The sequence below is a fragment of the Escherichia sp. UTM R2 genome (genome assembly GCF_048593455.1).
GTDB lineage: Bacteria > Pseudomonadota > Gammaproteobacteria > Enterobacterales > Enterobacteriaceae > Escherichia > Escherichia coli.
Genome location: NZ_JBFWDY010000002.1, coordinates 4,203,880 through 4,665,252, shown reverse-complemented (window position 1 = coordinate 4,665,252; position 461,373 = coordinate 4,203,880). Strand labels below are relative to the sequence as shown.

Here is a 461,373-nt window from a genome sequence, read left to right as displayed (position 1 = left end):
GATTGGCGACGATGAAACCAACTGGGGCACTAAGTCGCTGGCGATTCTCGATATGCCGTTTACCGCTGTGATGGACACGCTTTTACTGCCGTGGGATGTGTTCCGCAAAGACAGCTCGGTGCGCTCGCGCGTTGAAAAAAGCGAAGCCAACGCGCAAGCCACCAATGCGGTTATTCCACCGGCCAGAATGCCTGATAACTGATTTAGCGATCAGTTTCGGTGATCCACAGCTGGCCACCTTCCATCCACGCCAGCCATTGACCATCCGGTGAGAAGACCACGGCGTCCGCAGAAGGTGAATTGGCGTGGTGTTCGGTTAAATACTCAACCTCGCCACTTTGCGCATGGGCACAAGCAATTCGATTATCCAGCACAAAGCCCAACCATTCTCCTGACGGATGCCAGTTAAATGCAGACTGAATATCCGTTTTGTTATGGGTTAACTGGCGCGGCTCGCCGCCCTGTGGCGAGATAAGCCACAGTTGCACAATGCCGTTATCATCACGCATTAAAAACGCGATTTGCGTACCCTGCGGATTACAGCGCACCCAGTGGCGCGGGACGTTGACTAACCCCGGATAAGCCCGATGGTGGGTAAAGGTTAAACGTCGCTGCACGACGCCACGCGGTGGCGCGGGCAGGGTTGTTTCCGTTCCGCTTAACGGCGCATCACCTGCCGCTTTCCAGCCAGCTTCATCTTGCGGTAACTCAACGATAAACAGCTCCGGCACTTTCTCGCCCTTTGGCGAAAGTGTGTCGCCAATAAATGCCAGCCCGTGATTTCCTATCCATCCTTCTTCATAAGCACGATTGATTTCATCACTGCCAGGCTGTGGCGTGGGCGTGGTTTTGCTCACCAGCACGCACCAGTGGCTACCGCTGTATTCACGCGGATGCTGCTTTTGTACGTTGACCGGGCCAAACGGCGCAGCAACACCGACGTTTCGCAAATCCAGCGCCGGATCGAGTTCTTGCATTACATGGTCGTTATAGGTAAAGCTCACCCTTTCACCGTTCGGGCTAAAGACATGCACATGGCTGCCGCCGCGCAGCACTCCTGGCGTATACGGCGCGGTAATATCCATCGCATCAAGGTTACTCATCTTGCCGCCTTCAACAATCACTCCGCGCCGATGATGGAAGTCGTAATGCCATGTTTCATCAGGATTTTCCGGGCCGTGGATGAAAACATATTTCTCTGACTTCGGATGAACGGTCACCACGCCGACGTGTGCGCCCTGTGACACGCGATAGATAACCTCGACCTCGCCGGTATGGATATTCACACGCTCAATGGTCTCGCCGGTAAACGACGCACCAGAAGGACGCACGTCAAATACCAGCCACTGGCTGTCGGGCGTCCAGGTATTGGTATTGGTGAGCAGGTGATTACGGGGAGCAAAGGTTATCTGTTTCATGGCGCGGTCCTGATACAAAACGGGTCCCGCCATCATACTTCACAAGGATTTCACTTTCAGACAATAGTCTTTTGCCATCGTGATGAATGTGAGTGAAAAGATGGAACATTTCGACGTGGCGATTATTGGCCTCGGCCCGGCAGGATCGGCGTTGGCACGAAAGTTAGCAGGCAAAATGCAGGTGATCGCGCTGGATAAAAAGCACCAGCATGGTACTGAAGGTTTCAGCAAACCTTGTGGCGGTCTGCTGGCACCGGACGCGCAGCGATCTTTTATTCGCGATGGGCTGACGCTTCCTGTCGATGTGATCGCTAATCCGCAGATTTTCAGCGTCAAAACCGTCGACGTCGCCGCATCGCTCACGCGTAACTACCAGCGAAGCTATATCAATATCAATCGTCATGCCTTCGACTTGTGGATGAAGTCGCTGATCCCCACCAGCGTTGACGTTTACCACGACAGCCTGTGCCGGAAAATCTGGCGTGAGGATAATAAATGGCATGTCATTTTTCGTGCAGACAGCTGGGAGCAGCATATTACCGCCCGCTATCTGGTCGGTGCCGATGGTGCCAACTCGATGGTGCGGCGACATCTCTACCCGGATCATCAAATCCGTAAATATGTCGCAATCCAGCAGTGGTTCGCAGAGAAACATCCGGTGCCGTTCTACTCCTGCATCTTTGATAATGCGATAACTGACTGTTACTCATGGAGTATCAGCAAAGACGGTTATTTTATCTTTGGCGGTGCCTATCCAATGAAAGACGGTCAGACGCGTTTCGCGACGCTGAAAGAGAAAATGAGCGCCTTTCAGTTCCAGTTTGGCAAAGCGGTGAAAAGCGAAAAATGCACAGTGCTGTTTCCCTCACGCTGGCAGGATTTTGTCTGCGGTAAGGACAACGCCTTTCTGATTGGCGAAGCGGCAGGATTTATCAGCGCCAGTTCGCTGGAGGGGATTAGCTATGCGCTGGATAGCGCAGACATTCTGCGTTCGGTGTTACTGAAGCAGCCAGAGAAGCTCAATACCGCTTACTGGCGCGCCACCCGCAAACTGCGTTTAAAACTCTTCGGCAAGATAGTAAAAAGCCGATGCCTGACCGCACCGGCTTTAAGAAAGTGGATTATGCGCAGTGGTATGGCGCATATTCCACAGTTGAAAGATTAGCCAACGCGCTTCACATCGCCCACCAGCAGGATGTAAGAGAGCGCGCCAATCAACGCGACGGCGGAGATATAAACCAGTGCAGGTGCGAAACCGTAACCCTGCGCCAGGTACCCCACCACCAGCGGAACGGTGATGCCGCCCAGACCACCGGCGAAGTTAAACACGCCGCCGGTTAAACCAATCAGGCGCATCGGTGCCAGAGAAGAAACCAGCGACCAGGTAATCGAAGCAAAACCGTTACCGAAGAATGCCAGCGCCATCAGGCACATAATCATCATCGGATCGTTAGTGTAGTTAGCGCCCATAATGCAGGTGGAGATCAGCAAGCCGCAGATAATCGGCGTTTTACGCGCAAAGCCCAGTGAAAAGCCCTTAAGTACCAGCAGATCCGCTACCCAGCCAGAGAGCAGGACGCCGACAAACGCCGCGAGGAATGGCACCGTGGTCATAAAGCCTGCTTTCAGCGCCGTGATTCCTTTTTCCTGGGTTAAATAGTTCGGGAACCAGGTTAAGAAAAACCACAGTGTAGAAGCCACCGCAAATTGCCCAAGATAAACGCCGATCAGTTTACGATGGAACACCAGTTTCCAGTCTTTGGCTGTTAACGGCTGACGCGCCTCTTTCTTCACCGGCGCATCACCATCCACCAGACCGCCGCCATCACGAATGTAATCCAGTTCAGCTTTGCTGATACCTTTGGTCAGGCGCGGCGGCTGATAAACCTTAAACCAAATCAGCGACCAGATAATGCCGATACCACCAGTGACAATGAACACCCAGTGCCAGCTCAACATCTCCTGAATCCAGATCAGCAGCGGCGTCAGAAACGCCAGACCGACAAACTGACCAGACGTATAAAAACCAACGGCAGAAGCGCGTTCATGTTCCGGGAACCAGCTGGTCACCATCCGGTTATTGGTCGGGAAAGCAGGCGCTTCGAAAATACCGGTTATCGCGCGCAGACCAATTAATGACATTAAGCCCGTGGCAAAGCCCTGGAATAAAGTCGCCACTGACCAGCCAAATATCGCAATAAAATAAGTCACGCGAGAACCTACGCGATCTAAAAACCAACCGCCGGGGATCTGACATAGCGTATAAAGCCAGGCGAAGGCCGAAAATACATAGCCCATTTCCGCTTTGGTAATGCCGAACTCTTCCTGAATATGGGCGGAAGCCACGGCCAGGTTGGCGCGGTCGACATAACAAATGACTACCGTAATAAAGATCATCACCAGCGTCAGATAACGCCGACGCCCCGGCTTTGCTGCATTAACGGGAATATCCATAGCGAGCTTTCTCCAGATTTTGGGCATAGCGAAGCCGCTCACCATGCCCTGTAATTTACAGAGGGTTATATTTTTGTATTGCTGTTTTAGTGCCCGATGAGGGGCTTACGTGGCAGGAATTACCACTCTGCTACGCTGTTATCTTCATGACGCCAGAGCGGATTACGCCAGTCCGGGGCATTTTTACTGAACTCAATCACTTTAGCTTCGTCGATTTCCACGCCTAAGCCCGGTTTCGTTAACGGTTTAAAGAAGCCGCCGACCATGCTGAAGTCTTCTTTGTTTTTCACAAAGTCGAGTAACTCCGCGCCTTTGTTGTAATGAATTCCCATACTTTGTTCCTGAAGTACGGCGTTATAGGAAACAAAGTCGATATGCAGGCAAGCCGCCAGTGCAATCGGTCCGAGCGGACAGTGCGGCGCAAGGGTCACGTCATAGGCTTCTGCCATTCCGGCGATTTTGTAGCATTCGGTAATACCGCCCGCGTGGGAGAGATCCGGTTGCAGAATCGAAATACCACCTGCCTCCAGCACGCGTTTAAAATCGAAGCGTGAGAACATGCGTTCACCCGCCGCCAGTGGAATATGCGTTTGTGCCGCCAGTTTCGGGTAGTATTCGGCTTGTTCCGCCAGCACCGGCTCCTCAATAAACAGCGGGCGATACGGCTCCAGTTCTTTAATCAGCACTTTCGCCATCGGCGCGCTGACGCGACCGTGGAAATCAAGACCAAACTCAATCTGATTGCCAAAAGCTTCACGAATTTGTGCCACGGTGTTAACCGCCGCATCTACCGCGCGGGAGTTATCAATTAGCCCCAGTTCTTCACAACCGTTCAGTTTGAAGGTATCGAAGCCGATTTCGCGTAGCGTTTTAATGCCGTCGATAACATCCGCCGGACGATCGCCGCCAACCCAACTGTAGGCTTTAATTTTGTCGCGAACCAGGCCGCCCATCAGTTGCCAGACCGGCGCATTCAGCACTTTACCTTTGATATCCCATAACGCCTGGTCAATCCCGGCGATGGCGCTCATCAGGATCGGACCGCCGCGATAGAATCCGGCGCGATACATCACTTGCCATAAGTCATTGATGCGCGATGGATCCTGACCAATCAAATAGTCACCCAGCTCGTGAACTGCCGCTTCCACCGTACGGGCGCGGCCTTCGATCACGGGCTCGCCCCAACCGACCACGCCTTCATCGGTTTCAATTTTCAGGAACATCCAGCGGGGAGGTAAACGATACGTGGTAATTTTGGTGATTTTCATTGCACTGCCTCTCGATACGCCTTAACAAATGCTGCTGCCTGCTGCGCGGTGCGCTCTACGGATTGCCCGGCGCGATAGAGATCGCTGCCTAAGCCCGCCCCTGCACAACCTGCGTCTATCCACTGCGCCAGGTTTTCTGGCGTCACGCCGCCAACGGCAAAGACTGCGATGTCCGATGGCAATACCGCTTTTAACGCTTTGATGTATTGCGGACCAAAAGCCGATGACGGAAATATTTTCAGCGCCTGCGCGCCCGCTTCGAGCGCGGTAAAGGCTTCGGTCGCCGTCGCGCAGCCGGGGCAGACGGTCATGCCGTAGCCCACCGCACGGCGGATCACTTCACTATGGATATTGGGCGTAACGATGAGCTGACAGCCCATCCTGGCGAGCGCATCGACCTGTTCAGGTTTCAGTACCGTACCTGCGCCAATCAACGCCTTGTCGCCGTACGCATCAACGATGGCGGGAATGCTTTGCTCCCATTGTGGGGAATTCAGCGGGATTTCAACCGCGTCGAACCCGGCGTCAATCACCGCGCCAACATGCGCCAGCGCCTCGTCGGGCGTAATACCGCGCAAAATGGCGATCAGCGGGAGTTTAGGTTGCCACTGCATGAGCGATGCTCCTTATACCAGCCTGAAATGCCGTGTCGCCCGCCACCGCCGTCACGTCGCAACCCATCGCCTGAAAGGCTTGCTGGTAGCGCGCGGTCAGCGATGTTCCGGCGACAAGGGTGATGGCGTGTTGATGGGCCACATAGTCGCGCATACTGGCGACCTCTGCGCCAATCAACAAACCAGAGAGAAATTCGCTGACCTGTTCGCGGGGAAGTGTTCCCAGCACATGCGAGGCGCGAACTTCAAAAAGCTGCGGCAATATGGCGGGCGTATTAAGACCACGCTCAAGACCAGCCGCGAAGGCATCGGCAGAGTTTTCCTGCGGCGGCAAACCTGCGCCAATCAATGAGTGATTTAACAGTAAATGATGTAATTCACCGGTCATCACGGTGCGAAAATCGTTGATTTGCTGGCTATCGGCCTGCACCCATTTGCAATGGGTTCCGGGCATGACATAAAGAGAGGAAGGAGCCAGAGCTCGCGCGCCGATCAATTGTGTTTCTTCGCCGCGCATCACATTGTGGTTATCGTCATGAGAGACACATAATCCGGGAATAATCCAGATATTGTCGCCAACAGACGTTAATTGTTCGCCAATAGACGAAAAACGGGCAGGAACAGATAAATACGGAGCAACTTTCCAGCCGACATTGCTGCCGACCATTCCTGCCATTACCACTGGCGTATTCTCTTCACGCCAGTCGGTCGTGACTTCTGCTAACACCGCAGCCGGAGATTTTCCGTTCAGGCGCGTGACGCCTGCTTCTGATTGCCTGCTCTCCAGGCAGTGGTCGCCCTGATAAAGCCAGGCGCGCAGATTGGTCGATCCCCAGTCAATTGCGATGTAGCGAGCTGTCATGTGATTTCCTTTAACCTTCGTGTAGAGCTGGCGATCATGGTAAGCGCCGCCTGCTCTGCCGCATCGCCGTCCTGATGCCGTATCGCATCGAACAGCGCCTTATGTTCCTGGAGCGTTTGCGGCATGTTGGCCTCATCGCCCATCCAGGTTCGTTCAAAAACCGCCCGCTGCAGCGAACTGATCGCAATGCTAAATTGCTGTAACACCGGGTTATGCACCGACTGCAACACCGCCTCGTGGTAGCGAATATCCGCTTCGTTAAACGCTTCGCGGTCCTGATTGTTGGCAATCATCTCGTTCAGCGCCGATTCAATCTGCGCCAGATCGCTGGAAGTCGCGCGCTCTGCTGCCCAACGGGCAATCGCCGGTTCCACCAGATTTCGCACTTCGCTCATGGCACTGATAAGCCGTGGGTCATAGTCGTTTTCCAGCACCCATTGCAGTACGTCAGTGTCGAGGTAATTCCACTGGTTACGCGGAGCCACAAACGCCCCGCGATAACGTTTCATTTCAATCAGCCGCTTCGCCATCAGCGAACGGAACACCTCACGGATGATGTTGCGCGAGGTTGCAAACTCTTCACAGAGCTCCGCCTCAGCCGGAAGTGGCGAGCCAGGTACGTATTTGCCGTGAACGATCTGTTTACCCAGCGTAATGACAATGCGATCGGTTTTATTGAGAGTCATGGAGAGTCCTTGTGCTCTGTATGTTCTTCTCTACTTTACCCCGATCGATGCATAACACGGCAACTTTGTAGTACCAGCGTGATGACGTTCGCGTTTGCTGTGTGTGTAATGTAGTACAAACTTATATTGTTGTACTACAATTTAGATCACAAAAAGAACAATGCATAAAAAAATGACATGCGTCGGGCAGAAATCTGAAAAGGGATATCAGGCGCTAAACAGGAGGGAAAGAAGAGTATGCTTTCAACGGCTTAGCTACTCGTTTAAAGGATTAATCATGAAGTTGAATTTTAAGGGATTTTTTAAGGCTGCCGGTTTATTCCCACTGGCGCTGATGCTTTCAGGCTGTATCTCGTATGCTCTGGTTTCCCATACCGCAAAGGGTAGTTCAGGAAAGTATCAATCGCAGTCAGACACCATCACTGGGCTATCGCAGGCAAAAGATAGTAATGGAACAAAAGGCTATGTTTTTGTAGGGGAATCGCTGGATTACCTTATCACTGATGGTGCCGATGACATCGTTAAGATGCTCAATGATCCAGCACTTAACCGGCACAATATTCAGGTTGCCGATGACGCAAGATTTATTTTAAATGCGGGGAAAAAGAAATTTACCGGCACAATATCGCTTTACTACTACTGGAATAACGAAGAAGAAAAGGCACTGGCAACGCATTATGGTTTTGCCTGTGGTGTTCAACACTGTACCAGGTCACTGGAAAACCTAAAAGGCACAATCCATGAGAAAAATAAAAACATGGATTACTCAAAGGTGATGGCGTTCTACCATCCATTTAAAGTGCGATTTTATGAATACTATTCACCCAGAGGCATTCCGGATGGTGTTTCCGCAGCATTACTGCCAGTGACTGTTACGCTGGACATCATTACTGCACCGCTGCAATTTCTGGTTGTATATGCAGTAAACCAATAATCAGTAAGCGGGCAAACGCATTCATGCTGTTTGCCCGCCCACAGATTAATTCAGCACATACTTCTCAATAGCAAACGCCACGCCATCTTCAAGGTTAGATTTGGTGACAAAGTTCGCCACTTCTTTCACCGAAGGAATAGCGTTATCCATCGCCACACCGACGCCTGCATATTCAATCATTGCGATGTCGTTTTCCTGATCGCCAATCGCCATGATTTCTTCCGGCTTAATGCCCAGCACATCGGCCAGTGATTTCACCCCCGTACCTTTGTTAACGCGTTTATCGAGGATTTCGAGGAAGTACGGCGCACTTTTCAGCACGGTATATTTCTCTTTCACTTCCTGCGGAATACGCGCGATAGCCTGGTCGAGGATGGCGGGTTCATCAATCATCATCACTTTCAGGAACTGGGTATTGGGGTCCATTTTCTCCGCTTCGCAGAACACCAGCGGAATGGTGGCAACGAAGGATTCATGCACCGTGTAGTAGCTGATATCACGGTTGGCGGTGTACAGCGTGGTGCGGTCCAGGGCGTGGAAATGAGAACCGACTTCGCGAGAGAGTTTTTCCAGGAAACGGTAGTCGTCATAGCTGAGAGCGGTTTGCGCCACGGTGCTACCATCAGCGGCCTTCTGTACCAGCGCGCCGTTATAAGTAATGCAGTAGTCGCCCGGCAGTTCCATATGCAGCTCTTTCAGGTAATTGTGAACACCTGCATAAGGGCGACCCGTCGTTAGCACGACATTCACGCCACGGGCGCGAGCTGCGGCAATCGCATTTTTAACGGCGGGTGAAATGGTGTGATCGGGTAGCAGAAGGGTGCCATCCATATCGATAGCAATGAGTTTGATAGCCATGAGTTCCCCAGGTAGATTAGTTCCTGACCCATGCTAACGCGATTCCGCTCAAAAATCAGTACAACACCCGAGGGAAAGGGGGATGCAACGCGGGTTGCATGCTCCCCATTTGCTTAGCGGAAGAGTTTCCCTTTCAGCAGTTCCATGCCTGCGGAAAGCAGATCGTTATTGGCTTGTGGAGACACTTCACCTTGCGGTGAGAGCGCATCAATAATCTTCGGCAATTGTTCTGCCAGTAAACTGGAAGCTGTACTGGTATCCACGCCAAGTTTTTGTCCAAGATCGGACACCGCATTTGTGCCGAGCGCCGATTCCAGTTGCTCGCCACTAACCGATTGATTGCCCTGTTGATTACTCAGCCAGGTTGAGAGAATGGCCCCTAAGCCGCCACTTTGCAGTTTTTCCAGCAGCACCTGAATGCCGCCCTGCTCCTCAACCCAACTTAAAATAGCCTGATATTTCCCCGCATCGCCTTTCAGAAAGGCACCGACAACTTCATCAAAAAGCCCCATGATAATCACCTGTAAAGCGTTACGTGTTGACCCAAAAAGTATAGATTTGCGGGATGATAATTGCGGATTGCAGAAATAAAAAGGGCGGAGATGATCTCCGCCCTTTTCTTATAGCTTCTTGCCGGATGCGGCGTGAACGCCTTATCCGGCCTACAAAATCATGAAAATTCAATACATTGCAAGATTTTCGTAGGCCTGATAAGCGTAGCGCATCAGGCACGCTCGCATGGTTAGCGCCATTAAATATCGATATTCGCCGCTTTCAGGGCGTTCTCTTCAATAAACGCACGGCGCGGTTCAACGGCGTCGCCCATCAGCGTGGTGAACAACTGGTCAGCGGCAATCGCATCCTTAACGGTAACGCGCAGCATACGACGGCTTTCCGGGTCCATGGTGGTTTCCCACAGCTGTTCCGGGTTCATCTCGCCCAGACCTTTATAACGCTGGATGGAGAGGCCGCGACGGGACTCTTTCACCAGCCAGTCCAGCGCCTGCTCGAAGCTGGCTACCGGCTGACGACGCTCGCCACGTTCGATAAACGCATCTTCTTCCAGCAAGCCACGCAGTTTCTCACCCAGCGTGCAGATACGACGATATTCGCCACCGGTGATAAACTCGTGATCCAGCGGATAGTCAGTATCCACACCGTGGGTACGCACGCGAACAATCGGCTCGAACAGGTTTTGTTCGGCATTGGTGTGGACATCAAACTTCCACTGGCTGCCGTGCTGTTCTTTGTCGTTCAGTTCGCTGACCAGCGCGTTCACCCAGCGGGTAACGGTCTGCTCATCAGAAAGGTCAGCTTCCGTCAACGTCGGCTGATAGATAAGCTCTTTCAGCATTGCTTTCGGATAACGACGCTCCATACGATTGATCATTTTCTGCGTCGCGTTGTACTCAGATACCAGTTTCTCTAACGCTTCGCCAGCCAATGCCGGTGCACTGGCGTTGGTGTGCAGCGTTGCGCCGTCCAGCGCGATAGAGATCTGGTACTGATCCATCGCTTCGTCGTCTTTAATGTACTGTTCCTGCTTGCCTTTCTTCACTTTGTACAGCGGCGGCTGAGCGATGTAGACGTGACCGCGTTCAACGATTTCCGGCATCTGACGATAGAAGAAGGTCAACAGCAGCGTACGAATGTGCGAGCCGTCGACGTCCGCATCGGTCATGATGATGATGCTGTGATAACGCAGTTTGTCCGGGTTGTACTCGTCACGACCGATACCACAGCCAAGCGCGGTGATAAGCGTCGCCACTTCCTGAGAAGAGAGCATCTTATCGAAGCGCGCTTTCTCGACGTTGAGGATTTTACCCTTCAGCGGCAGAATCGCCTGGTTCTTGCGGTTACGCCCCTGCTTCGCAGAGCCGCCCGCGGAGTCCCCTTCCACCAGGTACAGTTCGGAAAGCGCCGGATCGCGTTCCTGGCAGTCTGCCAGTTTGCCCGGCAGGCCCGCTAAGTCGAGCGCACCTTTACGGCGGGTCATTTCACGAGCGCGACGCGCCGCTTCACGGGCACGGGCAGCATCGATAATTTTGCCAACCACGATTTTCGCGTCGGTTGGGTTTTCCAGCAGGTATTCTGCCAGCAGTTCGTTCATCTGCTGTTCTACCGCCGATTTCACCTCAGAAGAAACCAGTTTGTCTTTGGTCTGGGAGGAGAATTTCGGGTCCGGCACTTTTACGGAAACGACCGCAATCAGGCCTTCACGCGCATCGTCACCGGTGGCGCTGACTTTGGCTTTTTTGCTGTAGCCTTCTTTGTCCATGTAGGCGTTCAGGGTACGGGTCATCGCCGCACGGAAGCCTGCCAGGTGAGTACCGCCGTCACGCTGCGGAATGTTGTTGGTAAAGCAGTAGATGTTTTCCTGGAAGCCATCGTTCCACTGCAACGCCACTTCGACGCCAATACCGTCTTTTTCAGTGGAGAAGTAGAAGATATTCGGGTGGATCGGCGTTTTGTTCTTGTTCAGATATTCAACGAACGCCTTGATGCCGCCTTCATAGTGGAAGTGGTCTTCTTTGCCGTCGCGCTTGTCGCGCAGACGAATGGAAACGCCGGAGTTGAGGAACGACAACTCACGCAGACGTTTCGCCAGAATTTCATATTCGAACTCGGTCACATTGGTGAAGGTTTCGAGGCTGGGCCAGAAACGCACCATGGTGCCGGTTTTTTCAGTCTCGCCGGTAACCGCCAGCGGAGCCTGCGGTACACCGTGTTCGTAGATCTGACGGTGAATTTTACCCTCGCGCTGGATAACCAGCTCCAGTTTTTGCGACAGGGCGTTTACTACCGAAACACCAACGCCGTGCAGACCGCCGGACACTTTATAGGAGTTATCGTCAAATTTACCGCCTGCGTGCAGAACGGTCATGATCACTTCCGCCGCCGATACGCCCTCTTCCGGGTGAATACCGGTCGGAATGCCGCGCCCGTCATCCTGTACAGAGACAGAGTTATCGGCGTGAATGGTGACGATAATTTCTTTACAGTGACCCGCGAGCGCTTCGTCGATAGCGTTATCTACCACCTCGAATACCATGTGGTGCAGACCGGTGCCGTCATCCGTGTCGCCGATATACATACCCGGGCGCTTACGCACCGCATCCAGCCCTTTCAGGACTTTGATACTGGAGGAGTCATAAGAATTCGACATCAACGTTTCTCGCTCATTTATACTTGGGTTAATCCGTTATTTTACCCTTTTCCACGGTAAACATCTTCGAATTTTCGTCCGACATGTCTATAACGTGTTCAGCACTGATCGCGCTGACAAAGACCTGTGATTGCGTCGCTTTTAAGCGGCTGGCAAGCAGCCCGCGACGCTCATCATCAAGCTCAGAGGCAAAATCATCTATCAGGTAGAGACACCGCCGCCCGCTTTCACGGGTGAGGAACTCTCCTTGCGCCAGACGTAAGGCGCACATCAACAGCTTAAGCTGCCCACGCGATAAGGTATCTTCCACCGGCGCACCGTCGGCGCGAATGCGTAAGTCCGCTTTATGCGGGCCATGCGCGGTGTAGGTTAGCTGGCGATCGCGTTCAAAATTACGTTCCAGCACCTCAGCATATTCTGTCTCTTTCTCCCAGCCGCGCTGGAAAGAGAAAGTCAGAGAAAACTCAGGGAGAAATTGCTTACAAGTATCGGCCATATCAGCTGCGATACCGGCGCTATACTCCGCGCGCCAGGTGCTGATTTGCTCCGCCAGCGGGATCAGCTCTTTATCCCACGGGCGTAGCTGTTCGTAACGTGTCACCTGGCGCAGCGCCGCATTGCGCTGCTTGAGCAATCGCTTGAGATTGCTCCAGGCGGTGAAAAATCCGGGTTCGTTGTGAAAGCATCCCCAGTCGAGGAATGCTCTTCTGTATTTGGGGCCGCCGTTGAGTAAAGTAAACCCTTCTGGCGTTATCAACTGCATTGGCATCAGGTGCGCCAGTTCCGCGACCTTATGCCCGTCTGTACCGTCGATGCGGACTTTGCTGTCGCCCTGTTTGTCTTTGGTTAAGCCAATCGCTGTCTCGCGCTCTTCGCCCTGTAATCGCCCGTGGAGAACAAACGCCTCCTGCTCATGGCGAATGACGCGACCAATCTGCAAACTGCGAAACGCCCGACCATGGCCGAGCGTATAGATGGCTTCCAGCACGCTGGTTTTGCCACTGCCGTTGGCACCTACCAGAAAGTTAAAGCCGGGAGATAAGGCGAGATCCGCGGTTTCAATGTTGCGGAAATCGCGGATCAACAAGCGGGTGAGGGACATTACAGTCTCATTGGCATGACAACATAAGCCGCGCTCTGGCTGGCCGCATCTTCAATCTGCACGCTGGAAACCGAATCGGTCAGCATCATGCGGACGTTTTCGCATTTCAGCGCGTTCAGAACATCCAGCACATAACTGACGTTGAAGCCGATTTCCATCTCCGCACCGCTATAGGTAACGTCGAGGATCTCTTCCGCTTCTTCCTGTTCCGGGTTGTTGGCGGTGATTTTCAGCTGGTTTTCGCTGACATAAAGACGTACGCCGCGGAATTTCTCGTTAGAGAGAATCGCCGCGCGAGCAAACGCCTGCTTGAGCAGATCGCAGCCAGCTTCCAGATGTTTGTCCGGGTTCTTCGGCAGAACGCGGCGATAATCCGGGAAGCGACCATCCACCAGTTTGGAGGTGAAGATAAAGTCGCCAACGTGGGCGCGAATGTTGTTGCTGCCAATCTGTACGCGCAGCGGATTGTCGCCGCCGTCGAGCATACGCATCAGTTCAATCACGCCTTTACGCGGTACGATCACCGAATGGCTTGGCAAAGATTGACCAATTGGCATTGAACAGACCGCCAGACGGTGGCCGTCGGTTGCCACGGTGCGCAGTTCTTCACCTTCGGTTTCAAACAGCATACCATTTAAGTAATAGCGAACGTCCTGATGCGCCATAGAAAACTGGGTCGCTTCAATCAGACGCTTCATCGTTGCCTGCGGCAGGGTAAATTCGACTTCACTCTGCCAGTCATCGAGGTTCGGGAAATCCGCCGCTGGCAGGGTAGACAGCGAAAAACGGCTACGCCCGGAGCGTACCAGCATCCGTTCACCTTCCAGCTGCACGGCAATTTCCGCGCCTTCAGGCAGACCACGGCAGATATCAAAGAATTTGCGCGCCGGAACGGTCGTCGCTCCTGGCTCGTGTGGCTGAACCAGCGCAACACGTGCCACCATTTCCATCTCGAGATCAGTACCGGTCAGCGACAACGTACCGTCAGCAACCTGTAACAGCAGATTACCGAGAATCGGTAGCGTAGGACGACCACCTAACGGACCGCTCACCTGTTGTAGCGGTTTTAATAAATGCTCACGTTCTACGGTAAATTTCATAGGTTTACGATGACAATGTTCTGATTAAATTTGAAAAATCTTCTTTGATATCGTGGCTCTCTTCACGCAACTGCTCGATCTTACGGCAGGCATGAAGCACCGTCGTGTGGTCACGACCACCAAACGCATCGCCAATCTCCGGCAGACTGTGGTTAGTCAGCTCTTTCGCCAGCGCCATCGCCATCTGGCGCGGACGCGCCACCGAGCGGGATCGACGCTTGGAAAGGAGATCCGCGACTTTGATCTTGTAGTACTCCGCCACCGTCTTCTGAATATTGTCGATGGTGACCAGTTTTTCCTGCAATGCCAGCAAGTCGCGCAGCGCCTCACGCACGAAGTCGATGGTGATCGCCCGTCCGGTAAAGTTGGCATTGGCAATGACGCGGTTCAGCGCCCCTTCCAGCTCACGTACGTTAGATCGTAGACGCTTGGCGATAAAGAACGCCACTTCGCCCGGCAAACGAATGTCGTTTTCGTCGGCCTTTTTCATCAGGATCGCCACACGGGTTTCCAGCTCTGGCGGTTCGATCGCCACAGTCAGTCCCCAACCGAAGCGGGATTTCAAACGATCCTCAACGCCGTTGATCTCTTTCGGATAGCGATCCGAGGTGAGAATGATCTGTTGATTACCTTCCAGCAGGGCGTTGAAGGTGTGGAAAAACTCTTCCTGAGATCGTTCTTTATTAGCAAAAAACTGAATATCGTCGATCAGCAGTGCATCTACGGAACGGTAGTAGCGTTTAAACTCTTCGATCGCGTTGTTTTGCAGGGCTTTAACCATGTCCTGAACAAAGCGCTCGGAGTGCATATAAACCACTTTGGCATTCGGCTTGCGCGCCATAATGCCGTTACCCACCGCATGCAGCAGGTGAGTTTTACCCAGACCCGTGCCGCCATAAAGGAACAACGGGTTATAGGCACCGCCAGGGTTATCCGCCACCTGGCGAGCCGCCGCGCGCGCCAGTTGGTTAGATTTACCTTCAACGAAGTTATCAAACGTGTGTTTGACGTTTACGTTAGAACGATAGGTCGGTTCTGCCGGGGCCGGGACGTTATCCCAACCTGAGCGCGTAGAAGGCGCAGCACGTTGCGGCTGCGTTTGCGCCACCTGTGCAGGGGCCGCGACGTTGCTCGTCACTGCCGCTTGTGGCGTTTGCGTCACCGGTTTGGTGCCGACTTCAAAACGCAGCTGTGGGGCATCCGCTCCGCAGAAACTGGTTAGCAGTCCATTGATATTATTAAGGTACTTGTCCCGTACCCAATCGAGGACAAAACGGTTTGGCGCGTACAGGGCCAGCGTGTTATCGCTCAGTTCCGCCTGCAATGGGCGTATCCACATACTGAATTCTGTGGCTGGTAACTCATCCTGCAATCGGGCAAGACACTGCTGCCAAAGCGAAAGTGACACGGCGGACTCCACTCGAACAAAAGTCGATAATGACTAAGGCTGAAACATTCATGATTGTTGACGTACGTCGAAAAGACCCTGCTTGAGGGTGACGCACGAACCGCTGTCTGCGGTTATATGCCCGATCAAGATCCTGCAAAACGATCGGGACCGCGGATCATAGCCTAAACTGCGCAAGAGATCTTCTGTTTCTCACAGATTTTCCCGATTTATCCACAGGACTTTCCAGAACTCGCTAAGTGTAAACGATCCTGCCGCGAGGCGGGCACGATTTACGCCGCATATTGGAAAATTTAATGACCATAGACAAAAATTGGCTTAATCGATCTAATAAAGATCCAGGACGATCCTTGCGCTTTACCCATCAGCCCGTATAATCCTCCACCCGGCGCGCCATGCTGGTTTCCACTGGTGTGAGGTCGTACATTTTCCCTGCGAAAAGGTGCGGAAAAGCGCGGTAAATAAGGAAAGAGAATTGACTCCGGAGTGTACAATTATTACAATCCGGCCTCTTTAATCACCCATGGCTTCGGTGTCCATCGTTTCATTTTTCGGCGGATATCCAATAAAGCCATTGAATTTATTCAAGTTTAGGTAGAAATCGCCATGAAACGCACTTTTCAACCGTCTGTACTGAAGCGCAACCGTTCTCACGGCTTCCGTGCTCGTATGGCTACTAAAAATGGTCGTCAGGTTCTGGCACGTCGTCGTGCTAAAGGCCGCGCTCGTCTGACCGTTTCTAAGTAATAAAGCTAACCCCTGAGTGGTTAAGCTCGCATTTCCCAGGGAGTTACGCTTGTTAACTCCCAGTCAATTCACATTCGTCTTCCAGCAGCCACAACGGGCTGGCACGCCGCAAATTACCATTCTCGGCCGCCTGAATTCGCTGGGGCATCCCCGTATCGGTCTTACAGTCGCCAAGAAAAACGTTCGACGCGCCCATGAACGCAATCGGATTAAACGTCTGACGCGTGAAAGCTTCCGTCTGCGCCAACATGAACTCCCGGCTATGGATTTCGTGGTGGTGGCGAAAAAAGGGGTTGCCGACCTCGATAACCGTGCTCTCTCGGAAGCGTTGGAAAAATTATGGCGCCGCCACTGTCGCCTGGCTCGCGGGTCCTGATAGCCCTCATTCGGGTCTATCAACGCCTGATTAGTCCGCTACTCGGGCCGCATTGTCGTTTCACTCCAACCTGTTCAAGCTACGGAATTGAGGCATTGCGCAGGTTTGGAGTGATAAAAGGCAGTTGGTTGACGGTGAAACGCGTATTAAAATGCCACCCTTTACACCCTGGTGGTGACGATCCCGTCCCGCCCGGACCATTTGATACCAGAGAACACTAACGATGGATTCGCAACGCAATCTTTTAGTCATCGCTTTGCTGTTCGTGTCTTTCATGATCTGGCAAGCCTGGGAGCAGGATAAAAACCCGCAACCTCAGGCCCAACAGACCACGCAGACAACGACCACCGCAGCGGGTAGCGCCGCCGACCAGGGCGTACCGGCCAGTGGCCAGGGGAAACTGATCTCGGTTAAGACCGACGTGCTTGATCTGACCATCAACACCCGTGGTGGTGATGTTGAGCAAGCTCTGCTGCCTGCTTACCCGAAAGAGCTGAACTCTACCCAGCCGTTCCAGCTGTTGGAAACTTCACCGCAGTTTATTTATCAGGCACAGAGCGGTCTGACCGGTCGTGATGGCCCGGATAACCCGGCTAACGGCCCGCGTCCGCTGTATAACGTTGAAAAAGACGCTTATGTGCTGGCTGAAGGTCAAAACGAACTGCAGGTGCCGATGACGTATACCGACGCGGCAGGCAACACGTTTACCAAAACGTTTGTCCTGAAACGTGGTGATTACGCTGTCAACGTCAACTACAACGTGCAGAACGCTGGCGAGAAACCGCTGGAAATCTCCTCGTTTGGTCAGTTGAAGCAATCCATCACTCTGCCACCGCATCTCGATACCGGAAGCAGCAACTTCGCACTGCACACCTTCCGTGGCGCGGCGTACTCCACGCCTGACGAGAAGTATGAGAAATACAAGTTCGATACCATTGCCGATAACGAAAACCTGAACATCTCTTCGAAAGGTGGTTGGGTGGCGATGCTGCAACAGTATTTCGCGACGGCGTGGATCCCGCATAACGACGGTACCAACAACTTCTATACCGCTAATCTGGGTAACGGCATCGCCGCTATCGGCTATAAATCTCAGCCGGTACTGGTTCAGCCTGGTCAGACTGGCGCGATGAACAGCACCCTGTGGGTTGGCCCGGAAATCCAGGACAAAATGGCAGCTGTTGCTCCGCACCTGGATCTGACCGTTGATTACGGTTGGTTGTGGTTCATCTCTCAGCCGCTGTTCAAACTGCTGAAATGGATCCATAGCTTTGTGGGTAACTGGGGCTTCTCCATTATCATCATCACCTTTATCGTTCGTGGCATCATGTACCCGCTGACCAAAGCGCAGTACACCTCCATGGCGAAGATGCGTATGTTGCAGCCGAAGATTCAGGCAATGCGTGAGCGTCTGGGCGATGACAAACAGCGTATCAGCCAGGAAATGATGGCGCTGTACAAAGCTGAGAAGGTTAACCCGCTGGGCGGCTGCTTCCCGCTGCTGATCCAGATGCCAATCTTCCTGGCGTTGTACTACATGCTGATGGGTTCCGTTGAACTGCGTCAGGCACCGTTTGCACTGTGGATCCACGACCTGTCGGCACAGGACCCGTACTACATCCTGCCGATCCTGATGGGCGTAACGATGTTCTTCATTCAGAAGATGTCGCCGACCACAGTGACCGACCCGATGCAGCAGAAGATCATGACCTTTATGCCGGTCATCTTCACCGTGTTCTTCCTGTGGTTCCCGTCAGGTCTGGTGCTGTACTATATCGTCAGCAACCTGGTAACCATTATTCAGCAGCAGCTGATTTACCGTGGTCTGGAAAAACGTGGCCTGCATAGCCGCGAGAAGAAAAAATCCTGATTCGGTGAGTTTTCGCTAAAATAAGGGCGGTCAGTTGACCGCCTTTTTTCTTTTCGTAGGGCGGATAAGCACCGCGCATCCGCCACACAAAGCAACAGGAACATCATGAGCGATAATGACACTATCGTAGCCCAGGCCACGCCTCCGGGACGTGGCGGCGTTGGCATCCTGCGCATCTCCGGCTTCAAAGCCCGTGAAGTTGCCGAAACCGTGCTGGGTAAACTGCCTAAGCCGCGCTACGCCGATTATCTTCCGTTTAAAGACGCCGACGGCAGCGTGCTCGATCAGGGGATTGCGCTATGGTTCCCTGGCCCGAACTCGTTCACCGGCGAAGATGTGCTGGAACTGCAAGGTCATGGCGGTCCGGTGATCCTCGACCTGCTGTTAAAACGCATTCTGACCATTCCCGGCCTGCGGATTGCTCGCCCTGGTGAGTTTTCCGAACGCGCGTTTCTTAACGATAAACTTGACTTAGCCCAGGCCGAGGCGATTGCCGATCTTATCGACGCCAGTTCGGAACAGGCGGCCCGTTCGGCACTTAACTCGCTGCAAGGCGCATTCTCCGCACGGGTTAATCATCTGGTAGAAGCCCTCACCCACTTGCGCATTTACGTCGAAGCGGCAATTGATTTCCCCGATGAAGAGATCGATTTCCTCTCCGACGGAAAAATTGAAGCCCAGCTCAATGACGTTATTGCCGATCTTGATGCAGTGCGTGCTGAAGCACGTCAGGGTAGTTTGTTGCGCGAAGGGATGAAAGTGGTGATTGCCGGACGTCCTAACGCCGGTAAATCGAGCCTGTTAAACGCGCTGGCGGGGCGTGAAGCGGCAATCGTAACCGATATCGCCGGAACTACGCGTGACGTGCTGCGTGAGCATATCCACATTGACGGAATGCCGCTGCATATCATCGATACCGCCGGGCTACGTGAAGCCAGTGACGAAGTAGAACGTATTGGTATCGAGCGCGCGTGGCAGGAAATTGAACAGGCCGACCGCGTGCTGTTTATGGTCGATGGCACCACAACAGACGCCGTGGATCCGGCAGAGATCTGGCCGGAATTTATTGCCCGTCTGCCAGCGAAACTGCCGATCACCGTGGTGCGCAATAAAGCCGATATCACCGGCGAAACGCTGGGAATGAGTGAAGTGAACGGTCACGCGTTAATTCGTCTCTCGGCAAGGACTGGTGAAGGCGTGGACGTGCTGCGTAACCATCTCAAACAGAGCATGGGCTTTGACACCAACATGGAAGGCGGCTTCCTGGCGCGTCGTCGCCACCTACAGGCGCTGGAACAGGCAGCGGAACATCTACAACAGGGCAAAGCGCAACTGTTGGGAGCCTGGGCAGGTGAACTGCTGGCGGAAGAGTTGCGTCTGGCACAGCAGAACTTAAGCGAAATCACCGGGGAATTTACTTCAGACGACCTGCTGGGGCGGATTTTCTCCAGCTTCTGTATTGGTAAGTAACCGCGCTTACGAAGCCGCATTCTGACTGTCAGATGCGGCTTCGCTTCATTGTTACCACTCCTGTTATTCCTCAACCCTTTTTTTAAACATTAAAATTCTTACGTAATTTATAATCTTTAAAAAAAGCATTTAATATTGCTCCCCGAACGATTGTGATTCGATTCACATTTAAACAATTTCAGAATAGACAAAAACTCTGAGTGTAATAATGTAGCCTCGTGTCTTGCGAGGATAAGTGCATTATGAATATCTTACATATATGTGTGACCTCAAAATGGTTCAATATTGACAACAAAATTGTCGATCACCGCCCTTGATTTGCCCTTCTGTAGCCATCACCAGAGCCAAACCGATTAGATTCAATGTGATCTATTTGTTTGCTATATCTTAATTTTGCCTTTTGCAAAGGTCATCTCTCGTTTATTTACTTGTTTTAGTAAATGATGGTGCTTGCATATATATCTGGCGAATTAATCGGTATAGCAGATGTAATATTCACAGGGATCACTGTAATTAAAATAAATGAAGGATTATGTAATGGAAAACTTTAAACATCTCCCTGAACCGTTCCGCATTCGTGTTATTGAGCCAGTAAAACGTACCACTCGCGCTTATCGTGAAGAGGCAATTATTAAATCCGGTATGAACCCGTTCCTGCTGGATAGCGAAGATGTGTTTATCGATTTACTGACCGACAGCGGCACCGGGGCGGTGACGCAGAGCATGCAGGCTGCGATGATGCGCGGCGACGAAGCCTACAGCGGCAGTCGTAGCTACTATGCGTTAGCCGAGTCAGTGAAAAATATCTTTGGTTATCAATACACCATTCCGACTCACCAGGGCCGTGGCGCAGAGCAAATCTATATTCCGGTACTGATTAAAAAACGCGAGCAGGAAAAAGGCCTGGATCGCAGCAAAATGGTGGCGTTCTCTAACTATTTCTTTGATACCACGCAGGGCCATAGCCAGATCAACGGCTGTACCGTGCGTAACGTCTATATCAAAGAAGCCTTCGATACGGGCGTGCGTTACGACTTTAAAGGCAACTTTGACCTTGAGGGATTAGAACGCGGTATTGAAGAAGTTGGTCCGAATAACGTGCCGTATATCGTTGCAACCATCACCAGTAACTCTGCAGGTGGTCAGCCGGTTTCACTGGCAAACTTAAAAGCGATGTACAGCATCGCGAAGAAATACGATATTCCGGTGGTAATGGACTCCGCGCGCTTTGCTGAAAACGCCTATTTCATCAAGCAGCGTGAAGCAGAATACAAAGACTGGACCATCGAGCAGATCACCCGCGAAACCTACAAATATGCCGATATGCTGGCGATGTCCGCCAAGAAAGATGCGATGGTGCCGATGGGCGGCCTGCTGTGCATGAAAGACGACAGCTTCTTTGATGTGTACACCGAGTGCAGAACCCTTTGCGTGGTGCAGGAAGGCTTCCCGACATATGGCGGCCTGGAAGGCGGCGCGATGGAGCGTCTGGCGGTAGGTCTGTATGACGGCATGAATCTCGACTGGCTGGCTTATCGTATCGCGCAGGTACAGTATCTGGTCGATGGTCTGGAAGAGATTGGCGTTGTCTGCCAGCAGGCGGGCGGTCACGCGGCATTCGTTGATGCCGGTAAACTGTTGCCGCATATCCCGGCAGACCAGTTCCCGGCACAGGCGCTGGCCTGCGAGCTGTATAAAGTCGCCGGTATCCGTGCGGTAGAAATTGGCTCTTTCCTGTTAGGCCGCGATCCGAAAACCGGTAAACAACTGCCATGCCCGGCTGAACTGCTGCGTTTAACCATTCCGCGCGCAACATATACTCAAACACATATGGACTTCATTATTGAAGCCTTTAAACATGTGAAAGAGAACGCGGCGAATATTAAAGGATTAACCTTTACGTACGAACCGAAAGTATTGCGTCACTTCACCGCAAAACTTAAAGAAGTTTAATTAATACTACAGAGTGGCTATAAGGATGTTAGCCACTCTCTTACCCTACATCCTCAATAACAAAAATAGCCTTCCTCTAAAGGTGGCATCATGACTGATCAAGCTGAAAAAAAGCACTCTGCATTTTGGGGTGTTATGGTTATAGCAGGTACAGTAATTGGTGGAGGTATGTTTGCTTTACCTGTTGATCTTGCCGGTGCCTGGTTTTTCTGGGGTGCCTTTATCCTTATCATTGCCTGGTTTTCAATGCTTCATTCCGGGTTATTGTTATTAGAAGCAAATTTAAATTATCCCGTCGGCTCCAGTTTTAACACCATCACCAAAGATTTAATCGGTAACATCTGGAACATTATCAGCGGTATTACCGTTGCCTTCGTTCTCTATATCCTCACTTATGCCTATATCTCTGCTAATGGTGCGATCATTAGTGAAACGATATCAATGAATTTGGGTTATCACGCTAATCCACGTATTGTCGGGATCTGCACAGCCATTTTCGTTGCCAGCGTATTGTGGTTAAGTTCGTTAGCCGCCAGTCGTATTACCTCATTGTTCCTCGGGCTGAAGATTATCTCCTTTGTGATCGTGTTTGGTTCTTTTTTCTTCCAGGTCGATTACTCCATTCTGCGCGACGCCACCAGCTCCACTGCGGGAACGTCTTACTTCCCGTATATCTTTATGGCTTTGCCGGTGTGTCTGGCGTCATTTGGTTTCCACGGCAATATTCCCAGCCTGATTATTTGCTATGGAAAACGCAAAGATAAGTTAATCAAAAGCGTGGTATTTGGTTCGCTGCTGGCGCTGGTGATTTATCTCTTCTGGCTCTATTGCACCATGGGGAATATTCCGCGAGAAAGCTTTAAGGCGATTATCTCCTCAGGCGGCAACGTTGATTCGCTGGTGAAATCGTTCCTCGGCACCAAACAGCACGGCATTATCGAGTTTTGCCTGCTGGTGTTCTCTAACTTAGCTGTTGCCAGTTCGTTCTTTGGTGTCACGCTGGGGTTGTTCGATTATCTGGCGGACCTGTTTAAGATTGATAACTCCCACGGCGGGCGTTTCAAAACCGTGCTGTTAACCTTCCTGCCACCTGCGTTGTTGTATCTGATCTTCCCGAACGGCTTTATTTACGGGATCGGCGGTGCCGGGCTGTGCGCCACCATCTGGGCGGTCATTATTCCCGCAGTGCTTGCAATCAAAGCTCGCAAGAAGTTTCCCAATCAGATGTTCACGGTCTGGGGCGGCAATCTTATTCCGGCGATTGTCATTCTCTTTGGTATAACCGTGATTTTGTGCTGGTTCGGCAACGTCTTTAACGTGTTACCTAAATTTGGCTAAATCCTTCAAGAAGCCAGCCATTCGCTGGCTTCTTGCCTCTCAGGAAATCACTTATGTCCAAATGGCAACTCGCCTGATCCTCCTTCACCACGTATGCTTTGCGTCACCTTACTATCAGGACGCTTTAGCCCATGTCCCGCTTTTTGATTTGTAGTTTTGCCCTGGTTTTACTTTATCCCGCCGGGATTGATATGTACCTCGTTGGTTTACCGCGCATCGCCGCCGATCTCAATGCCAGCGAAGCGCAGTTGCATATTGCGTTCTCCGTATATCTGGCGGGGATGGCAGCTGCGATGTTATTTGCCGGTAAAGTGGCCGATCGTTCAGGGAGAAAGCCGGTCGCCATACCCGGCGCGGCGCTATTTATTATTGCCTCGGTGTTCTGTTCACTGGCTGAAACCAGCACGTTATTTCTTGCAGGCCGATTTCTACAGGGGTTGGGCGCAGGCTGTTGTTACGTAGTGGCGTTCGCTATTTTGCGCGACACGCTGGATGATCGACGTCGGGCTAAAGTGCTGTCATTACTCAACGGTATTACCTGCATCATTCCGGTGTTAGCGCCAGTGCTCGGACATCTGATTATGCTTAAATTCCCGTGGCAGAGTCTGTTCTGGGCGATGGCAATGATGGGCATCGCGGTACTGATGTTGTCTTTGTTTATTTTAAAAGAAACGCGCCCAGCGGCCCCCGCAGCTTCGGATAAACCACGAGAAAATAGCGAGTCGCTGCTTAACCGTTTTTTCCTCAGCCGTGTTGTTATCACCACCCTCAGCGTTTCGGTGATCCTCACTTTCGTCAACACGTCACCGGTATTGCTGATGGAAATCATGGGGTTTGAGCGCGGTGAATACGCCACCATTATGGCGCTGACCGCTGGCGTCAGCATGACCGTTTCATTCTCCACGCCATTTGCGCTGGGAATTTTTAAGCCACGTACGTTGATGATCACCTCGCAGGTGTTATTCCTGGCGGCGGGGATCACTCTTGCCGTTTCACCTTCCCATGCGGTTTCTCTGTTTGGTATCACGCTGATTTGCGCCGGTTTCTCGGTAGGTTTTGGTGTGGCGATGAGTCAGGCGTTAGGGCCGTTTTCATTACGCGCGGGCGTAGCCAGCTCGACCTTAGGTATTGCGCAGGTTTGCGGTTCGTCACTGTGGATTTGGCTGGCAGCGGTGGTTGGTATCGGCGCATGGAATATGCTGATCGGGATTCTGATTGCCTGTAGCATAGTGAGCCTGTTGCTGATTATGTTCGTCGCGCCTGGACGCCCCGTTGCCGCTCATGAAGAAATCCATCACCACGCTTGATCTCAATCTGCTGCTTTGTCTGCAACTGCTGATGCAGGAGCGCAGCGTAACCAAAGCGGCGAAGCGGATAAACGTGACACCTTCGGCGGTGAGTAAGTCGCTGGCAAAGTTAAGAGCGTGGTTTGACGACCCGCTCTTTGTGAACTCACCGCTGGGTCTGTGGCCCACACCGCTGATGGTCAGCATGGAGCAAAATCTGGCGGAGTGGATGCAAATGAGCAACCTGCTGCTGGATAAACCGCACCACCAGACACCGCGCGGCCTGAAGTTTGAGCTGGCGGCGGAATCACCGCTGATGATGATCATGCTTAATGCGCTGTCGAAACAGATCTACCAACGTTACCCGCAGGCGACCATCAAATTACGTAACTGGGATTACGATTCCTTAGATGCCATTACTCGTGGTGAAGTGGATATCGGTTTTTCCGGTCGCGAAAGCCATCCTCGCTCGCGGGAGCTGTTAAGCTCGCTACCGTTAGCCATTGATTATGAAGTGCTGTTTAGTGATGTGCCCTGCGTCTGGTTACGCAAAGATCATCCGGCACTGCATCAAACGTGGAATCTGGACACCTTCTTACGTTATCCGCATATCAGCATTTGCTGGGAACAGAGCGATACCTGGGCGCTGGACAATGTGTTACAGGAGCTGGGACGCGAACGCACGATTGCTATGAGCCTGCCGGAATTCGAGCAGTCACTGTTTATGGCAGCGCAACCCGACAATCTGCTACTGGCGACCGCGCCGCGCTACTGTCAGTACTACAATCAACTCCATCAACTGCCGTTGGTTGCTCTTCCTCTCCCGTTTGACGAAAGCCAGCAAAAAAAGCTGGAAGTTCCTTTTACCCTGCTGTGGCATAAACGGAACAGCCATAATCCGAAGATCGTATGGTTACGGGAAACCATTAAAAACCTTTACGCGTCGATGGCATAACCGAATCGTATGAAACGCGACCCAATTTCACAATAAAATGTAAAAAAGTTGTAATAAGCTTGTCTGAATCGAACTTTTAGCCGCTTTAGTCTGTCCATCATTCCAGTAAATGATTACTCTTGTATTCATAATGGACCATTAAGCATGGAGCGAAAAATGGCGACTCACTTTGCCCGAGGGATTTTAACGGAAGGACATCTGATTTCTGTTCGTCTCCCCTCCCAGTGTCATCAAGAAGCCCGAAACATTCCCCCTCATCGTCAAAGCCGTTTTCTGGCGTCCAGAGGTTTACTCGCAGAACTGATGTTCATGCTGTATGGCATTGGCGAATTGCCGGAAATCGTCACCCTGCCGAAAGGTAAACCGGTTTTCAGTGATAAAAATTTGCCTTCGTTTTCCATTTCCTATGCCGGGAATATGGTTGGCGTGGCGTTAACAACCGAAGGTGAATGTGGCCTCGATATGGAACTACAGCGTGCGACGCGCGGGTTTCATAGCCCACACGCGCCCGATAACCACACCTTTTCCAGCAATGAATCGCTATGGATCAGTAAACAAAACGATCCTAACGAAGCGCGGGCGCAGCTCATCACGCTGCGCCGAAGCGTGCTAAAACTAACCGGTGATGTTTTGAATGACGATCCGCGCGATCTGCAGCTGCTGCCCATTGCCGGACGCCTGAAATGTGCTCATGTAAATCATGTAGAAGCGTTATGCGACGCGGAAGACGTGCTGGTGTGGTCCGTGGCGGTCACGCCCACGATTGAAAAGCTCAGTGTCTGGGAGTTAGATGGCAAACACGACTGGAAAAGCCTGCCGGATATTCACAGCCGCGCCAACAATCCTACCAGCCGGATGATGCGTTTTGCCCAACTCTCTACCGTGAAGGCTTTTTCGCCAAATTGATAGACAACCACAGGAGTCATCATGTCTGAAAAATTGCAGGTGGTTACGTTACTGGGGAGCCTGCGCAAAGGCTCATTTAATGGCATGGTTGCACGTACCCTGCCGAAAATTGCTCCGGCGAGCATGGAAGTCAATGCGTTACCATCCATTGCCGACATTCCCTTGTATGACGCTGACGTACAGCAGGAAGAAGGTTTTCCAGCAACGGTTGAAGCTCTGGCGGAACAGATCCGTCAGGCTGACGGTGTGGTGATCGTCACGCCGGAATATAACTACTCGGTACCGGGTGGGCTGAAAAATGCCATCGACTGGCTTTCCCGCCTGCCGGATCAACCGCTGGCCGGTAAACCGGTATTGATTCAGACCAGCTCAATGGGCGTGATTGGCGGCGCGCGCTGTCAGTATCACCTGCGCCAGATTCTGGTTTTCCTCGATGCAATGGTGATGAACAAGCCGGAATTTATGGGCGGCGTGATTCAGAACAAAGTTGATCCGCAAACCGGAGAAGTGATTGATCAGGGTACGCTGGACCACCTGACCGGGCAATTGGCCGCATTTGGTGAGTTTATTCAGCGAGTTAAGATCTAAATAAAAAACCCGCCAGCAATCATGCATGGCGGGTTTTTAACGCGCTATCGATTTTAGTGAGCGTCGATAAAGACAATCTTCAGGATAAACAGCAGCGCAACGATGATTACGCACGGGCTTAGATCACGCAGACGTCCGGTACCGATTTTCATCACGCAGTAGGAGATAAAGCCCAGCGCGATACCTTCGGTAATCGAGAAGCTGAACGGCATCATCACGGCGGTAATAAACGCCGGAACAGATTCAGTAAGATCCTGCCAGTTCACGCGTGCCAGACTGGAAGTCATCAGCACGCCAACGTAAATCAGCGCACCAGCTGCAGCGTAGCCTGGCACCATCCCCGCCAGCGGCGACAGAAAGATAACCAGCAGGAACAGCAGACCAACAACCACTGCCGTCAGACCGGTACGACCGCCAACCGATACGCCGGAAGAGGACTCAATATAAGCCGTAACGGAAGAAGTACCGATAAACGAACCGGTCACGGAAGAGATACTGTCGACATACAGCGCCTGCTTCATGCGCGGGAATTTCCCCTTCTCATCCGCCAGACCTGCTTTATCGGTCACGCCAATCAGCGTACCGGAGGAGTCAAACAAGTTGACCAACATGAAAGAGAAAATCACCCCTGCCAGCCCGAGGTTAAACGACCCGGCTAAATCTACATGACCCACAACTGTCATTACGCTCGGCGGCGCAGAAACGATGCCATTGTAGTGCACATCACCCAGCATCCAGCCCAGCAGCGTCGTCACCACGATAGAAACCAGCACCGCTGCGTGAATGTTGCGCGAGGCCAGAATAGCAATGATGAAGAAGCCGAGGATACCCAGAAGTACGCTGTGAGAAGTCAGATTACCGATGCTCACCAGCGTTTCCGGGTTAGCGACAATCACACCTGCGTTTTTCAGCCCCATCATGCCAATGAACAGACCGATACCGCTGGTAATACCCACACGCAGACTCACCGGAATGTTGGCTATCATCCAGTAGCGAACGCGGAAAATCGTCAGTAACAGCAGACCTATCGCGCCCCAGAAGATTGCGCCCATCCCGACCTGCCACGGCAAGCCCATCGCCTGTACAACGACAAAAGCGAAGAACGCATTCAGGCCCATAGCGGGTGCCAGTGCAACTGGCAGGTTAGCAAACAGTCCCATCATAATACTGCCGAATGCAGCGATCAGACAGGTAGTGACGAAGACGGCGCTGGTATCCATGCCAGCAACGCCAAGAATTTGCGGGTTAACAAAAACGATGTAAACCATCGTCAGGAAGGTGGTAAAACCGGCGATCACTTCGGTCCGTGCCGTCGTGCCATGTTCGCGCAGTTTAAACACGCGTTCCAGCATCCCCTGGCCAGAAGCCTGGGTTGTGTGTTGTTGACTCATTATCTATTTCCGAACAAGGAGGGAAAATCCGTCGCTATCGTATACCAAAATGAGACAATATGGACGGCTGAAGATAACTTTTTTTCATTGTATTTGCTTATACGGCAACGATTGCGTCATGCGAATTGGCATGACGAAAACGTTAAACTAACGATAAAGGAAAGACATGTCCCAGATAGAAGCGGTATTTTTCGACTGCGACGGTACGCTGGTCGATAGCGAGGTCATTTGCTCTCGCGCCTATGTCACGATGTTCAGGGAATTTGGCATTAACGTTGACCTGGAGGAGATTTTTACCCGTTTTAAAGGCGTAAAACTCTACGAAATCATCGACATCATCAGTAAAGAACAGGGCGTGACGATGGTCCAGGCCGATGCCGAGCACGTTTACCGCGCAGAAGTAGCACGTCTGTTTGATACCGAACTTGCGGACATCGCAGGCGCGAACGAATTGCTGGCGAGCATTAACGTGCCGATGTGCGTCGTCTCTAACGGTCCGGTCAGCAAAATGCAGCATTCGCTGGGTAAGCTCAACATGCTGCACTACTTCCCGGAAAAACTGTTCAGCGGCTACGATATCCAGCGTTGGAAGCCCGATCCGGCATTAATGTTCCATGCGGCAAAAGCGATGAATGTGAACGTTGAAAACTGCATTCTGGTCGATGACTCCAGCGCCGGCGCTCAATCAGGGATAGATGCCGGAATGGAAGTGTTTTACTTCTGCGCTGACCCGCACAATAAGCCGATCGTTCACCCGAAAGTCACCACCTTTACCCATCTTTCGCAGTTACCGGAACTGTGGAAAGCGCGTGGTTGGGATATTACGGCATAGTTCTTCACACTCCCTTCACTTACCCCGCTTAAATTGGCGCTCAAAGGTAAGTAAAGGGTGTTTGATATGTCTGTTTCACGTCGGGTAATACATCACGGACTTTATTTTGCGGTTTTAGGACCGTTAATTGGTGTTCTGTTTCTTGTCCTCTACATATTCTTCGCAAAAGAACCGCTGGTTCTTTTGGTAATAATACAGGTACTTCCATTGTTTCTCTTATTGTCGATTACTACGGGAGCTATTCCTGCATTGTTAACCGGCGTGATGGTCGCCTGTCTGCCGGAAAAGATCGGGTCACAGAAAAATTATCGTTGTCTGGCTGGTGGCATAGGTGGCGTCGTTATCACCGAGATCTATTGTGCAGTTATTGTACATATTAAGGGCATGGCTTCCTCGGAGTTGTTTGAAAACATTCTTTCTGGTGACAGTCTCGTTGTCCGCATCATTCCTGCATTGCTGGCAGGTGTGGTGATGAGCAGAATCATTACCCGTCTGCCCGGATTGGATATTTCATGTCCTGAAACAGACTCTTTAAGTTAAGCGGGATACTTTATCTTTGGGCTACTCAAAAGCAGACAGGATGTTACTATGACTCAAAATATCAGGCCGTTACCCCAATTCAAATATCATCCCAAGCCACTGGAAACAGGCGCATTTGAACAGGATAAAACCGTAGAGTGCGATTGCTGTGAACAACAGACGTCAGTTTATTACTCGGGTCCCTTTTATTGCGTTGATGAAGTTGAACATCTCTGTCCGTGGTGTATTGCGGACGGTTCTGCTGCTGAAAAGTTTGCAGGTAGTTTTCAGGATGATGCCAGCATAGAAGGTGTTGAATTTGAGTATGATGAAGAGGACGAATTTGCCGGTATTAAGAACACATATCCTGATGAAATGCTGAAAGAGTTGGTTGAACGCACGCCAGGTTATCATGGATGGCAACAGGAATTCTGGCTTGCGCATTGTGGCGATTTCTGTGCTTTTATCGGCTATGTGGGCTGGAATGATATAAAAGATCGCCTCGATGAATTTGCCAACCTTGAAGAAGATTGTGAGAATTTCGGTATTAGAAATTCTGATCTAGCTAAATGCCTGCAAAAGGGTGGTGATTGTCAGGGTTATCTCTTCCGCTGTCTCCACTGCGGCAAGCTGAGACTGTGGGGTGATTTTTCGTAGTTATTTAAATAATGAGAACAGGCCGGAGCGTAATTCATACATCCGGCCTTATTTCTTCAGCTTAACCGAGCGCTAATTCTGCGGCAGCGGCTTTATCAGCGATTACCATCAGCGAAGGATGCAGCTGCAACACGGAAGCTGGAACATCTTCGGTAACCGGACCTTGCAGCACATTTTTCAGTGCCTGCGCTTTACCTGCGCCACTGACAATTATCAGCAAGTTTTTCGCCGCCATGATGCTTTTCGGCCCCATCGTCACGTAGCTGTCAGGCACTAACGAAAAGTCGCCGCCCAACTCACCATGCGCCACAATATCAACCATCTCTCCCTGGATCGGGAACTCCACGGTTTGCTCATGGAAATGGGTCGTATTCGGCAAATTGCCACAAAAATGACCATCTGCACCTAATCCCAGCACCACCAAATCCAGGCCGCCTTCACGCGCCAGTTTCTGATCATGCTCGCGGTAGTTATCAATAGTGAGCTTCTGGATATTCTCTTCTTTGATCCCCGCAGGGGTGAAAAACAGATTACGCAGATTGGTAATCGTTACACCTTCTCCCTCTTTGCCGCGAAAGGGAATTTCATCGAAATTATAGAAATAGTAGTTATCGTACCAGGGCTTACCTTTAACCAGGGTGGTGAGGTATTCATACATGCCTTTGGGCGTGCTACCGGCGGTAATTGCCAGGTTAACACGACGCGTCTTCGACATATAACCAAGCAGATGGTGTGCCGCGACACGGCTCATTTCCTGGTAATCTTCGGTAATGATTAATTTCATCTTAGTGCCTTATTTTATTTAAATAATTTCTGTACGAAGGCTGCATAGGCAGGCCGCCAGACATCCATTTCATGGTTCAGGCCGGGATATTCCTGGTAATCAAACTTAATTTTTTTCTGCTCAAGCTCAGTTTTCAGCCCGGCGATATCCTTGCCGGTTACGACATCTTTATCACCAACGACCACAGTAAAATTACGTAGTTGCTGGTTAATAGCTGCCGGATCGTTCAGCCGGGCCGCGACACCTTCATCCGGTACGGTTGTCGTGGTAACACCACTGAATGTGGCCAGCCAGCCAAAGCTTTCCAGATGATTCATTCCGGAAACCAGCGCCTGGTACCCGCCTTGTGAAAGCCCTGCCAGCGCGCGACCATCGGCATCTTTACGGACATTAAAACGCTTGCTAATCAGCGGGATAATATCGTTCATCAGTTCGCGATCTGCCGCTTTAGCATTCAGCGGATAAAAGACTTTACGTCTTTCCTGAGGCACGAAATCTTCGGGAATAATGCCCTTCGCATCGGTTTCGGTATCCGGGATCACCACCAGCATCGGTTTAATTTTCCCTTCAGCCAGCAGGTTATCCATGATTTGCGGGATACGCCCCTGATCGATAGCGGAACGTCCGGTATCACCAAAACCGTGATAGAAATAGAGCACTGGCAAAGGCTCGCCCATGCCGGTGTATCCTGGCGGGGTCCAGACATACATCTGACGTTCAGATTGCAATGCGTTGGAGTGGTAAGTTATGGCGATCAAATCACCATGCGCAACAGAACGCGTATCCAGATAACTGCCTGGCACCAGAATCATACTGGAGTTAACCTGGCGCTGAGGCTTAGTCATTGCGGTGCCTGTATCAATGCTGCGTACACCATCAACATTGAAAAAATACTCGTACAGGTTGCCTTTCAGGATAGGTGTGCGCCACGACCAGACTCCTGCTTCGTCTTTGGTCATCGGGTGAATATTGTCCGGAACCGGAACACCCACCACTACAGAGACATTTTTTGCCCCAGGGGCAAAGTAGCGAAAGGTCACGCTGTTATCGGCATTGACCTGAGTCACATACTGTTTCACCGGGATAGTGGGTGCCGGGCTGGCTGGCATATCCGCTGCTATGGCCCACTGAGCAGAAATACCGCTGGCAATAGCCAGCGTTAAAGCAGCAATTTTTATATTCATCGTAATATTCCTTTCATTAAGTTCCATTACCACCAGATTTCAGCCTGGGCACCGACAGCAAACTGGTCGTCTTTATTGTCTTCGAAGGTGAAGCCATCCAGTTCGTTTTCCAGGGCTTTGATATACGTGGCGTAGAAACGAATTTCCGGACGCGAGGTCAACATACTGGTATTGACTTTAAAGGTATGGAAGAGCGTGGTTTTATAACCAGACTCATTAAATTTATTACTATTCGCATCTTTGTTTTGCTGGGTGAAATAGCCCAGTTCAACACCTGTCTGGTTATATTGGTCCCAAATATAGGCCGGGCGAACAACCGCACGAATAGATTCGAAATCAGAGTGTGCGCCTGTTTCGTAGCTATAAATATCGTTACCGAAGGAGTAAACAATCGCGTTAGCCACAATAAAATGATCACCGATATAGGCTTCGCCCTGCGAGGTCAGACGAACTGCTGTTCCGCCGGTGTGATCACCATAATAACGACCATTAAAGGTGGTAAATGGACTTGCGCCAGCATAACGGCCAAAGTTACTGGCGATAGAGTTATTCGCAACCAGGAAGGAGAATTCGTTGAAGCCACCTTTATCAAATTTCTGCGTTAAAGATGTGCCGAACATCCAGGTATCTTTCCAGTCATAATACCCGTTATTATCCTGATTATCTTTTTCCGATGCGCTTTCGTTTGCCGTGACATAACGACCACTCACCATTAAGGTCGCTTTATCCCATAACGGGATATCTTTATAGCGTAAATCAATAGTATTGGTATTAATCTGCTGTTTGTTTTGCAGGCTGCGATCGTAATCATCGACATCTTCGCGAACCAGCGCGATATCAATTTTACCCGGACCGACTTTCCAGTTTTCCAGACCTACACCCGCTGCGGCATCAGTACGCTGCGTTTTCCAGTCCAGCATCTGGATTTCAATTTTCGGCGCACCGTGTTTACCCCCCCAGAAATCAGCCTCTGGCGCAAAGGGCAGGAAACCTTTGGTGGTAACGTACATATCGGAGAACTGCATAAAGTTCTCGCCACCGGCGTTATCGCCAAACCAGCCGGTAGAGTACTGCTGACCAACGTTACCATCCATCATCACAACGGCATCAACCCGTTTGCCGTTTTCGTTGTAGACACGTTGTTTTAACTGCAAATCAAACCAGCCGGAGTATTCGTTACCAAAGCGGCCCAGAGAACCAATCGCCCATGATTTAGGTGAACCATGAGAGGCGGTCCCCCAACCAGAACGGTAATAGCCGTTGTAACTAAAGCCAATTTCATCTTTCACAAACTTACTGAAATCTTTCAGAGTCATGGAAGAATAAATCGAGCCTGTCTCACTGGCATTTTTCTCTTCATTTTTGACCAGTACAGCATCAGGTTTTGCGGCACTACTGGTCGGGAACGGATTGGCGGCATACCCTTGATCATTCGTACTTACGCTACGATTCACCGTCGCTGGCGTATATTTTTTCTTCTCTTCATCTTTATACTTTTTGAGTTCGCTTTGCGTTTCTCTTAACGCTTTTTCTAATAACTCAAGGCGTTGTTCCACCGTTAATGATTCAGCCAATGATTGTGCAGAAAAGGCTAACGGTGCCATTAATAAGATGGCAGAGGTAATAAGATTTCGTCTAAACATAATATCCCTTTATGGTGCAAAGAAAGAATTAACGTATCGCATCCAGACTGTTCTGAATGCGACGATAATTAAGGTGCTTTATTGGTTATTTTTTTAATGACAGCCCCCGCGTTTTGATCACTTCTGCATACCATCCGAAGCTTTTCTTACGCGTTCTTGTGAGGCTTCCTTCGCCATTATCATCACGATCCACATAAATAAAGCCGTAGCGCTTAGACATTTGTGAATGAGATGCACTGACTAAATCAATTGGCCCCCAACTGGTGTACCCCATAATATCCACACCATCGGCAATCGCTTCATTTACCTGTACCAGGTGATCGTTTAAATAGGCAATTCGATAATCGTCCTGTATAGAACCATCCGCTTCAACGCTGTCTTTTGCGCCTAATCCGTTCTCGACAATAAATAACGGTTTTTGATAACGATCCCAAAGCGTATTTAACAGAACCCGTAATCCAACCGGATCAATTTGCCACCCCCACTCTGAACTTTTCAGATGCGGATTGGGGATCATATTCAGTATGTTGCCCTGCGCATTTTTATTAATGCTTTCGTCGTGGGAAACACAACCAGTCATGTAATAACTAAAAGAGATGAAATCGACGGTATGTTTTAAATCTTCTGCGTCACTTTCAGTCATCTCAATGGTGATATTGTGGTCGCGGAAGAAACGCTGCATATAGCCGGGATACTGGCCACGCGCCTGAACATCACCAAAGAACATCCAGCGCCGGTTCTCTTCCATGGCCTGCAACATATCCTGTGGCTGGCAGGTGAGGGGGTAAACCAGCCCACCGAGAAGCATATTGCCGATTTTCGCTTCGGGGAGCAGGCTATGACAGGCTTTAACTGCCCGCGCACTGGCAACCAGTTGATGATGGATCGCCTGATAAACTTCCGCCTCGCCACTCTCTTCTGCCAGCCCCACGCCCGTGAATGGCGCGTGTAACGACATATTGATTTCATTAAACGTCAGCCATAACGCTACTTTATGTTGGTAGCGGGTAAAGACCGTGCGGGCGTAATGCTCGAAGTGATCGATGACCGCCCGATTAGCCCAACCGCCGTAGTTTTTCACCAGCCCATATGGCATTTCGTAATGGGATAACGTTACCAGCGGCTTGATCCCCGCCTGCGCCATTTCATCAAACAGCCGATCGTAAAACGCTAACCCCGCTTCATTCGGTTCGGCTTCGTCGCCCTGAGGGAAAATTCGCGCCCAGGCAATGGAAATACGCAGACAGGTGAAGCCCATCTCGGCAAATAACGCGATATCTTCCGGGTAACGGTGATAAAAATCGATGGCGACATCTTTGATATTCTCTTTTCCCAGGATGCGCGGTTCCATTTTTCCCATAACGCCATGAGGCTGTAAATCTGAGGTCGTAATCCCTTTGCCATCTTCCAGCCAGGCACCTTCCACCTGATTGGCAGCTGTTGCGCCACCCCAAAGAAATGTTTCTGGAAATGCTTTCATAATTAACTCCTTTTATCGTTAGCGAATGATGGATAACAGCGGTTCACCTGCGCTTATCTGCGCCGTGCCGTGGGGTAATACGTCTGTAAAATCATCGCTATTACTGATTAATACCGGCGTCGTCACATCAAATCCGGCCTCGCGAATAGCAGGGATATCAAAAGAAATCAGCCGATCGCCTGTATTGACCTTGTCACCCACGTTGACGTGAGCGGAAAAGAATTTGCCGTCCAGTTTTACGGTGTCGATACCGACATGAATCAGGATCTCCACACCATCATCTGACTCAATGCCAATGGCGTGTAATGTGGCGAACAACGAAGCAATTCGACCCGCAACCGGAGAACGCACTTCACCAACCGAGGGCAGAATGGCGATACCTTTACCCAACAGGCCACTGGCAAACGTGGTATCAGCGACGTGAATGAGCGGCACAATCTCTCCCGTCATCGGTGAACAGATACCGCCCTGCTCAGGTGGTGTAATAACCTCTGGTGTTTTCTCTTGCGGGGCACCCTGCGCTGGCTGACGTTTAGCGGTGATGAAATGAAGCATCACCGTACCGACAAATGCGCAACCGATGGCAATGACACCGCCAATAACGCTGGCCCAGACGGTGAAATCAATCCCCGTTGACGGGATGGTCTGCATGAAGGTGAAAATACTCGGCAAACCAAAGGAGTAAACTTTTGTTTGCGCGTAGCCAATGATGGTGGCCCCCAAAGCCCCACTGATACAGGCGATAACAAAGGGGTACTTACGCGGCAGGTTGACGCCATATACCGCTGGTTCGGTGATACCAAACAGGCCCGTCAACGCCGCCGATCCGGCTACCACTTTTTTCTGCGCATCGCGTTCGCAGAGGAAGACGCCGAGCGCCGCCCCGACCTGCGCCATAATGGCGGGCATTAACAGCGGGATCATGGTGTCGTAGCCCAGCACGGTGAAGTTATTGATACACAGCGGCACCAGGCCCCAGTGCAGTCCGAACATGACGAAGATTTGCCAGAAGCCGCCCATTACCGCGCCCGCAAATGCAGGAACCGCCTGATAAAGCCAGAGATAACCGGCGGCAATCATTTCGCTTATCCAGGTTGATAGCGGCCCCACCAACAGAAAGGTGACGGGTGTGATAACCATCAGACATAGCAATGGTGTGAAGAAATTTTTGATTGCCGACGGTAACCACGCATTAAGTCGGCGTTCCAGAATGCTGCACAACCAGGCAGAAAAAATAATGGGAATAACCGATGACGAGTAATTCAACAATGTGACCGGAATACCCAGGAAATCCAGCCCCAGCGCATCCGCTTTTTGCCCGTTCTCGAAAGCAGTCAGAATTAATGGATGCACTAACGCTCCACCAATCACCATGGCAGTAAATGGATTACCGCCGAAGCGTTTCCCCGCGGTGTATCCCAGGATTATCGGGAAGAACCAAAACAAGGCATCACTGGCGCTGAATAAAATTAAATAAGTACCACTTTGTTCGGTCGTCCACTGAAAAGTGAGCGCCAGAGCCAGCATACCTTTCAGGATCCCGGTTGCCGCCATCAGACCGATCAGAGGCGTAAAAATACCTGAAATAACATAAACAAAGCGGTTTAGCAGATTACCTTTCTCATCATTTTCCGGTGCCTGTTGCGCTTTTTCGCCAAGGCCTGCCACGCTGTTAACCGCCAGGAAGACATCGGCCACATGGTTACCTATGACCACCTGAAACTGACCACCGCTTTCCACCACCATAATAATACCGGGGGTCTTTTTCAGTACCTCAGCTTGCGCTTTGCTTTCATCCTTTAACTTAAAACGTAATCGCGTTGCGCAATGCATCAGACTCACAATGTTATCTGCGCCCCCGACTCCTGCGACTATTTTTCTGGCTAACTCCGTCATAACTTGCCCTCTACCGCTTTGCGGCAAAACTCCAAAAAAAAACCTGAAAAAACGGCCTGACGTGAATCAAGCAATTTTTTTCAGGTTTTGCCCGCTTAGTGCGGTAACAATCCTTTACTCAGTAATAATATTTCAGTGTTCTTTGCGCACGCGCTCTATATTTATGGCTAAAAACATAATCTCTGCGGGTGAAATTTTACGTTGATACTGCAAACCAATAAAAATGGCGATCCGTTCCGCACATTGCCATGCTTGCGGGTAATTTTGTTTTACTGCTTGTTGTAATGATTCATCACTATCGTTAATTGAAGCATGTTCAAGAATACGCCATGATAAAAACTTCAGATGCGTAACCAGTCGCTGATAACTCAAGCTTTCTTCCTGGTAATTAAGGCTGAACTGAAATTTTATTAATTGCAGCATTTCGCGCATTAATTGCGTGACACCTGCAACATCCTCCATATTCCCGCTCATTTGGGCACTGACCAGATGCATGGCAATAAAGCCCACTTCATCTTTCGGTAACTGCACGCCCAACCGTTTATCAATAATGGCTAACGCTTCTTCCCCTAGCTGGAACTCTTTCGGGTAAAGCCGCTGGATGTCCCACAGCAGCGGGTTAGGCAGCAATACGTTTTGCTGAAAGCGTTTAATCGCAAACTGGCAATGGTCAGTTAGCGAGATATAAATACTGTCCTGCAACTTTCCCAGGCGCTCCTGCGCTAAAGAGATAATACGATCACAGGTTGCCATCACCTCAAGAGGAATATGACTTAAGAGTTCGCTTAATCGCCCGTTCAGTTCATGACTGCTCAAGGCATACTCTTTTTCTATTCCACTTGAATTAATTCTTTCGCCAGGGCGTTTTTGAAAGCCAATTCCGCGCCCCATGACGACTTTTTCCCGCTGTTGATCATCAATAACCACCACAACATTATTGTTGAGAATTTTGGTGATTTGCATGTTCATAGCAAGGACCTTTTTTATAAACAAAAAAACCCGACTTCACCAGTATTCTCTGGTTATGTCAGGTTTTGCCTGCGAATGCAGTAACAATCCAGTCATTTATTAATGGTTTTTATAACGAACATCCAGGTTCGGAAATTAATTTAATTGCGTGCAGAGAAAATAGCAATGCGCTATTGATAAAAATATGACCATGCTCGCAGTTATTAACTTTGTGTAATTTTAGGAATTTATAAAGTTATATATAACAAATCCCAATAATTAAGTTATTGGGATTTGTCTGGTGAATTATTTGTCGCTATCTTTTCCCGCCAGCAGTTTATCCAGCTCATCACCGCCTACATGACGGAAATCCTGACCCTTCACGTAGTAGAAGATAAACTCACAAATATTCTGGCAGCGGTCGCCGATACGTTCGATTGAACGCGCACAGAACAGCGCGGTAAGTACGCTCGGAATAGTGCGCGAATCTTCCATCATGTAGGTCATCAGTTGACGAACAATACCTTCGTATTCCTGATCGACTTTTTTATCTTCACGATAAATACGTACCGCTTCGTCAATGTCCATCCGCGCGAACGCGTCCAGCACGTCGTGCAGCATCTGGATGGTATGACGGCCCAGCGACTCCAGACTTACCAGCAACGGCTGATGCTGCTGGGAGAATTTCTCCAGCGCAGTACGGCAGATTTTGTCCGCCACGTCGCCAATACGCTCCAGCTCGGCAATGGTTTTACTGATCACCATAACCAGTCGCAGGTCGCTCGCCGTCGGCTGACGTTTGGCGATAATGCGCACGCAGGCTTCATCGATCGCCACTTCCATCATGTTGACGTTCTTGTCGCCTTCGATCACGCGCTTCGCCAGATCGCTGTCCTGGTTATGCATCGCGGTGATTGCATCAGAAAGCTGCTGCTCCACCATGCCGCCCATGGTCATCACCTGCGTGCGGATACTTTCCAGTTCGGCGTTGAACTGGCCGGAAATATGTTTATTAAGATTGAGACTGTCCATAACGCACTCCTGAATCAACCGTAACGACCGGTGATGTAGTCTTCTGTTTGTTTCTTCGCTGGCTTGGTGAACAGATCGTCCGTGTTGCTGAACTCAATCAATTCGCCCAGGTACATAAACGCCGTGTGGTCGGAACAACGCGCAGCCTGCTGCATGTTGTGGGTGACGATCACCACGGTGTAATCCTGCTTCAGTTCGGTGATCAGCTCTTCAATACGCCCGGTAGAGATGGGGTCGAGCGCCGAACACGGTTCGTCGAGCAGCAGCACTTCCGGGCGAATGGCGATACCACGCGCAATGCACAGACGCTGTTGCTGACCACCAGAGAGAGAGTAACCGCTCTGGTGCAATTTATCTTTGGTTTCGTTCCACAATGCGGCTTTGGTCAATGCCCACTGCACGCGCTCGTCCATGTCGGCACGGGAGAGCTTCTCAAACAGACGAACGCCAAAAGCGATGTTGTCGTAGATGGACATCGGAAACGGCGTCGGTTTCTGGAACACCATGCCCACTTTCGCACGCAGCAGGGCGATATCCTGAGAGTTGGTCAGGATGTTGTCGCCATCAAGCAGAATTTCACCTTCCGCACGCTGCTCCGGGTACAGTTCAAACATTTTGTTGAAGGTACGCAGCAGCGTCGATTTACCGCAGCCGGACGGCCCGATAAACGCCGTTACCTGGTTTTTAGCGATATCCAGGTTGATGTTTTTCAGGGCATGGAATTTGCCGTAGTAGAAGTTCAAATTACGAACCTGAATTTTACTCGGGGCAGTTTCAACCATACTCATTGCAATCTTTTCCTCATCGTGCCTGATGCACTTCGCGAATCAGGCTTACCGTAGGCCGGATCAGGCGTTCACGCCGCATCCGGCAAAGTGTTAACCGTGTACAGAGTCAAAAAGGCGCTCGGTCGGTCCCCTCGCCCCTCTGGGGAGAGGGTTAGGGTGAGGGGAAAACCGTGTCAGCAATATCAACCGTGTTTATTCTTCGCGAAAACAACGCGCGCCAGAATGTTCAGCAGCAGTACGCACAGGGTAATGATCAATACCCCGGCCCAGGCCAGCTGCTGCCATTCCGCAAACGGGCTCATCGCAAACTTAAAGATCGTCACCGGCAGGTTGGCGATCGGCTGCATCATGTCCGTGCTCCAGAACTGGTTGGAGAGCGCGGTAAACAGCAGCGGCGCGGTTTCACCAGCAATACGGGCAATCGCCAGCAGGATACCGGTCATGATCCCGGACACCGACGCTTTCAGCGTGATCGCGGAGATCATCTTCCACTTCGGTGTACCCAGCGCATAAGCCGCTTCACGCAGGCTGTCCGGCACCAGTTTCAGCATGTTCTCGGTGGTGCGGATAACAATCGGCACCTGCAACAGCGCCAGCGCAATCACGCCCGCCCAGCCGGAGAAGTGCTCCATCTGCGCCACCACAATGGTGTAAACAAACAGACCAACCACAATCGATGGCGCAGAGAGCAGAATGTCGTTAATGAAGCGAATCACTTCTGCCAGCCAGGATTTACGACCATATTCAGCCAGATAAATCCCCGCCATAATGCCCAGCGGCGTACCGAATACCGTGGCCCACAAAATTAACAGGCCGCTACCTGCCAGGGCGTTCGCCAGACCACCACCTTCCGTATTGGGCGGCGGCGTCATTTCAGTGAACAGCGCCAGCGACATACCGTCGATACCGCGGGTGATGGTGGACATTAAAATCCAGATCAGCCAGAACAGACCGAAGGCCATCGTCGCCATTGAGAGCGTCAGTGCAATACGGTTCTTGAGGCGGCGACGCGCCTGCATTTTGCGGCGGGATTCAGCCAGCGCCGCATTGGTTTGCATTTCAACCATAGCCATTAGCGTGCCCCCTCATTCTTAGCCAGGCGCATAATCATAAACTTCGATGCGGCGAGGACGATGAAGGTAATCACAAACAGGATCAGGCCCAGTTCCATCAGTGCGGCAACGTGCAGACCGGATTCCGCTTCCGCAAATTCGTTCGCCAGTGCAGAGGTGATACTGTTGCCCGGCATATACAGCGAGGCGCTGTCGAGCTGGTAGGTGTTACCGATGATAAAGGTCACCGCCATGGTTTCACCGAGCGCGCGGCCCAGCCCCAGCATGATGCCGCCGATAACACCATTTTTGGTGAACGGAAGAACGATACGCCAGATAACTTCCCAGGTGGTGCAGCCAATACCGTAGGCCGACTCTTTCATCATCACCGGGGTTTGTTCGAACACATCGCGCATTACCGCCGCAATGTACGGAATAATCATGATGGCGAGGATCACGCCTGCCGCGAGGATACCGATACCAAATGCAGGGCCAGAGAACAGCGCGCCAACAATCGGAATATTCGACATGATATTGCCGACCGGCTCCTGGAAGTAAACGGCGAACAGCGGCGCAAAGATAAACAGGCCCCACATGCCGTAAACGATACTTGGAATGGCTGCCAGCAGCTCAATGGCGATACCCAGCGGGCGTTTCAGCCAGCCGGGCGCAAGCTCAGTCAGGAACAGGGCGATACCGAAACTCACCGGGACGGCGATCAGCAGCGCGATAAACGAAGTCACCAGCGTACCGTAGATCGGCACCAACGCCCCGTAGATATCGTTCGGTGCATCCCACTCTTTGGTCCACAGGAAAGCCAGACCAAATTTCTGAATGCTCGGCCAGGAGGAGATGATCAGAGAGACAATAATGCCACCCAACATCAATAGCACAATCAGCGCCGCCAGTTTTACCAGCACGCTGAAAATTATGTCGCCCTTTTTACCCGGTGGGTTAAAAGCAGGCTTGGTTGCAGCCATAAGTTACTCTTCAGTTAAACGCGTTTACAAAGTCATTTTGTAATGCCGGATAAGCCGTTAATGCCTTATCCGGCCTGGAGTTTTATTAGTACAGCGGCTTACCGCTACTGTCTTTAATATTGGTCTTCCACGCAGCGCGAACCTGTTCAACGACGCTATCCGGCAGGCTGGCATAATCCAGGTCGTTCGCCTGTTTAGCCCCGGTTTTGTACGCCCAGTCGAAGAACTTCAGCACTTCTGTGCCTTGTTCTGGTTTCTTCTGATCTTTGTGGATCAGAATGAACGTGGTAGAGGTAATAGGCCATGCATCTTCGCCTTTCTGGTTGGTCAGATCCTGAGCGAAGGTTTTGCTCCAGTCTGCACCTTTTGCTGCATTAGCGAAGTTTTCTTCGGTCGGACTAACCGGTTTACCATCAGCGGAGATCAGTTTGGTGTACGCCAGGTTGTTCTGCTTAGCGTAAGCATATTCAACGTAACCAATTGCACCCGGCAGACGCTGAACGAACGCGGCGATACCGTCATTACCTTTACCGCCCAGACCGATCGGCCATTTTACGGTAGAGCCAGTACCAACGTTGTTTTTCCACTCTTCGTTCACTTTCGCCAGGTAGCTGGTGAAGACGAAGGAAGTCCCGGAGCCATCTGCGCGGCGTACTACAGCAATGTTCTGTGAAGGCAGTTTCAGACCCGGATTCAGTTTGGCGATGGCTTCATCATCCCACTTCTTGATTTTGCCCAGGTAGATGTCGCCGAGGGTTTTACCATCCAGCACCAGTTCGCCAGACTTCAGCCCTGGAATGTTAACAGCCAGCACCACGCCGCCAATCACGGTCGGGAACTGGAACAGGCCTTCCTGAGCCAATTTTTCATCAGACAGCGGCGCGTCAGAGGCACCAAAATCAACGGTATTAGCGATAATCTGTTTTACGCCACCGGAAGAACCTATACCCTGGTAGTTAACTTTATTACCGGTTTCTTTCTGGTAAGTGTCAGCCCATTTGGCATACACCGGCGCAGGGAAGGTTGCACCTGCACCTGTCAGGCTTGCTTCTGCAAACACAGAGAAAGCGCTCATCGATAAGGTCGCGGCGACAACAGTTGCGACGGTGGTACGCATAACTTTCATAATGTCTCCTGGGAGGATTCATAAAGCATTGTTTGTTGGCTACGAGAAGCAAAATAGGACAAACAGGTGACAGTTATATGTAAGGAATATGACAGTTTTATGACAGAGAGATAAAGTCTTCAGTCTGATTTAAATAAGCGTTGATATTCAGTTAATTACAAACATTAATAACGAAGAGATGACAGAAAAATTTTCATTCTGTGACAGAGAAAAAGTAGCCGAAGATGACGGTTTGTCACATGGAGTTGGCAGGATGTTTGATTAAAAACATAACAGGAAGAAAAATGCCCCGCTTACGCAGGGCATCCATTTATTACTCAACCGTAACCGATTTTGCCAGGTTACGCGGCTGGTCAACGTCGGTACCTTTGATCAGCGCGACGTGATAAGCCAGTAGCTGCAGCGGAACGGTGTAGAAGATTGGTGCAATCACCTCTTCCACATGCGGCATCTCGATGATGTGCATGTTATCGCTACTTACAAAACCCGCATCCTGATCGGCGAAGACATACAACTGACCGCCACGCGCGCGAACTTCTTCAATGTTGGATTTTAGTTTTTCCAGCAATTCGTTGTTCGGTGCAACGACGATAACCGGCATATCGGCATCAATCAGCGCCAGCGGACCGTGTTTCAGTTCACCTGCAGCGTAGGCTTCAGCGTGAATGTAAGAGATCTCTTTCAGCTTCAATGCGCCTTCCAGCGCGATTGGGTACTGATCGCCACGGCCCAGGAACAGCGCGTGATGTTTGTCAGAGAAATCTTCTGCCAGAGCTTCAATGCGTTTGTCCTGAGACAGCATCTGCTCAATACGGCTCGGCAACGCCTGCAGACCATGCACAATGTCATGTTCAATGGAGGCATCCAGACCTTTCAGGCGAGACAGCTTCGCCACCAGCATCAACAGCACAGTTAACTGAGTGGTGAATGCTTTAGTGGATGCCACGCCGATTTCTGTACCCGCGTTGGTCATTAGCGCCAGATCGGATTCGCGCACCAGAGAAGAACCCGGAACGTTACAGATTGCCAGTGAACCAAGGTAACCCAGCTCTTTCGACAGACGCAGGCCAGCCAGGGTATCCGCGGTTTCGCCAGACTGTGACAAGGTGATCATCAGGCTGTTACGACGCACGGCAGATTTGCGATAGCGGAATTCAGAGGCGATTTCGACGTCGCACGGAATACCTGCTAGCGATTCAAACCAGTAGCGGGAAACCATACCGGAGTTATAAGAAGTACCACAGGCGAGGATCTGAATATGCTCAACCTTCGACAGCAGTTCGTCGGCGTTCGGTCCCAGCTCGCTTAAATCAACCTGACCGTGGCTGATGCGTCCGGTAAGGGTGTTTTTGATCGCGTTCGGCTGTTCGTAGATCTCTTTCTGCATGTAGTGACGGTAAATGCCTTTATCGCCCGCGTCATATTGCAGATTGGATTCGATATCCTGACGTTTTACTTCCGCGCCAGTTTTATCGAAGATGTTTACCGAACGGCGAGTGATTTCCGCAATATCGCCCTCTTCAAGGAAGATAAAGCGACGGGTCACCGGCAACAGCGCCAGCTGGTCAGAAGCGATAAAGTTTTCGCCCATCCCCAGGCCAATCACCAGCGGACTACCAGAACGTGCCGCCAGCAGGGTATCCGGGTGACGGGAGTCCATGATCACTGTACCGTACGCACCACGCAGCTGCGGGATAGCACGCAGAACGGCCTCACGCAGAGTCCCGCCTTGTTTCAGCTCCCAGTTCACCAGATGAGCAATCACTTCGGTGTCGGTTTCAGAAACGAAGGTATAGCCACGCGCTTTTAGCTCTTCACGCAGCGGTTCATGGTTTTCGATGATGCCGTTATGCACCACCACAATGTGTTCAGAAACATGCGGATGCGCATTCACTTCTGAAGGTTCACCGTGGGTCGCCCAGCGAGTGTGAGCAATACCAGTGCCGCCATGCAGAGGATGTTCTTCCGCTGCCTGTGCCAGCATCTGGACTTTACCGAGGCGACGCAGGCGGGTCATATGACCTTCTGCATCAACAACGGCCAGACCGGCAGAGTCATATCCGCGGTATTCCAGACGACGTAAACCTTCAAGAAGGATTTCTGCTACATCACGTTGCGCGATCGCGCCAACAATTCCACACATAGTTTTTGATTCCGATTTATATCGTTGTCGGTCAACCTGTATGCCCGTTTTTTCGGGCGCCCCGAGCCTTGTAGAGAGTGGGGTTATTTTTATAGTTACTGCTTGTGGGAGGGAGATTATGTTATCTCCTCATCCCATGTGACCGGGTTAGCCGGCCAGAATCACTTTTTCTTTACCGGACGACGCCAGCCTTCTTTCTGAGTCTGCGGCACACGGCTGATAGCTAATGCATTTTCGCCGACATTACGCGTCACAGTTGTACCCGCAGCAATGGTCGCGCCTTTGCCTACTGTTACCGGGGCCACCAGCTGAGTGTCGGAACCAACAAACACATCGTCGCCGATAATGGTCTTAAATTTATTCGCACCATCGTAGTTGCAGGTAATGGTTCCCGCGCCGATGTTAACGTTATCGCCAATTTCCGCATCGCCCAGGTAAGTCAGATGACCAGCTTTCGAGCCTTTACCCAGACGCGCTTTTTTCATCTCAACGAAGTTACCGACGTGAGCACCTTCCAGCAACTCAGCACCAGGACGCAAACGGGCAAACGGGCCAATGGTACAGGCCGCTGCCAGATTCGCATCTTCCACAACGGTATACGGACTGATTTCGCAATCATCGCCAATCACGCTGTTTTTAATCACGCAACCGGTGCCAATTTTCACGCGATGACCGAGAGTCACGTTGCCCTCGATGATAACGTTAGTATCAATTTCAACATCGCGCCCGTGAGTTAGCGTACCACGCAGATCAAAACGCGCTGGATCGCGCAGCATAACGCCTGCTAACAGCAGTTTTTCAGCCTGTTCGGACTGATAAACACGCTCCAGACGGGAGAGCTGCAGGCGGTTATTCACGCCTTCTACTTCGCTTAAACGTTGCGGATGAACGGCGACGATTTCACGCCCTTCCTGATACGCCAGCGCAATAATGTCGGTGATGTAGTATTCGCCCTGAGCATTATTGTTGGTCAGCTTCGCCAGCCAGCGTTTCATATCTGCGCCGTTGGCAATCAGAATGCCGGTGTTGATCTCCTGAATCTGACGCTGCTCGTCGGTGGCATCTTTGTGCTCAACAATGCCGGTAACTTTGCCGTTTTCACGGGTGATACGTCCATAACCGGTCGGATCATCCAGTTTCACCGTCAGCAGACCAATGCCACCCTGCGGTTTAGCATCACGCAGACGCTGGAGTGTTTCGACAGAGATCAGCGGCACGTCGCCGTAGAGCATTAAAATGTCTTCATCATCGGCAAAGAAAGGTGCGGCCTGCTGCATTGCATGACCCGTACCCAGCTGCTCTGCCTGAAGCACCCAGTTAAGGTTGTCGTCTTTCAGCGCCTGTTTTAGCAGATCGCCGCCGTGACCGTACACCAGGTGAACGTGCGCTGCGCCTAATTCATTCGCAGCATCAATGACATGCTGAACCATCGCTTTCCCGGCAAGGGTATGCAGCACTTTCGGAAGATCGGAATACATGCGCGTGCCTTTGCCTGCGGCAAGGATCACTACGCTCATAGCATTATTCAACATACGCGTCCTGACTGTAATTTGAGAACGAATTTAAACCGCTTCACCTTGAAAAAACTACATTTTTTTCATCGTGAAATGGACAGAGGATAAATTGTTCAATAACGGATTATCCCCGCTGACGAAAGCGCCATTTTCGACCATCGTCACGCCTTTTGTCTGCAGAAAATTAAGGCAGTACCTTAATTTAAGCGTCAGGTGGATGTTTTTGCTCTTATTTCGATCAATGAATAAACAGGAAAACAGGGGGGTTTTATATCAGCAGGATCTATGTGAACGCTATTCAGGACGGGTCACACGCGCAAAAAAAAGCCAGCCTGTTTCCAGACTGGCTTTTGTGTTTTTCAAGCCGGTGTTACATCGCTTTTTTGGTCAACTCGATAACGCGCAGCTGCGCGATCGCTTTGGCCAGTTCCGCAGACGCCTGAGCGTAATCTACGTCGCCGTGAGAGCTGCTAATGTGCTCTTCAGCCTTACGTTTCGCTTCCATGGCTCGCGCTTCGTCGAGATCCTGGCCGCGAATTGCGGTGTCGGCCAGAACGGTCACGTTGCCAGGCTGCACTTCAAGAATGCCGCCAGACAGATAGATAAACTCTTCGTGACCGTGCTGTTTCACGATGCGAATCATACCAGGCTTAATGGCGGTGAGCAGCGGTGCGTGGCCAGGGTAGATCCCCAGTTCACCTTCGCTACCCGTTACCTGGATTTTCTCGACCAGACCAGAGAACATTTGTTGCTCTGCGCTGACGACGTCCAGGTGGTAAGTCATTGCCATATCACCCTCCGATTAAGGCGTTAAAGTTTTTTGGCTTTTTCCACAGCTTCTTCGATGGAACCGACCATGTAGAACGCCTGCTCCGGCAGGTGATCGTATTCGCCTTCCATGATGCCTTTAAAGCCACGGATGGTGTCTTTCAGGGAGACGTATTTACCCGGAGAACCGGTGAATACTTCTGCCACGAAGAACGGCTGGGACAGGAAGCGCTGGATCTTACGAGCACGCGCTACCACCAGTTTGTCTTCTTCAGACAGTTCATCCATACCCAGGATGGCGATGATGTCTTTCAGTTCCTGATAACGTTGCAGGATGGACTGAACGCCACGCGCGGTGTCGTAGTGTTCCTGACCAACCACCAGCGGGTCCAGCTGACGGCTGGTGGAGTCCAGCGGGTCAACGGCCGGGTAGATACCCAGAGACGCGATCTGACGGCTCAGTACCACGGTTGCGTCAAGGTGCGCAAAGGTGGTTGCCGGAGACGGGTCAGTCAAGTCATCCGCAGGTACGTATACTGCCTGTACGGAGGTGATAGAACCAGTTTTGGTGGAGGTGATACGTTCCTGCAGAACGCCCATCTCTTCCGCCAGGGTCGGCTGATAACCTACCGCTGAAGGCATACGGCCCAGTAGTGCGGATACTTCCGTACCGGCCAGGGTGTAACGATAGATGTTGTCAACGAACAGCAGAACGTCACGACCTTCGTCACGGAATTTCTCAGCCATGGTCAGACCGGTCAGAGCAACGCGCAGACGGTTTCCCGGCGGCTCGTTCATCTGGCCATACACCAGGGATACTTTGTCGATAACGTTGGAGTCGGTCATTTCGTGGTAGAAGTCGTTACCCTCACGAGTACGTTCACCTACGCCCGCAAACACAGAGTAACCGGAGTGCTCGATCGCGATGTTACGAATGAGCTCCATCATGTTTACGGTTTTACCTACACCCGCACCACCGAACAGACCAACTTTACCGCCCTTAGCGAACGGACACATCAGGTCGATAACTTTGATACCGGTTTCCAGCAGTTCCTGAGAGTTTGACAGCTCTTCGTAGGAAGGTGCTGCGCGGTGAATCGCCCAACGCTCTTCTTCACCGATCTCGCCTTTCATGTCGACCGGTTCACCCAGTACGTTCATGATACGGCCCAGAGTCGCTTTACCTACCGGGACTTCAATCGGGTGTTCGAGGTCTTTTACATCCAGACCGCGACGCAGACCGTCGGAGGAACCCATTGCGATGGTACGTACGATACCGCCGCCGAGCTGCTGCTGAACTTCCAGCACCAGACGCTCATTACCATTTTGCACCTCAAGAGCATCGTACACGCGCGGTACGGCATCCTGAGGGAATTCGACGTCAACTACGGCGCCGATTACCTGGACAATCTTTCCAGTAGCCATCTTAAATCCTCTACGAAATAACCTGTTTAAACCGCGGCGGCCCCCGAGACGATCTCGGTGAGTTCCTGAGTAATGCTGGCCTGACGAGCTTTGTTGTATACCAACTGCAGCTCTTTAATCAGGCTGCCGCCATTGTCGGTCGCGGCTTTCATCGCCACCATACGGGCGGCCTGCTCGCTGGCCAGGTTTTCAACCACGCCCTGATAAACCTGAGATTCGACATAACGACGCAGCAGGGTATCCAGCAACGCCTTCGGATCGGGTTCGTACAGGTAATCCCAGGATTTATGTTTCAGATCATCATCATCTGATGCCGGTAACGGCAGCAGCTGGCTGATGGTCGGAACCTGAGACATGGTGTTAATAAATTTGTTGCTGACAATGTAAAGCTTGTCCAGACGGCCTTCGTCGTAGGCCTGCAACATCACTTTTACCGGACCGATCAGTTCGGACAGGGAAGGGTTATCCCCCATGCCGGTGACCTGGGCAACAACATTGCCGCCCACGGAGTTGAAGAACGACACGCCTTTCGAGCCGATCATTGCGAGGTCGCATTGAACGCCTTTGTCGGTCCAGGTCTTCATTTCCGCCAGCAGTTTTTTGAACAGGTTAATGTTCAAACCACCGCACAAACCACGGTCGGTCGACACCACCAGGTAGCCCACGCGTTTAACGTCGCGGTCTTCCAGGTAAGGGTGCTTATATTCCAGATTACCGTGTGCAAGGTGACCAATCACTTTGCGCATGGTTTCTGCATAAGGACGGCTGGCCGCCATGCGATCCTGCGATTTACGCATTTTGGAAGCGGCGACCATCTCCATCGCTTTAGTGATCTTTTGCGTGTTCTGGACGCTTGCGATCTTACTACGTATCTCTTTTGCGCCGGCCATGAGCTTCTCCTCAATGCCTTGCGGCCTGCCCTAAGGCAAGCCGCCAGACGTTACCAGGATTGGGTTGCTTTGAAGGAATCGAGGATGCCTTTCAGCTTGCCTTCGATTTCGTCGTTGTAGCCACCGGTCTGGTTGATCTCTTGCATCAACGGAGCGTGATCACGGTCGACGTAAGCCAGCAGAGCGGCTTCGAAGCTGCCAATTTTCGACAGTTCAACATCCGCCAGGTAACCACGTTCTGCTGCGAACAGAACCAGAGACTGCTGCGCAACGGACATCGGCGCATACTGTTTCTGTTTCAGCAGTTCGGTCACTTTCTGACCGTGGTCAAGCTGCTTACGTGTTGCATCGTCAAGGTCGGATGCAAACTGAGAGAACGCTGCCAGTTCACGATACTGTGCCAGAGCGGTACGGATACCACCGGACAGTTTTTTCATGATCTTGGTCTGTGCTGCACCACCAACACGGGATACGGAAATACCCGGGTTAACCGCAGGACGAATACCGGCGTTGAACAGGTTGGTTTCCAGGAAGATCTGACCATCGGTAATGGAGATTACGTTGGTCGGAACGAACGCAGAAACGTCACCCGCCTGAGTTTCGATAATCGGCAGTGCGGTCAGAGAACCGGTTTTCCCTTTCACTTCACCTTTGGTGAAGGCTTCAACGTATTCGGCGTTAACACGTGCAGCACGCTCCAGCAGACGAGAGTGGAGGTAGAAAACGTCGCCCGGGAATGCTTCACGTCCTGGCGGACGACGGAGCAGCAGGGAGATCTGACGGTAAGCAACAGCCTGTTTAGACAGGTCATCGTAAATGATCAGCGCATCTTCACCGCGGTCACGGAAGTATTCGCCCATTGCGCAACCGGCATACGGTGCCAGGTATTGCAGTGCAGCGGATTCAGACGCGGTTGCTACCACAACGATGGTGTTAGCCAGTGCGCCGTGCTCTTCCAGTTTACGTACCACGTTAGAAATGGTGGACGCTTTCTGGCCGATAGCGACATAGATACATTTGATACCGGAATCGCGCTGGTTGATGATGGCATCGATAGCCAGTGCGGTTTTACCTGTCTGACGGTCACCGATGATCAATTCACGCTGACCACGACCGATTGGGATCATGGAGTCAACGGCTTTATAACCGGTCTGTACCGGCTGATCTACGGACTGACGTTCGATAACGCCCGGAGCGATTGCTTCTACAGCAGAGAAGCCGTCGTGATCCAGCGGACCTTTACCGTCGATTGGTGCACCCAGAGTGTTAACCACACGGCCCAGCAGGCCACGGCCAACCGGAACTTCCAGGATACGGCCAGTACACTTAACTTTCATGCCTTCGGCAAGGTCAGCGTACGGACCCATAACAACCGCACCTACAGAGTCGCGCTCGAGGTTCAGTGCGATAGCGTAACGGTTACCCGGCAGGGAGATCATTTCACCCTGCATACAATCGGCCAGGCCGTGAATGCGGATAACACCGTCACTTACAGAAACAATAGTACCTTCGTTGTGAGCTTCACTCACAACATTGAACTGAGCAATGCGCTGCTTGATCAGTTCGCTGATTTCGGTGGAATTCAGTTGCATGCTCCAGTCCCCTTAAGACTGCAAGACGTCTGCAAGGCGCTCAAGACGACCGCGTACGCTGCCATCAATGACCATATCACCCGCTCGGATGATAACGCCTGCCATTACAGACTTATCGATTTTGCAATTCAGCTTAACTTTGCGTGACAGACGTTTTTCCATCGCAGCAGAAATTTTCGCGAGCTGTTGTTCACTCAGTGCGGCAGCGGAAATGACGTCTACCTCAGCGGTAGCCTCACTCACGGCACGCAGGTGAATAAACTGCTCCAGAACATCCGGGAGCGCGTTAAGACGACCATTTTCAGCCATAACCCGAATCAGGTTCTGACCGTTTTCGTCCAGTTGCTCACCACAAACTGCGATAAACGACTCGGCGAGCGTTTCTGGCGCAAGCGCGCCAGAGAGAAGCTCTGCCATTTGTTCGTTTTTGGTTACCTCGGCGGCAAACGCCAGCATGTCCTGCCAGCGTTCTACACTTTGGTGTTCGACGGCAAAGTCAAAAGCTGCTTTGGCGTAGGGGCGAGCTACCGTAATAAATTCAGACATCAGCCCCTCCCTCCTTACAGTTCAGCGACAAGTTTATCCACGATGTCGCTGTTAGCAGCTTCATCCACGGAACGTTCGATGATCTTCTCGGCGCCAGCAACAGCCAGGATAGCAACTTGCTTACGCAGCTCTTCACGGGCACGTTTACGCTCGGCTTCAATTTCCGCCTGCGCCTGGGCCACGATTTTAGTACGTTCCTGTTCTGCCTCAGCTTTCGCTTCGTCCAGAATCTGCGAGCGGCGTTTGTTCGCCTGCTCGATGATTACCTGGGCTTCCGCTTTCGCTTTTTTCAGCTGGTCGGTCGCGCTGGCCTTTGCAAGGTCAAGGTCCTTATGTGCTCGTTCTGCGGAAGCAAGGCCGTCAGCAATTTCTTTTTGACGTTTTTCGATGGCTGCCATTAATGGCGGCCATACGTACTTCATGCAGAACAGAACGAACAGGACAAACGCGATGGCCTGGCCGAGGATTGTTGCGTTAAGATTCACAGCACAATGCCTCTATTTAGTTAACGTTCTGATATTGCTCTTTAAATAAAAGCAACGCTTACTACGCGACAGCGAACATCACGTACAGACCCAGACCTACAGCGATCATCGGGATAGCATCCACCAGACCCATAACGATAAAGAACTGAGTACGCAGCAGAGGAATCAGATCAGGTTGACGCGCTGCGCCTTCCAGGAATTTACCCCCGAGGATGCCGATACCGATCGCAGCACCGATTGCCGCCAGACCCATCATCACAGCGGCAGCCATGTACAGCAGATCCATATTCAGGTTTTCCATGACAGTCTCCAGTTTGTTTCAGTTAAAACGTAGTAGTGTTGGTAAATTAATGTTCTTCAGACGCCATCGACAGATAGACGATCGTCAGAACCATGAAGATGAAGGCTTGCAGCGTAATGATCAGGATGTGGAAAATGGCCCACGGCACATTCAGGATCCACTGTGACCACCACGGCAACAGACCAGCAATCAGAATGAAAATCAGCTCACCGGCATACATGTTACCGAACAGTCGCAAACCGAGTGAAACTGGTTTGGACAGCAGGCTTACCCCTTCAAGGATTAAGTTGACAGGAATGAACGCCCAGTGATTGAACGGCTGCAGCGTCAACTCTTTCGTGAAGCCGCCGATGCCTTTCATTTTGATGCTGTAGAACAGAATCAGGATAAATACGCCCAGTGCCATAGACAGCGTTACGTTCACGTCCGCAGACGGAACCACACGCAGTGCAGGCAGACCCAGTACATGTTCAGCAATGTACGGCAGCAGGTCGATAGGCAGTAAATCCATCAGGTTCATCAGGAATACCCAGACGAAGATCGTCAGGGCCAGCGGAGCAATCAGCTTGCTTTTGCCATGGTACATGTCTTTCACGCTACCATTAACAAAGCCGATCACCAGCTCAATCGCGGTCTGAAACTTACCTGGCACACCGCTGGTCGCCTTTTTGGCTACGCTACGGAATAAAACCAGGAACAACAGACCCAGCACCACCGAGAAGAACATGGAGTCAATATTGATTGTCCAGAAGGTGGCTGGGGGGTTTTGTGGATCCACCAGCGAGAATGTACGCAGGTCCAGCTGAAGGTTATTCAGGTGGTGTCCTATGTAATCCTGCGGCGTCATATTTTCTGAAGCCATGATGCCTTTTACCCTTTGTTGTTAATTACAGCCGGTGCCAGTATCTGAACCACCAGCACCAAAACCCACGTAACGATCAGCGGCAAGAATACCGCCTTTAAAACCGCCAACGCCACCACCAGTAACACCAACATCGCCAGAACTTTGAAAGCTTCGCCAAATGCGAATGTCCAGGCCACCCGGCCTTTCGCTGGTGTATGCGCCTGGTGACGCCAGGCAAATATCATAAACAAAACGTTAGGCAGAAAGACTGCCAGGCCCCCGCTTATTGCAGAGACGCCCCAGAAGGGGTCTTTGAGGCTGAACAGCAATCCACTTGCTATCACCACCAGTAACTGAACGAGCAGAAGCTTCCGAGCAACGTTTCGACTCACGAGCGACACAGACATCACGTTTTTCACTCCTGCTCCCTTCGAGGTATGCCGCGTGTCGTATAAAACTTTCTTTAAGGCTTAGAGTCAAGCATCAAAAAGCGGTCAAATTATACGGTGCGCCCCCGTGATTTCAAACAATAAGTAGCCAAAAGGTGAATAAATGTTTAAATATTTTTCCAGTGCATACAATTGCGACTTTTCTGCTAACCCTGTTCGATCATGAAAAACTGTAAATAACGCGTAAACACTGGTGATAAAGCGTGCTTCAGATCACATATTGCGCATGTTCGCGCACAGCATATTTATTTACTTGGCAAATGATGCCTTTGCAAGTTTATGATATTTCAGTCTAAAAACAGATACTGTTTTAATAAATGACATTTACACAACAAAAACCACCCATTGACATTTTTAATAATGTTTTAACAGCCAATGATGGTTCTTAGCGCCGATTTTTAGCAGACTGATATTTTCACTAATGACTTATTTTCTGCTTACCAAAAAAAGCCACGTTATCTTGTTGATGCAAAAGAGTGAACGTGGCGTTAAATGTAACCAGTTATATCAGTAGAAAACCTGGTTGTTGTTAACAGTCTAACTGGTCAATTTTTTATGATTTTTTTGATAAAAATTAAATTTTATTTGCTTTAATCACCACCAGATGACGTTCGCCATCCAGGGCTGGAACCTGAAGTTTAACCACTGATTCGACCTGATATTCTTCGGGCAACAAAGCGATTTCATCTTCCGGCATTTGCCCTTTCAGCGCGTAGAAACGGCCTTGCTCACCAGGAAGATGGTGGCACCAGCTCACCATATCGTTCAGAGAGGCAAAAGCGCGGCTAATTACGCCATCAAATGGCGGCTCTGAAGGAAACTCTTCTACCCTGCTCTGTACTGGTTCAATATTCTCCAGTTTAAGCTCATGTTGCACCTGACGAAGGAAACGCACGCGTTTACCAAGACTATCCAACAGAGTGAAATGGGCTTCAGGACGCACGATAGAGAGTGGAATGCCTGGCAGTCCTGGTCCGGTGCCGACATCGATAAACCGTTCACCTTGCAGATACGGTGCCACCACAATGCTATCGAGAATATGGCGTACCAGCATCTCATTAGGATCGCGGACCGAAGTCAGGTTGTACGCTTTGTTCCATTTATGCAGCATATTCACGTAGGCAATAAGCTGGTTTTTCTGGTGATCGGTAAGCGAAATACCTGCGTCTTTCAGCAGTAAGGAGAGTTTGTTGAGCACGGTGATTACCTGTTCTTGATGCGTTGCCTGGTAAGCGGGTGCTTACCAGGCATTTTTAATGTGTTATGCGCTACGACGCAGCATACCCTGTTTTTTCAGCCACACCAGCAGAATGGAGATGGCCGCAGGCGTGACGCCAGAAATACGTGAAGCCTGGCCGATAGAGGCCGGTTTGTGATCGTTAAGTTTGGCGATCACTTCGTTAGAAAGACCGGATACCTGGCGGTAATCCAGTGTCGCGGGTAGCAGGGTGTTCTCGTTACGCAGCTGCTTTTCGATCTCATCTTGCTGGCGCGCGATATAACCTTCGTATTTAACCTGAATCTCAACCTGTTCCGCCGCCTGTTCGTCTGTCAACGCAGGGGCAAACGGCGTCAGCGTGGTTAATTTTTCATAAGTCATTTCCGGACGACGCAGCAGATCTTCACCACTGGCTTCACGGGAAAGCGGCGCAGTCAGGTGAGCATTCACTTCGGCTGCAGCTTCCGCCGACGGGGTTACCCAGGTCGATTTCAGACGCTGACGCTCACGCTCGATATTCTCAAGTTTCTCGTTAAAGCGCGCCCAACGTTCGTCATCCACCAGGCCCAGTTCACGACCGATTTCAGTCAAACGCAGATCCGCATTATCTTCGCGCAGCATCAGACGATATTCTGCGCGCGAGGTAAACATACGATACGGTTCTTTGGTTCCTAAAGTGCACAGGTCATCAACCAGTACGCCGAGATACGCCTGAGAACGCGCCGGAGCCCAACCTTCTTTGTCAGCAGACAGACGGGCAGCGTTAAGACCGGCCAGTAAACCTTGCGCAGCGGCTTCTTCGTAACCGGTAGTGCCGTTAATCTGACCAGCAAAGAACAGCCCCTGGATAAACTTGCTCTCCAGCGTCGGTTTCAGGTCGCGAGGATCGAAGAAGTCATACTCAATGGCATAACCCGGACGCACGATCTTCGCGTTTTCCATCCCCTGCATAGAGCGGACGATTTGCATCTGCACATCGAACGGCAGGCTGGTGGAGATACCGTTCGGATAAATTTCGTTAGAGGTCAGTCCTTCCGGTTCAAGGAAGATCTGATGCTGATTTCTGTCGGCGAAGCGCATGACTTTGTCTTCGATCGACGGGCAGTAGCGTGGGCCGACACCTTCGATCACCCCTGCATACATTGGGCTACGATCGAGGTTACTGCGGATCACATCATGGGTTTTCTCGTTGGTATGAGTGATATAACACGGCACCTGCTGGGGATGCTGGGACGCATTGCCCATAAACGAGAATACCGGCATTGGGTTATCGCCATGCTGTTGCGCCAGCACACTAAAGTCGATAGTTCGAGCATCAATACGCGGTGGTGTCCCGGTTTTCAGACGACCAACGCGCAGCGGCAGTTCACGCAAACGGCGAGAAAGCGGAATGGACGGCGGATCACCAGCACGGCCACCGCTGTAATTATCCAGACCGATATGAATTTTACCGTCGAGGAATGTCCCAACGGTGAGCACGACGGCTTTGGCACGGAACTTCAGTCCCATTTGGGTAACAGCACCGACCACGCGATCGTTTTCGACAATAAGATCTTCAACCGCCTGCTGGAAGATCATCAGGTTCGGTTGGTTCTCCAGCGCCGTACGTACCGCCTGACGGTAGAGCACGCGATCCGCCTGAGCTCGGGTAGCGCGAACCGCCGGTCCTTTGCTTGCGTTTAGTATCCTAAACTGGATACCCGCTTGATCGATCGCTTTCGCCATCAGACCGCCGAGTGCATCCACTTCTTTTACCAGATGTCCCTTCCCAATACCGCCGATCGCCGGGTTGCAGCTCATCTGCCCCAGAGTGTCGATATTGTGTGTCAAAAGCAGAGTCTGTTGACCCATACGCGCCGCGGCCATCGCGGCCTCGGTGCCTGCATGACCCCCGCCAATGATGATGACGTCAAAAGGATCCGGATAAAACATGGTGATTGCCTCGCATAACGCGGTATGAAAATGGATTGAAGCCCGGGCCGTGGATTCTACTCAACTTTGTCGGCTTGAGAAAGACCTGGGATCCTGGGTATTAAAAAGAAGATCTATTTATTTAGAGATCTGTTCTATTGTGATCTCTTATTAGGATCGCACTGCCCTGTGGATAACAAGGATCCTGCTTTTAAGATCAACAACCTGGAAAGGATCATTAACTGTGAATGATCGGTGATCCTGGACCGTATAAGCTGGGATCAGAATGAGGGGTTATACACAACTCAAAAACTGAACAACGGTTGTTCTTTGGATAACTACCGGTTGATCCAAGCTTCCTGACAGAGTTATCCACAGTAGATCGCACGATCTGTATACTTATTTGAGTAAATTAATCCACGATCCCAGCCATTCTTCTGCCGGATCTTCCGGAATGTCGTGATCAAGAATGTTGATCTTCAGTGTTTCGCCTGTCTGTTTTGCACCGGAATTTTTGAGTTCTGCCTCGAGTTTATCGATAGCCCCACAAAAGGTGTCATATTCACGACTACCAATACCGATTGCGCCAAAGCGGACCGCAGAAAGATCGGGCTTCTGTTCCTGCAATGCTTCATAGAAAGGAGAAAGGTTGTCCGGAATATCTCCGGCACCGTGGGTGGAGCTGATAATCAGCCAGATCCCCGAGGCAGATAAATCTTCCAACAGCGGACCGTGCAGCGTTTCGGTGGTAAAACCCGCCTCTTCCAGCTTTTCAGCCAGGTGTTCTGCTACATATTCGGCACCGCCGAGGGTGCTGCCGCTGATAAGAGTGATATCTGCCATAAACCGCCACCTTTATTAAGAGTGGCGTATTGTACGCTGTGAACGCGTTGGGATCTACCTGTGGAAAAGTATGGGATTAAAAAAGCCGATTATGGCTTGATGGTACGCATGATCGGGTTTTGCAGGACGATCAATGTCTCGGTGGACTGAATTTCATCAATTGTTTGGATCTTGTTGATAAGTACATGCTGGAGAGCGTCGATCGAACGGCACATCACTTTTATAAAGATGCTGTAGTGGCCGGTTGTGTAATAGGCTTCAGTGACTTCATCAAGGCTTTCCAGCTTTGCCAGCGCGGAAGGGTAGTCTTTGGCGCTCTTTAATATAATGCCGATAAAGCAGCCTACGTCATAACCGAGCTGCTTCGGGCTGACATCAATACGCGCCCCGGTAATGATCCCCGCCTGCTTCATTTTCTCTACTCGAACGTGAATCGTCCCCGGACTGACGCCAAATTGTTTCGCCAGTTCGGCGTAAGCGGTGCGCGCATTGCCCATTAATGCTTCCAGGATGCCACGGTCCAGATTGTCGATCAGATAATTTTCCATAGGATTTTCTTATGCAGATTGATGATTCATTCTATTTTAGCCTTCTTTTTTAATGAATCAAAAGTGTGTTAGGCTTTTTATTGAATGATTATTGCATGTGTGTCGGTTTTTGTTGCTTAATCATAAGCAACAGGACGCAGGAGTATAAAAAATGAAAACCGCTTACATTGCCAAACAACGCCAAATTAGCTTCGTGAAATCTCACTTTTCTCGCCAACTGGAAGAACGTCTGGGGCTGATCGAAGTCCAGGCGCCGATTCTTAGCCGTGTGGGGGATGGCACGCAGGATAACTTGTCGGGCTGTGAAAAAGCGGTGCAGGTAAAAGTGAAAGCTCTGCCTGATGCCCAGTTCGAAGTGGTTCATTCACTGGCGAAGTGGAAACGTCAGACCTTAGGGCAACACGACTTCAGCGCGGGCGAAGGGCTGTACACGCACATGAAAGCCCTTCGCCCCGATGAAGACCGTCTTTCTCCGTTGCACTCGGTCTATGTTGACCAGTGGGACTGGGAACGCGTAATGGGCGACGGTGAGCGTCAATTCTCGACTCTGAAAAGCACGGTAGAGGCGATCTGGGCGGGAATTAAAGCAACCGAAGCTGCGGTTAGCGAAGAGTTTGGCCTGGCACCGTTCCTGCCGGATCAGATCCACTTCGTACACAGCCAGGAGTTACTGTCTCGTTATCCGGATCTCGATGCCAAAGGGCGTGAGCGGGCGATAGCGAAAGATCTTGGCGCGGTATTCCTTGTCGGGATTGGCGGCAAGCTGAGCGATGGTCATCGCCACGACGTGCGCGCACCGGATTATGATGACTGGAGCACCCCGTCAGAGCTGGGCCATGCGGGTCTGAACGGCGATATTCTGGTGTGGAACCCGGTACTGGAAGATGCGTTTGAGCTTTCCTCCATGGGGATCCGTGTAGATGCCGACACGCTGAAGCATCAACTGGCGCTGACCGGTGACGAAGATCGCCTGGAGCTGGAGTGGCATCAGGCGCTGCTGCGCGGTGAAATGCCGCAGACCATCGGCGGCGGTATCGGCCAGTCTCGTTTGACTATGCTGCTGCTGCAACTGCCGCATATCGGCCAGGTTCAGTGTGGAGTATGGCCAGCTGCTGTTCGCGAGAGCGTCCCTTCTCTGCTGTAATAATTTATCGCCGCCAGCGTCTGAGCAGGCGGCTTCGCATCCCGGTATCAAAGCGCCAGATATGATCGAAAATGCGCATGATGCCGGGTTTGCCGTGTGCCGACATCGCCACGGCATGAAAGCGATGCTGATGTACCCGCTGCAGCTCTTTCACTTTACTCGTCACGTCGTCAGGCAACCGCTGAGCGATAAAATCAGAAATCACCACCGCATCGGCATCAAACCATTCCCTGCTTTGCAAGCGTTCCATAATGGCGCGAAAACAACTGGCAAGATCGGTGCCGCCACGAAACTGCTGGCTTAAAAAACGGATTGCTTGTTCGATGCCTTGTGGGCCTGAAAGCTCATAACGGACGATCTCGGTGGAAAATAGCATAATATAGCAGCGCCGGTTTTCTGCGAGAGCAATGCGCATCAAGGCCAGGCAGAACGCTTTCGCACACTGTTCATTAAAGCCGCCCATTGAGCCGGAAGTATCCACACAGACAATAAACGGCCCGCGCGGCTGTTCATCGTAATCTTTATGTACCACCGGACGTTCGATCACTTTTTCACGCCACGACTCACCGTGCAGGCGATAGGTGAGCAACTGTTTTTCCACCAGCCGACGGTAAAACTCATACTCCAGTTCCGTTATCCCTAGTGTCGCCAGTTCTGGCGGCAGGAGACGTAAAATATCATCGCTTTGTTGCAGACCATCAACCTGCTCAGGAACCGTCGCCGGTTCGCGCACCATGGTGCGGAAGGTTTCCATCTGCGCATCGTTGCGCGGTATTGATTTGGCTTCCCGAGAACGCCCCAGCTGCTCTGCCAGGCGTTTCAGTTCCGGCTGTTCGTTAAGAAATTCACCGTATTTCACAATCAACTGATAGTCGCCACGTTTAAGCTGACCGGCGCTCATATCCCACAGACGACCAGCTGCAGTATTGTTATCTGCGAGAATCGGTTCAAGTTGTCCGCTCAGCGTCATGCGTTCCTGAACTTCACTCAACAGTTGTTCGCGTTCTTCTTCTAATAGCTGTTGATTTAACGTCGTTGCTTGCACGATCAGACTTAAACGCCAACGCTGGAGAAAAAGCGTGTGTAACGCTGAAGTGATCGTGCTGTTAGCATCAACCAACTGTCGGGCTTGTTCTGCCCATGGAGAATTCAGACGATGCAGTAAGTCCAGGATCTGTGGTAGCTGCACAATAAACTGTGGCGTGGAGAGGAGCTGGCTTTGCTGATAGCACATCACCTCTTCGGTGAGTTCCGGCGGGACTCGGGCATCTTTCAGCCGACTGCGCAGCGCTTCACGCCAGCGGGGAACATCATCAGTGATTGCCGCCTTCAGGCGTGGGAATTTTTCAAAGAAGACCGCCAGCTGCGGTGAGGCCAGCAGTGCGATGATCATCTCTTCGATCAATCCCTCTTCGCTGACGGCCAGCATCACATTAAGCGTATCCAGCGTTAGCATTGTTGTGCCTGGCGAATCTGTGCACCGACATCCTGTAGGCTGGCTTCAATGCGACCTAACCAGTCGCCAGGGATAAACAGACATTTTTGCTGTTCGCTGAATAAAGCGTGTTGCTTGCGCCAGTCGCTTTCAAGCTCTTCCAGTTGTTGTTTTATTTCACCAGGCAGACCTTCAGCCGATGAACCGGGAAGTGCCAGCGTACTGCCTTGTAAACTTACATCGCGAACGACAAGATGTTGGGCGCTATCAACTTCCAGATTCAGTTTCTGGGCAAAGCCGATACCGTTCAGTTTACCGCGAATTTCACCACCTTTGCTCAGCCACTGTTCCAGCGCGCTACGCTCAAAGGAGATATGAACCACTTCCATATCATGCAGTTTTAACGGTTTTTGCAGCAGTAGAGTCAGAGTGGAAGCAGTAACGTTAACAGGAAGTTGATACTGCTGACGACGGCTGAAAATGCCGCCCAGACGAATTACCGTTAAGGCTGTTTTATCGCTTTGTTGCTGCTGGAGTTGCAGGTGACGTTGCACAATCGCGCCAAGGCGAGTCAACATCCCTTGCTGTTGCCAGGCGTGACCGGTCATCAATACATCAATTTGTTGTTGTATCAAATTCAGGCTTTGCGCGTCATACCACAGGCAATCTTTCAGCAAAATGAGATCTACCGGGGCAACAGCACTGCGACCGCTAAAAAAGGCGCTGGCCTGCAATAATCGGATCGCTTTTTTCCAGCGACGATCCGAGACATAAGGCGCATCCGGTAATTTATCCAGTTGCTGGCGCAGCATAAAAATCAGCTCAAATACATGATCGGGCAGCGTAATTTCACCAATCTCTTTCTGCCAGCGTTCATATTCTTCATCTGTGACCTGCAAGGCATCAGGAACCGGATTGTCGTTTTCATCCTGTTGACTGGTCAGCATGGAGCGGAAATTCGCTTTATCCTGCACTTTATCTAACCACAGACGAATCAGCATGCGGTCATATAACGCTTCCAGACTGCTGTCTGCTTCCGGCAGCTCGTTGGAGGCCGCCACCAGCAGACGCATCGGGATTTTTTCTACGTGTGCACCGTTGCGGAACTGGCGCTCGTTAATGGCGGTGAGCAAGGTATTAAGAATTGCCGGGCCCGCTTTCCAGATCTCATCCAGAAAGACAATTTCTGCTTCCGGCAGGTAACCGCTGGTTAAACGTTCATAGCGCCCTTCATCTTTTAGCGCCTGAATAGAAAGGGGACCAAAAACTTCTTCCGGCGTGGAGAAGCGGGTCATCAGATATTCAAACGCGCGGGCATTCTGAAAGGCGAATTTTAAGCGCCGGGCGATCAAACTTTTGGCAATACCTGGCGGGCCAAGGAGGAACACACTTTCACCACTTAATGCCGCTAATAAACACAAGCGGATGGCGTGGCTACGTTCATAAAGCCCCTTTTCCAACGAACTGCTCAGGCGGGAAATTCTTTCCGCTAATAAATGAGGGTGAGCCATAATGAAGTGGCGTCCTTTCGTCAAAAGTTCTGCGTAAATTGCGAGTATAGACGTTTCTTGCTGGTGGCTAAAATAGTCTCAAAGGGGGGGTATTTTTCTTTGAGCCAGGTTAATGTGGCCGCATTTAGGAGTACGATTTTGCCGTTAATCGTGCATACTGTGCGCTTTTTTGTGGGCCAAGGGACTAAGCACACATTTCATATTTCAACGAAAGACTAGTCTATGAGCACTGATAATAAGCAATCATTGCCCGCGATTACCCTCGCGGCGATTGGAGTTGTCTACGGCGATATTGGTACCAGCCCGTTATATACACTTCGTGAATGTTTGTCCGGCCAGTTTGGTTTTGGCGTTGAACGCGATGCCGTGTTTGGCTTTTTATCGCTGATCTTCTGGCTGCTAATCTTTGTGGTTTCCATTAAATATCTCACCTTCGTGATGCGGGCAGATAACGCCGGTGAGGGGGGGATCCTGACGTTGATGTCGCTTGCCGGGCGTAATACGTCGGCGCGAACCACATCAATGCTGGTGATTATGGGGCTAATCGGCGGCAGCTTTTTCTATGGTGAAGTCGTCATAACACCCGCTATTTCGGTGATGTCAGCCATTGAAGGTCTGGAAATCGTCGCCCCGCAGCTGGATACCTGGATAGTTCCCCTCTCAATTATCGTTCTCACTTTATTATTTATGATTCAAAAACATGGCACGGCTATGGTCGGTAAGCTGTTTGCGCCGATCATGCTGACCTGGTTTTTGATTCTGGCAGGACTGGGGTTACGTAGCATTATTGCTAACCCGGAAGTGCTGCATGCGCTGAATCCGATGTGGGCGGTGCATTTCTTCCTTGAATACAAAACGGTTTCTTTTATTGCATTAGGGGCAGTGGTGCTGTCGATTACGGGGGTCGAGGCGCTGTATGCTGATATGGGACACTTTGGTAAGTTCCCTATTCGTCTGGCGTGGTTCACTGTCGTATTACCTTCCTTAACTCTTAATTACTTCGGCCAGGGAGCGCTGTTGTTAAAGAACCCGGAAGCGATTAAGAACCCGTTCTTCCTTTTGGCACCGGACTGGGCGCTGATCCCGCTGCTGATCATCGCCGCACTGGCGACGGTAATCGCCTCGCAGGCGGTTATCTCTGGCGTCTTTTCATTGACGCGTCAGGCGGTACGTCTGGGATATTTGTCGCCGATGCGCATTATTCACACCTCCGAAATGGAGTCAGGGCAAATCTATATTCCGTTTGTGAACTGGATGCTCTATGTCGCGGTCGTGATTGTGATTGTCAGCTTTGAGCACTCCAGCAACCTGGCGGCGGCGTACGGGATTGCGGTGACCGGAACCATGGTGCTGACGTCTATTCTCTCGACTACCGTGGCACGTCAGAACTGGCACTGGAATAAGTATTTTGTTGCGCTGATCCTGATTGCTTTCCTTTGTGTCGATATTCCATTGTTCACCGCTAACCTCGATAAACTGCTCTCCGGCGGCTGGTTGCCATTGAGCCTCGGTACTGTGATGTTTATCGTGATGACCACCTGGAAGAGCGAGCGTTTCCGCTTGCTACGGCGGATGCATGAACATGGTAACTCTCTGGAAGCGATGATTGCTTCGCTGGAGAAATCACCGCCTGTTCGCGTGCCCGGGACCGCGGTGTATATGTCGCGTGCAATCAACGTCATTCCCTTTGCGCTGATGCATAACCTTAAACATAACAAGGTATTGCATGAGCGGGTGATTCTGTTAACTCTGCGCACCGAAGACGCTCCATATGTCCATAACGTCCGTCGGGTACAGATTGAACAACTGTCGCCCACTTTCTGGCGCGTGGTGGCAAGTTATGGTTGGCGAGAAACGCCAAACGTAGAAGAAGTTTTCCACCGCTGCGGTCTGGAAGGATTAAGTTGCCGGATGATGGAAACCTCCTTCTTTATGTCGCATGAGTCGTTGATCCTCGGCAAACGCCCGTGGTATTTGCGTCTGCGCGGCAAGCTGTACTTGCTGCTGCAACGTAATGCGCTGCGTGCACCAGATCAATTTGAAATCCCGCCAAACAGGGTTATCGAACTGGGTACTCAGGTCGAAATCTAACGCCAGACGCCTCCTTTCTTCATAAGGGGGCGTTTTTGTTTTCATGGTTAATCACCATGTAAAACGTTTCGAGGTTGATCACATTTCCGTAACGTCACGATGGTTTTCCCAACTCAGTCAGGATTAAACTGTGGGTCAGCGAAACGTTTCGCTGATGGAGAAAAAAATGAAAAAAGGCACCGTTCTTAATTCTGATATTTCATCGGTGATCTCCCGTCTGGGACATACCGATACGCTGGTGGTGTGTGATGCTGGTTTACCCATCCCCAAAAGTACAACGCGTATCGATATGGCATTAACCCAGGGTGTACCTTCTTTTATGCAGGTGCTGGGCGTCGTCACAAATGAAATGCAGGTCGAGGCGGCCATTATCGCGGAAGAGATCAAACACCATAATCCGCAACTCCACGAAACGTTGCTCACTCACCTTGAGCAGCTGCAAAAACACCAGGGAAATACCATTGAAATTCGTTACACCACGCATGAACAATTCAAACAACAAACCGCAGAAAGTCAGGCGGTAATTCGCAGCGGAGAATGTTCTCCGTATGCGAATATCATTCTCTGTGCTGGCGTGACGTTCTGAGGCCGTCATGGAAGCATTACTTCAGCTTAAAGGCATCGATAAAGCCTTCCCGGGCGTAAAAGCCCTCTCGGGCGCAGCGTTAAATGTCTATCCGGGCCGCGTGATGGCGCTGGTGGGCGAAAACGGCGCGGGTAAATCCACCATGATGAAAGTGCTTACTGGCATCTATACTCGCGATGCCGGTACGCTTTTATGGCTGGGGAAAGAAACGACATTTACCGGGCCAAAATCTTCCCAGGAAGCCGGGGTTGGGATTATCCATCAGGAACTGAACCTGATCCCGCAGTTGACCATTGCCGAAAACATTTTCCTCGGTCGTGAGTTTGTTAATCGCTTTGGCAAAATTGACTGGAAAACCATGTATGCCGAAGCGGATAAATTGCTGGCTAAACTTAACCTGCGCTTTAAAAGCGACAAGCTGGTGGGCGATCTTTCCATCGGTGACCAGCAAATGGTTGAAATCGCCAAAGTGCTGAGCTTTGAGTCGAAAGTCATCATTATGGATGAACCGACCGATGCGCTGACCGATACCGAAACCGAATCCCTGTTCCGCGTCATCCGCGAGCTGAAATCGCAAGGCCGCGGTATTGTCTATATCTCCCACCGCATGAAAGAAATCTTCGAGATTTGCGATGACGTTACCGTTTTTCGTGATGGGCAATTTATTGCTGAGCGCGAAGTGGCATCACTGACCGAAGATTCGCTGATTGAGATGATGGTGGGTCGCAAGCTGGAAGATCAATATCCACACCTGGACAAAGCGCCAGGAGATATCCGCCTGAAAGTCGATAATCTCTGCGGACCTGGCGTTAACGATGTCTCTTTTACTTTACGCAAAGGCGAAATTCTTGGCGTCTCTGGTTTGATGGGCGCAGGTCGTACCGAACTGATGAAAGTGCTCTACGGCGCACTACCGCGCACCAGCGGTTACGTCACCCTGGATGGGCATGAAGTCGTTACCCGTTCACCGCAGGATGGCCTGGCAAACGGCATTGTGTATATCTCCGAAGACCGTAAACGTGACGGTTTAGTGTTGGGCATGTCAGTAAAAGAGAACATGTCGCTGACCGCGCTGCGCTACTTCAGCCGCGCTGGCGGCAGTTTGAAGCATGCCGATGAACAGCAGGCTGTGAGTGATTTTATTCGCCTGTTCAATGTGAAAACGCCGTCGATGGAACAGGCAATTGGTCTGCTTTCCGGTGGCAATCAGCAAAAAGTGGCGATTGCCCGCGGTCTGATGACACGCCCCAAAGTGTTGATCCTTGATGAACCTACCCGTGGCGTAGATGTCGGCGCGAAAAAAGAGATCTATCAACTGATTAACCAGTTCAAAGCCGATGGCTTGAGCATCATTCTGGTGTCATCGGAGATGCCAGAAGTATTAGGCATGAGCGATCGCATCATCGTCATGCATGAAGGGCATCTCAGCGGGGAATTTACTCGTGAGCAGGCCACCCAGGAAGTGTTAATGGCTGCCGCTGTGGGCAAGCTTAATCGCGTGAATCAGGAGTAAAAAAATGACAACCCAGACTGTCTCTGGTCGCCGTTATTTCACGAAAGCGTGGCTGATGGAGCAGAAATCGCTTATCGCTCTGCTGGTGCTGATCGCGATTGTCTCGACGTTAAGTCCGAACTTTTTCACCATCAATAACTTATTCAATATTCTCCAGCAAACTTCGGTGAACGCCATTATGGCGGTCGGGATGACGCTGGTGATCCTGACGTCGGGCATCGACTTGTCGGTAGGTTCTCTGTTGGCGCTAACCGGCGCAGTTGCTGCATCTATCGTCGGCATTGAAGTCAATGCGCTGGTGGCTGTCGCTGCTGCTCTCGCGTTAGGTGCCGCAATTGGTGCGGTAACTGGGGTGATTGTAGCGAAAGGTCGCGTTCAGGCGTTTATCGCTACGCTGGTTATGATGCTTTTACTGCGCGGCGTGACCATGGTTTATACCAACGGTAGCCCAGTGAATACCGGCTTTACTGAGAACGCCGATCTGTTTGGCTGGTTTGGTATTGGTCGTCCGCTGGGCGTACCGACGCCAGTCTGGATCATGGGGATTGTCTTCCTCGCGGCCTGGTACATGCTGCATCACACGCGTCTGGGGCGTTACATCTACGCGCTGGGCGGCAACGAAGCGGCAACGCGTCTTTCTGGTATCAACGTCAATAAAATCAAAATCATCGTCTATTCTCTTTGTGGTCTGCTGGCATCGCTGGCCGGGATCATTGAAGTGGCGCGTCTCTCCTCCGCACAACCCACGGCTGGGACTGGCTATGAGCTGGATGCTATTGCTGCGGTGGTTCTGGGCGGTACGAGTCTGGCGGGCGGAAAAGGTCGCATTGTTGGGACGTTGATCGGCGCATTAATTCTTGGCTTCCTTAATAATGGATTGAATTTGTTAGGTGTTTCCTCCTATTACCAGATGATCGTCAAAGCGGTGGTGATTTTGCTGGCGGTGCTGGTAGACAACAAAAAGCAGTAATAACGACTACAGGACATCTTGAATATGAACATGAAAAAACTGGCTACCCTGGTTTCCGCTGTTGCGCTAAGCGCCACCGTCAGTGCGAATGCGATGGCAAAAGACACCATCGCGCTGGTGGTCTCCACGCTTAACAACCCGTTCTTTGTATCGCTGAAAGATGGCGCGCAGAAAGAGGCGGATAAGCTTGGCTATAACCTGGTGGTGCTGGACTCCCAGAACAACCCGGCGAAAGAGCTGGCGAACGTGCAGGACTTAACCGTTCGCGGCACCAAAATTCTGCTGATTAACCCGACCGACTCCGACGCAGTAGGTAATGCTGTGAAGATGGCTAACCAGGCGAACATCCCGGTTATCACTCTTGACCGCCAGGCAACGAAAGGTGAAGTGGTGAGCCACATTGCTTCTGATAACGTACTGGGTGGCAAAATCGCCGGTGATTACATCGCGAAGAAAGCGGGTGAAGGTGCCAAAGTTATCGAGCTGCAAGGCATTGCTGGTACATCCGCAGCCCGTGAACGTGGCGAAGGCTTCCAGCAGGCCGTTGCTGCTCACAAGTTTAATGTTCTTGCCAGCCAGCCAGCAGATTTTGATCGCACCAAAGGTTTGAACGTAATGCAGAACCTGTTGACCGCTCATCCGGATGTTCAGGCTGTATTTGCGCAGAATGATGAAATGGCGCTGGGCGCGCTGCGCGCACTGCAAACTGCCGGTAAATCGGATGTGATGGTCGTCGGATTTGACGGTACACCGGATGGCGAAAAAGCGGTTAATGATGGCAAACTAGCAGCGACTATCGCTCAGCTACCCGATCAGATTGGCGCGAAAGGCGTTGAAACCGCAGATAAAGTGCTGAAAGGCGAGAAAGTTCAGGCTAAGTATCCGGTTGATCTAAAACTGGTTGTTAAGCAGTAGTTTTAATCAGGTTGTATGACCTGATGGTGACATAAATACGTCATCGACAGATGAACGTGTAATATAAAGAAAAGCAGGGCACGCGCCACCCTAACACGGTGGCGCATTTTATGGACATCCCGAATATGCAAAACGCAGGCAGCCTCGTTGTTCTTGGCAGCATTAATGCTGACCACATTCTTAATCTTCAATCTTTTCCTACTCCAGGCGAAACCGTAACCGGTAACCACTATCAGGTTGCATTTGGCGGCAAAGGCGCGAATCAGGCGGTGGCTGCTGGGCGTAGCGGTGCGAATATCGCGTTTATTGCCTGCACTGGCGATGACAGCATTGGCGAGAGCGTTCGCCAGCAGCTCGCCACTGATAACATCGATATTTCTCCGGTCAGCGTGATCAAAGGCGAATCAACAGGTGTGGCGCTGATTTTTGTTAATGGCGAAGGTGAGAATGTCATCGGTATTCATGCCGGCGCTAATGCTGCCCTTTCCCCGGCGCTGGTGGAAGCGCAACGTGAGCGTATTGCCAACGCGTCAGCATTATTAATGCAGCTGGAATCACCACTCGAAAGTGTGATGGCAGCGGCGAAAATCGGCCATCAAAATAAGACTATCGTTGCGCTTAACCCGGCTCCGGCTCGCGAACTTCCTGACGAACTGCTGGCGCTGGTGGACATTATTACGCCAAACGAAACGGAAGCAGAAAAGCTCACCGGTATTCGTGTTGAAAATGATGAAGATGCAGCGAAGGCGGCGCAGGTACTGCATGAAAAAGGTATCCGTACTGTACTGATTACTTTAGGAAGTCGTGGTGTATGGGCTAGCGTGAATGGTGAAGGTCAGCGCGTTCCTGGATTCCGGGTGCAGGCTGTCGATACCATTGCTGCCGGAGATACCTTTAACGGCGCGTTAATCACGGCGTTGCTGGAAGAAAAACCATTGCCAGAGGCGATTCGGTTTGCCCATGCTGCCGCTGCGATTGCCGTAACACGTAAAGGCGCACAACCTTCCGTACCGTGGCGTGAAGAGATCGACGCATTTTTAGACAGGCAGAGGTGACGCTTGGCTACAATGAAAGATGTTGCCCGCCTGGCGGGCGTTTCTACCTCAACAGTTTCTCACGTTATCAATAAAGATCGCTTCGTCAGTGAAGCGATTACCGCCAAAGTTGAAGCGGCGATTAAAGAACTCAATTACGCGCCATCAGCCCTGGCGCGTAGCCTCAAACTCAATCAAACACATACCATTGGCATGTTGATCACTGCCAGTACCAATCCTTTCTATTCAGAACTGGTGCGTGGCGTTGAACGCAGCTGCTTCGAACGCGGTTATAGTCTCGTCCTTTGCAATACCGAAGGCGATGAACAGCGGATGAATCGCAATCTGGAAACGCTGATGCAAAAACGCGTTGATGGCTTGCTGTTACTGTGCACCGAAACGCATCAACCTTCGCGTGAAATCATGCAACGTTATCCGACAGTGCCTACTGTGATGATGGACTGGGCTCCGTTCGATGGCGACAGCGATCTTATTCAGGATAACTCGTTGCTGGGCGGAGACTTAGCAACGCAATATCTGATCGATAAAGGTCATACCCGTATCGCCTGTATTACCGGTCCGCTGGATAAAACTCCGGCGCGCCTGCGGTTGGAAGGTTATCGGGCAGCGATGAAACGTGCGGGTCTCAACATTCCTGATGGCTATGAAGTCACTGGTGATTTTGAATTTAACGGCGGGTTTGACGCCATGCGCCAACTGTTATCACATCCGCTGCGTCCTCAGGCCGTCTTTACCGGAAATGACGCTATGGCTGTTGGCGTTTACCAGGCGTTATATCAGGCAGAGTTACAGGTTCCGCAGGATATCGCGGTGATTGGCTATGACGATATCGAACTGGCAAGCTTTATGACGCCACCATTAACCACTATCCACCAACCGAAAGATGAACTGGGGGAGCTGGCGGTTGATGTACTCATCCATCGGATAACCCAGCCGACCCTTCAGCAACAACGATTACAACTTACTCCGATTCTGATGGAACGCGGTTCGGCTTAGATTTACGCTGTCTTTTGATCAAATTATTACCATCGGTTGTTTTCAGAAGCATGAACATTGCTGCTGAAGCAACAGTAATAATGCCCATCGTGATAAACGTATAGTGGAATTGTTCGACAGTCGTTGTGCCTTCCATCCCTTCATAAACGCGAAGGACGGCCGCACTTACAGCAACGCCTAAACTAATCGACAGTTGCTGCGTGACCGCCAGAACACTGTTACCGCTGCTGGCGTTGTCATCGGTCAGATCGGCAAGTGTGATGGTATTCATCGCGGTAAATTGCGTCGACATAGCCATCCCTAATATAAACAACGGCAAGATCAGCATCCATATCGCCATTGCCGGTGATTGCAAAGAGAACTGAGCGATCATTAGCCCAATAATCACCGTGATCCCCACTAACGTATGGCGATAGCCCAGACGACGTAAGACTTGGGTAACCATCGATTTTGCAATAATGGAACCTAACGCTGTCGGTGCCATCATACAGCCGGCAATAAACGCCTGATAACCAAATCCTACCTGTAACATCAATGGCATAAGGAACGGTACACAACCGGTCCCCAGACGGGTTGCAATATTGCCTACGATACCGATCGAGAAAGTGCGGGTTTTAAATAAATCTAATGAAATTAATGGGTTTGGCGTGCGTCGCGCATGGAGAATATAGAGAAGCAGTAACCCGATGCTGGTGACAATTACCGTCAAGGCAATCCAGCTGGCGACAATCTTTTCCCCGAATAGCTCTATTCCGCTTGAGAAGAGAACAAGGCTGAGGCCAAACAACAAAAAGCCAGTGATATCGAATCTGCGTCGTGCGGTGGTGAAATTGGGCATATGTTTGCGCGCGTAAAGAAGGCCTGCAATACCTATGGGGATATTGATTAAAAATATCCAGTGCCAGGTTGCCCAGGTGACCAGCACGCCGCCAAGAACGGGGCCTAAAATTGGCCCCACCAGACCCGGCATGGCGACAAAATTCAATACTGGAAGAAGTTCATTACGAGGATAAGCGCGCAGTAAGGCCAGTCGAGCAACAGGCATCATCATTGCGCCGCCTATCCCCTGAATAACCCGGAAGACAACCAGCTGTGGTAGCGAATTAGAAAGTGCGCAGGCCAGAGAACCCAATGTGAACAGACTCACGGCAAGGGTAAAAATGCGACGCGTACCGAAGCGATCGGCTAGCCATCCGCTTACCGGAATAAGCATCGCCACCGTCAGCGTATAACTGATGATGGCTGATTGCATCGCGAGAGGAGAACGATTAAGGCTATGAGCGATTGCGGGTAAGGCGGTATTCAGAATAGTGGCATCAAGTGCCTGCATGAAGAAGGCCATCGCAGCGATCCACGGCAAACCCGCCATACTGCGCTTCTTTTTATCGCTCATTCAATGTCCTGTTATCGGGTTATCACTTATCAGGTGAGCGTAGCAGCGCCTGACAAGCTTTAAATGCCGCGTCGCCATCGCTTTGGATAATCGCATCGACAATCGCCTGATGCAGATCCAGCTTTATCACTGTGTCGCTGGTAATTGACGTGAAGTAAGTGTGATAAACCGAATGGAATAGCGAGGCGAATGAGGTCAAAAACGGATTGGCGCTCATTTCATAGATATGCTCATGCCAGGCCATATCGACTTCGATCCAGCGTTCACGGCGAAAGTTCTCTTTTAATGCCGCCATTTCGGCCATTAACGTATTGAGATGCGCTTTCTGTTCTGCGGTGCCAACCGTTGCTGCCAGTAGGCAGGCTTGCGGCTCCAGACAGATACGCATAACCAGAAAGTGATCGATGACCTGATGAAAGTTCTCTTCTGTCATCCACCAGGTAAGCAATTCCTGATCAAGAAAATTCCAGTTCGATTGTGGCATTACCCGGGTACCAATTCGCGGTCGCGGTAAAACCATCCCTTTTGCCGTTAACGTTTTGACCGCTTCGCGTACCGCTGTACGACTCACTCCAAATTGCTCGCCCAGCTCAATCTCACCGGGCAAAATGGTGCCGGGTTCATATTCACCTTTTAAGATCCGTTGCGCCAGCTTCTCAGCCAGAACATACGAAAGGTTTTTCTGTGCAGCTAACTGTTGTGCGCTTAAAGGCATTACTTATCTTCCTTTTTCTTTTTATTCCTCCTTAGTATGCCACCAGGGAGTGTGATTACGGTTGCAAAAACGGCAAATTGCTTGTTTTATGGCACATTAACGGGGCTTTTGCTGAAAAAATGCGCGGTCAGAAAATTATTTTAAATTTCCTCTTGTCAGACCGGAATAACTCCCTATAATGCGCCACCACTGACACGGAACAACGGCAAACACGCCGCCGGGTCAGCGGGGTTCTCCTGAGAACTCCGGCAGAGAAAGCAAAAATAAATGCTTGACTCTGTAGCGGGAAAGCGTATTATGCACACCCCGCGCCGCTGAGAAAAAGCGAAGCGGCACTGCTCTTTAACAATTTATCAGACAATCTGTGTGGGCACTCGAAGATACGGATTCTTAACGTCGCAAGACGAAAAATGAATACCAAGTCTCAAGAGTGAACACGTAATTCATTACGAAGTTTAATTCTTTGAGCATCAAACTTTTAAATTGAAGAGTTTGATCATGGCTCAGATTGAACGCTGGCGGCAGGCCTAACACATGCAAGTCGAACGGTAACAGGAAACAGCTTGCTGTTTCGCTGACGAGTGGCGGACGGGTGAGTAATGTCTGGGAAACTGCCTGATGGAGGGGGATAACTACTGGAAACGGTAGCTAATACCGCATAACGTCGCAAGACCAAAGAGGGGGACCTTCGGGCCTCTTGCCATCGGATGTGCCCAGATGGGATTAGCTAGTAGGTGGGGTAACGGCTCACCTAGGCGACGATCCCTAGCTGGTCTGAGAGGATGACCAGCCACACTGGAACTGAGACACGGTCCAGACTCCTACGGGAGGCAGCAGTGGGGAATATTGCACAATGGGCGCAAGCCTGATGCAGCCATGCCGCGTGTATGAAGAAGGCCTTCGGGTTGTAAAGTACTTTCAGCGGGGAGGAAGGGAGTAAAGTTAATACCTTTGCTCATTGACGTTACCCGCAGAAGAAGCACCGGCTAACTCCGTGCCAGCAGCCGCGGTAATACGGAGGGTGCAAGCGTTAATCGGAATTACTGGGCGTAAAGCGCACGCAGGCGGTTTGTTAAGTCAGATGTGAAATCCCCGGGCTCAACCTGGGAACTGCATCTGATACTGGCAAGCTTGAGTCTCGTAGAGGGGGGTAGAATTCCAGGTGTAGCGGTGAAATGCGTAGAGATCTGGAGGAATACCGGTGGCGAAGGCGGCCCCCTGGACGAAGACTGACGCTCAGGTGCGAAAGCGTGGGGAGCAAACAGGATTAGATACCCTGGTAGTCCACGCCGTAAACGATGTCGACTTGGAGGTTGTGCCCTTGAGGCGTGGCTTCCGGAGCTAACGCGTTAAGTCGACCGCCTGGGGAGTACGGCCGCAAGGTTAAAACTCAAATGAATTGACGGGGGCCCGCACAAGCGGTGGAGCATGTGGTTTAATTCGATGCAACGCGAAGAACCTTACCTGGTCTTGACATCCACGGAAGTTTTCAGAGATGAGAATGTGCCTTCGGGAACCGTGAGACAGGTGCTGCATGGCTGTCGTCAGCTCGTGTTGTGAAATGTTGGGTTAAGTCCCGCAACGAGCGCAACCCTTATCCTTTGTTGCCAGCGGTCCGGCCGGGAACTCAAAGGAGACTGCCAGTGATAAACTGGAGGAAGGTGGGGATGACGTCAAGTCATCATGGCCCTTACGACCAGGGCTACACACGTGCTACAATGGCGCATACAAAGAGAAGCGACCTCGCGAGAGCAAGCGGACCTCATAAAGTGCGTCGTAGTCCGGATTGGAGTCTGCAACTCGACTCCATGAAGTCGGAATCGCTAGTAATCGTGGATCAGAATGCCACGGTGAATACGTTCCCGGGCCTTGTACACACCGCCCGTCACACCATGGGAGTGGGTTGCAAAAGAAGTAGGTAGCTTAACCTTCGGGAGGGCGCTTACCACTTTGTGATTCATGACTGGGGTGAAGTCGTAACAAGGTAACCGTAGGGGAACCTGCGGTTGGATCACCTCCTTACCTTAAAGAAGCGTTCTTTGCAGTGCTCACACAGATTGTCTGATAGAAAGTGAAAAGCAAGGCGTCTTGCGAAGCAGACTGATACGTCCCCTTCGTCTAGAGGCCCAGGACACCGCCCTTTCACGGCGGTAACAGGGGTTCGAATCCCCTAGGGGACGCCACTTGCTGGTTTGTGAGTGAAAGTCACCTGCCTTAATATCTCAAAACTCATCTTCGGGTGATGTTTGATATATTTGCTCTTTAAAAATCTGGATCAAGCTGAAAATTGAAACACTGAACAACGAAAGTTGTTCGTGAGTCTCTCAAATTTTCGCAACGCGATGATGAATCGAAAGAAACATCTTCGGGTTGTGAGGTTAAGCGACTAAGCGTACACGGTGGATGCCCTGGCAGTCAGAGGCGATGAAGGACGTGCTAATCTGCGATAAGCGTCGGTAAGGTGATATGAACCGTTATAACCGGCGATTTCCGAATGGGGAAACCCAGTGTGTTTCGACACACTATCATTAACTGAATCCATAGGTTAATGAGGCGAACCGGGGGAACTGAAACATCTAAGTACCCCGAGGAAAAGAAATCAACCGAGATTCCCCCAGTAGCGGCGAGCGAACGGGGAGCAGCCCAGAGCCTGAATCAGTGTGTGTGTTAGTGGAAGCGTCTGGAAAGGCGCGCGATACAGGGTGACAGCCCCGTACACAAAAATGCACATGCTGTGAGCTCGATGAGTAGGGCGGGACACGTGGTATCCTGTCTGAATATGGGGGGACCATCCTCCAAGGCTAAATACTCCTGACTGACCGATAGTGAACCAGTACCGTGAGGGAAAGGCGAAAAGAACCCCGGCGAGGGGAGTGAAAAAGAACCTGAAACCGTGTACGTACAAGCAGTGGGAGCACGCTTCGGCGTGTGACTGCGTACCTTTTGTATAATGGGTCAGCGACTTATATTCTGTAGCAAGGTTAACCGAATAGGGGAGCCGAAGGGAAACCGAGTCTTAACTGGGCGTTAAGTTGCAGGGTATAGACCCGAAACCCGGTGATCTAGCCATGGGCAGGTTGAAGGTTGGGTAACACTAACTGGAGGACCGAACCGACTAATGTTGAAAAATTAGCGGATGACTTGTGGCTGGGGGTGAAAGGCCAATCAAACCGGGAGATAGCTGGTTCTCCCCGAAAGCTATTTAGGTAGCGCCTCGTGAATTCATCTCCGGGGGTAGAGCACTGTTTCGGCAAGGGGGTCATCCCGACTTACCAACCCGATGCAAACTGCGAATACCGGAGAATGTTATCACGGGAGACACACGGCGGGTGCTAACGTCCGTCGTGAAGAGGGAAACAACCCAGACCGCCAGCTAAGGTCCCAAAGTCATGGTTAAGTGGGAAACGATGTGGGAAGGCCCAGACAGCCAGGATGTTGGCTTAGAAGCAGCCATCATTTAAAGAAAGCGTAATAGCTCACTGGTCGAGTCGGCCTGCGCGGAAGATGTAACGGGGCTAAACCATGCACCGAAGCTGCGGCAGCGACGCTGATGCGTTGTTGGGTAGGGGAGCGTTCTGTAAGCCTGCGAAGGTGTGCTGTGAGGCATGCTGGAGGTATCAGAAGTGCGAATGCTGACATAAGTAACGATAAAGCGGGTGAAAAGCCCGCTCGCCGGAAGACCAAGGGTTCCTGTCCAACGTTAATCGGGGCAGGGTGAGTCGACCCCTAAGGCGAGGCCGAAAGGCGTAGTCGATGGGAAACAGGTTAATATTCCTGTACTTGGTGTTACTGCGAAGGGGGGACGGAGAAGGCTATGTTGGCCGGGCGACGGTTGTCCCGGTTTAAGCGTGTAGGCTGGTTTTCCAGGCAAATCCGGAAAATCAAGGCTGAGGCGTGATGACGAGGCACTACGGTGCTGAAGCAACAAATGCCCTGCTTCCAGGAAAAGCCTCTAAGCATCAGGTAACATCAAATCGTACCCCAAACCGACACAGGTGGTCAGGTAGAGAATACCAAGGCGCTTGAGAGAACTCGGGTGAAGGAACTAGGCAAAATGGTGCCGTAACTTCGGGAGAAGGCACGCTGATATGTAGGTGAAGCGACTTGCTCGTGGAGCTGAAATCAGTCGAAGATACCAGCTGGCTGCAACTGTTTATTAAAAACACAGCACTGTGCAAACACGAAAGTGGACGTATACGGTGTGACGCCTGCCCGGTGCCGGAAGGTTAATTGATGGGGTCAGCGCAAGCGAAGCTCTTGATCGAAGCCCCGGTAAACGGCGGCCGTAACTATAACGGTCCTAAGGTAGCGAAATTCCTTGTCGGGTAAGTTCCGACCTGCACGAATGGCGTAATGATGGCCAGGCTGTCTCCACCCGAGACTCAGTGAAATTGAACTCGCTGTGAAGATGCAGTGTACCCGCGGCAAGACGGAAAGACCCCGTGAACCTTTACTATAGCTTGACACTGAACATTGAGCCTTGATGTGTAGGATAGGTGGGAGGCTTTGAAGTGTGGACGCCAGTCTGCATGGAGCCGACCTTGAAATACCACCCTTTAATGTTTGATGTTCTAACGTTGACCCGTAATCCGGGTTGCGGACAGTGTCTGGTGGGTAGTTTGACTGGGGCGGTCTCCTCCTAAAGAGTAACGGAGGAGCACGAAGGTTGGCTAATCCTGGTCGGACATCAGGAGGTTAGTGCAATGGCATAAGCCAGCTTGACTGCGAGCGTGACGGCGCGAGCAGGTGCGAAAGCAGGTCATAGTGATCCGGTGGTTCTGAATGGAAGGGCCATCGCTCAACGGATAAAAGGTACTCCGGGGATAACAGGCTGATACCGCCCAAGAGTTCATATCGACGGCGGTGTTTGGCACCTCGATGTCGGCTCATCACATCCTGGGGCTGAAGTAGGTCCCAAGGGTATGGCTGTTCGCCATTTAAAGTGGTACGCGAGCTGGGTTTAGAACGTCGTGAGACAGTTCGGTCCCTATCTGCCGTGGGCGCTGGAGAACTGAGGGGGGCTGCTCCTAGTACGAGAGGACCGGAGTGGACGCATCACTGGTGTTCGGGTTGTCATGCCAATGGCACTGCCCGGTAGCTAAATGCGGAAGAGATAAGTGCTGAAAGCATCTAAGCACGAAACTTGCCCCGAGATGAGTTCTCCCTGACTCCTTGAGAGTCCTGAAGGAACGTTGAAGACGACGACGTTGATAGGCCGGGTGTGTAAGCGCAGCGATGCGTTGAGCTAACCGGTACTAATGAACCGTGAGGCTTAACCTTACAACGCCGAAGCTGTTTTGGCGGATGAGAGAAAGATTTTCAGCCTGATACAGATTAAATCAGAACGCAGAAGCGGTCTGATAAAACAGAATTTGCCTGGCGGCCTTAGCGCGGTGGTCCCACCTGACCCCATGCCGAACTCAGAAGTGAAACGCCGTAGCGCCGATGGTAGTGTGGGGTCTCCCCATGCGAGAGTAGGGAACTGCCAGGCATCAAATTAAGCAGTAAGCCGGTCATAAAACCGGTGGTTGTAAAAGAATTCGGTGGAGCGGTAGTTCAGTCGGTTAGAATACCTGCCTGTCACGCAGGGGGTCGCGGGTTCGAGTCCCGTCCGTTCCGCCACCCTAATTAGGGGCGTAGTTCAATTGGTAGAGCACCGGTCTCCAAAACCGGGTGTTGGGAGTTCGAGTCTCTCCGCCCCTGCCAGAAATCATCCTTAGCGAAAGCTAAGGATTTTTTTTATCTGAAATAACCCTCTCTGAAGTAAATCCTTCTACCGGCATCCTTGCCAGCCATTCATATTAATACACTTCATCCAGCACGTTAATTTTCAATAGATCGCGAATCAACGTATTTTTATCGCTATTTTGCAGCCATATGGCATAAAGCGGCCGTGAAAGTGTTGTGCTATCGACAACGGTATGCAGGCCGCCTTTTTTACGCGCCCAGCTGACGGGTAGCCAGGTGCAACCATTAAGCATCGCAATCTGTTGCTGTGCCAGTTCAGCAGAACTGGTTGTCAGAATGGGCACTTCGTCAGCACCGATCAAACCTGCCTCATGCTGTTGAAAATCTGGCCCCCACTCCAGTCGCAGATAGTTAAGATCTCCCTTTAGTTTAGAAGGGGCACTGGTATAAAGCGCTAAAGTGAAATACCCCAGCAACTGACTACTAAATTCGTCCATTTTGGGCGCTTCAGTGGTAATAAGAAGATCAAGCTGGCGTTCATGCAGCTGTTTTACCAGAGACTGCCGTTGGGCAATTCGCGCTTCGAACTGTAAGCCTGTATGGGCATCCTGATTTTGATACAAACGTCCCAGCCACTGATTAAGCATACATTCCCACAATGAGGCGCTGGCACCGATAGAAAACTCGTTATGTCGTGAGGTATGCGCCACCTCCTTACGGGCGGCCTGCCAGGTGCTCATGAGCGTTTCTGCATAAGGCAGTAGTTTTTCACCGGCAGCGGTTAAACGGATATTGTTTCTGTGGCGGGTGAAAAGGTTCACACCCAGTTGATTTTCCAGTTGTCTGATTCGAAAGCTCACTGCTGACTGGGTCAGATAGAGCGATTCAGCCGCTCGACCAAAGTGACGCGTTCGGCTAACTTCCAGGAAAGTTTTTAACAATTCCGTATCCACAGTGCTCTCCGCAAAATTATTTGTCGTTATGATTTAAATGTTTTGTTTTACACTCTGTCAAGCGTAACTAATACTCCGCGCCATAACTAGCTCGGTCAAAGAATTAGGAGCGTGCAGGATGGCGGAAAGCTTTACGACGACTAATCGATATTTCGACAATAAACATTATCCACGTGGATTCTCTCGTCATGGTGATTTCACCATCAAAGAGGCACAACTGCTTGAGCGTCATGGTTATGCCTTCAATGAGTTGGATCTTGGCAAACGCGAGCCGGTTACCGAGGAAGAGAAACTCTTCGTAGCAGTATGCCGTGGCGAACGTGAGCCAGTGACAGAAGCAGAACGCGTGTGGTCCAAGTATATGACGCGTATCAAGCGTCCAAAACGTTTTCACACCCTTTCCGGCGGTAAACCGCAGGTTGAAGGTGCTGAAGACTACACCGATTCTGACGATTAATAAAAAGGGCGAAATGCCCTTTTTTTATGTCAGTAGTTTTTGCAGATGGATGAGCAAACGGTCAATGGCACGATAGCTAACTGCCTCCTGCAAATGCTGACGTGTGATAATGTCGGACTGATCAATATCAGCAATGGTTCGTGCAACTTTCAATAACCGCTGCCAGGCACGAATCGATAACCCCAGATGGATCAGCGTTTCTTCCAGCCACTGCGCATCTTCGCTCTCAAGCTTGCAGAATTTGCGTATTTCCGGACTATCCAGCCAGGCGTTCAACTTATTCTGCCGCTTAAATTGGCGCTCTCTGGCAGCCATTACACGTTGTTTAACGGTGGTGCTGCTTTCTCCCGGCACTACCGTTTTACTCAAAATGCCGGGGGGTGGTAATGGGATCTCCAGTGAGAGATCGAAGCGGTCGAGAAAGGGCCCCGAGAGCCGGTTGAGATAACGTAATGTCTGTTCTGGCGTGCAGCGGTTATGGTTTCCCTGATAATGTCCGGTAGGGCTGGGATTCATCGCCGCGACAAGCTGGAAACGGGCTGGATAGGTTATTTTTGCTCGTGTGCGTGAAAGATGGATCTGCCCGGATTCAATCGGCTCTCGCAAGGCATCCAGTGTACGCCGTTCAAACTCAGGTAACTCATCAAGAAAAAGCACGCCGTTATGCGCCAGCGAAATTTCACCTGGCCCTGGAATTGCACCACCGCCCACCATCGCAGTTAACGACGCACTGTGATGAGGTGAGCGGAACGGGCGCTGCCGCCATTGTTTTTGTACTGATTCAGCATTTACCAGACTTAATATCGCAGCGCTCTCCAGTGCCTCTTCATTGCTTAAATCTGGCAACAGGCCATTAATACGGCTGGCGAGCATTGTTTTACCTGTTCCCGGCGGTCCAATCAGTAAAAGGTTGTGCCCACCAGCGGCGGTAATTTCCAGTCCTCGCTTTCCTTGCTCCTGACCGACAACATCACTGAGATCATGTTGTAGCGCCCGGGATACTGCATCAGTTGGTTTCGGGCGTTCGAGAGTGTGCTTACCTTCCAGAAACGCACAGACAGCCTGCAGATGATCGGCTATCAGGCATCCTTCACCGTTAATTAGCCCCACTTCATCTTCGTTATCTTTCGCGACGATAATTTTTCTGCCCGACTTAATAGCTTCAGTTGCACTGGAGATTGCACCGGGAACGCCACGCAGAGCGCCTGTAAGCGCCAGTTCTCCGACTAATTCATATTCATCTAACTTATTGGCTGTAAGCTGTTCTGAGGCCGCCAGCAACGCAATGGCGATAGGTAAATCATATCGTCCCCCTTCTTTTGGCAGATCGGCTGGAGCCAGGTTGATGGTGATTTTTTTGGCCGGATATTCATATCCGCTATTGATAATGGCGCTGCGCACGCGATCGCGGGCTTCTTTTACCGTTGTTTCTGGTAAGCCCACCATCGTTAAACCGGGTAGACCTTTACTGATATGTACCTCAACAGTGATTGGGGGCGCATTTACTCCCAGGGCTGCGCGGGTATGAACAATTGACAGTGACATAAGCCCTCCTTGAGTCACCATTATGTGCATAAGATATCGCTGCTGTAGCCCGCTAATTCGTGAATTTTAGTGGCTGATTCCTGTTTATTTGTGCAAGTGAAGTTGAGTTGTTCTGGCGGTGGAATGATGCTCGCAAAAATGCAGCGGACAAAGGATGAACTACGAGGGAGGGAACAACATTCGTACTGAAATTGAATTTTTTTCACTCACTATTTTCTTTTTAAAAAACAACAATTTCTATTGAAATTATTAAAGCCATCATAAAAAACGGCCAAAAAATATCTTGTGCTATTCGCAAAATCTATGGTAACTCTTTAGGCATTCCTTCGAACAAGATGCAAGAAAAGACAAAATGACAGCCCTTCTACGAGTGATTAGCCTGGTCGTGATTAGCGTGGTGGTGATTATTATCCCACCGTGCGGGGCTGCACTTGGACGAGGAAAGGCTTAGAGATCAAGCCTTAACGAACTAAGACCCCCGCACCGAAAGGTCCGGGGGTTTTTTTTGACCTTAAAAACATAACCGAGGAGCAGACAATGAATAACAGCACAAAATTCTGTTTCTCAAGATTCAGGACGGGGAACTAACTATGAATGGCGCACAGTGGGTGGTACATGCGTTGCGGGCACAGGGTGTGAACACCGTTTTCGGTTATCCGGGTGGCGCAATTATGCCGGTTTACGATGCATTGTATGACGGCGGCGTGGAGCACTTGCTGTGCCGACATGAACAGGGCGCGGCAATGGCGGCTATCGGTTATGCCCGTGCTACCGGCAAAACTGGCGTATGTATCGCCACGTCTGGTCCGGGCGCAACCAACCTGATAACCGGGCTTGCGGACGCACTGTTAGATTCTATCCCTGTTGTTGCCATCACCGGTCAAGTGTCCGCACCGTTTATCGGTACTGACGCATTTCAGGAAGTGGATGTCCTGGGATTGTCGTTAGCCTGTACCAAGCACAGCTTTCTGGTGCAGTCGCTGGAAGAGTTGCCGCGCATTATGGCTGAAGCATTCGACGTTGCCAGCTCAGGTCGTCCTGGTCCGGTTCTGGTCGATATCCCAAAAGATATCCAGTTAGCCAGCGGCGACCTGGAACCGTGGTTCACCACCGTTGAAAACGAAGTGACTTTCCCACATGCCGAAGTTGAGCAAGCGCGCCAGATGCTGGCAAAAGCGCAAAAACCGATGCTGTACGTTGGTGGTGGCGTGGGTATGGCGCAGGCAGTTCCTGCTTTACGAGAATTTCTCGCTACCACAAAAATGCCTGCCACCTGCACGCTGAAAGGGCTGGGCGCAGTTGAAGCAGATTATCCGTACTATCTGGGCATGCTGGGAATGCATGGCACCAAAGCGGCGAACTTCGCGGTGCAGGAGTGCGACTTGCTGATCGCCGTGGGTGCACGTTTTGATGACCGGGTGACCGGCAAACTGAACACCTTCGCACCACACGCCAGTGTTATCCATATGGATATCGACCCGGCAGAAATGAACAAGCTGCGTCAGGCACATGTGGCATTACAAGGTGATTTAAATGCTCTGTTACCAGCATTACAGCAGCCGTTAAATATCAATGACTGGCAGCTACACTGCGCGCAGCTGCGTGATGAACATGCCTGGCGTTACGACCATCCCGGTGACGCTATCTACGCGCCGTTGTTGTTAAAACAACTGTCAGATCGTAAACCTGCGGATTGCGTCGTGACCACAGATGTGGGGCAGCACCAGATGTGGGCTGCGCAGCACATCGCCCACACTCGCCCGGAAAATTTCATCACCTCCAGCGGCTTAGGCACCATGGGTTTTGGTTTACCGGCGGCGGTTGGCGCGCAAGTCGCGCGACCAAACGATACCGTCGTCTGTATCTCCGGTGACGGCTCTTTCATGATGAATGTGCAAGAGCTGGGCACCGTAAAACGCAAGCAGTTACCGTTGAAAATCGTCTTACTCGATAACCAACGGTTAGGGATGGTTCGACAATGGCAGCAACTGTTTTTCCAGGAACGATATAGCGAAACCACCCTTACCGATAACCCCGATTTCCTCATGTTAGCCAGCGCCTTCGGCATCCCTGGCCAACACATCACCCGTAAAGACCAGGTTGAAGCGGCACTCGACACCATGCTGAACAGTGATGGGCCATACCTGCTTCATGTCTCAATCGACGAACTTGAGAACGTCTGGCCGCTGGTGCCGCCTGGTGCCAGTAATTCAGAAATGTTGGAGAAATTATCATGATGCAACATCAGGTCAATGTATCAGCTCGCTTCAATCCGGAAACCTTAGAACGTGTTTTACGCGTGGTGCGTCATCGTGGTTTCCACGTCTGCTCAATGAATATGGCCGCCGCCAGCGATGCACAAAATATAAATATCGAATTGACCGTTGCCAGCCCACGGTCGGTCGACTTACTGTTTAGTCAGTTAAATAAACTGGTGGACGTCGCACACGTTGCCATCTGCCAGAGCACAACCACATCACAACAAATCCGCGCCTGAGCGCAAAAGGAATATAAAAATGACCACGAAGAAAGCTGATTACATTTGGTTCAATGGGGAGATGGTTCGCTGGGAAGACGCGAAGGTGCATGTGATGTCGCACGCGCTGCACTATGGCACCTCGGTTTTTGAAGGCATCCGTTGCTACGACTCGCACAAAGGACCGGTTGTATTCCGCCATCGTGAGCATATGCAGCGTCTGCATGACTCCGCCAAAATCTATCGCTTCCCGGTTTCGCAGAGCATTGATGAGCTGATGGAAGCTTGTCGTGACGTGATCCGCAAAAACAATCTCACCAGCGCCTATATCCGTCCGCTGATCTTCGTTGGTGATGTTGGCATGGGTGTAAACCCGCCAGCGGGATACTCAACCGATGTGATTATCGCCGCTTTCCCGTGGGGAGCGTATCTGGGCGCAGAAGCGCTGGAGCAGGGGATCGATGCGATGGTTTCCTCCTGGAACCGCGCAGCACCAAACACCATCCCAACCGCGGCAAAAGCCGGTGGTAACTATCTCTCTTCCCTGCTGGTGGGTAGCGAAGCGCGCCGCCACGGTTATCAGGAAGGTATCGCGCTGGATGTGAACGGTTATATCTCTGAAGGCGCAGGCGAAAACCTGTTTGAAGTGAAAGATGGTGTGCTGTTCACCCCACCGTTCACCTCCTCCGCGCTGCCGGGTATTACCCGTGATGCCATCATCAAACTGGCGAAAGAGCTGGGAATTGATGTGCGTGAGCAGGTTCTGTCGCGCGAATCCCTGTACCTGGCGGATGAAGTGTTTATGTCCGGTACTGCGGCAGAAATCACGCCAGTGCGCAGCGTAGATGGTATTCAGGTTGGTGAAGGCCGTTGCGGCCCGGTTACCAAACGCATCCAGCAAGCCTTCTTCGGCCTCTTCACTGGCGAAACCGAAGATAAATGGGGCTGGTTAGATCAAGTTAATCAATAAATACAAAAAATGGGACGGCACGCACCGTCCCATTTACGAGACAGACACTGGGAGTAAATAAAGTATGCCTAAGTACCGTTCCGCCACCACCACCCATGGCCGTAATATGGCGGGGGCCCGCGCACTGTGGCGCGCCACCGGGATGACCGACGCCGATTTCGGTAAGCCGATTATCGCGGTTGTGAACTCGTTCACCCAATTTGTACCGGGTCACGTCCATCTGCGCGATCTCGGTAAACTGGTCGCCGAACAAATTGAAGCGGCTGGCGGCGTTGCCAAAGAGTTCAACACCATTGCGGTGGATGATGGGATTGCCATGGGCCACGGGGGGATGCTTTATTCACTGCCATCTCGCGAACTGATCGCTGATTCCGTTGAGTATATGGTCAACGCCCACTGCGCCGATGCCATGGTCTGTATCTCCAACTGCGACAAAATCACCCCTGGGATGTTGATGGCTTCCCTGCGATTAAATATTCCGGTGATCTTTGTTTCCGGCGGCCCGATGGAAGCCGGGAAAACCAAGCTGTCCGATCGGATAATCAAGCTCGATCTGGTTGATGCGATGATCCAGGGCGCAGACCCGAAAGTCTCTGACTCCCAGAGCGATCAGGTTGAACGTTCCGCCTGCCCAACCTGCGGTTCCTGCTCCGGGATGTTTACCGCTAACTCAATGAACTGCCTGACCGAAGCGCTGGGTTTGTCGCAGCCAGGCAACGGCTCGCTGCTGGCAACCCACGCGGACCGTAAGCAGCTGTTCCTTAATGCTGGTAAACGCATTGTTGAATTGACCAAACGTTATTACGAGCAAAACGACGAAAGTGCACTGCCGCGTAATATCGCCAGTAAGGCGGCGTTTGAAAACGCCATGACGCTGGATATCGCGATGGGTGGATCGACTAACACCGTACTTCACCTGCTGGCGGCGGCGCAGGAAGCGGAAATCGACTTCACCATGAGTGATATCGATAAGCTCTCCCGCAAGGTTCCGCAGCTGTGTAAAGTTGCGCCGAGCACCCAGAAATACCATATGGAAGATGTTCATCGTGCTGGTGGTGTTATCGGTATTCTCGGCGAACTGGATCGTGCGGGGTTACTGAACCGTGATGTGAAAAACGTACTTGGCCTGACGTTGCCGCAAACGCTGGAACAATACGACGTTATGCTGACCCAGGATGACGCGGTAAAAAATATGTTCCGCGCAGGCCCGGCGGGCATTCGGACTACACAGGCATTCTCGCAGGATTGCCGTTGGGATTCTCTCGATGACGATCGCGCAAACGGCTGTATCCGCTCGCTGGAACACGCCTACAGCAAAGACGGCGGCCTGGCGGTGCTCTACGGTAATTTCGCAGAAAACGGCTGCATCGTTAAAACCGCGGGCGTCGATGACAGCATCCTCAAATTCACCGGCCCGGCGAAAGTGTACGAAAGCCAGGACGACGCGGTAGAAGCGATTCTCGGCGGTAAAGTTGTCGCGGGCGATGTGGTGGTGATCCGCTATGAAGGCCCGAAAGGCGGTCCGGGGATGCAGGAAATGCTCTACCCAACCAGCTTCCTGAAATCAATGGGGCTCGGTAAAGCCTGTGCGCTGATCACCGACGGTCGTTTCTCTGGCGGCACCTCTGGCCTTTCTATCGGGCACGTCTCACCGGAAGCGGCAAGCGGCGGCAGCATTGGCCTGATTGAAGACGGCGATCTTATCGCTATCGACATTCCGAACCGTGGTATTCAGTTACAGGTAAGCGATGCCGAACTGGCGGCGCGTCGTGAAGCGCAGGAAGCCCGGGGTGACAAAGCCTGGACGCCGAAAAACCGTGAACGTCAGGTTTCCTTTGCGCTGCGTGCCTACGCCAGCCTGGCGACCAGCGCCGACAAAGGTGCGGTGCGCGATAAATCGAAACTGGGGGGTTAATGATGGCTGACTCGCAACCCCTGTCCGGCACCCCGGAAGGTGCCGAATATTTAAGAGCGGTGCTACGCGCGCCGGTCTATGAAGCGGCGCAGGTTACGCCGCTACAGAAAATGGAAAAACTGTCGTCGCGTCTTGATAACGTGATTCTGGTGAAGCGCGAAGATCGCCAGCCGGTGCACAGCTTTAAGCTGCGCGGTGCATACGCCATGATGGCGGGCCTGACGGAAGAACAAAAAGCGCACGGCGTGATCACCGCTTCTGCGGGTAACCACGCGCAGGGCGTCGCGTTTTCTTCCGCACGGTTAGGCGTGAAGGCACTGATCGTCATGCCAACCGCCACCGCCGATATCAAAGTTGATGCGGTGCGCGGCTTCGGCGGCGAAGTGCTGCTCCACGGTGCGAACTTTGATGAAGCGAAAGCCAAAGCGATCGAACTGTCACAGCAGCAGGGGTTCACCTGGGTGCCGCCGTTCGACCATCCGATGGTGATTGCCGGGCAAGGCACGCTGGCGCTGGAACTGCTCCAGCAGGACGCCCATCTCGACCGCGTATTTGTGCCAGTCGGCGGCGGCGGTCTGGCTGCTGGCGTGGCGGTGCTGATCAAACAACTGATGCCGCAAATCAAAGTGATCGCCGTAGAAGCGGAAGACTCCGCCTGCCTGAAAGCAGCGCTGGATGCGGGTCATCCGGTTGATCTGCCGCGCGTAGGGCTATTTGCTGAAGGCGTAGCGGTAAAACGCATCGGTGACGAAACCTTCCGTTTATGCCAGGAGTATCTCGACGACATCATCACCGTCGATAGCGATGCGATCTGTGCGGCGATGAAGGATTTATTCGAAGATGTGCGCGCGGTGGCGGAACCCTCTGGCGCGCTGGCGCTGGCGGGAATGAAAAAATATATCGCCCTGCACAACATTCGCGGCGAACGGCTGGCGCATATTCTTTCCGGTGCCAACGTGAACTTCCACGGCCTGCGCTACGTCTCAGAACGCTGCGAACTGGGCGAACAGCGTGAAGCGTTGTTGGCGGTGACCATTCCGGAAGAAAAAGGCAGCTTCCTCAAATTCTGCCAACTGCTTGGCGGGCGTTCGGTCACCGAGTTCAACTACCGTTTTGCCGATGCCAAAAACGCCTGCATCTTTGTCGGTGTGCGCCTGAGCCGCGGCCTCGAAGAGCGCAAAGAAATTTTGCAGATGCTCAACGACGGCGGCTACAGCGTGGTTGATCTCTCCGACGACGAAATGGCGAAGCTACACGTGCGCTATATGGTCGGCGGACGTCCATCGCATCCGTTGCAGGAACGCCTCTACAGCTTCGAATTCCCGGAATCACCGGGCGCGCTGCTGCGCTTCCTCAACACGCTGGGTACGTACTGGAACATTTCTTTGTTCCACTATCGCAGCCATGGCACCGACTACGGGCGCGTACTGGCGGCGTTCGAACTTGGCGACCATGAACCGGATTTCGAAACCCGGCTGAATGAGCTGGGCTACGATTGCCACGACGAAACCAATAACCCGGCGTTCAGGTTCTTTTTGGCGGGTTAGGGAAAAATGCCTGATAGCGCTTCGCTTATCAGGCCTACCCGCGCGACAACGTCATTTGTGGTTCGGCAAAATCTTCCAGAATGCCTCAATTAGCGGCTCATGTAGCCGCTTTTTCTGCGCACACACGCCCAGCTCAAACGGCGTTTTCTCATCGCTGCGCTCTAAAATCATCACGCGGTTACGCACCGGTTCGGGGCTGTTTTCCAGCACCACTTCCGGCAACAATGCCACGCCACAGCCGAGTGCCACCATCGATACCATCGCTTCATGCCCGCCAACCGTGGCGTAAATCATCGGGTTACTGATTTTATTGCGTCGAAACCACAGTTCAATGCGGCGGCGTACCGGCCCCTGATCGGCCATAATAAACGGCACCGTTGACCAGTCCGGCTTCTCTACCGACACCTGATTACGCACCGGGCAGGGCAGCGCGGGGGCAATCAGCACTACTGCCAGATTCTCCAGCATCGAAAACGCCACTGCGCCGGGCAAGGTTTCCGGTTTACCCGCAATCGCCAGATCCGCTTCACCAGTGACCACCTTTTCCATCGCATCTGCCGCATCACCAGTAGTAAGTTTAATCTCCACCGACGGGTGTTCCGCGCGGAAGCGATCCAGAATCGGCGGCAGATGGCTGTAGGCAGCGGTCACCGAGCAGAAGATATGTAATTCGCCAGAGAGCGACGGCCCTTGCTGATCGATGGTGTGGCGCAACTGCTGATACTGCAACAGCGTTTGCTGGGCGAAAACGCGCAGCTCTTCGCCCGCTTCAGTCAGCGTCACCGTGCGGTTATCGCGCACAAACAGCGGCTGACCGAGATCTTCTTCCAGGCGCTGAATCTGCCGTGAGAGCGTGGATGGGCTAACGTGCATCGCCCGCGCGCTGCGGCCAAAATGGCGGCTTTCCGCCAGATGCAGGAAGGTTTTCAGATCGCGTAAATCCACAGGGACAGCCCTCGATGTTGACGTTGCAAAAATTGCAATGTGACGTTGTGAATATATCAATTTCCGCAATAAATTTCCTGTCATATAGTGAATTCAATCTCGCAAACGCGAACCGAACAATAAGAAGCACAACATCACGAGGAATCACCATGGCTAACTACTTCAATACACTGAATCTGCGCCAGCAGCTGGCACAGCTGGGCAAATGTCGCTTTATGGGCCGCGATGAATTCGCCGATGGCGCGAGCTACCTTCAGGGTAAAAAAGTAGTCATCGTCGGCTGTGGCGCACAGGGTCTGAACCAGGGCCTGAACATGCGTGATTCTGGTCTCGATATCTCCTACGCTCTGCGTAAAGAAGCGATTGCCGAGAAGCGCGCGTCCTGGCGTAAAGCGACCGAAAATGGTTTTAAAGTGGGTACTTACGAAGAACTGATCCCACAGGCGGATCTGGTGATTAACCTGACGCCGGACAAGCAGCACTCTGATGTAGTGCGCACCGTACAGCCACTGATGAAAGACGGCGCGGCGCTGGGCTACTCGCACGGTTTCAACATCGTCGAAGTGGGCGAGCAGATCCGTAAAGATATCACCGTAGTGATGGTTGCGCCGAAATGCCCAGGCACCGAAGTGCGTGAAGAGTACAAACGTGGGTTCGGCGTACCGACGCTGATTGCCGTTCACCCGGAAAACGATCCGAAAGGCGAAGGCATGGCGATTGCCAAAGCCTGGGCGGCTGCAACCGGTGGTCACCGTGCGGGTGTGCTGGAATCGTCCTTCGTTGCGGAAGTGAAATCTGACCTGATGGGCGAGCAAACCATCCTGTGCGGTATGTTGCAGGCTGGCTCTCTGCTGTGCTTCGACAAGCTGGTGGAAGAAGGTACCGATCCAGCATACGCAGAAAAACTGATTCAGTTCGGTTGGGAAACCATCACCGAAGCACTGAAACAGGGCGGCATCACCCTGATGATGGACCGTCTCTCTAACCCGGCGAAACTGCGTGCTTATGCGCTTTCTGAACAGCTGAAAGAGATCATGGCACCCCTGTTCCAGAAACATATGGACGACATCATCTCCGGCGAATTCTCTTCCGGTATGATGGCGGACTGGGCCAACGATGATAAGAAACTGCTGACCTGGCGTGAAGAGACCGGCAAAACCGCGTTTGAAACCGCGCCGCAGTATGAAGGCAAAATCGGCGAGCAGGAGTACTTCGATAAAGGCGTACTGATGATCGCGATGGTGAAAGCGGGCGTTGAACTGGCGTTCGAAACCATGGTCGATTCCGGCATCATTGAAGAGTCTGCATATTATGAATCACTGCACGAGCTGCCGCTGATTGCCAACACCATCGCCCGTAAGCGTCTGTACGAAATGAACGTGGTTATCTCTGATACCGCTGAGTACGGTAACTATCTGTTCTCTTACGCTTGTGTGCCGTTGCTGAAACCGTTTATGGCAGAGCTGCAACCGGGCGACCTGGGTAAAGCTATTCCGGAAGGCGCGGTAGATAACGGGCAACTGCGTGATGTGAACGAAGCGATTCGCAGCCATGCGATTGAGCAGGTAGGTAAGAAACTGCGCGGCTATATGACAGATATGAAACGTATTGCTGTTGCGGGTTAAGTGCGCGCTGATGCCCTCACCCCGACCCTCTCCCACAGGGAGAGGGAGAAAACACTCAAGGCCTTCTCCTGGAGAAGGCCTTGCTATTAGTTGCGGTACAGCACCTTAATGATGTGATATCCGAACTGGGTGTGCAGCGGGCCGGTCGGCTCCAGTACCGGACAAGAGAAAACCACTTTATCGAACGCCGGAACCATCTGACCCTGGCGGAATTCACCTAAATCACCGCCGCGTTTGCCTGATGGGCAAATGGAGTGTTTCTTCGCCAGCTTGCCGAAATCGGCACCGTTCTTAATCTGCTCGAGAAGATCCAGAGCCAGTTTCTCTTCTTTTACAAGGATATGCAGTGCTGCTGCTGTTTTTGCCATGATCGTGCCTTGAGTGAATAATTGTCAGGCGGCGATTTTAGCATGATCCGCAGATGCTAACGTAATTGTCAGTCAGGGAGGGGCTGGTACATATATGGCAAAAGCCCGGAAAATCCGGGCTTCGCAGGTCCCTCAAGGGGAGAAAACTTAGGGCCTCTATGGGCTACAAAGTCATTATCGGGGATGGTTATTTTATTGTCAATTTATGAGCGATATGGCATTGATTGACTTGATGACCGCCCTCTGTATGTCTGCAACCAACTCATGTGGCAAACATTGATTAAGATACCCTCTGTAAGTCCTTGCTCTATTTAATCGGTTTCGACTGACTTGTTGTACCAGGTCGGCTTTGGCCCAACGAATCTGCTGATCAAAGAATTGCAGGCCATTGATAACATTACTGGCTATTTCAACATGCATTCCACGATTTAACTTGTCATGATCGCGAGTGGTTGATAATGGAACGACGATACATGCGTTGCCATTAATTTTTCCGTTGAGCACGACAACTAACCTGTTTTTTATCATTTCAGGAGGAATGCGGCCATCGTAATACGTGGTGCTGAACTGTCCATTCTGGATAACAGGATAGTTACCAAAGTTGCATTCCAGTATTTCACCAACCTTAGGGCTGAAATTAATCGCCACGAGTAAACCTCTCCTTAGTAAACTCTGAAAAAGTAATAACACAACGTTACGACCCGATATTTTCTAAGTCTAATGGATTCACGATGAACTCCGGTTTCGGTCTTCTCTCTCTGATTTAAACATCCGCAGCCAACCGGTTAGCGGCTTACACGCGGTCACATTCAAATGCGATTCTGCTACAATCCTCCCCCCGTTCGAAGATTGAGCAATACACCTATGCGTCTAAACCCCGGCCAACAACAAGCTGTCGAATTCGTTACCGGCCCCTGCCTGGTGCTGGCGGGCGCGGGTTCCGGTAAAACTCGTGTGATCACCAATAAAATCGCCCATCTGATCCGCGGTTGCGGTTATCAGGCGCGACATATCGCGGCGGTGACCTTTACCAATAAGGCGGCGCGCGAGATGAAAGAGCGTGTCGGGCAGACGCTGGGTCGCAAAGAGGCGCGCGGGCTGATGATCTCCACTTTTCACACGCTGGGGTTGGATATCATCAAACGCGAGTATGCGGCGCTTGGGATGAAGGCGAACTTTTCGCTGTTTGACGATACCGATCAGCTTGCTTTGCTTAAAGAGTTGACCGAGGGGCTGATTGAAGATGACAAAGTTCTCCTGCAACAACTGATTTCGACCATCTCTAACTGGAAGAATGATCTCAAAACACCGTCCCAGGCGGCAGCAAGTGCGATTGGCGAGCGGGACCGTATTTTTGCCCATTGTTATGGGCTGTATGATGCACACCTGAAAGCCTGTAATGTGCTCGACTTCGATGATCTGATTTTATTGCCGACGCTACTTCTGCAACGCAATGAAGAAGTCCGCGAGCGCTGGCAGAACAAAATTCGCTACCTGCTGGTGGACGAATATCAGGACACCAACACCAGCCAGTATGAACTGGTGAAACTGCTGGTGGGCAGCCGCGCGCGCTTTACCGTGGTGGGTGACGATGACCAGTCGATCTACTCCTGGCGCGGCGCACGTCCGCAAAACCTGGTGCTGCTGAGCCAGGATTTTCCGGCGCTGAAGGTGATTAAGCTTGAGCAGAACTACCGCTCTTCCGGACGTATTTTGAAAGCGGCGAACATCCTGATCGCCAATAATCCGCACGTCTTTGAAAAGCATCTGTTCTCCGAACTGGGTTACGGCACAGAGCTAAAAGTTTTAAGCGCGAATAACGAGGAACATGAAGCCGAGCGCGTTACTGGCGAACTGATCGCCCATCACTTCGTCAATAAAACGCAGTACAAAGATTACGCCATTCTTTATCGCGGTAACCATCAGTCGCGGGTGTTTGAAAAATTCCTGATGCAAAACCGCATCCCATACAAAATATCTGGTGGTACGTCGTTTTTCTCTCGTCCTGAAATCAAGGACTTGCTGGCTTATCTGCGCGTGCTGACTAACCCGGACGATGACAGCGCATTTCTGCGTATCGTTAACACGCCGAAGAGAGAGATTGGCCCGGCGACGCTGAAAAAGCTGGGTGAGTGGGCGATGACGCGCAATAAAAGCATGTTTACCGCCAGCTTTGATATGGGCCTGAGTCAGACGCTTAGCGGACGTGGTTATGAAGCATTGACCCGCTTTACTCACTGGTTGGCAGAAATCCAGCGTCTGGCGGAGCGGGAGCCGATTGCCGCGGTGCGCGATCTGATCCACGGCATGGATTATGAATCCTGGCTGTACGAAACATCGCCCAGCCCGAAAGCCGCCGAAATGCGCATGAAGAACGTCAACCAACTGTTTAGCTGGATGACGGAGATGCTGGAAGGCAGCGAACTGGATGAGCCGATGACGCTCACCCAGGTGGTGACGCGCTTTACTTTGCGCGACATGATGGAGCGTGGTGAGAGTGAAGAAGAGCTGGATCAGGTGCAACTGATGACTCTGCACGCGTCAAAAGGGCTGGAGTTTCCTTATGTCTACATGGTCGGTATGGAAGAAGGATTTTTGCCGCACCAGAGCAGCATCGATGAAGATAATATCGATGAGGAGCGGCGGCTGGCCTATGTCGGCATTACCCGCGCCCAGAAGGAATTGACCTTTACGCTGTGTAAAGAACGCCGTCAGTACGGCGAGCTGGTGCGCCCGGAGCCGAGCCGCTTTTTGCTGGAGCTGCCGCAGGATGATCTGATTTGGGAACAGGAGCGCAAAGTGGTCAGCGCCGAAGAACGGATGCAGAAAGGGCAAAGCCATCTGGCGAATCTGAAAGCGATGATGGCGGCAAAACGAGGGAAATAATCAAGGCCGGAAAAGATGCGTCAGCATCGCATCCGGCACTTACTCATTAATGCACTTCCAGCGGCCAGTGGACATAGCTCTGCCACTGGCTTTCCTGAGCAATAATCTCTTTACCCAGCGGATGTTGGGTTAGCCAACCTTGCGGAAGCGTCAAGGTCAACAGTTCATGGTTAGCCTGTAATGTCATCTCTGGCACGAGATCGTCACGGCGACGGCTGGCAAAAATGATGGCCAGGCGGAGTAAACGGCAGAGTTGTTCTGCGACGCGCGGCGGTACGGCATTTTGCTGATGCAGCGATGAGAGATCGACCGGATTAGTCTGGTTGAGCAGTAGCGTCGCCAGCAATTTTTTCTGTGCGGGGGTAAAACCGGGAAGATCCAGATTACGCACCAGATAAGCAGCGTGTTGCGGCGCTTGTTTAAAGTCAACGCTCAGGCCGATTTCATGAAGCTGACAGGCGCTGATGAGCAAATCGCGGCTTATTGCTTCAAGATGCCATTCCTTTTCCACCTGATCGAAGAAGTTAGCCGCAACTTTGGCTACGCGCTGCGCCTGATCAATATCGATCATAAAGCGGCGCTGAATATTACGCAGCGTACGGCTGCGAATATCCTGCTCGACGGCCAGATGCAACATGCCGTAGACCAGGCCTTCACGCAGCGCACCGCCCGCCAGGGTCATACACTGAATATTCAGTTCGGTAAAAATGGCGATCAGGATCGCCAGACCACTCGGGAACACTAACGCACGTTCCAGCGTCAGCCCGTCAATCTCCAGTTCCTCCAGCCGACCGCAATGAATGGCTCGCTGTTTCAATTGCTGCAACTTTTCCAGGGTAATGCGTTCATCCATCCCCTGTGCCATCATGATTTCCTGTAACGCCTGCACGGTGCCGGAAGCACCAACGCACACTTTCCAGCCGTGATACCGTAATTCATCGGCAACCGGACGTAACACTTCGCGTGCCGCTTTTTCTGCAGCATCAAAATTTTCCTGCCCCAGATTACGATCGGCAAAATAGCGTTCCAGCCAGGTGACGCAGCCCATCGACAGGCTGAACAACGAGGTGGTTTGTGCACCCGTGCCGGTTACCAGTTCAGTACTGGCACCGCCTATATCCACCACCAGGCGCTGATCGGCACCGCCAGTTGTGTGAGCAACGCCCTGATAAATCAGACGTGCTTCCTCTTCACCGCTGATCACCTGTACCGGACAACCGAGGATTTCCTGCGCTTTGGCAATAAAATCACCCGCATTGACGGCAAGACGTAATGTCGCCGTAGCGACAACGCGAATTTGCGAGGGAGGGATATCTTGCAGACGTTCAGCAAACAGGCGCAGACATTGCCAACCGCGCTCCATTGCTTCATTAGACAGGGCATTTTCGCTATTCAGGCCAGCAGCCAGACGCACTTTGCGTTTTATTCGCGTCAGCGTCTGGATGCTTCCAGCCACCTCGCGCACAACCAGCATATGAAAACTATTCGAACCGAGATCAATGGCTGCATACAGCGACGAGGTGGAACCCATACTCTTCATCCTTCAATCTGTCTCTGTGTTGGCTGCATTCTTTCACCTGAATCACTTACTACAGTATGCTCATCGGGATTCATTCTCTTGCCATCTTGATACAGTTTGAATGATTTTGAGTATGGCATTTTATTTAACCTGAACGACGACGATTACGCGGAGCGCCAGTACGACGCGGACCATTGCCTGTACGTGGGCGCGTGAGGCGCAGCGGTTTTGGCAGATCGGTCATCAATGCGTCCGGATTGTATTTGCTTACCGGAATTGAGTGACCAATATAGGTCTCAATAGCAGGCAAATTCAATGCATACTCTTCACACGCCAGGCTGATAGAGTGACCGCTTGCGCCTGCGCGACCTGTACGACCAATACGGTGAACGTAATCTTCACAGTCATCGGGTAAATCGTAGTTAAAGACGTGCGTCACTGCCGGAATATGCAAACCACGCGCGGCAACGTCGGTGGCAACCAGAATATCCAGATCGCCACGGGTAAATTCATCAAGAATACGCAGACGTTTTTTCTGCGCGACATCGCCTGTCAACAAACCGACACGATGACCATCTGCCGCCAGGTGGCCCCAGATCTCTTCACAACGGTGTTTGGTATTGGCGAAAATAATCGCTCTGTCTGGCCACTCTTCTTCGATCAGCGTTTGCAGCAAACGCATTTTTTCTTCGTTAGAAGGGTAGAAAAGCTCTTCTTTAATACGGTGGCCCGTTTTCTGTTCCGGTTCCACTTCAATATATTCGGCATTGTTCATCTGCTCAAACGCCAGTTCACGTACCCGGTACGAAAGCGTGGCAGAGAACAGCATGTTGAGGCGCTGGTTTGCAGGCGGCATACGGCGGAACAGCCAGCGGATATCTTTAATAAAGCCCAGATCGTACATGCGATCGGCTTCGTCCAGTACCACCACCTGAATGGCACCGAGGTTAATGTGGTTCTGCTTGGCGTAGTCAATTAAACGCCCCGTGGTGCCAATCAGAATGTCAACGCCGCTTTCCAGCACTTTCAGCTGTTTGTCGTAGCCATCACCACCGTAAGCCAGACCCAGCTTCAGGCCAGTAGCTTCCGCCAGCGGTTCTGCGTCGGCATGGATCTGCACGGCAAGTTCACGCGTCGGTGCCATAATTAAGGCACGCGGCTGATTCACCTTGCGATCGGCAATCGCAGGATGAGAGAGAAGATAATGAAACGTTGACGTAAGAAACGCCATCGTTTTCCCGGTACCGGTTTGCGCCTGCCCGGCTACGTCACGACCCGCCAGCGTCAGCGGAAGGGCCAGTGCCTGAATGGGCGTACAGTTATGAAACCCTTTTTTTTCAAGGGCTTCTACAACCTTCGGATGCAGGGCGAAGTCGGAAAACTTCTGTTCTGTTAAATGTGTTTTGCTCATAGTGTGGTAGAATATCAGCTTACTATTGCTTTACGAAAGCGTATCCGGTGAAATAAAGTCAACCTTTAGTTGGTTAATGTTACACCAACAACGAAACCAACACGCCAGGCTTATTCCTGTGGAGTTATATATGAGCGATAAAATTATTCACCTGACTGACGACAGTTTTGACACGGATGTACTCAAAGCGGACGGGGCGATCCTCGTCGATTTCTGGGCAGAGTGGTGCGGTCCGTGCAAAATGATCGCCCCGATTCTGGATGAAATCGCTGACGAATATCAGGGCAAACTGACCGTTGCAAAACTGAACATCGATCAAAACCCTGGCACTGCGCCGAAATATGGCATCCGTGGTATCCCGACTCTGCTGCTGTTCAAAAACGGTGAAGTGGCGGCAACCAAAGTGGGTGCACTGTCTAAAGGTCAGTTGAAAGAGTTCCTCGACGCTAACCTGGCGTAAGGGAATTTCATGTTCGGGTGCCCCGTCGCTAAAAACTGGACGCCCGGCGTGAGTCATGCTAACTTAGTGTTGACTTCGTATTAAACATACCTTATTAAGTTTGAATCTTGTAATTTCCAACGCTTCCCGTTTTATCTTAAATGCGAAGTGAACAGATTTCTGGCTCGTCACTCAATCCGTCTTGTCGTTTCAGTTCTGCGTACTCTCCTGTGACCAGGCAGCGAAAAGACATGAGTCGATGACCGTAAACAGGCATGGATGATCCTGCCATACCATTCACAACATTAAGTTCGAGATTTACCCCAAGTTTAAGAACTCACACCACTATGAATCTTACCGAATTAAAGAATACGCCGGTTTCTGAGCTGATCACTCTCGGCGAAAATATGGGGCTGGAAAACCTGGCTCGTATGCGTAAGCAGGACATTATTTTTGCCATCCTGAAGCAGCACGCAAAGAGTGGCGAAGATATCTTTGGTGATGGCGTACTGGAGATATTGCAGGATGGATTTGGTTTCCTCCGTTCCGCAGACAGCTCCTACCTCGCCGGTCCTGATGACATCTACGTTTCCCCTAGCCAAATCCGCCGTTTCAACCTCCGCACTGGTGATACCATCTCTGGTAAGATTCGCCCGCCGAAAGAAGGTGAACGCTATTTTGCGCTGCTGAAAGTTAACGAAGTTAACTTCGACAAACCTGAAAACGCCCGCAACAAAATCCTCTTTGAGAACTTAACCCCGCTGCACGCAAACTCTCGTCTGCGTATGGAACGTGGTAACGGTTCTACTGAAGATTTAACTGCTCGCGTACTGGATCTGGCATCACCTATCGGTCGTGGTCAGCGTGGTCTGATTGTGGCACCGCCGAAAGCCGGTAAAACCATGCTGCTGCAGAACATTGCTCAGAGCATTGCTTACAACCACCCGGATTGTGTGCTGATGGTTCTGCTGATCGACGAACGTCCGGAAGAAGTAACCGAGATGCAGCGTCTGGTAAAAGGTGAAGTTGTTGCTTCTACCTTTGACGAACCCGCATCTCGCCACGTTCAGGTTGCGGAAATGGTGATCGAGAAGGCCAAACGCCTGGTTGAGCACAAGAAAGACGTTATCATTCTGCTCGACTCCATCACTCGTCTGGCGCGCGCTTACAACACCGTTGTTCCGGCGTCAGGTAAAGTGTTGACCGGTGGTGTGGATGCCAACGCCCTGCATCGTCCGAAACGCTTCTTTGGTGCGGCGCGTAACGTGGAAGAGGGCGGCAGCCTGACCATTATCGCGACGGCGCTTATCGATACCGGTTCTAAAATGGACGAAGTTATCTACGAAGAGTTTAAAGGTACAGGCAACATGGAACTGCACCTCTCTCGTAAGATCGCTGAAAAACGCGTCTTCCCGGCTATCGACTACAATCGTTCTGGTACCCGTAAAGAAGAGCTGCTCACGACTCAGGAAGAACTGCAGAAAATGTGGATCCTGCGCAAAATCATTCACCCGATGGGCGAAATCGATGCAATGGAATTCCTCATTAATAAACTGGCCATGACCAAGACCAATGACGATTTCTTCGAAATGATGAAACGCTCATAAATTTGTCTTATGCCAAAAACGCCACGTGTTTACGTGGCGTTTTGCTTTTATATCTGTAATCTTAATGCCGCGCTGGCGATGTTAGGAAAATTCCTGGAATTTGCTGGCGTGTTATGCAATTTGCATATCAAATGGTTAATTTTTGCACAGGACTGGTGGGTTCGGAACGGACTTTCCCTTCTGAATAAAGGTCTTCGTGGTTATACTTCTGCTAATAATTTTCTCTGAGAGCATGCATTGTGAATTTACTGACAGTGAGTACTGATCTCATCAGTATTTTTTTATTCACGACACTGTTTCTGTTTTTTGCCCGTAAGGTGGCAAAAAAAGTCGGTTTAGTGGATAAACCAAACTTCCGCAAACGTCACCAGGGATTGATACCTCTCGTTGGGGGGATTTCGGTTTACGCAGGGATTTGCTTCACGTTCGGAATTGTCGATTACTATATTCCGCATGCATCTCTCTATCTCGCTTGTGCCGGTGTGCTTGTTTTCATTGGCGCGCTGGATGACCGTTTTGATATCAGCGTAAAAATCCGTGCCACCATACAGGCCGCTGTTGGCATTGTTATGATGGTGTTCGGCAAGCTTTATCTCAGTAGCCTGGGTTATATCTTTGGCTCCTGGGAGATGGTGCTCGGACCGTTTGGTTACTTCCTGACGCTATTTGCCGTCTGGGCGGCCATTAATGCGTTCAACATGGTTGATGGCATTGATGGCTTGCTGGGCGGGTTGTCCTGCGTCTCGTTTGCAGCAATCGGTATGATTTTGTGGTTCGACGGGCAAACCAGCCTCGCAATCTGGTGCTTTGCGATGATCGCCGCCATCCTGCCATACATCATGCTTAACCTTGGTATCCTGGGTCGCCGCTACAAAGTCTTTATGGGGGATGCGGGCAGTACGCTGATTGGTTTTACCGTTATCTGGATCCTGCTCGAAACGACCCAGGGCAAAACCCATCCCATCAGCCCGGTTACCGCTTTGTGGATAATCGCCATTCCGCTAATGGATATGGTGGCGATTATGTACCGTCGCCTGCGTAAAGGCATGAGCCCATTCTCTCCTGACCGTCAGCATATTCACCATTTGATCATGCGTGCCGGGTTTACTTCCCGTCAGGCGTTTGTGCTGATTACCCTTGCCGCAGCACTGCTCGCTTCCATTGGCGTGCTGGCAGAATATTCTCATTTTGTCCCGGAGTGGGTCATGCTGGTGCTCTTTTTGCTAGCATTCTTCCTCTATGGATATTGCATTAAGCGTGCCTGGAAAGTTGCTCGCTTTATTAAGCGCGTAAAACGCAGACTGCGTAGAAATCGTGGTGGCAGCCCCAATTTAACCAAATAAATGAGGATGTGATGACACAACCAATGCCTGGGAAACCGGCCGAAGACGCTGAAAATGAACTGGATATTCGTGGGTTGTTTCGTACCTTGTGGGCTGGGAAGCTATGGATTATTGGCATGGGGCTGGCGTTTGCGTTAATCGCGCTGGCGTATACGTTTTTTGCTCGTCAGGAGTGGAGCTCGACGGCGATTACCGATCGTCCAACGGTGAATATGCTGGGGGGATATTACTCACAGCAGCAATTTTTGCGTAACCTGGATGTCCGTTCAAACATGGCTTCTGCCGACCAACCATCGGTCATGGACGAAGCCTATAAAGAGTTTGTTATGCAACTGGCCTCGTGGGATACCCGCAGAGAGTTCTGGCTGCAAACCGACTATTACAAACAGCGGATGGTGGGCAACAGCAAAGCCGATGCGGCGTTGCTGGATGAAATGATTAACAACATCCAGTTTATCCCCGGAGACTTTACCCGCGCGGTCAATGACAGCGTGAAGCTTATTGCTGAAACCGCGCCTGACGCTAATAACCTGTTACGTCAGTATGTTGCTTTTGCCAGCCAGCGTGCAGCCAGCCATCTGAATGATGAGCTGAAAGGCGCATGGGCGGCGCGTACCATCCAGATGAAAGCACAGGTGAAGCGTCAGGAAGAGGTGGCGAAAGCCATCTACGACCGCCGGATGAACAGTATTGAACAGGCGCTGAAAATTGCTGAGCAGCATAATATTTCGCGCAGTGCGACAGATGTGCCTGCCGAGGAATTACCTGATTCAGAAATGTTCCTGCTTGGGCGTCCAATGCTCCAGGCTCGACTGGAAAATTTACAGGCCGTCGGTCCGGCCTTTGATCTCGACTATGATCAGAATCGGGCCATGTTAAACACCCTGAATGTTGGTCCAACCCTGGATCCGCGTTTTCAGACCTATCGCTATTTGCGTACGCCGGAAGAACCGGTAAAACGCGATAGCCCACGTCGTGCCTTCCTGATGATTATGTGGGGCATTGTCGGGGGGCTGATCGGGGCTGGTGTCGCATTAACCCGCCGTTGCTCGAAATAGCAACACTGCTGCGGTGAGCGCAAAGGCGCTCACCGCTTATTCGAAGAGAATCGATGTGAAAGTACTGACTGTATTTGGTACGCGCCCGGAAGCCATCAAGATGGCTCCGTTGGTGCATGCGTTGGCAAAAGATCCTTTTTTTGAGGCTAAAGTTTGCGTCACTGCGCAGCATCGGGAGATGCTTGATCAGGTGCTGAAACTCTTTTCCATTGTACCTGACTACGATCTCAACATAATGCAGCCAGGACAGGGCCTGACAGAGATAACCTGTCGGATTCTGGAAGGGCTAAAACCTATTCTTGCCGAGTTCAAACCAGACGTCGTGCTGGTTCACGGCGACACAACGACGACGCTGGCAACCAGCCTGGCGGCGTTTTATCAGCGTATTCCTGTTGGTCACGTTGAGGCTGGTCTGCGCACGGGCGATCTCTATTCGCCGTGGCCGGAAGAGGCTAACCGTACATTGACCGGGCATCTGGCGATGTATCACTTCTCTCCAACCGAAACTTCCCGGCAAAACTTGCTGCGTGAAAACGTTGCGGATAGCCGAATCTTCATTACTGGTAATACAGTTATTGATGCACTGTTATGGGTGCGTGACCAGGTGATGAGCAGCGACACGCTGCGTTCAGAACTGGCGGCAAATTACCCGTTTATCGACCCCGATAAAAAGATGATTCTGGTGACCGGTCACAGGCGTGAAAGTTTCGGTCGTGGCTTTGAAGAAATCTGCCACGCGCTGGCAGACATCGCCACCACGCACCAGGACATCCAGATTGTCTATCCGGTGCATCTCAACCCGAACGTCAGAGAGCCGGTCAATCGCATTCTGGGGCATGTGAAAAATGTCATTCTGATCGATCCCCAGGAGTATTTACCGTTTGTCTGGCTGATGAACCACGCCTGGCTGATTTTGACCGACTCAGGCGGCATTCAGGAAGAAGCGCCTTCGCTGGGGAAACCTGTGCTGGTGATGCGCGATACCACTGAGCGTCCGGAAGCGGTGACGGCGGGTACGGTGCGTCTGGTAGGCACGGATAAGCAGCGAATTGTCGAGGAAGTGACGCGTCTTTTAAAAGACGAAAACGAATATCAAGCTATGAGCCGCGCCCATAACCCGTATGGTGATGGTCAGGCATGCTCTCGCATTCTGGAAGCGTTAAAAAATAATCGGATATCACTATGAGTTTTGCGACCATTTCTGTTATCGGACTGGGTTATATCGGGCTGCCAACGGCAGCAGCGTTTGCCTCACGGCAAAAACAGGTAATTGGTGTCGATATCAACCAACATGCGGTTGATACCATCAATCGTGGCGAAATCCATATCGTCGAACCTGATTTGGCGAGTGTAGTAAAAACTGCCGTAGAAGGCGGTTTTTTACGAGCGAGCACGACGCCAGTTGAAGCGGATGCCTGGCTGATTGCTGTACCCACGCCGTTTAAGGGCGATCATGAGCCAGATATGACCTACGTTGAATCGGCTGCTCGCTCCATTGCGCCAGTGCTGAAAAAAGGCGCGCTGGTGATCCTTGAATCCACCTCGCCGGTGGGGTCAACCGAGAAGATGGCAGAATGGTTAGCAGAGATGCGTCCAGATCTCACTTTCCCGCAGCAGGTGGGCGAGCAGGCGGACGTCAACATTGCTTACTGCCCGGAACGCGTGTTACCAGGACAGGTAATGGTCGAGCTGATTAAAAACGATCGCGTGATTGGTGGTATGACGCCGGTTTGTTCGGCCCGCGCCAGCGAACTGTACAAAATTTTCCTCGAAGGTGAGTGTGTCGTCACTAACTCGCGGACGGCGGAAATGTGTAAGCTCACCGAAAACAGCTTCCGCGATGTGAATATCGCTTTTGCTAATGAATTGTCGCTGATTTGTGCCGATCAGGGGATTAACGTCTGGGAACTGATTCGCCTGGCGAATCGTCACCCTCGCGTTAATATTCTTCAGCCTGGCCCTGGCGTGGGCGGTCACTGCATTGCTGTTGATCCGTGGTTTATCGTGGCACAGAACCCCCAGCAGGCGCGGCTTATCCGTACCGCGCGCGAAGTGAACGATCACAAACCGTTCTGGGTTATCGATCAGGTGAAAGCGGCGGTGGCTGATTGCCTGGCGGCTACCGATAAACGCGCCAGTGAACTGAAAATCGCCTGCTTTGGTCTGGCGTTTAAACCGAATATTGATGACCTGCGCGAAAGCCCGGCGATGGAAATCGCTGAACTGATCGCCCAGTGGCATAGCGGCGAAACTCTGGTTGTTGAGCCTAACATCCACCAGTTGCCGAAAAAACTGACCGGGCTTTGTACTCTGGCGCAGCTTGACGAGGCGCTGGCAACGGCAGACGTGCTGGTGATGCTGGTCGATCATAGTCAGTTCAAAGTTATCAATGGCGACAATGTCCATCAGCAGTATGTCGTCGATGCCAAAGGAGTCTGGCGCTGATGAGAAAAATTCTGATAACAGGTGGTGCCGGGTTTATTGGCTCGGCGCTGGTGCGTTATATCATCAACGAAACGAGCGACGCGGTGGTAGTGGTCGATAAGCTGACCTACGCCGGAAACCTGATGTCGCTGGCACCGGTCGCGCAAAGCGAGCGCTTTGCCTTTGAGAAAGTTGATATCTGCGATCGGGCAGAACTGGCACGCGTATTCACTGAGCATCAGCCAGACTGTGTCATGCATCTGGCAGCCGAAAGCCATGTTGACCGTTCTATTGACGGCCCGGCAGCGTTTATTGAAACCAACATTGTCGGGACTTATACATTGCTTGAAGCGGCGCGGGCTTACTGGAATGCGCTAACGGAAGATAAAAAATCAGCGTTCCGTTTTCATCATATCTCCACTGACGAAGTATATGGTGACCTGCACTCGACGGATGATTTCTTCACCGAAACCACGCCGTATGCGCCGAGCAGCCCTTATTCCGCGTCAAAAGCCAGCAGCGACCATCTGGTGCGCGCCTGGCTGCGGACCTACGGTCTGCCGACGCTTATCACCAACTGCTCGAATAACTACGGTCCTTACCACTTTCCGGAAAAACTGATCCCGCTGATGATCCTCAACGCGCTGGCGGGTAAATCGCTGCCGGTATATGGCAACGGGCAGCAAATCCGTGACTGGCTGTATGTGGAAGATCACGCTCGCGCGCTGTATTGCGTGGCGACCACCGGGAAAGTCGGTGAAACCTATAATATTGGTGGTCACAACGAGCGTAAGAATCTCGATGTTGTGGAAACCATTTGCGAGCTGCTGGAAGAACTGGCTCCGAACAAGCCGCACGGCGTGGTGCACTATCGTGACTTGATCACCTTTGTCGCTGACCGTCCGGGGCATGATCTGCGTTATGCCATTGATGCTTCGAAAATTGCCCGTGAACTTGGCTGGCTGCCGCAGGAAACCTTTGAAAGTGGAATGCGTAAAACGGTGCAGTGGTATCTGGCTAATGAAAGCTGGTGGAAGCAGGTGCAGGACGGCAGCTATCAGGGCGAGCGTTTAGGTCTGAAAGGCTAATTTTCAGCGGAGGCAAACATGAAAGGTATTATCCTGGCGGGCGGTTCCGGCACCCGATTGCATCCGATTACGCGCGGCGTATCGAAGCAACTGTTGCCGATTTACGATAAGCCAATGATTTACTATCCGCTGTCGGTGCTGATGCTGGCCGGTATCCGCGAAATTCTCATCATCACTACGCCGGAAGATAAAGGTTATTTCCAGCGCCTGCTGGGCGATGGTAGTGAGTTCGGTATCCAGCTGGAATATGCCGAACAGCCCAGCCCGGACGGTCTGGCGCAGGCCTTTATCATCGGTGAAACCTTCCTTAATGGTGAACCTTCTTGTCTGGTGCTGGGCGATAACATCTTCTTCGGTCAGGGCTTCAGTCCGAAGCTGCGTCATGTTGCGGCGCGCACCGAAGGGGCGACGGTTTTTGGCTATCAGGTGATGGACCCGGAACGCTTTGGCGTGGTGGAGTTTGACGACAATTTCCGCGCTATCTCGCTGGAAGAAAAGCCAAAACAGCCGAAGTCAAACTGGGCGGTGACCGGACTTTATTTCTACGACAGTAAAGTCGTGGAGTACGCAAAGCAGGTGAAGCCGTCGGAGCGTGGTGAACTGGAGATTACCTCCATCAACCAGATGTACCTCGAGGCGGGCAACCTGACCGTTGAACTGCTCGGGCGCGGATTTGCCTGGCTGGACACTGGCACTCACGACAGCCTGATTGAAGCCAGCACCTTTGTACAGACGGTGGAAAAACGCCAGGGCTTTAAGATTGCCTGCCTGGAAGAGATCGCCTGGCGTAACGGCTGGCTTGATGACGAAGGCGTGAAGCGCGCCGCCAGTTCATTAGCGAAAACCGGCTACGGCCAATATCTGCTGGAGTTACTTCGTGCCCGTCCGCGCCAGTATTGAGCCACTAACCTGGGAAAACGCCTTCTTTGGTGTTAACAGCGCCATTGTGCGTATTAGTCCTGACGCGGCACTCCTGACGCCAGACGCCTTAGCGCCGTGGTCACGGGTGCAGGCCAAAATTGCGGCATCAAATACGGGTGAACTGGATGCCCTGCAACAGCTGGGATTCTCCCTGGTAGAAGGTGAAGTTGATTTGGCGCTACCCGTGAACAATGTCAGTGATAGCGGTGCAGTAGTGGCACAAGAGACCGATATTCCCGCATTACGTCAGTTAGCCAGCGCCGCATTTGCGCAAAGCCGTTTTCGTGCGCCGTGGTATGCGCCTGACGCTAGCGGTCGCTTTTATGCACAGTGGATTGAAAATGCCGTGCGCGGCACCTTTGATCATCAATGTCTGATTTTACGTGCGGCGTCCGGCGATATTCGCGGTTATGTCTCTTTACGGGAACTCAATGCGACAGATGCGCGAATTGGCCTGCTGGCTGGACGCGGTGCAGGTGCTGAGCTAATGCAAACGGCGCTAAACTGGGCGTATGCTCGCGGTAAAACAACTTTGCGGGTGGCGACCCAGATGGGCAACACCGCCGCGCTTAAACGATACATACAAAGTGGTGCGAATGTAGAAAGCACCGCGTACTGGTTATACAGGTGATCACATGATTCCATTTAACGCACCGCCGGTGGTGGGAACCGAACTCGACTATATGCAGTCGGCAATGGGTAGCGGCAAACTGTGCGGCGATGGTGGTTTTACCCGTCGCTGCCAGCAGTGGCTGGAGCAACGTTTTGGCAGCGCCAAAGTGTTACTGACGCCGTCCTGCACCGCTTCGCTGGAGATGGCGGCGCTGCTGCTCGATATCCAGCCTGGCGATGAAGTGATCATGCCGAGCTACACCTTTGTCTCCACCGCCAATGCCTTTGTGCTGCGTGGCGCGAAAATCGTCTTTGTGGATGTTCGCCCGGACACCATGAATATCGACGAAACGTTGATTGAAGCGGCGATCACCGACAAAACGCGCGTTATCGTGCCGGTCCATTACGCGGGTGTGGCCTGCGAAATGGACACCATTATGGCGTTGGCGAAAAAGCATAATCTGTTTGTGGTGGAAGATGCCGCTCAGGGCGTGATGTCCACTTATAAAGGGCGTGCACTGGGAACCATTGGTCATATTGGCTGCTTTAGCTTCCATGAAACCAAAAACTACACGGCGGGTGGTGAAGGCGGCGCGACGCTGATTAACGATAAAGCGTTGATCGAACGAGCCGAGATCATCCGTGAAAAGGGCACTAACCGCAGCCAGTTCTTCCGTGGTCAGGTCGATAAATATACCTGGCGCGATATCGGCTCCAGCTATTTGATGTCCGATCTGCAAGCTGCGTACCTGTGGGCGCAACTGGAGGCAGCGGATCGTATCAACCAGCAACGTCTGGCGCTGTGGCAAAACTACTACGATGCGTTAGCGCCTCTGGCGAAAGCCGGGCGTATCGAGCTGCCGTCGATTCCCGATGGCTGCGTGCAGAACGCGCATATGTTCTACATTAAACTGCGGGATATTGATGACCGGAGCGCATTGATTAACTTTCTGAAAGAAGCGGAAATCATGGCGGTGTTCCATTACATTCCGCTGCACGGTTGCCCTGCGGGGGAACGCTTTGGTGAGTTCCACGGTGAAGATCGCTACACCACCAAAGAGAGCGAGCGCCTGCTGCGCCTGCCGCTGTTCTACAACCTGTCGCCCGTCAATCAGCGTACGGTAATTGCGACTTTGTTGAACTACTTCTCCTGATATGTCGTTGGCGAAAGCGTCCTTGTGGACGGCGGCCAGTACACTGGTCAAGATTGGTGCCGGGTTACTGGTCGGTAAGTTGCTGGCGGTGTCATTTGGTCCGGCGGGGCTTGGGCTGGCGGCAAATTTCCGCCAGTTGATTACCGTGCTCGGCGTGCTTGCCGGGGCTGGCATCTTTAACGGTGTAACCAAATACGTTGCCCAGTACCATGATAATCCGCAGCAGCTGCGCCGCGTGGTCGGCACTTCATCAGCGATGGTACTTGGTTTCTCTACGCTGATGGCGCTGGTTTTTGTGCTGGCAGCTGCGCCAATCAGCCAGGGATTGTTTGGTAATACCGACTATCAGGGGCTGGTGCGTTTAGTAGCGCTGGTGCAAATGGGGATCGCCTGGGGCAACCTGTTACTGGCGCTGATGAAAGGCTTTCGCGATGCCGCAGGTAATGCGTTATCGCTGATTGTCGGCAGCTTGATTGGCGTTCTCGCGTACTACGTCAGTTACCGTTTGGGCGGTTATGAAGGGGCGTTGCTGGGGCTGGCGCTGATTCCCGCGCTGGTGGTAATTCCTGCCGCCATCATGTTGATCAAACGTGGTGTCATCCCGTTAAGCTATCTGAAACCCAGCTGGGATAACGGTCTGGCAGGGCAGTTGAGCAAATTTACGCTCATGGCGTTGATTACGTCGGTGACCTTGCCTGTTGCTTACATCATGATGCGTAAACTGCTGGCGGCGCAGTATAGCTGGGATGAGGTGGGGATCTGGCAAGGGGTGAGCAGTATTTCCGATGCCTACCTGCAATTTATTACGGCATCGTTCAGCGTATATTTGCTGCCCACGTTGTCGCGGCTAACGGAAAAGCGCGATATCACCCGGGAAGTGGTTAAATCGCTGAAATTCGTCTTACCGGCAGTGGCGGCGGCGAGTTTTACCGTCTGGTTGCTGCGTGATTTTGCTATCTGGCTGCTGTTGTCGAATAAATTTACCGCTATGCGCGATCTCTTTGCCTGGCAGTTAGTGGGTGATGTGTTAAAAGTGGGCGCTTATGTCTTTGGTTATCTGGTGATCGCCAAAGCGTCACTGCGGTTTTATATTCTGGCGGAAATCAGCCAGTTCACTTTATTGATGGTATTTGCCCACTGGCTAATCCCTGCGCATGGCGCACTGGGCGCAGCACAGGCCTATATGGCAACCTATATCGTCTATTTTTCTCTTTGTTGTGGCGTGTTTTTACTCTGGCGTAGGCGGGCATGACTGTACTGATTCACGTTCTGGGATCGGATATCCCTCACCATAACCGAACCGTTCTGCGGTTTTTCAACGACGCGCTGGCCGCGACGAGCGAGCACGCGCGCGAGTTTATGGTTGTTGGCAAGGACGACGGCTTAAGTGATAGCTGTCCGGCGCTTTCTGTGCAATTTTTCCCTGGGAAAAAATCGCTGGCGGAAGCGGTCATCGCGAAAGCAAAAGCTAACCGTCAGCAGCGTTTTTTCTTCCACGGTCAGTTCAATCCCAAACTGTGGCTGGCTCTGCTGAGTGGTGGCATTAAGCCCAGCCAGTTTTTCTGGCATATCTGGGGAGCAGACCTGTATGAGCTTTCCAGTGGCTTGAGATATAAGCTTTTTTACCCGCTACGTCGCCTGGCGCAAAAGAGAGTCGGCTGTGTATTTGCCACCCGCGGTGATTTGAGCTTTTTTGCCAAAACGCATCCAAAGGTGCGGGGAGAACTGCTGTACTTCCCGACGCGGATGGACCCTTCTCTTAATACGATGGCGAACGATCGGCAATGTGAAGGGAAAATGACCATTCTGGTGGGCAACTCCGGCGACCGCAGCAATGAGCATATTGCTGCCTTGCGCGCCGTTCATCAGCAATTTGGCGATACGGTAAAAGTGGTGGTGCCGATGGGATATCCGCCTAATAACGAAGCGTACATCGAGGAAGTTCGTCAGGCGGGGCTGGAGTTATTCAGCGAAGAAAATCTGCAAGTTCTGAGCGAAAAACTGGAATTTGACGCCTATCTGACGCTACTTCGTCAGTGCGATCTTGGTTACTTTATTTTTGCCCGCCAGCAGGGCATTGGTACGCTGTGCTTACTGATTCAGGCGGGCATTCCTTGTGTGCTTAACCGGGAAAATCCGTTCTGGCAGGATATGACGGAACAGCATTTGCCGGTGCTGTTTACTACCGACGATCTCAACGAGGATATTGTGCGTGAAGCGCAGCGCCAGTTGGCGTCGGTGGATAAAAACACCATTGCCTTCTTTAGCCCTAACTATCTACAAGGCTGGCAGCGGGCGTTGGCGATTGCCGCCGGGGAGGTCGCATGAGTCTGCTGCAATTCAGTGGCCTGTTTGTTGTCTGGCTGCTCTGCACGCTGTTTATTGCCACGCTGACCTGGTTTGAGTTTCGCCGTGTGCGTTTTAACTTCAATGTCTTCTTTTCATTGCTGTTTTTGCTCACCTTTTTCTTCGGCTTCCCGCTGACCAGCGTGCTGGTATTTCGCTTTGATGTTGGTGTCGCGCCGCCAGAAATCTTGTTGCAGGCGTTGCTTTCTGCGGGCTGCTTCTACGCGGTTTACTATGTCACCTACAAAACCCGCCTACGCAAACGCGTTGCTGATGTACCGCGCCGTCCGCTGTTTACCATGAACCGCGTGGAGACCAATCTCACGTGGGTGATCCTGATGGGCATTGCGTTGGTAAGCGTCGGCATCTTCTTCATGCACAACGGTTTTTTGCTGTTCCGTCTTAACTCCTACAGTCAGATCTTCTCCAGTGAAGTCTCCGGCGTGGCGTTAAAACGTTTCTTTTACTTTTTCATCCCGGCGATGCTGGTGGTCTACTTTCTGCGCCAGGACAGCAAAGCGTGGCTGTTTTTCCTCGTCAGCACGGTCGCCTTTGGCTTGCTGACTTATATGATTGTCGGCGGCACTCGCGCCAATATCATCATCGCATTCGCTATCTTCCTGTTTATTGGCATTATTCGCGGCTGGATTTCGTTGTGGATGCTGGCGGCGGCGGGTGTGCTGGGGATTGTGGGCATGTTCTGGCTGGCGTTAAAACGCTATGGAATGAATGTGAGCGGCGATGAAGCGTTCTATACGTTTCTCTATCTCACTCGCGACACCTTTTCACCGTGGGAGAATCTGGCGTTGCTGTTGCAGAACTACGACAACATCGACTTCCAGGGCCTGGCTCCAATTGTCCGCGATTTCTATGTCTTTATCCCTTCCTGGCTGTGGCCGGGTCGCCCGAGTATGGTGCTGAACTCAGCCAACTACTTTACCTGGGAAGTGCTGAATAACCACTCCGGACTGGCGATCTCGCCTACGCTTATAGGCTCACTGGTGGTGATGGGCGGCGCGTTGTTCATCCCGCTCGGGGCGATTGTGGTTGGCCTGATCATCAAATGGTTCGACTGGCTGTATGAGCTGGGCAACCGCGAGACTAATCGCTATAAGGCTGCGATATTACACAGTTTCTGCTTCGGGGCGATCTTCAATATGATCGTGCTGGCGCGTGAAGGGCTGGATTCGTTTGTCTCACGCGTGGTCTTTTTTATCGTGGTCTTCGGCGCATGTCTGATGATCGCAAAACTGTTGTACTGGCTTTTTGAAAGCGCCGGACTCATTCATAAACGTACAAAATCATCGCTCCGGACGCAGATTGAAGGATAACAATGAATAACACCACCACGGCACCGACCTATACACTGCGTGGCTTACAGTTGATTGGTTGGCGTGATATGCAGCACGCCCTCGATTATCTGTTTGCTGACGGGCAGCTTAAGCAGGGAACGCTGGTTGCCATTAATGCCGAAAAAATGCTGACCATTGAAGATAACGCCGAGGTCCGGGAGTTAATTAACGCTGCCGAATTTAAATATGCGGATGGCATCAGCGTTGTACGTTCAGTACGTAAAAAGTACCCGCAGGCGCAGGTTTCCCGCGTTGCCGGGGCCGATCTCTGGGAAGAGCTGATGGCGCGCGCAGGCAAAGAAGGGACGCCGGTATTTCTTGTGGGCGGTAAACCTGAAGTGCTGGCGCAAACTGAAGCTAAACTGCGCAACCAGTGGAATGTGAATATCGTTGGCAGTCAGGATGGTTATTTTAAACCCGAGCAGCGTCAGGCGCTGTTTGAACGCATTCATGCCAGCGGTGCGCAAATCGTCACTGTTGCGATGGGATCGCCAAAGCAGGAGATCTTCATGCGCGACTGCCGTCTGGTGCATCCGGATGCGCTGTATATGGGCGTTGGCGGGACTTACGATGTTTTCACCGGTCACGTAAAACGTGCACCGAAAATCTGGCAAACGCTGGGACTGGAGTGGCTCTACCGCCTGCTTTCGCAGCCGAGCCGCATTAAGCGTCAGCTTCGTTTGCTGCGTTATTTACGCTGGCACTACACCGGCAACCTCTGATTTTCCTCTCTTTGTAAAGCGACGGAGTGGTCACTCCGTCGCCTGTCTGCTTTTTTATTACACAAAGCATTCAAATTTTTAATGCTTTATTTGCCATTTCTCCTGAATTACGAAAACATTCGCAACACTCGATGTACCCATAACGATAACCGGTAACACCGGAAAGCATGCAAACACAACACGAGGATTTATGGCAGATAACAAACCAGAGCTACAGCGTGGGCTGGAAGCTCGACATATCGAACTCATCGCCCTGGGGGGCACCATTGGCGTCGGCCTGTTTATGGGGGCCGCCAGTACCCTGAAGTGGGCCGGGCCATCCGTATTGTTGGCCTATATCATCGCCGGGCTATTCGTCTTTTTCATCATGCGTTCAATGGGCGAAATGTTGTTCCTCGAACCGGTTACCGGTTCGTTCGCCGTTTATGCGCATCGTTATATGAGCCCGTTTTTTGGCTATCTCACCGCCTGGTCTTACTGGTTTATGTGGATGGCTGTGGGGATCTCAGAAATCACCGCCATTGGCGTTTATGTCCAGTTCTGGTTCCCGGAGATGGCGCAGTGGATACCCGCATTGATCGCGGTGGCGCTGGTGGCGTTGGCGAATCTGGCGGCGGTGCGGTTGTACGGCGAAATCGAGTTCTGGTTCGCAATGATCAAAGTCACCACGATTATCGTGATGATTGTTATTGGCCTGGGCGTGATTTTCTTTGGCTTTGGCAATGGCGGGCAGTCGATTGGTTTTAGCAATCTCACAGAGCATGGCGGTTTCTTTGCGGGTGGCTGGAAAGGGTTCCTGACCGCGCTGTGTATTGTGGTAGCGTCCTACCAGGGCGTGGAACTAATTGGCATTACTGCCGGTGAAGCGAAGAATCCGCAGGTGACGCTGCGCAGTGCCGTAGGCAAGGTGCTGTGGCGAATCCTGATTTTCTACGTAGGCGCGATTTTCGTTATCGTCACCATCTTCCCGTGGAATGAAATAGGCAGCAACGGTAGCCCGTTCGTACTGACTTTCGCCAAAATCGGCATTACCGCAGCGGCGGGCATTATCAACTTTGTGGTGCTGACGGCTGCGCTCTCTGGCTGTAACAGCGGCATGTACAGTTGCGGACGTATGCTCTATGCACTGGCGAAAAACCGTCAGTTACCGGCGGCAATGGCGAAAGTTTCCCGTCACGGCGTACCGGTTGCGGGTGTGGCAGTATCTATTGCTATTCTGCTAATTGGCTCATGCCTGAACTACATCATTCCCAATCCGCAGCGTGTGTTTGTCTACGTCTACAGTGCCAGCGTGCTTCCGGGGATGGTGCCATGGTTTGTGATATTGATAAGCCAGCTGCGTTTTCGGCGTGCACATAAAGCGGCGATTGCCAGCCATCCGTTCCGCTCAATCCTGTTCCCGTGGGCCAACTACGTAACAATGGCATTCCTGATTTGCGTTTTGATCGGCATGTACTTTAATGAAGATACGCGTATGTCGCTGTTTGTTGGCATCATCTTTATGCTGGCGGTGACGGCGATTTATAAAGTTTTTGGCCTTAATCGCCACGGGAAAGCGCATAAACTGGAGGAATAAGCAGCAAAACGCACAAACCGTAACCAAACGCGCAATTTATTTAAAAAGGGACTAGACAGAGGGGTGGGAAGTCCGTATTATCCACCCCCGCAACGGCGCTAAGCGCCCGTAGCTCAGCTGGATAGAGCGCTGCCCTCCGGAGGCAGAGGTCTCAGGTTCGAATCCTGTCGGGCGCGCCATTTAGTCCCGGCGCTTGAGCTGCGGTGGTAGTAATATCGCGTAACAAGATTTGTAGTGGTGGCTATAGCTCAGTTGGTAGAGCCCTGGATTGTGATTCCAGTTGTCGTGGGTTCGAATCCCATTAGCCACCCCATTATTAGAAGTTGTGACAATGCGAAGGTGGCGGAATTGGTAGACGCGCTAGCTTCAGGTGTTAGTGTCCTTACGGACGTGGGGGTTCAAGTCCCCCCCCTCGCACCACGACTTTAAAGAATTGAACTAAAAATTCAAAAAGCAGTATTTCGGCGAGTAGCGCAGCTTGGTAGCGCAACTGGTTTGGGACCAGTGGGTCGGAGGTTCGAATCCTCTCTCGCCGACCAATTTTGAATCCCGCTTCGGCGGGGTTTTTTGTTTTCTGTGCATTTCGTCACCCTCCCTTCGCAATAAACGCCCGTAATAACTCATTGCCCCACGGTATGATTTCGCCCTTAACGTATTGAAGGATGACTTCAGGCAAGGAGTGACCATGCTGCAACAGGTTCCAACGCGTGCTTTTCATGTGATGGCGAAACCGAGCGGTTCCGATTGTAATCTGAACTGTGACTACTGTTTTTATCTCGAAAAACAATCCCTTTACCGCGAAAAGCCAGTCACGCATATGGACGATGACACGCTGGAAGCGTATGTCCGTCACTATATCGCTGCCAGCGAAACCCAAAACGAAGTGGCTTTTACCTGGCAGGGCGGCGAACCAACGTTACTCGGGCTGGATTTTTACCGCCGTGCCGTGGCGCTACAGGCGAAATATGGTGCTGACAGGAAGATAAGTAACAGCTTCCAGACTAATGGCGTGCTGCTTGATGACGAATGGTGTGCATTTCTGGCAGAAAATCATTTTCTTGTTGGGTTATCGCTGGATGGTCCGGCTGAGATCCACAATCAATATCGCGTGACCAAAGGCGGCAGACCAACGCATAAGCTGGTGATGCGTGCCCTGACGCTCCTGCAAAAACATCATGTCGACTATAACGTGCTGGTCTGCGTAAATCGCACCAGTGCGTTACAACCTTTGCAAGTCTATGATTTTCTGTGTGATGCAGGCGTTGAGTTTATCCAGTTTATTCCTGTGGTCGAACGCCTGGCTGATGAAACGGCTGTTCATGCTGGACTTAAGCTACATGCTCCCGGCGATATTCAGGGCGAACTGACGGAATGGTCGGTACGCCCCGAGGAGTTCGGTGAATTTTTGGTGGCGATATTCGACCACTGGATCAAACGCGACGTCGGCAAGATTTTCGTGATGAATATCGAATGGGCGTTTGCCAATTTTGTCGGTGCGCCAGGAGCGGTTTGCCATCATCAGCCAACCTGTGGGCGCTCGGTGATTGTTGAACACAACGGCGACGTTTACGCCTGCGATCACTATGTTTATCCGCAATATCGACTGGGGAATATGCTTCAGCAGACAATTGCAGAAATGGTAGATTCCCCGCAACAGCAGGTGTTTGGTGAAGATAAATTTAAGCAGTTACCGGCGCAGTGTCGCAGTTGCAACGTGTTAAAAGCGTGCTGGGGAGGCTGTCCGAAACACCGCTTTATGCTCGATGCCAGCGGTAAACCGGGGCTGAATTATTTGTGTGCCGGGTATCAGCGTTATTTCCGCCATCTACCGCCATATCTTAAAGCAATGGCTGATTTGCTGGCGCACGGTCGTCCGGCCAGCGACATTATGCAGGCGCATTTGATGGTGGTGAATAAGTAGAAATCGGCGGCCGCCTGCGGTTGATTGCCGGATGCGGCGTGAACGCCTTATCCGGCCTATAATCCTTGCAAATTCAATAAATTGCAGCGTTCTGTAGGCTGGATAAGATGCGTCAGCATCGCATCCGGCAAAGGCAGATCTCAGCGATAGCGCCGGCTTAGTCAGATTTAATCTGCGCGCGTGGTGGATATTTTTTCAGGATCTCCATATACGCGTGCATTTCGGTCTGTAGCGGTACACCCATCGGAATATGGCGCACGCCGATGGAGTCGCTTTCCTGCGGATCGGTGTACAGGTTAAACACCGACGATCCCGCCGTTTGCATTACTGTGCCGGTGAATCCACCCTGATACCCGCTCTGGGTATACGCGTACGGTTGCTGGATCAGGACGTGATACTTGAACTCATCCATACGCACAGCAGAAAGTTTACCGTTGAGGAAGTAGTGCTCGGCCTTACGGTTAGACTGACCATTTGTTCCCAGGAAGAAAGATGTCTGGTCCACACCATCGATAAAGGTGGTTTTCGGTACTAAATTCGCTACTTTCGCCCCAGGATGCCCCGCCAGATCCAGCGCCGTAGGGAAGAGATCCGCCAGATCGACAATGCCGTCAGATTTACGCGGTTGGATCATGCCTTTCCAGTAAACGAAGGTTGGCACACGAACGCCGCCTTCCCATGTAGAACCTTTCGCACCGCGGAACGGCGTGCGACCGTGCGGCGGAACTTCGGCTTCCGGACCGTTATCAGAGGTGAACACAATCAGCGTGTTATCAAGCTGACCGTTTTTCTCCAGTGCTTTATACAGATTGGCGAAGATATCGTTCATCTCCACCATGCAGTCGCCGTAAGAGGTGCGCGCCGGAGAGCTACCCGCATATTTCGCATTTGGGTAGTTATCGAAGTGACAGCCGCGAGTGCCGTAGTAGAGGAAGAAAGGCTTATCGCTCTTCGCCATCTTGTCGAGGAACTTAACGCCATATTCCATCCAGCGTTGATCCAGGTCTTCCATATATTTCGGCGTAATGTCGGCAATGGCTTCCTGTTCACCGCCGCGCACGGCATGAACGTCATCTTTGCTGAACGGCAGTTTTTGGATGTATTCAGAACGATCCGGGCTCAGGGCGACTTCCGGGTTGACGTGAACATCACGCCATTCGGTATACATATCGGATACCGAGTTAAAGCCGCGGAAATCATCAAAGCCAACGTTCTGCGGCTGCGACTCTTTGTTTTCCCCCATATGCCATTTCCCGATGGCCTGAGTGACGTAGCCCTGATCGTGCAGCAACTGCGGCAGAGTGGTTAACCCTTGCAGACCGCCCGGTTGCCCGTACATTGGCGGCATCAGAATGCCGTGGTGGATGGAGTATTGTCCGGTAAGAATCGTGGCGCGGGTTGGGGAAGAACTCGGTTGAGAATACGCCGAAGTTAAAATCAGCCCCTGGCTGGCAACGGCGTCGATATCTGGTGTAGGGTTACCCACCGCCACGCCGCCGCCGTTAAAGCCAACATCCATCCAGCCCACATCATCCAGCAAGAAAACAACCACGTTCGGTTTCTTACCGGTTTTTTTCTCAAGTTCTGCCAGCTTCTGCTGGGTTTCTTTGTCTTGTGCAGGATGCTGCATCACCGGCATCATGTTGTCGGCAATAGTGGTCGCCGGTTTAACCAGATACTGGTTTGGGTGATCGTATCCGGCAAAGCCTTTGCGTGCGGTGGCGGTTGACGGGGTATCTGCTGCGTTGGCCATGAGTGGAAGAGCGGCGGCGACAGCTACAACAAGAAGTTTGGGTGAAAACGAAAATTCCATGCAAAATGCTCCGGTTTCATGTCGTCAAAATGTTGACGTAATTAAGCATTGATAATTGATAATTGAGATCCCTCTCCCTGACAGGATGATTGCATAAATAATAGTGATGAAAATAAATTATTTATTTATCCAGAAAATGAATTGGAAAATCAGGAGAGCGTTTTCAATCCTACCTCTGGCGCAGGTGATATGTAAGGCGGTGATGTTATATCGCGTTGATTATTGATGCTGTTTTTAGTTTTAACGGCAATTAATATATATGTTATTAATTGAATGAATTTTATTATTCATTATATATATGTGTAGAATCGTGCGCAGGAGAAATATTCACTCAGGAAGTTATTACTCAGGAAGCAAAGAGGATTACAGAATTATCTCATAACAAGTGTTAAGGGATGTTATTTCCCAGTTCTCTGTGGCATAATAAACGAGTAGATGCTCATTCTATCTCTTATGTTCGCCTTAGTGCCTCATAAACTCCGGAATGACGCAGAGCCGTTTACGGTGCTTATCGTCCACTGACAGATGTCGCTTATGCCTCATCAGACACCATGGACACAACGTTGAGTGAAGCACCCACTTGTTGTCATACAGACCTGTTTTAACGCCTGCTCCGTAATAAGAGCAGGCGTTTTTTTATGTATCAGAAAGGTCCCGGAGGTGCTTGCCTCCGGGTGAGAAAGAACTACTGTGGCGGGTTGTTCTGCAACGTTAACATCAAACCGTCGCGGCGCATCGCTGCAGCTTCTTCTGGTTTGTGCAGTCTGTCCAGCGCGTCGGCAAGCCATGCGTAATCGTAGGCGTCCGGACGTTGTTTCAGCGCCGCGCGGAAGGCGAGCGATGCTTCCTGCCATTCGCCGTGCTTCATCAGCGACTGACCCAGTGTGCTCCACAACAACGGGCGATCGCCCACGTTTTTGATCTGTTGGCGCAGCACTTTTTCCAGCTGCTCCGGGTTATTGGTTTTCAGACGCGGGATCGGCAGCAGTAGGCGATCGTCATACTGGCGTTTCAGGCCGTCGATGATAATTTGCTGGGCAGTATCATGATCGTCACATTCAATAAGATGTTCCGCCATTGCCACCTGCAACGCTACCTGATGACGCGTTTTCCGGCTTTGGTTTTTCCACCAGTTACGCAAGCCTTCGCTACCGTTATCGGCACGCGCCTGATCCATCAGGCCAATCCATGCCTGTTGTTCCAGCATTGCACGATGTTCTTCATCGCCAACGTGGGCTTTCGCCATTGATGGGATGATATCCAGCAGCGAACTCCATGCACCAGTGCGGATATACGCCTGTTCCGCCAGACGTAATACTTCCGGATGGCGTGGCGTAACTTCCAGCAGCTTATCCACGCCGTGGCGTGCAGCATGGTTTTCATTACGGGCCAGTTGCAGACGTACACGGGTGATTTCTACCGGAATTGTGTCGTTGCCGGCCAGCTCCGCTGCGCGTTCCAGATGTTGGTTGGCGCGTGCTTCATCACCGCGTTGTTGCGCGGCTTCGGCAGCCAGCAGATAGTTCACCACCGGTTGTTCAGCGTGATCGGCATTTTTCGCCATCAGCTTTTCAACTTGCTGATAATCGCCTTCCGCTAGTTTCAGCAGCGCCTGTTCGGTCTGCTTACGGGCACGGCGACGCTTACGTCCGACAAACCACCCACGGGTGTGTGCGCCTGTGCGGAAGATCCGCCGCAGTAGCCACTCAATGGCAAACAGCACTACCATCGCCAGAATCAAAATAATCGCCAGGCCAGTGACGCTGGTTTCGATATTGTAGTTGTCGGTCTGAATCAATACGTACCCCTGATGACCGGCAATCATCGGGCCAACCACGATCCCCGCAATCAGCAAAACAAAGAGCAATAACACTTTTAGCATGGTTATTCTCCTTGCGGCGCGGCTGCCGGAGTATCAGCTTGCGGTGCAGGTGCAGGTGCAGGTGCAGGTTTAGCTTCCGTTGCCCCCGCTGCCGGTTGTGCCAGCAGGTTACGCACGCGAGTCTGCATCAGTTTTTCCAGCATCGCCTGGCTTTGCAGGGTTTCCGGGAGATCCATCGAGATATTTTGCTGGCTTAACTGGTCCACCTCGTCGAGGAACGCTTTGGTGGTGGCATCATCAGTATCGTAGTAAGCACGTACCCAGGTGGAGACGTTCTCCAGCGCCTGGCGATAAGTCTCTTCCTGATGACGCGGTACAGCTTGTGCAGCGACCAGCAGGCGAGAGCGAATATTTTCGCGCAGATAGATATCCTGATTTGGCGCTAACAGCGGTACGGCGGTGTCATCACGACGGCGAATCGTAATGAAGTTGTCCATAAAGTTCTGCCAGCTTTTTTGCAGATTGATACGCCATTCGCTGATGGAACTGGAAAGCTCTTCACCGTCGGAATCCATCGGCGAACCATCGCTGTCATTATCAGCCAGACGCAGGTTATCTACCTGATTTGAAAGCTGATTAAGCTTAAGGATAATGCCGTCATAATCCACCTGCGATACCGCAGAAAGGCTGGCGATATCATCGGTAATTGCCCGGCGAACGGTAATCAGACTCGGGTCATTCATATCCGCCAGGCTGGCGTCTGCACTTTTCAGCAACGCTGCAGCGGTCGTGACGTCCTGATCGCTCCACAGCTTCCGTCCGGCGAGTTTCACCAGGAAATCAGCCTGAGCCAGCAGCCAGGTTTTAGCATCGCTGCCGGAAATAGTCGCGACCTTTTGTTGGACTTCATCCAGCTGTTTTGCCAGCGTTTCTTGCTGACGATTCGCCTGCTCAAGCTGTACAGCTTGTTGCTTGATAATGCCTTCCAGCTCAGCTTTTTGGCTCTCCTGGGCTTTTTGCAGTGCCGTCAGTTGATTAGCCAGGGCATCGCTGGTGGCAGTCTGATTGACGGCCTGTTGTTTACCCCAGCCATACAAACCGACGCCCGCCGCCAGAGCAATAGCGATAGCCACCGCGCTGAGAATCAATGCGGTATTGTTCTTACTCTTTTTTTCTGTTGCGACAGGTTGTGACGTGGTGTCCACGGCCTCCCTGGTCTCTTCAACCACGGCGGAGGTTTTTTCTTGTTCCGTCATTATGGCTTCCTGTTATGAGAGTTATTGTAATGCCCGTAAAAGCGCATCGTTGTCAGCGTTATCGGCGACCTTAATGTCTTGCCAGCCCAGTTCCCGGGCGAGTTTCGCCAAACGCTCACTGACGACCAATAGTCGACAGTGTAGTAACCAGTGCTCACGATACCATTGTGGGATCAGCGACCAGAGTTGCTGCAACATTTCACCGCTGGTAACAACGACCGTCGTCACCTCGCGGGATTGCCAGCGCATCGCTTCTTCTGCACCATCGTAATGGATTGCGCATCGTTGATAACATTCACAAAAAGTGACCTCAGCACCGCGCGCCGTCAGGGTATCCCCAATTAGCTCACGACCGCCATTGCCACGTAATATCAGCGCACGTTTGCCCGCAATATTTTGTAATTCAGGTAATTGTAGCAAGACTTCGCTGATTTCCCGATCCTGCGGGTAGAGAATCTTCTGTCCGCTTACGGTATGTAGTGCCAGTGCGGTGGTGCGTCCAATGGCGAAATAATCAGGTAGTCGGGGCCATTTACGATCTTGCTGATGCAGCTGTGATTGGGCAAAAGCAACCGCGTGTTGCGAGAGGGCAAACAACAGATCGCTCTCCCCCAGCGCCGCCAGTTGATCAGCAAGTTGTGGTAATTGTCGACCCGGAGAAAACTCAATCAGTGGAAAATGCCAGGCCACCTGCCCCAGTGTGCGCAGACGGCTCACTAACTCTTCTCCAGCGGGAGACGGGCGGGTGACCAGGATACTCATGCCGGAGCGTCTCCGTTATAGACTTCAGCGAGGATCTCGCGCGCGCCGTTATTCAGTAGCTCTTCTGCCAGCGAAATCCCCATTTGTTCGGCATCTTGCGGCGCACCGCGGCGTTCACCGCGAATAATCTGCGAACCGTCCGGCGCGCCGACCAACGCACGCAGCCAGATTTCGCCATCAATAAGCTCGGCGTAGCTACCAATTGGCACCTGACATCCGCCTTCGAGACGGGTATTCATGGCGCGTTCTGCGGTAACGCGCAGTGCAGTTTCGTGGTGATTCAGCGCGGCAAGCAGCTCGCGAGTGCGAGAATCATCAAGGCGGCATTCAATACCCACCGCACCTTGTCCTACCGCCGGAAGAGAAATCTCGGGTGGCAATGCGGCGCGAATGCGGGACTCCAGACCTAAACGTTTTAGTCCGGCTACCGCAAGAATGATGGCATCGTATTCGCCGTTATCCAGTTTACTCAGGCGAGTGCCGACGTTGCCTCGCAGGGAGCGGATAATCAGATCCGGGCGGCGTTCAGCCAGTTGGCACTGGCGACGTAAACTGGACGTCCCGACGATACTGCCTGCCGGTAACGCATCCAGATTGTCATAGTTATTGGACACAAAGGCATCGCGAGGATCTTCACGCTCACAAATAGTGACCAGTCCCAGACCTTGCGGGAATTCAACCGGCACATCTTTCATTGAATGTACGGCGATATCGGCGCGATTTTCGAGGAGCGCGACTTCCAGCTCTTTAACAAATAAGCCTTTTCCGCCTACTTTCGCCAGCGGCGTATCAAGAATCACATCGCCGCGCGTCACCATCGGTACCAGTTCAACGACCAGGCCCGGATGGCTCGCCATCAACTTGTCTTTGACATAGTGTGCCTGCCAGAGTGCAAGTGGGCTTTGGCGTGTGGCAATTCTTAAAACATTGTCTAACATGCTTGTTACCGTCATTATCATCCGTGGTCCATCCTAACATCCTTGCCAGAGCGATGTCAGTGTTGTGGTGAAACGTAGACGCCTGCGCAAACCGTAAAATGAGGTCTGGCAGTGGATCCTGACAGGCGTTTCACGCCGTCGTAATAAGGAATTTACAGAGAATAAACGGTGCTACACTTGTATGTAGCGCATCTTTCTTTACGGTCAATCAGCAAGGTGTTAAATTGATCACGTTTTAGACCATTTTTTCGTCGTGAAACTAAAAAAACCAGGCGCGAAAAGTGGTAACGGTTACCTTTGACATACGAAATATCCCGAATGCCGCGTGTTACCGTTGATGTTGGCGGAATCACAGTCATGACGGGTAGCAAATCAGGCGATACGTCTTGTACCTCTATATTGAGACTCTGAAACAGAGACTGGATGCCATAAATCAATTGCGTGTGGATCGCGCGCTTGCTGCTATGGGGCCTGCATTCCAACAGGTCTACAGTCTACTGCCGACATTGTTGCACTATCACCATCCGCTAATGCCGGGTTACCTTGATGGTAACGTTCCCAAAGGCATTTGCCTTTACACGCCTGATGAAACTCAACGCCACTACCTGAACGAGCTTGAACTGTATCGTGGAATGTCAGTACAGGATCCGCCGAAAGGTGAGCTTCCAATTACTGGTGTATACACCATGGGCAGCACCTCGTCCGTAGGGCAAAGTTGTTCCTCTGACCTGGATATCTGGGTCTGTCATCAATCCTGGCTCGATAGCGAAGAGCGCCAATTGCTACAACGTAAATGTAGCCTGCTGGAAAACTGGGCCGCCTCGCTGGGTGTGGAAGTCAGCTTCTTCCTGATTGATGAAAACCGCTTCCGTCATAATGAAAGCGGCAGCCTGGGGGGCGAAGATTGTGGCTCCACCCAGCATATACTGCTGCTTGACGAATTTTATCGTACCGCCGTGCGTCTCGCCGGTAAGCGTATTCTGTGGAATATGGTGCCGTGCGACGAAGAAGAGCATTACGACGACTATGTGATGACGCTTTACGCGCAGGGCGTGCTGACGCCAAATGAATGGCTGGATCTCGGTGGCTTAAGCTCGCTTTCTGCTGAAGAGTACTTTGGTGCCAGCCTTTGGCAGCTCTACAAGAGTATCGATTCCCCATACAAAGCGGTACTGAAAACACTGCTGCTGGAAGCCTATTCCTGGGAATACCCGAACCCACGTCTGCTGGCGAAAGATATCAAACAGCGTTTGCACGACGGCGAGATTGTATCGTTTGGTCTCGATCCATACTGCATGATGCTGGAGCGTGTTACTGAATACCTGACGGCGATTGAAGATTTTACCCGTCTGGATTTAGTACGTCGCTGCTTCTATTTAAAAGTGTGCGAAAAGCTCAGCCGTGAACGCGCCTGCGTAGGCTGGCGTCGCGCAGTGTTGAGCCAGTTAGTGAGCGAGTGGGGTTGGGACGAAGCTCGTCTGGCAATGCTCGATAACCGCGCTAACTGGAAGATTGATCAGGTGCGTGAGGCGCACAACGAGTTGCTCGACGCGATGATGCAGAGCTACCGTAATCTGATCCGCTTTGCGCGTCGCAATAACCTTAGCGTCTCCGCCAGTCCGCAGGATATCGGCGTGCTGACGCGTAAGCTGTATGCCGCGTTTGAAGCATTACCAGGTAAAGTGACGCTGGTAAACCCGCAGATTTCACCCGATCTCTCGGAACCGAATCTGACCTTTATTTATGTGCCGCCGGGCCGGGCTAACCGTTCAGGTTGGTATCTGTATAACCGCGCGCCAAATATTGAGTCGATCATCAGCCATCAGCCGCTGGAATATAACCGTTACCTGAATAAACTGGTGGCGTGGGCATGGTTTAACGGCCTGCTGACCTCGCGCACCCGTTTGTATATTAAAGGTAACGGCATTGTCGATTTGCCTAAGTTGCAGGAGATGGTCGCCGACGTGTCGCACCATTTCCCGCTGCGCTTACCTGCACCGACACCGAAGGCGCTCTACAGCCCGTGTGAGATCCGCCATCTGGCGATTATCGTTAACCTGGAATATGACCCGACAGCGGCGTTCCGCAATCAGGTGGTGCATTTTGATTTCCGTAAGCTGGATGTCTTCAGCTTTGGCGAGAATCAAAATTGCCTGGTAGGTAGCGTTGACCTGCTGTACCGCAACTCGTGGAACGAAGTGCGTACGCTGCACTTCAACGGCGAGCAATCGATGATCGAAGCCCTGAAAACTATTCTCGGCAAAATGCATCAGGACGCCGCACCGCCAGATAGCGTGGAAGTCTTCTGTTATAGCCAGCATCTGCGCGGCTTAATCCGTACTCGCGTGCAGCAACTGGTTTCTGAGTGTATTGAACTGCGCCTTTCCAGCACCCGCCAGGAAACCGGGCGTTTCAAGGCGCTGCGCGTTTCTGGTCAAACCTGGGGGTTGTTCTTCGAACGCCTGAATGTATCGGTACAGAAACTGGAAAACGCCATCGAGTTTTATGGCGCGATTTCGCATAACAAACTGCACGGCCTGTCAGTGCAGGTTGAAACCAATCACGTCAAATTACCGGCGGTGGTGGACGGCTTTGCCAGCGAAGGGATCATCCAGTTCTTTTTCGAAGAAACGCAAGACGAGAATGGCTTTAATATCTACATTCTCGACGAAAGCAACCGGGTTGAGGTATATCACCACTGCGAAGGCAGCAAAGAGGAGCTGGTACGTGACGTCAGTCGCTTCTACTCGTCATCGCATGACCGTTTTACCTACGGCTCAAGCTTCATCAACTTCAACCTGCCGCAGTTCTATCAGATTGTGAAGGTTGATGGTCGTGAACAGGTGATTCCGTTCCGCACAAAATCTATCGGTAACATGCCGCCTGCCAATCAGGATCACGATACGCCGCTATTACAGCAATATTTTTCGTGATGAACGTGCCGGAAAGCGAGGCTTATCCGGCATGCAATCTTAGCGGAAACTGACTGTTTCACCCGCCTGCTGCGTCGCCGCCTGTTCCAGCAAATCCCAGAAGGTTTCGCCGCTGCGATCGCAAATCCACTCATCGCCTTTCAGATCAAAATGGTAGCCGCCTTGTTTGGTTGCCAGCCATACCTGGTGCAGCGGTTCCTGGCGGTTGATAATGATTTTGCTGCCATTTTCAAAGGTAATGGTCAGTACGCCGCCGTTGATTTCGCAGTCGATATCGCTGTCGCCATCCCAGTAGTCCAGGCGTTCTTCAATGGTCAGCCAGAGTTGATCAGCCAGGCGATGAAATTCACTGTCGTTCATTGTTGTATCCTGTTTTTAAGTGATGGCGGCAGTATAGCGGTATGGGGTCAGGGCTTCAAAGTTTGCACCTCTGCTGCTGCGTTCCGGCACGATTCATCCGTCACCGGAATAATGATGTCTCTGTGTAGCGAAAGATTTGTCTCTTCATTAGGGCGCAGTTACACCACGTCTTTCCCTGTTTCTGGTAAACATTATGATCAGGTTTACCGAGCGAGCATCCTCACGCTGACGGAACTAAAAAAGACAACAAACAAACCACATTGCGATAGTGCATAAAGCCATCCTGGCGCGAGGTGCCGATCACGAAACTACCAGCAAAACATAAATCCCCACGAGTAAGCGTTATACTCGCAGCATTTCCTCACTTTTCAGACTTCATAAAGAGTCGCTAAACGCTTGCTTTTACGTCTTCTCCTGCGATGATAGAAAGCAGAAAGCGATGAACTTTACAGGCAATCCATAATGAAAAACGTGTTTAAGGCACTCACTGTATTACTTACTCTCTTCAGCCTGACGGGCTGCGGTCTGAAAGGTCCGCTCTATTTCCCGCCTGCAGATAAAAACGCACCGCCGCCGACCAAACCGGTAGAGACGCAAACGCAATCCACGGTGCCGGATAAAAACGATCGCGCCACTGGCGATGGTCCATCCCAGGTGAATTACTAAAAGTCAGTTTCTGTACCCGCGTGATTGGAGTAAATGATGCAGTTCTCGAAAATGCATGGCCTTGGCAACGATTTTATGGTCGTCGACGCGGTAACGCAGAATGTCTTTTTTTCACCGGAGCTGATTCGTCGCCTGGCTGATCGGCACCTGGGAGTAGGGTTTGACCAACTGCTGGTGGTTGAGCCGCCGTATGATCCTGAACTGGATTTTCACTATCGCATTTTCAATGCTGATGGCAGTGAAGTGGCGCAGTGCGGCAATGGTGCGCGCTGCTTTGCCCGTTTTGTGCGTCTGAAAGGGCTGACCAATAAGCGCGATATCCGCGTCAGCACCGCCAACGGGCGGATGGTTCTGACCGTCACCGATGATGATCTGGTCCGCGTAAATATGGGCGAACCCAACTTCGAACCTTCCGCCGTGCCGTTTCGCGCTAACAAAGCGGAAAAGACCTATATTATGCGCGCCGCCGAGCAGACAATCTTATGCGGCGTGGTGTCGATGGGAAATCCGCATTGCGTGATTCAGGTCGATGATGTCGATACCGCGGCGGTAGAAACGCTTGGTCCTGTTCTGGAAAGCCACGAGCGTTTTCCGGAGCGAGCCAATATCGGTTTTATGCAAGTGGTTAAGCGCGAGCATATTCGTTTACGCGTTTATGAGCGTGGGGCAGGAGAAACCCAGGCCTGCGGCAGCGGCGCGTGTGCGGCGGTGGCGGTAGGGATCCAGCAAGGTTTGCTGGCCGAAGAAGTACGCGTGGAACTCCCCGGCGGTCGTCTTGATATCGCCTGGAAAGGTCCGGGTCACCCGTTATATATGACTGGCCCGGCGGTACATGTCTACGACGGATTTATTCATCTATGAAGCAACCAGGGGAAGAACTGCAGGAAACACTCACGGAGCTTGATGACCGGGCGGTTGTCGATTATCTGATTAAAAATCCTGAGTTTTTTATCCGTAATGCGCGCGCAGTAGAAGCGATACGTGTGCCGCATCCGGTACGCGGCACCGTTTCGTTGGTCGAATGGCACATGGCCCGCGCACGTAATCATATTCATGTTCTGGAAGAGAACATGGCGTTGTTGATGGAACAGGCTATCGCCAACGAAGGCCTGTTTTATCGCTTACTCTACCTGCAGCGCAGTCTCACCGCCGCCAGCAGTCTCGACGATATGCTGATGCGCTTTCACCGCTGGGCGCGCGATCTCGGTCTGGCAGGTGCGAGTCTGCGCCTGTTTCCGGATCGCTGGCGCTTAGGTGCGCCGTCGAACCACACTCATCTGGCATTAAGCCGTCAGTCTTTCGAACCGCTGCGTATTCAGCGTTTGGGGCAGGAACAGCACTATCTTGGGCCGCTTAACGGACCAGAGCTGCTGGTGGTGCTACCGGAAGCGAAAGCGGTGGGATCGGTGGCGATGTCGATGCTGGGAAGCGATGCTGATTTGGGTGTCGTGCTGTTTACCAGTCGCGATGCCAGTCACTATCAACAAGGGCAGGGAACGCAGTTACTTCATGAAATTGCGCTGATGTTGCCGGAGCTTCTGGAGCGTTGGATTGAACGCGTATGACCGATTTACACACCGATGTAGAACGCTACCTACGTTATCTGAGCGTGGAGCGCCAGCTTAGCCCGATAACCCTGCTTAACTACCAGCGTCAGCTTGAGGCGATCATCAATTTTGCCAGCGAAAACGGCCTGCAAAGCTGGCAACAATGCGATGCAGCGATGGTACGCAATTTTGCTGTACGCAGTCGCCGTAAAGGGCTGGGAGCAGCAAGTCTGGCGTTACGGCTTTCTGCGCTACGTAGCTTTTTTGACTGGCTGGTCAGCCAGAACGAACTCAAAGCTAACCCGGCGAAAGGTGTTTCGGCACCGAAAGCGCCGCGTCATCTGCCGAAAAATATCGACGTCGACGATATGAATCGGCTGCTGGATATTGATATCAACGATCCCCTCGCCGTGCGCGACCGGGCAATGCTGGAAGTGATGTACGGCGCGGGCCTGCGTCTTTCCGAACTGGTGGGGCTGGATATCAAACACCTCGACCTGGAGTCCGGCGAAGTGTGGGTGATGGGGAAAGGCAGCAAAGAGCGCCGCCTGCCGATTGGTCGCAACGCTGTGGCGTGGATTGAGCACTGGCTTGATTTGCGCGACCTGTTTGGTAGCGAAGACGACGCGCTTTTTCTGTCGAAACTGGGCAAGCGTATCTCCGCGCGTAATGTGCAGAAACGCTTTGCCGAATGGGGCATAAAACAAGGGCTGAATAATCACGTTCACCCGCATAAATTACGTCACTCGTTCGCTACGCATATGCTGGAGTCGAGCGGCGATCTTCGTGGTGTGCAGGAGCTGCTGGGTCATGCCAACCTCTCCACCACGCAAATCTATACTCATCTTGATTTTCAACACCTTGCCTCGGTGTACGATGCGGCGCATCCACGCGCCAAACGGGGGAAATAATGCGTTTTTACCGGCCTTTGGGGCGCATCTCGGCGCTCACCTTTGACCTGGATGATACCCTTTACGATAACCGTCCGGTGATTTTGCGCACCGAGCGAGAGGCGCTTACCTTTGTGCAAAATTATCATCCGGCGCTGCGCAGCTTCCAGAATGAAGATCTGCAACGCCTGCGCCAGGCGGTACGGGAAGCGGAACCCGAGATTTATCACGACGTGACGCGCTGGCGTTTTCGTTCGATTGAACAAGCGATGCTCGACGCCGGGCTGAGTGCCGAAGAAGCCAGTGCCGGCGCACACGCAGCAATGATCAACTTTGCCAAATGGCGCAGCCGGATCGACGTCCCGCAGCAAACCCACGACACCTTAAAACAGCTGGCGAAGAAATGGCCGCTGGTGGCGATCACCAACGGTAACGCCCAGCCGGAGCTGTTTGGTTTGGGGGATTATTTTGAGTTTGTGCTGCGCGCTGGTCCGCACGGGCGCTCAAAACCGTTCAGCGATATGTACTTTTTGGCGGCGGAAAAACTCAACGTGCCGATCGGCGAGATCTTACATGTTGGGGACGATCTCACCACTGACGTGGGTGGGGCAATTCGCAGCGGAATGCAGGCTTGTTGGATCAGACCGGAAAATGGCGATCTGATGCAAACCTGGGACAGCCGTTTACTGCCACATCTGGAAATTTCCCGGTTGGCATCTCTGACCTCGCTGATATAATCAGCAAATCTGTATATATACCCAGCTTTTTGGCGGAGGGCGTTGCGCTTCTCCGCCCAACCTATTTTTACGCGGCGGTGCCAATGGACGTTTCTTACCTGCTCGACAGCCTTAATGACAAACAGCGCGAAGCGGTGGCCGCGCCACGCAGCAACCTTCTGGTGCTGGCGGGCGCGGGCAGTGGTAAGACGCGCGTACTGGTGCATCGTATCGCCTGGCTGATGAGCGTGGAAAACTGCTCGCCATACTCGATTATGGCGGTGACGTTTACCAACAAAGCGGCGGCGGAGATGCGTCATCGTATCGGGCAACTGATGGGCACCAGCCAGGGCGGTATGTGGGTCGGCACCTTCCACGGGCTGGCGCACCGCCTGCTGCGTGCGCACCATATGGACGCCAATCTGCCGCAGGATTTCCAGATCCTCGACAGTGAAGACCAGCTACGCCTGCTTAAGCGTTTGATCAAGGCGATGAACCTCGACGAGAAGCAGTGGCCGCCGCGCCAGGCAATGTGGTACATCAACAGCCAGAAAGATGAAGGCCTGCGTCCGCATCATATTCAAAGCTACGGTAATCCGGTGGAGCAGACCTGGCAGAAGGTGTATCAGGCGTATCAGGAAGCGTGCGATCGTGCGGGTCTGGTGGACTTCGCCGAGCTGCTGCTGCGCGCTCACGAGTTGTGGCTTAACAAGCCGCATATCCTGCAACACTACCGCGAACGTTTTACCAATATCCTGGTGGACGAATTCCAGGATACCAACAACATTCAGTACGCGTGGATCCGCCTGCTGGCGGGCGACACCGGCAAAGTGATGATCGTCGGTGATGACGACCAGTCAATCTACGGCTGGCGCGGGGCGCAGGTGGAGAATATTCAGCGTTTCCTTAATGATTTCCCCGGTGCCGAAACTATTCGTCTGGAGCAAAACTACCGCTCTACCAGCAATATTCTGAGCGCCGCTAACGCCCTGATTGAAAACAATAACGGGCGTCTGGGTAAAAAACTGTGGACCGATGGCGCGGACGGTGAGCCTATTTCCCTCTATTGCGCTTTTAACGAACTCGATGAAGCGCGTTTTGTGGTTAACCGCATCAAAACCTGGCAGGACAACGGCGGAGCGCTTGCCGAGTGCGCCATTCTCTACCGCAGCAACGCCCAGTCGCGGGTGCTCGAAGAGGCGTTATTGCAGGCCAGTATGCCGTACCGTATTTACGGCGGGATGCGCTTCTTCGAACGCCAGGAAATCAAAGATGCGCTCTCGTATCTGCGCCTGATTGCCAACCGCAACGACGACGCGGCCTTTGAGCGTGTGGTGAATACGCCAACGCGGGGTATTGGTGACCGGACGCTGGACGTGGTACGTCAGACATCGCGCGATCGCCAGTTAACACTCTGGCAGGCATGTCGTGAGCTGTTGCAGGAAAAAGCCCTCGCCGGGCGAGCTGCCAGCGCCTTGCAGCGATTTATGGAATTAATCGACGCCTTAGCGCAGGAAACTGCCGATATGCCGCTGCATGTACAGACTGACCGGGTAATTAAAGACTCCGGCCTGCGTACCATGTATGAGCAGGAGAAGGGCGAAAAAGGTCAGACGCGTATCGAAAACTTAGAGGAACTGGTGACGGCAACGCGCCAGTTCAGCTACAACGAAGAAGACGAAGATTTAATGCCGCTGCAGGCGTTCCTCTCCCATGCGGCACTGGAAGCAGGTGAAGGGCAGGCGGATACCTGGCAGGATGCGGTGCAGTTGATGACGCTACACTCGGCGAAAGGCCTGGAGTTCCCGCAGGTGTTTATCGTTGGTATGGAAGAGGGCATGTTCCCAAGCCAGATGTCGCTGGATGAAGGCGGGCGTCTGGAAGAAGAACGCCGTCTGGCCTACGTTGGCGTAACCCGCGCGATGCAGAAACTGACGCTGACCTACGCGGAAACCCGCCGTCTGTATGGTAAAGAGGTTTACCATCGCCCGTCGCGCTTTATCGGCGAGCTGCCGGAAGAGTGTGTGGAAGAGGTGCGCCTGCGCGCCACGGTAAGCCGCCCGGTCAGCCATCAGCGGATGGGTACGCCGATGGTCGAGAACGACAGCGGCTACAAGCTCGGCCAGCGCGTACGCCACGCTAAGTTTGGTGAAGGCACCATTGTCAATATGGAAGGCAGCGGTGAGCATAGCCGTTTGCAGGTGGCATTTCAGGGCCAGGGTATTAAATGGCTGGTGGCGGCATACGCCCGGCTGGAGTCGGTGTAACGTTGCCGGATGCGGTGCTGCGCACCTTATTTGGCCTAAAAAATCATTCAGATTCAATAAATTGCAACGTCATGTAGGCCGGATAGGGCGTTTACGCCGCATCCGGCATCTGCGCCATCTTCAGTATCTGACACAAAACTATCGTTTTAACCTTTCCGCTCGACGGAAATCATGGTGACAAAAGGATAGCGTTGCCACGGGATTGCCCCGCCTTTCATATACATATGTGAAATCGTGCCATCAAGATAAAGCAGCTGCTCAACGTTCAGTTTCGCTTTGGCATAACAGGCAAAATCATAAAAATTTGTTGCCTGCTGGCTCAACAAAAACACGGCGTTCCCATGTTTATTAATCCCAACACCGTTACGAATTTTGCTTGAGGCGACGTTGGGATGAATACGCGGATTAATTACACCGTTTTCCATCAACATTGGCCCTGACTGCACCGCAAACTGAATCTCTTTACTGGTTTTGAAGGCATCCAGACGAACGATGCCGACTTTATCTCCCGCGACATAAAACACGCCGCCAGGACGGATAAAGAAATTCCCTTCACCTGAAGCGAGATTTAACGCCACCTTCTGCTGACCGTTTTCGATGTACAAACCGAGCGGCGCATAGCTTTCATCATAGATGCCGCCGTTCATCGCCATCTGCACCTGACCCTGACTATTCATATCCGCCAGCAGAGCATGTAACGTTCCCCACGCTTCGCCATTGGCTTTTTGCCAGTACATTTTCACCCGCTCTGTTTGAGGATTAACGGTATACGCCTGTACGGTCAGCGTCGGATCTGAGAGTGCGCAATCATCAGCGGCAACAGCAAACAAGGGAAGTAAGGTGAGGGCGAGAAAAATCCGTTTGAGATTCAAGGTGATCATTCCTTTACCAATGAGTAGCCGATGCGCCATTATAGGTCCTGGATGTGGGATTTTTTTATCCTGTTAGCGACCTTGACGAGTACCAAAAAGCGCGAAGTTCAACTATTGTTCTGTGGTGTTCTGTTGCGTGTTGACGGCAAAATTTTGCTGGCGTAACATGCGCGCACGATCACTCTAAGAGGACATTCGCCTTGGACACACCCAGTAGATACTGGCTCACTATCCTGTCATCCAGGATCAACTCCTAAGGCTATCCCTTTTTGCTGATAGCCTTAGCGGTTGTCAGCGACCTCAATTTTTCCCGTCGCGCTGAGTCAGGCTGTTTAATGGTCTGAAACCCAATTTGTTTCTGTGTGCCCACCGAACTGTCCGATATTTTAAGCATTGGGAGTCCCGGTCATGCTGAGCGCATTTCAACTGGAAAATAACCGACTGACCCGGCTGGAAGTCGAAGAGTCACAACCCCTTGTAAATGCAGTATGGATTGATCTTGTCGAACCGGACGACGACGAGCGACTGCGCGTACAATCTGAACTTGGTCAGAGCCTGGCAACCCGCCCGGAACTGGAAGACATCGAAGCATCGGCACGTTTCTTTGAAGACGACGACGGCCTGCATATTCACTCCTTCTTCTTCTTTGAAGATGCGGAAGATCACGCCGGTAACTCCACTGTGGCATTTACCATCCGTGATGGTCGTCTGTTTACTCTGCGTGAGCGTGAACTGCCCGCTTTTCGTCTGTATCGTATGCGTGCCCGTAGCCAGTCGATGGTGGACGGTAACGCCTACGAGCTGCTGCTGGATCTGTTCGAAACCAAAATCGAACAGTTGGCAGATGAAATTGAAAATATCTATAGCGACCTGGAGCAGTTGAGCCGGGTGATTATGGAAGGGCATCAGGGCGATGAGTACGACGAGGCGCTCTCCACTCTGGCGGAACTGGAAGATATCGGCTGGAAAGTGCGCCTGTGTCTGATGGATACCCAGCGTGCGCTCAACTTCCTGGTGCGTAAAGCGCGTTTACCGGGTGGGCAACTGGAGCAGGCGCGTGAAATCCTGCGAGATATCGAATCCCTGCTGCCGCATAACGAATCCCTGTTCCAGAAGGTGAACTTCCTGATGCAGGCGGCAATGGGTTTTATCAACATCGAGCAGAACCGCATCATCAAAATTTTCTCGGTGGTATCCGTCGTGTTCCTGCCGCCAACGCTGGTTGCCTCCAGCTACGGGATGAACTTTGAGTTTATGCCAGAACTGAAGTGGAGTTTCGGCTACCCTGGCGCGATTATCTTTATGATCCTCGCGGGCCTGGCACCGTATCTGTACTTTAAGCGCAAGAACTGGCTGTAAAAAGAAGGCGGTGGCTTAGCTTGGCTAAGCCACCTGTTATTCAAAGGCTCCAGGTATTTAACCCTTTTACCTCTTTCTCATAAAACCATTTGTTCGTGTTAACAGCAACATAGGCTGCTACGGCAATGCCCAGAATGTTAACGCCAATTAGTGCACCAACAAATAGAGATAGAATACCAAGTAATAGAACTATAATTGCTTTTTTCCATAACCCCAGGACAAATAAATATATCCAGGAACAGAAGAAAGCAATGAAATTCATTTGAATAGTTAAGCGTTGTCTTACTTTTAATGCTTTAAATGCTGCTTTATATTCTGGTGTTGCCCCCCAGAATCCAGGAAAACCATGTTGATCATAAAAATTAAATCGGTATTTCCATTTTTCACTTAATGAACCATCGTTCATATATTCCTTACTCATAAATACTCCATAACTATTGTTTTGATGAATCAGTAGGTGCAAGCATTAGCATACTGAAAGTGGAAAAATAACAAATCAAAAAAATCATCGAACCATTGCCTGAACAGGCAAAATCTTCGGCTATCATTGTGATGATAGAGATGATATATACTGCTAATGTACCAAAAACATAAGTTTTTATATAGATGAAACCACTATCACGGAGTCGCTGGCAATTCATGTTGATGACGAGATAATGGAGTACGATGGTAGAGACTATAACAAGAAAGCCTGCTTCTCCATCGTTAAAAAAGATAATAAGAAAGGCAAAAATGAAATTTATTAAAATAAATTAAAATATATAACGACGTCTGGAAATCTTACCGTTAGATGTTGGGATAAATATACGTAACATAAATTTTACATCCTTGTATGAGTCTCCGGTCAGCATGGCAATATGCCCACTCTAATGCAAGAGTCGGCATATTTTTTCAGAATATATTTATTTTTTATTTGGACGTTCTACGCTGCGTATAAATCGCATCCATCACAAAAATTGCCAGCGCCACCCAAATAAAGGCGAAAGTCACCATCTTATCGGCACCCGGTTTTTCACCATAAAACGTCACAGCCAGCAGGAACATCAGCGTCGGGCCAATGTACTGGAAAAAGCCTAACGTTGAGAGACGCAAGCGCGTGGCAGCGGCGGTAAAACACAACAGCGGTACGGTAGTGACAATACCGGCGGCGATCAGCAGTAAATTCAGCGACATCGGGTTTTGCCCCATATGGCTGGTTGAGCTGTCGGCAATAGCAAACAGGTAAATTGCCGCCACGGGCAGCAGCCACATGGTTTCGATTAACATGCCGGTTTGCGCTTCAACGGCAATCTTCTTGCGTACCAGACCGTAGAAGGCAAAACTAAATGCCAGTCCCAGCGCGATAATAGGTAGCGAACCAAAAGTCCACAGCTGGACTAACACGCCACATATCGCCAGAATCACCGCCAGCCATTGCATCCGGCGGAATCGCTCGCCGAGGAAAATCATCCCCAGCACAATGTTCACCAGCGGGTTAATAAAGTAACCAAGGCTCGCTTCCAGCATATGGTGATTGTTCACCGCCCAGATAAACAGTAGCCAGTTGCCACCAATCAGCACGGCAGAGACTGCCAGCATAAAAATTTTCTGTGGCGTCTGAATCAGCGTTTTTAAATAGGACCACTGGCGGCAAATGCTCATCAGCACCACCATAAAGAAAAACGACCAGATCACGCGATGCGTCAGGATTTCATCGGCGGGCACGTAGTAAATCAACTTGAAGTACGCTGGCGCTATACCCCAAATAAAATAAGCGGCAAGAGCGAGTAATACGCCCTGCCGCGTTTGTTTTGCATCCATCGGGAATACTCATTTTTAATTGGTAACAGCAGTTTACCTGCTTTTATGTCTTCAACCTACCATATAGGTGGCGGTGGCACTGGCAATATAAAGCTGTTCTTCATTGTGTAATTCAACGCGGGCGACGGCGACTTTATTGCCTGCACGCAACAGGCTACTAGTAGCAGTAAAACGCTCGCCCCTGCCTGGGCGCAGATAATCAACGCGAAGATCAATGGTCCCCATCCGCGATAGCCGCTGGCGTAGTTCATCTTCACTGATGGTTTCGTGGCGGGTTAAGGTACTTCCCACGCACACCAGACCGGCGGCGACATCCAGCGCCGACGCAATGACCCCGCCGTGCAAAATGCTTTGCGCCCAGTTGCCCACCATCATTGGCTGATTTTTAAAGGCCAGCTGTGCGAACTCTTTTTCGTAACGCTCCAGTTCCATCCCCAATGCGCGGTTAAATGGCATGTGATAAACAAACATCTCACCCACTAATTTCAGGGCTTGTTCAGCGGTCAGTACGGCAGACATATCATCCTTACACTTCATTGGTTAATGAAATGTTGATTTTATGCTTCTTTGTTGTTGGTTTCTACTTTAGGAAGGGATAACTAACGGCTATGGAGTTAAGTATGTAAAATAGCCCGCAGAAAAATATTCACCTTATCAATAATTCGTTACGGAGAACACGACCGATGCGGACTCTGCAGGGCTGGTTGTTGCCGGTGTTTATGTTGCCTATGGCAGTATATGCACAAGAGGCAACGGTGAAAGAGGTGCATGACGCGCCAGCGGTGCGTGGCAGTATTATCGCCAATATGCTGCAGGAGCATGACAATCCGTTCACGCTCTATCCTTATGACACCAACTACCTCATTTACACCCAAACCAGCGATCTGAATAAAGAAGCGATTGCCAGTTACGACTGGGCGGAAAATGCGCGTAAGGATGAAGTAAAGTTTCAGTTGAGCCTGGCATTTCCGCTGTGGCGTGGGATTTTAGGCCCGAACTCGGTGTTGGGTGCGTCTTATACGCAAAAATCCTGGTGGCAACTGTCCAATAGCGAAGAGTCTTCACCGTTTCGTGAAACCAACTACGAACCGCAATTGTTCCTCGGTTTTGCCACCGATTACCGTTTTGCAGGTTGGACGCTGCGCGATGTGGAGATGGGGTATAACCACGACTCTAACGGGCGTTCCGACCCGACCTCCCGCAGCTGGAACCGCCTTTATACTCGCCTGATGGCAGAAAACGGTAACTGGCTGGTAGAAGTGAAGCCGTGGTATGTGGTGGGTAATACTGACGATAACCCGGATATCACCAAATATATGGGTTACTACCAGCTTAAAATCGGCTATCACCTCGGTGATGCGGTGCTCAGTGCGAAAGGACAGTACAACTGGAACACCGGCTACGGCGGCGCGGAGTTAGGCTTAAGTTACCCGATCACCAAACATGTGCGCCTTTATACTCAGGTTTACAGCGGCTATGGCGAATCGCTCATCGACTATAACTTCAACCAGACCCGTGTCGGTGTGGGGGTTATGCTAAACGATTTGTTTTGATGAACGGTTGAGTGGTTGGCAAATCTGGAATCCAGCATCCAGGATTACCCTCTCAGAGACTAAAAGCATTGCAGTTTCTCGCGCAGGCGCTGAAAATAGCGCCTGTTTTTATTTCAGGCAATCGGGGTGAATGTGGCGCAGGCGGAAGTGTTGAATCTGGAGTCCGGAGCTAAACAGGTTTTACAAGAAACCTTTGGCTACCAACAGTTTCGCCCCGGCCAGGAAGAAATTATCGACACTGTGCTTTCCGGCCGCGATTGCCTCGTCGTCATGCCCACTGGTGGCGGAAAATCCCTTTGCTATCAAATCCCTGCCTTATTGCTAAACGGCCTTACCGTGGTTGTTTCACCGCTGATTTCGTTGATGAAAGATCAGGTGGATCAACTGCAAGCCAACGGCGTGGCGGCGGCGTGCCTTAACTCGACGCAAACCCGCGAACAGCAACTTGAAGTGATGACAGGCTGCCGCACCGGGCAAATTCGTCTGCTTTATATCGCCCCGGAACGCCTGATGCTGGATAACTTTCTTGAGCATCTGGCGCACTGGAATCCGGTGTTATTAGCCGTTGATGAAGCGCACTGTATCTCCCAATGGGGCCACGATTTCCGCCCGGAATATGCCGCGCTCGGTCAGTTGCGCCAGCGGTTCCCGACGCTGCCGTTTATGGCGCTGACCGCCACAGCCGACGACACCACGCGCCAGGATATCGTGCGCCTGCTGGGGCTGAACGATCCGCTGATTCAAATCAGCAGTTTTGACCGTCCGAATATTCGCTACATGCTGATGGAGAAGTTCAAACCGCTCGATCAGTTGATGCGCTACGTGCAGGAACAGCGCGGTAAGTCAGGCATTATCTACTGCAACAGCCGCGCGAAAGTAGAAGACACCGCTGCGCGCCTGCAAAGCAAGGGAATTAGCGCGGCGGCCTATCATGCCGGGCTGGAAAATAATGTTCGCGCCGATGTGCAGGAAAAATTCCAGCGCGATGACCTGCAAATTGTGGTGGCGACGGTGGCGTTCGGCATGGGCATCAATAAACCAAACGTTCGCTTCGTGGTCCACTTTGATATTCCGCGCAATATCGAATCCTATTATCAGGAAACCGGACGCGCCGGGCGTGATGGCCTGCCCGCGGAAGCGATGCTGTTTTACGATCCGGCTGATATGGCGTGGCTGCGCCGTTGTCTGGAAGAGAAGCCGCAGGGGCAGTTGCAGGATATCGAGCGCCACAAACTCAATGCGATGGGCGCGTTTGCCGAAGCGCAAACTTGCCGTCGTCTGGTATTGCTGAACTATTTTGGCGAAGGGCGTCAGGAGCCGTGCGGGAACTGCGATATCTGCCTCGATCCGCCGAAACAGTACGACGGTTCAACCGATGCTCAGATTGCCCTTTCCACCATTGGTCGTGTGAATCAGCGGTTTGGGATGGGTTATGTGGTGGAAGTGATTCGTGGTGCTAATAACCAGCGTATCCGCGACTATGGTCATGACAAACTGAAAGTCTATGGCATGGGCCGTGATAAAAGCCATGAACATTGGGTGAGCGTGATCCGCCAGCTGATTCACCTCGGCCTGGTGACGCAAAATATTGCCCAGCATTCTGCCCTACAACTGACAGAGGCCGCGCGCCCGGTGCTGCGCGGCGAATCCTCTTTGCAACTTGCCGTGCCGCGTATCGTGGCGCTCAAACCGAAAGCGATGCAGAAATCGTTCGGCGGCAACTATGATCGCAAACTGTTCGCCAAATTACGCAAACTGCGTAAATCGATAGCCGATGAAAGTAATGTCCCGCCGTACGTGGTGTTTAACGACGCAACCTTGATTGAGATGGCTGAACAGATGCCGATCACCGCCAGCGAAATGCTCAGCGTTAACGGCGTTGGGATGCGCAAGCTGGAACGCTTTGGCAAACCGTTTATGGCGCTGATTCGTGCGCATGTTGATGGCGATGACGAAGAGTAGTCAGCAGCATAAAAAAGTGCCAGTATGAAGACTCCGTAAACGTTTCCCCCGCGAGTCAAATGTATGTTGATGTTATTTCTCACCGTCGCCATGGTGCACATTGTGGCGCTTATGAGCCCCGGTCCCGATTTCTTTTTTGTCTCTCAGACCGCTGTCAGTCGTTCCCGTAAAGAAGCGATGATGGGCGTGCTGGGCATTACCTGCGGCGTAATGGTTTGGGCTGGGATTGCGCTGCTTGGCCTGCATTTGATTATCGAAAAAATGGCCTGGCTGCATACGCTGATTATGGTGGGCGGTGGCCTGTATCTCTGCTGGATGGGTTACCAGATGCTACGCGGTGCACTGAAAAAAGAGGCGGTTTCTGCACCTGCGCCACAGGTCGAGCTGGCGAAAAGTGGGCGCAGTTTCCTGAAAGGTTTACTGACCAATCTCGCTAATCCGAAAGCGATTATCTACTTTGGCTCGGTGTTCTCATTGTTTGTCGGTGATAACGTTGGCACTACCGCGCGCTGGGGCATTTTTGCGCTGATCATTGTCGAAACGCTGGCGTGGTTTACCGTCGTTGCCAGCCTGTTTGCCCTGCCGCAAATGCGCCGTGGTTATCAACGTCTGGCGAAGTGGATTGATGGTTTTGCCGGGGCGTTATTTGCCGGATTTGGCATTCATTTGATTATTTCGCGGTGATGCCAGACGCGTCTTCAGAGTAAGTCGGATAAGGCGTTTACGCCGCATCCGACATTATTTTTCACGCATGCCTCGCCGATGCTAACAGCGCTCCCACCAGCATAAACAACGAGCCGAAAATCTTATTCAGCGCCTTCATCTGCTTTGGTCCTTTAATCCATAGAGCAATCCGTTGAGCAAGGGTGGCGTAACCGATCATCACAATAATATCGACCACAATAGTGGTGACGCCGAGCACGATATACTGCATCAGTTGCGGCTGTTGCGGCATGATGAATTGCGGAAATAGCGCCGCCAGAAACCCAATACTTTTGGGATTGGTGAGATTCACAAAAACTGCGCGCTGGAACAAATGTCGACGCGATTGAGTAGAGGCCAGCGATTTAAGGTCAATTGCACCAGCGGCGCGCCACTGCTGGATTCCCAGCCAAATCAAGTAAGCCGCGCCTGCCCACTTCAACACTTCAAACGCAATCACTGAGCGGGAAAATAGCGTCCCCAACCCCACGCCAACCAGCACAATATGAATCGCCAGTCCGGTCTGAAGCCCAGCAATAGACGCCACCGCGCCGCGATAACCGTGGTTGAGCGAGGTGGTCATAGTGTTGATTGCACCAGAGCCTGGCGACAGGCTTAAAATGATCGATGTCAGCAGGTAGGCAAACCACCATTCTAAGGTCATGATGAACTCCCGGTGTGTCTATTTTTGTGCCACAATACGCTACTGTCGCAGCGTTGTGTCAGGCACGCTAAAAAAAACGATTTTACGTGGTTTAAGAGGCAGATTACCCGATGTTTCAGCAGCAAAAAGACTGGGAAACAAGAGAAAACGCGTTTGCTGCTTTTACCATGGGACCGCTGACTGATTTCTGGCGTCAGCGTGATGAAGCAGAGTTTACTGGTGTGGATGACATTCCGGTGCGCTTTGTCCGTTTTCGCGCACAGCACCATGACCGGGTGGTAGTCATCTGCCCGGGGCGTATTGAGAGCTACGTAAAATATGCGGAACTGGCCTATGACCTGTTCCATTTGGGGTTTGATGTCTTAATCATCGACCATCGCGGGCAGGGACGTTCCGGTCGCCTGTTAGCCGATCCGCATCTCGGGCATGTTAATCGCTTTAATGATTATGTTGATGATCTGGCGGCATTCTGGCAGCAGGAGGTTCAGCCCGGTCCGTGGCGTAAACGCTATATACTGGCACATTCGATGGGCGGTGCGATCTCCACATTATTTCTGCAACGCCATCCAGGTGTATGTGACGCCATTGCGCTAACTGCGCCAATGTTTGGGATCGTGATTCGTATGCCGTCATTTATGGCACGGCAGATCCTCAACTGGGCCGAAGCGCATCCACGTTTCCGTGATGGCTATGCAATAGGCACCGGGCGCTGGCGCGCGTTGCCGTTTGCTATCAACGTACTGACCCACAGCAGACAGCGATATCGACGTAACTTACGCTTCTATGCTGATGACCCAACGATTCGCGTCGGTGGGCCGACCTACCATTGGGTACGCGAAAGTATTCTGGCTGGCGAACAGGTGTTAGCCGGTGCGGGTGATGACGCCACGCCAACGCTTCTCTTGCAGGCTGAAGAGGAACGCGTGGTGGATAACCGCATGCATGACCGTTTTTGTGAACTCCGCACCGCCGCGGGCCATCCTGTCGAAGGAGGACGGCCGTTGGTAATTAAAGGTGCTTACCATGAGATCCTTTTTGAAAAGGACGCAATGCGCTCAGTCGCGCTCCACGCCATCGTTGATTTTTTCAACAGGCATAACTCACCCAGCGGAAACCGCTCTACAGAGGTTTAAATTTCTTATGTACCAGGTTGTTGCGTCTGATTTAGATGGCACGTTACTTTCTCCCGACCATACGTTATCCCCTTACGCCAAAGAAACTCTGAAGCTGCTCACCGCGCGCGGCATCAACTTTGTGTTTGCGACCGGTCGTCACCACGTTGATGTGGGGCAAATTCGCGATAATCTGGAGATTAAGTCTTACATGATTACCTCCAATGGTGCGCGCGTTCACGATCTGGATGGTAATCTGATTTTTGCTCATAACCTGGATCGCGACATTGCCAGCGATCTGTTTGGCGTAGTCAACGACAATCCGGACATCATTACTAACGTTTATCGCGACGACGAATGGTTTATGAATCGCCATCGCCCGGAAGAGATGCGCTTTTTTAAAGAAGCGGTGTTCCAATATGCGCTGTATGAGCCTGGATTACTGGAGCCGGAAGGCGTCAGCAAAGTGTTCTTCACCTGCGATTCCCATGAAAAACTTCTGCCACTGGAGCAAGCGATTAACGCTCGTTGGGGCGATCGCGTCAACGTCAGTTTCTCTACCTTAACCTGTCTGGAAGTGATGGCGGGCGGCGTTTCAAAAGGCCATGCGCTGGAAGCGGTGGCGAAGAAACTGGGCTACAGCCTGAAGGATTGTATTGCGTTTGGTGACGGGATGAACGACGCCGAAATGCTGTCGATGGCGGGGAAAGGCTGCATTATGGGCAGTGCGCACCAGCGTCTGAAAGACCTTCATCCCGAGCTGGAAGTGATTGGTACTAATGCCGACGACGCGGTGCCGCATTATCTGCGTAAACTCTATTTATCGTAATCGTTCTTTATTTCGGTCAGTTGTCAACCTGATACTTCGCTACAATGGATACCCGTTAATCAAAGAGTTTTCCATTGTGGCGCTACTTATCATCACCACGATTCTGTGGGCCTTCTCCTTTAGCTTTTATGGCGAGTACCTTGCGGGGCACGTCGATAGCTATTTTGCGGTGCTGGTGCGCGTTGGCCTGGCGGCACTCGTTTTTCTGCCGTTTCTGCGTACCCGTGGCAATAGCCTGAAAACGGTCGGCCTGTATATGCTGGTGGGCGCGATGCAGCTTGGCGTGATGTATATGCTGAGTTTCCGCGCTTATCTCTACCTGACGGTTTCCGAGCTGCTGCTGTTCACCGTGCTGACGCCGCTCTACATCACGCTGATTTATGACATCATGAGTAAGCGCCGTCTGCGCTGGGGCTATGCCTTTAGCGCCTTGCTGGCGGTGATTGGTGCCGGGATTATTCGCTATGATCAGGTCACCGACCATTTCTGGACTGGCTTGCTGCTGGTGCAACTCTCCAATATCACTTTTGCCATTGGCATGGTGGGTTACAAACGCCTGATGGAAACTCGCCCGATGCCACAGCATAACGCCTTTGCGTGGTTCTATCTTGGCGCGTTTCTGGTGGCAGTGATTGCATGGTTCTTGCTGGGAAATGCGCAGAAAATGCCGCAAACCACGCTGCAATGGGGCATTCTGGTGTTTCTTGGCGTGGTGGCTTCCGGGATTGGCTACTTTATGTGGAACTACGGCGCGACGCAGGTGGACGCCGGAACGCTGGGCATTATGAATAATATGCACGTTCCGGCAGGGCTGCTGGTAAACCTGGCTATCTGGCACCAACAGCCGCACTGGCCAACGTTTATTACAGGCGCGCTGGTGATCCTGGCCTCACTGTGGGTGCATCGTAAGTGGGTCGCTCCGCGCTCTTCACAAACGGCAGATGATCGCAGGCGTGATTGCGCGCTGAGCGAATAAACGCTTCCGTAACTGGCTGACGCTGCTCGCCATCGCGCACGGCGGCGTACAGTCGGCTCCACAAGCCTTCGCCCAGGGTTTTGGTCACCACCAGACCCTGGCGCTCAAAACTCTCTACTACCCAATGCGGTAGCGCGGCAATACCCATCCGCGCGGCAACCATCTGAATCAACAATAAGGTGTTATCGACGCTTTTCAGTGACGGGCTGACGCCTGCCGGCTGAAGAAAATGCCGCCAGACATCCAGTCGACTACGCTGCACCGGATAAATTAATAGCGTCTCGCTGGCGAGATCTTCCGGTGTAATTCGCGTTTTCGCCGCCAGTGGATGGTCAGGTGCTAACACCAGACGCACTTCATAGTCGAACATCGGCGAATAATGCAGGCCACTGCGCGGCAGAATATCGGACGTCATTACCAGATCCAGCTCTCCCTGTTGCAAGGCGGGCTGCGGGTCAAATGTCACGCCCGATTTAAAATCCATCTCTACCTGCGGCCAGTTCTTATGGAAATTTTCTAACGCGGGTGTCAGCCACTGAATACAGCTATGGCACTCAATGGCAATGCGCAGACGCGTCTGCTGCGGTTCATTGCAGGCTTGCAGGGCCTGGCTAATTTGCGGCAGTACCTGGTTTGCCAGTTGCAACAGGATTTCTCCCTGCGGTGTAAAGCGTAGCGGCTGGCTCTTACGCACAAATAGCCGGAAGCCAAGGCGTTGTTCCAGATCGCTAAACTGGTGAGACAGGGCGGATTGCGTCTGATGCAACGTCGCCGCAGCGGCTGCGAGCGAGCCGCAGTTCCGCAACGCTTGTAGCGTTTTCAGGTGTTTTACTTCGATCATGAAAGTCCTTCACTTCGGCATGAATAATTTGCGCTTGAGGAATATACAGTAACCGCCAATTATGGATGTGTAAACATCTGGACGGCTAAAATCCTTCGTCTTTTAAATTTATGGTGCGTTGGCTGCGTTTCTCCACCCCGGTCACTTACTTCAGTAAGCTCCCGGGGATGAATAAACTTGCCGCCTTCCCTAAATTCAAAATCCATAGGATTTACATATAATTAGAGGAAGAAAAAATGACAATATTGAATCACACCCTCGGTTTCCCTCGCGTTGGCCTGCGTCGCGAGCTGAAAAAAGCGCAAGAAAGTTATTGGGCGGGGAACTCCACGCGTGAAGAACTGCTGGCGGTAGGGCGTGAATTGCGTGCTCGTCACTGGGATCAACAAAAGCAAGCGGGTATCGACCTGCTGCCGGTGGGCGATTTTGCCTGGTACGATCATGTACTGACCACCAGTCTGCTGCTGGGTAACGTTCCGGCGCGTCATCAGAACAAAGATGGTTCGGTAGATATCGACACCCTGTTCCGTATTGGTCGTGGACGTGCGCCGACTGGCGAACCTGCGGCGGCAGCGGAAATGACCAAATGGTTTAACACCAACTATCACTACATGGTGCCGGAGTTCGTTAAAGGCCAACAGTTCAAACTGACCTGGACGCAGCTGCTGGACGAAGTGGACGAGGCGCTGGCGCTGGGCCACAAGGTGAAACCTGTGCTGCTGGGGCCGGTTACCTGGCTGTGGCTGGGGAAAGTGAAAGGTGAACAATTTGACCGCCTGAGCCTGCTGAACGACATTCTGCCGGTTTATCAGCAAGTGCTGGCAGAACTGGCGAAACGCGGCATCGAGTGGGTACAGATTGATGAACCCGCGCTGGTACTGGAACTACCACAGGCGTGGCTGGACGCATACAAACCCGCTTACGACGCGCTCCAGGGACAGGTGAAACTGCTGCTGACCACCTATTTTGAAGGCGTAACGCCAAATCTCGACACGATTACTGCGCTGCCTGTTCAGGGTCTGCATGTTGACCTCGTACATGGTAAAGATGACGTTGCTGAACTGCACAAGCGCCTGCCTTCTGACTGGTTGCTGTCTGCGGGTCTGATCAATGGTCGTAACGTCTGGCGCGCCGATCTTACCGAGAAATATGCGCAAATTAAGGACATTGTCGGCAAACGTGATTTGTGGGTGGCATCTTCCTGCTCGTTGCTGCACAGCCCCATCGACCTGAGCGTGGAAACGCGTCTTGATGCAGAAGTGAAAAGCTGGTTTGCCTTCGCCCTACAAAAATGCCATGAACTGGCACTGCTGCGCGATGCGCTGAACAGTGGTGACACGGCAGCTCTGGCAGAGTGGAGCGCCCCGATTCAGGCACGTCGTCACTCTACCCGCGTACATAATCCGGCGGTAGAAAAGCGTCTGGCGGCGATCACCGCCCAGGACAGCCAGCGTGCGAATGTCTATGAAGTGCGTGCTGAAGCCCAGCGTGCGCGTTTTAAACTGCCAGCGTGGCCGACCACCACGATTGGTTCCTTCCCGCAAACCACGGAAATTCGTACCCTGCGTCTGGATTTCAAAAAGGGCAATCTCGACGCCAACAACTACCGCACGGGCATTGCGGAACATATCAAGCAGGCCATTGTTGAGCAGGAACGTTTGGGACTGGATGTGCTGGTACATGGCGAGGCCGAGCGTAATGACATGGTGGAATACTTTGGCGAGCACCTCGACGGATTTGTCTTTACGCAAAACGGTTGGGTACAGAGCTACGGTTCCCGCTGCGTGAAGCCACCGATTGTCATTGGTGACATTAGCCGCCCGGCACCGATTACCGTGGAGTGGGCGAAGTATGCGCAATCGCTGACCGACAAACCGGTGAAAGGGATGCTGACGGGGCCGGTGACCATACTCTGCTGGTCGTTCCCGCGTGAAGATGTCAGCCGTGAAACCATCGCCAAACAGATTGCGCTGGCGCTGCGTGATGAAGTGGCCGATCTGGAAGCCGCTGGAATTGGCATCATCCAGATTGACGAACCGGCGCTGCGCGAAGGTTTACCGCTGCGTCGTAGCGACTGGGATGCGTATCTCCAGTGGGGCGTAGAGGCCTTCCGTATCAACGCCGCCGTGGCGAAAGATGACACACAAATCCACACTCACATGTGTTATTGCGAGTTCAACGACATCATGGATTCGATTGCGGCGCTGGACGCAGACGTCATCACCATCGAAACCTCGCGTTCCGACATGGAGTTGCTGGAGTCGTTTGAAGAGTTTGATTATCCAAATGAAATCGGTCCTGGCGTCTATGACATTCACTCGCCAAACGTACCGAGCGTGGAATGGATTGAAGCCTTGCTGAAGAAAGCGGCAAAACGCATTCCGGCAGAGCGTCTGTGGGTCAACCCGGACTGTGGCCTGAAAACGCGCGGCTGGCCAGAAACCCGCGCGGCACTGGCGAACATGGTGCAGGCGGCGCAGAATTTGCGTCGGGGATGATGAGTATTAACGAGTCATTGTAAATTGCAGCACAATAATGGCTTCCAACACCGGAAGCCATTTTGCTATGTATGCCAGGTATGATGTGGATCTTCAGGAACAGAAAATTAATTGCGGATTTCTTAAATATTCTATGCACCACTGACAGGCTTTGCCCATACCATCGGAACGAGCGGCAAGAAATAACTTGGTGGCGTGTTTATGTTCGCGCATTGGCTTTTTAAGCAATTTACCGCTGTTCAATAACGGCAATGCCAGATGATGTGGAATATAACCAATACCGACGTTTTGTTCTATTAAGGCGATTGCCGTAGCGAAGTCAGGAACAAAAATGGGTTTTTGTCCTTCCAACAACCAGGCTTGCATCGGGGGGAAGTTAACGGAGGTATCGCGGATACAAACCGCTGGATAATGACGCAATTCACTGTTTTCTAATGGATGCCGCTTCGCTGCCAGTGGGTGGAGTGGGCTGACGACAAAATCCCATTCCATTTGTCCGACCGGTTCGCTAATGATGCCTTCACTGCTTGGCACTGCATGAGGAGCACCGTAGACCAGATCGGCACGCTTACTGTACAGTGCATCCCAGCAGCCGTTGTATACCTCAAGATCTACCGTCAGTGTTGTTGATGTGAATTGCCGTTCAAAATCTCGAATAAATGCCACCAGCAAATCACCAGGAATAATATTGTTTACCGCAATTGTCAGTTCACGCTCAATACCATCGTGAATCAGCACTGTGTTGCGCTTTAATGCTTCCAGGTCGCCAAGAATAGTTTTGCTATGTTCGATGAAGTAACTTCCCGCTGGCGATAATTCAATATAGCGTCCCTTACGAATGAACAGTTCAACGCCCAGGCTCTCTTCCGCTTTCTTGATGGTGTAACTGATGGCGGAAGGGACTTTATTTAACTGCTCGGCTGCGGTGGTAATGCTCTGGTGTCTGGCGACCAGATGAATAACACGAAGCGTTTCGTCTGAGATGAACATAAGGCTCCCTGGTCAGTGGTAAAGTGGCTGAATCTCTCCAGATTCAGCCGTAATCATTGCCTGAGTATACCCAGGAATTAGCGGTGTTGACTTGCCCGACTGAGAATCGCATACGCGATACATGCCACCAGAATCGAGTCTACCGAAGGGATCGTCGTCAGGGTGAATAAGCCTTTTACGGTCATAAAGCCAACCGCTGCGCCTATGATCCATGCTGCGAATGTCAGCACTTTAATCTGTGACTCCTGGGCTAACACTGACTCTTGATAGCCATTACGGCGATAAAGGAAAAAGTCAGCGATATAAATTCCGGCAACGGGTGGCGTGGCGATACCCAGGAACAGCAGAAACGGAATAAACCACGCCATAATATCCATACTGCCTACGATGGCGGAAAGGATACCCAGCGCCACGGTAATCTGCCATTTGGGAAAGCGGGTAAGCAGTGTGGAAACCACCAGCGTGCCCTGGAACATATTGCCCGCGTTACCGGTGACGCAGGCGAAAATCAACAACAGCGCCGCAGGCAGAACCGCACCGAATACCGCCATCGCACCCAGTAAAGATCCCTGACCACTAATGGCGCTCGGCGTTGCACCCGCCCAGTAGAGCAGAGGGTAGGCAACCAGAAACGTCACGCCTGCGGCAATCAGCGCATGTTTGCGGTTATGCACAAAACTACCGAAATCAGGCAGTGTGGCAACCAGCACAATAATGGTGCCAACAACGGTGGAAACGGCGACACCTGTATTCATCTCCACAATCGCCGCTGGTACTGCCACTTCGGTATGGGTTGCCACATAGAGGATGTAACACAGCACCAGCGCGATAACCGGCACGGCAACCTGGGCAATTTTTCCCAGAACGGTAAAGCCAAATGCCGTAGAGGCGACAAAAATGACACAGCCAGCCGCCACTAACAGTGCCAGTGGAACTTCCAGTCCATGTTGAGCCAGTAAGTCATGTACCGAATGACCAAACATATTGGCGGTAACGGCAATCCAGCCGAACAGACTTATCGCCATCAAAATGTTAATGGCGATGGCCCCTTTTTCGCCAAACGAATATTTCACAATGCCATACGTTGGCAGGCGGGCTTTTTCTCCCACGCTAATGGTGATGGCTGAAAGTAAGGTCAGAATGACGCCGCCTAACAATACGACGCTAATTAAACTGCTGCTGGAAAGTTGATTGCCGAGGCTTGAAGATGACAACAGCACAGGTGTGACGGCAATACCCAGCAAAATCATGGCAATACGCAATCCTGATGCCGTATTCAGATTCTCTTCTTTTTTACGCATAGTATGTTCCCTTTATAAATGCGCGTTACACAGTATGAAAATGCCCGGTGTATTTGCGCCAGCTACCCAGTTCTGTAATTTCCCGTTGGCCTTCGGTCAGCCAGTTTTCTGCCAGTACGCCCAGCACTTCGCTACCATCGGCAAGTTTGATTTTGCCAATTGCCAGCCCAGCGGGTTCGCTCATTAACAGAGCGGCAAAACTGGCCAGCGGTAATTGCCAAATTTCTACGTCGACGTGTGTTCCTCCTTCATTCACGCGAATCATTCCCGGATGGCGATCATTAATACTCCACAACCGGTAATGGGCGTCAGTTCGGTCTTCACGGACAAAAATACCGCCCGCTTTTTGCATATTTGGGTTGAGTTCCAGGCCGCGCATCAGCGTTCCGTTAACGGCTAAAAGCGTTGTAGTCATTGTGTTCTCCAGAGAATTAAAGGGTTATCCATGTACCGCTCTGATGCGCCAGGGCTGCTTTTATGGTTTGCGGTGAAGTAATCAGGCCGCTGGCCTGTTTGCCTTGTTGCTGGCTGGCATTGATGAAATCAACAATGGCTTCCACTTTGGGTTGCATACTGCCGACACCAAACTGACCTTCCCGCAACAGCGTTTGCGCTTCGGCAACGCTGATAGCGTCGAGCCACTGTTGTTGTGGTGTACCAAAGTTAATCGCTACTTTTTCTACACCGGTGGGGATCACCAGCAGATCTGCGCCTAACTGACTGGCGAGCAGCGCGGAGGCCAGATCTTTATCGATCACGGCTTCCACACCTTTCAGTTGTTGCCCGTCTCGCACCACCGGAATACCGCCGCCGCCGCAGGCAATAACCAGATATCCCTGGCGCACCAGGTGAGCGATGGTGTCGTGCTCAATAATTTCCAGTGGTGCAGGAGAGGGAACTGTACGCCGCCAACCACGCCCGGCGTCCTCCATCAGCGTCCAGCCGAGTTGTTGTTGGCGTTGTTGGGCTGTTGCTTCATCGAGAAACGCGCCAATTGGTTTACTGGGGCTGGCGAAAGCATCGTCATGTGGGCTGACTCGCGTTTGTGTCACCAGGGCAATTACCGGTTTGTTTATGCCACGGCGAGCCAATTCGTTATGCAGCGCTTTCTGGAACATGTAGCCAATTGCACCTTGTGTATCACCCACGGCGTAATCAAGTGGAACCGGAGAAACTTCGTTACTGGCGAGTTCAGAGCGGCGCAGAATAAAGCCCACCTGCGGGCCATTACCGTGGGTTAGTACCAGGTCCCATCCGGCTTCAACCATATCAACGATATGTTGCACGCTTTCCATCACTGCAACATATTGATCGGGAATACTATTGCGTTGCTCGTCCTGAATGAGCGCATTGCCGCCAACCGCGACGACAGCCAGTGGCTTAACCATGATGGTTCTCCTTTGCGACGATCTCCGCCAGTGCACGTACAGCGGCGACAAAACAGGCCATCGGCGCAGTGGTGATCCCGGCACCAATTTGCCCGACCCCCGCTTGTTTGTGGGCGATACCCGTATTGATGACCGGTAAAATGCCGCGATCGGTCACTTTACGCGCATCAATCCCTGCTGCGGTGGGGGCAAAATTGAGGGCAGGAAGTGTAAATGCGGGGTTACCACCGAGGGTGATTGCTTGCATCCTACGGCTGTTATTGGTGGCATCGGCAGGGGTGCCTCCCACAAATTTGACGATCGCTGGAGATGACGCCATCGCGAAGCCACCCACACCTGCGGTTTCAGTAATTGCGCTATCACCCAGGTCAGCAGCGGCATCGTCGACGCCAAATCCGGGGAAGAACAGACCTTCAACGGCATTGGCAGGAGCCTGGAACCAGCGATCGCTAGTACCGGAAAGCCGAATACCAAAATTCACCCCGTTACGCGCCATCACCGTAACCATTGAACTGAACGGTACATTGGCGGCGGCATCCATCATTGCTTTACAGGCGGCCATCGAAAGATTGAGGAAGAAGTGATCGTTACCGGTGATAAATGCCACGACGCGCTGGATATGTTCCTGTGGAAGAGAGCAGGCCAGCAATGCCGGGAGCAGGCGCTTAATCAGCAAACCGGTAGCGGCAGCATTGCGGTTATGAACTTCATCCCCCATATGCAGCGCCTGCGCCATTAATGGCTTGAGTTCCAGCTCGCCGTGTTGTGCGATTGCTGCTTTCATTGCCGGCGCCAGTTCATCGCGCATCCAGGCCAGACGATTGAGAACTTCATCGTTATTGGCGCCAAAACGGAGAACCTTACCCAGACCTTCATTGAAATTGCTAAAAGTACGATGGCCGTTGGTTTTGTTTTCTACCACCCATAACGGCATCGACGGGCTGATGATGCCTGCCATTGGGCCAACCGCGTGATAATGATGACAAGGGGCAAGGTCGATTTCGCCTGCGTTTATTTGGTTTTCAGCGTCTTGCTGGCTGGTGGCCCAACCTTCGTACAGCATGGCACCAATAATCGCCCCTTTTACCGGACCACACATCTCTTCCCAGGCAATCGGCGGGCCAGAGTGCAAAATACGTTTTTGTTCAGCCATTGCTGGAATGGCCTCTTTAGCGAGCATGACATCCATCAGCACGGGCTGTGCTTCGAGATAACGTGTCATGGCGATTTGGTTGGCATTTTCTACCAGGGGATGACGTAGCAACGATGCCAGATCCAATCCAGCGTCAATATCGCCTTGTGCTGGTGGCTGCCAATTGAGTGCAATTGCGCTTCCCCCGGCGTGTTGAATATTGTCAGCAAAACTGTGTAGTCCCGCGTTCACGACCTTCAAAGGCTGATTAAATAAGGTATTCATGCGTTTAGCCCCTTTTTCTGCAACTGAGTCTGCGCAACGGCGCTGGCCCATAGCGCCGCCTGTGCATTGCTGCTGGCAATGATGATGCCCGCATTTTGTAGTGCGCTTATCTGCTGACTGCGTATTTGCGGATCAGCTTCCGTTCCGCAAACGTGCGCAATCAGCAACGGTGCGTTATTCATGTCGATGTGTGAAAGTTGGTCCAGTAATTCGCTGGCAGGCGTAGTGGAAGCGCCATAACCAAGTACCAGGTCGAATAACACGACGGCAGTGTGTGAGTCGTTGAGTTCGTTGAGCAGACGTTGATTGCGCAGAGTCGGGTCGATCATTGGATGCGGTTTGCCACGGGTGAAATCATCGTCGCCCATATCGATCAACGTGTGATCTTCGCTTTGCCAGATATTTGCCAGAGCACGATTACCCGCAACTGGCGTATTGGAGGCTGCGCTGAATCCCTTTTGTTGGCAGATAAGTTGCGCTTCGTAGCAGAAGGTTCCTCCGGCGAAAACACCGCGTATCGCCTGGCGATGGGCTGGCAGGCGCTGGCAGGCGTTTTGTAACATTGTGAGATCGTCGCAGGAAATTTCGGTCTCGATAGTCGGAAGTGGTTGATCATTCAGTAACGCCACGGCGATATTTGCGGCGCTGGCAAGTGTGGTGGCCGCGGTGATATTGGGACGTGCCAGATCATGCGGATTCGCACCGAGGAAATTCACCACCACGGGTTTTCCACAAGCCTCGGCACGCTCCAGAATAGTCCGGGCAACGATCGGTGAAGGCGGTTTTGAAATCAGCACAATTACGCGAGTTTCATCGTCTTGCGCCAGCGCATCTAAAGCGAAGAGCATCGATATTCCACCAATCTCTTCACTGAGATCATGTCCGCCTGTTCCCAACGCCTGAGAAATACCCGCTCCGAGCTGGTCGATTCGGCAAGTCACTTCCTGTAGCCCGGTGCCTGACGCGCCAATAACACCAATTGCTCCGCGTTTCACCACATTAGCGAAGCCTAACGGAATGCCGTTAACAATGGCGGTTCCACAGTCAGGTCCCATTACGATGCGCTGACGTTCTCGGGCAAGCGTTTTGATGGATTTTTCCTGCACGATACTGACGTTATCGCTGAACATCATCACGTTCATTCCGAGGTTTAACGCTTTAATTGCTTCGGCGGCGGCGTAGTCTCCCGGTACAGAAATGAGTGCCAGGTTGGCTTCGGGTTCGGCTTCCAGTGCCATTTCCAGGCTGACCTTTTCCGGTGATTTAATGCCACTATCCGTTTCATCATCGGGTTTGCTGGTCAGACGTTGCTGGGCCAGTACCAGTGCTTCATTGCAAATATCTTCTTCACCCATGACTGCAATCACTAAATCATTGGGACTGGCGTTGATTTCGTTACCCAGACCCGCATCGCGCAATTGTTCGAGATTATTGGGCGTTCCCATGACGACCGAGGCCTGTTGAATACCGGGCAACTTGCTGATTTGCGCGGAAATCTGCATCAGAGAAACTGAGTCCTGATAAAGATTACTGAAAACTTTATATTTAACTTTCATGCTGTTACGCCTGTTTCATTCCGCCCGATAGCAAAATTCGGGCAAAGCATCCCCGTGTAGCCCCATAAACGGGCTACGGGAGAAAAGGTTGAAATCAATTCATGGTGTTCAGGGTTCGAAAGCCATGCAGCATTCCTGCAAGGCAATCTACTCCTGACGTTGCGCCAAATTGCATGACCTGTTCTGCACAGGATGCGATTGTCATTGCCGATGCGCTCCCAACCAGTTGTGCGAGTAACTGGCAAATCGGTTCTGAAAAATGTCCCTGAAGCGCACGCTCCAGATAATGACGACTGATATCCGTGGTGTTGTGCGCATGTTGATCAATTGCCTGCTGCAACCGGTATTGATGATCGGCAAGTGGTGCAGGGAGTTGCCATAACCAGAGCGCTGCCAGATAGCCCAACAAATAGTCATCTCCATCGGGCGTTAAGCCTTTACCAAAGCCGATCAGTTGTGGCACCTGGCGTTCCAGCGCATCTGGATGCTCCATAACCGCTAATCCCTGGTGCGTGAGACTATCCGGCAGGTGCAATGTGCTTTGAACGTTATGTTCCAGACAAAATAAAAGCCGTTGCGATGCCATCGTTGGGTAGTGCTGGAAAACCAAAGGGAATGCCTCAAGTGTCAGCATTCCCCCCACAAATGGCGACTGCCAGAGCGTTGCGTTATCGAGCGCCACACAAAATCGAGGTGTCCGCAGTAAGCCTGGGGTTAACTGAATGGGATCTGAATGGGCAATCTCTCTTCGCCAGTCCCAACATTCAGGTAGCCAGACTCTGGCAGCATCAGGGAGATTCAGATACGTTTGCGCACACAACAGAGTGATGAATGTTCCCGCGTCTGAATACAGATTTACCGCATGTTTAAAAGCGCTATGCAGACGTAAATCTTGCGTTTCATTCTGCGGGAAAAGATATCCCAACGACGATGCGCAAAGCGTAACCTGTACCATCGGCGTTAGCCTTCCAGACCTGCAATAATGGCTTTGGAATCAGTAACCCAACCGAAAATGGCACCTTGTGCTTTGATCATCTCGAGGGCGTATTTCTGGAATTCCGGGAAATAGGAGCCGACACAATCTTCCGGGATAATGCATTCATAGCCACGATCATTTGCTTCGCGCACGGTGGTGGTTACGCAAACTTCGGTTGTAACACCACAAACTATCAGCGTCTTGATACCGTGGTTTTGCAAAATCAGATGTAAGTCGGTTTGATAAAACGCGCCTTTGCCAGGCTTATCAATCACCGGTTCGCCTGCCACCGGGTACAGTTCAGGAATGATGTCATGACCTGCTTCACCTCTGACCAGAATGCGTCCCATCGGTCCTGGTTCACCAATAAAGGTTTTTCCGCCGCGCGTCAGTTTGGCTGGCGGGCAGTCGCTTAAGTCTGCACGATGGCCTTCACGAGTATGAATAACCATAATTCCTTTTTGACGTGCGGCTGCCAGCACCTCTGTACATGGTGCGATAGCCGTGCGTACCAGTGAAACATCATTGCCCAGTGCCTCACCGAAGCCCCCTGCTTCGACAAAGTCACGCTGCATGTCGATCATGACCAGTGCAGTTGTGCGCGGATCAAAAGGTAATTCAAAGGGTTGAGCCTGAAAAATGGATTGCGTCATGGTAAATCTCCTGTCTGATGTTTAAACGATCCAGTTGTTCTGAGAACGAGTATTCAGGAGAAAAGCGGCACAAAACAGGAAAAAAGTTTGCCGCACAGCAACGAAATTTTTGCATTCAGCAGGTGGTGTGATGACGAATGTGAAGGGAGTCAAAGAGTGGCATACAGCAACAAATTTTTTGATGCTGTATGGTTTTGAGATTAAAAAAATCGTTGAAATTGTGTGAGCTTAATCATCAGATTTAGCGACTATGGCGTTACTTTTTAACACCATACTGTGTAAACCATTCCAACATTCGCTGCCAGCCGTCTTTCGCAGACTCGGCATGATAGCTCGGGCGATAATCGGCGTTGAATGCATGCCCGGCATCCGGGTAGACGATAATCTCTGCTTTCGCGTTTGCTGCCCGCAGCGCCTGGCGCATCGTTTCCACGCTCTCTTGCGGAATGCTGTTATCCTGGCCGCCATATAAGCCGAGAACCGGCGCGTTAAGATCGGTTGCGATATCAACAGGTTGTTTCGGTGAATTCAGCGACTTATCGCCTGTCAGCTTGCCGTACCACGCCACTGCGGCTTTTAGCTGTGGATTATGCGCGGCATACAGCCAGGTGATACGTCCACCCCAGCAGAATCCGGTGATCATTAAACGATGAACATCGCCGCCGTTGCGTGACGCCCAACTGGCGACATGATCGAGATCGGCCAGCACCTGCGAGTCAGGCACTTTTGCTACCAGACCGCTAAGCAGCGTAGGGATATCGGCAAAATCATTCGGATCGCCTTCGCGGAAGTAAAGTTCAGGTGCGATAGCCAGATACCCCTCCAGCGCCAGACGGCGACAAATATCGCGGATATGTTCATGCACGCCAAAAATTTCCTGCACTACAATGACCACTGGCAGTGGGCCATCGCTTTGCTTTGGTCTGGCATGGTAAGCAGGCATGTTATCCCCTTGTGAAGGGATAGAGGTGAAGCCCGCCACAATCGCGTCGTCCGGAGTCTGAACGATGGTCGAAGCGAGAGGCGATGCAGCAGGTGCAAATCCAGATTGTTGTGTTGTTGCCATGGTATTCTCCGTACCCTTATAAAAATGTTGCGCAATGTTAACTATAGTCAGCATGCAACAAATCACATTGCCTGAATCGGCTCATCTTTTATGCAGTCCTGCAGAATGAAGAGTGATTTATGTGATTTGCATCACTTTTGGCGGGTAAATTTATGCAACGCATTTTCGTCATGGTGATGAGTATCACGAAAAAATGTTAAACCCTTCGGTAAAGTGTCTTTTTGCTTCTTCTGACTAAACCGATTCACAGAGGAGTTGTATATGTCCAAGTCTGATGTTTTTCATCTCGGCCTCACTAAAAACGATTTACAAGGGGCTACGCTTGCCATCGTCCCTGGCGACCCGGATCGTGTGGAAAAGATCGCCGCGCTGATGGATAAGCCGGTTAAGCTGGCATCTCACCGCGAATTCACCACCTGGCGTGCAGAGCTGGATGGTAAACCTGTTATCGTCTGCTCTACCGGTATCGGCGGCCCGTCTACCTCTATTGCTGTTGAAGAGCTGGCACAGCTGGGCATTCGCACCTTCCTGCGTATCGGCACAACGGGCGCTATTCAGCCGCATATTAATGTGGGTGATGTCCTGGTTACCACGGCGTCTGTTCGTCTGGATGGTGCGAGCCTGCACTTCGCACCGCTGGAATTCCCGGCTGTCGCTGATTTCGAATGTACGACTGCGCTGGTTGAAGCTGCGAAATCCATTGGCGCGACGACTCACGTTGGCGTGACAGCTTCTTCTGATACCTTCTACCCTGGTCAGGAACGTTACGATACTTACTCTGGTCGCGTAGTCCGTCACTTTAAAGGTTCTATGGAAGAGTGGCAGGCGATGGGCGTAATGAACTATGAAATGGAATCTGCAACCCTGCTGACCATGTGTGCAAGTCAGGGCCTGCGTGCCGGTATGGTAGCGGGGGTTATCGTTAACCGCACCCAGCAAGAGATCCCGAATGCTGAGACGATGAAACAAACCGAAAGCCATGCGGTGAAAATCGTGGTGGAAGCGGCGCGTCGTCTGCTGAAATAAAAAACGCTCCCCAACTTCGGGGAGCGATATCAGTTATTGACGCCGTAAACGCATTATTTTGCGGATTATTGGCGTCAGTAGCGTAAAGGCTGCCAGAGTCAGCAATGCCAGAGTGATCGGTCGGGTATACAGAAAGTCGAGTGACCCACCAGAAAGCGACAGCGCACGGCGAAAATTACTTTCCGCCATTGGCCCCATAATCAATGCCAGCACTACGGGTGATGCCGGATATCCTCCTTTCTGCATGAAATAGCCCACCACGCCTGCAATCAGCATAATGCCAACATCAAAAAGGCTATTGTTCAACGCATAAGTCCCGACCACACAAAGTGCGAGGATCATCGGTGTGAGAATATTGCCGGGAATTTTCACCACATTACCGATGACTTTCAAAGAGAGCAGTCCAAGAACTAGTAGCATGAAGTAACAGAAGATCATGCCGACAAACAGTGTATAAACCATATCGCCGTGGTCGGTAAACATCAGCGGGCCTGGTTGCATTCCCTGTAACGTTAACGCGCCCAGCATGATGGCGGTTACCGCATCGCCAGGGATCCCCAGCGTCAGCATAGGTAACAATGCGCCACCGGTGCAGCCATTCGCGCCTGCCTCACAGGAGGCCACAGCTTTAATTTCACCCTTACCAAAGTTTTCTGGTGTCTTACTGAAACGACGAGTTTCGTTATAGGCAACAAAAGCTGCAATATCCGCCCCCGCACCGGGGATCATGCCGATAAAAACCCCTAATCCTGATGAGCGCAAAATGGTTAATGCAATGCGGTGTAGTGTTTGCCAGGGCAGTAACAGACTGCCGATAGCCACCTTCGCCCCCTGACGAATTTGCTGGTTTTGCTCCATAGAGCGGAATGCTTCTGAAGCAGCAAATAAACCAATCATCACCGGGATAAATGGCACATTCATCAGCTCCACAAATCCACCTGTAAACCGTGGAAAACCGCCCATTGGATCAAGGCCTATCGTTGCGATCAGCAATCCGCCAACCCCGGCAATCAGCCCTTTAATCAGCGACTCACCGGAAATACTGGCAATAATGCTCAGTCCGAAGGTTGCCAGGGCGAAGGACTCCGAGGCACTAAATTTCAGCGCCCAACTGGCAAGTACCGGAGAGAGAAACATCAGCACGATAATGCTGAGCGTTCCGCCACTAAAGGAAGAGAACGTGGCGGCACTCAATGCCAGCCCTGCTTTTCCCTGTTTCGTCAGCTCATAACCATCAATAGCGGTGGCTGCGGCGGCAGGCGTTCCGGGAATTTTGAGCAAAATTGCGGTGATAGAACCACCGTAGACGCCACCAAAAAAGACGCCGCAAATCATCAACAAGCCAGAAACAGGCTCCATGCCGTAGGTGAAAGGCAGCAAAATCGCCACACCCATGGTCGCTGTCAGACCAGGCAAAGCGCCAATCACAATACCCAGCATCACCCCAAAAGTGGCAAACAGCAGCGCCTGAGGATTATTGAGTAATGTCGAAAAACCCTGAGTTAAAAGTTCACTTTCAAACATTGCTGGCCCCTGTTATTCGAAAAATGTGCCGACAGGCAATGGCACCTGTAACGCTTCGACAAACAGCAACCAGAGGATTGCCGTTAACAGCAGCGCAATACCCGGTGTGAGTACCCATCGCCTGTAGCCCATCAACGTCATAATGACGATGAGGAAAACAGGAGTAGTAATGAGATAACCGCAGTAGCTCATCGCCACAATATAAAATGCGGTTGCCGCAATTCCTGTTGCCGTTTTCCTGAATGCCGGTTTTTCCTGTGCGTTGGCGCAAGAGGCTGGTTTTGCCTGCAAAAGATCGCGTATCACCAGCAAGACAGCGAGCACAATCAGGGCACAGGCATAGAAGGTAGGGAAGGCACTTGCACCGGGATCCGTTTCAATGGCAGTTGCTGGAAAATCAGCGGCATTAATCATCACCGCGCCAGCAACCACACAAAGTAACAGCGCCACCACCATCGTTGATGAAAGGCGCTTGCGGTGCGGTACGGCGAGTTGAGCAACAGACTGTTTTGTGTTCATCAACCGTACCTCAGGTTTATTTTTTCAGGCCCAGGCGAGTCAGCAACTCGTCAAAGTACTTTTCCTGTTCGCTGATTTGGGTCTGGAAGCTGGCAGCGTCAAGCCATGCATAGTTGAGATTCAACTTTTGCAGTGCATCCTGGAATGCAGGCTCTTCAGCCGTCTCTTTTGCTGCCTTTGCCAGAACATCCACCACATCCTGCGGCGTTTTTTGCGACACAATCAGGCCGCGCCAGGTGCCGATGGAGAGATCAACGCCTTTCTCTTTTAACGTCGGGACGTCAGGCATGGTTTCCATTCGCTCATCCGCCATCACTACCAGTGTCTTCAGCTTGCCGCCTTTCACATGATTGATAACTTCACCTGGGCTTACGGAAACCGCTTCAATATGCCCGCCTAACAGGCCTGTAATGGCAGGGGCTGCGCCGTCATACGGGACATGAGAAAACTTCGCACCCGTTTTGTCTTCCAGTGCAGCTGCCGCCAGATGCCAGATAGCTCCGGTGCCTGAGTTACCAATGCGTACTTTTCCGGGATTCGCTTTGGCGTAAGTCATAAATTCTTCATAGCTATTCCACGGCGCATCAGAACGGACGGTGATAGCAGCCGGATCCGCGTTTAGACGGGCAATGGGTTTAAAATCGCTGGTTTTAAAACGCACCATTCCGAGGCTGGGAAGGGTGGTCAGTTCAACCGTGCCTAAACCAATTTTGTAACCGCCAGGGCGGGCAGCGGCGATTTCACTCAGGCCGATAGCACCGCCTCCGCCAGGTTTATTGATAACCCCGATGCTGACGGGTAAATGGTTTTTGGCGGCATCAGCAAAGGCACGGGCAACCAGATCCGTACCGCCTCCGGCAGCGTAGGGAACGACTAACTCGATCTGTTTGGTTGGGTAGGAGGCTGCCTGTACAGGCGCAATGCTGAGGGCAGCGCCTGCAAGAAGTACCATTGCAGCCATTTTTTTCGGTAAGGTAAGATGTTTTATCATTGCTTTTATATCCTTATTTATCAGTTGGTTGCTATTTAAATTGTTCCATGCGTTCATAAACAGTACTGCATTTTCATAGACTTGCTCTGGCGTCATGCCGGGGTGATATAGCGCAGAACCGAGGCCAAAGCCGTTTGCGCCGTGGCTCAGATAACGCGCCATGGTTTCCGGTGTGATACCGCCAACCGGTAACATCGGAACGGATTGTGGAATAACCGCACGCCAGGCTTTGGTAACTTCTGGCGTAATTTGTTCAGCCGGGAACAGCTTGATGGCATTAGCACCATGTTCAATGGCAGCAAAGGCTTCGGTGGGCGTGGCGACGCCAGGCGCACAATACATACCCAGCGCACGGGCGCGACGGATCACCGCAGTATCGCAATGCGGCATCACGATAATCTGGCCCCCAGCCTCTTTAACCGCAACCACCTGCTCTACCGAAAGCACAGTTCCGGCTCCGACCAGGCAGTCCTTAGGCAGGGCGTCGCGCAGTAAACTGATACTTTGCAACGCCTCCGGCGAGTTCATAGGAATCTCAATCAGGCGGAATCCGGCGGCGTACAGTTTTTCACCGATGGCGACAATCTCATCCGGTTTCACACCGCGTAAAATGGCGACTAAACCGGTTTTTTGCAAAAGCGTATTAAATGGCATGGGTACATTCCCTGGCGTTGGTGGACAGTAACCCGGCAGCGTGGGCGATTCGCCATAATCCCTGTTCAGTGGCATTGGGAATGGCGTGTATCTGTCTGTCGGGAAAAACGTGGTTGAATGCTTGTGAATAGCGGCTGTTCAGATTTGCGCTACCGATTAAGGCGATCGGTGTTGTGGCGGGTAAATCACGTAGCAAACTGGATGCCAGACCACATAATTCATGGCCTATCAGTAATCCGGAAAGGTAATCCCCCTGCGAGGACGACGTAAGATTACTGGTCAGCAGGCGCGAACGGGTCGAAAACAGCGTCGATAATAATCCGGTCTGATGATGCTCTTGTGCTGCTGTCAGCCCGTGGGTGAAGGCATCCCAGTGCGGTTCATCTCCAGGATGCATGGTGGCACCGAGAATCGAATGGCGGGATAAAACATCAAATAACTCGCCCGTCATAAAGGTTCGGAAATCGGTAATGGTGTTGTTTTCAACTACTGCCCATTTCGCATGTGTGCCGGGTAAGCCTATCAGCACTGGCATACCCTGATGGATCGCGTTTTGCAGGGCCGGTTCCATCGAGATAGCACCGAAGATTTGTGTCTCTTCGCCACGCATCACTTCGGGCATTTCACCTTCTTTAATCACGCCAGGAATGATGTGCAGCATTGTCTGCTGCTGGTGGATAACAGGCGTCAACTGCTTCGCCAGACCCTCGAGAGTGACCGGGCAAGGTAAATAAGCTGCTGGTTGCCACCCTTGCGCACTGCCGAGCATGCCGCAAGCCAGTACCGGGCATGGGGTTTGTGCCAGCCAGTCGCCGCAGACACGTAAAAACGTATCGTGGAAAGCGTCCTCACGTGTTGCTGCCTGGGAGGGTAATTTCATGATCCCCCAGGGGAATTCACGTTTTTCTTGTGGATTTGGTGATTCGCCAAAACGCCATGCCCGAAGCGATGACGTTCCCCAGTCCAGGGCAATAAATGAGGGTGCTCCCGGCATTAGTCGTTTCCTTTAATCATGGTTTATTTATCTTTGCGGACGTGCTTACCCCAGCCCAGTTCAGCGGATATCTCTTCTGCACAGGATTTGACGTAAGGTGCCAGTTCTTCCAGACGCGCCAGCGACATATACGTGGTGGTACTGGCGACAGAAATAGCCGCCACAATTTCATCCCGGGCGTTGTAAACCGGCGCTGCAACGCAACGGATAGTCGGCTCGTTCTCTTCCAGATCAAAAGCAAAACCACTGGCGGCATAACGACGCATGTTCTGAATAAATGCGCCCAGTTTTGTTTCATCACCACAGGTCTTAAACAGCGTGCGCCACTCTTCTTCTGTTCGGTTGAGGATCAATGCCTTGCCGATGCCGGTGATTGCCAGTGGCATGCGATGGCCTGGGCGTGAGCGCATTTCCAGCCCGCGCTGACTGTTGATCTTCTCCAGATACAGCACTTCGTCGCCTTCAACGATCCCCAGATGCACGGTGTCCAGGGTGTAACGGGCAAGGCGTTGCAAAACGGGCTGGGCAATTTCGTACAGCGAGGTGCTTTCCAGTGCTCTGGCACCGAATTCGATCAGTTTGGCACCCAGTTGGTAGCCCTGCGTTGGGACATGGCGCAGGTAGCGTTGTTCCACCAGAACGGTGACTAAACGATGGGTTGTGCTCCGGGTCGTGCCGGTGAACTCGCCGATACTTTTTAGGTCATGGCAGCCGTTATAAACAGCATTAAGAACCGCCAGTCCACGTAATAACGTTTGTGCGCCTGCGGTGGTTGAAGAGGTTTCTGCCATACGTTTCTCCTGATGATATTGCTGAAGTGTTCCACATAATGACGTGGGGAAAAGGTGATATATCCCACAATATAAACTCCATCTCATATTGTGGGATAAAATAATGAAAATTAACGATCGTTTTGCGTAGCGCCTCGCAGGAAACTTCTTTCAAACTGGACGTTTGTACAGCACAATTCTATTTTGTGCGGGTAAGTTGTTGCGTCAGGAGGCGTTGTGGATTTCTCAATCATGGTTTACGCAGTTATTGCATTGGTGGGTGTGGCAATTGGCTGGCTGTTTGCCAGTTATCAACATGCACAGCAAAAAGCCGAGCAATTCGCTGAACGTGAAGAGATGGTCGCGGAGTTAAGCGCGGCAAAACAACAAATTACCCAAAGCGAGCACTGGCGCGCTGAGTGCGAGTTACTCAATAACGAAGTGCGCAGCCTGCAAAGTATTAACACCTCGCTGGAGGCCGATCTGCGTGAAGTAACCACGCGGATGGAAGCTGCACAGCAACATGCTGACGATAAAATTCGCCAGATGATTAACAGCGAGCAGCGCCTCAGTGAGCAGTTTGAAAACCTCGCCAACCGTATTTTTGAGCACAGCAATCGCCGGGTTGATGAGCAAAACCGTCAGAGTCTGAACAGCCTGTTGTCGCCGCTACGTGAACAACTGGACGGTTTCCGCCGTCAGGTTCAGGACAGCTTTGGTAAAGAAGCACAAGAACGCCATACCCTGACCCACGAAATTCGCAACCTCCAGCAGCTCAACGCGCAAATGTCCCAGGAAGCGATCAACCTGACGCGCGCGCTGAAAGGCGACAATAAAACCCAGGGCAACTGGGGCGAGGTAGTATTGACGCGGGTGCTGGAGGCTTCCGGTCTGCGTGAAGGGTATGAATATGAAACCCAGGTCAGCATCGAAAATGACGCCCGCTCGCGGATGCAGCCGGATGTCATCGTGCGGTTGCCGCAGGGAAAAGATGTGGTGATCGACGCCAAAATGACGCTGGTCGCCTATGAACGCTATTTCAACGCCGAAGATGACTACACCCGCGAAAGCGCGCTACAGGAACATATCGCGTCGGTGCGTAACCATATCCGTTTGCTGGGACGCAAAGATTATCAACAGCTGCCGGGGCTGCGAACCCTGGATTACGTGCTGATGTTTATTCCCGTTGAACCCGCTTTTTTACTGGCGCTTGACCGCCAGCCGGAGCTGATCACCGAAGCGTTGAAAAACAATATCATGCTGGTTAGCCCGACTACGCTGCTGGTGGCGTTGCGCACTATCGCCAACCTGTGGCGTTATGAGCATCAAAGCCGCAACGCCCAGCAAATCGCCGATCGTGCCAGCAAGCTGTACGACAAGATGCGTTTGTTCATCGATGACATGTCCGCGATTGGTCAAAGTCTCGACAAAGCGCAGGATAACTACCGCCAGGCAATGAAAAAACTCTCTTCAGGTCGCGGAAATGTGCTGGCGCAGGCAGAAGCGTTTCGCGGTTTAGGGGTAGAAATTAAACGCGAGATTAATCCGGATTTGGCTGAACAGGCGGTGAGCCAGGATGAAGAGTATCGACTGCGGTCGGTTCCGGAGCAGCCGAATGATGAAGCTTATCAACGCGATGATGAATATAATCAGCAGTCGCGCTAGCCCATTGGGGGTAGTTAAGCCGGGTAGAAATCTAGGGCATCGACGCCCAATCTGTTACACTTCTGGAACAATTTTTTGATGAGCAGGCATTGAGATGGTGGATAAGTCACAAGAAACGACGCACTTTGGTTTTCAGACCGTCGCGAAGGAACAAAAAGCGGATATGGTCGCCCACGTTTTCCATTCCGTGGCATCAAAATACGATGTCATGAATGATTTGATGTCATTCGGTATTCATCGTTTGTGGAAGCGATTCACGATTGATTGCAGCGGCGTACGCCGTGGGCAGACCGTGCTGGATCTGGCTGGTGGCACCGGCGACCTGACAGCGAAATTCTCTCGCCTGGTCGGAGAAACTGGCAAAGTGGTCCTTGCTGATATCAATGAATCCATGCTCAAAATGGGCCGCGAGAAGCTGCGTAATATCGGTGTGATTGGCAACGTTGAGTATGTTCAAGCGAACGCTGAGGCGCTGCCGTTCCCGGATAACACCTTTGATTGCATCACCATTTCGTTTGGTCTGCGTAACGTCACCGACAAAGATAAAGCACTGCGTTCAATGTATCGCGTGCTGAAACCCGGCGGCCGCCTGCTGGTGCTTGAGTTCTCGAAGCCAATTATCGAGCCGCTGAGCAAAGCCTATGATGCATACTCCTTCCATGTGCTGCCGCGTATTGGCTCACTGGTCGCGAACGACGCCGACAGCTACCGTTATCTGGCAGAATCCATCCGTATGCATCCCGATCAGGATACCCTGAAAGCCATGATGCAGGATGCCGGATTCGAAAGTGTCGACTACTACAATCTGACGGCAGGGGTTGTGGCGTTGCATCGTGGTTATAAGTTCTGACAGGAGACCGGAAATGCCTTTTAAACCTTTAGTGACGGCAGGAATTGAAAGTCTGCTCAACACCTTCCTGTATCGCTCACCCGCGCTGAAAACGGCCCGCTCGCGTCTGTTGGGCAAAGTGCTGCGCGTGGAGGTAAAAGGCTTTTCGACGTCATTGATTCTGGTGTTCAGCGAACGCCAGGTTGATGTACTGGGCGAATGGGCAGGCGATGCTGACTGCACCGTTATCGCCTATGCCAGTGTGTTGCCGAAACTTCGCGATCGCCAGCAGCTTGCCGCACTGATTCGCAGTGGTGAGCTGGAAGTGCAGGGCGATATTCAGGTGGTGCAAAACTTCGTTGCGCTGGCAGATCTGGCAGAGTTCGACCCTGCGGAACTGCTGGCCCCTTATACCGGTGATATCGCCGCTGAAGGAATCAGCAAAGCCATGCGCGGAGGCGCAAAGTTCCTGCATCACGGCATTAAGCGCCAGCAACGTTATGTGGCGGAAGCCATTACTGAAGAGTGGCGTATGGCACCCGGTCCGCTTGAAGTGGCCTGGTTTGCGGAAGAGACGGCTGCCGTCGAGCGTGCTGTTGATGCCCTGACCAAACGGCTGGAAAAACTGGAGGCTAAATGACGCCAGGTGAAGTACGGCGCCTATATTTCATCATTCGCACTTTTTTAAGCTACGGACTTGATGAACTGATCCCCAAAATGCGTATCACCCTGCCGCTACGGCTATGGCGATACTCATTATTCTGGATGCCAAATCGGCATAAAGACAAACCTTTAGGTGAGCGACTACGACTGGCCCTGCAAGAACTGGGGCCGGTATGGATCAAGTTCGGGCAGATGTTATCAACCCGCCGCGATCTTTTTCCGCCGCATATTGCCGATCAGCTGGCGTTATTGCAGGACAAAGTCGCTCCGTTTGATGGCAAGCTGGCGAAGCAGCAGATTGAAGCTGCAATGGGCGGCTTGCCGGTAGAAGCGTGGTTTGACGATTTTGAAATCAAGCCGCTGGCTTCTGCTTCTATCGCCCAGGTTCATACCGCGCGATTGAAATCGAATGGTAAAGAGGTGGTGATTAAAGTCATCCGCCCGGATATTTTGCCGGTTATTAAAGCGGATCTGAAACTTATCTACCGGCTGGCTCGCTGGGTGCCGCGTTTGCTGCCGGATGGTCGCCGTCTGCGCCCAACCGAAGTGGTGCGCGAGTACGAAAAGACCTTGATTGATGAACTGAATTTGCTGCGGGAATCTGCCAACGCCATTCAGCTTCGGCGCAATTTTGAAGACAGCCCGATGCTCTACATCCCGGAAGTTTACCCTGACTATTGTAGTGAAGGGATGATGGTGATGGAGCGCATTTACGGCATTCCGGTGTCTGATGTTGCGGCGCTGGAGAAAAACGGCACTAACATGAAATTGCTGGCGGAACGCGGCGTGCAGGTGTTCTTCACTCAGGTCTTTCGCGACAGCTTTTTCCATGCCGATATGCACCCTGGCAACATCTTCGTAAGCTATGAACACCCGGAAAACCCGAAATATATCGGCATTGATTGCGGGATTGTTGGCTCGCTAAACAAAGAAGATAAACGCTATCTGGCAGAAAACTTTATCGCCTTCTTTAATCGCGACTATCGCAAAGTGGCAGAGCTACACGTCGATTCTGGCTGGGTGCCACCAGATACCAACGTTGAAGAGTTCGAATTTGCCATTCGTACGGTCTGTGAACCTATCTTTGAGAAACCGCTGGCCGAAATTTCGTTTGGACATGTACTGTTAAATCTGTTTAATACGGCGCGTCGCTTCAATATGGAAGTGCAGCCGCAACTGGTGTTACTCCAGAAAACCCTGCTCTACGTCGAAGGGGTAGGACGCCAGCTTTATCCGCAACTCGATTTATGGAAAACGGCGAAGCCTTTCCTGGAGTCGTGGATTAAAGATCAGGTCGGTATTCCTGCGCTGGTGAGAGCATTTAAAGAAAAAGCGCCGTTCTGGGTCGAAAAAATGCCAGAACTGCCTGAACTGGTTTACGACAGTTTGCGCCAGGGCAAGTATTTACAGCACAGTGTTGATAAGATTGCCCGCGAGCTTCAGTCAAATCATGTACGTCAGGGACAATCGCGTTATTTTCTCGGAATTGGCGCTACGTTAGTATTAAGTGGCACATTCTTGTTGGTCAGCCGACCTGAATGGGGGCTGATGCCCGTCTGGTTAATGGCAGGTGGTCTGATCGCCTGGTTTGTCGGTTGGCGCAAAACACGCTGATTTTTTCATCGCTCAAGGCGGGCTGTGTAACGTATAATGCGGCCTTGTTTAATCATCATCTACCACAGAGGAACATGTATGGGTGGTATCAGTATTTGGCAGTTATTGATTATTGCCGTCATCGTTGTACTGCTTTTTGGCACCAAAAAGCTCGGCTCCATCGGTTCCGATCTTGGTGCGTCGATCAAAGGCTTTAAAAAAGCAATGAGCGATGATGAACCAAAGCAGGATAAAACCAGTCAGGATGCTGATTTTACTGCGAAAACTATCGCCGATAAGCAGGCGGATACGAATCAGGAACAGGCTAAAACAGAAGACGCGAAGCGCCACGATAAAGAGCAGGTGTAATCCGTGTTTGATATCGGTTTTAGCGAACTGCTATTGGTATTCATCATCGGCCTCGTCGTTCTGGGGCCGCAACGACTGCCTGTGGCGGTAAAAACGGTCGCGGGCTGGATTCGCGCGTTGCGTTCACTGGCGACAACGGTGCAGAACGAACTGACCCAGGAGTTAAAACTCCAGGAGTTTCAGGACAGTCTGAAAAAGGTTGAAAAGGCGAGCCTCACTAACCTGACACCCGAACTGAAAGCGTCGATGGATGAATTACGCCAGGCCGCGGAGTCGATGAAGCGTTCCTACGTTGCAAACGATCCTGAAAAGGCGAGCGATGAAGCGCACACCATCCATAACCCGGTGGTGAAAGACAATGAAGCTGCGCATGAAGGCGTAACGCCTGCCGCTGCACAAACGCAGGCCAGTTCGCCGGAACAGAAGCCAGAAACCACGCCAGAGCCGGTGGTAAAACCTGCTGCGGACGCTGAACCGAAAACCGCTGCACCTTCCCCTTCGTCGAGTGATAAACCGTAAACATGTCTGTAGAAGATACTCAACCGCTTATCACGCATCTGATTGAGCTGCGTAAGCGTCTGCTGAACTGCATTATCGCGGTGATCGTGATATTCCTGTGTCTGGTCTATTTCGCCAATGACATCTATCACCTGGTATCCGCGCCATTGATCAAGCAGTTGCCGCAAGGTTCAACGATGATCGCCACCGACGTGGCCTCGCCGTTCTTTACGCCGATCAAGCTGACCTTTATGGTGTCGCTGATTCTGTCAGCGCCGGTGATTCTCTATCAGGTGTGGGCGTTTATCGCCCCAGCGCTGTATAAGCATGAACGTCGCCTGGTGGTGCCGCTGCTGGTTTCCAGCTCTCTGTTGTTTTATATCGGCATGGCGTTCGCCTACTTTGTGGTCTTTCCGCTGGCATTTGGCTTCCTTGCCAATACCGCGCCGGAAGGGGTACAGGTATCCACCGACATCGCCAGCTATTTAAGCTTCGTTATGGCGCTGTTTATGGCGTTTGGTGTCTCCTTTGAAGTGCCTGTGGCAATTGTGCTGCTGTGCTGGATGGGGATTACCTCGCCAGAAGACTTACGCAAAAAACGCCCGTATGTGCTGGTTGGTGCATTCGTTGTCGGGATGTTGCTGACGCCGCCGGATGTCTTCTCGCAAACGCTGCTGGCGATCCCGATGTACTGCCTGTTTGAAATCGGTGTCTTCTTCTCTCGCTTTTACGTTGGTAAGGGTCGAAACCGGGAAGAGGAAAACGACGCTGAAGCAGAAAGCGAAAAAACTGAAGAATAAATTCAACCGCCCGTCAGGGCGGTTGTCATATGGAGTACAGGATGTTTGATATCGGCGTTAATTTGACCAGTTCGCAATTTGCGAAAGACCGTGATGATGTTGTAGCGCGCGCTTTTGACGCGGGAGTTAATGGGCTACTCATCACCGGCACTAAACTGCGTGAAAGCCAGCATGCGCAAAAGCTGGCGCGTCAGTATTCGTCCTGTTGGTCAACGGCGGGCGTACATCCTCACGACAGCAGCCAGTGGCAAGCTGCGACTGAAGAAGCGATTATTGAGCTGGCCGCGCAGCCAGAAGTGGTGGCGATTGGTGAATGTGGCCTCGACTTTAACCGCAACTTTTCGACGCCGGAAGAGCAGGAACGCGCTTTTGTTGCCCAGCTACGCATTGCCGCAGAATTAAACATGCCGGTATTTATGCACTGTCGCGATGCCCACGAGCGGTTTATGACATTGCTGGAGCCGTGGCTGGATAAACTGCCTGGTGCGGTTCTTCATTGCTTTACCGGCACACGCGAAGAGATGCAGGCGTGCGTGGCGCGTGGAATTTATATCGGCATCACCGGTTGGGTTTGCGATGAACGACGCGGACTGGAGCTGCGGGAACTGTTGCCGTTGATTCCGGCGGAGAAATTGCTGATCGAAACTGATGCGCCGTATTTGCTCCCGCGCGATCTCACGCCGAAGCCATCATCCCGGCGCAACGAGCCAGCCCATCTGCCCCATATTTTGCAATGTATCGCGCAATGGCGTGGGGAAGATACCGCATGGCTGGCTGCCACCACGGATGCCAATGTTAAAACACTGTTTGGGATTGCGTTTTAGAGTTTGCGGAACTCGGTGTTCTTCACACTGTGCTTAATCTCTTTATTGATAAGATTAAGTAACAGCATGGAGCGAGCCTCGCCGTCGGGTTCGGTGAAAATGGCCTGAAAACCTTCGAACGCGCCTTCGGTAATAATCACCTTATCACCCGGATAAGGGGTTGCCGGATCGACAATGTCTTTCGGTTTATATACCGATAGCTGATGAATCACCGCCGATGGGACTATCGCTGGCGACGCGCCAAAGCGCACGAAGTGGCTGACACCGCGGGTCGCGTTGATAGTCGTGGTATGAATCACTTCCGGATCAAATTCCACAAACAGGTAGTTGGGGAACAATGGTTCACTGACTGCAGTACGTTTGCCACGCACCATTTTTTCCAGGGTGATCATCGGTGCCAGGCAATTCACAGCCTGTCTTTCGAGGTGTTCCTGGGCACGTTGAAGTTGCCCGCGCTTGCAGTACAGTAAATACCAGGATTGCATAATGACTCTTATCCGTTTAATCGGGGCGCAAGGATAGCAAAAGCTTTACGCTAAGTTAATTATATTCCCCGGTTTGCGTTATACCGTCAGAGTTCACGCTAATTTAACAAATTTACAGCATCGCAAAGATGAACGCCGTATAATGGGCGCAGATTAAGAGGCTACAATGGACGCCATGAAATATAACGATTTACGCGACTTCCTGACGCTGCTTGAACAGCAGGGTGAGCTAAAACGTATCACGCTCCCGGTGGATCCGCATCTGGAAATCACTGAAATTGCTGACCGCACTTTGCGTGCCGGTGGGCCTGCGCTGTTGTTCGAAAACCCTAAAGGCTACTCAATGCCGGTGCTGTGCAACCTGTTCGGTACGCCAAAGCGCGTGGCGATGGGCATGGGGCAGGAAGATGTTTCGGCGCTGCGTGAAGTTGGTAAATTATTGGCGTTTCTGAAAGAGCCGGAGCCGCCAAAAGGTTTCCGCGACCTGTTTGATAAACTGCCGCAGTTCAAGCAAGTATTGAACATGCCGACAAAGCGACTGCGTGGTGCGCCGTGTCAGCAAAAAATTATCTCCGGCGATGACGTCGATCTTCACCGTATCCCCATTATGACCTGCTGGCCGGAAGATGCCGCGCCGCTGATTACCTGGGGGCTGACAGTGACGCGCGGCCCGCATAAAGAGCGGCAGAATCTGGGCATTTATCGCCAGCAGCTGATTGGTAAAAACAAATTGATTATGCGCTGGCTGTCGCATCGCGGCGGCGCGCTGGATTTCCAGGAGTGGTGTGCGGCGCATCCGGGCGAACGTTTCCCGGTTTCTGTGGCGCTGGGTGCCGATCCCGCCACAATTCTCGGTGCAGTCACGCCCGTTCCGGATACGCTTTCAGAGTATGCGTTTGCCGGATTGCTACGCGGCACCAAAACCGAAGTAGTAAAGTGTATTTCCAATGATCTCGAAGTGCCCGCCAGTGCGGAGATTGTGCTGGAAGGATATATCGAACAAGGCGAAACTGCGCCGGAAGGGCCGTATGGCGACCACACCGGTTACTATAACGAAGTCGATAGTTTCCCGGTATTCACCGTGACGCATATTACCCAGCGTGAAGATGCGATTTACCATTCCACCTATACCGGGCGTCCGCCTGATGAGCCTGCGGTACTGGGCGTGGCGTTGAACGAAGTGTTTGTGCCGATTCTGCAAAAACAGTTCCCGGAAATTGTCGATTTTTACCTGCCGCCGGAAGGCTGTTCTTATCGTCTGGCGGTAGTGACGATCAAAAAACAGTACGCCGGACACGCGAAGCGCGTCATGATGGGCGTCTGGTCGTTCTTACGCCAGTTTATGTACACTAAATTTGTGATCGTTTGCGATGATGACGTCAACGCACGCGACTGGAACGATGTGATTTGGGCGATTACCACCCGTATGGACCCGGCGCGGGACACGGTGTTGGTCGAAAATACGCCTATTGATTATCTGGATTTTGCCTCGCCTGTGTCCGGGCTGGGTTCAAAAATGGGGCTGGATGCCACGAATAAATGGCCAGGGGAAACCCAGCGTGAATGGGGACGTCCCATCAAAAAAGATCCGGATGTTGTCGCGCGTATTGACGCCATCTGGGATGAACTGGCTATTTTTAACAACGGTAAAAGCGCCTGATGCGCGTTTGTTTTGCCCTATTTATCGATCCGACAGAGAAAGCGCATGACAACCTTAAGCTGTAAAGTGACCTCGGTAGAAGCTATCACGGATACCGTATACCGTGTCCGAATCGTACCAGACGCGGCCTTTTCTTTTCGTGCTGGTCAGTATTTGATGGTAGTGATGGATGAGCGTGACAAACGTCCGTTCTCAATGGCTTCGACGCCAGATGAAAAAGGGTTCATCGAGCTGCATATTGGCGCTTCTGAAATCAACCTTTACGCGAAAGCAGTCATGGACCGCATTCTTAAAGATCATCAAATCGTGGTCGATATTCCGCACGGTGAGGCATGGCTGCGCGATGATGAAGAACGTCCGATGATTTTGATTGCGGGTGGCACCGGGTTCTCTTATGCGCGCTCGATTTTGCTGACGGCGCTGGCGCGTAACCCAAACCGTGATATCACCATTTACTGGGGCGGGCGTGAAGAGCAGCATCTGTATGATCTCTGCGAGCTTGAGGCGCTTTCGCTTAAGCATCCTGGTCTGCAAGTGGTGCCGGTGGTTGAACAACCGGAAGCGGGCTGGCGTGGGCGTACTGGCACTGTGTTAACGGCGGTATTGCAGGATCATGGTACGCTGGCAGAGCATGATATCTATATTGCCGGACGTTTTGAGATGGCGAAAATTGCCCGTGACCTGTTTTGCAGTGAGCGTAATGCGCGGGAAGATCGCCTGTTTGGCGATGCGTTTGCATTTATCTGAGATATAAAAAAACCCGCCCCTGACAGGCGGGAAGAACGGCAACTAAAACTTTATTCAGTGGCATTTAGATCTATGACGTATCTGGCAAACCATGCCCGATGCGACGCTGTCGCGTCTTATCGTGCCTACAAATAGTCCGAACCGTAGGCCGGATAAGGCGTTTACGCCGCATCCGGCAATTGGTGCACGATGCCTGATGCGACGCTGGCGCGTCTTATCAGGCCTACATTGGTGCCGGATCTGTAGACCGGATAAGGCGTTCACGCCGCATCCGGCAAGTGGTTAAACCCGCTCAAACACCGTTGCAATGCCCTGACCCAGACCGATACACATCGTCGCCAGACCAAACTGGACGTCTTTGTGTTCCATCAGATTCAGCAGCGTGGTGCTGATACGCGCACCGGAACAACCCAGCGGATGACCCAGCGCGATCGCGCCACCGTTGAGGTTGATCTTCTCGTCAATCTGCTCCATTAGCCCGAGATCTTTAATACACGGCAGGATCTGCGCGGCAAAGGCTTCGTTCATCTCGAATACGCCGATATCGCTGGCAGAAAGCCCCGCTTTTTTCAGCGCCAGCTTCGAGGCCGGAACCGGGCCGTAACCCATAATCGATGGGTCACAACCAACGACCGCCATCGAACGCACGCGGGCGCGCGGCTTAAGACCTAATTCTCGGGCGCGGCTTTCACTCATCACCAGCATGGCAGCTGCGCCATCGGAAAGCGCAGAAGATGTACCTGCCGTCACCGTACCGCTGACGGGATCAAACGCCGGGCGCAGCGTGGCGAGGGCTTCCACGGTGGTTTCCGGGCGAATCACTTCGTCGTAATTAAACTGCTTCAGGACGCCGTCGGCATCGTGACCACCGGTCGGGATAATTTCATTTTTAAATGCACCCGACTGCGTGGCGGCCCAGGCGCGGGCGTGTGACCGCGCGGCAAAGGCATCCTGCATTTCACGGCTGATACCGTGCATACGCGCCAGCATTTCTGCCGTTAAGCCCATCATGCCCGCCGCTTTGGCGACATTGCGGCTCAGGCCGGGGTGAAAATCGACGCCGTGACTCATCGGCACATGGCCCATATGCTCCACGCCGCCAACCAGACATGCCTGCGCATCGCCGGTCATGATCATTCGCGCTGCGTCATGTAATGCTTGCATGGATGAACCACACAGGCGATTGACGGTCACCGCCGGGACAGAGTGTGGTACTTCTGCCAACAGCGCCGCGTTACGGGCGATATTAAAACCTTGCTCCAGCGTCTGCTGTACACAGCCCCAGTAAATATCGTCGAGGGCAGCCGCTTCCAGCGCCGGGTTACGCGCCAGCAGGCTACGCATTAAATGAGCGGAGAGATCTTCTGCACGCACGTGACGAAAAGCACCGCCCTTCGAACGGCCCATCGGGGTGCGAATTGCATCGACAATGACAACCTGTTCCATTGTGACTCCTTAAGCCGTTTTCAGGTCGCCAACCGGACGGGCTGGCTCAACCGGGGGATAGTACGGTTCGTTATGACGCGCTTTATTACGCAGACCTTCCGGCACTTCATACATCGGGCCGAGGTGCTGATATTGTTGTGCCATATCGAGGTATTTTGCGCTACCGAGGGTGTCCAGCCAGCGGAACGCGCCGCCGTGGAACGGAGGGAACCCCAGTCCGTAGACCAGCGCCATATCCGCTTCTGCTGGAGTGGCGATAATGCCTTCTTCCAGACAGCGCACCACTTCGTTGACCATCGGGATCATCATGCGGGCGATAATCTCTTCTTCGCTGAAATCGCGCTTCGCGTGGCTGACCTCTGCCAGCAGGTCGTCAACGACGGCGTCTTCTTCTTTCTTCGGCTTGCCTTTACTGTCTTCTTTATAACGCCAGAAACCGAGGCCGTTCTTCTGACCAAAACGGTTGGCATCAAACAGCGCATCGATGGCATCGCGGTAATCTTTCTGCATCCGCTGCGGGAAGCCTGCTGCCATCACCGCCTGAGCGTGATGCGCGGTATCAATCCCCACAACGTCCAGCAGATATGCCGGCCCCATCGGCCAGCCAAACTGTTTTTCCATCACTTTGTCGATCTTGCGGAAATCCGCGCCGTCGCGCAGCAGCTGGCTGAAACCCGCGAAGTAGGGGAACAGCACGCGGTTAACGAAGAATCCGGGGCAGTCGTTAACCACAATCGGCGTCTTGCCCATCTTGCTCGCCCATGCGACGACTTTCGCGATGGTTTCGTCGGAGCTTTTCTCGCCGCGAATAATTTCCACCAACGGCATCCGGTGCACCGGGTTAAAGAAGTGCATCCCGCAGAAGTTTTCCGGACGTTCCAGCGCGTTGGCCAGTTCGCTGATAGGAATGGTTGAAGTGTTAGACGCCAGCACGGTATCCGGGCGTACTTTCTGCTCGGTTTCTGCCAGCACGGCTTTTTTCACTTTCGGGTTTTCAACAACCGCTTCTACCACAACATCCACGCGGTCAAACCCGGCGTAGTCGAGCGTTGGGTGAATTGTGGAGATCACGCCAGCCAGTTTCAGACCATCGATCTTGCCGCGCTCAAGCTGCTTGTTCAGCAGTTTCGCGGCTTCGGTCATGCCGAGGGTTAACGACTTGTCGTTGATATCTTTCATGACAACCGGCACGCCTTTCCACGCAGACTGGTAAGCGATGCCGCCGCCCATAATGCCTGCGCCCAGCACAGCGGCCTGTTTCGGGGTTTCAACATCTTTGGTGAGTTTCTTCGCTTTACCTTTTACATATTGATCGTTAAGGAAAATGCCGACCAGTGCGCGGGCTTCGTTGGTATGCGCCAGCGGGACAAAACTTTTGTTTTCCAGGTTTAAGGCTTCTTCACGACCAAAACGGGCCGCAGCTTCAATGGTTTTTACTGCGGTGATGGGGGCCGGATAATGTTTCCCCGCCGTTTGCGCGACCATCCCTTTAGCGATGGTGAAGCTCATGGTGGCTTCAATCTTGCTCAGTTTTAGCGGTTCCAGCTTCGGCTGACGTTTTGCTTTCCAGTCGAGGTCGCCGTTAATGGCCTGGCGTAAAATCGCCATCGCCCCTTCAACCAGTTTTTCTGCTTTGACTACGCCATCCACCAGACCGATTTTCAGCGCCTGATCCGCGCCGACATCTTTACCGGCGGCAATGATTTCCAGCGCACTGTCAGCGCCCAGCATACGTGGCATACGTACAGAACCGCCAAAGCCCGGCATGATGCCCAGTTTAGTTTCCGGCAGACCGATGCGCAGATCCGGCGTCGCCAGACGATAATCGGTCGCCAGCACGCATTCGCAGCCACCGCCCAGCGCATAGCCGTTGACAGCAGCAATGGTCGGCACCGGCAGATCCTCCAGGCGATTAAACACGCTATTGGCAAAGTGTAGCCACTGACTTAACTGTTCTTCAGGAACGAGGAACAGGGACAAAAATTCGGTGATATCAGCACCGACGATAAAGGCTGCTTTGTTCGAACGCAGCAGCAGCCCTTTTAGATCTGATTGCTGTTCCAGCACGCCGATGGCCTCGCCGAGGCTGGCGACGGTGGCAGTGTCGAGTTTATTAACTGAACCTGGGGCATCAAATACCAGTTCGGCAATGCCATCTTCCAGCCAGTCAAGGTACAGGGTGTCGCCTTTGTAAAGCATGTCAGTCTCCTGAATCCGCAAGGTGATCTGGTCGTACCAGATGAATCGAAGTGTGTATTTTGTGTTAAAAATATGCAAACAAAAGATTAAAGAAATGCCGATCTGATCACGCTCGGCAGAAATCACGCTCTGGATGAACGATGTGCTAAGATGCGGAGACTTAAGGTCAAAAAAACAGAAGGGTAAAAAATGGAATCACTGGCCTCACTCTATAAAAATCATATAGCTACCTTACAAGAACGGACTCGCGATGCGCTGGCGCGCTTCAAGCTGGATGCGTTACTTATTCACTCCGGCGAACTGTTCAACGTTTTTCTCGACGATCATCCTTATCCGTTTAAAGTGAACCCGCAATTCAAAGCGTGGGTGCCGGTAACTCAGGTGCCAAACTGCTGGTTGCTGGTGGATGGCGTGAACAAGCCGAAACTGTGGTTTTATCTGCCGGTTGATTACTGGCACAACGTCGAACCGCTGCCGAACTCCTTCTGGACTGAAGATGTGGAAGTGATCGCGCTGCCGAAAGCCGATGGCATTGGTAGCCTGCTGCCTGCTGCGCGCGGCAATATCGGTTATATCGGTCCGGTGCCGGAACGTGCGCTGCAACTGGGTATTGAGGCCAGCAACATCAACCCGAAAGGGGTGATCGACTACCTGCATTACTACCGCTCCTTCAAAACCGAGTACGAACTGGCCTGTATGCGCGAAGCGCAGAAAATGGCGGTCAACGGTCATCGCGCGGCAGAAGAAGCGTTCCGTTCTGGCATGAGCGAGTTCGATATCAACATTGCCTATCTGACCGCGACCGGTCATCGTGATACCGACGTACCTTACAGCAACATTGTGGCGCTTAACGAACACGCTGCGGTGTTGCATTACACCAAACTGGACCACCAGGCACCGGAAGAGATGCGCAGCTTCCTGCTGGATGCCGGGGCCGAATATAACGGCTATGCGGCTGACCTGACCCGTACCTGGTCGGCAAAAAGCGACAACGACTACGCACAGCTGGTGAAAGACGTAAATGATGAACAACTGGCGCTGATCGCCACCATGAAAGCAGGCGTCAGCTATGTGGATTATCACATCCAGTTCCATCAGCGCATCGCCAAACTGCTGCGTAAACATCAAATCATCACCGATATGAGTGAAGAAGCGATGGTCGAAAACGATCTCACCGGACCGTTTATGCCGCACGGTATCGGTCATCCGCTGGGCCTGCAGGTGCATGACGTAGCTGGCTTTATGCAAGATGATAGCGGTACGTACCTCGCGGCACCGGCAAAATATCCGTACCTGCGCTGCACCCGTATTCTCCAGCCGGGCATGGTGTTAACCATCGAACCGGGTATCTACTTCATCGAATCGCTGCTGGCACCGTGGCGTGACGGGCAGTTCAGCAAACACTTCAACTGGCAGAAAATTGAAGCACTGAAACCGTTCGGCGGCATTCGTATCGAAGACAACGTGGTGATCCACGAAAACAACGTGGAAAACATGACCCGGGATCTGAAACTGGCGTGATGGAAAGCTGGTTAATTCCTGCGGCACCAGTCACGGTCGTTGAAGAGATCAAAAAGAGCCGCTTCATAACGATGTTGGCGCATACCGATGGCGTTGAGGCGGCGAAAGCGTTTGTTGAATCGGTGCGGGCAGAACACCCCGATGCCCGCCACCATTGCGTGGCGTGGGTGGCGGGTGCGCCGGATGATTCTCAACAGCTCGGTTTCTCTGACGACGGGGAACCGGCGGGAACGGCCGGTAAACCGATGCTCGCCCAACTAATGGGCAGCGGCGTCGGGGAAATTACCGCTGTGGTGGTGCGCTACTACGGCGGCATATTGCTTGGTACCGGTGGGTTAGTGAAAGCGTATGGCGGCGGCGTGAATCAGGCGCTGCGCCAGCTAACGACCCAACGCAAGACGCCATTAACTGAATATACTTTGCAATGTGAATATAGTCAGTTAACCGGCATTGAAGCGTTGCTGGGGCAGTGTGACGGCAAAATTATCAACAGTGATTATCAGGCATTCGTTCTGCTGCGGGTGGCGCTTCCGGCGGCGAAAGTGGCTGAATTTTCCGCAAAGCTGGCGGATTTTAGCCGTGGTTCATTGCAATTGTTAGCGATTGAAGAATAATCCCCACTTCGTTTTGCAGAACTAAGGAAGCGGCAGAGATGCATTTTCGCGCCATTACCCGAATCGTTGGACTACTGGTCATCTTATTTTCAGGGACCATGATTATCCCTGGGCTGGTAGCACTCATCTACCGGGATGGAGCGGGCCGCGCTTTTACCCAGACCTTTTTTGTCGCCCTCGCCATTGGCTCTATGCTGTGGTGGCCGAACCGCAAAGAGAAGGGCGAACTGAAATCCCGTGAGGGGTTTCTGATAGTGGTGCTGTTCTGGACCGTGCTGGGTAGCGTCGGTGCGCTCCCTTTTATCTTCTCGGAAAGCCCGAACCTCACGATTACCGATGCGTTTTTTGAATCTTTCTCTGGCCTGACCACCACGGGAGCCACTACGCTGGTGGGGCTGGATTCGCTCCCTCATGCCATCCTCTTTTATCGCCAGATGCTGCAATGGTTTGGCGGGATGGGGATCATCGTGTTGGCGGTTGCGATACTGCCTATCCTCGGCGTGGGTGGGATGCAGCTCTATCGCGCAGAAATGCCCGGCCCGCTGAAAGATAACAAAATGCGCCCGCGAATTGCGGAAACGGCGAAAACCCTGTGGTTGATTTATGTCTTGCTGACCGTCGCCTGTGCGCTGGCGTTGTGGTTTGCTGGAATGGATGCCTTTGATGCCATCGGCCATAGCTTTGCGACTATCGCTATTGGCGGCTTCTCGACACATGATGCCAGTATCGGTTATTTCGACAGCCCGACTATTAACACTATCATTGCTATCTTCCTGCTGATCTCTGGCTGTAACTACGGTCTGCACTTTTCACTGTTAAGTGGGCGTAGTCTGAAGGTTTATTGGCGCGATCCGGAATTTCGCATGTTTATCGGCGTACAGTTTTCACTGGTGGTTATTTGTACACTCGTACTGTGGTTTCATAATGTCTACAGTTCGGCGCTGATGACAATTAACCAGGCGTTTTTCCAGGTGGTGTCGATGGCGACAACTGCCGGGTTTACAACTGACAGCATTGCCCGCTGGCCGCTCTTTTTGCCGGTACTGCTTTTATGTTCAGCTTTTATCGGCGGTTGCGCCGGGTCAACGGGCGGTGGCCTGAAAGTGATCCGCATCCTGTTGCTGTTTAAGCAGGGGAACCGTGAGCTGAAACGACTGGTGCATCCGAACGCCGTCTATAGCATTAAGCTGGGGAATCGCGCACTGCCGGAACGTATCCTCGAAGCCGTTTGGGGATTTTTCTCCGCCTATGCATTGGTGTTTATTGTCAGTATGCTGGCGATTATCGCCACGGGCGTGGATGACTTTTCTGCCTTTGCCTCGGTTGTTGCAACATTGAATAACCTGGGGCCAGGGCTTGGCGTGGTTGCTGATAACTTTACCAGTATGAACCCGGTGGCTAAATGGATCCTGATTGCCAACATGCTGTTTGGTCGTCTCGAGGTCTTTACATTGCTGGTGCTCTTTACCCCGACTTTCTGGCGTGAATGATGGAGTAATACGTGAAAACATTAATTCTTTTCTCAACAAGGGACGGACAAACGCGCGAGATTGCCTCCTACCTGGCTTCGGAACTGAAAGAACTGGGGATCCAGGCGGATGTCGCCAATGTGCACCGCATTGAAGAACCACAATGGGAAAACTATGACCGTGTGGTCATTGGTGCTTCTATTCGCTATGGTCACTACCACTCTGCGTTCCAGGAATTTGTCAAAAAACATGCGACGCGACTGAATTCGATGCCGAGCGCCTTTTATTCCGTAAACCTGGTGGCGCGCAAACCGGAGAAGCGTACTCCACAGACCAACAGCTACGCGCGGAAGTTTCTGATGAACTCGCAATGGCGTCCCGATCGCTGCGCGGTCATTGCCGGGGCGCTGCGTTACCCACGTTATCGCTGGTACGACCGTTTTATGATCAAGCTGATTATGAAGATGTCAGGCGGTGAAACGGATACGCGCAAAGAAGTTGTCTATACCGATTGGGAGCAGGTGGCGAATTTCGCCCAAGAAATCGCCCATTTAACCGACAAACCGACGCTGAAATAAGCATAAAGAATAAAAAATGCGCGGTCGGAAAATTATTTTAAATTTCCTCTTGTCAGGCCGGAATAACTCCCTATAATGCGCCACCACTGACACGGAACAACGGCAAACACGCCGCCGGGTCAGCGGGGTTCTCCTGAGAATTCCGGCAGAGAAAGCAAAAAAATGCTTGACTCTGTAGCGGGAAAGTGTATTATGCACACCCCGCGACGCTGAGAAAAAGCGAAGCGGCACTGCTCTTTAACAATTTATCAGACAATCTGTGTGGGCACTCGAAGATACGGATTCTTAACGTCGCAAGACGAAAAATGAATACCAAGTCTCAGGAGTGAACACGTAATTCATTACGAAGTTTAATTCTTTGAGCATCAAACTTTTAAATTGAAGAGTTTGATCATGGCTCAGATTGAACGCTGGCGGCAGGCCTAACACATGCAAGTCGAACGGTAACAGGAAGAAGCTTGCTTCTTTGCTGACGAGTGGCGGACGGGTGAGTAATGTCTGGGAAACTGCCTGATGGAGGGGGATAACTACTGGAAACGGTAGCTAATACCGCATAACGTCGCAAGACCAAAGAGGGGGACCTTCGGGCCTCTTGCCATCGGATGTGCCCAGATGGGATTAGCTAGTAGGTGGGGTAACGGCTCACCTAGGCGACGATCCCTAGCTGGTCTGAGAGGATGACCAGCCACACTGGAACTGAGACACGGTCCAGACTCCTACGGGAGGCAGCAGTGGGGAATATTGCACAATGGGCGCAAGCCTGATGCAGCCATGCCGCGTGTATGAAGAAGGCCTTCGGGTTGTAAAGTACTTTCAGCGGGGAGGAAGGGAGTAAAGTTAATACCTTTACTCATTGACGTTACCCGCAGAAGAAGCACCGGCTAACTCCGTGCCAGCAGCCGCGGTAATACGGAGGGTGCAAGCGTTAATCGGAATTACTGGGCGTAAAGCGCACGCAGGCGGTTTGTTAAGTCAGATGTGAAATCCCCGGGCTCAACCTGGGAACTGCATCTGATACTGGCAAGCTTGAGTCTCGTAGAGGGGGGTAGAATTCCAGGTGTAGCGGTGAAATGCGTAGAGATCTGGAGGAATACCGGTGGCGAAGGCGGCCCCCTGGACGAAGACTGACGCTCAGGTGCGAAAGCGTGGGGAGCAAACAGGATTAGATACCCTGGTAGTCCACGCCGTAAACGATGTCGACTTGGAGGTTGTGCCCTTGAGGCGTGGCTTCCGGAGCTAACGCGTTAAGTCGACCGCCTGGGGAGTACGGCCGCAAGGTTAAAACTCAAATGAATTGACGGGGGCCCGCACAAGCGGTGGAGCATGTGGTTTAATTCGATGCAACGCGAAGAACCTTACCTGGTCTTGACATCCACGGAAGTTTTCAGAGATGAGAATGTGCCTTCGGGAACCGTGAGACAGGTGCTGCATGGCTGTCGTCAGCTCGTGTTGTGAAATGTTGGGTTAAGTCCCGCAACGAGCGCAACCCTTATCCTTTGTTGCCAGCGGTCCGGCCGGGAACTCAAAGGAGACTGCCAGTGATAAACTGGAGGAAGGTGGGGATGACGTCAAGTCATCATGGCCCTTACGACCAGGGCTACACACGTGCTACAATGGCGCATACAAAGAGAAGCGACCTCGCGAGAGCAAGCGGACCTCATAAAGTGCGTCGTAGTCCGGATTGGAGTCTGCAACTCGACTCCATGAAGTCGGAATCGCTAGTAATCGTGGATCAGAATGCCACGGTGAATACGTTCCCGGGCCTTGTACACACCGCCCGTCACACCATGGGAGTGGGTTGCAAAAGAAGTAGGTAGCTTAACCTTCGGGAGGGCGCTTACCACTTTGTGATTCATGACTGGGGTGAAGTCGTAACAAGGTAACCGTAGGGGAACCTGCGGTTGGATCACCTCCTTACCTTAAAGAAGCGTTCTTTGAAGTGCTCACACAGATTGTCTGATGAAAATGAGCAGTAAAACCTCTACAGGCTTGTAGCTCAGGTGGTTAGAGCGCACCCCTGATAAGGGTGAGGTCGGTGGTTCAAGTCCACTCAGGCCTACCAAATTTGCACGGCAAATTTGAAGAGGTTTTAACTACATGTTATGGGGCTATAGCTCAGCTGGGAGAGCGCCTGCTTTGCACGCAGGAGGTCTGCGGTTCGATCCCGCATAGCTCCACCATCTCTGTAGTGATTAAATAAAAAATACTTCAGAGTGTACCTGCAAAGGTTCACTGCGAAGTTTTGCTCTTTAAAAATCTGGATCAAGCTGAAAATTGAAACACTGAACAACGAAAGTTGTTCGTGAGTCTCTCAAATTTTCGCAACGCGATGATGAATCGAAAGAAACATCTTCGGGTTGTGAGGTTAAGCGACTAAGCGTACACGGTGGATGCCCTGGCAGTCAGAGGCGATGAAGGACGTGCTAATCTGCGATAAGCGTCGGTAAGGTGATATGAACCGTTATAACCGGCGATTTCCGAATGGGGAAACCCAGTGTGTTTCGACACACTATCATTAACTGAATCCATAGGTTAATGAGGCGAACCGGGGGAACTGAAACATCTAAGTACCCCGAGGAAAAGAAATCAACCGAGATTCCCCCAGTAGCGGCGAGCGAACGGGGAGCAGCCCAGAGCCTGAATCAGTGTGTGTGTTAGTGGAAGCGTCTGGAAAGGCGCGCGATACAGGGTGACAGCCCCGTACACAAAAATGCACATGCTGTGAGCTCGATGAGTAGGGCGGGACACGTGGTATCCTGTCTGAATATGGGGGGACCATCCTCCAAGGCTAAATACTCCTGACTGACCGATAGTGAACCAGTACCGTGAGGGAAAGGCGAAAAGAACCCCGGCGAGGGGAGTGAAAAAGAACCTGAAACCGTGTACGTACAAGCAGTGGGAGCACGCTTCGGCGTGTGACTGCGTACCTTTTGTATAATGGGTCAGCGACTTATATTCTGTAGCAAGGTTAACCGAATAGGGGAGCCGAAGGGAAACCGAGTCTTAACTGGGCGTTAAGTTGCAGGGTATAGACCCGAAACCCGGTGATCTAGCCATGGGCAGGTTGAAGGTTGGGTAACACTAACTGGAGGACCGAACCGACTAATGTTGAAAAATTAGCGGATGACTTGTGGCTGGGGGTGAAAGGCCAATCAAACCGGGAGATAGCTGGTTCTCCCCGAAAGCTATTTAGGTAGCGCCTCGTGAATTCATCTCCGGGGGTAGAGCACTGTTTCGGCAAGGGGGTCATCCCGACTTACCAACCCGATGCAAACTGCGAATACCGGAGAATGTTATCACGGGAGACACACGGCGGGTGCTAACGTCCGTCGTGAAGAGGGAAACAACCCAGACCGCCAGCTAAGGTCCCAAAGTCATGGTTAAGTGGGAAACGATGTGGGAAGGCCCAGACAGCCAGGATGTTGGCTTAGAAGCAGCCATCATTTAAAGAAAGCGTAATAGCTCACTGGTCGAGTCGGCCTGCGCGGAAGATGTAACGGGGCTAAACCATGCACCGAAGCTGCGGCAGCGACGCTTATGCGTTGTTGGGTAGGGGAGCGTTCTGTAAGCCTGTGAAGGTGTGCTGTGAGGCATGCTGGAGGTATCAGAAGTGCGAATGCTGACATAAGTAACGATAAAGCGGGTGAAAAGCCCGCTCGCCGGAAGACCAAGGGTTCCTGTCCAACGTTAATCGGGGCAGGGTGAGTCGACCCCTAAGGCGAGGCCGAAAGGCGTAGTCGATGGGAAACAGGTTAATATTCCTGTACTTGGTGTTACTGCGAAGGGGGGACGGAGAAGGCTATGTTGGCCGGGCGACGGTTGTCCCGGTTTAAGCGTGTAGGCTGGTTTTCCAGGCAAATCCGGAAAATCAAGGCTGAGGCGTGATGACGAGGCACTACGGTGCTGAAGCAACAAATGCCCTGCTTCCAGGAAAAGCCTCTAAGCATCAGGTAACATCAAATCGTACCCCAAACCGACACAGGTGGTCAGGTAGAGAATACCAAGGCGCTTGAGAGAACTCGGGTGAAGGAACTAGGCAAAATGGTGCCGTAACTTCGGGAGAAGGCACGCTGATATGTAGGTGAAGCGACTTGCTCGTGGAGCTGAAATCAGTCGAAGATACCAGCTGGCTGCAACTGTTTATTAAAAACACAGCACTGTGCAAACACGAAAGTGGACGTATACGGTGTGACGCCTGCCCGGTGCCGGAAGGTTAATTGATGGGGTCAGCGCAAGCGAAGCTCTTGATCGAAGCCCCGGTAAACGGCGGCCGTAACTATAACGGTCCTAAGGTAGCGAAATTCCTTGTCGGGTAAGTTCCGACCTGCACGAATGGCGTAATGATGGCCAGGCTGTCTCCACCCGAGACTCAGTGAAATTGAACTCGCTGTGAAGATGCAGTGTACCCGCGGCAAGACGGAAAGACCCCGTGAACCTTTACTATAGCTTGACACTGAACATTGAGCCTTGATGTGTAGGATAGGTGGGAGGCTTTGAAGTGTGGACGCCAGTCTGCATGGAGCCGACCTTGAAATACCACCCTTTAATGTTTGATGTTCTAACGTTGACCCGTAATCCGGGTTGCGGACAGTGTCTGGTGGGTAGTTTGACTGGGGCGGTCTCCTCCTAAAGAGTAACGGAGGAGCACGAAGGTTGGCTAATCCTGGTCGGACATCAGGAGGTTAGTGCAATGGCATAAGCCAGCTTGACTGCGAGCGTGACGGCGCGAGCAGGTGCGAAAGCAGGTCATAGTGATCCGGTGGTTCTGAATGGAAGGGCCATCGCTCAACGGATAAAAGGTACTCCGGGGATAACAGGCTGATACCGCCCAAGAGTTCATATCGACGGCGGTGTTTGGCACCTCGATGTCGGCTCATCACATCCTGGGGCTGAAGTAGGTCCCAAGGGTATGGCTGTTCGCCATTTAAAGTGGTACGCGAGCTGGGTTTAGAACGTCGTGAGACAGTTCGGTCCCTATCTGCCGTGGGCGCTGGAGAACTGAGGGGGGCTGCTCCTAGTACGAGAGGACCGGAGTGGACGCATCACTGGTGTTCGGGTTGTCATGCCAATGGCACTGCCCGGTAGCTAAATGCGGAAGAGATAAGTGCTGAAAGCATCTAAGCACGAAACTTGCCCCGAGATGAGTTCTCCCTGACTCCTTGAGAGTCCTGAAGGAACGTTGAAGACGACGACGTTGATAGGCCGGGTGTGTAAGCGCAGCGATGCGTTGAGCTAACCGGTACTAATGAACCGTGAGGCTTAACCTTACAACGCCGAAGATGTTTTGGCGGATGAGAGAAGATTTTCAGCCTGATACAGATTAAATCAGAACGCAGAAGCGGTCTGATAAAACAGAATTTGCCTGGCGGCCGTAGCGCGGTGGTCCCACCTGACCCCATGCCGAACTCAGAAGTGAAACGCCGTAGCGCCGATGGTAGTGTGGGGTCTCCCCATGCGAGAGTAGGGAACTGCCAGGCATCAAATTAAGCAGAAGGCCATCCGTCAGGATGGCCTTTTTGCATTGGCGCAGAAAAAAATGCCGGATGCGACGCTGGCGCGTCTTATCCAGCCTACTCTTGCTTATCCGTTCTGCTTTTGCATCCACTCCACCACAAAATCAGCCAGCCCCTCAACATCATTAATATCCAGTAATGCGACATCAAGATTAAGCGGCACATCACTGGCTACAGCAATAACATGCCTGTCTATCACTAATTCTTCAGGTCGATGTCCGGCTCCATCGCGAAACAGCACAATCTTTGCGATCTCTTCATGCTTAAACCCTTCGACCAGAATCAAATCCAGCTTTGAGGTATCCATTCGACTTGCGAGAAACTGTAGATCCAGCTCTTCTTCGTCTGGTGTTTCCGTCATCAAGGCCCATCGTTGCTGGCTGGCAACGATGGTTTGTGCCGCGCCAGCCTTGCGCAGTTCATAGCTATCTTTGCCTGGCTTATCAACATCCATATCATGGTGCGTATGCTTAATCAGCCCTGGACGGATCCCTCTGGCGCATAATGCCGGGATCAGTTTTTTCAAAAGCGTAGTTTTTCCGGTACCACTCCACGCGGCAAAGGCGAGTAACGGTATCATCGTTTTTCCTGCCATCGGGCAAGCTCCTCTGGCGTATTCACGTTAACAAATGCATCTTTATGATCGCTGAAATCAACCGCATGACCGCCAGCCAGACGCATAAATGCCATTACCCGACGTTCTCCTGCTTGCAGATATTCTTGTAATAACGGTTCAATAGCGCGGTTTACCAGAGCAATAGTCGGGTGATCGCGTTCACCGTCATGGACCCACACGACAGGCGCATCTTTGCGCTGATGATTAAGCCTGGCTGCTAAATCAGGGGGAATGTAAGGCGTATCGCACGGGCAAAACAAAAACCACTCACCAGCTTCCTGCTGCATCACTGAAAGCATTCCTGCCAGAGGGCCTGGGTAATCCGCCAGTGAATCTTCAATCACTTTCAGACCGCCTGCCTGATAGATTTCCTGATGACGATTAGCATTAACCACGACGTGAGAGAGCTGCGTCATAAGCGCGTCAGCGACATGTTGCCACAGCGGTTTGCCATTTAAGTCCAGCAATCCTTTATCTACGCCGCCCATTCGTCTGGCTTTACCGCCTGCCAGCACAACGCCTGTTATCGTCGTCATCAGATTCACCGATATCGCCTCTTTTATTGTGGGATTGACCCTGCTAACGTGTCTGTCTCAAGAGTAAGGAGCATCACTATGAAATGTAAACGTCTGAATGAAGTTATTGAACTCCTCCAGCCAGCCTGGCAAAAAGAGCCAGACCTTAACCTGTTGCAATTTTTGCAGAAACTGGCGAAAGAGTCAGGTTTTGACGGCGAACTGGCGGATTTGACGGATGACATTCTGATCTATCACCTGAAAATGCGTGATTCCGCGAAAGATGCGGTGATCCCGGGTTTGCAGAAAGATTATGAAGAAGACTTCAAAACGGCGCTGTTACGTGCTCGCGGCGTAATTAAAGAGTAAAAGCTTGTAAGCGGTGCCACCAAAATCATCGTGAAATGATATCCTTCATCATTCGTAATGTTTTCCGGATGATGGGATGAACAACAGCGCTTTTACTTTCCAGACACTACACCCGGATACCATCATGGACGCTCTGTTTGAGCATGGGATCCGGGTGGATTCCGGTCTTACCCCGCTTAACAGCTATGAAAACCGTGTCTATCAATTTCAGGACGAAGATCGTCGACGTTTTGTCGTCAAATTTTATCGTCCTGAACGTTGGACAGCCGATCAAATCCTCGAAGAACATCAATTTGCGTTGCAGCTGGTAAATGATGAAGTTCCGGTCGCAGCACCTGTGGCCTTTAACGGTCAGACTTTATTGAATCATCAGGGATTTTATTTCGCTGTTTTTCCAAGCGTCGGTGGTCGCCAGTTCGAAGCTGATAATATCGATCAGATGGAAGCGGTTGGGCGTTATTTAGGGCGTATGCACCAGACGGGGCGCAAACAGCTTTTTATCCATCGCCCGACCATCGGTCTGAATGAATATCTCATTGAGCCACGCAAGCTGTTTGAGGACGCTACACTGATACCTTCCGGGTTGAAAGCGCCATTCCTGAAAGCGACAGATGAGCTGATCGCCGCCGTTACAGCACACTGGCGGGAAGATTTCACCGTTCTGCGGCTACATGGAGACTGCCACGCCGGGAATATTCTCTGGCGCGATGGTCCAATGTTTGTTGATCTGGATGATGCACGTAATGGTCCAGCTATTCAGGATTTGTGGATGTTGCTCAATGGCGATAAAGCCGAGCAGCGGATGCAACTGGAAACTATTATTGAAGCTTATGAAGAATTTAGCGAGTTCGACACCGCTGAAATCGGACTGATTGAACCTTTACGCGCCATGCGTTTGGTTTATTATCTTGCCTGGCTAATGCGGCGTTGGGCTGATCCCGCGTTCCCGAAAAATTTCCCGTGGTTAACCGGGGAAGATTACTGGCTACGACAGACGGCGACTTTTATAGAACAGGCAAAAGTTCTACAAGAACCCCCTTTGCAATTAACACCTATGTATTAATCGGAGAGAGTAGATCATGAAAAAGATTTGGCTGGCGCTGGCTGGTTTAGTTTTAGCGTTTAGCGCATCGGCGGCGCAGTATGAAGATGGTAAACAGTACACTACCCTGGAAAAACCGGTAGCTGGCGCGCCGCAAGTGCTGGAGTTTTTCTCTTTCTTCTGCCCGCACTGCTATCAGTTTGAAGAAGTTCTGCATATTTCTGATAATGTGAAGAAAAAACTGCCGGAAGGCGTGAAGATGACTAAATACCACGTCAACTTCATGGGTGGTGACCTGGGCAAAGATCTGACTCAGGCATGGGCTGTGGCGATGGCGCTGGGCGTGGAAGACAAAGTCACTGTTCCGCTGTTTGAAGGCGTACAGAAAACCCAGACCATTCGTTCAGCATCTGATATCCGCGATGTATTTATCAACGCAGGTATTAAAGGTGAAGAGTACGACGCGGCGTGGAACAGCTTCGTGGTCAAATCTCTGGTCGCTCAGCAGGAAAAAGCTGCAGCTGACGTGCAATTGCGTGGCGTTCCGGCGATGTTTGTTAACGGTAAATATCAGCTGAATCCGCAGGGTATGGATACCAGCAATATGGATGTTTTTGTTCAGCAGTATGCTGATACAGTGAAATATCTGTCCGAGAAAAAATAATTCAATGTAAATTACATAAGGCCCGTGAATATTCACGGGTTTTTTTTATTATTTAATAAATATAAATACATTCTGATAATGCGTCCTGCCGCTGGACATTATTTCAGCATAAGCGGATATTTAAAGTTTTGCTGTTTTATCAGGGAATATTTATATGATACGTAAGTCAGCTACAGGTGTTATTGTTGCGTTAGCCGTAATCTGGGGTGGTGGCACATGGTACACAGGTACGCAAATTCAGCCTGGTGTCGAAAAGTTTATTAAAGATTTTAACGATGCTAAAAAGAAAGGTGAACATGCCTACGATATGACGTTAAGTTATAAAAATTTTGACAAAGGTTTTTTTAATTCTCGTTTTCAAATGCAAATGACATTCGATAACGATGCACCCGATCTCAATATCAAGCCAGGCCAGAAAGTTGTATTTGATGTGGATGTTGAGCACGGTCCGTTGCCCATCACAATGTTAATGCATGGTAATGTCATCCCAGCACTGGCAGCGGCAAAAGTGAACTTAGTGAATAATGAACTGACACAACCGCTATTTATCGCCGCGAAAAATAAATCGCCCGTGGAAGCGACATTGCGATTCGCGTTTGGTGGCTCATTCTCTACGACATTAGATGTTGCCCCTGCAGAGTATGGAAAGTTTTCTTTTGGTGAGGGCCAGTTTACTTTTAATGGTGATGGTAGTTCATTGTCTAACCTGGATATTGAAGGCAAAGTCGAAGATATTGTTCTGCAATTATCACCAATGAACAAAGTAACAGCAAAAAGTTTTACCATTGATTCTCTGGCGCGATTAGAAGAAAAGAAATTTCCGGTTGGTGAAAGCGAGTCGAAATTTAATCAGATTAACATTATCAATCACGGGGAAGACGTTGCCCAAATCGATGCTTTCGTTGCAAAAACCAGGCTGGATCGCGTTAAAGACAAAGATTATATCAATGTCAATCTGACCTACGAACTTGATAAGTTAACAAAAGGGAATCAGCAACTCGGTAGTGGTGAGTGGTCATTGATTGCTGAATCTATTGATCCCTCAGCAGTGCGCCAATTTATCATCCAGTATAACATTGCGATGCAGAAGCAGCTTGCTGCACATCCTGAGTTAGCAAACGATGAAGTTGCTCTGCAAGAAGTGAATGCTGCATTGTTCAAAGAGTATTTACCGTTATTACAACAAAGTGAGCCGGCCATTAAACAACCGGTAAGATGGAAGAACGCACTCGGCGAACTAAATGCCAATCTGGATATCAGTATTGCCGACCCAGCCAAATCTTCATCATCCACAAACAAAGATATCAAATCGCTCAATTTTGATGTGAAGTTACCGCTTAATGTCGCCACAGAAACCGCAAAACAGCTTAATTTATCTGAAGGAATGGATGCGGAAAAAGCGCAAAAGCAGGCTGATAAACAAATCAGCGGGATGATGACATTAGGTCAGATGTTTCAGTTAATCACGATTGACAACAATACCGCCTCGCTGCAGCTGCGTTATACACCGGGTAAAGTTGTTTTTAACGGACAGGAGATGAGCGAAGAAGAATTTATGTCTCGTGCCGGACGTTTTGTTCATTAAAATACTCACTCGCCTCTGCTCATTCAGAGGCGAGTAAAACTTACTTATTCTGACGCTGTGATGACATGAGAGACGTCAGAAGCCGGTCTTTTTCCTGCCACAATGAGTTCAGCCATTGCTGAAAATGGCGCTTAAAGCTTTTGTCATTGATGTAGTCGCCATGTAACTCATCGGCAATAGGCTGTAAATCCACATGTACGACAATCCGCGTCAGTTTACCGCTTAACATATCGAAGAACGGCTGACGGTTATTGTCCGGATAACACAGCGTAACATTAAGCAGTTTATCGAATTGTTTACCCAGTACATTTAGCGCCATCGCAATGCCTGCCGCCTTTGGTGGCAACAAGTTTTGAAAAGTGGAGTGGGTTTGCTGATGTTTTTCTTGCGTGAAACGGGAGCCTTCAACGAAATTGACAATGGTGGTGGGATGCAGGCGAAACTTTTCACAAGAACGCCGAGTGGTTTCAACATCTTTACCACGTCGCTCCGGATGACGTAATAAATAAGCGCGGGAATAACGCTTCATAAACGGCATATCCAGCGCCCAGCACGCCAGGCCAAGAAATGGCACCCAGGCCAGCTGTTGCTTGAGGAAATATTTATTCATCGGAATGTGCTTACGAAACAGCACGCACAGTACGACAATATCTGCCCAACTACGGTGGTTACAAATAAGCAGATACCAGTTCTTCTTACTTAACCCTTCCAGCCCGTGAACTTCCCATTGCAGGTGTGGGTTCAGATGCAGTAATACCGCCAGACCTTCACACCAGCAATACATCATAAAATCACAAAAACGCGAAACCTTTCGCCAAATGACTGGCACAGGTAGCAATAGTTTTACAATCCCGGCAATGATGATCGGGACGGAACAAAAAATAGTGACCAAAATGGTCAATACGATACTCAGCAAAAGGGTTATCGCAGCGAGTATTCTCGTCATAATGAATTTATTCAAAAGGTTAGCCATAGACAGTGCGCTAAAGAAGCGCAAGGCGCAGATTTTAGCAGAAAACGACCCAAATAACGGATGATCCTTAAGGAGAAAAATAATTCATATCTATCCACATTAGAAAAAATCCCATTATCTCAATTATCAGGGATGGCTTTACTTTTAACTGCATGAAAAACAAAGACAAGCATCATGCTGTAAAAAGCATGATAATAAATTAAAAGCGATGTAAATAATTTATGCACAAAGTTATCCACATGACGATTTGCGAGCGATCCAGAAGATCTACAAAAGATTTTCACGAAAAGCGGTGAAAAACTCATGTTTTTATCCTGTCTGTGGCATCCTTTACCCATAATCTGATAAACAGGCACGGACATTATGGTTCAGATCCCCCAAAATCCACTTATCCTTGTAGATGGTTCATCTTATCTTTATCGCGCATATCACGCGTTTCCTCCGCTGACTAACAGCGCAGGCGAGCCGACCGGTGCGATGTATGGTGTCCTCAACATGCTGCGCAGTCTGATCATGCAATATAAACCGACGCATGCAGCGGTGGTCTTTGACGCCAAGGGAAAAACCTTTCGTGATGAACTGTTTGAACATTACAAATCACATCGCCCGCCAATGCCGGACGATCTGCGTGCACAAATCGAACCCTTGCACGCGATGGTTAAAGCGATGGGACTGCCGCTGCTGGCGGTTTCTGGCGTAGAAGCGGACGACGTTATCGGTACTCTGGCGCGCGAAGCCGAAAAAGCCGGGCGTCCGGTGCTGATCAGCACTGGCGATAAAGATATGGCGCAGCTGGTGACGCCAAATATTACGCTTATCAATACCATGACGAATACCATCCTCGGACCGGAAGAGGTGGTGAATAAGTACGGCGTGCCGCCAGAACTGATCATCGATTTCCTGGCGCTGATGGGTGACTCCTCTGATAACATTCCTGGCGTACCGGGCGTCGGTGAAAAAACCGCGCAGGCATTGCTGCAAGGTCTTGGCGGGCTGGATACGCTGTATGCCGAGCCAGAAAAAATTGCTGGGTTGAGCTTCCGTGGCGCGAAAACAATGGCAGCGAAGCTCGAGCAAAACAAAGAAGTTGCTTATCTCTCATACCAGCTGGCGACGATTAAAACCGACGTTGAACTGGAGCTGACCTGTGAACAACTGGAAGTGCAGCAACCGGCAGCGGAAGAGTTGTTGGGGCTGTTCAAAAAGTATGAGTTCAAACGCTGGACTGCTGATGTCGAAGCGGGCAAATGGTTACAGGCCAAAGGGGCAAAACCCGCCGCGAAGCCACAGGAAACCAGTGTTGCAGACGAAGCACCAGAAGTGACGGCAACGGTGATTTCTTATGACAACTACGTCACCATCCTTGATGAAGAAACACTGAAAGCGTGGATTGCGAAGCTGGAAAAAGCGCCGGTATTTGCATTTGATACCGAAACCGACAGCCTTGATAACATCTCTGCTAACCTGGTCGGGCTTTCTTTTGCTATCGAGCCAGGCGTAGCGGCATATATTCCGGTTGCTCATGATTATCTTGATGCGCCCGATCAAATCTCTCGCGAGCGTGCACTCGAGTTGCTAAAACCGCTGCTGGAAGATGAAAAGGCGCTGAAGGTCGGGCAAAACCTGAAATACGATCGCGGTATTCTGGCGAATTACGGCATTGAGCTGCGTGGGATTGCGTTTGATACCATGCTGGAGTCCTACATTCTCAATAGCGTTGCCGGGCGTCACGATATGGACAGCCTCGCGGAACGTTGGTTGAAGCACAAAACCATCACTTTTGAAGAGATTGCGGGTAAAGGCAAAAATCAACTGACCTTTAACCAGATTGCCCTCGAAGAGGCCGGACGTTACGCCGCCGAAGATGCGGATGTCACCTTGCAGTTGCATCTGAAAATGTGGCCAGATCTGCAAAAACACAAAGGGCCGTTGAACGTCTTCGAGAATATCGAAATGCCGCTGGTGCCGGTGCTTTCACGCATTGAACGTAACGGTGTGAAGATCGATCCGAAAGTGCTGCACAATCATTCTGAAGAGCTTACCTTGCGTCTGGCTGAGCTGGAAAAGAAAGCGCATGAAATTGCAGGTGAGGAATTTAACCTTTCTTCCACCAAGCAGTTACAAACCATTCTATTTGAAAAACAGGGCATTAAACCGCTGAAGAAAACGCCGGGTGGCGCGCCGTCAACGTCGGAAGAGGTACTGGAAGAACTGGCGCTGGACTATCCGTTGCCAAAAGTGATTCTGGAGTATCGTGGTCTGGCGAAGCTGAAATCGACCTACACCGACAAGCTGCCGCTGATGATCAACCCGAAAACCGGGCGTGTGCATACCTCTTATCACCAGGCAGTAACTGCAACGGGACGTTTATCGTCAACCGATCCTAACCTGCAAAACATTCCGGTACGTAACGAAGAAGGTCGCCGTATCCGCCAGGCGTTTATTGCGCCAGAGGATTATGTGATTGTCTCAGCGGACTACTCGCAGATTGAACTGCGCATTATGGCGCATCTCTCGCGTGACAAAGGCTTGCTGACCGCATTCGCGGAAGGAAAAGATATCCACCGGGCAACGGCGGCAGAAGTGTTTGGTTTGCCACTGGAAACCGTCACCAGCGAGCAACGCCGTAGCGCGAAAGCGATCAACTTTGGTCTGATTTATGGCATGAGTGCTTTCGGTCTGGCGCGGCAATTGAACATTCCACGTAAAGAAGCGCAGAAGTACATGGACCTTTACTTCGAACGCTACCCTGGCGTGCTGGAGTATATGGAACGCACCCGTGCTCAGGCGAAAGAGCAGGGCTACGTTGAAACGCTGGACGGACGCCGTCTGTATCTGCCGGATATCAAATCCAGCAATGGTGCTCGTCGTGCAGCGGCTGAACGTGCAGCCATTAACGCGCCAATGCAGGGAACCGCCGCCGACATTATCAAACGGGCGATGATTGCCGTTGATGCGTGGTTACAGGCTGAGCAACCGCGTGTACGTATGATCATGCAGGTACACGATGAACTGGTATTTGAAGTTCATAGAGATGATGTCGATGCCGTTGCGAAGCAGATTCATCAACTGATGGAAAACTGTACCCGTCTGGATGTGCCGTTGCTGGTGGAAGTGGGGAGTGGCGAAAACTGGGATCAGGCGCACTAAGATTCGCCTGAACATGCCCTTTTTTCGTAAGTAAGCAACATAAGCTGTCACGTTTTGTGATGGCTATTAGAAATTCCTATGCAACAACTGAAAAAAAATTACAAAAAGTGCTTTCTGAACTGAACAAAAAAGAGTAAAGTTAGTCGCGTAGGGTACAGAGGTAAGATGTTCTATCTTTCAGACCTTTTACTTCACGTAATCGGATTTGGCTGAATATTTTAGCCGCCCCAGTCAGTAATGACTGGGGCGTTTTTTATTGAGCGAAAGAAAAAATCCGCAATGCCTGATGCGCCATGTTTATCAGGCCAACGGTAGAATTGTAATCTATTGAATTTACGGGCCGGATACGCCACATCCGGCACAAGCATTAAGGCAAGAAAATTATTCGCCGTCCTGCGTTTCTTCTACAGGCTGCATCTCGCTAAACCAGGTATCCAGTTTCTGCCGCAGCTTGTCCACGCCTTGTTTCTTCAACGAAGAAAACGTTTCAACCTGCACATCACCGTTAAACGCCAGTACAGCTTCACGCACCATATTCAATTGCGCTTTACGTGCGCCGCTTGCCAGTTTGTCCGCTTTGGTCAGCAACACCAGCACGGCGATATTGCTGTCTACCGCCCACTCAATCATCTGCTGATCCAAATCTTTCAGCGGATGGCGAATATCCATTAGCACCACCAGACCTTGCAGGCTCTGACGTTTTTCGAGGTACTCGCCGAGCGCGCGCTGCCATTTGCGCTTCATCTCTTCCGGGACTTCCGCATAACCGTACCCAGGCAAGTCAACCAGACGCTTGCCGTCAGCCACTTCAAACAGGTTGATAAGCTGGGTGCGTCCAGGGGTTTTTGAGGTACGAGCCAGGCTTTTCTGGTTAGTCAGCGTGTTCAGCGCGCTGGATTTACCTGCGTTGGAACGGCCTGCAAAAGCCACTTCAATTCCGGTATCGGAAGGTAGGTGGCGAATATCAGGCGCACTCATCACAAAATGCGTCTGTTGATAATTCAAATTAGTCAAAGCGGTCGTCTCCGTCAGTCAAAGCTTTGTGGCGATTATACCTGAACCATAATAAAAGGCGGATTTTTCGGCGTGAGCGTTGTAAGTAAAAGCCATACGCTTTGTGAGACATTGCCGATAGTCTTTATGCGAAATAGCAGAGAAAATTCTGCGATGCATGTCAAATAAGCTATATAAATCAGTGAATTGCTTTTATATAAAACTCTGAAAATGTGCAAATACTGATGGCGGTTGATTGTTTGTTTAAAGCAAAGGCGTAAAGTAACACCCATAGAGCGAGGACGCTAACAGGAACAATGACTCAGGATGAGGGTCAGGAGCGCCAGGAGGCGAAGACAGAGGATTGTCAGGAAGACAAACGTCCGGAGACGTAATTAAACGGAAATGGAATCAACACGGATTGTTCCGGCTAATGGAAAAACAGGGTGTGTTGGCGGCCTGCAAGGATTGTAAGACCCGTTAAGGGTTATGAGTCAGGAAAAAAGGCGACAGAGTAATCTGTCGCCTTTTTTCTTTGCTTGCTTTCTGTTAGATTCCGCCGCAAATCTATACTGAATAAAACGGCTAAAAGACGAACCATTATGAAACCATCTTCACCATCACGCAGCAAAGGTCATGCAAAAGCGCGTCGCAAAACGCGCGAAGAGCTGAATCAGGAAGCTCGTGACCGCAAGCGTCAGAAAAAACGTCGTGGTCATGCGCCGGGCAGCCGCGCAGCGGGCGGTAACACCACGTCAGGCAGCAAAGGCCAGAACGTACCAAAAGATCCACGTATTGGCAGTAAAACCCCTATTCCATTGGGCGTGACTGAAAAAGTCACCAAACAGCACAAACCGAAGAGTGAGAAACCTATGCTTTCACCGCAGGCGGAGTTGGAGTTACTGGAAACGGATGAGCGTCTGGATGCGCTGCTGGAACGTCTGGAAGCAGGCGAAACCCTGAGTGCCGAAGAGCAATCCTGGGTGGATGCTAAACTGGATCGTATTGATGAGTTGATGCAGAAACTCGGCCTCTCTTATGACGATGACGAAGAAGAGGAAGAAGACGAGAAGCAAGAAGACATGATGCGTCTGCTGCGGGGCAACTAACGGATTGCCGCCGTGGGCCTTCCCGTTCTGCTGATAACCCTTCCGGTTATATGTTATCTGGTGTGGTTATTCGTTAAACTACAGCGGTTGTCGCGGCGACAAAAGTGGCTGCGCAACCGGCTGATGACCCGAAACGGGCATCCGCCGGTACGCCGTAGCCGCCAGAGACGCCATCGGAAGGAGTGAGCATGTCTGTACAGCAAATCGACTGGGATCTGGCCCTGATCCAGAAATATAACTATTCCGGGCCACGATACACCTCGTACCCGACCGCGCTGGAGTTTTCAGAAGACTTCGGCGAACAGGCGTTTTTACAAGCCGTGGCGCGCTATCCTGAGCGTCCATTATCTCTCTACGTACATATCCCGTTCTGCCATAAGCTTTGTTACTTCTGCGGTTGCAATAAGATTGTTACTCGCCAGCAGCACAAGGCCGATCAGTATCTGGACGCGCTGGAGCAAGAAATCGTCCATCGTGCACCGCTGTTCGCCGGGCGTCACGTCAGCCAATTGCACTGGGGCGGCGGAACGCCGACGTATCTGAATAAAGCGCAAATCAGCCGCCTGATGAAGCTGCTGCGCGAAAACTTCCAGTTCAATGCCGATGCGGAGATTTCGATCGAAGTCGATCCGCGGGAAATCGAACTGGATGTACTCGATCATTTACGCGCCGAAGGCTTTAATCGCCTGAGCATGGGCGTGCAGGACTTCAACAAAGAAGTGCAACGTCTGGTTAACCGCGAGCAGGATGAAGAGTTCATCTTTGCACTGCTTAACCATGCGCGTGAGATTGGTTTTACCTCCACCAACATCGACCTGATTTACGGCCTGCCGAAACAGACGCCGGAGAGTTTCGCCTTTACCCTGAAACGTGTGGCGGAGCTGAACCCCGATCGTCTGAGTGTCTTTAACTACGCGCATCTGCCGACCATTTTTGCTGCTCAGCGCAAAATCAAAGATGCTGACCTGCCGAGTCCGCAGCAAAAACTCGATATCCTGCAGGAAACCATCGCCTTCCTGACGCAATCGGGCTATCAGTTTATCGGTATGGATCACTTTGCCCGTCCGGATGACGAGCTGGCGGTGGCCCAGCGTGAAGGCGTGCTGCATCGTAACTTCCAGGGCTACACCACTCAGGGCGATACCGATCTGCTGGGGATGGGCGTTTCCGCCATCAGCATGATTGGCGACTGCTACGCGCAGAACCAGAAAGAGTTGAAGCAGTACTATCAGCAAGTGGATGAACAAGGCAATGCGCTGTGGCGTGGTATTGCGCTAACGCGTGATGACTGTATTCGCCGCGATGTGATTAAGTCGCTCATCTGCAACTTCCGTCTGGATTACGCCCCTATTGAGAAACAGTGGGATTTGCACTTCGCTGATTACTTTGCGGAAGATCTCAAGCTGCTCGCCCCGTTAGCAAAAGATGGGCTGGTGGATGTGGATGAGAAGGGGATTCAGGTGACGGCGAAAGGTCGCTTGCTGATCCGCAACATTTGCATGTGCTTTGATACCTATCTGCGCCAGAAAGCGCGGATGCAGCAGTTCTCACGGGTGATTTAAATAGTGAATGGCGCTTCGTTTACAAAGTAGAAAACGAAAGCGCCATCAATGTGCTGAGAACAAGATTGCCTGATGCGCTACGCTTATCAGGCCTACAAAACCTGTTGAAAATATTGCTTTTGTAGGCCGGATAAGGCGTTCACGCCGCATCCGGCATGAACAAAGAGCACTTCATCAGCAATCTGAAACTCAACTAAACAGCCCAATCATTGCGGCACACAGCACGGCAGCAACGGCAGTTTGCGGTGTGTGGCTGTCAACTGCGCCACTCGATACCAGATTAATTATTGATTCCAGCATAATGACTCTCCCCGTTTTCCGGGCAAGATCATACTGAACTTATCGGAACAGTAAAGCGCAAAATACCAGCAATTTGCGCTCAATAATCAATCTTTACACACAAGCCGTGAATCACTCCATCCCTAGCTCTTTTAACTTACGCGTCAGAGTGTTGCGGCCCCAGCCGAGTAGCCGCGCCGCTTCCTGTTTATGCCCCTGCGTATGTCGCAACGCGGTCGTCAGTAACGTCCGCTCCAGCTCTGGCTGCGCTTCGGAAAGCAGATTTTGATGACCGGAACGTAGCGCTCTGTCTGCCCACTGCGCAAGAAGCGTCGCCCAACTGTCCGGTTGCATTTGCGAAGTACTCTCCGCAACCGTTGATTCAAACAGTTCGCCAGGCAAATCCTGAATCAACACTTCCTGTCCGGCAGCCATTACCGTTAGCCAGCGGCAGGTGTTTTCCAGCTGGCGCACGTTGCCTGGCCACGCCAGACGCGTCAACGCGGCTTCGGTTTCCGGATGCAGCAACTTCGCTTCTACGCCCAGTTCTCGCGCGGCAACCTGTAAAAAATGGCGCGCCAGGCGGGGAATATCTTCCCGACGCTCACGCAGCGGCGGCAGATGAACGCGGATAACGTTCAGGCGGTGGAACAGATCCTCACGGAACTTACCTTCCTGCACCCGCTGTTCGAGATTCTGGTGAGTGGCAGCGATAATCCGCACATCCACTTTCACCGGCGCATAGCCGCCAACGCGGTAAAACTGGCCGTCTGCCAGCACGCGCAGCAAACGCGTCTGCACATCCAGCGGCATATCGCCAATTTCATCGAGAAATAATGTACCGCCATCAGCCTGTTCAAAACGCCCCTGACGAATGGTATTCGCGCCGGTAAACGCGCCTTTCTCGTGACCAAACAGTTCTGATTCGATCAAATCCTTCGGGATAGCCGCCATATTCAGAGCGATAAATGGCGCTTTGGCTCGCGGACTGTGGCGATGCAGGGCATGAGCGACCAGTTCTTTACCGGTGCCGGATTCGCCGTTAATCAGCACGCTAATAGAAGAACGCGAAAGCCGACCGATAATACGGAACACGTCCTGCATGGCTGGCGCTTCGCCGATGATATCGGTCGTTGGGCCGTTAAGCTGAACATTACGCGGCTGCTGCTGTTCCTGGTAATGACTGATGGCGCGCTCAACCAGCGCCACGGCTTCGTCGATATCAAACGGTTTGGGCAGATAATCAAACGCCCCTTGTTGATAGGCGCTGACGGCAGCATCCAGATCGGAATGTGCGGTCATAATGATGACCGGAAGCATCGGATGGCGCTGTTTAATCTGCTTGAGCAGCGCCAGCCCGTCCATTCCCGGCATACGGATATCTGAAAGCAGCACATCCGGCGTTTTGCTCGCCAGCGCCTCCAGTACCTCCGCGCCGTTCTCAAATGTCGTACAGGTTAAACCCGCTCCAGCGAGCGCACGTTCAAGCACCCAACGGATGGAACTATCGTCATCGACTACCCAGACTATCCCTCGTTGCATAAACGTCACCTTTATTTCCTGATAGGCAGGTAAACCGAGAACTCGGTATGCCCTGGCCAACTGGTAAATTCAATTTTGCCTGAATGCTGATCAATCAAATTACGAGCGATGGATAAGCCAAGCCCGGTGCCACCTTCGCGGCCGCTGACCATCGGGTAAAACAGCGTATCCTGCAAATGAGGCGGAATGCCTGGCCCGTTATCTTCCACATCAATCCGCGCCGCCAGCCGGTAGCGTTCGCCGTGTAAGGTCAGTTGAAACGCGGTGCGGGTACGCAGAATGATTTCACCGCCTTCCGGCCCCAGCGCCTGTAGCGCATTGCGCACAATATTCAGCAAGACCTGTTCAATTTGATCCGGGTCGTGCGCCAGTTCTGGCAGGCTGGGGTCGTAATCACGAATCAACCGCACGTTGTCCGGCAGTTCCATCGACACCAGCGTTACCACGCGTTCAGCCACTTTGTGAATACTTTCGGTAACGCGCGTACCGGGCAGCTGCGGCCCCAACAGACGGTCGACCAGATTTCGCAGCCGGTCCGCCTGTTCGATAATCACTTTGGTATATTCGAGTAGTGATGGGTCAGGTAACGCTTTGCTGAGCAGCTGCGCCGCGCCACGTAAACCGCCAAGCGGATTTTTAATCTCATGTGCCAGGCCGCGCACTAAATCACGGGCAGCAACCTGCTGGGCGTGCTGTAGCTGTTCCTGACTTAAGCGGCGCTGGTTATCCATCGGAGCCATCTCCAGCAGGATCATGCCGTCCGGCATACGCTGGGCCGTCACAGAAAGGATATGCGAGCGCCCGTCGATGACCAGCGTCACTTCGTTATCGGTAAAACCTTGCCCCGCCTCCAGACTTTCTTGCATCAGCTCGATATTTAATGAGAAGTAGCTCAACAGTTCCGGTAACGGTGTACCAAACAATTTGCGGGAGCTTTGGGCGAGCAGTTGTTGCGCGGCGGGGTTGGCGTAATGGATCGCCAGGTTGTCATCGATTAACAAAATACTGTTAATCAGCGAGTTGAGGATCTGCCCAGCATCGGGCTGCGTGCCTGTTGCCATAAAGCAGTCTCCTGAACAGGTTGCACCATTTTAGTGCATTATAGCTTTTTACGGATAAAAAGCGCGAAGCATCAGAGAATTGACGGAGAAAAAAGCCCATGCAGAGATGGGCTACAGATAGCTGACAAACTTCACGTTGGAGAGCGACTCACCTGCTCCGGCCTACCACATCATCACCGTGTAGGCCGGATAAGACGCATTTGCGTCGCATCCGGCGTGATGTGCTTGCCACCGATCCCAGGCCTGCCAGAGACAGGCGAAAAGTTTCCACGGCAACTAAAACACTTAGACGCTGTAGTACAGCTCAAACTCTACCGGATGCGGAGTCATACGCACGCGGTCATCTTCTTCGCGACGCAGTGCGATGTACGCATCAATTGCTTCGTCAGTGAACACGCCACCGGCTTTCAGGAACTCGCGGTCCAGATCCAGTTCGTTCAGTGCTTCTTCCAGAGAGCCTGCAACCTGTGGGATCTCTTTCGCTTCTTCTGGCGGCAGGTCATACAGGTTTTTGTCCATGGCTTCGCCCGGATGGATCTTGTTCTTGATACCATCAAGACCGGCCATCAGCAGGGCAGCAAAGCACAGGTACGGGTTAGCTGCCGGATCCGGGAAACGTACTTCGATACGACGTGCTTTCGGAGAAGAAACCACCGGAATACGGATAGACGCAGAACGGTTACGCGCAGAGTAAGCCAGCATTACCGGTGCTTCATAGCCCGGGACCAGACGCTTATAAGAGTTGGTGGTCGGGTTTGCCAGGGCGTTAATCGCTTTAGCGTGTTTGATTACGCCGCCAATGTAGTACAGCGCCTGCTCAGACAGACCTGCGTATTTGTCGCCTGCGAACAGGTTAACGCCGTTTTTAGACAGAGACATGTGGCAGTGCATACCGGAGCCGTTATCACCGAACATCGGTTTTGGCATAAAGGTCGCGGTTTTACCGAAGCGGTGCGCTACGTTGTGCACAACATATTTGTAGATCTGAATTTCGTCAGCTTTTTTGGTCATGGTATTGAAGCGGGTAGCCACTTCGTTCTGACCAGCAGTCGCTACTTCGTGGTGATGGGCTTCAACCACCAGGCCCATCTGTTCCATCACCAGACACATTTCAGAACGAATATCCTGAGCAGAGTCTACCGGCGGAACCGGGAAGTAACCGCCTTTCACTGCCGGACGGTGACCTTTGTTACCACCTTCATATTGGGTGGAGGAGTTCCATGCGCCTTCGATATCGTCGATAGCAACGTGAGAACCGGAGATAGATGATCCGAAACGGATGTCATCGAACAGGAAGAATTCAGGTTCTGGCCCGAACAGTACGGTGTCGGCAATGCCAGTGGAACGCAGGTAATCTTCGGCGCGCTTCGCAATGGAGCGCGGGTCACGGTCATAGCCTTGCAGGGTGCCAGGTTCAAGGATGTCGCAACGGATAATCAGGGTGGAGTCGGCGAAGAACGGGTCAATCACTGCGGTGGATGCGTCTGGCATCAGCACCATGTCGGACTCGTTAATGCCTTTCCAGCCGCCAATCGAGGAGCCGTCAAACATTTTGCCTTCTTCGAAGAATTCAGCATTCACCTGATGAGCAGGGATAGTGACGTGCTGTTCTTTACCTTTAGTATCGGTGAAGCGCAAATCAACAAACTTCACTTCGTGCTCGTTCAGCATCGTCAGTACGTGTTCAGCGGACATACTTTAACTCTCCTGGATTGGTCATGGTCGTCGTGGTAACGAAATCTGCAATTATTTTGGCCGTGTCGCCGTAAAAAAGATAAAGCGAAATCTGTGCCAACTTTTAAATTGCCCCTAAAAGGCGTTATCATGCGCACCATCGTGCAAAAGGGCTGCACCACGATGTGAATGTTGCACCAATATAGTGCTTCAATGGAAACATTAAGCACCATGTTGGTGCAATGACCTTTGGATAACCCTTTTTATGCTCCGTGAAAGCGATCACAAAGGGACTCTGCAATACTTGTTTGCGGAGGATGTTTGTGATCCTGTTTTGTAGTGCGATTAATCCGTGTACAATAACGCGCTATTTCTAATGCCTGAGGCAAAGTTGTGATCGAAAAATTGCGTAATATCGCCATCATCGCGCACGTAGACCATGGTAAAACCACCCTGGTAGACAAGCTGCTCCAACAATCCGGTACGTTCGACTCTCGTGCCGAAACCCAAGAGCGCGTGATGGACTCCAACGATTTGGAGAAAGAGCGTGGGATTACCATCCTCGCGAAAAACACCGCTATCAAATGGAATGATTACCGTATCAACATCGTTGATACCCCGGGGCACGCCGACTTCGGTGGTGAAGTTGAACGTGTAATGTCCATGGTAGACTCAGTGCTGCTGGTGGTTGACGCATTTGACGGCCCGATGCCGCAAACGCGCTTCGTAACCAAAAAAGCGTTTGCTTACGGCCTGAAGCCGATTGTTGTTATCAACAAAGTTGACCGCCCTGGCGCGCGTCCTGATTGGGTTGTGGATCAGGTATTCGATCTGTTCGTTAACCTCGACGCGACCGACGAGCAGCTGGACTTCCCGATCGTTTACGCTTCTGCGCTGAACGGTATCGCGGGTCTGGACCACGAAGATATGGCGGAAGACATGACCCCGCTGTATCAGGCGATTGTTGATCACGTTCCTGCGCCGGACGTTGACCTTGACGGTCCGTTCCAGATGCAGATTTCTCAGCTCGATTACAACAGCTATGTTGGCGTTATCGGCATTGGCCGCATCAAGCGCGGTAAAGTGAAGCCGAACCAACAGGTCACTATCATCGATAGCGAAGGCAAAACCCGCAACGCGAAAGTCGGTAAAGTGCTGGGCCACCTCGGTCTGGAACGTATCGAAACCGATCTGGCGGAAGCTGGCGATATCGTGGCGATCACGGGCCTTGGCGAACTGAACATTTCTGACACCGTTTGCGACACGCAAAACGTTGAAGCGCTGCCGGCACTCTCCGTTGATGAGCCGACCGTTTCTATGTTCTTCTGCGTTAACACCTCGCCGTTCTGCGGTAAAGAAGGTAAGTTCGTAACGTCTCGTCAGATCCTGGATCGTCTGAACAAAGAACTGGTACACAACGTTGCGCTGCGCGTAGAAGAAACCGAAGACGCCGATGCGTTCCGCGTTTCTGGTCGTGGCGAACTGCACCTGTCTGTTCTGATCGAAAACATGCGTCGTGAAGGTTTCGAACTGGCGGTATCCCGTCCGAAAGTTATCTTCCGTGAAATCGACGGTCGTAAACAAGAGCCGTATGAAAACGTGACGCTGGACGTTGAAGAACAGCATCAGGGTTCTGTAATGCAGGCGCTGGGCGAACGTAAAGGCGACCTGAAAAACATGAATCCAGACGGTAAAGGCCGCGTACGTCTCGACTACGTGATCCCAAGCCGTGGTCTGATTGGCTTCCGTTCTGAGTTCATGACCATGACTTCCGGTACTGGTCTGCTGTACTCCACCTTCAGCCACTACGACGACGTACGTCCGGGTGAAGTGGGTCAGCGTCAGAACGGCGTACTGATCTCTAACGGTCAGGGTAAAGCGGTCGCGTTCGCGCTGTTCGGTCTGCAGGATCGCGGTAAGCTGTTCCTCGGTCACGGTGCAGAAGTTTACGAAGGTCAGATTATCGGTATTCATAGCCGCTCTAACGACCTGACTGTAAACTGCCTGACCGGTAAGAAACTGACCAACATGCGTGCTTCCGGTACTGACGAAGCCGTTGTTCTGGTTCCGCCTATCCGCATGACTCTGGAACAAGCTCTGGAGTTCATCGATGATGACGAACTGGTAGAAGTGACCCCGACCTCTATCCGTATTCGTAAACGTCACCTGACGGAAAACGATCGTCGTCGCGCCAACCGCGCACCGAAAGACGATTAATTTCGTTTTTTAGTCATAAAAAACCTGCCAGCGATGGCAGGTTTTTTTTTGCCTGTCGTGAGCACTCAGCAATGCGAGTATCTCCCTTATAAGTCTGTGGTTACGTCAATAGAGAGCTTTGTCACAATTATCTGCAAAGTCATACGCCGTTAATTGCTTTCTTTTTTGGCGTAAGATGCCTCATCTGGTTTAAACCAAAAGGATTAAACAATGGCGGAGAATCAATCCACCGTAGAAAATGCAAAAGAGAAACTGGATCGGTGGTTGAAAGATGGCATCACCACGCCGGGTGGAAAACTCCCTTCAGAAAGAGAGCTGGGAGAACTGCTGGGCATTAAACGTATGACGCTGCGCCAGGCGTTGTTGAACCTCGAGGCAGAATCCAAAATCTTCCGTAAGGATCGTAAGGGGTGGTTCGTGACCCAGCCGCGATTTAATTACAGTCCGGAGCTGTCGGCGAGCTTTCAGCGGGCCGCAATTGAGCAAGGGCGGGAACCTTCCTGGGGGTTTACCGAGAAAAGCCGTACCAGCGATATTCCCGAGACGCTCGCGCCACTGATTGCAGTGACATCATCAACTGAACTCTATCGCATCACCGGCTGGGGGGCGCTGGAAGGACATAAAGTTTTCTATCACGAAACATATATTAATCCTGAAGTTGCTCCGGGTTTTATTGAACAACTTGAAAACCACTCATTTTCTGCAGTCTGGGAAAAGTGCTACCAAAAAGAGACGGTAGTAAAAAAATTGATTTTCAAACCCGTCAGAATGCCGGGCGATATCAGCAAGTATCTTGGCGGTTCTGCGGGTATGCCAGCGATCTTAATTGAAAAGCATCGCGCCGACCAGCAAGGCAATATTGTCCAGATAGATATTGAATATTGGCGATTTGAGGCCGTAGACCTCATCATTAATCTGTAGGTGTTTTATGATGACAATAAATAACGCAAGAAAGATTCTACAACGTGTCGACACTCTTCCTCTTTATTTACATGCTTATGCCTTTCATTTAAATATGCGGCTGGAAAGAGTGTTGCCTGCTGATTTACTTGATATCGCAAGTGAAAATAATCTACGTGGCGTCAAAATCCATGTTCTGGATGGCGAGCGTTTTTCTCTTGGTAATATGGACGATAAAGAACTCTCTGCCTTTGGAGATAAAGCCCGCCGTCTGAACCTTGATATTCATATTGAAACCAGCGCCTCAGATAAGGCATCTATTGACGAAGCCGTCGCCATCGCGTTGAAAACTGGGGCATCGTCCGTACGTTTTTATCCACGTTATGAAGGTAATTTGCGCGACGTATTATCGATTATCGCTAACGACATTGCCTATGTACGGGAAACGTATCAGGACTGCGGCCTGACTTTTACGATTGAGCAGCATGAAGATTTAAAAAGTCATGAGCTGGTGTCGCTGGTCAAAGAAAGTGAGATGGAGTCTCTTTCCTTACTGTTTGATTTTGCGAACATGATCAATGCAAATGAGCATCCCATCGACGCCTTAAAAACGATGGCACCGCATATTACCCAGGTCCATATTAAAGATGCCTTGATCGTTAAAGAACAGGGTGGCCTGGGTCATAAAGCCTGTATTTCAGGTCAGGGTGATATGCCGTTCAAAGCGTTATTAACGCACCTTATCTGCCTTGGTGATGATGAGCCGCAGGTGACGGCATATGGCCTGGAAGAAGAGGTTGATTACTATGCGCCGGCGTTCCGCTTTGAAGACGAAGATGATAATCCGTGGATCCCTTATCGCCAGATGAGTGAAACACCCCTACCAGAAAATCATTTACTGGATGCGCGGTTACGTAAAGAAAAAGAAGATGCAATTAATCAGATAAATCATGTGCGTAACGTACTACAACAAATCAAACAAGAGGCAAACCATCTTCTGAACCACTAATAAGTTTTAACTCATACGCAGTTAATAAAACCATTCTATATGAATGGTCGGTATCTTATTGCCTTTAAAACAGTGATTTTAAAAATCGCTTAGGGGATGTTATGCTCACGAAAAAGAAATGGGCGTTATTTAGTCTATTAACACTGTGTGGCGGTACAATTTATAAATTACCGTCGCTGAAAGATGCGTTTTATATCCCGATGCAGGAATATTTCCATTTGACCAATGGTCAAATTGGTAATGCCATGTCGGTAAACTCATTTGTTACCACAGTGGGCTTTTTTCTGTCTATTTATTTTGCCGATAAACTACCGCGCAGATACACCATGTCATTCTCACTCATTGCGACAGGATTACTGGGTGTTTATTTGACGACAATGCCGGGGTATTGGGGCATCCTCTTTGTCTGGGCGCTATTTGGCGTTACTTGCGACATGATGAACTGGCCGGTCTTGCTCAAGTCGGTAAGTCGATTGGGCAATAGCGAACAACAAGGTCGGTTGTTTGGCTTCTTCGAAACAGGGCGTGGCATTGTCGATACCGTGGTGGCATTTTCTGCGTTGGCAGTATTTACCTGGTTTGGCAGTGACTTATTAGGTTTTAAAGCAGGCATCTGGTTCTATTCCCTTATTGTGATTGCCGTAGGCATTATTATTTTCTTTGTCCTGAATGACAAAGAAGAGGCACCGTCCGTTGAGGTGAAAAAAGAAGATGGGGCATCGCAACACACCAGTATGACCTCGGTGCTGAAAGACAAAACTATCTGGCTTATCGCTTTCAACGTCTTCTTCGTTTACGCGGTTTACTGTGGCCTGACATTCTTCATTCCATTCCTGAAAAACATCTATCTATTCGATACTCTTATCATTAATTAAGCCACCGGGCTGGATGGTTAATTTATCGGTTGGTTTAAATAACGGATACCAACCTTCGATTTCGTTATATCCATGTTTTAGTTCATCTTCTCGCTGAAAGGTGTAGGTATTGGTTAACATAATACCCGCGCCCATATCGAAGTTATAACCCACACGTAGCATAACCTCGCCCTGATCGGAGGCGAGATTATATGCCTCCCTGTTTTCGACGTATGCGCCAGCGAATACTGAGGCAGAGGTCAGAGAAGATAATAAAATTATTGCATTAATATTTTTCATAATAAGTCCATTTTTAAACGTAGGGAGGCCGCCACCCACCAGAATGGAAATATCGGCTATTGACATTTATAACGTTACGGAAGCCGTTTTTTCTTCTGTCTCAATTTCTTTATTTTTGCGTTGGTTGATTTCCTCAATAATCAACGCAAACCGTTTTTCATTGAGTGTGTAAAAGAATCCCATCGTCAATGCAGCAATAATTGCCAGTGCACAAGGCCAGATAAAAATGAGCTGACGCAAACCCTGTAATGTCGCATCACTTTGCGCGATGTTGGGAACATAACCGATTTGCGTCAGCATAATGCCTGGCAAGAAGCCAGCAAGTGCGGCAGAAATTTTACGAAAGAAGGTATAACCGGTATAAACAGAACCTTCGGCACGAATACCGGTTTTCCATTCACCGTAATCTACGGTATCTGGTACCAGCGCCCAGTTCAGGCTGTTTACAAAGGCCGTGCCAAAAAAGGCGACACAAGAGAACATGACGAAAGTGAAAGAGTTACTTCCCCAGAAATAATTCAGGATATCACCAACCGCCCATAGCACCATGCCAGCTAAATAAACCTGTTTTTTACCAAAACATTTTACAGTTAATGGCACCAGTAATACGCCGACGAGGATGCATCCCATACTGAAGAATCCCATCCACGACAATAAATTAATATCATTCAGCACATACTGGGTGTAATAGACCTGAATCGCCAGTTTGATATTAAATGCCGCCAGGGTACACAAGTTAGCAATGCATAAAACCAGCAATGGCGGATTCCGAAATATCGCGCAAAAAGATTTGAGAATACTGGCTTTATGTCCGGTTGGTGCTGTGTCCACATAATGCTCTTTGACGCCTCTGTAGCACAGCATCATAAAAATAAAGCCGCCAATGGAGAACATAAGTGCCGCACAGGCATAACCGACGGTTGAGTCAGAAAAAAGCGACTGCAACGGAATAAACGCCACGGTACAAATCAATAGCCCTATGGTTGCACCACCCTGGCGGTAAGCCGCGAGCTGCGCGCGCTCATTCGGGTTTTTGGTAATTGCCGGGATCATCGCGCCATACGAGCAGTTCATCAGACTGTATGAAAGCCCAAACATCATAAACAGCGCCGTGGCAATCGTCGTTTTAACCGGCAAACTAAAAGTGGTGGCGATAAACTGGAGCGTTGCAATTAACGCCGCCGGAACTGCTGCATATAAAATAAAGGGACGAAATTTGCCTTTAGGCCCAATATTTTTCCGCGAGTCGAGTAAAAATCCGGTGAGCATATCGGTAAACGCGGTAAAAAACTTCGCCACCAGAAAGATAATCCCGCCATAGTAAGCTGGCATCCCTAATTCATCGGTATAAAATTTGAGGAGATACAGAGTACCGATGCTAAGCATTAAATTCGAACCAACGTCGCCCATACCATAGGCGATTTTTTCCCACAGATTCAGTTTTAATGTCAGTGGATTATGGTCAGACATAATCACTCCTTATAACGCCCCGCAGGGCGTCGTTTATTATTACGCCGTGCGTTTACGGGCTTCTATTTCTTCAACAATGCGGACATACATCTTCTCGTTCAGGCTGTAGAAGCAGCCCATCGCTACAATGGTGACTACCGCCAGTGCGCTTGGGTAGATGAAGATCAGCTGGCGCAACCCTTCAATGGTGTGGTCAGCCTGTGCGACGTTCGGCACATAGCCAATTTGCGTCAGCATCCAGCCGGGGAAGAAACCTGCCAGCGCCTGAGAAACTTTGCGAAAGAAGGTGAAGCCGGTGTAGACCGTCCCTTCAGAACGGACACCGGTGCGCCACTCGCCGTACTCGACGGTGTCAGAAACCAGCGCCCAGTTCAGGCTGTTAACAAACGCCGAACCAAAGAACGCCAGGCAGGAGAAAGCCACAAAGTTGACCGAGCCGCCGCCGAAGAAATAGTTGAGCAGATCGCCCAGCACCCAGATCAGCAGACCGCCAATATAGACCTTCTTCTTACCAAAACGCCTGACTGCACCAGGCATCAGGAACACGCCGATGAAAATACAGCCCATGCTGAAAAATCCCATATATGACAACAGGATGGGATCGTTAAGCACGTACTGGGTGTAATAGACCTGAATGGCGAGCTTAACGTTAAACGCCCCTAAGGTACAGAGGTTGGCAATGCACAAAATGAACAGTGGGCGGTTACCGGCAATTGCGCGGAAAGATTGCAACAGGCCTGGCTTTTGCGCCGGATTGGTAGGTTGGGTTTCGACATAACGCTCTTTCACGCCCGAATAGCAGATCCACATAAACATCAGGCCAAACAGTGAAAACAGCGTGGCGGCGAAGATATAGCCAAGTTGCTGATTACCCTCGATAAGATTCATAACCGGCACGAATCCCACCGTGCACAGCAGCAGGCCCAGCGTAGCGCCGCCCTGACGCCATGCTGCCAGCGAGGCGCGTTCGTTGGGGTTTTTGGTAATGGCGGGAACCATTGCGCCGTAGGAGCAGTTCATCATGCTGAAAAACAGTCCGTAAAGCATAAACAGAATAGTGGCCATCACCGTTTTACCGGTGACATCGAACGGTGTGCCGATAAAGTTAGCGATTGCCAATAAGGTAACCGGGAATGACGCATACAGAATAAAAGGACGGAATTTACCTTTTGGACCGATCTTGCGTCGGGAATCCAACATGATGCCGGTTCCCATATCGGTAAAGGCGGTAAAGAATTTCGAGATCAAAAAGATAATGCCGCCATAGGTGCCAGGCAGCCCCAGAACGTCGGTATAAAACTTCAAAAGATAAAGCGTACCAATATCCAGCAGGATGTTAGAGGCCAGATCGCCGATACCGTAAGAGAGTTTCTCTTTAAAGGGCAGGCGCAAAGTTGCCGGATCTTCCGTTGTGATGTGACTCATCGTTATTCTCCATTTGCCCGTGAGTTTCCCCACGGGCGGGCATGATTAGATGTTTTTTAACGAGGCGAACAGTGCAGCCCATTCGCTGTCGGCGCGATAAAAGACCGGCGGCTTGCCGATGGGCGCTTCAACAGTTATTTCTCCACCGTGGAAGGTTTCTCCGGTCCAGGCGTGGACCCAGTTATCCTCTGGCAGATAGAGCGTCCAGTCGCTGCGACCTTCTTCGTGTAAAGGAGCAACCAGAATGTCGCGACCTAACAGGTACTGATATTTCAGGGAATAGGTCTGCGCGTCGTCTTCGTAATGCAGGAACAGCGGGCGCATAACCGGCAGGCCGGACTTCGCATTCAGCGCGACGGCCTCTTTCAGGTAAGGTTTCAGGGTGGTGAAGACGGTGGTTATACGGGCGAAATGGGCGATGGTTTCCGCGTCGCCGTCAAACTGCCAGTTGTCGCCAGGACGGTTACCTTCGTGGGTGCGCATCATCGGCGTGAAGGCGCTGAAATCGCACCAGCGCAGCAGCAGCTCTTTGCTGCGCTTCATCTCAAACAGGGTGGTATAACCGCCAATGTCGCTGTGATGCAGGCCATGTCCGGTCATTGCCAGAGATAGCGCCGCCGGGACAACCGACGCCAGGCCATCGTCCAGACTCCAGTCCACGTTCTGGTCACCCGCCCACATCATGGTGGAGTATTTCTGGCTACCGGTAGAACCGGCGCGCATAAAGAAGAGGATCTCGCCGAGCTTGCCCGTTTCTTCAAGGGCTTCGTAGTTACATTTCGCCCACAGCGCGGGCCAGGCGTTATGCATAATTTCCGCGCTGATGCCGTTATGCAGGTACGTGTCGGTGGGCAGATACTCGCCGAAGTCAGCCATCCAGCCGCCGCAGCCGAGTTCAATCATGTTCTTTTTGATAACTTCCTTGAACCAGGCGTAGGCTTCCGGATTGGTGAGATCGACAACGCCGCCGTAGAACTCGCCAAACTCCACCAGATAGTCGCCACCGGCGACATCTTTTGCCAGATAACCGCGCTTTGCCGCCTCTTCGCAGAGATCTTTATCACTGGCAACATACGGGTTGATATAGGCAAGGAACTGCACGCCCTCTTTGTTCCACTGCTTGATACGCGAATCCAGTTGCGGGTAGTTTTCGCTGTTCCACTTCCAGTTCCACATCACGCGTTTGCCAAAAGAGGTCATACGAATACCGGACCAGTCCTGCGCCCAGATGCCGTTGACCTTCACGCCCGCGTTACGCATGGTGTCCAGTTTCTTCTGGCACACTTCCGTCCCGCCCTGAATGCCGAGCGTTACTCCGTCATAAATCCAGTCGGGCAGTTCTGGCTGGCGTCCCAGCAGGGCGGTTAATTTTTCCAGCAGGGAGATGTATGTGTCAGCACATTCAAAACGCAGCGTTGCTTTGTCTTCCCACAGCGCCAGTTCATGGTATTCCGGGGCACTAAAGTCGAAGTTCATATAGCAACTGTTATCAACATGGCAGTAATACTTCTGCGTGCTGACAAACGTAGGCTGTGGGAAGAAAGTCCAGTAATAGTCGCCGCCCGCATTTTCTTTGCAGTCGGCCTGCCAGGTGACATAGGTTTGTTTATTGCGACCAACGCCTTGTTCACTGGTCCATAGCGGGAACGGTTTGCCACGCAGATCGAAGTAGGAAAACTGTTCGCCGCAGCCGTAGATATGGTCCTCTGGTTGAGCGGCAAGGCGCAGCCAGATACGGTTGTGGTTAAGGTTGTCGTTTTGTAGTTCCAGCAATAAACGGCCCTGATCGTCGGCAGAGATATTCAGCGTGGCGCTAATGTCAGAACCACGGCTGAAATGGATTAACCAACCATCCGGCGACTGGCTGACGATGGCGTCGGTAAGCGCAATTTTCTCCTGTAGTTTATCTTTAATGCTGAAATTGCCGCGGAACATATCGATATCCGCAATACCTGAACCAATCCATAAACAAGGATTATCTTTGCTATGGGTTAAAATAAGACGCTGTTGAAAATGTAGGGTAAAACTGTCGTTATTCTGATGAAACTGAAAATCTGGTAATTGTGGGCGTGGCGTATCCATAAATAATCTCCATAGAGTATAAAGCTAATATTTCATGCCATCCTGTTGTTACAGGTTTCATTAATTAAAGAATGTGGTGCTGGTATAAATTAAAACCCGCATAAGTGATTATTTACTTTCTTCAGCCCGGCGGATTGCCGCCACTTTTTTACCAAATGCCAGTTGCAGTATAACTAACAAGGTAAAAGGAGGCAGAAGCGCGGCAGCAGCGGGAATTCCCAGCGCGCCTTTTATCAACATAGAACCGTAGGCAATCAGCAACAAAAAGACCATCACACGGAACACTTTGACTGAAATGCGTTTATGCACATATTGTCCAACCAGTGAACCGAGGATCATGGTGGGAATACAAAACAGCACCAGTTTAAAGATAGAAACAGTCAAAATTCCGCTGGTCGCCAGCCCGCCGATCACCGCGATGTTGTTTGCGGTGAAGAAAGCGTTCAGAGTGCCACGAAATGCCGCCGGGCCTAAGTTACGCAGCATACCGTAGATAACCATCGGCGGTCCGTTGGTTGAAAACGCTGCCCCTAACGCTCCTGCCACAGCGCCGATAGGTGCGGCGATCCAGTTGCGGTCATAAATCGGCAGGCGTGGAATAAACATACTGTAAAAGGAGTACGGGATAAGGAATCCGCCTAAGCCCACTTTCATAAAATGGTCGGGTAAATATGACAGCGCATATAAACCGACGGGTATTCCCAGAAACGAGAAAATAATCAGTACCATTGCCGATCGCCAATCCGTTTCTTTACGTGACAGCCAGGTGGCGTACAAGGCGGTCGCGGTGCCGACAATCACCGAGAGCGGAGTTGCCATTTTTACGGGGAGCATTAACGTGACGAGCGGCATGGTGGTTAAACCACCGCCAAATCCCGCGCATATCCCCACAAAGGTATAAAGAAACATTAACGCGATAACGATACATACCACGTTTGTTTCCAGCATGACCCCATCCGGTGAAAATAACGTAAAAAAGTCCATGATATTTCCTGTTGTGTAAATACAACCCTAAACAATGATCTCGTTCTTTTCTTAATAAAATTAATTGTGCTGCCCGTAAATATTAAAAAACAGGCGGTGCGTTTTCCCTGGTTCCAGTAATAATAAGTCGAGACCTGAATTAAAGGCGTTAGGTGGGCAACTCATAGGTTCAACTGCCAGTCCCTGACGCTGTAATTTTTCGCCGCTATAAATCTGCACCCAGGGTTGATCGGAACAAAGGCTTACCGAAAGCGCCTGTTGTGGATGGGTAATGGTTATTTCCCACAGATCATTAGCGGTTTTAAAGGTGTGGTCGATTTTTGTCGCGGCTATTTTTTTCGCCTGCGTGAAATTTAAATCCAGCTCATCAACGTGGTGAAGCGTTGTCGGATTAGCGTGCTCATCGACGGCATAAACCTGGTTTGCCGGAAGCTGGAACAGATATTCATCAACAGATGTTAAGTTGCAGGTTAAATAAGGATGAATACCCACACCATAGGGTGCGGTCACAGTACCAATATTCTGACTTGCGATCTCAACGGAAAGACCCGTGCGTGCATTGAGCGAATAAACAACCTGCGAAGCCAGCATAAACGGATAGCCGTAACTGGGTGGCAGAAAAGCTGTCAGGGTAACGCTGGTGGCGGTTAATTCGCTGATTTGCCAGTCACGCCAGGCGAGCAGCCCATGAATAGCGGCTTTTGAACCATGTTCATTAATGGGTAACTGATATTCCTGCCCCTGATAGCGATAACAGCCGTTGGCGATCCGGTTCGGCCACGGAATAAGGACTTTGCCCAGATGTGCCAGCGGCATCTCTTCGGGTTTATGTGGAATAACTAAATGACAGCCCTGAAAGGTTAATTCAGCCAGACCTGCACCGACGGTCACAATGGTCGCGTGATAATCCCCCGCGGCAAGTGAAACGGTCTGTCCACTGCAATGCATGTTGGTGATTTGCATACGAGGTACCTTTATTGAATAACGACATACCCGGCGTGCAGCCTGATATGTCGTTTTTTTTTAGTCAGCTATTTCGCGTTAATATCCAGCAGACCCGCCGCAACTGCCGGAGCCAGGCCTGGCGCTAACGGGATACGCGGGATCACCAGGCAATGCAGCAGGTGATAAATATCCTGTTTACCGTCCCAGACTTTCGTGGTGACTTTATTGTCCGCATCCAGCTCCTGCCACCAGGAACCATTTTCATAGTCCATCAGGTACTTAATGCAGTAGTCCCACCATGTCTGATACCAGGTTTCATACTGGCGATCGCCGGTGACGGTGTAGAGCGCGTAGGCCGTACCCATCGCTTCGACGATAGGCCAACGCACACGTTCGCGGACCACCGGTTTTCCTTCCCAGTCAACGGTATAAACAATCCCGTCCGCACCATCGGGTGCCCAGGCATCACGCACGGTGGCGTTAAACAGACCTTTGGCATCTTCTAGCAGCCATGCTGGCGGTTGTTCGCAACGGGCTTCCAGGGCCGCGTGGATGTGCAGCATTAAACGGCCCCATTCGATCCAGTGGCCTGGTGTACCTCCGAACGCGCGGAAGCGGTGCGCCGGGTTATCTTTGTTGTAATCCGGCAGCGGATTCCACTGGGTATCGAAGTGTTCGTTAACGCGATAATGATTATTTCTTGCGACGTCGTGGATAATCACGGAAGCCACGCGAATCGCGCGATCCAGCCATTTTTTGTCATGCGTTACGTCATAAACAATTAAGAAAGCTTCCACTGCGTGCATATTGGCATTGCCGCCGCGGTACTCTTCGGTTTTGCTGAAGGCTTCGTCCCAGGACTCCAGGCACATCTGCTCTTCTTCGCTCCAGAAGTATTTCTCGATAATTTCAATGGTGTAATCGAGCAGCTTGCGCGCTTCCGGATGACCGGTAGTGACGGCGCTGGCAGCACCCAGCAGAGCAAAGAAATGTTGATAGCCCTGTTTGGAGGCATCCACCACGCCCTCGTCATTCACACAGGCATACCAGCCGCCATATTTTTTATCGCGCAGTGCGCCGTTCATGGCTTTAATACCGTGATCAACCAACGAGTAAGCGCCAGGTCGACCCATCGCCGCAGCAACGGAATAAACGTGCAACATCCGAGCTGTGATCCACAGATGGGTGCCCATCTCTTCTTTGATTTGCCCTTTATTGCCTAACCAGCCAAATCCAGTCGATACTACGGAATTTTTACCAAAATCAAAGATGCGATCGGTTTCCTGTTCCAGCCAACGGTTGTGACTTAAAGTGTTAAACCATTTCATTTTTGTATCCCCATCTTAACGGCGTTTAGCCATCATTTCGTCGACGATATCGCCCAGTTGTTGTAATTTCGGTGCACAAACGTCACGCAGCATCAGCTCGTTGTCTGGTAAACCGACGACCGATGCCCAGACGGCACGACCAACCAGGAAGCCCGATGCACCCGCTGTCATTGCCACGCGTACGGCACGCGGGAACAGTTTTTCGTCGACACCGGAAGAGAGGATCACCCACGGCATATTGATATGGTCATTCAGACGTTGTGAAGCACTGAGAAGCTCTTGTTGCGGACCTTTACCGTAAAGCGGCATTTCAACTTTGTAGAGGTCAGCGCCACTGTCGCCCAGCTCTTTGGCAGCATCGATGATCGCTTGTTCGCGATCGAATTTATCGCCACGACGTGGTGGGCGGACGACTGGCTCAATAATGCTTACCAGGCCGTGTGAGTGGCACAGTTCGTTAAACTCTTTCACCATATCCAGGCGTTGCTGCGCATCTTCATCACTACGCCACAGCACCAGCAGTTTTAAGGCTTTGCCACCGTCTTGTTTGATCTGTAGCGGATTGATTTTGCGGTCAATGACCACGCTATCTACCGGAATACCGTTGCCAGGAATGAACTCATCGGCGGCGACAATCATGGCGCAACTTTTGGCAATCGCGTTTTGCTCAACCACCTGGCGGTAACAGAATTGTTGATCTACCAGAATCGCCGAGGCATAAGGCGAGAGGGTCTTCGCCGCGTTAACTTTGAAATCAGTTAAAACGCTATCGGCTACCGGAGCGGGTGCCCCAGCCGCGGCAAACATCATGCGCATGGCTTCGCGCTGATCGACCGCCAGCATGGCAAAACCGCCCGATGCGCGCGTAATGTCGTTGATGGTGTACTTATTCATTCATTTATTCCTTTATCCAGTCGTTACATTTTTACTTTGGCAGTCATCCCGGCACTGACACGGACCTGTTCCAGAATGGCGGACCAGTCCTGGCGACCGCGACCCGCTGCGCGCGCCTGGCTATAAACCTCCCGTGAGGCGGCCCCCAGCGGCATTGGCACATGCAGCTGGTTGGCGACATCAAGGGCGATGCCAAGATCCTTATGGGCAAGATCGATCATGAAGGCGGGAGAAAGATCTCCGCTGAGGACTTTGTTTGGCCAGGAAGTGGTGAAGTGGCCTTTACCGGCGGCGGTACCGCTCATCACTTTGACGGCAACATCGAAGGGAAGATTCAGGGCTTCGCACAAAACGGCAGCTTCTGCCGAAAGCGCATTGAGCGCGATGCTCATATAGTTGTTGATGAGCTTAACGCGGATCCCCATGCCCGGACCGCCAGCGTTAATCAACTCACTGCCCATCGCCATCAGGATCGGCGTGGCACGTTCAACTTGTTCAGCGGTGCCGCCAGCCAGCAGTAACAGAGTACCGGTAATGGCATTTGCAGAAGTACGGCCTACCGGAACATCCATCATGCTGAAGCCTTTGGCTTGCATATCGGCAATCAATTTATCGGTTTGCAGCGGATGGATGGTCGACATATCAATGACCAGCGCATCGGTAGATAAGCTTTCGCAAACGCCGTTTTCACCGAACAACACGCTGCGCACCAGATCGCCATTCGGCAACATGGTAATGATAAATTCGGCATCTTTAGCGGCCTGCGCCGGGTTGGCGGCGGGAGTCGCGCCTTTGTCTACCAGATGCCGCACAGCCTCGGCATTCACATCAAAGACGCGAAGTTGGTGCCCTTGCTGCAATAAATTGCTCGCCATTGGCGAACCCATTTGTCCTAAACCGATAAACGCGATTGCTGCCATAACCTTCTCCTGAATACAGTGATGTCACTTTTTGTCATTTATGACACGCTTTGATTGTCTGTTTTTGATCGTATTTGTAATTTATAGTCAAAAAATTGACAGCCGTCACTTTTTAAACAATTGGTGAAATTAAAATGAACGCATCCCAAAATGTTTAAGGAATGACCATGATTCGTGTTGCTTGTGTAGGTATAACCGTGATGGATCGCATCTATTACGTGGAAGGGTTACCGACGGAGAGCGGTAAATACGTGGCGAGAAATTATACGGAAGTTGGTGGCGGGCCAGCGGCGACGGCAGCGGTTGCGGCGGCAAGGCTGGGGGCGCAGGTTGATTTTATTGGTCGCGTAGGTGATGACGACACGGGCAACAGCCTGCTGGCAGAGCTGGAATCCTGGGGCGTTAACACCCGTTACACCAAACGGTATAACCAGGCGAAATCATCGCAATCCGCCATCATGGTGGATGCCACAGGCGAGCGGATAATCATTAACTACCCCAGCCCGGACCTGCTGCCTGACGCAGAGTGGTTGGAGGAAATTGATTTCTCTCAGTGGGATGTTGTGCTGGCAGATGTACGCTGGCACGACGGCGCTAAAAAAGCCTTCACTCTGGCCCGGCAGGCGGGCGTGATGACCGTTCTGGACGGTGATATTACGCCGCAGGATATCAGCGAGCTGGTGGCATTAAGCGATCATGCGGCCTTTTCAGAACCGGGTCTGGCGCGCTTAACGGGCGTGAAAGAGATGGCCAGTGCGCTAAAACAGGCACAAACGCTCACAAATGGTCATGTCTATGTGACCCAGGGCAGCGCAGGCTGTGACTGGCTGGAAAATGGCGGGCGTCAACATCAACCGGCCTTCAAAGTTGATGTGGTAGATACCACAGGTGCGGGTGATGTTTTTCACGGCGCATTGGCGGTGGCGCTGGCAACAGGTGGGGATTTAGCGGAGTCAGTCCGCTTCGCCAGCGGTGTAGCGGCGTTGAAATGCACGCGTCCCGGTGGACGAGCCGGGATCCCTGACTGTGATCAAACCCGATCTTTTTTGTCACTTTTTGTATAAAATGCCAGGGTGATGGTTTTTCGAGGAATTTTCATGAGCCTTACCGAACTAACCGGTAACCCGCGGCACGACCAACTCCTCATGCTGATCGCCGAGCGTGGGTATATGAATATTGATGAGCTGGCAAATCTGCTGGATGTCTCCACGCAGACGGTGCGCCGGGATATTCGTAAATTAAGCGAGCAAGGCCTGATTACGCGCCATCACGGTGGCGCGGGTCGGGCTTCCAGCGTCGTTAATACGGCGTTCGAGCAGCGTGAGGTTTCGCAAACCGAGGAAAAAAAAGCGATTGCCGAAGCAGTGGCAGACTATATTCCTGATGGTTCAACAATATTTATCACCATTGGTACGACCGTTGAGCATGTCGCCCGGGCGTTACTTAACCATAATCATTTGCGGATAATCACCAACAGCCTGCGTGTGGCGCATATTCTTTACCACAACCCGCGCTTTGAAGTGATGGTGCCCGGCGGTACGTTGCGCTCTCATAATAGCGGGATCATTGGCCCTTCAGCGGCGTCCTTTGTGGCCGATTTTCGTGCTGATTATCTGGTAACAAGCGTAGGCGCAATCGAGAGCGATGGCGCGTTGATGGAGTTTGATGTTAACGAAGCTAACGTGGTGAAAACGATGATGGCGCACGCGAGAAATATCCTGCTGGTCGCCGATCACACTAAGTATCATGCTTCGGCGGCGGTTGAAATTGGTAACGTGGCACAGGTCACCGCGCTCTTTACCGACGAGCTGCCGCCCGCTGCGCTAAAATCACGCTTACAAGACAGCCAAATTGAAATCATTCTTCCCCAGGAAGACGCGTAGATTTTTGTGACCGTTGACCTGGCTTCATACCTTGCCACATAGCCAAACCCATCCTTTCCCGCTACAGTTAATTTCTTGTGGCGCGAAAGGAGGCAAAAATGCTCTATATCTTTGATTTAGGTAATGTGATTGTCGATATCGACTTTAACCGTGTGCTGGGAGCCTGGAGCGATTTAACGCGTATTCCGCTGGCTACGCTTAAGAAGAGTTTTCATATGGGGGAGGCGTTTCATCAGCATGAGCGTGGGGAAATTAGCGACGAAGCGTTCGCAGAGGCGCTGTGTCATGAGATGGCTCTACCGCTAAGCTACGAGCAGTTCTCTCACGGCTGGCAGGCGGTGTTTGTTGCGCTGCGCCCGGAAGTGATCGCCATCATGCATAAACTGCGTGAGCAGGGGCATCGCGTGGTGGTGCTTTCCAATACCAACCGCCTGCATACCACCTTCTGGCCGGAAGAATACCCGGAAATTCGTGATGCTGCTGACCATATCTATCTGTCGCAAGATCTGGGGATGCGCAAACCTGAAGCACGAATTTACCAGCATGTTTTGCAGGCGGAAGGTTTTTCACCCAGCGATACGGTCTTTTTCGACGATAACGCCGATAATATAGAAGGAGCTAATCAGCTGGGCATTACCAGTATTCTGGTGAAAGATAAAACCACCATCCCGGACTATTTCGCGAAGGTGTTATGCTAAAAACCATTCAGGACAAAGCCAGGCACCGTACCCGTCCACTATGGGCCTGGCTAAAACTACTCTGGCAACGCATTGATGAGGACAACATGACAACCCTGGCAGGTAACCTTGCCTATGTGTCGTTGCTCTCATTAGTGCCGCTGGTTGCCGTTGTTTTTGCGCTTTTCGCCGCTTTTCCCATGTTTTCCGACGTCAGCATTCAGTTACGTCACTTTATTTTTGCCAACTTTCTGCCTGCTACTGGCGATGTTATTCAGCGGTATATCGAACAATTTGTTGCCAATTCCAACAAGATGACCGCCGTTGGGGCGTGCGGGCTGATCGTCACCGCGTTATTGCTGATGTACTCCATCGATAGCGCGTTGAATACCATCTGGCGCAGTAAACGAGCGCGACCAAAAATTTACTCGTTCGCCGTGTACTGGATGATTTTAACGCTGGGGCCGCTGCTGGCAGGGGCCAGTCTGGCGATCAGTTCCTATTTGCTCTCCCTGCGCTGGGCGAGCGATCTCAATACTGTCATCGATAACGTGCTGCGTATTTTTCCGCTGCTGTTGTCGTGGATCTCCTTCTGGTTGCTGTACAGCATTGTTCCTACCATCCGCGTACCTAACCGCGACGCGATTGTCGGCGCGTTTGTCGCCGCGCTCCTGTTCGAAGCAGGAAAGAAAGGTTTCGCGCTTTATATCACCATGTTTCCGTCATATCAGCTCATTTACGGCGTGTTGGCGGTGATCCCCATTCTCTTTGTTTGGGTCTACTGGACATGGTGTATCGTCTTGCTTGGCGCGGAAATTACTGTCACTCTCGGGGAATACCGCAAACTAAAACAAGCAGCTGAACAAGAAGAAGACGACGAACCATGATTGCATTAATTCAACGCGTAACCCGTGCCAGCGTCACCGTGGAGGGAGAAGTGACGGGCGAAATTGGCGCGGGACTTTTGGTGTTATTGGGTGTCGAAAAGGATGACGACGAACAGAAAGCAAACCGTCTGTGCGAGCGTGTGCTCGGCTACCGCATCTTTAGCGATGCCGAAGGCAAGATGAACCTCAACGTGCAACAGGCGGGCGGCAGTGTGCTGGTGGTTTCCCAGTTTACCCTCGCCGCAGATACCGAACGGGGGATGCGCCCAAGTTTCTCCAAAGGTGCATCACCGGATCGCGCAGAGGCGTTATATGACTATTTCGTCGAACGCTGCCGTCAGCAAGAGATGAACACGCAAACAGGACGCTTCGCTGCGGATATGCAGGTATCGCTGGTCAATGATGGCCCCGTGACATTCTGGTTGCAGGTATGAGCCAGCTTCCAGGGTTGTCACGGGAAACAAGAGAGAGTATCGCTATGTATCACCTTCGGGTTCCACAAACAGAAGAAGAATTAGAGCGTTACTATCAGTTTCGCTGGGAAATGTTGCGTAAGCCCCTGCATCAACCAAAAGGTTCGGAACGCGACGCGTGGGATGCGATGGCGCATCACCAGATGGTCGTCGACGAGCAGGGTAATCTGGTGGCGGTAGGCCGACTGTATATTAATGCCGACAATGAAGCGTCCATTCGCTTTATGGCCGTTCACCCGGACGTGCAGGACAAAGGGTTAGGAACGCTGATGGCGATGACCCTGGAGTCGGTGGCGCGTCAGGAAGGCGTTAAGCGCGTGACCTGTAGCGCCCGTGAAGACGCGGTGGAGTTTTTCGCCAAGCTGGGGTTTGTTAATCAGGGAGAAATCACCACGCCAACCACCACGCCGATTCGCCATTTTTTGATGATTAAGCCCGTCGCCACTCTGGATGATATTTTGCATCGCGGCGACTGGTGCGCGCAGCTGCAACAGGCGTGGTACGAACATATCCCGCTTAGTGAAAAAATGGGCGTGCGCATTCAGCAATATACCGGGCAAAAATTTATCACTACCATGCCAGAAACCGGCAATCAGAATCCGCACCATACGCTGTTTGCCGGGAGTTTATTCTCACTGGCGACGCTCACCGGTTGGGGACTTATCTGGCTGATGCTGCGTGAACGCCACCTCGGCGGAACGATTATTCTTGCGGATGCGCATATCCGCTACAGCAAGCCGATTAGCGGTAAACCTCATGCGGTAGCCGACCTCGGTGCCTTAAGCGGCGATCTCGACCGTCTGGCGCGCGGACGAAAAGCACGGGTGCAGATGCAGGTCGAAATCTTTGGCGACGAGACGCCGGGTGCAGTGTTTGAAGGCACGTATATCGTTCTGCCCGCGAAGCCATTTGGCCCGTATGAAGAGGGCGGGAACGAAGAAGAGTAGCTGATGGAGAGGGGCGGTGCTGCCTCTCTCATTCAGGTCATTTATATTAGTCCTTGGCTATTTCGGTTATATTAAATAAGAACTCTATAAATTTTTATTCTTCGTTGGCTCCATACGTGTCTTGCTACATCACTGTTCAGGAGCATTTAAATATTATTTGTAGAACTGAGTGGCAATTATCGCAGATAATGCTTAATTCATCATCTTAGTTCATGTTTGAGCGATTTTTGATAGTCAAAACCCCCTCTGGTGCCATACTTTTCTCATAAATATTTTTAAAATCTATAGCTAACAAATATTATGCAAAGATAATGGACTAGCATCATTGTCAGTATCATTCATTTACTGCTCTGTATGTTATGAATAATTATGTTGTATGTTTGCTCTTAAACCGTGGGAAGGAGGCTATAATGGTTGCCAATATTAATCTCATTAAACAAGAAAGTTATTCTGTTGTTAATTTAGAAAAACAACTTTCCCGAACTGTTACCAACAAAATTATAACGATGAGCAAGTAAAGACCGGTTGGTGGCAGTACTGACCGGTCTGTGATGAAAGATTAATTTCACCTTAAATCCTGGTGCTGTTAGGATGCTGACGTTTTTCGGCTACACCATTCAGATTATGCAAATAAATATCTCTGAATATAATATATTCATAGCACCCATAATTCATCCTGGGCGATAACTAAACCATTTTTGAGTAATAAATGAAACAACTGCAACACTCTTATTATTTCTGGAAAACGCCTCGCAAAAACAAAACAACATGCAAAAATCCGCTTTTTTTAAATGATTTTCCGGCGTAATTTTCGCACATACATTAATGAGTAATATAGGTAAGGTGGTGGTAATGGCGATGAATACGGTTTTTCTTCATTTATCAGAAGAGGCAATTAAACGGCTGAACAAGCTTCGGGGCTGGCGTAAGGTTTCACGATCTGCAATTTTACGCGAAGCGGTAGAGCAATATCTGGAACGTCAGCAATTCCCGGTGCGTAAAGCAAAGGGAGGCAGGCAAAAGGGGGAGGTAGTTGGTGTTGATGATCAGTGTAAGGAGCATAAGGAATGACAAAAATTTTTCATTCTTGAATATAAAAAACAGATGCCCTTATTCTGGTATTAATACAAGGCTGTTTTACTTGAACTTATAATAACTGCAACTGTTACATCATATCTGGAAAACGCCTCGCAAAAATAAAAAATGATGCGTAAATGAGCTTTCTTTAAAGATTCGGCAAGGGTACTTTTCTCTCCATAGATTCAAAAATGATATTGGCGAGATATTTATGAACTCTCTGGCAGGTATAGATATGGGCAGAATTTTACTCGATTTATCGAATGAGGTGATTAAGCAACTTGATGATCTCGAGGTGCAGCGTAATCTTCCTCGTGCGGACCTATTAAGGGAAGCGGTAGATCAATACCTGATAAATCAATCGCAAACAGCAAGAACCAGTGTTCCTGGCATCTGGCAAGGGTGTGAGGAAGATGGTGTCGAATATCAGCGTAAGCTGCGCGAGGAATGGTAATGGGAAAAAATGATGTCAATCAGATTGCTGACAACGTGCGCGTTGTTCATGCCGGATGCGGCGTGAACGCCTTATCCGGCCTACAAAGTCGTATAAATTCAATGTATTGCAGTTTATTGGTAGGCCTGATAAGCGCAGCGCATCAGGCAATCTTACGCTTGTCATCAGTCTCATGCCCATAACCTTATTGATGTGGTGGTGGGTAAATTGAGGCCAAACCGGCACTGGCGGCATAGCTTGAGGTGGTAACGCGGAATACGAGAGATGGTGTCGTCACACCCTATGAGCTGTAATCCGGGCGACCTGCGCCACCCGGAAAACGTCAGAGATTACTCTCCTTCACCCGGAAACAGGAACGGGTTGATGGAACTGCGGGCATAGCCTTCTTGCTCCATTCGTGCGTCCAGTACCAGAGAGGCGAGGTCATCTGCTACGGCTTCGATTTTTGGATCTTTTTCCTGATAGAGAATTTTCAGGTAAGTGCCGCAGTCATCGCAGCTTTCGGCTTTAATCGCGGCCTGTTCGTCATCCAGCGACCAGTAATGCAGTTTGCCGCTCTGCTCGCAGTTGCTGCATTTTACGCGCACTACGTGCCATTCAGTTTCACACAGGTTGCAGTGCAGGTAACGTAGCCCCTGAGTGGTGCCAATTTGCACCATGCTGGACACCGGCATAGAACCACAAACCGGGCAATATTGACGTTGCTCGCCGTATTCAGCGCGGGCTTTGCCGGGGATCAGATTGGCCATCTGCGCCCAGTAGAGCGACAGTGCAGCCCAGATAAACGGCGCTTTATCGCTGCTGACGGACGAGAAATCAGAGGCAAACAGCGCGCTGGCCATATCTTCCAGCTCCTGAGTCGATGCCTTCTCCAGATTCTCAATCACTGCCAGCGCCGGGCCGCTCATTTCAGGTTTCAGCTCAGCAATCAGCGCCATCAGCAGCTTTTGCCAGTGCTTATCACGCGGCAGAACGTGAATATCCAGCGGGGGCTTGCCTTGTGCGCTGGCTTCTTTAATGCGCGCAGTCAGATCCATCTCCAGCGGATGGTCGTACAGCACCACTTCCTGGGCGTGGGCGATAAGCGCAGCAAAGCGCAGGTAATCACCCAGAGGATTATTTTCTGCCAGCTCGCGCAGACGCTCGGCGCGGCGGTTGTATAAATTCTTGAGCCGAGGGAACAATAACGGCGGAATCATATCCGCCGTACGTTTCTCGCTTGAACCCAGCTCATCTTGCGGGATTATGCGAATACTCATTCAGCTTTCTTTTCCGTTGTCTTGCGGACCTCACGGTACCAGCGCGGGTGATGTTTCTTCGCCCAGGCGCTGGTAACCCATCCTTCCACCATGGCGGTAATCGTGCCTTTCACCCAAAGGGCGGCGTAGATATGCACCATGATAACCACAATTAACGCCACTGCGGCAAATGAATGCAGCATTAACGCGAATCGGATCACCGGGATTGAGAAAGCAGGCGCAAAATAAGGACGCCAGATAATCACGCCGCTCACCAGCAGCAGAACCAGGAAAATAATCGCCGCCCAGAAAACGCATTTCTGACCGAAGTTATAACGCCCGGTGTCACCTACTTCCTCGTTGACGACGATCTTACGAATATTCTTCGCCCAAAAGATATCATCCCGATTGATTAGGTTGTGATGCCAGTAACGGAAAAACATGATGATGAACGAGGCAAACATAACCACGCCGACAAACGGGTGCAGAATTCGCGCCAGCTGCGGTGTGCCCATGATTTGCATCAACCAGTTGAAGGACGGGAACAAAAAGCCCAGCCCGCTCACCGCCGCCAGGATGAAGCAGAAGGCGGTGATCCAGTGGTTGATACGTTCCGGCGCGGTGTAGCGCACGATGGTGTCACGTCGTTTCATTTGCGCTCCTCGTCTTTCTCTTCGTGCAGATTATTCTCTTCCTCATCCGCACGGTTCGGACCGACACCCACGTAGTGGAAGATACTGGCCGCAAAGGTAGCCGCAAAGCCAACAGCCGCGAGCGGTTTCCAGATGCCTTTCCAGAATTTCACGGTTTCGCTGATTTCCGGGTTCTCCGGCAAGCCATGATACAGATTTGGCTTGTCAGCATGGTGCAGCACGTACATGACGTGTGTACCACCGACGCCTGCCGGATCGTACAGACCCGCATTGTCGTAACCGCGGGTTTTCAGCTCAGCAACGCGCTCGCTCGCCAGCGTTTTCATCGACTCTTTCGTACCGAAGTGAATCGCGCCCGTTGGGCAGGTCTTCACGCAGGCTGGTTCTTGCCCAACCACCACGCGGTCAACGCACAGCGTACATTTGTAGACGCGATTGTCTTCCGGGTTGAGGCGCGGAATGTCGAACGGACAGCCCGCAATGCAATAACCGCAGCCAATGCACTGCTCGGACTGGAAGTCGACGATACCGTTGGCATACTGAATAATTGCACCTTCCGCCGGGCACGCTTTCAGGCAGCCTGGATCGGAACAGTGCATACAGCCGTCTTTGCGGATCAGCCATTCCAGTTTGTCGTTCTGCTCCACTTCCGAGAAGCGCATTACCGTCCACGATTTGGCGCTTAAATCATTGGGGTTGTCGTACACCCCAATGTTATTGCCGACGGTATCGCGAATGTCGTTCCACTCTGAACACGCCACCTGACAGGCTTTACAGCCGATACAGGTGGTAACGTCGATGAGTTTCGCCACTTCTTCCTGGAAGTCCCGCGCCTGAGGCGCGGGGGTCAGACCGTTAGTCGCGGAACGACGAATGATATCTTGAGATTGATAAGCCATATGTCGTCTCCGTTACACCTTTTCCACATTCACAAGGAAGGACTTAAACTCCGGCGTCTGCGTGTTCGCATCACCAACGAATGGCGTTAAAGTATTGGCAATAAAGCCTTTTTTAGCTACGCCTTCATAGCCCCAGTGAATCGGAATACCGATGGTATCGATATCTTTGCCGTTCGCTTTCAGCGTGCGAATACGTTTGGTCACCACCGCTTTGGCTTTGATATAGCCACGGTTGGAGGAGACTTTCACGGTATCGCCCTGGGCAATGCCAAGTTTATTCGCCAGCGACTCCCCGATTTCCACAAACTGCTCTGGCTGCAAAATCGCGTTCAACAGCGCGTGTTTGGTCCAGTAGTGGAAGTGCTCGGTCAGACGATAGGTGGTTCCGACATACGGGAACTTATCGGCTTTACCCAATGCTTCGGCGTCGTCTTTAAAGATACGTGCAGCCGGGTTCGAGATAACGTTTGGATGCAGCGGGTTAGTTCCCAGCGGCGTTTCAAACGGCTCGTAGTGTTCCGGGAACGGACCTTCCGCCATCTTATCGAGGGCAAACAGACGCCCCATGCCTTCCTGCTGCATGATAAACGGCCCGACGCCGCTACCCGGAGGCGCTGCGCTGTAGTCCGGAATATCCCAGCCGGTCCACTTAGTGCCGTCCCATTTCAGCAACTGACGCTTCGGATCCCACGGGTTACCCTGCGGATCTGCGGAGGCGCGGTTATACAGAATGCGGCGGTTAAGCGGCCATGCCCATGCCCAGCCCAGCGTGTTACCGAGGCCAGACGGATCGGCGTTATCACGACGCGCCATCTGGTTGCCTTCCGGCGTCCAGCTACCGGCGAAAATCCAGCAGCCACAGGAGGTTGTACCGTCATCGCGCAGTTGGGCAAACGAGCTAAGTTGTTGGCCTTTCTTGACGATAACCGCACCGGTTGCCGGATCGGTAATATCGGCCAGCGCCTTACCGTTGCTCTCCATCGCCACTTCTTCTGAAGATGGCTCATGCGGAATGGCGTAGTTCCATGTCATGTTCAGCACCTGGTCCGGGTTCGCGCCACCCTGTTCGGCATACATCTTGCGCAAGCGCAGGAAGATACCGGAGAGGATCTCGCCATCAGTCAGCGCAATCCCCGGGGCGTCCGCACCTTTCCAGTGCCACTGCAACCAGCGACCTGAGTTAACGATAGAACCGTTCTCTTCTGCGAAGCAGGTCGATGGCAGACGGAACACTTCGGTCTGGATCTTCGACGAGTCAACTTCGTTCAGCTCACCGTGGTTCTGCCAGAAATTGGAGGTTTCAGTGTTCAGCGGGTCGATGGTGACGAGGAACTTCAGTTTCGACAGACAACCGATCACTTTGTTTTTGTTCGGGAATGAGGCAACAGGGTTAAAGCCCTGGCAGATATAGCCATTGACCTTGCCCTCTTTCATCATCTCGAAGTATTGCAGGACGTCGTAGCCTTTATCCCACTTCGGCAACCAGTCAAAGCCCCAGCTATTTTCCGCCGTCGCTTTATCACCAAAGAAGGCCTTCATCATAGAGACGAAGAATTTCGGGTAGTTGCCCCAGTAGTTTACCTGGCCTTCCAGCAGCGGTTTTGGCGTGTTGGCGGTAAGGTAGGTTTGCAGATCGGTCTGCTTCTCGCTTGGCAGCGTCATGTAACCTGGCAGGCTCTGCGACAGCAGCCCCAGGTCCGTCAGCCCCTGAATATTGGAGTGACCGCGCAGGGCGTTAACGCCGCCGCCTGCCATCCCCATATTGCCGAGCAGCAGCTGGATCATCGCCATCGTACGAATGTTTTGCGCACCAACGGAGTGTTGCGTCCAGCCGAGGGCATACAGGAACGAGGCAGTTTTATCGTGAGCACTGGTTTCTGCGATGTATTCGCAGACTTTCAGGAACGCGTCTTTTGGCGTACCACAGATGTTTTCAACCACATCTGGCGTGTAGCGGGAAACGTGCTGTTTCAGCAAGTTCCACACGCAGCGCGGATGTTGCAGCGTGGTATCACGTTTGGCGAAGCCGTTTTCGTCCAGTTCATAAGTCCAGGAGGATTTATCGTACTTGCGTTTTTCCGCGTCGTAGCCGGTGAACAGGCCATCTTCAAAGCCGTAATCCTCACGCACGATCAGGCTGGCGTTGGTATAGGCTTCGGTGTATTCGCGGTTGAATTTTTCATTGTTCAGCAGGTACAGCAATACGCCTGACAGGAAAGCAATGTCAGTACCGGAACGAATAGGGGCATAGTAGTCAGCTACCGCCGCCGTACGCGTAAAGCGAGGATCGATCACAATCAGCTTCGCGCCGTTGTGAATTTTGGCTTCCATCGCCCAGCGGAACCCGACCGGGTGAGCTTCAGCGGCGTTACCGCCCATCACCACGACGAGGTTGGCGTTCTTGATGTCGACCCAGTGGTTGGTCATCGCACCGCGACCAAATGTTGGAGCAAGACTTGCTACCGTTGGTCCGTGTCAGACACGCGCCTGGTTGTCGACCGCGAGCATACCCAGCGCGCGGGAGAATTTTTGCGTTAAATAGCCGGTTTCGTTACTCGACGCGGAAGCACACAGCATCCCGGTGGAGAGCCAGCGGTTAACAGTCACGCCTTCGGCGTTTTGCGCAATGTAGTTAGCATCGCGGTCTTCTTTCATCAGTTTGGCGATGCGATCAAACGCCTCTTCCCAACTGATTTGCTGCCATTTATCAGAACCTGGCGCACGGTATTCCGGAAACTTCAGACGGCTTTCGGAGTGGATGAAATCCACCAGGCCAGCGCCTTTCGGACAAAGTGCACCGCGGTTGACCGGGTGATCCGGATCGCCTTCGATATGGAAGATAGATGCTTTGGCGTTTTTTGCTCCGTCACCGAGGCTGTACATCAACAGCCCACAGCCTACGGAACAATAGGTGCAGGTATTACGGGTTTCGCGGGTGCGCAGCAGTTTATACTGCCGGGTTTCCGCGAGTGCTACGCTGGGTGCAAAACCCAGTGCCGCTGCCGTGGTGCCTGCCATACCGCCAGCGCAGATCTTAAAGAACTGCCTTCTGCTGACCTGCATGGATTGCTCCTTGTTTCGACATTGTCACGTCCCATTTACATTCGCTTGCTGCGTGTGCAGGGAGTGGGAGTTATTTTTCTTTGCGGAAGGGGCCGCAAAGGTCCAGAATTGGCTCAATTTCCCTCCATCCAGGAAGGGTTTGTAACAGAATACCATAATGTTGGTGTGTGTGTTCTTATCTGGTTAAGAGAAAGTGAAAAAAACACAGCGAAAAGAAATCGAAAATGTGACAAATATCACAGGTGTTCGTCAAATTGAGTTATGGCGGCGTGATGATTTACAACACCCACGGTTAGATGAGGTCGCGGAAGAAGTTCCCGTTGCGCTGGTCTACAACGGCATTTCGCATGTGGTGATGATGGCGTCGCCCAAAGACCTTGAGTACTTTGCGCTCGGTTTTTCGCTTTCCGAGGGGATTATCGAAAGTCCGCGCGATATCTTCGGCATGGATGTCGTTCCTTCCTGTAATGGTCTTGAAGTACAAATTGAGCTTTCCAGCCGCCGCTTTATGGGGTTGAAGGAGCGCCGCCGGGCGCTGGCGGGACGTACGGGCTGTGGCGTATGCGGCGTGGAGCAACTTAATGACATCGGAAAACCGGTGCAGCCGCTGCCGTTCACCCAGACGTTTGATCTCAACAAACTGGATGATGCATTACGTCATCTCAATGATTTCCAGCCAGTGGGGCAACTGACTGGTTGTACTCACGCCGCCGCCTGGATGTTGCCATCTGGCGAACTGGTCGGCGGGCATGAAGACGTGGGTCGCCATGTGGCGCTGGACAAACTGTTAGGCCGCCGGTCACAAGCAGGGGAAAGCTGGCAGCAAGGTGCGGTGCTGGTTTCCAGTCGTGCCAGTTATGAAATGGTGCAAAAGTCGGCGATGTGCGGCGTAGAGATTTTGTTTGCGGTGTCTGCCGCGACCACGCTTGCTGTAGAAGTGGCTGAGCGCTGTAATTTGACGCTGGTGGGCTTTTGTAAACCGGGTCGGGCAACGGTTTATACGCATCCACAGCGTTTGAGCAATTAATTAAAATAAGTCCTGCGATATATATTAAATTGCAGGACTTATTCATTTCGTGAATTTTATTATTTTATTTATAAATAAAACGCGTGTAGTGGCGTTTTCTTTTTTCATTTATTATGTTCACTCTCTTATCTATATATTTATAAGGCAATTAAATGAAAAGGAATTTATTATCTTCCGCTATTATAGTCGCCATCATGGCCCTCGGTCTGACGGGTTGTGATGATAAAAAAGCCGAAACAGAAACGCCCCCGCCTGCCAATAGTCAACCTGCCGCACCAGCTCCTGAAGCGAAACCTACTGAAGCTCCCGTTGCAAAAGCAGAAGCTAAACCTGAAACACCTGCGCAACCGGTGGTCGATGAACAAGCGGTTTTCGACGAAAAAATGGATGTCTATATCAAGTGCTACAACAAGTTACAGATCCCGGTACAGCGCAGTCTGGCGCGTTATGCTGACTGGCTGAAAGATTTTAAACAGGGGCCTACCGGTGAAGAGCGTACTGTTTATGGCATCTACGGCATTAGTGAATCCAACCTCGCTGAGTGTGAAAAAGGCGTAAAAAGTGCTGTGGCGTTAACGCCTGCGCTGCAACCAATTGATGGCGTGGCGGTGAGTTATATCGATGCTGCCGTGGCGTTGGGTAATACCATTAACGAAATGGATAAATATTACACCCAGGAAAATTATAAAGACGATGCGTTTGCGAAAGGGAAAACGCTGCACCAGACATTCTTAAAAAATCTGGAAGCCTTTGAACCTGTAGCCGAATCTTATCATGCGGCGATTCAGGAAATTAATGATAAGCGTCAGCTTGCGGAACTGAAAAATATTGAAGAAAGAGAAGGGAAAACATTCCACTACTACTCTCTGGCAGTCATGATTTCAGCGAAACAAATTAATAACCTGATATCGCAAGATAAGTTTGATGCAGAAGCGGCAATGAAGAAAGTGTCTGAACTGGAAACGCTAGTGGCGCAGGCCAAAGAAGCGGATAAAGGCGGCATGAATTTCTCGTTTATTAATTCGGCAGGCCAGTATCAACTCGAGGCTAAAAAATACGTTCGCCGCATCAGAGATAAAGTCCCGTACTCTGACTGGGATAAAGAGCAACTTCAGGACGCAAACTCAAGCTGGATGGTCGAAGACTCTTTCCCGAGAGCATTACGCGAGTACAACGAAATGGTTGATGACTATAATAGCCTGCGTTAAATGTTTTTGATGATAAATGCAGTGTCGGATGCGGCGCATCCGACACAGTTCACCCCTTGTGAAGTAACTCCATAAATGCCTCATATCCTGTTAACCCGGCAATAATCTCCGCCGGATGCTGACACAATATGCTTGCCAGATAGCTAAATATTTTTAGCTCATGACGCGCATCGGCGGCGGCGCAGGCGATCAAGACATGGTTAATGACTTCGTTATTCACCTCAACTGGTTGGGCGAGGGTAATAAAAAATCCACGAAAACGTCGCTCCTGTTCGCTCCAGCAATGTGGGATGGCGAGGCGATTAACAATCAGGTTTTCACCTTCGCCTTCGCGGGCGATGATGCGTTGTGCTTCATCGGCGGTAATATGGTGTTGTGCGACTAATTGCGCACAAATTTGCCGGGTAATATGTTGCCAGCTTTCACCGCGTACATTCGAATAATGAAAACTTCCGGGGGCAGAGAAAAAACGCTCCGGCTGTTGGCGAATAAATGCCGTCGCCAGAAAATGTTTTATTTGTTCGATACCGGCAGCCGTAATGATATTTTTTACGGTGATGTAATTATTTACCGCGTCATCCAGTAAATAATGGCTGTTGTTAATGATCAATAACGGCTCAATCTCTTCGCGAATGGCAACAAGTTCGCTTAAGCTACGGGCAATAATTACCCGACAATTTAAAACATCGCGCTCAATGGCGAGCTGATTAATAGTGGCAATCGCGTTCTGGTCCGAGAGCAAAATGATCGGCTGGCGTTCGTTTTGATGCCGCTCCAGCGCACAGGCAAAATACAAACCGATCAGATCGCTGTCGAAAAGGGGAATATCGAGCTGTTCACGCAGTAGCGTAATAAAGTGCAGACTCATATCAAAGGCCGCAGGCCAGGCGGCTTTCAGGTTATTCATGCTGCTCTGGCGGTGCTCAGCAATCCACACTGGTGCGGCAAGGCAACGTAATAAATGCCCGGTAATATTCTCAACCAGCTGCGCATCAATAATATTCAATGACGCGATGCCCGGCACCCTTTGCAGCAACCCCTGCACATTATCGGCTGAAATTACCTGCGCTTGCTGATGCTGTTTCTCTATCAAACCCGTCAGGGTTCTTACAGCGTTATCACCAAGAAACAGACCGCTATGTTCAACGATTTGTTTTATCTCGTCACCGGGATATTGCGGCCACTCATCGGTCAGTTGATTACGCAGGGCGTAAATCGCCAGAATCAGGCTGGAGAGATAATCACCCTGCATGAGCGGCCAGCGGTGTTGGTTGTCGCAGGCCGTGGATAAATGCTGAAGGTTGTCTCGTGTTATGCCCGCCAGCGGAATTAAAAACGGATCTTTGCGCAGCAAGTTCGCCAGCAAGATAACGCGTTTCTCTTCTGTCTCATCAATGAAATGGCCCAAACCAGGGCGGCTGGCCAGGCAACAAGTGCGTTCATAACGCTGTTTTAACCGGGGCAGACGCTCTGCTACCCACGTTTCTGGCAAATTAAGCGCCGAGGCGAGTTGCGCACGGGGAGTGAAAGTATTCAGTAATAACAGCGCCAGCAGCCGATCGTCGTTATCGTGCTTTTGCAGCAACTGAAAAAAGCTGCGGCGCTCGAAGATTTCCAGCTGATAGCCCGCACTGCCACTGGCGAAAATGCGGGCTTTGCCGTTAAGGGTGAAGTTGAGATAGTCAATATCACGCAGGATGGTCCTGCCTGAAACGCCAGTCTGTTGCGCCAGCTCGCCAGGCGTGCGCGGCTGTTGCTCCAGCAGATCGACAATCTTTAACTGGCGTTCGTTTAGCATTAATCCACCTGACGGAACTGGCTAAACGCGTTGACTTTCTCCGCAGTTAAGGTCGTCAGAAAACCCCGTATCAGCGTGAGCAGAGCTTCGTAATCGGCTTTTGAAATCATACCGCTGTTGGCGTGCAGATAACGAGTTGGCAGACACAGCGCGACAACCGGACGCCCGCCGCCCATCACGTTGTAGCGCCCGCCATCCGTCGCACCGGTTTTCATGGTGGAAAATTGCAGCGGTAAATCGTTATGTGCGGCACAGCTTTTTAACGCTGCTACCAGTTTCTGGTTGGGGAAGTAGCGCTTGTCAAACAGCATCAGCCCCGGCCCCTGGCCCAGTTTCAGCGGGTATTTAATGTTATCAATGCCCGGAACATCGCCCGCTACGGCGGTATCCAACACGATCACGACGTCCGGTTTAATGTGTTCCGCCGAGGTTTGCGCCCCGCGTAGCCCAACTTCTTCTTCCACACTGCCAACGCCATACAGCGTAATTTCGGGATTATTCACCGTCTGCAATAGTTCAGCCATCATTGCGCAGCCGATGCGGTTATCCAACGCCTTGCCGACCACTTTATCTTCGCCCCAGCAGGCAAAATTGGCTTCCGGGCTAATAAAATTACCAATTTCCACGCCGCGCTTTTCCACCTCTTCGCGACTGTTCGCGCCAATATCAATGAACATCTCATCAAATGACAGCGGTTGTTGCTTTTGCTTTTCCGTTAACGCATGAGGCGCGACGGAACCAATCACACCAGGGATTTTCACTCCCTTGTGTGTGCGTATGGTTACCCGGTGGTTGAGCATCGACTGATTCCACCAGCCGCCAATGGTGGTAAAACGCAGAAAACCGCTCTCGTCGATGTGGGTGACCATAAAGCCGACTTCATCCATATGTCCGACAACGGCAACTTTTGGACCTTTATTCCCCTTACGGGCAACAAAGCTGCCCAGACCATCGAAGGTGATTTCATTCACGCAAGGTTCCAGCGTGTTTATCAGAATGTCGCGAACTTCCTGTTCATCGCCGCTGACGGCGCTGGCTTCGCACAACTGTTGCAGTAACTCAATGTTCATGGACAAGCTCCTGTTGCGCGGCTTTCGCTTTGCGGCGTAACCACAATCCTTTCAGGACGATAATGAATGAAATGTTCAGCGCGAGGCCAATCGCCAGCACCAGATAAAACGAACCCACCGGCGACATCAGGCCGATCAGCGGGTCAAAGATACCCAAACCAGGTGCCAGACGTTTGATTCCGAAAGCGATCACCAGCACGCCGGTAATGCCGCCCGCCAGCGTATTGGCGGTAATCATCGGCAACGGAGCTGCCAGAGCGTAAGGAATAGCCGGTTCGGTTGCGACTGTGGCACCGACCACAATGGCACTACTGGCAGCCTCTTTTTCCTGTCGGGTAAACAGTTTGGGCGCAATGAACGTCGCAAGACCCGCCGCGACGGGCGGCATCAGCGCGACAACGCCGACGATGGCGTACCAGTCATAAATGTGTTTTTCCAGCAGTGAGAAGCAGAAGAACCAGGCGGTTTTATTGATGGGGCCGCCCATATCGAACGCCAGCATCGCACCGACCAGAAACGCTGCCGCAAACTTCATTGATGGAGGAATGGTATTCAGGAAGTGGAGCAGCCCGCCCATGAGGTCGGACATCACCGGCCCGATAACGTAGTAAGTGAGCACGCCGAAAACCAGCAGAGTAACGAACGGGATCAGCATTGAACCGAGCAGCGGTTGTAATGCTTTGCCAAGGCGCACTTTGCGGAACCAGAAGACGAAATAGCCAATCGCCAGCCCCAGCACCACCGCGCCGAGGAATCCCGCACCCGACTGGGTGCCGAGCAGCGCTTTGTCGTTCGCCAGATAGCAAACCAGAAACGCCGGAGCGAAAGCCGGTTTATCGGCAATCGACGAGGCAATATAAGCGCCCATGATGGGGATCATAAAGGTGAAGCCAAGGTAACCGATGGATTCAACTACCCAGGTAAACGACGGCGCGCCTTTCGACATATCGGTATACGGCAAACCGAACTGCACCAGCATGTTGGCAAGCGCCACCAGGATACCACCGCCGATGACAAACGGCAGCGCCGCAGAGACGCCCGCCATCAGGTGGCTCATCACGCTACCGCTTTGCACTTCCTGTTTGCCAAGCTTCACGCCGCTATCTGCGGCAAAAAGCTGCGAGTTTGTCGGTAATTCGCTGAAAATCTGGTCGATATTTTTCAACGCCTGGGAGATGGCAATCTCATAAACTTTCTTCCCGGCAAACCGCGCGCGATCATCACCGCTCAGGCCACGCCCGGTAGCGAGAATGACGTAATCGGCAGCGGCAATCTCTTCGCTGGATAAGCGGTTTTCAACGCCACTGGACCCTTGAGTTTCCACTTTTATGGTATGACCGAGAGAACGGGCTTTCTGTTCCAGGGCTTCCGCCACCATGTAGGTGTGAGCGATCCCGGCGGGGCAGTTGGTGATCGCGACAATACGTAAGGATGACTCCATCGCCACTTCCTTATGAGCTGAGGGTTTGATTTAACAAGGCAAGCACCTGGTCGGTATCGTCCTGTTGCAGTTGATGAATAAATTCCTTGTGAATAATTTTGCGACACAGTGTGCCGATGATTTTGACCTGATCCTCTTCGCCGCTTTGCGGCACGCCGAGGCAGATCCAGCAATTGACGTCTTCGCCATCGCTGGCTTTCCAGTCAATAGCCTGCGCTTTGCGGGCGAATAACACGAACGGTTGTTTAACGCAGGCGCTTTTACCGTGCGGCACGGCGACACCGGAACCAAAACCGGTAGAGTGCATTTTTTCGCGCAGCAGCAGGGTTTGCAGGAACTGGTGTGAGTCGGTGATAAAACCGTTTTGTAACGCTATTGTCGCCAACTGCTTCAGAACGGAATAAGCGCCATTGCCCTGAATATTCAGGTCAATACAGCTTGCAGTAAGTGCTGCCATTATTGGACTCCATGAAAAAATATTATTGTTAATTGTAACGGCGGGGCGGTTTTGTGATGAGCGCGGATATGTCGTGAAGTCGTGACAATATAAGGCAGAGTGAAGGATAAATTTTGCGGGGTAAGGCACATATTGATTGGTAAAATAAATGTCGTGAATAAAAAATCATTCTTTAATGATTTTATGAATGTTTAACTGTCGCGGATATTTTGCTGCCACGTTATTTATATTTATGGCTTATGAGTCAGCGTGAATCATATCTAATATTTTTTACGATATTTAGTTAAAAACGGCACTATTGTTATATTCCTCACGTTCCAGGAAATCAGCGGATTTACTCATATTATGCGGCGGGATACTATCCATCGGCCTGCTGAAGTTGGATTAAAAATTCGAAAGTGCACACTTTATATTTCTCTATATACGTATTCCTTTTGGAAAGCGTAGGGCCTCCTTTATTTCAGGGAACGTAAATAATGAAAAAATCGACATTATCTTTAGCCATCGGTTTATTATTGGCATGTAGTACCGGTATGGCAAAAACACAGCATTTAACGCTGGAACAACGCATGGCATTGCTGGAAGAACGCCTGGAAGCGGCAGAAATGCGGGCAGCAAAAGCAGAGGGGCAGGTAAAACAGCTGCAGACACAACAAGCCGCTGAGATCCGCGAAATTAAGGCTGCCCAGGGCAATACGCCGGTAAATGGACAGACAACGGCGGAATCTGCAAAGAAAAATGCCACCTCACCTAATCTTTTGCTTTCAGGTTATGGCGATTTAAAAATCTACGGCGACGTAGAATTTAATATGGATGCGGAAAGTAATCATGGCCTGCTGGCAATGACCAACGCTGATGTGAATAGCGATCCCACTAATGAACAGTGGAATCTCAATGGTCGTATTCTGTTAGGTTTTGATGGTATGCGAAAACTGGATAATGGCTATTTCGCCGGGTTCTCCGCACAACCGCTGGGGGATATGCACGGTTCAGTAAATATCGATGATGCGGTATTCTTCTTTGGCAAAGAAAACGACTGGAAGGTCAAAGTAGGCCGTTTTGAAGCCTACGATATGTTCCCGCTGAATCAGGATACCTTTGTTGAACATTCCGGTAATACTGCGAACGATCTTTATGACGATGGCAGCGGTTATATCTATATGATGAAAGAGGGCCGCGGGCGCTCTAACGCTGGAGGTAATTTCCTCGTCAGCAAACAACTCGATAACTGGTATTTTGAATTAAACACGTTACTTGAAGACGGAACATCTTTATATAATGACGGTAATTATCATGGACGCGATATGGAGCAGCAGAAAAATGTTGCTTATCTGCGCCCAGTAATTGCCTGGTCGCCGACGGAAGAATTCACCGTTTCCGCAGCCATGGAAGCGAACGTGGTAAATAATGCTTACGGTTATACCGATAGCAAGGGTAATTTTGTCGATCAGTCCGATCGTACCGGCTATGGTATGAGCATGACCTGGAATGGCTTGAAAACGGATCCGGACAATGGCATTGTGGTTAATCTTAATACCGCCTATTTAGATGCTAATAATGAGAAAGATTTCACTGCCGGGATTAACGCGCTGTGGAAACGTTTCGAGCTCGGTTATATCTACGCGCACAATAAGATTGATGAATTCAGCGGTGTAGTTTGTGATAACGACTGCTGGATTGATGATGAAGGGACGTACACCATTCACACCATTCATGCGTCTTATCAGTTCGCTAATGTGATGGATATGGAGAACTTTAATATTTACCTCGGGACGTATTACTCCATTCTGGATAGCGACGGTGATAAAAAACACGGTGATGATACTGATGACCGTTACGGCGCACGCGTTCGCTTTAAATACTTCTTCTGATGAAGGCGCGGTGCTGGATATTTTCCGGCACCGCAACTCATTAAGGCAGGTAAAACACTTCTTGCAGCTCACTACTCACCGGGCTGTTATCCGCATTAGCTGGCATAACATCGGTCATATATTTCCACCAACGTTGGCAGATTTCAGTGCTGGCTACCGCATTCCAGCGTTCTTCAGATTCAATCTCTACCATGGCAAACAGCAGATTACGCGCTTTGTCGAGGCAAATGGCGTAGTTATGCGCACCGTGAGATTTCAACACTGCTTCCAGTTCCGGCCAGATGGGGTTATGCCGACGCTGATACTCTTCGTGGGCGTCGGGGTTAACCTGCATGACAAAGGCTTTGCGGATCATGTTTGCTCCTTACAGCGCCAGCGCACTGGCTAGTGGTGTAACGCCGAAGCGCTTGCCGAGCGCTATCAACTCTTCACGGCTGATGGTCTGTTTCATGCCGCCCATCGAATAAACCTTCACTAATACTTGTGCTGATTTTTCTGCGGTGTCGATTAAACCGAATGTTTCATCCAGCGTCGGCCCGCTGCCGAAGACGCCGTGGAAGGGCCACAACACCAGCGAATGTCTTTGCATCTCTTGTGCGGTCGCCTGGCCGATTTCGTCCGTGCCGGGCACCATCCACGGCAAAATGCCAACGCCATCCGGGAATACCACCAGACACTCGGTGCTGCCTTCCCACAGTTGGCGAGTAAAGACCGCGGTGTCGTTTTCCAGTACATAGGTGAGGGCGATCAGGTTGGTGGCGTGGCAGTGCATGATCACCCGATCTTTACCGTTGGTGGCTTTAATGCGCTCGCAGTGGGAGAGAAAGTGAGCCGGAAGTTCAGAAGTTGGAACGGCTTCGTTGGTTAACCCCCAGAGAATATGGTAGCCCGCGCCGTCGCTGTCGACTTTTACGACGCCTAAGTTAGCTGCAGGATCAAGCTGGACGTTACGGAAGAATTTGCCGGAGCCGGTGACAATAAACGGTGTATTTGCCAGTAAATGCATGGGCTGGCTGAGCGGGATATAGCGCGGTTGTGCATGGAAGTTGTCTTTATAAGGCGCGATATCGGCGTCATCCAGGCGCAGCGTCAGGTTGCCGCCGTTGCGTTCGTCCCAGCCTTTCAGCCAGGCGTCGGTGGTGGCTTTGATCATTCCCTGGACAAACCAGGACTGGGTAATGTTTTGCATGTTCTGTGTTCCTGTAAATTCGGTGTTGTCAGATGCACGACCCGTAGGCCGGATAAGGCACTCGTGCCGCATCCGGCAATCAATGCCTGATGCGACGCTGTCGCGTCTTATCAGGCCTACAACTATTGCCGACCTGTAGGCCGGATAAGGCACTCGTGCCGCATCCGGCAATCAATGCCTGATGCGACGCTGTCGCGTCTTATCAGGCCTACAACTATTGCCGACCTGTAGGCCGGATAAGGCACTTGTGCCGCATCCGGCAATCAATGCCTGATGCGACGCTGTCGCGTCTTATCAGGCCTACAACTATTGCCGACCTGTAGGCCGGATAAGGCGCTCGTGCCGCATCCGGCAATCAATGCCTGATGCGACGCTGTCGCGTCTTATCAGGCCTACAACTATTGCCGACCTGTAGGCCGGATAAGGCACTTGTGCCGCATCCGGCAATCAATGCCTGATGCGACGCTGTCGCGTCTTATCAGGCCTACAACTATTGCCGACCTGTAGGCCGGATAAGGCACTTGTGCCGCATCCGGCAATCAATGCCTGATGCGACGCTGTCGCGTCTTATCAGGCCTACAACTGTTGCCGACCCGTAGGCCGGATAAGGCGCTCGCGCCGCATCCGGCAGTGTTTACCCGCGGCGACTCAAAATTTCTTTCTCATAAGCCCGCACGCTCTCCAGCCATTCGCTACCTGCTGGCGTATCGTGACGTTGGCAATACATTTCCCAGACCGCCTGCCACGGCAACGATTTCTGCTCTTCCAGCAGTGCCAGACGCGCAGTGTAATCGCCCGCCGCTTCCAGCTTGCGCAGCTCAGCGGTAGGTTCCAGCAACGCACGCAGCAGGGCTTTTTTCATATTGCGTGTACCAATGACCCACGCGGCAATGCGGTTGATAGAGGCATCGAAGAAGTCAAGGCCGATATGCACCCGGTTAAACAGATCGTGACGCACAATCTCACTGGCAATTGCCTGGGTTTCATCATCCAGCAGCACTACGTGATCGCTGTCCCAGCGAACCGGACGGCTGACGTGCAGCAGCAACTGCGGCACATACAGCATGGCGGCGGAAATCTTGTCGGAAATCACTTCAGTCGGGTGGAAGTGCCCGGCGTCCAGGCACAGCGCAGTCTGGCGGCTGGTGGCATACCCCATGTAAAACTCATTGGAGCCAACCGTGTAGCTCTCTGCGCCAATGCCAAACAATTTGCTCTCAACGGCGTCGATATGGTGCGCAGGGTTTAGCTTCTCGCTGATCACCTCATCCAGTGCTGCCAGCAGACGCTGACGCGGGGCGAGACGGTCAACGGTGATATCTTTCATACCATCCGGGATCCAGATGTTCATCACCGATGGTGTGCCGAGTTGCTCGCCAAAATAGGCCGAAACGCGACGGCTGGCTTTGCAGTGATCAATCCAGAACTGGCGAATGCTGTCGTCGGCATGGGAAAGCGTAAAGCCATCGGCGCTTAGCGGATGCGAGAAACAGGAGGGGTTAAAATCCAGACCGAGCTGATTGGCTTTCGCCCATTCAACCCAGTTTTTGAAGTGCTCTGGTTTGATCTGATCGCGCGAGACTGGCGTGTCTGATTCCAGATAGATGGCATGTAAATTAAGCCGTTTCGGCCCCGGAATCAGCCGCATAGCCTGTTCCAGATCGGCACGTAGCTCACTGGCATTACGCGCTTTGCCCGGATAATTACCAGTTGCCTGAATCCCACCGGTCAATGAACCTTCCGGGTTTTCAAAACCGGAAACATCATCGCCCTGCCAGCAGTGCATTGAAACGGGTAAACGATCAAGTTGGCGCAGCGCCTCCTCGACATCAATCCCCACCGCCGCGAAACGCTGTTTCGCCAGCTCCCAGGCCTGTTCCAGTTGAGTGGTCATGCGCAAAGCTCCTTTGTCTTTCGTGTAGAGTGAATCCGCGCCACGTAGTGCGCAATTTCACTGTCAGGATTAGGGGTAAAGGTGGTCAGATTCGCGGTGGTGCTGACGACCTGACGGAAATCATCCACATTGTTGAGTTCATCCAGCGTCATTAACTGGATGCCGATATTGCCGAGCGTCGAGGCTTCAACAGGCCCGGCGATCACCCGAATACCGCAGGCATCGGCACATAGCTGGTTGAGCAGCGTGTTCTGACAGCCTCCGCCGACAATATGCAGTTGCGAGAAATCTTCACCGCGTAGCTGCGCCAGCTCATGCAACACATCGGCATACAGCAGCGCCAGACTGTCGAAAATGCAGCGCGCCAGTTCAGCATCACTTTCCGGGATCGGTTGCGCCGTTTCCCGACACGCAGCCTGAATTTCGCTGCACATCGCCTCAGGATTAATAAAGCGATCGTCATTGGGATTGATGATGAAGCGGCAGGCCGGAAGTGACTGTGTCGCGACGATAAGCGCCGGGAGATCGTTGATTTTCCGCTCCTTAAGCACCCGCTGAAGCAGCCATAAGCCCATAATATTTTTCAGCACCCGATAGCGACCTTCCGCCCCGCCTTCATTGGTGATGTTGGCTGCCAGCGCCGTGTCATTGGTAAATGGCGTCTGGCTTTCGAAGCCCATCAATGACCAGGTACCAGAAGAGAGATAAGCGGCGCGTGAACCGTTTAACGGCGAGGCGATAACCGCGCTGGCGGTATCATGGCTGGCAACGGCGACCACCGGAATCTCATTACCCTGCGGGCAAATCCAGTGACCTATGACATTACCCGGATGCGTCGGGCGACCAAACCAGGCTTTGTTGGCACCGCTCCACGCCAGTAGCGACTCGTCCCAGTCGTCGCTATTGATATTGACCAGTTGCGTGGTTGTGGCGTTGGTGTACTCCCAGTTCATCTTGCCGGTAAGGCGATAACTAAAATAATCCGGCATTAGCAGAGCGTGAGCAATGTGTGGAATAAGTTCAGGTTGTTGCTCCGTCAGCGCCCGTAACTGATAAAGCGTATTGAAGGGCAGAAACTGGATGCCGCTACGTTGATAAATATCGCGTTTGCCGAGTTGTTGTTGTGCCTGCGCCATCAGGCCATTGGTGCGGCTATCGCGATAAGCAACGGGCAGGCCCACACGCTGACCCTGTTGGTCGAGCAGCACAAAGTCCACGCCCCAGGTATCAATCCCAATGCTATCGATACGAATCCCTTCCTCGCACACCTTGTTTAATCCAAGGCGAATGGCACTTTCCAGGCTATCCACATCCCAGGTGACATAGCCGTTCTGACTATGCAGCCCATTGTTAAAACGATGGATTTCGCGCAGCGTCAGGCTGCGGCATTCACGCTCGTAACGCGCCAGCATCACGCGCCCACTGGATGCGCCGAGATCGACGGCGACACAATTGCGAAAGGTCATAATGTGATCCTGCTGAATTTCATTACGACCAGTCTAAAAAGCGCCTGAATTCGCGACCTTCTCGTTACTGACAGGAAAATGGGCCATTGGCAACCAGGGAAAGATGAACGTGATGATGTTCACAATTTGCTGAATTGTGGTGATGTGATGCTCACCGCATTTCCTGAAAATTCACGCTGTATCTTGAAAAATCGACGTTTTTTACGTGGTTTTCCGTCGAAAATTTAAGGTAAGAACCTGACCTCGTGATTACTATTTCGCCGTGTTGACGACATCAGGAGGCCAGTATGACCGTATTACATAGTGTGGATTTTTTTCCGTCTGGTAACGCGTCCGTGGCGATAGAACCCCGGCTCCCGCAGGCGGATTTTCCTGAACATCATCATGATTTTCATGAAATTGTGATTGTCGAACATGGCACGGGTATTCATGTGTTTAATGGGCAGCCCTATACCATCACCGGTGGCACGGTCTGTTTTGTGCGCGACCATGATCGGCATCTGTATGAACATACCGATAATCTGTGTCTGACTAATGTGCTGTATCGCTCGCCGGATCGATTTCAGTTTCTCGCCGGGCTGAATCAGTTGCTGCCACAAGAGCTGGATGGGCAGTATCCTTCCCACTGGCGCGTTAACCACAGCGTATTGCAGCAGGTGCGACAGCTGGTTGCACAGATGGAACAGCAGGAAGGGGAAAATGATTTACCCTCGACCGCCAGTCGCGAGATCTTGTTTATGCAATTACTGCTCTTGCTGCGTAAAAGCAGTTTGCAGGAGAACCTGGAAAACAGCGCATCACGTCTCAACTTGCTTCTGGCCTGGCTGGAGGACCATTTTGCCGATGAGGTGAATTGGGATGCCGTGGCGGAGCAATTTTCTCTTTCGCTGCGTACGCTACATCGGCAGCTTAAGCAGCAAACGGGACTGACGCCTCAGCGTTACCTGAACCGCCTGCGACTGATGAAAGCCCGACATCTACTACGCCACAGCGAGGCCAGCGTTACTGATATCGCCTATCGCTGTGGATTCAGCGACAGTAACCACTTTTCGACGCTTTTTCGCCGAGAGTTTAACTGGTCACCGCGTGATATTCGTCAGGGACGGGATGGTTTTCTGCAATAACGCGAATCTTCTCAACGTATTTGTACGCCATATTGCGAATAATCAACTTCGTTCTCTGGCCGAGGTAGCCACGGTGGCGCATCAGTTAAAACTTCTCAAAGATGATTTTTTTGCCAGCGACCAGCAGGCAGTCGCTGTGGCTGACCGTTATCCGCAAGATGTTTTTGCCGAACATACACATGATTTTTGTGAGCTGGTGATTGTCTGGCGCGGTAATGGTCTGCATGTACTCAACGATCGCCCTTATCGCATTACCCGTGGCGATCTCTTTTACATTCATGCTGACGATAAACACTCCTACGCTTCCGTTAACGATCTGGTTTTGCAGAATATTATTTATTGCCCGGAGTGGCTGAAGCTGAATCTTGACTGGCAGGGAGCGATTCCGGGATTTAGCGCCAGCGCAGGGCAACCACACTGGCGCTTAGGTAGCGTGGGGATGGCGCAGGCGCGGCAGGTTATCGGTCAGCTTGAGCATGAAAGTAGTCAGCATGTGTCGTTTGCTAACGAAATGGCTGAGTTGCTGTTCGGGCAGTTGGTGATGTTGCTGAATCGCCATCGTTACACCAGTGATTCGTTGCCGCCAACATCCAGCGAAACGTTGCTGGATAAGCTGATTACCCGGCTGGCGGCTAGCCTGAAAAGTCCCTTTGCGCTGGATAAATTTTGTGATGAGGCATCGTGCAGTGAGCGCGTTTTGCGTCAGCAATTTCGCCAGCAGACTGGAATGACCATCAATCAATATCTGCGGCAGGTCAGAGTGTGTCATGCGCAATATCTTCTCCAGCATAGCCGCCTGTTAATCAGTGATATTTCGACCGAATGTGGCTTTGAAGATAGTAACTATTTTTCGGTGGTGTTTACCCGGGAAACCGGGATGACGCCCAGCCAGTGGCGTCATCTCAATTCGCAGAAAGATTAATTCGCCATGCCGATGCCGACGATGTTAGCGGCGACAATAATCACCACACAACCGAGGCTCAACACCGTTACCGGACGGCGTCCTGCATTGTTCCACTCTTTCAGCACCAGCCCGACGATACCGCCGCACAATACATAGAAACTCATATGCAGCATCCAACTGATGTAGTCATACTGCGCCGGAATGCGGGCGTGGCCCCAGGCATAGAAAAAGAATTGCAGATACCACATCAACCCGCCCAGTGCCGAGAGTAACACATTGTGAATGATCAGCGGTTTTGCCAGCGAGAAGTCGGCTTTTAGCGACAAATCCTTCACTTTTGCCAGACGAATAAAACAGAAACCGAGGTTAATGATCGCGCCGCCGCCCATGATGACAACATAGCTTGGCAGAGCGACATACAGTGGATCGACGCCAAGTGCGGCAGCGGCTTCATGCATCGGTTTTGCGGCGTTCATCGCAAAGGACATCCCGGCAGAGAAAATGCCGCACATCACCGCCAGCACCAGCCCTTTTTTCAGATTGAACTCTTCGGCTTTAATGCCCATCTTGCGCTCTTTCAACTGCCCGGCTCGAGTTACAATCCCTACGCCAATCAGCGCCACCAGAACGCCGAGCAACGTCATGCGTCCGCCTTCGGTGTTAATCAACACATCGAAATTGCCGTTGATAATTGGCGTCATCAGCGTACCGACAATCAACGTAATGCCAATGGCGATGCCAATTCCCATCGACATGCCGAGATAACGCATGGTCAGGCCGTAGTTGATATTACCGATCCCCCACATAGCGCCGAACAGAAAAACAGGCAGCAGCGTAGAGAGACTAAACGAGCTGTAATACGCCCAGAAATTCGGTAGTAACAGGGCGCTGATGGCCCACGGCAGAATAATCCACGAAACAATCCCACCGACTGACCACATGGTTTCCCATGACCATTTTTTTACTTTTTTGAACGGAGCGTAAAAACAGGCTGCACTGGCCGCGCCGATCAAATGCCAAAATATCCCCATCGTAATCGCGTTACTCATCTTCTTATCCTCATCATTTTTCGTCGCGTCACATCTCCGACGAGATGAGTGTAAAAATCGTGCTGTCGATTAACCTTTCGCCTGTTGCCGCCGTTGTCGATTTACTGGCAATCACGGCATTAAGTGGGTGATTTGCTTCACATCTCGGGCATTTTCCTGCAAAACCATACCCTTACGAAAAGTACGGCATTGATAATCATTTTCAATATCATTTAATTAACTATAATGAACCAACTGCTTACGCGGCATTAACAATCGGCCGCCCGACAATACTGGAGATGAATATGAGCTATACCCTGCCATCCCTGCCGTATGCTTACGATGCCCTGGAACCGCACTTCGATAAGCAGACCATGGAAATCCACCACACCAAACACCATCAGACCTACGTCAACAACGCCAACGCGGCGTTGGAAAGCCTGCCAGAATTTGCCAACCTGCCGGTTGAAGAGCTGATCACCAAACTGGACCAGCTGCCAGCAGACAAGAAAACCGTACTGCGCAACAACGCTGGCGGTCACGCTAACCACAGCCTGTTCTGGAAAGGTCTGAAAAAAGGCACCACCCTGCAGGGTGACCTGAAAGCTGCTATTGAACGTGACTTCGGCTCCGTTGATAACTTCAAAGCAGAATTTGAGAAAGCGGCAGCTTCCCGCTTTGGTTCTGGCTGGGCATGGCTGGTGCTGAAAGGCGATAAACTGGCGGTGGTTTCTACTGCTAACCAGGACTCCCCGCTGATGGGTGAAGCTATTTCTGGCGCATCCGGCTTCCCGATTCTGGGCCTGGATGTGTGGGAACATGCTTACTACCTGAAATTCCAGAACCGCCGTCCGGACTACATCAAAGAGTTCTGGAACGTGGTGAACTGGGACGAAGCAGCGGCACGTTTCGCGGCGAAAAAATAATCATTTGCCGTCTGCTGCAATGAGGCGTTTACGCCGCATATCAGCTTAAAAAATGAACCATCGCCAATGGCGGTGGTTTTTTTGTGATCAATTTCAAAATAAAAACAATGATCCGATAAAAATAAAACAGCGTTTCAATTGATGTGGTTTTGATCACTTTTATTGATTAAATGAATGTCTATCTTCGTTTCCATCAACACTGATGCTCCATTGAGGAATTACGCATCAGCCCTTAAAAATATGCCGACAGGTGATGGAAATGCAGATAAAACGCTCGATTGAGAAAATCCCGGGGGGGATGATGCTCGTCCCGCTATTCCTTGGCGCACTGTGCCACACCTTCTCGCCGGGGGCGGGGAAATATTTTGGATCATTCACCAACGGGATGATTACCGGTACGGTGCCCATTCTGGCGGTGTGGTTTTTTTGCATGGGGGCGTCAATAAAATTAAGCGCGACGGGAACGGTACTGCGTAAATCCGGTACGCTGGTGGTAACTAAAATTGCCGTCGCGTGGGTGGTTGCGGCAATTGCCTCGCGCATTATTCCGGAACATGGTGTTGAAGTTGGATTCTTTGCCGGACTTTCAACGCTGGCACTGGTGGCGGCGATGGATATGACCAATGGTGGACTTTACGCTTCCATCATGCAGCAGTACGGCACAAAAGAAGAAGCTGGGGCATTTGTGTTGATGTCGTTGGAGTCCGGGCCGCTCATGACGATGATTATTCTGGGCACTGCCGGGATTGCCTCGTTTGAACCGCATGTTTTCGTCGGCGCAGTATTACCGTTCCTGGTGGGCTTTGCCCTGGGGAATCTTGACCCTGAATTGCGAGAATTTTTCAGCAAAGCGGTGCAAACGCTTATTCCATTCTTTGCCTTCGCGCTGGGCAATACCATTGATTTGACTGTGATTGCCCAGACTGGTTTGCTGGGGATCCTGTTGGGTGTGGCAGTAATTATCGTGACCGGTATTCCGTTGATTATCGCCGATAAATTGATTGGCGGTGGCGATGGCACTGCCGGAATTGCCGCTTCCAGTTCCGCAGGGGCCGCGGTAGCGACACCTGTGCTGATTGCAGAAATGGTGCCTGCGTTTAAACCGATGGCTCCGGCAGCAACTTCGCTGGTAGCGACGGCGGTCATTGTGACTTCGATTCTGGTGCCAATTCTTACCTCTATCTGGTCACGTAAAGTCAAAGCCAGAGCAGCGAAAATCGAAATTTTAGGTACGGTGAAATAAACCTGCTTCCTTAATCCCCACAGCCGGATGAACTAACGTTCGTCCGGTTTGCTATTGAGTTCCTGCCTGGATACTTACCGCGAAAACAGCACGCCTGACATAAAATAAATATGGTCTAATGGGGAAATTTCTCGTAGAGAGGGAACAGATGCGATATCCGGTTGATGTATACACAGGCAAGATTCAGGCTTATCCCGAAGGCAAACCCAGCGCAATTGCCAAAATCCAGGTTGATGGTGAGTTGATGCTGACGGAGCTGGGGCTGGAAGGTGACGAGCAGGCGGAGAAAAAGGTTCACGGCGGGCCAGACAGAGCGCTGTGTCATTATCCTCGTGAGCATTATCTCTACTGGGCGCGGGAATTTCCGGAACAGGCGGAGTTGTTTGTTGCGCCTGCGTTTGGTGAAAACCTCTCAACCGACGGCCTGACGGAAAGTAATGTTTATATGGGCGATATTTTCCGCTGGGGAGAGGCATTAATTCAGGTCAGCCAGCCACGCTCCCCTTGCTATAAACTCAATTACCATTTTGATATCAGCGACATAGCGCAGTTGATGCAAAACACGGGTAAAGTGGGGTGGTTGTATAGCGTGATTGCGCCAGGGTTGGTATCTGCTGATGCGCCGCTGGAGTTGGTTTCCCGTGTCAGTGATGTGACCGTGCAGGAGGCTGTCGCCATCGCATGGCATATGCCGTTTGATGACGAGCAGTATCACCGTTTACTCTCCGCCGCCGGGTTATCGAAAAGCTGGACGCGGACGATGCAAAAGCGCCGACTGAGCGGCAAGATCGAAGATTTTTCCCGCCGGTTGTGGGGAAAATAACCCCCGGAGTGTAGGCCTGATAAGACGCTATCAGCGTCGCATCAGGCATCCTGCTCAAATGCCGGATGCGGCGTAAACGCCTTATCCTGCCTACAAATGCGGAGTTTAACTCCGCTTATACAGCGGCAACCAAATCACCAGCCGTAAACCGCCCAGCGGGCTGTCTTCTGCCTTCACCCAGCCACGATGCTGCTGAATGGCGGTTTCAACAATCGCCAGCCCCAATCCTGTACCGCCAGATTCACGATCGCGTGCTTCATCGGTCCGATAGAACGGACGGAAAATCTGTTCGCGATCTTCCGGGCTAACGCCAGGACCATCGTCGTCCACCGTAATGGTGATACCGTCTTTATCTACCGCAAAGCCCACTTCAATCTTCGTATGGGAATAACGCAGGGCATTACGAACAATGTTTTCCAGCGCACTCTCCAGGGCGTTCGGGTTGCCGTACAGCGGCCACGGCCCAGGCGGGAAGTTAACTGTCAACGACTTGCCCATTTGCTCGGCTTCGAACGCCGCGTTATCCAGCACTTCACTCCACAACTGGTTGGCTTTGATGGTTTCGCTAACCAGCGCGTTTTTTTGCTGATTACGTGACATCACCAACAGATCGTTGATCATGCTGTCCAGACGTTGCGCTTCGGTTTCAATACGCTCCAGTTCCTTGCTTTCACCGCTACGACGGCGCAGTAACGCCGTACCCAGTTGCAGACGCGTCAGCGGGGTGCGCAGCTCGTGAGAGATATCAGAAAGCAGACGCTGCTGAGAGGTCATCATGCGCTCCAGCGCGGTGACCATCTGGTTAAAACTGGCACCTGCGGCAAGGAATTCCTGTGGCCCCGCTTCCAGTTCCGGGTGCTGGCGTAAGTTTCCCTGGGCAACTTCATCGGCAGCGTTTTTCAGCTTACGCGCCGGTTTTGCCAGACTCCAGGCCAACCACAACAGCAGCGGCGTACTGACCAACATGGTGACAATCAGCAGTAATAGCGGGCGGTCAAACAGTAAGTTAATGAAATCGGATTGAGAACTGCTGGCCGGACGAATCAGATAAAGTTGGTAATTATCTTCGCCATCACGCACGGAGAACGGACCGACCAGTTCCACGCGGCCATACTTTTTCTTCTGCGGATGATCGGCGTTATCGGCCTGACCAATAAAGTTACGAATGATCTGCATTTCGCTGCGTTCAGCGCCGATCACGCGGCCTTCGGTGGTCACCAATAACAAACGCTGTCCTGGCGGTGCCCACTTATCAATCGCCCGGAACAGACGCCGCCACCACATTAAATCGTTGGGCGGATCGTTCGCCAGCTCCGCTTCGACATGCTGCTCAATCATCAGCCCCTGACGCTGTTCGCTATCCAGAAGCTCGGTCATCTGGCGTGAATCGAGCTTGGGTAACATCAAAACCAACATCAACACCAGCGCCAGCGTCAGCCAGAAGATGGCGAAGATGCGCGCGGTTAAGCTGCCTATCATGAAGCAGAAACCATCAGATAGCCGCGACCACGCAAGGTTTTAAACCACGGGTGACCATCTTTACGATCCGGCAGTTTACGACGCAGGTTGGAAATGTGCATATCAATAGCGCGGTCGAAAGGCGTCAGGCGTTTGCCCAACACTTCCTGGCTTAAATGTTCACGGGAAACCACCTGACCCAGATGCTGTGCCAGCAAATAGAGCAGGGTAAACTCAGTACCGGTTAACTCCAGCGTTTGCCCGTCGAAGCTGGCTTCCTGACGGCCTGGATTCAGCACTAAGGCATCAACTTCCAGTGTCGGTGAACCGTTGTCGTTGTTTTGCTGTTGCTCGCTCCAGTGCGAACGGCGCAGGATCGCGCGAATACGTGCCACCAGCTCACGATCATTAAACGGTTTCGGGAGATAGTCATCTGCGCCCAGCTCAAGGCCGAGAACGCGATCAAGTTCACTGCCGCGCGCCGTCAACATAATGACAGGCGTCTGGTGTGTCTGGCGAAGTGCTTTTAATGTGTCGATACCATTTTTCTTCGGCATCATTACGTCAAGCAAAAGTAAATCAATGCTGTCGTCCAGAAGATCAAGCGCCTGTTCCCCATCGTGGGCAACAATCACGTTGAAGCCTTCCATCTCGAGCAGCTCCTTTAATAGGGAAGTCAGCTCTCGGTCATCATCAACTAACAGGATTTTATTCATTGTTTAAATACCTCCGAGGCAGAAATTACGTCATCAGACGTCGCTAATCCATGACTTTACGTTGTTTTACACCCCCTGACGCATGTTTGCAGCCTGAATCGTAAACTCTCTATCGTTGAATCGCGACAGAAAGATTTTGGGAGCAAATGATGCGCATAGTTACCGCTGCCGTCATGGCCTCAACGCTGGCAGTCAGTTCATTAAGCCACGCTGCTGAAGTCGGTTCAGGCGATAACTGGCATCCGGGTGAAGAACTTACGCAGCGCAGTACGCAGAGCCATATGTTCGACGGCATAAGTTTAACCGAACATCAGCGTCAGCAGATGCGAGATCTTATGCAACAGGCCCGGCACGAACAGCCTCCTGTTAATGTTAGCGAACTGGAGACAATGCATCGCCTTGTCACCGCAGAAAATTTTGATGAAAACGCTGTGCGCGCACAGGCAGAAAAAATGGCGAATGAGCAAATTGCTCGTCAGGTTGAGATGGCAAAAGTCCGCAACCAAATGTATCGCCTGTTAACGCCGGAGCAGCAAGCGGTTTTAAACGAGAAACATCAACAACGAATGGAGCAGTTGCGTGACGTGACGCAATGGCAAAAAAGTTCATCGTTGAAGCTATTGAGTAGTAGCAACTCACGTTCCCAGTAGTAAACCCTGTTTTCCTTGCCATAGACACCATCCCTGTCTTCCCCCACATGATGTGGGGGTTTTTTTTATCCTCAATTTGCCTGCTGCTTAATGCATTGCAGATGATTTGCTTCCGTTATACTAGCGTCAGTTGATAGCGGGAGTATTTATGAATCAATCTTATGGACGGCTGGTCAGTCGGGCGGCGATTGCTGCGACGGCGATGGCTTCGTTGCTATTGCTGATTAAAATTTTTGCATGGTGGTATACCGGGTCGGTGAGTATTCTCGCCGCGCTGGTGGATTCGCTGGTGGATATCGGCGCGTCGTTGACGAATTTACTGGTGGTGCGATATTCCCTGCAACCTGCCGACGATAATCACTCGTTTGGTCACGGTAAAGCAGAGTCCCTCGCGGCGCTGGCGCAAAGTATGTTTATCTCCGGTTCGGCACTATTCCTGTTTTTGACGGGTATTCAACATCTGATATCTCCAACACCGATGACAGATCCAGGCGTCGGGGTTATCGTGACAATTGTGGCGCTAATTTGTACGATTATCCTTGTCTCGTTTCAGCGTTGGGTGGTGCGCCGGACGCAAAGCCAGGCGGTGCGGGCTGATATGCTACATTACCAGTCTGATGTTATGATGAACGGCGCAATTCTGCTGGCGCTGGGGTTGTCCTGGTACGGCTGGCATCGCGCCGATGCTCTGTTTGCATTGGGAATCGGCATCTATATTTTATATAGCGCGTTACGCATGGGATATGAGGCGGTACAGTCATTACTGGATCGCGCATTGCCTGATGAGGAACGGCAAGAAATTATTGATATCGTGACTTCCTGGCCGGGTGTTAGCGGCGCTCACGATCTTCGCACGCGGCAGTCAGGGCCGACCCGCTTTATTCAGATTCATTTGGAAATGGAAGACTCTCTGCCTTTGGTTCAGGCACATATGGTGGCGGATCAGGTAGAGCAGGCTATTTTACGGCGTTTTCCGGGATCGGATGTAATTATCCATCAGGACCCCTGTTCCGTCGTACCCAGGGAGGGTAAACGGTCTATGCTTTCATAATCAGTATAAAAGAGAGCCAGACCCGCATTTTGTGTATAAAATACCGCCATTTGGCCTGACCTGAATCAATTCAGCAGGAAGTGATTGTTATACTATTTGCACATTCGTTGGATCACTTCGATGTGCAAGAAGACTTCCGGCAACAGATTTCATTTTGCATTCCAAAGTTCAGAGGTAGTCATGATTAAGAAAATCGGTGTGTTGACAAGCGGCGGTGATGCGCCAGGCATGAACGCCGCAATTCGCGGGGTTGTTCGTTCTGCGCTGACAGAAGGTCTGGAAGTAATGGGTATTTATGACGGCTATCTGGGTCTGTATGAAGACCGTATGGTACAGCTAGACCGTTACAGCGTGTCTGACATGATCAACCGTGGCGGTACGTTCCTCGGTTCTGCGCGTTTCCCGGAATTCCGCGACGAGAACATCCGCGCCGTGGCTATCGAAAACCTGAAAAAACGTGGTATCGACGCGCTGGTGGTTATCGGCGGTGACGGTTCCTACATGGGTGCAATGCGTCTGACCGAAATGGGCTTCCCGTGCATCGGTCTGCCGGGCACTATCGACAACGACATCAAAGGCACTGACTACACTATCGGTTTCTTCACTGCGCTGAGCACCGTTGTAGAAGCGATCGACCGTCTGCGTGACACCTCTTCTTCTCACCAGCGTATTTCCGTGGTGGAAGTGATGGGCCGTTATTGTGGCGATCTGACGTTGGCTGCGGCCATTGCCGGTGGCTGTGAATTCGTTGTGGTTCCGGAAGTTGAATTCAGCCGTGAAGACCTGGTAAACGAAATCAAAGCGGGTATCGCGAAAGGTAAAAAACACGCGATCGTGGCGATTACCGAACATATGTGTGATGTTGACGAACTGGCGCATTTCATCGAGAAAGAAACCGGTCGTGAAACCCGCGCAACTGTGCTGGGCCACATCCAGCGCGGTGGTTCTCCGGTGCCTTACGACCGTATTCTGGCTTCCCGTATGGGCGCTTACGCTATCGATCTGCTGCTGGCAGGTTACGGCGGTCGTTGCGTAGGTATCCAGAACGAACAGTTGGTTCACCACGACATCATCGACGCTATCGAAAACATGAAGCGTCCGTTCAAAGGCGACTGGCTGGACTGCGCGAAAAAACTGTATTAATGATTTCGGAAAAAGGCAGATTCCTTTAGCCTGAAACCGATGACAGAAGCAAAAAGGCCTGATGCGCTTCGCTTATCAGGTCTACATGAATTCTGTAATCTATTGAATTTGCAAACTTTTGTAGGCCGGATAAGGCGTTCGCGCCGCATCCGGCATGGACAAAGCGCACTTTGTCAGCAATATGAGGCGGATTTCTTCCGCCTTTTTAATCCCCCAACATATACCCGCAAGTTATAGCCAATCTTTTTTTATTCTTTAATGTTTGGTTAACCTTCTGGCACGCTTTGCTCATCACAACACAACATAAGAGAGTCGGGCGATGAACAAGTGGGGCGTAGGGTTAACATTTTTGCTGGCGGCAACCAGCGTTATGGCAAAGGATATTCAGCTTCTTAACGTTTCATATGATCCAACGCGCGAATTGTACGAACAGTACAACAAGGCATTCAGCGCCCACTGGAAACAGCAAACTGGTGATAACGTGGTGATTCGTCAGTCACACGGTGGCTCAGGTAAACAAGCGACGTCGGTAATCAACGGTATTGAAGCTGATGTTGTCACGCTGGCTCTGGCCTATGACGTGGACGCAATTGCGGAACGCGGGCGGATTGATAAAGAGTGGATCAAACGTCTGCCGGATAACTCCGCACCGTACACTTCCACCATTGTTTTCCTGGTACGTAAGGGAAATCCGAAGCAGATCCATGACTGGAACGATCTGATTAAACCGGGTGTTTCGGTGATCACGCCTAATCCGAAAAGCTCTGGTGGCGCGCGCTGGAACTACCTGGCAGCCTGGGGCTACGCGCTGCATCACAACAACAACGATCAGGCAAAAGCACAGGATTTTGTTCGGACACTGTATAAAAACGTCGAAGTTCTGGATTCTGGCGCGCGTGGCTCCACTAACACTTTTGTCGAGCGCGGAATTGGCGATGTACTGATTGCCTGGGAAAACGAAGCTCTGCTGGCAGCGAATGAACTGGGGAAAGATAAATTCGAAATCGTCACGCCGAGTGAGTCTATCCTCGCAGAGCCAACCGTGTCGGTGGTCGATAAAGTGGTCGAGAAAAAAGGTACTAAAGAGGTGGCGGAAGCCTACCTGAAATATCTCTACTCGCCAGAAGGTCAGGAAATTGCCGCGAAAAACTACTACCGTCCGCGCGACGCTGAGGTGGCGAAAAAGTACGAAAATGCGTTTCCAAAGCTGAAGTTATTCACCATTGATGAAGAGTTCGGCGGCTGGACGAAAGCGCAAAAAGAGCATTTTGCTAACGGCGGTACGTTCGATCAGATCAGCAAACGCTGATTTCCCCAGGATAATTATCAAACCCGGTGGTTTCTCGCGACCGGGTTTTTTATTTGTCACGATTTTGCGTTACCCTTGCATCTCTTTGAGGTACAGGGAAAAAAAGATGAAAAAAGCGGGTCTTCTTTTTTTGGTGATGATAGTTATCGCCGTTGTGGCTGCCGGTATTGGTTACTGGAAATTAACCGGTGAAGAGTCGGATACATTACGTAAGATTGTCCTTGAGGAATGTTTGCCCAATCAGCAGCAAAATCAAAATCCTTCGCCATGTGCGGAAGTCAAACCCAATGCCGGATACGTGGTTTTAAAAGATCTTAATGGCCCACTGCAATATCTGTTGATGCCAACGTATCGTATTAACGGTACTGAAAGTCCTTTGTTGACCGATCCTTCAACGCCGAACTTCTTTTGGTTGGCCTGGCAGGCGCGTGATTTTATGAGCAAAAAATACGGCCAGCCGGTTCCCGATCGCGCGGTTTCTTTGGCGATCAACTCCCGCACCGGGCGTACGCAAAACCATTTTCATATTCATATCTCTTGTATTCGTCCTGATGTGCGCGAACAGCTGGATAACAATCTGGCGAACATCAGCAGCCGCTGGTTGCCACTGCCAGGTGGTTTGCGCGGGCATGAATACCTGGCGCGTCGGGTAACGGAAAGCGAACTGGTACAACGCAGCCCATTTATGATGCTGGCGGAAGAAGTGCCTGAGGCGCGGGAACATATGGGAAGCTACGGGCTGGCGATGGTACGGCAGAGTGATAACTCATTTGTATTGCTGGCGACACAACGAAATCTACTGACGCTTAACCGTGCTTCAGCCGAGGAAATTCAGGATCATCAGTGTGAGATTTTGCGTTAAGGCGAAGAGTTAAGGAAAGTAAGTGCCGGATATGAAATCCGGCACCTGTCAGACTTAAGCCTGTTTAGCCGCTTCTGCAGCTTTAACGATTACTGCGAAAGCGTCAGCTTTCAGAGACGCACCGCCAACCAACGCGCCGTCGATGTCTGGCTGAGCAAACAGTTCTGCAGCGTTAGACGCGTTTACAGAGCCGCCGTACTGAATGATCACTTGTTCAGCGATGTTAGCGTCAACTTTAGCGATGTGGTCACGGATGAATTTGTGAACAGCCTGTGCCTGAGCCGGAGTTGCAGATTTGCCAGTACCGATTGCCCATACGGGTTCGTAAGCGATAACCGCACCTTCGAATGCCGCAGCACCCTGAGTTTTCAGTACCGCGTCGATCTGACGTGCGCAAACTTCTTCAGTTTTGCCCGCTTCGTTTTCAGCTTCGGTTTCACCGATGCACAGAACCGGAGTCAGGCCCTGCTCTTTCAGCACCGCGAATTTTTTCGCGATCAGTTCGTCAGATTCTTTGTGGTAAGTACGACGTTCAGAGTGACCGATGATGATGTACTGTGCGCCGATGTCTTTCAGCATAGCGGCAGAAGTTTCACCGGTGAATGCGCCGGACAGGTTCAGGTCCACGTTTTGCGCACCCAGCATGATGTGGCTGCCTTCAGCTTCGCGCTTCGCCATATCGATGTACATTTCCGGTGGTGCGATTGCAACCGCACAGCCAGCAACACCTGCCAGCTCTTTACGCAGGTTAGAAACCAGCTCGTGAACCATGTGGCGGCTGCCGTTCAGTTTCCAGTTACCCATCACTAAAGGATGTCGCATTTTAATTCTCCACGCTTATAAGCGAATAAAGGAAGATGGCCGCCCCGCAGGGCAGCAGGTCTGTGAAACAGTATAGAGATTCATCGGCACAAAGGCTTTGCTTTTTGTCATTTATTCAAACCTTCAAGCGATTCAGATAGCGCCAGCTTAATCGGTTCAACAGCGAAGGTCAGCCCCTTTTCGCCGTTGTCCGCGACAACATAACGCAGTGCACCTTCTGTCTCGGTGTAATAACGTTTGTTTTTCCCCGCCGTTAGTAGCGACTGCAGTTTTTTCTGGCTTTGTGTTTTGGTCATTAATGGGGTGAGTGTGCGGATCACTGCTGCCATGTATTCCTGAGCTTTCGCTTTCGCGGCTTTTTGCTCTGGCCCCTGGATGGGTAGCCAGGTCATTTGAATGCTTTTGATTTTTAAGGTACCGCGCTCCAGCGCTGTAGAAGCATACAAGTTCTCGTTAATTTTACTTGCAGCACGAGTGAGATTGGCTTTGTCGGGACTGCTGTCGATGGCACGAAATTCGTTCAGTGGCAGGCTGGGATTCTGGCTGTTAAAGTCTTCTCGAAACTGGCTGATGGAGAGATCGAAAGTAGGGGCTCCAGCCAGCAGATAAGGCGCGGTCGTTGCCGTATCTGGTGTTTGTGCATGCGCCGTTGTTGTAACGGTTAATGCAGAACATAAGAGAAAAAACAGCGTACACCCTGGCTTCATTGACAGTACCTTTTGTTATGACTGGCTCCGATTAAAACGATATCTGTCGCCCTTGTCAAAAGGGTAGAATCCTGGAAAAGACAACCATCAAGGAACTTACATGACCATACAGCAATGGTTATTCTCATTTAAAGGGCGTATTGGACGCCGTGATTTCTGGATTTGGATAGGCCTGTGGTTAGCAGGCATGCTGGTGCTTTTCTCACTGGCGGGTAAAAATTTACTCGATATTCAGACCGCGGCGTTTTGCCTGGTGTGCTTGCTTTGGCCAACAGCGGCAGTAACCGTTAAGCGCTTGCATGATCGCGGGCGTTCCGGCGCATGGGCATTTTTGATGATTGTGGCGTGGATGCTGCTGGCGGGTAACTGGGCGATTTTACCGGGTGTCTGGCAATGGGCGGTGGGGCGTTTTGTCCCGACGTTGATTTTGGTGATGATGCTTATCGATCTTGGTGCGTTTGTTGGCACACAAGGCGAAAATAAATATGGTAAAGATACCCAGGATGTGAAGTATAAAGCCGACAATAAATCAAGTAATTAACCTTTAATATATCTCTTACTGCTATTTTTTTCCGGGATTGTTATTTCCACGATGCAAATGACAATACCCGGAAAATCCTTCTGAACTCTTCACCTTAAGCAATATCAAAAAAAATGGTAATCCATAAGATCATTACTTGTTTGTTCTTCCCTTAACGGCGCATTATTCTTAAGTCGTAATCGACAGAGAGGCGAATATACAGAGGTGCCCTATGAAAGATGTCGTAGATAAATGCAGTACTAAAGGATGTGCGATTGATATCGGTACGGTGATTGATAACGACAACTGTACCAGTAAGTTTTCGCGCTTTTTTGCCACCCGCGAAGAAGCAGAGTCTTTTATGACCAAACTGAAAGAGCTTGCCGCCGCTGCATCCTCTGCAGATGAAGGGGCCAGCGTGGCCTATAAGATTAAGGATCTGGAGGGGCAAGTTGAGCTTGATGCAGCCTTCACTTTCTCATGCCAGGCCGAGATGATTATTTTTGAGTTATCACTGCGTTCGTTAGCTTGATGGAGTTGCTTTAGAAGGAGTTAAACATGGCTTATAAACACATTGGCGTGGCAATTTCCGGGAATGAAGAAGATGCCTTACTGGTGAATAAAGCCCTGGAGCTCGCCAGACATAATGACGCTCACCTGACGTTAATTCATATTGATGATGGCTTAAGCGAGTTGTATCCGGGTATCTACTTCCCTGCAACAGAAGATATTCTTCAATTGTTGAAGAATAAGTCGGATAACAAGCTGTATAAACTGACGAAAAATATTCAATGGCCGAAGACAAAACTGCGTATTGAACGCGGAGAAATGCCGGAAACACTGCTGGAAATTATGCAAAAAGAGCAGTGCGACCTCCTTGTCTGTGGTCATCATCACTCATTTATCAACCGTTTGATGCCGGCATATCGCGGGATGATCAATAAGATGAGTGCGGATTTGCTCATCGTGCCGTTTATCGATAAGTAACCGCTTACCAGTAATGCTCCGCTGTCATATGGCCCGGTCGGCGACGTAAATGTTTCGTCATCTGCCGGGTCTCTTTCAGCAACTGTTGTGTATCGCGCACCATCTGTGGATTGCCGCACAGCATCACATGGCTGGTTTCTTTATTCATCGGCAGGCCAATCGTGCTTTCCAGTTCCCCACTTTCAATTAATGCCGGTATCCGTCCGGTGAGCGACCCCGCTGCCGTTTCCCGACTGACCACCGTCTGAATGCGCAGTTTTCCTTCGTAGCGTTTTTCCAGTTCCTGCATCAGTGGCAAATAGCTTAAGTCGGCGGCATAACGTGCGGCGTGCACCAGGACCAGATTTTTGAAGCGATCTAAATCTTTACCTAGTTGCAGAATCGATAAATAAGGGCCAATCGCTGTACCGGTTGCCAGCATCCATAGCGTTTCGCAGTGCGGCACTTCATCGAGCACAAAGAATCCTGCCGCTTCGCTAACCACCTGCACTTCATCGCCTGGTTTCAGTGCCGCCAGTCGTGGGCTTAATTTGCCATCGGGGACGGTGACCAGGTAAAACTCCAGATCGGGATTATCGGGCGAGTTTACATAGGAGTAGGCGCGCTGGACGCGTTCGCCGTCGATTTCAAGGCCAAGCTTGGTAAATTGCCCGGCGGTAAACGGAAGCACGGGGGCGTGAACGGTGAGACTAAACAGGGCGTCGGTCCAGTTCTGCACTTTAGTGACTTTGCCTGTTACCCAATCAGCCATGTTTTTCTCCTGTTTTGATTGACTTGCCTTATCTTCGTTCTCCGAACAAAAAAATTCCAGTCCCGAAGGACTGGAAGGCTCAATCGATCAAATCAATCAGAGGATGTGCACCTGCATTTCCGGGTCTTTGCGATCCAGATAGTGGATGGACTGAATGCGGCGAATGGTGCGTGACTTGCCGCGGATCAGCAGCGTTTCGGTAGTCGCGATATTGCCTTTGCGGCTAATGCCTTCCAGCAGATCGCCTTTGGTAATACCGGTGGCAGAGAAGATGACGTTATCGCTGCGCGCCATATCGCCCAGGCGCAATACTTTACCGGCTTCGATGCCCATCGCTTTGCAGCGTGCCAGCTCCTGCTCGCCAATGCGACGATTCTCTTCGTTGTCGCCTTTGACGTCATGACGCGCCAGCAGACGACCGTTCATGTCGCCATCTAATGCGCGGATCACCGCCGCAGAAACTACGCCTTCCGGCGCGCCACCAATACCGTACAGCACGTCAACTTCGCTGTCTGGCATACAGGTGAGAATTGAGGCCGCAACGTCGCCGTCCGGAATAGCAAATACGCGTACGCCGAGTTGCTGCATTTCAGCGATAACGGCATCGTGGCGTGGTTTAGCCAGAATCGTTACCGTCAGTTCGCTCAACGGTTTGCCGAGCGCCGCCGCTACATTGCGCAGGTTATCCGCCAGCGGCAGGTTCAGATCAATGGTGCCTTTGGCTCCCGGCCCGACAATCAGCTTCTCCATATACATATCCGGCGCATTGAGGAAGCAGCCTTTATCGCCTACTGCCAGCACCGCCAGCGCGTTAGCCTGGCCCATCGCCGTCATGCGCGTGCCTTCAATCGGATCAACAGCAATATCTACCGCGTCGCCGCGACCAGTACCGACTTTTTCACCAATGTAGAGCATCGGTGCTTCGTCGATTTCACCTTCACCAATGACGATGGTGCCGTCAATGTTGACCTGGTTGAGCATAATACGCATGGCGTTTACCGCCGCGCCGTCCGCGGTGTTTTTATCGCCGCGTCCTAACCATTTGTAGCCAGCCAGCGCCGCTGATTCGGTGACGCGGGAAAATTCGATGGCAAGTTCTCGTCTCATAGCAAACTCTAAGCAGTAAGGAATGGCGCGAAGTGTAGCACAGGGGAAGGGAGGGATTATTGATGTGTGCGGGGTTGCCCCGCACGTTTCGGGACTACCGGATGCGGCATAAACGCTTCATTCGGCATTTACATTATTCGTCGTGTTCTTCCCACGCCATCGCGCGTTTAACCGCTTTTTTCCAGCCTGCGTAACGGTAATTACGCTCAGTGGTTTCGATGCCTGGACGGAACTCGCGCTCAATCACCGCTTTCTCTTGCAGCTCGTCGAGGTTCTGCCAGAAGCCAACCGCCAGGCCTGCGAGATAGGCCGCACCCAATGCGGTGACTTCGCGCACTTCCGGGCGCTCAACGCGGGTGCCGAGAATATCGGACTGGAACTGCATCAGGAAATTGTTTGCTACTGCGCCACCATCCACGCGCAGGGCGTGCAGACGGATACCAGAGTCGGCCTGCATCGCTTCCAGCACGTCACGCGTCTGATAAGCAATAGACTCCAGCGTCGCGCGTATAATGTGGTTAGCGTTCACCCCACGAGTCAGACCGAAAATCGCCCCGCGCGCATACGGGTCCCAGTACGGCGCACCCAGCCCGGTAAATGCCGGAACCACATACACACCATTGGTGTTTTGCACTTTGGTGGCGAAATATTCGGAATCGTAGGCGTCGTTAATCAACTTCATTTCATCGCGCAGCCACTGAATGGATGCGCCTGCCATAAACACCGCACCTTCCAACGCATAGTTCACTTCGCCAGTCGGGCCGCAGGCGATGGTGGTCAGCAGGCCGTTTTCTGATTTCACCGCTTTCTCGCCAGTGTTCATCAGCATAAAGCAGCCAGTGCCATAGGTGTTCTTCGCCATCCCTTCTTTCACGCACAACTGACCAAACAGCGCGGCCTGCTGGTCACCGGCGATCCCGGAGATTGGAATACGCGTGCCGCCTTTGCCGCCAATGTTAGTCTGACCGTATACTTCGGAAGAACGACGCACTTCTGGCAGCATCTCGCGCGGAATATCCAGCACTTCCAGCATTTTGTCGTCCCAGTCCAGGGTATGGATGTTGAACAACATGGTACGAGAGGCGTTGGTGTAATCGGTCACATGGACACGGCCCTGAGTCATTTTCCAGATAAGCCACGTATCAACCGTACCAAACAGCAATTCACCACGACGTGCACGCTCGCGAGAGCCTTCCACATGGTCGAGGATCCACTTCACTTTGGTGCCAGAAAAGTACGGGTCAATCACCAGACCGGTATTGCTGCGGATATAATCTTCTAAACCGTCACGTTTTAAATGCTCGCAGATTTCTGCGGTACGACGGCACTGCCAGACAATGGCGTTATAGATAGGCTTGCCGGTTTCTTTTTCCCAGACAATAGTGGTTTCACGCTGGTTCGTAATACCGATAGCTGCAATTTGATCGGAACTGATATCGGCTTTCGCCAGCACTTCTACCAGCGTGGAGCTTTGGGTGGCCCAGATTTCCATTGGGTCGTGTTCTACCCAACCTGGTTTTGGGTAGATTTGCTCAAATTCGCGCTGCGACACGCTAATGATATTGGCATCGTGATCCATTACGACCGCGCGGGAGCTGGTGGTGCCCTGGTCGAGCGCAACGATATATTTTTTTTCAGTCATGTTTAATTGTCCCGTAGTCATATTACAGCGAAGCTTTTTGTTCTGAAGGAGTTGTGGTTTCCTTTTCTTCCACAACACAGATATCGCAAGGCAAATGGCGACCAATCAGTTTGCGGTAGGCAAATGCACCTACAATCGCGCCAACGATAGGGCCGAAAAGCGGCACCAGGAAGTAAGGAATGTCTCTGCCGCCGGTAAAGGCGACATTGCCCCAGCCCGCCAGCCAGGCAAAGACTTTCGGACCGAAGTCACGCGCTGGGTTCATGGCAAAACCTGTCAATGGGCCCATAGATGCGCCAATGACCGCAATCAGTAGACCAATCAGCAAGGGAGCCAAAGGGCCGCGTGGTACACCGTTGCCATCGTCCGTTAACGCCAGGATCAGCCCCATCAGAATAGCGGTAATCACCATCTCAACTGCGAAAGCCTGCACAAAATTGATATGAGGATTAGGGTAAGTAGAGAAAGTGCCAGCCAGATCAACACTTTCAACGCTGCCGCGAACAATGTGATGAGTCTGCTCGAAGTCGAAAAATAAATTGTAGTAAAGCCCGTAAACTAAAGCCGCAGCACAGAAAGCGCCGGCAACTTGTGAAACGATAAAAGGAATAACTTTGCGCTTGTCGAAACAGGCAAACAGCCACAATGCAATGGTAACAGCGGGATTAAGATGCGCGCCGGAAACCCCTGCGGTCAGGTAGATGGCCATTGCCACCCCCAGTCCCCAAATGACACTGATTTCCCACTGACCAAAAGACGCACCAGCGACTTTTAGTGCTGCAACGCAACCCACACCGAAGAAAATCAACAACCCGGTACCGAGGAATTCAGCAATGCACTGGCCTTTCAAGGTTGATGTTTGACTCATAATCGGATCCTGAAGAGTTAATGTTTGTTGTATGCGTGAAAGTCACGGACCTCCACGATGCTTGTAGGCATGCTGTAAACTTATCGTTAACGAGCAAAAACGAGAAATATCGAACTTAAAATGTGTGTGCCTCGTCATAAAATGAGCGTTATCGCGCCATTTATTCCATCTGATTGTACATGATGCATGTTTGTTAGATCATTCGCGCAACAAATTTATTAACATTTTCGATTGATGTGGATTATGTCACCAGGAGAAGGATGAAAAGTGTGGCAAACCGTAATCTGCAAGGCGTGCCGCTGGACAGCGATGGCGCGGCTTCATACAATCGGAGCTAACTAAAGTGCGCTCGTATTTATTAAGGCGTCACCGGTAATCGGGACGAGGATTTTTATCCATCAACGCCTTGCAATTCAGGAGAGGTATGACAATGTCATTAGAAGTGTTTGAGAAACTGGAAGCAAAAGTACAGCAGGCGATTGATACCATCACTCTGTTGCAGATGGAAATCGAAGAGCTGAAAGAAAAAAACAACTCACTGTCGCAGGAAGTTCAAAATGCCCAGCATCAGCGCGAAGAGCTGGAGCGTGAGAACAACCATCTGAAAGAACAGCAGAACGGCTGGCAGGAACGTCTGCAGGCCCTGCTGGGTCGCATGGAAGAGGTCTGATTACGCTTCATCTTCCGCGTAATTTCTTTACTGTGTAGGCCAACAGGTAACGCAGAAAAAAGGCACCTTGCGGTGCCTTTCTTATCATTCAATATCCAGCGGATCTTCTGAAAGAATAATCCCGGTATTGTCGGCATAAAGATGGTCGCCGGAGAAGAAGGTGACACCGCCAAAATTGACGCGGACATCGCTTTCGCCAATGCCTTCGCCAGCGGCACCAACCGGAATTGCCGCCATCGCCTGGATGCCGATATCCAACTCTTCCAGGTCATCTACCTGACGCACCGCGCCGTAAATGACCAGACCTTCCCATTCATTTTGTACTGCCAGACGCGCCAGTTCAGCATCGACCAGTGCGCGACGAACAGAACCACCGCCATCGACGACAAGAACACGACCACGGCCATTCTGTTCGAGCAGATCGTACAGCAACCCGTTGTCCTCGAAACATTTTACCGTGATTATTTGTCCGCCAAACGACGCCCGTCCGCCAAAGTTGGAGAACAGCGGTTCCACGACGTTAACATCTTCTTGATAGATGTCACAAAGCTCGGAAGTATCGTATTTCATAGGCTTAACATTCAGTTGCTGCGAGAATTTTCAGTATATCGCGCTATGTGGGCTGTTGGCAAAATCATCAATTGTTAATTGATATTTGTCAGTTATGCTGCCCACTGGCTTAGGAATATCCCTAAAACAAACAGCAGGTTAGTCAGTAACGCTCCCTTGACAGTACGTTCCAGCATTGGTCGCATCGCCACCGGGTCCATTTCCCGCATCACATAACGGGCTTGCTTCACCAGTAATGGTGCCGCCAGCAGGAACAGCCAGCCCCACAGGCTATGCAGCGAAAAGAGATTAAACAGCGCCAGACACACCAGCGAGCCCATCAGCAGGCAGGCATGATAACGACGCGCGTTCACTTCACCTAAGCGCACCACCAGCGTGTTTTTGCCATTTTCGCGGTCGCTATTGATATCACGCAGGTTATTAATATTCAGTACTGCCGTTGCCAGCAGGCCGCATGCGGTCGCCGGAAGGATCAGTGCCGGAATCAATGTATGAGCCTGTAAATACCAGCTCCCCATGACACTCAACCAGCCAAAGAAAACCAGTACGGAAATATCACCCAGACCGATATAACCATAAGGACGATTGCCCACGGTGTAGGTGATAGCGGCAATGATCGACAACCCGCCAAGAATCAGGAAACCGACAAAATCGGCCAGCGTATGGCATGCCACTGCAACCAGTGCCAGCCCGGAGAGACAGATGAGCACGACGGTAATAATGAGCGCCCGTTTCATCTCTTGCTGGGTAATGACCCCTTTTTGCATGCCGCGTAGCGGCCCAATGCGGTCAGGTTTATCGCTGCCTTTTACCGCATCGCCGTAATCATTGGCGAGGTTAGAAAGGATCTGTAATAGCCCGGCGGTAATTAGTGCCAGCAGGGCGACCAGCGGATCGAAGTGACCTTGCCACCATGCCAGCGCTGTCCCGACGATAATTGCAGCAAAGGCGAGGGGGAGGGTTTTAGGTCGTAAACTTTCCAGCCACGCCTGAGTTCGGCTAATTTGTTGTTCAGTCATAATACGCGCCAATAAAAATGGGGCCTTTCAGCCCCATCAAACAATGATGAAAATGATTGAACGCGATTATAGGATAAAACGGCTCAGATCTTCATCTGACACCAACGCATCCAGATGTTTGCTCACATAATCTGCGTCAATAGTGATATTTTGACCGCTTAAATCGCTGGCGTCGTAGGAAATCTCTTCCATTAAACGCTCCAGAACAGTGTGTAAACGACGAGCACCGATGTTTTCGGTAGATTCGTTCACCTGCCATGCCGCTTCCGCGATGCGTTTAATACCGGAGTCGGTAAACTCGATATTTACGCCTTCAGTCGCCATCAGTGCTTTGTACTGCACGGTGATAGAGGCATTCGGCTCGGTCAGAATACGCTCGAAGTCGCTGGTGGTCAGCGCCTGCAGTTCAACGCGGATTGGCAGACGACCTTGCAGTTCCGGGATCAGGTCAGACGGTTTCGCAATCTGGAACGCGCCAGAAGCGATAAACAGAATGTGGTCAGTTTTGACCATCCCGTGTTTGGTGGAAACGGTGCAACCTTCTACCAGCGGCAGCAGGTCACGCTGAACGCCTTCACGAGAAACATCCGGACCGGAAGACTCGCCGCGCTTACAGATTTTGTCGATTTCGTCGATAAACACGATCCCGTGCTGCTCAACAGCGTCGATAGCGTCTTGCTTCAGCTCTTCCGGGTTCACCAGTTTCGCCGCTTCTTCTTCAATCAGCAGCTTCATGGCGTCTTTGATTTTCAGCTTACGCGCTTTTTGCTTCTGGCCGCCCAGGTTCTGGAACATGGACTGCAGCTGGCTGGTCATCTCTTCCATGCCCGGAGGAGCCATAATTTCAACGCCCATCGGTGCTGCGGCAAGATCGATCTCGATTTCTTTGTCATCAAGCTGGCCTTCACGCAGTTTTTTGCGGAATGCCTGACGAGCAGCGGACGGTTCCTGCTGCTGTTCGGTCTGTCCCCAGTTGTTTTTAGCAGGTGGGATCAGCACGTCGAGAATACGTTCTTCTGCCAGTTCTTCAGCGCGATAACGGTTTTTCTCGATAGCCTGGACGCGTACCATTTTCACGGCGGCATCGGTCAGATCGCGAATAATAGAATCCACTTCCTTACCGACGTAGCCCACTTCGGTGAATTTGGTCGCTTCAACTTTGATGAACGGCGCATTCGCCAGCTTAGCCAGGCGACGGGCGATTTCAGTTTTACCGACACCGGTCGGGCCGATCATCAGGATATTTTTCGGGGTCACTTCATGGCGCAGCTCTTCGTTGAGCTGCATGCGACGCCAGCGGTTACGCAGAGCAATCGCCACAGAACGCTTGGCGTTGTCCTGGCCGATGATGTGCTTATCCAGTTCGCTGACGATTTCGCGTGGGGTCATTTCAGACATGGGAGATCCTTACGCTTTGTAGCTTAATTCTTCGATGGTGTGGAAATGGTTGGTATAGATGCAAATGTCGCCTGCAATATCCAACGCCTTTTCAGCAATTTCACGGGCGCTAAGTTCAGTGTTTTCTAACAGCGCGCGCGCCGCAGCCTGGGCGTAAGGGCCGCCGGAGCCGATAGCAATAAGATCGTTTTCTGGCTGCACCACGTCACCGTTACCGGTGATGATAAGCGATGCAGTTTCATCCGCGACTGCCAGCAGTGCTTCAAGTTTGCGCAGCATGCGATCGGTACGCCAGTCTTTTGCCAGCTCAACGGCGGCTTTGACCAGATGGCCCTGATGCATTTCCAGTTTACGTTCAAACAGTTCGAACAGCGTAAAAGCATCCGCAGTACCGCCCGCAAAGCCCGCGATGACTTTGTCGTTGTACAGACGGCGGACCTTTTTCACGTTGCCTTTCATTACGGTATTGCCCAACGTGGCCTGACCATCACCAGCGATGACCACATGGCCGTTACGGCGTACGCTTACTATAGTTGTCACGAGCTGACCCCTTGGTTACGAATACAGAGTACAAACCCCGTACAAAAGTACGGGGCATAATGCAATTATAGATGGGGGGGATTTTGAGGGTTTCAACCCCCGGCGGCGAGCCGAATGCAGTTTGTATGACCCGCCATCTTCAACCGATTGAGGGTGCTGTCTGCGTTCTCTTTGCCTTTCACCGGGCCAATGACCACACGATTCCAGCCATTGTTGGTGGTGATTTTCGAGTCAAAGCCTTCGAACGCCAGCTGAGCACGTACCGTCTCTGCCTGTTCCGCGCCTCTGAACGAACCGCACTGCACCATCCAGCGGCGTTCGTCTTTTTTCTCCGCCGTCGGTTTTGGCGCGTCAGCGGCACGAGCAACTGGCGCAGCTTGCTGCGGCTTCGACTGCGCAGTCGTGTGCGCAGGAGTTTGCAGCAGATCCTGGTACGGCTGCTGAGAAGAAGCCGGTTTAGACTGGCGCGGTTGCGCCTGTACCGGTGCGGCTTGCGACGTACGCGTCTGCTGCTGCCAGCTTTGTTCAGTCGTACGCGACTGCTGAGCCAGGCGTTGCTGTTCCGCTAATTGCTGCGCCTGACGTTGGCGCTGTAGCGTTTGCTGACGCTGTTCCGGCGTCTGTTCATTCCACGGAACTTCAACCAGCTGCGTTGGCTGCTGGCGCATATCAGCCTGCATTTGTTCAAGAAGCTGACGTTGTTCTGGTGTCAGTTGCTCCGGCGTTTTCACTTCACCACCGGCAGAAGGTTCTGTGGGCGCACGCACTCCCGGCTGACGACTTTCCAGCTCTTTAATGTAGCGCCAGCGTTCTTCTGGTTTTGGTGGTAGTCCGTTTCCGGTCACTTTCTGGCTTTGCAGCGTCTCGGACTCTTCTTTCTTGTGATGCGTAATGAAGTACAGACCACCGATAAAGGTCACAAGAACGGCGGCAGCAATAGCGACCATAGCGGGAGAAACCGCAGGCAGATTTCGTTGCTTTTTCCGTGAGGTGCTCTTTTTTCGCCGCGAAGGTGCCGGTTGGCTGCGGCGTACATAATCTCGTTGTGCCACTATCGTTTCGCTGTATTTATTCGTTCGTCAGCCCGCCATGTTACTTAAGCGGCGGGCCTTTGACCAGTCACGGCAGTCTTAAAGGTTTACTTTAAGGTAACGCGCGTGTTGATCCCCGGATGATAAGTTCGCAGTCCATTAAACGAGAGCCACTGCCAACGTGTTGCCCCTGCATTTGATCAAGCAATAACAGCATAGCTTCCCGACCGATTTCGTAACGCGGCTGCGCGATGGTTGTCAGCGGCGGATCACAAAATTGCGTCAGGTCGATGTTATCAAAACCGATTATGGAAAGGTCTTCCGGGACTTTCAGCCCCTGGCGTTTTGCCTGAGAAAGTGCGCCGAGCGCCATCACATCGCTATGGCAGAAGACAGCAGTAGGCGGTTGTGGAAGATCAAGCAGCTGCTGCATCGCTTTGCTTCCGGCTTCGAAGGTGAAGTCGCCACGGGCGATGTATTGCGGATCAACCATAATGCCGCAGCGACGCAGCGCCTGAACATAGCCTTGCAGGCGGTAGTGACACAGCGGCATCTCTTCGGGACCGGCTATACAGCCAATCCGTTTATGCCCTTGCTCATATAAATAATTTACTGCATCAAATGCGGCGGTCAGATTGTCGATATGAACTGTAGGCAGCTCCAGCTCCGGTGCAAATTCGTTCGCCATCACCATCGGCGGCAGATTACGCTGTTCCTCAATGCTGGCATCAAACGGCAGCCTTGAACCCAGCAACAACATGCCATCAATTTGCTTGGTGATGATCAAATCGATAAAGGTTTTTTCCTGCTGATTTTGATGCGCACAGTCGCCAATCAGCACCAGATATCCGTGATTTGCCGCCGTAACTTCGATACCGCGAATAATTTCGCTAAAGAAGGGATCGCAGATATCCGGGACAATCACCAGAATGGTGCGGGATTCATTACGCTTAACGTTGCGCCCCATAGGCTGCGGTAAATAACCCACTTCCCGGGCCGCTTTTTCAACCCGATTACGGGTGGCCTGGGAGACTTTATCGGGATTCATTAATGCTCGGGAGACGGTCGCTGTAGAGACTTTTGCCTTGAGGGCAACGTCTTTCATGGTCGCGGCAGTTTCCTGCTTCTTCGCTTTCACACTCACTCCTCGCCTGGCACGTCAGGCGTACTACATCCATGTTTACTTCACATCGGCAACATTTTTAGCAGATAGCGCGTGAAAACGGTTACAGAATTTTCATGAAAAGTGTGATGAATATTGAATTTTTCGATCCGCCTCGCATCGTGAGCGGTTTAACCCTCAATCGGATCAACATCCAGCACCCATTTCACCTTACGGGAATCCGGTATTGTATTGATGAGCGCCAGCGTACCGTTAATGATGTGTTGCAAGCGCACGCGGGAAGGGTGCTGCAACAATATCTGCCAGCGCCAGCGACCGCCACGTTTAGGTGCCAGAGCCGGAACCGGACCGAGAACCCACAGTTTCTCGTCTGCCAGTGGGCTGGAGAGGATCAGATTACGCAGTTGTTGCAGGAACAATGGCGCGTGCTGATTGTTATGATCTTCCGCACGCACAATCACATGGCTGGTCCACGGCGGTAGCTGCATCATTCGCCGCTCAGCCAGCGCCTGTTCGGCAAAGGCGTCGTAGCCTTTATAGAGCAACGTTTGCAACAGAGGATGTTCCGGATGGTGCGTTTGCAGCACCACTTCGCCCTGTTTACCCGCACGCCCGGCACGACCGGCGACCTGGGTGTAAAGCTGAGCGAAACGCTCTGCCGAGCGAAAATCGGCAGAAAACAGCGCGCCGTCCACGTCCAGTAATGCAACCAGCGTCACATCCGGGAAATGGTGACCTTTCGCCAGCATTTGTGTACCAATCAAAATCCGCGCGCCGCCGCGATGTACTTCTGCCAGTTGCTGTTCCAGCGCCCCTTTGCGGCTGGTGGTATCGCGGTCGATACGAGAAATGGGCACGCCGGGGAACAACGGCGCGAGCGTCTGTTCAAGCTGTTCGGTGCCCAGCCCCACGGGGACCAGGTGCGTGGAACCGCAGGAAGGGCACTGGCGCGGCACCGGACGCTGACTGTCACAGTGGTGGCAGCGCAGATGGTGCTGCGCCTGATGCAGCGTGTAGTAGTGATCGCAACGTGGGCATTCGGCAATCCAGCCACAGTCGTGGCACAGCAGTGCAGGCGCAAAGCCACGGCGGTTAAGAAAGAGAATGACCTGGTTATCAGCCTGTAAATGCTGGCGCATACGAGTGATTAACGCCGGAGCCAGACCTGCCTGCACCTTCTGACCTTTTAAATCCAGCACATGTTGAATTGCCGGACGCGCATTCCCTGCCCGACGGGTCAGGCGCAGCAGGCGGTATTTTTTCTGCTGGACGTTGCATAACGTTTCCAGCGCGGGCGTTGCGGAGCCAAGAATAATCGGGATTTGCTCGCTGTGCGCACGATACACCGCCAGGTCGCGGGCATGATAGCGCCAGCCTTCCTGCTGCTTGTAGGAGCTGTCGTGCTCTTCATCAATGACAATCACGCCGAGATTTTTAAACGGCGTAAACAGCGCGGAGCGGGTGCCGATCACAATCGCCGCCTCACCATTTTTCGCTTTCAGCCACGCCGAAAGACGCTCGCTGTCGTTCAGGCCGGAATGCAGAACTTCCACGGGGGCATTAAAACGTTCACGAAAACGGGCGATAGTTTGCGGTGTCAGGCCGATTTCCGGCACCATCACCAGCGCCTGTTTGCCCTGAGCGAGCACGTTTTCCAGTACGCTGAGATAAACCTCCGTTTTACCGGAACCGGTAACGCCCGCCAGCAGCCAGGCAGAAAAAGTATCTGCCGCGCTATGAATTGCGCCAACGGCGGTGGCCTGTTCGGTATTCAATCGCAACCGCTCACCAGAAACGGCATAGTTCGTTCGCCAGTCGCTAAACTCTGGTGTTTCACTTGCTAAATCACACAGACCTTTTTTGCGTAGCGCCTGCAACGCGGCATCATTAAATTCGAGCGTGGCGACCTGGTCGCGCCAGATTTTGCCTTGCCGTAACGCCGCCAGCGCCTGTTGTTGCTTGGGGGAGCGTTTCAGGCTGTTCAGATCCACCGCCTGGCCTTGTTCAGTGGCAAACCAGTACCACATCGGCGCGTTCGCCGCAGGCCGCCCCTGGCGTAGTAAAATCGGCAAGGCATGAAACAGCACATCGCCAATCGGATGATGATAGTAATCTGCCGCCCATAGCAGCAATCGCCAGACGGAGTGAGTAAACACCGGCTCACTATCCAGCACTTCGACTACCGCTTTTAGCTCATTGAGCGGCAGTTCGCTGGCATCGCTAACTGATACCACAATCCCGATGCGCTCCTGCTGTTTGCCAAACGGCACGCGCACGCGACACCCAGCTTTAACCGTCATGCCTTCTGGCAGCAGATAGTCAAAGGTACGAGGAAGCGGAACGGGCAAGGCAACGTGGGCAACGGGCATAGCATCATCCTGACTTGAAATTCGGTGGGTTAGTATACACATTGCCGTAGAAGAGTGCGGATCAGTTTGCATACGCTGGTTAATTTCTGTATGATTTCGCGCCTTCGTACGAAATGATCGTATTGAAGCTATACTTTTAACATCGCGTGGTGTCTGGCGTTAGGGCTGGAAGAGCGACGCGGCCTTAAACCGAGGTTTTCCCATGAAAAAAGATATTCACCCGAAATACGAAGAAATTACTGCTAGCTGCTCTTGCGGTAACGTAATGAAAATCCGCTCCACCGTTGGTCATGACCTGAACCTCGACGTGTGCAGCAAGTGCCACCCGTTCTTCACTGGCAAACAGCGTGATGTTGCTACCGGTGGCCGTGTTGACCGCTTCAACAAGCGTTTCAACATCCCGGGCAGCAAATAAGACCGGATTTCCGAAAAAAGCGCCGCACGGCGCTTTTTTTGTGCCTGAATTTTGGTCGTATTACCACGAAAACAGCGGCCATTCTTTGGCGACCGTGGTGAGTTGTGGCGCATCGAAAACGGCTTGTGGCGAGACCACCGTTTCCTCAAGCGGAATATTCTTGCCGTAACGTTCTTTGAGCTTTGCCTGAACTTGTGGGCTGCTCAGGTCGAACTCTTTCAACTTCTGCTGCTCGCCCACGCGCATTCCCAGCGCGTTCTGGTAAACCTTCCACACCACTTCCGAACAGTACTGGCGATCGTCGCTCCATGAGAAGCTGAAATCATACGGTTTACCGAGATAACGTTTTGCCGTTTGCGCCAGTTTTTGCTGTTGTTCAACACTCAGTCCGCCTTCAACGCGGCGAACAACGTATTTGCCCTTTTCACCATGGGCGATCCACTGCTTGAGCGGGGTGTATTTCACCGGGCCGACTGCTTCAAAAACGTAGGGCTTTTTGTTGCGTATCACCAGCATACCGGTGTGGCTATAATCGGTATGGGTCGCCAGTTGGATCGCTTTACTTTGCGATGAGCGAGAGATCTGAAAGATGATGTCGCCGGTTTGTGGCTGCCAGGCAAAGGCAGGTACAGAAACCAGCAGGCTGAGGATCAGCAGCCTGTTTTTCATAGTTAAACGTCCATGTATAAAAAGCGGTGGGTCGCAGACAACGTGCTCGTTGTTTATGCCGGATGCGGCGTGAACGCCTTATCCGGCCTACAAGTTCGTGCAAATTCAATAAATTGCAATATGACGTAGGCCTGATAAGCGTAGCGCATCAGGCGATTCCACTCCGCGCCGCTCTTTTTTGCTTTAGTATTCCCACGTCTCCGGGTTAATCCCCATCTCACGCATGATCTCTTTTGCCGCTTCCGGGATTTCGTCGCTGCGCTCTTTACGCAGATCGGCATCATCCGGCAAAGGTTGCCCGGTAAAGGCATGCAGAAACGCTTCGCACAGCAGCTCGCTGTTGGTAGCGTGACGCAGGTTGTTCACCTGACGACGCGTGCGTTCATCGGTGAGGATTTTTAACACCTTAAGAGGAATGGAAACCGTAATCTTTTTGACTTGTTCACTCTTCTTGCCGTGCTCAGCGTATGGGCTGATATATTCGCCGCTCCATTCAGCCATGAGATACTTAATCCTCTTCGTCAATAAATTGAGACCAGACCACACAGTTGATGTGGGTACTGACCGTAAACCCGCATAGTTTACCGTACAGGCGTTACCGTGACATCGTGTAATGCACCTGTCGGCGTGATAATGCATATAATTTTAACGGCTATTTGGGATTTGCTCAATCTATACGCAAAGAAGTTTAGATGTCCAGATGTATTGACGTCCATTAACACAATGTTTACTCTGGTGCCTGACATTTCACCGACAAAGCCCAGGGAACTTCATCACATGACGCGTAAACAGGCCACCATCGCAGTGCGTAGCGGGTTAAATGACGACGAACAGTATGGTTGCGTTGTCCCACCGATCCATCTTTCCAGCACCTATAACTTTACCGGATTTAATGAACCGCGCGCGCATGATTACTCGCGTCGCGGCAACCCAACGCGCGATGTGGTTCAGCGTGCGCTGGCAGAACTGGAAGGTGGTGCCGGTGCAGTGCTCACCAATACCGGCATGTCAGCCATCCATCTGGTAACCACCGTCTTTTTGAAACCTGGCGATTTGCTGGTTGCGCCGCACGACTGCTACGGCGGTAGCTATCGCCTGTTCGACAGCCTGGCGAAACGTGGTTGCTATCGCGTGTTGTTTGTTGATCAAGGCGATGAACAGGCATTACGGGCAGCGCTGGCAGAAAAACCCAAACTGGTACTGGTAGAAAGCCCAAGTAATCCATTGTTACGCGTCGTGGATATTGCGAAAATCTGCCATCTGGCAAGGGAAGTCGGGGCGGTGAGCGTGGTGGATAACACCTTCTTAAGCCCGGCATTACAAAATCCGCTGGCATTAGGTGCCGATCTGGTGTTGCATTCATGCACGAAATATCTGAACGGTCACTCAGACGTAGTGGCCGGCGTGGTGATTGCTAAAGACCCGGACGTTGTCACTGAACTGGCCTGGTGGGCAAACAATATTGGCGTGACGGGCGGCGCGTTTGACAGCTATCTGCTGCTACGTGGGTTGCGAACGCTGGTGCCGCGTATGGAGCTGGCGCAGCGTAACGCGCAGGCGATTGTGAAATATCTGCAAACCCAGCCGTTGGTGAAAAAACTGTATCACCCGTCGCTGCCGGAAAATCAGGGGCATGAAATTGCCGCGCGCCAGCAAAAAGGCTTTGGCGCAATGTTGAGTTTTGAACTGGATGGCGATGAGCAGACGCTGCGTCGTTTCCTGGGCGGGCTGTCGTTGTTTACGCTGGCGGAATCATTAGGGGGAGTGGAAAGTTTAATCTCTCACGCCGCAACCATGACACATGCAGGCATGGCACCAGAAGCGCGTGCTGCCGCCGGGATCTCCGAGACGCTGCTGCGTATCTCCACCGGTATTGAAGATGGCGAAGATTTAATTGCCGACCTGGAAAATGGCTTCCGGGCTGCAAACAAGGGGTAAAAATGAGTGTGATTGCGCAGGCAGGGGCGAAAGGTCGTCAGCTGCATAAATTTGGTGGCAGTAGTCTGGCTGATGTGAAGTGTTATTTGCGTGTCGCGGGCATTATGGCGGAGTACTCTCAGCCTGACGATATGATGGTGGTTTCCGCCGCCGGTAGCACCACTAACCAGTTGATTAACTGGTTGAAACTAAGCCAGACCGATCGTCTCTCTGCGCATCAGGTTCAACAAACGCTGCGTCGCTATCAGTGCGATCTGATTAGCGGTCTGCTACCCGCTGAAGAAGCCGATAGCCTCATTAGCGCTTTTGTCAGCGATCTGGAACGCCTGGCGGCGTTGCTCGACAGTGGTATTAACGATGCGGTGTATGCGGAAGTGGTGGGCCACGGTGAAGTGTGGTCGGCGCGCCTGATGTCTGCGGTACTTAATCAACAAGGGCTGCCAGCGGCCTGGCTTGATGCCCGCGAGTTTTTACGCGCTGAACGCGCCGCACAACCGCAGGTTGATGAAGGGCTTTCTTACCCGTTGCTGCAACAGCTGCTGGTGCAACATCCGGGCAAACGTCTGGTGGTGACCGGATTTATCAGCCGCAACAACGCCGGTGAAACGGTGCTGCTGGGGCGTAACGGTTCCGACTATTCCGCGACACAAATCGGTGCGCTGGCGGGTGTTTCTCGCGTAACCATCTGGAGCGACGTCGCCGGGGTATACAGTGCCGACCCGCGTAAAGTGAAAGATGCCTGCCTGCTGCCGTTGCTGCGTCTGGATGAGGCCAGCGAACTGGCGCGCCTGGCGGCTCCCGTTCTTCACGCCCGTACTTTACAGCCGGTTTCTGGCAGCGAAATCGACCTGCAACTGCGCTGTAGCTACACGCCGGATCAAGGTTCCACGCGCATTGAACGCGTGCTGGCCTCCGGTACTGGTGCGCGTATTGTCACCAGCCACGATGATGTCTGTTTGATTGAGTTTCAGGTGCCCGCCAGTCAGGATTTCAAACTGGCGCATAAAGAGATCGACCAAATCCTGAAACGCGCGCAGGTACGCCCGCTGGCGGTTGGCGTACATAACGATCGCCAGTTGCTGCAATTTTGCTACACCTCAGAAGTGGCCGACAGTGCGCTGAAAATCCTCGACGAAGCGGGATTACCTGGCGAACTGCGCCTGCGTCAGGGGCTGGCGCTGGTGGCGATGGTCGGTGCAGGCGTCACCCGTAACCCGCTGCATTGCCACCGCTTCTGGCAGCAACTGAAAGGCCAGCCGGTCGAATTTACCTGGCAGTCCGATGACGGCATCAGCCTGGTGGCAGTACTGCGCACCGGCCCGACCGAAAGCCTGATTCAGGGGCTGCATCAGTCCGTCTTCCGCGCAGAAAAACGCATCGGCCTGGTATTGTTCGGTAAGGGCAATATCGGTTCCCGTTGGCTGGAACTGTTCGCCCGTGAGCAGAGCACGCTTTCGGCACGTACCGGCTTTGAGTTTGTGCTGGCAGGTGTGGTGGACAGCCGCCGCAGCCTGTTGAGCTATGACGGGCTGGACGCCAGCCGCGCGTTAGCCTTCTTCAACGATGAAGCGGTTGAGCAGGATGAAGAGTCGTTGTTCCTGTGGATGCGCGCCCATCCGTATGATGATTTAGTGGTGCTGGACGTTACCGCCAGCCAGCAGCTTGCTGATCAGTATCTTGATTTCGCCAGCCACGGTTTCCACGTTATCAGCGCCAACAAACTGGCGGGAGCCAGCGACAGCAATAAATATCGCCAGATCCACGACGCCTTCGAAAAAACCGGGCGTCACTGGCTGTACAATGCCACCGTCGGTGCGGGCTTGCCGATCAACCACACCGTGCGCGATCTGATCGACAGCGGCGATACTATTTTGTCGATCAGCGGGATCTTCTCCGGCACGCTCTCCTGGCTGTTCCTGCAATTCGACGGTAGCGTGCCGTTTACCGAGCTGGTGGATCAGGCGTGGCAGCAGGGCTTAACCGAACCTGACCCGCGTGACGATCTCTCTGGCAAAGACGTGATGCGCAAGCTGGTGATTCTGGCGCGTGAAGCAGGTTACAACATCGAACCGGATCAGGTACGTGTGGAATCGCTGGTGCCTGCTCATTGCGAAGGCGGCAGCATCGACCATTTCTTTGAAAATGGCGATGAACTGAACGAGCAGATGGTGCAACGGCTGGAAGCGGCCCGCGAAATGGGGCTGGTGCTGCGCTACGTGGCGCGTTTCGATGCCAACGGTAAAGCGCGTGTAGGCGTGGAAGCGGTGCGTGAAGATCATCCGTTGGCATCACTGCTGCCGTGCGATAACGTCTTTGCCATCGAAAGCCGCTGGTATCGCGATAACCCTCTGGTGATCCGCGGACCTGGCGCTGGGCGCGACGTCACCGCCGGGGCGATTCAGTCGGATATCAACCGGCTGGCACAGTTGTTGTAATTTCAGAAATTTAATAATGCCCGGTACTCATGTTTTCGGGTTTATGGTTTCTAATGAAATATATTGAATTATCATAGGATTAGGCCGGATTAAGCGTTTACGACGAATCCGGCAAGAAGCAATAAGTACATGGTTAGTTTATATTTGCAGTCCGGTTTGCTTTGCATACCGGATTTTCTTTTTCTTACCATCCTGAAGTTTTTTCATCTTCCCTGATTTTTCCTCACCATCATTGGTCATTTTTCGGTTGACGCCCTTCGGCTTTTCCTTCATCTTTACATCTGGACGTCTAAACGGATAGATGTGCACAACACAACATATAACTACAAGCGATTGATGAGGTAAGGTATGAGCTTTTTTCACGCCAGCCAGCGGGATGCCCTGAATCAGAGCCTGGCAGAAGTCCAGGGGCAGATTAACGTTTCGTTCGAGTTTTTCCCGCCGCGTACCAGTGAAATGGAGCAGACCCTGTGGAACTCCATCGATCGCCTTAGCAGCCTGAAACCGAAGTTTGTATCGGTGACCTATGGCGCGAACTCCGGCGAGCGCGACCGTACGCACAGCATTATTAAAGGCATTAAAGATCGCACTGGTCTGGAAGCGGCACCGCATCTTACTTGCATTGATGCGACGCCCGACGAGCTGCGCACCATTGCACGCGACTACTGGAATAACGGTATTCGTCATATCGTGGCGCTGCGTGGCGATCTGCCGCCGGGAAGTGGTAAGCCAGAAATGTATGCTTCTGACCTGGTGACGCTATTAAAAGAAGTGGCAGATTTCGATATCTCCGTGGCGGCGTATCCGGAAGTTCACCCGGAAGCAAAAAGCGCTCAGGCGGATTTGCTTAATCTGAAACGCAAAGTGGATGCCGGAGCCAACCGCGCGATTACTCAGTTCTTCTTCGATGTCGAAAGCTACCTGCGTTTTCGTGACCGCTGTGTATCGGCGGGCATTGATGTGGAAATTATTCCGGGAATTTTGCCGGTATCTAACTTTAAACAGGCGAAGAAATTTGCCGATATGACCAACGTGCGTATTCCGGCGTGGATGGCGCAAATGTTCGACGGTCTGGATGATGATGCCGAAACCCGCAAACTGGTTGGCGCGAATATTGCCATGGATATGGTGAAGATTTTAAGCCGTGAAGGAGTGAAAGATTTCCACTTCTATACGCTTAACCGTGCTGAAATGAGTTACGCGATTTGCCATACGCTGGGGGTTCGACCTGGTTTATAAATAGTGTGGCTTTTGTGAAAATCACACAGTGATCACAAATTTTAAACAGAGCACAAAATGCTGCCTCGAAATGAGGGCGGGAAAATAAGGTTATCAGCCTTGTTTTCTCCCTCATTACTTGAAGGATATGAAGCTAAAACCCTTTTTTATAAAGCATTTGTCCGAATTCGGACATAATCAAAAAAGCTTAATTAAGATCAATTTGATCTACATCTCTTTAACCAACAATATGTAAGATCTCAACTATCGCATCCGTGGATTAATTCAATTATAACTTCTCTCTAACGCTGTGTATCGTAACGGTAACACTGTAGAGGGGAGCACATTGATGAGCACGTCAGACGATATCCATAACACCACAGCCACTGGCAAATGCCCGTTCCATCAGGGCGGTCACGACCAGAGTGCGGGGGCGGGCACAACCACTCGCGACTGGTGGCCAAATCAACTTCGTGTTGACCTGTTAAACCAACATTCTAATCGTTCTAACCCACTGGGTGAGGACTTTGACTACCGCAAAGAATTCAGCAAATTAGATTACTACGGCCTGAAAAAAGATCTGAAAGCCCTGTTGACAGAATCTCAACCGTGGTGGCCAGCCGACTGGGGCAGTTACGCCGGTCTGTTTATTCGTATGGCCTGGCACGGCGCGGGGACTTACCGTTCAATCGATGGACGCGGTGGCGCGGGTCGTGGTCAGCAACGTTTTGCACCGCTGAACTCCTGGCCGGATAACGTAAGCCTCGATAAAGCGCGTCGCCTGTTGTGGCCAATCAAACAGAAATATGGTCAGAAAATCTCCTGGGCCGACCTGTTTATCCTCGCGGGTAACGTGGCGCTAGAAAACTCCGGCTTCCGTACCTTCGGTTTTGGTGCCGGTCGTGAAGACGTCTGGGAACCGGATCTGGATGTTAACTGGGGTGATGAAAAAGCCTGGCTGACTCACCGTCATCCGGAAGCGCTGGCGAAAGCACCGCTGGGTGCAACCGAGATGGGTCTGATTTACGTTAACCCGGAAGGCCCGGATCACAGCGGCGAACCGCTTTCTGCGGCAGCAGCTATCCGCGCGACCTTCGGCAACATGGGCATGAACGACGAAGAAACCGTGGCGCTGATTGCGGGTGGTCATACGCTGGGTAAAACCCACGGTGCCGGTCCGACATCAAATGTAGGTCCTGATCCAGAAGCTGCACCGATTGAAGAACAAGGTTTAGGTTGGGCGAGCACTTACGGCAGCGGCGTTGGCGCAGATGCCATTACCTCTGGTCTGGAAGTAGTCTGGACCCAGACGCCGACCCAGTGGAGCAACTATTTCTTCGAGAACCTGTTCAAGTATGAGTGGGTACAGACCCGCAGCCCGGCTGGCGCAATCCAGTTCGAAGCGGTAGACGCACCGGAAATTATCCCGGATCCGTTTGATCCGTCGAAGAAACGTAAACCGACAATGCTGGTGACCGACCTGACGCTGCGTTTTGATCCTGAGTTCGAGAAGATCTCTCGTCGTTTCCTCAACGATCCGCAGGCGTTCAACGAAGCCTTTGCCCGTGCCTGGTTCAAACTGACGCACAGGGATATGGGGCCGAAATCTCGCTACATCGGGCCGGAAGTGCCGAAAGAAGATCTGATCTGGCAAGATCCGCTGCCGCAGCCGATCTACAACCCGACCGAGCAGGACATTATCGATCTGAAATTCGCGATTGCGGATTCTGGTCTGTCTGTTAGTGAGCTGGTATCGGTGGCCTGGGCATCTGCTTCTACCTTCCGTGGTGGCGACAAACGCGGTGGTGCCAACGGTGCGCGTCTGGCATTAATGCCGCAGCGCGACTGGGATGTGAACGCCGCAGCCGTTCGTGCTCTGCCTGTTCTGGAGAAAATCCAGAAAGAGTCTGGTAAAGCCTCGCTGGCGGATATCATCGTGCTGGCTGGTGTGGTTGGTGTTGAGAAAGCCGCAAGCGCCGCAGGTTTGAGCATTCATGTACCGTTTGCGCCGGGTCGCGTTGATGCGCGTCAGGATCAGACTGACATTGAGATGTTTGAGCTGCTGGAGCCAATTGCTGACGGTTTCCGTAACTATCGCGCTCGTCTGGACGTTTCCACCACCGAGTCACTGCTGATCGACAAAGCACAGCAACTGACGCTGACCGCGCCGGAAATGACTGCGCTGGTGGGCGGCATGCGTGTACTGGGTGCCAACTTCGATGGCAGCAAAAACGGCGTCTTCACTGACCGCGTTGGCGTATTGAGCAATGACTTCTTCGTGAACTTGCTGGATATGCGTTACGAGTGGAAAGCGACCGACGAATCGAAAGAGCTGTTCGAAGGCCGTGACCGTGAAACCGGCGAAGTGAAATTTACGGCCAGCCGTGCGGATCTAGTGTTTGGTTCTAACTCCGTCCTGCGTGCGGTGGCGGAAGTTTACGCCAGTAGCGATGCCCACGAGAAGTTTGTTAAAGACTTCGTGGCGGCATGGGTGAAAGTGATGAACCTCGACCGTTTCGACCTGCTGTAATCTGACCCCGTTCAGCGGCTGCTTGCTGGCAGTCGCTGAACGTTCTTTACCAGCGTATAGTGGGCGAACGAAAACTACACACTGGATCTCTCATGTCTGCCGCAGGAAAGAGCAACCCACTGGCAATCAGTGGCCTGGTTGTGCTCACACTTATCTGGAGTTATAGCTGGATTTTCATGAAGCAAGTCACCAGTTACATCGGTGCCTTCGACTTTACCGCCTTACGCTGCATTTTCGGCGCTCTCGTTTTATTCATCGTCCTTTTATTACGTGGTCGCGGAATGCGCCCGACACCGTTTAAATACACCTTAGCCATTGCCCTGTTACAAACCTGCGGGATGGTTGGTCTGGCGCAGTGGGCGTTGGTCAGCGGAGGTGCGGGGAAGGTGGCGATCCTGAGCTATACCATGCCGTTCTGGGTGGTGATTTTCGCCGCGTTGTTTCTCGGTGAACGCCTGCGACGTGGGCAATATTTCGCGATTCTGATTGCCGCTTTCGGCTTATTTTTGGTGTTGCAGCCGTGGCAACTCGATTTCTCTTCGATGAAAAGTGCCATGCTGGCAATCCTCTCCGGCGTCAGTTGGGGGGCGAGCGCGATTGTTGCTAAACGTCTGTATGCCCGTCATCCGCGCGTGGATTTATTGTCGTTAACATCCTGGCAGATGCTGTATGCGGCGCTGGTGATGAGTGTGGTCGCTTTACTGGTGCCGCAACGTGAAATTGACTGGCAGCCCACCGTGTTCTGGGCGCTGGCCTACAGTGCGATTCTGGCGACGGCACTGGCGTGGAGCTTATGGTTGTTTGTATTGAAAAACTTGCCTGCCAGTATTGCCAGCTTAAGCACACTGGCCGTTCCCGTTTGCGGCGTACTCTTTTCCTGGTGGCTGCTCGGCGAGAATCCGGGGGCCGTTGAAGGTAGCGGTATTGTGCTGATTGTGCTGGCACTGGCGCTGGTGAGCCGTAAGAAAAAAGAAGCCGTCAGTGTAAAAAGGATCTGAATTTTTTCTTCATGTGGGGCGATCTCTTATTTAACAAAATAACGATAATGCCCCACCATCCGCCAGTTAAACAGCACATCTTCTTCCTGCGCGCCTGCGCCAATGTTATGTATCACCAGCGGCGTACCGTCGCGGGCGAAGCCATCTGAAACCACCCCAATATGTGCCAGCCCGTTATCCAGTCGCCAGGAGACAATATCGCCCGCTTGATAGTCACTGGGGTTCTTGCTGGTGGGGCGTGTTTTATCATGGCGGCTAAACCAGGTTTCCAGATTAGGCACCCGACGGTGATCGATGTTGCTGTCCGGGCGCTTTAACTGCCATTTTTGCGGGTACTCAGCAAAATTCTTCGCCATATCTTCGTGAACCAGTTTCTGCAAATCGACCTTCTGGCTGCGCAATGCGCGGATCACCACATCAGAACAAACACCGCGTTCTTGCGGGACATCACCGCCAGGATAGGTAAGCCGCACATACGCCGGATCGTAAAATAGCGTGTTGCCGATTTGCTGTCTGGCACCGTCTGCGATGGCAAGGTTGGTATTGGCCTGGATTTGTACCACGGTTGGTGGAACGGCGGGAGATTTTAAGGAGTGGCTGGTAAATGCCGTTAGCAGGCTGAGCAGCGCCAGTGAAGCTTTCATCTGGTTCGTCCGTGAAAATAAGAGTCACAGATTCGACCTTCCGGGCTAACGATTGTTCTGTAGAGAAAATGTCCAGAAGCGGATAAAAAATTCCTGAACAACGTGGGAGTTTCAGATTACTGGCACAGAGTGCCGGATGCGGAGTGAACGCCTTATCCGGCCTACAAAAGCACGCAAATTCAATATATTGCAGAGATTGCGTAGGCCTGATAAGCGTAGCGCATCAGGCAATTTTGCGTTCAAACTCCCGGACAAGCCGGGAGTTTGGAGTAGGTTATTCCCACTCTTGCAGGAAACGCTGACCGTACTGGTCGGCTACCAGCAGAGCGGCGTAAACCTGATCTGGCGTCGCGCCGCCAGGCATGTTGTGGATGGTTTCACCTTCTGCACATGCCGCTTCTGCCACAATTCGCATTTTCGCCGGGACATCTTCTTTAATATCCAGTTGAGCGAGAGTTATTGGCAAACCTACCGCATGGCTAAGCGCAGCTACGGTTTCGATTTCCTCCACCGGCGCGTTTTCCAGAACCAGCTGCGTCAGCGTACCGAATGCCACTTTTTCACCGTGATAATAGTGATGCGCGTCCGGGATAGCGGTCAGGCCGTTATGCACTGCGTGCGCCGCAGCCAGACCACCACTTTCAAAACCAACACCGCTCAAATAGGTGTTCGCTTCAATCACGCGCTCCAGCGCCGGAGTCACTACATGCTGTTCGGCAGCAAGCATCGCTTTTTCGCCTTCTTCCAGCAGGGTGTTGTAGCACAGTTCAGCCAGTGCCAGCGCAGCCTGGGTGCACTTGCCGCCCGCCATGGTGGTCGCGCCGCTACGAGAGCAGGCACGCGCTTCAAACCAGGTTGCCAGCGCATCGCCGATACCCGCCGCTAACAGACGTGCAGGTGCGCCAGCGACGATTTTGGTGTCGACAATGACCATATTCGGGTTATTTGGCAACAGCAGATAGCGGTCAAACTCACCCTCATCGGTGTAGATAACAGACAATGCGCTGCACGGTGCATCGGTAGAGGCGATAGTCGGTGCGATCGCTACCGGAACACCCATGAAATGTGCCAGTGCTTTGGCAGTATCGAGGGTTTTTCCGCCACCGATACCGAGAATTGCGCCACACTGCGCAGTCTCCGCGATGCCACGCAGACGGTCGATCTCATTTTGCGAACATTCACCGCCAAACGGCGCAATTTCTACTACCAGTCCAGCATCTTTAAAGCTTTTCTCGACAGTGGATTGAGCAAAACCTAAAACAAATTTGTCACCCACCACTAACCAGCGTTCTGCCAGCGGCTTCAGGTATTCGCCCAGACGATTAATCACATCAGCGCCCTGGATGTATTTACCCGGTGATTGAATAATGCGGTCCATAATTGCTCCTTTAGAGATGAGTAGTGCCAAATGCGGCATTCCAGTCGTGTTCGAACTTCTCTATAGCTGACTCTACCGCAGGGGTGTTGAGCATTTGTTGCGCTACATCTAAGGGCAGGGTGATGGATTCACATCCTGCCAGTAAACAGTCCAGCGCCTGACGCGGCGTTTTAAAGCTGGCTGCCAGCACCATGCTTTCTGGCGCGTGCATTTCTAACAGCGTTTGCAGCTCCTGAACCGTACGAATGCCGTCTCCGCCCTGGGCATCTACGCGGTTAACATACGGAGCAACGTATTTTGCCCCTGCCAGTGCGGCTAATAACCCTTGTGCGGCGCTATATACAGCAGTGCCAAGTGTAGTAATACCCTCTTTTTTCAGTATTTTAATTGCTGCCAGACCTTCGGAAGTCACCGGGATTTTCACCACAATACCCGGAATAGCGTCGCGCAGGCGCTTCGCTTCTTCCACCATCCCCTGCGCGTCGCGGCTCATGGTCTGAGCAAACAGAATGCCCTCATCACCAATCGCTTTTTGCAGACGCGGCAGCACTTCCCATATGGACTCCTTGCTGGCAGCGATAATGCTCGGGTTAGTTGTCACCCCGGCAATGGGGAATATGCGTGCCAGACGTTCGACTTCTGCGACGTTAGCGGTGTCCAGATACAGTTCCATGATGTTTCCTTTTACAGTTCCAGTTCATGTTGCAGCAGGCTGGCGATAGCGTCGGCAGAGGCGGCGTTAACCAGCGCGTTACGGAATTCTTCGTGCATGATGCGGCGAGCGAGGCGCGAGAAAATGCGCATATGCTGATCGCCCGCAGCGTGTTTGTTCAGGGTTAACATAATGATGAATTGCGCTTCATCATCGCCCCAGCGCACCGGCGCTTGCAGACGCGCCACGCTGATGGTGGATTGCTCAATGTGTTCTGATTTGCTGTGTGGAATGGCAAAACTAAAGCCCAGACCGGTAGAGAAAACGGCCTCGCGCGCCCACAAGTCGGCTTCCAGTTTACGCGGATAGCGGCAGCGGCCCGCCAGCAGCAGGTTATCGGTCATGCCTTTGAGCACTTCTTCTTTGCTGCGCCAGTCGCTTTCCAGTGTGATGCACTCGGCGGTGACCAGCGGTGCGTCTTGTTGGGTCATGCGGAATTGCGCCAGCAGGTGTTCCACTTCCAGCGAAGTACGGCAGGCCATTGCCTGGTTGAGCAACTTGCGGCACTCACGGCTATCAAGTTGCGCCATCCGAGCTTTCGCCGCCGGAATTGATGGTGCGCTCATGCTGAGTTCATCCAGCCCTAAGCCGACCAGCAACGGCAGCACGGAACCTTTCGCTCCCAGCTCACCGCACAGACCAATCCATTTGCCCTGGCGATGCACCGCTTGCACGGCGTAATCGAGCGCCCGCAAGAATGCCGGATTCAGGCTGTTGTAGTGACGAGTAACCTTAGCGTTATCGCGATCCACCGCCAGCAGATACTGCGTCAGGTCATTACTACCAATACTAAAGAAATCAATCTCTTCGCAGCATTGATCGATGATGAACATCACCGACGGCACTTCCAGCATGATGCCGAGCTGGATTTTCTCATCAAACGGAATGTGTTCGTTACGTAGTTGCTGTTTGGCTTCCGCCAGTTTTTCTTTCACCCATAAGATCTCTTCCATTGAGGAGATCATCGGGATCATGATTTTCAGGCTGCCGTGAGCGGAGGCGCGGAGGATCGACCGTAGCTGCGTGGTAAACAACGACGCGTACTCTTCATAAATACGCACGGCGCGATAACCGAGGAACGGGTTTGCCTCTGCGGGAATGTTCAGATAATCAACGGGTTTGTCGCCGCCAATGTCCATAGTGCGCACAATAATGCTGCGTCCGTTGGCGGATTCCAGCGCCTGACAAAAAATGTTGTACAACTCGCTTTCGCCCGGTGCGCTGGTGCGATCCATATAGAGCATTTCAGTGCGGAACAAACCAACGCCTTCCGCACCATTGCCGAATGCGGCCTGCGCTTCCACGGAGTGAGCGATGTTAGCGGCAATTTCAATGCGGATACCGTCAGCGGTACGGGCTTGTTGGGTCAGCCAGACACGCTGTTGCTCACGCAGGGCGTCCTGTACGCGGGCTTCTTGCTGATAGTAACGAGCTACGGCTTCCCCTGGCTCAACCACAATCGCCCCGGCGTTGCCGTCGATATAAATCGTTTGTTGCTGCCACGGAGTAAGGGCATCAATATCCACACCAACCAGCGTTGGAATGTTGAACGAACGGGCAAGGATCACCGTATGTGAGGTGGTGCCGCCGCTTTTGAGCAACAATCCTTTGAGGTGATTTTTATCCAGTTCGAGGAACTGGCTGGGGGTCAGTTCATCAGCCATACAAATGGCGGGCTGCGTCAGTTTGCCCGGTGCCGGGAAGCGTTGCTCACCGTAGATTTGCTGGAGTAACTGGAAGCAGACGTCGCGTACGTCCAGGGCACGTTCTTGCAGGTAGCTGCTGCTGGAACGGGAAAACTCTTCGCAAAAGTGATTCGCGCTGGCAACAATTGCTTCGGCGCAGCTTAATCCGGCGCTGACGCCTGCCAGTAAATGTTCGCGCAGGGAAGTATCGCCAGCCAGGGATCGGTGAGCTTCCAGAATCGCGCTGGTAGCACCGTCGCTATCCAGCAGACGAAACTCAATGTTTTTCAGTACCAGCGTCAGGCCGTTTTCCAGTGCGGATTGCTCGGCGTCAACGCCTTTGGCTGCGGGAAGATTACCCAGCGCATTGAGATCTAAAGAAGAGATCGGCGTCAGAATGCCGCCTGCACTACCGCTGCACACGGTGCGGGCGCGGATAATTTGCGGATTCAGATTGGTCAGTGAAACCGGCAGTGGTTCCAGTTCGTCAGATTTAACTTCCGCCAGCGGCGCATCGCAGTGGGGGAATTCATCGCGCAGCCATTGGCTTAAACGCTGGTGCGCTTCCTGTTCGTCGGCCCCGGAAATCAGTAACTGGCAGTTATCGCCCGCCAGCGTATCGGTGCCAATCAGCGCAAGGGCGCTTTTGGCGTTGCCCTTGCGGTCAGTGCGCAGGTTATGCCACTCAATTTGTGATGAAAAAGTATTACACAGCGTTTCAACGTGGCTTGCCGGACGCGCATGTACGCCGTTAGGTAGCTCACAAATAAATTCCACAATCAGGGCCATTGCCTCTCTCCCGGTACGGTTTTCTGTTTACAGGATAAGAGCGCACGGCAACGGCCTGCCATGTGACAAATCTGCCAAAAGCTGGACAAATGTAATGTAACCGTCAATTTGCGACGCGTCTCACAAGACGCCGTTTTGCGGCATGCTTCCGGATTATCGCAAGTTATGAGGCGGATCGCATTTTTGTACTGATATTACAAAAGTCCAGTAAATGGCCTTTTTATCCACTGTTTGCTCCGCCTGCGATTGCCTATTGTTTCCTCCATCAAAAATATGGACATGGGCTTTCGCAAGCCCGGGAGCAGCTTATGAATGAGTTGGTGCAGATCCTGAAAAATACCCGTCAGCATTTAATGACGGGCGTTTCACACATGATTCCCTTCGTGGTATCGGGCGGTATTTTGCTGGCGGTTTCCGTCATGTTGTATGGCAAAGGCGCAGTGCCGGATGCCGTAGCCGATCCGAATTTGAAAAAACTGTTTGATATCGGCGTTGCAGGTTTGACGCTGATGGTGCCTTTCCTCGCCGCTTACATTGGTTACTCCATTGCAGAGCGTTCTGCGCTGGCTCCGTGCGCTATCGGTGCCTGGGTTGGTAACAGCTTTGGTGCGGGCTTCTTTGGTGCGCTGATCGCCGGGATTATCGGCGGCATCGTGGTGCATTACCTGAAGAAAATTCCGGTGCATAAAGTTCTGCGCTCGGTGATGCCTATCTTCATTATTCCTATCATCGGCACACTGATTACCGCAGGCATCATGATGTGGGGCTTGGGCGAGCCTGTAGGGGCGTTGACCAACAGCCTGACCCAGTGGCTACAGGGGATGCAGCAGGGCAGCATTGTTATGCTGGCGGTGATCATGGGTCTGATGCTGGCGTTCGATATGGGCGGTCCGGTTAACAAAGTGGCCTATGCCTTCATGCTGATTTGCGTTGCTCAGGGTGTATATACCGTGGTGGCCATTGCTGCCGTGGGTATTTGTATCCCGCCGCTGGGGATGGGGCTGGCGACGCTGATTGGTCGTAAAAATTTCTCCGCAGAAGAGCGCGAAACCGGCAAAGCGGCGCTGGTGATGGGGTGCGTTGGGGTTACTGAAGGGGCGATTCCTTTCGCCGCTGCCGATCCGCTGCGTGTTATTCCTTCCATCATGATCGGTTCAGTTTGTGGTGCAGTCACTGCGGCGCTGGTCGGTGCGCAGTGCTATGCAGGCTGGGGTGGTCTGATTGTGCTGCCGGTGGTTGAAGGCAAGCTGGGTTATATCGCAGCAGTGGCTGTCGGGGCGGTTGTGACGGCAGTCTGCGTGAACGTGCTGAAAAGTCTGGCGCGTAAAAATGGGTCTTCGACTGATGAAAAAGAAGACGACCTGGATTTGGATTTTGAAATTAATTAATTGAGGAACGAGCCATGACGAAAATTATTGCAGTAACCGCATGTCCTTCAGGTGTTGCCCATACCTATATGGCAGCAGAGGCGCTGGAAAGTGCCGCGAAAGCGAAAGGCTGGGAAGTGAAAGTAGAAACCCAGGGGTCAATTGGTCTGGAAAATGAACTGACAGCGGAAGACGTGGCGAGCGCTGATATGGTGATTCTGACCAAAGATATCGGCATCAAGTTTGAAGAGCGTTTTGCTGGCAAGACCATCGTGCGCGTCAACATCAGCGATGCAGTAAAACGTGCTGACGCCATTATGAGCAAAATTGAAGCTCACCTGGCGCAAACCGCTTAAGTTCTTCTCCCGCTCGCAAGGGCGGGTTCGCTTTCCCACAGGAGTTCCTCATGACGAATCGTATCTCTCGCCTCAAAACTGCACTGTTTGCCAATACCCGTGAAATCTCGCTGGAGCGGGCGCTGCTTTATACCGCCAGCCATCGGCAAACCGAAGGCGAACCGGTGATATTGCGCCGGGCGAAAGCAACAGCGTATATCCTTGAACATGTTGAAATTTCGATTCGTGATGAAGAACTGATTGCCGGTAACCGCACGGTGAAACCACGCGCCGGGATTATGTCGCCGGAAATGGATCCTTACTGGCTGCTGAAAGAGTTGGACCAGTTCCCGACGCGTCCGCAGGACCGCTTTGCTATCAGCGAAGAAGATAAACGTATCTACCGCGAAGAGTTGTTCCCGTACTGGGAAAAACGTTCGATGAAAGATTTCATCAACGGGCAGATGACAGATGAAGTAAAAGCCGCGACCAGCACGCAGATTTTCAGCATCAACCAGACAGATAAAGGCCAGGGGCACATTATTATTGATTACCCACGCCTGTTGAATCACGGTCTGGGTGAGCTGGTGGCGCAGATGCAGCAACATTGTCAGCAACAGCCGGAGAATCACTTTTATCAGGCAGCGCTGTTATTGCTCGAAGCCTCGCAGAAACACATTTTGCGTTACGCCGAACTGGCGGAAACGATGGCGGCAAGCTGCACTGATGCCCAGCGTCGCGAAGAGCTGCTGACTATTGCGGAGATCTCTCGCCATAACGCCGAACATAAGCCGCAGACGTTCTGGCAGGCGTGCCAGTTATTCTGGTACATGAACATCATTCTGCAATACGAATCCAACGCCAGTTCGCTATCGTTGGGGCGCTTCGACCAGTATATGTTGCCGTTCTATCAGGCATCATTAACCCAGGGCGAAGATGCGGCGTTCCTGAAAGAACTGCTCGAATCTTTATGGGTGAAATGCAACGACATCGTGCTGTTGCGCTCCACCAGCAGCGCGCGTTATTTCGCCGGTTTCCCGACCGGCTATACCGCACTGCTCGGCGGGTTAACCGAGAACGGACGTAGCGCGGTGAACGTACTTTCGTTCCTCTGTCTCGACGCCTATCAAAGTGTGCAATTACCGCAACCGAACCTCGGCGTGCGCACTAACGCCTTGATCGACACGCCGTTCCTGATGAAAACCGCCGAAACCATTCGCCTCGGCACCGGTATTCCGCAAATCTTTAACGATGAAGTGGTGGTGCCAGCGTTCCTCAACCGTGGCGTTTCGCTGGAAGATGCGCGCGACTATTCCGTAGTGGGCTGTGTGGAATTATCTATTCCCGGCAGAACCTACGGCTTGCATGACATCGCGATGTTTAATCTGCTGAAAGTGATGGAAATCTGCCTGCATGAAAATGAAGGCAATGCTGCGCTGACTTATGAAGGTTTACTGGAGCAGATCCGCGCCAAGATCAGCCACTACATCACCCTGATGGTTGAGGGCAGCAATATTTGTGATATCGGCCATCGCGACTGGGCACCTGTACCGCTGCTCTCATCGTTTATCAGCGATTGTCTGGAAAAAGGCCGCGATATTACCGATGGCGGCGCGCGTTATAACTTCTCCGGCGTACAGGGGATCGGTATCGCCAACCTGAGCGATTCTCTCCATGCGTTGAAAGGGATGGTTTTTGAGCAACAGCGTTTAAGTTTTGACGAATTGCTGTCGGTATTAAAAGCCAACTTCGCAACGCCAGAAGGCGAAAAAGTCCGCGCTCGCTTAATTAACCGCTTCGAGAAATACGGTAACGATATCGACGAGGTGGATAACATCAGCGCCGAACTGTTGCGCCACTACTGCAAAGAAGTGGAAAAATACCAGAACCCGCGCGGCGGCTACTTCACGCCGGGATCGTATACCGTTTCTGCTCACGTCCCGTTGGGATCGGTGGTTGGCGCGACGCCAGACGGTCGTTTTGCCGGAGAACAGCTGGCAGACGGCGGCTTGTCACCCATGCTGGGCCAGGACGCACAAGGGCCAACGGCGGTACTGAAGTCAGTCAGTAAGCTCGATAACACACTGCTGTCTAACGGTACATTGCTGAACGTGAAATTCACTCCGGCGACCCTGGAAGGTGAAGCGGGATTACGCAAACTGGCCGACTTCTTACGGGCGTTTACCCAGCTTAAGTTACAACATATTCAGTTTAACGTGGTGAACGCCGACACGTTGCGGGAAGCGCAACAGCGCCCACAAGATTATGCCGGGCTGGTGGTGCGCGTTGCCGGATACAGCGCCTTCTTTGTCGAACTGTCGAAGGAGATCCAGGATGACATCATCCGCCGGACAGCGCATCAGCTGTAACGTTGTGGAAACGCGCCGCAATGATGTGGCGCGCATTTTCAACATTCAGCGTTATTCACTGAATGACGGTGAGGGCATTCGTACGGTGGTCTTTTTTAAAGGCTGTCCGCATCTTTGCCCGTGGTGTGCTAATCCGGAGTCGATCTCCGGCAAAATCCAGACGGTACGCAGAGAGGCGAAATGTCTGCACTGTGCGAAATGTTTGCGTGATGCGGATGAATGCCCCTCCGGGGCGTTTGAACGGATTGGTCGCGATATCAGCCTTGACGCTCTGGAACGGGAAGTGATGAAAGATGACATTTTTTTTCGCACGTCCGGCGGCGGCGTCACGCTTTCTGGCGGCGAAGTGTTAATGCAGGCGGAGTTTGCTACCCGTTTTTTACAGCGACTGCGGCTGTGGGGTGTGTCATGCGCCATTGAAACTGCCGGAGACGCGCCAGCAAGCAAGCTGTTACCGCTGGCGAAATTGTGCGATGAAGTGCTGTTCGATTTAAAAATTATGGACGCGACTCAGGCGCGGGATGTGGTGAAGATGAACCTGCCACGCGTGCTGGAGAATCTGCGTTTGCTGGTGAGTGAGGGTGTCAACGTGATCCCGCGTTTACCGTTGATCCCTGGTTTCACGCTCAGCCGGGAGAATATGCAGCAGGCGCTGGATGTACTGATCCCGCTGAAAATCAGGCAGATCCATCTGTTACCGTTTCATCAGTACGGCGAACCGAAATACCGCCTGCTGGGGAAAACATGGTCGATGAAAGAGGTGCCTGCGCCGTCGTCAGCCGATGTGACAACGATGCGCGAAATGGCAGAACGGGCCGGATTTCAGGTTACCGTGGGAGGTTAAAATGGCATACCTGGTGGCAGTAACCGCCTGCGTCAGTGGCGTGGCGCATACTTATATGGCGGCGGAACGGCTGGAAAAGTTGTGCCTGTTAGAGAAGTGGGGAGTCAGCATTGAAACTCAGGGCGCGCTGGGAACGGAGAATCGTTTAGCGGACGAGGATATCCGTCGGGCGGATGTTGCTCTGTTGATTACGGATATCGAGCTTGCCGGTGCCGAGCGATTTGAACATTGCCGCTATGTGCAATGCAGCATCTACGCATTCCTGCGTGAGCCGCAGCGGGTAATGAGCGCGGTGCGCAAAGTGCTTTCTGCGCCGCAGCAAACCCATCTTATTCTGGAGTAGTCGGTTTTTCTGTCAGTTGGCTGTGGTACTGCCGGCGATATTCCGACGGCGAGCGTTCGGTGTTTTTACGAAACAGACGGCAGAAGTAGTTGCTGTCGACAAAGCCGCAGGCGTGCGCCACTTCTTTTACCTTCAGGTCATAGCCTTTCAATAACGTCTTAGCGTGCTCCAGTCGCGTGTGATTCAGGTATTCGTTAAAACCAATGGCCCCCGTTTTTTGAAACAGGTGCGAGAGGTAATTTGGCGAAATATAAAACGCCTGCGCAACAGATTCGCGGGTAAGCGCGGAGGCATAGCGTTCGTCGATATAATCGCGAATAGCTTCAAATAGTGCCTGGCTGCGTGAGGCGGTCTGGATTTGGCTGCCAAGCAAATCGCGGCAGTGGCTAAGCAGGCTGGCGACGATAAGCCTTGCCGTTTGCTGCTCCTGCGGCTGCATTTGCATTTCATTGAGCGTTTGTAGCAGAAAAGAACCTATGCGTGGGCCGCGCCGGGCGACGTGTTGCTTCGCCAGATTTTGATATTGTTTGCCATCCCATTGCACGACGCTGAAGCCGAGTTGCTGTTTGCCAAACAGCACGCTAAAGGTGGTAGCGGGTGTTTTCCATTGTGGGAAATTCCAGCCACCAGCGGCAACGTACAGCACATCGCCGGGAACTAACGTTGCTCCAGCGCCGGTATCAACAAACTCACCTTCCAGCACAATTTCCAGCCGTGGAAAATCGACCTGATACGCAAGATCGGGCACCGGGCCGTTACTGCTGGCAAAGTAAATCTGGCGCAGGGACAGCGGGCCGTTGATCAGGCGGGAGAGCAGATAGCTGACGTCGTGATACATGTTATTCCCTTAGGTATGTAGACGGGAAAACAGTAACTGGCATTATTAAAAAAGGCCACCTGAAAAGTGTGGCCTGAGGGGAGTTCGATGTAAACATTGCGGCAGTTGTATTGCCGGATGTGGCGTAAACGCCTTATCCAGCCTACCGCCGCGATCTGTAGGCCGGATAAGACGCGTCAAGCGTCGCATCCGGCAAATAGCGCCTGGCTGATAATTACTGATTACCCACCTGATCGCCATACGGCAGTGTGTCGTAATCGATCAGCGCGTTTTTCTTGTACGGGTTACCAATCCAGCGGGTAGTTTCTTTGAACTGCGGATTCACCACTGAACGGGTTGGATCGTAACCGTCGTAAGATAAGCCCGCCAAATCTGACCAGGTGTGGATCAGTTCCGCCAGGCTGTATTTACGATCGACATCCTGTGAGAAATCACGGGGATGAGTCGCTTGCCATTTTTCCGACGTCCACAGCAGGAACGGAATGGTGTACATATGACGCGTCGGGTTGTCCTCATTACGCCCCTGGGTTTTATGAGGCGGCGTGTCGTAAACCTCTTCACCGTGGTCAGAGAAGTAAACCAGGAATCCGTTCGGGTCTGCCGCTTTAAAGTCTTTAATCAGGCTGGCAACCACATGATCGTTATACAGGTTAGCGTTGTCATAATCGTTATATGATTCCAGCTCTTCTGCGCTTAATCCTGGCGGAACATGATCGGTATTGCCATCAAACTTGCCCTGATTTTCCGGGTAGCGGTATTTGTATTTGATATGCGTACCCAGCAGATGAACGATGATCAGTTTCTTCGGCGCAGGGTCATTCAGCACATCCTGGAACGGCTTCAGCACGTTGGTGTCGTATTCACGCGCACTCTGCGTACGTTGCTGGTTCATGTAGTACTGCTTGTCGGTCTGGCGCGAAAATACCGTCAGCATGGTATTGCGGGCGGTCATCGTCTGCTGGTTGGTGATCCAGAAGGTTTTATAACCCGCCTGTTTCATCATGTTCATCAGCGACGGCTGCGTCAGATACAGGTCCGGGTTCTTTTCATTGGCAAAGGTCAGCGCCTGTTGCAGGATTTCAATGGTGTACGGACGAGACGTAACCACGTTATTAAACACGGTCAGATTCGGATCGGTTTTATGCAGCGCATCCAGCTCCGGCGTGGTTTCACGCGGATAACCGTACAGACTCATGCGTCCACGCTGGGTTGACTCGCCAATCACCAGCACTAAGGTGCGCGGTTCGTTACCCGATTCATCTTTGAAATTAGCCAGCGGCGGCAAGGCATTATTTTCATTCAGTAGCTTTGTTAGCGAGTTTAGTTGCTGACGATACTGATAATAGCCGGTCAGGAATTGCCACGGTGCGGCAGGCTCCATACGCGAGGCCAGGTTGTCCAACGTTTTCTCAAACGGCTTGTTTTTGATAAACGTATTCATGGCGATCGGATGCAGAATCAAGCCATAAAGCAGGGCAAAAGAGACAACATAACGCCACGGCTTTGGAATATAGACCGGGCGCAGGCGTGTCCACAGCAGAACTGCCACCGCCGTATAGGCCAGCGCGATAAGCACAATTTTCAGGCTGAAATACTGGCTTAAATACTCGCTGGCTTCGTTGGTGTTGGTTTCGAACATCACAAACAGAACGCTCTGCGAGAACTCCTGACCGTAGATGACGTAGTAGCACAGCGCCGCCAGAGAGGCCGCCCATAGCACCACGCCGATTACTGCGGCAATAATTTTAATCCGCTTCGGAAAGAGGAATACCGGGATCAACCACAGCGAACTGAATAACAGCGAGTCGCGAATGCCGTTAGTGCCACTATAACCACTGATGTAAATAATGGCCTGTAGCAGAGTAGAGAAAAACCAAAAGTAGAGCAGTGCCCAACCCAGGGCTTTCCAGCTAAAAAGAGGTTTAGCCTGGACTTCTGTGGAATGCATAGTAAGAACCTGTCTTGAAAAAATATCGCCGAATGTAACGACAATTCCTTAAGGATATCTGAAGGTATATTCAGAATTTGAATAAAATGCAGACAGAAATATATTGAAAACGAGGGTGTTAGAACAGAAGTATTTCAGAAAACCCTCGCGCAAAAGCACGAGGGTTTGCAGAAGAGGAAGATTAGCCGGTATTACGCATACCTGCCGCAATCCCGGCAATAGTGACCATTAACGCTTGTTCGACGCGAGGATCCGGTTCCTGGCCTTCTTTTTCTGCCTGGCGGGAGCGGTGCAGCAACTCGGCCTGCAATACGTTCAGCGGGTCGGTGTAAATATTCCGTAGCTGAATAGACTCTGCAATCCACGGCAGATCGGCCATCAGATGGGAATCGTTGGCAATCGCCAGCACCACTTTGATGTCTTCTTCTTGCAGGTTGCGTAACTCTTTACCTAACGGCCACAGTGCTTTGTCTACCAGGCGTTGGTCATAGTATTCCGCCAGCCACAGGTCTGCTTTGGCGAAGACCATCTCCAGCATGCCGAGACGCGTCGAGAAGAATGGCCAATCGCGGCACATAGCCTCCAGCTCGCTCTGTTTGCCGTCTTCGACCACTTTTTGCAGCGCCGTACCTGCACCCAGCCAGGCGGGGAGCATCAGACGGTTTTGCGTCCAGGCGAAGATCCACGGAATGGCGCGTAGTGACTCGACGCCGCCGGTTGGGCGACGTTTCGCCGGACGTGAACCCAACGGCAGTTTGCCCAATTCTTGTTCCGGCGTAGCGGAGCGGAAGTAAGGCACAAAATCTTTGTTTTCACGTACGTAGCCACGGTAGAGATCGCAGGAGATGACTGACAGTTCATCCATAATGCGACGCCAGCTCTCTTTCGGCTCAGGTGGTGGCAGCAGGTTGGCTTCCAGAATCGCCCCGGTGTACAGCGACAGGCTGCTGACGGTGATTTCTGGCAGACCATATTTAAAGCGGATCATCTCGCCCTGTTCAGTCACGCGCAGGCCACCTTTCAGGCTTCCTGGCGGTTGTGACAGCAGCGCCGCATGAGCAGGTGCGCCGCCGCGACCAATGGAACCGCCGCGACCGTGGAACAACGTCAGCTCAATACCCGCTTTTTCGCAGGTTTTGATTAATGCATCCTGTGCCTGATATTGCGCCCAGGAAGCTGCCATCACTCCCGCATCTTTTGCTGAGTCGGAATAGCCAATCATCACCATCTGTTTGCCCTGAATCAGGCCACGATACCAGTCAATATTGAGCAGCTGGGTCATGACATCGTTGGCGTTGTTCAGATCATCGAGGGTTTCAAACAGCGGAGCAACCGGCATCGCAAACCCGATACCCGCTTCTTTCAGCAGCAGGTGGACAGCCAGTACGTCGGACGGCGTTTTCGCCATCGAGATCACGTAGGCGGCAATGGAGCCTTGCGGTGCTTCGGCAATCACCTGGCAGGTATCGAGCACTTCGCGCGTTTCGGCGCTTGGTTGCCAGTTGCGCGGCAGAAGCGGACGTTTGGAGTTCAGTTCGCGGATCAGGAACGCCTGTTTGTCGGCCTCTGACCAGCTTTCGTAGTCGCCGATACCGAGGTAGCGGGTCAGCTCGCCCAGCGCTTCGGTATGACGCGTGCTCTCCTGACGGATATCAATACGGACCAGCGGTACGCCGAAACATTTCACGCGGCGCAGGGTGTCGAGCAGATCGCCGTTGGCGATAATACCCATGCCACACGCCTGAAGTGACTGGTAGCAAGCGTAGAGCGGTTCCCACAGTTCTTCGTTTTGTGTCAGCAGGCCTTCTGGTTTTGGCAGTTCTTCGCCTTTCAGGCGCGCTTCCAGCCATGCCTGTGTCGCCATCAGGCGAGAACGCAGGTTTTTCATCAGATAGCGATACGGTTCTGCGGCACCTTCTTCGCCAACCAGCGCCAGCAGTTCAGGGGTCGCTTCAACCATCGACAGTTCAGAAACCAGCACCTGAATATCTTTCAGGAACAAATCGGTGGCTTTCCAGCGGCTGAGTAGCAGGACGTGGCGGGTGATATCGGCAGTGACGTTCGGGTTGCCGTCGCGGTCGCCGCCCATCCACGAAGTAAAACGGACCGGAACAAATTCGACGGGCAGTTTGTAGCCGAGGTTCTCTTCCAGTTGTTCGTTCAGTTCGCGCAGGTAATTTGGTACGCCTTGCCACAGGCTGTTTTCCACTACGGCAAAGCCCCATTTGGCTTCATCTACCGGGCTTGGACGCAGCTTACGGATTTCATCGGTATGCCATGACTGGGCGATCAACTGGCGCAGGCGACGCATCAGCTGGTTGTGTTCGTAGTCAGCGATATCTTTGTTATCGAGCTGTTTTAAACAGGCGTTCACTTCCACCATTTTGTGGATCAGTGTACGACGGGTAATTTCGGTTGGGTGAGCCGTGAGGACCAGTTCCAGCGACAGCGATTCCACTGCTTTTTTGATGGTGTCTTCGCTCAGTTCCGGCTGGTTTTTCAGTTTACGCAGGGTGCGGGCGATCACTTCCGGGTTGCTGGCAGCTTCGCCTTTCGGCGAAATGCTGTGGTATTGCTCGGCGGTGTTGGCCAGGTTCAGGAACTGACTAAACGCACGCGCAACGGGCAGCAGCTCGTCGTTCGACAAATTTTGTAAGGTGGTGAGCAACTCCTGGCGGTTAGCATCATTGCCAGCGCGTGAAGATTTCGACAACTTACGGATAGTTTCTACGCGTTCAAGAATGTGTTCTCCCAACGCATCCTTGATGGTTTCTCCCAGCACTTTGCCGAGCATACTGACATTACTACGCAATGCGGAATATTGTTCGTTCATATTACCCCAGACACCCCATCTTATCGTTTGATAGCCCTGTATCCTTCACGTCGCATTGGCGCGAATATGCTCGGGCTTTGCTTTTCGTCGTCTTTTATAAAGCCACGTAAAAGCGGTGACGTCAAATGCTGCGAAATCGCTTCAGCAAACGAATAAATAGCAGGAATTTACGCCATTAAATTCACGACGCTTTAAATAAGCGTAACTTATGGAAATGTTAAAAAATCGCCATACATAACACCAAAGGTGTAGGTCGGATAAGATGCGCAAGCATCGCATCCGACATTATTGCGGCACAGGAGTTTGGCAACGGTGCCGGATGCGGCGCGAGCGCCTTATCCGGCCTACGTTTTAATGCCAGCAAAAATGGTGAATTACCTGGATAATCAACTCACGGGTGGGTTTAATAAACCGCGTCTCCAGATATTCATCAGGCTGATGAGCTTGATTGATGGAACCCGGACCGAGCACCAGCGTAGGGCATAACGTTTGAATAAACGGCGCTTCGGTACAGTAATTCACCACTTCGGTTTTTGCTCCGAGCAATTTCTCAACCACTTCAACCAGTTGATGATTCGGTGGGCATTCATAGCCAGGGATCGGCGGATGCAGCTCGTCGACCGTCAGACGACCCGGCCAGCGTTCGCTCACCGGAGCCAATGCATCGTTGAGCAAACCATTAAGTTCATTGAGTGTCATGCCAGGCAGCGGACGAATATCCATATGCAACTCACAGCAAGCGCAAATACGGTTAGAAGCGTCGCCACCGTGAATATGCCCGAGGTTGAGCGTAGGGTATGGCACGGTAAACGCTTCGTAGTGATAACGTTCTTTCAGGTTATCGCGCAATTGCAAAATATGCCCGATGGCGTCGTGCATTAGTTCGATAGCGTTAACTCCGCGTGCTGGATCGCTGGAGTGCCCCGACTGGCCCTGAATACGGATGGCGTTAGAGATATGACCTTTATGTGCGCGTACCGGTTGTAGTGACGTCGGTTCGCCAATGATGGCGCAATCCGGGCGCAGGGCGGTAGTTTCGGCAAAATAACGCGCTCCGGCCATACTGGTTTCTTCATCAGCAGTCGCCAGAATGTAGAGCGGTTTTTTCAGTTTCGTGACGTCGACATCGCGTAGCGCATCAAGGATAAACGCAAAAAAGCCTTTCATGTCGGCGGTGCCTAAGCCGTAAAGCTTGCCGTCATGCTCCGTCAGTGTAAACGGATCGCGCGTCCAGCGACCGTCATCAAATGGCACCGTATCGGTATGCCCCGCCAGCAACAAGCCGCCAGCCCCCTGTCCGATACTTGCCAGCATATTGAATTTGTTGCGAGTTCCTGGAACAGGCTGCACTTCCACATTGAAGCCCAAATCTTTAAACCAGTCCGCCAGCAGAGTGATTAAATCTGCATTGCTTTGATCGAGTGCCTCTTCCGTGGCGCTTATTGAAGGTGTGGCAATCAGAGCGCGGTAAATCTCGATAAATGGCGGTAATTTGTTTTTCATTGTTGACACACCTCTGGTCATGATAGTATCAATATTCATGCAGTATTTATGAATAAAAATACACTAACGTTGAGCGTAATAAAACCCACCAGCCGTAAGGTGAATGTTTTACGTTTAACCTGGCAACCAGACATAAGAAGGTGAATAGCCCCGATGTTGGATACGCTGATTGTGGGTGCCAGCGGCTACGCTGGCGCAGAGCTAGTGACCTATGTAAATCGCCATCCGCATATGAACATAACCGCTTTGACTGTTTCAGCGCAAAGCAATGATGCGGGAAAGTTAATCTCCGATTTGCATCCGCAGCTAAAAGGCATCGTTGATCTGCCGTTGCAGCCGATGTCGGATATCAGCGAGTTTAGCCCAGGGGTGGACGTAGTGTTTCTCGCCACCGCCCATGAAGTTAGCCACGATTTAGCGCCGCAGTTTCTTGAAGCGGGCTGCGTGGTGTTCGACCTTTCCGGCGCGTTTCGTGTTAACGACGCCACCTTCTATGAAAAATATTACGGCTTTACCCATCAATACCCGGAACTGTTGGAACAGGCAGCCTACGGTCTGGCGGAGTGGTGCGGTAATAAATTAAAAGAAGCGAATTTGATTGCGGTGCCGGGCTGTTATCCGACGGCGGCACAGCTGGCGCTGAAACCGTTGATTGATGCCGATCTTCTTGACCTCAATCAGTGGCCGGTGATCAACGCCACCAGCGGCGTGAGCGGTGCAGGGCGTAAAGCGGCCATTTCAAACAGCTTTTGTGAAGTTAGCCTGCAACCGTATGGCGTCTTTACTCATCGCCATCAACCTGAGATCGCCACACACCTCGGTGCTGACGTTATCTTCACCCCACATCTGGGCAATTTCCCGCGCGGCATTCTCGAAACCATTACCTGCCGCCTGAAATCGGGTGTGACCCAGGCGCAAGTCGCGCAAGTGTTACAGCAGGCGTATGCCCATAAACCGCTGGTGCGGCTGTATGACAAAGGCGTTCCGGCGCTGAAAAATGTCGTTGGGCTGCCATTTTGCGATATCGGGTTTGCCGTTCAGGGCGAGCATCTGATTATTGTGGCGACCGAAGACAACTTACTGAAAGGCGCGGCGGCACAAGCGGTACAGTGCGCCAATATTCGTTTCGGCTATGCGGAAACGCAGTCTCTTATTTAAGGGTGCAATGATGAATCCATTAATTATCAAACTGGGCGGCGTACTGCTGGATAGTGAAGAGGCGCTGGAACGTCTGTTTAGCGCACTGGTGAATTATCGTGAGTCACATCAGCGTCCGCTGGTGATTGTGCACGGCGGCGGTTGCGTGGTGGATGAGCTGATGAAAGGGCTGAATCTGCCGGTGAAAAAGAAAAATGGCCTGCGGGTGACGCCTGCGGATCAGATAGACATTATCACCGGAGCACTGGCGGGAACGGCAAATAAAACCCTGTTGGCATGGGCGAAGAAACATCAGATTGCGGCCGTAGGTTTGTTTCTCGGTGACGGCGACAGCGTCAAAGTGACCCAGCTTGATGAAGAGTTAGGCCATGTTGGACTGGCGCAGCCAGGTTCGCCTAAGCTTATCAACTCCTTGCTGGAGAACGGTTATCTGCCGGTGGTCAGCTCCATTGGCGTAACAGACGAAGGGCAACTGATGAACGTCAATGCCGACCAGGCGGCAACGGCGCTGGCGGCAACGCTGGGCGCGGATCTGATTTTGCTCTCCGACGTCAGCGGCATTCTCGACGGCAAAGGGCAACGCATTGCCGAAATGACCGCCGCGAAAGCAGAACAACTGATTGAGCAGGGCATTATTACTGACGGCATGATAGTGAAAGTGAACGCGGCGCTGGATGCGGCCCGCACGCTGGGCCGTCCGGTAGATATCGCCTCCTGGCGTCATGCGGAGCAGCTTCCGGCACTGTTTAACGGTATGCCGATGGGTACGCGGATTTTAGCTTAAGTTTTGTTGGCCGGAGGCGCAGCTTTCCGGCATTGAATTTCAAAATAAGGAAACAGAGTTATGGCACTTTGGGGCGGGCGTTTTACCCAGGCAGCAGATCAACGGTTCAAACAATTCAACGACTCACTGCGCTTTGATTACCGTCTGGCGGAGCAGGATATTGTTGGCTCTGTGGCCTGGTCCAAAGCCCTGGTCACGGTAGGCGTGTTAACCGCAGAAGAGCAGGCGCAACTGGAAGAGGCGCTGAACGTGTTGCTGGAAGATGTTCGCGCCAGGCCACAACAAATCCTTGAAAGCGACGCCGAAGATATCCATAGCTGGGTGGAAGGCAAACTGATCGACAAAGTGGGCCAGTTAGGCAAAAAGCTGCATACCGGGCGTAGCCGTAATGATCAGGTAGCGACTGACCTGAAACTGTGGTGCAAAGATACCGTTAGCGAGTTACTGACGGCTAACCGGCAGCTGCAATCGGCGCTGGTGGAAACCGCACAAAACAATCAGGACGCGGTAATGCCAGGTTACACTCACCTGCAACGCGCCCAGCCGGTGACGTTCGCGCACTGGTGCCTGGCCTATGTTGAGATGCTGGCGCGTGATGAAAGCCGTTTGCAGGATGCGCTTAAGCGTCTGGATGTCAGCCCGCTAGGCTGTGGCGCGCTGGCGGGAACGGCCTATGAAATCGACCGTGAACAGTTAGCAGGCTGGCTGGGCTTTGCTTCGGCGACCCGTAACAGTCTCGACAGCGTTTCTGACCGTGACCATGTGTTGGAACTGCTTTCTGCTGCCGCTATCGGCATGGTGCATCTGTCGCGTTTTGCTGAAGATCTGATTTTCTTTAACACCGGCGAAGCGGGGTTTGTGGAGCTTTCTGACCGCGTGACTTCCGGTTCATCATTAATGCCGCAGAAGAAAAACCCGGATGCGCTGGAGCTGATTCGCGGTAAATGCGGCCGGGTGCAGGGGGCGTTAACCGGCATGATGATGACGCTGAAAGGTTTGCCGCTGGCTTACAACAAAGATATGCAGGAAGACAAAGAAGGTCTGTTCGACGCGCTCGATACCTGGCTGGACTGCCTGCATATGGCGGCGCTGGTGCTGGACGGCATTCAGGTGAAACGTCCACGTTGCCAGGAAGCGGCTCAGCAGGGTTACGCCAACGCCACCGAACTGGCGGATTATCTGGTGGCGAAAGGCGTACCGTTCCGCGAGGCGCACCATATTGTTGGTGAAGCGGTGGTGGAAGCCATTCGTCAGGGCAAACCGCTGGAAGATCTGCCGCTCAGTGAGTTGCAGAAATTCAGTCAGGTGATTGACGAAGATGTCTATCCGATTCTGTCGCTGCAATCGTGCCTCGACAAGCGTGCGGCAAAAGGCGGCGTCTCACCGCAGCAGGTGGCGCAGGCGATTGCTTTTGCGCAGACTCGGTTAGGGTAAGAACATTTATATGTATAAATTTGAGCCTGGCTTATCGCCGGGCTTTTTTATGGCAAAAAAAAGCGGATCCTGGAGATCCGCAAAAGTTCACGTTGGCTTTAGTTATTCGAGTTGAGAAACTCTCGAAACGGGCAGTGACTTCAAGGGTTAAAAGAGGTGCCGCTCCGTTTCTGTGAGCAATTATCAGTCAGAATGCTTGATAGGGATAATCGTTCATTGCTATTCTACCTATCGCCATGAACTATCGTGGCGATGGAGGATGGATAATGAATATTCGTGATCTTGAGTACCTGGTGGCATTGGCTGAACACCGCCATTTTCGGCGTGCGGCAGATTCCTGCCACGTTAGCCAGCCGACGCTTAGCGGGCAAATTCGTAAGCTGGAAGATGAGCTGGGCGTGATGTTGCTGGAGCGGACCAGCCGTAAAGTGTTGTTCACCCAGGCGGGAATGCTGCTGGTGGATCAGGCGCGTACCGTGCTGCGTGAGGTGAAAGTCCTTAAAGAGATGGCAAGCCAGCAGGGCGAGACGATGTCCGGACCGCTGCACATTGGTTTGATTCCCACAGTTGGACCGTACCTGCTACCGCATATTATCCCTATGCTGCACCAGACCTTTCCAAAGCTGGAAATGTATCTGCATGAAGCACAGACCCACCAGTTACTGGCGCAACTGGACAGCGGCAAACTCGATTGCGTGATCCTCGCGCTGGTGAAAGAGAGCGAAGCATTCATTGAAGTGCCGTTGTTTGATGAGCCAATGTTGCTGGCTATCTATGAAGATCACCCGTGGGCGAACCGCGAATGCGTACCGATGGCCGATCTGGCAGGGGAAAAACTGCTGATGCTGGAAGATGGTCACTGTTTGCGCGATCAGGCAATGGGTTTCTGTTTTGAAGCCGGGGCGGATGAAGATACACACTTCCGCGCGACCAGCCTGGAAACTCTGCGCAACATGGTGGCGGCAGGTAGCGGGATCACTTTACTGCCAGCGCTGGCTGTGCCGCCGGAGCGCAAACGCGATGGGGTTGTTTATCTGCCGTGCATTAAGCCGGAACCACGCCGCACTATTGGCCTGGTTTATCGTCCTGGCTCACCGCTGCGCAGCCGCTATGAGCAGCTGGCAGAGGCCATCCGCGCAAGAATGGATGGCCATTTCGATAAAGTTTTAAAACAGGCGGTTTAAACCGTTTAACGCAGCTACCCGATAGGCTTCCGCCATCGTCGGGTAGTTAAAGGTGGTGTTGACGAAGTACTCAATAGTGTTGCCGCCACCTTTCTGTTCCATAATCGCCTGACCGATATGAATAATTTCGGCAGCGCGCTCGCCAAAGCAGTGAATACCCAGAATCTCTTTTGTTTCCCGATGGAACAAAATTTTCAGCGTGCCCACGTTCATGCCGACGATTTGTGCGCGTGCCAGATGTTTAAACTGGGCGCGGCCCACTTCATATGGCACTTTCATTGCGGTCAGCTGCTGTTCGGTTTTGCCCACAGAGCTGATTTCCGGGATGGTGTAAATACCGGTAGGGATATCTTCAATCAGATGTGCGGTGGCTTCGCCTTTTACCAGCGCCTGCGCGGCAATGCGCCCCTGGTCATAGGCCGCCGACGCCAGGCTCGGATAACCAATCACGTCGCCCACCGCGTAAACGTGTGGCTGTGCGGTCTGATACATGCTGTTGACCTTCAGCTGTCCGCGGCTGTCAGTTTCTAGCCCAATGTTCTGTAACGCCAGCGAATCGGTATTACCGGTGCGACCGTTGGCATAGAGCAGGCAGTCAGCTTTCAGTTTTTTACCCGACTTCAGATGCATGATCACACCATCGTCACAGCCTTCGATCTTCTCGTACTCTTCGTTGTGACGAATCACTACGCCACTGTTCCAGAAGTGATAGGAGAGAGAATCTGACATCTCTTGATCGAGAAATGCCAGCAGGCGATCGCGGGTGTTGATCAGATCCACTTTTACATCCATACCGCGGAAGATCGACGCATATTCACAGCCGATCACTCCAGCACCATAGATAAGTACATGGCGCGGTTCGTGGTGCATGCTGAGAATTGAGTCGCTGTCGTAAATGCGTGGATGGGTGAAATCAACATCTGTTGGATGATATGGACGAGAGCCGCAGGCAATAACAAATTTTTCAGCGGTTAGTGTTTCAACGCTGCCGTCCGGGCAATCCAGCGCCAACGTATGCTCGTCAACAAAGCGAGCGTTTCCCTGCAATATTTCACAGTGATTACGTTCGTAAAATCCCTGACGCATGCGCGTTTGTTGATTAATCACGTTATCGGCATGGTTAAGGATATCGGCAAAAGAAGAGCGGAGCAGTCGGGAATGGTCGCTGTAAAGTGGGTTTTGATTGAATTCTATAATGCGGCTGACGGCGTGACGGAGAGCTTTCGACGGGATGGTGCCCCAGTGGGTGCAACCGCCGCCAACATTTTGATAACGCTCGATAACTGCGACGCGCGCACCTTGCTTAACCAGGCCCATTGCAGCGCCTTCGCCGCCGGGGCCGGAACCTATTACTATGGCATCGTAATCGTAGGAATGTGGCATGGTAGGGCTTACCTGTTCTTATACATAAAAGCAACAGAATGGTAACATTTTATCGCGGGTAAGCCAATTGATCCCCGTCATTTATCTGGCTATATCCTGAGCGGCCTTTGCTTTGTCTGTTTCTTACTTTTGCCCTGACGTTTTATTGGATTTTTATCGACGATACTCTCCGTTTAAGCGGCAGGTTTCCGCTGTACGTAAAAGAACCGGCCAAAGAATTGCAGTAAATATGTTTTATTGCGTTACCGTTCATTCACAATACTGGAGCAATCCAGTATGTTCATTCTCTGGTATAGTGCCAGCAGTACTTTTGGCAAGGATTCAGACATCGTGATGGGCGTAAGAGCGCAACAAAAAGAAAAAACCCGCCGTTCGCTGGTGGAAGCCGCATTTAGCCAATTAAGTGCTGAACGCAGCTTCGCCAGCCTGAGTTTGCGTGAAGTGGCGCGTGAAGCGGGCATTGCTCCCACCTCTTTTTATCGGCATTTCCGCGACGTAGACGAACTGGGTCTGACCATGGTTGATGAGAGCGGTTTAATGCTACGCCAACTCATGCGCCAGGCGCGTCAGCGTATCGCCAAAGGCGGGAGTGTGATCCGCACCTCGGTCTCCACATTTATGGAGTTCATCGGTAATAATCCTAATGCCTTCCGGTTATTATTGCGGGAACGCTCCGGCACCTCCGCTGCGTTTCGTGCCGCCGTTGCGCGTGAAATTCAGCACTTCATTGCGGAACTTGCGGACTATCTGGAACTCGAAAACCATATGCCGCGTGCGTTTACTGAAGCGCAAGCCGAAGCAATGGTGACAATTGTCTTCAGTGCGGGTGCCGAGGCGTTGGACGTCGGCGTCGAACAACGTCGGCAATTAGAAGAGCGACTGGTACTGCAACTGCGAATGATTTCGAAAGGGGCTTATTACTGGTATCGCCGTGAACAAGAGAAAACCGCAATTATTCCGGGAAATGTGAAGGACGAGTAATGAAACAAGCAAATCAAGATAGAGGTACGCTGCTGCTGGCGTTGGTTGCTGGCTTATCAATTAATGGTACTTTCGCAGCGCTGTTTAGCTCCATTGTGCCATTTTCTGTATTCCCGATTATTTCCCTGGTGCTGACGGTTTACTGCCTGCATCAACGTTATCTTAATCGCACCATGCCGGTAGGCTTGCCGGGTCTGGCAGCTGCCTGTTTTATTCTCGGCGTACTGCTGTACAGCACGGTAGTTCGTGCGGAATATCCGGATATCGGCTCTAACTTCTTCCCGGCAGTACTCTCCGTCATTATGGTGTTCTGGATTGGCGCGAAGATGCGTAACCGTAAGCAGGAAGTTGCTGAGTAATCGGTATCATGCCGGATGCTGGCGCATCCGGCATGGGTTTTACTTCGCGGTCAGTAATACGCCGCACTCCATATGGTGCGTGTAGGGGAACTGATCAAACAGAGCCAGACGTTCGACCTTGTGCGTCTGGCTTAATGTTTCCAGATTCTTGCATAACGTTTCCGGATTGCAGGAGATATACAGAATACGTGGATACGCCTGCACCATTTTCTCGGTTTCACTGTCCAGACCGCTGCGCGGTGGGTCGACAAAAATGGTTTCGCACTGATAACTCTTTAAGTCGATCCCTTGCAGGCGGTTAAACTCGCGCACACCATTCATCGCCTGAGTAAATTCTTCTGCCGCCATACGAATAATTTGTACGTTATCAATATGGTTAGCTGCGATGTTGTATTGCGCAGCAGCAACCGACGGCTTAGCGATTTCGGTGGCTAATACCCGATCAAAATTACGCGCCAGCGCTAATGAAAAGTTACCGTTGCCGCAGTACAGCTCCAGTAAATCGCCTTTTGAGCCTTTGGTTACGTCCAGCGCCCATTCCAGCATCTGAATATTCATCGCCGCGTTCGGCTGGGTAAAGCTGTTTTCTACCTGACGGTAGATCATCTCTTTCCCTGCGACCGGCAGACGTTCATCGATGTAATCCTGATCCAGCTCGATTTTGGTTTTCGTTGCCCGACCAATCAGATGCACATTCAGATTCTGCGCGCGCAGTGCATCGCGCAGGGCCTCCGCTTCCTGACGCCACTCATCATCCAGCTTCTTATGGTATAGCAGGGAAACCACCGCCTGATTACTCAGCGTAGTGAGGTAATCAATCTGGAACAACTTGTGGCGCAGAACGGGATTATTACGCACACCCGCAATCATCGCCGTCATCAACTGGTTGATAAGTTCACTGGCGGCGGGGAAGCTATCCACGCGGATGCGGCTTTTGGTTTGTTGATCGAAAATGATGTGATACAGGTCATCGCCATCGTGCCAGATGCGGAACTCCGCGCGCATCCGGTAATGACTGACCGGCGAGCGAAACACTTCCGGAACCAGGTCAGAAAACGGTGCCATCATACTTTGCAAACGTACCACTTTTTCGGCTAACTGCGCTTCATACTGTTCTGTTGGAAGGTGTTCGGGGGTCATGATGTATCCTGAAAAATTAAAGTACGCGGCGATTGTAGGGATTGCTCATCAGATGTCCAGATCTTGATGAATTCCTATTTGTGAGCTACGTCTGGACAGTAACTTGTTACAACCTGTAGCATCCACTTGCCGGTCCTGTGAGTTAATAGGGAATCCAGTGCGAATCTGGAGCTGACGCGCAGCGGTAAGGAAAGGTGCGATGATTGCGTTATGCGGACACTGCCATCCGGTGGGAAGTCATCATCTCTTAGTATCTTAGATACCCCTCCAAGCCCGAAGACCTGCCGGCCAACGTCGCATCTGGTTCTCATCATCGCGTAATATTGATGAAACCTGCGGCATCCTTCTTCTATTGTGGATGCTTTACAATGATTAAAAAAGCTTCGCTGCTGACGGCGTGTTCCGTCACAGCCTTTTCCGCTTGGGCACAGGATACCAGCCCGGATACTCTCGTCGTTACTGCTAACCGTTTTCAACAGCCTATCAATACTGTTCTGGCTCCGACGGATATTGTCACGCGTGAGGATATCGAACGCTGGCAATCCAGAACCGTTCTGGATGTGATGCGCCGCTTACCTGGTGTTGATGTCGCACAGTATGGCGGTATGGGACAGAGTTCTTCTCTTTTTATCCGGGGAACCGAATCGAAACACGTTCTGGTGTTAGTTGATGGAATTCCAGTAGCACGCCCTGGTATATCGAATAGCTCAGACATTGACCAGATCCCAGTCTCGCTGGTCCAGCGTATTGAATATATTCGTGGCCCACGCTCGGCTGTTTATGGCTCTGGTGCGATTGGTGGTGTTGTCAACATCATCACTATGACGAATGAAGAGCGTTCGCAAATTAACTCCAGTATCGGTTCGAAAGGCTACCAACAGTACGATGGCACATACCGCCAGCGTTTTGGAGATACGGTGGTGACTGCTGCAGGGGCTTATCAGACGACCAAAGGTTTCAATGTTCAGCCACACTCAAGTTATAGCGGAGATGGCGATCGCGATGGTTATCGTAACAAGCTGTTCTGGGGGGGAATTGAGCACAAATTTAACGATCAATTTGATGGTTACTTCCGTGGCTACGGTTATGCCAGTAATGCCGATTACGACCAAGGGAACTGGGGATATGATGGCGGCAATGATGAGCATCAAAATTACACACAGTCGTGGGATACTGGATTGCGTTTTAATTCGGGAGTCTACTCTTCGCAACTGGTGGTAAATTATCAGCGCATTAAGGACTACAACTACAGCAGTCTGACTGGGCGTTACGCATCAGGTTATACACTTGATGATATGGAGCAACGTTACATCCAGTGGGGTAACAATGTCATTGTTGGGCATGGTGCTATCAGCGCAGGAGCAGACTGGAAACAGGAAAAACTGATGTCTTTTGGCGCTAATGGCACGGATAACTACAAGCGTAATAACACTGGGCTTTATCTAACCGGGCAGCAGCAAATTGATAACATCACACTAGAAGCCTCTGGTCGTGAGGATCACGATGGCCAGCTAGGTTGGCATGGCACTTGGCAAACGGCAGCAGGGTGGCAGTTTGTTGATGGTTACAAAGTAACGCTTTCCTATGGAACTGGTTTCCTTGCTCCTTCGCTTGGTCAACAATTTGGCGCAGAGCGGTTTGGTATTGCTTCTAACCCTAACTTGAAACCAGAAGAATCTAAGCAATGGGAGGCAGGATTAGAAGGCTTGACAGGTCCTGTTGACTGGCGATTGTCGACCTATCGCTACAAAATTCAGAACCTGATCGACTACAACAACAATACCTATTTTAACGTTAAATCCGCGACCATTAAGGGCCTGGAATGGACGGGTAATTTCACAACTGGTCCTATCGATCATCGTTTAACATTGCAGTATGTAGACCCCCGTGATGATGAAACTGATCAACAACTCTATCGCCGTGCAAAACAGCAGGTAAAATATGAGTTGAGCGGTGAGGTTTACGAGTTGGGGTGGGATGTCACGTATCAGTACATTGGTGAACGATACGATTACGACTATGACAGTACCCGTAAGGTGAAAATGGGAGGACTGAGCGTGTGGGATATCGGACTTTCATATCCGGTCACCTCTCATCTGACAGTTCGTGGTAAAATAGCCAACCTGTTCGACAAAGATTATGAGACAGTCTATGGCTACCAAACTGCAGGACGGGAATACACCTTGTCTGGCAGCTACACCTTCTGAACCACGTCCCACCGTGCTGGTGTTTGACTCCGGCGTCGGTGGGTTGTCGGTCTATGACGAGATCCGGCATCTCTTACCGGATCTCCATTACATTTATGCTTTCGATAACGTCGCTTTCCCGTATGGCGAAAAAAGCGAAGCGTTTATTGTTGAGCGAGTGGTGGCAATTGTCACCGCGGTGCAAGAACGTTATCCCCTTGCGCTGGCTGTGGTCGCTTGCAACACTGCCAGTACCGTTTCACTTCCTGCATTACGCGAAAAGTTCGACTTCCCGGTTGTTGGTGTCGTGCCGGCGATTAAACCTGCTGCACGTCTGACGGCAAATGGCATTGTCGGATTACTGGCAACCCGCGGAACAGTTAAACGTTCTTATACTCATGAGCTGATCGCGCGTTTCGCTAATGAATGCCAGATAGAAATGCTGGGCTCGGCAGAGATGGTTGAGTTGGCTGAAGCGAAGCTACATGGCGAAGATGTTTCTCTGGATGCACTAAAACGTATCCTACGCCCGTGGTTAAGAATGAAAGAGCCGCCAGATACCGTTGTATTGGGTTGCACCCATTTCCCTCTACTACAAGAAGAACTGTTACAAGTGCTGCCAGAGGGAACCCGGCTGGTGGATTCTGGCGCAGCGATTGCTCGCCGAACGGCCTGGTTGTTAGAACATGAAGCCCCGGATGCAAAATCTGCCGATGCGAATATTGCCTTTTGTATGGCAATGACGCCAGGAGCTGAACAATTATTGCCCGTTTTACAGCGTTACGGCTTCGAAACGCTCGAAAAACTGGCAGTTTTAGGCTGATTTGGTTGAATGTTGCGCGGTCAGAAAATTATTTTAAATTTCCTCTTGTCAGGCCGGAATAACTCCCTATAATGCGCCACCACTGACACGGAACAACGGCAAACACGCCGCCGGGTCAGCGGGGTTCTCCTGAGAACTCCGGCAGAGAAAGCAAAAATAAATGCTTGACTCTGTAGCGGGAAAGCGTATTATGCACACCCCGCGCCGCTGAGAAAAAGCAAAGCGGCACTGCTCTTTAACAATTTATCAGACAATCTGTGTGGGCACTCGAAGATACGGATTCTTAACGTCGAAAGACGAAAAATGAATACCAAGTCTCAAGAGTGAACACGTAATTCATTACGAAGTTTAATTCTTTGAGCATCAAACTTTTAAATTGAAGAGTTTGATCATGGCTCAGATTGAACGCTGGCGGCAGGCCTAACACATGCAAGTCGAACGGTAACAGGAAACAGCTTGCTGTTTCGCTGACGAGTGGCGGACGGGTGAGTAATGTCTGGGAAACTGCCTGATGGAGGGGGATAACTACTGGAAACGGTAGCTAATACCGCATAACGTCGCAAGACCAAAGAGGGGGACCTTCGGGCCTCTTGCCATCGGATGTGCCCAGATGGGATTAGCTAGTAGGTGGGGTAACGGCTCACCTAGGCGACGATCCCTAGCTGGTCTGAGAGGATGACCAGCCACACTGGAACTGAGACACGGTCCAGACTCCTACGGGAGGCAGCAGTGGGGAATATTGCACAATGGGCGCAAGCCTGATGCAGCCATGCCGCGTGTATGAAGAAGGCCTTCGGGTTGTAAAGTACTTTCAGCGGGGAGGAAGGGAGTAAAGTTAATACCTTTGCTCATTGACGTTACCCGCAGAAGAAGCACCGGCTAACTCCGTGCCAGCAGCCGCGGTAATACGGAGGGTGCAAGCGTTAATCGGAATTACTGGGCGTAAAGCGCACGCAGGCGGTTTGTTAAGTCAGATGTGAAATCCCCGGGCTCAACCTGGGAACTGCATCTGATACTGGCAAGCTTGAGTCTCGTAGAGGGGGGTAGAATTCCAGGTGTAGCGGTGAAATGCGTAGAGATCTGGAGGAATACCGGTGGCGAAGGCGGCCCCCTGGACGAAGACTGACGCTCAGGTGCGAAAGCGTGGGGAGCAAACAGGATTAGATACCCTGGTAGTCCACGCCGTAAACGATGTCGACTTGGAGGTTGTGCCCTTGAGGCGTGGCTTCCGGAGCTAACGCGTTAAGTCGACCGCCTGGGGAGTACGGCCGCAAGGTTAAAACTCAAATGAATTGACGGGGGCCCGCACAAGCGGTGGAGCATGTGGTTTAATTCGATGCAACGCGAAGAACCTTACCTGGTCTTGACATCCACGGAAGTTTTCAGAGATGAGAATGTGCCTTCGGGAACCGTGAGACAGGTGCTGCATGGCTGTCGTCAGCTCGTGTTGTGAAATGTTGGGTTAAGTCCCGCAACGAGCGCAACCCTTATCCTTTGTTGCCAGCGGTCCGGCCGGGAACTCAAAGGAGACTGCCAGTGATAAACTGGAGGAAGGTGGGGATGACGTCAAGTCATCATGGCCCTTACGACCAGGGCTACACACGTGCTACAATGGCGCATACAAAGAGAAGCGACCTCGCGAGAGCAAGCGGACCTCATAAAGTGCGTCGTAGTCCGGATTGGAGTCTGCAACTCGACTCCATGAAGTCGGAATCGCTAGTAATCGTGGATCAGAATGCCACGGTGAATACGTTCCCGGGCCTTGTACACACCGCCCGTCACACCATGGGAGTGGGTTGCAAAAGAAGTAGGTAGCTTAACCTTCGGGAGGGCGCTTACCACTTTGTGATTCATGACTGGGGTGAAGTCGTAACAAGGTAACCGTAGGGGAACCTGCGGTTGGATCACCTCCTTACCTTAAAGAAGCGTTCTTTGCAGTGCTCACACAGATTGTCTGATAGAAAGTGAAAAGCAAGGCGTCTTGCGAAGCAGACTGATACGTCCCCTTCGTCTAGAGGCCCAGGACACCGCCCTTTCACGGCGGTAACAGGGGTTCGAATCCCCTAGGGGACGCCACTTGCTGGTTTGTGAGTGAAAGTCACCTGCCTTAATATCTCAAAACTCATCTTCGGGTGATGTTTGATATATTTGCTCTTTAAAAATCTGGATCAAGCTGAAAATTGAAACACTGAACAACGAAAGTTGTTCGTGAGTCTCTCAAATTTTCGCAACGCGATGATGAATCGAAAGAAACATCTTCGGGTTGTGAGGTTAAGCGACTAAGCGTACACGGTGGATGCCCTGGCAGTCAGAGGCGATGAAGGACGTGCTAATCTGCGATAAGCGTCGGTAAGGTGATATGAACCGTTATAACCGGCGATTTCCGAATGGGGAAACCCAGTGTGTTTCGACACACTATCATTAACTGAATCCATAGGTTAATGAGGCGAACCGGGGGAACTGAAACATCTAAGTACCCCGAGGAAAAGAAATCAACCGAGATTCCCCCAGTAGCGGCGAGCGAACGGGGAGCAGCCCAGAGCCTGAATCAGTGTGTGTGTTAGTGGAAGCGTCTGGAAAGGCGCGCGATACAGGGTGACAGCCCCGTACACAAAAATGCACATGCTGTGAGCTCGATGAGTAGGGCGGGACACGTGGTATCCTGTCTGAATATGGGGGGACCATCCTCCAAGGCTAAATACTCCTGACTGACCGATAGTGAACCAGTACCGTGAGGGAAAGGCGAAAAGAACCCCGGCGAGGGGAGTGAAAAAGAACCTGAAACCGTGTACGTACAAGCAGTGGGAGCACGCTTAGGCGTGTGACTGCGTACCTTTTGTATAATGGGTCAGCGACTTATATTCTGTAGCAAGGTTAACCGAATAGGGGAGCCGAAGGGAAACCGAGTCTTAACTGGGCGTTAAGTTGCAGGGTATAGACCCGAAACCCGGTGATCTAGCCATGGGCAGGTTGAAGGTTGGGTAACACTAACTGGAGGACCGAACCGACTAATGTTGAAAAATTAGCGGATGACTTGTGGCTGGGGGTGAAAGGCCAATCAAACCGGGAGATAGCTGGTTCTCCCCGAAAGCTATTTAGGTAGCGCCTCGTGAATTCATCTCCGGGGGTAGAGCACTGTTTCGGCAAGGGGGTCATCCCGACTTACCAACCCGATGCAAACTGCGAATACCGGAGAATGTTATCACGGGAGACACACGGCGGGTGCTAACGTCCGTCGTGAAGAGGGAAACAACCCAGACCGCCAGCTAAGGTCCCAAAGTCATGGTTAAGTGGGAAACGATGTGGGAAGGCCCAGACAGCCAGGATGTTGGCTTAGAAGCAGCCATCATTTAAAGAAAGCGTAATAGCTCACTGGTCGAGTCGGCCTGCGCGGAAGATGTAACGGGGCTAAACCATGCACCGAAGCTGCGGCAGCGACGCTTATGCGTTGTTGGGTAGGGGAGCGTTCTGTAAGCCTGTGAAGGTGTGCTGTGAGGCATGCTGGAGGTATCAGAAGTGCGAATGCTGACATAAGTAACGATAAAGCGGGTGAAAAGCCCGCTCGCCGGAAGACCAAGGGTTCCTGTCCAACGTTAATCGGGGCAGGGTGAGTCGACCCCTAAGGCGAGGCCGAAAGGCGTAGTCGATGGGAAACAGGTTAATATTCCTGTACTTGGTGTTACTGCGAAGGGGGGACGGAGAAGGCTATGTTGGCCGGGCGACGGTTGTCCCGGTTTAAGCGTGTAGGCTGGTTTTCCAGGCAAATCCGGAAAATCAAGGCTGAGGCGTGATGACGAGGCACTACGGTGCTGAAGCAACAAATGCCCTGCTTCCAGGAAAAGCCTCTAAGCATCAGGTAACATCAAATCGTACCCCAAACCGACACAGGTGGTCAGGTAGAGAATACCAAGGCGCTTGAGAGAACTCGGGTGAAGGAACTAGGCAAAATGGTGCCGTAACTTCGGGAGAAGGCACGCTGATATGTAGGTGAAGCGACTTGCTCGTGGAGCTGAAATCAGTCGAAGATACCAGCTGGCTGCAACTGTTTATTAAAAACACAGCACTGTGCAAACACGAAAGTGGACGTATACGGTGTGACGCCTGCCCGGTGCCGGAAGGTTAATTGATGGGGTCAGCGCAAGCGAAGCTCTTGATCGAAGCCCCGGTAAACGGCGGCCGTAACTATAACGGTCCTAAGGTAGCGAAATTCCTTGTCGGGTAAGTTCCGACCTGCACGAATGGCGTAATGATGGCCAGGCTGTCTCCACCCGAGACTCAGTGAAATTGAACTCGCTGTGAAGATGCAGTGTACCCGCGGCAAGACGGAAAGACCCCGTGAACCTTTACTATAGCTTGACACTGAACATTGAGCCTTGATGTGTAGGATAGGTGGGAGGCTTTGAAGTGTGGACGCCAGTCTGCATGGAGCCGACCTTGAAATACCACCCTTTAATGTTTGATGTTCTAACGTTGACCCGTAATCCGGGTTGCGGACAGTGTCTGGTGGGTAGTTTGACTGGGGCGGTCTCCTCCTAAAGAGTAACGGAGGAGCACGAAGGTTGGCTAATCCTGGTCGGACATCAGGAGGTTAGTGCAATGGCATAAGCCAGCTTGACTGCGAGCGTGACGGCGCGAGCAGGTGCGAAAGCAGGTCATAGTGATCCGGTGGTTCTGAATGGAAGGGCCATCGCTCAACGGATAAAAGGTACTCCGGGGATAACAGGCTGATACCGCCCAAGAGTTCATATCGACGGCGGTGTTTGGCACCTCGATGTCGGCTCATCACATCCTGGGGCTGAAGTAGGTCCCAAGGGTATGGCTGTTCGCCATTTAAAGTGGTACGCGAGCTGGGTTTAGAACGTCGTGAGACAGTTCGGTCCCTATCTGCCGTGGGCGCTGGAGAACTGAGGGGGGCTGCTCCTAGTACGAGAGGACCGGAGTGGACGCATCACTGGTGTTCGGGTTGTCATGCCAATGGCACTGCCCGGTAGCTAAATGCGGAAGAGATAAGTGCTGAAAGCATCTAAGCACGAAACTTGCCCCGAGATGAGTTCTCCCTGACTCCTTGAGAGTCCTGAAGGAACGTTGAAGACGACGACGTTGATAGGCCGGGTGTGTAAGCGCAGCGATGCGTTGAGCTAACCGGTACTAATGAACCGTGAGGCTTAACCTTACAACGCCGAAGCTGTTTTGGCGGATGAGAGAAGATTTTCAGCCTGATACAGATTAAATCAGAACGCAGAAGCGGTCTGATAAAACAGAATTTGCCTGGCGGCCGTAGCGCGGTGGTCCCACCTGACCCCATGCCGAACTCAGAAGTGAAACGCCGTAGCGCCGATGGTAGTGTGGGGTCTCCCCATGCGAGAGTAGGGAACTGCCAGGCATCAAATTAAGCAGAAGGCCATCCTGACGGATGGCCTTTTTGCGTTTCTACAAACTCTTCCTGTCGTCATATCTACAAGCCATCCCCCCACAGATACGGTAAACTAGCCTCGTTTTTGCATCAGGAAAGCAGCTATGAACCACTCCTTAAAACCCTGGAACACATTTGGCATTGATCATAATGCTCAGCACATTGTATGTGCCGAAGACGAACAACAATTACTCAATGCCTGGCAGCATGCAACCGCAGAAGGACAACCCGTTCTTATTCTGGGTGAAGGAAGTAATGTACTTTTTCTGGAAGACTATCGCGGCACGGTGATCATCAACCGGATCAAAGGTATCGAAATTCATGATGAACCTGATGCGTGGTATTTACATGTAGGAGCCGGAGAAAACTGGCATCGCCTGGTAAAATACACTTTGCAGGAAGGTATGCCTGGTCTGGAAAATCTGGCATTAATTCCTGGTTGTGTCGGCTCATCACCTATCCAGAATATTGGTGCTTATGGCGTAGAATTACAGCGAGTTTGCGCTTATGTTGATTGTGTTGAACTGGCGACAGGCAAGCAAGTGCGCTTAACTGCCAAAGAGTGCCGTTTTGGCTATCGCGACAGTATTTTTAAACATGAATACCAGGATCGCTTCGCCATTGTAGCCGTAGGTCTGCGTCTGCCAAAAGAGTGGCAACCTGTACTAACGTATGGTGACTTAACTCGTCTGGATCCTACAACAGTAACGCCACAGCAAGTATTTAATGCGGTGTGTCATATGCGCACCACCAAACTCCCTGATCCAAAAGTGAATGGCAATGCCGGTAGTTTCTTCAAAAACCCTGTTGTATCTGCCGAAACGGCTGAAGCATTACTGTCACAATTTCCAACAGCACCAAATTACCCCCAGGCGGATGGTTCAGTAAAACTGGCAGCAGGTTGGCTTATTGATCAGTGCCAGCTAAAAGGGATGCAAATGGGTGGGGCTGCGGTGCACCGTCAACAGGCGTTAGTTCTCATTAATGAAGACAATGCAAAAAGCGAAGATGTGGTGCAACTGGCACACCATGTAAGACAAAAAGTGGGTGAAAAATTTAATGTCTGGCTTGAGCCTGAAGTCCGCTTTATTGGTGCATCAGGTGAAGTGAGCGCAGTGGAGACAATTTCATGAAGGATAACACCGTGCCACTGAAATTGATTGCCCTGTTAGCGAACGGTGAATTTCACTCTGGCGAGCAGTTGGGTGAAACGCTGGGAATGAGCCGGGCGGCTATTAATAAACACATTCAGACACTGCGTGACTGGGGCGTTGATGTCTTTACCGTTCCGGGTAAAGGATACAGCCTGCCTGAGCCCATCCAGTTACTTAATGCTGAACAGATATTGGGTCAGCTGGATGGCGGTAGTGTAGCCGTGCTGCCAGTTATTGACTCCACGAATCAGTACCTTCTTGATCGTATCGGAGAGCTTAAATCGGGCGATGCCTGTGTTGCAGAATACCAGCAGGCTGGCCGTGGTCGCCGGGGGCGGAAATGGTTTTCGCCTTTTGGCGCAAACTTATATTTGTCGATGTTCTGGCGTCTGGAACAAGGCCCGGCGGCGGCGATTGGTTTAAGTCTGGTTATCGGTATCGTGATGGCGGAAGTATTACGCAAGCTGGGAGCAGATAAAGTTCGTGTCAAATGGCCTAATGACCTCTATCTGCAGGATCGCAAGCTGGCAGGCATTCTTGTGGAGCTGACTGGCAAAACTGGCGATGCGGCGCAAATAGTCATTGGAGCCGGGATCAACATGGCAATGCGCCGTGTTGAAGAGAGTGTCGTTAATCAGGGGTGGATCACGCTGCAGGAAGCGGGGATCAATCTCGATCGTAATACGTTGGCGGCCATGCTAATACGTGAATTACGTGCTGCGTTGGAACTCTTCGAACAAGAAGGATTGGCACCTTATCTGTCGCGCTGGGAAAAGCTGGATAATTTTATTAATCGCCCAGTGAAACTTATCATTGGTGATAAAGAAATATTTGGCATTTCACGCGGAATAGACAAACAGGGGGCTTTATTACTTGAGCAGGATGGAATAATAAAACCCTGGATGGGCGGTGAAATATCCCTGCGTAGTGCAGAAAAATAAGAAAGGGGAGTATTCGCTCCCCTGCAAATTATTTGCGTAGTCTGACCTCTTCTACCGCATGATTAGCACTTTTCGTCAGGATTAAACTGGCGCGCTCACGAGTAGGTAGAATATTTTGCTTTAAGTTCAGCCAGTTGATCTCTTTCCACAATGTCATGGCAGTCTTAATCGCTTCTTCTTTAGTTAATTTCGCGTAGTTATGAAAATAGGAATCCGGGTCGGTAAAAGCCCCTTCGCGGAATTTCAGAAAACGGTTGATATACCACGTCTGAAGTAAGTCTTCCGGTGCATCAACATATATCGAAAAATCGACAAAATCAGAAACAAATACATGATGTGGATCGTGTGGATAATCCATCCCGCTCTGTAAGACATTTAACCCTTCAAGAATTAAAATATCAGGCTGAACAACCGTTTTATCTCCATCCGGGATCACATCATAAATAAGATGCGAGTAAACAGGGGCTGTAACGTTTGGCACGCCGGATTTGAGATCGGAAACAAACTTCACCAGGCGATGCATATCATACGATTCCGGGAAGCCTTTCTTCTTCATCAGACCACGTTCTTTCAGAACCTGATTAGGGTGAAGGAAGCCATCTGTAGTGATCAGTTCAACACGACGATGTTCCGGCCAACGGCTTAATAGCGCCTGCAATACACGGGCGGTTGTACTTTTCCCCACCGCGACACTGCCAGCAATACTGATAATGTAAGGAATGCGTTGCCCGTTAGTACCAAGAAACTGTTCCAGAACTGCCTGACGGCGCAGATTCGAGCTTATATAGAAGTTCAGCAAACGTGACAAAGGTAAATAGATCTCGGCAACTTCTTCTAACGAGAGATCTTCATTAATACCTTTGAGACGGGCGATCTCATCTTCCGATAACGTCATAGGTACGGAATCACGCAGAGCTGCCCACTGGTTGCGGTCAAACTGTAGGTAAGGCGTCATTAACGTTTGCTCTTTTATACTCATAAGCATGTTTCTGGCGGTCATAGCTCTATCGGCAAAGCGATATTTGCCATGGCGCGTCACAGTTCTGTTGAATGGGTTAATGGGCAGGAGGGTAACACCAGATGGGGAGGAATAATAAGAAAAAATCTCTGCCAGGAAGCTATCGTTGAAAAGCAATGTGACAGATATTCCATCTGATAAAAAGAATTATGGTTTAGCAGGAGCGCATTGTTGAGCACAATGATGTTGAAAAAGTGTGCTAATCTGCCCTCCGTTCGGCTGTTTCTTCATCGTGTCGCATAAAATGTGACCAATAAAACAAATTATGCAATTTTTTAGTTGCATGAACTCGCATGTCTCCATAGAATGCGCGCTACTTGATGCCGACTTAGCTCAGTAGGTAGAGCAACTGACTTGTAATCAGTAGGTCACCAGTTCGATTCCGGTAGTCGGCACCATCAAGTCCGGTGGGGTTCCCGAGCGGCCAAAGGGAGCAGACTGTAAATCTGCCGTCACAGACTTCGAAGGTTCGAATCCTTCCCCCACCACCAATTTCGGCCACGCGATGGCGTAGCCCGAGACGATAAGTTCGCTTACCGGCTCGAATGAAGAGAGCTTCTCTCGATATTCAGTGCAGAATGAAAATCAGGTAGCCGAGTTCCAGGATGCGGGCATCGTATAATGGCTATTACCTCAGCCTTCCAAGCTGATGATGCGGGTTCGATTCCCGCTGCCCGCTCCAAGATGTGCTGATATAGCTCAGTTGGTAGAGCGCACCCTTGGTAAGGGTGAGGTCGGCAGTTCGAATCTGCCTATCAGCACCACTTCTTTTTTCCTCCCTGTTTTTTCCTTCTGTTTATTGCATTCAACAAGTCGGGCATGTTGCCTGGTTGATGTGGTGATATCACCGATTTATCCGTGTCTTAGAGGGACAATCGATGTCTAAAGAAAAGTTTGAACGTACAAAACCGCACGTTAACGTCGGTACTATCGGCCACGTTGACCATGGTAAAACAACGCTGACCGCTGCAATCACTACCGTACTGGCTAAAACCTACGGCGGTGCTGCTCGCGCATTCGACCAGATCGATAACGCGCCGGAAGAAAAAGCTCGTGGTATCACCATCAACACTTCTCACGTTGAATACGACACCCCGACCCGTCACTACGCACACGTAGACTGCCCGGGGCACGCCGACTATGTTAAAAACATGATCACCGGTGCTGCTCAGATGGACGGCGCGATCCTGGTAGTTGCTGCGACTGACGGCCCGATGCCGCAGACTCGTGAGCACATCCTGCTGGGTCGTCAGGTAGGCGTTCCGTACATCATCGTGTTCCTGAACAAATGCGACATGGTTGATGATGAAGAGCTGCTGGAACTGGTTGAAATGGAAGTTCGTGAACTTCTGTCTCAGTATGACTTCCCGGGCGACGACACTCCGATCGTTCGTGGTTCTGCTCTGAAAGCGCTGGAAGGCGACGCAGAGTGGGAAGCGAAAATCCTGGAACTGGCTGGCTTCCTGGATTCTTACATTCCGGAACCAGAGCGTGCGATTGACAAGCCGTTCCTGCTGCCAATCGAAGACGTATTCTCCATCTCCGGTCGTGGTACCGTTGTTACCGGTCGTGTAGAACGCGGTATCATCAAAGTTGGTGAAGAAGTTGAAATCGTTGGTATCAAAGAGACTCAGAAGTCTACCTGTACTGGCGTTGAAATGTTCCGCAAACTGCTGGACGAAGGCCGTGCTGGTGAGAACGTAGGTGTTCTGCTGCGTGGTATCAAACGTGAAGAAATCGAACGTGGTCAGGTACTGGCTAAGCCGGGCACCATCAAGCCGCACACCAAGTTCGAATCTGAAGTGTACATTCTGTCCAAAGATGAAGGCGGTCGTCATACTCCGTTCTTCAAAGGCTACCGTCCGCAGTTCTACTTCCGTACTACTGACGTGACTGGTACCATCGAACTACCGGAAGGCGTAGAGATGGTAATGCCGGGCGACAACATCAAAATGGTTGTTACCCTGATCCACCCGATCGCGATGGACGACGGTCTGCGTTTCGCAATCCGTGAAGGCGGCCGTACCGTTGGCGCGGGCGTTGTAGCAAAAGTTCTGAGCTAATTGCCGATAACATTTGACGCAATGCGCACTAAAAGGGCATCATTTGATGCCCTTTTTGCACGCTTTCGTACCAGAACCTGGCTCATCAGTGATTTTCTTTGTCATAATCATTGCTGAGACAGGCTCTGTTGAGGGCGTATAATCCGAAAAGCTAATACGCGTTTCGATTTGGTTTGCCTCGCGATCGCGGGGTGAAAATGTTTGTAGAAAACTTCTGACAGGTTGGTTTATGAGTGCGAATACCGAAGCTCAAGGAAGCGGGCGCGGCCTGGAAGCGATGAAGTGGGTCGTTGTGGTGGCATTGCTCCTGGTGGCGATTGTCGGCAACTACCTTTATCGCGACATTATGCTGCCGCTGCGTGCGCTGGCCGTAGTAATTCTGATTGCTGCAGCGGGTGGTGTCGCGCTGTTAACGACAAAAGGTAAAGCTACCGTTGCTTTTGCCCGTGAAGCGCGTACCGAAGTCCGTAAGGTCATTTGGCCGACTCGCCAGGAAACATTGCACACCACGCTGATTGTGGCTGCGGTTACCGCAGTAATGTCACTGATCCTGTGGGGACTGGATGGTATTCTGGTTCGCCTGGTATCCTTTATCACTGGCCTGAGGTTCTGAGATGTCTGAAGCTCCTAAAAAGCGCTGGTACGTCGTTCAGGCGTTTTCCGGTTTTGAAGGCCGCGTAGCAACGTCGCTGCGTGAGCATATCAAATTACACAACATGGAAGATTTGTTTGGTGAAGTCATGGTACCAACCGAAGAAGTGGTTGAAATCCGTGGCGGTCAGCGTCGCAAAAGCGAACGTAAATTCTTCCCTGGCTACGTCCTCGTTCAGATGGTGATGAACGACGCGAGCTGGCACCTGGTGCGCAGCGTACCGCGTGTGATGGGCTTCATCGGCGGTACTTCCGATCGTCCTGCGCCAATCAGCGATAAAGAAGTCGATGCGATTATGAACCGCCTGCAGCAGGTTGGTGATAAGCCGCGTCCGAAAACGCTGTTTGAACCGGGTGAAATGGTCCGTGTTAATGATGGTCCGTTCGCTGACTTCAACGGTGTTGTTGAAGAAGTGGATTACGAGAAATCTCGTCTGAAAGTGTCTGTTTCTATCTTCGGTCGTGCGACCCCGGTAGAGCTGGACTTCAGCCAGGTTGAAAAAGCCTAACCCAGCGATCAAAAAAGCGGCGATTTAATCGTTGCACAAGGCGTGAGATTGGAATACAATTTCGCGCCTTTTGTTTTTATGGGCCTTGCCCGTAAAACGATTTTTTATATCACGGGGAGCCTCTCAGAGGCGTTATTACCCAACTTGAGGAATTTATAATGGCTAAGAAAGTACAAGCCTATGTCAAGCTGCAGGTTGCAGCTGGTATGGCTAACCCGAGTCCGCCAGTAGGTCCGGCTCTGGGTCAGCAGGGCGTAAACATCATGGAATTCTGCAAAGCGTTCAACGCAAAAACTGATTCCATCGAAAAAGGTCTGCCGATTCCGGTAGTAATCACCGTTTACGCTGACCGTTCTTTCACTTTCGTTACCAAGACCCCGCCGGCAGCAGTTCTGCTGAAAAAAGCGGCTGGTATCAAGTCTGGTTCCGGTAAGCCGAACAAAGACAAAGTGGGTAAAATTTCCCGCGCTCAGCTGCAGGAAATCGCGCAGACCAAAGCTGCCGACATGACTGGTGCCGACATTGAAGCGATGACTCGCTCCATCGAAGGTACTGCACGTTCCATGGGCCTGGTAGTGGAGGACTAAGAAATGGCTAAACTGACCAAGCGCATGCGTGTTATCCGCGAGAAAGTTGATGCAACCAAACAGTACGACATCAACGAAGCTATCGCACTGCTGAAAGAGCTGGCGACTGCTAAATTCGTAGAAAGCGTGGACGTAGCTGTTAACCTCGGCATCGACGCTCGTAAATCTGACCAGAACGTACGTGGTGCAACTGTACTGCCGCACGGTACTGGCCGTTCCGTTCGCGTAGCCGTATTTACCCAAGGTGCAAATGCTGAAGCTGCTAAAGCTGCAGGCGCAGAACTGGTAGGTATGGAAGATCTGGCTGACCAGATCAAGAAAGGCGAAATGAACTTTGACGTTGTTATTGCTTCTCCGGATGCAATGCGCGTTGTTGGCCAGCTGGGCCAGGTTCTGGGTCCGCGCGGCCTGATGCCAAACCCGAAAGTGGGTACTGTAACGCCGAACGTTGCTGAAGCGGTTAAAAACGCTAAAGCTGGCCAGGTTCGTTACCGTAACGACAAAAACGGCATCATCCACACCACCATCGGTAAAGTGGACTTTGACGCTGACAAACTGAAAGAAAACCTGGAAGCTCTGCTGGTTGCGCTGAAAAAAGCAAAACCGACTCAGGCGAAAGGCGTGTACATCAAGAAAGTTAGCATCTCCACCACCATGGGTGCAGGTGTTGCAGTTGACCAGGCTGGCCTGAGCGCTTCTGTAAACTAATGCCTTTACGTGGGCGGTGATTTTGTCTACAATCTTACCCCCACGTATAATGCTTAATGCAGACGTATATCCGAGATATTCGGGTTGTGGCAAGGCGGCAACTGAGTGAGTCGCCAGGAGCATAGCTAACTATGTGACTGGTGCGAATGAAGGAAGCCAACGTCGCCACAAGTTGAATAGCGACGGATAGAAAAGATTTGTTCGTTGGAGCCTGGCCTATCCAGGCCTCCGTCGAAGACCGCAGGAGTTTCGCAAGAAACTTAATCCCCTGCGTAGACGGTGACAGAACGCTAAGATTATTCTTTTATATTCTGGCTTGTTTCTGCTCACCGTAATTAAGACGCTCTCTCCGTTTGGAGGAGTGAAGTGAGTTCCAGAGATTTTCTCTGGCAAACATCCAGGAGCAAAGCTAATGGCTTTAAATCTTCAAGACAAACAAGCGATTGTTGCTGAAGTCAGCGAAGTAGCCAAAGGCGCGCTGTCTGCAGTAGTTGCGGATTCCCGTGGCGTAACTGTAGATAAAATGACTGAACTGCGTAAAGCAGGTCGCGAAGCTGGCGTATACATGCGTGTTGTTCGTAACACCCTGCTGCGCCGTGCTGTTGAAGGTACTCCGTTCGAGTGCCTGAAAGACGCGTTTGTTGGTCCGACCCTGATTGCATACTCTATGGAACACCCGGGCGCTGCTGCTCGTCTGTTCAAAGAGTTCGCGAAAGCGAATGCAAAATTTGAGGTCAAAGCCGCTGCCTTTGAAGGTGAGCTGATCCCGGCGTCTCAGATCGACCGCCTGGCAACTCTGCCGACCTACGAAGAAGCAATTGCACGCCTGATGGCAACCATGAAAGAAGCTTCGGCTGGCAAACTGGTTCGTACTCTGGCTGCTGTACGCGATGCGAAAGAAGCTGCTTAATCGCAGTTATCTTTTTAACGCATTCGCTTACGTATAAACTTATTCTGATATTCAGGAACAATTTAAATGTCTATCACTAAAGATCAAATCATTGAAGCAGTTGCAGCTATGTCTGTAATGGACGTTGTAGAACTGATCTCTGCAATGGAAGAAAAATTCGGTGTTTCCGCTGCTGCTGCTGTAGCTGTAGCTGCTGGCCCGGTTGAAGCTGCTGAAGAAAAAACTGAATTCGACGTAATTCTGAAAGCTGCTGGCGCTAACAAAGTTGCTGTTATCAAAGCAGTACGTGGCGCAACTGGCCTGGGTCTGAAAGAAGCTAAAGACCTGGTAGAATCTGCACCGGCTGCTCTGAAAGAAGGCGTGAGCAAAGACGACGCAGAAGCACTGAAAAAAGCTCTGGAAGAAGCTGGCGCTGAAGTTGAAGTTAAATAAGCCAACCCTTCCGGTTGCAGCCTGAGAAATCAGGCTGATGGCTGGTGACTTTTTAGTCACCAGCCTTTTTGCGCTGTAAGGCGCCAGTAGCGTTTCACACTGTTTGACTACTGCTGTGCCTTTCAATGCTTGTTTCTATCGACGACTTAATATACTGCGACAGGACGTCCGTTCTGTGTAAATCGCAATGAAATGGTTTAAGCGTGATAGCAACAGGCATTGCGGAAAGTGTTCCATTTTCCGGTCAACAAAATAGTGTTGCACAAACTGTCCGCTCAATGGACAGATGGGTCGACTTGTCAGCGAGCTGAGGAACCCTATGGTTTACTCCTATACCGAGAAAAAACGTATTCGTAAGGATTTTGGTAAACGTCCACAAGTTCTGGATGTACCTTATCTCCTTTCTATCCAGCTTGACTCGTTTCAGAAATTTATCGAGCAAGATCCTGAAGGGCAGTATGGTCTGGAAGCTGCTTTCCGTTCCGTATTCCCGATTCAGAGCTACAGCGGTAATTCCGAGCTGCAATACGTCAGCTACCGCCTTGGCGAACCGGTGTTTGACGTCCAGGAATGTCAAATCCGTGGCGTGACCTATTCCGCACCGCTGCGCGTTAAACTGCGTCTGGTGATCTATGAGCGCGAAGCGCCGGAAGGCACCGTAAAAGACATTAAAGAACAAGAAGTCTACATGGGCGAAATTCCGCTCATGACAGACAACGGTACCTTTGTTATCAACGGTACTGAGCGTGTTATCGTTTCCCAGCTGCACCGTAGTCCGGGCGTCTTCTTTGACTCCGACAAAGGTAAAACCCACTCTTCGGGTAAAGTGCTGTATAACGCGCGCATCATCCCTTACCGTGGTTCCTGGCTGGACTTCGAATTCGATCCGAAGGACAACCTGTTCGTACGTATCGACCGTCGCCGTAAACTGCCTGCGACCATCATTCTGCGCGCCCTGAACTACACCACAGAGCAGATCCTCGACCTGTTCTTTGAAAAAGTTATCTTTGAAATCCGTGATAACAAGCTGCAGATGGAACTGGTGCCGGAACGCCTGCGTGGTGAAACCGCATCTTTTGACATCGAAGCTAACGGTAAAGTGTACGTAGAAAAAGGCCGCCGTATCACTGCGCGCCACATTCGCCAGCTGGAAAAAGACGACGTCAAACTGATCGAAGTCCCGGTTGAGTACATCGCAGGTAAAGTGGTTGCTAAAGACTATATTGATGAGTCTACCGGCGAGCTGATCTGCGCAGCGAACATGGAGCTGAGCCTGGATCTGCTGGCTAAGCTGAGCCAGTCTGGTCACAAGCGTATCGAAACGCTGTTCACCAACGATCTGGATCACGGCCCATATATCTCTGAAACCTTACGTGTCGACCCAACTAACGACCGTCTGAGCGCACTGGTAGAAATCTACCGCATGATGCGCCCTGGCGAGCCGCCGACTCGTGAAGCAGCGGAAAGCCTGTTCGAGAACCTGTTCTTCTCCGAAGACCGTTATGACCTGTCTGCGGTTGGTCGTATGAAGTTCAACCGTTCTCTGCTGCGCGAAGAAATCGAAGGTTCCGGTATCCTGAGCAAAGACGACATCATTGATGTTATGAAAAAGCTCATCGATATCCGTAACGGTAAAGGCGAAGTCGATGATATCGACCACCTCGGCAACCGTCGTATCCGTTCCGTTGGCGAAATGGCGGAAAACCAGTTCCGCGTTGGCCTGGTACGTGTAGAGCGTGCGGTGAAAGAGCGTCTGTCTCTGGGCGATCTGGATACCCTGATGCCTCAGGATATGATCAACGCCAAGCCGATTTCCGCAGCAGTGAAAGAGTTCTTCGGTTCCAGCCAGCTGTCTCAGTTTATGGACCAGAACAACCCGCTGTCTGAGATTACGCACAAACGTCGTATCTCCGCACTCGGCCCAGGCGGTCTGACCCGTGAACGTGCAGGCTTCGAAGTTCGAGACGTACACCCGACTCACTACGGTCGCGTATGTCCAATCGAAACCCCTGAAGGTCCGAACATCGGTCTGATCAACTCTCTGTCCGTGTACGCACAGACTAACGAATACGGCTTCCTTGAGACTCCGTATCGTAAAGTGACCGACGGTGTTGTAACTGACGAAATTCACTACCTGTCTGCTATCGAAGAAGGCAACTACGTTATCGCCCAGGCGAACTCCAACCTGGATGAAGAAGGCCACTTCGTAGAAGACCTGGTAACTTGCCGTAGCAAAGGCGAATCCAGCTTGTTCAGCCGTGACCAGGTTGACTACATGGACGTATCCACCCAGCAGGTGGTATCCGTCGGTGCGTCCCTGATCCCGTTCCTGGAACACGATGACGCCAACCGTGCATTGATGGGTGCGAACATGCAACGTCAGGCCGTTCCGACTCTGCGTGCTGATAAGCCGCTGGTTGGTACTGGTATGGAACGTGCTGTTGCCGTTGACTCCGGTGTAACTGCGGTAGCTAAACGTGGTGGTGTCGTTCAGTACGTGGATGCTTCCCGTATCGTTATCAAAGTTAACGAAGACGAGATGTATCCGGGTGAAGCAGGTATCGACATCTACAACCTGACCAAATACACCCGTTCTAACCAGAACACCTGTATCAACCAGATGCCGTGTGTGTCTCTGGGTGAACCGGTTGAACGTGGCGACGTGCTGGCAGACGGTCCGTCCACCGACCTCGGTGAACTGGCGCTTGGTCAGAACATGCGCGTAGCGTTCATGCCGTGGAATGGTTACAACTTCGAAGACTCCATCCTCGTATCCGAGCGTGTTGTTCAGGAAGACCGTTTCACCACCATCCACATTCAGGAACTGGCGTGTGTGTCCCGTGACACCAAGCTGGGGCCAGAAGAGATCACCGCTGACATCCCGAACGTGGGTGAAGCTGCGCTCTCCAAACTGGATGAATCCGGTATCGTTTATATTGGTGCGGAAGTGACCGGTGGCGACATTCTGGTTGGTAAGGTTACGCCGAAAGGTGAAACTCAGCTGACCCCAGAAGAAAAACTGCTGCGTGCGATCTTCGGTGAGAAAGCCTCTGACGTTAAAGACTCTTCTCTGCGCGTACCAAACGGTGTATCCGGTACGGTTATCGACGTTCAGGTCTTTACTCGCGATGGCGTAGAAAAAGACAAACGTGCGCTGGAAATCGAAGAAATGCAGCTCAAACAGGCGAAGAAAGACCTGTCTGAAGAACTGCAGATCCTCGAAGCGGGTCTGTTCAGCCGTATCCGTGCTGTGCTGGTAGCCGGTGGCGTTGAAGCTGAGAAGCTCGACAAACTGCCGCGCGATCGCTGGCTGGAGCTGGGCCTGACCGACGAAGAGAAACAAAATCAGCTGGAACAGCTGGCTGAGCAGTATGACGAACTGAAACACGAGTTCGAGAAGAAACTCGAAGCGAAACGCCGCAAAATCACCCAGGGCGACGATCTGGCACCGGGCGTGCTGAAGATTGTTAAGGTATATCTGGCGGTTAAACGCCGTATCCAGCCTGGTGACAAGATGGCAGGTCGTCACGGTAACAAGGGTGTAATTTCTAAGATCAACCCGATCGAAGATATGCCTTACGATGAAAACGGTACGCCGGTAGACATCGTACTGAACCCGCTGGGCGTACCGTCTCGTATGAACATCGGTCAGATCCTCGAAACCCACCTGGGTATGGCTGCGAAAGGTATCGGCGACAAGATCAACGCCATGCTGAAACAGCAGCAAGAAGTCGCGAAACTGCGCGAATTCATCCAGCGTGCGTACGATCTGGGCGCTGACGTTCGTCAGAAAGTTGACCTGAGTACCTTCAGCGATGAAGAAGTTATGCGTCTGGCTGAAAACCTGCGCAAAGGTATGCCAATCGCAACGCCGGTGTTCGACGGTGCGAAAGAAGCAGAAATTAAAGAGCTGCTGAAACTTGGCGACCTGCCGACTTCCGGTCAGATCCGCCTGTACGATGGTCGCACTGGTGAACAGTTCGAGCGTCCGGTAACCGTTGGTTACATGTACATGCTGAAACTGAACCACCTGGTCGACGACAAGATGCACGCGCGTTCCACCGGTTCTTACAGCCTGGTTACTCAGCAGCCGCTGGGTGGTAAGGCACAGTTCGGTGGTCAGCGTTTCGGGGAGATGGAAGTGTGGGCGCTGGAAGCATACGGCGCAGCATACACCCTGCAGGAAATGCTCACCGTTAAGTCTGATGACGTGAACGGTCGTACCAAGATGTATAAAAACATCGTGGACGGCAACCATCAGATGGAGCCGGGCATGCCAGAATCCTTCAACGTATTGTTGAAAGAGATTCGTTCGCTGGGTATCAACATCGAACTGGAAGACGAGTAATTCTCGCTCAAACAGGTCACTGCTGTCGGGTTAAAACCCGGCAGCGGATTGTGCTAACTCCGACGGGAGCAAATCCGTGAAAGATTTATTAAAGTTTCTGAAAGCGCAGACTAAAACCGAAGAGTTTGATGCGATCAAAATTGCTCTGGCTTCGCCAGACATGATCCGTTCATGGTCTTTCGGTGAAGTTAAAAAGCCGGAAACCATCAACTACCGTACGTTCAAACCAGAACGTGACGGCCTTTTCTGCGCCCGTATCTTTGGGCCGGTAAAAGATTACGAGTGCCTGTGCGGTAAGTACAAGCGCCTGAAACACCGTGGCGTCATCTGTGAGAAGTGCGGCGTTGAAGTGACCCAGACTAAAGTACGCCGTGAGCGTATGGGCCACATCGAACTGGCTTCCCCGACTGCGCACATCTGGTTCCTGAAATCGCTGCCGTCCCGTATCGGTCTGCTGCTCGATATGCCGCTGCGCGATATCGAACGCGTACTGTACTTTGAATCCTATGTGGTTATCGAAGGCGGTATGACCAACCTGGAACGTCAGCAGATCCTGACTGAAGAGCAGTATCTGGACGCGCTGGAAGAGTTCGGTGACGAATTCGACGCGAAGATGGGTGCGGAAGCAATCCAGGCTCTGCTGAAGAGCATGGATCTGGAGCAAGAGTGCGAACAGCTGCGTGAAGAGCTGAACGAAACCAACTCCGAAACCAAGCGTAAAAAGCTGACCAAGCGTATCAAACTGCTGGAAGCGTTCGTTCAGTCTGGTAACAAACCAGAGTGGATGATCCTGACCGTTCTGCCGGTACTGCCGCCAGATCTGCGTCCGCTGGTTCCGCTGGATGGTGGTCGTTTCGCGACTTCTGACCTGAACGATCTGTATCGTCGCGTCATTAACCGTAACAACCGTCTGAAACGTCTGCTGGATCTGGCTGCGCCGGACATCATCGTACGTAACGAAAAACGTATGCTGCAGGAAGCGGTAGACGCCCTGCTGGATAACGGTCGTCGCGGTCGTGCGATCACCGGTTCTAACAAGCGTCCTCTGAAATCTTTGGCCGACATGATCAAAGGTAAACAGGGTCGTTTCCGTCAGAACCTGCTCGGTAAGCGTGTTGACTACTCCGGTCGTTCTGTAATCACCGTAGGTCCATACCTGCGTCTGCATCAGTGCGGTCTGCCGAAGAAAATGGCACTGGAGCTGTTCAAACCGTTCATCTACGGCAAGCTGGAACTGCGTGGTCTTGCTACCACCATTAAAGCTGCGAAGAAAATGGTTGAGCGCGAAGAAGCTGTCGTTTGGGATATCCTGGACGAAGTTATCCGCGAACACCCGGTACTGCTGAACCGTGCACCGACTCTGCACCGTCTGGGTATCCAGGCATTTGAACCGGTACTGATCGAAGGTAAAGCTATCCAGCTGCACCCGCTGGTTTGTGCGGCATATAACGCCGACTTCGATGGTGACCAGATGGCTGTTCACGTACCGCTGACGCTGGAAGCCCAGCTGGAAGCGCGTGCGCTGATGATGTCTACCAACAACATCCTGTCCCCGGCGAACGGCGAACCAATCATCGTTCCGTCTCAGGACGTTGTACTGGGTCTGTACTACATGACCCGTGACTGTGTTAACGCCAAAGGCGAAGGCATGGTGCTGACTGGCCCGAAAGAAGCAGAACGTCTGTATCGCTCTGGTCTGGCTTCTCTGCATGCGCGCGTTAAAGTGCGTATCACCGAGTATGAAAAAGATGCTAACGGTGAATTAGTAGCGAAAACCAGCCTGAAAGACACGACTGTTGGCCGTGCCATTCTGTGGATGATTGTACCGAAAGGTCTGCCTTACTCCATCGTCAACCAGGCGCTGGGTAAAAAAGCAATCTCCAAAATGCTGAACACCTGCTACCGCATTCTCGGTCTGAAACCGACCGTTATTTTTGCGGACCAGATCATGTACACCGGCTTCGCCTATGCAGCGCGTTCTGGTGCATCTGTTGGTATCGATGACATGGTCATCCCGGAGAAGAAACACGAAATCATCTCCGAGGCAGAAGCAGAAGTTGCTGAAATTCAGGAGCAGTTCCAGTCTGGTCTGGTAACTGCGGGCGAACGCTACAACAAAGTTATCGATATCTGGGCTGCGGCGAACGATCGTGTATCCAAAGCGATGATGGATAACCTGCAAACTGAAACCGTGATTAACCGTGACGGTCAGGAAGAGAAGCAGGTTTCCTTCAACAGCATCTACATGATGGCCGACTCCGGTGCGCGTGGTTCTGCGGCACAGATTCGTCAGCTTGCTGGTATGCGTGGTCTGATGGCGAAGCCGGATGGCTCCATCATCGAAACGCCAATCACCGCGAACTTCCGTGAAGGTCTGAACGTACTCCAGTACTTCATCTCCACCCACGGTGCTCGTAAAGGTCTGGCGGATACCGCACTGAAAACTGCGAACTCCGGTTACCTGACTCGTCGTCTGGTTGACGTGGCGCAGGACCTGGTGGTTACCGAAGACGATTGTGGTACCCATGAAGGTATCATGATGACTCCGGTTATCGAGGGTGGTGACGTTAAAGAGCCGCTGCGCGATCGCGTACTGGGTCGTGTAACTGCTGAAGACGTTCTGAAGCCGGGTACTGCTGATATCCTCGTTCCGCGCAACACGCTGCTGCACGAACAGTGGTGTGACCTGCTGGAAGAGAACTCTGTCGACGCGGTTAAAGTACGTTCTGTTGTATCTTGTGACACCGACTTTGGTGTATGTGCGCACTGCTACGGTCGTGACCTGGCGCGTGGCCACATCATCAACAAGGGTGAAGCAATCGGTGTTATCGCGGCACAGTCCATCGGTGAACCGGGTACACAGCTGACCATGCGTACGTTCCACATCGGTGGTGCGGCATCTCGTGCGGCTGCTGAATCCAGCATCCAAGTGAAAAACAAAGGTAGCATCAAGCTCAGCAACGTGAAGTCGGTTGTGAACTCCAGCGGTAAACTGGTTATCACTTCCCGTAATACTGAACTGAAACTGATCGACGAATTCGGTCGTACCAAAGAAAGCTACAAAGTGCCTTACGGTGCGGTACTGGCGAAAGGCGATGGCGAACAGGTTGCTGGCGGCGAAACCGTTGCAAACTGGGACCCGCACACCATGCCGGTTATCACCGAAGTAAGCGGTTTTGTACGCTTTACTGACATGATCGACGGTCAGACCATTACTCGTCAGACAGACGAATTGACCGGTCTGTCTTCGCTGGTGGTTCTGGATTCCGCAGAACGTACCGCAGGTGGTAAAGATCTGCGTCCGGCACTGAAAATCGTTGATGCTCAGGGTAACGACGTTCTGATTCCGGGTACCGATATGCCTGCGCAGTACTTCCTGCCGGGTAAAGCGATTGTTCAGCTGGAAGATGGCGTACAGATCAGCTCTGGTGACACCCTGGCGCGTATTCCGCAGGAATCCGGCGGTACCAAGGACATCACCGGTGGTCTGCCGCGCGTTGCGGACCTGTTCGAAGCACGTCGTCCGAAAGAGCCGGCAATCCTGGCTGAAATCAGCGGTATCGTTTCCTTCGGTAAAGAAACCAAAGGTAAACGTCGTCTGGTTATCACCCCGGTAGACGGTAGCGATCCGTACGAAGAGATGATTCCGAAATGGCGTCAGCTCAACGTGTTCGAAGGTGAACGTGTAGAACGTGGTGACGTAATTTCCGACGGTCCGGAAGCGCCGCACGACATTCTGCGTCTGCGTGGTGTTCATGCTGTTACTCGTTACATCGTTAACGAAGTACAGGACGTATACCGTCTGCAGGGCGTTAAGATTAACGATAAACACATCGAAGTTATCGTTCGTCAGATGCTGCGTAAAGCTACCATCGTTAACGCGGGTAGCTCCGACTTCCTGGAAGGCGAACAGGTTGAATACTCTCGCGTCAAGATCGCAAACCGCGAACTGGAAGCGAACGGCAAAGTGGGTGCAACTTACTCCCGCGATCTGCTGGGTATCACCAAAGCGTCTCTGGCAACCGAGTCCTTCATCTCCGCGGCATCGTTCCAGGAGACCACTCGCGTGCTGACCGAAGCAGCCGTTGCGGGCAAACGCGACGAACTGCGCGGCCTGAAAGAGAACGTTATCGTGGGTCGTCTGATCCCGGCAGGTACCGGTTACGCGTACCACCAGGATCGTATGCGTCGCCGTGCTGCGGGTGAAGCTCCGGCTGCACCGCAGGTGACTGCAGAAGACGCATCTGCCAGCCTGGCAGAACTGCTGAACGCAGGTCTGGGCGGTTCTGATAACGAGTAATCGTTAATCCGCAAATAACGTAAAAACCCGCTTCGGCGGGTTTTTTTATGGGGGGAGTTTAGGGAAAGAGCATTTGTCAGAATATTTAAGGAATTTCTGAATACTCATAATCAATGTAGAGATGACTAATATCCTGAAACTGACTGAACTAATTGAGTCAAACTCGGCAAGGATTCGATACTATTCCTGTGTAACTTTCTTAAGGAACGAGAATGAAACAGGAAGTGGAAAAGTGGCGACCTTTTGGACATCCGGATGGTGATATTCGTGATTTATCATTTCTTGATGCTCATCAGGCTGTCTACGTTCAGCATCATGAGGGCAAAGAGCCTTTAGAGTATCGCTTTTGGGTTACCTACTCTCTTCACTGCTTCACAAAAGATTATGAACATCAGACGAACGAAGAAAAACAATCGTTAATGTACCACGCGCCTAAAGAATCTCGTCCCTTCTGCCAGCACCGTTATAACTTAGCGCGCACACACTTAAAAAGAACTATTTTGGCGCTGCCAGAAAGCAACGTTATTCATGCCGGGTATGGTAGCTATGCCGTGATTGAGGTGGACTTAGACGGAGGAGATAAGGCATTTTACTTTGTTGCGTTCAGGGCTTTCAGGGAAAAGAAAAAACTCCGTTTGCATGTAACTAGCGCTTATCCCATTTCTGAAAAACAGAAAGGTAAATCAGTGAAATTTTTCACCATTGCCTACAACTTATTGAGAAATAAGCAGCTTCCTCAGCCCTCAAAATAACAAAACCCACCTTAAGGTGGGTTTCGCCAGAGAATTATCTCTGGTATTCAGAACGCCATTACCGGACTTTGCCTTGACCTTGCGATAATCGCAGGTTGCGGGATGTCTGAATTTCTTCAGTCTGCTGCATCCTGGAAGATGGGAACATGTGTTCTTATTTTCGTCTCTATCATAGTTGAGTATTTACTCTCTTACAATCAGATCTCTTTCATTGCTCAACAGGCGATGGCTTCAGACTTTGCATTACGGAATTTTTAAGAAAGGCAGGGCGAAACGAGGAAGAAGCTTTTCGCCCTGGACAACATTCCTGCTGACGGCACTACCATAAAAAAACACAACGCTTTCAACAACCTTGCGTTTTTCATCTTCCGTAGCGGCTCGGAATAAATTTACGTTCTTACATTCCGTCTCATAGTCTTTGCGAGGCGCGTCCCAGATAGCTGTCCCAGTCTTTCCATACCGGCTGCAAACCCTGAGCGGTTAACGCGGCAGCAACCGCTTCCGGTCTGCGATCGTCGTGCGGTGAGAACTGTTCCAACTCGGGGTGATTATCGGCATAGCCACCTGGCTGCGTTTTCGAGAAGGCGCTGACGTTATTGATCGCCAGCGGAATAACGCGATCGCGAAACCACGGTGATTCCCGCGTGGAGAGTGACAGTTCAATCTCCGGTGCAAGCAGTCGGAAGGCGCAGATGGTTTGCACTAACTGGCGTTCATCCATAATCGACGCAGGCTCAATGCCGCCAGTACACGGGCGCAGGCGCGGAAAGGAGACAGAGTAACGGCTTTGCCAGTAATGCTGTTGCAGCCATAGCAAATGTTCGGCAACCATATAGCTGTCAACGCGCCAGTTGTCGGAAAGGCCAATTAGCGCGCCGAGGCCTATCTTATCAATCCCCGCACGCCCCAGCCGATCCGGCGTTTCCAGCCGCCAGAAGAAGTCCTGTTTTTTGCCTTTCAGATGATGGCGGGCATAAGTCGCCTCGTGATATGTCTCCTGATAAACCATCACGCCATCCAGACCAAGTTGCTTTAACTCGGCGTATTCCGTCTCCGCCAGCGGTTGCACTTCCATCTGTAGTGAAGAGAACTGTTCACGAAGGGCAGGGAGATGACGACGAAAGTAATCCATCCCCACTTTCGCCTGATGTTCACCAGTGACTAACAGCAGATGTTCAAAGCCCATCTCCCGTATAGCGGCACTTTCCCTGGCAATATCCGCTTCATCCAGCGTTTTGCGCTTGATGCGATTACTCATGGAAAATCCACAGTACGTGCAGTCGTTAGCGCAAAGATTGGAAAGATAAAGCGGGACGTAGAAACTAACTGTGTTGCCAAATCGCTGACGGGTCAGACGCTGCGCCCGTTGGGCCAGTTGTTCCAGATAGCCACTGGCGGCAGGCGATAACAGCGCCATCATGTCGTCGCGGGTGAGTTGCGAGGCATTTAGCGCCCGCTCTACGTCAGCAGCCGTTTTGCCGTTGATACGCAGGCGGATGTCGTCCCAGTCCAGTTGTCGCCAGCGATCGCTGAAGGTTTTCATGCCGATGCCTCCAGAAATCCGGTCAGCGGGCTGGTGGCATGAGCAAAATAACTGCGGCTGCCCGGTCCGGACTGACGTGCCAGTAGGCCTGCTTCTACCGCCAGACGAAATGCCTTCGCCATGTTGACGGGATCGTCCGCGACGGCAATCGCCGTATTCACTAACACCGCGTCGGCCCCCATTTCCAGCGCCTGCGCGGCATGGCTGGGAACGCCGATGCCAGCATCGACAACCACCGGCACTGTGGCCTGCTGGATAATAATCTCCAGCATGGCGCGGGTTTCCAGTCCCTGATTCGAGCCAATCGGCGCGCCGAGCGGCATCACCGCTGCACAGCCGACTTCTTCCAGACGTTTACACAATACCGGATCGGCCCCGCAGTAAGGCAGCACGACAAATCCCTGTTGTACCAGCGTTTCGGCGGCTTTCAGGGTTTCGATGGGATCGGGCAACAGCCAGCGGGCGTCAGGGTGAATCTCTAATTTTAACCAGTTTGTGCCTAACGCTTCACGAGCCAGATGGGCGGCGAAAATGGCTTCTTCCGCTGTTTTCGCCCCGGATGTATTTGGCAGCAGGGTCACACCCGCCGCGATAAGCGGTTCGAGGATAGCGTCGTTGTGCTGGCGCAAGTCGACACGTTTCATCGCCAGTGTCACCAGCTGGCTGCCGGAAGCGCGGATCGCCTCCACCATCAGTTGTGAAGAAGCGAATTTCCCTGTGCCGGTAAACAGATGTGAATCAAACGTTTTGTCCGCAATACGTAACATTTCAACCCCCTGCAATAACCTGAAAAAGCAGGATCTGGTCGCCATCCTGCACGATATGTTGCGCCCACTGCTCACGCGGGACGATTTGCTGATTAATCGCCAGAGCCGCGCCCGCTTGTCGTTGGTCGAGTTGCTCCAGTAGTTCGTGAACAGTTTGCCCGGCGGCGCACTGCATCGCTTGATCGTTAAACAGGATCTGCATTGCTTCCTCCGCATACCGGGCAACCACTGGCGCGGCGCAACGCCAGGCTGCGCCACTGGCTCGATTTACCGTCGAACAGTCGGAGTTCTCCCGCAGGTGTCTCTATACCGCTTAATAACTTAATGGCTTCCAGTGCCTGCAAAGTGCCCATAACCCCGACCACCGGGCCAACCACGCCCGCCGTGCGGCAGTTGCGTTCTGGCTCCTGGTTATCTGGCCACAGGCAGCGGTAACACCCCTGCTCCCAGGGCGGCGTCAGTACCATCAACTGACCGCCAAATCCGACCGCGCTGGCGGTGATAAGCGGCGTGTTGAGTGCCACGCAGGCGGCATTAATCTCCTGGCGAGTCGCCATATTGTCGGTACAGTCGAGCACCACATCGGCTTGTGCAACCGCATCTTTTAACGCCTCACCCGTTAACCGTTGATGTAATGCTGTCAGTTGAATATCGGGATTCAACTGTGTCAGTCGCTGATGGCTGACCTGCGATTTCGGGCGATCGATATCTTCAGTGGTAAAGAGGATTTGTCGTTGCAGATTGCTTAAATGCACATCGTCGTCATCTGCCAGTACCAGCGTCCCGACGCCAGCGCCCGCCAGGTATAGCGCAGCAGGTGTACCCAGCCCGCCAAGACCGATAATCAGCACCTGGCTGTCGAGCAGTTTTTGCTGCCCGTCAAGAGCGATATCGTCGAGCAGGATTTGGCGGCTATAACGCATAAAGTCACGGTCATTCATCGCCAACTCCTGCAATTTCCAGCAACTGTGCCGTTGCCAAACGCCAGTCTGCGGCTTGAGTAATGGCGCTGACGACGGCGATACTGCCGACACCCGTTGCTATCACCGCAGGCGCGCGTGCCAGACTGATACCGCCAATCGCCACGGTGGGATAATCCGCCAGTCGCTCAACATGCCGTGCCAGCTGTTCCAGCCCCTGCGGTGCAGAAGGCATCTGTTTGGTTTGCGTCGGGAACACATGTCCCAGCGCGATATAAGAGGGGCGTGCTGCCAGCGCGACGTCGATTTCCATATCGTCATGTGTCGAAACGCCCAGCCGCAGGCCTGCCGCGCGGATGGCATTGAGATCGGTGGCTTGCAAATCTTCCTGCCCCAAATGGACGCCATACGCCTGATGCTTGATCGCCAGCCGCCAGTAATCGTTGATAAACAATCGCGCGTTATAGCGGCGGCCCAGCGCAATTGCCGCCACGACATCGGCTTCCACCTCTTCATCGCGCCGATCTTTGATGCGTAGCTGGAGAGTACGTACGCCTGCATCCAACAGACGTTCGATCCACTGTACGCTGTCCACCACCGGGTACAGTCCTGAACGAAAAGGTACAGGAGGAAAATCAGGCTGATACATCACGCTTCCTCCTTACGCAGGTAGATTTCTCCGCCTCTGGCACGGAAGTTCTCCGACATATCCGCCATTCCCATTTCAATAGTTTGCGTGGCGGCGTAATCACGCACTTCCTGGCTGATTTTCATCGAGCAGAATTTCGGCCCACACATGGAGCAAAAATGGGCGACTTTACCTGACTCTTGCGGCAGGGTTTCATCGTGATAAGCGCGGGCGGTAAACGGGTCGAGGGCCAGATTAAACTGGTCTTCCCAGCGAAATTCGAAGCGGGCTTTCGACATGGCGTTATCGCGAATTTGCGCGCCCGGATGCCCTTTCGCCAGGTCAGCGGCGTGGGCGGCAATCTTATAGGTGATAAGCCCCTGCTTAACATCTTCTTTATTGGGCAGACCCAGATGCTCTTTTGGCGTTACGTAACAGAGCATCGCGCAGCCAAACCAGCCAATCATCGCCGCACCAATCCCCGACGTGAAGTGGTCATAGCCCGGCGCAATATCGGTAGTTAGCGGCCCCAGAGTGTAAAACGGCGCTTCGTGGCAGTGCTCTAACTCCTCGGTCATATTGCGGCGGATCATCTGCATCGGCACGTGGCCTGGGCCTTCAATCATCACCTGCACGTCATATTCCCAGGCAATTTTGGTCAGTTCGCCCAGCGTATGCAGCTCGGCAAACTGCGCTTCATCGTTGGCGTCCTGAATAGAACCGGGGCGCAGACCGTCGCCCAGCGACAGCGAAACGTCATAAGCGGCACAGATTTCACAAATTTCGCGGAAGTGTTGATAGAGGAAATTTTCCTGATGATGGGAGAGGCACCATTTCGCCATAATCGAACCGCCGCGAGAGACGATACCGGTCAGGCGTTTCGCGGTCATCGGCACATAGCGCAGCAGTACGCCCGCATGGATAGTGAAGTAATCCACACCTTGCTCGGCCTGTTCCAGCAGCGTGTCGCGGAACGCTTCCCAGGTAAGATCTTCGGCGATCCCGTTAACCTTCTCCAGCGCTTGGTAGATCGGCACTGTACCGATCGGCACCGGGCTGTTACGCAAAATCCACTCGCGGGTTTCGTGAATATAGCGACCGGTGGAGAGATCCATCACCGTATCCGCTCCCCAGCGGGTGGACCATACCAGCTTTTCCACTTCTTCTTCGATGGAAGAGGTGACCGCTGAGTTGCCGATATTGGCGTTAACTTTTACCAGGAAGTTACGGCCAATAATCATCGGCTCCGATTCCGGATGATTAATGTTGGCCGGGATAATCGCACGTCCGGCAGCAACTTCATCACGGACAAATTCCGCAGTGATATTTTCCGGCAGACGTGCGCCAAAGCTCATTCCCGGATGCTGGTGGCGTAAAACTTCGCTACGGATGCGCTCGCGGCCCATATTCTCGCGGATGGCGATGAATTCCATTTCCGGTGTGATGATGCCCTGGCGGGCGTAGTGCAGTTGGGTGACGCGGCGTCCTGTTTTGGCGCGTTTTGGCGTTAATAAGCCGCTAAAACGTAGCTCGTCGAGGCCATCATCTGCCAGCCGCGCTTTAGTGTAATCGGAACTGCGCACGGTAAGTTCTTCGGTATCGCCGCGCGCATCGATCCATGGCTGGCGTAGTTTTGCCAGCCCTTGCTGCACGTTAATGGCAATCTGCGGATCGCCATACGGGCCGGAGGTGTCGTAGGCCGGAATCGCTTCGTTTTCTTCGTACTGCGGCTGTTCTTTGCTGCCGCCAATTAGCGTCGGGCTAAGCTGGATCTCACGCATCGGCACGCGCACGCCGGGTTGTGTGCCAGTGATATAAATGCGTTTTGAGTTGGGAAAGGCGGTGCCTTCCAGGGTGTCGATAAAATGTTGGGCCTGGGCGCGCTGTTCGCGGCGGGTCAGTTTTGTTGCAGACATAGCTCATTCCAAAAAGTTAAGGACGTGGCTTGTCAGACGACGGATGAAGCAAGAGACGATCGCCGCAAAGGCGATGCGATAGCAGATTAACTCTTGTTCCCTTCGCAGGTATTAGCCTGATCAGGTTCCGCGGATCCCGAATAAACGGTCTCAGCCAGTTAAGGCACTCCGACAAGAAATTAGCCCCCACAAACGGGGCGTTGAATGTAAATTACGCGTTAACAGCGCAGAACTCAAGCAGGATGTTTGACGCGGGCGGCGTCAAGCACCAGCAGAATCAGCTTATCTTCCAGCACAAAGCGCGCTTCCAGCGCCTCGCCGATGTCAGATAAAACCTGTTGAAACTCAAGGTAATTATCATGATCGATGGCGGTTTCCAGGCTGGAATCGTAGTAATCCATAATCTGTTGGGTATTGGCTTCGAGTTGCGGCCAAATCTTCGCGGCGCGCGCGAGTTGCCCGTTGCCTTCCAGCTTATGAAGAATGCGCTCATAAATACTGAAATGTCCGGCAGACAAGTAATCGACCAGGCTCTGACAAAAATCATCAAGGGCTTTTTCGTTTAGCCTCATGTACGATTCTTTGCCAGGCTTAATGCCAACCAGATTGTAGTAAGCCACGAGCAGATGCTTACGTACATGTAGCCAGCGATCAACCAGTTTGTTACTTCCTCTGACGCGCTCCGTCAGGTTATCGAGCTGGTTAAGCATGATTGACTCCGCAAGTTTGTATTCAAAAACTGCTCAGTGAGAAATGTAAAAACCATGTTAAACATGCCAGTGATGCAAAGGTAGTGCAAGAGCTATGGATCGTATAATTGAAAAATTAGATCACGGCTGGTGGGTCGTCAGCCATGAACAAAAATTATGGTTGCCGAAGGGAGAATTGCCATATGGCGAAGCGGCAAATTTCGATCTTGTGGGTCAGCGCGCACTACAAATCGGCGAATGGCAGGGGGAACCTGTTTGGTTAGTACAACAGCAGCGGCGTCACGATATGGGGTCGGTACGTCAGGTCATTGATCTCGATGTTGGGCTGTTTCAACTGGCCGGACGAGGCGTACAACTGGCGGAGTTTTACCGATCGCATAAATACTGTGGTTACTGCGGGCATGAAATGTATCCGAGCAAAACCGAATGGGCGATGCTGTGCAGCCATTGCCGTGAGCGTTACTACCCGCAAATCGCCCCCTGCATTATTGTTGCCATCCGTCGCGATGATTCGATCCTCCTCGCCCAGCATACCCGCCATCGTAACGGTGTCCATACGGTACTTGCCGGATTCGTCGAAGTGGGCGAAACCCTCGAGCAGGCGGTCGCGCGGGAAGTGATGGAAGAGAGCGGAATTAAAGTTAAAAACTTGCGTTATGTGACTTCCCAGCCGTGGCCGTTTCCTCAGTCTTTAATGACCGCGTTTATGGCGGAATATGACAGCGGCGACATCGTGATCGACCCGAAAGAATTGCTTGAGGCGAACTGGTATCGCTATGACGATTTGCCGTTACTCCCGCCGCCCGGCACCGTAGCGCGCCGTCTGATAGAAGATACTGTGGCGATGTGTCGGGCAGAGTATGAGTGATGATACACTGACCGCCTGACGCACTAAGGAACAGCCAAAATGACCGAACTTAAAAACGATCGTTATCTGCGGGCGCTGCTGCGCCAGCCCGTTGATGTCACTCCAGTATGGATGATGCGCCAGGCGGGTCGCTATCTACCGGAATATAAAGCCACGCGCGCCCAGGCGGGCGATTTTATGTCGCTGTGCAAAAACGCCGAGCTGGCGTGCGAAGTGACTTTGCAACCGCTGCGTCGCTACCCGCTGGATGCGGCGATCCTCTTTTCCGATATCCTCACCGTGCCGGACGCGATGGGGTTAGGGCTCTATTTTGAAGCCGGAGAAGGTCCGCGTTTTACCTCGCCAGTCACCTGCAAAGCCGACGTCGATAAACTGCCAATTCCGGACCCGGAAGATGAGCTGGGTTACGTGATGAACGCGGTGCGTACCATTCGTCGCGAACTGAAAGGCGAAGTGCCGCTGATTGGTTTTTCCGGCAGCCCATGGACGCTGGCGACCTACATGGTGGAAGGCGGCAGCAGCAAAGCGTTCACCGTGATCAAAAAAATGATGTATGCCGATCCGCAGGCGCTGCACGCTCTACTCGATAAACTGGCGAAAAGCGTCACTTTGTATCTGAATGCGCAGATTAAAGCCGGTGCTCAGGCAGTGATGATTTTCGACACCTGGGGCGGTGTGCTTACCGGGCGCGATTATCAACAGTTCTCGCTCTATTACATGCATAAAATTGTTGATGGTTTACTGCGTGAAAACGACGGTCGCCGCGTACCGGTCACGCTGTTTACCAAAGGCGGCGGACAGTGGCTGGAAGCGATGGCAGAAACCGGTTGCGATGCGTTGGGCCTCGACTGGACAACGGATATCGCCGATGCGCGCCGCCGTGTGGGCAATAAAGTCGCGTTGCAGGGTAATATGGATCCGTCGATGCTGTACGCGCCGCCTGCCCGCATTGAAGAAGAAGTAGCGACTATACTTGCAGGTTTCGGTCACGGCGAAGGTCATGTCTTTAACCTTGGTCACGGCATTCATCAGGATGTGCCGCCAGAACATGCTGGCGTGTTCGTGGAGGCAGTGCATCGACTGTCTGAACAATATCACCGCTAAGGAGTGATTATGGATCTCGCGTCATTACGCGCTCAACAAATCGAACTGGCTTCTTCTGTGATCCGCGAGGATCGACTCGATAAAGATCCACCGGATCTGATCGCCGGAGCCGATGTCGGGTTTGAGCAGGGCGGAGAAGTGACGCGAGCGGCGATGGTGCTGCTGAAATATCCCTCGCTTGAGCTGGTGGAGTATAAAGTTGCCCGCATCGCCACCACCATGCCTTACATTCCAGGTTTTCTTTCCTTCCGCGAATATCCTGCGCTGCTGGCAGCGTGGGAGATGCTGTCGCAAAAGCCGGATTTAGTGTTTGTCGATGGTCATGGGATCTCGCATCCTCTCCGTCTTGGCGTCGCCAGCCATTTTGGCTTATTGGTGGATGTGCCGACCATTGGCGTGGCGAAAAAACGGCTCTGCGGTAAATTCGAACCGCTCTCCAGCGAACCGGGCGCGCTGGCCCCACTGATGGATAAAGGCGAGCAGCTGGCCTGGGTCTGGCGCAGCAAAGCGCGCTGTAACCCGTTGTTTATCGCTACCGGCCATCGGGTCAGCGTGGACAGCGCGCTGGCGTGGGTACAACGCTGCATGAAAGGCTATCGTCTGCCGGAGCCAACGCGCTGGGCGGACGCGGTGGCCTCGGAACGTCCGGCGTTCGTGCGCTATACAGCAAATCAGCCCTAATTCAGGTAAACTGCGGATAATTTCCGTATTTGAGAACTCAACATGTTACAAAACCCAATTCATCTGCGTCTGGAGCGCCTGGAAAGCTGGCAGCATGTCACTTTCATGGCTTGCTTATGCGAACGCATGTACCCCAATTACGCCATGTTCTGCCAGCAAACCGGTTTTGGTGATGGGCAAATTTACCGTCGCATTCTCGATCTCATCTGGGAAACGCTGACCGTTAAAGACGCAAAAGTAAATTTCGACAGCCAACTGGAGAAATTTGAAGAAGCGATTCCTTCAGCCGACGATTTCGATCTGTACGGCGTTTATCCGGCAATCGATGCATGCGTGGCGTTAAGTGAACTGGTCCATTCGCGTTTGAGTGGTGAAACGCTCGAACACGCGGTGGAAGTGAGTAAGACCTCCATCACGACCGTTGCGATGCTGGAAATGACTCAGGCTGGTCGCGAAATGAGCGATGAAGAGCTTAAAGAAAACCCAGCTGTAGAGCAAGAATGGGACATTCAGTGGGAAATATTCCGACTTTTAGCTGAGTGCGAAGAACGCGATATCGAGCTGATAAAAGGCCTTAGGGCAGACCTGCGTGAGGCGGGTGAGAGCAATATTGGTATAATTTTTCAGCAATAAGACCAGAAAACGTGATTTAACGCCTGATTTGTCGTACCTGGAGTCTTCCCTTTCGCCCCCCGTCTGGTCTACATTTGGGGGGCGAAAAAAAGTGGCTATCGGTGCGTGTATGCAGGAGAGTGCTATTCTGGCATTTCCGTCGCACTCGATGCTTAGCAAGCGATAAACACATTGTAAGGATAACTTATGAACAAGACTCAACTGATTGATGTAATTGCAGAGAAAGCAGAACTGTCCAAAACCCAGGCTAAAGCTGCTTTGGAGTCCACTCTGGCTGCAATTACTGAGTCTCTGAAAGAAGGCGATGCTGTACAACTGGTTGGTTTCGGTACCTTCAAAGTGAACCACCGCGCTGAGCGTACTGGCCGCAACCCGCAGACCGGTAAAGAAATCAAAATTGCCGCAGCTAACGTACCGGCATTTGTTTCTGGCAAGGCACTGAAAGACGCAGTTAAGTAAGATTGCGTGGCAGTGAACAGTTTTAACGAAGGGGTGGTTTCACCCCTTTTGTCTTTCTGGCGTCGATCATTGATGCTGGCAGGTGCGCTGTTTCTCACTGCCTGTAGCCACAACTCTTCACTTCCTCCCTTTACCGCCAGTGGATTTGCTGAAGACCAGGGCGCGGTACGCATCTGGCGAAAAGACAGCGGCGATAATGTGCATCTGCTTGCCGTGTTTAGCCCGTGGCGCAGTGGCGATACCACGACGCGAGAGTATCGCTGGCAGGGCGATAACCTCACGCTCATCAATATCAATGTTTACAGCAAACCGCCGGTGAATATTCGCGCGCGTTTTGACGATCGCGGTGATCTGAGCTTTATGCAACGTGAATCCGATGGGGAAAAGCAGCAGCTTTCTAACGACCAAATCGATTTATACCGTTATCGTGCTGATCAGATCCGCCAGATTAGCGATGCCTTACGTCAGGGGAGAGTCGTGCTGCGCCAGGGGCGCTGGCATGCGATGGAACAGACCGTGACCACCTGCGAAGGGCAAACCATTAAACCTGATTTAGATTCGCAGGCGATAGCGCATATCGAGCGCCGCCAGAGCCGCTCTTCTGTTGATGTCAGCGTGGCATGGCTGGAAGCGCCCGAAGGTTCGCAATTACTGTTGGTGGCAAACTCTGATTTCTGTCGCTGGCAACCCAACGAGAAAACGTTCTGATTTACCAGTGGCCCATACCCATATGACCGCCACCACCGCAGCCGCCGTAACCCATTCCGGTACCGCGCGGAATACCCGCTTCAGCCATCGCAATATCTCGTTTCACCCGTAACTCATCTAACGACTGACGCAAATTCTCCATCTCTTTGGCGACCGCGTTAATTTTGCTGCTATCCGGTGGGTTCGCGGCTAACAGGGCATTGTATTCATAACGCTTCGTCACCAGTTGCTGTTGCAGTGCGCTGCTTTGAGCGTAAAAGTCATTATGGATTTTCTGCCACGCTGTCTGTTGTTCGCTGGTCAAAGGCGCGGCATTTTGCTGCCACATACCGTGTCCGCCGTGAGCAAATGCAGATGTCGAGCCCATCGCCATTGCTGAAAGCGCCATCATTACCAGGGCAATTTTCGTGTTCCGTTTCATGGTTAATCCTCCGATGGTTGTCTTACTTCGGGTATTGCATCTTCCGTGCCAACGATGAAACGCTGATATGACGGGTAATCTGGCATGATAAACGAGTAAAAATGACTCGCCTGCTGCGGGTAGCGAGTCATTTTTACTCATTGAAACTTAAGCCTTTGTGTTACAGCGCAGGGTAAGCGCTGATAAAAGATGGCATGATTTCTGCTGTCAGAAAGGGATGAGCAGGCAAAGAAGAAGATGCGTTTTATGCAACGTTCTAAAGACTCCTTAGCTAAATGGTTAAGCGCGATCCTCCCCGTGGTCATTGTTGGGCTGGTGGGGCTGTTTGCGGTGACGGTGATTCGCGATTATGGGCGCGAGACTGCCGCCGCCAGACAAACGCTGCTGGAAAAAGGCAGTGTACTTATTCGCGCTCTTGAATCCGGCTCGCGCGTCGGCATGGGGATGCGCATGCATCATGCGCAGCAGCAGGCCTTACTGGAAGAAATGGCCGGGCAGCCTGGAGTACGTTGGTTTGCGGTCACGGATGAACAAGGAACAATCGTGATGCATAGCAACTCCGGCATGGTGGGAAAACAGCTTTATTCCCCGCAGGAAATGCAGCAGTTACATCCGGGAGATGAAGAAGCGTGGCGGCGGATCGATAGCGCAGACGGCGAGCCTGTTCTGGAAATTTATCGCCAGTTTCAACCGATGTTTGCTGCTGGAATGCACCGGATGCGCCATATGCAGCAGTATGCCGCGACACCACAAGCAATTTTCATCGCTTTCGACGCCAGTAATATTGTGAGTGCCGAAGATCGTGAGCAGAGAAACACCCTGATTATCCTCTTCGCCCTGGCGACGGTCTTGCTGGCAAGCGTGTTGTCATTCTTCTGGTATCGCCGCTATCTGCGCTCGCGCCAGCTGTTGCAGGATGAAATGAAGCGCAAAGAGAAGCTGGTGGCACTGGGGCATCTTGCAGCAGGCGTTGCCCACGAAATCCGTAATCCACTTTCCTCAATTAAAGGGCTGGCGAAATACTTTGCCGAACGCGCGCCAGCAGGGGGAGAAGCGCATCAATTGGCGCAGGTGATGGCGAAAGAAGCCGACCGTTTAAACCGTGTGGTAAGCGAGTTGCTGGAACTGGTTAAGCCAACGCATCTGGCTTTGCAGGCGGTGGATCTCAACACGCTGATTAACCACTCATTACAGCTGGTAAGCCAGGATGCAAACAGCCGGGAGATCCAGTTACGCTTTACCGCCAACGACACATTACCGGTAATTCAGGCCGACCCAGACAGGCTGACTCAGGTCCTGTTGAATCTCTATCTCAATGCTATTCAGGCGATTGGTCAGCATGGTGTGATTAGCGTGACGGCCAGCGAAAGCGGCGCGGGCGTGAAAATCAGCGTTACCGACAGCGGTAAGGGAATTGCGGCAGGTCAGCTTGAAGCCATCTTCACTCCGTACTTCACCACCAAAGCCGAAGGCACCGGATTGGGGCTGGCGGTCGTGCATAATATTGTTGAACAACACGGTGGTACAATTCAGGTCGCAAGCCAGGAGGGAAAAGGCGCAACGTTCACCCTCTGTCTTCCGGTCAATATTACGCGTAAGGACCCACAAGGATGACGCACGATAATATCGATATTCTGGTGGTGGATGATGACATTAGCCACTGCACTATTTTGCAGGCTTTACTGCGCGGCTGGGGCTATAACGTCGCGCTGGCGAACAGCGGGCGACAGGCGCTGGAGCAGGTGCGGGAGCGAGTTTTTGATCTTGTGCTTTGCGATGTGCGAATGGCGGAGATGGACGGCATTGCCACGCTAAAAGAGATCAAAGCGTTAAATCCGGCGATTCCGGTACTGATTATGACCGCATACTCCAGCGTCGAGACGGCGGTAGAGGCACTGAAAACCGGGGCGCTGGATTATCTCATCAAGCCGCTGGATTTCGATAACCTACAGGCGACGCTGGAAAAGGCGCTCGCGCATACGCACAGTATTGATGCTGAAACACCTGCGGTGACTGCCAGCCAGTTCGGTATGGTCGGTAAAAGCCCGGCGATGCAACACCTGCTCAGTGAAATCGCCCTCGTCGCGCCATCGGAAGCCACGGTGCTGATCCACGGCGATTCCGGCACCGGTAAAGAGCTGGTCGCCAGGGCGATTCACGCCAGTAGCGCACGTAGCGAAAAACCGCTGGTAACGCTCAACTGTGCGGCACTCAACGAATCCTTGCTGGAATCTGAATTGTTCGGTCACGAAAAAGGGGCGTTTACTGGAGCCGATAAACGCCGGGAAGGGCGCTTTGTTGAGGCGGACGGCGGCACGCTGTTTCTCGATGAAATTGGCGATATCTCGCCGATGATGCAGGTGCGTCTGCTGCGTGCGATTCAGGAGCGCGAAGTTCAGCGTGTCGGTAGCAACCAGACTATCTCGGTTGATGTCCGGCTGATTGCGGCGACCCATCGCGATCTTGCCGCAGAGGTGAATGCCGGGCGTTTTCGCCAGGATCTCTACTATCGCCTGAATGTGGTGGCGATTGAAGTACCATCGCTGCGGCAACGGCGGGAAGATATCCCTCTGCTGGCTGGCCATTTTCTGCAGCGCTTTGCCGAGCGTAATCGCAAGGCGGTAAAAGGTTTTACGCCCCAGGCGATGGATCTGTTGATTCATTACGACTGGCCGGGAAATATTCGTGAGCTGGAAAACGCGGTGGAACGGGCAGTGGTGCTGCTGACCGGGGAATATATTTCCGAACGCGAGCTGCCGCTGGCGATTGCCAGTACGCCGATCCCGCTGGGACAAAGTCAGGATATTCAGCCGTTGGTGGAAGTGGAAAAAGAGGTGATTCTGGCGGCGCTGGAGAAAACGGGCGGCAACAAAACCGAAGCCGCCCGTCAGTTAGGGATCACGCGCAAAACGCTATTGGCAAAACTGTCGCGTTAGTTCTGCTCGCGTTCGATGGCGCGCCAGCCGATATCTTTCCGGCAGAAGCAGTCGTCCCAGTGAATATCGGTCATTAAGGTATAAGCGCGTTTCTGCGCTTCTGCCACGGTATGACCCAGCGCGGTGACGCACAGTACGCGCCCGCCGCTGGTCACTACCTGCTCGTCATCCGCCAGTTTTGTGCCTGCATGGAACACTTTGCCGTCTTCCACTTCTTCCAGCGGCAGGCCGTGGATCACATCACCGGTGCGGTAATCGCCCGGATATCCACCCGCAGCCATCACCACGCCGAGAGAAGCGCGTTCATCCCACTCGGATGTTTTCTCGTCCAGCTTCCCTTCACAGGCTGCCAGGCAGAGCTCAACCAGATCGGACTTCATGCGCAGCATAATCGGCTGGGTTTCCGGATCGCCAAAGCGGCAGTTAAATTCGATAACCTTCGGATTGCCCTGTTTGTCGATCATCAGGCCCGCGTAGAGAAAACCGGTGTAGGTGTTGCCTTCCGCCGCCATGCCTTTCACGGTTGGCCAGATGATACGTTCCATGGTGCGCTGATGAACTTCATCGGTTACTACCGGCGCGGGGGAGTAAGCGCCCATCCCGCCGGTGTTTGGTCCGGTATCTTTATCGCCTACGCGTTTGTGATCCTGGCTGGTAGCCATCGGCAGCACATGCTCTCCGTCCACCATCACGATAAAGCTCGCTTCTTCGCCATCGAGGAACTCTTCGATAACGATGCGATGACCCGCGTCGCCAAAAGCGTTGCCCGCCAGCATATCGTGAACAGCCGCTTCCGCTTCTTCCAGCGTCATCGCCACGATAACGCCTTTCCCGGCAGCCAGACCGTCCGCTTTAATGACGATTGGCGCGCCTTTCTCACGCAGATACGCCAGCGCAGGTTCTACCTCGGTGAAGTTCTGGTATTCCGCCGTAGGGATCTTATGGCGGGCCAGGAAATCTTTGGTAAACGCTTTTGAGCCTTCCAGTTGGGCCGCACCTGCGGTTGGGCCGAAGATTTTCAGCCCGGCGGCGCGGAAGGTATCGACCACGCCTTTCACCAGCGGCGCTTCCGGGCCGACGATGGTCAGATCAATCTTTTCGTTTTGTGCGAAATCCAACAGCGCCGGGATATCGGTTACGCCGATAGCGACGTTCTGTAGCGCGGGTTCCAGCGCAGTACCTGCATTACCCGGAGCAACAAAAACAGTTTCAACCAGCGGCGACTGCGCCGCTTTCCAGGCCAGCGCGTGCTCGCGCCCGCCGTTACCAATCACTAATACTTTCATCTATTGCTCCATTAATGGCGGAAGTGGCGCATGTCGGTGAAGAGCATCGCAATACCGTGCTCGTCGGCGGCGGCAATCACTTCGTCATCACGGATAGAACCGCCAGGCTGGATTACGCAGGTCACGCCCGCAGCGGCGGCGGCATCAATACCGTCGCGGAACGGGAAGAACGCGTCAGAAGCCATCGAGGAACCTTTCACTTCCAGGCCTTCATCGGCCGCTTTAATACCGGCGATTTTTGCGGAGTACACGCGGCTCATCTGGCCCGCGCCAATGCCGATAGTCATATTGTTTTTGGCATAGACGATAGCGTTGGATTTCACAAACTTCGCCACCTTCCAGCAGAACAGCGCATCACGCAGTTCCTGTTCGCTCGGCTGACGTTTGGTCACCACGCGCAGTTCTTCCGCACCGACCATCCCCAGGTCACGATCCTGAACCAGCAGACCGCCGTTCACGCGTTTGAAATCGAGGCCCGGAACACGCTCGCCCCACTGACCGCAGGTCAGAACGCGTACGTTCTGTTTGGCGGCGGTGATTTTCAGGGCTTCTTCGCTGGCGGACGGCGCAATAATCACTTCGACAAACTGACGAGAAATGATGGCCTGTGCGGTTTCCGCATCCAGCTCGCGGTTAAAGGCAATGATGCCGCCGAATGCGGAGGTTGGGTCGGTTTTGTACGCGCGATCGTAAGCATCAAGAATGGAATTGCCGATAGCCACGCCGCAAGGGTTGGCGTGCTTCACAATCACACATGCCGGCTCGGCGAACTCTTTCACGCACTCCAGCGCCGCATCGGTATCGGCGATGTTGTTATAAGAGAGGGCTTTACCCTGAACCTGGGTTGCGGTAGCAACGGAGGCTTCTTTCACATTCTCTTCTATATAGAAGGCAGCCTGCTGGTGGCTGTTCTCGCCGTAACGCATATCCAGCTTCTTAATGAAGTTCAGGTTCAGCGTGCGTGGGAAGCGACCGGCGGCTTCTTTGCTTTCACCGTGGTAAGCCGGAACCATGCTGCCGAAGTAGTTGGCAATCATGCTGTCGTAGGCGGCAGTGTGTTCGAAGGCTTTGATGGCGAGGTCGAAACGGGTTGCAAGCGTCAGCGATCCTTCGTTGTCATCCATCTCTTTAATAATGGCGTCATAGTCGCTGCTCTTCACCACGATTGCGACATCTTTATGGTTCTTGGCGGCGGAGCGCACCATCGTTGGGCCGCCGATATCGATGTTCTCAACCGCATCTTCCAGCGAGCAACCTTCACGGGCCACGGTCTGGGCGAACGGATACAGGTTAACAACCACCATATCGATAGGCTGGATCTGATGTTCTTCCATAATGGCATCGTCCTGGCCGCGACGGCCCAGAATGCCACCATGTACTTTCGGATGCAGGGTCTTCACGCGTCCATCCATCATCTCCGGGAAACCGGTGTAATCGGAAACTTCGGTTACCGGCAGACCTTTTTCTGCTAACAGACGGGCAGTGCCCCCTGTAGACAGCAGCTCCACACCGCGTGCGGAAAGTGCCTGGGCGAATTCGACGATACCGGCTTTGTCAGAAACACTGAGCAGAGCGCGGCGGACTGGACGACGTTGTTGCATGGTAAATCCCCTGGATTTGACTATTACAGAGAGCGTTAGCTGAATTTTTCGCGAAAAACTCAGCTAACGCCCCTAACGGGGCATCCTTATTTTTCGCCCGCATTGTAACGAAAACGTTTGCGCAGCGCTCGCGAATTTTTCTCTTTCAATGGTGATCACAATTTTGACAGTGGTTACCGTGGGAAAAATACAGAAATTACATTGATGATTGTGGATAACTCTGTGCGTAAAAAGGTATAAAGCGGGGTTTTGCTGGGGAATGCAGCAGTCAGTTATTTTTCTGCAATTTTTCTATTGCGGCCTGCGGAGAACTCCCTATAATGCGCCTCCATCGACACGGCGGATGTGAATCACTTCACACAAACAGCCGGTTCGGTTGAAGAGAAAAATCCTGAAATTCAGGGTTGACTCTGAAAGAGGAAAGCGTAATATACGCCACCTCGCGACAGTGAGCTGAAAGCCGCGTCGCAACTGCTCTTTAACAATTTATCAGACAATCTGTGTGGGCACTCGAAGATACGGATTCTTAACGTCGCAAGACGAAAAATGAATACCAAGTCTCAAGAGTGAACACGTAATTCATTACGAAGTTTAATTCTTTGAGCATCAAACTTTTAAATTGAAGAGTTTGATCATGGCTCAGATTGAACGCTGGCGGCAGGCCTAACACATGCAAGTCGAACGGTAACAGGAAGCAGCTTGCTGCTTCGCTGACGAGTGGCGGACGGGTGAGTAATGTCTGGGAAACTGCCTGATGGAGGGGGATAACTACTGGAAACGGTAGCTAATACCGCATAACGTCGCAAGACCAAAGAGGGGGACCTTCGGGCCTCTTGCCATCGGATGTGCCCAGATGGGATTAGCTAGTAGGTGGGGTAACGGCTCACCTAGGCGACGATCCCTAGCTGGTCTGAGAGGATGACCAGCCACACTGGAACTGAGACACGGTCCAGACTCCTACGGGAGGCAGCAGTGGGGAATATTGCACAATGGGCGCAAGCCTGATGCAGCCATGCCGCGTGTATGAAGAAGGCCTTCGGGTTGTAAAGTACTTTCAGCGGGGAGGAAGGGAGTAAAGTTAATACCTTTGCTCATTGACGTTACCCGCAGAAGAAGCACCGGCTAACTCCGTGCCAGCAGCCGCGGTAATACGGAGGGTGCAAGCGTTAATCGGAATTACTGGGCGTAAAGCGCACGCAGGCGGTTTGTTAAGTCAGATGTGAAATCCCCGGGCTCAACCTGGGAACTGCATCTGATACTGGCAAGCTTGAGTCTCGTAGAGGGGGGTAGAATTCCAGGTGTAGCGGTGAAATGCGTAGAGATCTGGAGGAATACCGGTGGCGAAGGCGGCCCCCTGGACGAAGACTGACGCTCAGGTGCGAAAGCGTGGGGAGCAAACAGGATTAGATACCCTGGTAGTCCACGCCGTAAACGATGTCGACTTGGAGGTTGTGCCCTTGAGGCGTGGCTTCCGGAGCTAACGCGTTAAGTCGACCGCCTGGGGAGTACGGCCGCAAGGTTAAAACTCAAATGAATTGACGGGGGCCCGCACAAGCGGTGGAGCATGTGGTTTAATTCGATGCAACGCGAAGAACCTTACCTGGTCTTGACATCCACGGAAGTTTTCAGAGATGAGAATGTGCCTTCGGGAACCGTGAGACAGGTGCTGCATGGCTGTCGTCAGCTCGTGTTGTGAAATGTTGGGTTAAGTCCCGCAACGAGCGCAACCCTTATCCTTTGTTGCCAGCGGTCCGGCCGGGAACTCAAAGGAGACTGCCAGTGATAAACTGGAGGAAGGTGGGGATGACGTCAAGTCATCATGGCCCTTACGACCAGGGCTACACACGTGCTACAATGGCGCATACAAAGAGAAGCGACCTCGCGAGAGCAAGCGGACCTCATAAAGTGCGTCGTAGTCCGGATTGGAGTCTGCAACTCGACTCCATGAAGTCGGAATCGCTAGTAATCGTGGATCAGAATGCCACGGTGAATACGTTCCCGGGCCTTGTACACACCGCCCGTCACACCATGGGAGTGGGTTGCAAAAGAAGTAGGTAGCTTAACCTTCGGGAGGGCGCTTACCACTTTGTGATTCATGACTGGGGTGAAGTCGTAACAAGGTAACCGTAGGGGAACCTGCGGTTGGATCACCTCCTTACCTTAAAGAAGCGTTCTTTGCAGTGCTCACACAGATTGTCTGATAGAAAGTGAAAAGCAAGGCGTCTTGCGAAGCAGACTGATACGTCCCCTTCGTCTAGAGGCCCAGGACACCGCCCTTTCACGGCGGTAACAGGGGTTCGAATCCCCTAGGGGACGCCACTTGCTGGTTTGTGAGTGAAAGTCACCTGCCTTAATATCTCAAAACTCATCTTCGGGTGATGTTTGATATATTTGCTCTTTAAAAATCTGGATCAAGCTGAAAATTGAAACACTGAACAACGAAAGTTGTTCGTGAGTCTCTCAAATTTTCGCAACGCGATGATGAATCGAAAGAAACATCTTCGGGTTGTGAGGTTAAGCGACTAAGCGTACACGGTGGATGCCCTGGCAGTCAGAGGCGATGAAGGACGTGCTAATCTGCGATAAGCGTCGGTAAGGTGATATGAACCGTTATAACCGGCGATTTCCGAATGGGGAAACCCAGTGTGTTTCGACACACTATCATTAACTGAATCCATAGGTTAATGAGGCGAACCGGGGGAACTGAAACATCTAAGTACCCCGAGGAAAAGAAATCAACCGAGATTCCCCCAGTAGCGGCGAGCGAACGGGGAGCAGCCCAGAGCCTGAATCAGTGTGTGTGTTAGTGGAAGCGTCTGGAAAGGCGCGCGATACAGGGTGACAGCCCCGTACACAAAAATGCACATGCTGTGAGCTCGATGAGTAGGGCGGGACACGTGGTATCCTGTCTGAATATGGGGGGACCATCCTCCAAGGCTAAATACTCCTGACTGACCGATAGTGAACCAGTACCGTGAGGGAAAGGCGAAAAGAACCCCGGCGAGGGGAGTGAAAAAGAACCTGAAACCGTGTACGTACAAGCAGTGGGAGCACGCTTAGGCGTGTGACTGCGTACCTTTTGTATAATGGGTCAGCGACTTATATTCTGTAGCAAGGTTAACCGAATAGGGGAGCCGAAGGGAAACCGAGTCTTAACTGGGCGTTAAGTTGCAGGGTATAGACCCGAAACCCGGTGATCTAGCCATGGGCAGGTTGAAGGTTGGGTAACACTAACTGGAGGACCGAACCGACTAATGTTGAAAAATTAGCGGATGACTTGTGGCTGGGGGTGAAAGGCCAATCAAACCGGGAGATAGCTGGTTCTCCCCGAAAGCTATTTAGGTAGCGCCTCGTGAATTCATCTCCGGGGGTAGAGCACTGTTTCGGCAAGGGGGTCATCCCGACTTACCAACCCGATGCAAACTGCGAATACCGGAGAATGTTATCACGGGAGACACACGGCGGGTGCTAACGTCCGTCGTGAAGAGGGAAACAACCCAGACCGCCAGCTAAGGTCCCAAAGTCATGGTTAAGTGGGAAACGATGTGGGAAGGCCCAGACAGCCAGGATGTTGGCTTAGAAGCAGCCATCATTTAAAGAAAGCGTAATAGCTCACTGGTCGAGTCGGCCTGCGCGGAAGATGTAACGGGGCTAAACCATGCACCGAAGCTGCGGCAGCGACGCTTATGCGTTGTTGGGTAGGGGAGCGTTCTGTAAGCCTGTGAAGGTGTGCTGTGAGGCATGCTGGAGGTATCAGAAGTGCGAATGCTGACATAAGTAACGATAAAGCGGGTGAAAAGCCCGCTCGCCGGAAGACCAAGGGTTCCTGTCCAACGTTAATCGGGGCAGGGTGAGTCGACCCCTAAGGCGAGGCCGAAAGGCGTAGTCGATGGGAAACAGGTTAATATTCCTGTACTTGGTGTTACTGCGAAGGGGGGACGGAGAAGGCTATGTTGGCCGGGCGACGGTTGTCCCGGTTTAAGCGTGTAGGCTGGTTTTCCAGGCAAATCCGGAAAATCAAGGCTGAGGCGTGATGACGAGGCACTACGGTGCTGAAGCAACAAATGCCCTGCTTCCAGGAAAAGCCTCTAAGCATCAGGTAACATCAAATCGTACCCCAAACCGACACAGGTGGTCAGGTAGAGAATACCAAGGCGCTTGAGAGAACTCGGGTGAAGGAACTAGGCAAAATGGTGCCGTAACTTCGGGAGAAGGCACGCTGATATGTAGGTGAAGCGACTTGCTCGTGGAGCTGAAATCAGTCGAAGATACCAGCTGGCTGCAACTGTTTATTAAAAACACAGCACTGTGCAAACACGAAAGTGGACGTATACGGTGTGACGCCTGCCCGGTGCCGGAAGGTTAATTGATGGGGTCAGCGCAAGCGAAGCTCTTGATCGAAGCCCCGGTAAACGGCGGCCGTAACTATAACGGTCCTAAGGTAGCGAAATTCCTTGTCGGGTAAGTTCCGACCTGCACGAATGGCGTAATGATGGCCAGGCTGTCTCCACCCGAGACTCAGTGAAATTGAACTCGCTGTGAAGATGCAGTGTACCCGCGGCAAGACGGAAAGACCCCGTGAACCTTTACTATAGCTTGACACTGAACATTGAGCCTTGATGTGTAGGATAGGTGGGAGGCTTTGAAGTGTGGACGCCAGTCTGCATGGAGCCGACCTTGAAATACCACCCTTTAATGTTTGATGTTCTAACGTTGACCCGTAATCCGGGTTGCGGACAGTGTCTGGTGGGTAGTTTGACTGGGGCGGTCTCCTCCTAAAGAGTAACGGAGGAGCACGAAGGTTGGCTAATCCTGGTCGGACATCAGGAGGTTAGTGCAATGGCATAAGCCAGCTTGACTGCGAGCGTGACGGCGCGAGCAGGTGCGAAAGCAGGTCATAGTGATCCGGTGGTTCTGAATGGAAGGGCCATCGCTCAACGGATAAAAGGTACTCCGGGGATAACAGGCTGATACCGCCCAAGAGTTCATATCGACGGCGGTGTTTGGCACCTCGATGTCGGCTCATCACATCCTGGGGCTGAAGTAGGTCCCAAGGGTATGGCTGTTCGCCATTTAAAGTGGTACGCGAGCTGGGTTTAGAACGTCGTGAGACAGTTCGGTCCCTATCTGCCGTGGGCGCTGGAGAACTGAGGGGGGCTGCTCCTAGTACGAGAGGACCGGAGTGGACGCATCACTGGTGTTCGGGTTGTCATGCCAATGGCACTGCCCGGTAGCTAAATGCGGAAGAGATAAGTGCTGAAAGCATCTAAGCACGAAACTTGCCCCGAGATGAGTTCTCCCTGACTCCTTGAGAGTCCTGAAGGAACGTTGAAGACGACGACGTTGATAGGCCGGGTGTGTAAGCGCAGCGATGCGTTGAGCTAACCGGTACTAATGAACCGTGAGGCTTAACCTTACAACGCCGAAGCTGTTTTGGCGGATGAGAGAAGATTTTCAGCCTGATACAGATTAAATCAGAACGCAGAAGCGGTCTGATAAAACAGAATTTGCCTGGCGGCCGTAGCGCGGTGGTCCCACCTGACCCCATGCCGAACTCAGAAGTGAAACGCCGTAGCGCCGATGGTAGTGTGGGGTCTCCCCATGCGAGAGTAGGGAACTGCCAGGCATCAAATAAAACAAAAGGCTCAGTCGAAAGACTGGGCCTTTTGTTTTATCTGTTGTTTGTCGGTGAACGCTCTCCTGAGTAGGACAAATCCGCCGGGAGCGGATTTGAACGTTGCGAAGCAACGGCCCGGAGGGTGGCGGGCAGGACGCCCGCCATAAACTGCCAGGCATCAAATAAAGCGAAAGGCCATCCGTCAGGATGGCCTTTTTGCATTGGCGCAGAAAAAAATGCCGGATGCGACGCTGGCGCGTCTTATCCAGCTTACGCAGGCACGATAGCACGATAGGGGGCGGCTTATTCCCCCACATACGCCAGATTCAGCAACGGATACGGTTTCCCCAAATCGTCCACCTCAGAGCGTCCCGTAACCTTAAAACCCACCTTCTTATAGAACCCAACCGCCTGCTCATTTTGCTCATTAACGTTGGTTGTCAGTTCCGGTGCCATCGAGAGCGCATGCTCCACCAGCACCCGACCTACGCCGCAGCCGCGCACATCAGGATCGATAAACAGCGCATCCATATGCTGCCCACTTAGCAACATAAATCCAACCGGCTGATCCCGCTCATTAACCGCGACCCACAACGGCGCTTCCGGCAGGAAGGAACGAACTAGGTCCTCCAGCTCGGTCCGATACTCTGCTGATAGAAAATCGTGAGTGGCATCGACAGAACGACACCAAATCGCAACGAGTTCCTCCCCTTCCTCATGCCGTGAGCGGCGAATACTAATAACCATTTTCTCTCCTTTTAGTCATTCTTATATTCTAACGTAGTCTTTTCCTTGAAACTTTCTCACCTTCAACATGCAGGCTCGACATTGGCAAATTTTCTGGTTATCTTCAGCTATCTGGATGTCTAAACGTATAAGCGTATGTAGTGAGGTAATCAGGTTATGCCGATTCGTGTGCCGGACGAGCTACCCGCCGTCAATTTCTTGCGTGAAGAAAACGTCTTTGTGATGACAACTTCTCGTGCGTCTGGTCAGGAAATTCGTCCACTTAAGGTTCTGATCCTTAACCTGATGCCGAAGAAGATTGAAACTGAAAATCAGTTTCTGCGCCTGCTTTCAAACTCACCTTTGCAGGTCGATATTCAGCTGTTGCGCATCGATTCCCGTGAATCGCGCAACACGCCCGCAGAGCATCTGAACAACTTCTACTGTAACTTTGAAGATATTCAGGATCAGAACTTTGACGGTTTGATTGTAACTGGTGCACCGCTGGGCCTGGTGGAGTTTAATGATGTCGCTTACTGGCCGCAGATCAAACAGGTGCTGGAGTGGTCGAAAGATCACGTCACCTCGACGCTGTTTGTCTGCTGGGCGGTACAGGCCGCGCTCAATATCCTCTACGGCATTCCTAAGCAAACTCGCACCGACAAACTCTCTGGCGTTTACGAGCATCATATTCTCCATCCTCATGCGCTTCTGACGCGTGGCTTTGATGATTCATTCCTGGCACCGCATTCGCGCTATGCTGACTTTCCGGCAGCGTTGATTCGTGATTACACCGATCTGGAAATTCTGGCAGAGACGGAAGAAGGGGATGCATATCTGTTTGCCAGTAAAGATAAGCGCATTGCCTTTGTGACGGGCCATCCCGAATATGATGCGCAAACGCTGGCGCAGGAATTTTTCCGCGATGTGGAAGCCGGACTAGACCCGGATGTACCGTATAACTATTTCCCGCACAATGATCCGCAAAATACACCGCGAGCGAGCTGGCGTAGTCACGGTAATTTACTGTTTACCAACTGGCTCAACTATTACGTCTACCAGATCACGCCATACGATCTACGGCACATGAATCCAACGCTGGATTAATCTTCTGTGATAGTCGATCGTTAAGCGATTCAGCACCTTACCTCAGGCACCTTCGGGTGCCTTTTTTATTTCCGAAACGTACCTCAGCAGGTGAATAAATTTTATTCATATTGTTATCAACAAGTTATCAAGTATTTTTAATTAAAATGGAAATTGTTTTTGATTTTGCATTTTAAATGAGTAGTCTTAGTTGTGCTGAACGAAAAGCGCACAACGATCCTTCGTTCACAGTGGGGAAGTTTTCGGATCCATGACGAGGAGCTGCACGATGACTGAACAGGCAACAACAACCGATGAACTGGCTTTCACAAGGCCGTATGGCGAGCAGGAGAAGCAAATTCTTACTGCCGAAGCGGTAGAATTTCTGACTGAGCTGGTGACGCATTTTACGCCACAACGCAATAAACTTCTGGCAGCGCGCATTCAGCAGCAGCAAGATATTGATAACGGAACGTTGCCTGATTTTATTTCGGAAACAGCTTCCATTCGCGATGCTGATTGGAAAATTCGCGGGATTCCTGCGGACTTAGAAGACCGCCGCGTAGAGATAACTGGCCCGGTAGAGCGCAAGATGGTGATCAACGCGCTCAACGCCAATGTGAAAGTCTTTATGGCCGATTTCGAAGATTCACTGGCACCAGACTGGAACAAAGTGATCGACGGGCAAATTAACCTGCGTGATGCGGTTAACGGCACCATCAGTTACACTAATGAAGCAGGCAAAATTTACCAGCTCAAGCCCAATCCAGCGGTTTTGATTTGTCGGGTACGCGGTCTGCACTTGCCGGAAAAACATGTCACCTGGCGTGGTGAGGCAATCCCCGGCAGCCTGTTTGATTTTGCGCTCTATTTCTTCCACAACTATCAGGCACTGTTGGCAAAGGGCAGTGGTCCCTATTTCTATCTGCCGAAAACCCAGTCCTGGCAGGAAGCGGCCTGGTGGAGCGAAGTCTTCAGCTATGCAGAAGATCGCTTTAATCTGCCGCGCGGCACCATCAAGGCGACGTTGCTGATTGAAACGCTGCCCGCCGTGTTCCAGATGGATGAAATCCTTCACGCGCTGCGTGACCATATTGTTGGTCTGAACTGCGGTCGTTGGGATTACATCTTCAGCTATATCAAAACGTTGAAAAACTATCCCGATCGCGTCCTGCCAGACAGACAGGCAGTGACGATGGATAAACCATTCCTGAATGCTTACTCACGCCTGTTGATTAAAACCTGCCATAAACGCGGTGCTTTTGCGATGGGCGGCATGGCGGCGTTTATTCCGAGCAAAGATGAAGAGCACAATAACCAGGTGCTCAACAAAGTAAAAGCGGATAAATCGCTGGAAGCCAATAACGGTCACGATGGCACATGGATCGCTCACCCAGGCCTTGCGGACACGGCAATGGCGGTATTCAACGACATTCTCGGCTCCCGTAAAAATCAGCTTGAAGTGATGCGCGAACAAGACGCGCCGATTACTGCCGATCAGCTGCTGGCACCTTGTGATGGTGAACGCACCGAAGAAGGTATGCGCGCCAACATTCGCGTGGCTGTGCAGTACATCGAAGCGTGGATCTCTGGCAACGGCTGTGTGCCGATTTATGGCCTGATGGAAGATGCGGCGACGGCTGAAATTTCCCGTACCTCGATCTGGCAGTGGATCCATCATCAAAAAACGTTGAGCAATGGCAAACCGGTGACCAAAGCCTTGTTCCGCCAGATGCTGGGCGAAGAGATGAAAGTCATTGCCAGCGAACTGGGCGAAGAACGTTTCTCCCAGGGGCGTTTTGACGATGCCGCACGCTTGATGGAACAGATCACCACTTCCGATGAGTTAATTGATTTCCTGACCCTGCCAGGCTACCGCCTGTTAGCGTAAACCACCACATAACTATGGAGCATCTGCACATGAAAACCCGTACACAACAAATTGAAGAATTACAGAAAGAGTGGACTCAACCGCGTTGGGAAGGCATTACTCGCCCATACAGTGCGGAAGATGTGGTGAAATTACGCGGTTCAGTCAATCCTGAATGCACGCTGGCGCAACTGGGCGCAGCGAAAATGTGGCGTCTGCTGCACGGTGAGTCGAAAAAAGGCTACATCAACAGCCTCGGCGCACTGACTGGCGGTCAGGCGCTGCAACAGGCGAAAGCGGGTATTGAAGCAGTCTATCTGTCGGGATGGCAGGTAGCGGCGGACGCTAACCTGGCGGCCAGCATGTATCCGGATCAGTCGCTCTATCCGGCAAACTCGGTGCCAGCTGTGGTGGAGCGGATCAACAACACCTTCCGTCGTGCCGATCAGATCCAATGGTCCGCGGGCATTGAGCCGGGCGATCCGCGCTATGTCGATTACTTCCTGCCGATCGTTGCCGATGCGGAAGCCGGTTTTGGCGGTGTCCTGAATGCCTTTGAACTGATGAAAGCGATGATTGAAGCCGGTGCAGCGGCAGTTCACTTCGAAGATCAGCTGGCGTCAGTGAAGAAATGCGGTCACATGGGCGGCAAAGTTTTAGTGCCAACTCAGGAAGCTATTCAGAAACTGGTCGCGGCGCGTCTGGCAGCTGACGTGACGGGCGTTCCAACCCTGCTGGTTGCCCGTACCGATGCTGATGCGGCGGATCTGATTACCTCCGATTGCGACCCGTATGACAGTGAATTTATTACTGGCGAGCGTACCAGTGAAGGCTTCTTCCGTACTCATGCGGGCATTGAGCAAGCGATCAGCCGTGGCCTGGCGTATGCGCCATATGCTGACCTGGTCTGGTGTGAAACCTCCACGCCGGATCTGGAACTGGCGCGTCGCTTTGCACAAGCTATCCACGCGAAATATCCGGGCAAACTGCTGGCTTATAACTGCTCGCCGTCGTTCAACTGGCAGAAAAACCTCGACGACAAAACTATTGCCAGCTTCCAGCAGCAGCTGTCGGATATGGGCTACAAGTTCCAGTTCATCACCCTGGCAGGTATCCACAGCATGTGGTTCAACATGTTTGACCTGGCAAACGCCTATGCCCAGGGCGAGGGTATGAAGCACTACGTTGAGAAAGTGCAGCAGCCGGAATTTGCCGCCGCGAAAGATGGCTATACCTTCGTATCTCACCAGCAGGAAGTGGGTACAGGTTACTTCGATAAAGTGACGACTATTATTCAGGGCGGCACGTCGTCGGTTACAGCGCTGACCGGCTCCACCGAAGAATCGCAGTTCTAAGCAACAACAACCGTTGCTGACTGTAGGCCGGATAAGGCGTTCACGCCGCATCCGGCAATCGGTGCACGATGCCTGATGCGACGCTTGCGCGTCTTATCATGCCTACAGCCGTTGCCGAACGTAGGCCGGATAAGGCGTTCACGCCGCATCCGGCAATCGGTGCACGATGCCTGATGCGACGCTTGCGCGTCTTATCATGCCTACAACCGTTGCCGAACGTAGGCCGGATAAGGCATTTACGCCGCATCCGGCAATTCTCTGCTCCTGATGAGGGCGCTAAATGCCGCGTGGCCTGGAATTACTGATTGCTCAAACCATTTTGCAAGGCTTCGACGCTCAGTATGGTCGATTCCTCGAAGTGACTTCCGGGGCGCAGCAGCGTTTCGAACAGGCCGACTGGCATGCTGTCCAGCAGGCGATGAAAAACCGTATCCATCTTTACGATCATCACGTTGGTCTGGTCGTGGAGCAACTGCGCTGCATTACTAACGGCCAAAGTACGGACGCGGCATTTTTACTGCGCGTTAAAGAGCATTACACGCGGCTGTTGCCGGATTACCCGCGCTTCGAGATTGCGGAGAGCTTTTTTAACTCCGTGTACTGTCGGTTATTTGACCACCGCTCGCTTACTCCCGAGCGGCTTTTTATCTTTAGCTCCCAGCCAGAGCGCCGTTTTCGTACTATTCCGCGCCCGCTGGCGAAAGACTTTCACCCCGATCACGGCTGGGAATCTCTGCTGATGCGCGTTATCAGCGACCTGCCGCTGCGTCTGCGTTGGCAGAATAAAAGCCGTGACATTCATTACATCATTCGCCATCTGACGGAAACGCTGGGGACAGACAACCTCGCGGAAAGTCATTTACAGGTGGCGAACGAACTGTTTTACCGCAATAAAGCCGCCTGGCTGGTGGGCAAACTGATCACGTCTTCCGGCACATTGCCCTTTTTGCTGCCGATCCACCAGACGGACGATGGCGAGTTATTTATTGATACCTGCCTGACGACCACCGCCGAAGCGAGCATCGTCTTTGGCTTCGCGCGTTCTTATTTTATGGTTTACGCGCCGCTGCCCGCAGCGTTGGTCGAGTGGCTACGGGAAATTCTGCCGGGTAAAACCACCGCTGAATTGTATATGGCTATCGGCTGCCAGAAGCACGCCAAAACCGAAAGCTACCGCGAATATCTCGTTTATCTACAGGGCTGTAATGAGCAGTTCATTGAAGCGCCGGGTATTCGTGGAATGGTGATGTTGGTATTTACGCTGCCGGGCTTTGATCGGGTATTCAAAGTCATCAAAGACAAGTTCGCGCCGCAGAAAGAGATGTCTGCCGCTCACGTTCGTGCCTGCTATCAACTGGTGAAAGAGCACGACCGTGTGGGCCGAATGGCGGACACCCAGGAGTTTGAAAACTTTGTGCTGGAGAAGCGGCATATTTCCCCGGCATTAATGGAATTACTGCTCCAGGAAGCAGCGGAAAAAATCACCGATCTTGGTGAGCAGATTGTAATTCGCCATCTCTATATCGAGCGGCGGATGGTGCCGCTCAATATCTGGCTGGAACAAGTGGAAGGTCAGCAGTTGCGCGACGCCATTGAAGAATACGGTAACGCTATTCGCCAGCTTGCCGCTGCTAACATTTTTCCTGGCGACATGCTGTTTAAAAACTTCGGTGTCACCCGTCACGGGCGTGTGGTTTTTTATGATTACGATGAAATTTGCTACATGACGGAAGTGAATTTCCGCGACATCCCGCCGCCGCGCTATCCGGAAGACGAACTTGCCAGCGAACCGTGGTACAGCGTCTCGCCGGGCGATGTTTTCCCGGAAGAGTTTCGCCACTGGCTATGCGCCGACCCGCGTATTGGTCCGCTGTTTGAAGAGATGCACGCCGACCTGTTCCGCGCTGATTACTGGCGCGCACTACAAAACCGCATACGTGAAGGGCATGTGGAAGATGTTTATGCGTATCGGCGCAGGCAAAGATTTAGCGTACGGTATGGGGAGATGCTTTTTTGAGTAAAGCTTCCATATAATTTTTCTCCGCAATGTATCGAGGGTTATCCGTAAAGCCAAAGCTTTCAGCCATCTTATTTAATGTATTAAGGATTAATTCAGCAATAACCCGGTGACCCAATTCAAAAGCCAACTCAAAGGCAGAGTATTTTTGTGGGGCTTTGTGTTGCCAAAAATCCATAATATCTTCAGCGGTAAATCCAAACAGGCGTGCATGGTTAGATAAAGCAAGATAAACCGTCTCTACAACATTCTGTTGTTTATGCTGTATCGCTGAAAACAAACCGGGATATTCATTAGAATTATTTGCCAGGAGGAGGGGCTTCATATTTTTTTTATCGAATTTAAACGTATTAAACAGAGTGGGTAATGCGTTAAAAATAGTATTAATAACGTTCATATGTCCACTATTATAGGCAGTCAACATTTCTGTTCTATGTAGTTCTGGCATTTTCTGGAGCTGAATCATCAGTTGCGTAAGTTGGTGATTCTGACCAATTGCCATTAGCAAATTCATCGTTGCTGGTGATAATGGAGGGGTTATTTCATCCACAGATCCTTTTAACATCAATAGCTGTTCTTTCGGAAGTGCTGGAATTATTGCAACAGATTGGTTAATAATATGATCATTTGACCATTTCAGGAGGCTATAATCTACATTCATAAAATCCATCAGAGAATAGTGTTTAATATTCTCTTTGCTTTCGCTCATAATTCTTATTTTATCGTTAGTTACATTAGGATCATAAACCGAAACCACGTAATGGGTACATCCTTCAGTTGTGTTCTTTATTCTTAGCCGGACCGTCAAAGCATGGTTATCCACCAGTAATATGGCTGCCATAACACTGATGCCATTTGATTCCATCTTGTCAAAATATGCTTTCATAACTAGCCCGAAATCACCGCAGGCAGCAACGCAACGCCCCTCAGGACGGCTGGAAACCAACGCCAAAGTCTGGTTTTTGCATTTTTTGTTGAAGTGCGTGAGAAATTTTTCAGCTGAAGAGTAATCATCTTGATGGGGTTTGTAATCAACATTCTGATAAATATCATTAATATATTGTGCAGCAATGTGTCGGCATACTATACGGTTTTGGGGTCGCCCCGGAAAATAACATTGACCATTAAGTTTAATTCTTGGGAATTCTTTTTCTTTTCTATCTGATTTTAGGTTTAATTCTTGTTTATCAAGAGTGTCTGAGCGTTGAGGTAAAATTTCCATTAGGTATTTTTCAAATATTGGGGCAATGGTTTGAGTAAGTGTCGTGTTTTCGTTTTTATTAATTATCGTAATTTCTTTCTTATCAGCTTGTAAGACGGACGTGGAAAATTTAATGACAAAATCCTTGTTGCTAAAGATATGACGACCATTTTGTCTACAGTTCTCTGAGAAGCTTTTTAATAGAGGCGTCGCCAGCTCCTTGCCAGAAAATTTATCCTCGAGTTCTTTATAAAACAATTCACTCAGGGTTTGGTGTTCATTTGTCTGGGCTGTATTATTAATATTTGCAGAGAAAGAACTACGAGGAATACGAGTAATCATTTAAATATCTCATTGTTTATTGATGTCTTGAATTTTAACTATCAGAACAGTGAAAAAATTTAATATGATTACAACTAAAGAAATATCATAAATCGCTCAATCTCATAATGCAGCCGTAAAAGTTTCGGTGGAATGAGATCTTGCGATTTTGTTAATGATTAAGTGGTTTGATGTTTAAAAATAATGCCGAGTTAATAAAAGTGTGTGAAGTGTATGACATTAAGTTATTCTGGCGTCAATACGATTAACAGACACCCTTATTCTATTGCCACTCAGGTATGATGGGCAGAATATTGCCTCTGCCCGCCAGAAAAAGTCAGCGCATTCCACCGTACGCCAGCGTCACTTCCTTCGCCGCTTTAATCACCATTGCGCCAAACTCGGTCACGCGGTCATCGGTAATACGTGAAATCGGTCCGGAAATAGAAATTGCGGCAAACGGTTCACGGTGCTCATCGAAAATACACGCTGCAAGGCAACGTAGCCCCAGCGCATGTTCCTCATCGTCAAATGAATAACCCCGTTTGCGCGTTTGGGCGAGATCTTCTTTTAAATGCACAGGAGACACCAGCGTTGCGTGGGTATAGGCATGTAACCCTTTGCGGTGCAGCAGCTTCGTCACCTGTTCTTCGCTCAGTTGGGCTAAAAAGGCTTTACCTGCACCGGAAGCGTGCATCGGCAATTTACCGCCGATAGGCGCGGACATTCGCATCAGATGCGTACACTGTACCTGGTCGATAATAATCGCTTCGTGATCGCTTTGATCAAGCACCGCCATATTGACCGTTTCGCCAGACTCTTCCATTAAATTGCGCAGGATAGGGTGAACAATCGCTAACAAATTACGGCTCTGGAGAAAGCTGCTGCCGACCATAAAGGCATGTGCGCCGATTGCCCAATGTCCCAGTTCGCCGACCTGACGCACGAAACCCTGCTGTTGCATTGTGGTTAGCAGGCGGTGGGTCGTGGAATTGGGTAACCCGGCTTGTTGCGCCAGTTCCGTGAGTGCCACACTGCCATTGGATTCGGCAATCCACTCCAGTAATTTCAGGCCACGCGTTAAAGACTGAACCTGTCCAGTCGCTGGTGCGGTGGCAACGGCGGGTTTTCTGCCGCGTTTCGCGGGAATGGGTGCGACCATGACAGTCTCCTTTTTCTGTATCGTGGAAATCATTTTCATTTTTATTGTTAGCTAATGCAATAGTTGCTGAACTGATCCGATGAGTTAATGTTGAACAAATCTCATGTTGCGTGGTGGTCGCTTTTACCACAGATGCGTTTATGCCAGTATGGTTTGTTGAATTTTTATTAAATCTGGGTTGAGCGTGTTGGGAGCAAGTGTGAGCAGCAAAGTGGAACAACTGCGTGCGCAGTTAAATGAACGTATTCTGGTGCTGGACGGCGGTATGGGCACCATGATCCAGAGCTATCGACTGAACGAAGCCGATTTTCGTGGTGAACGCTTTGCCGACTGGCCATGCGATCTCAAAGGCAACAACGACCTGCTGGTGCTCAGCAAACCGGAAGTGATCGCCGCTATCCACAACGCCTACTTTGAAGCGGGCGCGGATATCATCGAAACCAACACCTTCAACTCCACGACCATTGCGATGGCGGATTACCAGATGGAATCCCTGTCGGCGGAAATCAACTTTGCGGCGGCGAAACTGGCGCGCGCCTGTGCTGACGAGTGGACCGCGCGCACGCCGGAGAAACCGCGCTACGTTGCCGGTGTTCTCGGCCCAACCAACCGCACGGCGTCTATTTCTCCGGACGTCAACGATCCGGCATTTCGTAATATCACTTTTGACGGGCTGGTGGCGGCCTATCGAGAGTCCACCAAAGCGCTGGTGGAAGGTGGCGCGGATCTGATCCTGATTGAAACCGTTTTCGACACCCTTAACGCCAAAGCGGCGGTTTTTGCGGTGAAAACGGAGTTTGAAGCGCTGGGCGTTGAGCTGCCGATTATGATCTCCGGCACCATCACCGACGCCTCCGGGCGCACGCTCTCCGGGCAGACCACCGAAGCATTTTACAACTCATTGCGCCACGCCGAAGCTCTGAGCTTTGGCCTGAACTGTGCGCTGGGGCCCGATGAACTGCGCCAGTACGTGCAGGAGCTGTCACGGATTGCGGAATGCTACGTCACCGCGCACCCGAACGCCGGGCTACCCAACGCCTTTGGTGAGTACGATCTCGACGCCGACACGATGGCAAAACAGATACGTGAATGGGCGCAAGCGGGTTTTCTCAATATCGTCGGCGGCTGCTGTGGCACCACGCCACAACATATTGCAGCGATGAGTCGTGCAGTAGAAGGATTAGCGCCGCGCAAACTGCCGGAAATCCCCGTAGCCTGCCGTTTGTCCGGCCTGGAGCCGCTGAACATTGGCGAAGATAGCCTGTTTGTGAACGTGGGTGAACGCACCAACGTCACCGGTTCCGCTAAGTTCAAGCGCCTGATCAAAGAAGAGAAATACAGCGAGGCACTGGATGTGGCCCGCCAGCAGGTGGAAAACGGTGCGCAGATTATCGATATCAACATGGATGAAGGGATGCTCGACGCCGAAGCGGCGATGGTGCGTTTTCTCAATCTGATTGCCGGTGAACCGGATATCGCTCGCGTGCCGATTATGATCGACTCCTCAAAATGGGATGTCATTGAAAAAGGTCTGAAGTGTATCCAGGGCAAAGGCATTGTTAACTCTATCTCGATGAAAGAGGGCGTCGACGCCTTTATCCATCACGCGAAGCTCTTGCGTCGTTACGGTGCGGCAGTGGTGGTAATGGCCTTTGACGAACAGGGACAGGCCGATACCCGCGCACGGAAAATCGAGATTTGCCGTCGGGCGTACAAAATCCTCACCGAAGAGGTTGGCTTCCCGCCAGAAGATATCATCTTCGACCCGAACATCTTCGCGGTCGCAACCGGCATTGAAGAGCACAACAACTATGCGCAGGACTTTATCGGCGCCTGCGAAGACATCAAACGCGAACTGCCGCACGCGCTGATTTCCGGCGGCGTATCTAACGTTTCTTTCTCATTCCGTGGCAACGATCCGGTGCGCGAAGCCATTCACGCAGTGTTCCTCTACTACGCTATTCGCAATGGCATGGATATGGGGATCGTCAATGCCGGGCAGCTGGCGATTTACGACGACCTGCCCGCTGAACTGCGCGACGCGGTGGAAGATGTGATTCTTAATCGTCGCGATGATGGCACTGAGCGTTTACTGGAGCTTGCCGAGAAATATCGCGGCAGCAAAACCGACGACACCGCTAACGCCCAGCAGGCGGAGTGGCGCTCGTGGGAAGTGAATAAACGTCTGGAATACTCGCTGGTCAAAGGCATTACTGAGTTTATCGAGCAGGATACCGAAGAAGCCCGCCAGCAGGCTACGCGCCCGATTGAAGTGATTGAAGGCCCGTTGATGGACGGCATGAACGTGGTCGGCGATCTGTTTGGCGAAGGCAAAATGTTCCTGCCACAGGTGGTCAAATCGGCGCGCGTCATGAAACAGGCGGTGGCCTACCTCGAACCGTTTATTGAAGCCAGCAAAGAGCAGGGCAAAACCAACGGCAAGATGGTGATCGCCACCGTGAAGGGCGACGTCCACGACATCGGTAAAAATATCGTTGGTGTGGTGCTGCAATGTAACAACTACGAAATTGTCGATCTCGGCGTTATGGTGCCTGCGGAAAAAATTCTCCGTACCGCTAAAGAAGTGAATGCTGATCTGATTGGCCTTTCGGGGCTTATCACGCCGTCGCTGGACGAGATGGTTAACGTGGCGAAAGAGATGGAGCGTCAGGGCTTCACTATTCCGCTATTGATTGGCGGCGCGACGACCTCAAAAGCGCACACGGCGGTGAAAATCGAGCAGAACTACAGCGGCCCGACGGTGTATGTGCAGAATGCCTCGCGTACCGTTGGTGTGGTGGCGGCGCTGCTTTCCGATACCCAGCGTGATGATTTTGTCGCTCGTACCCGCAAGGAGTACGAAACCGTACGTATTCAGCACGGGCGCAAGAAACCGCGCACACCACCGGTCACGCTGGAAGCGGCGCGCGATAACGATTTCGCTTTTGACTGGCAGGCTTACACGCCGCCGGTGGCGCACCGTCTCGGCGTGCAGGAAGTCGAAGCCAGCATCGAAACGCTGCGTAATTACATCGACTGGACACCGTTCTTTATGACCTGGTCGCTGGCCGGGAAGTATCCGCGCATTCTGGAAGATGAAGTGGTGGGCGTTGAGGCGCAGCGGCTGTTTAAAGACGCCAACGACATGCTGGATAAATTAAGCGCCGAGAAAACGCTGAATCCGCGTGGCGTGGTGGGCCTGTTCCCGGCAAACCGTGTGGGCGATGACATTGAAATCTACCGTGACGAAACGCGTACCCATGTGATCAACGTCAGCCACCATCTGCGTCAACAGACCGAAAAAACAGGCTTCGCTAACTACTGTCTCGCTGACTTCGTTGCGCCGAAGCTTTCTGGTAAAGCAGATTACATCGGCGCATTTGCCGTGACTGGCGGGCTGGAAGAGGACGCACTGGCTGATGCCTTTGAAGCGCAGCACGATGATTACAACAAAATCATGGTGAAAGCGCTTGCCGACCGTTTAGCCGAAGCCTTTGCGGAGTATCTCCATGAGCGTGTGCGTAAAGTCTACTGGGGCTATGCGCCGAACGAGAACCTCAGCAACGAAGAGCTGATCCGCGAAAACTACCAGGGCATCCGTCCGGCACCGGGCTATCCGGCCTGCCCGGAACATACGGAAAAAGCCACCATCTGGGAGCTGCTGGAAGTGGAAAAACACACTGGCATGAAACTCACAGAATCTTTCGCCATGTGGCCCGGTGCATCGGTTTCGGGTTGGTACTTCAGCCACCCGGACAGCAAGTACTACGCTGTAGCACAAATTCAGCGCGATCAGGTTGAAGATTATGCCCGCCGTAAAGGTATGAGCGTTACCGAAGTTGAGCGCTGGCTGGCACCGAATCTGGGGTATGACGCGGACTGATTCACAAATCTGTCACTTTTCCTTACAACAAACAGGGCGCTCAATGAGTGCCCTGTCTCTTTATTAATATGAAACACTTATACTGGAAACAGGCTGGAATAATCTTAGCCGGAAAAACGAATGTCAAAAGGCACAGTAAAGATGCCAGTCAGCGTGTTTCCGGTCCTTTGGTCATTCAATTGCTTCAGGAACATATAACGATAAGGAGAACCTGAACTCGTGTTAACGCTGCTTCACCTGCTTTCTGCCGTCGCCCTGCTGGTCTGGGGGACTCATATTGTTCGAACCGGCGTAATGCGCGTCTTCGGCGCGCGTTTGCGTACTGTCCTTAGCCGGAGCGTCGAAAAAAAGCCGCTCGCCTTTTGCGCGGGGATCGGCGTTACCGCACTGGTACAGAGCAGTAATGCCACCACCATGCTGGTGACCTCGTTTGTCGCTCAGGATCTGGTAGCCCTCGCACCGGCTCTGGTCATTGTGCTGGGTGCAGATGTCGGGACGGCGCTAATGGCGCGTATTCTCACCTTCGACTTATCCTGGCTGTCACCGTTACTTATTTTTATCGGCGTGATTTTTTTCCTCGGACGCAAACAGTCACGCGCCGGGCAACTGGGCCGCGTCGGTATTGGTCTTGGGCTGATTTTGCTAGCGCTGGAGTTGATTGTGCAGGCCGTAACGCCGATCACCCAGGCAAACGGCGTTCAGGTGATCTTTGCCTCGCTGACCGGCGATATTCTGCTGGATGCGCTGATTGGCGCGATGTTCGCCATTATCAGCTACTCCAGCCTTGCTGCTGTACTGCTGACCGCGACTCTGACCGCCGCAGGCATTATCTCCTTCCCCGTGGCGCTCTGTCTGGTGATTGGTGCTAACCTCGGTTCCGGTCTGCTGGCAATGCTCAACAACAGTGCCGCCAATGCCGCAGCCCGCCGTGTCGCGCTGGGTAGTCTGCTGTTTAAGCTGGTGGGTAGCCTGATTATCCTGCCGTTTGTCCATTTGCTGGCAGAGACAATGGGGAAGTTGTCATTGCCAAAAGCGGAACTGGTGATCTATTTCCACGTCTTCTACAACCTTGTACGTTGCCTGGTCATGCTGCCATTTGTTGACCCGATGGCACGGTTTTGCAAAACGATTATTCGCGATGAACCGGAACTGGATACCCAGCTACGGCCTAAACATCTGGATGTCAGCGCGCTGGATACGCCCACGCTTGCTCTGGCGAACGCCGCGCGCGAAACCCTGCGCATTGGCGACGCCATGGAACAGATGATGGAAGGGTTGAATAAAGTGATGCACGGTGAGCCACGGCAGGAGAAAGAGCTGCGTAAGCTGGCAGATGATATCAACGTTCTCTACACCGCCATTAAGCTGTATCTGGCGCGGATGCCAAAAGAAGAGCTGGCGGAGGAAGAGTCGCGCCGCTGGGCAGAGATCATCGAAATGTCGCTCAACCTTGAACAGGCCTCCGATATCGTCGAGCGCATGGGCAGCGAAATTGCTGACAAATCACTGGCAGCACGGCGGGCATTTTCGCTTGATGGGTTGAAGGAACTGGATGCGCTCTATGAGCAATTGCTCAGTAATTTAAAGCTGGCAATGTCGGTGTTCTTCTCTGGCGATGTCACCAGCGCTCGTCGTTTGCGTCGCAGCAAACATCGTTTTCGCATTCTTAATCGCCGCTATTCCCACGCCCACGTCGATCGCCTGCATCAGCAAAACGTGCAGAGCATTGAAACCAGTTCGCTACATTTAGGCTTACTGGGAGATATGCAGCGCCTGAACTCGCTGTTTTGTTCGGTGGCTTACAGTGTGCTGGAACAGCCGGATGAAGATGAAGGACGGGACGAGTATTAATATTGTGAATCCTGTAGGCCTGATAAGACGCGTCAAGCGTCGCATCAGGCACTATGAACAAGATGCCGGATCATGCATCCGGCAATTCACTTAAAAACGGTGACCAGCTTCCAGCGGAACCGCTTCTTCACCAGCCTTAAACACATAAGTGGTGTTCGGGCCACCCAGCGTAGCGTGACCTTTACTCACTGTGATCCAGTTACCTTCCGGTAGACCAATAATCGTCAGTTCTGGCGCGACGACCAGCAGTTCGCGAATACGCTGCTCACGGGTTTCACCTTTATGGCCTTCCGGCAGCGCGTTGGTGAAGTGCGGGTTGATTTGCAGCGGGAACAGATTTAGCGCATCGAAACCTTGCGGATCGACAATCGGCATATCGTTGGTGGTACGAATAGTTGGGCAAGCAAGGTTAGCGCCTGCGCTCCAGCCAATATACAGAGCGCCACGTTTAACCACGTCAGTAATTGGTGCCAGCAGCCCGCGCTCGCGGCACTGTTTCAGCAACTGGAAAGTATTCCCGCCGCCGACAATCACGATCTCAGCATTTTCAATCGCGGCAACGGGATCGACAACGCTATGAATACCGGTGACAGAAACACCCAGCGGAGCGAGAACCGCAGCCGTTTTCGCTGTGTAATCATCCCAGGTCTGCGTTACGCCAGCGAAAGGGATAAACACCGCTGAGCGGCGACCCTGCAACTGTTCAGCAATTAGCGGCAGTGCATGTTCCAGCCAGGCTTTACCCGGCAGCGTCGAGTTACTCAATAAAAGCAGTTCCATTACTTCTCCGGTTAGTAAGAAATCACGGGAGGCATGCTACCACTGCGAATTTAACCACTTACTGACATGGCTCACGATGTCGCACATTGCTTCTGGAAAGTGATTTGAGCAGGTAACGAATTCAAGCCAATGGAAATAACAAATAGTTCGCTCATGACTATTTTTTATCAACCCAAAGGTACGGTATATTCCGTTTTTTACAGGAGAATTTATGCTGCCCGACTCATCAGTCCGTTTAAATAAATACATCAGCGAAAGCGGAATTTGCTCACGCCGCGAAGCGGATCGCTATATCGAGCAAGGCAATGTGTTCCTTAATGGCAAGCGAGCCACCATTGGCGATCAGGTGAAACCCGGCGACGTTGTGAAAGTAAACGGTCAGTTGATTGAACCTCGGGAAGCCGAAGATTTGGTACTTATCGCCCTGAACAAGCCCGTTGGTATTGTAAGCACCACCGAAGATGGCGAGCGCGATAACATTGTCGATTTCGTTAACCACAGCAAACGCGTGTTCCCGATTGGCCGCCTGGATAAAGACTCCCAGGGGCTGATTTTCCTCACCAATCACGGCGATCTGGTGAATAAGATCCTGCGTGCTGGCAATGATCATGAGAAAGAGTATCTGGTGACGGTCGATAAACCGATTACCGAGGAGTTTATTCGCGGCATGAGTGCGGGGGTGCCAATCCTCGGGACAGTGACCAAAAAGTGCAAAGTTAAAAAAGAAGCGCCGTTTGTCTTCCGCATTACCCTGGTGCAGGGGCTGAACCGTCAGATCCGGCGCATGTGCGAGCATTTCGGCTATGAAGTGAAAAAGCTGGAACGCACGCGCATCATGAACGTTAGCTTAAGCGGCATTCCGCTGGGGGAATGGCGCGATTTAACCGACGATGAGTTAATCGACCTCTTTAAGCTCATTGAAAATTCCTCTTCCGAGGTAAAACCTAAAGCGAAGGCCAAACCGAAAACAGCGGGCATCAAACGTCCAGTCGTTAAGATGGAAAAAACGGCGGAAAAAGGCGGTCGCCCGGCGTCCAACGGTAAGCGTTTTACCTCGCCGGGGCGTAAAAAGAAGGGGCGCTGATTAACGCCTCAGACTGATGAAAACGGCCCAAAAGTGCCCGGACAGTCCCCTCGCCCCTTCGGGAAAAGGGTTAGGGTGAGGGGAAAATTGTGTTCACACTGACGAGTGAAAATCTCAGGCGTTGATTGTGGATTAGCGCCTGCCGCGCGTCGACGTATTTGCTGACCAGCTAAATGACGCTTCAGGATCCGGTTTATAAGCCTGCTTTTTCTTCAACTGGCGGGCTTTTTTCGCTTCAGCCTCACGCTCAACCATTAATTTATCGATGTAATCTTTCTTAATGCTGTTGGTTTCGGAGTTGGTCAATACGCGACCATGCGCAATCCGCGCCCGATCCAGCAGTGTTTTAAGTTCACGCTGCTCGCGTTCAGTCATCTCTTTTTGGGTAATACGGGGGAGTGCCATGATGGTGCCCTCAGTGAGCCAGAGAGTTCAGTGTACGGGAATTCGTTTGCGAGCAGAACTGATAATATTCATTTTGCCTTCTCTTAACTATTTATCTCTTTCGATAATTAATTAGAGATGCAGATAAAAAAATTAAAGGCAATTATTCTCCGATAAAGACGCTGGTTAACAGAGTACAGGCTCGTTTATTGATGAGCATAGTGACAAGAAAATCAATACGGCCCGAAATATAGCTTCCAGGCCATACAGTATTTACTCAAACAAATTACTATGCAGTTTTTGCACCACCTGCTCGGCATCTTCGCCGGGCACCAGGAAGCACAGGTTATGGCTGGATGCGCCATAACAAATCATGCGAATGTTGAACGGTTCCAGTACGCCGAATACCTCTTTGCCAACGCCGCAGGCTTTTGACAGGTCATTGCCAATCAACGCGACCAGCGCCAGACCTTCTTCCACCTCCACCCGACACAGTGCGGAAAGCTCCATCAGCAGAGATTGCGTCAGCAACGTATCGCCAGTGGAGGTTGAACCGGTGGTATCAAGGGTTAATGCCACGCTCACTTCTGACGTGGTGATTAAGTCTACCGAAATATTATGCCGCGCGAGGATGCCGAAAACTTCCGCGAGGAAACCGCGAGAATGCAGCATATTCAGGCTGTGCAAAGTGAGCAGAGTCTGATTGCGACGAAGCGCCAGAGCGCGGAACAGCGGCGGATTTTCAGTTTTATTGCACACCAGCGTACCACCTGCGCGTGGGTCTTTGCTGGAGCCGACAAAGACCGGGATATCGCTGCGTACTGCGGGTAGCAACGTTGCCGGATGCAGTACTTTTGCACCAAAAGTTGCCATCTCTGCCGCTTCGGCAAACGCGATTTCATCAATGCGTTTTGCTGCGGAAACTACGCGTGGATCGGTGGTGTAGATGCCCGGGACGTCGGTCCAGATATCAACACGAGATGCGTGTAAAGCCTCCGCCAGCAAGGCTGCCGTATAATCGCTGCCTCCACGGCCAAGCGTCGTTGTACGACCTTTATTTTCGCTACCGATAAATCCCTGGGTGATCACTAAGCCTTCATTGAGACGTGGGAGCAGCTGCAGCGCGGCCAGTTCCGCCAGCGCGGCTATATCTGGCTCTGCACGACCAAATCGGTCGTTGGTACGCATCACTTTACGTACATCAAACCACTGTGCCTGAACATCGCGTTCGCGCAGGATCTCAACAAACAGCAGGGTCGACATCAGCTCGCCGTGGCTGACCAGCTCATCTGTCAGCGCCGGAGACGTTGCCAGCGCCGCCGCTTCTGCCAGAACAGTAATGTTCTCCAGCAGACGTTCAATCTCTTCACGGATAACGTTCGGGTAACGCAGACGTTCCAGAATGGCAAACTGGATGTTGCGGATAGCGTCGAGTTTTTCGAATCGCTCGCCAGGTTCCAGTCCTTCAGCTAAAGCGACCAGCAGATTAGTGATACCAGCAGAAGCCGAGAGGACAACTAAACGCACGTTGGCATCAGAAAGCACAATATCAGCGCTGCGGTTCATGGCGTCAAAATCAGCTACGCTGGTACCGCCAAATTTGGAGACAACAATTTCAGACATAACTACCTCGTGTCAGGGGATCCATTTTCAGCCTTGGCACAAGGGAAGAGCGGAAGACGGGTGGGCGCAGAGCGATACTTCGCTACTATTTTCACCCAGAAGTGCTCCACCACTTGCGAAACGCCCGACTGCGAACGCTTCTGGTGACAACCCAGGGGATTCAGCCCCTGTAGCCGATGATGAACGTGGCCAGCCGTTCAATCACCTCGGCGATGCACCCCCTCAGGTGTTATCACAGGACTGGCTCCTCCAACACCGTTACTTGGGCAACGCGCCTCTTCTGGCCTGCGCTAGCGCAGGTAGTACATTTATAAATAAAGGGTGAGCGGGGCGGTTGTCAACGATGGGGTCATGCGGATTTTTCATCCACTCCTGGCGGTCAGTAGTTCAGCTAATAAATGCTTCACTGCGCTAAGGGTTTACACTCAACATTACGCTAACGGCACTAAAACCATCACATTTTTCTGTGACTGGCGCTACAATCTTCCAAAGTCACAATTCTCAAAATCAGAAGAGTATTGCTAATGAAAAACATCAATCCAACGCAGACCGCTGCCTGGCAGGCACTACAGAAACACTTCGATGAAATGAAAGACGTTACGATCGCCGATCTTTTTGCTAAAGACGGCGATCGTTTTTCTAAGTTCTCCGCAACCTTCGACGATCAGATGCTGGTGGATTACTCCAAAAACCGCATCACTGAAGAGACGCTGGCGAAATTACAGGATCTGGCGAAAGAGTGCGATCTGGCGGGCGCGATTAAGTCGATGTTCTCTGGCGAGAAGATCAACCGCACTGAAAACCGCGCCGTGCTGCACGTAGCGCTGCGTAACCGTAGCAATACCCCGATTCTGGTTGATGGCAAAGACGTAATGCCGGAAGTCAACGCGGTGCTGGAGAAGATGAAAACCTTCTCAGAAGCGATTATTTCCGGTGAGTGGAAAGGTTATACCGGCAAAGCAATCACTGACGTAGTGAACATCGGGATCGGCGGTTCTGACCTCGGCCCATACATGGTGACCGAAGCACTGCGTCCGTACAAAAACCACCTGAACATGCACTTTGTTTCTAACGTCGATGGGACTCACATCGCTGAAGTGCTGAAAAAAGTAAACCCGGAAACCACGCTGTTCCTGGTAGCATCTAAAACCTTCACCACTCAGGAAACCATGACCAACGCCCATAGCGCGCGTGACTGGTTCCTGAAAGCGGCAGGTGATGAAAAACACGTTGCGAAACACTTCGCTGCGCTCTCCACCAATGCCAAAGCCGTTGGCGAGTTTGGTATTGATACTGCCAACATGTTCGAGTTCTGGGACTGGGTTGGCGGCCGTTACTCTTTGTGGTCAGCGATTGGCCTGTCGATTGTTCTCTCCATCGGCTTTGATAACTTCGTTGAACTGCTTTCTGGCGCACACGCGATGGACAAGCATTTCTCCACCACGCCTGCCGAGAAAAACCTGCCTGTACTGCTGGCGCTGATTGGCATCTGGTACAACAATTTCTTTGGTGCGGAAACTGAAGCGATTCTGCCGTATGACCAGTATATGCACCGTTTCGCGGCGTACTTCCAGCAGGGCAATATGGAGTCCAACGGTAAGTATGTTGACCGTAACGGTAACGTTGTGGATTACCAGACTGGCCCGATTATCTGGGGTGAACCAGGCACTAACGGTCAGCACGCGTTCTACCAGCTGATCCACCAGGGAACCAAAATGGTACCGTGCGATTTCATCGCCCCGGCTATCACCCATAACCCGCTCTCTGATCACCACCAGAAACTGCTGTCTAACTTCTTCGCCCAGACCGAAGCGCTGGCGTTTGGTAAATCCCGTGAAGTGGTTGAGCAGGAATATCGCGATCAGGGTAAAGATCCGGCAACGCTTGACTACGTGGTGCCGTTCAAAGTGTTCGAAGGTAACCGCCCGACCAACTCCATCCTGCTGCGCGAAATCACTCCGTTCAGCCTGGGGGCGTTGATTGCGCTGTATGAGCACAAAATCTTTACTCAGGGCGTGATCCTGAACATCTTCACCTTCGACCAGTGGGGCGTGGAGCTGGGTAAACAACTGGCAAACCGTATTCTGCCAGAGCTGAAAGATGATAAAGAAATCAGCAGCCACGATAGCTCGACCAATGGTCTGATTAACCGCTATAAAGCGTGGCGCGGTTAATCATCGTTCATGCCTGATGCCGCTATGTAGGCCGGATAAGGCGTTCACGCCGCATCCGGCAACCGATGCCTGATGCGACGCGGTCGCGTCTTATCAGGCCTACAGGTCGATGCCGATATGTACATCGTATTCGGCAATTAATACATAGCACGATTGATTAAATAACCTTAATAACAATGCCGACGTTATGTCGGCATTTTTTTATCAGATAAATCCCCTTGTCTGTGATTTAACGGAAATCATACCGTGAGGTTAATCCTAAAATAGATTTTTAATCGTTGTTTATTTCGGAAAATACGCAGATTAATTACTTTTGTTTTTATTTTAAGTTTATGATTTTTATTGTTATTTAAATATAAGTTGAAACTTATATTTGATATTCATTCCAATTATCCTAAAACACCATCGCTAATTCCCCGCGCCGTAATTCGCATGCTTTAGTTGTGTATACTCGATCCCGCCCGAAATGTTTTTGGGTAAATCTCCATTCATTCAATGAAGGGAAATTGTTATGAAAAAAGTTCTGTATGGCATTTTTGCCATATCTGCGCTTGCGGCGACTTCTGCGTGGGCTGCACCTGTACAGGTGGGCGAAGCGGCAGGGTCGGCAGCAACGTCGGTTTCGGCGGGGAGTTCCTCCGCGACCAGCGTCAGCACCGTAAGCTCGGCGGTGGGTGTCGCGCTCGCGGCAACCGGTGGCGGTGATGGTTCTAATACCGGGACCACCACAACCACAACCACCAGTACCCAGTAATAAAGTATGTATCCCCAAAATAATTCGAGTCATCGCATCTGTGGCTTGAAATATGAAGGGGATTAACCATAACCACACTCCGGTGTGGTTATTCTGCCCCTCTGGAGAAGAGTCGTGAAGCGACCTGCACTCATTCTTATCTGCCTGTTATTACAGGCCTGTTCAGCCACGACTAAAGAGCTGGGCAATTCACTGTGGGACAGTCTGTTCGGCACGCCAGGCGTACAGCTGACGGACGATGATATTCAAAATATGCCCTACGCCAGCCAGTACATGCAGCTTAATGGCGGGCCGCAATTGTTTGTGGTGCTGGCCTTCGCTGAAGACGGACAACAAAAATGGGTCACTCAGGATCAAGCCACTCTCGTCACACAACATGGTCGTCTGGTGAAGACTTTGCTTGGCGGCGACAACCTGATTGAAGTGAATAACCTTGCCGCCGACCCGCTGATTAAACCCGCACAAATCATTGATGGTGCAACCTGGACGCGCACGATGGGCTGGACCGAGTATAAGCAGGTACGCTACGCCACCGCACGATCAGTCTTCAAATGGAATGGTACCGATACCGTCAAAGTCGGCAGCGATGAAACCCCGGTTCGCGTGCTGGACGAAGAAGTCTCCACCGACCAGGCGCGCTGGCATAACCGCTATTGGATCGACAGCGTAGGGCAAATTCGCCAGTCGGAACAGTATCTCGGCGCGGATTATTTCCCGGTGAAAACCACTCTCATCAAGGCGGCAAAACAATGATTAAACAAACTTTTGTCGCGTTGCTTTTGAGTGTGGGAGCGTCATCGGTCTTCGCGGCAGGAACCGTCAAGGTGTTCAGCAATGGCAGCAGTGAGGCCAAAACGCTAACGGGCGCAGAGCATTTAATCGATCTGGTAGGCCAACCGCGGCTGGCAAACAGCTGGTGGCCCGGTGCGGTGATTAGCGAAGAGCTGGCAACGGCGGCAGCATTGCGGCAGCAGCAGGCGTTGCTGACACGGCTGGCAGAACTGGCTGCAGATTCCAGCGCCGACGATGCCGCCGCGATTAACGCCTTACGCCAGCAAATTCAGGCGTTGAAAGTGACGGGCAGGCAAAAAATCAATCTTGATCCTGATATCGTCCGCGTTGCCGAACGCGGTAACCCACCGTTGCAGGGCAACTACACGCTGTGGGTCGGGCCACCACCGTCCACGGTCACGCTGTTCGGGCTTATCAGCCGTCCTGGCAAGCAGCCATTCACTCCAGGTCGCGACGTGGCGAGCTATCTCTCCGGGCAGAACCTGCTTAGCGGTGCGGATCGCAGCTACGCGTGGGTGGTTTACCCGGACGGACGCACGCAAAAAGCGCCGGTGGCTTACTGGAACAAGCGTCACGTAGAGCCGATGCCCGGCAGCATTATTTATGTTGGCCTCGCGGACTCCGTCTGGAGTGAGACGCCTGATGCCCTTAACGCCGACATTCTTCAGACTCTGACGCAGCGGATACCCCAATAATGAAAAAAAGACATCTGCTTAGCTTACTGGCGCTGGGCATTAGCATGGCTTGCTACGGCGAAACATATCCTGCGCCCATTGGCCCGTCGCAGTCGGATTTCGGTGGCGTAGGATTATTACAAACGCCCACCGCACGCATGGCGCGGGAAGGGGAGTTGAGCCTGAACTATCGCGATAACGATCAGTACCGTTATTACTCAGCTTCAGTGCAACTCTTCCCGTGGCTGGAAACAACGCTGCGCTACACCGACGTGCGCACCCGGCAGTACAGCAGCGTCGAAGCGTTCTCTGGCGATCAAACGTATAAAGATAAAGCCTTCGATCTCAAACTGCGTTTGTGGGAAGAGAGTTACTGGCTGCCGCAAGTGGCGGTTGGTGCGCGGGATATCGGCGGTACGGGGCTGTTTGATGCGGAATATCTTGTTGCCAGCAAAGCCTGGGGGCCGTTCGATTTTACGCTCGGCCTGGGCTGGGGATATTTGGGCACCAGCGGTAATGTGAAAAATCCGCTCTGTTCAGCCAGTGATAAATATTGCTATCGCGATAACAGCTACAAACAGGCGGGATCTATCGACGGTAGCCAGATGTTCCACGGTCCTGCCTCACTGTTTGGCGGCGTGGAATACCAGACGCCCTGGCAACCGCTGCGCCTGAAACTGGAGTATGAAGGCAATAATTATCAGCAGGATTTTGCCGGGAAGCTGGAGCAAAAAAGTAAGTTTAACGTCGGTGCGATTTATCGCGTTACCGATTGGGCCGACGTTAACCTTAGCTATGAACGTGGCAACACCTTTATGTTTGGCGTTACGTTGCGCACCAACTTTAACGATCTGCGCCCGTCTTACAACGATAACGCCCGCCCGCAATATCAACCGCAGCCGCAGGATGCCATTTTGCAGCATTCGGTGGTGGCGAATCAGTTAACGCTGTTGAAATACAATGCTGGACTTGCCGATCCACAGATCCAGGCGAAAGGCGATACGCTGTATGTTACCGGCGAGCAGGTGAAATATCGTGATTCGCGCGAAGGGATCATCCGTGCGAATCGGATCGTGATGAACGATCTGCCGGATGGGATCAAAACGATCCGCATTACGGAAAATCGCCTTAACATGCCGCAGGTGACGACGGAAACCGATGTCGCCAGCCTGAAAAATCATCTCGCCGGAGAGCCGTTGGGCCACGAAAAGACGCTGGCGCAAAAACGCGTCGAGCCAGTGGTTCCGCAGTCCACCGAGCAGGGCTGGTATATCGACAAATCACGCTTTGATTTCCATATCGATCCGGTGCTGAACCAGTCGGTCGGTGGCCCGGAAAACTTTTACATGTATCAGCTGGGCGTGATGGGAACGGCAGATTTGTGGCTGACGGACCATCTGCTGACCACCGGCAGCCTGTTTGCAAATCTTGCCAACAACTACGACAAGTTTAACTACACTAATCCTCCGCAGGACTCGCACTTACCGCGCGTGCGTACCCATGTGCGCGAGTATGTGCAGAACGATGTCTATGTGAATAACCTGCAAGCCAACTACTTCCAGCATCTGGGCAACGGCTTCTACGGTCAGGTCTACGGTGGTTATCTCGAAACCATGTTTGGCGGTGCGGGGGCAGAAGTGTTGTATCGCCCGCTGGACAGCAACTGGGCGTTTGGTCTGGATGCCAACTACGTTAAACAGCGCGACTGGCGTAGTGCAAAAGATATGATGAAATTCACCGACTACAGCGTGAAAACCGGACATCTGACCGCCTACTGGACGCCATCTTTCGCTCAGGATGTGTTAGTTAAAGCCAGCGTCGGGCAGTATCTGGCAGGGGATAAAGGCGGCACGCTGGAGATCGCCAAACGCTTTGATAGCGGCGTGGTGGTGGGTGGCTATGCCACGATCACTAATGTTTCGAAAGAGGAGTACGGCGAAGGGGACTTCACCAAAGGCGTGTATGTCTCGGTACCGTTGGATCTCTTCTCGTCTGGCCCGACACGCAGCCGTGCGGCGATTGGCTGGACGCCGCTGACGCGTGACGGTGGTCAGCAACTTGGGCGTAAGTTCCAGTTGTATGACATGACCAGCGACCGTAGCGTCAATTTCCGCTAAGTCATGGGAAAGGTGCCAGTTTTCGCACTCACTGGCACCTTCATTCTTAATGGCCTGTCGAGCCATCAGGAACGCAGTTCACTCCCGGTTTGCGATCTGGTGTGTAAAGGCGAAAACATTCTGTCTTCCTGTCCGTCGATATCGGTTGCAGGTCTGGTTGCCTGAGCGACTGGGCCATCATTGGGCTGGAGACATTGCTTTGCGGTAGGTCGGCTTTATCAGCAGTACCGAGCGGACCAGCATAAGCAGGAAGAACAGAGACTGATAACATCAAAGCAGCAAAATAAGGCTTCATTTTTACCACCTTTATCAGGTTACGTTTCATTTGTTCCAGAGGAACATTGTCGATTTTTCGCGCATTGCTGGTGGCTGGGAATCACCTGAATGGGTGATTTTTGAATTACCGGCTTTGGTGCGGTTTGTCTTGCCGGATGCGCCGCCAGGCGCGGCTTATCCGGCCTACGGGTAGGTATATCCGGCTTTGGTGGAGGCGCGCTCCAAATCCAGGTTGAACAAAACATACACAAAAAATATAGATCTCCGTCACATTTTTGCGTTATACAGGAAGCTCGCCACTGTGAAGGAGGTACTGCTATGACGTCACTCTCTCGTCCGCGCGTGGAGTTTATCTCCACCATTTTGCAGACCGTACTCAATCTTGGCCTGCTGTGCCTCGGCCTGATTTTGGTTGTCTTCCTCGGCAAAGAAACGGTGCATCTGGCTGATGTGCTGTTCGCGCCAGAACAAACCAGCAAATATGAGCTGGTAGAAGGACTGGTGGTTTACTTTCTCTATTTCGAATTTATCGCGCTGATTGTGAAGTACTTTCAGTCCGGTTTTCACTTCCCGCTACGTTACTTTGTCTATATTGGGATCACCGCCATTGTGCGCTTGATCATCGTCGATCATAAATCGCCACTGGATGTGTTGATCTACTCGGCTGCGATCCTGTTACTGGTGATCACCCTGTGGCTGTGTAATTCGAAACGGCTGAAGCGGGAGTAAAAAGTCAGCACGCCGAAATGGCGCGGCGTGCTGGACAGGAAGATTACAGCGTAGCAGTTTGTTGTGTTTTCTTCGTTTCCGGTTCCCAGAGCGCTTCCAGCTCCTCAAGGGTTTTACCTTTGGTTTCCGGGACAAATTTCCACATAAACAGTGCCGCCAGAACGCCCATACAACCGTAAATCCAGTAGGAGAAACCGTTGTGGAAATGGGCCACCAGCCAGGAGTTTTTGTCCATCATCGGGAAGGTCCAGGAGACGAAGTAGTTCGCCAGCCACTGGGCCGCCACCGCGATTGCCAGCGCTTTACCACGAATAGCATTCGGGAAGATTTCCGACAGCAGTACCCAGCATACCGGACCCCAGGACATGGCAAAGGCGGCAACATAGAACAGCATCGACAGTAGCGCCACAATACCCGGTGCCTGAGTGTAAAACGCGGTACCGAGGCTAAACATACCGATTGCCATTCCGAGTGCGCCGATAATTTGCAGTGGCTTACGACCAAATTTATCCACCGTCATAATTGCCAGAACGGTGAAGGTGAGGTTGATAACTCCGACAATAATGGTCTGCAACAGCGCGATATCCGTGCTGGCCCCCAGCGTTTTGAACACTTCCGGCGCGTAGTACAGCACCACATTGATGCCGACAAATTGCTGGAAGATGGAGAGCATTACGCCGATTACAATCACGCCCACGCCAAACATCAGCAGACGACCACCGGTTTTGCGGCCATGATCCAGGGAGTGTTTAATTTCCTGTACTGCCTGAGTTGCAAGCGTGTTGCCCATAATTTTGCGCAGGATACCTTCCGCCTGTTCTTGCTTGCCGCGCGACATCAGCCAGCGAGGACTTTCTGGCACGGTATACAGCAGCATTAAGAACAGCAGTGCAGGGATACATTCCGAGGCAAACATATAACGCCAGCCGTCAGTATTCAGCCAGCTGGCATCACCGGAACGGGCAATAAAATAGTTTACGCAGTAAACTAAAAGTTGCCCGAAAATAATCGCAAACTGGTTAAAAGAGACCAGTTTCCCGCGAATATGAGCTGGAGCCAGTTCCGCAATATACATTGGCGAGAGCATTGAGGCTAAACCAACGCCAATACCGCCAATAATGCGATAAATAACAAATTCCGGGACATAACCTGCCAGATAAACAGGCACAGTGTTGTCCGGGTTTATAGAGGTAAAACCAAGTTCTGGCCAGGCAGAACCTACACCAGAAATAAAAAACAGGACAGCAGCAATCTTAAGTGAATCACGACGACCGAAGCGGTTACTGCAATAACCACCGAGGGCACCGCCGATGATGCAACCAATCAGAGCGCTGGCCACGCAAAACCCTAACAGGGAGTTGGCAGCGGATTCACTTAAGTTTTGTGGAGCAACAAAGACGGTATTGAGTGACTCAACAGTACCGGAAATAACGGCAGTGTCGTAGCCAAATAATAAACCACCTAATGTAGCGACTAAGGTAATCGAAAATATATAACTGGAATTATACTGGGTATTCATTCAGACCTGCCTTAGACCATTCTGATCTTTTATCAGTGCATTGATGTTGGAATTGTCAGGCAGTTAAGGCAATTATCATTTTTTACAATGCGTTTACGTAATGTCTTTTCTGTGATCTTAATTGTGATAATTATCCAAAATTGATAAAAACAATACTATTGCCGTGACTCAGAGCACGAAAGAGAATTATCGTAAGTGGGAAAACAAATAACGTAAAAATAATAAGCTCTATGATGGAAATATTAACCGGCGAACGATTCAGATTGCAGACGAAAGAAAAAAAGGCGCTCCGTGGAGCGCCGAATAACAGTCACAAGTTGGGATAACGTAAGTTGAGGGTGCAGCGGCATAACATTGGCAGAACAACATCTTTAACCTTTCACACCACCTGCCGTCAGGCCGTTGACCAGCCAGCGTTGAGCCAGCAAGAAGACGATGGTGATCGGTAATGCAGACATCACGGCAGCGGCGGCAAAGTCACCCCACAGGTAGTTTTGCGGGTTGAGGTATTGCTGCATCCCCACGGCCAGGGTGTAGCTGTTTACGTCACGCAGTAACAGCGACGCGACCGGAACTTCAGTAATGGCAGCGATAAACGACAGGATGAATACCACCGCCAGAATCGGTACTGACAGCGGCAACAGGACAAGGCGGAAGGCCTGCCACGGTGTCGCACCATCCAGCGCAGCAGCTTCTTCCAGCGAACTGTCGATGGTTTCGAAATAGCCTTTGATGGTCCAGACATGCAGCGCAATCCCACCCAGATACGCGAAAATTACGCCGCCGTGAGTATTCAGGCCAATGAATGGAATGTACTCACCCAGACGATCAAACAACGCATACAACGCGACCAGTGAAAGTACTGCCGGGAACATCTGGAAAATCAGCATTCCTTTCAGCAGCGTCGCTTTGCCTGGAAAGCGCATACGGGCGAAAGCGTAGGCGCAGGTGGTGGAGAGCGCCACAATGCCAATCGCGGAAATCCCGGCGACCTTGACCGAGTTCCACAGCCACAGCAGTACCGGGAATGGCGGTGGCGTAATGCGACCATCAGCCTGTTCAACGCTAAAACCTAACGCCAGTTTCCAGTGATCCCAGGAGATTTGCTCCGGGATCAGGCTGCCGGTCGCAAAGTTTCCCTGACGCAGCGAGATAGCGACGACCATCAGCAGCGGGAACATAATCGCTGCGATAAAAAGTAGCAGTAGCAGGTGAGTAATAAATAAACGAGCTTTTTGCGATTTCGGTTGGACCATTGCCATTTTTGTTATCTCCCTTAATCAAACTTCATTCGCGTGGCTTTCAGGTTCACTATCGCCAGCGCACCCACCAGCAGGAAGATCAGCGTGGCAATTGCTGCCGCCAGACCGAAGTCCTGACCCCCGCCGCCTTCAAAAGCGATGCGGTAGGTGTAGTTAACAAGCAGGTCGGTATAACCGGCTGGCGTGGTCGTGCCAAGACGATCCGGGCCGCCGTTGGTTAACAGTTGAATCAGCACGAAGTTGTTAAAGTTAAAGGCGAAGCTGGCGATCATCAGCGGCGTCAGCGGTTTAATCAGCAGCGGCAGCGTAATCTTAAAGAAGTTCTGGAACGGACCTGCGCCATCCATTGCTGAGGCTTCATACAAATCGTCCGGAATCGCTTTCAGCAAGCCCATGCAGAGGATCATCATGTACGGATAACCCAGCCAGGTATTGACGATAATTAGCATCGTGCGGGCGGTGGTCGGATCGCTGAACCAGGCGGGCTTCACGCCAAACAGCGCGCTCAACATCATGTTGATTTCACCGAAGCTCTGGTTAAACAACCCTTTGAAAATCAAGATTGAAATGAACGATGGCACCGCGTAGGGCAGAATCAGCAGGACGCGATAGACCGCTTTGCCGCGCAACGCTTCCCACTGCACCAGACACGCCAGAACCATGCCGACCGCCACCGTTAAAAAGACAGTGATCAGCGAGAACACCACGGTCCAGACGAAAATGGCGAGGAACGGTTTCTGAATGCCTTCGTCGGTAAAGACGCGGGTAAAGTTTTTCCAGCCGGTGGTCACGGTGTAACCGGGGCTTAGCTTTTCATCACCCCAGTTGCCGTCGGCGGTAATGGACTGGTAAAAGCCAATTTGGTTATTCGGACGATATTTCACGCCGCTCTGATTATTCGTCAACGTGCCGTCACCGTCGAGTGTGTAGAGCGGCTGCGTGCCAGAAAACTGGCGCAGGGAGCTCATCATCACTTTGTTGCCATCCGGCAGAATGGCGGTAATGTCACTCAGCGCCTGACGATTCTGGGTAATCACGCGCAGATTCGCGCGTTCGCCTTCGGGCTGGGCGGTCGTTTCTTTCAGTTGCAGTTTTTGCTCGCCGCCAAATTTAAAAGCGTCGGAGAGGTAATTTTTGCCGGTTTCGCCGTCGCTGAGCGCCAGTTGCCACTCATCGCCCGCCGGGTAAAGACCAAAGTTATAGGTTTTGCCTGCTTGCCAGGAGCGATCTAACAACACTTCCTGCGCACGTTCAAAAGTCAGCTGGTTAGTGCTGCTGTAGTTGGTGAAGGCAATGGCGATGGTGCAGACCAGAGGGAAGAGGACGAATAATCCCATTCCAGCCATTCCCGGGTAAACATAGCGCCAGGCGTAGGCTTTACGATTGGCGAAAATATACAGCCCCGCTGAACTCAATATCAGCGTGGTAATGGCGAACAGGTATTCCCCTTGTGCGTACATTAAAACAACAAGGTAACCCACCAGCAGGCCGAGCAGACCTAGCACTGACCATTTCAGCGCGTCGCTTTGCCACCAATGTTTCTTTTTAATGACATCCATGGGGTTCTTCCTCATTCCAGGACGGATAAGGCTTTCACGCCTTATCCGACAACAACTGCCTGATGCGACGCTGACGCGTCTTATCAGGCCTACATACGTTTCGGTTTTGTAGGCCGGACAAGGCGTTCACGCCGCATCCGGCATTTCACAGCATTACTTGGTGATACGAGTCTGCGCGTCTTTCAGGGCTTCATCGACAGTCTGACGACCGCTGGCGGCGTTGATCACCGCAGTACGCACGGCATACCAGAAAGCGGACATCTGCGGGATGTTCGGCATGATTTCACCTTTCTGGGCGTTTTCCATGGTGGCGGCAATACGTGGATCTTTCGCCAACTCTTCCTCGTAAGACTTCAGCGCTACGGCACCCAGCGGTTTGTCTTTATTAACCGCTTCCAGACCTTCATCAGTCAGCAGATAGTTTTCGAGGAACTCTTTCGCCAGCTCTTTGTTCGGACTGGCGGCGTTAATACCTGCGCTCAGCACGCCAACGAACGGTTTGGATGGTTGACCCTTGAAGGTCGGCAGTACCGTTACACCATAATTCACTTTGCTGGTGTCGATGTTGGACCATGCCCACGGGCCGTTGATGGTCATCGCTGTTTCGCCTTTATTAAAGGCAGCTTCTGCGATGGAGTAATCGGTGTCTGCATTCATGTGTTTGTTTTTAATCAGGTCAACCAGGAAGGTCAGACCCGCTTTCGCGCCAGCGTTATCCACGCCCACGTCTTTAATGTCGTACTTGCCGTTTTCATACTTGAACGCATAACCCCCGTCAGCAGCAATCAGCGGCCAGGTGAAGTACGGTTCTTGCAGGTTGAACATCAGCGCGCTCTTACCTTTCGCTTTCAGTTCTTTATCCAGCGCCGGGATCTCTTCCCAGGTTTTTGGCGGGTTCGGCAGCAGATCTTTGTTATAAATCAGCGATAACGCTTCAACAGCGATCGGGTAAGCAATCAGCTTGCCGTTGTAACGTACGGCATCCCAGGTAAACGGATACAGCTTGTCCTGGAACGCTTTGTCCGGGGTGATTTCAGCCAACAGGCCAGATTGAGCGTAGCCACCAAAGCGGTCGTGTGCCCAGAAGATAATGTCAGGGCCATCGCCAGTTGCCGCAACCTGTGGGAATTTCTCTTCCAGTTTATCCGGATGCTCAACGGTGACTTTAATTCCGGTATCTTTCTCGAATTTCTTACCGACTTCAGCGAGACCGTTATAGCCTTTATCGCCGTTAATCCAGATTACCAGTTTACCTTCTTCGATTTTGGCGAGAGCCGAGGCGGAAAACATCATCGTCGTTAATGCGGATAATGCGAGGATGCGTGCACCTGTTTTTATTTTCATAATCTATGGTCCTTGTTGGTGAAGTGCTCGTGAAAACACCTAAACGGACTCTAGTTTCTTTATACGGCAACCTCTTTCCATCCTCCTTGCCCCTACGCCCCACCGTCGCTTTGTGTGATCTCTGTTACAGAATTGGCGGTAATGTGGAGATGCGCACATAAAATCGCCACGATTTTTGCAAGCAACATCACGAAATTCCTTACATGACCTCGGTTTAGTTCACAGAAGCCGTGTTCTCATCCTCCCGCCTCCTCCCCCATAAAAAAGCCAGGGGGTGGAGGATTTAAGCCATCTCCTGATGACGCATAGTCAGCCCATCATGAATGTTGCTGTCGATGACAGGTTGTTACAAAGGGAGAAGGGCATGGCGAGCGTACAGCTGCAAAATGTAACGAAAGCCTGGGGCGAGGTCGTGGTATCGAAAGATATCAATCTCGATATCCATGAAGGTGAATTCGTGGTGTTTGTCGGACCGTCTGGCTGCGGTAAATCGACTTTACTGCGCATGATTGCCGGGCTTGAGACGATCACCAGCGGCGACCTGTTCATCGGTGAGAAACGGATGAATGACACTCCGCCAGCAGAACGCGGCGTTGGTATGGTGTTTCAGTCTTACGCGCTCTATCCCCACCTGTCAGTAGCAGAAAACATGTCATTTGGCCTGAAACTGGCTGGCGCAAAAAAAGAGGTGATTAACCAACGCGTTAACCAGGTGGCGGAAGTGCTACAACTGGCGCATTTGCTGGATCGCAAACCGAAAGCGCTCTCCGGTGGTCAGCGTCAGCGTGTGGCGATTGGCCGTACGCTGGTGGCCGAGCCAAGCGTATTTTTGCTCGATGAACCGCTCTCCAACCTCGATGCTGCACTGCGTGTGCAAATGCGTATCGAAATCTCCCGTCTGCATAAACGCCTGGGCCGCACAATGATTTACGTCACCCACGATCAGGTCGAAGCGATGACGCTGGCCGACAAAATCGTGGTGCTGGACGCCGGTCGCGTGGCGCAGGTTGGGAAACCGCTGGAGCTGTACCACTATCCGGCAGACCGTTTTGTAGCCGGATTTATCGGTTCGCCAAAGATGAACTTCCTGCCGGTAAAAGTGACCGCCACCGCAATCGATCAAGTGCAGGTGGAGCTGCCGATGCCAAATCGTCAGCAAGTTTGGCTGCCAGTTGAAAGCCGTGATGTCCAGGTTGGAGCCAATATGTCGCTGGGTATTCGCCCGGAACATCTACTGCCGAGTGATATCGCTGACGTCATCCTTGAGGGTGAAGTTCAGGTCGTCGAGCAACTCGGCAACGAAACTCAAATCCATATCCAGATCCCTTCCATTCGTCAAAACCTGGTGTACCGCCAGAACGACGTGGTGTTGGTAGAAGAAGGTGCCACATTCGCTATCGGCCTGCCGCCAGAGCGTTGCCATCTGTTCCGTGAGGATGGCACTGCATGTCGTCGACTGCATAAGGAGCCGGGCGTTTAAGCACCCCACAAAACACACAAAGCCTGTCACAGGTGATGTGAAAAAAGAAAAGCAATGACTCAGGAGATAGAATGATGATTACTCTGCGCAAACTTCCTCTGGCGGTTGCCGTCGCAGCGGGCGTAATGTCTGCTCAGGCAATGGCTGTTGATTTCCACGGCTATGCACGTTCCGGTATTGGTTGGACAGGTAGCGGCGGTGAACAACAGTGTTTCCAGACTACCGGTGCTCAAAGTAAATACCGTCTTGGCAACGAATGTGAAACTTATGCTGAATTAAAATTGGGTCAGGAAGTGTGGAAAGAGGGCGATAAGAGCTTCTATTTCGACACTAACGTGGCCTATTCCGTCGCACAACAGAATGACTGGGAAGCTACCGATCCGGCCTTCCGTGAAGCAAACGTGCAGGGTAAAAACCTGATCGAATGGCTGCCAGGCTCCACCATCTGGGCAGGTAAGCGCTTCTACCAACGTCATGACGTTCATATGATCGACTTCTACTACTGGGATATTTCTGGTCCTGGTGCCGGTCTGGAAAACATCGATGTTGGCTTCGGTAAACTCTCTCTGGCAGCAACCCGCTCCTCTGAAGCTGGTGGTTCTTCCTCTTTCGCCAGCAACAATATTTATGACTATACCAACGAAACCGCGAACGACGTTTTCGATGTGCGTTTAGCGCAGATGGAAATCAACCCGGGCGGCACATTAGAACTGGGTGTCGACTACGGTCGTGCCAACTTGCGTGATAACTATCGTCTGGTTGATGGCGCATCGAAAGACGGCTGGTTATTCACTGCTGAACATACTCAGAGTGTCCTGAAGGGCTTTAACAAGTTTGTTGTTCAGTACGCTACTGACTCGATGACCTCGCAGGGTAAAGGGCTGTCGCAGGGTTCTGGCGTTGCATTTGATAACGAAAAATTTGCCTACAATATCAACAACAACGGTCACATGCTGCGTATCCTCGACCACGGTGCGATCTCCATGGGCGACAACTGGGACATGATGTACGTGGGTATGTACCAGGATATCAACTGGGATAACGACAACGGCACCAAGTGGTGGACCGTCGGTATTCGCCCGATGTACAAGTGGACGCCAATCATGAGCACCGTGATGGAAATCGGCTACGACAACGTCGAATCCCAGCGCACCGGCGACAAGAACAATCAGTACAAAATTACCCTCGCACAACAATGGCAGGCTGGCGACAGCATCTGGTCACGCCCGGCTATTCGTGTCTTCGCAACCTACGCCAAGTGGGATGAGAAATGGGGTTACGACTACACCGGTAACGCTGATAACAACGCGAACTTCGGCAAAGCCGTTCCTGCTGATTTCAACGGCGGCAGCTTCGGTCGTGGCGACAGCGACGAGTGGACCTTCGGTGCCCAGATGGAAATCTGGTGGTAATAGCAAAACCTGGGCCGGATAAGGCGTTTACGCCGCATTCGGCAACCAACGCCTGATGCGACGCTTGCGCGTCTTATCAGGCCTACAACGGCTGTCAAATGTAGGCCGGATAAGGCGTTTACGCCGCATCCGGCATAAAAACAGGTTGTCATTATCTGAAAGGGGCGAAAGCCCCTCTGATTATCGGGTTTAGCGCGCTATTGCCTGGCTACCGCTGAGCTCCAGATTTTGAGGTGAAAACAATGAAAATGAATAAAAGTCTCATCGTCCTCTGTTTATCAGCAGGGTTACTGGCAAGCGCGCCTGGAATTAGCCTTGCCGATGTTAACTACGTACCGCAAAACACCAGCGACGCGCCAGCCATTCCATCTGCTGCGCTGCAACAACTCACCTGGACACCGGTCGATCAATCTAAAACCCAGACCACCCAACTGGCGACCGGCGGCCAACAACTGAACGTTCCCGGCATCAGTGGTCCGGTTGCTGCGTACAGCGTCCCGGCAAACATTGGCGAACTGACCCTGACGCTGACCAGCGAAGTGAACAAACAAACCAGCGTTTTTGCGCCGAACGTGCTGATTCTTGATCAGAACATGACCCCATCAGCCTTCTTCCCCAGCAGTTATTTCACCTACCAGGAACCAGGCGTGATGAGTGCAGATCGGCTGGAAGGCGTTATGCGCCTGACACCGGCGTTGGGGCAGCAAAAACTTTATGTTCTGGTCTTTACCACGGAAAAAGATCTCCAGCAGACGACCCAACTGCTCGACCCGGCTAAAGCCTATGCCAAAGGCGTTGGTAACTCGATCCCGGATATTCCCGATCCGGTTGCTCGTCATACCACCGATGGCTTACTGAAACTGAAAGTCAAAATGAACTCCAGCTCCAGCGTGTTGGTCGGGCCTTTATTTGGTTCTTCCGCTCCAGCTCCGGTTACGGTAGGCAACACGGCGGCACCAGCTGTGGCTGCACCCGCTCCGGCACCGGTGAAGAAAAGCGAGCCGATGCTCAACGACACGGAAAGTTATTTTAATACCGCGATCAAAAACGCTGTCGCGAAAGGTGATGTTGATAAGGCGTTAAAACTGCTTGATGAAGCTGAACGCCTGGGATCGACATCTGCCCGTTCCACCTTTATCAGCAGTGTAAAAGGCAAGGGGTAATTACGCCCCACAGTGCTGATTTTGCAACAACTGGTGCGTCTCCTGGCGCACCTTTTTTTATGCTTCATTCCAGGGATATGAGCGATTTTTTATAGTACTTCATTTCTTCTTCACTAAGAATGTGCATTATCTCAATGCCTTATCAGAGATTCTTTTCCTTTCGCCGGTAGTGTCTGGACATTCAGGCTACTTTTCCAGGTTATTTTATTTCTGTTATGCAGAGGTTTTATGATAAGTCATATCCTAAATTCTGGCGGCAATAACTCTTTGATGAAACATGATGTGGTGCAAGGAAATAATATAGTAGATCTTGATTTACTACGTAATTTAAATGGGGTGCCAGGTTTAAACATAGATAACTTTATTTATATCAGCAATATTTTTTCAAATATAAAACAACGGAACGAAAAAATCATGCAATAAATATGTTTCGTGAAGTCTCAATCAGTAATGATACTATAAGTGTAAAATTCTACAGAAATGAAAAAAATTGAATGCGCTTGCAATTTTCTGATGGATAAAGATGCGCAGGGGTATATCGACCTGTCTGATTTGGATTTAACAAGTTGTCATTTTAAAGGTGACGTTATATCGAAGGTGTCTTTTTTATCATCAAATCTACAACATGTAACATTCGAATGTAAAGAAATTGGGGATTGCAATTTTACTACTGCAATAGTTGATAATGTCATATTTAGATGTCGACGTTTACACAATGTGATTTTTATCAAAGTGAGTGGTGAATGTGTCGATTTCAGCAAAAATATTCTTGATACAGTTGACTTCTCGCAGAGTCAACTTGGTCATAGTAATTTTCGCGAATGTCAGATTAGAAATTCAAACTTCGATAATTGTTATCTTTACGCTTCGCACTTCACCAGAGCAGAGTTTCTGTCTGCCAAAGAAATATCATTTATTAAATCGAATTTGACAGCTGTTATGTTTGATTATGTGCGAATGTCGACAGGGAATTTTAAAGATTGCATTACAGAACAATTGGAATTAACTATTGATTATTCAGATATATTTTGGAATGAAGATCTCGATGGTTATATCAATAACATTATAAAAATGATTGATACATTGCCAGATAATGCAATGATATTGAAATCCGTTCTGGCCGTAAAACTGGTGATGCAATTAAAAATACTTAATGTTGTTAATAAAAACTTTATTGAGAATATGAAGAAAATATTTAGCCATTGTCCTTATATAAAAGATCCCATTATACGCAGTTATATCCATTCTGATGAAGATAACAAGTTCGATGATTTTATGCGTCAACATCGATTCAGTGAGGTGAATTTCGATACCCAACAGATGATCGATTTTATTAACAGATTTAATACGAATAAATGGCTAATTGATAAAAATAACAATTTTTTTATCCAACTTATCGATCAGGCCTTACGATCAACGGATGATATGATCAAAGCAAATGTTTGGCATCTTTATAAAGAGTGGATTCGTAGTGATGATGTTTCACCTATATTTATAGAAACTGAAGATAATTTAAGAACCTTTAACACGAATGAATTAACACGAAACGATAATATCTTTATCCTGTTCTCCTCAGTCGATGATGGGCCAGTTATGGTGGTAAGCTCCCAGCGCTTACATGATATGTTGAATCCTACAAAAGATACCAATTGGAATTCCACGTATATCTACAAATCCAGACATGAGATGTTGCCTGTTAATCTTACTCAGGAAACACTTTTTAGCTCCAAATCTCATGGTAAATATGCGCTTTTCCCAATTTTTACTGCGAGTTGGCGAGCTCATCGTATAATGAATAAGGGTGTTTAAGTAAAGGAAAACATCACCGTTCCTGGCATCCTGGACGGTGATGCCCCTACGGTTGCCCTCGCCAGCACGGGCATCGGTAAAGCGTAAGGTTCAACATCGTTTTACCACTTCATGCGATTGTTGCGTTTTTGTTGCGTATTAGATCACTTAATTTGCTTTACATCTCCCGTAAACACTTTTCTGAGATACAATGCCTTTACGTTATGTAACGGAGAGTTCGGCATGTCACACCCCGCGTTAACGCAACTGCGTGCGCTGCGCTATTTTAAAGAGATCCCTGCCCTGGATCCGCAACTGCTCGACTGGCTGTTGCTGGAGGATTCCATGACAAAACGTTTTGAACAGCAGGGAAAAACGGTAAGCGTGACGATGATCCGCGAAGGGTTTGTCGAGCAGAATGAAATCCCCGAAGAACTGCCGCTGCTGCCGAAAGAGTCTCGTTACTGGTTACGTGAAATTTTGTTATGTGCCGATGGTGAACCGTGGCTTGCCGGTCGTACCGTCGTTCCTGTGTCAACGTTAAGCGGGCCGGAGCTGGCGTTACAAAAATTGGGTAAAACGCCGTTAGGACGCTATCTGTTCACATCATCGACATTAACCCGGGACTTTATTGAGATAGGCCGTGATGCCGGGCTGTGGGGGCGACGTTCCCGCCTGCGATTAAGCGGTAAACCGCTGTTGCTAACAGAACTGTTTTTACCGGCGTCACCGTTGTACTAAGAGGAAAAAAATATGGAGTGGAGTCTGACGCAGAATAAGCTGCTGGCGTTTCATCGCTTAATGCGTACGGATAAGCCAATTGGCGCGTTACTGCTGCTCTGGCCAACATTATGGGCGTTGTGGGTGGCGACACCGGGCGTTCCCCAGCTCTGGATCCTGGCGGTGTTTGTCGCGGGTGTCTGGCTGATGCGCGCTGCCGGATGTGTGGTGAATGATTATGCTGACCGCAAGTTTGATGGTCATGTTAAGCGCACGGCGAACCGACCACTTCCCAGCGGCGCGGTAACAGAGAAAGAGGCGCGCGCGCTGTTTGTCGTGCTGGTACTGATTTCGTTTTTACTGGTGCTGACGCTGAATACGATGACCATTCTGTTGTCGATTGCCGCGCTAGCGCTGGCGTGGGTGTACCCGTTTATGAAGCGGTATACCCATCTACCGCAAGTGGTGCTGGGCGCGGCGTTTGGCTGGTCGATTCCAATGGCTTTTGCCGCTGTGAGTGAGTCGGTGCCATTGAGTTGCTGGTTAATGTTCCTCGCCAATATTCTCTGGGCGGTGGCTTACGACACGCAGTATGCGATGGTTGACCGCGATGATGATGTGAAGATTGGCATTAAATCCACGGCAATCCTGTTCGGCCAATACGATAAATTGATTATTGGTATTTTGCAGATTGGCGTACTGGCACTGATGGCGATCATCGGTGAGTTAAATGGCTTAGGCTGGGGATATTACTGGTCAATTCTGGTGGCTGGCGCGCTGTTTGTTTATCAACAAAAACTGATTGCCAACCGCGAGCGTGAAGCCTGCTTTAAAGCATTTATGAATAATAACTATGTTGGTCTGGTACTATTTTTAGGGCTGGCAATGAGTTACTGGCATTTCTGATGATGTAAAAAAGCCGGATGATCATCCGGCTTTCTTCTGGGTTGCCTGATGCGCGGCGCTTCTCAGGCCTACACAACACATCGCAATTTATTGAATTTGCAGATTATGGAAGGCCGGATAAGGCGTTTTCGCCGCATCCGGCAATTCTCTCTGATTACCCTTCGCCCTGCGTCGCACTCTCAATCGTCAAACGCACGTCTGATGTAATCAACTCCGCCAGCAACTGATAAACCTTCATCGTTTCTGCCGGTTCGGCATCGCCGCTATCGCTGATATACCCTTCATCACGCAGTGTCAGCACCAGAGAACTGAACACCGCCTTGTCGAAGAACTCCGGCGCGTTGATGCCGTGCAGCACGGAGAGACGTTGCGCGACGGTGCGGCTCTCTTTCTCCAGCGTACCGCGGTTGATCGACGGGTTGGCACTCAACAACCAGAAGGTGATGGCATAACGTTGCAGCGTTTCGCGCGCGCCTGCGGCCAGCAGCTGTAGCGTGCGAGAATGCGCCGGGTTGATATGCAACTCATCATCTTGCAGGGTAATCAGCCCCTGACGTTGCATCTCATTTGCCAGCGCATCAATAACGTCCGGCAACTCGTCGCGATCCCAGCGCAGGAACAGCTCCGCTTTCAGCATTGGGTAAAGCACATTGACGTGCTCCATCAATACGTCGCGGGAGATGTGGCGATGCTGGGTGACGATTGCCGCCATCAGCGAAGGCAGCACCAACATATGCGCAATGTTGTTGCGATAGTAGGTCATCAGCACCGCTTGCTCGCGCGGCAGAATGATGATGTCGCCGATTGTGTCTTTCTCGACTTCAAACTTGTTCATTTGCAGCGCGTGATCGATAAGCTCGCTGGCGCTGGCTGAAGGAACGGTAGAGTCCGTGGAGTAAGGTACGTTGCGCATCAGATCCAGGTAGCAGTTGAGTTGCTCGGTTAACTGCTCGCGGGTGAGTGAGCGCTGACGTGACGCCAGAAGCGCAGTACAGCACAGGTTCATGGCGTTTGCCGCGCCTGCGTTGTTAATGCGTACCATCAGATCGGCAGCAATATTATTGACCGTCGGCGTTAACCATGCCGGACGCACCGCTTCGATGGGATCGATAGATTCACGCCAGTCTGGTACGTGCTGGTTAAGGTAGGTCATCAACGGCATTGGTTCACCGAAGTTGACGTAACCCTGACCGAGATTACGCAGCTTGCTTAAACCGCGCAGCATCTGCGGCAGGCTCTCTTTCTCTTTCGTCGCGCCGCGCAGTTCTTTGGCGTAAGTACCCACTTCCATGACGTGCTCATAACCGATGTAGATCGGAATCAGCGTAATCGGACGCGTGCCGCCACGCAGCATCGCCTGAATGGTCATCGACAGCGTACCGGTTTTCGGATCCAGCAAACGCCCCGTGCGGGAACGACCGCCTTCCACGAAGTACTCGACGGAATAACCACGGCTGAACAGTTCGCCGAGATACTCACGGAAAACGGTGGAATAAAGTTTATTGCCTTTAAAAGTACGGCGAATAAAGAACGCCCCCAGACGGCGGAAAATCGGCCCGGCCGGCCAGAAGTTCAGGTTGATCCCAGCGGCGATATGCGGCGGCACCAGCCCCTGGTGATACAGCACGTAAGAAAGCAGCAGGTAGTCCATGTGGCTGCGGTGGCAAGGCACATATACCAGCTCATGACCGTCGTGGGCCAGCTGGCGAACGCGCTCGGCGTTATGGACGTTGATGCCCTGGTAAAGGCGGTTCCAGGTGAAGCCCAGAATACGGTCAGTCAGGCGAATCATCTCGTAAGAGAAATTCGCCGCAATCTCTTCCATCAGCGCAATCGCGTTCTGCTGCGCTTTTTCATGGGAGATTTTTTTGCTGCGCGCTTCATCTTCTACCGCTTTGGCAATGGCGCGGGAGGCGAGCAGCTTATTAAACAGATCCTGACGAGCAGGCAGACGTGGGCCCACAGCAGCCAGACGTTGACGGGCAAAGTGCATACGCGCCACGCGCGCCAGTTTCTGTGCGATAGTTTTATCCGTGCCGTGTTCATCCGCCATACGGCGCAGCGAAACTGACGGCGAGAAACGCACAAAACTGTCGCGACCGAGCCACAGTACGGCGAAAAATTTCTGTACGCCGTTAAGCATACGCAGCGGCGGGTTTACTTCGCCTTTTTCACGCCCCGGCGCGCGACCAAACATCACCGATACTGGCACCATCTGCACATCCAGATTTGGGTTGCTACGGTGCAAATCGAGATAGTCGTGGAACAGCTTAATAGACTCTTCTTTCGGCGTGTAATAGGTGAATACACGCGGCCCGCCGTGAATGAACACATAGCGCGGCAGTAGCGTGCCGTCGATTTCCAGCGGCTCTAACGGGTCAGGCAAGTCATGAGCCAGACACTGGGCGCGTAACGTCAGCAAATCTGCTTTCGAGTTGTACGGTAAAACGTACATAATTGGACGAGAGGTATCCAGCCCCAGTTCCGGGGCAGGATCTGCCGGAATAGACTTGCTTTTTACCAGGATGCTTAATGGTAAATTCAGTAATTTGTAGTAAATTCGTGGCCAGCCGGACATAAACGATGTAAAGCCTCTGGTTAATAATGCAAATGCGCGGCAAGGATAGCAGAAAGTCATGGGAAATTCTGTGGTATCCGCTCATGTTTCGCGCGGCGTTACGCAAACCCGAATCATCGGATTTAACGGTACACTGATATTGACGCTCATAATGTAAAAAGGTTCTTTCAATGGCCAATAATACCACTGGATTCACCCGAATTATCAAAGCTGCTGGCTATTCCTGGAAAGGTTTACGCGCTGCATGGATCAACGAAGCGGCATTCCGTCAGGAAGGCGTAGCGGTATTGTTGGCGGTGGTCATCGCCTGCTGGCTGGATGTGGACGCAATTACCCGCGTGCTGCTTATCAGCTCCGTGATGCTGGTGATGATTGTGGAAATCCTCAATAGCGCCATCGAAGCAGTGGTTGACCGAATTGGCTCTGAATACCATGAGCTTTCCGGACGCGCTAAAGATATGGGATCCGCCGCGGTGCTGATTGCGATTATCGTCGCCGTGATAACCTGGTGCATCCTGTTATGGTCGCATTTTGGATAACCCTTCCAGATTTCGATAAATCTCTGGTTTATTGTGCAGTTTATGGTTCCAAAATCGCCTTTTGCTGTATATACTCACAGCATAACTGTATATACACCCAGGGGGCGGAATGAAAGCGTTAACGGCCAGGCAACAAGAGGTGTTTGATCTCATCCGTGATCACATCAGCCAGACAGGTATGCCGCCGACGCGTGCGGAAATCGCGCAGCGTTTGGGGTTCCGTTCCCCAAACGCGGCTGAAGAACATCTGAAGGCGCTGGCACGCAAAGGCGTTATTGAAATTGTTTCCGGCGCATCACGCGGGATTCGTCTGTTGCAGGAAGAGGAAGAAGGGTTGCCGCTGGTAGGTCGTGTGGCTGCCGGTGAACCGCTTCTGGCGCAACAGCATATTGAAGGTCATTATCAGGTCGATCCTTCCTTGTTCAAGCCGAATGCTGATTTCCTGCTGCGCGTCAGCGGGATGTCGATGAAAGATATCGGCATTATGGATGGTGACTTGCTGGCAGTGCATAAAACTCAGGATGTACGTAACGGTCAGGTCGTTGTCGCACGTATTGATGACGAAGTTACCGTTAAGCGCCTGAAAAAACAGGGCAATAAAGTCGAACTGTTGCCAGAAAATAGCGAGTTTAAACCAATTGTCGTTGACCTTCGTCAGCAGAGCTTCACCATTGAAGGGCTGGCGGTTGGGGTTATTCGCAACGGCGACTGGCTGTAACATATCTCTGAGACCGCGATGCCGCCAGGCGTCGCGGTTTGTTTTTCATCTCTCTTCATCAGGCTTGTCTGCATGGCATTCCTCACTTCATCTGATAAAGCACTCTGGCATCTCGCCTTACCCATGATTTTCTCCAATATCACCGTTCCGTTGCTGGGACTGGTCGATACGGCGGTAATTGGTCATCTTGATAGCCCGGTTTATTTGGGCGGCGTGGCGGTTGGTGCAACGGCGACCAGCTTTCTCTTTATGCTGTTGCTGTTTTTACGCATGAGCACCACCGGGCTGACTGCGCAGGCTTATGGTGCCAAAAATCCTCAGGCATTAGCCCGTGCGCTGGTGCAACCGTTGCTGTTGGCGTTGGGGGCTGGGGCGTTAATTGCGCTGCTGCGTACACCGATTATCGATCTGGCTCTGCATATTGTTGGCGGTAGTGAAGCAGTCCTGGAACAGGCGCGGCGCTTTCTTGAAATCCGCTGGTTAAGCGCACCGGCGTCGCTGGCGAATCTGGTATTACTCGGTTGGTTACTCGGCGTGCAATATGCCCGTGCGCCAGTAATTTTGTTAGTGGTCGGCAATATCCTCAACATTGTGCTGGATGTCTGGCTAGTGATGGGGCTGCATATGAACGTGCAGGGCGCGGCGCTGGCGACGGTTATTGCGGAATATGCAACATTGCTGATTGGTCTGCTAATGGTGCGTAAAATCCTCAAACTACGCGGAATTTCCGGCGAAATGCTGAAAACTGCCTGGCGAGGAAACTTCCGTCGCTTGCTGGCGCTTAACCGCGATATCATGCTGCGTTCGCTGTTGTTGCAACTCTGTTTCGGCGCGATCACCGTACTTGGTGCGCGACTGGGGAGTGACATTATCGCTGTTAACGCGGTTCTGATGACGCTACTCACCTTTACCGCCTATGCGCTTGATGGTTTTGCCTACGCGGTTGAAGCGCACTCCGGTCAGGCATACGGTGCGCGCGACGGTAGCCAGTTGCTGGATGTATGGCGGGCAGCGTGCCGCCAGTCGGGGATTGTAGCGTTACTGTTTTCGGTGGTTTATTTGCTGGCAGGGGAACACATCATTGCGTTGCTGACGTCGTTAACCCAGATTCAGCAGCTGGCTGACCGCTATCTTATCTGGCAGGTGATTTTGCCGTTGGTTGGCGTCTGGTGTTATCTGCTGGACGGCATGTTTATAGGCGCAACGCGTGCCGCCGAAATGCGTAACAGTATGGCGGTGGCCGCCGCAGGTTTTGCGCTGACGCTCCTTACGCTGCCGTGGCTGGGTAATCATGGTTTGTGGCTGGCATTAACCGTCTTTCTGGCGTTGCGCGGGCTTTCTCTGGCGGCTATCTGGCGGCGTCACTGGCGTAACGGTACCTGGTTTGCCGCAACGTGACGGTTAAAAATTCTGAATAAATTATCCTAAGCCAAATTGCTGACTACACTTAATCTCACGTTCAGAAGAAAAGTGAACGTACTCTCATTCACAACCTAACGATGAGGTCTTGATTATGAATAAAGATGAAGCCGGCGGTAACTGGAAACAGTTTAAAGGTAAAGTGAAAGAGCAATGGGGCAAACTGACCGATGATGATATGACGATCATTGAAGGTAAACGTGATCAACTGGTCGGTAAAATCCAGGAACGTTATGGTTATCAGAAAGATCAGGCAGAAAAAGAGGTCGTGGATTGGGAAACCCGCAATGAATATCGCTGGTAATTAATCCCTCCTGCCCGACGTGTACAAGGATGTACGCCCTCTTAACGCGGTTTCTTTTTCACCTGCACAGAGTGATCATGCTGGCACTGTTCAGGATGACGACACGCTTCCACTTCCACGCATGCCGCACAGAGCCCATGTGCTTCAATCACATTATGCCGCAGGGCAAACCCCATTTTTGCCGCCAGCGTATGCATGATGTCTTCCACGCCTTCTGCACATTCTTCTTTCACCGCGCCGCAGCGATCGCAAATAAACATAGCTGACGTATGGGTGGGCTGGTCGAACAGATGGCAGAGCACATAACTGTTGGTGGATTCCACCTTATGCACAAAACCTTGCTCAAGCAGAAAATCCAGCGCGCGATAAACCGTTGGCGGCTTGGCTTGCGGTTCAGCTTCGCGCAGCAAATCAAGCAGATCATAAGCGCTGATAGCGCCATCCTGCAGACTCATCAGGCGCAACACTTCCAGGCGCTGTGGGGTCAGGCGCACATTACGCTGCGCGCAGATTTTTTCAGCCTGCGCTAATAACTCCTGCGTTGTGGTCTTTTCCATCGGGCACCTCAAAGTGGGGGTTAAGAATGTCCTTACTTTACCATGTTCCAGGAAAAACACCGAGAACCCTTATTGTTGCCGTAATGTTGCTTTTCTGTTTTGTACGTAAGGTGTTGTGTTGCCTGGTCGTACCATTATCAACACGATAATAATTAATAATTCATTTTTAAATAAATTGCTTCAAGTTAACTCGCTATTTATTTAACTGGGGTTGTTCGCATACCTGTAGTTCAGAAAATTATGAGCGATTTTTGATAGTTACCAGATGGCAAAACACTTATAAGGAGGACACGGTACGACAAAAAAGGTAGATGAATCATGTTGAAGATAATACCCGGTGCAACTGGATACTTTAATAAAACACTCAATTCAAATCAATTCGATAATAAAGATGCAACCAAAGATAAATTAGATAATATAGATGCAACCAACGATAAATTAGATAATAGAGGTACAATCAAAGGTAAATTAAATAATATATATGGTAAATCTATTGATTATGCAGCGCTGCGTCATCGGGATATAATTATTGCAAAAATAGATTTGTTTATTCAACGAATCACGCATAATTTATGGCATGCACGTAAAAAAATGTGTTTTTAATTGAGCAAATAAATGATCTCAAAATGTGGGTCAATAAGTATATTGACGATTGCACTGATGAGGATTTAAACGATCGTGACTTTATTGCATCAGTTGTTGACCGGGCTATTTTTCATTTCGCGATTAATAGTATATGTAATCTTGGGGATAATAAAGATGCAATGCCCATTGAACAATGTACTTTTGATGTAGAAACTAAGAATGACCTTCCCTCCACGGTTCAGCTATTTTATGAGGAATCTAAGGATAATGAACCTTTAGCGAATATACATTTTCAAGCAATAGGTTCTGGTTTTTTAACGTTTGTTAATGCCTGCCAGGAACATGATGACAACAGCTTAAAATTATTTGCTTCGCTGTTAATTTCACTTTCATATTCTAGTGCCTACGCAGATTTATCAGAAACAGTGTATATTAATGAAAATAATGAGAGCTACCTGAAAGCTCAGTTTGAAAAATTATCTCAACGTGATATGAAGAAGTACCTGGGAGAGATGAAGCGTCTGGCTGATGGGGGAGAAATGAATTTTGATGGCTATCTGGATAAGATGTCACATCTGGTGAATGAAGGAACGCTCGATCCTGATATTTTAAGCAAAATGCGAGATGCTGCACCACAATTAATTAGCTTCGCGAAGTCGTTTGACCCAGCCTCAAAGGAAGAGATTAAAATACTTACAGACACTTCTAAATTAATTTATGATTTGTTCGGGGTTAAATCGGAGAAATAATATGTGAAGTTCTTCGATAGTATGGAAGGCATTATATAAAAGGACCCAATATTTATTGGGTTCTTTTTTCTCTATCAATGCTATTAGCAGGGAGAGATATCACCAGAGTTTAATGTGTGATTTTTTATTTATCGTCGAACCTGGATTGTTTATCATTGGCCTTAACAAAGTTAACGGCTAATAAGATTATTTCCATCACTTCGTGAGAGCTTCATGCCTTGAGAGGATCTCAATTTTCTTTTGCAATGAGACAGGCGCTTCCTGTTGTTATGGTATAGTACCCCGCTATTGAGCCTCCTGAACAGTGATGCTGAATAACATAACCCCATGATATATCGATAAAATAATCTCTACATTTGAAAATGCACGGTAATTCTGAAATGCAAAAAATCAACCAAACCAGCGCAATGCCTGAAAAAACTGACGTTCACTGGAGTGGTCGGTTTAGCGTTGCACCAATGCTCGACTGGACGGACAGACATTGCCGCTATTTCTTGCGTCTGCTTTCCCGCAATACGTTGCTGTATACTGAAATGGTAACTACAGGGGCGATTATTCACGGTAAAGGTGATTACCTGGCGTATAGTGAAGAAGAACATCCGGTAGCGTTGCAACTCGGCGGTAGCGATCCGGCGGCGCTGGCGCAGTGTGCGAAGCTGGCAGAAGCGCGTGGATATGATGAGATCAACCTGAATGTCGGCTGCCCGTCTGACCGGGTGCAGAACGGCATGTTTGGTGCGTGTCTGATGGGTAATGCGCAGCTGGTTGCCGACTGCGTGAAAGCGATGCGCGATGTGGTGTCGATTCCGGTGACGGTGAAAACGCGTATTGGCATCGACGACCAGGACAGCTATGAATTTCTCTGCGATTTCATCAACACCGTTTCCGGCAAAGGCGAGTGTGAGATGTTCATCATCCATGCACGTAAAGCCTGGCTTTCGGGGTTAAGTCCGAAAGAAAACCGTGAGATCCCGCCGCTCGATTATCCGCGTGTGTATCAACTGAAGCGTGACTTTCCGCATCTGACAATGTCGATTAACGGTGGTATCAAGTCGCTGGAAGAGGCCAAAGCACACCTGCAACATATGGATGGCGTGATGGTCGGGCGCGAGGCGTATCAGAATCCGGGTATTCTGGCGGCGGTAGACCGGGAGATCTTTGGTTCCTCGGATATCGATGCCGATCCGGTGGCGGTAGTGCGCGCCATGTATCCGTACATTGAGCGTGAACTCAGCCAGGGGACGTATCTCGGTCATATTACCCGGCATATGTTGGGCTTGTTCCAGGGTATTCCTGGCGCGCGGCAGTGGCGGCGTTATTTAAGTGAAAATGCCCATAAAGCGGGTGCAGACATTAATGTGCTGGAACACGCGCTCAAACTGGTGGCGGATAAGCGTTAACTTTTCACCAAAAAATAGTCAAATTCACCACGCCCTGCGCACCGTCGCGGGGCGTTTTGCTGTTAAATCAATAGATTATTTTTGGCATGATTCTTGTAATGCCAGCAAGAGATTTCATATTTGGGAGTGCATCATGCTGGAACTACTTTTTGTGATTGGCTTTTTTGTCATGCTGATGGTCACCGGCGTTTCGTTGCTGGGCATTATCGCCGCGCTGGTTGTGGCGACGGCCATTATGTTCCTCGGCGGTATGCTGGCATTGATGATTAAGTTGCTGCCGTGGTTACTACTGGCGATTGCGGTGGTGTGGGTTATTAAGGCGATTAAAGCACCAAAAGTGCCGAAATATCAGCGTTATGACCGCTGGCGTTACTAAGGGATTGTGCGGATGATCACAACCTAAGGTTTTATCCTTAGAACAAAATAGGAATTGATAATCAAATCTGTCACTATTGCGCCTCTAACAGATTCATCGTGCTGTACCCTACATACAGCCGAACTATAAAAAGAAAGGGCTTCCCAGGTGGAAGCCCTATTTCTTTTATGGAATCAACAGGCTGGAACCTTGCGTTGCCCGGCTTTCCAGAATTTCATGCGCACGCTGCGCATCCTTCAGCGGATATTTCTGCTGCTCGGCGACATCGACCTTAATCACACCGCTGGCAATCAAAGAGAACAGTTCATTACTGGCCTCGGTTAATTCCTCCCGCGTGGTGATATAGCCTTGCAGGGAAGGGCGTGTCACATACAACGAGCCTTTCTGATTGAGAATGCCTAAGTTCACACCGGTAACCGCACCTGATGAGTTGCCAAAACTCACCATTAAGCCGCGGCGTTGCAGGCAATCCAGCGACCGTTCCCAGGTGTCTCTGCCCACGGAATCGTACACCACGCGCACTTTCTTACCGCCGGTGATCTCTTTTAACCGCTCGACCAGATTCTCTTCACGATAGTTAATAACCTGCCACGCGCCCGCTTTTAGCGCGCTCTGCGCTTTTTGCGCGGTTCCTACGGTGCCGATAAGTTTCGCGCCCAGGGCTTTTGCCCACTGGCAGGCAATCAAGCCAACGCCGCCAGCTGCTGCGTGGAACAGGAACTGCTCATCGGGTTTAATTTCATAGGTTTTGCGCAGCAGATAATAAACCGTTAAGCCTTTCAGGAAGAATGCCGCAGCTTGCTCAAAAGAAATTGCCGCAGGCAGAATCGCCGCTTTATCCGCAATAATGTTATGCACAGAGCTGTAAGCGCCTAACGCCGACTGCGCATAGACTACACGATCGCCTGCCTTAATATGCTTTACACCACTGCCGACTTTACTCACGATGCCTGCTGCTTCGGTGCCTAATCCGCTGGGTAGCGATGGCGGCGGGTAAAGGCCGCTGCGGATATATGTGTCGATAAAATTGATGCCGATGGCTTTATTTTCGACCTGGATTTCATTCTCCGCCGGATCGGCAGGAGTGAACTCTACGGCTTGAAGTACTTCCGGGCCACCGTGCTTGTGAAATTCAATTCGTGTTGCCATGTGTCCTCCAGAACGTATCGTCAGGGTCTGCTTCATATGGTAAAGTTTCGACCCATTCTTTATCTCGGTAACTCCATTCACTATGGCAGGAAATAAACCCTTCAACAAACAGCAGGCTGAACCCCGCGAACGCGATCCACAAGTTGCCGGGCTGAAAGTGCCTCCGCACTCGATCGAAGCGGAGCAGTCGGTGTTGGGCGGTTTAATGCTAGATAACGAACGCTGGGATGATGTAGCCGAGCGTGTGGTAGCAGACGATTTTTACACCCGCCCACACCGTCATATCTTTACTGAAATGGCGCGTTTGCAGGAAAGCGGTAGCCCTATCGATCTAATTACTCTTGCGGAATCGCTGGAACGCCAGGGGCAACTCGATAGCGTCGGTGGTTTTGCTTATCTGGCAGAGCTGTCAAAAAATACGCCAAGTGCGGCGAACATCAGTGCTTATGCTGACATCGTGCGTGAACGTGCCGTTGTCCGTGAGATGATCTCGGTTGCGAATGAGATTGCTGAAGCCGGTTTTGATCCGCAGGGGCGTACCAGCGAAGATCTGCTGGACCTTGCTGAATCCCGCGTCTTTAAAATTGCCGAAAGTCGTGCAAACAAAGACGAAGGGCCGAAGAACATCGCCGATGTGCTCGACGCAACCGTGGCGCGTATTGAGCAGTTGTTTCAGCAGCCACACGATGGCGTTACCGGAGTAAACACCGGTTATGACGATCTCAACAAAAAAACCGCTGGCTTGCAGCCGTCGGATTTGATCATCGTCGCCGCGCGTCCGTCGATGGGTAAAACAACATTTGCGATGAACCTCGTCGAAAACGCGGCGATGTTGCAGGATAAACCAGTACTTATCTTCTCGCTGGAGATGCCTTCAGAACAGATTATGATGCGTTCTCTGGCGTCGCTGTCGCGCGTTGACCAGACTAAAATCCGTACCGGGCAGCTCGATGATGAAGACTGGGCGCGCATTTCCGGCACCATGGGTATTTTGCTCGAAAAACGCAATATCTATATCGATGACTCCTCCGGCCTGACGCCAACGGAAGTGCGTTCCCGCGCACGCCGTATTGCCCGTGAACACGGCGGCATCGGGCTTATCATGATCGACTACCTGCAACTGATGCGCGTACCGGCGCTTTCCGATAACCGTACGCTGGAAATTGCAGAAATCTCTCGCTCGCTGAAAGCACTGGCGAAAGAACTGAACGTGCCGGTGGTGGCGCTGTCCCAGTTGAACCGTTCTCTGGAACAACGTGCCGACAAACGCCCGGTCAACTCCGACCTGCGTGAATCTGGCTCTATCGAGCAGGATGCGGACTTGATCATGTTTATCTATCGTGATGAGGTGTATCACGAAAACAGTGATTTAAAAGGCATCGCGGAAATTATTATCGGTAAACAACGTAACGGCCCAATCGGGACGGTACGCCTGACCTTTAACGGTCAATGGTCGCGCTTCGACAACTATGCGGGGCCGCAGTACGACGACGAATAATAATTATTTTATGAATTAGGTAATTAAAGCAAACACTTATCAAGGAACACAAATGCAAGCGGCAACTGTTGTGATTAACCGCCGCGCTCTGCGACACAACCTGCAACGTCTTCGTGAACTGGCCCCTGCCAGTAAAATGGTTGCGGTGGTGAAAGCGAACGCTTATGGTCACGGTCTTCTTGAGACCGCGCGAACGCTCCCCGATGCTGACGCCTTTGGCGTAGCCCGTCTCGAAGAAGCTCTGCGACTGCGTGCGGGGGGAATCACCAAACCTGTACTGTTACTCGAAGGCTTTTTTGATGCCAGAGATCTGCCGACGATTTCTGCGCAACATTTTCATACCGCCGTGCATAACGAAGAACAGCTGGCTGCGCTGGAAGAGGCTAGCCTGGACGAGCCGGTTACCGTCTGGATGAAACTCGATACCGGTATGCACCGTCTGGGCGTAAGGCCGGAACAGGCTGAGGCGTTTTATCATCGCCTGACCCAGTGCAAAAACGTTCGTCAGCCGGTGAATATCGTCAGCCATTTTGCGCGCGCGGATGAACCAAAATGTGGCGCAACCGAGAAACAACTCGCTATCTTTAATACCTTTTGCGAAGGCAAACCTGGTCAACGTTCCATTGCCGCATCGGGTGGCATTCTGCTGTGGCCACAGTCGCATTTTGACTGGGTGCGCCCGGGCATCATTCTTTATGGCGTCTCGCCGCTGGAAGATCGCTCCACCGGTGCCGATTTTGGCTGTCAGCCAGTGATGTCACTAACCTCCAGCCTGATTGCCGTGCGTGAGCATAAAGCCGGAGAACCTGTTGGTTATGGTGGAACCTGGGTAAGCGAACGTGATACCCGTCTTGGCGTAGTCGCGATGGGCTATGGCGATGGTTATCCGCGCGCCGCGCCGTCCGGTACGCCAGTGCTGGTGAACGGTCGCGAAGTACCGATTGTCGGGCGCGTGGCGATGGATATGATCTGCGTAGACTTAGGTCCACAGGCGCAGGACAAAGCCGGGGATCCGGTCATTTTATGGGGCGAAGGTTTGCCCGTAGAACGTATCGCTGAAATGACGAAAGTAAGCGCTTACGAACTTATTACGCGCCTGACTTCAAGGGTCGCGATGAAATACGTGGATTAATCGTTCTGTAATATTTGATTGTCTGTGCCGGATGCGGCGTGAATGCCTTATCCGGCCAATAAAATCCTAAAAATTCAATAAGTTGATGTTCTTTCATGCTCTTATAAAGGTCGTGCCTCTGGCGGATGTACGTTTGTCATGAGTCTCACTCTGTTGCTAATTGCCGTTCGCTCCTGAACATCCACTCGATCTTCGCCTTCTTCCGGTTTATTGTGTTTTAACCACCTGCCCGTAAACCTGGAGAACCATCGCGTGTTTCAAAAAGTTGACGCCTACGCTGGCGACCCGATTCTTACGCTTATGGAGCGTTTTAAAGAAGACCCTCGCAGCGACAAAGTGAATTTAAGTATCGGTCTGTACTACAACGAAGACGGAATTATTCCACAACTGCAAGCCGTGGCGGAGGCGGAAGCGCGCCTGAATGCGCAGCCTCATGGCGCTTCGCTTTATTTACCGATGGAAGGGCTTAACAGCTATCGCCATGCCATTGCGCCGCTGCTGTTTGGTGCGGACCATCCGGTACTGAAACAACAGCGCGTAGCAACCATTCAAACCCTTGGCGGCTCCGGGGCATTGAAAGTGGGCGCGGATTTCCTGAAACGCTACTTCCCGGAATCAGGCGTCTGGGTCAGCGATCCTACCTGGGAAAACCACGTAGCAATATTCGCCGGGGCTGGATTCGAAGTGAGTACTTACCCCTGGTATGACGAAGCGACTAACGGCGTGCGCTTTAATGACCTGTTGGCGACGCTGAAAACATTACCTGCCCGCAGTATTGTGTTGCTGCATCCATGTTGCCACAACCCAACGGGTGCCGATCTCACTAATGATCAGTGGGATGCGGTGATTGAAATTCTCAAAGCCCGCGAGCTTATTCCATTCCTCGATATTGCCTATCAAGGATTTGGTGCCGGTATGGAAGAGGATGCCTACGCTATTCGCGCCATTGCCAGCGCTGGATTACCCGCTCTGGTGAGCAATTCGTTCTCGAAAATTTTCTCCCTTTACGGCGAGCGCGTCGGCGGACTTTCTGTTATGTGTGAAGATGCCGAAGCCGCTGGCCGCGTACTGGGGCAATTGAAAGCAACAGTTCGCCGCAACTACTCCAGCCCGCCGAATTTTGGTGCGCAGGTGGTGGCTGCAGTGCTGAATGACGAGGCATTGAAAGCCAGCTGGCTGGCGGAAGTAGAAGAGATGCGTACTCGCATTCTGGCAATGCGTCAGGAATTGGTGAAGGTATTAAGCACAGAGATGCCAGAACGCAATTTCGATTATCTGCTTAATCAGCGCGGCATGTTCAGTTATACCGGTTTAAGTGCCGCTCAGGTTGACCGACTACGTGAAGAATTTGGTGTCTATCTCATCGCCAGCGGTCGCATGTGTGTCGCCGGGTTAAATACGGCAAATGTACAACGTGTGGCAAAGGCGTTTGCTGCGGTGATGTAATGCAGGAAAGCAGGCTGGAGCTACCCAGCCTGCAGTGAAATTAAACTGTCGTCGCTTTCACTCTTTCTTTATAGATGATTTTTTTGATGCCATCGTTCTACGTGAGAGATAATAAACGTTGTTAGTTCTTTTATTGTTAAGTTTATCCCAATTATCTGGAATTCCTTATCCTGTTTTTTTGGGTGGAGTAATAATTTCTGCACATCTAACCATTATTAAATTTAATAATAAGTATCGGGTTTGTTACGATAGAATATTTCTATATCCTCAAGAATATGCTTTGCCTTATTGCCTGTGACTTTCTGAGATTCAATTATAGTATCGTTAAATTCTAATGTTAAAGAGAACTCTTTTTTCCGCTTTGTGTAAGTTTAACCTTATATTGATTACCAATATCAAATAAAAAGGTCCTGTAATGAGAATAATCACCTTTAACCTCCTCGGCAAAACAGCAAAGCGTGCAAATATACATAAAGTCTTTCTTACCCCTGATTTTGTTAACTAAATCAATAAATGCGTGAAAAACTTTACTTGCAATAGAACTTGATACTTCTTCTCCAGGTCTAAAAAATCTTTTGCAATTTTTAACTGTGTTTCTATGTATAAAAAGAAATCTTTGGCATAAGAGATATCTTTATTATTTAGTGCATCTAGCTCAACAGGTAAAGATGTCGTTTTGTTGCTATTCACATATGATATATTCATATCATCATCTCCATCGCGAGTAATAAAATTAATCACCATTGTAGGGTAGGGGGCTGGTCAATCAGAAATCATCTTTATAAACTTCGATTGTTTTTGTAATGCTGTATCATTAAGTTCATTAAATCGTACAGCAGATAAATGTTCTATCAAATTTCGCTCATTTGCCGAGGATTCATCATAATAAACGTAAAATTAATGTATCCTTACATCGAGTAATAAACATTTTTTATACAAAAAAAGACAGGAACGTATTTACTGGGTTAAATATAATCATCCTGCTTTTCATCACAAAAACCGCAGATAATCCTTCCTTTCCCCGGCAGCTGGCGTTATGGTCAGATGGTTTTTGCAACAAATCTCACAATAAAAAGTTTCAACATACTGACTATTTAGGGAAAAATATGCGCAAGATCACACAGGCAATCAGTGCCGTTTGCTTATTGTTCGCTCTAAACAGTTCCGCTGTTGCCCTGGCCTCATCTCCTTCACCGCTTAACCCTGGGACTAACGTTGCCAGGCTTGCTGAACAGGCACCCATTCATTGGGTTTCGGTCGCACAAATTGAAAATAGCCTCGCAGGGCGTCCGCCAATGGCGGTGGGGTTTGATATCGATGACACGGTACTTTTTTCCAGTCCGGGCTTCTGGCGCGGCAAAAAAACCTTCTCGCCAGAAAGCGAAGATTATCTGAAAAATCCTGTGTTCTGGGAAAAAATGAACAATGGCTGGGATGAATTCAGCATTCCAAAAGAGGTCGCTCGCCAGCTGATTGATATGCATGTACGCCGCGGTGACGCGATCTTCTTTGTGACTGGTCGTAGCCCGACGAAAACAGAAACGGTTTCAAAAACGCTGGCGGATAATTTTCATATTCCTGCCACCAACATGAATCCAGTAATCTTTGCGGGCGATAAACCAGGGCAAAATACAAAATCGCAATGGCTGCAGGATAAAAATATCCGAATTTTTTATGGCGATTCCGATAACGATATTACCGCCGCACGCGATATCGGCGCTCGTGGTATCCGCATTCTGCGCGCCTCCAACTCTACCTACAAACCCTTGCCACAAGCGGGTGCGTTTGGTGAAGAGGTGATCGTCAATTCAGAATACTGACAGAGCGGGAGAGCGTGATGCTCTCCCGAATGCTGTTTTTTTAATCACACCTTTATCCTTTCGCTGTCTTGCTGCAAACTGATTAAGAGAGTTTTATCAAGGAGCAGCACATGTGGTATCAAAAGACGCTCACGCTTAGCGCCAAATCTCGTGGGTTTCATCTGGTAACGGATGAAATTCTGAATCAGCTGGCTGATATGCCGCGCGTTAACATCGGCTTACTGCATCTGTTGCTGCAACATACCTCCGCCTCTCTGACACTTAATGAGAACTGCGATCCCACCGTACGCCACGACATGGAGCGTTTTTTCCTCCGCACCGTTCCCGACAACGGAAATTATGAGCATGACTATGAGGGAGCAGACGATATGCCTTCTCATATCAAATCCTCAATGCTGGGAACATCGCTTGTATTGCCGGTACATAAAGGGCGTATTCAGACCGGCACCTGGCAAGGCATCTGGCTGGGGGAACATCGCATCCACGGCGGACCGCGTCGCATCATCGCGACACTACAAGGGGAGTAAAAAATGACCATTTCGGAGTTGCTACAATATTGCATGGCAAAACCAGGCGCAGAACAGAGCGTGCATAACGACTGGAAAGCGACGCAGATCAAAGTGGAAGATGTACTGTTTGCGATGGTGAAAGAAGTAGAAAATCGCCCAGCTGTTTCGCTGAAAACCAGCCCGGAGCTGGCGGAGCTGCTACGTCAGCAGCACAGCGATGTGCGTCCAAGCCGCCATCTGAATAAAGCGCACTGGAGCACCGTGTATCTCGACGGTTCGCTGCCAGATTCGCAAATCTATTATCTGGTGGATGCGTCTTATCAGCAGGCGGTGAATTTGCTGCCGGAAGAAAAACGTAAATTGCTGATGCAACTCTGAAAGGAAAAGGCCGCTCAGAAAGCGGCCTTAACGATTACAGCATCGGCTTGAGGAAGCGCGCCGTATGCGAAGCTTCGCACTCCGCGACGGTTTCTGGCGTACCGGAGACGAGGATCTCGCCGCCGCCACTGCCGCCTTCCGGTCCCAGGTCGACAATCCAGTCAGCGGTTTTAATCACGTCGAGATTGTGCTCAATTACCACAATGGTATTGCCCTGATCGCGCAGTTTATGCAGCACGTCGAGCAGTTGCTGAATATCGGCGAAGTGCAAACCGGTGGTCGGCTCGTCGAGAATATACAGTGTCTGCCCGGTGCCGCGTTTTGACAGCTCACGCGCCAGCTTCACGCGCTGGGCTTCACCACCAGAAAGGGTGGTTGCGGACTGCCCCAGGCGAATGTACGTCAGGCCAACGTCCATCAACGTTTGCAGCTTACGCGCCAGTGCAGGTACGGCATCAAAGAACTCACGCGCCTCTTCGATGGTCATATCCAGCACTTCGTGGATGGTTTTGCCTTTGTACTTAATTTCCAGCGTTTCACGGTTATAGCGTTTACCTTTACACTGGTCGCACGGTACGTAAATGTCCGGCAGGAAGTGCATCTCCACTTTGATCACACCGTCGCCCTGACAGGCTTCGCAGCGTCCGCCACGGACGTTAAAGCTGAAACGTCCTGGCGTATAACCACGCGCACGGGATTCCGGTACGCCCGCAAAAAGTTCGCGCACAGGTGTAAACACGCCGGTATAGGTCGCCGGGTTAGAACGCGGAGTACGACCAATTGGGCTTTGGTCGATATCGATCACTTTGTCGAAATGCTCCAGCCCCTGAATATCGCGATACGGTGCCGGTTCGGCGATGGTCGCACCATTCAACTGGCGTTGGGCAATAGGGAACAGCGTGTCGTTAATCAGCGTCGATTTACCGGAACCTGAAACCCCGGTGATGCAGGTAAACAGACCCACCGGCAGCGTCAGCGTCACGTCCTTCAGGTTGTTGCCGCGTGCGCCTGTCAGCTTCAGCACTTTTTCCGGATTCGCCGGAACGCGTTTCTTCGGCACTTCAATCTTGCGTTTGCCGCTCATGTACTGCCCGGTCAACGACTCCGGCACCGCCATAATCGCTTCCAGCGGACCTTCTGCGACCACTTCACCGCCGTGAACACCTGCGCCCGGGCCAATGTCGATCACATGGTCAGCGGCGCGAATTGCGTCTTCGTCGTGTTCCACCACAATCACGGTATTACCGAGATCGCGCAGATGGATAAGCGTACCCAACAGGCGCTCGTTATCACGCTGGTGCAGGCCGATAGACGGCTCGTCCAGCACGTACATAACGCCAACCAGGCCCGCACCAATCTGGCTCGCCAGACGGATACGCTGTGCTTCACCGCCAGAAAGCGTTTCTGCCGAGCGGGAAAGCGTCAGGTAATTCAGGCCGACGTTAACGAGGAATTTCAGACGATCGCCGATCTCTTTAAGGATTTTTTCTGCAATCTTCGCCCGCTGACCTGCGAGTTTGAGATTGTTGAAGAATTCCATCGCATGACCAATGCTCATGTCGGAGATAGCAGGCAGCGGCGTATTCTCGACATACACGTGGCGCGCTTCCCGACGCAGACGCGTCCCTTCGCAGCTGGCGCACGGACGATTACTGATAAACTTGGCTAATTCTTCGCGTACCGCGCTGGATTCCGTCTCTTTATAGCGGCGCTCCATATTATGCAGCACGCCTTCGAACGGATGACGACGAATGGAGGTATCGCCACGATCGTTCATGTATTTGAATTCAATGTTTTCTTTGCCAGAACCGTACAACACCACTTTATGCACGTTCGCGCTCAGGCTGCCCCACGGCGCTTCGACGTCGAACTTATAGTGATCTGCCAGCGATTTCAGCATCTGGAAATAATAGAAGTTGCGGCGATCCCAGCCACGGATCGCACCACCAGCCAGCGACAGTTCCGGATTCTGGATCACTCGATCAGGATCGAAATATTGCTGTACGCCAAGGCCGTCGCAGGTCGGGCAGGCCCCCGCCGGGTTGTTAAACGAAAACAGTCGCGGCTCCAGTTCACGCATACTGTAGCCGCAAATTGGGCAGGCGAAGTTGGCGGAGAACAGCAGCTCTTCCGCTTTCGGGTCGTCCATATCCGCCACTACCGCGGTACCACCGGAAAGCTCCAGCGCGGTTTCAAATGACTCGGCAAGACGTTGGGTAAGATCGTCACGCACCTTGAAGCGATCAACCACCACTTCAATGGTATGTTTCTTTTGCAGTTCCAGTTTTGGCGGATCGGAAAGATCGCAGACTTCGCCATCAATACGAGCACGGATGTAGCCCTGGCTTGCCAGGTTCTCCAGCGTTTTGGTGTGTTCGCCTTTGCGCTCTTTAATGATTGGCGCGAGTAGCATCAGACGCTTGCCTTCCGGCTGCGACAGCACGTTATCCACCATCTGGCTGACGGTTTGCGCCGCCAGCGGGACGTCGTGGTCCGGACAGCGCGGCTCGCCAACGCGGGCGAACAACAAACGCAAATAGTCGTGGATTTCGGTGATTGTCCCCACCGTAGAACGCGGGTTATGAGACGTCGATTTCTGCTCAATTGAGATGGCAGGAGAAAGCCCCTCAATATGATCGACGTCCGGCTTTTCCATCAGTGACAGAAACTGCCGCGCGTAGGCGGAAAGGGATTCAACGTAACGGCGCTGCCCTTCGGCATATAAGGTGTCGAAAGCGAGCGAGGATTTGCCAGAACCCGAAAGCCCGGTCACGACAATGAGCTTGTCGCGGGGGATAACGAGGTTGATGTTTTTGAGATTATGGGTGCGGGCGCCCCGAACTTCGATCTTATCCATTCACCTTTCCCGGATTAAACGCTTTTTTGCCCGGTGGCATGGTGCTACCGGCGATCACAAACGGTTAATTATGACACAAATTGACCTGAATGAATATACAGTATTGGAATGCATTACCCGGAGTGTTGTGTAACAATGTCTGGCCAGGTTTGTTTCCCGGAACCGAGGTCACAACATAGTAAAAGCGCTATTGGTAATGGTACAATCGCGCGTTTACACTTATTCAGAACGATTTTTTTCAGGAGACACGAACATGGCCAGCAGAGGCGTAAACAAGGTTATTCTCGTTGGTAATCTGGGTCAGGACCCGGAAGTACGCTACATGCCAAATGGTGGCGCAGTTGCCAACATTACGCTGGCTACTTCCGAATCCTGGCGTGATAAAGCGACCGGCGAGATGAAAGAACAGACTGAATGGCACCGCGTTGTGCTGTTCGGCAAACTGGCAGAAGTGGCGAGCGAATATCTGCGTAAAGGTTCTCAGGTTTATATCGAAGGTCAGCTGCGTACCCGTAAATGGACCGATCAATCCGGTCAGGATCGCTACACCACAGAAGTCGTGGTGAACGTTGGCGGCACCATGCAGATGCTGGGTGGTCGTCAGGGTGGTGGCGCTCCGGCAGGTGGCAATATCGGTGGTGGTCAGCCGCAGGGCGGTTGGGGTCAGCCTCAGCAGCCGCAGGGTGGCAATCAGTTCAGCGGCGGCGCGCAGTCTCGCCCGCAGCAGTCCGCTCCGGCAGCGCCGTCTAACGAGCCGCCGATGGACTTTGATGATGACATTCCGTTCTGATTTGTCATTAAAACAATAGGTTATATTGTTTTAAGGTGGATGATTAAAGCATCTGCCAGCCATAAAAAAGAAGCCTCCGTTATGGAGGCTTCTACGTATCAGGTCAAAATCATTGGCCATTGTGGCGGTGTCTGATTCATCTCTTCTATCATCACCGACTCGATGTTGTGCCAGATAGCGGTGATGTCCGCCATTGTGATGCCAAGCAACCCCATTGCGAACCAACAGGCGGAAACAACGCCCAGACCGCTGCTGATCACCGCAAGCCCGACATAATCAGACCGACGAAAACGGATGTTGAGTGTGCTGGCCAGAAACATCATTACGGCACTAAGAAGTTGCCAGCGAAGAAGAACCACGCCAGTGGTGAGGGTAGCCATCAAACAATTCCTCTGAAAAGAGCCGATGCCCTGGACAGCGCGGCGTTGTTCACGGGAGGCGTGGTACACTCTGGCTATCGCGGGGCTTGCAGAACACAAAAATGAAACACTCTGTTTGTTTCATTAATTTTGTGAACTATATCACAATTGATTGTTTGTTAGCCATATTAGGCCGTGACTTTTATTGCTGTACAGATTATGTGGTTTTTCAGTGGCATTAAGGGCATATCTTCCCGCCGCCTCTGCATTCCTGTAGGAAATTAATTTTGAATATCAATGAATTATTTTCATCCAGGTGACGATTAGAAAGGTATCAATTTCAAATCAGGCAAAAGTGCTATTTATACCGTAAGATTTATCTAAAGACGTCGGTACCCAGGGTTTTCACCTTGCAATGGCCGGGTATAAACAGGCAGGAAATTGATAGCAATGAGTCATCGTGCACGACACCAATTACTGGCGTTGCCGGGCATTATCTTTTTAGTTCTCTTTCCCATCATTCTTTCGCTATGGATTGCCTTCCTTTGGGCAAAATCAGAAGTGAATAATCAGCTCCGAACCTTTGCTCAACTGGCACTGGATAAATCCGAGCTGGTCATTCGCCAGGCAGATTTAGTGAGCGATGCAGCTGAACGCTATCAGGGGCAAGTTTGCACTCCAGCCCATCAAAAGCGAATGTTGAATATTATTCGTGGCTATCTTTATATTAATGAATTGATCTATGCCCGTGATAACCATTTTTTATGCTCATCGCTGATAGCGCCTGTAAACGGCTATACGATTGCACCGGCCGATTATAAGCGTGAACCTAACGTTTCTATCTATTATTACCGCGATACGCCTTTTTTCTCTGGCTATAAAATGACCTATATGCAGCGGGGAAATTATGTGGCGGTTATCAACCCTCTCTTCTGGAGTGAAGTGATGTCTGATGACCCGACATTGCAATGGGGTGTGTATGATACGGTGACGAAAACCTTTTTCTCGTTAAGCAAAGAGGCCTCGGCAGCAACGTTTTCTCCGCTGATTCATTTGAAGGATTTAACCGTACAAAGAAATGGCTATTTATATGCGACAGTTTATTCGACAAAACGCCCAATTGCAGCCATTGTTGCGACTTCATATCAACGTCTTATAACCCATTTTTATAATCATCTTATTTTTGCGTTGCCCGCCGGTATTTTGGGGAGTCTTGTTCTGCTATTACTCTGGCTACGTATTCGACAAAACTATTTATCTCCCAAACGTAAATTGCAACGCGCCCTCGAAAAACATCAACTTTGTCTTTATTACCAGCCAATAATCGATATCAAAACAGAAAAATGTATCGGCGCTGAAGCGTTGTTACGTTGGCCTGGTGAGCAGGGGCAAATAATGAATCCGGCAGAGTTTATTCCGCTGGCAGAAAAGGAGGGGATGATAGAACAGATAACTGATTATGTTATTGATAATGTCTTCCGCGATCTGGGCGATTACCTGGCAACACATGCAGATCGCTATGTTTCTATTAACCTGTCGGCCTCCGATTTTCATACGTCACGGTTGATAGCGCGAATCAATCAGAAAACAGAGCAATACGCGGTGCGTCCGCAGCAAATTAAATTTGAAGTGACTGAGCATGCATTTCTTGATGTCGAAAAAATGACGCCGATTATTCTGGCTTTCCGCCAGGCAGGTTACGAAGTGGCAATTGATGATTTTGGTATTGGCTACTCTAACTTGCATAACCTTAAATCATTGAATGTCGATATTTTGAAAATCGACAAATCGTTTGTTGAAACGCTGACCACCCACAAAACCAGTCATTTGATTGCGGAACACATCATCGAGCTGGCGCACAGCCTGGGGTTAAAAACGATCGCTGAAGGCGTCGAAACTGAGGAGCAGGTTAACTGGCTGCGCAAACGCGGCGTGCGCTATTGCCAGGGATGGTTCTTTGCGAAGGCGATGCCGCCGCAGGTGTTTATGCAATGGATGGAGCAATTACCCGCGCGGGAGTTAACGCGCGGGCAATAAAACTACAGGCGGTGGCGATAATCGCTGGGAGTGCGATCAAACTGCCGACGGAAAACGCGGGAGAAGGTCTGCTGCGAGACATAACCCAGGTCCATTGCGATATCAAAAATCGGACGCTCGGTGGTGCGCAACTCAACGGCGGCCAGTAACAGGCGACGTTGGCGAATGTAATCGCCAAGCGTCTGATGCGTCACCGTGCGGAACATTCGTTGCAAGTACCACTTTGAATAGCCTGATTTTTTTGCGACTACATCAATGTTAAGCGGCTGGTCAATATGCTCGTCAATCCATGCGATAAGATCCTGAATAATTTTCTGATGGGACATAAATCTGCCTCTTTTCAGTGTTCAGTTCGTTAATTCATCTGTTGGGGAGTATAATTCCTCAAGTTAACTTGAGGTAAAGCGATTTATGGAAAAGAAATTACCCCGCATTAAAGCGCTGCTAACCCCCGGCGAAGTGGCGAAACGCAGCGGTGTGGCGGTATCGGCGCTGCATTTCTATGAAAGTAAAGGGTTGATTACCAGTATCCGTAACAGCGGCAATCAGCGGCGATATAAACGTGATGTGTTGCGATATGTTGCAATTATCAAAATTGCTCAGCGTATTGGCATTCCGCTGGCGACCATTGGTGAAGCGTTTGGCGTGTTGCCCGAAGGGCATACGTTAAGTGCGAAAGAGTGGAAACAGCTTTCGTCCCAATGGCGAGAAGAGTTGGATCGGCGCATTCATACCTTAGTGGCGCTGCGTGACGAACTGGACGGATGTATTGGTTGTGGCTGCCTTTCGCGCAGTGATTGCCCGTTGCGTAACCCGGGCGACCGCTTAGGAGAAGAAGGTACCGGCGCACGCTTGCTGGAAGATGAACAAAACTAAAGCGCCACAAGGGCGCTTTAGTTTGTTTTCCGGTCTTTGTCTTTCTCTCTATCCCGCTGGTACACAGGAGGGTTTCCCCCGACGTCAACACACCTCATTCGAGCACGTGGTGGAGGTTCCGGTTGGTGTTGATGCTTTAATTGTATGTCACCGACGTTTCTTCGCCAGTGTAAAAGTATACTTTTTAACCGCAATATTTTTGTCATCTCAGACGATTTTTTATCGCAATCCTGAACGGTATACGGCTCGATAACGCTGCAATCTTGCGCACCGACGATAACGTTTGCGCATCAATTGCCTGGTTTTTCATCGTCAAGACAATAAAAGAGAAAAAAGCAGCAAACTTCGGTTGAAAAAGCCGCTATGATCGCCGGATAATCGTTTGCTTTTTTTACCACCCGTTTTGTATGCGCGGAGCTAAACGTTTGCTTTTTTGCGACGCAGCAAATTGTCGCAAACCTGGAGCAGGAAGATAACGTTTCGCTGGCAGGGGATTGTCCGCCACGCATCTTGACGAAAATTAAACTCTCAGGGGATGTTTTCTTATGTCTACGCCATCAGCGCGTACCGGCGGTTCACTCGACGCCTGGTTTAAAATTTCACAACGTGGAAGCACTGTCCGTCAGGAAGTGGTTGCCGGGTTAACAACGTTTCTGGCGATGGTCTACTCGGTCATCGTCGTTCCAGGTATGTTGGGTAAAGCAGGCTTCCCGCCTGCGGCAGTTTTCGTTGCAACCTGTCTGGTTGCCGGACTCGGTTCTATCGTGATGGGTCTGTGGGCTAATCTGCCGTTGGCGATTGGTTGCGCCATCTCCCTGACGGCGTTTACCGCATTCAGCCTGGTGCTGGGGCAACATATTAGCGTACCTGTCGCGCTGGGTGCCGTGTTCCTGATGGGTGTGCTGTTTACGGTAATTTCTGCCACGGGTATCCGTAGCTGGATTTTGCGCAACTTGCCTCACGGTGTGGCGCACGGCACGGGGATTGGTATCGGTCTGTTCCTGCTGCTCATTGCCGCTAACGGTGTCGGTCTGGTGATTAAAAACCCGCTTGATGGTCTGCCCGTTGCGCTGGGTGATTTCGCGACCTTCCCGGTGATTATGTCACTGGTAGGTCTGGCGGTGATCATCGGCCTGGAAAAACTGAAAGTCCCTGGTGGCATTCTGCTGACCATTATCGGTATCTCAATTGTCGGTTTGATCTTCGATCCTAACGTCCATTTCTCCGGCGTTTTCGCCATGCCTTCATTGAGCGATGAAAACGGCAACTCACTGATTGGCAGCCTGGACATTATGGGCGCGCTGAATCCTGTAGTCCTGCCAAGCGTTCTGGCGCTGGTAATGACGGCAGTATTTGATGCCACCGGAACTATCCGTGCCGTCGCCGGCCAGGCGAACCTGCTGGATAAAGATGGGCAAATTATCGACGGTGGGAAAGCACTGACCACTGACTCCATGAGCAGCGTTTTCTCTGGCCTGGTGGGTGCAGCTCCGGCAGCGGTATACATCGAGTCTGCGGCGGGTACGGCGGCGGGCGGTAAAACCGGTTTGACGGCTATCACCGTTGGCGTGCTGTTCCTGCTGATTCTGTTCCTCTCTCCGCTCTCTTACCTCGTTCCGGGGTATGCAACGGCTCCGGCGCTGATGTACGTTGGCCTGCTGATGCTGAGCAACGTGGCGAAAATCGACTTTGCTGATTTTGTTGATGCGATGGCGGGTCTGGTTACGGCGGTATTCATCGTGCTGACCTGTAACATCGTAACAGGCATCATGATCGGCTTCGCGACTCTGGTGATTGGTCGTCTGGTTTCCGGCGAATGGCGCAAGTTGAACATCGGTACGGTCGTTATCGCCGTGGCGCTGGTGACCTTCTATGCGGGTGGCTGGGCTATCTAATCTTTCATCGGATTCTGAAAACGGGTGGCAATGGCTGCCCGTTTTTATTTTCTCCGCACATTGTGTGAGCTTTTGCGATATTCTGAAAAAATGAGAATTCAGGCATAACGCCTTTCTCAGATCATAAAAAAACATCGCAAACAGGGAACGCATGGAAATCTTCTTCACCATACTGATAATGACCCTCGTGGTCTCGCTGTCCGGGGTGGTCACTCGTGTCATGCCCTTTCAGATCCCGCTTCCGCTTATGCAAATCGCCATCGGTGCGCTACTGGCGTGGCCGACGTTTGGTTTGCATGTGGAGTTTGATCCTGAACTCTTTTTAGTCTTGTTTATCCCGCCGTTGCTGTTCGCTGATGGCTGGAAAACGCCGACCCGTGAATTTCTCGAACATGGTCGAGAGATTTTCGGCCTCGCGCTGGCGCTGGTGGTGGTCACCGTGGTCGGCATTGGCTTCCTTATTTACTGGGTGGTGCCGGGCATTCCGCTGATCCCCGCCTTTGCGCTGGCGGCGGTACTTTCTCCGACCGATGCTGTGGCGCTCTCCGGGATTGTTGGCGAAGGGCGCATCCCGAAAAAAATCATGGGCATTTTGCAGGGCGAAGCGTTGATGAATGACGCTTCCGGCCTGGTGTCGTTGAAGTTTGCCGTGGCAGTGGCGATGGGGACGATGATCTTCACCGTCGGCGGTGCGACGGTCGAATTTATGAAAGTAGCCATTGGCGGTATTCTTGCCGGTTTTGTGGTGAGCTGGCTGTATGGTCGCTCGCTGCGATTCCTCAGCCGCTGGGGCGGTGATGAACCCGCGACGCAGATTGTTCTGCTGTTCTTGCTGCCATTCGCTTCTTATCTGATTGCCGAACATATTGGCGTTTCGGGCATCCTCGCTGCGGTTGCCGCCGGGATGACCATCACCCGCTCCGGTGTGATGCGCCGTGCGCCGCTGGCAATGCGCCTGCGCGCAAACAGCACCTGGGCGATGCTGGAATTTGTCTTTAACGGCATGGTGTTCCTGCTGTTAGGTCTGCAGCTGCCGGGTATTCTGGAGACGTCGCTGATGGCGGCAGAAATCGACCCTAACGTCGAAATCTGGATGCTGTTTACCGATATTATTCTGATATATGCGGCGCTGATGCTGGTCCGTTTCGGCTGGCTGTGGACGATGAAAAAGTTCAGTAACCGCTTCCTGAAGAAGAAGCCGATGGAGTTTGGTTCGTGGACCACACGAGAAATCCTGATCGCGTCTTTCGCCGGGGTGCGTGGGGCGATCACTCTGGCCGGTGTGCTCTCTATCCCGCTGCTCTTGCCGGATGGTAACGTCTTCCCGGCGCGCTATGAGCTGGTGTTCCTGGCGGCTGGCGTCATTCTCTTCTCGCTGTTTGTCGGCGTGGTGATGTTGCCTATTCTGCTACAACACATTGAAGTCGCGGATCATTCGCAACAATTGAAAGAGGAACGTATTGCGCGAGCGGCAACGGCAGAAGTGGCGATTGTGGCGATCCAGAAAATGGAGGAGCGTCTGGCGGCGGATACCGAAGAGAATATCGATAACCAGCTGCTTACGGAGGTCAGTTCTCGCGTCATTGGTAACCTGCGTCGTCGCGCCGATGGACGTAACGACGTTGAAAGTTCCGTGCAGGAAGAGAACCTTGAGCGTCGCTTCCGTCTGGCGGCATTGCGTTCTGAACGTGCTGAACTTTACCACCTGCGCGCCACGCGGGAGATCAGCAACGAAACGCTGCAAAAATTACTGCACGATCTCGATTTGCTTGAAGCGTTGCTAATTGAGGAAAATCAGTAAGCCGAAAGCGACGTAACCAGGCCCGAGGTAATCTGAAAAAGGTGCAATCTTTTGCACCTTTAACAGGTTAGCTCGGGCTAACATTCATGATTCTAAAACAAATAAGTTATCTCTCTTGTAAAGTCAATTCATTGGCTGTTCTTCGACTTAACCTCAATCTGCGTGTTGCATAATATCTGCAGTAATCTTCATAGCGACTGCATTAATATTATCCTCAGTTTGTGACATGCCAGTATGAGAGGTACAATCTTCTTCAAAGAATTTCTGTAGTGTTACCAGGGTATCACTATTAATGGAGATATTTTCCTCACCACGGAGAATGGTAATACCCATTCCCTGGACGCTAGCCTCATCGAAATTAACACGATAGAGACGGATATTAAACATCCAGGCTTTTGTTAAAACAGAACAGTTGAAATGGCAATTGCTTAAATTGGCATTATTAAAATTAACATTAGCCATATTAGAGTCGGTACATATAACCATTTCGAGGAATGTATTTGTTAGCCACGTACAAAAGAGTTTGCTATCAATTAAGTTTATATTCTGGAGGATTGCTTTGTTCAGATTGACGCGAGACAGATCAGCATGTTCAAAGTTAATTAAATCGAGTTTAGAGAAACTAAGGTCGGCTTTAAATAAATTAATATATGGCGCTATTACTTTATAAAGATTTACCTCAGCCATGTACGCCATATAAAAATTTGAATAGTCAAGAAAGGTATTTTTAATATTGGCTCTATTCATTGCTGCATTGTAGAATTGAACATGCATAGCGGAGCATGCATTTAGAGTTCCGTCGGCCATTTTTATCTGAGCGAAATTTGAGTCATCGAGAATACAATTATCAAAAAGTATTTTTTCCATTATGGCGTAATAAAAATTCGTTTTATACATATTACAGTCCTGGAAAATAGCGTTTTGTAGTCTGCAACCTGCAAAATTCGAATTGGATAAATCTTCATCTTTAATCACGATACCTTTCAGGCTAAGGTGTGAAAAATCGTAACCACCATTTACTGTCTGTGGAATTTCGATAGTATTATTATGGACGGCGACATTATTTATAATAATATACCACCTTAATGGATACTTCCTTTTCTTTACTAAGGTAAACTCTTCTCGTAATTCTATCGTCACATTTATTATTTGCATATAAAGCTATATCTATAAAATGTTTATGTATTTTCCTGTCCGTTTCCTTCGTGATTTTTCCTGATGGTAAACTATCATAAATTCTTTTCATTTTCTGAATCAAGCCTATCACTTTTTCATGATCATCCATCTTGAAAAGAGAGAGGGCTTTATTGTCAATTAACGTGCTTTTATGATGTTTTCTGTAATTATCTGATTTTGTTTTCTTTGTATGTGATGGACTTGTGATAGAGTGGTTATCGTTAATCTGGCAAAGAGGGAAAAACATATTATTTAAACCATTGTAGCACATAAAATATCCTTATAATTAACAAGAAAGAAAAGGCATATTCTCTGCATTATCATTTTCTACGACTGTCAAAAATCGCTCATTTTTTAATGAGTTTATTTGTTTAATATTTTGGGAAAAGGTGATGCATGCTGGAGAGGAAGAGTATTCCCCGGTCAGGCGACCGGGGAAGGGGAGAGATTAATGTGCGCGGCCTTGCTCAACGCCAAAGCCGGTCTGGGAGCGGATAAACTGCGCGCGGAACAGTTCACGCTCGCGCGCCCCTTCCGCTGAGTTATCGGTTGCCGAGAAGAACCAGATGCCGAGGAATGCCACGGTGATAGAGAACAGCGCCGGGTATTCATACGGGAAGATGGCTTTTTCGTGACCAAGGATCTGTACCCAAATCGTCGGGCCGAGGATCATCAGTACTACTGCGGTAATCAGCCCCAGCCAGCCACCCATCATCGCGCCACGCGTGGTCAGTTTCGACCAGTACATAGAAAGCAGAATGATCGGGAAGTTACAGCTCGCCGCGATGGCAAACGCCAGCCCCACCATAAAGGCGATGTTCTGATTCTCAAACAGCACGCCGAGGATAATCGCAATCACGCCGAGGATCAGTACGGTGATTTTTGATACCCGCAGCTCTTCACGTTCGGTCGCGCCTTTTTTGAAGACGTTAGCGTACAAGTCATGCGAAACCGCGGATGCGCCCGCCAGCGTCAGACCCGCAACCACCGCGAGGATAGTGGCGAAAGCAACCGCTGAAATAAAACCGAGGAACAGGTTGCCGCCCACTGCATTCGCCAGGTGAACGGCCGCCATGTTGTTACCACCAATCAGATGGCCCGCCGCGTCTTTATATTCCGGATTCGCACCAACCAGCATGATCGCGCCGAAGCCGATAATAAAGGTCAGAATATAGAAGTAGCCCATAAACCCGGTGGCGTAGAACACGCTCTTACGTGCTTCGCGGGCATCGCTGACTGTAAAGAAGCGCATCAGAATGTGCGGCAAGCCCGCCGTACCAAACATCAGTCCCAGACCCAGAGAGAGCGCGGAGATCGGATCTTTCACCAGCCCGCCCGGCTTCATGATGTCGACCCCTTTCGGGTGTACCGCCATCGCTTCGCTGAACAGATTGTTGAAGCTAAAGCCAACGTGTTTCATCACCATAAAGGCCATAAAGCTGGCACCGAACAGTAACAGCACGGCTTTAATAATTTGCACCCAGGTGGTCGCCAGCATGCCGCCGAACAGGACATACATCATCATCAGCACGCCGACCAGCACCACCGCAATGTGATAGTTAAGGCCAAACAGCAGCTCGATCAGTTTACCTGCGCCTACCATCTGAGCGATAAGGTAAAGCGCCACCACCACCAGAGAACCACAGGCCGAAAGAATACGAATCGGCCCTTGTTTCAGGCGGTAAGAGGCTACATCGGCAAAGGTGTAGCGTCCCAGGTTACGCAGACGTTCGGCAATCAGGAACAAAATGATCGGCCAGCCCACCAGGAAGCCCAGCGAGTAAATTAAGCCGTCATAGCCGGAGGTAAACACCAGTGCGGAGATCCCCAAAAATGAGGCGGCGGACATATAGTCACCGGCAATCGCCAGCCCGTTCTGGAAGCCTGTGATATTGCCGCCTGCCGTGTAGTAGTCGCTACGAGAACGTACGCGTTTTGATGCCCAGTAAGTAATGCCGAGCGTAAACACGACGAAAATCAGGAACATAATAATCGCCTGCCAGTTCGTTGGCTGGCGCTCTACGGCCCCGCTAATAGCATCCGCGGCGTTAGCTGCGAAAGGGAGTGTGGCGGCAAGCGCCGTCAGAACTCTTTTCATGATGCTTGTACCTCATGCAGGACTTCGTTATTAAGACGGTCGAATTCGCCGTTCGCCCGCCAGATGTAGATACCGGTGAGAACAAAGGAGATCACAATCACTCCAACACCAATCGGAATACCGCGTGTGACGCTGGTGTTCGGATTCAGCGGGGTGCCCAGCCAGCCGGGCGCGAAGGCGATCAGTAAAATAAAGCCGATATAAACTGCCAGCATAATAATCGACAGGATGGTGGCAAACCGTTGCCGTTTTTCGACTAACTCCCTGAAATGCGCATTGTCTTCTATCCGCTGATAAATCGTACCATTCATCACAGATTCTCCAGAGGTAATGTAGGGATTGTTTTAATTCCCGCTCCCTTATGGGAGAAGGTTAACGCTCGGGTAACCCTTGCCGAATGTAGGCCGGATAAGGCGTTATACGCCGCATCCGGCAATCAATGCCTGATGCGACGCTGTCGCGTCTTATCAGGCCTACAAACCGTTACCGACTCGCATCCGGCAATTGTGGGTTACGATGGCATCGCGATAGCCTGCTTCTCTTCAAGCAGCTTCTCGACTACGCCAGGATCGGCAAGCGTCGAGGTATCGCCCAGGTTGCTGGTATCGCCCGCCGCAATTTTGCGCAGAATACGGCGCATAATTTTGCCGGAGCGGGTTTTAGGCAGGGAGTCGGTCCAGTGCAGCACGTCTGGCGTCGCCAGCGGGCCAATCTCTTTACGCACCCAGTTGCGGACTTCTGCGTACAGTTCTGGTGACGGTTCCTCCCCGTGATTAAGCGTGACGTAGGCGTAGATCGCCTGACCTTTAATATTGTGCGGAATACCTACTACGGCGGCTTCGGCAATCTTCGGATGCGCCACCAGCGCCGACTCAATCTCCGCCGTTCCCAGACGGTGACCGGAGACGTTCAGCACATCGTCCACACGCCCGGTTATCCAGTAATAGCCATCTTCATCGCGACGCGCGCCGTCGCCGCTGAAATACATATTTTTGAAGGTGGAGAAGTAGGTCTGTTCAAAACGTTCGTGATCGCCAAACAGCGTACGCGCCTGACCCGGCCAGGAGTCGGTGATCACCAGGCTGCCTTCGGTAGCGCCTTCCAGCGGGTTACCTTCGTTATCGACCAGCGCCGGTTGCACGCCGAAGAACGGACGTGTTGCCGAACCGGCTTTCAGCTCGGTAGCGCCAGGCAGCGGCGTGATCATGAAACCGCCAGTTTCGGTCTGCCACCAGGTATCGACCACCGGACATTTCTCGTTGCCGATTTTTTTCCAGTACCACTCCCACGCTTCCGGGTTGATTGGCTCGCCCACGGAACCGAGAATGCGCAGCGACGATCGGTCGGTGCCTTCAATCGCTTTATCCCCTTCCGCCATCAGCGCGCGAATCGCCGTGGGCGCGGTATAGAGAATATTGACCTGATGCTTGTCCACCACCTGCGCCATACGGGCAGGCGTCGGCCAGTTCGGTACGCCTTCAAACATCAGCGTGGTCGCACCGCAGGCCAGCGGGCCGTACAGCAAGTAACTGTGTCCGGTCACCCAGCCCACATCGGCGGTGCACCAGTAGATATCACCCGGATGATAATCAAAGACATATTTAAAGGTCAGCGCCGCGTACACCAGATAACCGCCGGTAGTATGCAGCACACCTTTTGGCTTACCGGTAGAACCGGAGGTGTAGAGAATAAACAGCGGATCTTCGGCGTTCATCTCTTCCGCCTGGTGCTGATCGCTCGCTTGCTCAACCAGGTCGTGCCACCACAGGTCGCGCCCTTCCTGCCAGTCAATTTTCCCGCCAGTACGCTTCAGTACCACCACATGCTCTACGCTGGTGACGTTCGGGTTTTTCAGCGCGTCATCAACGTTTTTCTTCAGCGGAATACTGCGCCCGGCACGCACACCTTCGTCGGAAGTGATCACCAGTCGTGAGTTGGAATCAATAATGCGCCCGGCAACGGCTTCCGGCGAGAAGCCGCCGAAAATCACCGAATGCACCGCGCCAATGCGGGCGCAGGCCAGCATCGCAACCGCGGCTTCCGGCACCATCGGCATATAAATCGCCACCACATCACCTTTTTTAATGCCCAGCTCGAGCAGGGTATTGGCGAAGCGGCAGACGTCGCGGTGCAGCTCTTTATAGCTGATATGTTTGCTCTGGCTGGCGTCGTCGCCTTCCCAGATGATGGCGGTACGATCGCCGTTTTCTTGCAGATGGCGGTCAAGGCAGTTTGCCGCCAGATTCAGCGTGCCGTCCTCGTACCATTTAATGGACACATTACCGGGGGCAAAGGAGGTGTTTTTCACCTTCTGGTAAGGTTTGATCCAGTCAAGAATTTTTCCCTGTTCGCCCCAGAAGGTATCAGGTACGTTAATAGATTGTTGATACATCGCCTCGTACTGCTGAGGGTTTATCAGGCAACGGTCTGCGATGTTGGCAGGAATGGTGTGTTTGTGAATTTGGCTCATGCTTTTGTTCTCCTTGTAGGATGTTAATAATATGTGGCATAAGCGTTAAATGTAGGGGTATTGGCAGTTTTGTTTAGTATTTGGGCGACAGATCACGCAAAAGTAGAATTGTGCAAATAAACGGCAGGGTAATTTTTGAAGGTCAGCAACAAAAGTTGATTAATTCTTTGAGGAACATGCAGTTATGCATGCTGTTGAAAAAGAGGAAGATACTGACTAACTCTAAAGTGGTATTTTACATGCACTTACAATTGATTAAAGACAACATTCACAGTGTGGTTATTTGTTACACATAGGGGCGAGCAATGTCATGACAGTGTAGGTGCGGTTACTGTCGTGAAAAACAATAAAAACCGCCATTGCAACAATGGCGCAATTCGGATGAAGCCCCTATGACAAGGATAAAAATAAACGCACGCCGTATCTTCAGCTTATTGATTCCTTTTTTCTTTTTCACTTCTGTTCACGCTGAACAAACGGCTGCTCCCGCAAAACCTGTAACTGTGGAAGCGAAGAATGAAACCTTTGCCCCGCAGCATCCCGATCAATATCTCTCCTGGAAAGCCACCTCGGAACAGTCAGAGCGTGTTGACGCCCTGGCGGAAGATCCACGGCTGGTGATCCTGTGGGCGGGGTATCCCTTCTCGCGCGATTACAACAAGCCGCGTGGACATGCTTTTGCTGTGACCGATGTGCGTGAAACCCTGCGTACCGGTGCGCCGAAAAACGCTGAAGATGGTCCGCTACCGATGGCATGCTGGAGTTGTAAAAGCCCGGATGTGGCGCGTCTGATCCAGAAAGACGGCGAAGATGGCTACTTCCACGGTAAATGGGCGCGCGGCGGTCCGGAAATCGTCAACAACTTAGGTTGTGCCGATTGCCATAACACCGCCTCTCCAGAGTTCGCCAAAGGCAAACCGGAGTTAACCCTTTCCCGTCCGTATGCGGCTCGCGCGATGGAAGCCATTGGTAAACCTTTTGAGAAAGCCGGACGTTTCGACCAGCAATCGATGGTTTGCGGTCAGTGCCATGTGGAGTATTACTTCGACGGCAAAAACAAAGCGGTTAAATTCCCGTGGGATGACGGCATGAAAGTCGAAAATATGGAGCAGTATTACGACAAAATTGCCTTCTCTGACTGGACTAACTCCCTGTCGAAAACGCCAATGCTGAAAGCGCAGCACCCGGAATATGAAACCTGGACAGCGGGCATTCACGGTAAAAACAACGTGACCTGTATCGACTGCCATATGCCAAAAGTGCAGAACGCCGAAGGCAAACTCTACACCGACCATAAAATTGGTAATCCGTTTGATAACTTCGCCCAGACTTGTGCGAACTGCCATACCCAGGACAAAGCTGCCTTGCAAAAAGTGGTCGCGGAACGTAAGCAGTCGATTAACGACCTGAAAATCAAGGTTGAAGATCAACTGGTTCACGCTCACTTCGAAGCGAAAGCAGCGCTGGATGCAGGCGCGACGGAAGCTGAAATGAAGCCAATTCAGGACGATATCCGTCATGCCCAGTGGCGCTGGGATCTGGCGATCGCTTCCCACGGCATTCATATGCACGCACCGGAAGAAGGTTTACGGATGCTCGGTACGGCGATGGATAAAGCGGCGGATGCACGCACCAAACTGGCGCGCCTGCTGGCGACCAAAGGCATCACCCATGAAATCCAGATCCCGGATATCTCAACCAAAGAGAAAGCCCAGCAGGCCATTGGCCTGAACATGGAACAAATCAAGGCCGAGAAGCAGGACTTCATCAAAACGGTGATCCCGCAGTGGGAAGAACAGGCACGTAAAAACGGTCTGTTAAGCCAATAACCCCGTTCCGCCTCGCAAGGGGCGGAAAACACAATGGAGTGAATATGAGCGTATTACGTTCGTTATTAACTGCCGGGGTGCTGGCGTCGGGCCTGTTGTGGAGCCTGAACGGAATTACCGCTACCCCTGCGGCGCAGGCATCTGATGATCGCTACGAAGTTACCCAGCAGCGTAACCCGGATGCCGCCTGTCTGGACTGTCATAAACCAGATACCGAAGGTATGCATGGAAAACATGCTTCCGTTATCAACCCGAATAACAAACTGCCGGTCACCTGCACCAACTGTCACGGCCAGCCATCACCGCAACACCGCGAAGGGGTGAAAGATGTGATGCGCTTTAACGAGCCGATGTACAAGGTTGGAGAGCAGAACAGCGTCTGTATGTCCTGTCATCTGCCGGAACAGTTGCAAAAAGCGTTCTGGCCGCACGATGTCCACGTAACCAAAGTGGCGTGCGCCAGCTGCCATTCCCTGCATCCACAGCAAGATACGATGCAGACGTTAAGTGACAAAGGACGGATTAAGATTTGCGTCGATTGCCACAGCGATCAGCGCACCAATCCGAACTTTAACCCGGCGTCTGTTCCGTTGCTTAAGGAGCAGCCATGACCTGGTCTCGTCGCCAGTTTCTCACCGGCGTCGGCGTGCTGGCAGCCGTCAGCGGCACCGCAGGGCGCGTGGTGGCGAAAACGTTGAATATCAATGGGGTGCGTTACGGCATGGTGCATGACGAGTCGTTATGCATCGGCTGTACCGCCTGTATGGATGCTTGTCGGGAAGTGAACAAGGTGCCGGAAGGCGTCTCGCGCCTGACGATTATTCGTAGCGAGCCGCAGGGCGAATTTCCTGATGTGAAATATCGCTTCTTCCGTAAGTCTTGCCAGCACTGCGATCATGCGCCGTGCGTTGACGTCTGCCCGACCGGTGCGTCTTTTCGCGATGCTGCCAGTGGGATTGTCGATGTTAATCCGGATCTCTGCGTCGGTTGTCAGTACTGCATCGCCGCCTGTCCGTACCGCGTGCGCTTTATCCATCCGGTCACGAAGACGGCGGACAAATGCGATTTCTGCCGTAAGACCAATTTGCAGGCCGGTAAGTTGCCCGCGTGCGTTGAAGCTTGCCCGACCAAGGCGCTGACGTTTGGCAATCTGGACGATCCCAACAGTGAGATTTCGCAACTGCTGCGCCAGAAGCCCACTTACCGCTACAAGCTGGCGCTGGGAACCAAACCGAAGCTGTACCGCGTACCGTTTAAATACGGGGAGGTGAGCCAATGACGCAGACTTCCGCATTTCATTTTGAATCGCTGGTGTGGGACTGGCCGATTGCCATCTACCTGTTTTTGATTGGTATTTCTGCTGGTCTGGTGACGCTGGCCGTGCTGTTACGTCGCTTCTACCCGCAGGCGGGCGGTGCAGACAGTACGTTGCTGCGCACCACGCTGATTGTCGGGCCGGGCGCGGTGATCCTCGGTCTGTTGATCCTCGTCTTCCACCTGACAAGACCGTGGACCTTCTGGAAGCTGATGTTCCACTACAGTTTTACCTCGGTGATGTCGATGGGGGTGATGCTGTTTCAGCTCTACATGGTGGTGCTGGTGCTGTGGCTGGCGAAAATCTTTGAACATGATTTGCTTGCCCTGCAACAACGCTGGTTGCCGAAGCTGGGGATCGTGCAAAAGGTTCTGAGCCTGCTGACGCCCGTTCATCGCGGACTGGAAACATTGATGCTGGTGCTGGCGGTGTTGTTGGGGGCTTATACCGGCTTTCTGCTGTCGGCGCTGAAATCGTATCCGTTCCTCAATAACCCGATCCTGCCGGTGCTGTTCCTCTTCTCCGGCATCTCGTCCGGTGCGGCGGTGGCGCTGATCGCCATGGCGATACGCCAACGCAGTAACCCGCATTCCACGGAAGCGCAGTTTGTACACCGTATGGAAATCCCTGTGGTATGGGGTGAAATCTTCCTGCTGGTGGCGTTTTTTGTCGGTCTGGCGCTGGGCGATGACGGTAAAGTTCGTGCGCTGGTGGCGGCATTAGGTGGCGGTTTCTGGACGTGGTGGTTCTGGCTTGGTGTCGCCGGGCTGGGGCTGATTGTGCCAATGTTGCTCAAACCGTGGGTCAATCGCAGTTCCGGCATTCCTGCCGTGCTGGCGGCGTGTGGGGCCAGTCTGGTCGGCGTGTTGATGCTGCGCTTTTTCATTCTCTACGCCGGACAGTTGACGGTGGCGTAAGCCAGAAAAGAGGTGGTTTCTGGACGTATTCCTTCCTGAAGTCGGTTTTCTGGCGTTGTTGTTAAGTCTCGGGGTCAACGTGTTGACCCCGTTGACGGCCTTTGCGGGAGTGCGGTTGCGCTGGCCTGCCATGATGCGACTCACTTGCATCGGCATTCTGGCGCAGTTCGCGCTCCTGCTGCTCGCCTTTGGCGTACTGACGTATTGTTTTCTCATCAGCGATTTCTCGGTCATTTATGTCGCGCAACATAGCTACAGCCTGCTGTCGTGGGAACTCAAGCTGGCAGCGGTGTGGGGCGGCCATGAAGGTTCGCTGCTGCTTTGGGTGCTGCTGCTTTCCGCCTGGAGCGCGCTGTTTGCCTGGCATTATCGGCAGCAAACCGATCCGCTATTTCCGCTGACGCTAGCCGTTTTATCTCTCATGCTCGCCGCACTGCTACTGTTTGTGGTGCTGTGGTCCGATCCCTTCGTGCGGATATTTCCACCAGCAATCGAAGGCCGCGATCTCAATCCGATGCTGCAACATCCCGGTCTTATCTTTCATCCACCGCTGCTTTATCTCGGGTATGGCGGTTTGATGGTGGCGGCGAGCGTGGCGCTGGCGAGTTTACTGCGCAGCGAGTTTGATGGTGCCTGCGCCCGAATTTGCTGGCGCTGGGCACTACCTGGCTGGAGCGCATTAACGGCGGGGATCATTCTCGGTTCCTGGTGGGCCTATTGCGAACTGGGCTGGGGCGGCTGGTGGTTCTGGGATCCGGTGGAAAACGCCTCTTTATTACCCTGGCTTTCTGCCACTGCGCTGCTGCACAGTTTATCTCTGACACGTCAGCGGGGGATTTTCCGCCACTGGTCGCTGCTGCTGGCGATAGTTACTCTGATGCTGTCGCTGCTGGGCACCTTAATTGTCCGTTCTGGCATTCTGGTTTCGGTTCATGCGTTCGCGCTGGATAACGTCCGCGCCGTGCCGTTGTTCAGCCTGTTTGCACTGATTAGCCTTGCGTCTCTGGCTCTGTATGGCTGGCGAGCGCGGGACGGTGGCCCGGCGGTGCGTTTTTCGGGGTTATCGCGGGAAATGTTAATCCTCGCTACGCTGTTGCTGTTTTGCGCAGTGCTACTGATCGTGCTGGTGGGAACGCTTTATCCGATGATTTACGGCCTGCTGGGCTGGGGACGCCTCTCCGTTGGCGCACCTTATTTTAACCGCGCGACGTTACCGTTTGGTCTGTTGATGCTGGTGGTGATTGTGCTGGCGACGTTTGTCTCTGGCAAACGCGCGCAGCTTCCGGCGCTGGTAGCTCATGCGGGCGTGCTGTTATTTGCCGCTGGGGTCGTGGTTTCCAGCGTCAGCCGTCAGGAAATCAGCCTGAATTTACAGCCGGGTCAGCCGGTGACGCTGGCAGGATACACCTTCCGTTTTGAGCGCCTCGATCTGCAAGCCAAAGGCAATTACACCAGCGAAAAAGCGATAGTGGCGCTGTTTGACCATCAGCAACGCATTGGTGAATTAACGCCGGAGCGGCGTTTTTACGAAGCTCGTCGTCAGCAAATGATGGAACCGTCAATTCGCTGGAACGGCATCCATGACTGGTATGCGGTCATGGGGGAGAAAACTGGGCTGGATCGTTACGCTTTTCGTTTGTATGTACAAAGCGGTGTGCGCTGGATCTGGGGGGGAGGATTGTTGATGATTGCAGGCGCATTATTAAGCGGATGGCGGGGGAGGAAGCGCGATGAGTAAAGGACTTCTCACGCTACTGCTGTTATTTACCTGTTTTGCGCGCGCTCAGGTTGTAGACACCTGGCAATTCGCTAATCCGCAACAACAGGAACAGGCGTTAAATATTGCCAGCCAGTTACGTTGTCCGCAGTGCCAGAATCAAAACTTACTGGAATCCAATGCGCCGGTGGCAGTCAGTATGCGCCATCAGGTTTACAGCATGGTGGCGGAGGGGAAGAACGAAGTCGAAATCATTGGCTGGATGACCGAACGCTACGGAGATTTTGTTCGCTATAACCCACCGTTAACGGGTCAGACGCTGGTGTTATGGGCGCTGCCAGTGGTGTTGTTACTACTGATGGCACTGATCCTCTGGCGAGTGAGGGCGAAGCGATGAAACAGCCCAAAATACCGGTGAAAATGCTGACAACACTCACAATATTGATGGTATTTCTCTGTGTCGGCAGTTATCTGTTAAGCCCAAAATGGCAGGCGGTACGTGCGGAGTATCAGCGTCAGCGCGATCCGCTACATCAGTTTGCCAGCCAGCAAACCCCGGAAGCGCAGCTTCAGGCATTACAGGATAAAATCCGCGCTAATCCACAAAACAGCGAACAGTGGGCGTTACTGGGCGAGTACTATCTGTGGCAAAACGATTACAGCAATTCGCTGCTGGCGTATCGTCAGGCGTTGCAACTACATGGTGAGAACGCTGAACTGTATGCGGCGCTGGCGACGGTGCTTTATTACCAGGCCAGCCAGCATATGACCGCCCAGACTCGCGCAATGATCGACAAAGCCCTCGCGCTGGACTCTAACGAAATCACCGCTCTGATGCTGCTGGCTTCCGATGCGTTTATGCAGGCGAATTACGCGCAAGCCATCGAACTATGGCAAAAAGTGATGGATCTCAACTCACCCCGGATCAACCGGACACAGCTGGTCGAGTCGATTAATATGGCGAAACTGTTGCAGCGGAGATCGGATTAATCATCTGGTGATGAAGATTATGTCATTGAGCTGCATAAAAAATAATCGAATGAACATATGCCAAAAATAATCACTAATCAGTATTATTGCAGATTAAACAAATAAAAATCTTTCCATAACAAATGGTTATTCATTAATCCTGCCATAAACTCGCGTTATTATGCATTAATGCAGCGAAAAGCTCTGTTGTTAAAGGGTTGCGCAACATACCGCGCAAATGATACTGATCATAAGCGTTAAAAAAATCTACAAACCAACGCAACACAATTCATGCCCTGGCAGTATGTCACGTTCTCGCGTTTCTGAACGGGGAACGGCGCTCCATTGAGGAAGTTATTCTGATGAAAAGTATAAAATTCAGCCTGGCCTGGCAGATTCTGTTTGCTATGGTGCTGGGCATTCTCCTGGGAAGCTACCTGCACTACCATAGCGACAGCCGCGACTGGCTGGTCGTCAATTTGCTCTCTCCGGCGGGTGATATCTTCATCCATCTGATCAAAATGATTGTTGTGCCGATTGTGATCTCCACGCTGGTGGTGGGTATCGCGGGTGTGGGTGATGCCAAACAGCTCGGGCGTATTGGCGCGAAAACCATTATTTACTTCGAGGTGATCACCACCGTCGCCATCATTTTGGGGATCACTCTGGCGAACGTCTTCCAGCCCGGTGCCGGGGTGGATATGTCGCAGCTGGCGACCGTCGATATCTCGAAATATCAGAGCACTACGGAAGCGGTACAAAGCAGTTCCCACGGCATTATGGGCACGATTTTGTCGCTGGTGCCGACGAACATTGTGGCGTCGATGGCGAAAGGCGAAATGCTGCCGATCATCTTCTTCTCGGTGCTGTTTGGTCTGGGGCTTTCTTCCCTGCCCGCGACGCATCGTGAACCGCTGGTGACCGTGTTCCGCTCCATCTCTGAAACCATGTTTAAAGTGACTCACATGGTGATGCGTTATGCACCGGTGGGTGTGTTTGCGCTGATTGCGGTGACGGTGGCTAACTTTGGTTTCTCTTCTCTGTGGCCACTGGCGAAACTGGTGCTGCTGGTGCATTTCGCCATTCTGTTCTTCGCGCTGGTAGTGCTGGGAATTGTGGCGCGCCTGTGCGGGTTAAGCGTCTGGATCCTGATTCGTATTCTGAAAGATGAGCTGATTCTGGCGTACTCCACTGCCAGCTCTGAAAGCGTACTGCCGCGAATTATTGAGAAGATGGAAGCCTACGGAGCACCGGCGTCGATCACCAGCTTCGTGGTGCCGACCGGTTACTCTTTTAACCTTGATGGTTCGACGCTGTATCAAAGTATTGCCGCTATTTTCATCGCTCAGCTGTATGGCATTGACCTGTCCATCTGGCAGGAAATCATTCTGGTGCTGACGCTGATGGTGACCTCGAAAGGGATTGCTGGCGTGCCGGGCGTGTCGTTTGTGGTGTTGCTGGCAACGCTGGGTAGCGTAGGTATTCCGCTGGAAGGTCTGGCGTTTATTGCTGGTGTTGACCGTATCCTCGACATGGCGCGTACTGCGCTGAACGTGGTGGGTAATGCGCTGGCGGTGCTGGTGATTGCCAAGTGGGAACACAAATTTGACCGCAAAAAGGCGCTGGCTTATGAGCGTGAAGTGCTGGGCAAATTTGATAAAACTGCGGATCAATAATTGAAGATTGCCGGGGATATCCACCCGGCAATGTGTGGATGCCTGATGCGACGCTGGTGCGTCTTATCAGGCCTACGCCAGACAGCGCAATAGCCTGATTTAGCGTGATTTTGTAGGTCGGATAAGGCGTTTATGCCGCATCCGACATCAACGCCTGATGCGACGCTTAACGCGTCTTATCAGGCCTACGCCAGACAGCGCAATAGCCTGATTTAGCGTGATTTTGTAGGTCGGATAAGGCGTTTATGCCGCATCCGACATCAACGCCTGATGCGACGCTTAACGCGTCTTATCAGGCCTACGCCAGACAGCGCAATAGCCTGATTTAGCGTGATTTTGTAGGTCGGATAAGGCGTTTACGCCGCATCCGACATCAATGCCTGATGCGACGCTTGCCGCGTCTTATCAGGCCTATCTTAACCGTTGGTTAATTTTTCAAACTCTTCACACCCGGTATCAAACCCTTCCATACAGCTCAGGTTCAACCAGTGCAGCGCCTTTTGCTTGTTCTTCTCGATAAAACCTTCTTCACCGTTTAAGAACATCATTCCCGCCCAGTACTCGGAATAACCGGTTCGGGAAATTGCAGAGCTGCGTTTGAAATACCAGGTTGCCTTGTCATCGTCGGCCTTAATGCCCACGCCGTTGGCGTAAATCAAACCAAGCAGCATTTGGGCATCGACGGCAGAGTCGTTCTCCAGATCTTCCGAGGCGTTTTCTAACAGCGAAATTGCCTTTGGATAATCCGGTTTACCCGCTTGAGTATTTACCAGAATATGCGCCAGCGTTACTTCACCTTCTTTACTGCCCGCTTGCGCCGCTTTCTCTGCAAGAACTTTTGCTTGTGGATAGTCCAGACTGACCGGATTGGTGATTTTGATCTGCGCCAGCAGCGCGCAGGCATCAGCATCACCGCTGTCGGCGGCTTTCTGTGCCCAATATTCGGCTTTGCTCAAATCGCCGGAGCTAAACCAGCTGTCGGCAAGAAAATATTGTGCGCGTCGGTCCCCGGCCTCTGCTGCCTTTAAATACTGGCTGCCAGGCTCGGAGTCGTTGGCGTGGGCAAAGAATGTCAAAAACAACATCAATGCGATAATTTTTTTCATTTTGATAATACGATTGGGTAGGGAGTAACCAGTATAAAGAGTTCGAATGGATAAAAAAACAGCCTCCGAAAGGAGGCTGTAGAAAGGACGGTATTACGCCAGTGCCGCTTCGCGCAGGCGAGTTTTCAACTTGTTGTACTCGTCAATCACGTACTGCTCGGCGGCGCGCTGATCGGCGATCGGCTCGACGCGCACGGCGCAGTATTTGTATTCCGGCGTTTTCGTAATCGGGCTTAAGTTTTCGGTAACCAGCTCGTTACAGGCACCAATCCACCACTGGTAGGTCATGTAAATCGCCCCTTTGTTCGGACGATCGCTGACCTGCGCACGGGTGATAATTTTGCCTTTACGCGAGTGCACCCAAACCAATGCCTCATCTTCAATACCCAGACGTTTGGCGTCTTCGGTATTGATTTGTGCGTAGCCAGGTTCATCAGCCAGCGCCGCCAGTGCCGCACAGTTACCGGTCATCGAACGGCAAGAGTAGTGACCAACTTCACGCACCGTTGACAGTACCATCGGGTACTCGTCGGTGAGTTTGTCGATTGGCGCTACCCAGTCGCAGGTGAAGAACTGCGCCAGACCGTTCGGGGTATCAAACTTCTCTTTAAACAGATAAGAAGTCCCCTGATCGGCATCTGAAGTATCGCGGCAAGGCCACTGAATGAAGCCCAGTTCGCCCATTTTCTCGTAAGTCGCACCGTAGAAATCCGGGCACAGATGACGCAACTCATCCCAGATCTCCTGGGTGTTGTTGTAGTGCATCGGATAACCCATACGGGTGGCGATTTCACTGATGATTTGCCAGTCCGTTTTCAGATCCCATTTCGGTTCAACCGCCTTGAAGAAACGCTGGAAGCCACGGTCAGCCGCAGTAAACACGCCTTCATGCTCGCCCCACGACGTTGACGGTAAAATAACATCCGCCGCCGACGCGGTTTTGGTCATAAAGATGTCCTGAACGATAACCAGTTCCAGAGCTTCAAAGGCTTTACGTACTGCCGACAGCTCCGCGTCAGTTTGCAGCGGATCTTCGCCCATAATGTACGCGGCACGCACTTCGCCATGCGCTGCGCGGTGCGGTAGCTCGCTGATGCGATAGCCGGTATGCGCTGGCAGGCTTTCCACGCCCCAGGCTTTGGCGAATTTCTCGCGGTTAGCCGGATCTTTCACGTACTGGTATCCCGGATACGTATCCGGCAGCGCGCCCATATCGCAGGCACCCTGTACGTTGTTCTGACCACGAACCGGGTTAACACCCGCATGTGGCTTACCGAGGTTACCGGTCAGCATCGCGAGGCTGGTCAGAGAACGCACGGTTTCCACGCCCTGGTAGAACTGGGTTACACCCATGCCCCACAGGATGGCGGCGCTTTTCGCCTGGGCATACATCCGTGCCGCCTGACGAATCTCACTGGCGCTGACGCCGGTGATATCTTCAACCGACTCCGGCGTGTAGCCTTCAACGATTTTACGATACTCTTCAAAGCCTTCTGTACGGGAAGCGACGAATGCTTTGTCGTACAAATTTTCTTCAATAATGACATGGCCCATCGCATTCAACAGCGCGATGTTCGAGCCGTTTTTCAGTGCAATGTGCATGTCAGCAATGCGCGCGGTTTCAATTTTGCGCGGATCGCAGACGATAATTTTCGCCCCGTTACGTTTAGCGTTAATTACGTGATTCGCCACGATTGGGTGGGAATCCGCCGGGTTGTACCCGAAAACGAACACTAAATCGGTATTATCAATTTCGTTAATAGCATTGCTCATTGCGCCATTACCGACCGATTGGTGCAGACCTGCAACCGATGGGCCGTGTCAGACACGAGCGCAGCAGTCAACGTTATTGGTACCAATAACGGCGCGCGCAAATTTTTGCATTACATAGTTGGTTTCGTTACCCGTACCACGCGAGGAGCCGGTCGTCTGGATGGCATCCGGACCGTACTTCTCTTTGATGGCGCTCAGGCGCTCGGCAACGTAATTCAGTGCCTCATCCCAGGAAACAGGTTCGAGTTTGCCGCCACGCTGGCGACGGATCATGGGGGTTTTCAGGCGCGGGGTCAGGATCTGGGTATCGTTAATGAAATCCCAGCCATAATAACCCTTCAGACACAGGGTACCCTGGTTGGTTTTCCCCTGCGCTGCCTCCGCCCGGACGATTTTGCCGTTATCGACGACCAGGTTGATTTTGCAACCTGATGCGCAATAGGGGCAAACCGTGACGACTTTTTTCATCGGTCTCGCTCCAGTTAATCAAATCACGCATACGCGCTCTCGACTACAGTATGCATCTTTTATGCCACATTTTATTTGGGGTCATTCCCTGATATTACGGGCACTATTTATTCAAAACTCTGACGAAAAACAGGCTGTCGTCAGTTTTGACGTGACGAAACGAAATACCGCGTGACAGCCATCACGCGGCAGACATTTTATTTTTTCTCGACGACGGGAGCCGCCTGATACCCGCCGCCCAGCGATTTCATCAACTGAATGCTTTGGATCACCCGGCGGCTGTCCAGCATCAGTAATGACATCTCTTCGGCAAGTACTGGCAACCGGGCTTCAGTGGCCTGTAAGCGGCTGGTTAAGCCGCGCTGATAGGCGGCCTCGGCAGCGCGCTGGGTGAAGCGCGTTGCTTCCACGCGTTCAGCCTGCATCTCTCGCTCGTCGTTGAGCGTTTGCAGACGCGTGCCGTTGACGGCAACGTCGCGCACCGCGTTCAGTACTGACTGGTTGTAACGTTCAATCATCATGTTGCTGGCGGCGCGAGTGCCTTCGAGATTGGCATTCAACCGTCCACCGTCAAACAGCGGCAATTTCAGACCCGGGATGAAGTTGAACTGGCGACTGGTTTTTTTGAATAAGGTATCCAGGTGGATGGCATCAAGGCCGAAAAACGCTTTGATATCAAAGCTCGGGTAGAACAACGCCCGCGCGGAATCCACCTGATCTAATGACGCCTGAACATACCAGCGCATGGCTTGCAGATCCGGGCGTCTGGCGAGCAACTCATAAGAGAGCGTCGCCGGAATGCCGGTCTGTACTTGCGGTAATGCCACCGGTTTGATCTCCGGCATATCGCTGGCTCCCGCGCCAATCAATGCACGCAGAGATTCTCGCGTTTCGGTGATTTGCCCTTTAACGGCAGCAATTTGTTTATCGACCGCCAGAATCTGTGCCCGCGCGCCGTGGAAAGGCACTTGCGCTTCCAGACCGTGCGCCACTTTACTTTGGTGCGCTTTCACCGCGTAATCAATCACATCGCGAGTTTGTTCTAACAGATCGAGCATCTGATAGCTGGCCTGCATACTGTAATAAAGCTGCGCTACGCCCGTGGTCAGCGATAGCTCTACTGCTGCGGTTTCTGCCAGCGCGGCATTATGCGCGCCAATGGCGGCGGCAACCGCTGAGCGATGCACACCCCACAAATCAAGATCCAGTCCGGCAAACAAACCTACTGTGGCTTCCGTATAGTACGGCCCGTCCATACCCAGTGCTGGCGCATCCATCGCATAAGGGCTTAAAAAGCCGTTCGCCGAGACGCGTTGGCGGTTGAGCATCCCTAACGCTGCGACCTGCAACTGTGAACCGGCATCTAACAAATCGGCCTGGGACTGCGCTTTTTCTTCCCGCAGTTTCGCTTCGGCGAGGGTGTGTGAACCACTTAGCGTCCGTTGGATCAGCGCATCCAGCTGCGGGTCATTGAGTTGTTTCCACCACTGCGCCTGCGGCCAGCCGGAGCTGGCAAGATGAATATCGTCGGCCAGTTTGATTTGTTCCGGTTTGAGCTGTTGATGAGGTGCAGAATCCTTACGTACCAGGGCACAGCCGGAAATCAGCGTCGTGCTGCCGAGAATGCTGCACAACAGCAGACGTGAAAGTTGACGATTGATCATTGCGTGGCTCCTTGTGCCTGTTCCGTGGCGGGCGTTAATGCCGGGGCTGTCCAGTCTGGCAAGCGGGCGAAAAGCTGGCAGACGTGTTGCTCCTGTTTTAATAAGGTGGGCAGGATGGCCTGAGAGGCGGGTGTCTCTTCAAGCGTTATTTGAGGAGAACGGCTGAGTGCGGTTGCCAGACCGGCAGCGTATTTCTCCAGGGCGTCGGCAAACTGACCTGCTCTGTCCGGCTGTAGTGCGTTATCCAGCGCCTGCGCCGAGTTCCAGGTGGCATCCCAGGCGTGAAGAAGATCGCGGCCCTGACGAATAACCGTTTGCGAACGTTCAATCAGTAATGCGCGTTCTTCGCTGTCCAGTTGACGCTCCAGCGCCACGCGTTGGCACATCTCTTCACAGGCATTAAACGCCGCATGCAGACCTATACGAATTTGCAGATAAGTGCGCAGAGCCGTGACTTCCTGCTGGCGTGGGATCCGCATTACTTTACTTAACATACCCAGCGCGCCAGCCAGTTTTTGCGGCAGCGTGCGCGCTTCACTCTCAGGCCAGACAAAGGTGTAAATCACCGCGGACACCACGGTACCAATGATGATACCCAGGGCGCGATCGCGAATTTCCACCAGGTCGTACACTGGGCCAAAAACGTTTTCGAGCGTGGCGAGCGCGAAGGTGACCACCATCTGTGTGCCGATATAAGAAGAGCGTTCAGAGCTGGTGGCAATCCATGCGCCCAACAGGAAAATCGGTGCCAGCACAAACAGCAATTCGACAATATTGTCCAGCCAGGGCATGACCAGTAGCGTGAATAACAGCGCCAGAATCGCGCCGCAAAAGGCCCCGCCAAAACGCAGCACCATCTTCTGGTACGACGAACCGACATTTGGGTTAGCGACGATCACGCATGTCAGCATACAGGTGTGAATGCCTTCCCAGTCCACGCCGCTGTAAAAGGTGTAACAGATCAAACAGGCGAGCAGCGTTTTTACCGCGTAGCGCATATAGTCTGGATTGGTAAAAGCATCGGCGGCCATTGATGGCGGTTTGGCTGCGGGCGTTGGCGGCGTATTCGGGTCCATCTGACCCAGTTGTAACAACGTCTGGCAGATATTCTCCAGGTTACATTCCCGTGCCGCCATCGCTTCACTTTCACTGATCCGCCAGTCGCTTTGCCAGCACTGACCTTCAGCAACGGCATGCTGCAGCTTATTGATTTCTGAGGCTAATTTTTGCCGAAATTCAATAATTGCCTGAGAATCAGCAAAAGAGGTGGGATCGTAGCGATTCAGCGTCGAGTAAATGTAGGTTACCGTTGCCACGCAGCTTTGCCACCATGCGCTTTGAGTTCGCCAGTTGGCATCGTCCGCGAGACAAAAGACATTCAGTTTTTGCAGCGCCAGCGCCTCTCTTTCAATCCGCGTTTCGGGTAGCGGTGCGAGGCTGTCCGTCAGGTGGCTAATGGCATCATCAAGCCGATCATTAAGCGCCTGATGCATTTGCGAAATGGCACGACTGGGAAACCACAGCACGCCGATTAACGTCATCAGCAAGGTTGGATAAAGGCCAACAACGATACACCACAGCGTTAAGCGCACGACCACTTCCGGATAGTCGAGCATGGCGGGGAAGGTTTGCCCGTAAATAGCGACAATGGCGACGGCGAAAAAGACCAGCCCCAAGCGATGGGTGCGCATCAAAAACATGCAGCCCATCAGGATCGGTCCGGCGATGATCAATCGGATCAACGGTTCGCCGTATGACCATTTGTAGATCAAAAACAGGCTGCCGATCTCCAGCACCGTGGCAACCACAAACAAGATCGCGACAAATTTGGTGTAAAACGCGTTCGACTGAATACCGTAAAACAGCACTGCCAGCGATAACGCCACAAAAGGGATCTCAAAGGTCATCGAGATCAGAATCACCAGCAGGCAGCCTACCCAGAGTTGCACGGTCTGCGGCACGCGACCTGGTCGCCGCTCGCTTAACTCTTCATGAAAGAACGCCAGCAGCCTGACCACCGGTAATGGCAGGGAGTTGAGCGCGCTCATTATTGCGGCTCAAGATTAGCGACTGCCGAAGCGCCGATGCGGAACATTTCCGGGTCAGGTTTATCGACCATGATTTTGACCGGAAAACGCTGGGCAACGCGGACCCAGTTAATAGAACGAGACACTTTCGGCAGGCCGCCCAGCACCAGGCCGCCGTCATCCGGTAGCACGCCGTAGCCAATCGAATCCACTTTACCCTCGAAGGTTTTGCCGCTGTCACTCATCAGGCGAATCGTTGCGGGTGTACCTGAGCGAATATTTTTCAGATCGGTTTCGCGGAAGTTGGCGATCACATACCAGTGACGAGTGTCGATTAGGGTAAAAATAGGGCGCATGGCAGAAGCAAATTGCCCGACGGAGGTTTTGAGGGAAATGACCCGGCCATCAAACGGCGCGCGAACGGTCGCCATTTCCAGATGCAGTTTGGTCAGGGCAATATCCGCTTCGACCGCCGCACGCTGGGCAACTAATGCATCCACGCCGCTGACGGCGCTGGCGGCTGACTGCGCCTGTAACAATACGGCATTAAGATCCGCTTCTGCGGCGCGCTGCGCCGTTCTTGCACGGTCAACATCTTCCGCTGAGACAAAACCTTCTTTCAGTAATGGCTCGGTGCGGCGTAATGTATCTGTGGCCTGTTTCGCGGCGGCACGGGCTTTTTCTACCGTGGCATTAACCGAGTCGGCACCAAACTGTTGCGCGTCAACGCTACGCTGGGTGAGCATAATTTGCTTATCCAGCGCCGCGAGGGAGGCTTCAGCTTTCGCCAGATTGGCTTCGTACGGGCGCGGGTCGATGCGGAACAGCAAATCGCCCTGTTTGACTGCCTGGTTGTCGGTGACCGCCAGTTCTACAATGCGGCCGCTGACTTCCGGTACCACATCAATGGTATCTGCTGACGCGTAAGCGTCATTAGTTGATGGCGCACTGTCTACGCGCCAGATAACGAAAACAAGGGCAACCAGCGCCAACGCAACCACTAACAGAGCAGGGAATTTACTGCGAGGAGCTTTTTTCGGCGTACTTTCCATGAGCGCGTCTCAAATAGATTAGAAAAATGCCAGCCAGAACAGCATGGCGTAGAGAGCAAAAAGGGCGGTATAAATAATTCCGACAAATGCCAGATTGATATTTGCCCGCTGAATAACTCGCCTCGTGATGAGCGTCAAAATAAGGCTGGCAATGGCGCAGAAAAACCAGCTGGGATAATAAGCGCCGATCACCGGGATTGCCGGAGATAATGAGCATCCCGAAACCATGAAGACGGGAATTATCCAGGCTGTTTTTTTGAGTTGCATCGCCATGCGAGAGAGAACTGTTGGCATATTAAATACATCCTGTCTGCTGCGAACAATATCTGTAGTGAATATCAATATCCATTGAAGGCGTCAGTATGGCTATTTTCTTGATGAATAAAAATAGCTTTATTCAGCCACCGCATTCATAACTTATATATTTTATGTATTAATTGGTTGTATATATTTTTAAAATAAATGCTTTTGGGGGCTTCAGCGCCCCCAAAAGCGAGTGGCATTAATTTGGGGTTACGATATTCACCCACAAATCGAAATTATCCAGACAGGCAATAATTTCTTCCAGTTTCGCGCCATTGCCAATAATTTTGGCTTTCTTCGCTTTTACCAGATCCGCCATTTTTGCCTGTCCGGTCAGCACGGCGTGCAGATCTTCACGGCTGATGTAGAAAGAGGCGTTGGCTTGCGGTTGCAGCGTTTTCCGGTAGTTAAGCACACTATCGTTCAGCGTCAGGTTGAGGTTATCGCCGTTGCCCATATTGAAGTTCAGGCTGATATTTTTACCCGCGGCTTTCGCGCTATCGAGGCGAACGGACATAAAGTCGAACAGCATTTCGACCGACATCCCGCGAATGGTGTCCGGGGAACCGGTGGTGCCGTGGCTGAACTTATGCACCCCTTCGCGCAGCTCTTTCGCGCCGGTCAGGTAGAAACCGCGCCAGGTGGCGGACTCGGCCTGATAGCCCAGCTGTTCAAAGTTATTCGCTTGCAGATTCTTCGCGACCTGGTCACCCGGGTTGGCGGCAATCACCTGTTTCAGCAGTTCTGCCGACCAGCGGTAATCACCTTGCTTGTTCGCTTCTTGCGCCAGGTTGATGACACGGGCAGAACCGCCCAGCGCCTGCACGTAACGTTTACCCATCTCCACCTGACCATACGGATGCAGGTTAGCCGGGTTACCGTCGTAATAGCCAAGATAGAAGTTATACACCGCGCGGGCGTTGTGGCTGACAGAACCGTAATAGCCACGGCTGGCCCAGTTATTGGCAAGTGCAGGCGGCAGCTTAATCATGTCGCCGATTTCATTCATGGTGTAGCCCTGGTTCGCCAGGTGCAGGGTCTGGTCGTGAATGTACTTGATAGTATCGCGATATTTACCAATATAATCATTGATATGCTTATTGCCCCAGACCGGCCAGGTGTGCGGCATAAACAGGACTTCCGCGTCGTTACCCCACATATCCAGCGTTTCGTTCAGATACTCGGTCCACTTGCTGGTGTCGCGGGTTTTCGCGCCGCGTAGAGTGTAGAAGTTGTGCAGGGTATGCGTGGCGTTCTCGGCGGTACACAGGGCTTTCAGGGCCGGAATATAGAAGTGCATTTCGGCTGGCGCTTCGCTACCTGGGGTCATCAGGAAGTCAAACTCCAGGCCGTCGATAATCATCTTCTCGCCAGTTCGGACGATAGTTTTAGTCGGTGCAATAATGCTCGGGTCGCCCGTTGCCAGCGTCACGCCAAGGCCATTACCCACGTTGCCTTGCGCGTTGTGCGGCAGTAACAGACCGTAAGAGTAGAGCGCACGGCGGCTCATGATGTTACCCGCCAGCACGTTTTCGCTGATGGCTTCGTCCATAAAGCCTGCAGGGGCAATCACCTGAACTTTGCCGGATTTAACATCGGCTTCAGAGATAATGCCTTTCACGCCACCATAGTGGTCGGTGTGGCTGTGAGTGTAGATAACGGCAACAATCGGTTTTTGCGGACGATGCTGGAAGTAAAGGTCAAGTGCGGCTTTTGCGGCAGGCGGCGTCACCAGCGGGTCGATAACAATAATGCCTTTCTCGCCCTCAACGAACGTAATGTTAGAGATATCCTGGCCGCGCACCTGATACATTTTATCGGTGACTTTGAACAGGCCAGAAATACCGTTGATTTGCGACTGACGCCACAGGCTGGGGTTTACGGTTTCCGGCGCTGCGGCATTAATATCAAATTTGTAATCGTCCGCGCGGTAGTAAACTTTACCGTTCGCATCACGCAGAATACCTTCATCCAGCAGCGGGGCGATAAATCCACGCTGGGCATCGTCAAAATCCTGACGATCGCTAAACGGTAATGATTTGGCGTAATTCTGATTAACCTGTTGGGTATATTGAGTGGCGGCTTTCGCTTCCTCTTTCGCGTTAGCGTTAGCGGTATTTACCATCATGCCGCTGGCGGCAGTTAACGCAATAACAATCCTGCTCAAACGGAATAACCGAGAGTTATTCATATAAATCTCCATTTATCATTTATGTCGTAAATATGTAATCCATGCAAAATACGTCATTTAAAGCTGGCGTTATCATAATTGGGAAATTGCGACTTTAATAAGTGGAAGTGTGAGCGGAACGCGCCATTTTATTAGGCATTTGTGCTGAAGAGGGAAAATTACAGTAAAACTATCATTGCAGAAAATAATATGAGTCGTTTTATGTGTTTATTATATATATTGTACCTGTCGTTGGCACAGCGGGACATTGCGCTACTGTGCCAACGTTTTACTCATGGGGCTTTAGCACAGAACTGTGGCAAAAAACGTTGATGCGCCAATATTGCTGCACCCTGAGCGCCATTAAAGTCAGAAGATGAGGCGGCAATAAAGCGCACGACCTGATGCGGCAGTGGACGGCGCAGGTACTTTTGGGTCATGGCAACGAGAGTCTCGCGTGGGAAGGCGGGCATATCCATCACGCCACCGCCCAGGATCACCGCATCGGGATCGAACAGATTAATGCTGGTGGCAATGGCCCGTGCCGCGTTTTCAAGCAGACTCTGGACGAAAGGGGCGTTTTCCGCATGGACGAAAAGATCGCGCAATGGGTAATTTCGGGGCTGTTGTTCGTACCAGCGTCTTAGCGCCATTCCAGAGCAATTGGTTTCCAGGCACCCAGGATTGCCACACGCGCAGTGTTGGGTCATATCTCCCAGGGGGATATGACCCAGTTCGCCTGCCACACCGTGTGCACCCGTCCACGGCGCACCGTTCATCCACACTGCGAACCCCATCCCCGTACCGAGATAGGCCGCCAGAACCAGTTGTTGCGTAAGGCGGTTTTCTACTACGTCCCAGGAGAGTTGCAGGTTAACGTCGCGGGAAAACTTAACCGGACAATTCAGCGTATTTTCGAGCTTATCGGCGAGATCATATAAATCCGCCGCTGTTAACGGCAGGTTAGGCGTAGAAATAATGGTGCGTTTATCTTTACTGACCAGCGCCGGAAATCCCATCACCAGACCATGACAGCGAGCGTTAAAGCGCCTGAGTTGCTCGTCAATCATTTCGCCGATACCCGACACCAGGCCGGGAGCAATGACTTCTGCGGTCCGCTTTTTTTCGCAGTGTAGCGTTTCACCTTCTGCTGTCCGCAGACAAAAGCGGATATGCGTTGCCCCCATATCCACGCCCGCTACGACGTTATGCTGTTTTTGCATGAGGCTGTACCTCGCTTTTTGCAGCCAGAATCTGCGCGGTCATAATTCTCCATGCTTCGTCGATATTTTCCGCATGATTAAACAGGCCGGAAGTGCCGACGATAAAGACATCCGCCCCTGCCGCCATCAGTTTTTCGTAAGTTGCCTGGTTGCAGGAACCGTCCACCTCAATTTCGTACTCCAGACCTTCTCGTTCACGCCATGCCTTCAGTTCGGCAAGTTTATCCAGCATTTCAGGAATGAACGGTTGTCCGGCAAAGCCGGGATCGACAGTCATGACCGTAATTTTATCGGCCTTATGGATATAGTATTTCATGGCCTCAACTGGCGTCTCCGGGTTAAGGATCAGCCCCACTTTCATGTCATGACGGCGGATTTCATCAATCAGGCGGAACGCCTGGCCGTTGATGGTTTCCGGATGCAGAGTGATGAAATCAGCTCCCGCACGCGCCAGTTGAGCAATGTAATCCTGCGGCCGCGTCACCATCAGATGACAGTCGAGCGGTTTAGTTGCCAGTTTTTTAACCTGACTTACGAAGAACGGTGAGAGTGTCAGATTGGGGACAAAGTGACCGTCCATGATATCGATGTGGAAGTAATCGGCATGGCTGTCGATAAATTCGATCTGTTCTTTAAATTTCAGCAGATCCATACACATTAACGAGGGGGAGATTTTCATGTTCAATTCCTTACTTACTGATAAGACGGTCAAGGGCGACAGCCGCGATAATTAATCCGCCCATCACCACCAGTTGGTAATAGGTTTGTACCTGCAAAATATTCAGACCGTTGTTGATGGTGCCGATGATCAACCCGCCAATCACCACAGAGAAAATGCGCCCCTTGCCGCCGAAGAAACTGGTGCCGCCAATGATGGCGCTGGCAATGGCATAGGTTTCAAAACCCATACCGGCAAGCGGTTCTGCGGCACCGAGTCGTGCAGTTGAGACGACGCCTGCCAGACCTGCACAAACACCGGAGATGATAAACACCACCAGGATGTGGAATTTCACGTCAATCCCGGAATAGAACGCCGAATTTTTGTTGCCGCCCAGTGCGTAGATGTTGCGCCCGAGCCGCATACGCGTTGTCAGAAACCAAAGGATGAGCGCGACAATTAGTGAGAAGATAACGGGGACAGGTATCCCAATTACGCTGGCGGCAAAGAAGTTCACGAAGTCAAATGAGAAGCCGTATACCGAGTTGGCATCGGAGATCACCAGCGTGATCCCACGGAAAATCGCGTTGGTGCCAAGGGTGATGATGAACGGGTGTAGCCCCGTCCAGTTGACCAGGCAGCCGTTGATCGCCCCCAGTGCGCCGCCAACCAGTACACCGCCAATCATCGCTGCGAGAAACGGGTCAACACCTGCCAACATCAGTTTGGCGGTCACCATACCGGAAAGCGCCAGAATCGCGCCAACCGAGAGGTCGATACCAGCGACCAGGATAGCGAAAAACTCGCCCATGCCGATCAATACCGTCACGGAGCTTTGAACAAAAATCTGGGTAATATTATTGGTGGTCAGAAAATATTCTGGTGACAGCGAACCAAAGATGGCGACGATGATCGCCAGGATAAAAAAGGTGCCGTATTTATCCCAGAACAGCGCAAAGTTGAACGGTTTCTTCTCGCTCGCTTCGCTTTTTACTCTTGTGGTAAAGCCCATGCCATAATCTCCTCTTCGCTCATGTCATCGCGATTCGTCAGGATTTGCGTCAGTCGTCCTTCGCAGAACACGGCGATGCGGTCGCAGACGGTGATAATTTCAGGTAGTTCAGATGACACCATCAGGATGACTTTTCCGTCGTCCGCCAGTTGGCGCATCACTTTGTAAATTTCGGCTTTCGCGCCAACGTCGATGCCGCGGGTAGGTTCATCGAAAATAATCACTTCCGGGCAACAGCACAGCCATTTGGAGATCAGGACTTTCTGCTGATTTCCCCCGGAGAGTTCGGTGATATTCTGGTTTACCGAATGACATTTCAGCGCCAGCAGTTCGCGTTGATTTTCAGCGGTACGTTGCTCGTCAACTTCATGAAACAAGCCCATCGCGCCTTTATAGCCGCCGTCTTTCAGACTGCGGCTGATCGCCATGTTCTGAGCGATGGAAAAGTTGGGGAAAAAACCGTTATCCCGGCGGCTTTCAGTGATGTAAGCCATCCCTTTTTTCACGGCATCCAGGGGTGAACGTGGAGAGATATCTTTGCCATTAAGACGGATTTCTCCGCCAGCGCGTTTATCCACGCCAAACAGACAATTCATCAGTTCAGTACGTCCGGAACCGACCAGTCCGGCAAAGCCTAATATTTCTCCCCGGCAGACGCTAAATGAGATATCCCGGACCTTTTTTCTGTCACGACTGGTGACGTTCCGCACCTCAAAAACCGTTTCGTGCGCAAGGTTGCTGACATTCTCCTTCATCGCGTTAAAACGGTTTTGCAGTTCGCGGCCTACCATCAGACGGACGATATCGTCATTTGACACATCGCTTACTATGCCGCTGCAAACGCTGCTGCCGTCTTTCATCACCGTATAGCGGTCGCAAATACGGCGAATTTCCGCCAACTTATGCGAGATATAGACGATGGCCGTACCCTCTTTACGCAACTGATTCATGATCAGAAACAGATAGTCCACCTCTTTATTGGTGAGTGAGGAGGTGGGTTCATCCATGATGATGACTTTGGCATCGAGCATCAGCGTTTTGGCAATTTCTAGCATCTGCTTGTGGCTGATAGATAAATTCGCCACTTTCTCATCTAGATCAACTTTCAAGCCCACGCGTAATAACATCATGGCGGCGCGGACACGCATTTCTCGCCAGTCGATAATATTGACGCCACAGATTTTTTTCGTCAGATGACGACCAATATATAAATTTTCCAGTACGGTTAATTCATCAATAACGCTGAGTTCCTGATAAATAATCCCGATACCGAGTTGTGCCGCTAATTTATGATCCAGCTTGTTATAGCTAATGTTATTAATGGTAATGGTGCCTTTGGTCGGCTCATGTATTCCGGATAAAACTTTCATTAGCGTGGATTTACCCGCGCCATTTTCTCCTAGTAATGCATGTATTTCACCAGGATAAACCGTTAAATTAACCGACTTTAATGCGTGAACCGGACCAAAGGACTTGCCGATCCCCGCCATCGATATATATGGCGTGGCCATAAATAACCTCTCTGCACGAAATATCGTATTATTGCCTGATGGCTACATTTATCAGGTCTACGTTCAGGTTATTTTGTTGGCCGGATAAGACACTTCATTAGCATCATCATCCGGCATCATTCAGTTTTATTGAGTGACCAGGATTGAATCGACCAGTTTAAATTCCGGTGCTTTATCCAGCGGGATAACCTTGCCGGATTTCTCAGCGTCAACCATCAGCTTCAGACCCGTTGCGCCGATATCCGCCGGGTTCTGGGCAACCGTCGCGGTCATTTGTCCGGCTTCCACCATTTTGCGGGCTTCCGGAATGCCATCTGTACCGACGACCAGCACTTTTCCCGTTTTTCCGGCGTTTGCGACTGCCTGAGCAACACCCATTGCCATCGTGTCATTCGCGCAATAGATCGCTTTAATATTCGGATTACGTTGCAACACGTTAGTGGCGACATCCAGTGCTTTAATGCGGTCCCAGTCGGCAGGCTGGCTGGCGACAAGCTTGATCTGGCTTGCTTTTTTGAAGGCTTCGGTGGCACCATTACGACGCGCTTCACCGGAGGCGTTACCGGCTTTACCCTCAATGATTGCGACTTCACCACCTTCAGCGCCCAATTTGTCAATAATGAACGACGCGCCTTTCGCCCCGACAGCAACGTTATCGGTGGTGACAAAAGCTTCCACATTGCCGCCAGCTTTTTTCAGATTATCCATGTCGATTTTTTCATCGAGATTAACCAGATAAATGCCTTTTTTCCATGCGCGGGCGACAGGCATGACCAGATTCACTGAGGATAATGGAGCGAAGGCGATACCTTTGTAATTTTTATTACTGAGATCTTCAAATAACTGCAATTGAGATTGAAAATCGCCTTCTGAAGGAGAGGCAAAAATATCAACGCTGACGCCCAGTGTTTTTGCTTCATCTTCAATGCCTTTTTTCATATCTACCCAAAATGGGTTGGAGAGGGTTTTCAATACGACAGCATATTCGGCGGCAGCAAAAGCGCTGGTTGACAACATTAAGCCCACGAGTGTGCCGCTGAAATATTTCAGATATTTATTCATAATAATGTTCTCACGGTAAGGGGACAGGTAACTCCGCGATGGCGGAATTACCTTTTTCTTATTTCAGCGCGCCTGGTGAGAAGAAATCAACAATTGCGCCGGTTTTTTGCATATTAATATTAGCTTGTTCAATGTTGAGCTGGGCGACAGAGACAAAAAAAGCGTCCAGCAAAGTTAGTTGTAATATTCTTGCCGAGGCATTACGACCTAATAACGGCGTTTCCGGGGCTGGTGAGCAAATAATATAATCGGCCAGTTTCGCTATCGGTGAATGGTAGCTATGGGTTATACAAATAATCTTTGCCCCGTTCTTTTTTGCCAGTTCTACGGCCGCTTTTACATCACTGGTTCGCCCGGAATGGGTCACTACCAGCACAACATCTCCTTCCTGTAACAACGAAGCGGACATCATCATGATGTGAGCATCAGGATAGGCCTGACAGCGTACGCCAATGCGCAAGAACTTGTGCTGTACATCAGCACAGATAGCATTTGATCCTCCGGCACCGTACAAATCCCGCTGTCTGGCCTGATAGAAAAAGCGGGCGGCACGGTGGATCTCATCAACGTTGACGATCGACTGACCTTCCATAATGGTGCGTAAAGTGATGTTAAATACCTTATTCACCACATCCTGCGGCGCTTCATCAAAAGCCAACTCGGAAGGCAATACCTGTTCTGACTGAGAAAAATAATCTTCCAGCGCACTGCGTAAGTTACGAAAGCCGCTAAACCCCAGCAGCTTTGATACCTTAACTATCATCGCTTCAGATACCGCCAGAGCTTCTGCGACATCTTTAATTGCGGGTGCACAACTCAGGTTACCGGGTTTGAGTAACCACTCCACGATGCGGCTTTCATTTTCTGTCATTCCTTCCTGCTTCATTCGCAGGTAAGGCGCTAACCCTATACCGTTCGGAAGCGCTGAATCAAACTCTGACTGGCTCATCACGTTCTCTTGTCCTTGAATTGAAGACGCCACTATATCACCACAGCAAGAACAGAAAAGATGCTGGCGACTTCACAATAAAATAAAATTTATAAAGTTTATTTTATTGTGAACAATGGCGAGTGGCTTAAAATTTTATTTCATTTAATTAGTTTAAAAACATGATGTTATTTGTTTTTCTGGTTTTTTAGATGATAGATGTTGCTGGATGGTGAGTGTCTTTAACGCTATTGCGCTGTCAGATGTAACTCTGTAAAACAGATCAGGAAGGCGTAATTCATCGATTTTGGGTGTTTTTAATTCATTAACATCACAAATGTTTTTTGATTGTGAAGTTTTGCACGGACGGGGAAGATGAATGAAAAAGATTGCATTTGGCTGTGATCATGTCGGTTTCATTTTAAAACATGAAATAGTGGCACATTTAGTTGAGCGTGGCGTTGAAGTGATTGATAAAGGAACCTGGTCGTCAGAGCGTACTGATTATCCACATTACGCCAGTCAAGTCGCACTGGCTGTTGCTGGCGGAGAGGTTGATGGCGGGATTTTGATTTGTGGTACTGGCGTCGGTATTTCGATAGCGGCGAACAAGTTTGCCGGAATTCGCGCGGTCGTCTGTAGCGAACCTTATTCCGCGCAACTTTCGCGGCAGCATAACGACACCAACGTGCTGGCTTTTGGTTCACGAGTGGTTGGCCTCGAACTGGCAAAAATGATTGTGGATGCGTGGCTGGGCGCACAGTACGAAGGCGGTCGTCATCAACAACGCGTGGAGGCGATTACGGCAATAGAGCAGCGGAGAAATTGAGATTCATCCACTACTTGCATGGATGAGTAATGATTAATGTGGATAGAGTTTCTTTTTGAGGTTGGCTAATGAAACGCTTTCCGCTATTTCTTTTATTCACCCTGCTCACGCTGTCCACCGTTCCGGCCCAGGCCGATATTATCGACGACACCATTGGCAATATTCAGCAGGCGATTAATGACGCTTATAACCCTGACCGTGGGCGAGACTATGAAGATTCGCGCGACGACGGCTGGCAGCGTGAAGTGAGCGACGATCGGCGCAGACAATATGACGACCGCCGCCGCCAGTTTGAAGATCGCCGCAGGCAGCTGGACGATCGCCAGCGCCAGCTTGATCAGGAGCGTCGGCAACTGGAGGATGAAGAGCGGAGAATGGAAGATGAGTATGGGCGATGAGGTTGGGTATGGAGCAGGCATCGCCCCTCACCCCAATGGGGAGAGGGAGAAAACGAGCGCAATATTCAATATCGAGCACAATCGGTCCCCTCGCCCCTCTGGGGAGAGGGTTAGGGTGAGGGGGCCAGCGCGCACATTCCCTCTCATCACGCCACCCCAATCTCCATCCCATCAAACCCCACCTCAAACCCTGACGGTAGTGCGTTTTCCATCAGCCACGCATCAAACTGGTGGCTGATATGGGTCAGAATCACCCGTGGCGAGCGGATAACCTGATTCAGCGCAAGCACGGTATTTAAATCACAGTGATTACGCGGTGCATCCGCGCGCGGCGGGTGACTGCAATCCATCACCATTACCTGCGGCTGATTATTGCGTAAAAATTTCAGCGTTTTTTCCGGCAAGCCTGCGGTGTCAGACAGCCACGCCACCCGGCTGTGTGCCGTTTCCAGCAGATAACCGAAGGTCAGTTTTGAGTGGTTGAGCGGCAGGGGCGTGACCTGTAACCCCTGCAAATCAAACACCACAAACGGTTCCACCGTGTGGCTGAAATCAAGCAGGCCCGGATGTTTAAACAGATCGTCGCAGCCCTGTTCATCCGGCGGGCCGTAAACCGGGATCGGATCGCCAACGCCCCAGCGCAGCGGAAACAGCCCCTGGACGTGATCCATATGATAATGCGTCAGCAAAAACTGCTGGAACGATCCGGGCGACCAGCGATCGGCGAGATCGTGCAGCCCGGCGTCGATCAGGGTGATTGCGTCGTTAAACTTCACTACGCCGCTGCACGGTTGGCGGCGATACTGCGGCGAGCGCCGCGCTCTGGCGCAGGCCGCACACTCGCAGCCCCATGCCGGAACGCCCTGTGCGCCGCCGGTGCCGGTGAGCGTGAGGGTCAGGCTCATGTTACAGCGCCTTGGTGAAGCGGAAGTGGCTCTGCTCGTAGCCTTCGCGCAGATAGAAACGGTGCGCGTCGTGGCGCTTCACGTTGGTCGAAAGTTCGGTCATTTCGGCCCCGGCCTGGCGGGCTTCTTCTTCTGCCCACGCCAGTAACTTACTGCCGACGTTCAGACCGCGCGCCTGCGGCATTACCACCAACTCCTGAATTTCGCCGATCCAGTTGACATGATGCAGATGAAACTGCAAATGCAGGCCGATC

Annotated in this window: 388 protein-coding genes, 15 tRNA genes, 12 rRNA genes, 10 pseudogenes and 3 riboswitches (2 of these 428 cut by a window edge); of the genes and pseudogenes, 237 read left to right on the top strand and 188 right to left on the bottom strand. The window is 51.7% G+C overall.

All coding sequences use genetic code 11. The features are described from left to right. Positions 1–202, top strand: the 3' portion of a protein-coding gene (locus tag AB4H76_RS23285; protein ID WP_000620888.1) for a YceK/YidQ family lipoprotein. 131 nt of this gene lie to the left of the window's left edge; only the last 202 of its 333 coding nucleotides appear in the window; its start codon lies off the left edge, out of view; it ends in the stop codon at positions 200–202. Position 203: 1 nt separating this feature from the next. On the opposite strand, the gene AB4H76_RS23280 is transcribed toward AB4H76_RS23285, so the two are convergent. Next, positions 204–1,418 (bottom strand): DUF3748 domain-containing protein, encoded by a 1,215-nt coding sequence (locus AB4H76_RS23280; protein WP_196026425.1) that lies wholly within the window; start codon positions 1,416–1,418, stop codon positions 204–206. A 100-nt stretch (positions 1,419–1,518) separates the two neighbouring features. Between AB4H76_RS23280 and cbrA the strand changes: the two genes are divergently transcribed. Beyond that, a complete protein-coding gene (gene cbrA, locus AB4H76_RS23275; RefSeq protein WP_024238718.1) occupies positions 1,519–2,583 on the top strand; it encodes a colicin M resistance lipid reductase CbrA in 1,065 nt (354 codons plus the stop codon). Here the strand turns inward: cbrA and AB4H76_RS23270 are convergent. From AB4H76_RS23270 to dgoR, 5 genes are all read right to left on the bottom strand, one after another. Continuing rightward, complete coding sequence (locus AB4H76_RS23270; RefSeq protein ID WP_160540316.1) at positions 2,580–3,917, bottom strand: MFS transporter; 1,338 nt, start codon at positions 3,915–3,917, stop codon at positions 2,580–2,582. The two genes, cbrA and AB4H76_RS23270, sit on opposite strands and share 4 nt — an antisense overlap. 74 nt (positions 3,918–3,991) lie before the next feature. Next, positions 3,992–5,140: a galactonate dehydratase gene (gene dgoD, locus AB4H76_RS23265; RefSeq protein ID WP_000705001.1), complete on the bottom strand. Its 1,149-nt coding sequence runs from the start codon at positions 5,138–5,140 to the stop codon at positions 3,992–3,994. Beyond that, entirely contained in the window at positions 5,137–5,754 is a 618-nt protein-coding gene (dgoA, locus tag AB4H76_RS23260; protein WP_024238716.1) for a 2-dehydro-3-deoxy-6-phosphogalactonate aldolase, read from the bottom strand. Before dgoA ends, dgoD begins: the two co-directional genes overlap by 4 nt. Continuing rightward, entirely contained in the window at positions 5,738–6,616 is an 879-nt protein-coding gene (dgoK, locus tag AB4H76_RS23255; RefSeq protein ID WP_024238715.1) for a 2-dehydro-3-deoxygalactonokinase, read from the bottom strand. Before dgoK ends, dgoA begins: the two co-directional genes overlap by 17 nt. Then, positions 6,613–7,302, bottom strand: a complete 690-nt coding sequence (gene dgoR, locus AB4H76_RS23250) for a D-galactonate utilization transcriptional regulator DgoR (RefSeq protein WP_088538052.1) — start codon at positions 7,300–7,302, stop codon at positions 6,613–6,615. Before dgoR ends, dgoK begins: the two co-directional genes overlap by 4 nt. A gap of 277 nt (positions 7,303–7,579) precedes the next feature. Here dgoR and yidX point away from each other — a divergent pair, with 277 nt between their 5' ends. Next, complete coding sequence (gene yidX / locus AB4H76_RS23245) at positions 7,580–8,236, top strand: protein YidX (protein WP_024238714.1); 657 nt, start codon at positions 7,580–7,582, stop codon at positions 8,234–8,236. Positions 8,237–8,281: 45 nt separating this feature from the next. Here the strand turns inward: yidX and yidA are convergent, their stop codons facing one another. From yidA to dnaA, 6 genes are all read right to left on the bottom strand, one after another. Beyond that, positions 8,282–9,094, bottom strand: coding sequence for a sugar-phosphatase (gene yidA, locus AB4H76_RS23240; RefSeq protein ID WP_000985541.1), 813 nt, complete (start codon positions 9,092–9,094; stop codon positions 8,282–8,284). A gap of 113 nt (positions 9,095–9,207) precedes the next feature. After that, positions 9,208–9,606, bottom strand: a complete 399-nt coding sequence (locus AB4H76_RS23235) for a YidB family protein (RefSeq protein WP_000522208.1) — start codon at positions 9,604–9,606, stop codon at positions 9,208–9,210. A 239-nt stretch (positions 9,607–9,845) separates the two neighbouring features. After that, positions 9,846–12,260: a DNA topoisomerase (ATP-hydrolyzing) subunit B gene (gyrB, locus tag AB4H76_RS23230; RefSeq protein ID WP_000072067.1), complete on the bottom strand. Its 2,415-nt coding sequence runs from the start codon at positions 12,258–12,260 to the stop codon at positions 9,846–9,848. A gap of 28 nt (positions 12,261–12,288) precedes the next feature. After that, on the bottom strand, positions 12,289–13,362 hold the full coding sequence (gene recF, locus AB4H76_RS23225) for a DNA replication/repair protein RecF (RefSeq protein ID WP_000060112.1): 1,074 nt from the start codon (positions 13,360–13,362) through the stop codon (positions 12,289–12,291). Beyond that, entirely contained in the window at positions 13,362–14,462 is a 1,101-nt protein-coding gene (gene dnaN, locus AB4H76_RS23220; protein ID WP_000673464.1) for a DNA polymerase III subunit beta, read from the bottom strand. The genes recF and dnaN overlap by 1 nt, the downstream gene beginning before the upstream one ends. Positions 14,463–14,466: 4 nt before the next feature. Next, the gene (dnaA, locus tag AB4H76_RS23215) at positions 14,467–15,870 is read right to left on the bottom strand and encodes a chromosomal replication initiator protein DnaA (RefSeq protein WP_000059111.1); all 1,404 of its coding nucleotides are present in this window, start codon (positions 15,868–15,870) and stop codon (positions 14,467–14,469) included. 296 nt (positions 15,871–16,166) lie between these two features. Between dnaA and AB4H76_RS23210 the strand changes: the two genes are divergently transcribed. The 13 genes from AB4H76_RS23210 (at position 16,167) to yieF (ending at position 27,359) form a co-directional block, all read left to right on the top strand. After that, positions 16,167–16,247 carry a protein YsdD gene (locus tag AB4H76_RS23210; protein ID WP_120795392.1) on the top strand — a complete coding sequence of 27 codons (81 nt, stop codon included), beginning with the start codon at positions 16,167–16,169 and terminating at the stop codon, positions 16,245–16,247. Positions 16,248–16,476: 229 nt separating this feature from the next. Then, positions 16,477–16,617, top strand: coding sequence for a 50S ribosomal protein L34 (rpmH, locus tag AB4H76_RS23205; RefSeq protein WP_000831330.1), 141 nt, complete (start codon positions 16,477–16,479; stop codon positions 16,615–16,617). A 16-nt stretch (positions 16,618–16,633) separates the two neighbouring features. After that, the gene (gene rnpA, locus AB4H76_RS23200; protein WP_000239730.1) at positions 16,634–16,993 is read left to right on the top strand and encodes a ribonuclease P protein component; all 360 of its coding nucleotides are present in this window, start codon (positions 16,634–16,636) and stop codon (positions 16,991–16,993) included. After that, complete coding sequence (yidD, locus tag AB4H76_RS23195; protein ID WP_001307474.1) at positions 16,957–17,214, top strand: membrane protein insertion efficiency factor YidD; 258 nt, start codon at positions 16,957–16,959, stop codon at positions 17,212–17,214. Before rnpA ends, yidD begins: the two co-directional genes overlap by 37 nt. A 2-nt stretch (positions 17,215–17,216) precedes the next feature. Beyond that, positions 17,217–18,863: a membrane protein insertase YidC gene (gene yidC, locus AB4H76_RS23190; protein ID WP_000378250.1), complete on the top strand. Its 1,647-nt coding sequence runs from the start codon at positions 17,217–17,219 to the stop codon at positions 18,861–18,863. Positions 18,864–18,968: 105 nt separating this feature from the next. Next, entirely contained in the window at positions 18,969–20,333 is a 1,365-nt protein-coding gene (gene mnmE / locus AB4H76_RS23185; RefSeq protein ID WP_001282346.1) for a tRNA uridine-5-carboxymethylaminomethyl(34) synthesis GTPase MnmE, read from the top strand. Between the two features lie 242 nt (positions 20,334–20,575). After that, on the top strand, positions 20,576–20,650 hold the full coding sequence (tnaC, locus tag AB4H76_RS23180) for a tryptophanase leader peptide (RefSeq protein WP_001364348.1): 75 nt from the start codon (positions 20,576–20,578) through the stop codon (positions 20,648–20,650). Positions 20,651–20,870: 220 nt separating this feature from the next. Beyond that, positions 20,871–22,286: a tryptophanase gene (tnaA, locus tag AB4H76_RS23175; RefSeq protein ID WP_001295247.1), complete on the top strand. Its 1,416-nt coding sequence runs from the start codon at positions 20,871–20,873 to the stop codon at positions 22,284–22,286. A 90-nt stretch (positions 22,287–22,376) separates the two neighbouring features. After that, a complete protein-coding gene (tnaB, locus tag AB4H76_RS23170; protein ID WP_021559593.1) occupies positions 22,377–23,624 on the top strand; it encodes a low affinity tryptophan permease TnaB in 1,248 nt (415 codons plus the stop codon). Positions 23,625–23,755: 131 nt separating this feature from the next. Further along, entirely contained in the window at positions 23,756–24,931 is a 1,176-nt protein-coding gene (mdtL, locus tag AB4H76_RS23165; protein WP_000085982.1) for a multidrug efflux MFS transporter MdtL, read from the top strand. Continuing rightward, positions 24,906–25,865: an HTH-type transcriptional regulator YidZ gene (gene yidZ / locus AB4H76_RS23160; protein ID WP_088538050.1), complete on the top strand. Its 960-nt coding sequence runs from the start codon at positions 24,906–24,908 to the stop codon at positions 25,863–25,865. Before mdtL ends, yidZ begins: the two co-directional genes overlap by 26 nt. 156 nt (positions 25,866–26,021) lie before the next feature. After that, positions 26,022–26,771, top strand: coding sequence for a 4'-phosphopantetheinyl transferase family protein (locus AB4H76_RS23155; RefSeq protein ID WP_001618966.1), 750 nt, complete (start codon positions 26,022–26,024; stop codon positions 26,769–26,771). Positions 26,772–26,792: 21 nt separating this feature from the next. Continuing rightward, positions 26,793–27,359, top strand: a complete 567-nt coding sequence (yieF, locus tag AB4H76_RS23150) for a class I chromate reductase YieF (protein ID WP_001618967.1) — start codon at positions 26,793–26,795, stop codon at positions 27,357–27,359. A 53-nt stretch (positions 27,360–27,412) separates the two neighbouring features. Here yieF and adeP read toward each other — a convergent pair whose 3' ends face one another. Then, complete coding sequence (gene adeP / locus AB4H76_RS23145; RefSeq protein ID WP_000082693.1) at positions 27,413–28,750, bottom strand: adenine permease AdeP; 1,338 nt, start codon at positions 28,748–28,750, stop codon at positions 27,413–27,415. 166 nt (positions 28,751–28,916) lie between these two features. On the opposite strand from adeP, the gene yieH reads away from it, so the two are divergent. The 3 genes from yieH to cbrC all read left to right on the top strand — a co-directional run bounded on the left by yieH (position 28,917) and on the right by cbrC (position 30,758). Further along, positions 28,917–29,582 carry a 6-phosphogluconate phosphatase gene (yieH, locus tag AB4H76_RS23140; protein ID WP_000078072.1) on the top strand — a complete coding sequence of 222 codons (666 nt, stop codon included), beginning with the start codon at positions 28,917–28,919 and terminating at the stop codon, positions 29,580–29,582. Between the two features lie 66 nt (positions 29,583–29,648). Next, positions 29,649–30,122, top strand: coding sequence for a protein CbrB (locus tag AB4H76_RS23135; protein WP_000116772.1), 474 nt, complete (start codon positions 29,649–29,651; stop codon positions 30,120–30,122). 48 nt (positions 30,123–30,170) lie between these two features. Next, positions 30,171–30,758: a PF03691 family colicin E2 tolerance protein CbrC gene (cbrC, locus tag AB4H76_RS23130; RefSeq protein ID WP_000193070.1), complete on the top strand. Its 588-nt coding sequence runs from the start codon at positions 30,171–30,173 to the stop codon at positions 30,756–30,758. 61 nt (positions 30,759–30,819) lie between these two features. Here the strand turns inward: cbrC and AB4H76_RS23125 are convergent, their stop codons facing one another. The 26 genes from AB4H76_RS23125 to asnC all read right to left on the bottom strand — a co-directional run bounded on the left by AB4H76_RS23125 (position 30,820) and on the right by asnC (position 59,149). Continuing rightward, on the bottom strand, positions 30,820–31,542 hold the full coding sequence (locus AB4H76_RS23125; protein ID WP_063079652.1) for a glucosamine-6-phosphate deaminase: 723 nt from the start codon (positions 31,540–31,542) through the stop codon (positions 30,820–30,822). Between the two features lie 14 nt (positions 31,543–31,556). Continuing rightward, complete coding sequence (locus AB4H76_RS23120; protein ID WP_001295249.1) at positions 31,557–32,726, bottom strand: esterase; 1,170 nt, start codon at positions 32,724–32,726, stop codon at positions 31,557–31,559. Between the two features lie 26 nt (positions 32,727–32,752). Beyond that, complete coding sequence (gene bglH, locus AB4H76_RS23115) at positions 32,753–34,369, bottom strand: carbohydrate-specific porin BglH (protein WP_077492278.1); 1,617 nt, start codon at positions 34,367–34,369, stop codon at positions 32,753–32,755. An 85-nt stretch (positions 34,370–34,454) separates the two neighbouring features. Beyond that, entirely contained in the window at positions 34,455–35,849 is a 1,395-nt protein-coding gene (bglB, locus tag AB4H76_RS23110) for a 6-phospho-beta-glucosidase BglB (RefSeq protein ID WP_000643218.1), read from the bottom strand. A gap of 18 nt (positions 35,850–35,867) precedes the next feature. Further along, a complete protein-coding gene (bglF, locus tag AB4H76_RS23105; RefSeq protein ID WP_000137310.1) occupies positions 35,868–37,745 on the bottom strand; it encodes a PTS beta-glucoside transporter subunit IIABC in 1,878 nt (625 codons plus the stop codon). 132 nt (positions 37,746–37,877) lie between these two features. Beyond that, positions 37,878–38,714 carry a transcriptional antiterminator BglG gene (gene bglG, locus AB4H76_RS23100; RefSeq protein WP_001300932.1) on the bottom strand — a complete coding sequence of 279 codons (837 nt, stop codon included), beginning with the start codon at positions 38,712–38,714 and terminating at the stop codon, positions 37,878–37,880. A 285-nt stretch (positions 38,715–38,999) separates the two neighbouring features. Then, positions 39,000–39,725, bottom strand: a complete 726-nt coding sequence (gene phoU, locus AB4H76_RS23095) for a phosphate signaling complex protein PhoU (RefSeq protein ID WP_000377786.1) — start codon at positions 39,723–39,725, stop codon at positions 39,000–39,002. A gap of 14 nt (positions 39,726–39,739) precedes the next feature. Next, complete coding sequence (gene pstB, locus AB4H76_RS23090; protein ID WP_000063125.1) at positions 39,740–40,513, bottom strand: phosphate ABC transporter ATP-binding protein PstB; 774 nt, start codon at positions 40,511–40,513, stop codon at positions 39,740–39,742. A 182-nt stretch (positions 40,514–40,695) separates the two neighbouring features. Next, positions 40,696–41,586 (bottom strand): phosphate ABC transporter permease PstA, encoded by an 891-nt coding sequence (pstA, locus tag AB4H76_RS23085; RefSeq protein WP_001251978.1) that lies wholly within the window; start codon positions 41,584–41,586, stop codon positions 40,696–40,698. Beyond that, on the bottom strand, positions 41,586–42,545 hold the full coding sequence (pstC, locus tag AB4H76_RS23080; protein ID WP_000741620.1) for a phosphate ABC transporter permease PstC: 960 nt from the start codon (positions 42,543–42,545) through the stop codon (positions 41,586–41,588). Before pstC ends, pstA begins: the two co-directional genes overlap by 1 nt. Before the next feature lie 85 nt (positions 42,546–42,630). Continuing rightward, positions 42,631–43,671 (bottom strand): phosphate ABC transporter substrate-binding protein PstS, encoded by a 1,041-nt coding sequence (gene pstS, locus AB4H76_RS23075; RefSeq protein WP_000867146.1) that lies wholly within the window; start codon positions 43,669–43,671, stop codon positions 42,631–42,633. Between the two features lie 313 nt (positions 43,672–43,984). Next, positions 43,985–45,814, bottom strand: coding sequence for a glutamine--fructose-6-phosphate transaminase (isomerizing) (gene glmS / locus AB4H76_RS23070; protein WP_000334099.1), 1,830 nt, complete (start codon positions 45,812–45,814; stop codon positions 43,985–43,987). A gap of 161 nt (positions 45,815–45,975) precedes the next feature. Beyond that, positions 45,976–47,346, bottom strand: a complete 1,371-nt coding sequence (gene glmU, locus AB4H76_RS23065; RefSeq protein ID WP_000933736.1) for a bifunctional UDP-N-acetylglucosamine diphosphorylase/glucosamine-1-phosphate N-acetyltransferase GlmU — start codon at positions 47,344–47,346, stop codon at positions 45,976–45,978. Between the two features lie 352 nt (positions 47,347–47,698). Next, the gene (locus AB4H76_RS23060) at positions 47,699–48,118 is read right to left on the bottom strand and encodes a F0F1 ATP synthase subunit epsilon (RefSeq protein WP_001251965.1); all 420 of its coding nucleotides are present in this window, start codon (positions 48,116–48,118) and stop codon (positions 47,699–47,701) included. 20 nt (positions 48,119–48,138) lie between these two features. Further along, on the bottom strand, positions 48,139–49,521 hold the full coding sequence (atpD, locus tag AB4H76_RS23055) for a F0F1 ATP synthase subunit beta (protein WP_000190506.1): 1,383 nt from the start codon (positions 49,519–49,521) through the stop codon (positions 48,139–48,141). Between the two features lie 26 nt (positions 49,522–49,547). Then, positions 49,548–50,411, bottom strand: coding sequence for a F0F1 ATP synthase subunit gamma (atpG, locus tag AB4H76_RS23050; protein ID WP_000896498.1), 864 nt, complete (start codon positions 50,409–50,411; stop codon positions 49,548–49,550). 50 nt (positions 50,412–50,461) lie between these two features. Beyond that, a complete protein-coding gene (gene atpA / locus AB4H76_RS23045; RefSeq protein WP_001176745.1) occupies positions 50,462–52,003 on the bottom strand; it encodes a F0F1 ATP synthase subunit alpha in 1,542 nt (513 codons plus the stop codon). A 12-nt stretch (positions 52,004–52,015) separates the two neighbouring features. Further along, complete coding sequence (atpH, locus tag AB4H76_RS23040; RefSeq protein ID WP_001288587.1) at positions 52,016–52,549, bottom strand: F0F1 ATP synthase subunit delta; 534 nt, start codon at positions 52,547–52,549, stop codon at positions 52,016–52,018. Positions 52,550–52,563: 14 nt separating this feature from the next. After that, the gene (atpF, locus tag AB4H76_RS23035; protein WP_001052219.1) at positions 52,564–53,034 is read right to left on the bottom strand and encodes a F0F1 ATP synthase subunit B; all 471 of its coding nucleotides are present in this window, start codon (positions 53,032–53,034) and stop codon (positions 52,564–52,566) included. Positions 53,035–53,095: 61 nt separating this feature from the next. Then, on the bottom strand, positions 53,096–53,335 hold the full coding sequence (gene atpE / locus AB4H76_RS23030) for a F0F1 ATP synthase subunit C (protein WP_000429386.1): 240 nt from the start codon (positions 53,333–53,335) through the stop codon (positions 53,096–53,098). Between the two features lie 46 nt (positions 53,336–53,381). Further along, the gene (gene atpB, locus AB4H76_RS23025; RefSeq protein ID WP_000135625.1) at positions 53,382–54,197 is read right to left on the bottom strand and encodes a F0F1 ATP synthase subunit A; all 816 of its coding nucleotides are present in this window, start codon (positions 54,195–54,197) and stop codon (positions 53,382–53,384) included. An 8-nt stretch (positions 54,198–54,205) separates the two neighbouring features. Further along, positions 54,206–54,586, bottom strand: a complete 381-nt coding sequence (gene atpI / locus AB4H76_RS23020; RefSeq protein ID WP_000116695.1) for a F0F1 ATP synthase subunit I — start codon at positions 54,584–54,586, stop codon at positions 54,206–54,208. A 616-nt stretch (positions 54,587–55,202) separates the two neighbouring features. After that, a complete protein-coding gene (gene rsmG, locus AB4H76_RS23015; protein ID WP_000932839.1) occupies positions 55,203–55,826 on the bottom strand; it encodes a 16S rRNA (guanine(527)-N(7))-methyltransferase RsmG in 624 nt (207 codons plus the stop codon). A gap of 63 nt (positions 55,827–55,889) precedes the next feature. Next, entirely contained in the window at positions 55,890–57,779 is a 1,890-nt protein-coding gene (gene mnmG / locus AB4H76_RS23010; RefSeq protein WP_000499788.1) for a tRNA uridine-5-carboxymethylaminomethyl(34) synthesis enzyme MnmG, read from the bottom strand. A gap of 378 nt (positions 57,780–58,157) precedes the next feature. After that, positions 58,158–58,601, bottom strand: coding sequence for an FMN-binding protein MioC (gene mioC / locus AB4H76_RS23005; RefSeq protein ID WP_000763731.1), 444 nt, complete (start codon positions 58,599–58,601; stop codon positions 58,158–58,160). Between the two features lie 89 nt (positions 58,602–58,690). Continuing rightward, the gene (asnC, locus tag AB4H76_RS23000) at positions 58,691–59,149 is read right to left on the bottom strand and encodes a transcriptional regulator AsnC (RefSeq protein ID WP_000432970.1); all 459 of its coding nucleotides are present in this window, start codon (positions 59,147–59,149) and stop codon (positions 58,691–58,693) included. 151 nt (positions 59,150–59,300) lie between these two features. On the opposite strand from asnC, the gene asnA reads away from it, so the two are divergent. Continuing rightward, on the top strand, positions 59,301–60,293 hold the full coding sequence (gene asnA, locus AB4H76_RS22995; RefSeq protein WP_000845104.1) for an aspartate--ammonia ligase: 993 nt from the start codon (positions 59,301–59,303) through the stop codon (positions 60,291–60,293). 4 nt (positions 60,294–60,297) lie between these two features. Here the strand turns inward: asnA and viaA are convergent, their stop codons facing one another. Then, positions 60,298–61,749 (bottom strand): ATPase RavA stimulator ViaA, encoded by a 1,452-nt coding sequence (gene viaA, locus AB4H76_RS22990; protein WP_000956642.1) that lies wholly within the window; start codon positions 61,747–61,749, stop codon positions 60,298–60,300. Continuing rightward, positions 61,743–63,239 carry an ATPase RavA gene (ravA, locus tag AB4H76_RS22985; RefSeq protein WP_001299914.1) on the bottom strand — a complete coding sequence of 499 codons (1,497 nt, stop codon included), beginning with the start codon at positions 63,237–63,239 and terminating at the stop codon, positions 61,743–61,745. Before ravA ends, viaA begins: the two co-directional genes overlap by 7 nt. A 222-nt stretch (positions 63,240–63,461) precedes the next feature. On the opposite strand from ravA, the gene kup reads away from it, so the two are divergent. The 7 genes from kup to rbsR all read left to right on the top strand — a co-directional run bounded on the left by kup (position 63,462) and on the right by rbsR (position 71,365). After that, on the top strand, positions 63,462–65,330 hold the full coding sequence (gene kup, locus AB4H76_RS22980) for a low affinity potassium transporter Kup (RefSeq protein ID WP_000102319.1): 1,869 nt from the start codon (positions 63,462–63,464) through the stop codon (positions 65,328–65,330). Positions 65,331–65,496: 166 nt separating this feature from the next. Beyond that, a complete protein-coding gene (gene rbsD / locus AB4H76_RS22975) occupies positions 65,497–65,916 on the top strand; it encodes a D-ribose pyranase (RefSeq protein ID WP_001301979.1) in 420 nt (139 codons plus the stop codon). Between the two features lie 7 nt (positions 65,917–65,923). After that, entirely contained in the window at positions 65,924–67,429 is a 1,506-nt protein-coding gene (rbsA, locus tag AB4H76_RS22970) for a ribose ABC transporter ATP-binding protein RbsA (protein WP_085452746.1), read from the top strand. A 4-nt stretch (positions 67,430–67,433) separates the two neighbouring features. After that, positions 67,434–68,399 (top strand): ribose ABC transporter permease, encoded by a 966-nt coding sequence (gene rbsC, locus AB4H76_RS22965; protein WP_000211858.1) that lies wholly within the window; start codon positions 67,434–67,436, stop codon positions 68,397–68,399. Between the two features lie 24 nt (positions 68,400–68,423). Further along, positions 68,424–69,314, top strand: a complete 891-nt coding sequence (gene rbsB, locus AB4H76_RS22960; protein ID WP_001056273.1) for a ribose ABC transporter substrate-binding protein RbsB — start codon at positions 68,424–68,426, stop codon at positions 69,312–69,314. Between the two features lie 125 nt (positions 69,315–69,439). After that, on the top strand, positions 69,440–70,369 hold the full coding sequence (rbsK, locus tag AB4H76_RS22955) for a ribokinase (RefSeq protein WP_077492166.1): 930 nt from the start codon (positions 69,440–69,442) through the stop codon (positions 70,367–70,369). 3 nt (positions 70,370–70,372) lie between these two features. Continuing rightward, positions 70,373–71,365: a ribose operon transcriptional repressor RbsR gene (gene rbsR / locus AB4H76_RS22950; protein WP_072650737.1), complete on the top strand. Its 993-nt coding sequence runs from the start codon at positions 70,373–70,375 to the stop codon at positions 71,363–71,365. Here the strand turns inward: rbsR and mdtD are convergent. Continuing rightward, positions 71,331–72,758: a multidrug transporter subunit MdtD gene (gene mdtD, locus AB4H76_RS22945; RefSeq protein ID WP_001280852.1), complete on the bottom strand. Its 1,428-nt coding sequence runs from the start codon at positions 72,756–72,758 to the stop codon at positions 71,331–71,333. The two genes, rbsR and mdtD, sit on opposite strands and share 35 nt — an antisense overlap. 22 nt (positions 72,759–72,780) lie before the next feature. After that, positions 72,781–73,473 (bottom strand): FadR/GntR family transcriptional regulator, encoded by a 693-nt coding sequence (locus AB4H76_RS22940; protein ID WP_001131164.1) that lies wholly within the window; start codon positions 73,471–73,473, stop codon positions 72,781–72,783. A gap of 480 nt (positions 73,474–73,953) precedes the next feature. Between AB4H76_RS22940 and AB4H76_RS22935 the strand changes: the two genes are divergently transcribed. The 6 genes from AB4H76_RS22935 (at position 73,954) to AB4H76_RS22910 (ending at position 79,179) form a co-directional block, all read left to right on the top strand. Continuing rightward, positions 73,954–75,495: ribosomal RNA gene (locus tag AB4H76_RS22935) — 16S ribosomal RNA — on the top strand. Between the two features lie 85 nt (positions 75,496–75,580). Further along, positions 75,581–75,656, top strand: a tRNA-Glu gene (locus AB4H76_RS22930). 193 nt (positions 75,657–75,849) lie between these two features. Next, positions 75,850–78,753: ribosomal RNA gene (locus tag AB4H76_RS22925) — 23S ribosomal RNA — on the top strand. 95 nt (positions 78,754–78,848) lie between these two features. Then, positions 78,849–78,964 (top strand): 5S ribosomal RNA (gene rrf, locus AB4H76_RS22920). The 16S, 23S and 5S rRNA genes sit together here with 3 tRNA genes alongside, the layout of an rRNA operon. A 54-nt stretch (positions 78,965–79,018) precedes the next feature. Further along, a tRNA-Asp gene (locus AB4H76_RS22915) sits at positions 79,019–79,095 on the top strand. A gap of 8 nt (positions 79,096–79,103) precedes the next feature. Next, positions 79,104–79,179, top strand: a tRNA-Trp gene (locus AB4H76_RS22910). 95 nt (positions 79,180–79,274) lie between these two features. Here AB4H76_RS22910 and hdfR read toward each other — a convergent pair. After that, entirely contained in the window at positions 79,275–80,114 is an 840-nt protein-coding gene (gene hdfR, locus AB4H76_RS22905; RefSeq protein ID WP_000379246.1) for an HTH-type transcriptional regulator HdfR, read from the bottom strand. Positions 80,115–80,232: 118 nt separating this feature from the next. Between hdfR and maoP the strand changes: the two genes are divergently transcribed. After that, the gene (gene maoP, locus AB4H76_RS22900; protein ID WP_000841001.1) at positions 80,233–80,571 is read left to right on the top strand and encodes a macrodomain Ori organization protein MaoP; all 339 of its coding nucleotides are present in this window, start codon (positions 80,233–80,235) and stop codon (positions 80,569–80,571) included. A gap of 24 nt (positions 80,572–80,595) precedes the next feature. Here maoP and AB4H76_RS22895 read toward each other — a convergent pair whose 3' ends face one another. After that, positions 80,596–82,116 (bottom strand): YifB family Mg chelatase-like AAA ATPase, encoded by a 1,521-nt coding sequence (locus AB4H76_RS22895; protein ID WP_000058987.1) that lies wholly within the window; start codon positions 82,114–82,116, stop codon positions 80,596–80,598. A gap of 352 nt (positions 82,117–82,468) precedes the next feature. On the opposite strand from AB4H76_RS22895, the gene ilvL reads away from it, so the two are divergent. The 7 genes from ilvL to ilvA all read left to right on the top strand — a co-directional run bounded on the left by ilvL (position 82,469) and on the right by ilvA (position 89,024). Beyond that, positions 82,469–82,567, top strand: a complete 99-nt coding sequence (ilvL, locus tag AB4H76_RS22890) for an ilv operon leader peptide (RefSeq protein ID WP_001311244.1) — start codon at positions 82,469–82,471, stop codon at positions 82,565–82,567. 86 nt (positions 82,568–82,653) lie between these two features. Continuing rightward, on the top strand, positions 82,654–82,704 hold the full coding sequence (ilvX, locus tag AB4H76_RS22885; RefSeq protein ID WP_001387183.1) for a peptide IlvX: 51 nt from the start codon (positions 82,654–82,656) through the stop codon (positions 82,702–82,704). Between the two features lie 2 nt (positions 82,705–82,706). After that, positions 82,707–84,353 (top strand): acetolactate synthase 2 catalytic subunit, encoded by a 1,647-nt coding sequence (gene ilvG, locus AB4H76_RS22880; RefSeq protein WP_001012619.1) that lies wholly within the window; start codon positions 82,707–82,709, stop codon positions 84,351–84,353. Continuing rightward, positions 84,350–84,613 (top strand): acetolactate synthase 2 small subunit, encoded by a 264-nt coding sequence (ilvM, locus tag AB4H76_RS22875; protein ID WP_000983255.1) that lies wholly within the window; start codon positions 84,350–84,352, stop codon positions 84,611–84,613. Before ilvG ends, ilvM begins: the two co-directional genes overlap by 4 nt. Before the next feature lie 19 nt (positions 84,614–84,632). Next, entirely contained in the window at positions 84,633–85,562 is a 930-nt protein-coding gene (gene ilvE / locus AB4H76_RS22870; RefSeq protein ID WP_000208515.1) for a branched-chain-amino-acid transaminase, read from the top strand. Between the two features lie 64 nt (positions 85,563–85,626). Next, positions 85,627–87,477: a dihydroxy-acid dehydratase gene (gene ilvD / locus AB4H76_RS22865; protein WP_001127419.1), complete on the top strand. Its 1,851-nt coding sequence runs from the start codon at positions 85,627–85,629 to the stop codon at positions 87,475–87,477. Positions 87,478–87,479: 2 nt separating this feature from the next. Beyond that, positions 87,480–89,024 carry a threonine ammonia-lyase, biosynthetic gene (gene ilvA, locus AB4H76_RS22860; protein ID WP_001338652.1) on the top strand — a complete coding sequence of 515 codons (1,545 nt, stop codon included), beginning with the start codon at positions 87,480–87,482 and terminating at the stop codon, positions 89,022–89,024. A gap of 51 nt (positions 89,025–89,075) precedes the next feature. Here ilvA and ilvY read toward each other — a convergent pair whose 3' ends face one another. Continuing rightward, positions 89,076–89,969: an HTH-type transcriptional activator IlvY gene (gene ilvY / locus AB4H76_RS22855; protein ID WP_000365791.1), complete on the bottom strand. Its 894-nt coding sequence runs from the start codon at positions 89,967–89,969 to the stop codon at positions 89,076–89,078. Positions 89,970–90,118: 149 nt separating this feature from the next. Here ilvY and ilvC point away from each other — a divergent pair, with 149 nt between their 5' ends. Then, positions 90,119–91,594, top strand: a complete 1,476-nt coding sequence (gene ilvC, locus AB4H76_RS22850) for a ketol-acid reductoisomerase (RefSeq protein ID WP_000024939.1) — start codon at positions 90,119–90,121, stop codon at positions 91,592–91,594. 86 nt (positions 91,595–91,680) lie between these two features. Here the strand turns inward: ilvC and ppiC are convergent, their stop codons facing one another. After that, on the bottom strand, positions 91,681–91,962 hold the full coding sequence (ppiC, locus tag AB4H76_RS22845) for a peptidylprolyl isomerase PpiC (protein ID WP_001140251.1): 282 nt from the start codon (positions 91,960–91,962) through the stop codon (positions 91,681–91,683). A 198-nt stretch (positions 91,963–92,160) separates the two neighbouring features. Continuing rightward, the gene (locus AB4H76_RS22840) at positions 92,161–92,610 is read right to left on the bottom strand and encodes a type II toxin-antitoxin system PemK/MazF family toxin (RefSeq protein WP_000996683.1); all 450 of its coding nucleotides are present in this window, start codon (positions 92,608–92,610) and stop codon (positions 92,161–92,163) included. Between the two features lie 216 nt (positions 92,611–92,826). Between AB4H76_RS22840 and rep the strand changes: the two genes are divergently transcribed. After that, positions 92,827–94,848: a DNA helicase Rep gene (gene rep, locus AB4H76_RS22835; protein WP_001238884.1), complete on the top strand. Its 2,022-nt coding sequence runs from the start codon at positions 92,827–92,829 to the stop codon at positions 94,846–94,848. Positions 94,849–94,894: 46 nt separating this feature from the next. On the opposite strand, the gene gppA is transcribed toward rep, so the two are convergent. Both gppA and rhlB read right to left on the bottom strand, forming a co-directional pair. Then, a complete protein-coding gene (gene gppA, locus AB4H76_RS22830) occupies positions 94,895–96,379 on the bottom strand; it encodes a guanosine-5'-triphosphate,3'-diphosphate diphosphatase (protein ID WP_001299253.1) in 1,485 nt (494 codons plus the stop codon). Between the two features lie 133 nt (positions 96,380–96,512). After that, positions 96,513–97,778 (bottom strand): ATP-dependent RNA helicase RhlB, encoded by a 1,266-nt coding sequence (gene rhlB, locus AB4H76_RS22825; protein ID WP_000047499.1) that lies wholly within the window; start codon positions 97,776–97,778, stop codon positions 96,513–96,515. A gap of 130 nt (positions 97,779–97,908) precedes the next feature. Here rhlB and trxA point away from each other — a divergent pair, with 130 nt between their 5' ends. The 21 genes from trxA (at position 97,909) to AB4H76_RS22720 (ending at position 116,341) form a co-directional block, all read left to right on the top strand. Beyond that, positions 97,909–98,238, top strand: a complete 330-nt coding sequence (trxA, locus tag AB4H76_RS22820) for a thioredoxin TrxA (RefSeq protein ID WP_001280776.1) — start codon at positions 97,909–97,911, stop codon at positions 98,236–98,238. Between the two features lie 140 nt (positions 98,239–98,378). Then, positions 98,379–98,480 (top strand): rho operon leader peptide RhoL, encoded by a 102-nt coding sequence (rhoL, locus tag AB4H76_RS22815; protein ID WP_001295255.1) that lies wholly within the window; start codon positions 98,379–98,381, stop codon positions 98,478–98,480. Between the two features lie 84 nt (positions 98,481–98,564). Beyond that, positions 98,565–99,824, top strand: coding sequence for a transcription termination factor Rho (rho, locus tag AB4H76_RS22810; protein WP_001054527.1), 1,260 nt, complete (start codon positions 98,565–98,567; stop codon positions 99,822–99,824). A gap of 239 nt (positions 99,825–100,063) precedes the next feature. Next, on the top strand, positions 100,064–101,167 hold the full coding sequence (wecA, locus tag AB4H76_RS22805) for a UDP-N-acetylglucosamine--undecaprenyl-phosphate N-acetylglucosaminephosphotransferase (protein ID WP_001050960.1): 1,104 nt from the start codon (positions 100,064–100,066) through the stop codon (positions 101,165–101,167). An 11-nt stretch (positions 101,168–101,178) separates the two neighbouring features. Then, positions 101,179–102,225, top strand: a complete 1,047-nt coding sequence (gene wzzE / locus AB4H76_RS22800; protein ID WP_001295256.1) for an ECA polysaccharide chain length modulation protein — start codon at positions 101,179–101,181, stop codon at positions 102,223–102,225. A 55-nt stretch (positions 102,226–102,280) separates the two neighbouring features. Then, on the top strand, positions 102,281–103,411 hold the full coding sequence (wecB, locus tag AB4H76_RS22795) for a non-hydrolyzing UDP-N-acetylglucosamine 2-epimerase (RefSeq protein WP_000866670.1): 1,131 nt from the start codon (positions 102,281–102,283) through the stop codon (positions 103,409–103,411). Then, a complete protein-coding gene (wecC, locus tag AB4H76_RS22790) occupies positions 103,408–104,670 on the top strand; it encodes a UDP-N-acetyl-D-mannosamine dehydrogenase (RefSeq protein ID WP_000006621.1) in 1,263 nt (420 codons plus the stop codon). The genes wecB and wecC overlap by 4 nt, the downstream gene beginning before the upstream one ends. Then, positions 104,670–105,737, top strand: a complete 1,068-nt coding sequence (rffG, locus tag AB4H76_RS22785) for a dTDP-glucose 4,6-dehydratase (RefSeq protein WP_021574853.1) — start codon at positions 104,670–104,672, stop codon at positions 105,735–105,737. The genes wecC and rffG overlap by 1 nt, the downstream gene beginning before the upstream one ends. 18 nt (positions 105,738–105,755) lie before the next feature. Then, positions 105,756–106,637 (top strand): glucose-1-phosphate thymidylyltransferase RfbA, encoded by an 882-nt coding sequence (gene rfbA / locus AB4H76_RS22780; RefSeq protein WP_000676056.1) that lies wholly within the window; start codon positions 105,756–105,758, stop codon positions 106,635–106,637. After that, positions 106,615–107,289 (top strand): dTDP-4-amino-4,6-dideoxy-D-galactose acyltransferase, encoded by a 675-nt coding sequence (gene rffC / locus AB4H76_RS22775; protein ID WP_001145168.1) that lies wholly within the window; start codon positions 106,615–106,617, stop codon positions 107,287–107,289. Before rfbA ends, rffC begins: the two co-directional genes overlap by 23 nt. Positions 107,290–107,293: 4 nt before the next feature. Further along, the gene (gene rffA / locus AB4H76_RS22770; protein ID WP_000612044.1) at positions 107,294–108,424 is read left to right on the top strand and encodes a dTDP-4-amino-4,6-dideoxygalactose transaminase; all 1,131 of its coding nucleotides are present in this window, start codon (positions 107,294–107,296) and stop codon (positions 108,422–108,424) included. Position 108,425: 1 nt separating this feature from the next. Continuing rightward, a complete protein-coding gene (gene wzxE, locus AB4H76_RS22765) occupies positions 108,426–109,676 on the top strand; it encodes a lipid III flippase WzxE (protein WP_000050260.1) in 1,251 nt (416 codons plus the stop codon). Further along, entirely contained in the window at positions 109,673–110,752 is a 1,080-nt protein-coding gene (rffT, locus tag AB4H76_RS22760) for a TDP-N-acetylfucosamine:lipid II N-acetylfucosaminyltransferase (protein ID WP_000217220.1), read from the top strand. The genes wzxE and rffT overlap by 4 nt, the downstream gene beginning before the upstream one ends. Next, positions 110,749–112,101 (top strand): ECA oligosaccharide polymerase, encoded by a 1,353-nt coding sequence (gene wzyE, locus AB4H76_RS22755; protein WP_000055131.1) that lies wholly within the window; start codon positions 110,749–110,751, stop codon positions 112,099–112,101. The genes rffT and wzyE overlap by 4 nt, the downstream gene beginning before the upstream one ends. Positions 112,102–112,103: 2 nt before the next feature. After that, positions 112,104–112,844: a lipopolysaccharide N-acetylmannosaminouronosyltransferase gene (wecG, locus tag AB4H76_RS22750; protein ID WP_001066626.1), complete on the top strand. Its 741-nt coding sequence runs from the start codon at positions 112,104–112,106 to the stop codon at positions 112,842–112,844. Positions 112,845–113,034: 190 nt separating this feature from the next. Continuing rightward, positions 113,035–114,420: a bifunctional threonine/serine APC transporter ThrP gene (gene thrP, locus AB4H76_RS22745; protein ID WP_000774731.1), complete on the top strand. Its 1,386-nt coding sequence runs from the start codon at positions 113,035–113,037 to the stop codon at positions 114,418–114,420. Positions 114,421–114,522: 102 nt separating this feature from the next. Further along, positions 114,523–114,599, top strand: a tRNA-Arg gene (locus AB4H76_RS22740). A gap of 58 nt (positions 114,600–114,657) precedes the next feature. Beyond that, positions 114,658–114,733: transfer RNA gene (locus AB4H76_RS22735), tRNA-His, on the top strand. 20 nt (positions 114,734–114,753) lie between these two features. Further along, positions 114,754–114,840, top strand: a tRNA-Leu gene (locus AB4H76_RS22730). Positions 114,841–114,882: 42 nt separating this feature from the next. Then, positions 114,883–114,959 (top strand) — tRNA-Pro (locus tag AB4H76_RS22725). Between the two features lie 146 nt (positions 114,960–115,105). Then, positions 115,106–116,341 (top strand): anaerobic sulfatase maturase, encoded by a 1,236-nt coding sequence (locus AB4H76_RS22720; RefSeq protein WP_000941547.1) that lies wholly within the window; start codon positions 115,106–115,108, stop codon positions 116,339–116,341. A 157-nt stretch (positions 116,342–116,498) separates the two neighbouring features. On the opposite strand, the gene aslA is transcribed toward AB4H76_RS22720, so the two are convergent. The 5 genes from aslA to hemC form a co-directional block, all read right to left on the bottom strand. After that, complete coding sequence (aslA, locus tag AB4H76_RS22715) at positions 116,499–118,154, bottom strand: arylsulfatase AslA (RefSeq protein ID WP_000395844.1); 1,656 nt, start codon at positions 118,152–118,154, stop codon at positions 116,499–116,501. 685 nt (positions 118,155–118,839) lie between these two features. Then, a complete protein-coding gene (hemY, locus tag AB4H76_RS22710; protein ID WP_000921791.1) occupies positions 118,840–120,036 on the bottom strand; it encodes a protoheme IX biogenesis protein HemY in 1,197 nt (398 codons plus the stop codon). A gap of 2 nt (positions 120,037–120,038) precedes the next feature. Then, entirely contained in the window at positions 120,039–121,232 is a 1,194-nt protein-coding gene (gene hemX / locus AB4H76_RS22705; RefSeq protein WP_016235855.1) for a uroporphyrinogen-III C-methyltransferase, read from the bottom strand. 21 nt (positions 121,233–121,253) lie between these two features. Then, complete coding sequence (hemD, locus tag AB4H76_RS22700) at positions 121,254–121,994, bottom strand: uroporphyrinogen-III synthase (RefSeq protein WP_000026063.1); 741 nt, start codon at positions 121,992–121,994, stop codon at positions 121,254–121,256. Then, positions 121,991–122,932 (bottom strand): hydroxymethylbilane synthase, encoded by a 942-nt coding sequence (gene hemC / locus AB4H76_RS22695; protein ID WP_001354020.1) that lies wholly within the window; start codon positions 122,930–122,932, stop codon positions 121,991–121,993. The genes hemD and hemC overlap by 4 nt, the downstream gene beginning before the upstream one ends. 386 nt (positions 122,933–123,318) lie before the next feature. On the opposite strand from hemC, the gene cyaA reads away from it, so the two are divergent. Continuing rightward, positions 123,319–125,865, top strand: coding sequence for a class I adenylate cyclase (gene cyaA / locus AB4H76_RS22690; RefSeq protein WP_000281668.1), 2,547 nt, complete (start codon positions 123,319–123,321; stop codon positions 125,863–125,865). A gap of 39 nt (positions 125,866–125,904) precedes the next feature. On the opposite strand, the gene cyaY is transcribed toward cyaA, so the two are convergent. Both cyaY and AB4H76_RS22680 read right to left on the bottom strand, forming a co-directional pair. Further along, on the bottom strand, positions 125,905–126,225 hold the full coding sequence (cyaY, locus tag AB4H76_RS22685) for an iron donor protein CyaY (protein ID WP_000999956.1): 321 nt from the start codon (positions 126,223–126,225) through the stop codon (positions 125,905–125,907). A gap of 125 nt (positions 126,226–126,350) precedes the next feature. Then, positions 126,351–126,529: pseudogene (locus tag AB4H76_RS22680) on the bottom strand (DKNYY family protein); the annotation flags it as partial. Positions 126,530–126,687: 158 nt separating this feature from the next. Between AB4H76_RS22680 and lptM the strand changes: the two are divergent. The 6 genes from lptM (at position 126,688) to uvrD (ending at position 132,311) form a co-directional block, all read left to right on the top strand. Next, positions 126,688–126,891 carry an LPS translocon maturation chaperone LptM gene (lptM, locus tag AB4H76_RS22675; RefSeq protein WP_000799889.1) on the top strand — a complete coding sequence of 68 codons (204 nt, stop codon included), beginning with the start codon at positions 126,688–126,690 and terminating at the stop codon, positions 126,889–126,891. 36 nt (positions 126,892–126,927) lie between these two features. Next, positions 126,928–127,752, top strand: coding sequence for a diaminopimelate epimerase (gene dapF, locus AB4H76_RS22670; RefSeq protein WP_001160654.1), 825 nt, complete (start codon positions 126,928–126,930; stop codon positions 127,750–127,752). After that, a complete protein-coding gene (locus AB4H76_RS22665) occupies positions 127,749–128,456 on the top strand; it encodes a DUF484 domain-containing protein (protein ID WP_000812796.1) in 708 nt (235 codons plus the stop codon). Before dapF ends, AB4H76_RS22665 begins: the two co-directional genes overlap by 4 nt. Then, complete coding sequence (gene xerC, locus AB4H76_RS22660) at positions 128,453–129,349, top strand: tyrosine recombinase XerC (protein ID WP_000130686.1); 897 nt, start codon at positions 128,453–128,455, stop codon at positions 129,347–129,349. The genes AB4H76_RS22665 and xerC overlap by 4 nt, the downstream gene beginning before the upstream one ends. Next, entirely contained in the window at positions 129,349–130,065 is a 717-nt protein-coding gene (yigB, locus tag AB4H76_RS22655; RefSeq protein ID WP_001213584.1) for a 5-amino-6-(5-phospho-D-ribitylamino)uracil phosphatase YigB, read from the top strand. The genes xerC and yigB overlap by 1 nt, the downstream gene beginning before the upstream one ends. An 83-nt stretch (positions 130,066–130,148) precedes the next feature. After that, positions 130,149–132,311, top strand: a complete 2,163-nt coding sequence (uvrD, locus tag AB4H76_RS22650) for a DNA helicase II (protein ID WP_000383406.1) — start codon at positions 130,149–130,151, stop codon at positions 132,309–132,311. Positions 132,312–132,457: 146 nt separating this feature from the next. On the opposite strand, the gene AB4H76_RS22645 is transcribed toward uvrD, so the two are convergent. Further along, complete coding sequence (locus tag AB4H76_RS22645) at positions 132,458–133,222, bottom strand: phosphodiester glycosidase family protein (RefSeq protein WP_000951162.1); 765 nt, start codon at positions 133,220–133,222, stop codon at positions 132,458–132,460. Between the two features lie 161 nt (positions 133,223–133,383). Here AB4H76_RS22645 and ysgD point away from each other — a divergent pair, with 161 nt between their 5' ends. Together ysgD and corA are read left to right on the top strand one after the other, a co-directional pair. Then, positions 133,384–133,440 (top strand): protein YsgD, encoded by a 57-nt coding sequence (ysgD, locus tag AB4H76_RS22640; RefSeq protein WP_211180520.1) that lies wholly within the window; start codon positions 133,384–133,386, stop codon positions 133,438–133,440. Positions 133,441–133,591: 151 nt separating this feature from the next. After that, positions 133,592–134,542, top strand: a complete 951-nt coding sequence (corA, locus tag AB4H76_RS22635) for a magnesium/cobalt transporter CorA (RefSeq protein WP_000947159.1) — start codon at positions 133,592–133,594, stop codon at positions 134,540–134,542. Positions 134,543–134,582: 40 nt separating this feature from the next. Here corA and AB4H76_RS22630 read toward each other — a convergent pair whose 3' ends face one another. From AB4H76_RS22630 to yigI, 4 genes and pseudogenes are all read right to left on the bottom strand, one after another. After that, positions 134,583–134,963: a DUF2628 domain-containing protein gene (locus tag AB4H76_RS22630; protein WP_000032581.1), complete on the bottom strand. Its 381-nt coding sequence runs from the start codon at positions 134,961–134,963 to the stop codon at positions 134,583–134,585. Positions 134,964–134,976: 13 nt separating this feature from the next. Further along, positions 134,977–135,357 (bottom strand): annotated as a pseudogene (yigG, locus tag AB4H76_RS22625) (protein YigG). Positions 135,358–135,451: 94 nt separating this feature from the next. Beyond that, positions 135,452–136,342, bottom strand: coding sequence for an EamA family transporter RarD (gene rarD / locus AB4H76_RS22620; protein ID WP_000339104.1), 891 nt, complete (start codon positions 136,340–136,342; stop codon positions 135,452–135,454). 51 nt (positions 136,343–136,393) lie between these two features. Further along, positions 136,394–136,861 (bottom strand): acyl-CoA thioesterase YigI, encoded by a 468-nt coding sequence (yigI, locus tag AB4H76_RS22615; RefSeq protein ID WP_001277142.1) that lies wholly within the window; start codon positions 136,859–136,861, stop codon positions 136,394–136,396. A gap of 164 nt (positions 136,862–137,025) precedes the next feature. Here yigI and pldA point away from each other — a divergent pair, with 164 nt between their 5' ends. The 3 genes from pldA (at position 137,026) to rhtC (ending at position 140,541) form a co-directional block, all read left to right on the top strand. Next, the gene (gene pldA, locus AB4H76_RS22610) at positions 137,026–137,895 is read left to right on the top strand and encodes a phospholipase A (protein WP_001259700.1); all 870 of its coding nucleotides are present in this window, start codon (positions 137,026–137,028) and stop codon (positions 137,893–137,895) included. 132 nt (positions 137,896–138,027) lie between these two features. After that, positions 138,028–139,857, top strand: coding sequence for an ATP-dependent DNA helicase RecQ (gene recQ, locus AB4H76_RS22605; RefSeq protein WP_000035581.1), 1,830 nt, complete (start codon positions 138,028–138,030; stop codon positions 139,855–139,857). A gap of 63 nt (positions 139,858–139,920) precedes the next feature. Next, positions 139,921–140,541, top strand: coding sequence for a threonine export protein RhtC (gene rhtC, locus AB4H76_RS22600; RefSeq protein WP_000928824.1), 621 nt, complete (start codon positions 139,921–139,923; stop codon positions 140,539–140,541). A 61-nt stretch (positions 140,542–140,602) separates the two neighbouring features. Here rhtC and rhtB read toward each other — a convergent pair whose 3' ends face one another. After that, positions 140,603–141,223: a homoserine/homoserine lactone efflux protein gene (rhtB, locus tag AB4H76_RS22595; protein WP_000171704.1), complete on the bottom strand. Its 621-nt coding sequence runs from the start codon at positions 141,221–141,223 to the stop codon at positions 140,603–140,605. A gap of 110 nt (positions 141,224–141,333) precedes the next feature. Between rhtB and pldB the strand changes: the two genes are divergently transcribed. The 3 genes from pldB to bioP all read left to right on the top strand — a co-directional run bounded on the left by pldB (position 141,334) and on the right by bioP (position 144,140). Then, entirely contained in the window at positions 141,334–142,356 is a 1,023-nt protein-coding gene (pldB, locus tag AB4H76_RS22590; RefSeq protein WP_000487654.1) for a lysophospholipase L2, read from the top strand. Between the two features lie 7 nt (positions 142,357–142,363). Continuing rightward, positions 142,364–143,164: a sugar/pyridoxal phosphate phosphatase YigL gene (yigL, locus tag AB4H76_RS22585; protein WP_077492813.1), complete on the top strand. Its 801-nt coding sequence runs from the start codon at positions 142,364–142,366 to the stop codon at positions 143,162–143,164. A 76-nt stretch (positions 143,165–143,240) separates the two neighbouring features. After that, positions 143,241–144,140 carry a biotin transporter gene (gene bioP / locus AB4H76_RS22580; RefSeq protein ID WP_001196238.1) on the top strand — a complete coding sequence of 300 codons (900 nt, stop codon included), beginning with the start codon at positions 143,241–143,243 and terminating at the stop codon, positions 144,138–144,140. Here bioP and metR read toward each other — a convergent pair. After that, positions 144,028–144,981, bottom strand: a complete 954-nt coding sequence (gene metR / locus AB4H76_RS22575; RefSeq protein ID WP_000573621.1) for an HTH-type transcriptional regulator MetR — start codon at positions 144,979–144,981, stop codon at positions 144,028–144,030. The genes bioP and metR overlap by 113 nt on opposite strands. A gap of 236 nt (positions 144,982–145,217) precedes the next feature. Here metR and metE point away from each other — a divergent pair, with 236 nt between their 5' ends. Further along, positions 145,218–147,479, top strand: coding sequence for a 5-methyltetrahydropteroyltriglutamate--homocysteine S-methyltransferase (gene metE / locus AB4H76_RS22570; protein WP_000153907.1), 2,262 nt, complete (start codon positions 145,218–145,220; stop codon positions 147,477–147,479). A 93-nt stretch (positions 147,480–147,572) separates the two neighbouring features. On the opposite strand, the gene AB4H76_RS22565 is transcribed toward metE, so the two are convergent. The 9 genes from AB4H76_RS22565 to AB4H76_RS22525 all read right to left on the bottom strand — a co-directional run bounded on the left by AB4H76_RS22565 (position 147,573) and on the right by AB4H76_RS22525 (position 156,826). Further along, complete coding sequence (locus AB4H76_RS22565; RefSeq protein ID WP_000470717.1) at positions 147,573–148,469, bottom strand: LysR substrate-binding domain-containing protein; 897 nt, start codon at positions 148,467–148,469, stop codon at positions 147,573–147,575. Positions 148,470–148,546: 77 nt separating this feature from the next. Further along, on the bottom strand, positions 148,547–149,770 hold the full coding sequence (locus tag AB4H76_RS22560) for a cytosine permease (RefSeq protein ID WP_001227362.1): 1,224 nt from the start codon (positions 149,768–149,770) through the stop codon (positions 148,547–148,549). Positions 149,771–149,795: 25 nt separating this feature from the next. Beyond that, a complete protein-coding gene (locus AB4H76_RS22555; protein ID WP_000214035.1) occupies positions 149,796–150,185 on the bottom strand; it encodes a glutamyl-tRNA amidotransferase in 390 nt (129 codons plus the stop codon). A gap of 16 nt (positions 150,186–150,201) precedes the next feature. Then, positions 150,202–151,158 carry a carbamate kinase gene (gene arcC, locus AB4H76_RS22550; RefSeq protein WP_000240546.1) on the bottom strand — a complete coding sequence of 319 codons (957 nt, stop codon included), beginning with the start codon at positions 151,156–151,158 and terminating at the stop codon, positions 150,202–150,204. Continuing rightward, on the bottom strand, positions 151,151–152,575 hold the full coding sequence (locus AB4H76_RS22545) for a DUF1116 domain-containing protein (RefSeq protein WP_420062619.1): 1,425 nt from the start codon (positions 152,573–152,575) through the stop codon (positions 151,151–151,153). Before AB4H76_RS22545 ends, arcC begins: the two co-directional genes overlap by 8 nt. After that, entirely contained in the window at positions 152,572–154,131 is a 1,560-nt protein-coding gene (fdrA, locus tag AB4H76_RS22540; protein ID WP_000865639.1) for an acyl-CoA synthetase FdrA, read from the bottom strand. Before fdrA ends, AB4H76_RS22545 begins: the two co-directional genes overlap by 4 nt. A 94-nt stretch (positions 154,132–154,225) precedes the next feature. Next, entirely contained in the window at positions 154,226–155,086 is an 861-nt protein-coding gene (locus AB4H76_RS22535) for a DUF2877 domain-containing protein (protein WP_001301301.1), read from the bottom strand. Positions 155,087–155,091: 5 nt separating this feature from the next. Next, positions 155,092–155,760 (bottom strand): cysteine hydrolase family protein, encoded by a 669-nt coding sequence (locus AB4H76_RS22530; RefSeq protein ID WP_000194414.1) that lies wholly within the window; start codon positions 155,758–155,760, stop codon positions 155,092–155,094. A gap of 256 nt (positions 155,761–156,016) precedes the next feature. Next, positions 156,017–156,826: a dienelactone hydrolase family protein gene (locus AB4H76_RS22525; RefSeq protein WP_001298606.1), complete on the bottom strand. Its 810-nt coding sequence runs from the start codon at positions 156,824–156,826 to the stop codon at positions 156,017–156,019. A gap of 261 nt (positions 156,827–157,087) precedes the next feature. Here AB4H76_RS22525 and udp point away from each other — a divergent pair, with 261 nt between their 5' ends. After that, entirely contained in the window at positions 157,088–157,852 is a 765-nt protein-coding gene (gene udp, locus AB4H76_RS22520; RefSeq protein ID WP_000045178.1) for a uridine phosphorylase, read from the top strand. 33 nt (positions 157,853–157,885) lie between these two features. On the opposite strand, the gene AB4H76_RS22515 is transcribed toward udp, so the two are convergent. From AB4H76_RS22515 to AB4H76_RS22490, 6 genes and pseudogenes are all read right to left on the bottom strand, one after another. Next, on the bottom strand, positions 157,886–159,376 hold the full coding sequence (locus AB4H76_RS22515; protein ID WP_085452749.1) for a tripartite tricarboxylate transporter permease: 1,491 nt from the start codon (positions 159,374–159,376) through the stop codon (positions 157,886–157,888). Positions 159,377–159,388: 12 nt separating this feature from the next. Beyond that, entirely contained in the window at positions 159,389–159,895 is a 507-nt protein-coding gene (locus AB4H76_RS22510) for a tripartite tricarboxylate transporter TctB family protein (RefSeq protein ID WP_001093393.1), read from the bottom strand. Positions 159,896–159,911: 16 nt separating this feature from the next. Further along, positions 159,912–160,886: a Bug family tripartite tricarboxylate transporter substrate binding protein gene (locus AB4H76_RS22505; RefSeq protein ID WP_000589802.1), complete on the bottom strand. Its 975-nt coding sequence runs from the start codon at positions 160,884–160,886 to the stop codon at positions 159,912–159,914. 27 nt (positions 160,887–160,913) lie between these two features. Continuing rightward, a pseudogene (locus tag AB4H76_RS22500) lies at positions 160,914–161,540 on the bottom strand (2-dehydro-3-deoxy-6-phosphogalactonate aldolase); the annotation flags it as partial. Beyond that, positions 161,530–162,534: a 2-dehydro-3-deoxygalactonokinase gene (locus AB4H76_RS22495; RefSeq protein ID WP_001117528.1), complete on the bottom strand. Its 1,005-nt coding sequence runs from the start codon at positions 162,532–162,534 to the stop codon at positions 161,530–161,532. The pseudogene AB4H76_RS22500 and the gene AB4H76_RS22495, both read right to left, overlap by 11 nt. Positions 162,535–162,557: 23 nt before the next feature. Beyond that, positions 162,558–163,325: an IclR family transcriptional regulator gene (locus tag AB4H76_RS22490; RefSeq protein ID WP_000852398.1), complete on the bottom strand. Its 768-nt coding sequence runs from the start codon at positions 163,323–163,325 to the stop codon at positions 162,558–162,560. 216 nt (positions 163,326–163,541) lie between these two features. Between AB4H76_RS22490 and rmuC the strand changes: the two genes are divergently transcribed. The 8 genes from rmuC (at position 163,542) to tatD (ending at position 170,545) form a co-directional block, all read left to right on the top strand. Further along, on the top strand, positions 163,542–164,969 hold the full coding sequence (gene rmuC, locus AB4H76_RS22485; RefSeq protein WP_085452750.1) for a DNA recombination protein RmuC: 1,428 nt from the start codon (positions 163,542–163,544) through the stop codon (positions 164,967–164,969). A gap of 94 nt (positions 164,970–165,063) precedes the next feature. After that, entirely contained in the window at positions 165,064–165,819 is a 756-nt protein-coding gene (gene ubiE / locus AB4H76_RS22480; protein WP_000227958.1) for a bifunctional demethylmenaquinone methyltransferase/2-methoxy-6-polyprenyl-1,4-benzoquinol methylase UbiE, read from the top strand. A gap of 13 nt (positions 165,820–165,832) precedes the next feature. Next, complete coding sequence (gene ubiJ, locus AB4H76_RS22475; protein ID WP_001309097.1) at positions 165,833–166,438, top strand: ubiquinone biosynthesis protein UbiJ; 606 nt, start codon at positions 165,833–165,835, stop codon at positions 166,436–166,438. Beyond that, complete coding sequence (gene ubiB, locus AB4H76_RS22470) at positions 166,435–168,075, top strand: ubiquinone biosynthesis regulatory protein kinase UbiB (RefSeq protein ID WP_077491766.1); 1,641 nt, start codon at positions 166,435–166,437, stop codon at positions 168,073–168,075. Before ubiJ ends, ubiB begins: the two co-directional genes overlap by 4 nt. Positions 168,076–168,153: 78 nt before the next feature. Next, positions 168,154–168,423: a Sec-independent protein translocase subunit TatA gene (tatA, locus tag AB4H76_RS22465; protein ID WP_001295260.1), complete on the top strand. Its 270-nt coding sequence runs from the start codon at positions 168,154–168,156 to the stop codon at positions 168,421–168,423. A gap of 3 nt (positions 168,424–168,426) precedes the next feature. Beyond that, positions 168,427–168,942 (top strand): Sec-independent protein translocase protein TatB, encoded by a 516-nt coding sequence (tatB, locus tag AB4H76_RS22460; protein ID WP_000459594.1) that lies wholly within the window; start codon positions 168,427–168,429, stop codon positions 168,940–168,942. Positions 168,943–168,944: 2 nt separating this feature from the next. Then, complete coding sequence (gene tatC / locus AB4H76_RS22455) at positions 168,945–169,721, top strand: Sec-independent protein translocase subunit TatC (RefSeq protein ID WP_000109943.1); 777 nt, start codon at positions 168,945–168,947, stop codon at positions 169,719–169,721. 41 nt (positions 169,722–169,762) lie between these two features. Beyond that, positions 169,763–170,545 (top strand): 3'-5' ssDNA/RNA exonuclease TatD, encoded by a 783-nt coding sequence (gene tatD / locus AB4H76_RS22450; protein ID WP_077491764.1) that lies wholly within the window; start codon positions 169,763–169,765, stop codon positions 170,543–170,545. On the opposite strand, the gene rfaH is transcribed toward tatD, so the two are convergent. Then, positions 170,542–171,030 carry a transcription/translation regulatory transformer protein RfaH gene (gene rfaH / locus AB4H76_RS22445; protein ID WP_001192406.1) on the bottom strand — a complete coding sequence of 163 codons (489 nt, stop codon included), beginning with the start codon at positions 171,028–171,030 and terminating at the stop codon, positions 170,542–170,544. The two genes, tatD and rfaH, sit on opposite strands and share 4 nt — an antisense overlap. Positions 171,031–171,196: 166 nt before the next feature. Here rfaH and ubiD point away from each other — a divergent pair, with 166 nt between their 5' ends. Both ubiD and fre read left to right on the top strand, forming a co-directional pair. After that, entirely contained in the window at positions 171,197–172,690 is a 1,494-nt protein-coding gene (gene ubiD / locus AB4H76_RS22440; RefSeq protein WP_001401394.1) for a 4-hydroxy-3-polyprenylbenzoate decarboxylase, read from the top strand. Positions 172,691–172,735: 45 nt separating this feature from the next. After that, a complete protein-coding gene (fre, locus tag AB4H76_RS22435; protein ID WP_000209826.1) occupies positions 172,736–173,437 on the top strand; it encodes an NAD(P)H-flavin reductase in 702 nt (233 codons plus the stop codon). 282 nt (positions 173,438–173,719) lie between these two features. Here fre and fadA read toward each other — a convergent pair whose 3' ends face one another. Both fadA and fadB read right to left on the bottom strand, forming a co-directional pair. Beyond that, the gene (fadA, locus tag AB4H76_RS22430) at positions 173,720–174,883 is read right to left on the bottom strand and encodes an acetyl-CoA C-acyltransferase FadA (protein ID WP_000438708.1); all 1,164 of its coding nucleotides are present in this window, start codon (positions 174,881–174,883) and stop codon (positions 173,720–173,722) included. A 9-nt stretch (positions 174,884–174,892) separates the two neighbouring features. Next, entirely contained in the window at positions 174,893–177,082 is a 2,190-nt protein-coding gene (gene fadB / locus AB4H76_RS22425; protein ID WP_085452751.1) for a fatty acid oxidation complex subunit alpha FadB, read from the bottom strand. A 189-nt stretch (positions 177,083–177,271) separates the two neighbouring features. Here fadB and pepQ point away from each other — a divergent pair, with 189 nt between their 5' ends. The 9 genes from pepQ to rrf (AB4H76_RS22380) all read left to right on the top strand — a co-directional run bounded on the left by pepQ (position 177,272) and on the right by rrf (AB4H76_RS22380) (position 186,741). Next, entirely contained in the window at positions 177,272–178,603 is a 1,332-nt protein-coding gene (gene pepQ, locus AB4H76_RS22420; RefSeq protein WP_085452752.1) for a Xaa-Pro dipeptidase, read from the top strand. Continuing rightward, positions 178,603–179,217, top strand: a complete 615-nt coding sequence (locus AB4H76_RS22415; RefSeq protein ID WP_001296979.1) for an IMPACT family protein — start codon at positions 178,603–178,605, stop codon at positions 179,215–179,217. The genes pepQ and AB4H76_RS22415 overlap by 1 nt, the downstream gene beginning before the upstream one ends. Positions 179,218–179,255: 38 nt before the next feature. After that, complete coding sequence (gene trkH / locus AB4H76_RS22410; protein ID WP_000545665.1) at positions 179,256–180,707, top strand: Trk system potassium transporter TrkH; 1,452 nt, start codon at positions 179,256–179,258, stop codon at positions 180,705–180,707. An 11-nt stretch (positions 180,708–180,718) separates the two neighbouring features. After that, the gene (gene hemG, locus AB4H76_RS22405; protein ID WP_077492483.1) at positions 180,719–181,264 is read left to right on the top strand and encodes a menaquinone-dependent protoporphyrinogen IX dehydrogenase; all 546 of its coding nucleotides are present in this window, start codon (positions 180,719–180,721) and stop codon (positions 181,262–181,264) included. Positions 181,265–181,639: 375 nt separating this feature from the next. Then, positions 181,640–183,181, top strand: a 16S ribosomal RNA gene (locus tag AB4H76_RS22400). Between the two features lie 68 nt (positions 183,182–183,249). Then, positions 183,250–183,326 (top strand) — tRNA-Ile (locus AB4H76_RS22395). A gap of 42 nt (positions 183,327–183,368) precedes the next feature. After that, a tRNA-Ala gene (locus AB4H76_RS22390) sits at positions 183,369–183,444 on the top strand. 183 nt (positions 183,445–183,627) lie between these two features. Continuing rightward, positions 183,628–186,531 (top strand): 23S ribosomal RNA (locus AB4H76_RS22385). A 94-nt stretch (positions 186,532–186,625) separates the two neighbouring features. After that, positions 186,626–186,741: ribosomal RNA gene (gene rrf, locus AB4H76_RS22380) — 5S ribosomal RNA — on the top strand. 103 nt (positions 186,742–186,844) lie between these two features. Here rrf (AB4H76_RS22380) and mobB read toward each other — a convergent pair. After that, a complete protein-coding gene (gene mobB / locus AB4H76_RS22375) occupies positions 186,845–187,372 on the bottom strand; it encodes a molybdopterin-guanine dinucleotide biosynthesis protein MobB (RefSeq protein ID WP_000907622.1) in 528 nt (175 codons plus the stop codon). Next, complete coding sequence (gene mobA / locus AB4H76_RS22370; protein WP_077492457.1) at positions 187,354–187,938, bottom strand: molybdenum cofactor guanylyltransferase MobA; 585 nt, start codon at positions 187,936–187,938, stop codon at positions 187,354–187,356. The genes mobB and mobA overlap by 19 nt, the downstream gene beginning before the upstream one ends. Before the next feature lie 69 nt (positions 187,939–188,007). Between mobA and AB4H76_RS22365 the strand changes: the two genes are divergently transcribed. The 4 genes from AB4H76_RS22365 (at position 188,008) to AB4H76_RS22350 (ending at position 191,568) form a co-directional block, all read left to right on the top strand. Then, positions 188,008–188,277 (top strand): YihD family protein, encoded by a 270-nt coding sequence (locus AB4H76_RS22365; RefSeq protein WP_001295263.1) that lies wholly within the window; start codon positions 188,008–188,010, stop codon positions 188,275–188,277. 76 nt (positions 188,278–188,353) lie between these two features. Continuing rightward, complete coding sequence (srkA, locus tag AB4H76_RS22360; RefSeq protein ID WP_085452753.1) at positions 188,354–189,340, top strand: stress response kinase SrkA; 987 nt, start codon at positions 188,354–188,356, stop codon at positions 189,338–189,340. Positions 189,341–189,356: 16 nt separating this feature from the next. Further along, positions 189,357–189,983, top strand: coding sequence for a thiol:disulfide interchange protein DsbA (dsbA, locus tag AB4H76_RS22355; RefSeq protein ID WP_000725337.1), 627 nt, complete (start codon positions 189,357–189,359; stop codon positions 189,981–189,983). 154 nt (positions 189,984–190,137) lie between these two features. Continuing rightward, positions 190,138–191,568, top strand: a complete 1,431-nt coding sequence (locus AB4H76_RS22350; RefSeq protein ID WP_077491707.1) for a YdgA family protein — start codon at positions 190,138–190,140, stop codon at positions 191,566–191,568. 40 nt (positions 191,569–191,608) lie between these two features. Here the strand turns inward: AB4H76_RS22350 and AB4H76_RS22345 are convergent, their stop codons facing one another. Beyond that, a complete protein-coding gene (locus AB4H76_RS22345) occupies positions 191,609–192,541 on the bottom strand; it encodes an acyltransferase (RefSeq protein ID WP_001313432.1) in 933 nt (310 codons plus the stop codon). Positions 192,542–192,904: 363 nt separating this feature from the next. Here AB4H76_RS22345 and polA point away from each other — a divergent pair, with 363 nt between their 5' ends. Continuing rightward, entirely contained in the window at positions 192,905–195,691 is a 2,787-nt protein-coding gene (gene polA, locus AB4H76_RS22340) for a DNA polymerase I (protein ID WP_000250007.1), read from the top strand. Positions 195,692–196,072: 381 nt separating this feature from the next. Here the strand turns inward: polA and yihA are convergent, their stop codons facing one another. Next, on the bottom strand, positions 196,073–196,705 hold the full coding sequence (gene yihA, locus AB4H76_RS22335) for a ribosome biogenesis GTP-binding protein YihA/YsxC (protein ID WP_000183349.1): 633 nt from the start codon (positions 196,703–196,705) through the stop codon (positions 196,073–196,075). A 296-nt stretch (positions 196,706–197,001) separates the two neighbouring features. Between yihA and AB4H76_RS22330 the strand changes: the two are divergent. The 3 genes and pseudogenes from AB4H76_RS22330 (at position 197,002) to hemN (ending at position 199,355) form a co-directional block, all read left to right on the top strand. Further along, positions 197,002–197,168: pseudogene (locus AB4H76_RS22330) on the top strand (hypothetical protein). Positions 197,169–197,286: 118 nt separating this feature from the next. Continuing rightward, a complete protein-coding gene (gene yihI / locus AB4H76_RS22325) occupies positions 197,287–197,793 on the top strand; it encodes a Der GTPase-activating protein YihI (RefSeq protein ID WP_001351964.1) in 507 nt (168 codons plus the stop codon). Positions 197,794–197,981: 188 nt separating this feature from the next. Further along, positions 197,982–199,355 (top strand): oxygen-independent coproporphyrinogen III oxidase, encoded by a 1,374-nt coding sequence (gene hemN, locus AB4H76_RS22320; protein ID WP_000116090.1) that lies wholly within the window; start codon positions 197,982–197,984, stop codon positions 199,353–199,355. A 189-nt stretch (positions 199,356–199,544) separates the two neighbouring features. Here hemN and AB4H76_RS22315 read toward each other — a convergent pair whose 3' ends face one another. From AB4H76_RS22315 to glnA, 4 genes are all read right to left on the bottom strand, one after another. After that, positions 199,545–199,655: a YshB family small membrane protein gene (locus tag AB4H76_RS22315; protein ID WP_000893994.1), complete on the bottom strand. Its 111-nt coding sequence runs from the start codon at positions 199,653–199,655 to the stop codon at positions 199,545–199,547. A gap of 111 nt (positions 199,656–199,766) precedes the next feature. Further along, on the bottom strand, positions 199,767–201,176 hold the full coding sequence (gene glnG / locus AB4H76_RS22310; protein WP_001188777.1) for a nitrogen regulation protein NR(I): 1,410 nt from the start codon (positions 201,174–201,176) through the stop codon (positions 199,767–199,769). A gap of 11 nt (positions 201,177–201,187) precedes the next feature. Beyond that, on the bottom strand, positions 201,188–202,237 hold the full coding sequence (glnL, locus tag AB4H76_RS22305) for a nitrogen regulation protein NR(II) (protein WP_000190577.1): 1,050 nt from the start codon (positions 202,235–202,237) through the stop codon (positions 201,188–201,190). A 285-nt stretch (positions 202,238–202,522) separates the two neighbouring features. Beyond that, positions 202,523–203,932 (bottom strand): glutamate--ammonia ligase, encoded by a 1,410-nt coding sequence (gene glnA / locus AB4H76_RS22300; RefSeq protein WP_001271717.1) that lies wholly within the window; start codon positions 203,930–203,932, stop codon positions 202,523–202,525. A gap of 372 nt (positions 203,933–204,304) precedes the next feature. Between glnA and typA the strand changes: the two genes are divergently transcribed. From typA to AB4H76_RS22280, 4 genes and pseudogenes are all read left to right on the top strand, one after another. Then, on the top strand, positions 204,305–206,128 hold the full coding sequence (typA, locus tag AB4H76_RS22295) for a ribosome-dependent GTPase TypA (RefSeq protein WP_000570668.1): 1,824 nt from the start codon (positions 204,305–204,307) through the stop codon (positions 206,126–206,128). Between the two features lie 210 nt (positions 206,129–206,338). Beyond that, the gene (locus AB4H76_RS22290; protein WP_000829804.1) at positions 206,339–207,049 is read left to right on the top strand and encodes a GntR family transcriptional regulator; all 711 of its coding nucleotides are present in this window, start codon (positions 206,339–206,341) and stop codon (positions 207,047–207,049) included. A 7-nt stretch (positions 207,050–207,056) separates the two neighbouring features. Next, positions 207,057–208,037 (top strand): sugar phosphate isomerase/epimerase family protein, encoded by a 981-nt coding sequence (locus AB4H76_RS22285; RefSeq protein ID WP_000988291.1) that lies wholly within the window; start codon positions 207,057–207,059, stop codon positions 208,035–208,037. A 101-nt stretch (positions 208,038–208,138) separates the two neighbouring features. Continuing rightward, positions 208,139–208,906 (top strand): annotated as a pseudogene (locus tag AB4H76_RS22280) (MFS transporter); the annotation flags it as partial. On the opposite strand, the pseudogene AB4H76_RS22275 reads toward AB4H76_RS22280, so the two are convergent. From AB4H76_RS22275 to yihU, 9 genes and pseudogenes are all read right to left on the bottom strand, one after another. Further along, positions 208,892–209,191 (bottom strand): annotated as a pseudogene (locus tag AB4H76_RS22275) (oligogalacturonate-specific porin KdgM family protein); the annotation flags it as partial. The pseudogenes AB4H76_RS22280 and AB4H76_RS22275 overlap by 15 nt on opposite strands. Before the next feature lie 66 nt (positions 209,192–209,257). Further along, positions 209,258–210,661: an MFS transporter gene (locus AB4H76_RS22270; RefSeq protein ID WP_001279695.1), complete on the bottom strand. Its 1,404-nt coding sequence runs from the start codon at positions 210,659–210,661 to the stop codon at positions 209,258–209,260. A 39-nt stretch (positions 210,662–210,700) separates the two neighbouring features. Continuing rightward, on the bottom strand, positions 210,701–212,086 hold the full coding sequence (locus tag AB4H76_RS22265; protein ID WP_077492843.1) for an MFS transporter: 1,386 nt from the start codon (positions 212,084–212,086) through the stop codon (positions 210,701–210,703). 45 nt (positions 212,087–212,131) lie between these two features. Beyond that, positions 212,132–214,168 carry a sulfoquinovosidase gene (gene yihQ / locus AB4H76_RS22260; protein ID WP_077492844.1) on the bottom strand — a complete coding sequence of 679 codons (2,037 nt, stop codon included), beginning with the start codon at positions 214,166–214,168 and terminating at the stop codon, positions 212,132–212,134. A 108-nt stretch (positions 214,169–214,276) separates the two neighbouring features. Next, on the bottom strand, positions 214,277–215,152 hold the full coding sequence (locus AB4H76_RS22255; RefSeq protein ID WP_420062618.1) for a sulfite exporter TauE/SafE family protein: 876 nt from the start codon (positions 215,150–215,152) through the stop codon (positions 214,277–214,279). A gap of 60 nt (positions 215,153–215,212) precedes the next feature. Next, complete coding sequence (locus AB4H76_RS22250) at positions 215,213–216,115, bottom strand: aldose-1-epimerase (RefSeq protein WP_001167549.1); 903 nt, start codon at positions 216,113–216,115, stop codon at positions 215,213–215,215. Between the two features lie 68 nt (positions 216,116–216,183). Next, positions 216,184–217,425, bottom strand: a complete 1,242-nt coding sequence (gene yihS / locus AB4H76_RS22245) for a sulfoquinovose isomerase (protein WP_077492846.1) — start codon at positions 217,423–217,425, stop codon at positions 216,184–216,186. A gap of 15 nt (positions 217,426–217,440) precedes the next feature. Further along, entirely contained in the window at positions 217,441–218,319 is an 879-nt protein-coding gene (gene yihT, locus AB4H76_RS22240) for a sulfofructosephosphate aldolase (protein WP_420062617.1), read from the bottom strand. Positions 218,320–218,342: 23 nt separating this feature from the next. After that, a complete protein-coding gene (yihU, locus tag AB4H76_RS22235) occupies positions 218,343–219,239 on the bottom strand; it encodes a sulfolactaldehyde 3-reductase (protein WP_000718901.1) in 897 nt (298 codons plus the stop codon). 167 nt (positions 219,240–219,406) lie between these two features. On the opposite strand from yihU, the gene yihV reads away from it, so the two are divergent. The 9 genes and pseudogenes from yihV to yiiF all read left to right on the top strand — a co-directional run bounded on the left by yihV (position 219,407) and on the right by yiiF (position 225,637). Next, a complete protein-coding gene (yihV, locus tag AB4H76_RS22230; RefSeq protein ID WP_000621647.1) occupies positions 219,407–220,303 on the top strand; it encodes a sulfofructose kinase in 897 nt (298 codons plus the stop codon). Between the two features lie 33 nt (positions 220,304–220,336). Further along, positions 220,337–221,122, top strand: a complete 786-nt coding sequence (locus AB4H76_RS22225) for a DeoR/GlpR family DNA-binding transcription regulator (protein ID WP_000059678.1) — start codon at positions 220,337–220,339, stop codon at positions 221,120–221,122. A gap of 98 nt (positions 221,123–221,220) precedes the next feature. Further along, entirely contained in the window at positions 221,221–221,820 is a 600-nt protein-coding gene (gene yihX, locus AB4H76_RS22220) for a glucose-1-phosphatase (RefSeq protein WP_001308174.1), read from the top strand. Continuing rightward, a complete protein-coding gene (locus tag AB4H76_RS22215) occupies positions 221,814–222,686 on the top strand; it encodes a virulence factor BrkB family protein (RefSeq protein WP_000920762.1) in 873 nt (290 codons plus the stop codon). Before yihX ends, AB4H76_RS22215 begins: the two co-directional genes overlap by 7 nt. Beyond that, a complete protein-coding gene (dtd, locus tag AB4H76_RS22210; protein WP_000560983.1) occupies positions 222,683–223,120 on the top strand; it encodes a D-aminoacyl-tRNA deacylase in 438 nt (145 codons plus the stop codon). Before AB4H76_RS22215 ends, dtd begins: the two co-directional genes overlap by 4 nt. A 44-nt stretch (positions 223,121–223,164) precedes the next feature. Beyond that, a complete protein-coding gene (gene fabY, locus AB4H76_RS22205) occupies positions 223,165–224,106 on the top strand; it encodes a fatty acid biosynthesis protein FabY (RefSeq protein WP_001297068.1) in 942 nt (313 codons plus the stop codon). 359 nt (positions 224,107–224,465) lie between these two features. After that, positions 224,466–224,582: pseudogene (locus tag AB4H76_RS22200) on the top strand (hypothetical protein); the annotation flags it as partial. Positions 224,583–224,958: 376 nt separating this feature from the next. Continuing rightward, positions 224,959–225,177, top strand: a complete 219-nt coding sequence (locus AB4H76_RS22195) for a CopG family transcriptional regulator (protein ID WP_001295676.1) — start codon at positions 224,959–224,961, stop codon at positions 225,175–225,177. A 217-nt stretch (positions 225,178–225,394) separates the two neighbouring features. Then, complete coding sequence (gene yiiF, locus AB4H76_RS22190; RefSeq protein ID WP_001086388.1) at positions 225,395–225,637, top strand: protein YiiF; 243 nt, start codon at positions 225,395–225,397, stop codon at positions 225,635–225,637. A gap of 329 nt (positions 225,638–225,966) precedes the next feature. Here the strand turns inward: yiiF and fdhE are convergent, their stop codons facing one another. Genes fdhE through fdnG form a run of 4 tightly spaced genes read right to left on the bottom strand, consistent with a single transcriptional unit; the run spans position 225,967 to position 231,490 of the window. Further along, positions 225,967–226,896, bottom strand: a complete 930-nt coding sequence (gene fdhE, locus AB4H76_RS22185) for a formate dehydrogenase accessory protein FdhE (RefSeq protein ID WP_000027705.1) — start codon at positions 226,894–226,896, stop codon at positions 225,967–225,969. Then, entirely contained in the window at positions 226,893–227,528 is a 636-nt protein-coding gene (gene fdoI, locus AB4H76_RS22180; RefSeq protein ID WP_000829013.1) for a formate dehydrogenase cytochrome b556 subunit, read from the bottom strand. Before fdoI ends, fdhE begins: the two co-directional genes overlap by 4 nt. Then, entirely contained in the window at positions 227,525–228,427 is a 903-nt protein-coding gene (gene fdoH, locus AB4H76_RS22175; RefSeq protein WP_000331377.1) for a formate dehydrogenase O subunit beta, read from the bottom strand. The genes fdoI and fdoH overlap by 4 nt, the downstream gene beginning before the upstream one ends. Positions 228,428–228,439: 12 nt before the next feature. Further along, on the bottom strand, positions 228,440–231,490 hold the full coding sequence (fdnG, locus tag AB4H76_RS22170; RefSeq protein WP_010723259.1) for a formate dehydrogenase-N subunit alpha: 3,051 nt from the start codon (positions 231,488–231,490) through the stop codon (positions 228,440–228,442). A gap of 193 nt (positions 231,491–231,683) precedes the next feature. Here fdnG and fdhD point away from each other — a divergent pair, with 193 nt between their 5' ends. Next, on the top strand, positions 231,684–232,517 hold the full coding sequence (gene fdhD, locus AB4H76_RS22165) for a formate dehydrogenase accessory sulfurtransferase FdhD (RefSeq protein ID WP_032256974.1): 834 nt from the start codon (positions 231,684–231,686) through the stop codon (positions 232,515–232,517). 152 nt (positions 232,518–232,669) lie between these two features. Beyond that, positions 232,670–233,725: a YiiG family protein gene (locus tag AB4H76_RS22160; RefSeq protein ID WP_077492740.1), complete on the top strand. Its 1,056-nt coding sequence runs from the start codon at positions 232,670–232,672 to the stop codon at positions 233,723–233,725. Between the two features lie 49 nt (positions 233,726–233,774). Here the strand turns inward: AB4H76_RS22160 and AB4H76_RS22155 are convergent, their stop codons facing one another. Genes AB4H76_RS22155 through AB4H76_RS22140 form a run of 4 tightly spaced genes read right to left on the bottom strand, consistent with a single transcriptional unit; the run spans position 233,775 to position 238,491 of the window. Next, positions 233,775–235,523 carry a putative frv operon regulatory protein gene (locus AB4H76_RS22155; protein WP_000931299.1) on the bottom strand — a complete coding sequence of 583 codons (1,749 nt, stop codon included), beginning with the start codon at positions 235,521–235,523 and terminating at the stop codon, positions 233,775–233,777. Continuing rightward, complete coding sequence (locus AB4H76_RS22150) at positions 235,523–236,593, bottom strand: aminopeptidase (protein WP_001019484.1); 1,071 nt, start codon at positions 236,591–236,593, stop codon at positions 235,523–235,525. Before AB4H76_RS22150 ends, AB4H76_RS22155 begins: the two co-directional genes overlap by 1 nt. Further along, on the bottom strand, positions 236,583–238,034 hold the full coding sequence (locus AB4H76_RS22145; protein ID WP_000446023.1) for a PTS fructose-like transporter subunit IIBC: 1,452 nt from the start codon (positions 238,032–238,034) through the stop codon (positions 236,583–236,585). The genes AB4H76_RS22150 and AB4H76_RS22145 overlap by 11 nt, the downstream gene beginning before the upstream one ends. Before the next feature lie 10 nt (positions 238,035–238,044). After that, positions 238,045–238,491 (bottom strand): PTS fructose transporter subunit IIA, encoded by a 447-nt coding sequence (locus tag AB4H76_RS22140; RefSeq protein ID WP_077492738.1) that lies wholly within the window; start codon positions 238,489–238,491, stop codon positions 238,045–238,047. A gap of 476 nt (positions 238,492–238,967) precedes the next feature. Between AB4H76_RS22140 and AB4H76_RS22135 the strand changes: the two genes are divergently transcribed. After that, positions 238,968–240,362, top strand: coding sequence for a carbohydrate porin (locus AB4H76_RS22135; protein ID WP_000749926.1), 1,395 nt, complete (start codon positions 238,968–238,970; stop codon positions 240,360–240,362). A 40-nt stretch (positions 240,363–240,402) separates the two neighbouring features. Here the strand turns inward: AB4H76_RS22135 and rhaM are convergent, their stop codons facing one another. From rhaM to rhaB, 4 genes are all read right to left on the bottom strand, one after another. Beyond that, a complete protein-coding gene (gene rhaM / locus AB4H76_RS22130) occupies positions 240,403–240,717 on the bottom strand; it encodes an L-rhamnose mutarotase (protein ID WP_077492737.1) in 315 nt (104 codons plus the stop codon). A gap of 9 nt (positions 240,718–240,726) precedes the next feature. Then, entirely contained in the window at positions 240,727–241,551 is an 825-nt protein-coding gene (gene rhaD / locus AB4H76_RS22125) for a rhamnulose-1-phosphate aldolase (RefSeq protein WP_001179759.1), read from the bottom strand. 634 nt (positions 241,552–242,185) lie between these two features. Continuing rightward, positions 242,186–243,445, bottom strand: a complete 1,260-nt coding sequence (rhaA, locus tag AB4H76_RS22120; RefSeq protein ID WP_001556342.1) for an L-rhamnose isomerase — start codon at positions 243,443–243,445, stop codon at positions 242,186–242,188. After that, the gene (gene rhaB / locus AB4H76_RS22115; RefSeq protein ID WP_000144072.1) at positions 243,442–244,911 is read right to left on the bottom strand and encodes a rhamnulokinase; all 1,470 of its coding nucleotides are present in this window, start codon (positions 244,909–244,911) and stop codon (positions 243,442–243,444) included. Before rhaB ends, rhaA begins: the two co-directional genes overlap by 4 nt. A gap of 287 nt (positions 244,912–245,198) precedes the next feature. Here rhaB and rhaS point away from each other — a divergent pair, with 287 nt between their 5' ends. After that, positions 245,199–246,035: an HTH-type transcriptional activator RhaS gene (gene rhaS, locus AB4H76_RS22110; RefSeq protein WP_000217139.1), complete on the top strand. Its 837-nt coding sequence runs from the start codon at positions 245,199–245,201 to the stop codon at positions 246,033–246,035. Between the two features lie 73 nt (positions 246,036–246,108). Next, positions 246,109–246,957, top strand: a complete 849-nt coding sequence (gene rhaR / locus AB4H76_RS22105) for an HTH-type transcriptional activator RhaR (RefSeq protein WP_205900181.1) — start codon at positions 246,109–246,111, stop codon at positions 246,955–246,957. On the opposite strand, the gene rhaT is transcribed toward rhaR, so the two are convergent. Then, entirely contained in the window at positions 246,954–247,988 is a 1,035-nt protein-coding gene (gene rhaT, locus AB4H76_RS22100) for an L-rhamnose/proton symporter RhaT (protein WP_000063507.1), read from the bottom strand. The two genes, rhaR and rhaT, sit on opposite strands and share 4 nt — an antisense overlap. A 284-nt stretch (positions 247,989–248,272) precedes the next feature. Between rhaT and sodA the strand changes: the two genes are divergently transcribed. The 3 genes from sodA to yiiM all read left to right on the top strand — a co-directional run bounded on the left by sodA (position 248,273) and on the right by yiiM (position 250,959). Then, positions 248,273–248,893, top strand: coding sequence for a superoxide dismutase [Mn] (gene sodA / locus AB4H76_RS22095; protein ID WP_001297064.1), 621 nt, complete (start codon positions 248,273–248,275; stop codon positions 248,891–248,893). A gap of 259 nt (positions 248,894–249,152) precedes the next feature. Continuing rightward, positions 249,153–250,136, top strand: coding sequence for a 2-keto-3-deoxygluconate transporter (kdgT, locus tag AB4H76_RS22090; RefSeq protein WP_001166063.1), 984 nt, complete (start codon positions 249,153–249,155; stop codon positions 250,134–250,136). A 148-nt stretch (positions 250,137–250,284) separates the two neighbouring features. Then, on the top strand, positions 250,285–250,959 hold the full coding sequence (gene yiiM / locus AB4H76_RS22085) for a 6-hydroxyaminopurine reductase (protein WP_032255224.1): 675 nt from the start codon (positions 250,285–250,287) through the stop codon (positions 250,957–250,959). 105 nt (positions 250,960–251,064) lie between these two features. Here the strand turns inward: yiiM and cpxA are convergent, their stop codons facing one another. After that, positions 251,065–252,438 (bottom strand): envelope stress sensor histidine kinase CpxA, encoded by a 1,374-nt coding sequence (gene cpxA / locus AB4H76_RS22080; protein WP_000580417.1) that lies wholly within the window; start codon positions 252,436–252,438, stop codon positions 251,065–251,067. Next, the gene (gene cpxR, locus AB4H76_RS22075; RefSeq protein ID WP_001033722.1) at positions 252,435–253,133 is read right to left on the bottom strand and encodes an envelope stress response regulator transcription factor CpxR; all 699 of its coding nucleotides are present in this window, start codon (positions 253,131–253,133) and stop codon (positions 252,435–252,437) included. Before cpxR ends, cpxA begins: the two co-directional genes overlap by 4 nt. A 149-nt stretch (positions 253,134–253,282) precedes the next feature. Between cpxR and cpxP the strand changes: the two genes are divergently transcribed. The 5 genes from cpxP to cdh all read left to right on the top strand — a co-directional run bounded on the left by cpxP (position 253,283) and on the right by cdh (position 258,148). Beyond that, positions 253,283–253,783 carry a cell-envelope stress modulator CpxP gene (gene cpxP, locus AB4H76_RS22070; protein WP_001223800.1) on the top strand — a complete coding sequence of 167 codons (501 nt, stop codon included), beginning with the start codon at positions 253,283–253,285 and terminating at the stop codon, positions 253,781–253,783. 148 nt (positions 253,784–253,931) lie between these two features. Beyond that, the gene (gene fieF, locus AB4H76_RS22065; RefSeq protein ID WP_001076742.1) at positions 253,932–254,834 is read left to right on the top strand and encodes a CDF family cation-efflux transporter FieF; all 903 of its coding nucleotides are present in this window, start codon (positions 253,932–253,934) and stop codon (positions 254,832–254,834) included. A 180-nt stretch (positions 254,835–255,014) separates the two neighbouring features. Continuing rightward, a complete protein-coding gene (gene pfkA, locus AB4H76_RS22060) occupies positions 255,015–255,977 on the top strand; it encodes a 6-phosphofructokinase (RefSeq protein WP_000591795.1) in 963 nt (320 codons plus the stop codon). Between the two features lie 319 nt (positions 255,978–256,296). Then, on the top strand, positions 256,297–257,286 hold the full coding sequence (gene sbp, locus AB4H76_RS22055) for a sulfate/thiosulfate ABC transporter substrate-binding protein Sbp (protein WP_077492743.1): 990 nt from the start codon (positions 256,297–256,299) through the stop codon (positions 257,284–257,286). A gap of 106 nt (positions 257,287–257,392) precedes the next feature. After that, positions 257,393–258,148 carry a CDP-diacylglycerol diphosphatase gene (gene cdh / locus AB4H76_RS22050; RefSeq protein WP_000708998.1) on the top strand — a complete coding sequence of 252 codons (756 nt, stop codon included), beginning with the start codon at positions 257,393–257,395 and terminating at the stop codon, positions 258,146–258,148. Positions 258,149–258,202: 54 nt separating this feature from the next. Here the strand turns inward: cdh and tpiA are convergent, their stop codons facing one another. Continuing rightward, positions 258,203–258,970 (bottom strand): triose-phosphate isomerase, encoded by a 768-nt coding sequence (gene tpiA / locus AB4H76_RS22045; protein ID WP_001216325.1) that lies wholly within the window; start codon positions 258,968–258,970, stop codon positions 258,203–258,205. Positions 258,971–259,077: 107 nt separating this feature from the next. Then, a complete protein-coding gene (locus AB4H76_RS22040) occupies positions 259,078–259,677 on the bottom strand; it encodes a YiiQ family protein (protein WP_000802226.1) in 600 nt (199 codons plus the stop codon). 100 nt (positions 259,678–259,777) lie between these two features. On the opposite strand from AB4H76_RS22040, the gene AB4H76_RS22035 reads away from it, so the two are divergent. From AB4H76_RS22035 to uspD, 3 genes are all read left to right on the top strand, one after another. Continuing rightward, a complete protein-coding gene (locus AB4H76_RS22035; RefSeq protein WP_000155273.1) occupies positions 259,778–260,218 on the top strand; it encodes a DUF805 domain-containing protein in 441 nt (146 codons plus the stop codon). A gap of 211 nt (positions 260,219–260,429) precedes the next feature. Further along, positions 260,430–260,729: a DUF406 domain-containing protein gene (locus AB4H76_RS22030; RefSeq protein ID WP_000655986.1), complete on the top strand. Its 300-nt coding sequence runs from the start codon at positions 260,430–260,432 to the stop codon at positions 260,727–260,729. A 26-nt stretch (positions 260,730–260,755) separates the two neighbouring features. Next, positions 260,756–261,184 carry a universal stress protein UspD gene (uspD, locus tag AB4H76_RS22025; protein ID WP_000323556.1) on the top strand — a complete coding sequence of 143 codons (429 nt, stop codon included), beginning with the start codon at positions 260,756–260,758 and terminating at the stop codon, positions 261,182–261,184. 4 nt (positions 261,185–261,188) lie between these two features. On the opposite strand, the gene fpr is transcribed toward uspD, so the two are convergent. The 4 genes from fpr to glpF all read right to left on the bottom strand — a co-directional run bounded on the left by fpr (position 261,189) and on the right by glpF (position 265,552). Then, entirely contained in the window at positions 261,189–261,935 is a 747-nt protein-coding gene (gene fpr, locus AB4H76_RS22020) for a ferredoxin--NADP(+) reductase (RefSeq protein WP_000796332.1), read from the bottom strand. Positions 261,936–262,031: 96 nt separating this feature from the next. Next, entirely contained in the window at positions 262,032–263,042 is a 1,011-nt protein-coding gene (gene glpX, locus AB4H76_RS22015) for a class II fructose-bisphosphatase (protein ID WP_001250644.1), read from the bottom strand. 133 nt (positions 263,043–263,175) lie between these two features. Continuing rightward, positions 263,176–264,684 (bottom strand): glycerol kinase GlpK, encoded by a 1,509-nt coding sequence (glpK, locus tag AB4H76_RS22010; protein ID WP_000136788.1) that lies wholly within the window; start codon positions 264,682–264,684, stop codon positions 263,176–263,178. 22 nt (positions 264,685–264,706) lie between these two features. Next, positions 264,707–265,552 carry a glycerol uptake facilitator protein GlpF gene (gene glpF, locus AB4H76_RS22005; RefSeq protein ID WP_000084268.1) on the bottom strand — a complete coding sequence of 282 codons (846 nt, stop codon included), beginning with the start codon at positions 265,550–265,552 and terminating at the stop codon, positions 264,707–264,709. 424 nt (positions 265,553–265,976) lie between these two features. On the opposite strand from glpF, the gene zapB reads away from it, so the two are divergent. Further along, positions 265,977–266,222 (top strand): septal ring assembly protein ZapB, encoded by a 246-nt coding sequence (gene zapB / locus AB4H76_RS22000; RefSeq protein ID WP_001296623.1) that lies wholly within the window; start codon positions 265,977–265,979, stop codon positions 266,220–266,222. 84 nt (positions 266,223–266,306) lie between these two features. Here the strand turns inward: zapB and rraA are convergent, their stop codons facing one another. The 7 genes from rraA to priA form a co-directional block, all read right to left on the bottom strand. Next, the gene (gene rraA / locus AB4H76_RS21995; protein ID WP_000872908.1) at positions 266,307–266,792 is read right to left on the bottom strand and encodes a ribonuclease E activity regulator RraA; all 486 of its coding nucleotides are present in this window, start codon (positions 266,790–266,792) and stop codon (positions 266,307–266,309) included. A gap of 92 nt (positions 266,793–266,884) precedes the next feature. Continuing rightward, positions 266,885–267,811 (bottom strand): 1,4-dihydroxy-2-naphthoate polyprenyltransferase, encoded by a 927-nt coding sequence (gene menA, locus AB4H76_RS21990; protein ID WP_000139496.1) that lies wholly within the window; start codon positions 267,809–267,811, stop codon positions 266,885–266,887. Between the two features lie 66 nt (positions 267,812–267,877). Next, positions 267,878–269,209 carry an HslU--HslV peptidase ATPase subunit gene (gene hslU, locus AB4H76_RS21985; RefSeq protein WP_085452754.1) on the bottom strand — a complete coding sequence of 444 codons (1,332 nt, stop codon included), beginning with the start codon at positions 269,207–269,209 and terminating at the stop codon, positions 267,878–267,880. Positions 269,210–269,218: 9 nt separating this feature from the next. Continuing rightward, positions 269,219–269,749: an ATP-dependent protease subunit HslV gene (gene hslV / locus AB4H76_RS21980; RefSeq protein WP_000208242.1), complete on the bottom strand. Its 531-nt coding sequence runs from the start codon at positions 269,747–269,749 to the stop codon at positions 269,219–269,221. Between the two features lie 92 nt (positions 269,750–269,841). Beyond that, entirely contained in the window at positions 269,842–270,801 is a 960-nt protein-coding gene (gene ftsN / locus AB4H76_RS21975; RefSeq protein WP_000068828.1) for a cell division protein FtsN, read from the bottom strand. 91 nt (positions 270,802–270,892) lie between these two features. Continuing rightward, positions 270,893–271,918: a DNA-binding transcriptional regulator CytR gene (gene cytR / locus AB4H76_RS21970; RefSeq protein WP_000644904.1), complete on the bottom strand. Its 1,026-nt coding sequence runs from the start codon at positions 271,916–271,918 to the stop codon at positions 270,893–270,895. A gap of 155 nt (positions 271,919–272,073) precedes the next feature. After that, positions 272,074–274,272, bottom strand: coding sequence for a primosomal protein N' (gene priA, locus AB4H76_RS21965; RefSeq protein WP_001301269.1), 2,199 nt, complete (start codon positions 274,270–274,272; stop codon positions 272,074–272,076). Between the two features lie 202 nt (positions 274,273–274,474). On the opposite strand from priA, the gene rpmE reads away from it, so the two are divergent. Continuing rightward, positions 274,475–274,687, top strand: a complete 213-nt coding sequence (rpmE, locus tag AB4H76_RS21960) for a 50S ribosomal protein L31 (protein WP_000710769.1) — start codon at positions 274,475–274,477, stop codon at positions 274,685–274,687. A 60-nt stretch (positions 274,688–274,747) separates the two neighbouring features. On the opposite strand, the gene AB4H76_RS21955 is transcribed toward rpmE, so the two are convergent. Together AB4H76_RS21955 and metJ are read right to left on the bottom strand one after the other, a co-directional pair. After that, positions 274,748–275,356 (bottom strand): YiiX family permuted papain-like enzyme, encoded by a 609-nt coding sequence (locus AB4H76_RS21955; RefSeq protein WP_000797353.1) that lies wholly within the window; start codon positions 275,354–275,356, stop codon positions 274,748–274,750. Positions 275,357–275,539: 183 nt separating this feature from the next. Then, complete coding sequence (gene metJ / locus AB4H76_RS21950; RefSeq protein WP_000852812.1) at positions 275,540–275,857, bottom strand: met regulon transcriptional regulator MetJ; 318 nt, start codon at positions 275,855–275,857, stop codon at positions 275,540–275,542. 276 nt (positions 275,858–276,133) lie between these two features. Here metJ and metB point away from each other — a divergent pair, with 276 nt between their 5' ends. After that, positions 276,134–277,294, top strand: coding sequence for a cystathionine gamma-synthase (metB, locus tag AB4H76_RS21945; protein WP_001295694.1), 1,161 nt, complete (start codon positions 276,134–276,136; stop codon positions 277,292–277,294). Between the two features lie 2 nt (positions 277,295–277,296). Beyond that, positions 277,297–279,729 carry a bifunctional aspartate kinase/homoserine dehydrogenase II gene (gene metL / locus AB4H76_RS21940; protein ID WP_000110772.1) on the top strand — a complete coding sequence of 811 codons (2,433 nt, stop codon included), beginning with the start codon at positions 277,297–277,299 and terminating at the stop codon, positions 279,727–279,729. A gap of 138 nt (positions 279,730–279,867) precedes the next feature. Here the strand turns inward: metL and AB4H76_RS21935 are convergent, their stop codons facing one another. After that, complete coding sequence (locus AB4H76_RS21935) at positions 279,868–280,002, bottom strand: hypothetical protein (protein ID WP_000660586.1); 135 nt, start codon at positions 280,000–280,002, stop codon at positions 279,868–279,870. Between the two features lie 75 nt (positions 280,003–280,077). Here AB4H76_RS21935 and metF point away from each other — a divergent pair, with 75 nt between their 5' ends. The 3 genes from metF (at position 280,078) to yijE (ending at position 284,475) form a co-directional block, all read left to right on the top strand. Continuing rightward, complete coding sequence (metF, locus tag AB4H76_RS21930) at positions 280,078–280,968, top strand: methylenetetrahydrofolate reductase (RefSeq protein ID WP_000007523.1); 891 nt, start codon at positions 280,078–280,080, stop codon at positions 280,966–280,968. A 328-nt stretch (positions 280,969–281,296) separates the two neighbouring features. Then, complete coding sequence (katG, locus tag AB4H76_RS21925) at positions 281,297–283,477, top strand: catalase/peroxidase HPI (RefSeq protein ID WP_001295695.1); 2,181 nt, start codon at positions 281,297–281,299, stop codon at positions 283,475–283,477. A gap of 92 nt (positions 283,478–283,569) precedes the next feature. Further along, positions 283,570–284,475, top strand: coding sequence for a cystine transporter YijE (gene yijE / locus AB4H76_RS21920; RefSeq protein WP_001271242.1), 906 nt, complete (start codon positions 283,570–283,572; stop codon positions 284,473–284,475). Between the two features lie 26 nt (positions 284,476–284,501). Here yijE and AB4H76_RS21915 read toward each other — a convergent pair whose 3' ends face one another. From AB4H76_RS21915 to ptsP, 4 genes are all read right to left on the bottom strand, one after another. Next, positions 284,502–285,119, bottom strand: coding sequence for a DUF1287 domain-containing protein (locus tag AB4H76_RS21915; protein ID WP_000647870.1), 618 nt, complete (start codon positions 285,117–285,119; stop codon positions 284,502–284,504). A gap of 274 nt (positions 285,120–285,393) precedes the next feature. Continuing rightward, complete coding sequence (gene gldA, locus AB4H76_RS21910) at positions 285,394–286,497, bottom strand: bifunctional L-1,2-propanediol dehydrogenase/glycerol dehydrogenase (RefSeq protein ID WP_000374004.1); 1,104 nt, start codon at positions 286,495–286,497, stop codon at positions 285,394–285,396. Between the two features lie 10 nt (positions 286,498–286,507). Further along, complete coding sequence (gene fsa / locus AB4H76_RS21905) at positions 286,508–287,170, bottom strand: fructose-6-phosphate aldolase (RefSeq protein ID WP_000424840.1); 663 nt, start codon at positions 287,168–287,170, stop codon at positions 286,508–286,510. 11 nt (positions 287,171–287,181) lie between these two features. Then, complete coding sequence (ptsP, locus tag AB4H76_RS21900) at positions 287,182–289,683, bottom strand: phosphoenolpyruvate--protein phosphotransferase (RefSeq protein ID WP_001174077.1); 2,502 nt, start codon at positions 289,681–289,683, stop codon at positions 287,182–287,184. 308 nt (positions 289,684–289,991) lie between these two features. On the opposite strand from ptsP, the gene AB4H76_RS21895 reads away from it, so the two are divergent. The 5 genes from AB4H76_RS21895 to AB4H76_RS21875 are packed head-to-tail and all read left to right on the top strand — an operon-like array spanning position 289,992 to position 294,941. Continuing rightward, on the top strand, positions 289,992–291,071 hold the full coding sequence (locus tag AB4H76_RS21895) for a PTS fructose transporter subunit EIIC (protein WP_004025948.1): 1,080 nt from the start codon (positions 289,992–289,994) through the stop codon (positions 291,069–291,071). Between the two features lie 14 nt (positions 291,072–291,085). After that, on the top strand, positions 291,086–291,406 hold the full coding sequence (locus AB4H76_RS21890; RefSeq protein ID WP_000161265.1) for a PTS fructose-like transporter subunit IIB: 321 nt from the start codon (positions 291,086–291,088) through the stop codon (positions 291,404–291,406). A 50-nt stretch (positions 291,407–291,456) separates the two neighbouring features. Continuing rightward, the gene (locus tag AB4H76_RS21885) at positions 291,457–293,754 is read left to right on the top strand and encodes a formate C-acetyltransferase (RefSeq protein ID WP_004025950.1); all 2,298 of its coding nucleotides are present in this window, start codon (positions 291,457–291,459) and stop codon (positions 293,752–293,754) included. After that, positions 293,720–294,598 (top strand): [formate-C-acetyltransferase]-activating enzyme, encoded by an 879-nt coding sequence (locus AB4H76_RS21880; RefSeq protein WP_000204139.1) that lies wholly within the window; start codon positions 293,720–293,722, stop codon positions 294,596–294,598. The genes AB4H76_RS21885 and AB4H76_RS21880 overlap by 35 nt, the downstream gene beginning before the upstream one ends. A gap of 1 nt (position 294,599) precedes the next feature. Next, positions 294,600–294,941, top strand: a complete 342-nt coding sequence (locus tag AB4H76_RS21875) for a PTS fructose-like transporter subunit IIB (protein WP_000323846.1) — start codon at positions 294,600–294,602, stop codon at positions 294,939–294,941. Here AB4H76_RS21875 and AB4H76_RS21870 read toward each other — a convergent pair. The 4 genes from AB4H76_RS21870 to argE form a co-directional block, all read right to left on the bottom strand. Next, complete coding sequence (locus AB4H76_RS21870; protein WP_000274624.1) at positions 294,928–295,779, bottom strand: AraC family transcriptional regulator; 852 nt, start codon at positions 295,777–295,779, stop codon at positions 294,928–294,930. The two genes, AB4H76_RS21875 and AB4H76_RS21870, sit on opposite strands and share 14 nt — an antisense overlap. 214 nt (positions 295,780–295,993) lie before the next feature. After that, positions 295,994–297,727 (bottom strand): phosphoethanolamine transferase CptA, encoded by a 1,734-nt coding sequence (locus tag AB4H76_RS21865; RefSeq protein WP_000556295.1) that lies wholly within the window; start codon positions 297,725–297,727, stop codon positions 295,994–295,996. Positions 297,728–297,908: 181 nt separating this feature from the next. Then, positions 297,909–300,560 carry a phosphoenolpyruvate carboxylase gene (ppc, locus tag AB4H76_RS21860; RefSeq protein ID WP_001005579.1) on the bottom strand — a complete coding sequence of 884 codons (2,652 nt, stop codon included), beginning with the start codon at positions 300,558–300,560 and terminating at the stop codon, positions 297,909–297,911. 351 nt (positions 300,561–300,911) lie between these two features. Continuing rightward, complete coding sequence (gene argE, locus AB4H76_RS21855) at positions 300,912–302,063, bottom strand: acetylornithine deacetylase (protein ID WP_001301272.1); 1,152 nt, start codon at positions 302,061–302,063, stop codon at positions 300,912–300,914. A gap of 153 nt (positions 302,064–302,216) precedes the next feature. On the opposite strand from argE, the gene argC reads away from it, so the two are divergent. The 4 genes from argC to oxyR all read left to right on the top strand — a co-directional run bounded on the left by argC (position 302,217) and on the right by oxyR (position 306,623). Then, positions 302,217–303,221, top strand: coding sequence for an N-acetyl-gamma-glutamyl-phosphate reductase (gene argC / locus AB4H76_RS21850; protein ID WP_001401416.1), 1,005 nt, complete (start codon positions 302,217–302,219; stop codon positions 303,219–303,221). Positions 303,222–303,228: 7 nt separating this feature from the next. Next, positions 303,229–304,005 carry an acetylglutamate kinase gene (argB, locus tag AB4H76_RS21845; protein WP_001302318.1) on the top strand — a complete coding sequence of 259 codons (777 nt, stop codon included), beginning with the start codon at positions 303,229–303,231 and terminating at the stop codon, positions 304,003–304,005. Positions 304,006–304,065: 60 nt separating this feature from the next. Further along, positions 304,066–305,439 carry an argininosuccinate lyase gene (gene argH / locus AB4H76_RS21840; protein WP_076486670.1) on the top strand — a complete coding sequence of 458 codons (1,374 nt, stop codon included), beginning with the start codon at positions 304,066–304,068 and terminating at the stop codon, positions 305,437–305,439. A 266-nt stretch (positions 305,440–305,705) separates the two neighbouring features. Beyond that, on the top strand, positions 305,706–306,623 hold the full coding sequence (oxyR, locus tag AB4H76_RS21835; RefSeq protein ID WP_001025939.1) for a DNA-binding transcriptional regulator OxyR: 918 nt from the start codon (positions 305,706–305,708) through the stop codon (positions 306,621–306,623). On the opposite strand, the gene sthA is transcribed toward oxyR, so the two are convergent. Further along, positions 306,606–308,006 carry a Si-specific NAD(P)(+) transhydrogenase gene (sthA, locus tag AB4H76_RS21830; RefSeq protein WP_001120810.1) on the bottom strand — a complete coding sequence of 467 codons (1,401 nt, stop codon included), beginning with the start codon at positions 308,004–308,006 and terminating at the stop codon, positions 306,606–306,608. The two genes, oxyR and sthA, sit on opposite strands and share 18 nt — an antisense overlap. Positions 308,007–308,336: 330 nt before the next feature. Between sthA and fabR the strand changes: the two genes are divergently transcribed. Further along, positions 308,337–308,987 (top strand): HTH-type transcriptional repressor FabR, encoded by a 651-nt coding sequence (gene fabR / locus AB4H76_RS21825; RefSeq protein ID WP_001309117.1) that lies wholly within the window; start codon positions 308,337–308,339, stop codon positions 308,985–308,987. Then, positions 308,987–309,346 carry a YijD family membrane protein gene (locus AB4H76_RS21820; protein ID WP_000806411.1) on the top strand — a complete coding sequence of 120 codons (360 nt, stop codon included), beginning with the start codon at positions 308,987–308,989 and terminating at the stop codon, positions 309,344–309,346. The genes fabR and AB4H76_RS21820 overlap by 1 nt, the downstream gene beginning before the upstream one ends. 39 nt (positions 309,347–309,385) lie before the next feature. Here the strand turns inward: AB4H76_RS21820 and trmA are convergent, their stop codons facing one another. After that, the gene (gene trmA, locus AB4H76_RS21815; protein WP_000187022.1) at positions 309,386–310,486 is read right to left on the bottom strand and encodes a tRNA (uridine(54)-C5)-methyltransferase TrmA; all 1,101 of its coding nucleotides are present in this window, start codon (positions 310,484–310,486) and stop codon (positions 309,386–309,388) included. 113 nt (positions 310,487–310,599) lie between these two features. Further along, positions 310,600–310,790: riboswitch (cobalamin riboswitch) on the top strand. Positions 310,791–310,854: 64 nt separating this feature from the next. Here trmA and btuB point away from each other — a divergent pair. From btuB to birA, 8 genes are all read left to right on the top strand, one after another. Then, positions 310,855–312,693, top strand: coding sequence for a TonB-dependent vitamin B12 receptor BtuB (gene btuB, locus AB4H76_RS21810; RefSeq protein ID WP_000591383.1), 1,839 nt, complete (start codon positions 310,855–310,857; stop codon positions 312,691–312,693). Continuing rightward, positions 312,638–313,495 (top strand): glutamate racemase, encoded by an 858-nt coding sequence (murI, locus tag AB4H76_RS21805; RefSeq protein ID WP_000201820.1) that lies wholly within the window; start codon positions 312,638–312,640, stop codon positions 313,493–313,495. Before btuB ends, murI begins: the two co-directional genes overlap by 56 nt. 373 nt (positions 313,496–313,868) lie before the next feature. Further along, positions 313,869–315,410: ribosomal RNA gene (locus AB4H76_RS21800) — 16S ribosomal RNA — on the top strand. 85 nt (positions 315,411–315,495) lie between these two features. Beyond that, a tRNA-Glu gene (locus tag AB4H76_RS21795) sits at positions 315,496–315,571 on the top strand. Between the two features lie 193 nt (positions 315,572–315,764). Continuing rightward, a 23S ribosomal RNA gene (locus AB4H76_RS21790) occupies positions 315,765–318,668 on the top strand. Between the two features lie 94 nt (positions 318,669–318,762). Then, positions 318,763–318,878 (top strand): 5S ribosomal RNA (gene rrf / locus AB4H76_RS21785). Between the two features lie 134 nt (positions 318,879–319,012). After that, entirely contained in the window at positions 319,013–320,041 is a 1,029-nt protein-coding gene (gene murB / locus AB4H76_RS21780) for a UDP-N-acetylmuramate dehydrogenase (RefSeq protein ID WP_001016666.1), read from the top strand. Then, a complete protein-coding gene (gene birA, locus AB4H76_RS21775) occupies positions 320,038–321,003 on the top strand; it encodes a bifunctional biotin--[acetyl-CoA-carboxylase] ligase/biotin operon repressor BirA (RefSeq protein ID WP_000654614.1) in 966 nt (321 codons plus the stop codon). The genes murB and birA overlap by 4 nt, the downstream gene beginning before the upstream one ends. A 28-nt stretch (positions 321,004–321,031) precedes the next feature. On the opposite strand, the gene coaA is transcribed toward birA, so the two are convergent. Then, on the bottom strand, positions 321,032–321,982 hold the full coding sequence (gene coaA, locus AB4H76_RS21770) for a type I pantothenate kinase (RefSeq protein WP_000023081.1): 951 nt from the start codon (positions 321,980–321,982) through the stop codon (positions 321,032–321,034). Positions 321,983–322,343: 361 nt separating this feature from the next. Here coaA and AB4H76_RS21765 point away from each other — a divergent pair. The 14 genes from AB4H76_RS21765 (at position 322,344) to AB4H76_RS21700 (ending at position 337,281) form a co-directional block, all read left to right on the top strand. After that, positions 322,344–322,419 (top strand) — tRNA-Thr (locus AB4H76_RS21765). Between the two features lie 8 nt (positions 322,420–322,427). Next, positions 322,428–322,512 (top strand) — tRNA-Tyr (locus AB4H76_RS21760). Positions 322,513–322,628: 116 nt separating this feature from the next. Then, positions 322,629–322,703, top strand: a tRNA-Gly gene (locus tag AB4H76_RS21755). A gap of 6 nt (positions 322,704–322,709) precedes the next feature. Next, positions 322,710–322,785: transfer RNA gene (locus tag AB4H76_RS21750), tRNA-Thr, on the top strand. Positions 322,786–322,899: 114 nt separating this feature from the next. Then, entirely contained in the window at positions 322,900–324,084 is a 1,185-nt protein-coding gene (tuf, locus tag AB4H76_RS21745; protein WP_000031784.1) for an elongation factor Tu, read from the top strand. Positions 324,085–324,313: 229 nt separating this feature from the next. Further along, the gene (gene secE, locus AB4H76_RS21740) at positions 324,314–324,697 is read left to right on the top strand and encodes a preprotein translocase subunit SecE (protein WP_001275702.1); all 384 of its coding nucleotides are present in this window, start codon (positions 324,314–324,316) and stop codon (positions 324,695–324,697) included. Between the two features lies 1 nt (position 324,698). Further along, positions 324,699–325,244 (top strand): transcription termination/antitermination protein NusG, encoded by a 546-nt coding sequence (gene nusG / locus AB4H76_RS21735; protein ID WP_001287516.1) that lies wholly within the window; start codon positions 324,699–324,701, stop codon positions 325,242–325,244. Between the two features lie 158 nt (positions 325,245–325,402). Then, complete coding sequence (rplK, locus tag AB4H76_RS21730; RefSeq protein WP_001085926.1) at positions 325,403–325,831, top strand: 50S ribosomal protein L11; 429 nt, start codon at positions 325,403–325,405, stop codon at positions 325,829–325,831. Between the two features lie 3 nt (positions 325,832–325,834). After that, positions 325,835–326,539 (top strand): 50S ribosomal protein L1, encoded by a 705-nt coding sequence (gene rplA / locus AB4H76_RS21725; RefSeq protein WP_001096684.1) that lies wholly within the window; start codon positions 325,835–325,837, stop codon positions 326,537–326,539. Between the two features lie 412 nt (positions 326,540–326,951). Then, positions 326,952–327,449, top strand: a complete 498-nt coding sequence (gene rplJ, locus AB4H76_RS21720; RefSeq protein ID WP_001207201.1) for a 50S ribosomal protein L10 — start codon at positions 326,952–326,954, stop codon at positions 327,447–327,449. 66 nt (positions 327,450–327,515) lie between these two features. Continuing rightward, a complete protein-coding gene (rplL, locus tag AB4H76_RS21715; RefSeq protein ID WP_000028878.1) occupies positions 327,516–327,881 on the top strand; it encodes a 50S ribosomal protein L7/L12 in 366 nt (121 codons plus the stop codon). Between the two features lie 319 nt (positions 327,882–328,200). After that, positions 328,201–332,229: a DNA-directed RNA polymerase subunit beta gene (rpoB, locus tag AB4H76_RS21710; protein ID WP_000263098.1), complete on the top strand. Its 4,029-nt coding sequence runs from the start codon at positions 328,201–328,203 to the stop codon at positions 332,227–332,229. 76 nt (positions 332,230–332,305) lie between these two features. Continuing rightward, positions 332,306–336,529, top strand: coding sequence for a DNA-directed RNA polymerase subunit beta' (gene rpoC, locus AB4H76_RS21705; RefSeq protein WP_000653944.1), 4,224 nt, complete (start codon positions 332,306–332,308; stop codon positions 336,527–336,529). A 212-nt stretch (positions 336,530–336,741) separates the two neighbouring features. Continuing rightward, a complete protein-coding gene (locus AB4H76_RS21700; protein ID WP_001307500.1) occupies positions 336,742–337,281 on the top strand; it encodes a heat-shock protein C in 540 nt (179 codons plus the stop codon). 409 nt (positions 337,282–337,690) lie between these two features. On the opposite strand, the gene thiH is transcribed toward AB4H76_RS21700, so the two are convergent. From thiH to rsd, 7 genes are all read right to left on the bottom strand, one after another. Next, complete coding sequence (thiH, locus tag AB4H76_RS21695) at positions 337,691–338,824, bottom strand: 2-iminoacetate synthase ThiH (RefSeq protein ID WP_000847447.1); 1,134 nt, start codon at positions 338,822–338,824, stop codon at positions 337,691–337,693. Continuing rightward, positions 338,821–339,591 carry a thiazole synthase gene (thiG, locus tag AB4H76_RS21690; protein ID WP_000944104.1) on the bottom strand — a complete coding sequence of 257 codons (771 nt, stop codon included), beginning with the start codon at positions 339,589–339,591 and terminating at the stop codon, positions 338,821–338,823. The genes thiH and thiG overlap by 4 nt, the downstream gene beginning before the upstream one ends. A 1-nt stretch (position 339,592) precedes the next feature. Continuing rightward, complete coding sequence (gene thiS / locus AB4H76_RS21685; RefSeq protein WP_001166226.1) at positions 339,593–339,793, bottom strand: sulfur carrier protein ThiS; 201 nt, start codon at positions 339,791–339,793, stop codon at positions 339,593–339,595. After that, a complete protein-coding gene (thiF, locus tag AB4H76_RS21680; RefSeq protein ID WP_001401421.1) occupies positions 339,777–340,532 on the bottom strand; it encodes a thiazole biosynthesis adenylyltransferase ThiF in 756 nt (251 codons plus the stop codon). Before thiF ends, thiS begins: the two co-directional genes overlap by 17 nt. After that, positions 340,525–341,160 (bottom strand): thiamine phosphate synthase, encoded by a 636-nt coding sequence (gene thiE, locus AB4H76_RS21675; protein WP_000284615.1) that lies wholly within the window; start codon positions 341,158–341,160, stop codon positions 340,525–340,527. The genes thiF and thiE overlap by 8 nt, the downstream gene beginning before the upstream one ends. Continuing rightward, entirely contained in the window at positions 341,160–343,055 is a 1,896-nt protein-coding gene (thiC, locus tag AB4H76_RS21670; RefSeq protein ID WP_001276903.1) for a phosphomethylpyrimidine synthase ThiC, read from the bottom strand. Before thiC ends, thiE begins: the two co-directional genes overlap by 1 nt. Positions 343,056–343,135: 80 nt before the next feature. Next, positions 343,136–343,236: riboswitch (TPP riboswitch) on the bottom strand. Between the two features lie 52 nt (positions 343,237–343,288). Then, entirely contained in the window at positions 343,289–343,765 is a 477-nt protein-coding gene (gene rsd, locus AB4H76_RS21665) for a sigma D regulator (protein WP_000934302.1), read from the bottom strand. Positions 343,766–343,859: 94 nt separating this feature from the next. Between rsd and nudC the strand changes: the two genes are divergently transcribed. From nudC to AB4H76_RS21635, 6 genes are all read left to right on the top strand, one after another. Further along, positions 343,860–344,633, top strand: a complete 774-nt coding sequence (gene nudC, locus AB4H76_RS21660; RefSeq protein ID WP_000373940.1) for an NAD(+) diphosphatase — start codon at positions 343,860–343,862, stop codon at positions 344,631–344,633. A gap of 39 nt (positions 344,634–344,672) precedes the next feature. After that, positions 344,673–345,737, top strand: a complete 1,065-nt coding sequence (gene hemE, locus AB4H76_RS21655; protein ID WP_000137657.1) for a uroporphyrinogen decarboxylase — start codon at positions 344,673–344,675, stop codon at positions 345,735–345,737. A 9-nt stretch (positions 345,738–345,746) separates the two neighbouring features. After that, the gene (gene nfi / locus AB4H76_RS21650) at positions 345,747–346,418 is read left to right on the top strand and encodes a deoxyribonuclease V (RefSeq protein ID WP_077492234.1); all 672 of its coding nucleotides are present in this window, start codon (positions 345,747–345,749) and stop codon (positions 346,416–346,418) included. Positions 346,419–346,460: 42 nt separating this feature from the next. Then, positions 346,461–347,051, top strand: coding sequence for a YjaG family protein (locus AB4H76_RS21645; RefSeq protein ID WP_000940106.1), 591 nt, complete (start codon positions 346,461–346,463; stop codon positions 347,049–347,051). Positions 347,052–347,237: 186 nt separating this feature from the next. After that, positions 347,238–347,510, top strand: a complete 273-nt coding sequence (hupA, locus tag AB4H76_RS21640; protein ID WP_001044513.1) for a nucleoid-associated protein HU-alpha — start codon at positions 347,238–347,240, stop codon at positions 347,508–347,510. A 12-nt stretch (positions 347,511–347,522) separates the two neighbouring features. Further along, positions 347,523–348,218: a DUF1481 domain-containing protein gene (locus tag AB4H76_RS21635; protein ID WP_001300651.1), complete on the top strand. Its 696-nt coding sequence runs from the start codon at positions 347,523–347,525 to the stop codon at positions 348,216–348,218. A gap of 1 nt (position 348,219) precedes the next feature. Here AB4H76_RS21635 and zraP read toward each other — a convergent pair whose 3' ends face one another. Then, positions 348,220–348,639 carry a zinc resistance sensor/chaperone ZraP gene (gene zraP, locus AB4H76_RS21630; protein WP_001296714.1) on the bottom strand — a complete coding sequence of 140 codons (420 nt, stop codon included), beginning with the start codon at positions 348,637–348,639 and terminating at the stop codon, positions 348,220–348,222. Between the two features lie 237 nt (positions 348,640–348,876). Here zraP and zraS point away from each other — a divergent pair, with 237 nt between their 5' ends. Beyond that, positions 348,877–350,253, top strand: coding sequence for a two-component system sensor histidine kinase ZraS (gene zraS / locus AB4H76_RS21625; protein ID WP_001211923.1), 1,377 nt, complete (start codon positions 348,877–348,879; stop codon positions 350,251–350,253). Continuing rightward, positions 350,250–351,575 (top strand): sigma-54-dependent response regulator transcription factor ZraR, encoded by a 1,326-nt coding sequence (gene zraR, locus AB4H76_RS21620; protein WP_000148551.1) that lies wholly within the window; start codon positions 350,250–350,252, stop codon positions 351,573–351,575. The genes zraS and zraR overlap by 4 nt, the downstream gene beginning before the upstream one ends. Here the strand turns inward: zraR and purD are convergent. Together purD and purH are read right to left on the bottom strand one after the other, a co-directional pair. Next, the gene (purD, locus tag AB4H76_RS21615; protein WP_085452755.1) at positions 351,572–352,861 is read right to left on the bottom strand and encodes a phosphoribosylamine--glycine ligase; all 1,290 of its coding nucleotides are present in this window, start codon (positions 352,859–352,861) and stop codon (positions 351,572–351,574) included. The genes zraR and purD overlap by 4 nt on opposite strands. A gap of 11 nt (positions 352,862–352,872) precedes the next feature. Then, positions 352,873–354,462, bottom strand: a complete 1,590-nt coding sequence (gene purH / locus AB4H76_RS21610) for a bifunctional phosphoribosylaminoimidazolecarboxamide formyltransferase/IMP cyclohydrolase (protein ID WP_001187559.1) — start codon at positions 354,460–354,462, stop codon at positions 352,873–352,875. Positions 354,463–355,078: 616 nt separating this feature from the next. Here purH and AB4H76_RS21605 point away from each other — a divergent pair. The 4 genes from AB4H76_RS21605 to rrf (AB4H76_RS21590) all read left to right on the top strand — a co-directional run bounded on the left by AB4H76_RS21605 (position 355,079) and on the right by rrf (AB4H76_RS21590) (position 360,088). Further along, positions 355,079–356,620 (top strand): 16S ribosomal RNA (locus tag AB4H76_RS21605). 85 nt (positions 356,621–356,705) lie between these two features. Then, positions 356,706–356,781: transfer RNA gene (locus AB4H76_RS21600), tRNA-Glu, on the top strand. 193 nt (positions 356,782–356,974) lie between these two features. After that, a 23S ribosomal RNA gene (locus AB4H76_RS21595) occupies positions 356,975–359,878 on the top strand. Positions 359,879–359,972: 94 nt separating this feature from the next. Continuing rightward, positions 359,973–360,088 (top strand): 5S ribosomal RNA (gene rrf / locus AB4H76_RS21590). A gap of 294 nt (positions 360,089–360,382) precedes the next feature. On the opposite strand, the gene AB4H76_RS21585 is transcribed toward rrf (AB4H76_RS21590), so the two are convergent. After that, positions 360,383–360,826 (bottom strand): acetyltransferase, encoded by a 444-nt coding sequence (locus AB4H76_RS21585; protein WP_000237005.1) that lies wholly within the window; start codon positions 360,824–360,826, stop codon positions 360,383–360,385. Between the two features lie 156 nt (positions 360,827–360,982). On the opposite strand from AB4H76_RS21585, the gene metA reads away from it, so the two are divergent. The 4 genes from metA to aceK all read left to right on the top strand — a co-directional run bounded on the left by metA (position 360,983) and on the right by aceK (position 367,133). Then, complete coding sequence (gene metA / locus AB4H76_RS21580; RefSeq protein WP_001122777.1) at positions 360,983–361,912, top strand: homoserine O-acetyltransferase MetA; 930 nt, start codon at positions 360,983–360,985, stop codon at positions 361,910–361,912. Positions 361,913–362,180: 268 nt separating this feature from the next. Beyond that, positions 362,181–363,782, top strand: a complete 1,602-nt coding sequence (gene aceB, locus AB4H76_RS21575; protein WP_000138905.1) for a malate synthase A — start codon at positions 362,181–362,183, stop codon at positions 363,780–363,782. Between the two features lie 29 nt (positions 363,783–363,811). Then, positions 363,812–365,116 (top strand): isocitrate lyase, encoded by a 1,305-nt coding sequence (aceA, locus tag AB4H76_RS21570; RefSeq protein WP_000857856.1) that lies wholly within the window; start codon positions 363,812–363,814, stop codon positions 365,114–365,116. Positions 365,117–365,396: 280 nt separating this feature from the next. Beyond that, positions 365,397–367,133 (top strand): bifunctional isocitrate dehydrogenase kinase/phosphatase, encoded by a 1,737-nt coding sequence (aceK, locus tag AB4H76_RS21565; protein WP_001137223.1) that lies wholly within the window; start codon positions 365,397–365,399, stop codon positions 367,131–367,133. On the opposite strand, the gene AB4H76_RS21560 is transcribed toward aceK, so the two are convergent. Together AB4H76_RS21560 and iclR are read right to left on the bottom strand one after the other, a co-directional pair. After that, positions 367,102–368,676 carry a ShET2/EspL2 family type III secretion system effector toxin gene (locus tag AB4H76_RS21560; RefSeq protein ID WP_000632907.1) on the bottom strand — a complete coding sequence of 525 codons (1,575 nt, stop codon included), beginning with the start codon at positions 368,674–368,676 and terminating at the stop codon, positions 367,102–367,104. The genes aceK and AB4H76_RS21560 overlap by 32 nt on opposite strands. A gap of 316 nt (positions 368,677–368,992) precedes the next feature. Then, positions 368,993–369,817, bottom strand: coding sequence for a glyoxylate bypass operon transcriptional repressor IclR (gene iclR / locus AB4H76_RS21555; protein ID WP_000226403.1), 825 nt, complete (start codon positions 369,815–369,817; stop codon positions 368,993–368,995). A 199-nt stretch (positions 369,818–370,016) separates the two neighbouring features. On the opposite strand from iclR, the gene metH reads away from it, so the two are divergent. Together metH and AB4H76_RS21545 are read left to right on the top strand one after the other, a co-directional pair. Then, a complete protein-coding gene (gene metH, locus AB4H76_RS21550) occupies positions 370,017–373,700 on the top strand; it encodes a methionine synthase (RefSeq protein ID WP_000095995.1) in 3,684 nt (1,227 codons plus the stop codon). Between the two features lie 219 nt (positions 373,701–373,919). Further along, complete coding sequence (locus AB4H76_RS21545) at positions 373,920–375,551, top strand: Na/Pi cotransporter family protein (protein ID WP_000956830.1); 1,632 nt, start codon at positions 373,920–373,922, stop codon at positions 375,549–375,551. Positions 375,552–375,641: 90 nt separating this feature from the next. Here the strand turns inward: AB4H76_RS21545 and pepE are convergent, their stop codons facing one another. Beyond that, on the bottom strand, positions 375,642–376,331 hold the full coding sequence (pepE, locus tag AB4H76_RS21540) for a dipeptidase PepE (protein WP_000421763.1): 690 nt from the start codon (positions 376,329–376,331) through the stop codon (positions 375,642–375,644). Between the two features lie 211 nt (positions 376,332–376,542). On the opposite strand from pepE, the gene rluF reads away from it, so the two are divergent. Further along, a complete protein-coding gene (gene rluF / locus AB4H76_RS21535; RefSeq protein WP_000936377.1) occupies positions 376,543–377,415 on the top strand; it encodes a 23S rRNA pseudouridine(2604) synthase RluF in 873 nt (290 codons plus the stop codon). 132 nt (positions 377,416–377,547) lie between these two features. Here rluF and AB4H76_RS21530 read toward each other — a convergent pair whose 3' ends face one another. Continuing rightward, the gene (locus AB4H76_RS21530; protein WP_001207634.1) at positions 377,548–377,820 is read right to left on the bottom strand and encodes a DUF3811 domain-containing protein; all 273 of its coding nucleotides are present in this window, start codon (positions 377,818–377,820) and stop codon (positions 377,548–377,550) included. Positions 377,821–378,072: 252 nt separating this feature from the next. Continuing rightward, positions 378,073–379,422 (bottom strand): lysine-sensitive aspartokinase 3, encoded by a 1,350-nt coding sequence (gene lysC, locus AB4H76_RS21525; RefSeq protein WP_001290310.1) that lies wholly within the window; start codon positions 379,420–379,422, stop codon positions 378,073–378,075. Between the two features lie 91 nt (positions 379,423–379,513). Further along, a riboswitch (Lysine riboswitch) is annotated at positions 379,514–379,710 on the bottom strand. A 236-nt stretch (positions 379,711–379,946) separates the two neighbouring features. Here lysC and pgi point away from each other — a divergent pair. The 5 genes from pgi to AB4H76_RS21500 all read left to right on the top strand — a co-directional run bounded on the left by pgi (position 379,947) and on the right by AB4H76_RS21500 (position 385,933). Beyond that, positions 379,947–381,596: a glucose-6-phosphate isomerase gene (gene pgi / locus AB4H76_RS21520; protein WP_000789986.1), complete on the top strand. Its 1,650-nt coding sequence runs from the start codon at positions 379,947–379,949 to the stop codon at positions 381,594–381,596. Positions 381,597–382,107: 511 nt separating this feature from the next. After that, positions 382,108–382,350: an exopolysaccharide production protein YjbE gene (gene yjbE / locus AB4H76_RS21515; RefSeq protein ID WP_000757333.1), complete on the top strand. Its 243-nt coding sequence runs from the start codon at positions 382,108–382,110 to the stop codon at positions 382,348–382,350. A 114-nt stretch (positions 382,351–382,464) separates the two neighbouring features. Further along, the gene (locus tag AB4H76_RS21510; protein ID WP_001301119.1) at positions 382,465–383,103 is read left to right on the top strand and encodes a YjbF family lipoprotein; all 639 of its coding nucleotides are present in this window, start codon (positions 382,465–382,467) and stop codon (positions 383,101–383,103) included. Beyond that, complete coding sequence (locus AB4H76_RS21505) at positions 383,100–383,837, top strand: capsule biosynthesis GfcC family protein (RefSeq protein ID WP_000595505.1); 738 nt, start codon at positions 383,100–383,102, stop codon at positions 383,835–383,837. Before AB4H76_RS21510 ends, AB4H76_RS21505 begins: the two co-directional genes overlap by 4 nt. Then, positions 383,837–385,933 carry a YjbH domain-containing protein gene (locus tag AB4H76_RS21500; protein WP_077491813.1) on the top strand — a complete coding sequence of 699 codons (2,097 nt, stop codon included), beginning with the start codon at positions 383,837–383,839 and terminating at the stop codon, positions 385,931–385,933. Before AB4H76_RS21505 ends, AB4H76_RS21500 begins: the two co-directional genes overlap by 1 nt. Positions 385,934–385,979: 46 nt before the next feature. On the opposite strand, the gene AB4H76_RS21495 is transcribed toward AB4H76_RS21500, so the two are convergent. Further along, complete coding sequence (locus AB4H76_RS21495) at positions 385,980–386,258, bottom strand: periplasmic protein (RefSeq protein ID WP_001295279.1); 279 nt, start codon at positions 386,256–386,258, stop codon at positions 385,980–385,982. On the opposite strand from AB4H76_RS21495, the gene AB4H76_RS21490 reads away from it, so the two are divergent. Then, positions 386,259–386,402: a hypothetical protein gene (locus AB4H76_RS21490; RefSeq protein ID WP_000487766.1), complete on the top strand. Its 144-nt coding sequence runs from the start codon at positions 386,259–386,261 to the stop codon at positions 386,400–386,402. A 125-nt stretch (positions 386,403–386,527) separates the two neighbouring features. After that, on the top strand, positions 386,528–386,938 hold the full coding sequence (gene psiE / locus AB4H76_RS21485) for a phosphate-starvation-inducible protein PsiE (protein ID WP_000202902.1): 411 nt from the start codon (positions 386,528–386,530) through the stop codon (positions 386,936–386,938). Between the two features lie 43 nt (positions 386,939–386,981). Here psiE and xylE read toward each other — a convergent pair whose 3' ends face one another. From xylE to malE, 4 genes are all read right to left on the bottom strand, one after another. After that, on the bottom strand, positions 386,982–388,457 hold the full coding sequence (gene xylE / locus AB4H76_RS21480) for a D-xylose transporter XylE (RefSeq protein WP_001097274.1): 1,476 nt from the start codon (positions 388,455–388,457) through the stop codon (positions 386,982–386,984). Between the two features lie 371 nt (positions 388,458–388,828). Next, on the bottom strand, positions 388,829–389,719 hold the full coding sequence (malG, locus tag AB4H76_RS21475; protein WP_001252058.1) for a maltose ABC transporter permease MalG: 891 nt from the start codon (positions 389,717–389,719) through the stop codon (positions 388,829–388,831). Between the two features lie 14 nt (positions 389,720–389,733). Then, entirely contained in the window at positions 389,734–391,278 is a 1,545-nt protein-coding gene (gene malF / locus AB4H76_RS21470) for a maltose ABC transporter permease MalF (protein WP_001297290.1), read from the bottom strand. Between the two features lie 153 nt (positions 391,279–391,431). After that, positions 391,432–392,622 carry a maltose/maltodextrin ABC transporter substrate-binding protein MalE gene (gene malE / locus AB4H76_RS21465; RefSeq protein WP_000695387.1) on the bottom strand — a complete coding sequence of 397 codons (1,191 nt, stop codon included), beginning with the start codon at positions 392,620–392,622 and terminating at the stop codon, positions 391,432–391,434. Positions 392,623–392,986: 364 nt separating this feature from the next. Between malE and malK the strand changes: the two genes are divergently transcribed. The 6 genes and pseudogenes from malK to ubiA all read left to right on the top strand — a co-directional run bounded on the left by malK (position 392,987) and on the right by ubiA (position 400,091). After that, positions 392,987–394,102, top strand: a complete 1,116-nt coding sequence (malK, locus tag AB4H76_RS21460; RefSeq protein ID WP_000179165.1) for a maltose/maltodextrin ABC transporter ATP-binding protein MalK — start codon at positions 392,987–392,989, stop codon at positions 394,100–394,102. A gap of 71 nt (positions 394,103–394,173) precedes the next feature. After that, positions 394,174–395,514, top strand: coding sequence for a maltoporin LamB (gene lamB / locus AB4H76_RS21455; RefSeq protein ID WP_000973663.1), 1,341 nt, complete (start codon positions 394,174–394,176; stop codon positions 395,512–395,514). A gap of 242 nt (positions 395,515–395,756) precedes the next feature. Further along, complete coding sequence (gene malM, locus AB4H76_RS21450) at positions 395,757–396,677, top strand: maltose operon protein MalM (protein ID WP_077492764.1); 921 nt, start codon at positions 395,757–395,759, stop codon at positions 396,675–396,677. A 228-nt stretch (positions 396,678–396,905) separates the two neighbouring features. Continuing rightward, positions 396,906–398,486, top strand: a pseudogene (locus AB4H76_RS21445) (SopA family protein). Positions 398,487–398,708: 222 nt separating this feature from the next. Next, positions 398,709–399,206, top strand: a complete 498-nt coding sequence (ubiC, locus tag AB4H76_RS21440) for a chorismate lyase (RefSeq protein ID WP_001295693.1) — start codon at positions 398,709–398,711, stop codon at positions 399,204–399,206. A 12-nt stretch (positions 399,207–399,218) separates the two neighbouring features. Beyond that, the gene (gene ubiA, locus AB4H76_RS21435) at positions 399,219–400,091 is read left to right on the top strand and encodes a 4-hydroxybenzoate octaprenyltransferase (protein ID WP_000455227.1); all 873 of its coding nucleotides are present in this window, start codon (positions 399,219–399,221) and stop codon (positions 400,089–400,091) included. 154 nt (positions 400,092–400,245) lie between these two features. Here the strand turns inward: ubiA and plsB are convergent, their stop codons facing one another. Continuing rightward, entirely contained in the window at positions 400,246–402,669 is a 2,424-nt protein-coding gene (plsB, locus tag AB4H76_RS21430; protein ID WP_000017354.1) for a glycerol-3-phosphate 1-O-acyltransferase PlsB, read from the bottom strand. A gap of 170 nt (positions 402,670–402,839) precedes the next feature. On the opposite strand from plsB, the gene dgkA reads away from it, so the two are divergent. From dgkA to AB4H76_RS21410, 4 genes are all read left to right on the top strand, one after another. Beyond that, complete coding sequence (gene dgkA, locus AB4H76_RS21425) at positions 402,840–403,208, top strand: diacylglycerol kinase (protein WP_000002907.1); 369 nt, start codon at positions 402,840–402,842, stop codon at positions 403,206–403,208. A 109-nt stretch (positions 403,209–403,317) separates the two neighbouring features. Beyond that, a complete protein-coding gene (lexA, locus tag AB4H76_RS21420; RefSeq protein ID WP_000646078.1) occupies positions 403,318–403,926 on the top strand; it encodes a transcriptional repressor LexA in 609 nt (202 codons plus the stop codon). A 72-nt stretch (positions 403,927–403,998) separates the two neighbouring features. Further along, complete coding sequence (dinF, locus tag AB4H76_RS21415; RefSeq protein ID WP_001301116.1) at positions 403,999–405,324, top strand: MATE family efflux transporter DinF; 1,326 nt, start codon at positions 403,999–404,001, stop codon at positions 405,322–405,324. A 115-nt stretch (positions 405,325–405,439) separates the two neighbouring features. Further along, the gene (locus AB4H76_RS21410; RefSeq protein ID WP_001030593.1) at positions 405,440–405,649 is read left to right on the top strand and encodes a CsbD family protein; all 210 of its coding nucleotides are present in this window, start codon (positions 405,440–405,442) and stop codon (positions 405,647–405,649) included. Positions 405,650–405,690: 41 nt separating this feature from the next. Here the strand turns inward: AB4H76_RS21410 and zur are convergent, their stop codons facing one another. Beyond that, on the bottom strand, positions 405,691–406,206 hold the full coding sequence (gene zur / locus AB4H76_RS21405) for a zinc uptake transcriptional repressor Zur (RefSeq protein ID WP_001295691.1): 516 nt from the start codon (positions 406,204–406,206) through the stop codon (positions 405,691–405,693). 318 nt (positions 406,207–406,524) lie between these two features. Between zur and AB4H76_RS21400 the strand changes: the two are divergent. The 3 genes and pseudogenes from AB4H76_RS21400 (at position 406,525) to pspG (ending at position 409,316) form a co-directional block, all read left to right on the top strand. Then, positions 406,525–407,540, top strand: a pseudogene (locus AB4H76_RS21400) (DUF2713 family protein). Positions 407,541–407,902: 362 nt separating this feature from the next. Further along, positions 407,903–408,940, top strand: coding sequence for a tRNA dihydrouridine(20/20a) synthase DusA (gene dusA, locus AB4H76_RS21395; protein ID WP_001329186.1), 1,038 nt, complete (start codon positions 407,903–407,905; stop codon positions 408,938–408,940). A gap of 133 nt (positions 408,941–409,073) precedes the next feature. After that, positions 409,074–409,316: an envelope stress response protein PspG gene (gene pspG / locus AB4H76_RS21390; protein WP_000891404.1), complete on the top strand. Its 243-nt coding sequence runs from the start codon at positions 409,074–409,076 to the stop codon at positions 409,314–409,316. Positions 409,317–409,481: 165 nt separating this feature from the next. Here pspG and AB4H76_RS21385 read toward each other — a convergent pair whose 3' ends face one another. Then, positions 409,482–410,465 (bottom strand): quinone oxidoreductase, encoded by a 984-nt coding sequence (locus AB4H76_RS21385; protein ID WP_077492760.1) that lies wholly within the window; start codon positions 410,463–410,465, stop codon positions 409,482–409,484. Between the two features lie 82 nt (positions 410,466–410,547). Here AB4H76_RS21385 and dnaB point away from each other — a divergent pair, with 82 nt between their 5' ends. The 3 genes from dnaB to tyrB all read left to right on the top strand — a co-directional run bounded on the left by dnaB (position 410,548) and on the right by tyrB (position 414,541). Further along, a complete protein-coding gene (dnaB, locus tag AB4H76_RS21380) occupies positions 410,548–411,963 on the top strand; it encodes a replicative DNA helicase (protein ID WP_000918363.1) in 1,416 nt (471 codons plus the stop codon). A 52-nt stretch (positions 411,964–412,015) separates the two neighbouring features. Next, positions 412,016–413,095 (top strand): alanine racemase, encoded by a 1,080-nt coding sequence (gene alr, locus AB4H76_RS21375; protein ID WP_001147328.1) that lies wholly within the window; start codon positions 412,016–412,018, stop codon positions 413,093–413,095. A 252-nt stretch (positions 413,096–413,347) separates the two neighbouring features. After that, positions 413,348–414,541 carry an aromatic amino acid transaminase gene (gene tyrB / locus AB4H76_RS21370; RefSeq protein ID WP_000486988.1) on the top strand — a complete coding sequence of 398 codons (1,194 nt, stop codon included), beginning with the start codon at positions 413,348–413,350 and terminating at the stop codon, positions 414,539–414,541. Between the two features lie 501 nt (positions 414,542–415,042). Here the strand turns inward: tyrB and AB4H76_RS21365 are convergent. Then, positions 415,043–415,246: a protein YjbS gene (locus tag AB4H76_RS21365; protein ID WP_001321562.1), complete on the bottom strand. Its 204-nt coding sequence runs from the start codon at positions 415,244–415,246 to the stop codon at positions 415,043–415,045. Positions 415,247–415,647: 401 nt separating this feature from the next. On the opposite strand from AB4H76_RS21365, the gene aphA reads away from it, so the two are divergent. From aphA to AB4H76_RS21350, 3 genes are all read left to right on the top strand, one after another. Next, positions 415,648–416,361, top strand: coding sequence for an acid phosphatase AphA (aphA, locus tag AB4H76_RS21360; RefSeq protein ID WP_001315956.1), 714 nt, complete (start codon positions 415,648–415,650; stop codon positions 416,359–416,361). A gap of 110 nt (positions 416,362–416,471) precedes the next feature. Next, positions 416,472–416,888, top strand: a complete 417-nt coding sequence (locus AB4H76_RS21355) for a secondary thiamine-phosphate synthase enzyme YjbQ (RefSeq protein WP_077492759.1) — start codon at positions 416,472–416,474, stop codon at positions 416,886–416,888. Between the two features lie 3 nt (positions 416,889–416,891). Further along, positions 416,892–417,248 (top strand): MmcQ/YjbR family DNA-binding protein, encoded by a 357-nt coding sequence (locus AB4H76_RS21350; RefSeq protein WP_077492758.1) that lies wholly within the window; start codon positions 416,892–416,894, stop codon positions 417,246–417,248. Between the two features lie 34 nt (positions 417,249–417,282). Here AB4H76_RS21350 and uvrA read toward each other — a convergent pair whose 3' ends face one another. Next, a complete protein-coding gene (uvrA, locus tag AB4H76_RS21345) occupies positions 417,283–420,105 on the bottom strand; it encodes an excinuclease ABC subunit UvrA (RefSeq protein ID WP_000357740.1) in 2,823 nt (940 codons plus the stop codon). Positions 420,106–420,358: 253 nt separating this feature from the next. Between uvrA and ssb1 the strand changes: the two genes are divergently transcribed. Next, positions 420,359–420,895 carry a single-stranded DNA-binding protein SSB1 gene (gene ssb1 / locus AB4H76_RS21340; RefSeq protein WP_000168305.1) on the top strand — a complete coding sequence of 179 codons (537 nt, stop codon included), beginning with the start codon at positions 420,359–420,361 and terminating at the stop codon, positions 420,893–420,895. Positions 420,896–420,993: 98 nt separating this feature from the next. Here ssb1 and AB4H76_RS21335 read toward each other — a convergent pair whose 3' ends face one another. Beyond that, complete coding sequence (locus AB4H76_RS21335; RefSeq protein WP_001295689.1) at positions 420,994–421,275, bottom strand: YjcB family protein; 282 nt, start codon at positions 421,273–421,275, stop codon at positions 420,994–420,996. A 429-nt stretch (positions 421,276–421,704) separates the two neighbouring features. On the opposite strand from AB4H76_RS21335, the gene pdeC reads away from it, so the two are divergent. Beyond that, on the top strand, positions 421,705–423,291 hold the full coding sequence (gene pdeC, locus AB4H76_RS21330) for a c-di-GMP phosphodiesterase PdeC (RefSeq protein WP_000019549.1): 1,587 nt from the start codon (positions 421,705–421,707) through the stop codon (positions 423,289–423,291). Between the two features lie 2 nt (positions 423,292–423,293). On the opposite strand, the gene soxS is transcribed toward pdeC, so the two are convergent. Beyond that, positions 423,294–423,617: a superoxide response transcriptional regulator SoxS gene (gene soxS / locus AB4H76_RS21325; protein ID WP_000019358.1), complete on the bottom strand. Its 324-nt coding sequence runs from the start codon at positions 423,615–423,617 to the stop codon at positions 423,294–423,296. An 85-nt stretch (positions 423,618–423,702) separates the two neighbouring features. Here soxS and soxR point away from each other — a divergent pair, with 85 nt between their 5' ends. The 3 genes from soxR (at position 423,703) to AB4H76_RS21310 (ending at position 427,863) form a co-directional block, all read left to right on the top strand. Next, positions 423,703–424,167, top strand: coding sequence for a redox-sensitive transcriptional activator SoxR (gene soxR, locus AB4H76_RS21320; protein WP_000412428.1), 465 nt, complete (start codon positions 423,703–423,705; stop codon positions 424,165–424,167). Between the two features lie 545 nt (positions 424,168–424,712). Then, a complete protein-coding gene (ghxP, locus tag AB4H76_RS21315; protein WP_000106882.1) occupies positions 424,713–426,062 on the top strand; it encodes a guanine/hypoxanthine transporter GhxP in 1,350 nt (449 codons plus the stop codon). 151 nt (positions 426,063–426,213) lie between these two features. Then, a complete protein-coding gene (locus AB4H76_RS21310; RefSeq protein ID WP_000402207.1) occupies positions 426,214–427,863 on the top strand; it encodes a Na+/H+ antiporter in 1,650 nt (549 codons plus the stop codon). 153 nt (positions 427,864–428,016) lie between these two features. Here AB4H76_RS21310 and AB4H76_RS21305 read toward each other — a convergent pair. From AB4H76_RS21305 to acs, 4 genes and pseudogenes are all read right to left on the bottom strand, one after another. Further along, a pseudogene (locus AB4H76_RS21305) lies at positions 428,017–429,310 on the bottom strand (pentapeptide repeat-containing protein). A 177-nt stretch (positions 429,311–429,487) separates the two neighbouring features. Continuing rightward, positions 429,488–431,137 (bottom strand): cation/acetate symporter ActP, encoded by a 1,650-nt coding sequence (actP, locus tag AB4H76_RS21300; RefSeq protein WP_000832573.1) that lies wholly within the window; start codon positions 431,135–431,137, stop codon positions 429,488–429,490. Further along, positions 431,134–431,448: a DUF485 domain-containing protein gene (locus AB4H76_RS21295; protein WP_001014565.1), complete on the bottom strand. Its 315-nt coding sequence runs from the start codon at positions 431,446–431,448 to the stop codon at positions 431,134–431,136. Before AB4H76_RS21295 ends, actP begins: the two co-directional genes overlap by 4 nt. A 200-nt stretch (positions 431,449–431,648) precedes the next feature. Then, entirely contained in the window at positions 431,649–433,607 is a 1,959-nt protein-coding gene (gene acs, locus AB4H76_RS21290) for an acetate--CoA ligase (RefSeq protein WP_000078239.1), read from the bottom strand. Positions 433,608–433,999: 392 nt separating this feature from the next. On the opposite strand from acs, the gene nrfA reads away from it, so the two are divergent. The 8 genes from nrfA to gltP all read left to right on the top strand — a co-directional run bounded on the left by nrfA (position 434,000) and on the right by gltP (position 442,030). Then, on the top strand, positions 434,000–435,436 hold the full coding sequence (nrfA, locus tag AB4H76_RS21285) for an ammonia-forming nitrite reductase cytochrome c552 subunit (RefSeq protein WP_000196875.1): 1,437 nt from the start codon (positions 434,000–434,002) through the stop codon (positions 435,434–435,436). 44 nt (positions 435,437–435,480) lie between these two features. Continuing rightward, positions 435,481–436,047, top strand: a complete 567-nt coding sequence (gene nrfB, locus AB4H76_RS21280; protein ID WP_001295391.1) for a cytochrome c nitrite reductase pentaheme subunit — start codon at positions 435,481–435,483, stop codon at positions 436,045–436,047. Further along, a complete protein-coding gene (gene nrfC, locus AB4H76_RS21275; RefSeq protein WP_000220281.1) occupies positions 436,044–436,715 on the top strand; it encodes a cytochrome c nitrite reductase Fe-S protein in 672 nt (223 codons plus the stop codon). Before nrfB ends, nrfC begins: the two co-directional genes overlap by 4 nt. Beyond that, complete coding sequence (gene nrfD / locus AB4H76_RS21270; RefSeq protein ID WP_000195171.1) at positions 436,712–437,668, top strand: cytochrome c nitrite reductase subunit NrfD; 957 nt, start codon at positions 436,712–436,714, stop codon at positions 437,666–437,668. The genes nrfC and nrfD overlap by 4 nt, the downstream gene beginning before the upstream one ends. A gap of 19 nt (positions 437,669–437,687) precedes the next feature. Then, positions 437,688–439,406 carry a heme lyase CcmF/NrfE family subunit gene (locus AB4H76_RS21265; protein ID WP_071586153.1) on the top strand — a complete coding sequence of 573 codons (1,719 nt, stop codon included), beginning with the start codon at positions 437,688–437,690 and terminating at the stop codon, positions 439,404–439,406. Further along, entirely contained in the window at positions 439,399–439,782 is a 384-nt protein-coding gene (nrfF, locus tag AB4H76_RS21260; RefSeq protein ID WP_000033487.1) for a heme lyase NrfEFG subunit NrfF, read from the top strand. The genes AB4H76_RS21265 and nrfF overlap by 8 nt, the downstream gene beginning before the upstream one ends. Further along, complete coding sequence (gene nrfG, locus AB4H76_RS21255) at positions 439,779–440,375, top strand: heme lyase NrfEFG subunit NrfG (protein WP_000812892.1); 597 nt, start codon at positions 439,779–439,781, stop codon at positions 440,373–440,375. The genes nrfF and nrfG overlap by 4 nt, the downstream gene beginning before the upstream one ends. 341 nt (positions 440,376–440,716) lie before the next feature. Continuing rightward, the gene (gltP, locus tag AB4H76_RS21250; RefSeq protein WP_000835799.1) at positions 440,717–442,030 is read left to right on the top strand and encodes a glutamate/aspartate:proton symporter GltP; all 1,314 of its coding nucleotides are present in this window, start codon (positions 440,717–440,719) and stop codon (positions 442,028–442,030) included. A gap of 416 nt (positions 442,031–442,446) precedes the next feature. On the opposite strand, the gene yjcO is transcribed toward gltP, so the two are convergent. The 13 genes from yjcO to AB4H76_RS21185 form a co-directional block, all read right to left on the bottom strand. After that, positions 442,447–443,136: a Sel1 family TPR-like repeat protein YjcO gene (gene yjcO, locus AB4H76_RS21245; RefSeq protein ID WP_000719886.1), complete on the bottom strand. Its 690-nt coding sequence runs from the start codon at positions 443,134–443,136 to the stop codon at positions 442,447–442,449. Between the two features lie 93 nt (positions 443,137–443,229). Next, positions 443,230–445,377 carry a formate dehydrogenase subunit alpha gene (fdhF, locus tag AB4H76_RS21240; protein ID WP_077492074.1) on the bottom strand — a complete coding sequence of 716 codons (2,148 nt, stop codon included), beginning with the start codon at positions 445,375–445,377 and terminating at the stop codon, positions 443,230–443,232. A 197-nt stretch (positions 445,378–445,574) separates the two neighbouring features. Next, a complete protein-coding gene (gene mdtP, locus AB4H76_RS21235) occupies positions 445,575–447,041 on the bottom strand; it encodes a multidrug efflux transporter outer membrane subunit MdtP (protein WP_000610564.1) in 1,467 nt (488 codons plus the stop codon). Further along, positions 447,038–449,089 carry a multidrug efflux transporter permease subunit MdtO gene (gene mdtO, locus AB4H76_RS21230; RefSeq protein ID WP_001401444.1) on the bottom strand — a complete coding sequence of 684 codons (2,052 nt, stop codon included), beginning with the start codon at positions 449,087–449,089 and terminating at the stop codon, positions 447,038–447,040. Before mdtO ends, mdtP begins: the two co-directional genes overlap by 4 nt. Beyond that, positions 449,089–450,120, bottom strand: coding sequence for a multidrug efflux transporter periplasmic adaptor subunit MdtN (mdtN, locus tag AB4H76_RS21225; RefSeq protein ID WP_000446378.1), 1,032 nt, complete (start codon positions 450,118–450,120; stop codon positions 449,089–449,091). Before mdtN ends, mdtO begins: the two co-directional genes overlap by 1 nt. Before the next feature lie 18 nt (positions 450,121–450,138). Beyond that, on the bottom strand, positions 450,139–450,414 hold the full coding sequence (locus AB4H76_RS21220; RefSeq protein WP_001295389.1) for a YtcA family lipoprotein: 276 nt from the start codon (positions 450,412–450,414) through the stop codon (positions 450,139–450,141). A gap of 208 nt (positions 450,415–450,622) precedes the next feature. After that, complete coding sequence (gene yjcS, locus AB4H76_RS21215; protein ID WP_077492078.1) at positions 450,623–452,614, bottom strand: alkyl sulfatase YjcS; 1,992 nt, start codon at positions 452,612–452,614, stop codon at positions 450,623–450,625. A gap of 272 nt (positions 452,615–452,886) precedes the next feature. Beyond that, positions 452,887–453,816, bottom strand: a complete 930-nt coding sequence (gene alsK, locus AB4H76_RS21210; RefSeq protein ID WP_077492080.1) for an allose kinase — start codon at positions 453,814–453,816, stop codon at positions 452,887–452,889. Further along, complete coding sequence (gene alsE, locus AB4H76_RS21205; protein WP_001311314.1) at positions 453,800–454,495, bottom strand: D-allulose-6-phosphate 3-epimerase; 696 nt, start codon at positions 454,493–454,495, stop codon at positions 453,800–453,802. Before alsE ends, alsK begins: the two co-directional genes overlap by 17 nt. Before the next feature lie 10 nt (positions 454,496–454,505). Then, positions 454,506–455,486, bottom strand: coding sequence for a D-allose ABC transporter permease (gene alsC / locus AB4H76_RS21200; RefSeq protein ID WP_000507106.1), 981 nt, complete (start codon positions 455,484–455,486; stop codon positions 454,506–454,508). Continuing rightward, a complete protein-coding gene (alsA, locus tag AB4H76_RS21195; RefSeq protein WP_000235257.1) occupies positions 455,465–456,997 on the bottom strand; it encodes a D-allose ABC transporter ATP-binding protein AlsA in 1,533 nt (510 codons plus the stop codon). Before alsA ends, alsC begins: the two co-directional genes overlap by 22 nt. A 126-nt stretch (positions 456,998–457,123) precedes the next feature. Then, positions 457,124–458,059, bottom strand: a complete 936-nt coding sequence (alsB, locus tag AB4H76_RS21190; protein WP_001046187.1) for a D-allose transporter substrate-binding protein — start codon at positions 458,057–458,059, stop codon at positions 457,124–457,126. Between the two features lie 58 nt (positions 458,060–458,117). Beyond that, positions 458,118–459,008 carry a MurR/RpiR family transcriptional regulator gene (locus AB4H76_RS21185; RefSeq protein ID WP_000083216.1) on the bottom strand — a complete coding sequence of 297 codons (891 nt, stop codon included), beginning with the start codon at positions 459,006–459,008 and terminating at the stop codon, positions 458,118–458,120. A 358-nt stretch (positions 459,009–459,366) separates the two neighbouring features. Here AB4H76_RS21185 and rpiB point away from each other — a divergent pair, with 358 nt between their 5' ends. Continuing rightward, a complete protein-coding gene (gene rpiB, locus AB4H76_RS21180) occupies positions 459,367–459,816 on the top strand; it encodes a bifunctional allose-6-phosphate isomerase/ribose-5-phosphate isomerase RpiB (protein ID WP_000716794.1) in 450 nt (149 codons plus the stop codon). Positions 459,817–459,884: 68 nt separating this feature from the next. Then, positions 459,885–460,214, top strand: a complete 330-nt coding sequence (gene yjdP, locus AB4H76_RS21175; protein ID WP_000819746.1) for a DDRRRQL repeat protein YjdP — start codon at positions 459,885–459,887, stop codon at positions 460,212–460,214. A gap of 146 nt (positions 460,215–460,360) precedes the next feature. On the opposite strand, the gene phnP is transcribed toward yjdP, so the two are convergent. Beyond that, positions 460,361–461,119 (bottom strand): phosphonate metabolism protein PhnP, encoded by a 759-nt coding sequence (gene phnP / locus AB4H76_RS21170; RefSeq protein ID WP_000059908.1) that lies wholly within the window; start codon positions 461,117–461,119, stop codon positions 460,361–460,363. A gap of 1 nt (position 461,120) precedes the next feature. Then, positions 461,121–461,373: the 3' portion of an aminoalkylphosphonate N-acetyltransferase gene (phnO, locus tag AB4H76_RS21165; RefSeq protein WP_001110490.1), read on the bottom strand. 182 nt of this gene lie beyond the right edge of the window; only the last 253 of its 435 coding nucleotides appear in the window; its start codon lies beyond the right edge, outside the window; its stop codon occupies positions 461,121–461,123.

Bases quoted from the DNA above. Each gene is read 5' to 3' on its own strand.
- tnaB (WP_021559593.1), top strand. From the start codon at position 22,377: ATGACTGATCAAGCTGAAAAAAAGCACTCTGCATTTTGGGGTGTTATG.
- AB4H76_RS22035 (WP_000155273.1), top strand. From the start codon at position 259,778: ATGACCATACAGCAATGGTTATTCTCATTTAAAGGGCGTATTGGACGC.
- yidZ (WP_088538050.1), top strand. From the start codon at position 24,906: ATGAAGAAATCCATCACCACGCTTGATCTCAATCTGCTGCTTTGTCTG.
- AB4H76_RS21335 (WP_001295689.1), bottom strand. From the start codon at position 421,275: ATGGCTACCCTCACCACTGGCGTGGTTCTTCTTCGCTGGCAACTTCTT.
- bglG (WP_001300932.1), bottom strand. From the start codon at position 38,714: ATGAACATGCAAATCACCAAAATTCTCAACAATAATGTTGTGGTGGTT.
- rplL (WP_000028878.1), top strand. From the start codon at position 327,516: ATGTCTATCACTAAAGATCAAATCATTGAAGCAGTTGCAGCTATGTCT.
- pstA (WP_001251978.1), bottom strand. From the start codon at position 41,586: ATGGCTATGGTTGAAATGCAAACCAATGCGGCGCTGGCTGAATCCCGC.
- ssb1 (WP_000168305.1), top strand. From the start codon at position 420,359: ATGGCCAGCAGAGGCGTAAACAAGGTTATTCTCGTTGGTAATCTGGGT.
- AB4H76_RS21585 (WP_000237005.1), bottom strand. From the start codon at position 360,826: ATGGTTATTAGTATTCGCCGCTCACGGCATGAGGAAGGGGAGGAACTC.
- alsA (WP_000235257.1), bottom strand. From the start codon at position 456,997: ATGGCCACGCCATATATATCGATGGCGGGGATCGGCAAGTCCTTTGGT.
- AB4H76_RS22315 (WP_000893994.1), bottom strand. From the start codon at position 199,655: ATGCTGGAATCAATAATTAATCTGGTATCGAGTGGCGCAGTTGACAGC.
- ubiE (WP_000227958.1), top strand. From the start codon at position 165,064: ATGGTGGATAAGTCACAAGAAACGACGCACTTTGGTTTTCAGACCGTC.
- soxR (WP_000412428.1), top strand. From the start codon at position 423,703: ATGGAAAAGAAATTACCCCGCATTAAAGCGCTGCTAACCCCCGGCGAA.
- rhaS (WP_000217139.1), top strand. From the start codon at position 245,199: ATGACCGTATTACATAGTGTGGATTTTTTTCCGTCTGGTAACGCGTCC.
- malF (WP_001297290.1), bottom strand. From the start codon at position 391,278: ATGGATGTCATTAAAAAGAAACATTGGTGGCAAAGCGACGCGCTGAAA.
- AB4H76_RS21645 (WP_000940106.1), top strand. From the start codon at position 346,461: ATGTTACAAAACCCAATTCATCTGCGTCTGGAGCGCCTGGAAAGCTGG.
- AB4H76_RS21915 (WP_000647870.1), bottom strand. From the start codon at position 285,119: ATGAAAGCTTCACTGGCGCTGCTCAGCCTGCTAACGGCATTTACCAGC.
- rpmE (WP_000710769.1), top strand. From the start codon at position 274,475: ATGAAAAAAGATATTCACCCGAAATACGAAGAAATTACTGCTAGCTGC.
- dnaB (WP_000918363.1), top strand. From the start codon at position 410,548: ATGGCAGGAAATAAACCCTTCAACAAACAGCAGGCTGAACCCCGCGAA.
- tatC (WP_000109943.1), top strand. From the start codon at position 168,945: ATGTCTGTAGAAGATACTCAACCGCTTATCACGCATCTGATTGAGCTG.
- cpxP (WP_001223800.1), top strand. From the start codon at position 253,283: ATGCGCATAGTTACCGCTGCCGTCATGGCCTCAACGCTGGCAGTCAGT.
- AB4H76_RS21410 (WP_001030593.1), top strand. From the start codon at position 405,440: ATGAATAAAGATGAAGCCGGCGGTAACTGGAAACAGTTTAAAGGTAAA.
- rfaH (WP_001192406.1), bottom strand. From the start codon at position 171,030: ATGCAATCCTGGTATTTACTGTACTGCAAGCGCGGGCAACTTCAACGT.
- yjdP (WP_000819746.1), top strand. From the start codon at position 459,885: ATGAAACGCTTTCCGCTATTTCTTTTATTCACCCTGCTCACGCTGTCC.
- aceB (WP_000138905.1), top strand. From the start codon at position 362,181: ATGACTGAACAGGCAACAACAACCGATGAACTGGCTTTCACAAGGCCG.
- fdhE (WP_000027705.1), bottom strand. From the start codon at position 226,896: ATGAGTATTCGCATAATCCCGCAAGATGAGCTGGGTTCAAGCGAGAAA.
- yigL (WP_077492813.1), top strand. From the start codon at position 142,364: ATGTACCAGGTTGTTGCGTCTGATTTAGATGGCACGTTACTTTCTCCC.
- argB (WP_001302318.1), top strand. From the start codon at position 303,229: ATGATGAATCCATTAATTATCAAACTGGGCGGCGTACTGCTGGATAGT.
- phnP (WP_000059908.1), bottom strand. From the start codon at position 461,119: ATGAGCCTGACCCTCACGCTCACCGGCACCGGCGGCGCACAGGGCGTT.
- malG (WP_001252058.1), bottom strand. From the start codon at position 389,719: ATGGCAATGGTCCAACCGAAATCGCAAAAAGCTCGTTTATTTATTACT.
- AB4H76_RS22895 (WP_000058987.1), bottom strand. From the start codon at position 82,116: ATGTCACTGTCAATTGTTCATACCCGCGCAGCCCTGGGAGTAAATGCG.
- AB4H76_RS22645 (WP_000951162.1), bottom strand. From the start codon at position 133,222: ATGGCGCATCGGCTACTCATTGGTAAAGGAATGATCACCTTGAATCTC.
- murI (WP_000201820.1), top strand. From the start codon at position 312,638: ATGGCTACCAAACTGCAGGACGGGAATACACCTTGTCTGGCAGCTACA.
- AB4H76_RS23120 (WP_001295249.1), bottom strand. From the start codon at position 32,726: ATGAATATAAAAATTGCTGCTTTAACGCTGGCTATTGCCAGCGGTATT.
- AB4H76_RS21220 (WP_001295389.1), bottom strand. From the start codon at position 450,414: ATGCCAACAGTTCTCTCTCGCATGGCGATGCAACTCAAAAAAACAGCC.
- AB4H76_RS22285 (WP_000988291.1), top strand. From the start codon at position 207,057: ATGATGACAATAAATAACGCAAGAAAGATTCTACAACGTGTCGACACT.
- AB4H76_RS22215 (WP_000920762.1), top strand. From the start codon at position 221,814: ATGCTAAAAACCATTCAGGACAAAGCCAGGCACCGTACCCGTCCACTA.
- hslU (WP_085452754.1), bottom strand. From the start codon at position 269,209: ATGTCTGAAATGACCCCACGCGAAATCGTCAGCGAACTGGATAAGCAC.
- maoP (WP_000841001.1), top strand. From the start codon at position 80,233: ATGGCGGAAAGCTTTACGACGACTAATCGATATTTCGACAATAAACAT.
- oxyR (WP_001025939.1), top strand. From the start codon at position 305,706: ATGAATATTCGTGATCTTGAGTACCTGGTGGCATTGGCTGAACACCGC.
- dapF (WP_001160654.1), top strand. From the start codon at position 126,928: ATGCAGTTCTCGAAAATGCATGGCCTTGGCAACGATTTTATGGTCGTC.
- ubiD (WP_001401394.1), top strand. From the start codon at position 171,197: ATGGACGCCATGAAATATAACGATTTACGCGACTTCCTGACGCTGCTT.
- atpA (WP_001176745.1), bottom strand. From the start codon at position 52,003: ATGCAACTGAATTCCACCGAAATCAGCGAACTGATCAAGCAGCGCATT.
- viaA (WP_000956642.1), bottom strand. From the start codon at position 61,749: ATGCTAACGCTGGATACGCTTAATGTGATGCTGGCCGTCAGCGAAGAG.
- AB4H76_RS22565 (WP_000470717.1), bottom strand. From the start codon at position 148,469: ATGTTCATCTCAGACGAAACGCTTCGTGTTATTCATCTGGTCGCCAGA.
- yijE (WP_001271242.1), top strand. From the start codon at position 283,570: ATGTCTGCCGCAGGAAAGAGCAACCCACTGGCAATCAGTGGCCTGGTT.
- argE (WP_001301272.1), bottom strand. From the start codon at position 302,063: ATGAAAAACAAATTACCGCCATTTATCGAGATTTACCGCGCTCTGATT.
- alsK (WP_077492080.1), bottom strand. From the start codon at position 453,816: ATGCAAAAACAGCATAACGTCGTAGCGGGCGTGGATATGGGGGCAACG.
- rluF (WP_000936377.1), top strand. From the start codon at position 376,543: ATGCTGCCCGACTCATCAGTCCGTTTAAATAAATACATCAGCGAAAGC.
- cpxR (WP_001033722.1), bottom strand. From the start codon at position 253,133: ATGAATAAAATCCTGTTAGTTGATGATGACCGAGAGCTGACTTCCCTA.
- rbsK (WP_077492166.1), top strand. From the start codon at position 69,440: ATGCAAAACGCAGGCAGCCTCGTTGTTCTTGGCAGCATTAATGCTGAC.
- fadA (WP_000438708.1), bottom strand. From the start codon at position 174,883: ATGGAACAGGTTGTCATTGTCGATGCAATTCGCACCCCGATGGGCCGT.
- AB4H76_RS22525 (WP_001298606.1), bottom strand. From the start codon at position 156,826: ATGGCAACAACACAACAATCTGGATTTGCACCTGCTGCATCGCCTCTC.
- rbsA (WP_085452746.1), top strand. From the start codon at position 65,924: ATGGAAGCATTACTTCAGCTTAAAGGCATCGATAAAGCCTTCCCGGGC.
- rfbA (WP_000676056.1), top strand. From the start codon at position 105,756: ATGAAAGGTATTATCCTGGCGGGCGGTTCCGGCACCCGATTGCATCCG.
- plsB (WP_000017354.1), bottom strand. From the start codon at position 402,669: ATGTCCGGCTGGCCACGAATTTACTACAAATTACTGAATTTACCATTA.
- hemN (WP_000116090.1), top strand. From the start codon at position 197,982: ATGTCTGTACAGCAAATCGACTGGGATCTGGCCCTGATCCAGAAATAT.
- lamB (WP_000973663.1), top strand. From the start codon at position 394,174: ATGATGATTACTCTGCGCAAACTTCCTCTGGCGGTTGCCGTCGCAGCG.
- mdtL (WP_000085982.1), top strand. From the start codon at position 23,756: ATGTCCCGCTTTTTGATTTGTAGTTTTGCCCTGGTTTTACTTTATCCC.
- AB4H76_RS21955 (WP_000797353.1), bottom strand. From the start codon at position 275,356: ATGAAAAACAGGCTGCTGATCCTCAGCCTGCTGGTTTCTGTACCTGCC.
- yihQ (WP_077492844.1), bottom strand. From the start codon at position 214,168: ATGGATACGCCACGCCCACAATTACCAGATTTTCAGTTTCATCAGAAT.
- cdh (WP_000708998.1), top strand. From the start codon at position 257,393: ATGAAAAAAGCGGGTCTTCTTTTTTTGGTGATGATAGTTATCGCCGTT.
- tatD (WP_077491764.1), top strand. From the start codon at position 169,763: ATGTTTGATATCGGCGTTAATTTGACCAGTTCGCAATTTGCGAAAGAC.
- mioC (WP_000763731.1), bottom strand. From the start codon at position 58,601: ATGGCAGATATCACTCTTATCAGCGGCAGCACCCTCGGCGGTGCCGAA.
- pdeC (WP_000019549.1), top strand. From the start codon at position 421,705: ATGAGTCATCGTGCACGACACCAATTACTGGCGTTGCCGGGCATTATC.
- AB4H76_RS22545 (WP_420062619.1), bottom strand. From the start codon at position 152,575: ATGAATACCTTATTTAATCAGCCTTTGAAGGTCGTGAACGCGGGACTA.
- fdoH (WP_000331377.1), bottom strand. From the start codon at position 228,427: ATGGCTTATCAATCTCAAGATATCATTCGTCGTTCCGCGACTAACGGT.
- AB4H76_RS21865 (WP_000556295.1), bottom strand. From the start codon at position 297,727: ATGCATTCCACAGAAGTCCAGGCTAAACCTCTTTTTAGCTGGAAAGCC.
- malE (WP_000695387.1), bottom strand. From the start codon at position 392,622: ATGAAAATAAAAACAGGTGCACGCATCCTCGCATTATCCGCATTAACG.
- AB4H76_RS23235 (WP_000522208.1), bottom strand. From the start codon at position 9,606: ATGGGGCTTTTTGATGAAGTTGTCGGTGCCTTTCTGAAAGGCGATGCG.
- AB4H76_RS21350 (WP_077492758.1), top strand. From the start codon at position 416,892: ATGACCATTTCGGAGTTGCTACAATATTGCATGGCAAAACCAGGCGCA.
- trxA (WP_001280776.1), top strand. From the start codon at position 97,909: ATGAGCGATAAAATTATTCACCTGACTGACGACAGTTTTGACACGGAT.
- pldA (WP_001259700.1), top strand. From the start codon at position 137,026: ATGCGGACTCTGCAGGGCTGGTTGTTGCCGGTGTTTATGTTGCCTATG.
- aslA (WP_000395844.1), bottom strand. From the start codon at position 118,154: ATGGAATTTTCGTTTTCACCCAAACTTCTTGTTGTAGCTGTCGCCGCC.
- rhaT (WP_000063507.1), bottom strand. From the start codon at position 247,988: ATGAGTAACGCGATTACGATGGGGATATTTTGGCATTTGATCGGCGCG.
- nfi (WP_077492234.1), top strand. From the start codon at position 345,747: ATGGATCTCGCGTCATTACGCGCTCAACAAATCGAACTGGCTTCTTCT.
- fre (WP_000209826.1), top strand. From the start codon at position 172,736: ATGACAACCTTAAGCTGTAAAGTGACCTCGGTAGAAGCTATCACGGAT.
- fdrA (WP_000865639.1), bottom strand. From the start codon at position 154,131: ATGAAAGTTAAATATAAAGTTTTCAGTAATCTTTATCAGGACTCAGTT.
- rhaD (WP_001179759.1), bottom strand. From the start codon at position 241,551: ATGCAAAACATTACCCAGTCCTGGTTTGTCCAGGGAATGATCAAAGCC.
- AB4H76_RS22350 (WP_077491707.1), top strand. From the start codon at position 190,138: ATGATACGTAAGTCAGCTACAGGTGTTATTGTTGCGTTAGCCGTAATC.
- lexA (WP_000646078.1), top strand. From the start codon at position 403,318: ATGAAAGCGTTAACGGCCAGGCAACAAGAGGTGTTTGATCTCATCCGT.
- xylE (WP_001097274.1), bottom strand. From the start codon at position 388,457: ATGAATACCCAGTATAATTCCAGTTATATATTTTCGATTACCTTAGTC.
- mobB (WP_000907622.1), bottom strand. From the start codon at position 187,372: ATGGCAGGAAAAACGATGATACCGTTACTCGCCTTTGCCGCGTGGAGT.
- ubiA (WP_000455227.1), top strand. From the start codon at position 399,219: ATGGAGTGGAGTCTGACGCAGAATAAGCTGCTGGCGTTTCATCGCTTA.
- rbsD (WP_001301979.1), top strand. From the start codon at position 65,497: ATGAAAAAAGGCACCGTTCTTAATTCTGATATTTCATCGGTGATCTCC.
- AB4H76_RS22040 (WP_000802226.1), bottom strand. From the start codon at position 259,677: ATGAAGCCAGGGTGTACGCTGTTTTTTCTCTTATGTTCTGCATTAACC.
- coaA (WP_000023081.1), bottom strand. From the start codon at position 321,982: ATGAGTATAAAAGAGCAAACGTTAATGACGCCTTACCTACAGTTTGAC.
- mdtD (WP_001280852.1), bottom strand. From the start codon at position 72,758: ATGAGCGATAAAAAGAAGCGCAGTATGGCGGGTTTGCCGTGGATCGCT.
- cpxA (WP_000580417.1), bottom strand. From the start codon at position 252,438: ATGATAGGCAGCTTAACCGCGCGCATCTTCGCCATCTTCTGGCTGACG.
- hupA (WP_001044513.1), top strand. From the start codon at position 347,238: ATGAACAAGACTCAACTGATTGATGTAATTGCAGAGAAAGCAGAACTG.
- metF (WP_000007523.1), top strand. From the start codon at position 280,078: ATGAGCTTTTTTCACGCCAGCCAGCGGGATGCCCTGAATCAGAGCCTG.
- metB (WP_001295694.1), top strand. From the start codon at position 276,134: ATGACGCGTAAACAGGCCACCATCGCAGTGCGTAGCGGGTTAAATGAC.
- AB4H76_RS23280 (WP_196026425.1), bottom strand. From the start codon at position 1,418: ATGAAACAGATAACCTTTGCTCCCCGTAATCACCTGCTCACCAATACC.
- uvrA (WP_000357740.1), bottom strand. From the start codon at position 420,105: ATGGATAAGATCGAAGTTCGGGGCGCCCGCACCCATAATCTCAAAAAC.
- argC (WP_001401416.1), top strand. From the start codon at position 302,217: ATGTTGGATACGCTGATTGTGGGTGCCAGCGGCTACGCTGGCGCAGAG.
- rhtC (WP_000928824.1), top strand. From the start codon at position 139,921: ATGTTGATGTTATTTCTCACCGTCGCCATGGTGCACATTGTGGCGCTT.
- rbsB (WP_001056273.1), top strand. From the start codon at position 68,424: ATGAACATGAAAAAACTGGCTACCCTGGTTTCCGCTGTTGCGCTAAGC.
- zraS (WP_001211923.1), top strand. From the start codon at position 348,877: ATGCGTTTTATGCAACGTTCTAAAGACTCCTTAGCTAAATGGTTAAGC.
- priA (WP_001301269.1), bottom strand. From the start codon at position 274,272: ATGCCCGTTGCCCACGTTGCCTTGCCCGTTCCGCTTCCTCGTACCTTT.
- bglF (WP_000137310.1), bottom strand. From the start codon at position 37,745: ATGACGGAGTTAGCCAGAAAAATAGTCGCAGGAGTCGGGGGCGCAGAT.
- thiH (WP_000847447.1), bottom strand. From the start codon at position 338,824: ATGAAAACCTTCAGCGATCGCTGGCGACAACTGGACTGGGACGACATC.
- rffA (WP_000612044.1), top strand. From the start codon at position 107,294: ATGATTCCATTTAACGCACCGCCGGTGGTGGGAACCGAACTCGACTAT.
- murB (WP_001016666.1), top strand. From the start codon at position 319,013: ATGAACCACTCCTTAAAACCCTGGAACACATTTGGCATTGATCATAAT.
- alsC (WP_000507106.1), bottom strand. From the start codon at position 455,486: ATGGGCTTTACCACAAGAGTAAAAAGCGAAGCGAGCGAGAAGAAACCG.
- uspD (WP_000323556.1), top strand. From the start codon at position 260,756: ATGGCTTATAAACACATTGGCGTGGCAATTTCCGGGAATGAAGAAGAT.
- pstB (WP_000063125.1), bottom strand. From the start codon at position 40,513: ATGAGTATGGTTGAAACTGCCCCGAGTAAAATTCAGGTTCGTAATTTG.
- atpG (WP_000896498.1), bottom strand. From the start codon at position 50,411: ATGGCCGGCGCAAAAGAGATACGTAGTAAGATCGCAAGCGTCCAGAAC.
- sthA (WP_001120810.1), bottom strand. From the start codon at position 308,006: ATGCCACATTCCTACGATTACGATGCCATAGTAATAGGTTCCGGCCCC.
- AB4H76_RS22505 (WP_000589802.1), bottom strand. From the start codon at position 160,886: ATGATAAAACATCTTACCTTACCGAAAAAAATGGCTGCAATGGTACTT.
- rffG (WP_021574853.1), top strand. From the start codon at position 104,670: ATGAGAAAAATTCTGATAACAGGTGGTGCCGGGTTTATTGGCTCGGCG.
- glmS (WP_000334099.1), bottom strand. From the start codon at position 45,814: ATGTGTGGAATTGTTGGCGCGATCGCGCAACGTGATGTAGCAGAAATC.
- hemC (WP_001354020.1), bottom strand. From the start codon at position 122,932: ATGTTAGACAATGTTTTAAGAATTGCCACACGCCAAAGCCCACTTGCA.
- metJ (WP_000852812.1), bottom strand. From the start codon at position 275,857: ATGGCTGAATGGAGCGGCGAATATATCAGCCCATACGCTGAGCACGGC.
- gyrB (WP_000072067.1), bottom strand. From the start codon at position 12,260: ATGTCGAATTCTTATGACTCCTCCAGTATCAAAGTCCTGAAAGGGCTG.
- rffT (WP_000217220.1), top strand. From the start codon at position 109,673: ATGACTGTACTGATTCACGTTCTGGGATCGGATATCCCTCACCATAAC.
- pepE (WP_000421763.1), bottom strand. From the start codon at position 376,331: ATGGAACTGCTTTTATTGAGTAACTCGACGCTGCCGGGTAAAGCCTGG.
- dsbA (WP_000725337.1), top strand. From the start codon at position 189,357: ATGAAAAAGATTTGGCTGGCGCTGGCTGGTTTAGTTTTAGCGTTTAGC.
- pgi (WP_000789986.1), top strand. From the start codon at position 379,947: ATGAAAAACATCAATCCAACGCAGACCGCTGCCTGGCAGGCACTACAG.
- yihS (WP_077492846.1), bottom strand. From the start codon at position 217,425: ATGAAATGGTTTAACACTTTAAGTCACAACCGTTGGCTGGAACAGGAA.
- AB4H76_RS21935 (WP_000660586.1), bottom strand. From the start codon at position 280,002: ATGAAGGAAAAGCCGAAGGGCGTCAACCGAAAAATGACCAATGATGGT.
- ptsP (WP_001174077.1), bottom strand. From the start codon at position 289,683: ATGGCCCTGATTGTGGAATTTATTTGTGAGCTACCTAACGGCGTACAT.
- yidX (WP_024238714.1), top strand. From the start codon at position 7,580: ATGAAGTTGAATTTTAAGGGATTTTTTAAGGCTGCCGGTTTATTCCCA.
- ravA (WP_001299914.1), bottom strand. From the start codon at position 63,239: ATGGCTCACCCTCATTTATTAGCGGAAAGAATTTCCCGCCTGAGCAGT.
- thiE (WP_000284615.1), bottom strand. From the start codon at position 341,160: ATGTATCAGCCTGATTTTCCTCCTGTACCTTTTCGTTCAGGACTGTAC.
- purD (WP_085452755.1), bottom strand. From the start codon at position 352,861: ATGAAAGTATTAGTGATTGGTAACGGCGGGCGCGAGCACGCGCTGGCC.
- AB4H76_RS21505 (WP_000595505.1), top strand. From the start codon at position 383,100: ATGATTAAACAAACTTTTGTCGCGTTGCTTTTGAGTGTGGGAGCGTCA.
- ubiJ (WP_001309097.1), top strand. From the start codon at position 165,833: ATGCCTTTTAAACCTTTAGTGACGGCAGGAATTGAAAGTCTGCTCAAC.
- mdtO (WP_001401444.1), bottom strand. From the start codon at position 449,089: ATGAGCGCGCTCAACTCCCTGCCATTACCGGTGGTCAGGCTGCTGGCG.
- rhtB (WP_000171704.1), bottom strand. From the start codon at position 141,223: ATGACCTTAGAATGGTGGTTTGCCTACCTGCTGACATCGATCATTTTA.
- nrfD (WP_000195171.1), top strand. From the start codon at position 436,712: ATGACGCAGACTTCCGCATTTCATTTTGAATCGCTGGTGTGGGACTGG.
- katG (WP_001295695.1), top strand. From the start codon at position 281,297: ATGAGCACGTCAGACGATATCCATAACACCACAGCCACTGGCAAATGC.
- yjbE (WP_000757333.1), top strand. From the start codon at position 382,108: ATGAAAAAAGTTCTGTATGGCATTTTTGCCATATCTGCGCTTGCGGCG.
- argH (WP_076486670.1), top strand. From the start codon at position 304,066: ATGGCACTTTGGGGCGGGCGTTTTACCCAGGCAGCAGATCAACGGTTC.
- yieF (WP_001618967.1), top strand. From the start codon at position 26,793: ATGTCTGAAAAATTGCAGGTGGTTACGTTACTGGGGAGCCTGCGCAAA.
- rep (WP_001238884.1), top strand. From the start codon at position 92,827: ATGCGTCTAAACCCCGGCCAACAACAAGCTGTCGAATTCGTTACCGGC.
- AB4H76_RS22270 (WP_001279695.1), bottom strand. From the start codon at position 210,661: ATGTCTGACCATAATCCACTGACATTAAAACTGAATCTGTGGGAAAAA.
- dinF (WP_001301116.1), top strand. From the start codon at position 403,999: ATGGCATTCCTCACTTCATCTGATAAAGCACTCTGGCATCTCGCCTTA.
- AB4H76_RS22365 (WP_001295263.1), top strand. From the start codon at position 188,008: ATGAAATGTAAACGTCTGAATGAAGTTATTGAACTCCTCCAGCCAGCC.
- AB4H76_RS22530 (WP_000194414.1), bottom strand. From the start codon at position 155,760: ATGACGCAATCCATTTTTCAGGCTCAACCCTTTGAATTACCTTTTGAT.
- yigI (WP_001277142.1), bottom strand. From the start codon at position 136,861: ATGTCTGCCGTACTGACCGCTGAACAAGCCCTGAAATTAGTGGGTGAG.
- wzzE (WP_001295256.1), top strand. From the start codon at position 101,179: ATGACACAACCAATGCCTGGGAAACCGGCCGAAGACGCTGAAAATGAA.
- ubiB (WP_077491766.1), top strand. From the start codon at position 166,435: ATGACGCCAGGTGAAGTACGGCGCCTATATTTCATCATTCGCACTTTT.
- glnL (WP_000190577.1), bottom strand. From the start codon at position 202,237: ATGGCAACAGGCACGCAGCCCGATGCTGGGCAGATCCTCAACTCGCTG.
- mnmG (WP_000499788.1), bottom strand. From the start codon at position 57,779: ATGTTTTATCCGGATCCTTTTGACGTCATCATCATTGGCGGGGGTCAT.
- adeP (WP_000082693.1), bottom strand. From the start codon at position 28,750: ATGAGTCAACAACACACAACCCAGGCTTCTGGCCAGGGGATGCTGGAA.
- hemE (WP_000137657.1), top strand. From the start codon at position 344,673: ATGACCGAACTTAAAAACGATCGTTATCTGCGGGCGCTGCTGCGCCAG.
- malK (WP_000179165.1), top strand. From the start codon at position 392,987: ATGGCGAGCGTACAGCTGCAAAATGTAACGAAAGCCTGGGGCGAGGTC.
- atpH (WP_001288587.1), bottom strand. From the start codon at position 52,549: ATGTCTGAATTTATTACGGTAGCTCGCCCCTACGCCAAAGCAGCTTTT.
- ilvD (WP_001127419.1), top strand. From the start codon at position 85,627: ATGCCTAAGTACCGTTCCGCCACCACCACCCATGGCCGTAATATGGCG.
- wecG (WP_001066626.1), top strand. From the start codon at position 112,104: ATGAATAACACCACCACGGCACCGACCTATACACTGCGTGGCTTACAG.
- AB4H76_RS22535 (WP_001301301.1), bottom strand. From the start codon at position 155,086: ATGGTACAGGTTACGCTTTGCGCATCGTCGTTGGGATATCTTTTCCCG.
- yjcS (WP_077492078.1), bottom strand. From the start codon at position 452,614: ATGAATAACTCTCGGTTATTCCGTTTGAGCAGGATTGTTATTGCGTTA.
- tnaA (WP_001295247.1), top strand. From the start codon at position 20,871: ATGGAAAACTTTAAACATCTCCCTGAACCGTTCCGCATTCGTGTTATT.
- rraA (WP_000872908.1), bottom strand. From the start codon at position 266,792: ATGAAATACGATACTTCCGAGCTTTGTGACATCTATCAAGAAGATGTT.
- pstC (WP_000741620.1), bottom strand. From the start codon at position 42,545: ATGGCTGCAACCAAGCCTGCTTTTAACCCACCGGGTAAAAAGGGCGAC.
- AB4H76_RS21875 (WP_000323846.1), top strand. From the start codon at position 294,600: ATGGCATACCTGGTGGCAGTAACCGCCTGCGTCAGTGGCGTGGCGCAT.
- rplJ (WP_001207201.1), top strand. From the start codon at position 326,952: ATGGCTTTAAATCTTCAAGACAAACAAGCGATTGTTGCTGAAGTCAGC.
- AB4H76_RS23135 (WP_000116772.1), top strand. From the start codon at position 29,649: ATGTCTGTTTCACGTCGGGTAATACATCACGGACTTTATTTTGCGGTT.
- uvrD (WP_000383406.1), top strand. From the start codon at position 130,149: ATGGACGTTTCTTACCTGCTCGACAGCCTTAATGACAAACAGCGCGAA.
- AB4H76_RS23060 (WP_001251965.1), bottom strand. From the start codon at position 48,118: ATGGCAATGACTTACCACCTGGACGTCGTCAGCGCAGAGCAACAAATG.
- fadB (WP_085452751.1), bottom strand. From the start codon at position 177,082: ATGCTTTACAAAGGCGACACCCTGTACCTTGACTGGCTGGAAGATGGC.
- trkH (WP_000545665.1), top strand. From the start codon at position 179,256: ATGCATTTTCGCGCCATTACCCGAATCGTTGGACTACTGGTCATCTTA.
- nrfB (WP_001295391.1), top strand. From the start codon at position 435,481: ATGAGCGTATTACGTTCGTTATTAACTGCCGGGGTGCTGGCGTCGGGC.
- yihX (WP_001308174.1), top strand. From the start codon at position 221,221: ATGCTCTATATCTTTGATTTAGGTAATGTGATTGTCGATATCGACTTT.
- yihT (WP_420062617.1), bottom strand. From the start codon at position 218,319: ATGAATAAGTACACCATCAACGACATTACGCGCGCATCGGGCGGTTTT.
- AB4H76_RS22140 (WP_077492738.1), bottom strand. From the start codon at position 238,491: ATGGCAGCACTTACTGCAAGCTGTATTGACCTGAATATTCAGGGCAAT.
- metE (WP_000153907.1), top strand. From the start codon at position 145,218: ATGACAATATTGAATCACACCCTCGGTTTCCCTCGCGTTGGCCTGCGT.
- zur (WP_001295691.1), bottom strand. From the start codon at position 406,206: ATGGAAAAGACCACAACGCAGGAGTTATTAGCGCAGGCTGAAAAAATC.
- yihU (WP_000718901.1), bottom strand. From the start codon at position 219,239: ATGGCAGCAATCGCGTTTATCGGTTTAGGACAAATGGGTTCGCCAATG.
- glpX (WP_001250644.1), bottom strand. From the start codon at position 263,042: ATGAGACGAGAACTTGCCATCGAATTTTCCCGCGTCACCGAATCAGCG.
- yidC (WP_000378250.1), top strand. From the start codon at position 17,217: ATGGATTCGCAACGCAATCTTTTAGTCATCGCTTTGCTGTTCGTGTCT.
- mnmE (WP_001282346.1), top strand. From the start codon at position 18,969: ATGAGCGATAATGACACTATCGTAGCCCAGGCCACGCCTCCGGGACGT.
- thiG (WP_000944104.1), bottom strand. From the start codon at position 339,591: ATGTTACGTATTGCGGACAAAACGTTTGATTCACATCTGTTTACCGGC.
- rplK (WP_001085926.1), top strand. From the start codon at position 325,403: ATGGCTAAGAAAGTACAAGCCTATGTCAAGCTGCAGGTTGCAGCTGGT.
- glpF (WP_000084268.1), bottom strand. From the start codon at position 265,552: ATGAGTCAAACATCAACCTTGAAAGGCCAGTGCATTGCTGAATTCCTC.
- polA (WP_000250007.1), top strand. From the start codon at position 192,905: ATGGTTCAGATCCCCCAAAATCCACTTATCCTTGTAGATGGTTCATCT.
- dusA (WP_001329186.1), top strand. From the start codon at position 407,903: ATGCACGGTAATTCTGAAATGCAAAAAATCAACCAAACCAGCGCAATG.
- acs (WP_000078239.1), bottom strand. From the start codon at position 433,607: ATGAGCCAAATTCACAAACACACCATTCCTGCCAACATCGCAGACCGT.
- ilvE (WP_000208515.1), top strand. From the start codon at position 84,633: ATGACCACGAAGAAAGCTGATTACATTTGGTTCAATGGGGAGATGGTT.
- glnG (WP_001188777.1), bottom strand. From the start codon at position 201,176: ATGCAACGAGGGATAGTCTGGGTAGTCGATGACGATAGTTCCATCCGT.
- AB4H76_RS21560 (WP_000632907.1), bottom strand. From the start codon at position 368,676: ATGATTACTCGTATTCCTCGTAGTTCTTTCTCTGCAAATATTAATAAT.
- aceA (WP_000857856.1), top strand. From the start codon at position 363,812: ATGAAAACCCGTACACAACAAATTGAAGAATTACAGAAAGAGTGGACT.
- AB4H76_RS21185 (WP_000083216.1), bottom strand. From the start codon at position 459,008: ATGAGCCAGTCAGAGTTTGATTCAGCGCTTCCGAACGGTATAGGGTTA.
- thiF (WP_001401421.1), bottom strand. From the start codon at position 340,532: ATGAATGACCGTGACTTTATGCGTTATAGCCGCCAAATCCTGCTCGAC.
- AB4H76_RS23155 (WP_001618966.1), top strand. From the start codon at position 26,022: ATGGCGACTCACTTTGCCCGAGGGATTTTAACGGAAGGACATCTGATT.
- thiS (WP_001166226.1), bottom strand. From the start codon at position 339,793: ATGCAGATCCTGTTTAACGATCAAGCGATGCAGTGCGCCGCCGGGCAA.
- AB4H76_RS21870 (WP_000274624.1), bottom strand. From the start codon at position 295,779: ATGTATCACGACGTCAGCTATCTGCTCTCCCGCCTGATCAACGGCCCG.
- AB4H76_RS21365 (WP_001321562.1), bottom strand. From the start codon at position 415,246: ATGAATATATCATATGTGAATAGCAACAAAACGACATCTTTACCTGTT.
- AB4H76_RS21885 (WP_004025950.1), top strand. From the start codon at position 291,457: ATGACGAATCGTATCTCTCGCCTCAAAACTGCACTGTTTGCCAATACC.
- AB4H76_RS22145 (WP_000446023.1), bottom strand. From the start codon at position 238,034: ATGGAGTCATCCTTACGTATTGTCGCGATCACCAACTGCCCCGCCGGG.
- glmU (WP_000933736.1), bottom strand. From the start codon at position 47,346: ATGTTGAATAATGCTATGAGCGTAGTGATCCTTGCCGCAGGCAAAGGC.
- nrfA (WP_000196875.1), top strand. From the start codon at position 434,000: ATGACAAGGATAAAAATAAACGCACGCCGTATCTTCAGCTTATTGATT.
- AB4H76_RS22135 (WP_000749926.1), top strand. From the start codon at position 238,968: ATGAAAAAATCGACATTATCTTTAGCCATCGGTTTATTATTGGCATGT.
- dgoD (WP_000705001.1), bottom strand. From the start codon at position 5,140: ATGAAAATCACCAAAATTACCACGTATCGTTTACCTCCCCGCTGGATG.
- AB4H76_RS22195 (WP_001295676.1), top strand. From the start codon at position 224,959: ATGGCGATGAATACGGTTTTTCTTCATTTATCAGAAGAGGCAATTAAA.
- AB4H76_RS21355 (WP_077492759.1), top strand. From the start codon at position 416,472: ATGTGGTATCAAAAGACGCTCACGCTTAGCGCCAAATCTCGTGGGTTT.
- soxS (WP_000019358.1), bottom strand. From the start codon at position 423,617: ATGTCCCATCAGAAAATTATTCAGGATCTTATCGCATGGATTGACGAG.
- nusG (WP_001287516.1), top strand. From the start codon at position 324,699: ATGTCTGAAGCTCCTAAAAAGCGCTGGTACGTCGTTCAGGCGTTTTCC.
- mdtN (WP_000446378.1), bottom strand. From the start codon at position 450,120: ATGGAAAGTACGCCGAAAAAAGCTCCTCGCAGTAAATTCCCTGCTCTG.
- nrfG (WP_000812892.1), top strand. From the start codon at position 439,779: ATGAAACAGCCCAAAATACCGGTGAAAATGCTGACAACACTCACAATA.
- trmA (WP_000187022.1), bottom strand. From the start codon at position 310,486: ATGACCCCCGAACACCTTCCAACAGAACAGTATGAAGCGCAGTTAGCC.
- gltP (WP_000835799.1), top strand. From the start codon at position 440,717: ATGAAAAGTATAAAATTCAGCCTGGCCTGGCAGATTCTGTTTGCTATG.
- nudC (WP_000373940.1), top strand. From the start codon at position 343,860: ATGGATCGTATAATTGAAAAATTAGATCACGGCTGGTGGGTCGTCAGC.
- metL (WP_000110772.1), top strand. From the start codon at position 277,297: ATGAGTGTGATTGCGCAGGCAGGGGCGAAAGGTCGTCAGCTGCATAAA.
- AB4H76_RS22155 (WP_000931299.1), bottom strand. From the start codon at position 235,523: ATGCTAAACGAACGCCAGTTAAAGATTGTCGATCTGCTGGAGCAACAG.
- AB4H76_RS22150 (WP_001019484.1), bottom strand. From the start codon at position 236,593: ATGAACATTGAGTTACTGCAACAGTTGTGCGAAGCCAGCGCCGTCAGC.
- pldB (WP_000487654.1), top strand. From the start codon at position 141,334: ATGTTTCAGCAGCAAAAAGACTGGGAAACAAGAGAAAACGCGTTTGCT.
- AB4H76_RS21500 (WP_077491813.1), top strand. From the start codon at position 383,837: ATGAAAAAAAGACATCTGCTTAGCTTACTGGCGCTGGGCATTAGCATG.
- aceK (WP_001137223.1), top strand. From the start codon at position 365,397: ATGCCGCGTGGCCTGGAATTACTGATTGCTCAAACCATTTTGCAAGGC.
- AB4H76_RS21530 (WP_001207634.1), bottom strand. From the start codon at position 377,820: ATGGCACTCCCCCGTATTACCCAAAAAGAGATGACTGAACGCGAGCAG.
- arcC (WP_000240546.1), bottom strand. From the start codon at position 151,158: ATGGTTAAGCCACTGGCTGTCGTCGCGGTTGGCGGCAATGCGCTCATT.
- AB4H76_RS22555 (WP_000214035.1), bottom strand. From the start codon at position 150,185: ATGACTACAACGCTTTTAGCCGTTAACGGAACGCTGATGCGCGGCCTG.
- AB4H76_RS23125 (WP_063079652.1), bottom strand. From the start codon at position 31,542: ATGAAATTAATCATTACCGAAGATTACCAGGAAATGAGCCGTGTCGCG.
- AB4H76_RS22720 (WP_000941547.1), top strand. From the start codon at position 115,106: ATGCTGCAACAGGTTCCAACGCGTGCTTTTCATGTGATGGCGAAACCG.
- thrP (WP_000774731.1), top strand. From the start codon at position 113,035: ATGGCAGATAACAAACCAGAGCTACAGCGTGGGCTGGAAGCTCGACAT.
- AB4H76_RS21820 (WP_000806411.1), top strand. From the start codon at position 308,987: ATGAAACAAGCAAATCAAGATAGAGGTACGCTGCTGCTGGCGTTGGTT.
- phoU (WP_000377786.1), bottom strand. From the start codon at position 39,725: ATGGACAGTCTCAATCTTAATAAACATATTTCCGGCCAGTTCAACGCC.
- ilvL (WP_001311244.1), top strand. From the start codon at position 82,469: ATGACAGCCCTTCTACGAGTGATTAGCCTGGTCGTGATTAGCGTGGTG.
- rho (WP_001054527.1), top strand. From the start codon at position 98,565: ATGAATCTTACCGAATTAAAGAATACGCCGGTTTCTGAGCTGATCACT.
- rbsC (WP_000211858.1), top strand. From the start codon at position 67,434: ATGACAACCCAGACTGTCTCTGGTCGCCGTTATTTCACGAAAGCGTGG.
- pstS (WP_000867146.1), bottom strand. From the start codon at position 43,671: ATGAAAGTTATGCGTACCACCGTCGCAACTGTTGTCGCCGCGACCTTA.
- wzxE (WP_000050260.1), top strand. From the start codon at position 108,426: ATGTCGTTGGCGAAAGCGTCCTTGTGGACGGCGGCCAGTACACTGGTC.
- tatA (WP_001295260.1), top strand. From the start codon at position 168,154: ATGGGTGGTATCAGTATTTGGCAGTTATTGATTATTGCCGTCATCGTT.
- kup (WP_000102319.1), top strand. From the start codon at position 63,462: ATGAGCACTGATAATAAGCAATCATTGCCCGCGATTACCCTCGCGGCG.
- AB4H76_RS22560 (WP_001227362.1), bottom strand. From the start codon at position 149,770: ATGCGTAAAAAAGAAGAGAATCTGAATACGGCATCAGGATTGCGTATT.
- lysC (WP_001290310.1), bottom strand. From the start codon at position 379,422: ATGTCTGAAATTGTTGTCTCCAAATTTGGCGGTACCAGCGTAGCTGAT.
- gppA (WP_001299253.1), bottom strand. From the start codon at position 96,379: ATGGGTTCCACCTCGTCGCTGTATGCAGCCATTGATCTCGGTTCGAAT.
- yidA (WP_000985541.1), bottom strand. From the start codon at position 9,094: ATGGCTATCAAACTCATTGCTATCGATATGGATGGCACCCTTCTGCTA.
- hemX (WP_016235855.1), bottom strand. From the start codon at position 121,232: ATGACGGAACAAGAAAAAACCTCCGCCGTGGTTGAAGAGACCAGGGAG.
- yihV (WP_000621647.1), top strand. From the start codon at position 219,407: ATGATTCGTGTTGCTTGTGTAGGTATAACCGTGATGGATCGCATCTAT.
- alr (WP_001147328.1), top strand. From the start codon at position 412,016: ATGCAAGCGGCAACTGTTGTGATTAACCGCCGCGCTCTGCGACACAAC.
- sodA (WP_001297064.1), top strand. From the start codon at position 248,273: ATGAGCTATACCCTGCCATCCCTGCCGTATGCTTACGATGCCCTGGAA.
- rhaA (WP_001556342.1), bottom strand. From the start codon at position 243,445: ATGACCACTCAACTGGAACAGGCCTGGGAGCTGGCGAAACAGCGTTTC.
- recF (WP_000060112.1), bottom strand. From the start codon at position 13,362: ATGTCCCTCACCCGCTTGTTGATCCGCGATTTCCGCAACATTGAAACC.
- AB4H76_RS22290 (WP_000829804.1), top strand. From the start codon at position 206,339: ATGGCGGAGAATCAATCCACCGTAGAAAATGCAAAAGAGAAACTGGAT.
- yidD (WP_001307474.1), top strand. From the start codon at position 16,957: ATGGCGCCGCCACTGTCGCCTGGCTCGCGGGTCCTGATAGCCCTCATT.
- alsB (WP_001046187.1), bottom strand. From the start codon at position 458,059: ATGAATAAATATCTGAAATATTTCAGCGGCACACTCGTGGGCTTAATG.
- dgoA (WP_024238716.1), bottom strand. From the start codon at position 5,754: ATGCAGTGGCAACCTAAACTCCCGCTGATCGCCATTTTGCGCGGTATT.
- fpr (WP_000796332.1), bottom strand. From the start codon at position 261,935: ATGGCTGATTGGGTAACAGGCAAAGTCACTAAAGTGCAGAACTGGACC.
- iclR (WP_000226403.1), bottom strand. From the start codon at position 369,817: ATGGTCGCACCCATTCCCGCGAAACGCGGCAGAAAACCCGCCGTTGCC.
- AB4H76_RS21310 (WP_000402207.1), top strand. From the start codon at position 426,214: ATGGAAATCTTCTTCACCATACTGATAATGACCCTCGTGGTCTCGCTG.
- metR (WP_000573621.1), bottom strand. From the start codon at position 144,981: ATGATCGAAGTAAAACACCTGAAAACGCTACAAGCGTTGCGGAACTGC.
- alsE (WP_001311314.1), bottom strand. From the start codon at position 454,495: ATGAAAATCTCCCCCTCGTTAATGTGTATGGATCTGCTGAAATTTAAA.
- fieF (WP_001076742.1), top strand. From the start codon at position 253,932: ATGAATCAATCTTATGGACGGCTGGTCAGTCGGGCGGCGATTGCTGCG.
- bglB (WP_000643218.1), bottom strand. From the start codon at position 35,849: ATGAAAGCATTTCCAGAAACATTTCTTTGGGGTGGCGCAACAGCTGCC.
- hemD (WP_000026063.1), bottom strand. From the start codon at position 121,994: ATGAGTATCCTGGTCACCCGCCCGTCTCCCGCTGGAGAAGAGTTAGTG.
- ghxP (WP_000106882.1), top strand. From the start codon at position 424,713: ATGTCTACGCCATCAGCGCGTACCGGCGGTTCACTCGACGCCTGGTTT.
- rhoL (WP_001295255.1), top strand. From the start codon at position 98,379: ATGCGAAGTGAACAGATTTCTGGCTCGTCACTCAATCCGTCTTGTCGT.
- rplA (WP_001096684.1), top strand. From the start codon at position 325,835: ATGGCTAAACTGACCAAGCGCATGCGTGTTATCCGCGAGAAAGTTGAT.
- xerC (WP_000130686.1), top strand. From the start codon at position 128,453: ATGACCGATTTACACACCGATGTAGAACGCTACCTACGTTATCTGAGC.
- tuf (WP_000031784.1), top strand. From the start codon at position 322,900: ATGTCTAAAGAAAAGTTTGAACGTACAAAACCGCACGTTAACGTCGGT.
- AB4H76_RS22665 (WP_000812796.1), top strand. From the start codon at position 127,749: ATGAAGCAACCAGGGGAAGAACTGCAGGAAACACTCACGGAGCTTGAT.
- fabY (WP_001297068.1), top strand. From the start codon at position 223,165: ATGTATCACCTTCGGGTTCCACAAACAGAAGAAGAATTAGAGCGTTAC.
- ppc (WP_001005579.1), bottom strand. From the start codon at position 300,560: ATGAACGAACAATATTCCGCATTGCGTAGTAATGTCAGTATGCTCGGC.
- AB4H76_RS22265 (WP_077492843.1), bottom strand. From the start codon at position 212,086: ATGAGTCACATCACAACGGAAGATCCGGCAACTTTGCGCCTGCCCTTT.
- AB4H76_RS22255 (WP_420062618.1), bottom strand. From the start codon at position 215,152: ATGGACTTTTTTACGTTATTTTCACCGGATGGGGTCATGCTGGAAACA.
- yjcO (WP_000719886.1), bottom strand. From the start codon at position 443,136: ATGAAAAAAATTATCGCATTGATGTTGTTTTTGACATTCTTTGCCCAC.
- pepQ (WP_085452752.1), top strand. From the start codon at position 177,272: ATGGAATCACTGGCCTCACTCTATAAAAATCATATAGCTACCTTACAA.
- btuB (WP_000591383.1), top strand. From the start codon at position 310,855: ATGATTAAAAAAGCTTCGCTGCTGACGGCGTGTTCCGTCACAGCCTTT.
- AB4H76_RS23210 (WP_120795392.1), top strand. From the start codon at position 16,167: ATGACCATAGACAAAAATTGGCTTAATCGATCTAATAAAGATCCAGGA.
- corA (WP_000947159.1), top strand. From the start codon at position 133,592: ATGCTGAGCGCATTTCAACTGGAAAATAACCGACTGACCCGGCTGGAA.
- glnA (WP_001271717.1), bottom strand. From the start codon at position 203,932: ATGTCCGCTGAACACGTACTGACGATGCTGAACGAGCACGAAGTGAAG.
- AB4H76_RS22225 (WP_000059678.1), top strand. From the start codon at position 220,337: ATGAGCCTTACCGAACTAACCGGTAACCCGCGGCACGACCAACTCCTC.
- ilvC (WP_000024939.1), top strand. From the start codon at position 90,119: ATGGCTAACTACTTCAATACACTGAATCTGCGCCAGCAGCTGGCACAG.
- dgkA (WP_000002907.1), top strand. From the start codon at position 402,840: ATGGCCAATAATACCACTGGATTCACCCGAATTATCAAAGCTGCTGGC.
- kdgT (WP_001166063.1), top strand. From the start codon at position 249,153: ATGCAGATAAAACGCTCGATTGAGAAAATCCCGGGGGGGATGATGCTC.
- atpB (WP_000135625.1), bottom strand. From the start codon at position 54,197: ATGGCTTCAGAAAATATGACGCCGCAGGATTACATAGGACACCACCTG.
- zapB (WP_001296623.1), top strand. From the start codon at position 265,977: ATGACAATGTCATTAGAAGTGTTTGAGAAACTGGAAGCAAAAGTACAG.
- wecC (WP_000006621.1), top strand. From the start codon at position 103,408: ATGAGTTTTGCGACCATTTCTGTTATCGGACTGGGTTATATCGGGCTG.
- udp (WP_000045178.1), top strand. From the start codon at position 157,088: ATGTCCAAGTCTGATGTTTTTCATCTCGGCCTCACTAAAAACGATTTA.
- sbp (WP_077492743.1), top strand. From the start codon at position 256,297: ATGAACAAGTGGGGCGTAGGGTTAACATTTTTGCTGGCGGCAACCAGC.
- rhaB (WP_000144072.1), bottom strand. From the start codon at position 244,911: ATGACCTTTCGCAATTGTGTCGCCGTCGATCTCGGCGCATCCAGTGGG.
- rhlB (WP_000047499.1), bottom strand. From the start codon at position 97,778: ATGAGCAAAACACATTTAACAGAACAGAAGTTTTCCGACTTCGCCCTG.
- ilvM (WP_000983255.1), top strand. From the start codon at position 84,350: ATGATGCAACATCAGGTCAATGTATCAGCTCGCTTCAATCCGGAAACC.
- cbrA (WP_024238718.1), top strand. From the start codon at position 1,519: ATGGAACATTTCGACGTGGCGATTATTGGCCTCGGCCCGGCAGGATCG.
- aphA (WP_001315956.1), top strand. From the start codon at position 415,648: ATGCGCAAGATCACACAGGCAATCAGTGCCGTTTGCTTATTGTTCGCT.
- zraP (WP_001296714.1), bottom strand. From the start codon at position 348,639: ATGAAACGGAACACGAAAATTGCCCTGGTAATGATGGCGCTTTCAGCA.
- yiiM (WP_032255224.1), top strand. From the start codon at position 250,285: ATGCGATATCCGGTTGATGTATACACAGGCAAGATTCAGGCTTATCCC.
- rarD (WP_000339104.1), bottom strand. From the start codon at position 136,342: ATGGATGCAAAACAAACGCGGCAGGGCGTATTACTCGCTCTTGCCGCT.
- yieH (WP_000078072.1), top strand. From the start codon at position 28,917: ATGTCCCAGATAGAAGCGGTATTTTTCGACTGCGACGGTACGCTGGTC.
- rpiB (WP_000716794.1), top strand. From the start codon at position 459,367: ATGAAAAAGATTGCATTTGGCTGTGATCATGTCGGTTTCATTTTAAAA.
- ilvA (WP_001338652.1), top strand. From the start codon at position 87,480: ATGGCTGACTCGCAACCCCTGTCCGGCACCCCGGAAGGTGCCGAATAT.
- yigB (WP_001213584.1), top strand. From the start codon at position 129,349: ATGCGTTTTTACCGGCCTTTGGGGCGCATCTCGGCGCTCACCTTTGAC.
- AB4H76_RS22515 (WP_085452749.1), bottom strand. From the start codon at position 159,376: ATGTTTGAAAGTGAACTTTTAACTCAGGGTTTTTCGACATTACTCAAT.
- yiiF (WP_001086388.1), top strand. From the start codon at position 225,395: ATGAACTCTCTGGCAGGTATAGATATGGGCAGAATTTTACTCGATTTA.
- nrfF (WP_000033487.1), top strand. From the start codon at position 439,399: ATGAGTAAAGGACTTCTCACGCTACTGCTGTTATTTACCTGTTTTGCG.
- AB4H76_RS22630 (WP_000032581.1), bottom strand. From the start codon at position 134,963: ATGAGTAAGGAATATATGAACGATGGTTCATTAAGTGAAAAATGGAAA.
- malM (WP_077492764.1), top strand. From the start codon at position 395,757: ATGAAAATGAATAAAAGTCTCATCGTCCTCTGTTTATCAGCAGGGTTA.
- AB4H76_RS23270 (WP_160540316.1), bottom strand. From the start codon at position 3,917: ATGGTGAGCGGCTTCGCTATGCCCAAAATCTGGAGAAAGCTCGCTATG.
- AB4H76_RS21295 (WP_001014565.1), bottom strand. From the start codon at position 431,448: ATGAATGGTACGATTTATCAGCGGATAGAAGACAATGCGCATTTCAGG.
- atpI (WP_000116695.1), bottom strand. From the start codon at position 54,586: ATGTCTGTGTCGCTCGTGAGTCGAAACGTTGCTCGGAAGCTTCTGCTC.
- atpD (WP_000190506.1), bottom strand. From the start codon at position 49,521: ATGGCTACTGGAAAGATTGTCCAGGTAATCGGCGCCGTAGTTGACGTC.
- hemY (WP_000921791.1), bottom strand. From the start codon at position 120,036: ATGCTAAAAGTGTTATTGCTCTTTGTTTTGCTGATTGCGGGGATCGTG.
- AB4H76_RS21700 (WP_001307500.1), top strand. From the start codon at position 336,742: ATGAAACAGGAAGTGGAAAAGTGGCGACCTTTTGGACATCCGGATGGT.
- AB4H76_RS22940 (WP_001131164.1), bottom strand. From the start codon at position 73,473: ATGCCTTTAAGCGCACAACAGTTAGCTGCACAGAAAAACCTTTCGTAT.
- ppiC (WP_001140251.1), bottom strand. From the start codon at position 91,962: ATGGCAAAAACAGCAGCAGCACTGCATATCCTTGTAAAAGAAGAGAAA.
- AB4H76_RS22345 (WP_001313432.1), bottom strand. From the start codon at position 192,541: ATGGCTAACCTTTTGAATAAATTCATTATGACGAGAATACTCGCTGCG.
- actP (WP_000832573.1), bottom strand. From the start codon at position 431,137: ATGAAAAGAGTTCTGACGGCGCTTGCCGCCACACTCCCTTTCGCAGCT.
- psiE (WP_000202902.1), top strand. From the start codon at position 386,528: ATGACGTCACTCTCTCGTCCGCGCGTGGAGTTTATCTCCACCATTTTG.
- tpiA (WP_001216325.1), bottom strand. From the start codon at position 258,970: ATGCGACATCCTTTAGTGATGGGTAACTGGAAACTGAACGGCAGCCGC.
- nrfC (WP_000220281.1), top strand. From the start codon at position 436,044: ATGACCTGGTCTCGTCGCCAGTTTCTCACCGGCGTCGGCGTGCTGGCA.
- purH (WP_001187559.1), bottom strand. From the start codon at position 354,462: ATGCAACAACGTCGTCCAGTCCGCCGCGCTCTGCTCAGTGTTTCTGAC.
- dgoR (WP_088538052.1), bottom strand. From the start codon at position 7,302: ATGACTCTCAATAAAACCGATCGCATTGTCATTACGCTGGGTAAACAG.
- asnC (WP_000432970.1), bottom strand. From the start codon at position 59,149: ATGGAAAATTATCTGATCGACAATCTGGACCGTGGCATCCTGGAAGCA.
- AB4H76_RS21890 (WP_000161265.1), top strand. From the start codon at position 291,086: ATGACGAAAATTATTGCAGTAACCGCATGTCCTTCAGGTGTTGCCCAT.
- AB4H76_RS22510 (WP_001093393.1), bottom strand. From the start codon at position 159,895: ATGAACACAAAACAGTCTGTTGCTCAACTCGCCGTACCGCACCGCAAG.
- pspG (WP_000891404.1), top strand. From the start codon at position 409,074: ATGCTGGAACTACTTTTTGTGATTGGCTTTTTTGTCATGCTGATGGTC.
- rsd (WP_000934302.1), bottom strand. From the start codon at position 343,765: ATGCTTAACCAGCTCGATAACCTGACGGAGCGCGTCAGAGGAAGTAAC.
- gldA (WP_000374004.1), bottom strand. From the start codon at position 286,497: ATGGACCGCATTATTCAATCACCGGGTAAATACATCCAGGGCGCTGAT.
- bglH (WP_077492278.1), bottom strand. From the start codon at position 34,369: ATGTTTAGACGAAATCTTATTACCTCTGCCATCTTATTAATGGCACCG.
- rhaM (WP_077492737.1), bottom strand. From the start codon at position 240,717: ATGATCCGCAAAGCCTTTGTCATGCAGGTTAACCCCGACGCCCACGAA.
- AB4H76_RS22495 (WP_001117528.1), bottom strand. From the start codon at position 162,534: ATGCCGGGAGCACCCTCATTTATTGCCCTGGACTGGGGAACGTCATCG.
- atpE (WP_000429386.1), bottom strand. From the start codon at position 53,335: ATGGAAAACCTGAATATGGATCTGCTGTACATGGCTGCCGCTGTGATG.
- AB4H76_RS22415 (WP_001296979.1), top strand. From the start codon at position 178,603: ATGGAAAGCTGGTTAATTCCTGCGGCACCAGTCACGGTCGTTGAAGAG.
- fsa (WP_000424840.1), bottom strand. From the start codon at position 287,170: ATGGAACTGTATCTGGACACCGCTAACGTCGCAGAAGTCGAACGTCTG.
- fdoI (WP_000829013.1), bottom strand. From the start codon at position 227,528: ATGAAACGACGTGACACCATCGTGCGCTACACCGCGCCGGAACGTATC.
- birA (WP_000654614.1), top strand. From the start codon at position 320,038: ATGAAGGATAACACCGTGCCACTGAAATTGATTGCCCTGTTAGCGAAC.
- mdtP (WP_000610564.1), bottom strand. From the start codon at position 447,041: ATGATCAATCGTCAACTTTCACGTCTGCTGTTGTGCAGCATTCTCGGC.
- AB4H76_RS21385 (WP_077492760.1), bottom strand. From the start codon at position 410,465: ATGGCAACACGAATTGAATTTCACAAGCACGGTGGCCCGGAAGTACTT.
- metA (WP_001122777.1), top strand. From the start codon at position 360,983: ATGCCGATTCGTGTGCCGGACGAGCTACCCGCCGTCAATTTCTTGCGT.
- cbrC (WP_000193070.1), top strand. From the start codon at position 30,171: ATGACTCAAAATATCAGGCCGTTACCCCAATTCAAATATCATCCCAAG.
- AB4H76_RS21895 (WP_004025948.1), top strand. From the start codon at position 289,992: ATGAATGAGTTGGTGCAGATCCTGAAAAATACCCGTCAGCATTTAATG.
- ubiC (WP_001295693.1), top strand. From the start codon at position 398,709: ATGTCACACCCCGCGTTAACGCAACTGCGTGCGCTGCGCTATTTTAAA.
- asnA (WP_000845104.1), top strand. From the start codon at position 59,301: ATGAAAACCGCTTACATTGCCAAACAACGCCAAATTAGCTTCGTGAAA.
- cyaY (WP_000999956.1), bottom strand. From the start codon at position 126,225: ATGAACGACAGTGAATTTCATCGCCTGGCTGATCAACTCTGGCTGACC.
- dnaN (WP_000673464.1), bottom strand. From the start codon at position 14,462: ATGAAATTTACCGTAGAACGTGAGCATTTATTAAAACCGCTACAACAG.
- AB4H76_RS22250 (WP_001167549.1), bottom strand. From the start codon at position 216,115: ATGCAAATCACCAACATGCATTGCAGTGGACAGACCGTTTCACTTGCC.
- yihI (WP_001351964.1), top strand. From the start codon at position 197,287: ATGAAACCATCTTCACCATCACGCAGCAAAGGTCATGCAAAAGCGCGT.
- pfkA (WP_000591795.1), top strand. From the start codon at position 255,015: ATGATTAAGAAAATCGGTGTGTTGACAAGCGGCGGTGATGCGCCAGGC.
- AB4H76_RS22490 (WP_000852398.1), bottom strand. From the start codon at position 163,325: ATGGCAGAAACCTCTTCAACCACCGCAGGCGCACAAACGTTATTACGT.
- AB4H76_RS22160 (WP_077492740.1), top strand. From the start codon at position 232,670: ATGAAAAGGAATTTATTATCTTCCGCTATTATAGTCGCCATCATGGCC.
- rpoB (WP_000263098.1), top strand. From the start codon at position 328,201: ATGGTTTACTCCTATACCGAGAAAAAACGTATTCGTAAGGATTTTGGT.
- srkA (WP_085452753.1), top strand. From the start codon at position 188,354: ATGAACAACAGCGCTTTTACTTTCCAGACACTACACCCGGATACCATC.
- AB4H76_RS21880 (WP_000204139.1), top strand. From the start codon at position 293,720: ATGACATCATCCGCCGGACAGCGCATCAGCTGTAACGTTGTGGAAACG.
- secE (WP_001275702.1), top strand. From the start codon at position 324,314: ATGAGTGCGAATACCGAAGCTCAAGGAAGCGGGCGCGGCCTGGAAGCG.
- zraR (WP_000148551.1), top strand. From the start codon at position 350,250: ATGACGCACGATAATATCGATATTCTGGTGGTGGATGATGACATTAGC.
- glpK (WP_000136788.1), bottom strand. From the start codon at position 264,684: ATGACTGAAAAAAAATATATCGTTGCGCTCGACCAGGGCACCACCAGC.
- rpmH (WP_000831330.1), top strand. From the start codon at position 16,477: ATGAAACGCACTTTTCAACCGTCTGTACTGAAGCGCAACCGTTCTCAC.
- menA (WP_000139496.1), bottom strand. From the start codon at position 267,811: ATGACTGAACAACAAATTAGCCGAACTCAGGCGTGGCTGGAAAGTTTA.
- lptM (WP_000799889.1), top strand. From the start codon at position 126,688: ATGAAAAACGTGTTTAAGGCACTCACTGTATTACTTACTCTCTTCAGC.
- ilvG (WP_001012619.1), top strand. From the start codon at position 82,707: ATGAATGGCGCACAGTGGGTGGTACATGCGTTGCGGGCACAGGGTGTG.
- dgoK (WP_024238715.1), bottom strand. From the start codon at position 6,616: ATGACAGCTCGCTACATCGCAATTGACTGGGGATCGACCAATCTGCGC.
- dtd (WP_000560983.1), top strand. From the start codon at position 222,683: ATGATTGCATTAATTCAACGCGTAACCCGTGCCAGCGTCACCGTGGAG.
- wzyE (WP_000055131.1), top strand. From the start codon at position 110,749: ATGAGTCTGCTGCAATTCAGTGGCCTGTTTGTTGTCTGGCTGCTCTGC.
- thiC (WP_001276903.1), bottom strand. From the start codon at position 343,055: ATGTCTGCAACAAAACTGACCCGCCGCGAACAGCGCGCCCAGGCCCAA.
- AB4H76_RS22030 (WP_000655986.1), top strand. From the start codon at position 260,430: ATGAAAGATGTCGTAGATAAATGCAGTACTAAAGGATGTGCGATTGAT.
- AB4H76_RS21495 (WP_001295279.1), bottom strand. From the start codon at position 386,258: ATGAAACGTAACCTGATAAAGGTGGTAAAAATGAAGCCTTATTTTGCT.